This is a genomic window from Actinoplanes derwentensis (assembly GCF_900104725.1).
GTDB lineage: Bacteria > Actinomycetota > Actinomycetes > Mycobacteriales > Micromonosporaceae > Actinoplanes > Actinoplanes derwentensis.
Map to the genome: position 1 here is coordinate 6,255,001 of NZ_LT629758.1, position 461,373 is coordinate 6,716,373.

Consider the following 461,373-nt stretch of genomic DNA (forward strand, 5'->3'; position numbering starts at 1 on the left):
TCGGCGCGTCGGCGGAGCGCCCGAGGAAGTCGACGTACTCCGGGAGTACCGCGAACTTCGCGCCCCCGGCGGCGGCACGTTCTAGCAGATCACGGGCCACAGCGAGGTTTCGGGCACGGTCTTCGCGTGAATTCAGCTGGCAGACGGCGACGCGCATGAATCGAGCGTACGTGCACCGGCCCCGTTCCGGGACTGCTCACACACCGGACGGACACGGAGCGCGGACTGCACTGCCCCATCCCCCGAGGAGGCAGTCAAACAACACTGCCGCCACCCCGTGGGATAGCGGCAGTCTGCAAGCTCAGTGCGAGAAGCCCGGTGTCAGGCTGACTTCTCTTCGCGATCGGGGCGGCGTCGACGACCGACGAACTCGCGCGGAACGATCGTGGGAATAACGTTCTCCACGACGACCTCTCGGGTGATCAGCACCCGGGCGGCGTCGGGGTTGCTGGGCACCTCGAACATCACGTTCTGGAGGACTTCCTCCATGATCGCGCGGAGGCCGCGGGCACCGGTGCCACGAAGCATGGCTTGATCGGCGATGGCCTCGAGCGCGCCCTCGTCGAAATCCAGCTCGACGCCGTCGAGTTCGAAGAGGCGCTGGTACTGCTTCACGTACGCATTCCGCGGCTCGGTGAGGATCTTGATGAGCGCCTCGCGGTCGAGGTTGCGGACGGTCGTGATGACCGGAAGCCGGCCGATGAATTCGGGGATCAGGCCGAACTTGAGCATGTCCTCCGGCATCACCTTGCTGAAGATGTCGTCGGTGTTCCGCTCGGATATCGACCGGAGCCGCGCGCCGAATCCGACGCCGCTCTGTCCGACCCGCTGCTCGATGATCCGGTCCAGGCCCGCGAAGGCCCCACCCACGATGAACAGCACGTTGGTGGTGTCGATCTGAATGAACTCCTGGTGCGGGTGCTTCCGGCCGCCCTGAGGCGGGACGTTCGCGACCGTACCCTCGAGGATCTTCAGCAGCGCCTGCTGGACACCCTCGCCGGAGACATCACGGGTGATCGACGGGTTCTCGCTCTTTCGAGCGATCTTGTCGACCTCGTCGATGTAGATGATGCCCTGCTCGGCACGTTTGACGTCGTAGTCAGCGGCCTGGATGAGCTTGAGCAGGATGTTCTCGACGTCCTCGCCGACGTAACCCGCCTCGGTGAGTGCCGTGGCGTCCGCGATGGCGAAGGGAACATTGAGCATTCGCGCCAGGGTCTGCGCCAGGTGGGTCTTACCGCAGCCCGTAGGGCCGATCAGCATGATGTTGGATTTGGCCACCTCGACGTCGCTGCCCCCACCGGGTGCGCCGTTCGACTCGGCCTGGATCCGCTTGTAGTGGTTGTAGACCGCGACGGAGAGAGCCTTCTTCGCCTGTTCCTGGCCGACAACATAGGTGTCCAGGAATTGGCAGATCTCCATCGGCTTGGGAAGCTCTTCCCACTTCACCTCGCCGGTCTCGGCCAGCTCTTCTTCGATGATCTCGTTGCAGAGGTCGATGCACTCGTCGCAGATGTAGACCCCTGGGCCCGCGATGAGCTTCTTGACCTGCTTCTGCGACTTCCCACAGAAGGAGCACTTGAGTAGGTCGCCACCGTCGCCGATCCGTGCCACCTACGTTCTCCCTGCATTCAATGGGCCGGCCGTCGACCGGTCCTGGTCCGAGGACGGAATGCCTCGTTGCCATCTATCGTCCGCCGGCCCGCGTACCTGAGGCTGCAGACTCGACGTTACCCGCAAAGGGGCAGTTCTCCGACCCCCCAAAACGGGCGTGTCAGGGGTCGGTCAGTCTAGCGCCTGCCGACCTGACCCCTGACACCGCGGACTCGACGTCAGACGCCGGACGTCTGCAGGCTCTTCTTGCGAGTTGCCAGGACGACGTCGACCAGCCCGTACTCCTTGGCCTCGTCCGCGGTCATGATCTTGTCGCGGTCGATATCCTTACGGACCTGGTCGATCGGCCGGGTGGAGTGATGCGAAATCAGCTCCTCCAGCTGCGTGCGCATCCGCATGATCTCGCGGGCCTGGATCTCGATGTCGGAACCCTGGCCGTAACCACCCTCGGTAGCCGGCTGGTGGATGATGATCCGCGAGTGCGGGAGCGCCATCCGCTTACCCGGGGTGCCACCGGCGAGCAGCACCGCCGCGGCGCTGGCCGCCTGGCCCAGGCAGACCGTGCTGATGTCGGGGCGCACGTACTGCATCGTGTCGTAGATCGCCGTCATAGCGGTGAACGAGCCACCGGGCGAGTTGATGTACATCAGGATGTCGCGGTCCGGGTCGGTGCTCTCCAGCGTCAGCAGCTGGGCCATCACGTCGTTGGCCGACGCGTCGTCCACCTGCACGCCGAGGAAGATGATCCGGTCCTCGAACATCTTGTTGTACGGGTTCGACTCCTTGATTCCCCACGAGGTGCGCTCGGAGAACGAGGGCAGCACGTAGCGGTTGTGCACCGGAGCGAAGCCGGGAGGCATAGAGAGGTCGGTCATGGTTCAGCTCCTCAGTTCAGCGTTCCGGCACCGTCCGGGACCTGCGTGGCCCCGGTGATCACCTTGTCGATGAAGCCATAGTCCTTCGCCTCCCCGGCCGTGAACCAGCGGTCCCGGTCGAAGTCGGCCGCGATCTGTTCCTGCGTCTGGCCCGTGTGGTGGGCGATCCGCTCCTGGAACATGCGTTTGGTGTAGAGCATCTGCTCGGCCTGGATGGCGATGTCGGCGGCGGTGCCACCCATACCGCCCGACGGCTGGTGCATCATGATGCGGGCGTGCGGCAGCGCGAAACGCTTGCCGGCCGTGCCGGCGCAGAGCAGGAACTGTCCCATCGAGGCAGCCATGCCCATCGCGACGGTCTGCACGTCGTTGTCGATGAACTGCATCGTGTCGTAGATGGCCATACCCGAGTAGACAGAGCCGCCCGGCGAGTTGATCCAGAGGTGGATGTCGGCTTCGGGGTCTTCGGCGGAAAGCAGCAGCAGCTGGGCGCAGATGCGGTTGGCGCTCGCATCGGTCACCTCGCTGCCGAGGAAGATGATCCGCTCGCGCAGCAGGCGATTGAAGACCGAGTCGTCGAGGTTGCCACTCAGGGTGTCGCCGCCACCTCGCCGCGACACTGGCCCGGTGGGGATGTGGAGATCGGTCATGGCAGCCCTTCACAGCTTGCTGTGTCGGCCGAGGAATCCGGCCGGCAGGTTGTCCGTCGTACGACCAACCTAACTGGTCGGATGCGCATCAGCTTCCCGCTCGGGCAGGTGTTCGCTGACAGCGCATCGCCCCGCCGTACCAAAGAAAAGACAACGGCCACCACGCACCGGAAGCGGTGCGCGGTGGCCGTTCAGAGTCGCTCAGAGTCGCTCAGATCAGTGGTTGTGACCCGCGTGCTCGTCGGCTTCGCGCAGGTCGTCCAGCGACAGCGTGTTTCCGTCGGCGTCCTTCATCGTGACCTGCTCCATCACCGAAGCAAGCGCCTTGCCCCGGCGCACGTCGCCGAAGACGGCGGCCGCGGAGCCCGAGCGGACCAGCTGGTCGTAGTACTGCTGCGGCTGCATCTGGGCACGCTGTGCCCGGTGCACGATCTCGTGACCGAACTCGTCGTCGGTGACCTGGACGTCCTCGGCGTCGGCGACGGTGTCGAGCAGCAGCTGGATCCGGACGCCCTCCTGAGCGGCCTCGGTCAGCTCCTGGTCGATCTGCTCCTCGGTCTTCTCCTCCGAGGCCAGGTAGTCGGCCAGGCTGGCACCGATGCGCTCGAGCTGGTCGGTCATGGCCTGCTTGCGGCCCTCGACCTCGTCCTTCACGACGCCCTCGGGCGCCGGGATGTTCGCCGACTCGACGAGCTGCTTGAGGGCCTCGTCACGGGCGGCGTAGATCTGCTCGACCTTCTTCACCCGGGTGAGGCGGGTGCGCAGGTCGTCGCGGAGCTCGTCCAGGGTGTCGAACTCGCTCGCCAGCTGGGCGAACTCGTCGTCGACCTCGGGGAGCTGCTTGTCCTTGACGGTCCGGACCGCGACCTTCACCTCAGCGTCCTGGCCGGCGAAGTCGCCGCCGACGAGCTGGGTGGTGAAGTTCGCCTCCTCGCCGGCGGACAGGCCGACGAGCACCTCGTCGAGGCCGGGGAGCAACTGCTTGCTGCCGACCTCGTGGGAGATGTTGTTGGCCGAACCACCGGGGACGTCCTCGCCGTCGACGGTCGCGTTCAGGTCGAGCTGGACGTAGTCGCCCTCCGCAGCGGCGCGCTCGACCGTCTTCAGGGTCGCGAAGCGCTCGCGCAGGCCGTTGATCTGCTCATCGATCTCGTTGTCACCGATTTCGAGGGCCGGAACCGTGACGGTGATCTCGGACAGGTCCGGGACGCTGATCTCCGGGCGGACGTCGACCTCGGCCGTGAACTTCAGCGGCGCATTGTCGGCGAACTCGGTGATCTCGACCTCGGGACGGCCGAGGGTCTTGACGTCGTGCTCCTGGACCGCGGCGAGGATCTGCTGCGGGATCGCCTCCTGGACGGCCTCGTTCAGCACGGCACCACGGCCGACACGCTGATCGATGACGGCCGCCGGAACCTTGCCCTTACGGAAGCCCGGAACCTGAACCTGCGAGCCGATCTCCCGGTACGCCTTCTGCAGGCTCGGCTTGAGCTCCTCGAACGGCACCTCGATGGCGAGCTTCACCCGAGTCGGGCTCAGAGTCTCGACGGTGCTCTTCACAGGCGTACTCCTTGTTGCTGCGGATGATGATGTCAGTCGGGGTGGCGGGATTTGAACCCACGGCCCCTCGCTCCCAAAGCGAGTGCGCTACCAAGCTGCGCCACACCCCGTGGCGTCGGCCAGTGTATGCGGTCGGCTCGCCCGCGTGTGCGCTGGAGTCACCTGCTGGGGAATCCGGTTCGCGCGGAGGGCAGATGATTCAGTAGGATGTACACGAGCCCGGCGGTTTCCAGGGCTCACGCGGGCGTAGCTCAATGGTAGAGCTTCAGTCTTCCAAACTGACTACGCGAGTTCGATTCTCGTCGCCCGCTCCACCACGAAGGCCCAGGTCAAGGCGTACTCGCCGACCTGGGCCTTCGTCTTTCACCCACTCGGATGATCTTGCGTGCCATTAGGCAGCCGGGTCGCCGTCCCGCTGGCGCTTGCCGGGTTTGCCGTCGGCTTCTGTCGGCTTGCCGCGTTTCGCCCGCTTGCCACCGGCCTTCTTCGTCGGCTGGTCGGCCTTCGCTCCTTTGGTGATCCGCTTGTCCATCGTGTCGGCGGTCTCGCGGTCCCGTTCGCTGGTCGCATGCTGGTAGATCAGGGCCGCCCGCATGCTCGCGTGACCCATCCGATGCATCAGCTCCCGGGTGCTGGCGCCGCTGGCCGCCGCGATGTTGTTCCCGGTGTGCCGCAGATCGTGGAAATGGAAGCCTGCTGGCATCCCCGCGTCCGCCAGCGCCTTCGACCAGCTCACCGACCGCCGGAAGTTGCCGGTTCGCATCGGCTTGTCCTTGTCGCCAGTGAAGACCAGCGCCTCCGGGTTCTGACCGGTGAACTCCCCCAAGTGCTGGATCAGGGCCTTGCGGGCAACTGCCGGAAGGGCGACGACCCGGATGCCCGCCGCCGACTTCGGCGGGCCGAATTCCAGGCCCGACCTCAAAGCCGCCAACTTCCTGGGTACGCGCACGGTCCCGGCCGCCAAGTCGACGTCGCAGCGCGGCCAGTTCGCCCCACCGGAGGCCGGAGAACGCAGCGACGGTGATCAACGCCACGTACCGGGCCGGCATTTGCTCGGCGAGCGCGAGGACCTGGACGACGGTGGCGACCGGGCGCTCCGGAGTGTGGTACCGGTCGTAACCCGGGATCCGACACGGGTTCTGCTTCAGGATTTCGTCCTCCCGCACGGCGGTGTTGAGGATCGCCCGGAGCAGTGAATAGGACTTCACGGCCTGCGGTTCGGTGGTGCCACCCGCGAGCAGTTTGCCGCGCCAGGAACGGATGGTCTGGGGCTTGATGGCGCCGAGCTCCAAGTGGCCGAGGATCGGCTCGATGTGCAGACGGAACAGGTCCTCGTAGTTCTCCCGCGTGCGCGGCTGGAGCTTCCGATGGGCGATCCACTCCTTGCCGTACCCGGAGAGACGCACCTCGCCGGCTTCCGGGGCGTGCCACTCGCCCCGGATGATCTCCGACTCGATCAGGGTCAGCCATTGGGCCGCCAGCTTCTCGGTGTCGAAGGTGTGTTTGGCGTTGCGGGTGATCCCGTCCGGGCCGAGATAGCGCGCCTGGAAGCGGCCCGACGGCAGCTTGCGGATGTTGCCGAAACGGCGATGACGCTTCTGGTTGGCCATCAGTGCGCTCCCCTGACGTAGGCGCGGATCGCGGCCCGATCAGTCGGGGCGACGCGGTGGGAGTCGATGTAGTGGACGACTGCGGCCGGGTCGAAGCGGACCAGGCGGCCGATCTTCACGAACTCGATGCGCCGCTCGGAGACGAGGCGGCGCACGAATCGCGGGGTGGCACGAAGGCGAGCAGCGACCTCATCAGCGGTCAACAGCTCGTCATCCATTCGGGTCCTCCTCATGTCGGTGATTCCGCGGCTTGTTGCGTCGGGACAGTTGCCGAAAAAGTTCTGACCTGCGCCCGCCAGCGGATTCGCTCCGAGACGGCCCTCAAGATCCGGTGCCCCAGCGGCAGAACGTCCGGGTCTTCCGGCCGGGCCAGCTCGAAGCGGAACCGGTCCTTCTCCGCCGGGTTCTCTTCCTGCTGCTCCGGGTCGCCCAGGGCCGCGCGGATCCACGCCCGGTTGTCCGCGCGATGGTCAGCGAGGGTCTTGCCGGACCACTGCCGAGAGACCAGGACACGGCGGCCGGTGAAACCGAGCGTCGCCCGCTGGTGGACCTTTCCGGTACAGCGGCCAGGGACCAGGCCCGGCTTGGCGCGGTCCGGCTGGACACCGTAGAGCAGCCAGTTCGCGCACGTCGGCGAGCAGGGCAGGACGGCCAGCTCAGCGTGCAGGCGATCGGCGTGCGCCTTCTGGGTGGCCGAGTTCGCCGGCGCGTGTTCGGTCAGGTCCTTGGTGACGTACTTCGTGACGTAGCGGATCGACCGCTCGGCGTCCTTCGTGCCCTGGGCGATGCCACGGGCGTCGACACGGCCCAACCTAGCGACGTACGCCGGGCGCGCGTCCGGGTCCTCCAAGGCGTCCAGCGCCTCGCCCCACGTCGGCAAGGTCTCCCCGGTCGACGGGTCGACGTAGCCGCCCAGATCGGCGCTCCAGGTCGGCGGACGGTCGACGGTGTGGACGAACTCGTCGAACGGGGGCCACCACACCTGGTGGTACGTCGCGGCAGCCACCTGGTTGACCAAGCGCCGGGGCAGGGTGCCCCGCACGGCGAAGTGCGCGTGCGGGGCGAGACGGCGCTGAAGCTCGATGGCGCCGGCGTACTGGACGTTCCAGCCCGCCGCCCGGCGCAGGTTCTGCCACCAGCGGTCGAGCACCCGTGCGAAATGGATCGCGTCGAGTGCAGCCCGCCGGTAGTCGTAGGTGGCCGGGTCGACCGGAGTGCCGAGCTTCGGGTCGTGCGGGTGGTGGCGCTCCCCGCAGGCGCACGGCACGACGTACGCGCCCCGGCGCATGTGGGAATGGACCTGCCCGTGCGAGTCCAGGGTGAGCGTGACCAGCATCGACGGGCGGTAGGTCTGGCCCGCTTTGCCCTGGAAGGCACGGCCGACCGTGCGCGGGTCGACGGGCAGCCGGGGCAGGTCCGGGGAGTCGTGCCGACGCTTGGTCGAGCGCGCCCGGCGGGGACGGTCGTCGCGTTCCTTCGGCGTCAGCCGCCCACGGAGGTCGGTCTCGGCCAGGACTTCGTCCACCTCAGCGATCCGGTGGTCCAGCTCGGCCAGCCGCTCGATCCGCTCGTCGGGCGTCATCGGCTCGAAGTGCACCGCGGCCCGGTCGAACTCCAGATGCGCGCGGGTCTTCACCAGATCGAGTTCCGGTTCGCCGGGACGGTCCGGGCGTACCGCAGGCTCGTCTTCCAGATGCCAGCCCTCCCGGATCTGCTGGATCCGGAGACGGCGGTTGCGTTCGGCGCAAGGCTTGCACTTCGCGGCCAGCCGGGCGCCGCACGGGATCTCCACGACCTCGGTGAGGCCGGTCATGGTGTCGGTGCGGCGCAGAGGCAGAGGGCGTACGCAGACGCCGTTCCGTTCGGCCAGCAAGGTCAGGGCTTCACGGGCGAGAGGCTGGCGCATCCGGGCGGCCCGTGAACCGGGGCGAGGGTCGGCGGGGATGAGAGCGGTGACGGTCACAGAGCGGCCTCACGTGGTCGAGTGGGAAACGCGGTGACGGGAACGGGCACCAAGCCAGGGCGAGTCGGAGTCGGCACCTTGCCGGCCTTTTCGTCGGGCAGCGCCCTAACCGGCTCGGCCGGGACCGGGGCCGCTGGCGCGACGACAGACGGCGCGGCCTGGACCGGTGGCACGGCCGGAGCCGGGACCGAGGCCGGAGGCTGGGCAGCCGCGACAGCAGGAGGCGTTGCCGGGGCACCGGCCAGGACGAGCTTGGAAAGACCCAAGAAGGCCAGCGCCGGTACGGCGGACAGCAGCCAGCCGGACGGGCCGGGCTTCGCGACGGCGAGCTGTGCCGACAGGGACAGGCCCGCCGCGCAGACGAGCAGGAACATCGGGTAGCCGACCGAGCCGCCGGTACGCCGCCGCTGGCGGATCACGAGCAGGGCCGCCATCGGGATCAGCTCGGAGATCACAGCGTTGGCCCAGCCGAACCACTCCCCCGTACCGGCCGGGGAATTTGCCATCGTCCAGTCCTTGACGTGGGTGAACGACGCCGCGCCCGCGAATCCGCCGACGACCAGCAGGATGGCGACGAGTAGCAGCCCCTCGATCCGCTTCACAGGGCCGCTCCCCGTCCGTAGGTGGCCGCCAGGTCGGACACGTCCCCGTCATCCAGGTAGGAGAAGCGGACCCGGACCGGTTCCCGGACGCCGTCGAGGACGACGTAACCGACGCCCGGCGACGTCTCCGGGATCAGGTCGCACATCGCTCCCCGGTCGCGTGCCCCGTCGCCGAGGACCATGTCGGCCTGTTCCGGTTCGGTCATCCGCAGCGCGATCCGGGTCGGGAACAGGTCCCGGAACGGGAGCACGTCCTTGCGCGGGTCCTGCAAGGCTGCGATCACGTGGACGCCGACCGCGCGGCCCTGGGACAGCAACAGGCCCAGCGATTCCCGGATTCGGTCGCGGACCTTCCGATCGGTCAGGTAGGCGGTCAGCGCAGCCAGCTCGTCGACGACCACCACGATCAGCGGGTCATCGACCGTCGGCGTGTGCTGGCGAGCCACCCCACGCAGCCGGGCCGCCCGCAGCCGCATTCGTTTGACGGCCTCCTCCAGGACGCCGGCCATGCTGTCGGGATCGTCGTAGGCGAACCGGGCGAACAGCGGTGCGCCCGCCGCCAGCTCCATGCCGCCCTTCGGGTCGAACGCCCACACCTCGACCAGACCCGACGCGATGCCACCCGCCAGCGAACGCAGCAGCGACCAGAGCACTGAGCCCTTACCGGAGTTCGTCGCGCCGGCGATCAGCACGTGTGAGCCGGTCAGACGTAGGCGATAGGCGGTGCCGTCCTCACGTACACCCAGTTGAAGGTGGGAAAGATCCGGCGAAGCCGGGACCGGGAAGGGCTGGACCGTGCCGACCAGCGGATCCCGGCGGACGAAGTGCAGCACCACACGATCCGGGCGACCGGTGGTGTGAGCACGCGCCTCGCGGAGGTTGAACGAGTAGGCGAGGCGCGGCGCAGCTTTCGCCCAGTCGTCCGGGTGCTGGCCCGGTAGGAGCCGAACCGTCACCAGGTCACCCCATCGGTTGGAGCGGACACCGAGCAGGCGCGGCACCCAACGCTCCCCGCCGTGGACGCCGACCAGGCCACAAGCGGTCATCGCTGAGGTCCAGCCGCGCCGGTAGATCCACAGCCGACGGCACCGGCCGACCAGCGGGTACCAGCCGCATCGCAGCCAGGACGCCGGATGCAGTCGCCACCAGGAGAGGGCACCGGCCACGAGCCCGGCGACGACGCCCGCGAGCACGGGCCAACCGTGCTGGTCGGCGATCCACCAGGAGGCAGCCGCCGGGCCGGTGATCCACCAGTAGCGGGCCGTCAGCACCACCGAGCGGAACGTCCCCCGTCCCAGCCAGACGAAGGCGAGCAGCCAGCCGGGGATGCGCCAGACCGGGAGCCGGGTGTTCAGAGGGGCGGTGGGGATCTTCTCCCCGGGGATCACGTTGATCATCGGCATCCGCGCCACCCCCGACCGAGGCGGGTGGACCGGCCGAGGGAGCCGACACACTCTCGGCACGCCATGTGGACGCGGTCGAAACGGCGCGGGGAGACCCAGACCAAACACCAGGAGCAGCGGTACGCCCGGACAACGGCCAAGTCAGCTCGTCCCGTCATCCAGCGGAACGCGTAGACGATCTGAGCCGATGTCCGACTGAGCTTGCGGTCGATGCGGCGAGCGTTCATGCCGCACCACCCGTACGGATGCGGGTAGCTTCCGCTCGTGCTGCCGTCGCGAGGTCGGCCGCTTCCGAGTCGGTGGCGGCGATTCGCTCCAGCAGCTCGGCCTTGCGATCGAACCAGTCGGCACGCTCGTCGGTCGGGGTCGTCGCACCGGGACGGTCGCGCAGCAGGGCGGACAGATCGGCGGCGAAGGTGATCAGGTCAGCCTGAACTACGGTGGGCACCAGGCCCTCCTTCATCGAAATGGGAGTGAGGGTTGCCGCGCGGGACGGGCCGGGACTCTTGGCGGGGAAACGGCCCGCCCGCGCGTTCGGTCGTCAGGCAGCAGCGCCGACAACGGCCGGACGGATCGAGGTCGCTCGCAGCGAGTACGCCATTCGTGCCTTGCATGAGCCGGCGCCCTTGCAACGCTGGGAGTCGACGTACGGCGTGAGCGTCAGACCGTCGAACTCGATGGCGGGCGGGTAGCCCGGCACGGCCGAGGCAGGCGGGACCGGCTGCTGCGGCGCGCAGATCTTGACCTTGACCTCGGTGGTACGACCGAACTTTCCGGCGGCCGGATCGAGGTCGAGCACCCGGACCACCCAGACCCGTTCGCCGGTCTCCTTGTCGCGGACCTGGCTGTCCGGTTCGTTGCGGCGATCGAAGTCGACAGCGGCCTCCACGCCGAGGCAGAGCACTCCGGCCGGGAACACATAGTCGAACGGGACGGGGACTTTCAACGTCAGCGGGACCATCCGGACCTGACCTCCTGATCGCACGGACGTCAACATGACATCCGCCTATGCTTACAAGTTATGTCAGCTTGTAAGTACAGGCAACGACCTATGTCCGGTCTTCAGATGGCGCAATGATCAATTAGGACAGTGGGTACGAGTCCTCGATCTCGTGGCGACTCCCCGGCATCACGATCAGCGAAGTCATGATCGGTGCGCCGGACGACTGATGAGCCGTGACCACCACAGAGAGCACGGCCTCGTCAGTGGGCACGTTCAGGGCGCCGGCTTCCGCGTCATCGACCCGGCGGGCAGTCATCCGTTCGGTGGCGAAGTCGGCGCGCAGGCGCTTCTTGGCCTTGATGTGCTCCAGCAGGCCTCCGGAGATCGGCTCCGGTTTGATGACGTCGGTGCCGACCGCGATGTCCACCGGCACAAACGTCGAGATCAGATCGATCGGCCCAGACGCCGACACAGTGCGCCGCCGCCGCTCGTAGACCGGAGTGCCCTCTGGAATGCCCAGGGCAGCGGACACCCACGGAGCAGCGAGAACCGGGCCGACGTGCAGGATCTCGGTCTCGGCCGTCTCGTCCAGGTCGATGGCATCCCGCGCGTACTGCGGCGAGGTCCGGCCGGACGGCGGACGCCCCCGGACGAAGCTGCCCTTGCCCTGCTGAGATTCAATCCAGCCGTCCTGCTTGAGGATGCCCAGCGCCTTCAGCACCGTCGGGCGGGACACGTCGAACTCATCGCAGAGTTGACTCTCGGACGGAAGGCCGGCGCCGGGCGCATACGTCCCGTCCTCGATGCGGCCACGCAGCGCGTTCAAGACGCGCAGGTATTTCGGCGTCGGAATCTCGTACGCCATTGGGATCCACCCACCAGGTCAGTTTGACGATCTCAGCATGTGCTTACAGGACGATAAGGCCTGTCAGCACGACTGAACAAGATTGGTCAGCCGGTCGAGTCGCTGGCACCGGTGGAGCCGTTGAGCCAGCCGGACCAGGCTTTCGGGGTGCCGACCTGTTCCGGTCGCGATGTACCGGGAGCACGACGCGGTAGGCGCCCGTAGCGGGTGAAGACATGCGCCGCCACCAGCCGGAGGCTGCACGGGTCTTCCTCACCGCAGGCGAGGCACCGCCCGTTCCCGCTGGCAGCTGTGTGCCGATCGATCTGGGACTGTGCGTAGTCGAGCTGTTCCTGGACAGCGGCAGTCACGAAGACGCTCACCTTGGGTTCTCCCCTTGCTCTGGGCCGCCGGTCATCGCGGGAAGCGGCGCAGCCCCTCGAACTGGACGAAAATCTTCCGGCGCTCAACCGCGTTGCCGTCGCGGTCGAGGACATAGCCGGTGATCCAGCCCCACCCGTCATAGGTCGGCTTCACGCCCAGCGCGATCACACGGAAGACCAGCTCACGCCCGCCGCCGAACTGCACCGACGCACGGCTGTCGACGATCAGGACATCACCGGGACGCGGGATCACAGGAACCCTCCACCGCAGGGGGTTGGATGGCACCGAGGCGAGCGGGCATCAAGTCCGGCACCCGCCCCGGTGCCGGCTTATGAGGCCGTCGCCACTCTCGTGCCGCGCCCGCCGCAGTCCATGCAAGAGCGGCGAGCCGTCACCCGCTCGTCCCGGCACGACTGAGCCACCATCCGCAGTGCGGTCCGATGGGTCGTGTACTTCCAGCCCACACCGGCGCACGAGCGGCAGGCGACAGCCGGAGCGGAAACGGTGGTAACGGTCATGGAGACAGGCTGTAGCCAAAATCGCCCAGCAACCCGGAAAATCGTTCCGGGGTCGCCGATCTTCAAGCGGGGAGGGTCAGCGGATGCGCGGCATGACCATGAAACTGACGATCGGCGAGCGAGTCGCCTGGTACCGCCGCCGACGCGGCCTGTCTCAAGAAGTCCTCGCGGGTCTCGTAGGACGGACCGCGGACTGGCTCGGGAAGATCGAGAACAACCGGATCGAGCTGGACCGGCTCTCCGTCATCAAGTCTCTCGCCGACGTGCTCGATGTCGCGCTCGGCGATCTGCTCGCTGAGCCATCCCTGGTCGAGTGGACTGCCGACAGCGGGATGGAGACCGTGCCGGCTTTACGAACGGCGCTCATGGAGTACCGGGCGATCACCGCTCTCGGCACCAGCGGCCAGGACGCCGAGCCTCCGGATCTGGACGATCTCCGGAAGCAGACCGCTCGACTCTGGGATCTGTATCAGGCTTCCCGCTTCGGAGCCGTCACCGGCAAGCTCCCGGATCTCCTCCGCCAAGCTCAGGCTGCTGTCGACCACCTGGACGGCCGCGAGCAGGAACAAGCCCGGAACCTGCTCGGTCTCACCTACCAGTTGGCGGCTACCCAGCTCACCAAGCTTGGCGAGACCGACCTCGCGTGGATCGCTGCCGATCGAGGTCTCGCCGCCGTCCGTCCCGTTGGCAATCCAGCGATCACGGGTTCCCTGTTCCGGTCGGTCAGTCACGCACTCCTGTCGACCGGGCGCTATCAGGACGCGGTACGCCTGACGACCGACGCCGCCGACTACCTGGACCAGCACCTCACCGACGCCGGTCCGGAACTCCTGTCGGTCTACGGCACGCTGCTTCTCGCCGGATCGATGGCAGCGGCCAGGTCGAACGACCCCGGAACCGTCCGAACCTTCCTCAACACAGCCGACGAGACAGCCGCCAGGCTCGGCACCGATGCCAACCACCTGTGGACCGCATTCGGCCCAACAAACGTCGCCATCCACCGAGTGGCAACGGCCGGCGAACTCGGCAACGTCCAGGTCGCGATCGACCTCGGCCCCCGAGTCGACACCTCTGCCCTACCGATGGAACGCCGAGTGCGCCACGCGCTGGAGGTATCCCGCGCGTACAGCTCCTGGAACCGCCAGGACGAGGCCCTATCCGTCCTGCTCGACGCAGAACTGATGGCCCCCGAACAGGTCCGGCACCACTTCCTCGGCCGTCAGCTCGCCCTCACATGGGTAAGGCAGCAGAAGGGCAAGCCGTCCTCAGACTTGGTCGGCTTGGCACGCCGCCTCCACGTGCTCGACTGATCCACTCGCTCTACTCTGCTCGGTGTGACGACTACCAACACACCTCCGATGGCCACTCCGCGTATTGCAGCCGGAGCCCTCTTCTTCGACGATGAAAACCGTGTGCTACTTGTAAAGCCTACATACAAAGCCGGATGGGATATTCCCGGCGGCTATGTCGAGCCTGGGGAATCGCCGCACGCTGCACTTGTCCGCGAAATCAAAGAAGAAATTGGCCTCACCAAAGAGAGCACTAATATTCTTGCGGTCGACTGGGCGCCCACGGACAGGGAGGGTGACAAAATCTTGTTTGTTTTCGACGGCGGCATGCTAACAAAGGAGGAGATTTCTCAAATTCATTTCAAGGACGGCGAAATAGCCGAGTGTCAGTTTGTTTCTGCGACAGACCTAGGAAGATACCTTCCCCCACGACTGATTCGGCGAGTAAGCACCTCGATTCAAGCAAAACAGAAGGGGGTTCCCGTATACGCCGAGAATGGCAGAACTCTCTAACGAAAACCGGTGTTCACCACCGCTAGAACGGCACCTCACTCGCCGCTTCACTGTCCAGATTTTTCCACTACGGGGCAGCCGAATCCACAGCACGCACAAAAGAGCTACACACAGAGAAAATCTTTGGAAGTGAAGTCTTCACAATGTACAACTCATTGTTGGCGACTTGAATATCAACAAGACCCAACTGAGCCTTAATACCTCTTTTTCGCAACTGCTTTGCCGTTAAACGACCAAGGCCATGCGCAACCGAATTCCGCGCCTCAATTGCCGCTTCAACCCCTTTCCATCCGAACTGCTTGGACAAATCTACCGAGTGATACCTGACATACGACTCGTGTCGCTTTTGCCAAGATGATGTGGAATTCAGTTCGAAATCCTCTAGTAGTCGATTCACCGTCGAGGTCTTTCGAGGGAAATACTCATCCATTAGATCTCTATTCAGTATATCAAGATAAGCCTCGACTATCGACACCATGCGAAGAAGTGCAGCCTGTCTTCTAATTCGATCAGGATCAACTGGACCCATTGTTGTGCGCAGAATACGAGGCGACCGCACTAAACCGTCACCACCTTGCAATAGGTCAGGCTGGGCCCAAGCTAGCAACTTGAGTGCGACCTCCGTAGTTTCGTAGCGAGGAAAAGTATTCAACGGACTTGGCAAACTAATCACCGCAACAATACGCGATAAAGGGGTGACGACTGACGGACGGCCTCTAGCTGCTTTTCGGGAGGCGGAGAAGATCCCTGGGCAAGCATCTTCATTCCCAGTACAAACCATGGCGCTAGGGCATCTGGTGCCGCACGAAGTTCTTCCTCCAATTCGTCAAAGGAAACAGCATCTGCTTCTGCCAGCGCAAGATACGCCTCGGCACGTAATGGCGCGGGCGAGCTAGAACGCGTGAGCTCCTCAATCCACTCCCGCGCCGGATCAATTGCGCCCAATAGGCCCATCTTCCGAGCGCCATAGGTAAGCCACAGCGATTGCCAATCGCTCACAGAGTGCTCTGTTAACTCAAACCAAACTTCGATCGCCTCCCCCTCTCTAGACTCGTAAGCGCGAACTAAATACCTCACCAGGTGCGGAGTCAAGGAGGGCACATAGCGAAAGAGTCGGGTTACCCAAGGTAGACCACCAGCGTCACCATTTCTGATTAAGGAGTTAAGCGCACGTCGAAGATGTCGCAAGTCTTGGGAACTGATCTTTCTTAAGGTTATTCCTCCAATAGAATCACCCTCTCGGTCAATGCGTTGCAACATCTGCATTGCCCAAACAACAGATTCGGCTTCATCCTGATCGAAGTAGCCCGTAACAGCCACCTCTACATCCTGGGGATCGAAAGTCGCCGCTGCCGTATCCACGTCCATATCGGTATGAGCGAAAAGATAGGTTGGAAATGTTGAAACAAAAGTCTTCTGATCGCCTACTACCAACCCAACATCGCGAGCTGCCTCGCCGAGAATCTCTAGATTCCGCAGCGCATCTCGGTAGCTTCCACACCCGATACGAAAGTCGTCGTTGAAACGCCAAGCCGCGATTCCACGTCGTGTCACGGCACGCTCGACAATCCTTATATATACTTCCGACAGCCAATCCGAGGCATCGAGCAACTGTGGAATACCGAAAGATCGACCACTTAACTCCCCGAGCAAGCTAATCAACTGGTCAACATGCAGCACATCCCCCGTCTGCATGTGTAGCTCTTGCCGAAGGACTTCATGGTCTACATATTGATAGAACGCAGTTATATCAGCCTCGGCAACATATCGAATCTGCGCATCACCTATACGAACGGGTCCGCTGCTCACATGTTCAAATGCATAAGCAATAGGCGCCTTAATAAAATTCTTGTACTCTTCCGGGGTCCGCTCTGAAATTTCCAGATCTTCCAAAACTAGTCTAGTAAGCGCCCTGTAGGCTACGCGCTCGCCAATACCGATAATCGGAACTGGGCGTATGCCAAAGCCAGACTTCCGCGCATTTACAGACAATGGAGTGGCGTTCGGTTGACCGCTTAGAAGACGGCTCTTGACCCAGCCCGCAATGGCGGAACTTCCTACACGTATTGCATCGGACCACGGCTCCGGGGGAAGAAGGTTTCGAACAGTTTCAACTTCCTCTAAGACGGCTCTCTCGATCTTCAGCCTCGCGACGATACTGCTGTCTACTGCTTCCATTTCACCCCTAGATTATAGAAACCGGCAAGCTGACGGTGGTGAAGCCGATCAAGGCGATCGGCTGCCATTTACATCCGATAGTGATAATTACACGAGCACACGCGACCATACTGCCGAATTGATCTCTCTAAGATCAAGGCGCCGCGCAAGCGCGGCGCCGGCCGGTTGCGCTCGGCCTGCTGGCGGGCTCCGCCCGGCATCGGCCGGCGAACCGGCCGAAGCTCTGACTCATAAATAAGATCCATGGCTCGCTACCTGGTGACCAACGCGGCTCTGGCCGTCTCAGATTCGATCACCGGTGGCGGTAGATCCGGCCAGTCTCCCCGGCGGGAACGCTGCCACCACCACTTGCCTCGGCGCCACCACGAGGTTGGCTTCCATCCTGCTCGCGGCATACACGGGTGCTCCTCGACTCCCAGGTCAATGCGGCAAATCTGATCGAAGATGACCATCGCGAATCCAACGGCGCTTTGGTTCTCCGCATGTTGCTCGCGGGCTCCCACTGGGGTAGTCGCGAGGTTACCAAGCCGATCAGCGACTTCACTGGCCGCGCTGACGACCACATTCGGGGCCAGAACCCTCAGGGCTCCATAGGCACCCAGCAAGTCACCATGCGCCATCAGGGCTCGCTCAGTGATTCGGACAAACATGGAGTGGTAGCCAAGGCCCCCACCGAACTTCCTTCCGGCGATCGGCTGTATGGCGCGTACCGAGCCATCGCTCTCTACCACCGCCCAGACAGCCGCAGCGAAGCGCTCGTATGCCGTGACTCTGCGGTCTACTGGCACGCGTCCGGACTGGGCCAGCTTCGGAAGATGTTGAACTGCCGCAAGCCCTGCTTTCAGGGCGGCTGCGGTCACGGAGGCGGGTTCCACCGGCGAACTATGGCAGCGCTCCGGTGTCCACAGAAGACACCATCCGGCGTGTTGTTCCGGCGTGTAGGCCAATCACCCATGCCCCGTTTGGATGATCCGCTCCGGATATCGCACGCCACGACGGCGTCGGCGGTCCCTCCGGCCGTCTGGCTGCCGCACCGCTTCACGGCTTGCCCTCGACTCCTGTGGTCACTGCAGGTGGGGTACCGGGAAAACGGGTTCAGGACTGCGTGGACGTGCCAACTACGTGCCATTAGGCCGTGCCACTGGCGGTCCCAGACGGTCATGATCGGGCAACCGGGCACCGCTCCTGACCAGGCAATCCGGGCGGATCATGACAGCGGTTAGCGATCTTCCAAACTGACTACGCGAGTTCGATTCTCGTCGCCCGCTCAGCTACAACGGCCCAGGTCAGAGGTACTCCCTCAGACCTGGGCCGTTCGCTTTTCACCCTCTAGTGGATCTTGCGTGCCATTGGCCGCCCCGGCGCAGCTTCTTGCCCTTGGCGATCTGCTTGTTCGTACTGTCGGCTATCTCGCGATCCCGGTCACTCGTCGCGTGCCGGTAGATCAAGGCGGCCCTCATGCTCGCGTGGCCCATCCGGTACATCAGCTCCCGTGGGCTGGCTCCACTCGCGGCGCGATGTTGTTCCCGGCGTGCCGGAGATCGTGGAAGTTGAAGCCCGCCGGCATACCGGCATCCGCGAGCGCCGTGACCCACTTGACCGCCCAGCGAAAGTTGCCGGTTCGCAGCGCCACGTTCGTGTCACCGGTGAAGACCAACTCCTCCTGCCCCTTACCGATGAACTCGCCCGATTGGCCGGCCAGGGCCTTGCAGGCGACTGACGGACGAACGACAACCGGATGCCCGCTGCCGACTTCGGCGGGCCGAACGCCAGACCGTTCCTCAACGCGGCGAGCTTGCGGGGTACGCGCACGGTCGCGGCCTCCGCGTCGACATCGCAGCGCCGCCAGTCCGCCCACCGCAGGCCGGAGAAGGCCGCAACGGTGATCAGGGCCATATATCGGGGCGGCATCTGGGCCGCGAGCGCGAGCACCTGGGCGACGGTCGCCAGCGTCGCCGTGTTTCCCGTAGGCCAGTGCCCGGCTGAACAGAACCGGACCGGCCAAGGCCTGACCGGGGTGAGTCGCGGCATGACGCGCCGGTGCGGCGGTCTGTGGTCCTGATGTCCACGGCGATACGTACCCCACTGGGCGCCGTGCCGGAACTGGTCAGCGAATGTAACGCAAAGTCACCCAGCAAAATTACTGTAAGTAGTAAAAACTCGATCTTCCCCAAATTTTGTGCACGAAGAGTCAGTATTGGCGAGGAAGGAGAGGACCTAATGTCACTCCGAGCCACATAGTCGATTGCTGCTACACGGAGTACAGATGCGCCTGACCCCTCCCGCCGTCACGCACTACGCGATGGCGGCCACCGGTTGTCTGTTCGCGGGCATGCTGGTCGCCGCGCCACCGGCGGCGGCCGCCCCGGCCACGAACGATTTCCCGGCCTACACGATGTCCTCGGCCCTGAGCCCCGCGCCGCTGTCCGCAGCCGCGTGCGAGACCACCACGACCTGCGTCGTGGCACCTGCACCTCGCGGCGGGTCCGCTGACGATCACGCGAATCTCACCCAGGCGATCACCACCGCCGCCAGCCGGACCGTGCCGGCCGTCTTCGCTGCGGACGGCACTGTGACCAGCCCGGCGACCACCGCCACCGTGCTGCTGTCAGCCGGTACCTACCGGATCACCCGGGGTTTGAAGCTGCCGCCGAACGTCGATCTTCGCGGCGCTGGGATCACTGCCACCACGATCCTGATGGATCCCACCGTGAACTGGCGCAACTTCGCATATGGCTACCTGATCGCGCCGACCGGTGACAAGCAGCCGGGCAGCACCAATCTGGTGTCCGATCTGACGGTCAACGGGAACTGCCGTACCAGCGCCACCGGTTTCGACGACGCCACGATGCCGAGCCGTCCGAGACAGCCGTGTGACTTCCGCGGCACACTCGGCGCGCATGCGAACACCGGCGGCGGCATCTCGGTAGGGGACCGCTGGACCGTCCGGCAGGTGCGTTTCACCAACTTCGAATACTTCAAGCTGTGGGTCCACGGCACCACCGGGGCGCGGATCGTCGACAACCGTTTCGACAACCGGGGCGGTGCCGAGTCCGACGGTGAGGACAACATCGGCGGTGGGGGCCGTAACACCGGCACGGTGATCGAGGGCAACCAGTTCGACGCGACGATCAACGGCAACGCGTTCGATTTCACCAACGCCCAGGGCACCACCGTGCGCGACAACATCGTGCACACCACCCCGGCGGTGGCAGCGGCCCGTGGCGTCGCCGAGTACGGCAACCTCTACTTCGAAGCGGTGTACGGGGCCACTGTCACCGGCAACCAGTTGCAGGGCGCGCACATCGTGCTCAAGTCGAACTCCGACTACTCACACACCGGCACCAACAAGGACGTCACCCAGCCGCGCGACATCCTGGTCGCGGAGAACACCATCCGCGACTCGTTCACCGTCGGCATCGGCATCGCCTACGACGACTATCTGGACGATGACAAGACGTACGGCACGCCTGGTTCATGGGACCAGAACAGCGAAACCGCCGGCGATCACCTGGTCCGGCTCGGCGGAGCCAACGTCATCCGGGACAACCTGATCGAACGTCCCCGGCAGTCCGGAATCCTCGTCTACGGCAACACCGCGGCCAAGAACAGCCCGGACATCATCACCGGCAACCACATCCGTAATGCCGGGTTCGGCGGGTCCTCGGCGTACAGCACCGGCGCGGGATACTTCGACACCAGCGGCATCGGGCTGTCGGTAGGCTCCCGTGACGAGATCTACGGCAATACGATCGTCGACGACCAGGCCGAACCCACCACCTGGTACGGCGTACACATCGGCGCCCGTAATGCGGCTTCGCGTCCCACCTTCGTCTCGCTGACTGGTCCCGGTGGAGTCACCAACACCAGTAGTGGCGTCATCGCTGCCCCGGTGCGCACCACCGCGCTGGCCCCAGAGGCACCCACCGGAGTAGGCGTCGCCGGATCAGCGCTGACCTGGCAGGAGTCCTACGCCACCAGTAACCCGGTGGCCGGCTACCGGGTCTACCGCAACGGCGTTCCGATCGCCGATCTGCCGGTCGGCAGCCCGGCGGTACCTGGCGACATGCTCGACGCCGCCACCGGCTGGACCGTCAGCGGGTCGTCGAGCAGCGTGTCCCGGCCGGCCTCGGGCGGGCCGTTCGCCGGCAGCAGCCCGCTGCGACTCACCGCTCTGCGCGACGGTCAGATCAGCACCTACAGCAGCCCGGTGACGGCCGCGCCCGGCACCACGTACACCTCGGTCGCGAGTTTTCAGGCCGTCGACGTCAGCCGCCGAGTGCGGGCCGGGCTGGCTTTCACCGATGCCGCGGGCAAGGTGACCCGCCTGGGCAGCGCCAACACCGCCACCGTCGACGGCCTCACCGGCTGGACGACCAGTTCGTTCTCGGCTGCCGCACCGGCCGGCACGGTGTCCGTCCAGGCTTTCCTCATGGTGGAGAAGGCTGTCGCGGGTGAGTCCCATCTGATCGGCCGGACCGGCCTGGTCGCTGGCACCGCCACTGAGCAGTGGGCGGTTCCTGCCGGGTCGACCGGTACCCACCAGATCGTCGCCTACCGGGCCGGTGACGGTGAACTCTCCGCGGTGACTGAGCTCACTCTGCCCTGATTGTCTCCCTCCTCGACAGGACCCATCCTGCCGAGGAGGGCTCAAGGCCTGCTCAACCAAGTCTCCGGATCGGCGCAAGCCGGTCAACTTGTCTCACCTGAGTCGGCCGAGAGGGAACCGGCCCTCGGTGTGGCTTGACCGATGAAACCTTCGTTTATCGATCGTTGATCACCCGGTGCCAAGCTGTCCGCGTCAGGCCGAGCGGCCGCGAGCGATAAGGACAGCACGGTGAAGCACCTCACGACAGACAGCACGCGACCTCCACGGCGTCTCGCCGCAACGATGGTTTTCCTGGCGATCGCCCTGGTCGGCCCCACCGGGCTCGCGGTCGGGCTGCGTATGGCGGACGGCGCTTCCTACCTCGTCACGGCTGAGGGCGACGATTGCGTCAACGAGTGGAACAGCACGACCTCCTCCTACCTGCCGTGCGACAACCCCTGATCGCGACGAGCGGACGGTTGACCCTCTACGGGTAACGCCACTGCGGCGGTCAGCCGTCAGCGGTATGGGGGATCGCGGCGATCAGGTCACGGACTTCCGTGGCTTCGGGAAGCCCGATGTCGAGGAGTAGGCGGTGCGCCTGCCGCAGATGCTCCCGCGCCTCGTCGATCCGGTTCAGGTCGATGAGGGCCCGCCCCAGGGCCATCCGGGCGATTGCCTGATCACGCTGGTCGCCGATCTCGTCGCACAGGGCCAGGGAACGGGCAGCTTCGACGCTCGCCTCCTCCGGGTCACCGAGGAGGCGTAGTGTGTCGGCCAGCCGGTACCGGGCGTGCGACTCCCGCGCGCGCAGGCCGGTCGAGACACACAGGTCCAGGCATCTCCGGAAACAAGCGGCGGCCTCGTCGTATCGGTGTAGTGAATACTGCGCCAGGCCGAGAGTGTAATGGGCGTAGCTGGACACCTGGCCATCACCAAGCAATCGGGACTCTTCGATTGCTTGGTGACACATGGCGACCGCCTCGGCGGCCCGTCCGCTGCGAACCCGGCACAGCGCGGCGTTCATCGCCGTCGCGATCCTTCCGGAGCGGTGACCGAGCCGCTCGGCAAGGATGACGGCCTCGTCGAAGTGGCCGGCTGCCTCGTCGAACTGGCCGAGCAACTGGGCGACCAGGCCGAGATCGTTGAGCGCCTGTCGCAGGATGGCCGGGTCGTCGCTGTGGCGGCACGCCGACACGGCATGGCTCGCCTCCACCTCCGCCTCGGCCAGGTTCTTGGCGGCCAGCGCGAGGTTTCCCAGCAGGAAGTGTGCCCGCCCCCGGGAACGGAGGTCGCCGGTGCGTTCGGTGATCCGAACGAGAGTGCGGGCGGCGCCCACGTGCAACTCTTGGCGGGGATCCGAACCGAACGGGCTGAGCGCGATCAGCAGGTCGATCGAGGTCGGGATCGTGGCGGCCGACACCAGTACGGGCGTGCCGATCACTTGGCGGACGACGAGGCCGATGGTCTCGAAATGGGTTCGTGCCCAGTCGCGTGCCGCGGTCAGATCGGCGAAGTGGAGGCCGGTCGACGGCACCGGGCCCAGTGCCTGGCCGACAGGGTCACCGGGCACTGCTTGCTGGAGTGCGGTGCACGCGGTGGCCAGAAAAAAGCTCAGCATCCGGTCGAAGGCCACGGGCATCTCGTCGCGATGTTCGGCTTCACACGTTTGCCGCCCGAAAACCCGCAACAGGTCGTGGTAGCGGTAGCGGCCGGGCGCCGGCGACTCGAGCAGCGCGACGTCGACCAGGGATTCCAGGGTCTTCTCGGTCCGGCGAACGTCGCGATCCAGGAACGCCGCCGCAGCGGTCAAGGTGACCTCGGGAGCATCGATGGTCGACATCAGCGCGAAGGCACGGGCCTGGTCAGCGGCGAGATGCTGGTAACTCAGCTCGAAGGCGGCCTCGATCGCGAGATCGCCCACCCGGAGTTCATCGATCCGGCGTCTCTCATCAGCGAGGCGGTCCCGGAGCGTGGCGATACTCCAGCCGGGACGGGCGGCCAGGCGTGCGGCAACGATGCGCACCGCCAAGGGCAGGTGACCGCATAAGGCGACGATCGATGGGGCGGCCTGCGGTTCCGCAGCCACCCGCCGCGCACCGATCACCCGGCTGAGCAACTCGACCGCCTCGCGGGAGTCGAAGACCTCCAGATCCACCTGAACCGTCGCGGGTAGACCGTACATCCGGCTGCGGCTGGTGATGACGACCGCGCAGCCCGCCCCGCCGGGCAGCAGCGGGCTGATCTGGGCGACATCGCGGGCGTCGTCGAGCAGGATCAGGATCTGGCGCTGTGACACCAGGGAACGGAACAGAGCCGAGCGTACGTCCAGGTTCTCCGGCATTGACGCAGCGTCGACGCCCAGCGCCGTGAGGAAACCGGCCAGAACGGACTCCGGGTTGGCCGGTATGACGTCGCCACCACGAAGGTCGGCGTAGAGCTGACCGTGCGGGAACGCCTCACGGATCCGGTGGGCGACGTGCAGCGCGAGCGTCGTCTTGCCGATCCCGCCCATGCCGACCACCATCGCGATGCCGAGGGTTTGCCGAGTCTCCGAAGTCAGCGCGGCACCGAGCGCGGCGGCCGACGACTCCCGTCCGGTGAAATCGGCGGCTTCAGGCGGCAGTTGCGCCGGGCACGAAATGAGGGCCGGCTCCGCGTCGGTCACGGGTGGAATCCAGTCGGGTACGACGCCGGGTACCGGCTCCGGGGAACGGCTCGGCAGATCCAGCGTTCCCTCGAGCATGCTCCGGTGCAGCTCGGTGATCTCGGGTCCCGGCGACACCCCCAACTCATCGACGGTCAGCTCATGAAGCTTGCGGAACACCGCGAACGCCTCGGCCTGCCGTCCGGTGAAGTAGAACGCCCGCATGAGCAGGCCGTAGGGCCGTTCCCGCAGCGGATGCTCGGCGGTCAGGGTAGTCAGCTCGGGCACGCAGAGCTCCGCCCGCCCGAGTCGGAGATCGAGGCTGATCCGGCTCTCGAGAAGAGAGAGCCGCCGTTCCGTGAGCCGCTGCCGCTGTCGTCCCGCGAACGGTCCGGGCAACCCGGCCAGCGGCTCGCCCTCCCACATAGCCAGCGCCCGCCGGAAGTGGTCGTGCGCGCCGGTCAGGTCACCGTCGGCCCGCAACTTTTCGGCACGGACGGTCAACGCTTCAGCGTCCAGCGCATCGACCGAACCGACCGGCAGTATCAGCCGGTATCCGTCGCCGTGCGAGAGGAGAACACCTGGGGCGGAGCGATCCTTCTCCAGGACCTGCCGCCACCGCCACGCATAGGTGCGGAGCGTGGCCAGCGCCGAGTTCGGCAGGTCCGCTCCCCACAGTGCGTCGACCAGCTCGCCCGCGGTCGCTGTCCCGCCCGGGCGCAGGAGCAGCACCGCCATCATCGCCTGCTGCTGAGGGCTGCCCACCTTCAGTGGTTCACCGTCAATGGAGATCCGCATCGGTCCCAGTACCGAGAACCGAATACTCTCCAATGTGGCCTCACCTCTGCCGCGCCCAGCGATCGAGGTAGATTAGTACACTGAGGAGTGTGCCCTGGGCCACACCGGCTGATGCCCGTCAGCGGGTGAAGGAGCGATGCCGGCGCGGAGCAGTGCCCCAAGCGATCAATCCCAGGCCAACGAGTAGCAGGAATGCGAGTTTCCCCCACTCGGGGCCGAACTGGCCGTGCAGACTGTGACCACCCGGGAAGATCTTCAGGATGGCGCTGTCCCCGGCCTGGAAGAAAGGCCCGGGGCCGAGCCCGAGAACCCAGGCGACCGAGGTGAGAAAGTTGTTCACCGCCTTCTCGTGCCGGAATCCAAAGCAATACCCGAGCGCCGTACCCAGCAGCAGGAAGACGATCAGCATCAGTACCGCTGTCATCAGGTGGCTCAGCCGGTCGGCCCGGGTGACGGCCGAGGTGAGCAGCAGCGTCAGAAAGAGAACAACCGGGGCAGCCGACTCCACCAGCCCCAACAACAGCCGGGCCGCCAGCCCGCGGCCGGGGCGCAGCAGGTATTCGTCGGCCAATCCGGCGAAGAGTTCGGTCTCCCACGCGCCGACACCGGCCGTGAGCGCTGCCAGAGGGATGAAGTAGCTGTACTGGGTGACCAGTATGTCCGGGGCGAGCCGACGACCGCCCGCCGTCGCGAAGACAGCGGCAAGGACGAAAATGTTCAACAGGTTCAGCACCACGACCCGCTCCACCCATCGGGCTGCGCCCTCCTGCCGCAAGCGGTTAACCAGAAGCAACCGGGTGAGACGCCACACGGTCACCATTCGGCACGACCGTCGACGAGGCGCTGCTCGATCTTCGTGCCGACGCGGCGGCGAAGGGTGAGACCGAGGGCGACGCTCCAACCCACCAAGATCAGCACGAACATGGCGAGCGTCGTGAGTGATTCCGGCGTTCCCGGGCTGCCTGCCTCGTCCGCGTACCGCAGGATCCACCCCGGCGGCAACGCGAGCGCGGCGGGCTGCGCTCCCGGAAAGGGCAGGATCGAAATACCGACGATCAGCAACAACAGCCGGATCCAGGGAACCGCTGCGGCCGGCCGGGCGAACTGGGACAGCAACAGCGTGGTCTGATGACCGACGACCGCCAAAAACCCATAAACCATTCCGATGAGTACGGCGGTTCGCGCGCTGACAAGTGCCGGGAAGATCGTCATCGCACCTACGAACGGCACCACGATCGCCGGGGACATCACCACGGCGCAGGCCGCCGCGCGGACCGCCAGCAGCTTGCTCAGCGACATCCGGCCCAGGAGGACGTTCTCCATCGTTCCGTAGCGGAACTCGTTGTGGATGCTGGACATCGCGGACAGAAGCGCGATGCCGATCCCGGTGAGCAGCGCGGCCCGGCACGCCAGCTCGAGAGCGTGCGAGGGATCGGTCGCCTGGTCGGTCAAGGCGAGCGTCAGGATGCCGGTTTGCAAGGTGATGCCGATCAGGAACGAGGACGTGGCGCGTCGATCGATCCACTGGACCCGAATCAGGAAGGCAGCGAAACGCAACGGGCGGCTGGCGAGCCTCATACCGTGACCAGTCCGCTCGCCGTGAGGACGAACCTGCGGGTGGCGACGCGGGAGAGGAAGTCATCGTCGTGACTGACGATCACCTTGGTCTTGTCCGGGCGATCGCCCAGGATCTTCTCCAGCAGCCGTACGCCGTCGGTGTCCAGGCCGTTGGTGGGCTCGTCCACGATCCAGATCTCGGACGGCTCCAACAGTAGGCGGGCCAGGTGCAGACGCTGCCGCATGCCGAGGGAGAACGTCGCATATACGGCGTCCGCGCGGTCCGCCAGCCCGACGGTCTCGAGCAGGCGTCGTGCCCCGGCGGGGGAACACGCGGCGCCCTTGATACCGGCGAAGAAGCGCAGGTTCTCCACGGCGGTGAGCCGGGGGTAGAACCCGTACGGCGCGCCCGCCGAATAGTTGACCCTGCCGCGATAGTGCAGCGGCACGCGAGCCATCGGCCGTCCCCGGTACCGAACTTGACCGGAGGTGGGCCGCAGCAGGGTCGCGAGAATCTTCAGCAGCGTGCTCTTGCCAGAGCCGTTGGGCCCGACGACACCGAGCGTCTCACCCTCGTGGATCACGCCCGAGACGGCGTTCAACACCCGGCTGCCGCCCTGGGGCCCGGGATAGGTGTAGGACACCGCGGCCAGTTCGAGTAGCGGTGTCACACCCATTTGCGCTGCTCCACCGGCGTACTGAACTTGCGCAGGTGGAGGGGGACGTGGTCCGGGTAGTGCGGGTGTGAACCAGCCGACCCGGCATCCCGGGGGGCATACAGCGGCACGTCCCGGGCCGGCGGCTTGATGCATTCGTTGGCTTCCTCGTAGGCCCGCATCAGGATCCGTCGTTCCCGACTCAGCTCTGCGGCCCAGGCCGGTTCGGCGAGCTGGCGGTCGCTGGTGACCACCCACGACGGACCGTACTCGAGGAAGATGTTCTGCCGGGTGGTGTCGCTGTCGTTGACGTCGACACGATGCCAGAGACCGCTCCACATCAAGGTCAGCGCACCGGGCCGGACAATGAGACGCTCCTCCTGCGGATGCGGCTCGTGGGTCTGGTACTCGGGCAGGAAGTCCCACCGGTGGCTGCCCCGGATGAACACCAGGTTGCCCATCCCCGCCGTAGGCAGCGGCGTGAGCCAGTAGGCGGCCTTGATCCGCAATGGGAGCGCACCGGTGAACACGCTGAACGGCAGCGGCCGGGGACCGTCGAAATGCCAGGAATTCCGGACGATCGTCCCTGGCTCTCGGCGGAAGTACTCACTGCGCAGCAACTTGAGCATCTCGCCGTAGACGTCGTACACGAACCCGATGTGGGCCGGGTGATCGATGAGTTCGGTGAACCGTTCATCGTCGGCGACGATGTGGAGCGGGTTGTCCTCGCCGTGTCGCACCACCGCGTCGTTCAAGTCCGCCACCACCGCCGGTGACAGTGCGTCCTCGATCACCAGGATGCCGTCGCGAGCGAAGGCGGCCCAGCTCTCGTCGGTGAAACCCGGTGGCGCGGGGACGGTGGCGGGAGACGGGGTCTGCATGGGGAAGCTCCTCAGCATGATCGGGACAGCGGTGGGAACGCGCTGGTCACGGCGCCAAAGCCAGACTGCGGATACCGGGGAAGGGCGTCGGGTCGGCGTCGAGATGGTCGGCCGCCTCATACAGGCCGACGGCGGACATCGGAAGGCGGGCGCCCGTCTCCGCCGCGAAGACGCACGGCAGCACGGTCTTGCGTTCGGCGGTGCCGAGTTCGCCGGCGCGACGTACGTGCTTGTGCGTGTGAATGAGCAGCGGGACGAAACCGCCACCGAGGAACGAGCTGTGCTGAAGCACCGCCCCACCCACGCAGTCGATGACACAACCCTTGCCGAGCACGGCGTCCCGCCCGAGATAGAAGTACGACGCGTGCGCCGCGGTGCCGTGCTCGACGTGGAAGACGCCGGCGCCCAGTCCGACGATCGCCCGGCCGGAGACGCGCAGGACCGAACGGTAGAAGGCGATCAGGATCGGGCGTACCCGTACGTCAGGCAGCTTGAATTCCGGGCAGAGCAGGGCCACCCGCAACAGCTCGGCCAGGGTGAGGCGCCCTCCGGAGCCGTCGTCGGCGAGTTCCTGATCCCACGGGACCAGGTAGTCGGCCGGACGGACCAGCTCGTTGGCTGCGTCCTCGGCGATGAGACGCTCCGCCTCGTTCGACATGTACGGCGAGACGGGGGCCGCAGGACCGGGATGCCCGAGCAGCCGGGCAGCAAGGATCACCCGGGTCTCGGCGGTCTTGGCGGCGGCGGCCTGCCGCAGAATCGCCAGCCGTCCCTCGACCATGTCGGGAATCGCGAAGAGATGGTCGATGCCGTCGCTGCGGATCATCGTCTTCGACTCGATCGACCGCATCGGCAACGGCGTGGCCGAGTCGACCGCCTCCTGCAACGCTGCCCGGTGCACGCCCAGCCCCATCCGGCCCAAGGCGGCGGCGGCCAGCGCCCGGTAGTCGTACGGCAGGGTGGTCGAATCGGACAACACCACGGTGGCCAGCAGCGCGCGGTACTGGTCCTCGTCGAGCGTCGCGGCCGCCAGTTCCAGGGAGAGGTACGGCGACCCGTCGCCGGCACCGTGTACCCAGCTCTCCCCGAAGGGTGACGCGAAGGTGCAGGCAAGCGTGAAGACCGTACGAGCGTCCGCATCGGTGCGCAGCCGCTCCCGCAGGATCTGCCGTGCGGCCGTCAGCCCGTCCACGCGGTCGGCGGTGAACTCGGCACAAACGTCGGCGGTGAGGCGCAGCAGAATGGTGAAGTCGTCGGGAAGATCGGTGGTCATGTCGTCACCTGCTGATCAGGTCGATCGGGCAACACGGGCGAGAGCGCGTGGCACCGCGGATGAATGGATGGATTGCGCCTGCTGATGCAGGTGCCGGGTCAGCGAAGCCATGTACTCGTGCTCCGCGTGGTAAACCTCCGGCCGGAATCCCGACGGCCCGGCGACGAGCAGCTCCAGTTGGGTCAGCACCGCGCCCTTGAGCTGGTTGCCGCGAACCTCGGTGACATGACCGGGGGCGCCGATGTGGTCGCCCTCCCGGACGGTGTGGACGTTCTTGTAGTCATTCGAGACACCGAACCCGGGCTCGAATACGAGCCGTACCCAGGCGCCGGACGCGAACTCGACATGGGCGACGCGGTAGCGCAGGGCATAGCCGTACGGGATCAGGGCGTCATGAAGGTGATGGCGGGCCATCGGGCTCGCGAAATCACGGATCGCCAGGTTCGGGAAACCGATGACACCATGCATCGAGGCGTACAGATTGATGTCCGGAAACGACGCTCCGATGCCGCGGACCCGAATTTCCGAAGTGACCTGTTCCGGAGCAGAGTCCAAGAACGCCTGGTACTCCGGCCGGGGCAGGATCCGGCGCAGTACGGCCAGCAGGTGAAACCACTCGTAGCCCACCTCGCCGTAGTGGAGGTCGACGAAACGGCCGGCATCCACGTCCGCACGGCGGTTCTTGGTGAACTCCACGGTGACCTGGCGGATCGGGTCACCGGCGCCGGATCGCCGCCGGACGGCCTCAGCCAACGCGGCCACGGGTTCGCCGTACCCATAGACGTTGTTGACCGCGACCGAAGCCTCCGGATGGGCGCCGAGCAGCTCGGTCAGGTCGTCGAGCTGACCGAGGGACACCGACGGCTTCTCCAGCAGCACCCTGGCGGCGGGCCGGATGTCCAGGATCTGACGCAGATTGTCCAGGTGGGTGTCGGTGGGCGACGCGACGATCCAGGCGTCGACAGCCGCCGCCCGTTCCCGATGCATCTGCTGCAGGCCGGTCAGGTCCGAAGGCTGGTACGGGTCCATCGTGAGGACCGTGTGGCCCGCCTCGCGCAGATGAGTGGCGTGCAGGGACCCGATGGTGCCGACTCCGACGATAGCGATGATCATGCCCGCGGCCGTCTCACCAGGAGGTGGCGTTGTCCACGACCGCGGCACTCAGCGCCTCCTGGGTAGCCAGAAGCTGGAACAGAGGCGCCTTACCGGAGGCCGTGGTCAACTCCGCGAGCTCGACCGGGCGTACCGTCAACTCGCGTAGCCGCATCGTGTTCTTCAACGCGGCGTACAGATCCCGAGCCAGCTCGTCACCGTCGGCCGGCGACTCCGGGGCGATCAGCACGTCGAGGCAGCCGGCCTCGTTCTGCCGGACCTGCCAGCGGTGCAGAGGCTGCACCTCGAGGATCAACCGTAGCGGCTTGATGTTCACCAGCTGGCCGTCAGCGTCCGCGACGAGTGCCCGCTTGCGGCCTTCGATCTTGGTGAGCCGCACATGGGGGCGGCCGCAGGGACACGGTTCGGTCAGCAGTTCGCCGCCGTCACCGGGCCGGTACCGCAACAACGACATTGCGGTGTTCGTCAGCGAGGTGATCAGGACCTGACCGTCGCCCTGCACATCGATCGACACTCGTTCCTCGTCGATGTGGTAGGTACCCGGACTCTGCGGGCACTCCCACCCGACCCGTCCGAACTCCTGAAGCCCGTACAGGTCATAGTGCGGGCAACCGAACACGTCGGCGATGGTGGCCCGGGCCCGCGCATCAAGGCTGTCGCCGTGCGTGAGTACCGCCTTGAACTTGGGGAAGTCGATGGTCCCCTCGTTCTGCCGCAGCGCGGCCAGCAGGATCTCCACCGGCTGTCCCCACAGCACGTCCGGCTTGAACTCGGCACAGAGCCGGGTCAGGAAGGCCGCGTCACCGGGCGTCGCAGTCGACATGTTGACCTGCAGAACGGTGGCCTGTCCGAAGAAGGGCATCGTCTCGTAGTCGACCAGTCCGTGCCGCAGGTCCGCGGTCGCGCGGATGACCCGGAGGCCGGGCTGTAAGCCGTACGCGTCGAGCATCCGGAGGTTGGCAGCGGTCGACTCGGTCAGCTTGGTGTCGTCATGGATGATCCACACCGGTTCGCCGGTGGTCCCCGACGTGCGCACCTTCAACACGTCCCAAGGGTCGACCAGGCCCGTGGTGATGGCTTCGGGCGTATGCCGCAGCACGTCCTTCTCCAGCACCGGCAAGGCGGCCAGGGTGGCCTCCGCGTTGTCCGCGGTGATCTGCCGTCCGCCGAGGTGGGGTGCGAAGTGTTCAGTGCGTGCCGCGTGCGTGAGCGACTGGGCAAGCCGGGTGCGCCGGGTCAGCGCCAGTAGGTCCGCGTCCGTCTGGGCACGCAGATACAGGTCGTTGAAGAGACGCCACCCGTCGCCGACCGCCGTCGCCATGCGCAGGTCGGCGTTGTGCCACCATTCGTGACTGGTCATTGTGCCTCCGTCATCGCAGGCTTGATCGCATGCGTCTCGGTATGCGCTGTTCACCGGGGTCCGCCGCGTCACAGCGCCTGCGGTCGTCGATATCGGCTTCTCGGCCGAGCATCCCGCTCGTGTATGGACCGGGGCTGAACAAGGACGCCGGGGTCGACAACGGCCGACCCCGGCGTTCCTCACATGGTGGGGTCTCAGGCGACGCCCTCGCGCAGGGTGATCTCCATGGTTGACACCTCCCGACCTCGGCTCAGTGAAGGACCGCGTGCCCTTCGATGACCAGAGCCTGCTGGACGGTGATCTATGCGTGATGAATGCCGCGGCGTCGACGATCTACGAGCTGATATATGCAGAGGTGCCACAGCCGGGTCGAGGCTGTCGATCCAGGTCGAGATGATCGACTGTTTCTTCCCAACTGCCAGCTCATTGCCAGTGAAGTCGCCTGAGTACCGGGCAACCACGGGAGGAGTGACGACCCAGATACCCGTGGCCGACCTCAGCGGGCCGAGTTCCCAACCACGCCCCACTTTCGGAAGTACGTACGCAGTCCAGGCCACGAAGTCGACGTCGGCTCCGCACAATCCGGCGCTACGGGGTCTTGGTGGTGGTGAACCGGCCCTCGGTGTGGCTTGACCGATGATTCCTCCGCGCCGTGCTGGTCTGTACGACACGAGTACCGACGCAGCAGGAGGCTGACACCATGCGAAAGCTGACCTTCGGCATGAACCTGAGCCTGGACGGCTACGTCGCCGCGCCCGGCGGCGATCTCGGCTGGAGTGTGCCGAGTGACGAACTGTTCCAGTGGTGGTCCGACCGGGTGGGGGCGACGGGAACGGCGTTGTACGGGCGCAGACTGTGGGAGGCGATGAGCTCCCACTGGCCGACCGCCGACCAGCGACCGGGTGCCACGCCGGCGGAGATCGAGTACGCCCGCCGCTGGCGGGACATGCCGAAGGTGGTGTTCTCCTCGACGATCAGCACGGTCGACGGCAACACCCGCCTGGTCACCGGCGACGCGGTCACCGAGATCACCCGGCTCAAGGCCGAGGACGGCGGCCCCATCGACATCGTCGGCGCCACACTCGCCGCAGCGGCCATGCGGGCCGGGCTGATCGACGAGTACGTGCTCGTCACCCATCCGGTCCTGATCGGTGACGGCACGCCGTTCTTCACGGCCCTGGACAACTGGGTGAACCTGGCTCCGGTGGAGACCCGGACGTTTTCTGGCGGCGTGCTTCTGACCAGGTACGAGACCAGGCGCTGAGGCCTACTGGCGGCGAGCCAGCCGGCCCTGCCGCACTGGAGACCGGGTTACCTGGAGGTCCTGGAGACGTGACCATTGGCTGTGCTCGAACTGATCGACCCGACGGCGGAGTTGCGTACGGCGTGGCTGACGGCCCGTGAGGAGTGGGGCAGGGGTGTCCACCAGCCCGGCAGTGGGCTGCGCACCGGTGACGACGTCGATTCGCCGGCCGGCTTCGCGGAGTGGGTGGCGCGGCTACGGCGTGCGGCCGACGAAAGCCTGCCGCCGGAGCCGGGTCTGGTTCACGCCGCCTACTGGTGGATCGTGGACGGGGAGGCCCGGATCCTGGGTTCCATCTCGCTGCGCTACGTGCTCAACGACTTCCTCCTGCAGGGGGCCGGTCATATCGGCTACAGCGTCCGGCCGTCGGCACGGGGCCGCGGCGTAGCGAGCTGGGCGCTCGACGAGGTCCTGGGTGCAGCCCGCCGCAGATCCCTCGGCGCTGTGCTCATCACCTGCGACGTGGACAACGCCGTGTCGGCACGGGTGAGCGAGAAGCATGGCGGGACGCTGGAGGACGTGCGTGACACCACCCTCGGCCTCAAGAGCCGTTACTGGATCACACTGTAGGAACCGGCCGAAACAGACTTTCTCAGTATCACGCTAAGTGTTCGCGCCGCGCCCGGTCTTGGACTTCTTCGGAGCAGCTGACGGAATCCGGCATACCGGGAGCACTTGAGCCGCTCTTCTTGAGTGGCGACAAAACCACTGATCAAAACCCCACAACACCATCAACACCAGGCTTGCCGGTACGGGTGACAGTGGCGTCCACACCTTGACAGGTGACCAAACGGTCACCTAACTTGGTGTCATGACGGACGACGATCGAGTCTTCAAGGCGCTGGCTGATCCGAGTCGTCGCTTTCTGCTCGATCTGCTCTTCGTCCGGGACGGGCGCACCCTGACCGAGCTGGAGAGCGAGCTGGAGATGACCCGGTTCGGTGTCGCCAAGCATCTGAAGGTGCTTGAGGAGGCCGGGCTCGTCGTCGTGCGCCGCTCCGGCCGGGAGAAGTTGCACTATCTCAACCCGGTGCCGATCCGGCAGATCCACGATCGGTGGATCGACAAGTACACCGAGAAGCACGTGACCACACTCATCGATCTGAAGCGAACGCTGGAGGAAGAGTCATGAGCGACACCCAGGTCTTCCGCATCTGGATCAAGGCACCGGCCGAAAAGATCTGGACGGCCATCACCGACCCGGAGTGGAACGCGAAGTACGCGTACGCCGCTCCCCAGTTCTACGACCTGACAAAGGGCGGCCGGTATTACTCGACGGCCAACCAGGGGATGAAGGACTACGCGGCCGCGAACGGGTTCGACATGCCCGAGATCATCCTGGACGGCGAGGTCATCGAGGCCGATCCGCCGCGGCGCCTGGTGCAGACCTGGCGGATGCTGATGGACCCGACCACCGGGGCCGAGCCGTTCACCACACTCACCTACGAGATCGAGGAAGCTGGCGCCGGAGTGCAACGGGTCACCATCACCCATGACACGCCAGGCGCCCCAGCCACGGCCGCGATGGTTCGCGGCAGTGCGGAGGCCGGCGCTGAGGGTGGCGGCGGCTGGGCCTGGGTTCTCAGCGATCTCAAGTCGCTGCTGGAGACCGGCAAGATCCTGACCGACGCGTAAGGCCACAGCGAGTCGCAGCGAGGCCAGCCCGTGTCAGATCGGCGCGGGCTGGCACACTTGCCGCGTGAGCGACGGGGAGTTGGAGACGTACAGCCTCGTCGAATTGGCCGTTGAGCGCCTGCGGCGGGACATCCTGAGCGGACGGACCGACCCGGGCGAGCGGCTTGTCGAGGAGCAACTCACCCGGCGGCTCGGGATCAGCCGGGCTCCCCTGCGTGAGGCCCTGCGGCAGCTCTCCGAGCAGGGCCTAGTGGAGCACATCCCCCGCCGTGGCGCCCGGGTCGCCACGCTCTCCGACGACGACGTGCGGGAGCTGTACGAGGTTCGTGACGTGCTGGAACGGCACGCGATCACGGCCACCGCCCCGGGACGTGATCTGGGGCGGCTGCGATCCGCTCTGGACTCGATCCGGATCGCGACCGATGCCGACGACCGGCTCGAACTGGCCAACGCGCACCGGCGGTTCCACGTCGAGGTGGTCGCGCTCAGCGGAAACCGGCAGCTCACCGGACTGTACGAGTCGATCCTGGTGCGGATCCAGCTCTACATGGCGGTGAACATGCGCCGGGAGGCGGAGACCGCGCGGGCACTGGACGGGGTGCTCCGGCACGAGCGGCTGTTCACCGCCGTCGAGCGGGGTGACACGGCCGCGATTCTCGAGGCGCTGAGCGGGCACGGGGCTCGGACCTACCTGAGCTGACAGGCGAACAGCAGGGGCGGCGGCAGGGCAGCCGGGTCCGGAAGCCCGGGCCGGGGCCGGGGTCGGCAAGCGAATCGGCGTGCGGCGGAGCCGTTCGAGCATGATGGCGCGCCGCGATTCAGGGCGACTGCTGAAGGTACAGCGCGAGGTGGGGCGGCCCGGCAAGGCCGTTGATCACTGTAGGAAATCGTGACGTTACATGGCGCGGTCATCGGCGAAACAGAATTGTCGACAATCGACAGAGTGGACGCACGCATGAGCGTCGATCGAGTGCCTGCCGCTACGAGACCGGACGGGGTTCGGAACAGCCGGTTCAGCGCGGTTCGGGCGCGTCGCCACGCCTGAAGGGACCTGATTCATGACCGCACGCATCGGGCCGGTCCAGGCCGACCCGTACCACTGGCCCTACGACGGCTCGGTTCCGGTGGACCGGACCGCGCTGCTCTGTATCGACTGGCAGACCGACTTCTGTGGACCGGGCGGCTATGTCGACTCGATGGGTTACGACATCGGGCTGACCCGGGCCGGGCTGCCGGCCACCGCGAAAATACTGTCCCATGTCCGTGAGCTGGGCATGCTCGTCATCCACACTCGCGAGGGGCACGATCCGGACCTGTCCGACCTGCCGGCCAACAAGCGGTGGCGGTCGGCACGGATCGGTGCCGAGATCGGCGGTCAAGGGCCTTGCGGGCGGATCCTGATCAAGGGCGAGCCGGGTTGGGAGATCGTGCCCGAGGTCGCACCGGCGCCCGGTGAGGTCGTGATCGACAAGCCGGGCAAGGGCGCCTTCTACGCCACCAGCCTCGACCTGGTGCTGCGGACGCACGGCATCACCCATCTCATCCTGACCGGCATCACCACGGACGTGTGCGTGCACACGACGATGCGCGAGGCCAACGACCGTGGCTACGAGTGCCTGATCCTGAGTGACTGCACCGGGGCCACCGATCCGTCCAACCACACCGCCGCGCTGCACATGGTCACCATGCAGGGCGGTGTCTTCGGCTGCGTCGCCACTTCGGACGACGTGATAGCCGCAACCCAGTCATCACACCCTCCGAAAGCGGACTGAAGGCGGACGGAATGCCTACTGTCGACGCTCAACCCGGCCCCTTCACCTTCCAGCCGGCCGAGACGGCGCTGCTGGTCATCGACATGCAGCGGGATTTCCTCCTTCCGGGCGGCTTCGGCGAGTCGCTCGGCAACGATGTCGCCCAGTTACGGCGGACCATCGAGCCGCTGGCGGCGCTGATGGCCGCCTGGCGTGCCGCCGGTCTGCCGATCATCCACACGCGCGAGGGCCATCTGCCCGATCTGTCGGACTGCCCACCCGCCAAGCTCCGGCGCGGGCCGATGATCGGGCAGGAGGGCCGTTTCGGGAAGATCCTCATCCGCGGTGAGTACGGCCACGACATCATCGACGAACTCCAGCCCGCCGAGGGCGAGACCGTGGTCGACAAGCCCGGCAAGGGCGCGTTCCATGCCACCGAGCTGGCCGGGATCCTGGACGACGGCGGTATCAAGAGCCTGGTCGTCACGGGGGTCACGACCGAGGTGTGTGTGCACACGACGGTCCGTGAGGCGAACGACCGCGGCTACGAGTGCCTGGTCCTGGCCGACTGTGTCGGCTCCTACTTCCCCGAGTTCCAGCGAGTCGGCCTCCAGATGATCGCCGCGCAGGGCGGCATCTTCGGCTGGGTCGCGGAGTCCCCCGCTGTGATCGCCGCGCTGAAGGAGTAGACAGATGACCACCGTCACAGCCGCGCCCGCGGCCAAACTCCCCTACTGGGTCCGGGGCGACACGAACGCCTTCTTCGGCTTCGGCGTCAACGTCCTGGTCAACGTGCTCACCCTGACCGGGCTCTGTCTCGGCGTGATCCAGATGCCGGCCGGTGACGTCTTCGGCGTGATCCTTCCGGCGCTGGGTGTCGCGCTGGTGGCCGGCAACGTCTACTACACCTTCCTGGCCCGGCGACTGGCCGCGCGGGAGAACCGCACCGACGTGACGGCCCTGCCGTACGGTCCGAGCGTCCCGCACATGTTCATCGTCATCTTCGTGATCATGCTGCCGATCTACCTGACCACGAAGGATCCGATGGCCGCGTGGACGGCCGGGATCGCCTGGGCGTTCATCATCGGGGTGATCGTGCTGATCGGCGCGTTCGTCGGCCCGTACATCCGGAAGTACACGCCCCGGGCGGCCCTGCTCGGCACCCTGGCCGGCATCTCGATCACCTTCATCTCGATGAACCCGGCCGGCAACATGTGGAACTACGCGTGGATCGCCCTGCCGGTCCTCGGACTGCTGCTGATCGGCCTGCTCACCGACGTGAAACTGCCGTTCAACTTCCCGATCGGCCTGGCCGCGCTGCTGGTCGGCACGGCGATCGGCTGGATCGGCGGCGCCATGTCGGTGCCGGACGTGACGGGTGCGGCGCGGGACATCGCGTTCGCGTTCCCGCACCTGGAGTTCGGCCTGCTGCTCGACGGCCTGCGGGACATGGCCCCGCTGCTGGCCACGGCGATCCCGCTAGGTGTCTACAACTTCACCGAGGCGATGACCAACGTGGAGAGCGCCGCCACCGCCGGCGACCGGTACAACCTGCGCAGTGTGCTGCTGGCCGACGGCGCGGGCGCGGTGATCGGTTCCTGCCTCGGGTCGCCGTTCCCGCCGGCGGTCTACGTGGGGCACCCGGGATGGAAGGCCGCGGGTGGCCGGACCGGGTATTCGATGGCGACCGGTGTGCTGATCGCCCTGCTCTGCTTCTTCGGTCTGTTCGGACTGCTCGGTGCGATCTTCCCGACCGCGGCGATCGTGCCGATCCTGCTCTACATCGGTCTGCTGATCGGCGCACAGGCGTTCCAGGCGACCCCACGGGCGCACGCCGCCGCGGTGGTGGCCGCGCTGATCCCGAACATCGCCGCGTGGGCGACCGGGCAGATGGACAACGCGCTGGCCGCGGCCGGGACGACGGCGGCGCAGGTCGGGACGGAGGCGCTGGCCGGGGCGGGCGTGGTCTACGACGGTCTGAAGACGCTCGGTGAGGGTGCGATCCTGGCCGGTCTGGTGCTCGGCGCGATCGTCGCGTTCATCATCGACAAACGGTTCTGGCACGCCGCGGTCTTCTCCGGCGCGGGCGCGGTGCTCACCTTCGTGGGACTGATCCACGCGGAGAAGGTCCAGTTCAACGCGGACGGCCAGGTCGCGCTCGGATACCTGTTCCTGACTCTGGTCTGCGTCGTCTTCGCTCTCGGCAGGCCCACGCCGCGGGTGCCCGGACCGGACGAGACCGAGCCGGACGAGTCCGCGCAGCCCGCCACCGAGCCGGCCGCGGCCCGATAGCGGGGAGGACATTCGTGGAAAGGGATCTTCCGGACGTGATCGCCGAGGTCAGCGAGGCGTTCGAGGCTTACGAACGGGCGCTGGTCACCGACGACGTCGACATGATCATCGGATTCTTCGCGGCCGGGGCGATCCGGTTCGGGATCGCCGACCAGCAGGCCGGCGTCGAGGAGCAGCGGCGGTGGCGGGAGACGCAGGGCGGTCTGCCGCCGGGTCGCCGTCTCAAGGACACCACGATCAGCGGGTACGGCCGGAGCACAGCCGTCGTCACCACCCTGTTCGGCTATCCCGGCAGTGCGGTGCTGGGCCGTCAGTCACAGACCTGGGTGCGGCTGCCCGAGGGCTGGCGGATCGTCCACGCGCACGTCTCCGAACCGGCCGGATCGGGTTAGCGGCGCCTGGTCGGGGAATCCGCAGGTCATAACCGTTCCCCGACCAGGAGGCGATGACGTGAAGAACCCCGTGGACCTGTACCCCAAGCCCGCACTCGACGGTGGCGATCAGCAGCCGCCGGGTCTGACGTCGGCCATGCCGGACCGGCCGGATCACGGCGAGGAGAGCTACCGGGGAAGTGGGCGGCTGACCGGGCGGCGAGCGGTGATCACCGGCGGTGACTCCGGGATCGGGCGTGCGGTGGCCATCGCGTACGCACGGGAGGGTGCCGACGTGCTGATCTCCTACCTTCCGGAGGAGGAGTCCGACGCCGCCGACACGGCTCAGTGGATCGAGAAGGCTGGCCGCAAGGTGGTCAAGGTTCCGGGTGACATCCGGGACGAGGCCCACTGCCGGGGGATCATCGACCGGGCCCGGACCGAGCTGGGCGGCATCGACATCCTGGTGAACAACGCCGCCTACCAGATGGCCCAGCCGGGTGGGATCACCGACATCACCGACGAGCAGTTCGACCGGGTCATGAAGACGAACCTGTACGCGATGTTCTGGCTGTGCCGGGCCGCCGTACCGCACCTCGAGCCGGGGGCGGCGATCATCAACACCGCGTCGATCCAGGCCTACCAGTCGTCCAGCGCCCTGCTCGACTACGCCACCACCAAGGGCGGGATCGTCGCGTTCACCAAGGCGCTCGCCGAGGACCTGGCCGGGCAGGGTGTCCGGGTCAACGCGGTGGCGCCCGGCCCGATCTGGACCCCACTGATCCCGGCCACCATGACCGAGAAGAAGGTGAAGTCCTTCGGTGGCGACACTCCGATCGGGCGCGCCGGGCAGCCCGCCGAACTGGCCTCCGCCTACGTCTACTTCGCGAGCCACGAGTCCAGTTACACCACCGGTGAGGTGCTCGGGATCACCGGTGGTAAACCGGTCAGTTAGAAACTGCTGGTCACCCAGTTGACGACCCGCATGACCCATTCGGTCTGGCGGAGGAAGGCGAACCCGACACCGGCCAGGAACACCCCGGCGACCACGTGGGCGCCGCGGGCGGTGTGCCGTCGCCGGCCCAGACGCTGCTCCAGCACGAGGCGGCCGACCAGGCGGGCCAGGGCGAACACGCCGACCGCGACCAGCAGGGTGACCACGAAGATGATGAACGAACTGACCAGGTCGCCGTCCGACGACAACGCCCAGATGCCCCAGCAGACGAAGGCGAACAGTCCCGCAGCGCTGCTCCACTCGCCGCCCAGGCGCAGGTCGCGGATCTGCGCGCTCAGGCTGCGCGGCGGCTCCCGGTGCCCGTCGTCGGGCCAGCCGGTGCCGGTCGGCTCGTGCTGACTGGTGAACTGCCCGGTGAACTGCTGAGTGCGCTGCGTGACCCGGGCCCGGCCCCTGCTGAACGGGGACTGGTCGGGCTGTTCCTGCTGCTGCGGCGCCGCGGGGCCGGGCCCCGGTGTGGTGGGCGCGGGCGATTGCGGCGCCGCGTCCGGGGCCACGTTCGTGGTCGGCTGGTCGGACCACGGGTCTTGCGGCGGCATGTCGAGCGTCCGCTCGGACCACTGCGGTTGCTCCGGCATGGTTCCCCTTTCAATGTGCGGTCGGCGACCGACGGCTCTTCGAGCGTAGCGAGCCAACAAATCGGTCGCCGCAGCACACGCAGTCCGTTACACACAAACCATGAAGGAAGAGATTCGACTCCGCCCCGGCAGTGCCGAGGACTTCCCAGCGATCTGCGATCTGCTCGGCACGGTATTCCATGAGGACTACTCCGGCGAGTTGAAGGAGCTGGAGGCGGGGATCTTCGAGGCTGACCGTTCCCTGGTCGCCGACGACGCGGGTCAGGTGGTGGGGCACACCGTCGCGTTCACCCGTGATCTGACGGTGCCCGGGGCGATCGTGCCGGCCGCCCACGTGTCCGGGGTGGGGGTGCTGCCCACTCACCGACGGCAGCGCCTGCTCACCCGGATGATGCACCGCCAGCTGCGGGAGATCGCCGACGCCGGGCGGGAGCCGCTCGCGGTTCTCTGGGCCACCGAGACCTCGATCTATCCGAGGTTCGGTTACGGGCCCGCCGCCTCCCGGCTGCACCTCAACATCATGAATCGTGAGGTACGTCTCCCCGCACCGCCCACCGAGCAGTCCGGCCGTCTGCGACTGGTCGACCCGATCGCCGATCTCGCCGACCTCACCAAGGTCTACGAGCAACTCCGGCCGGAGCGGGTCGGCTGGTCCAACCGCGACGAGCGATGGTGGAATTTCGTCCTGGCCGACCTGAAGGACCATCGGGACGGCGCCACCAAGCGGTACGCGGTGGTCCACGAAGGCCCCGACGGGCCGACCGGTTATGCGGTGTGGCGGGTCAAGCACGGCTGGACCAGCCACGGGCCCAACGGCGAAGTGTCGGTCCGTGAAGTGGCCGCCGCCGATCCGGAGACGTACCAGGCGCTCTGGCGGTTCCTGCTCGGCATCGACCTGGCCCGCAGCGTGACGTTCCGGCTCGCCGCCCTCGACGAACCCCTGCTCCACCTGGTCGACGAGCCCCGGCGTCTCGGCCCCAGCCTGGCCGACGCCCTGTTCATCCGCCTGGTCGACGTGCCCCGGGCTTTAGCGGCCCGCCGGTACGCCACGGCCGTCGACGTGGTCCTCGACGTCACCGACCCGATCCTCACGGAGAACACCGGCCGCTGGCGGCTCACCGGCGGCCCGGACGGCGCGTCCTGTGCCCGCACCGACGACCCGGCCGATCTGGCCTGTTCGGTGACCGTACTGGGGTCCGTCTACCTGGGCGCCACGTCGTTCGCCGCGCTGGCCGCCGCGGGCCGGATCCGCCAGCTGACCGGCAACGATCCGACCATCGCGTTCGGCTGGCACCGGCAGCCGACACCCACGGAGGTGTTCTGAGCCGACCGCCCCGGCGGTAACGTCGGCGGCATGGACCAGCCCGAACGCCGACGCCGCCGGGTGCGCCCCCCGTCTGGCGGCACACCCGCACCTCCGGCAGCCCCCACCGAGCCGTCGGCGGTCCCCTCCGATCCTCCGGCGGTCCCGTCCGCACTGCCGGCGGTCCCCACACCACCACCAGTGCCGGTCCCCACGCCTCCGCCGGTCCCCACACCGCCACCCACACCCACACCGCCGCCCGTCCCGACTCCCACACCGCCGCCTGTCCCAGGGCCGGTATCCGTGCCGCCCGGACCAGGGCCGGTATCCGTGCCGCCCGGACCAGGGCCGGTATCCGTGCCGGTACCCGGACCACCGTCCGTGCCGGTGCCCAAGCCGGTCCCCGGGCCTGGGCCGACAGCCCTGCCGGTACCCGGATCCGGGCCGGTACCCGGACCGCCAGCCGGCGTGGCACCCGAGCCGGAGACGCCGCGGCCGTCGCGGCCGAGTCATCCGCGCCGCACGAACGGTTCGGCAGGCGGCGACGACCGGGATTCCGAGCGGGGCCTGCGTGGCCTGGTGGGGTCGGGTTCGTCGCAGGTGAGTGTGGGTGCGGCGCTGCGGGCGCGGGACGCTTCCCGGCCGTCCGACGACGACCTGGCCGAGGCGGAGCGCAGCCTGACGATCGTGCGCCGCAACTGGCTACCCCGCGAGGAACTGCCCCGCCGCTGAACCAGCGAGAGTGCGCGGACAAGCGCGAGAGTGCGCTGGCGTTCCGGATAACAGTGCTGAGCTACGGCTGGCCGCCAGAAAAAGTGGTCTGAAGCGGCGGAAATACGACGACCGGCCGTCGGTGGACGGCCGGTCGGGAGTTGTTACGGGAGCGGTCGGAGCGGTCAGGCGGTCGGAGCGGCCTTCGGCAGTTCGGGCAGTTCGCGGTCCACCTCGTACGCGGCGAGCTGGCTGATGCGCCGGGCGTGCCGGTCGTTGCCGGAGAACGAGGTGCTGATGAACGCCTCGACGAAGGCGGTGGCCTCGTCGAGAGTGTGCTGGCGGGCGCCGATGGCGATCACGTTGCTGTCGTTGTGCTGGCGGGCCAGTTCGGCGATCTCGGTCTTCCAGACCAGTGCGGAGCGCACGCCGGGGACCTTGTTCGCGGCGATCTGCTCGCCGTTGCCGGAGCCGCCGATGACGATGCCGAGCGAGCCGGGGTCGGCGACCACCTTGGCACCGGTGTGGAAGCAGAACGCCGGGTAGTCGTCCTCGGCGTCGTAGACGTGCGGTCCGACGTCCACCACATCGTGCCCCTGCTTGGCCAGGTGGTTCACGAGGTGGTTCTTCAGCTCGAAGCCGGCGTGGTCGGAACCCAGGTAGAGACGCATGTCAGAAGTCTTTCAGAAGGTCAGGGCCGAACGCAGGGCGGACGCCACCTGATCAGCCGCGGCCCGTGCGGCGTCGATGGTGGCCAGTTTGCGGGCGAAGCCGTGGTTCACGCCCATGTAGCGGGTGTGCACCACCGGGACTCCCGCGGTGATCAGGGCGTCGGCGTAGTCGGCGCCCTCGTCACGCAGCGCGTCGTACTCGGCGGTGATCAGCAGGGTGGGTGGCATGCCGGACAGGTCGGCCACCGCGAGCGGCGCCACGTCCGGGGTGAGCCGGGTTCTCGGGTCGGGGACGAACGTCTCCCAGGCGAGTCTCATCGAGGCGCGGTCGAGGCCGTACTCCCCCACTTCGTCGTACGACTCGGCGGAGGTGAGCGGGTCGAGGGCCGGGTAGATCAGCACCTGGTAGTCGAGGGGGGTGACCGCGTCCCGCTGGCGGCGCGCGGTCACCGTGGCGAGCTGGCCGCCGGCGCTGTCCCCACCGATCGCCAGCCGGGAGGGGTCCAGACCGAGTTCGGTGCTGCCTGATTTACGCAGGTACCGCAGAACGGTCTCAGCGTCGTCCACAGCGGCCGGGAAGACGTGTTCCGGGGCGAGCCGGTAGCCGACCGAGATCACGGCGCAGCCGGAGCGTTCAGCAACCCGGCGGCAGAACCGGTCGACGGTCTCGATGCTGCCGTAACACCAGCCGCCGCCGTGCAGGTAGACGAAGACCGGGCTGCCCACTCTGGTGGCGTAGAGGCGGCAGGGCACACCGTCGGCGTCGAAGTCGGCGACCACCGGCAGCGGTAGTGCCGGGCCGGTCTCGGCCTCGTTCGATTCCTCCATCGCGGCCCGGACGCCGAGCAGGCGCTGGTACGGATCGGCGGTCAGTTCCTCCGAAGACGGCCGCCGCCTCAACTGGGCGGCGGCCGTGACCTGCGGATGGAGCATCAGTCGGTTTCGGCCAGGACCAGGCCGCCCCGGGCTTTCGGGGTGAACCAGGTGCTCTTGCGTGGCAGTTTGAGCCGTTCCAGGTTCACTTCGACGAAGTCGTCGACGGTGACCGGGGCGATCAGGATCGCCAGTTCGGCGCGGCCGGCGTCGACTTCACCGCGAAGCCACTCGACCGGGTAGTCCCCGCCGATGTAGGAGATCCGCTTGTCGCCCGGGTCGAGGCCGAGCGAGTCACGCAGCAGGATCCGCTCGACCAGGGCGTGGTCCAGGTTCTCCACGGAGCTGCCGGCCGGGTCGGACGGGAGCCCGATCGCGAACGTGCGGCCCCCGGCGTACACCTCGATGGTGCCCTTGGGGGGCAGTTGCGCGGCGCGCGGCAGCTCGGTGACCGTCGCACCGGCCGCGCGGAGTCGCTCCAGAAGCTCGTCGAGCGATGCCGGAAGCTCGCTGACCAGCCGGTTGTAGGGCTGGATGAAGACCGAGGCGGGGGTGGTGACGACGGCCAGGAAGCGCTTCAGGTCACCGGTCTGGGCGGCCAGGCTGCGGTGGTTGCCGTCGGCGACCACCAGTTCGCCGCCACCGGCCAGGGCCAGCAGCCTCTCCTGCTGGTCGCCGGGGCCGACGGGCCAGATCGCGTGGGTACGCCCGGAGCCGTCCACGTCGGTGGCGGCCGGCTCACCCGCCGCGTCGATCGCCTCGGCCAGCGCCGCGTGCAACTCCTCGCCCCGGCCGGTCTGCAGCAGCAGGACCGGGGAGAGCAGGGTGCCGACCGCTTCGGCGAGCGCGACCCGCTCGCGGACCTTGCTGATGAAGACGTCCTCGTTGCGGATGACGAGGCCGGGTTCGTCGGCGCTGGTGGAGATCTGCCCGGTCTCGACCGCGCTCCACAGCCCGTAGGCGGGTGCCTCACCCGGTGCGGATATCCGGTAGAGCACCACGACGTGCTCGGCCTGCCGGTACTTCTCCTCGGCCTGATCGCGCTGCAGGCGGACGACGGCGTCCGGCAGGGATTCGAGGAAGGACTTCCCGAGCGACTCGGGCGCGAGGTGCGGCATCTCCACGGCCAGCGCGCTGTGCGGGTTGGCTTTGATGATGTCGGTGATTTCGGCGTCGTCGGCGAACTCGTCGTAGTTCTGGGCCCCGGTACCTCCGTTGGTGATCCAGGCCCGGCTGATCGGGTGCACGACCGTCATGGCAGGCAACTTACCCGGCGTGCGTCAGGTGCCTGGCACCCGGCATGTTCCCTCGTGACCTGCCCAACTGGGCCGTGCGGTACGGGTTCACCGGTCGTTCGGCGGGTCGTGCGGTGACGGTCACCGGAGGAGCGAGCATAATCGCCACGTCAGGGGGCAAATCTGCCCAGACGCCACGCTGAACGCTGATACTCGATCCGACCGATTCGTTTTCCGGCATTACCCGCCTCCGTGCTGGGTGAGGTGTATGTCACCCCATCCAACGACGGATGCGAGGCCGAGCATCGGTTTTTCCGATGACCGCCACCGAATGGCAACCTGAACGGTTTCAGTCGAAGATCGGGCCCAGGTCGCGACTGCGCTTGAGCTCGTAGAAGCCGGGGGTGGCGGCGACGAGCACGACGCCGTCCCACAGTTTGCCGGCCGCCTCGCCCTTGGGAGCGGGGGTGACGACCGGGCCGAAGAAGGCGACGGTCTCGCCCGGGTTCGGGCCCGGCGCGTGGATGACCGGGGTGCCGACGTCGGTGCCGACCGGTTTCATGCCGGCGTTGTGGCTGGCCCGCAGAGCTTCGTCACGGGAGTCGGTGCCGGCTGCTTCGGCCAGGGCCGGGTCGAGACCGACCTCGGACAGGGCCTCGGCGTACAGCTTGGGGTCCTCGATGTCGTATTTCTGCAGGTGGATACGGGTACCGAGAGCGGTGTAGAGGTCGCGCAGGACCTCCGGGCCGGCGGTCTGGGCGGCGGCGATGCAGACCCGCACCGGGCCCCAGCCCTTGGCGAGCATTTCTTTGTAGTTGTCGGGAAGTTCGTCCCGGCCCTCGTTCAGGACCGAGAGACTCATGACGTTGAAACGGACGTCCAGCGGGCGGACCTTCTCCACCTCCAGCAACCAGCGGGAGGTCATCCAAGCCCACGGGCACAGTGGGTCGAACCACATGTCGACGGTGGCACGTTGAGTCATTCTTCGATGATCCCCCTTTCCAGCGACCGGTCGGGGTGAGTTACGTCGCCGTGTCCGCATAGGCTTCGGGAAAACGCAGTCAGCTCGAAGGAGAGTGCACGTGGCCGGTGTTCACAACCTGACCCAGGTGGAGGCCGCGGAGCGTGGTCGATTGCTCGAGGTGACCGGGTACGACATCACCCTCGATCTGACCGACGGGCACGGTAATCCCGGTTCCGACACGTTCCGGTCCACCACAGTGATCAGCTTCCGATGTTCCGAGCCGGGAGCGTCGACGTTCGTCGAGGCCGCCGCCGCGAAGATCCACTCCGCGACGCTGAACGGAAGCCCGCTGGACCTCAGTGGCTGGTCGCCCGAGGACGGTCTGCAGCTGTCCGGGCTCGCCGCCGAGAACACCCTGGAGGTGTCCGGCGACTTCAAGTACTCCGCCAGCGGCCAGGGGCTCCAGCGCAGCCTCGACCCGGTGGATTCCGAGATCTACCTCTACAGCCAGTTCGAGACGGCGGACGCGCAGCGCGCCTACGTGTGTTTCGACCAGCCCGACCTGAAGAGCGTGTTCACCTGGCACGCCACGGTTCCGGGGCACTGGAAGGTCGTCTCGAACATGCCGGTGGACTCCGAGGAGGAGGCCGGTTCCGGCGCCAAGACGGTCCACTTCACCGTCTCGGCACGGATGAGCACGTACATCACGGCGATCTGTGCCGGGCCGTACCACGAGGTCCGTGACTCGCACGACGGCATCGAGCTGGGTGTCTTCTGCCGCGCGTCGATGGCCCGTCACCTGGACGCCGACGACCTGTTCCTGATCACCAAGCAGGGCTTCGACTTCTTCCACGAGAAGTTCGGGGTCCGGTACCCGCTGCCGAAGTACGACCAGCTGTGGGTGCCGGACTTCAACGCCGGCGCGATGGAGAACTTCGGCTGTGTGACGCACGCCGAGGCGCATTACATCTTCCGCTCGCAGGTCACCGACTTCGAGTACGAGCAGCGCGCCAACACGATCCTGCACGAGCTCGCGCACATGTGGTTCGGTGACCTGGTCACCATGCGCTGGTGGAACGACCTGTGGCTGAACGAGTCGTTCGCCGAGTGGGCCAGTCACTGGTGCAACACCGAGGCGACCCGGTTCCGGGACGCCTGGTCGACGTTCCTGTCGATCCGCAAGGCCTGGGGTTACCGCCAGGACCAGCTCTCCTCCACCCACCCGGTGTACTGCGAGATGCCGGACCTGGAGGCGGTCGAGGTCAACTTCGACGGCATCACGTACGCCAAGGGCGCCAGCGTGATCAAGCAGCTGGTCGCGTACGTGGGGCTGGACCCGTTCCTCACCGGCCTGCGGGCGTACTTCGCCAAGCACGCGTGGGGCAACGCCACCTTCGACGACCTGCTCACCGAGCTGGAGACGGCGTCCGGCCGGGAACTGCGCAAGTTCGCCGCGCAGTGGCTGGAGACGTCGCAGGTCAACACGCTGCAGGCGGTCGTGGAGATCGACAGCGCCGGGAACTACTCGAGCGTGGTCGTGCAGCAGGAGGCACCGGCGGACTATCCGACGCTGCGGACCCACCGGATCGCGATCGGCCTGTACGACCTCGACGGCGACCGCCTCGTGCGGCGTGAGCTGATCGAGGCGGACGTGGCCGGGGAACGTACCGAGCTGGCCGTCCTGTCCGGGGTCAAGGCTCCGGATCTGCTGCTGCTCAACGACGACGACCTGACGTACGCGAAGCTGCGGCTGGACGAGCGGTCGCTGGGCACGCTGGTGCGGCACATCGGTAAGTTCGAGTCGTCGCTGCCGCGGGCGCTGTCCTGGGCGGCGGCGTGGGACATGCTGCGGGACGCCGAGATGGCGGCCCGGGACTACGTGGCCCTGGTCTGCGCCGGTCTGCCCGCCGAGACCGACATCAACCTGGCCACCGCCACGCTGAGGCAGGCCGGCACGGCGCTGGCCAGCTTCGCCGACCCCCAGTGGGCGCCGGAGGGCTGGGCGCAGCTCGGCGCCCTGGCCGGGAGCCGGCTGGCGGTCGCTGAACCGGGCAGCGGGTGGCAGCTCACCTGGGCGCGGGCGTTCATCACCGCGGCCCGGACACCGGAGCAGGCGGCCACTCTGCGGGGCTGGCTGACCGGCGAGACCCGGCCGGCGGGTCTGGTCGTCGACACCGAGTTGCGCTGGTCGCTGTTGCAGGCACTGGCCGCGCTCGGCGCCGCCGTCGAGTCCGAGATCGACGACGAGCTGGCCGCCGACAAGACGGCCAGCGGCGAGCGGGAGGCCGCCATCGCCCGGGCGCTGTTGCCGACGGCGGAGAACAAGGCGCGGGTGTGGGCGGATCTGACCGGTCCGCAGGCCCTGCCGAACTCGCTGAACCGGTCGCTGCTGATCGGGTTCCAGAGCACCCGTCAGGTGGCGCTGACCGCGCCGTACGCCGCGAAGTTCTTCGAGGTCGTGGCGGACGTGTGGGCCCGGTCGGACAGTGAGCCGGCGCAGGAGTTCGCCACCATGGCGTACCCGATCTTCCAGATCAGTGAGGAGACGGTGGCGCTCACCGACGCCTGGCTGGCCCGCGACGGTAACCCCGCGTCGCTGCGGCGGCTGGTCGCCGAGGGCCGGGACGGCGTGCTCCGGGCGTTGAAGGCACGGGCGAAGGACAAGTCCGCGAGCTGACCGATAGTGATCGAAGGCCCGTCCCGCGGTGCGCGGGGCGGGCCTTTCACATGGTGTGGATAACCCTCTTCAAGGCCACTCCGGGTCAGTACGCTGGCGGCGGAGGTGGCCTCGTGACGATGCTGAGTCAGGGTTCCCCGGTCCGCTGGAGTGCGCCGGAGGGCCGTTGGACCCGGCCCGACCTGCACCTGTTCCCTCCGGACGGTCATCGGTACGAGATCGTCGACGGCAGCCTGCACGTCACCCCGCCACCCGGGCCGCAGCACGACGCCCTGGTCGAGGCAGTGGTCGCCACCCTGCGGGCCGCGGCGCCGCCGGAGTGGTGGGTGTGCAGCCGGCTCGGAGTCGCGCTGGAGACGAGCAGTCTGGTGCCGGACGTGACCGTGTTACGGCCGCGCTCGTCCGGGTCGATCTGGGCGGATCCGCGCGACGTGGCACTGATCGTCGAGGTGGAGTCCGGCGAGACCCGGCGGTACGACCGGTTGCTCAAACCGGCCGTTTACGCGGCCGAGGGCATCCCCGGTTACTGGCGGGTGGAGTCCGGGCCGGTCCTGCGGGTTTTCACGCTGGAGGACGGCGCCTATCTCCCGGGCCGCGACGTCGGGGCCGGGGAGCAGGCCGAGCTGGGTGTTCCGTACCCGGTCCGGGTGAATCCCGCCGTCTGGCGGTAGGACTCAGTGCCGGCCCGCGTGCGTGGCGAGCTGGTCGATCCCGATCATCAGGCCACCGGCCAGGTCACCGCCGGCGAAGGAGGCGGCCATCGACAGGCCGGCCAGTTTCGCGTCCCGGTCGGTGATCCGTTTCCGGGCCTCGGAACCGGTGATGATCTCCAGTTTGCGCTGGTCCGGCGAGACGGCCATCAGCACTGAGCGCTCCGGCTGGCGAGTCTGCGCGTGCAGTTTCTCGGCGGACTCGCGCAGCGGCTCCTCGAGCGGGCCGAGGTAGATGCTGAACTGCAGCCCGGTCGCCTGGTCGGCGATCCGGAGTGCCTCGTCGAGGCGGAGCAGCTGACGGGTCGTGAACGGGCCCTCGGCGGACTGCTCGAGAGGGGTCACCTCACCAACTGTCACTTGCGCCTCCTGTGGAACCGGGGCGGACGGGTGAGCCGGAGCTGTCCTCGATGATCAGCCCGGAGTGGCCGCCCCCTGCCGGGGTGACCTGCTGCGGCGTTGCGGTGAACCACATCGCCGGGAAGTCGAAGGGCCGGCCCGGGCGGTAACGCCGGGACGGCTTGGACCGGTCGGAGCCGGCGAACACGAATGTCGCCACGGTTCCGATGATCGCGGCCGGAATGATCAAAAAGACCAGAAAGGTGCTGATTACTGACAACTGAACGCCCCCAGGCGCACGGTGACCCTACTTATTCCGAACATCAATCACCGTAGCGGAGCGCCTGTCGTCCCGGACCGTCGGGTCTCGAACCGGGGTCTCACGCCGTCGGGATCTACGCGGATTGTGCGTGTGGGTGCGAAAATCACCCTCACGCGCCGTCCGCGTACTTTCCGTCGCGAACGGCAGAAGGGGGAACCCATGCGCATGTTCGTCCCGGCCGTCCTCGCGGGCCTGTTCGCCGCCCTTTCGGGCGTTTCTCCGGCCTCGGCCGCGGCCGTCTTCGTCGAGATCAACCCCAGCACGGTCCGGGCCGGCGACGAGATCGCGCTGCGCGCGTCGTGCGACGACAACCTCAAGGCGGGCACGGTGACGGGCGATCCGATCGGCACGGTCACCGTCGCCCCCGAGTTCGGGTTCCTGACCGCGACGGTACGAATACCGCCCGGCACCGACGCCGGCGACTATCCGGTCGTCCTGCGGTGCCCGGACGGTGACACCGCCAAGGGCACCCTGCACGTGGTGGCGAAGGTCGAACCGAGCCGTGGCCCGGCCACCGGCGGCGGCGGGACCGCACCGGGCGCCGCCGGTCCGCTGCTGATCAGTGGCGGTCTGGCCGCCGTCCTGGCCGGGCTGGTGCTCGGTGCCGTGTCGTTGCGCCGGCGAACCGGCTGAGGGGGCGGCATGACCGGAACAGGGAAGAACCCGCGGGTGCCGGAGGCGGTCGCGCAGAAACGTCCCGCCCAGGTGATCGTGGCACCGCCGCCGGGGCTGATCACCGGGCCGCTGCCGACACCCCGGTCGTTGCCGGGCCGGCCGTCGTTCCGGATCCCGCTGCCCCGGCGGGCGCCGAAACCCCAGCCGGTCCGGGGCAAGCGCGGCGGCGTCGTCGGGATCATCGCGTTCGTGCTGGTCTTCCTGGGCCTGTTCGCGTTCAGTCTGGGACTCGGTTTCGCGACCGGCTTCGACCTCGGCGGCCTGTTCAGCGGGCCGGACAAGCCGCCGCCGCGGGCGTTCCCGGTGCTCGACCCGAGCCGGCCACAGCGGCTGGAGATCCCGGCGATCCGGGTGTCCGCGCCGATCCTGGACGTCGGCCTGGCCGGGGACGGGTCGGTGGACGTGCCACCGCTGAAACGGCACAACGAGGCCGGCTGGTTCGACGGCGGGCCGACTCCGGGTCAGTTCGGGCCGGCGCTGATCGTGGGCCACGCGGACACCCGGACCGGGCCGTCGGTCTTCCACCGGCTCGGCGAACTGAGACCCGGCCAGGAGATCAAGGTCGCCCGGGAGGACGGGACGCTGGCGGTCTTCGAGGTCAACTCGGTGGAGACGTTCGACAAGAGCCGGCTGCCGGCCCAACGGGTCTACGGTGACTACACGCGGCCGTCGCTGCGGCTGATGACGTGCGGCGGGAAGTGGCTGGGCGGCGACGAGGGTTACGAGGACAACATCGTCGTCTTCGCCTCGCTGGTCTCCTCGGTCTGAACCTCGGTCCCAGGTGAGTCAGGCGGCCTCCACCGCGACGGCGGACGGCAGGTCCAGCCAGTCCATCCACCGGGGGTCGGGGGTGCGGTGGCCGAGGACCCGCCAGGCCACACCACGCGGGGCGGCCGGCGCGGCGTGCAGCCGCCAGCCGAGCTCGGCCGGGGTCTTGTCACCCTTGCTGTGGTTGCACCTGGCGCAAGCGGCCACCACGTTGTCCCAGGCGTGCAGGCCGCCGCGGCTTTTCGGGAAGACGTGGTCGATGGTCTCGGCGGAGCCGCGGCAGTAGGCGCAGCGGCCGCCGTCACGGGCGAAGATGGCCCGGCGGGAAAGACCGACGTGTGTGCGGTAGGGCACCTTCACATACCGCGTGAGACGAACCACAGAGGGGATCGGGAGGTCTTGGTGGGCACTGTGCAGAATGCCGTCCCCGTCGGAGACACACTCCGCCTTGGCGGTCAGGACGAGGATGGTCGCCCGGCGCACCGACACGACGCACAGCGGCTCGTAGGTAGCGTTCAGGACTAACGCGGAAGAGCCAACCGTGGGTCGTATGTCAGGCATCGCGATCACCCTTCCGGTGTCTGTTGCTTCTTACCGCTCCCGTAGCCCATGCGTGTGTGATGTGGGCCTCCTCGAAGAAGTCCCGTGAGCCAATAGTCCCTGATGAATGACCCGATTGCCAGCACAATCTGTGGCCGGGTGGTAAACGTCTGAGGTCTTCACCCAGCTCGAACCGGTAGCTTCTGTTCCCGTGTTCCTAGCCGCCGCCGCCACACCGACTCCGTCCACCTCTGTCGAGGTCTATCAGACGCCGGACTGCGTAAACGACTCCCTCTGCACGCAGCTGTTCCAGTGGACGGGCAGCCAGTGGTTCGCCACCAGCAGTTACGTCATCGTGATCAAGCCGCTGCGGATAGTCGCGATCATCGTGATCGCGATGCTGCTCCGCTGGCTGGTGCACCGGGCCATCTCCCGGCTGGCGACGACCAGTTCCCGGGCCTCGATGCCGGCACTGCTGAAGCCGCTGAAGGAGAAGGTGACGGTCACCGCCGAGGAGGGGACGTTCATCCCCGAGCGGCGGCGCCAGCGGGCCGAGGCGATCGCGTCGGTGCTGCGCAGCTTCGTCAGCGCGGTGATCTTCACGATGGCCGCGCTACTGGTGATGGGTGAGCTGGGCTTCAACCTGGCCCCGCTGCTGGCCAGCGCCGGCATCGTCGGTGTGGCCCTCGGTTTCGGCGCGCAGAGCCTGGTCAAGGACCTGATCGCGGGCCTGTTCATGCTGCTGGAGGACCAGTACGGGGTCGGCGACACGGTCGACCTGGGCGAGGCCACCGGTGTGGTGGAGAGTGTCGGCCTGCGGATCACCACGGTCCGCGACGCCCGCGGTGTGCTGTGGTACATCCGCAACGGTGAGATCGTCCGGGTCGGCAACAAGAGCCAGGGCTGGGCCATGGTGGTGGTGGACATCCCGATCGGCTTCGTCAGCTCGGAGGAGGCGATCGCGGTGCTGAAGCGCGCGGCCGAGGTCGTCGCCCACGACCCGGACCACGAGTCGGGTTTCCTGGAGCCGCCGGACGTGCTCGGCGTGGAACAGCTCACCGTCGAGGGCGCGGTGATCCGGACCATCGCCAAGACCACCGCCGACAGTCAGGTCTCCATCCAGCGTGACCTGCGCCGGGCGCTGACCGAGTCGCTGGAGACCTCCGGTCTGTCCGAGCGGATCGCGGCGTCCCGGATGGCGCCGCGCAGCGCGGTGCCGCCGGCCTGGATGGGTGGCCCGGAGGTCACCCCGCCGCCGGCCGACGAGCAGTCGAGCGGCAAGGCATAAAGTGGGACCGGTGACGGCACCCTCCTTCTACGACGCGGTGGGCGGCGAGCCCACCTTCCGGCGCCTCGTCGACAAGTTCTACGAGGGCGTGGCGGAGGACCCACTGCTGCGGCCGATGTATCCCGAGGAGGATCTGGGCCCGGCCGCCGACCGGCTCACCCTCTTCCTGATGCAGTACTGGGGCGGCCCGTCGACGTATTCCGACAACCGCGGCCATCCACGGCTGCGGATGCGGCACGCGCCGTTCGTGGTCGACGTGCCCGCACGGGACGCCTGGCTGCTGCACATGCGGGTGGCGGTCGACTCGCTCGGTCTGCCGGAGCAGCAGCGGACGACTCTCTGGGATTATCTGGAGCGTGCGGCGTTCTTCATGGTGAACCGGATGGACCCGGCGGAGCCCACGCTGTAACAGTGTCGGCCCGGCTGGTGGCTCGTTGATCGGATTGTCACTCACGATCTCCGGGGAGCCTCCGTATGCACCGTCGTCTGCTCGCTGTCGCCGCCGTCGCGGCCTTAGCCGTTCCGGCGCTGGCCGTGACACCGGCGGCGGCTGACATCTCGCACCCGACGGTGGTCTCCGCCGATCCGGTGGACTGGACACCGCACGTGCTCGACGGCACGGTGTGGTCGCTGGCGCTGGTCGGCGACACCGTCGTGGTGGGCGGGGCCTTCACCAAGGTCGCCGACAGCACCCGGCGGACGACGTACGCCCGCAAGAACATCTTCGCCTTCGGTCTGCAGGACGGCCGGATCCGGACGTTCGCCCCGGAGGTGGACGGCGCGGTCTACGCGCTGGCGCCCGGGCCGGACCACTCGATCTACATGGGCGGCGCGTTCAAGACCGTCAACGGCAACGATCAGCGCGGGCTGACCCGGGTGTCGCTGCTGGACGGCGGCCGGTACCCGGGGTTCGCCGCCAAGGTCAACTGGGGTGACGTGCGGGCCCTGGTCAGCCGGGGCGAGAAGGTCTACGCCGGCGGCACCTTCTCGGCGATCAGCGGGGTGCAGCGGGTCGGGCTGGCCCGTCTCGACGCCTACACCGGCGCGGTGGACCCGGCGTTCGACGCCCGGCTCGCCGGACCGGGCCTCAAACGGACCCGGGTCGAGCACTTCGACGTCTCCCCCGACGGGCGGAAACTGATCGCCGTCGGCGCCTTCCTGAAGTCCGGGGGCGCGGACCGCACCCAGATCGCGCTCTTCGACACCAGCGGCCCGAGGGCGGTGCTGAGCAACTGGTACACCGACGCCTTCAAGCCGACCTGCATGAAGGGCTTCGACACCTACCTGCGCCAGGTGAAGTTCTCCCCGGACGGCTCCTACATCGTGGTGGCGGCGACCGGGCGGGCCTCGTCGGCGCAGAAGCTGTGCGACGCGGCGGCCCGGTTCGAGACCCGCGGTAGCGGGGCGCAGGAACCGACGTGGGTGCAGCGGACCGGCGGGGACTCCCTGTACGCGGTGGCGATCACCGGGCCGGCCGTCTACCTCGGCGGGCACCAGCGGTGGTTCGACAACCCGTACGGTACCGACGGCAACGGCCCCGGCCCGGGTGCGGTCTCCCGGCCCGGTATCGGCGCGGTGAACCCGAACACCGGCAAGGCCCTGGAGTGGAACCCGACCCGGTCCCGCGGTGTCGGTGTCCGCACCTTCCTGACCACCGCGAACGGCCTGCTCGTCGGCTCCGACACCGACCAGTTGGGCCGCGAGTTCCACGGCCGCCTCGGGATGTTCCCGCTGCGGTAGAGCGTCAGAGCAGGGCCCCTTCGTCGTGGAGCCAGTCCACGAACGAGGTCGCGACGGCCGCACCGCAGTCGAGCAGTTCGACGAGGAGGGTGTCGTGGACGCCGGCGGCGAGGGGGACCTGCAGTTCGGCGTAGATCGGGAGCTGGCCCCGCTCGGTGGGGTCACCCACGTAGGCCTTGCAGAAACGTCGCGTGTGGTTCCACTCATTGACCACCCGGTACGCCCGGTCCGCCCAGTCCGGCGGGACCGTCGCGTGTGGCCGGGCCCGCATCACCAGGATCTCGTCGTCCGGCCCTTCCAGGGTGAACAGCACCGCGTGCCGTTCCCACATGGCCAGGAGGCTGCCGCCGCCGTCGGCCAGGAACCGGATGTCGAGCAGGTCGAGTGCCTTACCGACACGTGCGAGTTGCACCGGCAGGACCAGATCGGACGATCCGGTCGTGGACAGTTCGGATGGAACGCCGGGCGACGCGACCCCGGAGCGACTCGGCTCGCGCTGAGCCGGGACTCCGACACGGACAGTGCCGGTGCTCTGCAACGCCACCTCACCTCCGGTGTCCGTCTGCTCGTTGCCCTCAGCGGATCCCGGGCGCCATGACCACCACGGCATCGTGTGCACCTCACTCCCCAACAGACCCAGCGCTGGACGTTGCAGTGGATCCGAGGGCCGACGGTACCCGTACCGTTCCGGAAGGTCATCCCCCCAACGGGAGGGCGGGACCAGATGAACGATGCAAGGTCACCCTTTCGGGTTACCTCCCATCGGCATAACGGTCAATTTGTGGACGCTTTGTCGCCACGCGACTCCATATGGTGCAGAAATTCCCACCCAGCCACCGGCGACGCGAACTCTCGCCTCCACCGGGCCGGCGTCTCTCGGACCGAGAAAACCCATCCGGGCGACCGCCTGGACGAGCCTCTGGGAGATCTGCACCGGGTCCCCGGAGTCCGGTGTGACGACCAGCGCGACGTGATCGAGGAGGGCGTCGCGGACCGCCCGCTGGCCGACCGCACGCCCGGAGACACCACTCGCAGTGACCTCCCGCAGGGTTCCGGCGGCCGCCGTGGCGAGCCGCGCCAACTCGGAGCCGGAGACGGACTCGACGGCCCGGCTCGCGGGTGGCGGCAGCGGCCAGCGCCACCGGGTGTCCCGCCGCTCCGGCAGGGCCGACCCGCTCGCGGCCAGCACCGCCAGCAACTCCGCCGCGGACACCGTGGCGTCGCCGGGGCCGGGGCCGGCCACCTCGCGGGTGACGAGCACCTCCCAGGGCAGATGGGCCCAGAGCGCGGTACGGCCGCCGGACGAGCGGAGCCGGACCGGTGCGGACGGATCGAGCCTGGTGAGCCGTGCCAGGAACGCGCCCGCGTCGGGAACCCCGAGCAGGCCGTGCTCACTCATGACCGGTCAGAAATCATCAGGACACCTCGGTGTACGGCCGGAGGAAGTCGCGCTCGGCGTCGGACAGCCGGCGGGGATGCCCTTGGGCCAGGTTGTAGGGCACGCAGACCGATTGCGCCCGGCTCGCGAGGACCCCGCCGTCGAACAGCTCGTAGGAGACGGTGAAAGCCGCCGCCCGCAGCTGGGAGACCCACATCTCGATGCGGACCGGGTCACCGAAGTCGACCGGCCGCAGGTAATCGATCTCGTGCCGGGCGATCACGATGCCCTCCTCGAAGGAACCCAGGCCGTGTGCCCTGGCCCCGACGAAGAACATCGCCACGCGCGCCTCCTCGTACAGGGTGAGGAAGCGCGCGTTGTTGACGTGCCCGTACGCGTCCATGTCGGACCAGCGCACGGGCACATCGAAGGTGAAACGCTCAGTCACGGGTGAGCTTGCGGTACGTCACCCGGTGCGGACGGGCCGCGTCGGCGCCGAGACGATCGATCTTGTTCTTCTCGTACGCGTCGAAGTTGCCCTCGAACCAGAACCACTTGTCCGGCTCCTCCTCGGTGCCCTCCCACGCCAGCATGTGGGTGGTGACCCGGTCGAGGAACATCCGGTCGTGGGAGATCACCACGGCGCAGCCGGGGAACTCCAGGAGCGCGTTCTCCAGGCTGGAGAGCGTCTCCACGTCCAGGTCGTTCGTCGGTTCGTCGAGCAGGATCACGTTGCCGCCGATCTTCAGCGTCATCGCGAGGTTGAGCCGGTTGCGCTCGCCACCGGACAGGACCTTGACCGGTTTCTGCTGGTCCGGGCCCTTGAAACCGAAGGCGGCGACGTACGCCCGGGACGGCATCTCGACCTTGCCGACCATCATGTGGTCGAGCCCGTCGGAGACGACCTCCCACACGGTCTTGGTGCCGTCGAGGCCGGACCGGTTCTGGTCGACGTACGACAGCTTGACCGTGTCACCGACCCGCACCGAACCCGAGTCCGGCTGCTCGAGCCCGACGATGGTCTTGAACAGGGTGGTCTTGCCGACGCCGTTCGGGCCGATGATGCCGACGATGCCGTTGCGGGGCAGGGAGAACGACAGACCATTGATGAGCGTACGCTCGTCAAAGCCCTTGACCAGCTCTTTCGACTCGATGACGGTGCTGCCCAGACGGGGGCCCGGCGGGATCTGGATCTCCTCGAAGTCCAGTTTCCGGGTCTTCTCCGCCTCGGTGGCCATCTCCTCGTACCGCTCCAGCCGGGCCTTGCTCTTGGTCTGCCGGGCCTTCGCGTTGGACCGCACCCACTCGAGCTCCTCAGTAAGGCGCTTCTGCAGCTTCTGGTCCTTACGGCCCTGCACCGCGAGACGGGCGGCCTTCTTGTCGAGGTACGTCGAGTAGTTGCCCTCGTAGCCGATCGCCCGGCCGCGGTCCAGCTCGAGGATCCAGCCGGCCACGTTGTCCAGGAAGTACCGGTCGTGGGTGATCGCCATGACGGTACCGGCGTACTTGGAGAGGTGCTGTTCCAGCCACGAGACGCTCTCCGCGTCCAGGTGGTTGGTGGGTTCGTCGAGCAACAGCAGGTCGGGCGCCTCGAGCAGCAGCTTGCAGAGTGCGACGCGGCGGCGCTCACCACCGGAGAGCTGGGTGACGTCGGCGTCCGGCGGCGGGCAGCGCAGCGCGTCCATCGCCAGTTCGAGCTGGGAGTCGACGTCCCACGCGTTGGAGTGGTCGAGCTCCTCCTGGAGCTTGCCCATCTCCTCCATCAGCTCGTCGGTGTAGTCGGTGGCCATCTGCTCGGCGATCGCGTTGAACCGCTCCAGCTTGGCCTTGGTCTCCGCGACCGCTTCCTCGATGTTGCCGAGGACGGTCTTCTCCTCGTTCAGCGGCGGTTCCTGGGCCAGCATGCCGACGGTGTAGCCGGGCATCAGCCGGGCCTCGCCGTTGCTGACCTGGTCGAGCCCCGCCATGATCTTGAGCAGGCTGGACTTACCGGCGCCGTTCGGGCCGACGACACCGATCTTGGCGCCCGGCAGGAAGCTCAGCGTCACATTGTCGAGTACGACCTTGTCGCCGTGCGCCTTGCGCGCCTTTTCCAGGACGTAGATGTACTGGGCCACGGTGTGCCCTACCTCCGAGATCGTGGATTGTCGTGCCGGGATCAAAAGGCAATCCTTCCACTACCGTCGCGGAGCCGTTCGGCAACCCCGGTGGCAGTCACTCCGGAACGACGTCCTGCTCCTCGACACGGCCGTCGGTGTGCGCGATGACCAGGCGCTCGGAGTTCACCGTGAAGGTGGTCCGGTCGGTCGGTGTGGTGGCGCTGAACGTCCCGGCGCCGTCGTGGCTGACCTTGTCCAGGAACAGGGCGGTCTTGTTCTCCACCCACTCGGCGTCGGCGCCGCCCTTGTTGGCGTGGTAGAAGAGCTCCCCCGACTCGTCCTGGCAGATCCACACGACGGTGCGTTTCTTCGTCCGTACCCGAAGAACCTGCCGCAACTCGCCGTCGGCTCCGAATTGCCGACCCATTTTCTGGGTACGTTCCAGGCAGAGCTGCCCGGCCGGCAGCAGCGAGATCGTCGGTTCCGCCTCCGGTCGTGGTTCCGGCGCGTTCCCGGCGCGCTTCTCGGCAAGGAGGTAACCGCCGACCATGCCGATGATCGTCAGCAGCACCGTGGTGATCACCACAGGGATGAACAACGGCTGGCGCTGCTGGGAATGATCATCGTGCGGGGTCACCGGCACAGGATGGCACCCCGCCCCAACCCGGTCCATCACCGTCGATTCCGGCACCGGACCGGAGGGGGTGAGAAAGCGAGAGCTTACGCACAGTAGGCTCACGTTGGGAACAGAAACCACTCGGAGGTGTACTCAGCGTGGCCCAACGAAGTTCCTTCGTCGTCGTCGCCAACCGTCTACCCGTGGACGAGGTAACTACGCCGGATGGTGAAAAGCAGTGGCGGCCCAGTCCGGGCGGCCTGGTCACAGCCCTGCATCCAGTGCTCGTCGAGCACCGCGGCACGTGGATCGGATGGGCCGGCGGGACAGGCGAGGCGCCCGAGCCGTTCGATCTCGAGGGCATTCACATCCACCCGGTTCCGCTCAGCGACGAAGAGCTGGAACGCTACTACGAGGGCCAGTCCAACGCGACGATCTGGCCCCTCTACCACGACGCTGTCGAGACCCCGGTCTACAAACGGCGCTGGCGTGAGACCTACCGGATCGTCAACCAGCGATTCGCCCAAGCCGCGGCGGAGGTCGCCGAGGAGGGCGCCACCGTCTGGGTGCAGGACTACCAGCTCCAGCTGGTGCCGTCCCTGCTGCGGGAGATGCGGCCGGACCTGAAGATCGGGTTCTTCCTGCACATCCCGTTCCCGCCGATCGAGCTGTTCATGCAGATGCCGTTCCGGGCCGAGATCCTGCGCGGCCTGCTCGGCGCCGACCTGGTCGGTTTCCAGCAGCGGCTGGCCGCGCAGAACTTCGTCCGGCTGGCCCGGCACCTGCTCGGGCTGCGCTACACCGGCCAGTCGATCCAGGTCGACGGGCGCGAGGTCAAGGCCGGCGCGTTCCCGATCAGCATCGACACCAAGGAGATGGAGCGGCTCGCCGCCGATCCGGCGGTGCAGGCGCGGGCCAAACAGATCCGGGCCGAACTGGGTGATCCGAAGACGGTGATCCTCGGCGTCGACCGGCTCGACTACACCAAGGGCATCGAGCTGCGCCTCAAGGCGTTCCGCGAGTTGCTCGCCGACGGCAAGCTCAACATCGGTGAAGCGGTGATGATCCAGGTCGCCACGCCCAGCCGGGAACGCGTCGAGCACTACCAGACCCTGCGGGTGAAGGTGGAGCGCGAGGTCGGCCGGATCAACGGCGAGTTCGGCCGGGTCGGTACGCCGGCGGTGCACTACCTGCACCAGTCGGTCGACAAGCAGGAGCTGGCCGCGATGTACGCGGCAGCCGACGTGATGATGGTGACCCCGTTGCGCGACGGCATGAACCTGGTCGCCAAGGAGTACATCGCCTGTCGCGGTGACACCGGTGGCGCGCTGGTTCTCAGCGAGTTCGCCGGAGCGGCCACCGAGCTGCGCCAGGCGTTCCTGTGTAACCCGCACGACCCGGACGGGGTGAAGGACACCCTGCTACGGGCGGTCGCCGCCGAACCGGCCGAGCTCAAGCGCCGGATGCGGGTCATGCAGCGACACCTGCGCACCCACGACGTCGCCCGCTGGGCGCACTCGTTCCTGGACGAGCTGGGCGTGGACGAGGAATAGGTCGGTGTGAAGGGCGCCGGGCCGTTCCCGGCCCGGCGCCCTTCATCGCGGTGGTACGAGGAACAGGCTCACCCGGCCGCGGGGGTGAAATCCTCCGCCACCGTCACCACGTCACCGATCACCACGACGGCCGGTGGACGGATCCCGGCGGCGGCGGTCTCGCCCGCAACCGCCCCGAGCGTGCTGATCAGCGACTTCTGGTGGGCCGTCGACCCCTCCTGCACCACCCCGACCGGTGTCTGCGGCGACCGGCCCTCGGCGATCAGCCGTTCCGCGATCACCGGCAGGTTCTTCAGGCCCATCATCAGCACCACGGTGCCGCGCAGCCGGGCCACCGCCGACCAGTCGACCAGCGAGTCCGGGTGGTCCGGCGGGATGTGGCCGGAGATGACGGTGAACTCGTGCGCCACCCCACGATGGGTGACCGGGATACCGGCCAGGGCGGGCGCCGCGATCGAACTGGTCACGCCGGGCACCACCACCACCGGCACGCCCGCCTTCGCACAGGCCAGGGCCTCCTCGCCGCCACGGCCGAAGACGAAGTTGTCGCCGCCCTTGAGCCGGACCACGAACCGGCCCTGCAGCGCCCGGTCCACCAGGATCCGGTTGATCTCCTCCTGGGCGGCCTGCGGACCGTACGGGATCTTGGCGGCGTCGATCAGCTCGACCTCCGGGCGCAGCTCGCCGAGCAGCATGCCGGGAACGAGCCGGTCGGCGACCACCACATCGGCGGCGGCCAGCAGGCGGCGGCCCTTGACCGTGATCAGCTCCGGGTCGCCGGGACCAGCCCCGACCAGGGCGACACCCTTCAACTCGGGCGCGGCCGGCGGGCTGGCCTCCAGCACACCGGCCACCATGTCGCGCACCGCCATCGCCCGGCGGCGGTCACCTCCGTCGGTCACCGCCACCGTCACCTGGCCGTGCCTGGTGACGGCCGGGGTCCACGCGGTGGCGGCGTCACGGTCGTCGGCTCGTACACAGAAGATCCGGTGTTGCTCTGCCGCGACGCTGACCTGGGCCGCGGCCTCCGGGTCGTCGATCGCGACCTGGACCAGCCAGGCACCCTCGACGTCGGCCGGCGCGAAGCGCCGTGGCGTCCAGACGGCCCGGCCGGCGTCGACGTGCCCCAGCAGGGTGGGGGTCAGCTCGGGCGAGACGATCTCGACCCGGGCGCCCGCCGCGATCAGCGCCGGCACCCGGCGGGTGGCGACCGAGCCTCCCCCGACCACCAGCACCCGGCGACCTTCCAGACGCAACCCCAGCGGATAGATGCTCATTGCTCCGACACTCCCGCGCTTGTCTCCCGCGCCCCCGTGCTCATTTCTCCGACACTCCCGCCGCGTCGAACGTCGCCACCTCGTGCAGCACGCGCACCGCGGCCGTCACGATCGGCAGGGCCAGCACCGCGCCGCTGCCCTCACCGAGGCGCATGCCCAGGTCGAGCAGCGGTTCCAGACCCAGGTGGGCGAGGGCGACACCGGCGCCGGGCTCGGCCGACCGGTGCCCGGCGACCATCGCGGCCACCGAGTCCGGAGCGAACGCGGCGGCGGCCACCGCGGCCGACGCCGCGATCACACCATCGATGATCACCGGCACCCGGGCCGCGGCGGCACCGAGGATGAACCCGGTCAGCGCGGCGTGCTCCAGGCCGCCGACCGTGGCGAGCACACCCAGCGGGTCGGCCGGGTCGGGCGTGTGCCGTTCCAGGGCGGTGGTCACCACCGCGATCTTGTGGGCGAGGGTCTCGTCGTCGATGCCGGTGCCCCGGCCGGTCGCGACGCCCGCCGAGACGCCGGTGAACGCGGCGATCAGGGCCGCCGCCGGCGTCGTGTTGGCGATCCCCATATCGCCGGTGAGCAGTGCCTTCGCTCCCTGCTCGACGAGCGCCGCCGCGACCCGGATGCCGACCTCGACCGCGGCCAGGGCCTCCTCGCGGGTCAGCGCCGGGCCGGCCGTCATGTCCCGGGTGCCGCGGCGCACGTTCGCGTCCAGCAGGTTCGGGCCGCCGTGCAGCGGAATCCGCACACCGACGTCGACCACCATCACGTCGGCGCCGGCCTGCCGGGCGAACGTGTTGACCACCGCACCGCCGGCCACGAAGTTCGCCACCATCTGCGCGGTGACCTCCTGCGGCCACGGGCTCACCCCCTGGGCGTGCACACCGTGGTCACCGGCGAACACCGCGACCGTGGCCGGCACCGGCAGCGGCGGCGGGCACACCCCGGCCAGCCCGGCCAGGCGCACCGACAACTCCTCCAGCGCGCCCAGCGAACCGGCCGGTTTGGTCAGGCGGCCCTGCAGCTCACGGGCGGCGGTCATCGCCTCGCCGTCGGGCGGCCGGATGGCGGCCAGGGTGGTCTCCAGCGTCACGGTCGCTCCTCGATCACTTCACTCAGCGTCTGTACGAATCGGTCTGTGGTGGAAGTGTCGCGCACCGCGATCCGGAGCCAGTCCGGGCCCAGCCCCGGAAAGGTGTCGCCACGGCGCACCGCATAACCACGTCGGCGCAGCTCAGCGCGGATCTGGTCGGCTTCGGCCAGGCGTACCGCGACAAAAGCCGACGCCGGGGCACCGACAACCGTGACGCTCGGCACTCGCCGCAACCGTTCCACCAGGTGGTCGCGCTGTTCGGTGAGGCGCGCCGCGATCTCGCGTTCCGCGGCGACCGCCACCGGTGACGCGCATGCGATCGCCGCAGCCAGCGCCGGTGTGGAGACCGCCCAGAGCGGTTGCGCGGCGGCCAGGCGCCGCAGCAGATCGGCGGGGCCGAGCGCGTAACCGATCCGCAGCCCGGCAAGCCCCCAGGTCTTGGTGAGGCTGCGCAGCACCACCAGGCCGGGCAGGTCGCGGCGCTCGGCCAGCGACTCCGGTTCCCCGTCGGTTCCGGCACGCCAGGTGGTGTCGGCGAACGCCTCGTCGACCACCAGCACCCGGCCCGGACGGGCCAGTTTCGCCAGGTCGTCCGCCGGGTGCAGGACCGAGGTCGGGTTGGTCGGATTGCCCACGAAGACCAGGTCGGCATCGTCCGGGACCATGACCGGGTCGAGCTGGAAGCCGTCCTCTTCACGGAGAATCACACGCCCGACATGGTGACCCGCGTTGCGCAGGGCGGCTTCGGGCTCGGTGAACTGAGGGTGCACCACTACCGGCTTCTTCGAGGTGCGTAACGCCTGAGCGAGCAGCACGAAGGCCTGCGCCGCGCCGGCGGTCAGGAGCACTTCCTCTTTGGGCCTTCTGTGCCGATTTGCTACGGCAGTCGTTGCTTTATCGGCATCCGGGTAGGCCGCCAGCCCGGCCATCGACTCCATGATCGGCCCCGACAGCCATCCCGGCATCGGCTGGTGACGCACGTTGACCGCGAGATCGATCAGGCCCGCCCCCACTTCGGCGTCACCGTGATGGTCGAGGTCGAAACTCATGGCCCCAGCATGCCGGACCGTAGTGCACGCCACATCTCGGCTGTTCCGTCCGAACATGAGGCCTTTTGTCATACCTTCAAGGGGTGACGACCCGACGCCTGACCGTAGCCGGACGGATGGCCCTGCTGATCCGGGCCGGGCTGATCGCGGGCCTGGTCATCACCGGGCTCACCTACCCGTTCGCGGCCCTCGGCGGGATGGGCGTCAAAGCCGGCGCCGAAGCCCTGGAGAACATGCCCAGGGAACTCATCGAGACCCCGCCGGCGCAGTCCACCTACGTCTACGCCAACGACGGCAAGACGCTGCTCACGATGTTCTACGAGGAGCATCGCAAACACGTCGACCTGAAAGCCATGTCGCCGTACATGCTCAAGGCGATCGTGGCGTCCGAGGACAGCCGTTTCTACGAACACCACGGCGTCGACGCCAAAGGCGTGGCCCGCGCTTTCGTCGCCAACCAGAAAGCCGGCGGCGTCTCCCAAGGCGCTTCCACCCTGACCATGCAGTACGTGCGGATGGCCCTGCAGAACAGCGCGCGCACCCCACTGGAAGCCCTCGAAGCCACCGAACAGACGGCCGCCCGCAAACTGCGGGAGATGCGCCTCGCCATCGAAGTCGAACAGCGGCTCAGCAAAGAGGAGATCCTGGAGCGGTACCTCAACGCCGCCTATTACGGGCACCGCGCCTACGGGGTCTACGCCGCCGCACAGGTGTTCTTCTCCAAATCCCCGCGCGACCTCACCCTCACCGAAGCGGCCCTGCTCGCCGGGCTGGTCAAAGCGCCGTCCGCGTACGACCCGGCAGTCACCAAGGACCGTAAGGCCGCCACCGAACGCCGCAACTACGTCATCGAACAGATGCTCAAAATGAACACCATCACCGCCGCACAGGCCCTCACCGCCCGCCGCACGAAAATCAAGCTCAAACTGAGCAACCCGCCGAACGACTGCGTCTCCGTGTCGTCGAAACACAACGACTGGGGATTCTTCTGCGACTACTTCAAAAGCTGGTGGCGCGAACAACCCGCCTTCGGCCGAAACCCTCTCGAACGTGAGGAGAACCTGCGGCGCGGCGGGTACCGCATCGTCACCTCCATCGACCCGGCGATCCAGCGGTACGCGATGAAGAACATCCTCGGCAAACAACGCCGGGGCAGCCCGTTCGCCCACGGGCAGGTAGTCGTGCAACCCGGCACCGGGCGGGTCCTCAGCATGGCCGTCAACCGGCGTTACTCCCTCGACCAGGAGAAGAACGGCCGGCACAGCGACTGGCGGCAGAGCCGCGACGTCAAAGGCAACTATCCGAACACCGTCAACCCGCTGCTCGGTGGCGGCGACATGGCCGGGTACCAGGCTGGATCCACCTTCAAGATCTTCACCATGCTGGCCGCCCTCGAAGCGGGCATGCCCCTGTCGACCAGCTTCTACTCACCACAGCGGTACGTCTCCCGCTACATCACCTCCCCCGGCCCCGCCACCTGCGGCATCCAGTGGTGCCCGAAGAACTCCAGCGAATCGATGACCGGCAACCAGAACATGTGGAGCGGTTTCGGGAAATCGGTCAACACCTACTTCGTCCAGCTCGAACAACGTGTCGGCGCGGAAAAGGTCGTCCGGATGGCCGAACGGCTCGGACTCCGCTGGCGCACCCCCATCGACCGGAAACTCGCCACCAAGGAACACGCCTCCGAATGGGGCGCCTTCACCCTCGGCGTCAGCGACGCCACCCCCGTCGAAACGGCGAACGTCTTCGCCACTCTCGCCGCCGAAGGCAAATACTGCGAACCCCTGCCCGTCGTCAGCATCCGCAATCCCGACGGCAGCCACGCGCTCTATCAGAAACACCTCATCGCCGCCCCCCGCTGCCATCAGGAAGTCAAAGTCAACGTGGCCCGGGCAGCCACCGACGCGGCCCGATGCGTCACCGGATACGGCTCCGCTCGCGGCGGCTGCGGCGGCTGGGGCACCTCCGAAATGGTCTACGGCATCCTGGGCCGCCCGGTGGCCGGCAAGAGCGGAACCACCGACGGCAACAAGACCGCCTGGTTCAGCGGGTACACCCCACAGCTCGCGGCCTCCGCATTCGTCGCCGACCCCGACAACCCCGAACACGTCGTCGGCTCCGGGCGCGCGACGATGTCGAAATACACGGTCGCGCAGACGCTACGAGACGCGTTGAAAGGCGAACCCCGCGAAAACTTCAAACCCCCCACTGATAAATACGTCTGGTAGGCGCTCGCCTCTGGTCTAAGCCGCCGACGGGTGGTGGCGTGGGCGGCGCCAGAACGGATCCCGGCCGGCCAGAGCCACCGTCTGGAGCAGCAGCTCCTCCTGGGGGTCGACCGGGACCCGGGGGCCGAACAAGCCGGGGGTGCCCTCGGCCGGGCCCTGCTCCAGGAAGTCCACCAGCGCCTCGAGGACTCGCGGGTCGGCGGCGAAATCCTGCCCGGTGGCCCGGGCCAGATCCCAGCCGTGCACGACCAGCTCGTTCATCGCGACCACGCCCATCGTGGTGGCCGGCATGGTCACGCCACCGGCCAGGGCGGTGCCGGTCCAGGCGGCCTGGTCCTTCCAGGCGATGGCGAGATCGGCCAGCAGCACCGGAAGACGGCTGCGCCAATGCGGAGACAGCCCCGCTGCCGAAGGACGCGGTCGGCCGTCGGCGCCGGCCCGCTTACGGGCCGCCAAGGTGAAGGCGAGGACGAGACCCATCAGATGATCGAGCAGGGCCGCGACGGGCCAGTCCGGGCAGGGAGTCGGCCCGGCGAGATCACGGTTGTCGACGCCCAGCAGCAGCGCTCTGATCTGACGAACCGGCGGGTCGAAATCGAGCGGCACACGATCGGCCACGGTCATCCTCCTTCGGTTGTCGTACGCCTCACGATAAGAGAGCGGTACGACACTTCCCGGACACCGATTTCCCCTTTTGCACGCAGGGCCTCTTCCGACGGCCACACCTGATCCGCGGCCGCTTCCATACGCGAGGTCACCTCAACCATCCGGCAGCGACCCGCACGGGAAGCGCACGGATCAAGCCCCGGACCGAACGGACCGGCAGGCTCGGATCCCCCGGGCTCTTCGGGCGACTTCGGTAAATCGACGCACAGAAGCGCCACGGCCAGCCCTTCAGGTCAGCCGTGGCACGCCCATCGGGTCAGTCCGGCGATTCGGGTCAGCCCGGCAGCCCACGAGAACAGCGGTGATGCCTCAGCGGGTCGGCAGGTCCGACGGGCGGCCGCCCGGGGAGGGCTGGGCACCGGCTCCCGTACCGGGGTTACCCGCCCCGGAGCTGCCCGATCCTGGGCTACCCGATCCTTGGCTGCCCGGGACGGGAGGCATGCCCTGCCGCTGGTTGTCCGGCGCGCTGGGCCCCGTCCGAAGAGTGACGCCGGGAGGCAAGCCGGGACCGGCGAAATTACCGGGGCCGGGGGAATAGCCGCCGGGGCCGGAAGGTGCGCCAGAGCCGGAAGCCGCGCCGGGACCAGCGAAGTTCCCGGGACCCGAGGGCGAACCGGAACCAGGGAAGTTGCCGGATCCCGACGGTGATCCGGGACCGGAGTAATGGCCGGACCCCGACGACGCGCCAGGACCGGAGTAGCCGCCGGGACCAGCGAAGTTCCCGGAGCCGGAAGGTGCGCCGGGACCGGAATAGTTTCCGGGGCCCGACGGCGAACCGGGAACAGCGAATTCACCGGGGCCAGGACCTGCGGGCGTGCCGGGGTATCCGGACTGGGCCTGGTTGTCGGCGGGCGGCCGCACGGAGGGCATGCCGGAGCCGGGGCTGGCGGGAGTGCCTCCATGGAACGGGATCGGCTGGGTCGGCATGCCGTGCAGGGCATTCTCCGAGCCGGGGTTCCCCGGACCGGGGATTCCCGAGCCGGGGCCGGGCCGGCCGGGGCCACCGGGGACAGGACGACCGCCTGGACGGCCCAGCGCCGGGTCGAAAGGAGTGGAACCCGGACCACCGGGGCCGGGGTAGCCCGAACCGCGCCCGCCGTCTTCGAGGTAACCCGGGCTGGAGACTCCAGGCTCGGAGTAGCCCTGCCCTGATCCGGCAGGTTCAGTGGCAGCCCGGCCGGGCCCACCGAGATCGAAGAAGTCCGAGCCGGATCTGCCCATGTCAGGAAAGTCGAATCCGGGCCGGCCGGAGTCCGGGAAGTCAGCGCCGGACCTGGCCGAGTCGGGGCCTGACCTGGCAGGACCGGAGAAGCCCGGACCTGATCCGGTGGGACCGGGATAGCCGGAACCGGGGAAGGCGGGACTCGAGTCGTTCGGAACGAGGAGTTCAGGGCGCGGTCCGCCCCTGCCGGAGGGGTAGGAAGCAGGACCGTTCGAACCGGGGAAGTCCGGACTTGATCCGTCCGGGCCGGGGAAGACTGCGTCCGGTCCGTCGGAGGCCGGGAAACTGGAGGACGGGAAGCTGGAGCCTGGTCCCGGCGTACCAGGGAAGCTGGAAACCGGCCTGGAGTGACCGGGGAAGCCGGAACCGGGACCGCCCTGGCGGGAATAGCCGGGATCGGTGGCGGGCGGGCCCGAGAAACCGGGGCCGGAACCGCGGGGGCCGGAGACGACCTCGCCGGAGACGATCTCGCCGGTGATCACCGGGCCGGACGGGCCTGAGCCGTTGCGGACCGGGCTCTGGTGAACCGGGAAACCTGAGGTCTGCATCGGCTGCGCCGGCGTCCCTCCGGGGCCTTGGCCGACCGGAACACCCTGCGACGGCATGGGCTGACTGGGCGACGGCTGGCTGGGCATGGGCGGGCTCGGCACGGCCGGCGAATCGTAGCCGGGCGGCATCCCGGAACCAGGACCATTACCGGACGGCATCCCGGATCCGGAACCCTGGCCGGGCGGCATCCCGGAACCGGAACCGTGGCCGGCCGGCTGGTGGGAACCCGGACCGGGCGACGGCGTGGTGGAGCCGGGGCCGGACGTCGACGGCTTGCCGGGATGGCCGTTCGGGGAGGCGGGCACGCCGTTGTTCGACGGCGGAGCGGACGGCATCGGGCTCTGCGGGGCCTGGGCGCTCTGCGGGCCGGCGTGCGCGGCGGCGACCACGCGGCGGGCGATCTCGGGGGCGGCCGCCCAGTGCAGGCCCAACTGGGAGGCGTGGACCTGACGCCAGACGAAACCTTCCGGGTTGCCGCCGGACCAGGTCCAGGCCGGAGTAGCGCCGGCCCGCGGAGTGACGACGGCCCGGTGCTGCTTGTAACCGGTGATCCGGGCCCCGGCGGGAGCCAGGACGGACGTGCTGGGTGCGGTGGCCTCGCGGTAACCGGCGACGGTGTGCTCGCTGGTCGAAGCAGTGGCGTCGAGCACACCGCACATCGGACGGCCGTCCAGTTCGTGACCGAGCCACGGCAGGGCGACGCCTTCAGCGATGATCGGCCAGCCGTCCCGGGCGAACTGCGCGACCGCGGCACAGAGGCGACGGTTGGCGGAGAGTTCCTCGGCGTACCCCTCGGGAAGTCCCGCACCCACGATCAACCCGCGCGTGCCCGGCGGCAGTGCCTCGTCGCGCAGCGGGTCCACGACCGCGACGTCCGCGCCCGCGGCGGTGAGTAGTTCAGCCGTCTCCACGTAGGTGTACGGAGCACCCTGACCACCGGCCAGAGCGATCACCGGGCGCTGGTCGAACTGGCCCTCGCCGGCCGCCTCGGCCGGGGTCCAGAGCGGGCCGGGGACCGGCGGCGCCGAGTTGGCCAGCGCCATCAGCCGGTCCATATCGAGCGAACCGGAGACCGCCTCGCCCAGGCGGCGCACCGCGCGACCGGCCTCGACGGTCCGGTGCGCGACCGGGACCAGGCCGTGGGTACGCGCGGGCAGGACGTTGGGCAGATCGCCGCGATGCAGGGCCCCGAGCACCGGCATGCCGATGTCGTCCATGGCGCTGCGCAGCATCTGTTCGTGCCGGTCGGAGGCGACCCGGTTCAGGATCACCCCGCCGAGGTGCACCATCTCGTCGAACATCCGGAAGCCGTGCACCAGCGCGGCGAGTGAATGGCCCATCGCGGCGACGTCGACGACGAGGACGACGGGGGCACGCAGGGCGGCCGCGACCGACGCGGTGCCGTCGATCTCGGGCTGGCCGGTGAGGCTGTCGAACAGTCCCATCGCGCCTTCGATCACGGAGACCTGGGCACCGGTGGCGCCGTGCGCGAAGAGCGGTGCGACCCGCTGGGCGCCGACCAGCCGTGGATCCAGGTTGCGGCCGGGACGGCCGGCGGCGAGGCCGAGGTACGCCGCGTCAGTGTGATCCGGGCCGACCTTGAAACCCGCCGTGGGGATGCCACGGCCGCTGAGCGCGGCGAGCAGTCCCACAGCGATCGCTGTCTTACCGTGGCCCGACGACGGCGCGCTCACGACCAGACGAGGCTGGGCGGTGATCAATGTCTCCCCCGAGGTTTCCGCAGGCGGCCGCCACGAGTTTCATCGACTGCCGGATGTCGCAGACTACCTGGCTGCGACAGGCGGCACCGGCTGGCCGGGTAGCCTCAGGGGGTGTACCGGTTCCTGCTGACCCCTCGCTGGCTGGGTGCGGCCGCCCTCACCGTGATCGCCTCCGTGGTCATGGTCCTGCTCGGCAACTGGCAGCTGCACCGATACCAGGAACGCACCGGTATCAACGACCGGATCGACACCGCGGCATCCGGAGATGCCGTGCCGCTGAGTTCGGTGATGGCCGCGCCGACCGTGACCGGCACCTCCGGCCCCAACGCCGGCAAGTCCGTGGCCTGGACAAAGGTCACGATCAGCGGCCGTTACGACCCCTCCAACGAGATTCAGGCCCGCGGGCGTACGGTCGGTAGCGAGGTCGGTTTCGAGATCCTCACGCCACTGATCCTCGACGACGGGACAGCGGTGCTGGTCGATCGAGGCTGGGTGCCCGCGCCGGATGGCGGCGCTCTGCTGTCGCCCGAGGTGCCAGCCGCCCCGACCGGCAGGGTCTCGGTCGTCGGCAAGATTCACCTGTCGGAAAGTAGACCCGCTCCGGTGGAACGGCGTGACGGTCGTCTCGACACCCGCCGGGTCAACCTGCCACGCCTCGCCACTGAACTGCCCTACCCGGTGTACGGGTCGTACCTTCTCCTGACCGAGCAGATCCCCGCGGCGGACCCGGCCTTCGTCGAGGTCCCGATTGCGCACGAGGACTCCTGGCAGAACGGTGGCTACGCCGTTCAGTGGTGGATCTTCGCCGGCATGGTCCTCGTGCTGTACGGGTGGCAGGCCCGCCGCGAGGCCCTGGAGAACACGGACGGACCGATGGCCGGCACCACCCGCAAACAGAAGCCGGACCGCCCCCTGGATCGAGTCGCCGCAGCCGACGCCCGCGACGCCGCCCGCGCCCAGGCTGCTTCCGGTGACCGCGGCCCGGCCTCTTCCGCCGACCACGTTCGGGTGGCCTCCAGCGACCACGCTCGGATGGCTTCCGGCGACCGTGTCTCGGACGCGGACGCCCGTGATCGGGTGGCCGAGGCCGATCGGCGGGCTGCCGACGCGCGGTCGGCGACAGTGATCGCGGAACGTTCGGATGACACCGAGCGTCGCCTCGCGGCGCAGGACGACGCCGGTTAATGTCTCGGGCATGACCTTCCCGCAGGGTGATCCGTGGGGTCCGCCCACGCCCCCGCCGGAGCCCGCGACCCCGGGCTTCCCGTCGGCGATCGGCCCGGTGATCGTCGAGATCGCCGAGATACAGGTCACGTCGACCCTGGTGCGTACCCCGGTGGGTGATCTGCCGCTGGCCGGCTCACGCTGGCAGGTCGCCGATCACTGGATCTCCCAGCGGCGCACTCCCACGTGGGCCAAGATCGTGGCGTTCGTCGGCATCTGCCCGACGGCTTTCCTCAGCCTGCTGCTGCTATTGATCAAGGAAACGGTCCCACAGGGGACCATGCACGTCACGGTGACGAGCGGCCCGCACCAATACGTCGCCCGCATCACCCTCCACAGCGAGAACGACGTCTCCTCGATCAACCAGCAGGTCAACTACGTCCGCAGCCTCGCCGCCCTGTAGCCGAACGACCCCGCGCCCGAACAGCCGAATCGCCGATCAGCCCTACGCCCGAGCAACCCGGTAGCCGAGCCGCCCTGGCAGCCGAGCCACCCCGGCAGCCGGACAGCCTCGTAGACCAGCACTCCCGGTAGCCGAACAGCCCGATGGCCGAGCAGTCCTACACCCGAACGGCCCGGTAGCCGAACAGCCCCGTTACCGGGCCTCCCCGCTGACGGGCCTCCCGGCAGACGGGCGGCCCGGTAACGGGGCAGTGGCGGCGGCGCGGTCAGGCGGGATCGGGTGGATGGCCGCCTGTGTTGAGGGCGCGGACCGCGTCGATGGTGTCGGCTTCGGCGGCCGGCTTGTCGTCGCGGTAGCGGAGAACCCGGGCGAACCGCAGCGCGACCCCGCCCGGATACCGCGTCGAGGTCTGCACGCCGTCGAAGGCGATCTCGACGACCTGTTCGGGATGGACCCGGACCACCCAGCCGTCGTCGGAGACCGCCAACTGCTGGAAACGCTCGGTCTGCCAGCGCAACAGCTCGTCGGTGAGGCCCTTGAACGTCTTGCCGAGCATGACGAACCCGCCGGTCCGCGGGTCTCGGGCACCGAGGTGCAGGTTGGACAGCCAGCCACGGCGACGGCCACTGCCCCGCTCAACCGCGAGCACCACCAGGTCGAGGGTGTGCCGGGGTTTCACCTTGACCCAGGCCGCGCCACGGCGGCCGACGTCGTAGGGCGCGCCAGGTGCCTTGATCACCACACCTTCCTGTCCCGCGGCGAGAGCGGCGGCGAACACGGCAGCCGCCTGCTCCTCGGTCTCGACCTCGCTGCGGCCGACGGTCAGCGCGGCCGGGACGACGTCGCCGAGGGCGGCCCAGCGGGTCCGGCCCGGTTCGTCGAGCAGGTCGGTGCCGTCGAGGTGCAGGAGATCGAAGAAGTAGGGCCGGAGTCCGCTGACCGCGGCTCCCCCGACCACGGCTCCCCCGGTCGCGGCACGGTTGGACGCGGCGCCCCCGACCGTGGCACGACTGGTCGCGGCACGACCGGTCGCGGCACGACCGGTCGCGGCACGGCTGGATGTCTCCTGGAATGGGCGGGGCCTACCGGAATCGTCGGTCAGCATCGCCTCGCCGTCGAGGATCGCCGCACGCAGTGGCAGCTCACGGACCGCCGCGACCACCTCGGGCAGGCGGGCGGTGATGTCGTCGAGGCTGCGGCTGAAGACGGCCACGTCATCGCCGGAACGGTGCACCTGGATGCGGATGCCGTCGAGTTTCGTGTCGACGATCGCCGGAGCACCGGTGGCGAGCAGAGCCGCGGCGACGTCGGGGGCGCTGCCGGCCAACATCGGGCTCAGCGGGGTACCGACCCGCAGCTGGATCTCGGCCAGCGCGGCCGCACCACCGGTGAGCGCGGCGACGGCGACGAACTTGAGGTCGCCGGAGAGCAGCAGTGCCCGGCGGACCAGGGTAGACGGCACCTCGGCGGCGGCCGCGACCGCTTCGGCCAGCAGCCCGGCCTGGGCGCCCTGGCGCAGCTCTCCGCCGAACAAGCCGGTGAGCAGTTTCTGCTCGGGCTCGGTGGCGGCACTGAAGAGCGAACCGAGAAGTTGTCTGCGGCGGTTCTGGGATCCGGCGCCGGCGACTGTGGAGAGTGCGGCGATGGCCTCGTCGACGGCGGCGACGGTCAGGGTGGCCTCGGCGGCGGGTGGTGGCAGGTCACGCAGCGAGGCGTAGCCGACGCCGGTCTGCCGCTGTCGTAGCTCCCCGGCCAGGTAGGCGGCCCCGGCGACGATCTCACCGGGGTCGAGGCGCCGAAGCGCGTCCGCCAACAGCCCGATCTTGGCCTTCCGGCCCGAGGTCGCGGTGACGGCAGCCGAGGTGGCAGCAATGTCGAGGAACCGCACGATCTCCATCCTGTCAGCCGCTCAGGCATTTCGTGGGGCTCCAGCCGACGGAGCCAAGCCGCCAGGGGCAGGCCGCCAGGGTTCAGGTAGACGGAGCCAGGCCGCCGGGGTCAAGCCGATGGGATCAGGCGGCCTTCGGCTCTGCGATGCGGAAACCACGGGCCCGGACCGCGTCGGCGACACGGGCCAGCTCGGCGTCGAGGGAACAGAGCACCTTGGAGAGGTCGTCGAGGTGATCGGTGATGGTGGCGTCGTCCCACCCGGAGACGTCGACGTCGCCCAGAGCGCGCGCCGCGGCCCGGAGCCGGGCGATCGCCTCGATCCGGTCACGGGTGCGGAGGCGGCCGAGTGAGTCACGCGGGCCGGAGGTCACCCGGGCCGCGCGACTCGCCAGTGCGGACGAGAGAGTCGGTGCATTTATCGAACGCATGTTCGAATCCTACATGGAATGATCGTGCCTGACACCCCTGCGATCCACTCTGTGGACAACGGATTTCACCTGGCCATGGCATGCCGGAACACCGTGTCGGCCTCGTCCGGCTCGGCACGCGCGGCAACGAATCCGTCCGGTCTCACCAGGTAGAGCAGACCGGGCCGGAGAGCCGTTCCGGGCGCCGGCGGGAACACGTGCAACGGCACCCCGAGGTCGGGCGCGTCCTCCGCGGAGACGCCGCCGTAAGCGTGGATCTGCCAGCAGGCGGCGCGCAGGGCGACGTGGTTGGCACCGGCCCACGGCAGGCGGCGGCCGACCACCGGGTCCCGCCGGCCGGTCGGCGCACCGGCTTCCAGGGGGTAGTGGATGCGGATCTGGGAGACGTACTGGAACAGGCGGGAACCACCGGCGACGCGCGGCAGCAGCCGGACCGCGATCGGGGCGAGCAACGGCACGACAGCCTGGCGCAGCAGGCGGATCGGCGGGCGGGTCGAGGTCACCAGGTTGAAGAGCCGGTCGGTGGTGGCGACGAGTTTACGGGCGACCGGGCGGCGCTCCGCCTCGTACCGGTCCAGCCATCGGTCCTTGCGGGTGCCGTGCAGCACGTCGGCGAGTTTGAACGCCAGGTTGTGGGCGTCCTGCAGCCCGGTGTTCATGCCTTGGCCGCCGACCGGTGAGTGCACATGGGCGGCATCGCCGGCCAGGAAGAACGGCCCGTCCCGGAAGGCCGCCGCCACCCGGTGGTGCACCCGGTAGGTGGCGAACCAGCGGGCTCGGTCGTAGGTGACGCCGTAGGTGCGGCGCATCCGCGCGCGGGCGTCGTCCTCCTCCAGCTGTCCGTTGCCGTCGGTGTCGCGGACCAGGCCGATCAGGCGCCAGACCCCACCGCGCATCGGGAACGCGAGCAGGAAGTCGGCCCGCTCCGGGCGCACGTTGACCGCGTCGGGAACCAGGCCACGAGCCCCGACGGCGTCGAGGACGAAGAACCGGTGCGGGTTGGTGACCCCTTCGAAGGCGATCCGGCGGGCCTTGCGGACCACCGAGTTCGCCCCGTCGCAGCCGACACAGAACCGGGCCCGGACGGTGTCGTTGGCGACTTTCGCCTCGATACCGTCGTCGGTCTGCACGACGGCGGTGACCGGCGACTCCCAGAACACCCGGCCGCCGAGTTTCTGCAGGTTCTCGTACAGGATCTCCTCGTTGCGGCTCTGTTCGAGGATCTCGAGGAACGGGAACGCCGTGACCCCCTCACCGAGCCGGCCCAACGGAACCCGGCCGAAGGCCCGCGCACCGAACCCGGGCGCGACCGCCTCGGCCCGGTGCGCGGCCTCCAGAACCTGGTCGCCGATGCCGAGCTGGTCGTAGATCTCCAGGCTGCGCGCCTGCACGACGAGCGCCCGGGACTCCCGGGTCGGACCGTCCTTGCCGTCGGCGACGATCACCCGCACCCCGAGCCTGGTCAGCCAGTTGGCGAGCATCAGCCCGGTCGGACCGGCGCCCACCACCAGGACGTCACACGACAGCTCGGCCATCAGCCACCCCGTTTCTACTTCGTCAGAGTCTCCGCAACGTTCTTGAGCAGCAGGGCTTCAGCGACACAGACCCGCTCGAACTCGCCGAGATGCAGGCTCTCGTCCGGGCCGTGAGCCGCCGAGAACGGGTCCTCGACACCGGTCACCAGGATCGCGGCGTCGGGGAACAGGTCCTGGAAGGTCGCGATGAACGGGATCGACCCGCCGACACCCATGTCGACCGGCTCGGTGCCGTCCCACGCGTCCCGGAACGCGGCGCGGGCGGCGTCGTACACCGGGCCGGTCGCGTCGATCACGCACGGCAGACCGTCGCTCTCCAGGGTGACCTCCAACTGCGCACCCCACGGAACGTTCTTCTCCAGGTGGTCGCGGACCGCCTGGAACGCCGACTTGGGGTCCTCCCCCGGCGCCAGCCGCACACTGATCTTGGCTTTGGCGGACGGCTGGAGCGCGTTGGCGGCCACCAGGGTCCCCGGGGCGTCGATGCCGAGCACCGAGATCGACGGCTTGGTCCAGATCCGGTCGGTGATCGTGCCCTTGCCGATCAGGTCGACGCCGTCGAGGATGCCGGCCTCGTGCCGGAACCGGTCGGCCGGATAGTCGACGCTCGCGCCCTCACGGCCGACGAGGCCGGACACCGCCACCTCACCGGAGTCGTCGTGCAGGGTCGCGATCAGCCGGGACAGGGCGATCAGCGCGTCCGGCACCGGACCGCCGAACATGCCGCTGTGCACCGCGCTCTTCAGCACCCGGACCTCGGCGAACAGGTTGACCAGGCCGCGCAGCGAGGTGGTCAGCGCGGGCTGACCGATGTCCCAGTTGCCGGAATCGGCGATCACGATCACGTCGGAGCGCAACTCCTCCAGGTGCTCGTGGATGATCGTGTCGAGGGAGTCGGAGCCGTACTCCTCCTCGCCCTCGACGAAGACGACCACGCCGACCGGCAACTGGTCGCCGAAGGCCCGCAGTGCTGCCACGTGCGCCATCACACCCGCCTTGTCGTCGGCGGCACCGCGGCCGTAGAGCCGCCCGTCCCGCTCGACCGGCTCGAACGGGTCACTCGTCCACAACCCCGGGTCACCGGCGGGCTGCACGTCATGATGCGCGTAGAGCAGCACGGTGGGCGCTCCGGCCGGGGCCGCCTTACGGCCGATCACCGCGGGCTGGCCGCCGTGCCGGACGATCTCCGTGTCGAGCCCGCAACCGCGCAACAGCTCGGCGACCGCCTCCGCGGACCGCTCGACGTGCGAGTGGTCGAAACCTTCGAAGGCGACACCCGGGATCCGCACCAACCGCTCCAGGTCGGCACGGACACCGGGCATCTCGCGCCGGATCGCGGCGCGCAGATCGGATTCACTCAGGCTCATGTCGCCGATCGTAGGCCCGCGGTGTGACAACGATCAGGCCCGGCCGGGGCATCACGCCTGCGGCGTACCGTCCCCGCCGTTGTCCTGGCGGCCACGCCGGGCCGCGTCGGTGGCCCAGTTGTAAGCCTTGCCGGCGGCTGAACCGGCCAGGTCGGCGGCACCACCGCCGAGCCGCCGCACCAGACCGACCAGCGGATCCTGCGAATTCGCGAAATCCTCCCGGTACGCCTTGGCGGCCGCCTTCACGTCCTCGGTGACCGACGCGTCGCCGTCGGAGTCACGACGCTGGTAGTCGCCGGCGACGATCTGCGCGTACTCCCCGGAATCGATCCATTTGCGCAGCTCAGCGGCTCGCGCCACCGGCACCGGGTGGCTGCTCCAGGCGGTCAGGCCGATCTTGTGAAGGCTGTCGCGCAGGTCACCGCCGCCCTCGTACTCCGCGGCCTGCTCCAGGAACGCCGCCGTGTCGATCTGCGATAGATCGCCACCACCCGCGAGTTTCATCAGAAGGCGCAACGAGGCGGCTGGGTCCTGACCGGCGAGCAGCCCGGCCCGGTCCGCGGACAGCTCCGCTTTGCGCCACCACTCGTACATCGCCGCGATGATCGCCCGCAGCGCCATCACACCGACCGGCAACCAGCTGATGGTGGCCAGCCAGCCGGTCAGGATCTGCATGATCGTCTTGTAGACGGCGTGACCACTGCGCACGTGGCCGATCTCGTGGCCCAGCAGCGCCCGCAGCTCGTCGTCGTCGAGCTTGTCCACCGCGCCGGTGGTGATCACGATGAACGGCCGCTCCAGACCGATCGCCTGGCCGTTGATGACCGGGTTCTGCGACACGAACAGCTCCGGCAGCTCAGCCACGTCGAGCGTGCTGGCCGCCTCGGTGAAGCGCTGGTAGACCCGCGGGTACTGCCGGTGGTCGACACGGATCGCCCCGGCCAGGAACTGAAGGCGGAACCCGCGCTCGTTCCACATGCCGAAGAACGTCTTCACCACGTCGTCGAACCCGCGCAGCTCCCGCAGCGCGGACAGCGCGCCCCGGTCAGCGGGATGCTCCCAGGCCCGCGAGCTGATGCCGGTCAGAGTCACCCGACGGCGTGCCGGCCGGTTGTCGTCCTCGGTCGTCATCTGCACCACCCCGTTCTCAAGCGTTTCCGGGCCCTTTTCCGGCCCAAACGTACGCCGTGCCCGCAAGAAATGTCCCGGCCCGCGACCCGGAGAAGACCCCTACGGGGCACCCGGGGGCAGGAACGGCAGACCCTCGGGCGGGCCCTGTTCGATCAGCCGCCACAGCGCCTCGGTGTCGAGATGCTCAGCCACCAGATCACCCAGAACGTCCAGGGCACGCTCCCGGATCGTCGCGAACCGGGTGTCCGGGGCCACCGTGAAACCGTGCCGTCCGGCTTGGCGGGCCGCCTCGGTGAGGAACCGGCGGCGGAACTCGTCCGACTCGAAAGCGCCGTGCCAGTGCGTGCCGGAGACGTTCCCGGCCACCGCGCCCTCCGGACGGCCGTCGTCGTGACGCAGCAGTGGTTCGGGGGTACCCGCCGAGACGAAGCCGTGGTGGATCTCGTAACCGCTCACCGGCACATTCATCGCCGAGCCGGCCGGCCGGGCGAGCGTCTTGGACGCGGCGAACGTGATCTCGACCGGCAGGAGGCCGAGGCCGGGCACCGTACCCGAGCCGCTCTCGATGTCGTCGTTGATCTTCTCGGCGAGCATCTGGAACCCGCCGCAGATGCCCAGCACCGGCTTGCCCGCCGCGGCGTGCGCCCGGATCGCGTCGGCCAGACCGGTCCTCCGCAGCCAGGCCAGGTCGTCGACGGTGGCCTTCGAGCCGGGGATCACGACCAGGTCGGCGTCGGCTATCTCGGCCGGTTCGACGGTCAGGCTGACCCGGACGCCCGGTTCGGCGGCCAGCGCCTCGGCGTCGGTGGCGTTCGAGATCCGCGGTACCCGGACGACCGCGACCCGCAGCCAGGCGGTCCCGTGCGGAGGTCCGGGACGACCCAGGACGCGGCCGTACGCCAGGGAGTCCTCGGCGTCCAGCCAGACATCCGGATGGAACGGCAGCACACCGTGCACCGGCCGCCCCGTCGCCTTGGTGATCATGTCGAGTCCGGGCCGGAGCAGACCGAGGTCGCCCCGGAACTTGTTGATCACGAAGCCGGAGACGAGCGCCTGATCCTCCGGTGACAACAGGGCCAGCGTGCCGAAGAACGCCGCGAACACTCCGCCCCGGTCGATGTCCCCGACCACGATCGCCGGCAGACCGAACCGCCTGGCCAGGCCCATGTTGACGAAATCGCCGTCCCGGAGGTTGATCTCGGTGGGGCTGCCGGCACCCTCACAGATCACCGCGTCGTACTCGGATCGCAGCTCGTCCAGCGCCGCGAAGGCGGTCGCCGCCAGCCGTGGCCGCAACGTCCGATAGTTGCCGGCCGTCACCGTGTCCACCGCCTCGCCCAGCAGAACCACCTGGCTGGACCGGTCGCTGCCCGGTTTCAGCAGAACCGGATTGAACCGCAGGTCAGGGGCCAGACCACAGGCCGCGGCCTGCATGGCCTGAGCCCGGCCCAGCTCCCCGCCACGCCCGTCGGCGGTCACCACGACAGCCGAGTTGTTGGACATGTTCTGAGCTTTGAACGGAGCCACCCGGACCCCGTTGCGATGCAGCCACCGACAGACCCCAGCGGTCAGCACACTCTTCCCGGCATCCGACGTGATCCCGGCGATCAACAATCCGCTCATGACACAAAAAAGCGGGATCTGCGGGTACGCGGGGAGAACGGTCGCGTGGTCGGCCCTTCGGGCCCCGCCCCGCCCCCGCCGCCACCTCGTCCTGCTGTGATCACCCCTCGGGCCGCCGCCACGGCAGCCGCCAGGGCCACGGCGACCGCGCCCACCGCGCCGGACACCCGTGCTGCCCGGCGTAGGTGTTTCGCTGACGGGCGGGGGCCGTCGCCGAGGAACGGTCTGGTCTCACTGCGGCCGAAGTAGACGTTGCGGCCGCCGAGCCGGACCCCGAGCGCCCCGGCCATCGCCGACTCGCACTGGCCGGCGTTGGGTGACGGGTGGTCGGCCCGGTCCCGTTTCCAGACGCGCCACGTCTCCCCCGGCGTGCCACCGGCGATCGGTGACACGGCGATGGTGATCAGCCCGGTGAGGCGGGACGGCACCAGGTTGAGCGCGTCGTCGAGCCGTGCCGACGGTGTGCCGAACCGCGCGTACCGCTCCGAGCGGTGCCCGACCATGGCGTCGAGCGTGTTGGCGGCCCGGTATCCGAGTAGTCCGGCGGGTCCGAGGAGCGCTCCCCAGAGCAGGGGTGCGACGACGGCGTCGGAGGTGTTCTCGGCGACGGATTCGACGGTGGCGCGGGCTAGTTCGGGTTCGTCGAGGGTGGACGGGTCGCGCCCGCACAGGTGGTTGAGCCGGCCGCGGGCGGAGGGCAGGTCTCCGGCGTCGAGGTGGCGTGCCATGGTGCGGGCCTCACGGCGGAGGGTCCGGCCGCCGAGAACGGTCCAGGTGGCGGCCGTGGTGACGGCGAACCGGGCGGCGGGGTGGTTGCGGGTGGCTCGGGCGGCGGCGAGCCCGGCGAGTGCGGGCGCGCCGACGGCGATGGCGGTGAAGAGTGTTCCGGCTCGGCGGTGGGGGCGGTAGACGCGGCGTTCCAGGGCTCCGGCCGTGGTGCCGAAGCCGGCGACCGGGTGCAGGCGCCGTGGGTCGCCGAGCGCCGCGTCGAGCAGGTATCCGGCGACGAGTCCGGCCGCGTCCGCGGTCCACCGTGGTGGCACTGTGTGTTCCTTACGTGTGGGTTGCGTCCGCGGCCGGTTTCCGTGGCCGGTTTCCGTGGCCGAACAGGGTTCCATCGGCCGGGGGTTTCAGCGGCCGAACGGGGTGAGGTCGAACGCCCAGACGGCGAGCGCCGGGGGTTCGTCGGTCTCCGGGAAGGGGACGGGTTCGAGTTCGCCCCAGATGATCGAGCCGGGTGCCCGATCCTCCAGGAATTCGACCACGATGGCCCGTAGGTCTTCGGTGATCTGGTAGTCGTCGACGAGCGGCAGGTCGCTGGGTTTTCGGGTGCCGGCCGAGCAGCGGAGCTGCCCGGCGACGGCGTCGTGCCAGACGTAGAACGTGGCGGTGCCTTGATGCCCGGCGTCGGCCACGAGGGTCCGCAGTCCGGCGGCCGTCTCCTCGAACGCGGTCACGACCTCGTCCGCGGACAGGCTGAAGCGCTCGTGGGGCGGCGCGCCGAACCAGTTGGTGTTGGCGTTCTCGGCAGTCGGGTCCTCCGGCGACAGCACCACTGTCTCGGTCACGATGGCGCGGATGTCCTTCAGCAGCACGGGTTCAGTTTGCCGGGTGACGATGCGTCAGGCCTACCCGGGCCGCTCCGACAGGTGGGTGTTTCGGTCGGCACTATCGGCCCATCCCGATAGAAGGAATCATTCCTCGTGAAATAACTTCACGGCGTACGCCCGGGTATCGCCAGATAGATCCCTTCTTCTTCGGGTGTTTCGGGGTGGGCCGCGGCGGCCCGGCCTTCGCCTCTCGCCGGTGAGGCGGGCCGGGCCGCCGGGGCACCCGTCGTGACCGGGCTCCTCAGGGGTTGGAGCCACAGGTCAGCGACGGTTCACGGGAAGGTCTCAGGCGGCGATCGGCTCGCGGCTGGTGGGGTCGGGCTGGGCGACGGTCTCGGCGGCCTCGTCGACGATTCCGGCGACGACCTCGAGGAAGGTGGGTGCGACCTCGTCGGGCATGCCGTCGCCGAACCGGACGGGGGCTTCGCCGTCGAGGAGGGCGTCGGTGGGCTCGCCCCGGACGACGGTCTCGCTGTCGGGTCCTTCGAGGGTGCTCTGCGGCACCGGCTTGTTGCGGTAGAGCCGGGTGCGGCCACGGGCGAGGTCGTGGCCGACGGCGAGTGCCTCCATCTCGTAGGAGACGCGGTTGTTGTTGTCGTCGTCGATCCAGTCGCGGGTGAAGATCCGGCCGTAGACGACGACGGGGTCGCCGACAGTGATCGAGGAGGCGACGCCTTCGGCGAGGCGGCGCCAGGCGGTGACGCGGATGCGGAGGACGTCGCCGTCGATCCAGCGGTTGGTCTCGCGGTCGAAGCGGCGGGCGGTGGAAGCGACCCGGAAGTTGGCGACGAGCTGGTTGTGGGTGGTGGTGCGGCGCCACTCGGGTGCGGTGAGGACGTTGCCGACGACGGCGATGTTGGTCTCGAACACGGTGTTTCGCTCCTTCTGGGGCGGGTGGTCGTTGCGGTGCGGGTTCGAGAGTGCGTCACCGACGATGATCTTGCGAACACGGATTGTGGACAACGGCGAACTGTGGACGACGAGCAGACGACGATCGGTGATCTGGTATGGCGCGCAGGCCTCTACCGATGGGTAACCTGGTGGCGTGGAGACCGACGTCCTCGGACTGCCGTACGAGCGGCACACCATCGACCTGGGCAGTGACGACGAAGGTCCGGTCGTGGCGACCCTGGTCCGGCGCCGGGCGGCGAACCCGACGCGGCGGGCCGTGCTGCACGTCCACGGGTTCGTGGACTACTTCTTCCAGACCCACATGGCGGACTTCTTCGTCGAGCGGGGCTGGGACTTCTACGCGCTGGACCTGCGGAAGTACGGCCGTAGCCTGCTGCCGCATCAGACGCCGAACTTCGCCCGCAGCATGACCGACTACTTCCCGGAACTGGACGAGGCGGCCCGCATCATCCGCGAGGAGGACGGCCACGATCAACTGCTGGTCACCGGCCATTCCACCGGCGGTCTGATCACCTCGCTGTGGGCACACACCCGGCGCGGGCGGGGACTGGTCGACGGACTGTTCCTGAACAGCCCGTTCTTCGACTTCAATCTGCCGTGGGTGATGCGGCGACCATTGATGTCGATGGTGCTGGCGGTGACCGGGCGTTACCCGTACCGGAAAATGCCCGTCGCGAATCTGGGTCTTTATGGCCGGAGCCTGCACCATGAACACGACGGCGAGTGGAGTTACGACCTGGCCTGGAAACCGATCACCGGTTTCCCGGTCCGGATGGGCTGGCTGGAAGCGATCCGGCGAGGGCAGCACAAACTGCGGTCCGGCCTGTCCATCGATGCGCCGGTCCTTGTCGCTTGCTCGACGCGTACGTTCCGGGGGCGCGCGTGGCACGACGACATCCGGGTCAGCGACTCGGTGCTGGACGTCGACCACATCACCCGATGGGCTCCCGGGCTGAGCCGGCAGGTGACGATCGCGCGATTCGACGGCGGAATGCACGATCTGACGCTCTCCGGCAAGGAAGTACGCGCCGAAGTGTTCCGTGAAGTGGGCCGTTGGGTGGACGCTTTCCTACCGGCACCAGGCACTCCGGAGGCGGCGATCCCACCCGCGCCGGAGGACCGAGCGGGCATAGCCACCGCCTTGGAGGCAGCCGAGGCGGCGGTCGAGAACCGCACCACGGACGAGGCGGACGACAAGTCCGGCGCGACCGCCTAGTATGTGCTGGCCAGCGCTCGTAGCTCAGCGGATAGAGCAACGGACTTCTAATCCGTCGGTCGCAGGTTCGAATCCTGCCGGGCGCGCTTGTTGAACAGCAAAAACACGACCCCCGAGCACCTCTCGGGGGTCGTTCTCGCTGTCCGGACCGAGCTCAGACAGCGTCTTCGGGCGCCCGGTTCCGAAGGCCCCACGCCACGAGCAGGTCACGAAAGTCATCGGAGTGCACCGAACCCGCCATCACCGATCTGAATCCCTACGTCGGTATCTGCTGGAAGCATGGCGATCTTTTGCATCCACTCGTCTCGCAGCATCGCACCCATCTTCTTCGATGGAACGTGAACCGCCGGAGGTCACGGCTTACGGGGCGATCTGGTCAGATCTCGTGGACAGGGTGGCCGCTGGTGCGACCGAATCCAGGGACCTCATCGAAGCCTGAGTGAAGGAGTGGTCACATGCATGACCTCAGTGATGCCCAGTGGCGCAAGAGCTCCCGTTCCGGCGGCGACGGCGGCAACTGTGTCGAGGTGGCCACCGACATGCAAGGGGTCGTCGCTGTCCGGGACACCAAGGGCAGAGATGGCGGGACACTGCTTTTCACGCCGGCTGGATGGAGAGCGTTCATTGATGGAATCAAGGAGGGCGACTTCGATCTCTGACCGACGAGGTATCAGGTCAACGCACACCCTGCGGTAGACCAGACAGCCGCGATGGCCTTCACTGCCGCTTCCCGAGTGAACCGGCCAAGGAGATCGCCGCTGGTACCGGGCCGCCTGATGCAGGCGTGGATCCAGCCGCTGTATCCGCCCATGATGCTCACCTTGAGAACGACGCCAAGCACGACCTCACGCTTCGCGAGCGAAACTCGACGCTCCGAAACCAGCTCTAAGCACGAGTTTTTGCACATCTGGCCATCAGCTTGAGCCCAATCGCCCATGCGCCCATGGTGGTACATTGGGCAAGTGGGCAAGGGCAGCCCAATGCACCACCACCCCTGATCCAAGATTTACATGCTCGACCGAGAGACGGCCTCGACGAGAAAGCACGGGCCGACTCCAAGCACCTTCCAAGAGGGGCGACGCACACATGACCATCACAGAACAGCTCATCGAGCTGGACGCCCGACGGCGCACGACGCTGCGCATCGGAACCCACAGTCGCTACCTGGCCACCGAGCACGAGGACGGCACGATCGTTCTCGAGCCAGCGATCGTGCTCACCCAGCACGAACTTGCGCTGCGCTCGAACCCCGGCCTGGTAGACCGCATCGAAGAATCGATGCGCAACCCCGCCGCTCGCACTCGCCGCGGACGGCCGACACCGAAGGAATGAACAGTTGCTCGAACCGGCGTACGGGATCGGCGTTGATTCCGTCTTAGATGAGATCGAGAACGACGACTCTCGGTCTCGGCTTTACAACAGGATCGTCGAAAAGCTCAACTTCGTCTGCGACCACCCGGACTCCGCACAAGCCCGGCAACACGCGATTCGATTGGAGAGCCAGAACACGATCTGGCTGGTGACCGTCAGGGAACCCAGCGAGACGGAAGACTGGGGCATCCTCTGGACGCCCGAGGGCGGCGACGCGCTGTTCCTGTACATCGGGCCTTGGCCACCAGCCAAGGTCTGACGCGAGAATGTTGAAGCCCCGGCGCACCAAACTCGCCGGGGCTTCAACATTTTCTACCTCACTAGACCTGATCTTGCCAGAGGTTCAGACCATTGCTTCGGGAGGGCGTGGATCCAAGCGAGATGGCGGGAATCCAATGAAGCCTTGCGCGAGCGGATCGGGTGTCGTAGAACGGGCGGATGGCATCCACGGATGACGATCTTCGGGCTGAGGTGCCGCATGCGGCGCGGATCTGGAACTACTGGATGGGCGGGAAGGACAACTTCGCGGCTGATCGGGCTGCGGGAGACGCCGTTGCCCAGGTTTATCCGGAGATTGTGCTGATGGCTCGGCAGTCTCGGCGGTTTCTGGTGCGGGTGGTTCGGTATCTGGCCGCTGACGCCGGGGTTCGGCAGTTTCTCGACATCGGCACGGGGCTTCCTACCATGCAGAACACGCATCAGGTCGCCCAGGCGGTGGCGGCGGATTCGCGGGTGGTCTATGTGGACAACGATCCACTGGTGCTGGTGCACGCCCGGGCGCTGATGTCGAAGAGCGACAGCACGGTGCACGTGGATGCCGACTATCACGAGCCGGAGCGGATTCTGGACGCGGCCCGGAAGGTGCTGGACTTCGAGCAGCCGATCGGGGTCATGTTCATGGGGGTGCTGGGTTACGAGCCGGATCTCCAGGTCGTGGCGTCGATCGTGAATCGGGTGATGGCGGCGGTTCCGGTGGGGAGTTACCTGGTGTTGTGGGACGGCACGAACACCACGCCGGCCGTGGTCGAAGGGGCGGAGCGGCTGGTGCAGGGCGGTGGGATGCCGTACATCCTGCGCAGCCCGGACGAGATCGGCGGGCTGTTCAGCGGCCTGGAGCTGGTGGAGCCGGGTCTGGTGCAGCTCACCGGGTGGCGGCCGGACGGTGAGGTCGAGTGGCTGGACGCGTACGGCGCGGTGGGCAGAAAGGTCGCAAGATCGTCGTGAGAATGTCGCACCAAGGTCATAGGAATGCCCTGACCTGCGACAACTTGTCGTCGTGCCCTATCGTCACGGCATGTTCGTCTTCGGTGTTCTTCTATTCGGTGTGGCGGTTCTCGCTCTGCTCACCGGTGTCCTGACCAAGGTCCCTTCGGTACGGCGTAATGCCTACCTCGCGTTCGGTGGCAGCTTGATCCTGTCGGTGGCGGTGATCGTCACGTCCAGTATCACGGTGGTGCCGACCCGGAACGTCGGTATCGTGACGGCCTGGAACAAGCCGACCGGGCGCACCACCGGCGCCGGTCTGCAGTGGACGCTGCCGTGGCAGGGGATCGACGAGTGGGACGCCTCGGGGCAGACGTATTCACATCTCGGTGACCAGTGTGTGTGGGTGACGATCGCGGCGCAGCGGCGCGCGTGCATCCCGGTGCAGATCGAGTGGTCGGCGAAGGCTGAGAAGGCGCCGGAGAACTGGGCGGCCTACCGTGAGGTGGGGAGCAAGTCCCGGTTCGAGGTGTTCATCGAGCGGCGGGTGAACCCGCAGATCAACGGTGCGATGACGTCGATCTTCGCGACGTTCGACCCGCTGGGTTCGGTGGATCCGACCAGTGGGGACGCGCCGGCGCCGGATCTGAACAAGACCTACAAGGACACCCTGATCCAGGCGCTGAATCTGGAGCTGGGTGACGAGATTGTGGTGAAGTCGGTGGCGTTCGAGTCGCCGCAGTACGACGAGCCGACCACGCAAGCGATCGCGGCGTACGGCCAGAAGATTCTGGAAGCCCGCAACCTGGAGATCGACAAGGCGAACGCGAAGACCCGGGCGGAGATCACCCGAACCGACGCGAGTGTGGATCAGGTGGCCCGTTGCCTGCAGATCGCGGAGAAGCTGGGCAAGGAGCCGGGGCTGTGCATGGGTGGTTCGGTGTCGTTGACCCGCCCGGTCGAGACCGGGCAGGGCAACTGACCGCGAACTAGCGGACCCGGACCCGGACCGAGTCGAGGGCGGGCGTCTGGTTGGCGCGTTCCATCATCGGGATGCGGTGTGACCCGTCGCCTGCCCAGGCGGAGCACTGGAAGGTGCCGGCCTGCGCGAGCCCGGGAACCTGGATGGAGACGGTGTCCGCCTGAGCGCCACCCTTGTTGTCCTCGGTGGCGACGAAGAACGCCGGCACCGGCTCCGGCGCGGGCGCCTGGTTCTGGCTGTCCAGGATCCGGCAGGCGGTGTGGAAGTGGCCACGGACCAGGCCGTTCTGCAGAACGCTGCTCTCCACGTAGTAACCGCCCTGGCCGGCCGCGAGGAAACGGTCCCGGATCAGGTTGCGGGTGCTGACCTGCAGCGTGAAGGGCTGGTTGCGGCGGACCTGGCCCGGTGCCCGGGTGATCAGCAGGGTCGAGTTGTTCGCGGCCGCGCCGACCTCACCGAATTCGGTGGAGACGCAGCGGTTGCCGATCTGGAAGCCGTCGTGCGGCGCGAGGTTCGACGTGTCGCACGTGTTGGTGAGGATGCCCAGGTTGTTGCCGGGTTCGGCGGCCGCGGGCGTGGTGACGACCGGCGCGGCGCCGTTCTCGTTGAGCGTGCACGTCGCCAGGGTCTCGGCCTTGAGATCGGGCCGGGCGGCGTTGCGGGAGATCGCCGTCTCGATCCGGTTGATCGCGGCGAAACGCTTGTCCTTCAGCGGGCCCAGGATCGCGTTCTGGATGAAGCCGGCCCCACCCTGTCCGACGGTGGCCGCGATCCGGTTGTTGGCCTCGTTGATCTGCTGATCGAGCAGCCGGAGGTTGTTGTCCACTTCCGCCTGGGCCTGCGCCGGAACGTTGACGTTGACGGTTACCTGCGGACAGTTGACGGTCGGCACGGCGGCTTCGGCGGCCGACGCGATTCCGATTCCGGCACTCACCATGGTGACGGCGAGACCAGCGGTGATGACAAGTTTTCGGCGCATTGACCTGCTACTTCCCCGATACGCGATGGAACGCTTCTCCCATCGATACGGGAACGCTCCCAGGACGGATCAAATGCGGACGGGAGAAATTCAGGCGAGTGCCTCGGCCGGAGCCAGCCGGGCCGCCCGGATCGCCGGGTAGAGGCCGGCCAGCGCCCCGATCAGCAGGGTGGCGGCCAGACCGCCAGCGACCGCCCACAGTGGTACGACGGGCGGCCAGTCCTGTGCCGACGCGTAGGCGGCGGTCACCACCGAACCGGCGGCCACCCCACCGGCCCCGCCGATGATCGACAGCAGCAGGGACTCGGCGACGAACTGGGTGCGGATCTGGCCGCGCGTGGCGCCGAGGGAACGGCGCAACCCGATCTCGGCTCGCCGCTCCAGCACCGAGATGACCATGGTGTTGGCCACGCCGATGCCGCCGACCAGCAGCGCGACAGCGCCGAGCCCGAGGAGCAGGGCGTTGAAGGTGCTGGCGGTGGCCCGCTGGGCGACGAGCGCGTCGGACGGGTTGGAGACGTCGACCTCGTCGGGGCTCTGCGGGTTCGCGGTGGCGGCCAGCACCGACCGGACCGCTTCGACCTGCGCCTCGGCCGAGCGGGTGTAGACGCGGGTGGCGTGGCCGTCGAAGTCCAGGTAGGTCTCGGCGGCGTCCCAGCCGATGAGGACGGCGGTGTCGAGTTCGGGGGCGAGCGCGACCGGTTCCAGGACTCCGGCGACCGGCAGGTAGCGGCCCCCGAGGTAGACCGCCGGCACGTCGCCGAGGCGATGAGCGGCGGTGGCGCCGAGGACGACCGCCGGGTAGTGGGCGGTGGCCGCGTTCAGCCAGGCACCGTGGGCGAGGGTGGCGTCGACCGTGTCGAGCAGGTCGAGTTGCGCGGCGTACACGGCAAGTCCTCCGGTTTCGCCCTGGGGTATGTGTTCGGTGCGGTAGACGGGCGTGTCGCCGACCGCGCCGACCGCGCTGGCCGAGGTGACCGGGCCGATCCGTTCGATCATCGGCAGGGCCTCGTCGGGCAGGGTGGCGTCGGCGCCGAACATGGTGCGGCCGGGGGCGACGGTGAGCATGTTGGTGCCGAGGGCGGCGAGCTGATCGTCCAGGTCGGCCTGGCCGGAGGCGGAGACGCCGACGACGGACACCATCGCGGCGATACCGATGGCGATGCCGAGCGCGGAGAGGGTGGCCCGCAACGGGCGCGACCGTAACCCGTACCCGCCGAGTCGCAGATAGTCCGACGGTCGGAGCGTGGCCATCTCAGATCACCCGCCCGTCACGCATCGGCACCTGACGGGGCAGGGAACCGGCGATCTCGTGATCGTGGGTGATCACCAGGACGGTGGTGCCGGCCGCGTTGAGTTCCCGCAGCAGGTCCATCACACCGGCGCCGGCCGCCGAGTCGAGATTGCCGGTGGGTTCGTCGGCGAGCAGCACGGCCGGGTCCCCGGCGACCGCGCGGGCCACCGCGACGCGCTGTCGTTCGCCGCCGGAGAGCTGGTGGGGGCGATGGCGGAGGCGGTCACCGAGGCCGACCCGGACGAGGGCGGTCTCGGCGATCCGGTCCCGGTCCTTTTTCGGTACGCCGGTGTAGAGCAGCCCGTCGGACACGTTGGCGATCGCGTCCCGTCCGGGGGCGAGGTGGAACGACTGGAAGACGAAGCCGATCCGGCGGGCCCGCAGTGCGGACAGTCGCCGGTCGGTGAGCCGGGCGATGTCGTGGCCGTCGATGTGCACGGTGCCGGAGCTGGGCCGGTCGAGGGTGCCGATCAGGTTGAGCATGGTCGACTTGCCGGAGCCGGACGGCCCGACGATGGCGATCAGTTCGCCGTGCCCGACGGTGAGGTCCACGTCGCGCAGCGCGGTGACCCCGCCGGGGTAGCTCTTGGTGACTCCGGCGAGTGCGATCACCGGGGTCATGACGGCACCTCCACCTTCTGGCCCTCGGCGACGTCGCCGGTGACTTCGACCCGCCCGTCGGCGAACAGCCCGGTCTCGACCGCGACGATCCGGGTAGCGGTTCCGTCGACGATCCGCAGGCCATAACCGCCTTCGGCGAGAGCGAGAAGCGCATTGATCGGTACGGTGAGAACATCCGCCCGTTGCGAGGCGGTGAACTCGACGGTGACCGTGGCGTCGTCCAGTCCCACCGGCGCCTTGTCGAACCCGACGGTCACCACGATCTTGGTGGTGTCCTCGCCGTCCGGGTTCTCCGACTCCTCGACGGTCGTCTCCACGCCGGTGATCCGGCCGGTGACCTCGGTGCCGTCGGGCAGGGTCAGGCCGGCCGCGGCGCCGTTGCGGGCGAGCCGCTGGTCCTCGGCGTCGAGTTCGACGGTGACGATCCGGCTGGTGGCCGAAGTGGACAGCAGTTCCGCGCCGGCCTGCACGGCCGCTCCGGTGTCGGCCGTGTGCGAGGCGACCCGGACGGCCCCGGTGGCGTAGACGACCCGGCCCAGCTCGACCGTGCCGGTCTCGGCCAGTCCCAGGTCGTCCTGCCACTGTTCGACGGCGTCGGCGGTGACCCCGGTGTAGTCGCCGTCGACGGTGAAGCCGCGGTAGCCGAGCGCCCACAGGTTCTTCTCGAACTGCCGCACGTCGGCGCCCTCGTCGCCCGGTTCCAGGGTCCGGTACGCGGGCAGGGTGCCGTACAGAAGGATCACCGGTTTGTTGTCGATCTTGTAGATTTTTCCGCCCCTCTTGACGGTGGAACCGGTCGCGGCCAGGGCGGTCACCGTGCCGGCCAGCCGGGTGGTGCGGGTGGTGGTGTCGCCGAAGCCGAGGGTGCCGCCGTGGCTCTGTTTGTCGACGAGGGTCTGCCGGGTCACCGCGGCGGTCGCCGCCGGCACACTCGCGGCCCGGGCCCCGCCACCCTCGGCCGAAGGCAGGCCACCGGTGATCAGATACGCGGCCACCCCGGCGGCGGTCAGTGCCACCGCCACCGCGGCGGTCGTCCACTTCCGTCGCATGTCAGTTCCCCCGCACTGCCGGGCCGCCGCCGGCCCGGTTGGTCCCGCCGCCCGGCAGGTACTGCGAACAGGCCTGCTCCGCCTTGTCGAAGACCGGGTCGCCGGGCTTGACACTCAGGCCGTCCCCGATCGAGAGACCGCCGCCGGCTTGCGGATCCGGGAAGTCGGGCACTCCGTTCTCCCGCATGCACTTCGACATCAGGCGCAGTTTCTCCAGGTCCGCGGCGGTCGGCCCGCCCTTGTCGGTGCCGCTCGGCGCGAACTTGCGGCACTTCTCCATAGCCGCGGCGAACTCCTCCCGCTGCACGCCGTCCGGAACCCGGATCTCCATCGGCTGCCCGGGGCCCGGCGGGTCCGGGAACCAGGTCATCCCCTCCGCCCGCATGCACTGGGCGTGCTTGAGCGGGGCGTCCGGGTCGAACGACGCCGAGGCCGACGGGGAGGCCGGCGCCGGTTTGTCCACGCTCGCCACGGACGGCTCGTCCACCGCCGGCTTCGCACATCCCGCGGTGAGCGCCAGCAGCCCACCGAGCACCACGATCGCTGTCCTTCTCATCTCGCCCTCTCCCCGGCGGCCAGGACGGCCGCCACGCACCGAAGTAGAGCCAGCGCGGTGTCTCTCCGGCGTCACGGAAAACGATGACGGCGAGGTGACAGCGGGCGGGTCCAAGATGGAGGCATGCGGATCCTGGTGGTGGAGGACGAACCGCTGCTCGCCGACGCGGTCGCGCAGGGGTTGCGGCGGGAGACGCACGCCGTCGACGTCGTTTACGACGGCGGGTCGGCACTGGAACGGATCGACGTCAACGACTACGACGTGGTGGTCCTGGACCGGGACGTGCCGGTCGTGCACGGTGACAAGGTGTGCCAGGTGCTGGCCGAGCGCAAGGCCGGCATCCGGGTGCTGATGCTGACCGCGGCCGCCGGGATCGACGACCGGGTCACCGGGCTGGCTCTGGGCGCCGACGACTACCTGCCGAAACCGTTCGCGTTCCGGGAGCTGTCGGCACGGGTGGCGGCACTCGGGCGGCGGGCCCGGCCGGCCGCGCCGCCGGTGCTGCGCCGGGCCGGGATCAGCCTCGACCCGTACCGCCGCGAAGTGCACCGGGACGGCCGTTACGTGCCGCTGTCGCGCAAGGAGTTCGCGGTCCTGGCCGAACTGCTGCGCGCCGACGGTGTCGCGGTGTCCGCCGAGACGCTGCTGGAGAAGGCGTGGGACGAGAACGCCGACCCGTTCACCCACACCGTCCGGATGACGATCCTGAAACTACGCCGCAAGCTGGGTGATCCGCCGGTGGTGCTGACCGAACCGGGAGTGGGGTACCGGATCCGATGAGACTCACCGTCCGCGCCCGCCTGACCGCCGTCTACGGCGGCCTGTTCGTACTGGCCGGGATCGTCCTGCTCAGTGCCGTCTACGTCCTGGTCGAACGCAGTTCCCCGGCCGCCGCCGGCGTCGCCGTGCTCGATGTCGCCACGGCCGGGGCACCGCCGCAAGGGGGTGTCGCGTTCATCCGGAGAGTCGCCGAGGGAACCCAGGCCGACACCCTGCGCAGCATGCTTGTCCAGGGGGCGATCGCGCTGGTCGTGGTGAGTGCCGCGGCGATCGCGCTGGGCTGGCTGATCGCCGGGCGCCTGCTGCAGCCGCTGCACCAGATCACCGCGGCCGCCCGGCGGATCGCCGAGTCCCCGGCCGCCGACCGTGGCCTGCACGAACGGATCGCCCTGTCCGGGCCGAACGACGAGCTGAAACAACTCGCCGACACGTTCGACCTGATGCTGGCCCGGCTCGACCAGTCCCTCGACTCCCAGCGCCGGTTCATCGCCAACGCGTCGCACGAGCTGCGCACCCCGCTCACCCTCAACCGCACGCTGCTGGAGGTGGCTCTGGAACCCGAGACCACTTCCCCTGAGGTACGACAGCTCGGGGCCACGTTGCTGGCCGTCAACGACCGGCACGGGCGGCTGATCGACGGCCTGCTGCTGCTGGCCCGCTCCGATCGGGAGGTGACCGAACGGTCGTACGTCGACCTGGCCGACATCGTCGATCACGTGGCCGTCGCGGACTCGGTCAAGATGATCGCCGAACCCGCCGAGGCGGCCGTCCTGGGCGACCCGGTGCTGCTGGAAAGGCTGGTGCAGAACCTGGTGGAGAACGGGGTCCGGCACAACGTCCCGGACGGCTGGGTGAAGGTGACCTCCCGTACCCTCCCGGACGGCTGGGTCGAGTTGCAGGTCGCCAACTCCGGGCCGGTGGTGCCCCGCTACGAGGTGCCCGGCCTGTTCGAGCCGTTCCACCGCTACCGCACCGACCGGCTGGCCGGGCCCGGCGCCGGGCTGGGGCTCTCCATCGTCCGGGCGGTCGTCGGCGCGCATCAGGGCCGGTTACGGGCCGACGCCCGGGACGAGGGAGGCCTGGTGATCACGGTTCTCCTGCCCGGCGCACCCTGAAAATCGCTGTCTTCGGGCCGGCCGGAACTGCGAAGATCGCCGGCATGGCGCAACCGGGCGGAGTACGGATCGGCTGGGCGGACCTTCCCAGCCCGATCCAGCTGGACATCGAGCAGATCATCGGCGGCGGGCCGATCGTGGCCGCCGATTCCCAAGCCGGCGGCTTCTCCCCCGGCACCGCCGACCGGGTCCGCGCCGCCTCCGGAGCACGGGCGTTCGTCAAAGCGGTCACCCCGGCCCTCAACCAGCAGTCCGCCGACATGGCCCGCGACGAACTGCGGATCACCGCCGCCCTTCCCCGGCACGCCGCGTCGCCGAGGATGCTGGGCGGCTTCGACACCGGCGACTGGGTGGTGCTGGTCCTGGAGGACATCGAGGGCGTCCATCCGCGGACACCCTGGGTGGATGACGAGATCCGGGCCACCGCGGCCGCGCTGCGGGAACTGGCCACCGCGCTCACCCCGGCACCGATCGGCGGTCTGCCGACGGTGTACGAGAAATATGCCGAGGAGTTCTCCAGCTGGGACGCCCTGGCCGCCGACGTCCCGGCCGACCTCGACCCGTGGGCCGCGGCCCATCTGGACGATCTGCGGGCCGCCGCCGACCGGGGTGTGGCCGCCCTCGTCCACGGCGAGACCCTGGTCCACGCCGACCTGCGGGCCGACAACATCCTGGTCCGGCCGGACGGCGATCTGGTCATCGTCGACTGGCCGCACGCCTGTGTCGGCCCGGCCTGGACCGACTCGGTGCTCCTGGCGATCAACGTGATCGTGCACGGCGGCGATCCGGCCCCGCTGCTCGACGGCGTCGACCCCGACATCGTGACCGGTGTGCTGGCCGGAGCGGCCGCACTGTTCCACCACCGCTGCCGGCAGCCACCGCCGCCGGGTCTGCCCACGGTTCGGGCGTTCCAGCGTTTCCAGGCCGACGCCCTGCTCCCCTGGGTCCGATCCGCCCTTTCCGCCTAGATCACCGAAACGGGGCTGAACCACACCCGGTGCCGTCCCGTAACAGTTACGGGGTTGACCGGTAGATGGGACCTCCAGCACACCGCTCCGGGCCCGGCACACCGGGAGACTAGGCTCGAAGCCCGTGAACTGGGCTTCGGCGTGGCGGCCCGGGCGCCCAAACCGAATCATGGAACGGAAGATTGATGACCGACCAGCCCAAGGTGCGAGTCCTGCTTCTGGAGAGCATCCACCCCGACGCGGTTTCCCGCCTCGAGGAGGACGGTTTCCAGGTCGAGTCCCTGCGTAACGCGCTCGACGAGGTCGAGCTCGTCGAGCGCATCGCCGGCGTCCAGCTGCTCGGCATCCGGTCCAAGACGCAGGTGACGGCGAAGGTCCTGGAGGCCGCCGACAAGCTCGTCGGCATCGGCGCGTTCTGCATCGGCACCGACCAGATCGACCTGGCGGCGGCTTCGGCCGGCGGTGTCGCGGTCTTCAACGCCCCGTTCTCCAACACCCGCTCCGTGGTGGAGCTGGCGATCGCCGAGATCATCGCGCTGACCCGGCGGCTGACCGAGAAGAACGCGCTGATGCACGCCGGCGTCTGGGACAAGTCGGCCGACGGCGCCCACGAGATCCGCGGCCGCCGCCTCGGCATCGTCGGCTACGGCAACATCGGCACCCAGCTGTCGGTGCTGGCGGAGAACCTGGGCATGTCGGTCTCGTTCTACGACACCGCCGACAAACTGGCGCTGAGTAACGCACACCGTTGCGCCAGCCTGGACGAGCTGCTGGAATCCAGCGACATCGTCACCCTGCACGTCGACGGCCGCCCCGGCAACGCCGGTTTCTTCGGCGCCGAGCAGTTCGCGAAGATGCAGGCCGGCAGCCTGTTCCTGAACCTGTCCCGTGGCCTCATCGTCGACCACCTGGCCCTGCGGGACGCACTGAAGAGCGGCCGGCTGGCCGGTGCCGCCGTCGACGTGTTCCCGTTGGAGCCGAAGGGCCGCGGCGACGAGTTCCTGTCCGAGCTGCGTGGCCTGCCGAACGTGATCCTCACCCCGCACATCGGCGGTTCGACCGAGGAGGCCCAGTCCGACATCGGCGGCTTCGTGGCGAACAAGCTGGCCAAGTTCGTGACCGACGGCAACACCACGCTCAGTGTCAACCTGCCCGGCGTGACTCTGCCCGACCTGCCCGGCATGCACCGCATCGTGCACATGCACAAGAACACGCCTGGTGTGCTGGCCCAGGTCAACCGGATCCTCGCCGAGCACAACGTCAACGTCGAAGGTCAGATGCTGAGCACCCGCGGTGAGTACGGGTACCTGATCACCGACATCGCCCGTGGCTACCCCGACGGGGTCCTGGACCTGCTCCGCGACATGGAGCAGACCGTCCGCCTGCGCGTCCTGAACTGACCCGGAGTGGAGGGGCCCACGGCCCCTCCACGTCGAGACCGTCAGGACGGTGCGGAGGTCTCCACCTTCAGCAGGGTGACCGGCGCGACCGCGTCCACGTCGTACCGATTTCCGCTGGTCCAGTCCTTGGGCGTCAGGGTCGATCCGGGCGCCACGTCCTTCAGCGTCTTCGATCCGGCGGTCACCGTCGCCGCGCCGCCACCCACTTTGATCCGCACCGGACTGCCGGTGGGCGCGCGCAGGATCAGCTCCTCGATCCCGCCGGTGATCCGCATCGGCACCGTGCCGTTGGCCTGGGCCAGGTTCATCTCGGCCCGGCGGGTGCCGCCGACCAGCTCGATGGCTTTGATCCGGCCCTGGGTGAGGTCGACGATCCGCTCGGCGGAGTAGCCGGAGAACCGGATGGTCCACCGCACCTTCGCGCTCAGCACCACTTCGATCTCGCCGCCGCTTCCGGCGGTGTCCCGGTTCAGGTCCACCCGCAGCCGCTCGTCGCGGACCTCCGCGCTGGGCCGCGTGCCACTGCCTTCGGGCGTACTGACCCGGTAGAGGTCGGTGCCGAGGTCGTCGATCCGCAGCCGCACCCGGTCGGTGGCGGCCATCAGCTCGAAGGTGGCGATGTTCATGTCGTTGATCGGCCCGCTGACGACCTGCTGGTCACCACCACCGCCGCCGCCGAGGATCTCCCGGATCTGGTTGTCCTCGCCGGAGTAGTAGACGACGCCGGTGACCGCGACGACCGCGAGCGCCACCACGCCGAGCAGGGCCATGCCCACGGTCACCAGGCGGGACTGCCGGGGCGGCTGCGGCCGGGCACCGGGCAGCGGCGGGCCGTCACCGAAGACCACCGGCTCCCGCGACGGCGGCGGGCCGCCGGGCGACGACCACGACGCGGCGGTCTCGAAGGATCCACCCGGGTTGTCGTTGTCCGACCACAGAGGTGCGGCGGAGAGCCCGGACAGCGGCCCGGCGTCCGGTGTTCCGGCCGAGCCGGAGTCGAACGACGTCGGCCATGGCACACCGGCTCCGGACGGGCCGCCCGACGAGGGGTAGGCGCCGGCGGGGGAACTCGGGGAGAAGGACGCGGCCGGTGCCCAACTCTCCGTCCCGTTGCCCGGTTTCCGGACGATCGGCAGTTCCTCCGACGCGGCTTCGGCACCGCTGGTGCGCCGTCGCGGCATCTCACCGGTGCCGGAGTCGAGGTCGGCGCCGGAACCGCGTCCGGTCCGCCGCCGGGGCGCCGGATCCCCGGTCCCAAGGCCGGCCGTGGCGCTGTCGTCGTCGAGGCCGCTGGTCCGCCGCGCCGGGAACGCCCCGGAGGCCGTGCTCAGCGATCCCAGACCACCACCGGCCCGGCCACGCTGCTTCGGCATGCCCCCGGTGTCATCGCTGACCGGCCGCATACTCCCGGTGTCGTCACTGACCCGGCGAATGCTTCCGGTGTCGTCACTGACGCGCCGCATGCTTCCGGTGTCGTCACTGACCCGGCGAATGCTCCCGGTGTCGTCGCTGACGCGCGGCATGCTTCCGGTGTCGTCACCTCGGCCACGACCCGGGCGGGCCCCGCCGATCGGCCCGTCGCTGAACCCGAACGAGACCCGTCCCGGCCCGGCGGGCGAGGCCGGTCCGAACTCCGGTGGGGACGAGACCGGCTTGGAGGTAGACGGAGGGCCGGACGACGGCCGGACGGCCGGGCTGGAAAGTGCGGAAGGTGAAGAAAGAGGTGAAGTGGGTGAAGACGAGGATGCCGCAACCGGGCCGGGAAGTGACCCGTCACCCGGTGGCTCTCCCCCGCCGAACCAGGCGACCGGCTCCCCGCCGACATCCGGTCGGTTGGCCTGCGGCCGGCGTCGCGGCAGCCGTCCGCCCGGCGATTCCTCGCCTGGATCGGACGTGTCGCCGGCAGCGGCGGTACGGTCCACGTTTCCTCCCTGCAGCGCACCCACGGTGTGTCCCCCGTTAGAAGTACGTACGGAACAGCTTCCCGGATGAGTGATCGGAAGGTTTACCGCGGGTCAGGCCGGACGAGTCCCCGCCTGGTGGCGATGGCGACCGCTTCCAGCTGACTGTGCGCCCCCAGTTTGGCAAGGACGGCCTTCTGATATCCGCGGCAGGTGTGCACGCTGATGCCGAGCCGGCGGGCCACCGCGCGGGCGTCCAGACCGGCCGCCATCAACTGCAGGACCTCGTCCTCGCGGGCGGTCAGACCACCCGGGGTGAGGCCGTTCCCGCGCTGGCCGACGACCGTGGGGGTGGTGCTGCGCAGCAGCCGGGCGAGGATGTCGGTGGAGACGGTCATGCTGCCGCGGTGGGCGGTGCGCAGAGCGTTGAGGACGTCACCGAGAGCGCCGTTCTTGGAGATGAACCCGGCGGCTCCGGCGGTCGTCGCCCGGCGCACGAGGGTCTGGTCCTCGCTGGCAGTGAGGATCACCACACGGGAGTCCGGCTGGCGCACCCGGATCAGTTCGGCGATGGCAATGCCGTCGGCATCGGACAGTTCCGGGTCCATCACGATCACGTCGGGTGACAGGTCGGCTGCGAGGCGGATGGCCTCGGCGCCGGTGCCCGCGTATCCCACACAGTGCAGGTCCGGTTGACCCGCGAGGGCGTGTCCCAACAGTTCGGCGAAGGTCTGGTGACCGTCGACGACGAGCACAGTGATCGTCTCGCCGCTGTCCATACGTCACCCTTCCTTCATCCGGCCCCCGACGGGCTCCGCGCAGTCTAAGGATTACCCGACGAACTGCCTTCCCTACCAACAGACTGCCCACCGGAACGGCCGACGACCGGTTGCCCCCGAGCGGCCGCGATGACCAGTCGTTCGGCCGAGACACCCCCTCGCTTTGGGGCTTGTCGGCACCGTCCACCGGGCAGCACAGTTCTCGATCATGCACGACATCCAGCTCTTCGGCCGCCTTGAGGTCCGCACCCGTGGCATTCGCCTTTTCGGTGACGACTTCGGAGGCGCCGGCCCGCGGCAGCTCCTTGCCCTGCTCGCCCTGCGTGGCGAGTGGTCGCTTGTGGAGCTGGCCGACACGCTGGGTGTTCGCACCGACACGGTGAAGGCGGATCTGGGGATCCTCCGGGACCACCTGGAGCCGGGGGTGCGCCGCCGCGATTCGGTGATCACCACCCAGCGGGGCCGGGCCCGGCTGCGCACCGACCGGGTGCACGTCGACACGGCCACTTTCGACCAGTTGCTCGCCACCGCCGCCGGCCGCCCTCCGGACCGGGCCGCCCGCCCGCTGGCCGCCGCCGCCTTCCTGGCGTCCCGCCCGTTGCTGGAGGACGAGGACGCCCCGTGGGCCGCCGAGGCCCGTGCCGAGTACCGCGCCAAACTGATCATGGCGGGTGACCCTCAGCCGATCGGCTGAGCCCAGGACAATCATGGGGTGCTGCCCACTGTTCTCACCCCTGTGCCGTTCGCCCCGGAGATCTCTCTACATCTCGTCACCCAGCCGGTCGGGCTCTTCGACCTGACCGGTGGCGAGTTCCACAGCGACCAGCCGCCACCGTTCTGGGCCTTCGCCTGGGCCGGCGGCCAGGCGCTGGCCCGGCACCTGCTGGACGATCCGGCCGTGGTGGCCGGCCGCCGGGTGCTGGACGTCGCGACCGGCTCAGGAGTGGCCGCGGTCGCCGCCGCGTACTGCGGTGCCGCCGCGGTCGCCTGCACCGACCTCGACCCGGCCGCCGTGCAGGCGGCTCATCGCAACGCCTCCGCCAACGGCCTGTCGCTGGTCGGCCGACTGGACGGTCACCCCGAGGTGGTGCTGGCCGGGGACGTCTTCTACAGCCCGATCGTGGCGCCGAAGATGATCGCGACACTGCGCGAGGCCCGGAAGAACGGCGCGACGGTGCTGGTCGGCGATCCAGGCCGGGGTTTCTTCCCGGGGCGGCTCTTCGAACTGGTGACCGAGTACGTCGTCCCGGTCCCGGCCGTCCTGGAGGAGACCGAGGCGCTCACCACCGGTGTCTGGCGGATGAAATAGACCCGAGCCCGCATGCATTCATCACGCAACAAGTTGTAGGCTACACGCATATTGTGATCCGGAGGCGCACGTGCACGAACAGGAAACCACCCGGCTGGCCGAGGAAATCACGCGGTTGGTCCGGATGGGCGCGCGGTTCCGGGGCATGCTCAAACCCGGGGATCTCGGCGCCGAGTTCTCCGCGTTGATGCTGCTGCCACCGTTGCGCGCGATGGGTCCTCTCCGTGTCACCGACCTCGCCGAGGTCAAAGGGGCCGATCCGTCGACGGTCAGCCGCCAGGCCGCCCAGCTGGTGAAAGCGGGCCTGGCACGCCGGGAAGCAGACCCGGCCGACGGCCGTGCCTCACGCCTGGCCGTGACCGAAGCAGGCGTGGCCGCCTGCGAGCGGGTGCGCGAGGCCCGGGTGGCCATGCTCACCGAGGTCCTGGCCGACTGGCCCGCCAGCCGGATCGCCGCCTTCACCGATCTTTTCCACGATTTCAACGACGAGGTCGAGGCGCACCTGCGTACCGACCCGGGACCACCTCCACGGGAGACTTCGTGAGCCACCCAGCCCCAGCGGCGACCGCGCCGGTGGAATTCACCCACCGCCAGATCCTGACGATCCTCGGCGGCCTGATGATGGGCATGTTCCTCGCCGCGCTGGATCAGACGATCATGGCCACCGCGACCCGGACCATCGCCGACGACCTGCAGGGCTTCAACCTGCAGGCCTGGGCCACCACGGCCTTCCTGATCACGTCGACGATCGCCACCCCGTTGTACGGCAAGTTGTCCGACATCTACGGCCGCCGCCCGTTCTTCCTGCTGGCGATCGGCATCTTCATCGTCGGCTCGTTCCTCTGCGGCCTCTCCGACAGCATGTGGCAGCTGGCCGCCTTCCGGGCCGTCCAGGGGCTCGGCGCCGGCGGTCTGATGTCACTCGCGCTGGCGATCATCGGCGACATCGTCCCGCCCCGCGAGCGTGCCAAATATCAGGGCTTCTTCCTCGCCGTCTTCGGTACGGCCAGCGTGCTCGGCCCGATCATGGGCGGCTTCTTCGCCGGCGCCGACGAGCTGCTCGGTACGGCCGGCTGGCGCTGGGTGTTCTTCATCAACGTGCCGATCGGCCTGGCCGCGATGGCCGTGGTCGCCAAGGTGCTGCACCTGCCGCACAACCGGGTGAACCACCGGATCGACTGGCCCGGCGCGCTCACCCTGATCCTCTGCCTGGTGCCGGTGCTGACCGTCGCCGAGCAGGGCCGTGAGTGGGGCTGGAGTTCGGGCCGCTCGATCGCCTGTTTCGTGATCGGTGCGATCGGCCTGATCGGTTTCATCCTCGCCGAACGCGCCTACAAGGACGAGGCACTGCTCCCGCTGGCTCTGCTGGGCAAGCGGACCGTGGCAGTCGGGGTGACCGCCAGCACGATCCTGGGCATGGCGATGTTCGGCGGCCTGATGACCGTGCCGCTGTACCTGCAGATCGTGAAGGGCTCGACGGCCACCGAGGCCGGCCTGCAGATGATCCCGTTCGTGGTGGGCATCATGACCGGCTCGATCGTCTCCGGTCAGCTGATCTCCCGTACCGGCCGCTACCGGATCTTCCCGATCGTCGGCAGTGTCTTCATGGTGAGCGCGCTCTTCCTGTTCTCGCTGGTCGGCGCGGACACCCCGCTGTGGCGGGTGATGCTGGTGATGGTGCTGATGGGTCTCGGCCTGGGCAGCAACATGCAGCCGATGATCACCGCCGTACAGAACGCGGTCTCACCCCGGCAGATCGGCACGGCCACCGGCGCGGTCACGTTCTTCCGCTCGATGGGCGGCACGCTCGGCACCGCGATCTTCCTGTCGGTGCTGTTCAACGTGCTGCCCGGCAACATCGAGAAGGCGTACTCGTCGGCGCAGCAGACGCCGGAGTTCCAGCAGGCGCTGGCTGCCGACCCGGCCCAGGCCGAGGTCCTCAAGACGGCCATGAGCGGCGCCGGCCTCACCGACACGTCGTTCCTCGGCAAGCTCGCCGACGCGGTCTCGCACCCGTTCAAGGTCGGTTTCGCCGACAGCGTGCACGTGGTCTACCTGATCGCCTTCTTCATCATGATCATCGGCTTGATCGTGGTCTTCTTCCTGCCGGAGATCCCGCTGTCGCAGCGCTCGGCCCAGCAGGCCCGCGCCGAGGACGCCCTCGCGGCCGCGGAGCGCCAGGACACCCCGAACCAGGCGGGCGTCAAGGCAGGCGGCGAGGGACCCGCTTAAGACCGATTGCGGGGGTACGGGGACAAAGGCACCGCCCCGGCCCCCGCCCCGCCTCGGGTCCCACCCCACGACGCGCGGCAGCCCTCCCCCGTCACCTCTCGCGGCCGCTCAGCGGCGCGAAGTAGCGTGGCCGGTATGGCTGTTGTGAAGATCAACGCGATCGAGGTTCCCGAGGGCGCCGGCCCCGAGCTGGAGAAGCGGTTCGCCGCCCGTCACGGCGCGGTGGAGAACTCCCCGGGCTTCCTCGGTTTCGAGCTGCTGCGCCCGGTGTCCGGCGAGACCCGCTACTTCGTCTACACCCGCTGGGAGACCGAGGAGGACTTCCAGAACTGGTCGAACGGCCGCGCCAAGGAGGCCCACGCCGGCGAGCGCGCCAAGCCCGTCGCCTCCGGCGCCAGCCTCCTGGAGTTCGAGGTCATCCAGTCGGTGGAGAAGCCGAGCTGACACCACTCGACACGACGAAACGCCGCCGGTCTCCGTACCGGCGGCGTTTCGTCGTGAAAGACCCGCCCCGCAGAGGCTCAGCACCGCTATCCGGCGTTGCGAGCCGCCGCTGTCACCAGGCGAGCGGCGACCGTGCCGCGGTCCAGGCCGAGACGCTGGGCGCTCTCCTGGAGGATCGCGTAGGCCTCCTGCACGCCGCAGCCGCGCTGCGCGATGATCACGCCGACCGCCCGGTCCACCACGGCGCCCTCGGTCAGGGCTTCCCGCCGATGCAACTCGCCGAGCAGCACCTCGGCCTGCCCGGCCAGGGCCATCGCGGTGACCAGCACCTCCGGGTCGACATCGCCGCGCCGGTCGGGGTAGACGCTGACCGCGCCGACGGCGGTCCGCCGCACGTCGAGCGGGATCGCCACGACCGCCCGCAGGTTCTCGGTGCGGGCGGCGGCACGTAGCTCCGGCCATCGTTCGTCGCCGGCCAGGTCGGTGGCGGTCACCACGGTCCGGGTGCGGGCGGCTTCGAGTCCGGGGCCGGCGCCCCCCTCGTACTGAAGCCGGTCGAACGTCTCCCCCGCCGGCCCGGCGGAGGCCTCGGTGAGGGGCCCGCCCTCGCCGATCAGCACGACGGAGCAGCGCACCACGCCCGCCAGGGCGGCGGTGGCCACGGCGAGCCGGTCGAGGGCCTGGTTGAGGGAGTCCGCGGCGAGCAGGCGGACGGTGAGCTCGTGCAGGTGCCCGGCGATCTCCACCGGATGCGGACCGGCCGGGCCGGGTGGGGCGGAGTGCCGGGCGGCACTCCCGCGCTTGCCGGAGGGGCGGCGCGGGAAGGCCGGTGCGGCGCCGTCTTCAGGGGTGCGCCGGGTCAGCCGGGCGCCACGCTGCGCGGCCGGGACTCGCCGTTTCGGGGCAGACACCCGACGGATATTGCCACGTCTATCCGGAAACGCGCACGATTAGGTGCCCCGATCGGGGGGTGTTGACCGGATAAACCTCGATCCGCGACATTCACCGAGTTGCGGAAAGTACTGCGCCGCCCCTCGGATGATCCGAGAGGCGGCGCGAATGCCGGTGTGCAGGTCGCCTCGCGGCGAGTGGCTCAACACGGCTCCAGCCGAGCGGTATTCCGTGCAGGCGTTGGGTGAGGCCCGGGGACACTGGGCACACCGGCATTCGTTCACAACCGTCGGCACCGGCCCATGATTCCGTGAGCCGATGTGACCTGGACCACACCCCGCCACTGTCCGATCGGCGGCACCGGCGCCTCCCGGTCGCCCCCGCCGGAGCCGGGCGAACCCGCCGGTAGGCTCAGGGCATGAAAGGGCTGTTGACTCCGGCATGGATGGCCCGCCATCTGCTCGCCCTCGTGATGACCGCGACCTGCCTCGCGCTGGGCTGGTGGCAGTTCAGCCGGGCCGCCGACGGCAACTCGATCAGTTACGGCTACATGTTCCAGTGGCCGGTGTTCGGCGGTTTCGTCGTCTTCATCTGGATCCGGGAGATGCAGCTGGCCCGCCGCAAGGCCGAGGGCCGGCCGCTGACCGACGCCGAGCCCGAGCGTCGGGCCACGACCGAGCCGGGTGCGCCGGTGACCCTGGGCCGCCCGGTCCGCGTCGCGGTCACCCGATCCGGCGACGACACGCCCGATCCGGAGCTGGACGCCTACAACGATTACCTGGCCTGGCTCGCCGCCCATCCGGGTGCCGGGCCGTCCGACTATCCGGGCCGCGTCCCCCACAAATAGCGCAGAGCTAGAAGGAGTCACCGACCGTGCAGGGAGCCCTCACCCGTTACCGGATCATCGCCTGGATCGTCGGCGTGGTCCTGATCGCCCTCGTCGTCGTCGGCATGCCGTTGAAGTACGGCCCCAGCGACAACCCGATCGTGGTCGAGACGGTGGGCCCGTTCCACGGTTTCCTCTACATGGTCTACCTGGTGCTCACTTTCGACCTGGCACGCCGCGCGAAGTGGGCTTTCGGCCGGATGGTCCTGGTGATGCTGGCCGGCACCATCCCGTTCTTCTCGTTCTGGGCCGAGCGCCAGGTGACCCGGAACTGGATTCCGGTCGCCGAGCCGGCGCTGAGCGAATAGTCCGGTCCCCAGCGCGTAAATAACGCTCAGCGGCGGTCGAATAACGGAACGTTATCGGGACTATTAACGCAAGTCCGGCCATTGGTAAAAATCACTCGCCGAGGTCTTGATTTCTTTTCTTCCGTCGATAGGTTAATGCGGTTGGTCCGGTCCGCAGCCACAACCCCTCGGGTGGCGCCGGCCAACGCCGCCGATCAATACATGGCGATCCGCCGTCCTGACCCCGGGACGGCGGTCGTTTCATGAACCGGGCCGGGACAGCCGACGTGGACAGGGCCTCTCTTCCAGCCCCACCGTCCCGCCGACCCGGTCAGGCGGCCAGCGGAAGAAAGGCCCCTGACCCAGTGCCACACCCCCGAAACAGGTTCCGGGCGCTCGTGGTCGCGATGACGGCGTTCGCGATCACCGTCTCGGGCGGGACGGCAGCGCACGCCGCTCCGACCGAGAAAGAGCTCAAGAAGAAGATCGAGACCGCCTCGGAGAAACTCGAGGACGTCACCGAGCAGTACAACAAGCTGCGCCTGGACATCAAGAAGACCAAGGCCGACGGCGTCAAGCTGGAAGCCTCTCTGAAACCGGCCCAGGACGCCCTCGACGCCGCCACGGCCAAGGTGGGCACCATCGCCACCACCACGTACATGCAGGGTCGCACCGGCCCGATGACAGTGATGGTGAGCGGTGACTCGGAGAACCTGATGGAGCGCCTGGCGTTCCTGGAGCAGATCACCCGCTCCAACCAGCAGGACATCGACGCCTTCACCGAGACCACCCAGTCCTTCGCCGATCGCAAGACGGCACTGGCGACCACGCTGAAGAAGCAGAACGTCCAGTCCAAGGAACTGGTAGCGACGAAGAAGAAGATCGAGGGCGACCTCGAGGACCTGTACGACATGCGGGAGACCGTCTACGGCAGCCCCACCGAGGGCGGCAGCGGCTCCTACACCGGCCCGATCCCGAACATCGCGGGCTCGGCCGGCGTGGCCGTCACGTTCGCGTTCAACCAGATCGGCAAGCCGTACGGTTTCGGCGACGCTGGCCCGAACTCGTACGACTGCTCGGGTCTGACCTCGGCGGCCTGGGCGAAGGCGGGCAAGTCCCTGCCGCACAACGCCGCCGCGCAGTACAGCGCCACCGCGCGAATCAGCAAGTCCGACCTGCAGCCCGGTGACCTGGTGTTCTACCGGAACAACGCGCACGTCGCGATCTACGTCGGCAGCAACATGATCATCGACGCGCCGTCGGCGGGCCGGGACGTGCTGCACCGCACGATCAACATCATGACCCCGAACGGATACGGCCGGGTCAAGTAGCACCAGAACCTGTCTGAGCTACGGCTAGCCGTAGCTCAGACAGGTTCTGCGGAACACCGGAACGCGGAGAAGGCCGGCACCCCGAGGGGTACCGGCCTTCATCGTCTTGCGGAACGTCAGGCGGCCTGCAGGCCCTCGGCCCGGGCCAGCTCCCGCAGCCGGCCAAGCGCCTGGATCTCCAGCTGGCGGATCCGCTCGCGGCTCAGCGAGAACCGGGACGCCACCTCGGTCAGCGAGTGCTCGCGACCGTCCTCCAGGCCGTAGCGGGCCCGCATGATGCCGGCCGAACGGTCGTCGAGGTGGTTGAGCAGACCCTCGATGCGCTGCCGCTCCAGGGCGTTGAGGACGATCTCCTCGGGGCTCGGGGCGTCGCTGTCGGCCACCAGGTCACCGAGGTTGGTGTCGCCGTCGTCGCCGACCGGGGTGTCCAGCGAGACGGTGTCCTGCGCCCAGCGGGTCAGCTCGTTGACTCGCTCGACGGTCACGCCCAGCGCGGCCGCGACCTGGTCCGGCTCCGGGTCGCCGCCCAGCTCACGGACCAGCTGACGGGTGACGTTACGCATCCGGTTGACGTCTTCGACCAGGTGCACGGGGAGCCGGACGGTGCGCTCCTGCTGGGCGATGGCCCGGCTGATCGCCTGACGGACCCACCAGGTGGCGTAGGTCGAGAACTTGTAGCCGCGCTCGTAGTCGAACTTCTCCACCGCTCGGACCAGGCCGGTGTTGCCCTCCTGGATCAGGTCCAGCATCGGCATGCCGGACCGCACGTAGCGGCGTGCGATGGAGACGACCAGACGAAGGTTGGCCCGGATGAACAGGTCCTTCGCGTGGTGGCCCTCGGAGACGAGACGCTCCAGTTCCTCCCGGCTGACGCCGCGACGGATCTCGCCCGTTTCGAGCAGGTGCTCGGCGTAGAGGCCGCCTTCGATCGCCTTGGAGAGTTCAACCTCCCGTGCGGCGTCCAACAACGGTGTCCGGGAGATCTCGTGCAGGTAGACTCCGACGAGGTCGCGCTCTTCGGCAACCTGATCGGTACGCATCACTGTGCTCTTCTCCACGTTGCCCACGGTCCCCTCATTGCCGTCACTAACCCTGTTACGGGCATTACCTGCGTCCATCAGCCCTCTCCCGTAACGTCCGCAGCTCGTGCATTGCGGTTGCTGACATCCACATAACAAATTGCTGGCTGGACTGATTCCAGCTGATGGGTCGAAAGTGTCACGAATGCCTGGGTGGTACCTGAGAGCCCAGTGCGCGATCCCTGAGTGCAGCATCGTCGCGACCGTCCTGCTGACGGTCGGATACCCTTTGCGCGACTCATAACACCATCGGCCTCTCATCGTCACAGCGACGGCCATCACCCTGGGCGACGCGATGTCCGTCACCCCCGAGTACGTGTTTCGTGCCCGTGAGGTTCATGTGCAGCATCGGCCGTGCGGCAAGAGGCCTGAAACAAAAGCCCCGCGAAAAGATCCGGACCCGCGGGGCGAACGGGGCCATCGGTCACAATGCGCCCTGCCGGGCCACACTTCACTCGCCCACACGGGTGACGTCCGGTGAGCGCCGAACATTCCCAGGTGGCGGACAGGTTCGCTGGGCGAGTGAGGAACAGCACACCCACGACGGTGTGACAACCTGCTCGGATGGCCAACACAGCTCTCATCACCGGCGGCGCCGGCGCGCTCGGTTTCTCCACGATCAACGTGTTCCTGGACGCCGGATGGCACGTGGTCGCCCCGGTGCGGCCCGGCCGTGCGGGCGATGTGCCAGCCGACTGTTTTCCGGTCGAGGCTGATCTCACGTCGGCCGCCGACACGGCTGCCGCGGTCGCGGCGGCCACCGACGACCCGGCCAGCCCGCTCACCGCGGTGGTCAACCTGGTCGGCGGGTTCGCCAGTGGTGGGCTGATCGCCGACACCCCGGTCGAGGACTTCGAGGCGATGCTGTCGATGAACCTGCGGCCGACGTACCTGCTCACGGCGGCGGCTCTGCCGTACCTGATCGGCGCCGGAGGCGGCTCGGTCGTGTGTGTCTCGTCGCGGGCCGCGCTCTCGCCCTTTCCCGGTGCGGCCGGTTATGTCACCGCCAAGGCCGCGGTGCTGGCGTTCGCCGCCGCAGTCGACGTCGAGTATCGCAAGCGGGGCGTGCGCTGCAACACGGTGCTGCCCAGCGTGATCGACACCCCGACGAACCGGGCCGCCATGCCGGACGCCGACCACGACCGCTGGGTGAGCCCGGCCGCGATCGCCGAGACGATCCTCTTCCTGGCCTCGAAGGCGTCGGCCCCGGTGAGCGGCGCTCAGATCCCGGTCTACGGCCAGGCCTGACGCGGCGCGGCCGGGACTGACGCGGCGCGGCCAGACCTGAACGGGCGCGGTCTCAGGACTGAAGGGCTTCGAGTTCTGTCCGGATCGCCTTGGTGACCTGCGCGGGAGTGCCGTTGGCGTCGATCACCACGAACCTCGGGTACTCCGGGAGCGAACGGTAGGCGGCGTCAGCGGCCCGCAGGTAGTCCATCGTCTCGGTGTCGTAGCCGCGCCGCTCGATCCGGTCCTGCGCGACCTCGGGGTCGACGGCCAGGAAGAACATCACGTCCGGGTGCGGGAACAGGTGGTAGGCGACCCGGGCCGTCCGCTCGGCGGACCGGTGCGCGCCGTGGGCCCGGAGGCTGGCGAACTGGCAGACCGCGTACCGGTCCATCACGGCGATCTCCCGGTTCACGGTCCGGCGCAGCAGGGTGCGGGCGATCGCGAACCAGCGCAGCACCGACTCGACGACCAGGGTCCCGCGGCGGCCGAGGAGGTCTTCGGCGTCGGTGCGGCCGAGCAGCACCGCGATCCGGCCGAACCAGTGGCGGCCCCCGGCGTTCTGCCGGTACCGGGCCGGGAATCCGGCGGCGGCCAGCTCGGCGGCGACGGTGCGGGCCTGGGTGGTCTTGCCGGAGCCGTCGATGCCGACCAGTGCGATGGTGCGCGGCATCCGGCGGGGATATCGGGGGTCCGCGACCGGCTGAGACTGCGCCATGAGAGCCATACCGACCCACGGTAGCTCCGGTACGCACATTCGGTTCCCCGGCACGGACCGATTCAGTCCTCCAGACTGGTCGCGGGGGTTCAGGGCAGCTCACTCCGGGTAGTCGTGAACGAATCAGACACGGACAGGAGGGTCGGCATGCCACACCGCGTGGACGAGGGTTTGGCCATCACTTTGAAACGGGTCGCGTCGATTCTCAAGAGTTCGGAGATCCCGTTCGCGCTGGGTGGGAGCTTCGCCGTGTACGCCCGCGGCGGCTACTCCAGTGATCACGACGTGGACTTCCTGATTCGCGAGCAGGACAAGGACCGGGCGCTGCAGGAGTTGTCGCAGGCCGGCTTCGAGACCGAGCAGCCGCCGGAGGACTGGCTGGTGAAGGTCTTCGACGAGGGCCGGATGGTGGATCTGATCTTCCGGCCGGTGGAGTCGCCGGTGGACGACGAGACGCTGGCGGACACCGAGCAGATCTCGGTCGAGGCGATCAACATGCCGGTGGTGTCCGCCACCCGGCTGATGGTGCACAAGCTGCTCAGCTACAGCCAGCACTACTGCGATTTCGCGACCGGGCTACCGGTCGCCCGGTCGTTGCGGGAGCAGATCGATTGGGAGCGGGTCCGGCGGGAGACCGGTGATTCGCCGTACGCCGAGGCGTTCTTCGTGTTGCTCGACCGGCTCGACGTCGCGCCGCACCCGGACCGGGAACTGAGGGTAGGGGGATGAGATGACGATTCAGATCGATCTCGAAGCCGAGATCCAGCGCCTGCTCACCGAGCACGAGCGCATCGCCGAGCAGGGCATCACGGTGCTCCGCCGGGACAACGGGGTGGTGCTCGGCGGGGAGGTGGAGAGCGCCCAGCGACGCGACGAGATCTGCCGGCAGATCTCCGGCCGGTTCCCGGAGATCGAGATCACCTGCGACATCGGTATCACCCGGGCGCAGGCGCCGAGCGAGGTGGAGGAGATCTCATGATCCGGATCGCGGCCGTGGGCGACGTCCACGTGGACAAGGACGTGGTGGGCCGCTACCGGCCCGCCCTGGAACAACTGCCGGACCGGGCCGACGCGCTGCTCGTCGCCGGTGACCTGACCCGGCACGGGACGGTCGACGAGGCGAAGTGCTTCGCCACCGAGTTCGGTGGCCTGGCCGTGCCGGTCGTGGTGGTGCTCGGCAACCACGATCACCAGAGCGACCAGGAGAAGCAGGTCACCGATGTGCTGACCGACTCCGGGATCACCGTGCTGGAGTGCGAGGCCACGGTGCTGGAGATCCGCGGGCACCGGCTCGGGATCGCCGGTGCGAAGGGCTTCGGTGGCGGGTTCGCCGGGGCGTGCGCCAGCAACTTCGGTGAGCGCGAGATGAAGAACTTCGTCGGGGTCACCGAGGACTTCGCGAACCGGCTCGGTGAGGCACTGCGCTCGGTGGAGTGTGACGCGCTGGTGGCGCTCACCCATTACGCGCCGGTGCCGGAGACCCTGGCCGGGGAGCCGCTGGAGATCTACCCGTTCCTCGGCTGCTACCAGCTCGGCAACGCGATCGACTCGGCGCCGACCGCGCTGGCCCTGCACGGGCACGCGCACCACGGTTCCGAGCGTGGGCGTACCCCCGGCGGGGTTCCGGTCCGCAACGTCGCGCACCCGGTGATCAAGCAGGCGTACAACGTCTACCAGTTGCTCTCCGACTCGGTGGATTCGGAACTCGTACCGGCGTAATTCAAGGTTTCTGTTTTTGTGGGTCCGGGTATCGACTGGACATGGACCTGTTGCTCTGGATCATCGCCGTTGTTCTCGTCGTCGCCGGTGTGCTCGCACTGTTCCGCCGGCAGATCCTGTGGGGCGTCGTGCTGATCATCGTCGGCCTCCTGGTGGGCCCCGGAGGCGTCAGCATCTTCACCTGATCCCCCTGTCGAACCGCTGCCCCGACCCTGAACCGGGGTCGCCGCGGGTGTGTCCGTTTCGGACACGTCCTCGGTGACTCCGGTTCCTTCTCTTTAGGGAACCGCCACACAGAACGTGCGATGTACGGCCGCTGATATCTGACTCAATCCCTCGCGTGGCCGACGTCCATCACTTCACCTACGGTGTCTATAACCCGATAGCCGCATATCTTCTGGCGTTCCTCGGATCGTTCCTCGGTCTGCTCTGCACGGGCCGGGCCCGGGACGCGCACAAACGCAGCCGCCGCAACCGCTGGCTGCTGATCGCCGCCTTCGCGATCGGAGGCGGTGGCATCTGGCTGATGCACTTCGCCGCGATGCTCGGCTTCGACGTGCCGGACAGCCCGGTCCGATACGACCTGGGACTCACCCTGCTGAGCCTGGTGTTCGCCGTACTGACGGTCGGGATCGGGTTGATGGTGGTCGGGCACGGCCGCCGCAGCGTCGGCAAGACCATGGGGGCCGGGCTGATCACCGGCAGCGGCGTGATCGCCATGCACTACACCGGCATGGAGGGGATCCGGCTGTCCGCGGACATCCACTACTCCCCGGTGCTGGTGATCGCCTCGGCCCTGATCGCGGTCGCGGCCAGCACCATCGCGCTCTGGTTCGCCGTCTCGGTGCGCGGCTGGGTCCGGGTCACCGCGGCCGCCGCGGTGATGGGGATCGCGGTCTGCGGCATGCATTACACCGGGATGGCCGCCATGTCGATCGAGCTGCATCCGGTGGGCCCCGGTCCGGCGGCCGGCATCCGTCCGCTGTCGATGCTGGTCCCGATCATCCTGATCACCACGGCCACCATCGTCGGGGTGGCGCTGAGCGCGCTGCAGGCGATGACCGAGGAGGAGTTCACCGACGGGGTCGGCACCCCGAAACGGGGCGTGCACGCCGAACCGCCGCAGCCGTGGACGCTGAGACAGTCCTCGGTGGGCGCGATCCGGCTCACCCCGGCCGCGCGGGCGGTCGCCACCGGACGGATCACCGGCCGTCCCTCTCCCGGGCCACGTCCGGTGCCCCGGACGTCCCCCTCACCGGCGCCGACCGCGCCACCGGCGACTTCCGGGAGCTGATCGAAACCCATCGCGGACGGTGATCCGGTATATCTGATCGGCATGGCGCCAAGGATGCTGCTCTCGATGCCACTGCACGCCATCACCGAGGTGTACGGCGAAGCCGGCCTCCGTGACCGATTCGCGCTGGAACTGGAGTCCTTCGACACCGGCGAGCGCAAGATCCTGACCGAGGCTCTGGAGCTGGCCTCCGCTCTGCACGCCGACGACCGGCGGGTCCGGGAGCCGTACGTGAACCATCTACTCCGGGTCGCCATCCGGATCATCCGCTACTACGGGGTGCGTGACATCGACGTGCTGGTCGCGGCGCTGCTGCACGACGCCGTCGAGGACCATCCGGCGGAGCTGGGCGGGGTGGAGCCGGACGGGACACACATCGCGATGACGGAGGCCGCCCTGACCGAGTTGGCCCGCCGGTTCAATCCACGGGTCGCCGAGCTGGTCCGGTCGGTCACCAATCCGGAGTACGACCCGCGGCGTGACAAGAACGAGCAGTACCGCGCTCACGTGGCCGAGAAGCTGGAGCGGGATCCGTGGGCCCGGGTGATCAAGATTTCGGACTTCACCGACAACGGGGTCGGCGTGATTCACACCACGATCGACAAGGCGTACCGGTCGGCCGGCAAGTACCGGCCGCTCGTCCCGACGCTGCGTGAGCTGGTCGGACGCCCGGACACTCCGCTCTCCACCCAGGCCAAGGAGCACATCCTGGACCAGCTCGACCTGGCCGAGGAACGATTCGCCGCGATCCTCGACGAGTGAGACCTATCGTGGGGCCATGCCTACTGACGCATGGTGGCGGGACGCCGTCATCTATCAGATCTACCCACGCTCGTTCGCCGACGGCGACGGTGACGGCATGGGCGACCTGCCCGGCATCACCGCGCGACTGCCCCAGTTGCGCCAGCTGGGTGTCGACGCGGTGTGGCTCTCGCCGTTCTACCCGAGCCCGCAGCACGACGCCGGCTACGACGTGGCCGACTACCGGGGTGTGGACCCGCGGTTCGGTTCGCTGGGTGACGCCGACAAGCTGATCGGCACCGCCCACGACCTCGGTCTCAAGGTGATCGTCGACCTGGTGCCGAACCACACGTCCAGTGACCACGTGTGGTTCCAGGCGGCGCTGGCGGCCGAGCCGGGCAGCCCGGAGCGGGAGCGCTACATCCTGCGCGACGGCAAGGGCCCGCAGGGCGAGGAACCGCCCAACTCGTGGCAGAGCGTCTTCGGCGGCCCGGCGTGGCACCGGCTGCCGGACGGGCAGTGGTACCTGCACCTGTTCGACGTCTCCCAGCCCGACCTCAACTGGGACCACCCGGAGGTCCGCGCCGAGTTCCTGGACATCCTGCGGTTCTGGCTGGACCGGGGCGTCGACGGGTTCCGGGTCGACGTGGCCCACGGTCTGATCAAGGACGCCGACCTGACCGACTGGAGCGCCCCCTCGGTGATCCTTGGCGGGCTGGAAGCGGTCGGGCCGCCGCCGCCGATGTGGGACCAGGAAGGTGTGCACGAGATCTACCGGCAGTGGCGGGCCGTCCTCGACGGCTACGAGGGTGGCCGCATCCTGGTGGCCGAGGCGTGGGTGCAGCCCGAGGAGCGGCTGGCCCGCTACGTCCGCCCCGACGAGATGCACCAGGCGTTCAACTTCCCCTACCTGGAGGCGCCCTGGCTGCCGGACGGGCTGCGAGCGGTGATCGACACCTCGCTGGCCGCCAACGACGCGGTCGGCGCGACCACCACGTGGGTGCTGTCCAACCACGACGTGGTCCGGCACGCCTCCCGGCTGGGTTTCCCGGCCGGCACGAAACGGGTGCCCGGCATCGGGATCGGTGACCCGCAGCCCGACCAGGTCCTGGGTCTGCGCCGGGCCCGGGCGGCCACCCTGCTGATGCTCGGCCTGCCCGGTTCGGCCTACCTCTATCAGGGTGAGGAGCTGGGGCTGCCGGAGCACACGCTGCTGCCCGACGAGTACCGGGAGGATCCCGCCTGGGAGCGGTCCGGGCACTCCGAACGCGGCCGGGACGGCTGCCGGGTGCCGATCCCGTGGGAGGCCGACACCCCGTCGTACGGGTTCGGCCCGGCCGACGCCAGCTGGCTGCCGCAGCCGACGGTCTGGGCCGAGTACGCCCTGGACCGTCAGGTGGACGTGCCCGGCTCGACCTACGAGATGTACCGGACGGCGCTGGCCACCCGGCGTGAGCACGAACTGGGCTCCGGTGAGCTGGCCTGGTTGGTCGGTGCCGCCGACACGCTGACGTTCCGCAACGGCGTGGTGACCGTGGTGACGAACTTCGGGGCCGAACCGGCGACGCTACCGGACGACGCCCGGGTCCTGCTGAGCAGCGAACCGCTCGACACCGACGGCCGGATCCCGACCGACGTCACCGTCTGGGCCGTCATCTGAGTCGCGTTTCTCGGCGACCGCCAGCAGGGCGGCGTGCGTGTCGGCCATGTCCCGCGCGACCGTCCTGCTGGCCAGCCAGTACATGACGCCGGTCGGAATGAAGAAGAACTGGAAGGCGGCCAGCCCGACCGCGTAGTTCAGCGGCGGCGGGAAGGCCGTGGCCAGGCTCGCGAAGGCGACCGCGACCAGCACGTTGCCACCGGCCCGGCCGGCGCCGTTGATCAGGTTGCCGAGGCTGTAGACGGTGCCGCGGTGCTGAGGCGGGTTCACGTCGGCGATCATGGCGAACCAGTTCGGTGAGTTCGCCGACGTCAGCGCCAGCGCGAACACCGCGATGACCAGGCAGATCCCGACGGTCGGCTCGGTCACCAGATTGCTCAGGACCCCCCGGATCACCTCGCCCGTCCCGGCCCCGTCCGGCACCGTGATCGTCATCGGGACGAAGAACAGGACCACGTAGAAGGGCACCGCCGCCAGCACACCGATCGCGGCGACCAGGGCACGGCCCCGGGGGGTACGCCGCTGCAGACGGTCCCCGACCAGCCCGCCGAGGATCGACAGTGCCGCCCCCAGCTGGAAGATCGTGGCGAAGACGCTGCCGACCAGCACTGCCGTGCCGACGCTGTAACCCTGGTCGAGGGCCCGTTCCCGGAACAGCACCGGAAGCCACACCAGCGAACCGAAGGCGATCTGCGCGGTCCCGCCCTGCAGGATCAACCACACGTTCGTCCGGCGCCGCAGGATGACCGGGATGTCCTCGTGCCGGATCCGCTCGTCGTACTCGACGCCGGCCAGCTCCGGCTGGCTGTCGCCGCGGGGCACATCGAAGGTGAGCAGGTAGGCGACGGTCGCGATCAGCCCGGCCGCCGCGGTCACCAGGAACGGGCGGCGCCAGTCCTCATGCCCCAGGATGCCGCCGGCCAGTGTGCCGGCCAGTGTGCCGACCCCCTGCGACAGCCCCCAGAAGCTCATCACCAGGCCGCGGCGCTTCGGCGAGATCAGGTCGCTGACCACCGCGAAGCTGACCGAGGCGACCCCGCCGAGCCCGAACGCCGCCACGATCTGGGCGGCGAGGAAAAGCCCGTAACTGCCGGCCAGCCCCGAACCCGCCGTCCCGGCCACCCAGAGGACGGTGCCCACGATCAGCACCGGTTTGCGGTCGGTGCGGTCCCCCACGTACGCGAAACCGATCGCCGACACCGCGCTGACCAGGAACATGATCGTGGTCGCCAGGGCGATGTGCCCCTCGCTGACTCCGAGGTCGCCGCCGATGCTGCCGTAGAGCGGCGGCACCAACCCGATGGCCACGTTGTCCAGGGCAGCGAGAATCACGAAGACCACCACGCTGTACACGCGGTGCGCCGCCGACCCCCTGCCCATCACGCGGTAGAGGTTATCCGCTGAACCGCCCGCCGAACCGCCTGTCCGCAATGCCGTTGATCATCAGAGGGCGAAGGGCGGCGCTGCCCGGAGGCGGCGCCGCCCTTCTCTCACCCCCCGGTGAAGGTCAGTTGCCGATGTTCGCCTGCGGGCCGGCGTACTTGGCCAGCAGGGCGGGAACGTCGGCGGCCGCGTCCAGGGTGTACGCGTAGTAGGTCTTCGGGTCGAAGGCCGCGCCGTTCGTCACCTGTTTGCCGGTGGAGTTCCTCACGATGCTGCCGCTCTGCTTGAGCTGGCCCTTCGTCAGGTCGTCGACGTTGTACGGGTTCGCGACGTTGTCGAAGTAGCTGTTCTCCAGCACCATCTTCGTGCTGCCACGCGACAGGTTCCCGTACGACGTGATGTTCTGCAGGTGGTTGTTGTAGAGGTGGGCGAACGCCACGTTGTCGGTGCTCGGGTTGCGCTGGTTGGTGTTCTTGATCCAGTTGTGGTGGATCGTCATGCGCGCGGTGACGTTGTCGGTCCAGCCGATGCCGAAGGCCTTGTTGCCTGTGTCGAGCAGGTTCCAGGACACGGTGAGGTACGTGGTGTCCTTCCGGCTGTCGATCATGCCGTCGTTCATCCGGGTGATCTTGTTGTGGTCGATCCAGATGTGGTCGGCGGTGTCCATCTGGATGCCGTCGTAGTCGTAGGTCTTGTCGTCCGGGTCGTCCTCGGTCATCTGGGTGTCGCGGATCGTCAGGTTCCGGATGATCACGTTCTTGACGCCCACGCCCAGGAAGAAGCCGCCGCCGATGATCTCACCGGCGGTGCCGGCACCGACGATGGTCTTGTTCGACTTCACCTTCAGCTCGGTGCCCTTCGGGGTGATCGTGATGGCCTTGGCCACTTTGATCACGTACGGCTCGGTGGCGGTGACGTACTTGGTCAGGTCGGCCAGGGTGGAGACGGTGACCGTGGTGCCGGCCGCACCGCCGGTGGTGCCCCCACCGGTGGCCGCGAATCCGTCCGGAGTGGACGCCCAGGTCCGCTCGGACGAGGTCGTGACCGGGGTGAACGCCCACTGCTTGTTGGAGTTGGCGGTGCACGTCTCCTGGATGATCGCCGCACCGTTCGCGGTCGAGGCGCCCTGGTCGGAGACGCACAGCCCACTGTTCACGTTGATGATCTGGAACGTGTCGGTGCCCGACGCGGCCAGCCTCCACTGCTGATTGGTCTGCGAACCGACGCAGGTGTACTGCTGCAGCTGCTGGCCGGACGTCTTCGACGCGGACGGCACGTCGACACACTTGCCACTGTTGACGTTCTGGATCAGGAAGTTCGATCCCGAGGCGACCAGCTTGAACTGCTGCCAGGCCGAGCCCGCGGTGCAACCCCACTGCTGGAGCAGCGCGCTGTTGTCCTTCGACGCGGACGGCACGTCGACACACTTACCGCTCTTCTTGACGATCAGCTGGTAGACGGTGCCCGCGGTGGGGGCGGTGGCCGCGTCCGACGGCAGGATCGACCAGCCGACGATCGCGGTGGGCACGGCGAGGACGATCGCCGCCAGAGTGATGCGCTTCTTCATGATCAACCCACCGGGTTCCAGTTGTCGGTGCCCGCGAGGTACTTCTGCGGGGTGTAGCCGGCGGCCTGCGAGTCGGAGAGCTGCGGCCGGTTGCTGTTGGTGGTGGCGCCGGAGCCGGTGTTCTTGTACTCCAGGAAACGGGCGTTCTGCCAGACATTGCCTGACATGTCGGTCCAGGGCTGCGCGGTCTTGACGGTGGCGCTCAGGCTGGACTCCCGGTACAGCACCTGCGCGTCGGCACCCCACGGACGGCCGAGCTGCGTGGTGTTGTTCGTCGCGCCGGTGATCGTGGACTTGTAGATCAGGAAGCCGAACGCGTTGCCGGCATCGGTGCGGGCCGCGGTGATCGGGCCGCCGGTGCTGCGCTTCTGATAGATCTTGGTGCCGTTGAAGACCGCCGTGCCGCCACCGAAGATGAAGTCGACGGTGCCTTCGACGTAACCACCCTTGACGTACGACCGGCCGCTGTTGACCAGCAGGGTGTCCTGGGCGCCAAGGAACCGCACGTTGTCGAAGACCAGCTTGTCGGCGTTCAGGTTCGCGGCGACCGCCTGCGAGCCCTCGCCGTAGTCATTGGCGATCGTCAGGTTGGTGGCGGTGAACTCCTTGCCGTTGGCGAAGAGGGTGGCGCTGCCCGACGTGCCGTACCCGCCGGCGTTGCTGCGGTTGTTGACGATCACCACGTCGTCGCTGGAGTCGCCGCCGCCCTGGAGCGTGACGAACGGTTTGGTGTTCGGGACGGTGACGATCTCGCGGTACGTACCCGGCTTGATCGTGATCGTCTTCCGGCTGGTGTTGCCGGTGCCGACCGCGTCGATCGCCGCCTGCACGGTCTTGTACGTGCCGGTGCCGTCGGCGGCGACCGTGTAGGAGACCGAGGTCGTTACCGGGGTGAACGCCCACTGCTTGTTGGAGTTGGCGGTGCACGTCTCCTGGATGATCGCCGCACCGTTCGCGGTCGAGGCGCCCTGGTCGGAGACGCACAGCCCACTGTTCACGTTGATGATCTGGAACGTGTCGGTGCCCGACGCGGCCAGCCTCCACTGCTGATTGGTCTGCGAACCGACGCAGGTGTACTGCTGCAGCTGCTGGCCGGACGTCTTCGACGCGGACGGCACGTCGACACACTTGCCACTGTTGACGTTCTGGATCAGGAAGTTCGATCCCGAGGCGACCAGCTTGAACTGCTGCCAGGCCGAGCCCGCGGTGCAACCCCACTGCTGGAGCAGCGCGCTGTTGTCCTTCGACGCGGACGGCACGTCGACACACTTACCGCTCTTCTTGACGATCAGCTGGTAGGTGGTGCCGGTCGTGGGGGCGACCGCCGCGTCCGACGGCAGTACCGAATACGCGAGGAGCCCGGCCGGGACGACCAGTGCGGCCACGGCTCCGATCAGCTTTCTCTTTGCCACTGCGGTCCTTTCACGTGCCTTGGGGATGACACGTAGACGTCGCAGCGGCGGGGAGACAACAAAAATGTCAGAAAAACAACCGGCTCCCACGGTCGTCCCGGGATCACCGGAGACGACCGTGGGAGCCGGCCGTGGGACTCGCGTCAGCGGGTGCGGTCGATCACCGCGTGCTGAGCGGCCGCGTACTGAGCGCGGATCAACGGGACGCTGTCGTCCTCGTACACCGCCGGGGTCTCCGCCGACCAGACCGGCGGAAGGTCACCACCAGCGGTGACCCAGGCAGCCTGCCGGGCCGCGCCGTCGGCGACGTACTCACCGGGCGGCGGGACCAGCACCTGCTTGCCGAAGAGCGCGGGCGCGATGCGGCGGACCGCCTCGCTGCGCGCCCCGCCACCGACCAGCACGATCCGGTTCGCCGCGGCACCGGTCGCGGTCAGCGCGTCCAGTCCGTCGGCGAGCGCGCAGAGCATGCCCTCGACGGCGGCCCGGGCCAGGTGCGCCGGGGTCGACGTCTTGAGCGTCAGCCCGTGGATCGCACCGGTGGCGTCCGGCCGGTTCGGGGTGCGCTCCCCTTCCAGGTAGGGCACCAGGACCAGGCCGTCGGCCCCCGCCGGCGCCGACAGCGCGAGCTTCGACAGCTCGTCGTGGTCGACGTTCAGCAGCTTGGCGGCCGCGTCCAGGACCCGGGCCGCGTTGAGCGTGACCACGATCGGCAGGAACCGGCCGGTGGTGTCGGCGAAACCCGCCACCGTTCCGGACGGGTCGTTCGGCGCGACCTCCGACGAGGCGAAGACCGTGCCGGACGTGCCGATCGAGACGATCACGTCACCGGGCAGCGCGCCGGTGCCGAGAGCGGCCGACGCGTTGTCACCGGCGCCCGGGCCCAGCGGGGCACCGTTGGGCAGGTGCCCCGCGATCCCGGTGGGGCCGAGCACCTCGGGCAGGATCAGGTCCCGCCCGAAGCCGAGTTCCAGCAGGTCGCGCCGGTACTCGTTGGTCTTGGCGGACCAGTAGAGCGTGCCGCTGGCGTCGCTGCGGTCGGTCTTCAGGTCACTCAGCGAGGTGGATCCGGAGAGCTTCCAGGTCAGCCAGTCGTGCGGCAGGCACACCGCGGCCACCTTCGCCGCGTTGGACGGCTCGTTACGGGCCAGCCAGCGCAGCTTGGTCAGCGTGAAGCTGGCGACCGGCACGATGCCGACGGCGTCGGCCCAGGCCGCTCCGCCACCCAGCTCGGCGATCAGGTCGGCGGCCGCACCGGCACTGCGCGTGTCGTTCCACAGCAGTGCCGGGCGGACCACTTCACCGTTCTCGTCGAGCGCGACCATGCCGTGCTGCTGCCCGGCGACCGAGGCGGCGGCCACGTCGTCCAGGCCACCGGCCTGGACGATCGCCTGCTGGAGCGCGGTCCACCAGGCGTCCGGGTGGACCTCGGTGCCGTCCGGGTGACTGGCACGGCCCTGCCGGACCAGCTTCCCGGTCTCGGCATCACGGATCACGACCTTGCACGACTGGGTCGAGCTGTCGATCCCGGCAACAAGCGCCATGATCAGCGGGCCCCGAGGAGGTGGTCGATCGCCAGCTGGTTCAGCTTGACGAAGCCGAAGCCCTTGGCACCGACGGCGTCGGCGTCGTAGTCCTCGAACGCGCTGCGGTCGTTGAGCAGCTCCTGGTAGCCCTCGCCCGGGTTCAGGGTCGGGGCCTTGAGCTCGGCGACCTTGGACGCGGCGAGCGCCTCCTGCACCTCGGGGTCGGCGCGGAACGCCTTGGCCCGCTCCTTGAGCAGCAGGTACATCCGGATGTTGGCGGCCGCCGACTCCCAGACGCCGTCGAAGTCCTCGGTGCGCGAGGGCTTGTAGTCGAAGTGACGCGGGCCGTCGTAGACCGGGCCGCCGTCGGGGCCGTTCTCCAGCAGGTCGACCAGGGAGAACGCGTTGAGCAGGTCACCGTGGCCGAAGACCAGGTCCTGGTCGAACTTCGGGCCGTGCTGGCCGTTCAGGTCGATGTGGAACAGCTTCTTGTGCCACAGCGCCTGGGCGATGCCCTGGGTGAAGTTCAGGTTCGACATCTGCTCGTGGCCCGTCTCCGGGTTGATGCCGAACAGCTCGGAGCGCTCCAGCTCCTGCACGAACGCGATGGCGTGGCCGGCGGTCGGGAGCAGGATGTCGCCGCGGGGCTCGTTCGGCTTCGGCTCGATGGCGAAACGCAGGCCGTAGCCCTTGTCCTCGGAGTACTGCGCGAGCAGGTTGAGGGCCTCGCGGTAGCGGTCGAGGGCGGCGCCGACATCCTTGGCCGAGTCGTACTCGGCACCTTCGCGGCCGCCCCACAGGACCAGGGTCTTGGCGCCCAGCTCGGCACCGAGGTCCATCTGGCGCAGGACCTTGCGGATCGCGTAGCGCCGGACCGAACGGTCGTTGCTGGTGAAGCCGCCGTCCTTGAACACCGGGTGGGTGAACAGGTTGGTGGTGACCATCGGGACGATCAGGCCGGTCTCGTCCAGCGCCTTCTTGAACCCGGCGATGATGCCGTCGCGGGTCTGCGCGTCGGAGCCGAACGGCACCAGGTCGTCGTCGTGGAAGGTGATGCCGTAGGCGCCGATCTCGGCGAGCTTGTGCACGGCCTCGACCGGGTCGAGGGCCGGGCGGGTCGCGTCACCGAACGCGTCACGAGCCTGCCAGCCCACGGTCCAGAGGCCGAAGGAGAACTTGTCATCACGAGTGGCCTGGAGCGACACGGGTTACCTCCACGAAACGTTGTGTAACTGCGGGGATTTGTTTAGTGGTTGAATTATTTGACTCATGTATGGCACTGTCAAGGGCGTGCTGACCGTCCCGACCACGCCGGTACGACAGGCCAGTGTGCGCGCCCATAATCTCGCGCTGGTGCTGCACACTGTGGCGAACAGCGCAGATCGGCCATCTCGGGCCGCTGTCGCGGCGGTCACCGGACTCACCCGCGCGACCGTTTCCGCCCTTGTCGACGACCTCGTCGCCGGTGGCCTGCTGGTCGAGGTCGCACCGCCACCGCGCACCGGAGCCGGTCGTCCCGCGGTCGGGCTCGCGCTCTCCGCGGCCGGCCCGGCCGGGCTCGGGCTGGAGATCAACGTCGACTATCTGGCCGCCTGCGTGGTCGATCTGACCGGCACGGTCCGCCTGCGCTACGTCGAGCACGCCGACCAGCGACCCGCCGATCCGGCCCAGTCCCTGGCCGCGCTGGGCACGCTGGCCGCCCGCGCCCGGCTCGCCGCCGAAACCGGCGGGCTGACCGTGGCCGGGGCCGCGCTCGCCGTGCCCGGCCTGGTCACCAGCGGCCTGGTCCGGGTCGCTCCCAACCTGGGCTGGCAGGACGTGGACGCGGTGGCCGCTCTGCGGGCCGTCCCCGAGTTGGCCGGCCTGCCGGTGACCGTGGACAACGAGGCCAATCTGGCCGCCCTGGGCGAGCTGCGGGTGACCGGCGGAAACCCGACTTTCCTGTACGTCTCCGGCGAGGTCGGCATCGGAGCCGGGCTGGTTCTCGGCGGCGAGCTCTACCGGGGTGTGCGCGGCTGGAGCGGCGAGATCGGGCACGTCACCGTCTTCCCGGACGGCCGGCCCTGCCGCTGTGGTGCCCGCGGCTGCCTGGAGCAGTACGCCGGCCAGGAGGCCCTGGAGGACGACGTGCCGCTCGCCGCGGCGGCCCTCGGCATCGCCCTGTCCGTCGTCGTCAACCTGTTGGACATCCCGGTCATCGTGCTCGGCGGGGCGTACGCGCCGGTCTACGCCGCACTGCGCGATGGCATCGAGACCGAACTGCGGCGGCGGGTACTGACCGCGGGCCTGGCCCCGGTCGAGTTGCGGGCGGCGGAACTGGGCGCGGACGCGGCGATGCGGGGCGCGGCCGACACGGTGATCCGGGCGGTTCGTGAGGACCCGGCCGGCTGGATGCGCCGAACGGCCGCCGCCCCCTGAGGGACGACGGCCGCCGGGACGATCACCGGACGCCGGTACGCGAACCGATCGCCTGCGCGAAGATCGTGGTGATCTTCGTCGGGTCCTCGGCGATGAAGACGCCGACGTTCTTCTCGTCGACCGCCTGGATCGCCTTCATCTCGTTCGCGTCGACACCGGTACCGATACCGATGAGGATCACCCGGATCGGCTTGGTCGGGTCGATCTCCTTCTCGAACTGCGACAGGAACTGGTCCTCACTGAGACCGTCGTTGAACTGGTTGTCGCCGTCGGTGAAGAGGATGACCGAGTTGATCTTCTTCGGCGCCCATTCCTTCTTCACGTGCTTGTAGCCCGCGAGAAGGGTGTTGAACAGGCCGGTGCCGCCGTCCTCTTTCGGGGTGAGCTGGTCGATCGACGCCTGCAGCTCGGACCGGGAGGTGCTGAGCGACTTGATCGGCACGATCTGCCGGTACGGCACCTTGCCGTTCTCGTTGGTGGAGAACCGCCACACACCGACCGACCACTTCTCACTGAAGAGCGTCAGACCGGTCCGTGCGGCGGCCTGAGTGACCTGAGCACGGGTCGCGTTCCCGGCGGTCGGCACCGGTTCGAGCATCGAGCCGGAGGTGTCGAAGATCGTCAGGGCCCGGCCCGGCGTGGTGATGGCGATCCAGCTACCGACGACCGCGCTCAGCGCCGCACCGGTCTCGGCAGCGGCCGCGGTGCCACCGCTCGCCGATTTGGTGGCCGAGGCGGTGACGGCCGGCGACGCCTGCGGTGCGCCCATCGGGGCCGCGAAGCTGGCGCCGTACGAGCCGTCCGGAGTCCGCAGGCCGGCGGCGGCCAGCGCGTCCTTGGCGGCGGCCGTGGAGAGCTGCGCGAGCAGCCCCTGGGCGGCGGCCGACTTCAGCTGGTCGACCACCTGCGGCATGATCGTGTACGGGTAGTCCATCGGCACCGGGCTCGGCTCGAGGTACATCGCGGCGAGCTGCACGGCCGGACGCTGGGCGTTGTACGCCACCACGTCCGCCTCGGAGACCGGCGCGAGGCTCACCGAGTCGGCGCCGCCGATGTCGGCCTCCGACTTGGGGAACCTGGCCATCAGCTCCTGGCGCAGGTTCGACTTGTTGTTCGCCAGCACCGTCAGCGCGCGGGTCTTGGCCTGGTTGGCCTCCGCGGATGTGGTGCCGACCGACTGACTGATCGCGAGCAGGCTGGTGAGACCGGACGAGTCCATGGTCGGGTTCATGATGCCGACCGACAGCGGCTCGTCGGATTTGAAGTTGCTGAGCAGCTGGTTCCAGCCGATCTTCTTGTTCGGCCAGCCCATGCGCTCGGCGATCGGCTCGGGCGCGGCCAGGACCAGTGGGCTCTGCGCTACCGAGGTGACGTTGCTCGGCAGGAAGCCGGCGGCCTCGGTCTGCAGGCGCAGCAGCCAGGTCGAGGAATCCGGGATCCACACGTCGGGGACCTGGACGGCGTCAGGCGCTTTGTCGAGACCGGGCAGCGTGACGGAGTGGTCACGAGAGACAGCACCGGCGATGGTGGCTGAGTTGGCGTCGCTGACGGCGACCGCGACACAGGTGCCGTCTACTTCGGCACCTGCTTGGCGCCACTGTGCGACGACCTGCTCCACGGCAGGCTTGATCTCGGGAGATGCCGCGACGGTCAGGGTTACCGAACCGGCACACCCGGAGTCAGCGAACTGCTGATATCCGAGATAGGTACCGGCGACTACGACGACTAATGCCATCGCACCTCCGACGACGCTCGCTCCCTTGGAGTTGAAGTTCCTACGATGGCGGCCAGACACGCGGTCAATAGTGCTCATGTCCGAAGCTGAATGCCATACACGTTCGGTCGAAAATTACTCAGACTGACGCTTCTCGATCAAGAAAGTACGGAGCGTAGTCACCTCGTGTCGAACGGTGTGTGGCAGGACTTGCAGCGCGCCGGGTTGGTCAGGTTAAGTCGCCGACGCGCCGCAATGTCCGATCTCATCTATGGCCTGATCAACGCCGGATTCCACCGGAGCAGGCAAGTCGGCGTCGGCTCATCGGTCGGCTCGCCCTGAAGCCCGGGGATCCCGGTCTCCGGATCGATGCGGAAAATGGTCACGTTGTGTGATCGCTGATTGGTCACGTAGAGGTGATCGCCGAGCAGGATCATGTGCCGCGGCCAGACTCCGCCGGCAGGCACCTCGGCGATCAGCGTGGCGCTGTCACCGTCCCAGGCGAAGACCGAGACGGTGTCCGGCCCGCGGTTCGCGACATAGACGAACCGGCCGTCGCGCCCCATCGTGATCTCGGACGGGTAGACCGGTCCCGGCAGCGTGCTGGTCGCCGTCTCCCCGTGCGCCTCGAGCGTGGGACCACCCGCCGGGCGATACCACGAGAGCGCGCCGGTCAGCTCCCCGACTAGCAGCAGCGCCCCGTCCACCGACCGCACCAGGTGCCGCGGGCCGGTGCCGGGTTTCGCCGCCACCGCCGGTTCCGGGGCACCGAGACGGCCCGAGACCGGATCCAGGCGGGACCGCCAGACCCGGTCCGAACCCAGGTCGGAGATCAGCACGTCGGATCCGTTACGGTCCGGCACCACCTGATGCGCGTGCGGGCTGGACTGGCGCTCCGTGTCCGGCCCGGAGCCGGCGAGAGTGAGCAGGTCGCTGCGCTCCCCGGGGACGCCTTCGGCGTCGAGCGGGTGTACGGACACCGATCCGCTCGCGTAGTTCGCCACCACCAGGTGCCGGCCGTCCGCGGTGACCGCGAGGTGGCACGGATCCGATCCGCCGGTGGGATGTGTCACCAGCGGAGTCAGTGAGTGGTCCGGGGCGACCGCGAAGGCGGAGACCGTGCCCTGCTCCAGTTCGTTGACCGCGTACAGCACCGGAAGGGTCGGATGCTGGACCAGGAAGGAAGGGGACGGGGTGCGGGCGACCAGACCGAGCCGGGTCAGATCCCCGGTTCCCGGATCACGCCGGATCAGCGTGATGCCGTCCCCCTCGCCCCCCTTGTCCCCGGTGTAGCAACCGACGAAGACGTATTCATGGCTCGAACCCATGCGCCGATCCCACCACAGAACCGTGGGATCACAAGCCAGCACACCGCCGTCGGCGCCGCGGACCCCCGTTTGGCCCGCGGTGCCGACGGCGGTGACCGCCCCCGGAGTCAGCTCTTCAGGAACTCGTAGACGTCCGCCGGGGCCTTGACTCCGTCGGCCGGGGCCCGCACGGCAGCGGCACTGCCGTACTGGTCGTAGGTGACCTCATAGGTGCCGGCCTTCGCCTTGCCGGCCGCCGGGATCTCGACGACGGCGGTCGCGATGCGGCCCTCGGCGTCCAAGGTCACCTTCAGCGGTACGGTCTTGGCCTTCTCGCCCAGGGCGGTGAGGACCTCGGGCTCGACGATCTCGGCAGCGGTCGTCCGGGTCAGGTCGGTGGTGCCGGTGAACGTCCCGGTGCCGGTCTCGGTCAGATCCGCGGCCGCCAGCAGAAGCGCGCCCACGTACCCGGGATCGGTCTCGCCGTTGTAGGTGAGACCCTCGGCGTCGGCCGCGGAGAACCGGGAGAGATCCAGCTTCATCCACTTCTTCGACACCTTCGGCAGCCCGATGCCCTCCGGCGCGCCGTCGAACGAGATCTTGGTCCAGCTCTGATCGCCGACGACCAGGAGCTTCATCGAGAAGGTGAAGTCGGCGTCCGGAATCTGTTCGTCGATCTCGGAGACCATCGCCTGATGCGGGGCGTCCAGCACACCCGCGATCGGCTGCACCCCGCCCTTGATCCGGTACCGGAAGGCCGGAGTCTCGGTGGTCGGCACCGCGTCGGTCAGTCTGCTGACCGCGGACACCTCCTCGGCCACCCCCTGCACGGCCTCGCCCACACCACAGGCGGTCAGCACTGAACCGGCGATCAGCAGAGCACCGGTGCTTGCCAGGCGTTTGGTGAAAACATTCATCGTTTCGTCTTTTCTCGTGAGGCCGGTGGTGCGTTGATGGGAGAAGCCTCCGCAAGACGACTGCCGATGCGCTGCGGCTATGCTGCCGTCGGCTGCGGTTCCGCTGCCGTCGGGGGAAACTGCTGGTCAATGGGGGTGTACGGGGTGACGGACCCGGCACGGTTCGAGTTGCTGGGGGCCGTGCGGGCATTCCGGAACGGCCACCGACTCGACCTCGGTCCCGCCAAACAGCGCGCGGTGCTGGCCGTCCTGCTGCTGAACCTCGGACGGCCGGTCCCGACCCACCGGATCGTCGACGCGGTCTGGGGCGACGACCCGCCGGAGAACGGCCCCAACGTCGTACAGAAGTACGTGGCCGGTCTGCGTCGGGTGCTCGACCCGGACCGGACGCCCCGCACCCCCGGCGAACTGCTCGCCCTCACCGACGGCGGATACGTCCTGAGCACCGGCGCCCTCGACACCGAAGAGTTCCGCAACGGGCTGGCCCGCGCCGACGCCGAACGACGCGCCGGGCACCTGGAGGAAGCCGCCCGGATCGCCCGGACCGCTCTGGACCTGTGGCGGGGTGAGGCCCTCGGCGGGCTGACCGGGCCGATCTTCGAGGCCGCCCGCGCCCGGCTGCACGAACAACGGGCCAGTGCCTGGGAGTTGTGGGCCGAGATCGAGCTGGCCCGGGGCGGCTTCGCCGGGCTGGTGTCCGAACTGGCCCGCCTGGTCGAGGAGTTCCCGCTGCGTGAGGGCCTGCGGGCCCAGCTGATGACCGCGCTGTACCGCAGCGGGCGGCAGGCCGAGGCACTCGCCGCGTTCCGCGACGCCCGGGAGTTCTTTCTGGACGAACTCGGCGCCGAACCGGGCGAACGTCTCCAGGAGACCCACCGGCGGATCCTGCGCAACGAACCGGCCACAGCGGTGCCCGCCGTCGAACGACCACAGCCACAGCCGGTGCCGCCGATCCCGGCCCAGCCCTGGTCACCGCCCCCGGCGATGACCAACTGGGGTCACGGCGTGCCGCTCGGGCCACGCCGCGACGGCGGCGTCTGGGCCGAGGTGATCCTGGCCGCCATGCTGCCGCTGATCACCTGCTCACTCGGCAGCTTCGTCTACTTCGTATACGCGGCGATCCAGCGGCGCACCCGGCGCGAGACGATCACCGCCGCCGGTTACGTCCTCGCGGTCGCCGCGGTGGTGTTCTTCTGGGCCGTCGACCCGAGCGCCCCGGAAGCCGACATCGGATCGGACGCGGAGGCCGTCGGACTGATCCTCGCCGTCTTCGTCATCGCCTTCGCGTCGATCCACGGTGCGGTCCTGGCCTACCACCCCGGCGACAACGGGCGAGCCCGCAAGCAGCGGCTGCTGGCCCGCCAGTACACCGCGTTCAACCCGGCCGCCGCTAGGCACTACGCGATCGGGCGGCCCGATCTGCCGCGCACCTACGACGACGGCGGGCTGGTCGACCTCAACCATGCACCCGAGCCGGTGATCTCCAGCTTGCGGGGGATCACCCCGGTCGAGGCACACCGGATCACCGTCGACCGCTACGAGAACGGCGGATACGAGACACCGGACGATCTGGTACGACGGGGCCTGGTCACGCCGAAAACGGTCCGGCGGCTGGCGTCGTGGCTGGTCTGTGTGCCGCCCGCGCCCCGGACCCAGGCGCCAGCCCAGGTCCAGGAGCAGCGTTAAGCCCTGGCGCGACTGCCCGCGGCGGCCATCTGACGACGGGCCACGTACTCCACCAGTTCGATCAGCACGTTACGGGCGGCGACCTGGTCACGGGCGTCGAACAGGACGACCGGCACACCCGGATCCAGGTCGAGAGCACGGGCCACCGCGTCCGGCGCGAACCGGTGGTCGGAGTCGAAGCAGTTCACCGCGACCACGAACGGCGTACCGCGCTGCTCGAAGTAGTCGATCGACGGGAAGCAGTCGGCCAGCCGGCGGGTGTCGGCCAGCACCACGGCACCGAGCGCACCCTGGGACAACTCGTCCCAGAGGAACCAGAACCGATCCTGCCCCGGCGTACCGAAGAGGTAGAGCTGCAGGTCCTCGGTGATGGTGATCCGGCCGAAGTCCATCGTGACCGTCGTGGTGGTCTTGGCCTCCACGCCGGAGACGTCGTCCGCACCCTCGGCGCCGGTTAGCACCTCCTCGGTCTGCAGGGGCCGGATCTCACTGACCGATCCGACCATGGTGGTCTTGCCGGCTCCGAATCCCCCGGCGATCAGGATCTTGAGAGCGACGGGAATGCGCGACGATCCGCCGTTGCGGTCAGAGCGCACGGAGTCCATTGACAACCGCCTTGAGTACGTCGACGTCGTGCGGCTGCGAGGCAGCCGGGGGTTCGTACAGCGAGATCAAACCCGCTGAGCGTAGATCACCGAGGAACACCCGGACCACGCCGAGCGCCAGGTCGAGCTGAGACGCCAGCTCGACCACGGAGATCGGCTCCCAGGCGGCAGCCACGATGGCGTGGTGCTCCGGCTGCAACTGCGGACCCGAAGTGAGGTCGGGGACCGTTGCCACGACGAACGCGACCAGGTCGAAGTCGCAGTCCACCGGGGCGACACGGCCCTGGGTCATCGCGTACGGACGAACCACCGGCCCCGCATCGTTGTCCAGCCAATCGTGTGGGGTCACACGCGGCTGCTCAGAAGACGTCGGACGGCGTCAGGACCGACCGTTCGGGGGCTGCCATGGTCTGACCGACCCGGGTGACCAGCATCGCCATCTCGTAGGCGATCAGTCCCAGGTCCGCGTCGGCCGAGGCGAGCACGGCCAGGCACGCGCCCTGGCCCGCGGCGGTGACGAAGAGGAAGGCCTCTTCCATCTCCACCACCGTCTGCCGGACGGCGCCCGCCTCGAAGTGCCTGCTCGCGCCCTTGGCGAGACTCTGGAATCCGGCCGCCATCGCCGAGAGGTGCTCGCCGTCCTCACGGATCAGCCCCGCCGACGTGCCGAGCATCAGCCCGTCGGCCGAGAGCACCACCGCCTGCTGCGCGGTCGGCACCCGTTCGATGAGGTCGTCGAGGAGCCAGCTGAGGTTCGCGCTCTGCTTCGTCTGTGCCACTTATGCGTCCTTCTCCAGCAAGAGGTTCTCCCCGGGTCCATCGACGTGGTCGCCGGCCACGCCGGCCTCCGGCCCGGATGGTGCTTTCTCTCCCGTTTTCGTGGAGTCCGCACGGGCGGAGTCCACGAGAGCCGGGAAGCTGACGGTAGCGGCATCGTCGAACGTCCCGCCGACAGGCTCCACGGCGTGTTCGGGTACGGCGGGCCGGGATGCCGGCGACCCCTTGCGGGCCGCGTCCACACGACCACGCCGGGTGCCACTCTGTAGTGCGCTCATCAGACTGCGGGCCTGCTCCGGGCTGCGCGCCGGGCCGGTCGGTTCCGGATCCACCACTACCTGGCGCAGCTGCGGGGCGAGGTTGGCCTGCCGGACCCGGCGGGGCAGACCGTCGTCGCCGAGACTGTCCGCGACCGGTGCGGCCGGAATCCCGGTGTCCAGCGGCCATGGGGCCGGCGACACCGGCGCGGCCGGAGTCGAGTTGCGCGGGATCGACCGGGGCGCCGCCGAGGGCAGGCCCGCCGCGATCTCGTCGAGCATGGACAGATCGAACGTCTGGTCCGGGGACGGCCCGGAATCAGCCGGCAACAGCGTGCCGGAGCGTGGGCCGGTGACCGTCTCGGCCTCGATCTCGACCGGCGGTGGCTCCTCGCCCTTGCGGGTCCGCTTGCGCTGGACCAGGCCCTCGGCACTCAGCTCGGACGCGACGCTGCTCGGCGCGGGCCCGGTGAGTTCGGTGGCGGTCCGCTGCGGACCGGAGATCACCGGTACGCCGACGGTCGCACCGTTGAACATCGCCGGCGCCTCCTCCAGTGCCGTCCGGCTGCCGTTCGCGCTGATCGGCCGGGGCTCGCCGCCCCCCGGCCACGCGAGCGCGACCGTCGAGTCGCCGTCCCCGAGACCGGCCAGCGGGCCGGTGCCGCCGGACGAGGTGCCCGGGACGATCGCCACCAGTTCACCCGGCACCAGCACGATCGCGGTGATCCCGCCGTACGGCGAAGTCCGCAGCGACACCTTGATGCCGTGCCGGTGGGCCAGTTGCGCCACCACGAACAGACCGAGCCGGGCGCTGTCGGCCGGGTCGAAGTCCGGCGGCTCCACCAGGCGGCGGTTCGCCAGTTCCATCGCGTCGTCGGCCATGCCCAGGCCCCGGTCCTCGATCTCGACCGCGTAACCGTTCGGCAGGAGCTGACCACTGACCTGGACCCGGGTGTGCGGCGGAGAGTACGACGCGGCGTTCTCGATCAGTTCGGCGAGCAGGTGGATCACGTCACCGACGGTCCGGCCGACCAGCGCAGCGGTGGAGACCGTGCGGATGTCCACCCGCTTGTAGTCCTCCACCTCACTGATCGCGCCACGGACCACGTCGATCACCGGAACCGGGTTGCGCCAGCCCCGGCCGGGTGCCGCACCGGCCAGGATGACCAGGTCCTCGGCGTGCCGCCGCATCCGGGTGGCCAGGTGGTCGACCCGGTACAGATCCTCCAGTTCCTGCGGATCGGTCTCCCGGCGTTCCATCTTGTCCAGCAGGGACAACTGACGGTGCAACAGCGTCTGGCTGCGCCGGGCGATGTTGAGGAAGACGTCGTTGATGCCCCGGCGGACATTCGCCTCCTCGATCGCCGACAACACCGCGGTCCGCTGCACGTCACGGAACGCCCGGCCGAGCTGACCGATCTCGTCCTGCCCGTACTCCAGCGGCGGTGTCTCCATGTCGACGTCGACGCTCTCGCCGTGCCGCAGTCGCCGCACCACCGACGGCAGCCGCTCGGAGGCCAGCTCCAGGGCCTCGCGCCGCAGCCGGATCAGCCGGCCGACCAGCGAGCGGCCGAGGCGCACCGAGACGTAGACCGACAGGCCCAGGGCGACCATGCCGAGCAGGGCGGCGGCGACGAGCCGGGCGATGATGTCGATGGCGAGCGGGGTCGCATCCTCGGAGATCTCGTCGACCACCCGCATGCCGAAGGACCGCAGTTCCTGCGCCACGTAGTCGTAGGTGGCCTGCCACTCGACCCCGGCGACCGGCGGAGGGCCACCCACGTACCCCTGGGCCAGCATCTTCTTCTTCAGAATGTCGAGTTCGACAAAACTGGAGTCGGTGATCAGCTTGGAGTAGTCGCCCTGCGCCTCCTCCGGCAGGTCCGCGACACCCGAGCTGATCAGGTAGTCGGCGGTGCCGATCGAGAGGATGATCTGTTCCCGGACCGCGGCGTCGATGCGGCCCTGTGCGTTCGCGCCGGCCAGCAGAGCGTCGATCCGGCTCAGGTGCTCCAGGCCACGGAAGGCGGAGATGAGGCCGCGGCTCTCCCGGTCGACCCGCTCGTTGAAGAAGACCGCGGCGGTCCGGGAGACATCGAACGCGGCGTCGATGATCCGGTCGTAGTTCTGAACGGTGTAGAAGTAGCTCCGGGTGCGCTCGTCGACCTCCTGCCGGGCCACCGGGAGCTTGTCGATCTCGACCAGCAGGTCCTTGACCCGGGCCGCGACCTCCTCATTGGGCTCGGCGTCGCCGGCCGACCGCTGGAACTCGGCGATGATCTGATCGGTGGTGGACCGCTCCCGGGCCAGCTCGGTCTTCGCCGGCCGGGTGGTGCCCTGGTAGATGGCGGAGAAGTGCCGCTCACGCTGCAGCTGGGAGATCAGCCGGAGACCCGGCTCGCCCAGTTTCGCCACCGAGTCCCGGGCCTCGATCAGGTTGATGGCGGGACCGGCGGTCACCACGGTGGCGAAGACCCAGAGCGCGAGCACTGCCGTGAGCGGCACCGCGACCATCGCGATGATCTTCGAACGGATCGACCAGTTACGGCTCTTCATCAAGCTCCGCCCGAGGGGTTCGGCAGGAAACGATCAGCGTGTCTGCCCGTGCGGCGGCCGCTAGGAGGGGGAACGGCCGGCATGTTCATGACAAGCGCTTGCAGGAGAATACGTAATGACGTCCGTCTCAGCTAGTTCCCAGCCGCGCCGGATCGCCCCTCCCCCTCCTGTTTGTCCAGCCAGAACGGCTCACGATCTTTTTGAGAGATCGTCGGTGTTACGACAGTCGCGGGCCGGATCCTGTCCGAATCACACCCTGGCGCTCCTTTATCGGCCGAACGGGATTGGCACACGGTGGCTGTTGGGAATACAGGCAGTGGAAGAAGGAGGAACCTGATGTCCACCACCGTCACCATCGTCCTGATCGTCGTGGTCCTGCTGGTTCTGGCCGCGGCCGTGTTCGGTGTCCAGGCCGCCCGCCGCCGCAAGCTGCAGCAGACCTTCGGCCCCGAGTACGACCGGGTGGTCGCCGACACCGGCAGCCGCTCCGAGGCCGAGAAGGAACTGACCGAGCGCACCAAGCGGCACGCTCAGCTGGAACTCACCCCCCTCTCCTCCGAGTCCCGGGCCCGCTACGCCACCGCCTGGGAAGAGGTGCAGATCCGGTTCGTCGACAACCCCGGCGAGGCCGTCGCCACCGCCGACGAACTGGTCACCCGGCTGATCGCCGAACGGGGCTACCCGACCGGCGACTACGACGAGCGGCTCGCGGACCTGTCGGTGGAACACGCCGCCACTCTGGAGCACTACCGCGACGCGCACGAGATCAGCCGTCGCAGCCAGGCCGGCGAGGCCGCCACCGAGGACCTGCGGCAGGCGCTCGTCCACTACCGCGCCCTCTTCGCCGAACTGCTCGGCGAGAACCCGGTCGGCCGCACCACCCCGGCACCGCGTTCGGCTGCCGACGAGCACGTGAACACCACCCCCACCGAACCCACCAGCCGCTGAGGAGTCCCCACGATGCGTTTCTTCTCCAACGAGGCCAAGGACAACGTCGACGAGCAGGAGAACACCGGAACCGCGGTGCCCCAGCAGCGGTCCGGCTCGCCCTGGCAGCACGATTCCGCGACCGCGCCGGTCCGGCCGGCCGACACTGACGACGACCCCGACCGGACCACGGCGCTGCCAGACCAGGACCGGACCGTCGCCTTCGAGGACGGCTCCCACCGGGCCGAACCCGTGCAGGTCAACCCGGTTCCGGGTACCGACAAGGACAGCTTCGCCACGGCCGACGACGACAAGGTCGACCCGGAGCTGGAGAACCGCGGCACCCTGGACGACCCGCACTCGACCCAGCCGATCGGGATCGGGACGGACGCGCCGCGCCACGCCGTCGACAAGGACAAGAACGACCTTCGGGACAACGACACCTTCGGTACGGCCGACGACAAGCCGGTCGTCGACTCCACCACGGACGAGGACAAGCCGGTCAACGACTTCGACAAGACCGACAATCCGGTCGACTTCGACAAGTCCGATTCCGACTTCGCCGCGGCTGACTCCAGCTTCGCCACAGCCGACACCGACAAGTCCGACTTCGCTGCGGCTGACTTCGACAAGGATGACAAGGTGGTCGAGTTCGACAAGGACAAGGACAAGGACGTCGAGGACGTGGACCTGAGCGACAAGACCGCGGACGTGACGGAACCCCTGGTGACGCCGGTCCCCGCGGCCGAGTCCACCACCATCTCCGGCCCGGCCCCGTTCTTCCCCTCGTCGGACACCCAGCCGCTGCGCGAGCGCTGGCGTGACGTGCAGCTCCGGTTCGTCGACGACCCGAAGGCCGCGACCAACGAGGCCTCCGGCCTGGTCGACGAGGCTGTCGACAAGCTGGCCACCGCGCTGCGCGACCACCGTGGCTCGTTCGCCAAGGGCACCGACGACACCGAGGCGCTCCGGGTCGAGTTCCGTAGCTACCGGGACATCCTGGACCGGCTGCTCGGTCTCTGAACCGCCGCACGACGGGAAAAGAGGGGAGCCGCGGCTCCCCTCTTTCACTGTGCCGGGGCGAACTCCGGTAGGACGTTCGGCTCGGGATCGGTGTTCGCCGACGGGCCGGGACCGCTCGGGCCGGAGGGACTGCAGGATTCGGAGGGGGACGGCACCGGATCACTCGCGGACGGTTCGACCGAGGCCGACGACACCGGTGGAAGCGGCAGTGAAGGCGAGGGCGAAGTCGCCGGCGGGCTCGGCGGCACCGGCTGGAGAATCGCGGTGGCCGAGGTGGACTGCCGCGGCCGCGGCACGGCGGAGAGCGAGACCGTCGGAGCGAGCGGCGTGTACGAGTACGTGGTGAACGGTTCGTCGTCGTCGGGCAGATCGCCGGCGCCGGCCCCGCCGAAGTCCATGTCGACACCCGGGAACTGTTCGTCGACTGGAGCGGGGCGCTGCCCCGGACCGAGATCGGCCACGCCGAGTTGTGCGCCGAGCCAGAGCGCGGGGCCGACACCGACCGCCACGATCGCCCCGAAGAGTGCCAGTGGACCTCGTTCCATTTTGGTCCCTCCCCCGCTTCCGAGACGATCGTCGCGCTTCACCCGGAGCCCTGCTACCCAATTCGGATGTGGATGAAGCGAACAATCACTGCGGCTATTGTGACCCAAAGTGACGTAACGGTTGCCGATTCGTCGGACAGTCGACTGGTGTCACTTTCGGGTACGGGAATGCACCCTTGACAGGTTCAGTCCGTCACCACATCGAGCCGTCCGGAACCTTTTCGTGACCTGGATCAGCGGGTTCCGGCCAGGAAGGTGACCGCTTCCTCCCAGGCGGCCCACCCACCGGGCAACTCGTCGGCGTCGAGGGCCGGCCGCAGGGTCAGGTTCCCACCGCCCCGCAGCCCGAGCACCCAGCCCTTGCGCATCCCGGGCAGCGTGGTCACCCCCGCGACGTCACCGAACGGCACGAACCGCCCCCCACCGGGCAACGGGACACTCGCCGCGGCGGGAGCCACCGAAGCCCCCGGAGCGGCCTTGGTAGCCACAGTGGACGCCTCGGCGGGGCTCCCCGGCGAAACGGCGGGCACACCGACGGCGGCACCCGACGAGCCAGCGGACGACGAGGCAATGGAGGACGAGGCGATGGAGGACGACGACGCGGCGACGGACGACGCGGCTGAGGCAGCAGCGGACATTGTGGCCGGCGAAGTAGCGGACGTAGCGGCTGGTGACCCAGGTGTCGAGGCGGCCGGGGACGCGGTTGGTGAAGCGCCCGGAGACGGGGCCGCGTGCCGGCCCGTGGAAGCGGCCACCGGCTCGGCCGGGAGCACCGCGCCGGCGGGCACACCGTCGGCCGCGAGCCGGGTGAGCCGCCGCTTCGACTCGTGCCCCCGGCTCCGGGGCAGACCCGGGACCAGCAACAACCCCAGATCGGTGATCAGTACGTCGGTGCGCTCCCCGTCCGCGGACAGGTTGACCAGACCACCGAGCACCTGCGCCCGAGCCGAACCCGGGTCGACAGCCGCCGCGGTCAGATCGACCCCGGCCTCGGTCAGGTAGGCCCGGACCGACTCGGTGGTCTCCGGATCAGCGGCCGCGGTGGCCAGTTCAGCGAGATCCAGATAGCCGCCGTCGACCGCGACCACCTCGGCCGCACCGGTCCAGCTGTGCCGCCAGCGGGCCACTCCACTGCGCAGCGCGGCGAGGGCCAGCATCAGTGCCAGCAGTTCGACGATCCTCGAGGTGGCCTCCTCCGGCGGCGCGTCCGGGAAGACCGTGGTGGCGGCCGTCCGCAGCCGCCCGTCGGCGGCGAGGGTGAGCAGGTGCCCGGCGTCCGGCACGGTGGTACCGACGGCCCGGGAGATCGCCGCGAGCGCCGCTTCGGCCTCCCGTTCCATCTCCGAGGTCCGCGCCACGCTGAGGCATTGGTCCCAGCCGACCACGGTCCGCCCGCGTGGCGGGAAGGCGACGTCCTGCAGGGCTCGCCCGAGCCCCGGCAGGTCGGGCACCAGCTCTTCAACGCCTTCATCCACAGGTTTATCCACAGAGGACGCTCCCGTGTCGTCCGGAGTGGCGGAAGATTCAGAGCCGCCCCCGGAGGACGAGGACCCGGAAGGCGGCGAGGAAGGCGAAGAAGACGAAAGCGAGGAGGGCGAAGACGACGCGGGCGAAGGGGATGAGGAAGACGAAGCCGGGACGGCCGGCGAGGGAGGGCCGGCAGGACCGGACGGCGTGGCGAGAGCGGTCAGCGCCGCGATCCGCTCCGCCATCGGCGGGTGGGTGTCCCACGGCCCGGACGGCTCCGGCTCCCGGGCCCGCAGCATGGTCATCTCGGTGGTGCGCGCCGCCAGGACCCGCAGCAGCCCGCCGAACACGTCGTCCGGCACGTATCCGGCCTGCCATCCGGGTCCCACGTACTCCGCGTGGAACAGCCGCTGCATCCCGGCCAGGGCGGGCAGGTCCCGCAGCGCACCGAGGGCGACGGCGGCTCCGGCGTGGCCGGCGGCGATCCGGTCGGCGGCGAGCTCCTGTTCCCGGCTGAACGGCGCGTCGATCCGCCGGTAGACCCCGGCGTAGGCCCGGAGCACCGCACCCGCCAGGTTCCGCCGCCCGATCCGGGGGACGATCCGCCCGACGGCGATCCGGCCGCGGTAGGCGAGCGGCGCCCACCGGCCGAGAGCGGGTGATCCGTGGCCGAGTTCGTGCGCGACGATCGCCGCGAGGCGGCCGGGTTCGAGGGCTTGCAGCAGCGGCAGCCCGAGGTAGAGGTCGCGCCGCCCGCCGATGAATCCGAGCATCCGGGTGCGTTCGCCGAGGGCGGCGGTGGCGTCGGCGACCACGGTGACTCCGGCGGGCGCCGGCACTCCGGCCGCGACGGCCGCGGCGTCGACCAGTTCCCACAGTCGCGGGGCCTGGTCGCGGCTCACGGCGACACCGGCCGGAACGCGATGCCGGGTGTGCAGGGCCCGCCACGTGGCGTAACCGAGCGCACCGAACGTGGCGAGGCTGAGCGGCACTCCGACCCGGAGTGCGATCGCACTGGGAAGCGCCCCGAGCACCACCCAGAGCGCAAGCAGGACCACGGTGAGTTGCAGTCCCGCGACGACCAGGAATCCGGTCAGCGCTGCCGCCGACCGTCTCGCAGCCGGTGCACCCTTACTCAACCCGCACTCCTCCCGAACCCGCTACCAGCGTGGTGACTGGAGACTTCGCGTCACCACGCGGGAAACCGGCCGCCCACCGTGAACGGACCACCCAGACTAGGGCCAAAACCGTGCGTAACCGTTTCGCGCCCGTGCAGGGGGTTATACGAGCCATATGGCTGACCTCGATCAGACCCTGGCGGTCACTCTCAAGGGTTACGCATGGTTGCCGGATCTTCGCCGACGGTCGGGTGGCTGCCCAGTGCGGACGCGAGTTCTGGGGCGGCCCGCGGTGGGGATCTGCGGTCCGGAGGCGGCCCGGTTCTTCTACACCCCGGGCCATCTGGACCGGAGTTCGGCACTGCCGGGGCTGGTGGTGCGGACCCTGTTCGGGCGGGGCGCGGTGCACACCCTGGACGGGTCGGCGCACCGGCACCGGAAGACCCTCTTCACCGCGCTGCTGCTGGACGGCGACGGCGCCGCCCGGCTGGCTGAGCTGGCCGGGCGGGAGTTCGACGTGGCGGCCGCCCGCTGGCGGGGTGGTCCGCCGGTGCGCCTGCTGGACGAGTCGGCCCGGATGATCGCCGCCGCGGTGGCGCGCTGGGTAGGCGTACCGGAAGATGATCGGGAGATCGACGCTCTTGCCCGGGATTGCCTGGCCATGGTCGACGGCTTCGCGACGGTGGGCCCGCGCACCGCACGTGCGCTGCTGGCTCGCGAGACGCAGGAGCGACGGCTTTCCAAGATCATTGCTTCGGTACGATCCCAGCCGGTCACGAAGAGCCCGCTGTCGATCGTCGCGCACCACCGTGACGACGGTGAGCTGCTGGATCCGCGCACGGCGGCGGTCGAGTTGCTCAACATCGTCCGGCCGGCGATCGCGGTCGCCTGGTTCGTGGCGTTCGCCGGGCACGCGATGGACATGTGGCCACGGCATCAGTCCCGGTTGCGCGCGGGCGACGACGAGTACACGAAGGCGTTCGCGCACGAGGTGCGGCGCTTCTACCCGTTCGTCCCGTTCCTCGGCGGGCAGGCGACCCGGGACCTGTTCTTCCAGGGGGAACCGATCCCGGCGGGCACGCTGGTGCTGCTCGACGTCTACGGGCAGAACCACGATCCGGAGTTGTGGCCGGACCCGTACACCTTCGACCCGCGACGTTTCCTGGGCCGGGAGTCCGGTGAGTTCGACCTGATCCCGCAGGGTGGCGGCGACCCCCGGACCGGCCATCGCTGCCCCGGCGAGCAGGTCACCGTCGCGCTGCTCGGCACGCTGGCCCGGCGGCTGGCCGAACTGGACCATTACCTGCCGCCGCAGGAGACCGCGATCGACCTGTCCCGGATCCCGGCCCGCCCTCGGGACCGGATCACTCTGATCGTCCCGGAGCACCGTCCGGTGTCCAGCTTTCAGCGTGGTGAGCCGGGGTTCGATTCGCACCCCGACTCACCACACCTCAGTGCCAGTCGATCTCCGGTGAGCGATGGAAGTTGATCCCGGCGGCCGTCCAGACCGGCCCGAAGGCGGCCAGCCGCTCCCGGAACGACTCCCAGTCCCGGCTGTCCCGCGGCGACCAGCCCACCTCGGCGACCGCCGGAAGCCGCGGGAACGTCTGGTACTGCACGTCGGCGACGCTGCGCAGGGTCTCCGACCAGAGCGGCGCCTCGACACCGAGGATCGACTCCTCACCGACGCCGGGCAGCCGTTCCGCCGGGTCCCACTCGTAGGCGCGCCGCACGTCCACGTGCCCGGCCCAGTCGAGCCCGAGCGGGCTGTCCGCGTCGTACTTCATGTCCAGGTAGGTCCGGTCCGCCGGGGAGACGATCACCTGGTGGCCGTCCGCGGCGGCGCGGGCCACGGCGTCGTCGACGGGTTCGATCCGCCAGTACTGCACCACCGCTCCGGTGGGCAGGTCGGCCGCGGCGATCTCGTGCCAGCCGATCACGGTCTTGCCCAGGGCGCCCGGGAGCGGCAGTACCCGGTCGAGGAAGGCCCGGTAGTCCGCGGCTGGTGTGGAGTGGCACTCGTCGCCGCCGATGTGCAGGTAGGGGCCCGGAGTCAGGTCGGCGACCGTCTTCAGGACGGTCTCGACGAACGCGTAGGTCTCCTCCTTGGCCGCGACCAGCGAGGAGTAGCCGACCTCGGCGTCGGTGCGCGGCTCGACCGGTTCGCCGTCCGCGGTGAGTTCGGGGTACGCGACCTGCACCGCGTTCACGTGCCCCGGCATGTCGATCTCCGGGACGATCGTGACGAACCGTGCGGCGGCGTAGGCGACCAGGTCCGCGTACTCGGTGAGGGTCAGGAAGCCGGGCCCGGTCCCGTCGCAGCCGGTGCCCTCGCCGCCGCTGACCTCGGTGAGCCGGGGCCAGCCGGGGATCTCCAGCCGCCAGCCCTGGTCGTCGGTGAGGTGCAGATGCAAGTGGTTGATCTTGAACTGGGCCAGCAGGTCGATGTGCGCCTCGACCTCGGCCGGGGTGAAGAAGTGCCGGGCCAGGTCGAGCATCGCGCTGCGGTAGCCGTACCGGGGCTGGTCCTCGATGATCCCGGCGGGCAGGTCCGGGCCGAGCTGGCGCAGGGTCTGCACACCCCAGTACACGCCCTGCGCACTGCCACCGGTCAGGGTCACCGACTCAGCGGTGATCTCCAGGCGGTACGCCTCGCTCGCCAGTGCCGGGTCCAGCACCAGCCGGATCGCCCCGTCGTCGGCGAGCGGCTGGCCGAGGTGCGCGGCGACGGCCGCCAGTCCGGGCGGGGCACTCACCGTCGTACCGGGAAGGGTCCGGAACGTCGCGTCCGTGACCGGCCGCACCGAAGCCGGGAGCGGGATAACATCGCCGAGTCGTCTCATCCGATCACTCACTCTGAAGAGTCTAAACAGTTTCGCCATGACGATCACCACACGAACGGCCACCACCGGTGACGAGCGGATCCTGCACGACCTCGCCGCCCGGACCTTCGGACTGGCCTGCCCACCCGGCACCGCCCAGGCCGACATCGACACGTTCATCGACACCCACCTGTCGGTGGAGCGCTTCGCCGGTTATCTGGCGGACCCGGCCCGCATCCTGGTCATCGTGTCCGGCGACGAGCAGCCCACCGGTTACGCGATGCTGGTCCGCGGCCCGATCGCCGACCCCGATGTGGCCGCCGTGGTCGACGCCACCACCAGCATCGAACTCAGCAAGTTCTATCTGACCGCCGAGCGGCACGGCAGCGGCGCCGCCGGTGAGCTGATGGCCGCCACGCTGACCGCCGCCACCGGCACCGGCGCCCGGACCTGCTGGCTCGGCGTCAACCAGCAGAACACCCGGGCCGCCCGGTTCTACGGCCGGCACGGGTTCGCGATCGTCGGGGTGAAGCGGTTCCTGGTCGGCTCCGAGTGGCACGACGACCACATCCGGCAGCGCGACCTATCCTCCCCGCATGGTGCTGGTGAGAGCGGCTCGTGACGACGACGCGACGGCGATCCGCGACATCTTCGTGCGGGGCTATCGGCGGACCTATCCGACCCTGCTGAGCAGTGAGTTCATCGAGCGGATGCTGGACGAGTCCTACACCGCCGAACGCGTCGCCAAGGAGGTGGCCGCGGCCCCGCCGGGCTGGCTCGGTTACCAGGTGGCCGAGGAGGACGGGCGGATCGTCGGCGCGGCCGCGGGCGGCATCACCGCACCGGGCGCGGGCGAGTTGTTCGTCCTCTATCTCGATCCCGACGAGCGCGGGCGCGGCCTCGGTACGCTGCTGCTCGACCGGATCGCCGGGCAGCTGCGGGAGTTCGGCGCCGGTGAGATGTGGGTGGCCGTGCTCGACGGCAACGAGCTGGGCATCCCGTTCTACGAGGCGCGCGGTTTCCGCAAGGTGGAGCGGCGGCGCACTCACGGCTCGACCGAGGCCGACGACGCCTGGTCGTGGCGCTTCTCCCGGCTGATCTGAGATTTATATAAGGCGTCACTTAACAGTGACGGAAACTTGTCGTACCTCGTCGATAGGTTCTTCCTTGCGGACCGGCGCCACGGGGGCGCCGGTCCGTCCAGACTTCACCGTGCGTTGCGCACCAGGGACTCCCCGGTCCGGCGCACCCGTTCCCGCAGCTCATCGGGCGCCTCCACAGTGAAGGGCGCGTCGAGCAACCCGAGCACCATCACCGGCCAGCCCAGGTCGTCGACGTTCATCCGCAGCCGGCAGCCCTCCGGCAAGGCTTCCACCGTGCCCCAGTGCCCGGCCATCGCGCGCACGCTGTCCACATCGGCCCTGATCACCACCGACACGTCGTGGCGCTGCGCGATGGTCCGGATCCGGGACCGCAGCCACTCCACCGGATCACCACCGGGCAGCTCCCGAGGGCGGAAACGAGCCCCGGTCGGCTCCGGCCCGGTCAGCCGGTCGACCCGGAAACTCCGCCAGTCCCCGCGCTCCAGATCCCAGGCCACCAGATACCACCGGCGGCCCAGCGAGACGAGCCGGTGCGGCTCCACATGCCGGCGGGCCGCCCCGCCCTCCCGCGGTGCGTAGTCGAACCGCAGCCGCTCCTCGGCCCGGCAGGCCATGGCCAGGTTGGTGAGGGTCAGCGCGTCGAGGACCGGGCCGCCGCCGAAGACACCCGGGGCGGTGACCGCCTGCAGCGCGTCGATGCGGCGGCGCAGCCGGGGCGGCAGCAACTGGATCACCTTGGCGAGGGCCCGCACCGAGGTCTCCTCGAACCCGGCGACCGCGCCCGCCGCCGCGGTGCGCAGACCGACCGCGATCGCCACGGCCTCCTCGTCGTCCAGCAGCAGCGGCGGCACCGCCGCGCCGGCCTGCAGCTGGTAACCGCCGGCCACCCCTCGGGCGGCGTCCACCGGATAGCCCAGCTCCCGCAGCCGGTCGACGTCCCGGCGCAGGGTCCGCGGGCTGACCTCGAGCCGGCCGGCCAACTCGGTGCCCGGCCAGTAACGGTGCGTCTGCAACAGGGAGAGCAGCCGCAGCATCCGTGCGCTCGTGTTCGCCATGAAGCCAGGCTCCCTCCGATACCGGCCAGGAAGTGACCGCAATCAAGCGTCTCTAAACCCTACGAGAGGCCTGGCCGGGGCACTGATCGGCATGGTGACGAGGTCACGTGTCGATGGAATCCTCGGCCTGTACGCCAGCCTTGGGGGCGGTGGCGTGATGTGGGTTTCGTTGTCGGTACCTGACCCACGATGGTGCTGTGGGTCTGGGGTGGCCGTCCCGCCGGACGCTGGCCGACCTTGGTCGGGGCGGGAACCCGGCGTCGCGAGGGCGTCGGGCTGGAAGATCGTGGCCGCCTTCGTGGTGTGGTGGTGGTCTTGTCGCGCACGACCCGGACGGGCCCGTCGACTGTCGTGACCGTGCGGTACGTGCCGGCGCGGGTCTTCTTCACGTGGGCCTGACCGAGAAGTCCGCGACCGACGATACGCTGCGCGGCGGCGCGATCACGGTCGGCGGTCAATCCGCACGGCGGGCAGTGGGACCATTTGTGGCCCCGGTCGGTGAGCCGGTCGGGGCTCTTGACGTGTTTGAGTGTCCGGCCGCAGCCCGGACAACCTGATGACGTACCGCGGGCGGGAACGTCGACGACGGCGATTCCGGCTTTCGCGGCGAGGTGGCGCAGCGCGTCGACGATCACGCCGCGCACGTGAGCGCCGAGTCTGCGGTTCATGGCCCGGCTGAGACCGCGGGTCTCCATCGAGGCGAGGTCCCTAACGTCGAGACATGATCTAGACGCGAGAGCTGACCAAGCGGGTCAAGGACGTGCGCGCGGTCGACGGCATAGATCTCACGGTGGCCCGCGGCCATCGTGCTGACCACCCACTACCTGGACGAGACCGATTCGATGGCCGAGCGGGTGGTGGTGATCGATCGCGGCCGGATCATCGCCGACGACACCCCGCTGCGGCTCAAGTCCGAGCACGTCGGGGACCGGGTGAGCCTCGGGTTCGACTCGGAGTCCGCGGCGATCGAGGCCGCCCGGGACACCGGCGGCACCCGCGACGGCGCCGAGGTGCGGGTCACCACCGCGGACGGTCCCCGGCTCGCTGCCCGATCGGCCGTGCTCGGGCCGGTCTCGATCGAGGTCGTCCGGCCGACCCTGGACGACGTCTTCCTCACTTTGACCGGAACCAGCCTGCGTGAAGGTGGCGCGGCCGAGCTCGCGGAGGTCCGATCATGACGTCACTCGTCGCCGACACCGTCGTCGTCTTCAGCCGGGAACTGCGGCCGGTCCTCCGCGACCCGTTCTCGGTGATCTTCTCGATGGTTCAGCCGCTGTTCCTTCTCGGGCTCTTCGCACCGTTGCTGCCCGGTGACGGCTCGCCGCAGTGGTTCGTACCGGGAATCATCGTGATGTCCTGTCTCTTCGGCTCGCCGATGACGGGATCCAACCTGCTCTTCGAGATCCAGACCGGCTCGCACGAACGGATGCTGGTCACCCCGCTGCGACGGCCGGCCCTGTTGATCGGGCGGGCGCTCAAGGAGATCGTGCCGATGTTCGCGCAGGCCGCCCTGATCGTGGCGGTGTGCGTTCCGTTCGGTTTCGAACCGCACCTCGGCGGCGCGCTGCTCGGACTGCTCTGGAGGGCCTGGCCGCCGCCGTGCTGGTGTGCGCCCTGGGCCTGTTCGTCGGGGTCCGGGCGATGCGGCGCTCCGACTGAGGTCCCGCTATTTTCTTCATCGCAGCCAACGGCTCTGGTGGAAGGTGGCAGGCACATGAGTGGCTTTGCAGCGGGGCGGAGAACCCGGCTTCCCGGGGCACTCAAACAGCTGGTCGGCAATCTGGTGCGGCCGGTCGCGGAGGTGCCGGTTCGACGGGCCGGCAATCCGGACGCGATCGTCGACTGTGCCGTCTACGCCAGTGGGACACGCCACGGCGGGGCCGCGCAGCTGCCGTTCGCGGAGGCGGCCCGGCTGGCCCGGCGCCGCCGGGGGGCGTTCGTCTGGCTGGGTCTGCACGATCCCGATCTGGCCACCATGCGGCCGGTGGCCGAGGTGTTCGGTCTGCACGATCTACTGGTGGAGCAGGCAGTGTCGGGTGGTCACCGGCCGGGCGCCGAGACCCTGGGCGAGGTGACCCGGCTGGTGCTGCGGACCGCGCGGTACGTGGAGCACGATCGGCTGACCGCCACCTCCGAGGTGGTGGAGACGGGCGACATCACGGTGCTGATCGGCCCGTGGTTCGCGATCACGGTGCGGCACGGGCCGGTGGGCCCGCTGTGGGCGGTCCGTAACGAACTGCAGAGCCGCCCGGAGGTGCTGCGGCAGGGGCCGTGGTCGGTGGCGTACGCGGTCGGCAGCCGAATGGTGGACAGCTATCTGGATGTGGCCGAGCAGGTCGAACGTGACCTGGAACGGATCGAGGAGGAGACGTTCGCCGAGGAGCGGACCTCCGAGTTCGCGCACATCTACCAGCTCAAACGGGAGATGGTGGAGTTCAAGCGGGCGGTCATGCCGCTGGCCGACCCGCTGACCCGGCTGCTGGAGTCCAGTGCCCTGCCGGCCGGGCTGCGGCCCTATCTGCTGGACGTGCGGGGCCGGCTGGCCCGCGCGGTCGACCGGGTGGCGAGCTTCGACGACCTGCTGAACTCGATCCTGCAGGCCCGGCTCGCCCAGATCTCGGTGGATCAGAACCACGACATGCGCAAGATCGCCTCGTGGGCCGCGATCGCCGCAGTGCCGACGGTGGTCGCCGGGATCTTCGGGATGAACTTCGAGCACCTGCCCGGCCTGGATTCGCCGTACGGCTTCTACGGCTCGATCGCGGCGATGACGGTGGTCGGCGGAGGTGTCTATCTCCGCCTGAAGAAGGCAGGTTGGCTGTGATCACCAGCATCACAGAGAGTGATCGTGACTAACCTCACGGCACTTGCTGAGATATAAGACTCACCTTACGCAGACGTCGACGAGTACCTATATGGTGTGTTCAGTGCGCCCATCGGGCCCTGTCAACCACCGATCCGGCGGGTTGTCGCACCGGACGGCCGCTCAAGGTCAAGCGTCCCGCCCTAGCCCACCAACACGGCGAGTTACTAGCTTTTTGACTGCGCCGATCTTTGGGGGGAAATCAGAGTGACGGCAATCCACGCCGCACCGCAGCAGGCCGGACCGGAGCCGACGGGCAAGAGCGGTATCTTCTCCGCTCTCAAGGGCCACGTCGACCTCTTCCTGAACGCGGGCTCGCTGATGGCGACCACGCTGATCACGTCCGCGTTCGGTTTCGCCTACTGGTGGGTCGCGGCCCACCTGGCCCCGCAGGCCGCCGTCGGTGAGGCCTCCGCGGCGGTCTCGGCGATGACGCTGATCGGCACGATCGGCATGTTCGGCATGGGCACCATGCTCATCGCTGAACTGCCCACCATCGCCCGCCGCAAATGGGACCTGATCTCCACCTGCCTGCTCACCGCCGGAACCGCGGCGACGGCCGGTGGCCTGATCTACGTCCTGGTGGCCGATCTCTGGATCCCGAGCCTGCAGGACGCGCTCGGTGGTGTCTTCGGCACCGTCCTGCTGGTGATCGGCATCGGTCTGACCGCGATGACACTGGTCCTCGACGAGGCCATGATCGGCCTGCTCCAGGGCCCGCTCCAGTTGATGCGCAACGCCTGGTTCTCTCTGATCAAGCTGGTGCTGCTGGGCGTCGTGGCGATCATCCCGGGACTCGCGCTGACCAGTTCGGTGCTGCTGCTCACCTGGGTCGCCGGTGTCGTCTCGTCGACCGCGATCCTGTTCCGGGTGCTACGCCGCCGCGGCATGATCGACTCGCTGCGGCCGCACCCCGGCCTGATGCGCGGCCGGGGCCGGGCCACCTTCGATCACAACCTGCTCAACCTGGCGACCTATCTGCCCCGGGTCACGCTGCCGCTGATCGTTCTCGCGACCATCTCCAAGGAGGCCAACGCGGCCTTCTACACCGCGTTCATGGTGCTGTCGTTCATGGCCATGGTCCCGGGCAACTTCGCGATCACCCTGTTCGCGGTGACCGCGGGCGATAAGAGCGCGCTGCGCAGCAAGGTCCGGGTCGGACTGCTGATCTGCCTGGCCGGCGGCGTCCCCGCCTCGGTCGCGGTGTTCTTCCTGTCCGAGCAGATCATGGGCCTGTTCGGCTCCAACTATGCGAAGACGGCCGGTGAGGCGCTGGCGATCCTCTCGCTGACATACGTGCCCTTCGTCTTCCACCACTTCTTCCTGGCCATCTCCCGGGTGCAGGGCCGGCTGCGCGGCGCGGGGATCTTCTCGGTCTTCGCCGGCCTGGCCGAACTCGGTGCCGCGACCTGGGCCGGTTACCACGGCGACCTGAACGACCTGGTCACCGCCGTGGCCGTGGTCATGGCGATCGAGACAGTCCTGGTAGCACCGATCGTGTTGAAGGTCGTCTTCGCCCCGGTCGCCGACAAATCCGCGGTTATAGAGGGAGTCAACGTCATGTCCACCACCAGCCTGACCCTGCGGGAGCGCGCGTGGCTGCCGCTGGAATACATCCGCACCGTCGGGCCGCTGGCCGGTGTCGACGCCGCCCGGGTGCGCAACGCGCTGATCGGCCTGCACGCCGCCGACCCCACCCACCGGGCGGTGTCCCGGCTGGACCGGACCGGCGCCGACTGGCAGCACATGGATGCCGCGTCGTTCCACGCCTATGTACAGGATGCGGTGACCGATATCGGCCACGGGCCGGTGGACTTCGACGTGATGACCCGGCACCTGCAGGACGAGCCGCGGGGCCACCACCCGGTGCGGATCCTCGTCGGCGGCGGCTACTTCGCACTCAAGGTGTCCCACGCCTACGGCGACGCCGGGCCGGTGAACACGCTGGTCCACGAGCTGATCCAGGCGGCTGCCGAAGGTCGCGCGGCCCGGATCGCCCCGTCGAAACGGAACAAGGCGGCCCTGCCGAAGGCCTGGTGGAAGCAGTTCGGCCTGAAGCCCGGCCGCTGGAAGCAGGGGCTGAGCTTCGCCCGTCCGCCGCACGACGAACCGAGCCAGACCCGGCCGTGGCAGGCGAACCTCACCGTGGTCACCGGCCGGTCCGGTCAGGTGCTCGGCGAGATGCGGACCTGGCGTGACCAGCACGCGCCAGGGGTCACCACGTCGGCGATCACCTTCGCGGCGTTCACCGCGGCTCTGATCGAACTCGGTCTCAAACCCGACCTTCGCGGCGGTACGTTCCTCGCCGACGCCCGCCGGTACCTGGACAAGAGCGTCAGCATCGACAGCAACTTCTGCATGGGCCCGTTCCTGACACCGCCGAGCCTCACCGACCCGCTCGCGATCCACCAGACGCTGAAGGCGGAACTGGCCACCGGCCGGATCCTGACGATGATGCTGCTGCGCGAAGGCAAGATCATGCTCACCGGGACGCCCGGCCTGCCGGACCCGTACCCCACCGAGATCGCCGTCGCCCCGCAGCCCCGCCTCACCTTCAGCAACCAGGGCCGGCACGACCTGCTCAGCGACCTGCCGTGGGCGGTCCAGCCGGCCGGGCGGGTCAACCAGAGCGTGCCGACGCTCAACGGCCCGGAGGGCATCACGCTGACCACCAGCGAGATGAACGGCGTCCTGCACCTGGAGGCCACGTTCCACACCACCACCTACGACCCGGCGATCATCGCCCGGGCCCTGGACCTGGTGTGCAGCGACCCGGCCGGCCTGATCATGGCCTACCGCTAGCCCACCCGAGCCGCCTGGCCGATCATCGGATCGGCCAGGCGCTCAGGCACCGCCCGCCGAGCATTGTGTTCGACGGGCGGTTTTCGTTTTCCGGATAATCCCGGCATTCGCCAGACCGGACGATCAAAAGCAGAAAGCTTTCGTACGGCTACGCAAAGTAACGCCCGGCCGCTCATTCCGCGGCCGGGCGTCGTCAATGGATCAAGAATGGTCAGCGACCCGCAAAGCCCTGATTCCCACTACCGCGCCCCACCTCGACCGGAACGTCCTGCGTCTTGGCACCGTGCGGCTTGATGCCCTTGGTCCCGGCGCCCTGGGGCTCGGCGGCCGGGGACTTGGTGTCCTGCGGCTGGGTGCCGCCGGGTCGCTGGTGATCCTTCGGCGGCTTGGCGTCGCCGGACGTGCCCTGGCCAGCACCGGGGGTGTGCTGACCAGGGCCGCCCTGTCCCGGGCCCGTCGAGTCCTGCGGACCCTCGTGGCCCTGGCCCGGACCAGCGTGCCCCGGGGCGCCGGGGCCGTCATGGTTCGAGCCACCCGGGCTGCCGTGTCCGGGACCGCCCGGACCGCCCTGCCCACCCGGGCCGGTGTGGCGCAGCACGGGCAGCGAGAGCACCGCCGTGCGCGTCTGGGTGCGTGCTTTGGGCCCACACTCGTCGTACGAGATGGTCGCCCACAGCTTGGTGATGCCCGGCCGCTTCACGTGCGGGGTGACCCGGATCTTGGTGAAGTCGGTGCGGCCGGGGCGCAGTGAGGCGCCACGGGAGAAGGTCGCCGAGCGGCGCAGACCGGAGTAGCCGACCTGGACCCGGTCGCCGCGGACCCGGATCTCGGCGTCGCAGACGGGCCGGTCGGTGCGCCAGTCGATGGTCACCCAGCTGCCGGCGCCGGCCCGGACCGACTGGAGCCAGTTCGACACCGGCTGGGGACCGCGGGGAGCCGCGATGGCCGGAGCCGCTACTCCGAGAGCCGCGGTGGCCGCCGCGATGAACGCTCCGATTCGCTGTGTCTTCCGCATCCGCATTCCTCCACTACCCGAGTCCGTCCGACACAACGGCCGGCCTGACAAAGCGGACACTATGCGGATTTGACGCGAATGCGGATATTTTCTGCGGCGTTTCGGAGCAGAAAAAGAATGTTTAGATCGACTCGATCGGAAAAGATGATGTTGAGATGCCCGGCTGAATCGGCTCCGACCGGGTAAAAGACTCGTCATGACGCAGAACACGGCACCCAAGGATCTCGGCACCCCGATCTCGTACCTGGTCCTGGCGAACGGAACAGCCGTCTACGACCGCTCCGGCGCCACCGTGGGCACTGTCGACCACGTGCTCGCCGACGATCACGCGAACCTCTTCCACGGCCTGGTGATCAAGACCGGCGATGGGCCCCGGTTCGCCGGCGCCGACCAGGTCGACGGCCTGTTCGAGCGGGGCGCGATCGTCGCCGAACCGGCCGACCGGCTCGCCACCCCGAGCGAGGACCCGCCCGCCGACCAGGCCGAGAGCCGCGCGACGGGCCTGAAACGCGCCTGGGACTGGTTGGTCCAGCCCAAGTAGCGGGTTTCAGCCCGAGTAGCCGGCTCAGCGGCCCCAGCGGAGCAGGCAGGCGCCCATCGACATGCCGCCGCCGAAGCCGGCCAGCAGCACCAGCTGGCCGTCGCGCAGCGAGCCGTTGTGGTTCGCGTCGTCGAGGGTCACCGGGAGCGAGGCGCTGCCCACGTTGCCGTACCACGGCAGCGTGAGGTGGGTGTGTGCGTTCCGGAAGCCAGCCGACTCCACCAGCTCCTGCAGCATGATGCCGTTGGCCTGGTGCGGCACGAAGTGGTCGACGTCCTCGGCCTTCAGCTCGTTGCGGTGCAGCAACTCTTCGAGGGCCGGCGGAACCGCGGTCGCCACGAAGTCCCGTACCCCACGGCCGTTCATCCGGAAGTAGTGGTCGCCGTCGGCGACCGTCTGCGGCGAGGCCGGCAGCCGGCTCCCGCCCCCCTTGACGTAGATCAGGCCGTTCGCGTCGCCACGGGAGGACAGGTCGAGGTCGATGATCCCGTAGCCGTCCGGCACCCGGCCGACCACCGCGGCACCGGCGCCGTCACCGAAGAGCACCGCGGTGCGCCGGTCGCCGAAGTCGAGGATCCGCGAGTAGATGTCCGACGCGATCACCAGCACCTTGGCGTCGGGCTGCGTCTGGATCAGACCGTTCGCCACGCTGAGGGCGAAGACGAAACCGGCGCAGACCGCGTTGACGTCGAAGCAGGCGGCACCGGTGGCACCGATCAGGTTCTGCACCAGGTTCGAGGTCGGCGGTTGCGGTGAGTCACCGGTCGACGTCGAGACGATGATGTAGTCGATCTCGTCGGCGGTGATCCCGGCCCGCTCGAGTGCCGCCGCGCCGGCCTTGGCGGCCAGATCGGAAGTGGCCTCATCGGGGGCGGCGAATCGACGAGCCTCGATCAGAGTCTTACGGGAGACCCATTCCGGATCCGCGTCCGGAACGAACGAGCGAAGGTCCACATTGGTCACCACCTGCGCCGGGAGGTAGGAGCCAGTACCGAGAATTCCTACCGCCATGCTGATCCCCCAGGTGTTGCCGTGCTGTTTTCACGTTTCACGTCTCCGCCCTGCAAACCCTAGCCATGCGGGGCGGAGACGTGCGGATCGAACAGCTACCGGTTCGGCTGAGAAAAGCCGGACAGACGGCCTACCTGGGAAATCAGCCCGTCACGACCGGTCGCGGTACGTCCACGAGGCGTCGCCGAGCGTGGTCCGGCCGGCCCGGCCCTGGGGCTGCTGCTGGCTCGCCGGGGCACCGCCGAACGGCACCTGGGGCTGCTGCGGCTGCGGGTTGGCGAGCCGGTCCTCCATGCGCTGCGCGAGGTAGGCGATGGCTTCCCGGTCCTCCTCGGTGGGCGCGGAGACCAGGGCGTACCCCATGCCGATGATCGCGAAGACGACCGCCGCGCCGACCGGCACGAGCAGACCGGCCGCGGTGGCGCCCTCGACCGAGCCGAAGGTGTTGGCCTCACCGGTCACCGACATGGCGAGCATGCCGGTGAAGTGCATGCCGTTGACCGCGATGCCCATCACCAGTGCGGAGACGAAGATGGCGACCGGCTTGGTGACGGTGATCGCCAGGTAGAGCGCGACGGTGGCCGCGACCACGGCGATCCCGATCGACAGGGCGACCTCACGGCCGGAGTAGTGGATCTCGCCGCGCAGTTCCATCGCGGCCATGCCGCAGTAGTGCATCGCGGCGACACCGAGACCGGCGATGACGCCGCCGACCAGGATCCGCGCTTTCGAGGCGGTCCGGCCGAGCAGTGCGATCGCGAGACCGACCCCGACCGAGACCAGGGCGATGAGCGCGCTCGCCACGGTCAGGCCGATGTCGTACCGGATCGGGGTGCCCTCGACGTCGAAGCCGAGCATGGCGACGAAGTGCATGCTCCAGATCGCGGTCGCCCCGATGGCGACCGCCGCCAGGGTGAGCCACCAGATGCGCTCGCCCCGGGTCTTCGAGGACCGGAGGCGTCCCGCACTGGTGAGGCCGAGTAGGGATCCGAGTACGGAGAGGATGTAACTGACTGTCGGAGTCAGTGCTCCGTATTCGAAGTGATGGATCTGCGCCATTTCGCGCCGTTCCTCTCGTTCGCGATTCCGCCGGGCTGATGCGGCCGTACCACTACCAGGGGCGTGACTGATTGTGACCCACGTTCCGTTACCAGGAAACGAGCAGCAGGTCTCGATTCAGATCACGCCGGAGTTGACGCCGTAGGGCTCTGCCCGCACCTATCGCGACACACGGGCCCGATCATTGCACAGTGATCACTTAGAGAACAGCACTGGCTAATGTCACTATCGGTAGCTGTGCGAAAAACATGACAAAGGTGCGGATCATCCTGCGCGAGCGAGAAGCACCAATGCCTGAGCGCGCTGCGAGTGCAGAATCTGCACGGTGTTCTCGGTGCAGGAACCGGGCTTCTCGTCCATCACACACAGCGTACCGACGACGTGACCCTCCGCCGAGTTGAGGGGCACGCTCGCGTAGGAGCGCACTCCGCTGACCGAGAAGAGCGGCGAGGTGGCGTACTCCTTGTCGGCCGCGCTGTCCCCGATCAGCACCGGAACGTCCTCGGCCACCACGATCGTGTCCGGGGACCATTCGACCGGTACGCCGCCGGCCTCCCGTACCCACCGGGGCATGCCGTGCGACCCGGCGACCGCGACGCTGTCGTTGAGCACCAGCGTGATCGCGGCCGACGGCACCCCGGTCAGTTCGGTCAACCGCTCGGCGAACGCGTCCAGGGCCTCCGCGTGCGCCGGCCGGGTCAGGTAGTCGGAGACCGCGAGCAGCCGCCCCACGTCGACGAGCTGGGTCGCCGGGTCGTGGTGCTGACCGGCCGGGATCCCGTCGAATCGGGCGGCCAGGAGTTCGTTGGCGGCTTCGAGCACGTGCTTGGGACGTACCGGCTTGGAGATCGTCATGTCGCACAGCCCACGGGCGGCGGCCGGCGTCGCGGCGGACAGCATGATCACCGGGATACCGGCGGTGGTCGCGTGACCGCGCAGCCGCCCGGCCACGTCCAGCCCGCTCAGGCCGGGCATGTGGTGGTCCAGGATGACCAGATCCGGACCGGCCTCGGCGATCATGTCCAGGGCGGCCTGACCGGAGTCGGCCGTACGCACGGTGTGACCTGCGTTGCTCAGCACGGTGGAGAGCAGCGACGCGATGTCGCTGTCGTCCTCCGCGACCACGATCGACGCCATGTGGTGTTTCCCCTCGCTAGGCCCGCGGGTCGCCCGACGATAACCTGATCGGCCGGGACCCTGCCCATGAACAGGGAATACACCGACTTTTATGAGCGAGAAGTAGGGTGTGGTCATGCGGGAACGTCTGACCAACTGGGCCGGGAACATCGTCTTCGGCGCGCAGCGGCTGCACCGGCCGGGCAGCGTCGACGAGCTGCGGGAGACACTGGCCGGCACGTCCCGGGCCCGGGTGCTCGGCAGCGGGCACTCGTTCAACCGGCTCGCCGACACCGACGGTGATCTGATCTCCCTGGCCGGCCTGCCGCGCATGGTCGAGATCGGTCCCGATCGCACCACGGTCCGCGCCGACGGCGGCATCCGGTACGGGGAGCTGGCCACCCGCCTCGCCGCCGAGGGCCTGGCCCTGCACAACATGGCCTCGCTGCCGCACATCTCGGTGGCCGGCGCGGTGGCCACCGCCACCCACGGTTCCGGTGTCCGGCACGGCAACCTGGCGACCGCGGTCTCCGGCCTGGAGATCGTCCGCGCCGACGGTGCGGTGGCCCAACTGACCCGCGCCGACCCGGACTTCGCCGGTGCGGTGGTCCATCTCGGCGCGCTGGGTGTGATCACCGCGCTCACGCTCGACGTGGTCGAGGCTTTCGAGCTGCGGCAGTACGTCTACGAGAACCTGAGCGCCGAAGCCCTCGACGAGCACCTGGACGAGATCCTGTCGGCCGGTTACAGCGTCAGCCTCTTCACTCGCTGGACCGGCACCGGCATCGACCAGGTCTGGCTGAAACGGGCCGAGCCGCTGACCGGTGACCTGTTCGGCGCGACTGAGGCCGACGGCCCCCGGCACCCGGTGCCCGGCATGCCCGCGCTCAACTGCACCGAGCAGGGCGGGGTGCCCGGCCCGTGGCACACCCGGCTGCCGCATTTCCGGATGGAGTTCACCCCGAGCAGCGGCGAGGAGCTGCAGTCCGAGTGGCACGTGCCCCGTTCGTCCGGGCGCGACGCGCTCGCCGCGGTGGCCGCGCTGCGGGAGCGGGTGTCGGCGGTCCTGCAGGTCTGCGAGGTCCGCACGATCGCCGCCGACGACCTGTGGCTGAGCCCGAACCACGAGCGCGACAGCCTGGCCCTGCACTTCACCTGGATCGCCGACACCGACGCCGTCCTGCCGGTGGTCGCCGAGGTGGAGAAGGCAATCGCCCCGCTGGGTGCCCGCCCGCACTGGGGCAAGGTCTTCAGCACCGATCCGGCCGAGCTGCGGGCGGCGTACCCCCGGTTCGGCGACTTCGCCGAGCTTGCCGGCCGGTTCGACCCGGCCGGCAAGTTCCGCAACCAGTGGCTGGAGTCTCTGCTCGGCGCGTGATCAGCAGCCGCAGGCGGCACCGGCCGGGGCGGTCAGCTCGTCGATCGGGCGGCTGCTGCGGCCGGTCGCGGTCTCGACCGGGAATCCCTCGCGCACCCAGTACTCGTACCCACCGATCATCTCTTTGACGGGGTGGCCGAGCTTGGCGAACTCCAGGGCGGCCCGGGTGGCCCCGTTGCACCCCGGGCCCCAGCAGTAGGTGACGACCGCACTGCCGGCCGGGACCAGTGCGGCGGCCCGGGCGGCGATCTCGCGGGTGGGCAGGTGGATCGCGTCCGGGAGATGCCCCTGATCCCACGACTCGGTGCTGCGGGAGTCGATCACCACGTAGCCGGGGGTGCCGGCCGCGAGGGCCTGCTGGACGTCGCTCACGTCGGTCTCGAAGCGGAGCCGGTTGCTGAAGTGCTCGATCGCGCTGGTCATGACGTCGATCGTGCCGACCGCCGGGGAAAAGCCCCAGTGGCGCGGAAGACACCTGCCGCTAAGATAACGCCATGTTGCGGGTGGGCAGGCGCGGGCCGGCGATCGCGGTGCTGGCGTTCGACGGCATGTCGCTCTTCGAGACCGGCATCGTCTCCGAGGTGTTCGGGCTGCCCCGCCCCGAGTTCAACTTCCCGTGGTACGAGCTGACCATCTGCTCCGAGACTCCCGGCCCGGTCCGGGTGGTCGGCGGCGCGGCCCTGCACACCGAGCACGGCCTGGACGTGTTCGCCGCCGCGCAGACGCTGATCGTGCCCGGTGTCCCGGACGTGCACGGCGACCCGTCCCCGGCGCTGGTCGCCGCCCTGCGCGCGGCACACGCCCGGGGCGCCCGTGTCATGTCGATCTGCTCGGGGGCGTTCGCGCTGGCCGGGGCGGGTCTGCTGGACGGTCGCCGGGCCACCACCCACTGGCGGTACGCGGAGATCCTCCGCCGCCGCCATCCGGCCGTGCGAGTCGACGCGGACGTGCTCTACATCGACGACGGCGACGTGCTGACCAGCGCGGGCAGTGCCGCCGGGCTGGACCTGTGCCTGCATGTGATCCGCCGCGACCACGGCCCGGCGGTCGCCAACACGGTGGCCCGCCGCCTGGTCGTCCCACCGCACCGGGACGGTGGTCAGGCCCAGTTCGTCGAGGCGCCGGTCGCGGAGGACCCGGAGGACGCCCGGGTGGCCCGCAGCATGGAGTGGGCGCTCGGCAACCTGTCCGGGCCGATCTCGGTGGCGGTGCTGGCCCGGCAGGCGCACATGTCGTCGCGGACCTATCTGCGGCACTTCCAGCGGGCCACCGGCACGACGCCGATCCGGTGGCTGATCGACCGGCGGGTGCAGGCCAGCCTGGCCCTGTTGGAGACCACCGGGGCGCCGATCGAGGAGATCGCGACGGCGGTCGGCTTCGAGACCGCCGTCACCTACCGCCACCACTTCGGCCAGGCGATGCGCACGTCACCGTCGGCGTACCGCCGGGCGTTCGCGGTAACCGCCCAGCCGAGCGTTTCAGCCCAGCCGAACAGTCAGTGATCCGCCGGGCTGCACGGTGACCGACGTCGGCACCTCGCGCCCGGTCACCGCGTCGTGCGCCGGTCCGGGCAGGTGGATCTGACCCGGCGTGGCCCCGTGATTGAACAGGAACAGCAGATCACCACGGCGGACCGCCTCGACCTTCGGCGGCAGTCCGGGCAGCACCGGCATCACTCCGGCCTCGGCGGCGACCTGGTCCAGCAGTCGGCGCAGCGCGCCGTCGTCGAGACCGGGCGACACGTACCAAGCGGTGCCGTCGCCGAACCGGTTGTGGGTGATCGCGGGAGCTCCGGCCAGGACGTCACCGGCGTACCGGACCAGGGTCTCGGCACCGGCCGTCTCGACCCGCTCGCTCCAGCGCAGCCCACGGTCGCCGTTGTCGAGTGCGATCGATCCGGTGGGGGCCAGCGGGCGCCATTCGACCACCCGTACTCCCAGGAAATCGCGGAACGCGCCCGGATAACCACCGAGACGGATCCGCCCGGCCGGGTCCGCGATGCCGCTGAGATGGTCCACCACCAGGTGACCACCGCCGGCGACGAAGTCGCGCAGCGCACCGGCGGTCTCGTCCGACACCAGATAAAGATGCGGGACGATCACCATTTTGTACGATCGGAGCCGCTCGGCGAAGTCGTCCAGCCCCGGGAAGAGGAAGTCGGTGGCGAGCCCGGACTCGTAAAGTGCCCGGTGTGCCTGCTGCACCGCCGCCGCGTAATCGATCTGTTTCGACGGCAGTCCGGCGCCCTGCAGCGCCCACCACGACGGCGCGTCCCAGGTGACCGCGACCTGTGCCGCGATCGGGCCGAAGGTCTGTTTGCCGAGCGCTTTGAGGTAACGCCCGAGGCCGATCGTCTCCCGGAAGACCGGGCTGTCCGGGCCGGCGTGCGGCACCAGCGCCGAGTGGAACATCTCGGCCCCGCCGCGCGGCTGCCGCCACTGGAAGTACATCGCTCCGCGCGAGCCCCGAGCCAGGTAGGAGAGGCTGTTGCGGGTGAGCTGGCCGGGTTCCTTGGCGTGCATCCGGCCGGGTGTGTAGACCAGGTTCGGCGCGGTCTCCATCAGCAGCCACGATCCGCCGCCCCAGCCGCGGGCCAGGTCGCCGCCGAAAGCGGTCTCCACTTCGGCGCCGTAACCGGCGGTGGCCGGGTAGTGGTCGACGGCGACCAGGTCCACCTCGGCGGCCCAGCGCGCGTGGTCGACACTCACCCAGCCGCCCTGCACGAAGTTGGTGGTGACCGGCACCTCCGGGTTGGCCTCGCGCAGCAGGTCACGCTGCTCGATGTAGCCGCCGAGCAGTTCGTCGGAGAGGAACCGGCGGAAGTCGAGCACGTGCGCCGGGTTCGGCAGGTACTGGGTGGCGCGGGGCGGCAGGATCTGCGCCCAGTCCGAGTAGCGCTGACTCCAGAACGCGGTGGTCCAGGCCTCGTTGAGGGCGTCCAGTTCGCCGTGCTTCTTCTGCAGCCAGCTCCGGAAGGCGGCGGCGGTGAAGTCGCAGCGGCAGTCGGTGCCGTACTCGTTGTGCACGTGCCACATCGCCAGCGCCGGATGGTGCGCGTACCGCTCGGCCATCTTCGCGGCGACGGTCCGGGCGGCGGCGCGGTACGCGGGTGCGGACACGCAGTAGGTGTCCCGGCTGCCGTGGGTGAGCCGCACCCCGTCGGCGGTGACCGGCATCGCCTCCGGGTGGGCGAGGGTGAACCAGGGTGGTGGTGACGCGGTCGGGGTGGCCAGGGCGACCTTGATGCCGCCCTCGTGCAGCCGGTCGAGCACCCGGTCGAGCCAGCCGAACTCGAAACGACCCGGCTCGGGCTCCAGGTTCGACCAGGAGAAGACCCCGACCGTGGCGATCGTCACGCCCGCCTGGCGCATCAACGTGACATCCTCGTCCAGGACCTCCTCCGGCCACTGCTCCGGGTTGTAGTCCCCGCCGAAGAAGATCATCTGCACCTACCCTTGACATTTAGTTTGGCCGCTAAACAAAGTATTGACTGTGCAGAGCCCAGTCAATCCATCGTTCCGTGACTCGACTATCGCCGAGGACTGGGAACACGCCCTGATCAGCGGCAACGGCCGGCAGGGCGTTCTCTGTCACGGATCGCCCAGCGTGCTGCGATTCACCCTCGCCCGCGAAGACCTCTTCCAGCCGGTCACCGAACCGCTGGAACCGCCGCACACCGCCCCGGCCCTGCCGCGCCTGCGAGAACTCCTGGACGCCGACCGGTTCCGCGACACCGCCCGCGCGGTGTGCGACCTCGCCGTTCAGGAACATCCCGGGTACGCGGAGACGCGCTGGATCGACCCGCTGATCGGCGCCGGGATCCTGACCTTCACCCCGGCCACTCCCGGCACCGGCTACCAGCGGGGCACCGACTTCGCCACCGGTGTGGTGCGGCAGACCTGGGACGGGGTGACCGTCGACGCGTTCGTGTCCCGGGCCGCCGACGCGCTCGTCATCCGGATCACCGGCACCGACGGGACGGCCGGGATCGGGCCGATCGACGGAACTCCGGAACAGCCCATCGACTACACCGTCGACCGGCACGGTGACGACCTCGTGCTCACCGGGCGGTTCGGCGGAACACTGTGGACCGGTGCACTCGACGGCTGGACCGTGGCGGTGCGGGTCCGACGTACCGCCGGATCGGTGTTGATCGTGGCTCGAACCGCGACCGGATCGCGCACCCCGGCCGACGCACTCGCCGCATTGCCCTCCGGTGACTTCGACACCCTGCTCGACGCGCACACCGCCGTCCACCGCGACCTGTTCGAACGTGTCTCCCTCGACCTCGGCGGCCACCCGGCGCAGACCCTGTTCGACGCCGGCCGGTACACGATCATCAGCAGCACCGGCACCACCCCGCCCACCCTGCAGGGCGTCTGGAGCGGCACGTACACCCCGCCGTGGCGCAGCGGATGGACCATCGACGGCAACCTGCAGGCCGCCCTGCTCGCCGTCCACACCACCGGCACGCCGGAGTTGATGCCGCCACTGTTCGACCTGCTCGACACCCAGATCGACGACTACCGGGAGAACGCGCGGCGCCTCTACGGCCTGCCCGGCATCTACGCCCCCGGCCACCTCGGCACCCACGGCCGGCAGAACCACTTCGGCCCGATCTGGTGCCTCACCCTGTGGACCACCGGAGCCGCCTGGCTGGCCCGCCTCTACCTCGAACACTGGCAACACACCGGCGACCGGGACTTCCTCGCGAACCGGGCCTTGCCGTTCCTGCGTGAGGCCGCCGAATTCCACCTGGGATTCGCCGAGATCCACGGCGGCCGGGCGCGGTTCAGCCCCTCCTACTCCCCCGAGAACGACCCCGGCCAGACCGGCGACCAGGCCTGCGTCGACGCCACCCTGGACGTGCAGGCCGTCGCCGCCCTGCTCCGGGGCCTGCTGACGATCACGTCGGTGCTGCAGATCGACGACCCGGACGCGGTCCGCTGGCGCGCTTTGCTGGCCGCCCTGCCGCCGTACCGGATCAACGACGCCGGTGAACTCGCCGAATGGATCGACCCGCGCTTCCCCGACAACCACGAGCACCGGCACTGCAGCCACCTCTACCCGTTCTACTACGGTGGCGACCCGGCGTTCGACGAGGATCCGGCACTACGCGCCGCCGCGGTCCGGGCAGTGCGGGCCCGGTTGCGGTGGTGGCTGTCGGAGGCTTCCGACGAGATGGGATACGGGCTGGCCCTGCTCGGCGTGGCCGCGGCCCACCTGGGCCTGGCCGACGAGGCGTACGCCGCGCTGACCCGCATCGGGGAGGCTTACTGGCGGCCCAACATGGTCCCCACCCACAACCGCGACCACATGTTCAACGTGGACCTGGCCGGCGGCTACCCCGCCCTGGTCACCGCGATGCTGCTCCGTAGTCGAGACGTCGGCATCGACGGCGTGGCCCACATCGACCTGCTGCCCGCCCTCCCGTCCGCGTGGCCGTCCGGCAGCGTCCGGGGCTTGGTAGCCCGAGGCCCGGTGACGATCGACTTGACGTGGACCCCCACCACCCTGAACGCCGTCCTGACGTCCCCGGTGGACCGGGTGGTGGAACTGTCCCACCCCCAGGGCACCACCAAGATCCACCTAGCCGCCGGGATCCCGCACTCGATATCCGCCTGACCCGCCGGCCCGCCATTGGCCCACCGCCGGGCCGCGTGACGCCGCCGGGTTACCCGCCATGTTGTGTGCCGAGTTGGGGTTCGATTCGGACCTCAACTCGGCACACAGATCGCCGGCACACCATGCGTGCCGAGTTGGGGTGCGTATCGAACCGCAGGTCACCACGCTGACCGCCTTGGGGTTTGCGGTGGGCACCGCATTCGGCCCGGCGGTCGCGGGGGGACCTGGTGGGGAGCCGGCCTCGCGGGGTGAGGACGGGAGGGGCGGTGCGGTTGGGGAGGTGTGGGGCGTACCGGAAAGCGGGTTTGATCTGGGGGTTGGGCCGACGCCTGCCCTGCGCCGGCCCAACCCGGCCTCAACCCCTGACCGCGCCGCCTCAGCCCTTGACCGCGCCGATGATCACGCCCTTGGTGAAGTGGCGCTGGACGAACGGGTAGATGATCAAGGCCGGGACGATCGTGACCACTACGACGGCCATTTTGATCGCCAGGCTCGGGGGGACCGAGGAGCCCAGGCCCGGGATCGCCACCGCGGCGCCGGATGTGGACGGGGACTGGCCGGCCAGGATGAACTGTTGCAGGACCCGTTGCACCGGCTGGAGGTCGTTGCGGTCGATGTAGAGGATCGCGTTGAAGAACGCGTTCCAGTAGCCGACCGCGTAGAACAAGCCCACCACCGCAGTCACCGCCCGTGACAGCGGCAGGACGATTCGCCACAGGATGCGCAGTTCGCCGGCGCCGTCCATTCGGGCGCTGTCGTACAGCTCGCCGGGGATGCCCATGAAGAACGCCCGCAGCACCACCAGGTTGAACGCGCTGATCGCGGTCGGCAGGATCAGCGAGAGCAGGTTGTCCTTCAGTCCCAGGCCGGTGACCACCAGGTAGGTCGGGATCATGCCGGGGTAGATCAGGAACGTGAGCAGGAAGTAGAACAGGATCGGCTTGTGCCCGAGGGTGCCGGGGCGGGACAGGCCGTAGGCCGCCAGCACCGTCACCACCAGGCTGAGGGCCGTGCCGATCAGCGTGACCAGCGTGCTCACCAGGATCGCGTCGGTGATCTGCCCGCCCGAGAAGATCACCACGTAGGCGGTCGGGTTGAACTCGCGCGGGATGAAGACGTAGCCACCGGCCGCGTTGATCGTCTTCTCGGACGAGAGGCTGGTGACCACGACCACCCAGAGGGGCACGAGCACGACCGCCAGTACGACGGTCAGGATCGTGCCCTTGCCGAACTCGCCGAGCAGGGTGGGCTTCTCCTCCCACGCCGGCCGCAGTGACTTACGGCGGGCCGGGGCTGCGGTGTCTGCGCTCATGACTTCGAATAGATCCCTTGCTCGCCGAACCGGTGTGCCAGCTTGTTGGCGCCCACGATCAGCAGGATGCCGATCACCGCCTTGAACAGGCCGGCGGCCGCACCGACGCCCCATTGCTGGACCGCGATGCCCTGGTAGTAGACGTAGGTGTCGAGCACCTCGGCCGCCTCCCGGCCGACCATTTCGCGTTGCAGCACGAACTGCTCGAAGCCGACGTTCAGCGCGTCACCGAGCCGCAGGATGAGCAGCAGGATGATGACCGAGCGCAGACCGGGCAGGGTGATGTGCCACATCCGGCGCCAGCGGCCGGCTCCGTCGGCGGCGGCCGCCTCGTACAGCGCGGGGTCGATGGCCGCCAGCGCCGCCAAGAAGACGATCATGCCCCAGCCGGCGTCCTTCCAGACCGCCTGCGAGGTGATCAGGAAGATGAACGTGTCCGGGTTGGTCATGATGTCCGGTGGCGTGTACCCGGCCTGCCGCATCGTCTGCGCGAGCAGGCCCGCGCCACCGAGCATCATCTGGAACAGCGACACCACCAGCACCCAGCTGAAGAAGTGCGGCAGGTAGACGACGCTCTGCACCAGCGACCGGATCTTCGGCGACATGATGCTGTTCAGCAGGATCGCCAGCAGGATCGGGATCGGGAAGTAGAACAGCAACTGGAACGCGGTGATCGACAGGGTGGTGACCACCGAGTCCCAGAACGCCGGGTTCTTGAACAGGTACTCGAAGTTCCCGAACCCGATCCACTCGCTGTAGAGGAACGCCTCGAACGGATCGTCGCCGACGAACGGGTTGTAGTCCTGGAAGGCGATGACGTTGCCGAGCGCCGGAACATAGTGGAAGACCAGCAGCAACAGCATCGCCGGAAGGCACATGAGCAGCAGCGGCCAGTCCCGCCGCAGCCGCTGCCCGAAGGTCAGCTGCTGCCGCGGGACCGCCTTGAGCTTCTTCTTCGCCGCCGGAAGCGACTCCGGGGCGATCGGTGGGGCGCTCATCGTCCGTTGTCAGCCAGAACCTTGGCGTAGAAGTCACGGGCCGCGTCGCCGCCGCCGGCCTTCCAGTCCGAGAGCACCTGGTCGTAACTGCTGACCGGGGCCCGGCCGCGCAGGATGTCGGTGACCTTGTCCTGAGTGGGGCCCTCGATGGCGGCCTGCTGCGTCGGCACCTCCACCTTGATGCCGTCCCACGGGTTCTTCTCCAGGTACTGCGCGGCGTCGTTGCCCCAGCCGACGAAGTCCGGCGCGTACGTCGGGATGTCCGGTCCGCCGACCACCACCGGCGGGCGCCCGCCGAGGAAGATGTACTGGTTCGCGAACTCCTTGACCCACAGGTCGTTGGTGACCGGCGAGCCGGAGGCGTCCCGCTTGAAGTGGGTGCCCTCGACGCCGTAGTTCTGCAGCTCCCATTCCTTGGTGCCGAACGGAGCGGCGGTGTAGTTGAGCACGCGCAGCAACTCCTGAACGCGCTCCTGGCCCTGGCCCTTCTTGATGAAGGTCCAGAGGACACCCGCCCGGGTCTGCCAGCGGACCGGAGCCTTGCCCTGCTGCGCACCGAAGACCTTGACGGCCTGCATGTTGAACTTGGGATTGGCCTGTACGGCCGGGCGCCAGGTCTCCTTCCAGGAGCCGCCACCGGTGGCGTACATGAAGATCTTGCCGCCCTTGAACAGGGTGGTGACGTCACCGCCCTCGCTGCTGGCCAGGTCGGGGTGGATCAGCTTCTCCGCGTAGAGCTTGGCCATGAACTCGATGGCCTGCTTGTACTCGGGCAGCTCATGGCGGTGGACGACCTTGCCGTCGGCGGTCTTGAGCCAGCCGTTCTCCGAACCGCCGGCGCCACAGATCTGCTGCACCTCAAGCCAGATGTCACCGAACGCCCATTCGCCCTTGCCGGGGTTGGTGAACTTCTTACCGAACTCGTACAGCTCGTCCAGTGTGGTCGGCGCCGCGATGCCGCGCTCGTCGGCGACGTCCTTGCGGTAGAACAGCACCGACGGGTACGGCGCGTCGACCGGGAACGGGACACCCATCAGCTTGCCGCCCCACACCGAGTCCTGCCAGGCCGCGGTGGAAAGACCGGCGAGCATCGGGTACGCGTTGACCTTGTCCCCGGTCAGGAACGGTCCCAGGTCCTCGAAGAGCGCGTGCACGCCTTCGGAGAACCGGGCCAGTTTGCTGATCTCCCAACCCGGGATGCAGGTCAGATCCGGTACGTCCCGGGCGCCGAGCATCGTGTTCAGCTTGTCGCCGTAGGTGTTGCCGTCCTGGATGCTGAAGTTGATCGTCGCGCCCATGTCGGCGTTGACCGCTTCGACCAGCTTGTTCGCGGTCGGCGGGGCCGGGCCCCACCACGGGGTGCTCGCGGTGATCGGCTTGCCGCTGGGCGCCGCCTTCTCGGTGATCGCGTCGGCGAGCGAGGTCGGGTACTTCACGTAGCCGTCGGCCATCGGCCGGATGCCCTTGACGTCGGGCTGGACCAGGGTGGAGTCCTTGAAAGTCGGGACCACCCCGGCGGCCTGCTGGGCGTTGGTGGCCGTGCCCGTCGAGCCCGGCTCCTTGCTGCAACCCGCGAGCGCCCCGCCGCTGGCCATCGTGGCCGCGCCGAGGCCGACCAGCCCCAGGAAGTTCCGCCTGTTCGTCGACGCGCCCTCAAGCGATCTCCGCACGGCGCACCACCCTTCCGTTATGGGTTTAGTTTGGTTAGCGTCTAAACTAAGTACATCGAAGACAAGCTAACCGACGCGGTGACGACTCGACAAGAACCAAATGGGAGCGCGCCCATCCGGCTCCTCCCGTCGGTCATGATCAAGGAGACGACGAACCGCCGATGACAACTTCGAGCGGAGCTTGATGTGAAGACCACCCGACCGGCCGATTTCACCGATGTGCGCGCCACGAACCTCTCCGTGGTCCTGCATCATCTGCGTGCCAACGGGCCCAGCTCCCGAGCCTCGATCGCCGCGTCGACCGGGCTCAACAAGGCCACCGTCTCCAGCCTGACCGGCAGCCTCATCGAGCAACGACTGCTGCGCGAGACCGGCCTCACCGGCAACCGCATCGGACGCCCCGGCACCGCACTGGCCCTCGACGGCTCCGCCTACGCGGCGATCGGTCTCCAGGTCGCCGCCGACCGGCTCACCGCCCTCGCCGTCGACTTCTCCGGCGAACAGCTGCTGCTCTGGCACCGGGCGTTCGACGGCGGGCCCGCCACCACCGGCTCCGGCCGGGCGGTCAGCGCGATCACCGCCCTCGCCCAGCGGGCCGCGACCCGGGTCCGGCAGCAGGGCAGGCACGTCCTCGGTGTCACCGTCGCCGTCCCCGGCCTGGTCGAAGAGGGCGGCACCGTCCGGCTCTCCCCGCCGCTCGGCTGGGCCGACGTCGACCTGCGCGGACTGCTCTCCGGCTCACTGCGCCAACCCGGGCTGGACGTCGCGGTCGCCAACCACGCGGGTCTCGCCGCCGTCGCCGAGCTGCGGCACAGCGGCGGCCACGACCTGACCTATGTCACCGGGGCCGCCGGGATCGAAGCCGGGATCGTCGTCGACGGGCGGCTCCTGCACGGTTCCCGCGGATTCACCGGGCAGATCGGACGGTTCACCCTCGGCCCGGCCGGCTCGCCCACCCTCGCCGACCTGGCCGGTGTCGAGCCTCTCGTCCGGCGCGCCCTGCCCGGCTTCGACCCGGAATCACTCACCGACCTGGCGCCCGCCGTCGAACAGGTGGCGACCCTGGCCCGCTTCGGGGACACCGCGGTGCTCGGCGCCCTCCGGGACACCGGCACCCACCTCGGGCAAGGGCTGGCCCTCGTCGCGAACCTGGTCAACCCGGAGGTGATCGTGCTCGGCGACCACTACGCGGCCCTCGCCGAGTGGCTGATCCCGGCCGCCGCCGCCGAACTGTCCCGCAACACCCTGGCCCCGGCCTCCGGCGGGACACGCCTGGTCGCTTCCGGGCTGGGGTTGCACGCGGCCGCGCTGGGCGGCGCCGTGACCCACCTGAACCGCGTCGACACCGGCACCCTCCCCACCACCCGCTGACCCACGCCAGGCGCAGTTCGTTCCCACCCCCGCGGCGGTACGCCCGGCGGCACCACCAGCGTGGAGAGTTGCGGTCCGATCCACACCCCAGCTCTCCACGCTGTGCGGCGGTGCGGGGAGTGGGGCCGTCGCGGTATGGATCGGGCCGCCTGCGGTGGCGGGGCGCGTAACAATCGATGACCAAACATGGTGTCGGTGCCTTGACCGAGGCGTAACTGTGGTGCGAGCCTCAGGGAACTCCGTTCGAAACATTCGCGAAACCACTCGCGGAGGCTTCTTCCGCCGGGTCGTCGAAGCGCTTCGACGACCCGGCTCGGCCCGAAGGAACACGTTGTGACCGAATCCCCCTCTCGCATCGTCTTTCGCGATCCGCACCAGAAGCTCGCCGCGCGAGTGTCCGACCTTCTGGGCCGGCTCGCCCTGCCGGAGAAGATCGCCCTCCTGCACCAGCACCAGGCCGCCGTCCCCCGGCTGGACGTGGCCTCGTTCCGCACCGGCACGGAGGCGCTGCACGGCGTCGCCTGGCTGGGCACGGCAACCGCTTTCCCCCAGGCCGTGGGCCTCGCCTCCAGTTGGGACACCGATCTGCTGCGCCGGGTCGGGACCGCGGTCGGCACCGAGGTCCGCGCCATGCACCATCGCGATCCGGAGAACGTCGGCCTGAACGTCTGGGCCCCGGTGGTCAACCTGCTCCGCGACCCGAGGTGGGGCCGCAACGAGGAGGGTTACTCCGAGGATCCGTGGCTGACCGGGGTGCTGAGCGTCGCGTACTCCGGCGGACTGGCCGGTGACGACCCGCGCCGACTGCGAACCGCCCCGACGATCAAGCATTTCCTCGGCTACAACAATGAGACCGACCGTTGTCTGACGTCGAGCAACATGCCACCCCGGGTGCTGTACGAGTACGAACTGCCCGCTTTCCGGCCGGCCCTGGCCGCGGGTGTAGCGGTGGCCGTGATGGCGTCGTACAACCTGATCAACGGCCGTCCGACACATCTCAGCCCGCTGATCGACGAGGTGCTACGGGGCTGGGCCGAGGACGACGTGATGGTCGTCGGTGACGCCTACGCGGTGCAGAATCTCGCCGGCGACCAGGGCGTCGCCGAGGATCATCCGGCCGGGTTCGCGGCTGCCCTGCGCGCCGGCATCGACTGCGTGACCGAGCCGGGGCCGCTGTCCGAGGAGTCGTTGCGGACCGCGCTGGAGCGGGGGCTGATCACCGAGTCCGACGTGGACGCGGCGGTGCGGCGCATTCTTTCGGTACGGGTCCGGCTGGGCGAGTTCAGCCCGGAGGACGACCCGTACCGCGGTATCGGCCCGGAGGTCATCGACTGCCCGGAGCATCGGGCCCTGGCCCGGGAGGCGGCCCGCGCCTCGGTGGTGCTGCTCGGCAACGACGGCATCCTGCCGCTCGACCCGTCCACCGTGGGCCGGATCGCGGTGATCGGGCCGCTGGCCGACACCACGTTCGACGACTGGTACAGCGGCACTCCGCCCTACCGCCGGACCCTGCGGGCGGCGATCGCCGAGCGTGTCGGCGACGCGAACGTGCTCCATCACGAGGGCGCGGACCGGGTGGCGCTGCGCTGCGCGGCCGGTCTGCTGACCGCCGAGTCCGGCGCAGACGGCGGCCCACTGCGAGTCGGCCCCGCCGAGGCGCTGGACAACGCGCGGTTCAACGCGCCGGACGCCGCACGACTCGACACGCCGGACGCCCCGCGGCTCGGCGTCGCGGACGGCGTGTTGTTCGACGTGCTGGACTGGGGTGAGGAGACGTTCTCGCTGCGTGCCGTGGCGAACGGGCGGTTCGTCGGGGCCGACGGCCTGGGCTCCGAGGATCATCTGCTGGTCAACGACCGGCCCGGCCCGAACGGCTGGGAAGTGCGCGAGACGTTCCGTTTCGAGCAGGTCGCGGACGGTCTGGTGCTGCTTCATGTCCAGAGCGGCCGATACCTGGTGGCCGGGGACGACGGCCTGGTCCGGACCGCCGCCGCGGACGCCGCGAGCGCGACCGTCTTCACCGTGGATCTGCTGGTCGACGGGGTGGCCGCGGCCGCCGCGGTGGCCGCGGAGGCGGACTTGGTGGTGGTCGCGCTCGGCAATCATCCGCTGGTGGCCGGCCGGGAGACCGCGGACCGGCGGGACCTGGATCTGCCCGGCACCCAGGACGACCTGCTGCGCGCGGTGCACGCGGTGAACCCCAGGACCGTGCTGGCGCTGGCGAGCAGTTACCCGTACGCGGTGGGCTGGGCCGCCGGCACGTTGCCGGCTCTGCTCTGGTCGGCGCACGGTGGCCAGGAACACGGGACGGCCGTCGCCGACGTGCTGTTCGGCAGTGACCGGGCGGGGCTGCCGGTGGATCCGGCGGGCCGGCTGACGCAGACCTGGTACTCGGGGGCCGCTGATCTGCCGGATCTGCTCGACTACGACATCATCGCGACCGACGCGACCTACCTCTACTACCGTGGCACGCCACTGTTCGGTTTCGGGCACGGTCTCTCCTACACCGCGTTCCGGTACGAGAACCTGCGGATCAGTGCGGAGGCGATCGGCCCGGCCGGCGAGGTGACCGTCACGGTGGACGTGGTGAACACCGGTGTCCGGCCCGGCGTGGAGGTGGTGCAGCTCTACACCAGGCAGCAGCGGTCCCGGGTCAAGCAGCCGTTGCGGCGCCTGCGCGGTTACCGGAAGGTCAGCCTGGAACCGGGCGAACGGTCCACGGTGGAACTGCTGCTACCCGCGGCTGAGCTGGCGTTCTGGGACGTGACCCGGTCGCGCTGGGTGGTCGAGGAGGCGGTGCACACGGTCGCGGTGGGCCGGTCCAGCACCGACTGGCGGCTGACCGGGACACTGCGGGTGCACGGCGAGCGGATCCCGGCCCGGTCACCGCGGCCGGCGCTCCGGATGATCGACAACGATGGGTACGCGGGGACCGTCCCGGTCGCGGTCACCGACGATCCCCGGGAGGCGCTGCGCAGCGAGCAGCCTGACGCGTGGGCGGTCTTCGACGAGATCGATTTCGGTAACGGCGTCACGAACGTCCGCGCCCGCCTGATGTCCTCGGCGACAACGGGCCAGGCCGAGGGCCTGGTCGTGCTGCGCCTGGACGACCCGATCTCCGGACCGATTCTGGCCACCCTGCCGGCCCCGGTCGCGGCCGAACCGATCGACGTGTCGGCGCCGGTGCCGCCGGTCTCCGGCACGCACGACCTGTTCGTGCTCTTCGAGCAGGAGCACCTGACCGTGGCATCCCTGACGTTCGGAAGCTGACGGCGAGCCGGACTGCGTGGTGACTTGAGGTGCGAATCGCACCCCAGGTCACCACACAAGATGCGGGTGGTCAGAGCGGGGTGCCGGTGACCGTGGTTCCGGTGCGGGTCACCTGGTAGGCGACGGTTTCACCGCTCCAGAAGACGAACGTCAGCGTCACCGGGGCACCGTCGGTGACCTCGGCGAAGAACTCCGGGGTCAGCTTGATCGTCCCGGCCGGGTAGTCGGGGCTGAAGGCCCGGTCGAACTCCTTGTAGGCGGTCCAGCTGTGCGGGCCGGCGTAACTCCCGTCGGCGTAGGTGGCCGTCATGGTGGCGAGACGGTCGCCGTTGAACGCGGTCGGGACGGTGTAGGCAACTGTCGTCCCGGCACTGGGCTGAACCGCCGGACGGTCGGAACTGATCACGTCGAGCCGCCACGGCACGCCGCGGGAGAACCGTAGTGACAGCGAGGCTTTCACCCCGTACCCGCCGGTGGTCGTCAGTTTTTGCAGCAACCCCGCGCTGAGGGTGAGCCGGTCGCCGGACACCTGGTAGTCGGGGCCGCGCCGCAGGGTGGTGTCACCGAGCCGGACGTGGGTGAATCCGGTGCCGTTGGGGTTGAGCGTGATGGTTCGCGCGGTGACCGGAACGGATCGCGGGACGAACAGCAGGTCGCTTTCGGCGGTCCCGGATCGGGTCCGCCAGCTGGTGGAGACGTGGGCGAAGAGTTCGGCGTCACGCCAGACCGCAGCCGTACGATCGAAGTGCTGGCCGTTGTCCCACAGCATCGTGGTGACTCCGGCGGTGCGCGCCAGGTGGCCGAAGAGTTCGAAGAACTTGAGCTTCTCGCCCTGCTCGATGGTGCCGGTGTGCCGGTCGAAGCCGAGCAGGCCGTACTCGCCGAGGATGACCGGGATGCCCTTGCTGATCAGGCTGTCGGTGAGGCGCTGAAAGGTGCCGAGCATCTCGGCCCGGGCGGTGGCGTCGAAGCGGTAGCCGCCGGCGACGTTGACGCTGAACGGCCAGTACCCGTAGTAGTGCACGGTGGCGATCAGAAACGGATCGTTCAGGGCGGTGAACTCGGCGTTCAGGGCGTCGAGGCGGCCCTGGTCGGCGTTGGTGTGCAGGGTCGGCAGGACCAGGAACCGGGTGCTGTTGCCGCCGCCGGTGCCGCGCACGATCCGGTGGAAGGACGCGTTCAGTTCGGCGAGCAGGGCGTAGTTCTGATCGTCGCCGGAGCTGCCGGCGAACTGCGGCTCGTTGACGCTCTCCAGCAGCAGTTTCGGCGAGGTGTCCCGGAAGGCGGTGGCCACCTGGGTCCAGATCGCGTTGTAGCGGGCCAGCACGTTGTCGTGGTCGGTGGGCATCGTGTTGATCCACTGCCACGAGTCGTGATGGATATTGATCAGCACGTAGAAGCCCTCGTCCAGGGCCCAGCCGACCACTTCCCGCACCCGGTTCAGGTAGGCGGGGTCGATGGTGTGCGCCGAGTCCTGGTGCTGGCCCCAGGTGACCGGGATGCGGATGCTCTTGAAGCCCTGCTGATGGATGTTCGCCAGCAGCTCACGGGTGATCCGCGGGTTGCCCCACGAGGTCTCGTCGTCGCCGGTGGCGTCGAGGGTGTTGCCGAGGTTCCAGCCCGGTTGCATGGCTCTGGTGATCGCGGCGGCGTTGTTCTGCGCAACGGCCGACGCCGGGCCGGGCCACGCCAGTCCCGCGGTGATCAGGACGAACGCGAGCAACCTGCCGAGTAGTCGCGACATGACGCTCCTAGTAGCGAGGAGGCGCGGGAATGGGAGCGCTCCCGCATTGACCTCGGCAGACTATGTTCGGGCGTCAAACTATGTCAATCGATGGACGCGGGCCGCCTGCCGGAGAGCGGGGGATGCGCTCCTCACCGGCGGACGGCCCGTGGTGATCCACCGCACCACACCGCCGCGTCGTCGAAGGTGAGCCTTTCCGGCAGTCTCTCTGAAAAGGCGACCACATCCGGTTCAGTGCACGAAGGCTAGTACTCCGTGCATTCCACCAAAAGGCTGATCCATGTGATCCTGCACTTTTGGCAAACCGTTTCAGTCACGTTCGCAGGGAATTGCCGAGAAGCACTCGGGCGGTTGAGTACGGGTTCGTGACCTGCAACTTTGCAAGTTGCAGCGCTATCATCCCAAGGGCAACCCTCCAAACTGGATTGGCACATTAAATTGGGCGCAACGCATTGTCGTGACGCTATCGCTCTCCGTACTCTGTTGGTCAACTGTCATCGACCTGCATGAGTACGATGCAGCGGGCCGGCGCTGTCACGGGGCCCGGAGGGGAGCAGCCATGCTTGTCAAAGTCCTCGACCAGATCACCGACGACCGCCTACTGGAGGCAGCCTGGAACCTGTATCTGGAAGCCTTTGAGGACCTGAACGCCAGGGCGGCCCAACGGCACCTCATGTACCGCCCGGAGTTCAACGAGGTCATGCAGGACACCCGAATCGACAAGTACCTGGCCATGGAGGCCGACGGGACGTTGTCGGGAATCGCCTGCTACACCAACTACCTCGAGGCGATCCCACTGATCGCTCCGGCCTACTTCGAACGCAACTGGCCGGAGCACTTCGCAGCGCGGCGCATCTGGTACATCGTGTTCGTGGCGACCAGCCAGCACGCCCAAGGCAATGACGCCTTCGCTCAGATCGTCGAGCAGATGTACCTGGTGGCGGCCACCCAGAACGGCCTGGTCGGTCTGGACATCTGCAGCTACAACGACGAGGTGCGCCGGATGTCCAAGATCTTCCGGTTGATGGTGGGCCGGCTGTGCAACAACAACATGCGATTCAGCCGGGTCGACCAGCAATCCTTCTGGATGTACGAGTTCCCCACCGCCGCGTGACGAGCGGTCGTCACGCCATAGGCGCCCTCCACATCGTCCAGAGCGGAGGCCCGTCGGGTAGCTCGATCACGGACTGGATCCGGTACCCGTGTCGCAGGTACAGGTCCCGGTTGCGGGTGTCGTTGGCCTCAAGGTAGGCCGGGATCCCCGCGGCGTCGAGCCGGGCGTGGTGACGTTCGAGCAGGGCGCTTCCGATACCGCGGTTCTGCTCTTCCGGGCGGACCGCAAGGAACGCCAGGTAGTGGTGCGGTTCGAGCGGGTGGTGTTCTTCGATCGCGGCGTCCAGCTGGCACGCCCGGTCGAAGGCGTCACCCGCTGCCTCTTTGAGCCGGCGCTCGTAGTCGACCGGCGGCGGGATCAGCGACGTCAGCGGGAACCAGAGGGCGACACCGGAGAGACGGCCGCTCTGCGCGTCCGCGATGGCGTAGACCTCACCGTGCTGCGCGGCGTACTCCACGAAGATCGAGAAGTAGGCGGGGGCCTCCCGCCGGCGCACACCGGGATCGGCGTGCAGCCACCGGGCGACCGGGCCGTCGCGCATCGCGTCGGCGACGAGCTCGGTGATCTCGTCGGTGTCCACCGGGGCGACATCCCGGATGACAAGTTCCTGGATGGCGTACGTCATCGGTTTCCTCTCTGGACAGACATGTCAAAAGTTCAGTAGTGATAACCGCGCGAGCCCACCGGAGTAATGGGTGGGAGCGGCGGCGGGAAGTCGGTCTCGACGGCGGCGGTGACCCGCACGTCGGCGCCGCGGCCGATCGCCGCGTAGACCTCCGGCCGGACCGTCCGCATGATCAGCGCCCAGCCGAAGCCCAGCACCGCGACCGCGATGTAGGCGACCGGGATCGCCCAGCGGAACACCGAGCCGGCGGAGACCTGTAGCAGGTCACCGAACCCGATGACCGTCGCGGCCAGCACGATCGAGAGCAACAGGAACGACAGGAACGGCGCGACGTAGGCCCGCCAGGCGTTCTCTCCCCGGCGATGCTGCTGGAAGAACGCGATCACCGAGGCGGACGCGGCCCACATCAGGATCAGCACGCCCAGGCCACCGATCGTGGTCAGCCAGGCGAACAGGTAGAGCAGCGGCTCGGCGCCCGCCATCGCGTAGGCGCTGATGGCGACGAGTGCCAGCACGCTCTGCGTGATCGACCCGAGGATCGGCGCGCCGGTCCTCGGATGGGTGTAACCCCAGGCCGACGGCAGTACTCCCTCACGGCCGAGCGAGAACTGGTAGCGCGACACCGCCGCGTGGAACGCCAGCAGGGCGGCGAAGACGCTTGTCATGAACAGGACGTAGCCGATGTCCACCAGAATGGCCGGCAGGTGTGGGCTGACCAGGGTGAACACCAGGTCGGTCTGGTTCTCCGCGGCGACCGCGAGGATCCGGTCCGGGCCGGTGGCCACCGACATGGCCCAGGCCGAGAGCCCACAGAGGACACCGGCGAGGATGACCGCCAGGTGAGTGGCGCGGGCGATGGTCCGTTTCGGGTCGCGGGCCTCCTCGGAGAGCACCACCGTCGCCTCGAAGCCGACGAACCCGGCGATCGCCAGCACCAGCAGCGAGCCGACCACCGGAGTGACCATCGGCGCCGGGGACAGGGTCTCGAACGAGATGTGCCCGTCGGCCGGGTTGGCGACCATCACCAGGTCGTAGAGGAGCACGATGCTGATCTCGGCGACCAGCAGCACCGCCAGCACCCGGCCGCTCAGGTCGATCCACAGCACCCCGAGCACGGTGACCAGCGCCCAGGCGACCAGGGCACACACGTACCACGAGACGGCCAGGCCGAACTCGGCCATGATGCCCGAAGCGACCACCCCGAACAGCCCGAACAGCCCGATCTGCATCAGGGAGTACGCGGGCAGCGCGACGAACGCGGCACCCACGCCGACCACCCGGCCCAGGCCGTGGCTGATGTAGGAGTAGAAGGCTCCGGAGTTGACGATGTGCCGGCTCATCGCGACGAATCCGACGGTGAAGAGCGAGAGGATCCCGGCGACCACCAGGTACGCCACCGGAACCGCGGTGCTCCCCTGAATCGCGTAGATCGCCGAGATGGAACCGATGATCACGGTGAGCGGGGCAGCGCCGGCGACTCCGAAGAAGACGACCGACGCGACACCCATCCGTGTGTTGGCCAGGGCCCGGGTGACGATGTCCGGTTCGATGGACGGCTTCCGCTCTGGTACCCGGCTGGCCTTCTGGTCCATCAGCAGGCGCCCGGCCCACTGGTCCTGGTTGTTGCGCTTCAGCGCGTGCCTCCCGGAACTCATCGGCGTCCCACGGTCACGACCGAGCCGATCGAGGCCTCGGTGTAATCGACGATCTCCCGCAGGTCGCTGGGAAGGGAGGCCGCGGCGTTCGGCAGGTACTGGAACGCGTGCGGGTAGTTCTCGAAGCCGTAGAGCACGTGCCGGGTGAGCCCGGTCGCCGAGACCAGGCTGACCAGCACCCGGTCCAGAATGCTCAGCTCCATCCCGCGGACCAGCAGGTTCGCCAGGCGGGTCGAGGCCCACGCGGCGGCGTTGCGCTGCTGGGCGGTGTTCGGCATGTAGGTGGTGTGACTGGTGCCGAGCATCCGCCGTCGGGTGACCGGCTCGACTGCGCCGAGGCGCACCAGCCGCTCTCCGACGCGGAGCGCCGCGTCTTGAGACAGGAACGCGAGCCACGTCCGGACGTCCCGGTGTTGCGGCTGTGCGACGAGTAGGTCCAGGATGTCGTGGCCCAGAGCGTCTCTCGGTGGATGGCGGTCAACGATGAAGAGGTCACCGTCGGTGACTCCGATTCGGCCTTCTAGCACCAGCTCGGCCAATAATGCGGCGGCCAGCCCCAGGCCGGTCGCACGAGGATGCAGGCGTGACCGGCCTGTTCGGTCCTCGTGTGCGATCAGGTAGTACTGGTCAGCCAACACTGCGTCACGCCCCTTAGACGCAAGTTCCAGTGATCATTTCGCCAAAGTAGGAAACAAGACAGAACTCGATGTCCGCAGCATCATGTACCCAACACCAAGGTCAATACAAGAAGTACTAGACTTCTTATTCAGGCCCCGCTGCCGAGTCAAGCTCTAAAATGATCTTCGGAAATGGCGATCATGAATGAAAAACTCGATCATGAAGTAGCGGTCGTAATATCGACTTCATCAGGACCGATGGGAGTCCAGGTGTCCGATATCGAGGGTCCGACGCTGCGCCGCCGCCGACTGGGGGCGGAGCTCAAACGATGCCGGGAAGCCGCCGGCTTGACGCAACAGGATGTGTCACGCCATTTCGAGTGGCACTCCGCCAAGGTCACCCGGATCGAGACCGCCCGGGTGGCCGTCACCCCGCGGGACGTCCGTGACCTGCTCACGCTCTACAGCGTGCGGGATCAGAGCTACCGCGAGGCACTTGTCGAGCTGGCCCGGATGTCCCGCGAGCGGACATGGTGGACGGACTATCGCGACATCATGCGCCCCGGCAACTTCGTCGGGCTGGAGGCTGCCGCGTCGGCCGTGCGCACCTGGGAACCGGTGATCATCCCCGGTCTACTGCAGACACCGGCCTACATGCGGTCACTGATGAAAAGCGGACGCCCGCTCGATCCCGAGGAGCACATCGACCGGCGCATCTCGCTGCGCCTGACCCGTCAGGGCCGGCTGCGGAGCGAGCGCCCGCTGGAGTTCTCGGCATTCATCGACGAGTCGGTGGTACGCCGGGTGATCGGCGGCGACGAGGTCATGGCTGACCAGCTGCGCCATCTGATCGAAGTATCTAAATTGCCGAATGTCTTTCTGCGTATTCTCCCACTCACCGTCGGTGAGCACTTGTTCCTGGGTGGACCTGTCACTCTTCTGGAGTTCCGAGAGACCACCCATATGGATGTTGTTTATATGGAAGGCCTTGCGGGAGACTTGTACGAGGAACAGCCAGACATGGTTGACTGGTATCGACAGGAGTTCGAGCGATTGAGCGCGAAGGCGCTCGACCACCGCACGACCATCAAGATGATCGAGAGCCTGCTCGTCGCTTAGCACTCCCCGAGAAGTCTCAGAAAGGGAGGTGCTTGAGTTGCTTGCGCACCAGATCGACGGTGCCGTCTGGAAAAAGGGCAGCCGTAGCAACGGCAGCGGCGGCAATAACTGCGTCGAGGTAGCGTTCCTCGATCAGGGAATTGCCGTCCGTGACAGCAAGGACCGAACAGGTCCGGCCCTCATGTTCACACAGGCGGAGTGGACCGCCTTTGTGGACTCCGCCAAGGACGGCGAATTCGACATCACCACTACGTAAGAGCCTACCTAATAGGTGTACCCCGTTGGAAGTGGTTTGACTTTCACGATGTGCACCTTACGGAGCAACGGCTTTCGCCATCTGACGAGCCGTGGCACGGCGTGGCCCGGTCGTTCACACGGCCGGGCCACAACATATTCGGATATATGTGAAATGCTTTCTACTTACATTCTTCAATTTAGTTCGACCGCTGGAACGGCCGTGACCATGAGTGATCGACCCTCATGATGAAGATCGGCCATCGCACTCACCCGGCGCTGACGTAACCCCTACCCGGAGTCACCGCGAACCCGGACGGCACCGGACGGGACCTCGTCACCAGGGCCTGAGCCTCGGCCCTCGCCGCCTCTCGGAGCAGGCTGTCCCGGCTGCGGCGGGACAACTGCACGTCGTGCCAGGCGGCCCGCTCGGCGGCGACCGCGGCCGCGTGCTCCCACTCCCGGTGGGCGGCGTAGGCCTGATGCAGCGCCATCTCCTGCTCGACCGGGTGCAGCGTGGCGTCCCACCGGACATCCGCCGGCGCGGTCACCGGCAGTTCCCCACAGGAGACAGCCGACCGGAGCCGGCGGTGCAGGAACCGTTCGCGGTCGGCGTACTCCGCCGGGTTCCGGGGTGTCCAGGGCGCGCCGAAGGCCGCCGTCGCCCGGCTGCGAGCCCATCGCGCGTCCGCGGCCTGCCACGCCGACCATGCCGCGTCCACCTGCTCGGAAGCCGCCTGCCAGTGCGCCTGCCACCGGTCGACGGCCTCGGCCGCCTGGGTCGCCGCCACCCGCACCTCCTGGGCGTACCGCACCGCCTGCGCGGTCTCCGCCTCCCACCGGGCCCGCCGTTCCCGCTGGCGCTCCCGGTGCAGGCGCACGAAGTTCGCCGTGTCCCGCAGGGCCAGGTGCGGATTGCGCACCCCGTCCGGGTTGGCCAGGACGACCAGCGCGGGCAGGGTGAACAGCATCAGGGTGCCCCAGATGGCCATCGGGGCGGGTTCGGTCAGCAGCATCTCGGCCAGGATGTTCATGGCGGGGTCCGTTCCTCGGAGGTCACGGTGAAAGGCGGGCCACGGTGCGAGACCGGCACAGCCCCGGACGTGCCGGGCCGGGGTCTCAGGCGGTGGCGGGAGGCGCGCGGGAAGCCGCGGCGCCGGCGGTGAACTGGCTGGTCAGCGCGTGAACGGTGACACCGGCGCCGGTCACGGCGAGCCGGTCGGCCACAGCCGGGCCGGTGGCCACGGGAGACGACACCGCGGCGGTACGGCCGGCGAGCTCGGCGACTCCGACGGTGACGTCCGAACCCGCGAGGAAGGCGACGGCGCCCGAGCCCACGGCGAGAGTGGCGTCGTCCGAGCTCACGGCGGGAACGGCCGCATCCGAGCCCGCCGAGAAGGCGGCGGCAGAACTCGAGGAGAAGGTCGCTTCGGGGCTCGTGGTGGGCGGCGCCGTGCGGTCGAACGTCGGCGCGAAGAACGCCAGGAGCAGCGCGAACAGCACAGGAAGCGATCGGAGCAGCACCCTGCCTCCGACCATGACCATGCCCGCAATCTACCCGTATTGCAGTGATATTCCGTTTTCGCCGCGCCGCGACCCGCCCCTCCGGTACGACAAGAAGGTCGAATCGGAATTTAATAACTTCCGTCCTGTTTTAGGGTTCGCTTGACCGATCCGGATCACTCACGTCAGCCCGCCGGGAGCCGATGAGCTGGACGACCGGAAGCCATCCGGAGCTTTCGCCGACGGGAGCGGAAATGCCGAAGCGATCCGGGGCCACCGACCCGGTCCTGCTGGGTCTCGTGCTCCTCGGTGTCCTGATCGTGCCCTGGTTCCTGCGTCACGGCGAGCAGCGGACCACGTCCTGGGCCATCCAGACCGGCCTCGATGTGGCGAACACCTACTTCGTATGGCGGATCGCCACGAATCCGGTCATGACACCCGCTGGACGCCGGATCTGGTGGGCCGCGGTGCTCGCCTGCGCCGGTTGTGTAGTCGGTGACGGGTATCAGACCGCCCTCCTTTTGGCGAATCCCGCGATGACGACCATCAGCGCGGTGCAGACCGGCCTGGTGGTCGCCGGGATGGCGACCGTGGTCGGCGCGATGCTGCGGCACCCGCTCGGCGGCTCCGGACGGCAGCGGCTGCGGCTCTGGTTCGACGCGACCACGGTGCTCACCGGTGTCGCGGTCTTCCTCTGGTACTTCTTTCTGGCCACCGACCTGAGCGGACGACAGGCCACCGACCGGTGGGCCGCGTCGGCCACCGCCGTGGTGATGCTGCTGATCACGTTCGGCCTTCTCAAGCTGATCCTCAGCGGGACCGCGCCGTTCACCCGGGCGGCCGGGATCACGGCCGCGATCGGGGTGTCCGGCACCGGGCTCGCCGCGCCGGTGGCTCTGGGGCTGTTCGGTGATCCGGGGCCCGGCGGCGGGATGCTAGTGCAGCTGCTGCCGTGTGTGCTGGCGTCGGCGGCCTTCCGTTTCCAACAACTGCAGGTGTGGCGGTTGGCCGAGCCGAAACCGGGTGGTACGGGTGGGCAGTCGAGCCGGCTGCCGTACCTCGCGGTGGTGGCCACTCAGATCCTGCTGGTCGTCTCGCTCCGGGACGGGCGGGTCGACGCGCGGGTGTGGGGTGTGGCGATCGGCGCGGTGGTCATCACGGCGCTGGTGCTGGGCCGTCAGGTCGCCGCTCTGCGGGACAACGAGCGGCTGCTCACCGAGATCGACGGGCAGGCGGAACGGTTCCGGGCGCTGGTGCAGAACACCACCGACGTCACCCTGGTGATCGACCGGACCGCCGTGATCACCTACGCGTCCCCGGCCACGCTGCGGGTACTTGGTGTGCCGGCCGAGGACCTGGCCGGGACGTCGCTTCATGACCGGACCCATCCGGACGACCGGGAGTTGCACGCCGAACAGGCGCGGCGGATCTTCGCGAACCCCGGCACCGGGATCACCATGCAGACGCGGTGGCGGCACGCGGACGGCTCGTTCCGATGGCTGGACCTGGTCGGCACCGACCTCGGGCACAACCCCAACGTGGGCGGCATCGTGCTGAACGGGCGGGACGCCACCGAGGCCCGGGCCCTGCACGACGAACTGAGCCGGCAGGCCACCCACGATTCGCTGACCGGGCTGGCCAACCGGGTGCTGCTGCACCGGCGGATGGAGGCCGCGGCACAGCGGGTGAGCATCCTGCTGATCGACCTGGACGGCTTCAAGGAGATCAACGACCGGCGCGGTCACCACACCGGCGATCTGGTGCTCCAGGAGGTGGCCCGGCGGCTGAACGGCATAATCGGGGCCGGGGAGCTGGCGGCCCGGCTCGGTGGGGACGAGTTCGCCGTGCTGTTGCCGGGCACCGACGCCGCGGCGGCGGAGCGGCTGGCCGAGCAGGTCGCCGCGGTGGTGTCCGAGCCGATGCCGATCGGCGGTGAACTGTTCCGGGTGGGCGCCAGTGTGGGCGTGGCCGAGGGGGCGCCGGCCGACGGGGACGGGCTGTTGCGGGAGGCCGATGCCGCGATGTACCGGCACAAGCGGGAGCGTAAGGGCCAACCGGCCGCGAATTGACCGATTCCCATCGATGCCTTCGCCTGTTACTTTTCGGTAACCCGATGGGAACAAGGTGATGAGGCCCATGCGGACGGCCGACCCGCTCGCCGCGCTCGTGCACGGCCTGGCCGACGACGCCCGGCTGGTCGACGACGTGGTGGCGGCGGCGCGGGCCCAGTCACCGGAGTCGGCCCGGCTGCCCCGGGCGGAGAGCCGCCGATACGTGGCCGCGCTGATCCGGGCCGGTTGCCGCACCTTTCTGCGCACCGGGGAACCGGAGGCGGGCGACTTCGCCGACGCCGGCCGGTTCGGGGCCGAGGGGGCCGCGCTCGGGGTGCCGATGGCGGCTCTGATCTCCGGGCTGCACGCGGGCCGCAGCCGGACCCTGGAGATCGCGATCGCCCGTGGCCGGGACGCCGGGCTGCCCGACGACGTGCTGCTCCAGGCGCTGCTGCGGCTGAACCGGTACGGCAACACCCTCGAACGGCACGTCCTCGACGGTTATCGCACGGCCGAACGGCACCTCGACGGCGACCGGCGGCTGGCCCGGATCCGGCTGCTCCGGCACCTTCTCCTCGGCGAGGAGGGCGACGGCGCCGATCCGGCCCGGTTCGGGCTCTCCCCCACCGGCCGCTACCACTGCGTCGTCTCGGACGCGACCGATCCGAGCCGGGTGCGGGAGCTGGAGCAGGCGTTCGCCCGGTGCGGTGGGGTGCTCGCCCCGGTGCGGGGGCGGCTCTGCGGGCTCACCCCACGGCTGCCGGGAGTGGCCGGATCGGGGCCGGCCGTGGTGGTGACCACTCCACCCGTACCGCTGGAGAAAGCCGGGGAGGCGCATCACCTGGCCCGGACCGCCCTGCGGGCCGCCCGCGAACGGGGTCTGACCGGGCTGTGTGACGTGTCCGAGCTGGCCGGGGAGTCGGCGCTGGCGGCTCAGCCGATGCTGGCCGGGTTCCTGCGCGACGGGCTGCTCGCGGCGCTGGACCCGGCGGACGAGTTCCACCGGGAACTGGCCGGGACGGCGCTGTCCTACCTGGATCACGGGCAGCGGCTGGATCTGACCGCGGGGGTGCTGCATCTGCATCCGAACACGGTGCGGTACCGGCTGCGGAGGCTGCGGGAGCTGACCGATTTCGGGGAACGGCTCACCGTGCTGGAGACGGTGCGCTGGTGGTGGGCGCTGAGTGCCTGGCGCCGGGAGCTGCCGGACGCGGCGTGACGGCCCTCGCGGACCATCACGCCGGATCATCCGCTCAGATCACCACTTGCTGTAGCTGGTCTGCGTCTGCGGGTTGATCTGCCACGACTTCTTCTTGGCCGCCTTGCCGAGCCGGCGGTCGTCGATCTTGAGGACGTCGAAGCCCTTCTGGATGTCGTTGGAGTAGATGTGGCCGTTGTACCAGTACGCCGACCACGCACCGCCGACGATCAGGCGCTCGTTGCTCAGCGGGCCACGCTCCCAGTAGGCGATCTCCTTAGGCTTCTTCGAGTCGGTGAAGTCCCAGACCGAGATGCCGCCCTGGTACCACGCCTGCACGATGATGTCGCGGCCGGGAACCGGGATCAGCGAGCCGTTGTGGGCCACGCAGTTCTCGGTGCTCGCGTTCTCCCGCGGGATCTTGAAGTAGCTCTGGAAGACGAGCTTGGCCTTCTTGCCCTTGCCCTTGATGTCGTAGACCGCGTCCGCGCCCTTGTCCGGCCCGATGGTCGGGTTGCACGTGGCGCCACCGCCGCCACCCAGCTCGTCCGTGAAGACGATCTTGGTGGCGTTGTTGTTGAACGTGGCCGAGTGCCAGAACGCGAAGTTCTCCGCGTCCCGGACCGTGGTGACGACCTTCGGCGCCACCGGGTTCGAGATGTCGAAGAGCACACCGTCACCCATGCAGGCGCCGGCCGCGAGGTCCTTCTCCGGGTACGCCGTGATGTCGTGGCAGCCCGAAGTGGCGGTGCTGTTCGAGTCGCCCGGGAAACCGCCGTCCTCGAAGAGCACCGGGGTCGCGGCGATCGCGGCCTCGGCCGGCTTCTTCAGCGGCACCTTGACGATCGAGATCTTGTCGTGCGGCAGGGCGCAGTTCGGCAGGCTGCTCGAAGAGGTGTTGTACGACGAGACGTAGACGTACACCGCCTTCTTCTTCTCCTTGCCCTTGCCGGGCACCAGCGTCAGCGTGTGCGAACCACAGGTGGTGTGCACCGACTTGACGTACTGCGGGTTGCGCGGGTCGCTGATGTCCCAGATCCGGATGCCCTCCCAGCGCGGGACGGTCTCCGGCTCACTGTTGGGCACGGCCACGCTGCTGCACGAGTCGTTGTTGCGCACCGAGTCGGTCGCGGTGAAGAGCAGGTTGCCGTAGATCGACAGGTCGTTCTGCCCGCCCGGGCAGACGAGCTGGGTGATGGCCTGCGGGGCAGCCGGGTTGCTGACGTCGTAGACGGTGAACCCGTTGTAGTTGCCCGCGTATGCGTACTTACCCTGGAAAGCCAGGTCACTGTTGAGTGCGCTCTCCGGGGCGAACGCCCCGGTCTTCGGCACGTTGGCGATCTGCCTGATGTTCGGGCTGCTGACGATCTCGTCGACGCCCGGGATCACGGCGGCGGCCTGCGCCGGTGCGGTGAAACCGAGCCCGACCAGGGCCGCCACCGCCCCCAGACTGGCCAGGCGCATGAATCGCCCTCGTGGGGAAGACTGCCTCATGAAGCTCCTTCCGGCTGCGGAGCACCGGAGGCACGGCGAGTCGTGTCGCCAACACCCCCGGTGACAGCGATGTCGATCGTTACGATAACCGTGTCAGACCGTTTGTGGGTGCCGCCCGCCGGAAAGGAAATACATGCAACACCGACGCGCATGGGCATTGACCGCCGCAACTCTGGCACTCGGCAGTGCGGTCGGTGTCGCCGTGCTGGCGCGGGCCTCCGGCAGAACCGAGCCGGTCGCCGCACCCGACCCCTCCTCATCAGCGGTCCGGGTGCTCATCCCGGGCAGGCCCGGCGAGTCGGCGACGGTCACCGACGCGGACAACGTCCAGGCTCCCGAGCAGCCGCGCTACAACCAGGCCGACGTGGCGTACGCCCAAATGATGATCGTCCACCACGCTCAGGCGATCGAAATGGCCGATCTGGCACCCGATCGGGCCGCGAACGACGGGGTCCGCAACATCGCCTCCCGGATCAGTGCCGCGCAGGCCCCCGAGATCAGCACCCTGCGCACCTGGCTGGCCGACCGGGGCCAGCCCGAGTCGAACCCCGCGCACGACCACGCGACCATGCCGGGCATGCAACCGGCCGACAAGATGACCGCGCTGAAGGCCGCCACCGGCGCCGACTTCGACCGGCAGTTCGTCGCGATGATGATCGAACACCACTTCGGCGCCCAGACCATGGTCGGAACCGTCCTGAAACAGGGCTCCGACCTGACCCTGGCCGAGTGGGCCAACGAGACCGCGGTCGAGCAGGTCGGCGAGATCCGCCGGATGCGTGACCTGGGAGTCGTCTGACCTCAGAGCAGCATGCCGCCGGACGCCTCGATGCGCTGGCCGGTCACCCAGCCGGTGCCCGGGCCGAGCAGGGCGGTGATCACCCCGGCGATGTCGGCCGGCTCACCGACCCGGCCCATCGCGGTCAGGCCGCCGAGGTGTGCCCGGACGCCATCGTTGTCGCGCAGGTGACCGCCGCCGAACTCGGTGGCCGTCGGGCCGGGCGCCACCACGTTCGCGGTGATGCCCCGCGGGCCGGCCTCCTTGGCGAGGTACCGGGTGAAGACCTCGACCGCGCCCTTCATCGAGGCGTAGGCGGCATAGACGCCCTCGCCGGTGAAGCGGGTCAGGCCGGTGGAGAGGTTCACGATCCGGCCGCCGTCGGCGATCAGCGGCAGCAGCTTCTGGGTCAGGAAGAAGACGCCGCGGAAGTGCACGTCGAACAGTTCGTCGAAGGCCGCCACCGGAGTGTCGGCGATCGTGGCGGCGTGACCGACGCCGGCGTTGTTGACCAGGAAGTCGAAATCGGTGCGGCCGAAGCGGTCGGCGAGGACGGCCCGGAGGGCGACTTCGAATGCGGCGTACGAATCCAGGTCGCCGACCGTCAGCGGCAGGTCCACGGCGTCGATCTTCTCGCCGGGGTCGCCGCGGTGGGTGTAGATCACCTCGACTCCGGACTCGATCAGCGCCAGGGCGGTGGCCCGGCCGAGTCCGCGGTTGCCACCGGTGATCAGGGCGATTTTGGACATGGTGGTGCCTTTCTATGGGTTCGAGGTGGATCAGGAGCTGACGGCGGCGAGCAGTTGGAGTTTCTCGTGGCTCGGTGAGCCGGGCGCCGCGGTGAAGACGAGCAGGGTCTGAAACTGCTCCGGGTCGTGCAGGGTCTGGCAGAAGAGGTCGAGCGCCCCCAACTCGGAGTGCAGCAACGTCTTGGAGCCGGGGTAGGTCAGGCCGATCTCGTGCTCGGCCCAGATCGCCGCGAACTCGGCACTGGTCCCGGCCAGGGCGGCGACGATCGCACCGGCCCGGCCGTCCGGGACCACCGCGTACACCGCCCGCAGTTGGGCCGCGAAGATCCGCGACTGCCGCTCGTGGTGCTCGGCCAGATAGAGCCGCCGGGACACCGGGTCGGTGAACCAGCGGAACCAGGAACTGCGGGCCAGGCCGGTGAACCGGGTCTCGTCACCGAGCAGGGCCAGCGCCGGTGGTGTCTGGAGCAGGGTCTCGGCGAACCGGGAGAGGACGATGGCCGGGGTGTCGCCGAGCCGGTCGACGATCCGCATCATGCCGGGGCTGATGTGTTCGTCCCGGGACACCCGCTGCGGAGTGGGGTGCCCGCCGAGCCGGAACAGATGGTCCCGCTCGGCCAGGCTCAGATGCAGAGCCCGGGCCAGGGCGCCGAGCATCTGCTCGGACGGGCCCGGGCCGCGCTGCTGCTCGATCCGCCCGTAGTAGTCGGCCGACATCCCGGCGAGCGCCGCGACCTCCTCACGGCGCAGACCGCCGGTGCGCCGGCGCGCCCCACGGGGCAGGCCCACGTCCTCCGGCTGGGTCGACTCCCGGCGGGTGCGGAGGAAGTCCGCCAGCTGTGCCCGGTCCATGTCCCTGATCCTCCTCCCCGCGGTGCGGCTCGATGGATCGAGTCTGGCCCGGACCGCCGGCCGGATGAAGGCCATGGTTATCCGGGGACAACCTGTCCCCGGCTGCGGGTCAGAGCCGGACCGGCAGCTCCCACAGGCCACGCAGCAGGATGCCGGGCCGCCAGCGCAGTTCCTCCGGCTCGACGGCGAGCCGCAGATCGGGGAAGCGGTCGAGCAGGGCGGTGAACGCGATCCGCGCCTCCAGCCGGGCCAGCGGGGCACCGAGGCAGTAGTGGATACCGTGCCCGAAGGCCAGGTGCGGGTTGTTCGGGCGATCCAGCTGGAGGTCGTCGGCGCCGGGGAAACGGTCGCCGTCCCGATTGGCGGAGAGCAGCGAGACGATGACCGGGTCACCGGCCTCGATCGTGACACCGCCGATCTCCAGCCGCTCGGAGGCGACCCGGAAGGTCGACGTCTCGACCGGCCCCTCGAAGCGCAGGAACTCCTCGATCGCGGTGTCCAGCAGCCCCCGGTCGGATCGCAGCCGCTCCCACCGCTCGCGATCGCGCAGCAGCAGGTAGGCGCCGTTGCCGATCAGGTTGACGGTGGTCTCGTGCCCGGCGATCAGCAGCAGGAAGACCATCGAGGAGAGTTCCTCCTCGGTCAGCCGGTCCTGGGCGTCGCGCACCTGGATCAGGCCGGTCAGCAGGTCGTCGCCGCCGTGCTCGCGGCGGTCGGCGAGAAGCTTGCCGATGTAGGCGACCATCTCCTGGATCGCCGGGCCCAGCCGGTCACCGGCCAGGGAACCGGTGACGATCACGGTGGACCACTCACGGAAGTCGTCGCGGTCGGCGGCCGGCACCCCGAGCAGCTCGCAGATCACCTGGATGGGCAGCGGGAAGGCGAACGCGTCGATCAGCTCGATCTCGTCCTCGCCCTTGACCGCGTCGAGCAGGCCGGTGGCGATCTCCTCGATCCGCGGGCGGAGCGCCTCGATCCGGCGGGCCGTGAAGGCGGCCGACACCAGCCGGCGCAGGCGGGTGTGGTCCGGTGGGTCGGCGGCCAGCATGTGCCGGGAGATCGCCGCGGTGAGGCCGGACTGCGCACCGGCCGCCGGCATCGACTTGGACAGTCGTGGGTCGGCCAGAGCACGGCGACCGTCGTCATACCTGGTCACCAGCCAGGCGCTCAGGCCACTGGGCAACTCGACGCGGCGGACCGGACCGGTGCGGCGCATGTCCGCATAGGCCGGGTGCGGATCGTTCATGAACGCCTGATCGGTGAAATCGATCATTTCGCCCCTCCGGGCCGCCGGGAACCTAAAACCGACACTACGCGGCGGTACGGCTCCCGGTGGTCCCGTTCACAGGGCGCGGCCGTGCACCTCCGGGGCATAGCGGGCCAGAGTGAGCTGCTCGATGACACTGATCAGGGTGTACAGCCCGATCGACGCCACTGTGACGATGGTCACTCCGGTCCACATGCGATCGAGCTCGAACGTGGTCACCGAGGCCAGCATCAGATAGCCCAGCCCCTTCCCGGTGGCCAGCCACTCGGCCAGCAGCGCGCCGACCAGGGCCAACGGTGCCGCCACCCGCAGCGCGGCGAAGAGCGACGGCAGCGAACCGGGCAACTGCACCCGCAGCAGGGTGGCGTAGGGCGAGGCGCCGTACGCCCGCATCAGGTCCAGCGACACGCTCGGCACCGACCGCAGCGCCAGCGACACGTTGACCAGCACCGGGAAGAACGTGACGATCCCGGCGATCACGGTGACCGCGAGCAGGCCGCGCCCGAAGATCAGCGCGATCAGCGGGGTCATCGCGACCAACGGCACCGCGCGCAACGCCATCGCGACCGGCAGCAGGGTCTGCTCGACCGGGCGCCACAGGGCGAAGGCGATCGCGGTGACCAGGGCGGCCACCGCCCCGCCGGCCAGCCCGAGCAGCGCGTCCACGGCGGTGACCCGGGAGGCGTCCAGGAGCAGGGTGCGCTCGGCGCCGTTGGCCGGGTCGGTGACGTAATTCCACACGTCGACCGGTCCACGGGTCAGGAACGGGTCCAGGGCGAAGCCCTTGACCAGTAGCTGCCACACCCCGCAGATCACCGCGATCGAGAGCAGCGCGCCGCCGAGACCACCGGCGAGGCGCAGCAGGGCCCGGCGAGTGACGTGCCGGTCGAGCGGGGTGGCGGCCGGGGCGGTCATCGTGCCGTCCTCGGGGCCCAGGGGGTGAGCAGGCGGCCCACCAGGGCGGTCAGGCCGTAAGCGGCGCCGGACAGGGCGGTCGCGACCAGCGCGATCCCCCAGGTCCGTTCGACGGCCAGGCTCTGCTGCGAGTTGATCATCGCGACTCCCAGTCCGGATTCGGCGCCCAGGTACTCGCCGATGATCGCGCCGAGCATGGCGGCCGGCGCCGCGATCCGCAGCCCGGCGAAGAGACTCGGCAGACTGGCCCGCAACCGCACCCGCCACAGCTCGGTCCACCGGCCGCCGCCGTAGGCCCGGACCAGGTCGAGACTGGTCCGGTCCGCGCTGCGCAGCCCGACCAGCGCGCCGACCAGGGTGGTGAAGACGACCGAGATGGCGGCCAGGATCACCTTCGGGGTGTCGTCGCTGAACAGCACCGCCATCACCGGGCCGATCGCGATCACCGGCAGGCAGTAACTGACCAGGGCGAGCTGGAGCAGGGCCCGTTCCAGCAGCGGGATCTGCACGAAGAGGACGGCGAGCACGACGGCGATGGCGTTGCCCCAGAGCCAGCCGAGCCCCGCCTCGCGCAGCGTGGTCTCCACATTGGGCCAGTAGAAGGCGAAACCGTCGGTGCCCAGCTGCCGCAGGATGGCGGTGGGTGGCGGGACGGTCCGGCTCTCCACTCCGGCGGTCCGGCCGACCACCTCCCACACGGCCAGTAGCCCGGCGATGCCGGCCACCCCGTACCAGCGCTGTCTCATGTCCCTTCTCCGAAGAGCAGGGCGCTGAGCTTGTCCTCCAGCGCATGGAACTCAGGCGTACGCATCATCTCCGGGGTGCGCGGCCGGGGCAGGTCGATGTCCACCTGGGCGACGATCCGGCCCGGGCGGGCGCTCATCACGGCCACCGTGTCGGACAGGAACACCGCCTCCGCGATCGAGTGGGTGACCAGCAGGGTGGTGGTGGCCCGCTCGGTCCAGATCCGCTGGAGTTCCAGGTTGAGGCGCTGCCGGGTCATCTCGTCGAGCGCGCCGAACGGCTCGTCGAGCAGCAGGATCTTCGGCTCGACGACCAGGGCGCGGGCGATCGCCACCCGCTGCCGCATGCCGCCGGAGAGCTGCGCCGGACGGGCCTGTTCGAAGCCCTCCAGCCCGACCAGTCTGATCAGGTCGGTGATCGTCGAGTCGGGCACCTTGACGCCGCTGACCTCCAGCGGCAGCCGGATGTTGGCCACCACCGACCGCCACGGCAGCAGTGCCGCGTCCTGGAACGCGATGCCGAGACGGTGGTTGCGCCGGGTGGCGGCCGGGTCCTCGCCGTGCACCAGAGCCTCGCCCGAGGTGGGCTGCTCCAGGTCGGCGAGGATCCGCAGGATCGTCGACTTGCCGCAGCCGGACGGGCCGAGCAGGGCGACGAACGCCCCTGCGGGGGTGTCCAGGTCCACCTCGTCCAGGGCCGTCACGGTGGACCGGCGGATCGTGAAGCGCTTGCTGAGCTTGCGCAGCACGATCCCCCGGCCGGATCCGTCGGTGGTCACTTCAGGGTGGGGTTCTCGGCGTACACCTCGGTGATCACCGAGAGGTCGAAGAGCTTCTCCTTGGTGATCGTCACGCCACCCAGGGCCAGTGTGGCGATGGTCTGCTCGACGTGCTCATCGGTGATGGTGAAGAGGCCGTTCGCCTTGGTGTCGTCGGTCTGCACCACGGTGTTCTGCGCGGTGGACTCGAGCACCTGCTCCTTCTCGTCCAGGCCGAGGTCCTTGCCGTACTTGGTGGCGGCCAGGTTGGCGCCGAGCGCCGGGTCGGCCAGCGCGTCGGTCCAGCCCTTGATGTCGGCGACCAGCAGGGCCTTCAAGGCGTCGCGCTTCTCGGTGAGGCTGGAGCGCTTGACCACGTAGACCTCGGAGACCATCGGGTAGCCGTGGTCGTTGAGGAGCATGACCGCGGTCTCGACACCCTTCATCTTGAGCAGGTTCGGCTCGTTGGTGAAGAACGAGAACCAGCCGTCGACCTCCTTGGAGACCAGCGGTGTCGGGTCGAACTGGGCCGGGACCTTGGTGACGCTGGCCGGGTCGATGTTGTTGGCCTTGAGGAAGGCGTTCCACACCGGCTCGTTGGTGGCCTGCACACCGATCTTCTTGCCGACCAGGTCCTGCGGCGTGTTGAGCGGGGTGTCCTTGAGACTGACGATCGCGAACGGGTTCTTCTGGTACTGCGCGCCGATGATCACCAGGTCGGCACCCTTGAGGATGGCGGCCGCGGTGATGTCCGGCGAGGAGATGCCGACCAGCGCCTTGCCGGAGGCGACGACGGCGTCCTGGCTGACGTTCGGGCCACCGGACATCAGGTTGACCGCGCTGAACCCGGCCGCCGTGTAGTAACCCTTGGTGTCGGCGATGTAGGCGCCGGCGAACTCGACGTTCTTGATCCAGGAGAGCTGGTAGTTCAGCTCGCCGAACGACTTGGCCCCACCGGTGGCCGGCTCCGCGTCGGAGTCGTCGCCACAGGCGGCCAGCAGGACCGAGGCGACGCCGAGACCGGCCAGGCCGGCGCCGCCTCGGAGCAGGGCACGCCGATTTATGTTCGCGTTCACGCGATGCTCTCTTTCCCTCAACGAGGGCCCGACGCTAACGACGGATCGTTACGCGGGAATATGCCGCGTGTTTCGCCGTGCGTCCGCTGTCGCGTCGAGGATGAGAGGCGTGTTGCGCGAGGTCAGACCGGGCGGCGGCGGGGTGATCGGGGTGGCCGGATCGGCAGGTGCGGACGGCGGGCGGTGGGCTGCCACGGGCGGCGCGGCCGGGGCTCGGCGGACGCCACGACGATCACCACGTACGCCAGGTGTGAGGCGGAACTGGCCACTGGTACGGATCACCTCCAGGGAAGGCGTTCACTATCCGCCCGCCGGGCCGTCCCCGGGCGTCCGTTCAGGTTTTCTTAATGATCATCTGTACTGCAGGTAAGCAACCTGGCGAGACTCGCGTTCAGGTCGGCCGATTACCCTCCTGGAGTCCCCGACGCCGATGGAGTTGCCGCCCCGCCATGTCCTTTCGCACCTTCCGGTACACCACACTCGTAACGTCGTTGCTGATCATGGCCGGTTGCAGCGCGAGCGCCGAGCCCCCGGGCCGGCCCGCCGCGGCCCAGCCCGCATCGGCCTCCCCCTCGGCACCGGCACCGTCCGCGCCGGCGTCCCCGACCCGGCCGAACATCGTCTTCGTGCTGGTCGACGACCTGTCGATGGATCTCGTGCAGTACATGCCCAACGTGCGCAAGCTCCAGCAGGACGGCACCACGTTCACCAACTACACGGTGACCGACTCGCTGTGCTGCCCGTCCCGGGCGTCGATCTTCAAAGGGCAGTTCCCGCACAACACCGGGATCATCAAGAACCACGGCTCGGACGGCGGTTTCCGGCTCTTCCACAGCCGGGGCCAGGAGAAGTCGACCTACGCCACCGACATGAAGACGGCCGGGTACCGGACCGCGTTCATGGGCAAGTACCTGAACGAGTACTTCGCCAAGTCGACAATGGGGACCGGTAAGCCGTACGTGCCGCCGGGCTGGGACGAGTGGGCCGTCGGCGGCAACGCCTACGACAACTTCAACTACGACCTCAATGAGAACGGCAAGGTCGTCAAGTACGGCGCCACGCCGCAGGACTACCTGACCGACGTGCTGTCCGGCAAGGCCGCGAAGTTCATCACCACCACCGCGGCGACCGGGCAGCCGTTCATCATCGAGGTCTCCACCTACGCGCCGCACGCGCCGTACACCCCGGCGCCGCGGGACGCCGCCCTCTTCCCCGGCCTCAAGCTGCCGCACACCGCCGCCTGGGACAAGGTTCCGGCGAACTCCACCTGGCTGCCCGCCGGGATGAAGCTGACCAAGGCGCAGAAACAGCGGATGGACGTGGAGTACCGCAAACGGGTGCAGTCGGTGCAGTCGGTCGACAAGATGATCGGCACCCTGCGGGACACCCTCACCAAGGCCGGGATCGCCGACGAGACAGTGGTGATGTTCAGCTCGGACAACGGCTACCACATGGGCGAGTACGCGCTGCCCTCCGGCAAACAGACCGCCTTCGACACCGACGTCAACGTGCCGCTGGTCGTCGCCGGGGCCGGTGTCCAGGCCGGGCGCAGTGTCGACCTGATCGTGGAGAACATCGACTTCCGGCCCACCTTCGCCGACCTGGCCGGGGCGGCGGCACCGGCCGAGACCGACGGGCGCAGTTTCAAGCCGCTGCTCGCCGGTGAGATCCCGGCCGACTGGCGGGCCACGGCGCTGATCGAGCACCACGACCCGGCCACCGACCCCGCCGACCCGGATTACCAGTCCGACAGCCGGAACATCCCACCGTCGTACGACGCGCTGCGGACCACGACGTTCACCTTCATCGAGTACGTCGACGGCACCGTGGAGTACTTCGACCGCAGAGCCGACCCGCACATGCTGACGAACGTGGCCGGGACGCTCCCCGCCGCCCGGCTCGCCGAACTGCGCACCGCCCTGCGGGGCGTGGCCACCTGCATCGGGGCGCAAGCCTGCGGCACGGCCGCCCGCGCGATCAGCTGAGCCACTCCGGGGCGCTCTGCCCGCTCGGCCCCTCGTAGGCCGAACCGGGCCGGGCGCCCCGCTGCACCACCACCGGGTAGACGCTCGAATGCACCTGCCAGGACGGCTGTTTGGGCTGCGTCTCGACCATCGCCTGGATCAGCACGTGCAGCATGTCGCCGAGGGCCACGTGCAGGCGGCCGTCGGTGACCAGGCCCGATTCGTCGACCGCGGCCATCTCCAGCGGGATCCGGACACAAGCCGGTTTCATCACCCGGGCACCGCCGTGGCCCAGCACCGACTCCAGGGCGGCACGGGCACCGTCGTCCCGGCCGGGGCCGACCACCGAGAGCCAGGCGACCGGTTTACCCTCCAGATCGCCGCCGTCGACCAGCCAGTCGAGCAGGTTCTTCAGGCTGCCGGGGAGCGAGCCCGCGTACTCCGGGGTGCTGAACAGGATCGCGTCGGCCTCGACGATCAGGGCGCGCAGCTCCACGATCTCGGCGGGTGCCGCCTCACCGGGGGCGAAGGCCGGAAGCGCGCGCAGTCCGCCGTACAACATCGTGGTGATCTCCGGCGGCGCGAAGCGGGCCGCGGTCCGCAGGGCGGCGGTGTGCAGGGACCCGTCCCGGGTGCTCCCCGGAATGAGCAGAACGCAGGTCATGCCGCGACGATACTGCCCGGTCATGTGCCGGTTCCGGTTCCGGTACCCCACCCGAGCACCTTAGAGATATAAGCATTTCAATATCTTGTGCCCGATGACATGTTCCTGTTCTCCTACGGCCAGCCGTGAAATCGGCCTTGATCCGAGGAGCCCCCCATGAGACTCAGAACAGTGACGGCAGGACCTGCCCTAGCTGTCTTCACGGCTGCGGCACTGGCGCTCAGCGCCCTGCCGTCGACGGCCGCCACCGCGCCGGCGATCAGCGCCCCCCTTCTGGCCGCGCCGCCGACCGTCGCCGTCGCCAACGTCAACGCCCACCTGCAGCAGCTGCAGAACTTCGCCACCAGCAACGGCGGCAACCGGGCCACCGGCACGGCCGGGCACACCGCGACGACGACTTATCTGCAGCAGAAACTGCAGGCGGCCGGTTACACCGTCACCGTGCAGACCTGCACCACCTGCAGCGGCTCGGCGAAGAACATCATCGCCGACTGGCCGGGCGGCGACACCGCCAACACCTACATGTTCGGGGCCCACTCCGACGGCGTGTCGGCCGGTCCGGGCATCAACGACGACGGATCCGGCACGGCCACGCTCCTGGAGGCCGCGCTGCAGCTCGCCGCGAACAACCCGACCATGACCAACCACCTGCGGTTCGGCTGGTGGGCCGGTGAGGAACAGGGGCTGATCGGCTCCAAGTTCTACGTCAACTCGCTGACCACCGCCCAGAAGACCGCGATCAAGGCGTACGGCACCTTCGACATGATCGCCTCCACCAACGGCGGCTACTTCGTGACCGGCACCGACGCCGTCGCCGTGAAGCTGCGCGAGTACTTCACCTCGATCAACGTGCCCACCGAGACCTCGACCGAGTGCTGCAGCGACGACGGCTCGTTCCGCAACGCCGGCATCCCGTCGTCGATCAACTCCACCGGGGCCAGCTACACGAAGACCAGCGCCCAGGTCACCAAGTGGGGCGGCACCGCCGGAGCGGCCTACGACCCCTGCTACCACAAGGCCTGCGACAGCTACCCGTCGAACATCAACACCACCTCGCTGGGCCGCTGGGCCAACGCCGAGTTGTACGCCCTCTGGACCCTCACCACGGCCACCTCGACGGCAAACGACTTCTCGCTGTCGCTCAGCCCGAGCACGGGCTCGGTGAGCCCCGGTTCCTCGGCCACCGCCACCGTGAGCACCGCCACCACCTCCGGCAGTGCGCAGACCGTCGCGCTGACGAGTTCCGGTGCCCCCGCCGGGGTCTCGGTGAGCTTCAGCCCGGCGTCGGTCACGTCCGGCGGGTCGTCGACCGTGACCGTCGCGACCACCACGGCCGCCGCGGCCGGCTCGTACACCATCACGGTGACCGGAACGGGCTCCGCAACCCACAGTGCCTCGTACACGCTGACGGTCACCGGGGCCGGCACCTGCACCGGCGCCGGCCAGAAGCTCGGCAACGAGGGCTTCGAGAACGGGACCACCTCATGGACCGCCACCACCGGGGTGATCGGCGCGAACACCGGTGACGCGGCGCCCCGCACCGGCACCCGGGACGCGTGGCTCGGCGGCGTCGGATCGACGAACACCAAGACCCTGTCCCAGTCGGTGACCGTTCCGGCCGGCTGCAGCGCCTACCCGCTGTCGTTCTATCTGAAGATCGTCACCGCGGAGACGACCACCAGCACGCAGTACGACAAACTGACCGTGAAGGTCGGCACCACCACGCTGCAGACGTTCTCCAACCTCAACGCCAGTGCCTACACCCTGCGCTCGTACGACCTGGCCGCCTACGCCGGGCAGACCGTCACCATCACCTTCACCGGGACCGAGGACTCCTCGCTGAAGACGTCGTTCGTCATCGACGACACCGCGCTCACCGTGAGCTGACAGCACTCGGGAACAGGAAAAAGGCCCTGATCTGGGATCAGGGCCTTTGACTGTCTGTGCGCCGCGTAGGACTTGAACCTACAACCCGCGGATTAAGAGTCCGCTGCTCTGCCAGTTGAGCTAGCGGCGCCTTTCGACCTGGAGAACATTAACACCCGGCCGTGCCGGCTCGCTAATCGGGGTGACCCGGAAAACATCACAGCCCCGTCCGAAACGGACGGGGCTGTGATGGGTGGTGCGTCGCGTAGGACTTGAACCTACAACCCGCGGATTAAGAGTCCGCTGCTCTGCCAGTTGAGCTAGCGACGCTGGCCTTGCAACGAGATGAACGCTAGCACGGTCTAAGAAGATCCTTAAAATCGGCCCGTTACCCCCACAAGGGGGACCCGTGACTTGCACACATGCGTCAAGATGGCTGCGCCGAGAACTCCAGAACGGGGCCCGACGATGGTTCACCTCCGCCGCACCCTCGCGGCGATACTCGCCACAGGCCTGGTCGCTTCCCTCGCCGCCTGTAGCGAGGACTCCCCACCCAGCTTCGCCGACCCGGCTGCCGCCGTCGCGCCCTCCACGGGCACCTCCGGCGCACCGGCCACCGAGAGCACCACCGCGGCCGGTCCGGTCACCCTGACCGTCACCCCGGCCGCCGACAAGAAGAACGTGCCGGTCAGCGCCGAGATCGGGGTGACGGTCAGCGACGGCGGATCGGTCTCCTCGGTCGTCCTCACCGACCCCAAGGGCAAGAAGGTCGCCGGCGAGATGCGCGCGGACGGTTCCGCGTGGGTGCCGGCCAAGCCCCTCAAGACCAAGCAGAAGTACGAGGCGAAGGTCACCGCCACCGGCACCGACGGGCAGAGCACCACCGCCACCACGTCGTTCACCACGATGGGTGAGCCGGGGAAGCGGACCGGCACCGGTCTGTACCTGTTCGACGGCAACACCTACGGCGTCGCCATGCCGGTGGTCGTCGAGTTCAACCCGGGTATCAAGAAGGCCGACCGGGCCGCCGTGCAGAAGCGGATGTTCGTCGAGACGTCGCCGGCCCAGGAGGGTGTCTGGTCCTGGACCGCGGCCGGCACCCAGGCCTATTACCGCGCCGAGGAGTACTGGCAGACCGGTACCGAGATGACCGTGCGCATCGCGGTCGGCGGCCTGCCCACCGGCAAGGGCATCTACGGTGACCGGGACCGCTCGGCCACCGTCAAGATCGGCCGTAAGTTCGAGATGAACGTCGACAACAAGACCAAGAAGATGGTCGTCCTCAAGAACGGCGCGACCGTCAAGACGATGCCGGTCAGTCTCGGTAAGAAGAGCACCCCGTCCTCCAGCGGCCACATGGTCGTGATGGAGAAGAAGGCGGCGACGGTCTTCGACACCACCGACACCGATGGTGCCGCCGGTTACCGCACCGACATCGAGTACGCGCAGCGCCTGACCTGGAGCGGTCAGTACATCCACTCCGCGCCGTGGTCCACCGGCTCGCAGGGCCGCACGAACGTGTCGCACGGATGTGTCAACGTGTCCCCGTCGAACGCCCGCTGGCTGTTCGAGAACACCCTGATCGGCGACCCGGTCGTGGTGAAGGGCACCGGGGACGAGCTCTCCTACGGAAACGGCTGGACGCCGTGGGACGTGAGCTGGGAGAAGTTCAAAGAGGGCAGCGCTCTCTGAGTCTCCTCGTGGATTCGTCTCCCCGGCGGGGTACATCGATGGCGTCAGACCGGTCACGGCACAAAACCGGGATTGGTGGGACGCTGTTTGTGGAGCACTATTGGGCGCCGGGGAGAACGACGCCGTGAGGGGACCATGGACATGTATGGAAATCGGTCTGCGAGACGGTCCGGCCGGGGGCGTCTGCGCCTGGCCGTGACCGCTGTGCTGGCCAGCACGCTGTTGCTGACCGCTGCGTGCAGTGGCAGCGACAAGGCGTCCTGGCAGGGCGGTGGCGACACCGAGTCCACCACGTCCTCGGCGGGCCCGGCGGCACCCGAGCCGACCTTGAGCACCGTCGCGGTGACGTCACCCGCGGCCGACGCGAAGAGTGTCGAACTCTGGTCCGAGGTGAAGTACAGCAGCGAGGACCCGGCCAACACCGACGTCGTCGTCACCAACGCCAAGGGCACCGAGGTCAAGGGCACCCTCGACAAGGACAAGAACGTCTGGGTCCCGAGTGACTCGCTGGCCTGGGGCACGAAGTACACCGTGACCGTCACCAGCCCCGCGGCCGAGGGCAAGACCAACACCACCAGCAGCGCCTTCACCACGATGAAGGAGCCGTCGAAGATCGTCCGGGTGACGAGCTTCCTGGGCGACGGCCAGACCGTCGGCGTCGGCATGCCGCTGATCATGAAGTTCGCCAGGTCCATCCCGGAGAAGTACCGCGCCGAGGTCGAGCGCCGGATGACGGTCACCGCGACGCCGGCCCAGGAGGGCACCTGGCGCTGGATCAGCGCCACCGAGGTGCACTACCGGCCGAAGACGTACTGGGAGGCCGGCACCAAGATCTTCTACAACGTCCAGCTCAAGGGCGTGCAGATCGGTGACGGATGGTACGGCCGGTCCAACCTGACCGTCGACCTGAAGATCGGTCGCGAGATGATCATGACGGTCTCCAACAAGACCAAGAAGATGACGGTCAAGCAGGACGGCAAGGTCATCAAGACCATCCCGGTGAGTCTCGGCAAGAAGTCCACCCCGTCGTCCAGCGGCACCATGGTCGTGATGGAGAAGGCGGCGCACACCGTCTTCGACACCACCGACGAGGACCCGGTGAACGGTTACAAGACGCCGATCGACTGGGCGCAGCGGATCACCTACAGCGGCCAGTTCATCCACGCCGCCCCGTGGTCCGAAGGCAAGCAGGGCAACACCAACGTGTCGCACGGCTGTGTCAACGTCTCCGAAGCACTCGGTGAGTGGCTGTTCGGCAAGACCCTGATGGGCGACGTGATCACGGTCACCGGCACCGAGGAGAAGCTGAAGAACGGCAACGGCTGGACCGATTGGAACATGAGCTGGGAAGAGTACAAGAAGGGCAGCTACCTGAACTGACGTCTCTTTCCCCGGCGCGAAGAAGGGCGGGTTCCCCACGGTGGGGAGCCCGCCCTTCTCGCTGCCGTCAGTCGCTGTCTTCAGGGGAACGACCCCGGCACTCGCAGGCCGCGCAGGAAGCCGCTCAACTGGGCCGCGCCCCGTGACGTGTGACTCTTCACCGCACCGACCGAGATGCCGAGGATCGCGGCGACCTCACGCTCCGGGACGTCGAACGCGTACCGGAGAACCACACACTCCCGGCGCCGCGGCGGAAGACGCTGGAGGGCCGCCCGTACGTCCAGAACCGCCGGGGTGTCGCTCTCGCCCCGATCGCGGCGCAGCAGGCCGAGCCGGAGCAGGCCGGACCGCTCCCGGGTCTGCCTCTTGATCCACTGACGAGCCAGGTTCGTCACGATGCCGCGGGCGTACGCGACCGGACTGTCCGCCGCCTGAACCCGCTCCCAATGCCGCCACACCTCCACGAACGCGTCGGCCGCCAGATCGTCGGCGGCCTGCGAATCACCGGTCACCAGATAGGCGAGCCGGGACATGTCGGTGTGGTGGTCGTCGAAGAAGCGCCGGAAGGCGACTTCGGTACCGAGCTCAAGCAAGGGACCGGTCCTGACCGTCAGGGGATGAGGGGAACGACGGCCGCCCCGGGCCGTGGGGACGAACCCGGGGCGGCCGAGATCAGCCGACCTGCACGGAGTAGGCGGTGGTGTCGAGCCGCCCCGACCCGGTGAAGATCTCGGTACCGGCCTGCACACTGGACAGATACTTGGTCTCGGCGAGCCACTTGCGGGCCACCAGTTCGTCGGTGAAATCGGTCAGGTCCAGACCGGCCGCGGAGGTGTTGGACGTCCGCACGAACGAGTAGACCTCCCAGCCGATGTTGCCCCGGTACAGATCCCACGTGGCGCCGCCGATCGAGACGGTGGCCTGCTTGGTACCGACCGGGCCGGCCCCACCGGACTTGTACAGCCACACCATGACCTCGTCGGTCGGGTTGTCCGGCCAGTCCGGGTTCGCCTTGTCGTGCAGCCACAGGTCGTAGGCGACGTTCATCACGCCGCCGGAGTTCTGGGTGACCTGGAAGTTCCAGTTCGTGGTCACCGGCTTCCCGGCGCTGAGCCGCACCGGCAGACCGGTCCCGCTCGGCACCTTCCAACCCCAGTGCCACCCCAGGACCGATGAGGCGTACGACTTGACCTTGGTGTTGTCGCCGGCCCAGGTCCAGCTCGTGCCCCAGCTCAGGCTGTCGCCGGTGAGCCCGTTCTCCCAGACGCACTGTGAGCCGGTGCCGTCGGCCTTGCCCCAGACGTTGTTGTTCACCCAGAACTTGCCACGCACCAGGGCCGCGAAGTCGGTGCAGTTCTCGGCACCCTTGGTGACGGCCGGGCTCGCGCTCGCACTCACGGTCTTCGTCGGAGTCGCGCTCACTGTCTTGCTGGGGCTCGCGCTCACGGTTTTTGTCGGGGTGGCGCTTGCGGTCGGGGCGACGCTTGCGGCTGCGGAGGGGGTGCTGCTCGCCGGGACGCCTCCGGTACAGGTCACGCCGTTGAGCGTGAACGTGGTGGGGGCCGTGTTGGTGCCGCTCCACACGCCGTTGAAGCCGACGGTCGCCTGACCGCCCGGGGCGATGGTCCGGTTCCAGCCCGTGTCGGCCACGGTGACCTGAGCACCGGTCTGGGTGAAGACTCCGTTCCAGCCGCCGGCCAGTTTCTGCCCCGCCGGGAAACCGAAGCCGAGTTTCCAGCCTTCGACGGCCGTACCGCCGCTGTTGGTGATTTTGATGTCGCCGGTGAAACCGGTCCCCCACTGGCTGGGGACCGCATAGGAGACCGAGCAGGCGGTGGCCTCCGCGGCGTCGGCGTTCAGAACACCGGCGATGGCCGCCGCACTGCCGACGGTCAGCACCGAGAGCGGTACGACGATGCGCTTCGCGAACATGAAGGGTGTCTCCTGGGGGGACGGCGAGTGATCCACACCCCTGTGGTCCGGCGGGCCCGAAAGGTTGCGCGCTCCCACGAAAAACTTTTTCGCCGCCCAGCATCTGGGAGCGGGCCCACCGGAAATCTGGCTCCCAGGATCCCTGAACAAAAGAAAAGCCCCGTCTCGCGACGGGGCTTTCTCGGTGGGGTGATCGACGGGACTTGAACCCGCGGCCCCCTGGACCACAACCAGGTGCTCTACCAACTGAGCTACGACCACCATGCCCGCTTGGTCATCCAACCGCGCGGTGCCCGCCAATCATAACGACAACCCCCGGGGTCCCGTCGAGGGGGTTACCTACAGCCCGGCGGCGATCGCCTTGGCGGCCTCCACGTCCGGGCCCGGCTGGGGCACGAAGACGGTGCGGCGGTAATACTCCAGCTCGCGGATGCTCTCCCGGATGTCGGCGAGCGCCCGGTGCGACAGGCCCTTGGCCGGCTGACCGAAATACACCCGCGGGTACCACCGGCGGGTCAGCTCCTTGATCGAGGAGACGTCGATCATCCGGTAGTGCAGGTGGGAGTCGAGCGCCGGCATGTCCCGGGCCAGGAAACCACGGTCGGTCGCGATCGAGTTGCCACAGAGTGGCGCGGTGCGCGGGTTGGGCACGAACTCCCTGATGTACGCCAGCACCGCCTCCTCCGCCTCGGCCATCGTGATCGCCGACCGGCGCACCTCCTCGGTGAGCCCGGACTTGGCGTGCATGTCACGCACCACCGGCGGCATCGCGTCCAGCGCCGCGTCATCAGCATGGATGACCAGGTCGACGCCCTCACCCAACACGTTCAGCTCCGGATCGGTGACCAGGGCCGCAACCTCGATGAGCTTGTCCTTGCCCAGATCGAGACCCGTCATCTCACAGTCGATCCATACCAGAAGATCCGCCACGCCGACAGCCTACGCCGGACTGCACACTGTTGTTCGGCACGTTCGGGGCCACAGCTGGTCATCGAGCTGTTTGTCCGGTTTGTTGCTCGGACTTCCCACTTCGCCGTTTGCGGGGTAAAGTGTACTTAACGGACGAAGCCCCCCTTCGGTTACTCCGTTCCCCCCGGTAAAGGGCCCCCCGTGTCGGCAGCACGGGGGGCCCTTTCATGCGGCCCCGCCGGTTCATGCCGTCCCGCCGCATCATGCGGCCCGCCGCGCGCATCCGGATTCATGCCCAGACGATCTCCGGTCTACCGTCCGGCGCCACGAAATCCACCAACCGGGCGGCCGCCTCCTCCACCGCGGCACGATCCCCCGGCGCAAGCGGGCGAAACGGGGCGATTGTCACCGTCGATCCCCGCACTGACCAGGTCGCCTCCACGAAACCGTCGACCAGCACCGTCGGGCGCACGATCGACCAGCCCGGCATCACCAGCGCCCGATCACCCGGGCGGATGATCCGCGCCCGGTCAGCGTGCCCCAGAACCGCGTTGTCGAACTCCGGCAGGAACACCACCGGAACCGTCCGGTCACCGTCGTCGATCGGGGCGCCCGGCAGGTCGTACAACTCGGTCCCCGCGTCATCCCGGAACACCCGCAGCCCCTCGTCCCGGACCCCTCGCGGCCCTTTCCCGGCTTGGTGTTCCCTCCCCGCCCGCTGTTCCTTGCCTGCCTGGGGTTCCTTGCCCGCTTGGGGTTCCTCGCCTGCGGCCATCCCCTGGAACAGGCTTCCCGTGCGGGTCAGGCCGGACCAGACCTGGAAATCCTTCACCGAGGCCGGGCCGAACGCCGCCAGATAGCGCCGCAGCAGCGTCGCCGTGTCCGGCTCGGCCAGCGGCCGCCCCAGCCAGACCTCCGCCGGGACACAACCCACCCGGCCACGATGACCCCACATCCCGGCCGGGGGCGGGTGCAGGAGAGCAAACCGCAGGTGTACGACCAACGCCAGCTCAGCGGCATCAGCCTCCGGGAACCTGACTGCCAGCCGCCGCGCGATCTCCGGCCGGGTCAGCACCCCACCAGCCATGACCTCCACGGCCGCCTCAGCGAACTCCACCGGATCACAACCGGCCAACCTTCCACCCCGGCCCGCCATCCGCTCCAGCGAACCCTGCAGAGTGGGGCGCAGCCACCGGTAGTCGTCGCCGGTACACAGATGCTGGGTGCCCCGCAACAGCGCGCTACGCACCACCGTCCGGTCCCGCAGCAGCTCCGCCAGATCGTCACGCTGGAAACCCACCGCACGCGCCCACAACCCCAGGTAGGGCGAATCCGACTCCTGCCCCTGCACTGCCACCAGGTGCTGAACGACGTCGGCGGCCCGGCGCGGAACCCGCTCAGCCAACAACTGGCGGCTCAGAAAGGTCCGGTTCAGCACCCGAGTGGAGAGGACTGTCATATGGCGACGTTAAGCCTCGATCCGGCCAGTTTCCGGCCGCAATACGGAGCGGGCCACTCGTCAGCCGGGATGGCCCGCTCCGAACCGCTCGTGCTGAACCGCTCTGCCGTCAGTCGCCCTTCGGCCTCTCCACCGGGGTCCTCGGAGCAGCCTTCGGCTCAGCCCTCACGTCAGCCTTCGGCTCGATCTCTCGGTCAGCCTTCGGCTCGATCTTTTGGGCGGTTTTCGGCTCGGGCGTTTCGGTTGGGGACTTGGTCTGGCCTGAAACCGTTCGGCGGCGGCGCCGGTCAGTGCTCTTGGCCAGTAGTTCGGCCGCTTCCTCCCGGTAGTCGCGAGCACGGCCGGCCTTTGTCTCCTCATTCGAACGGGCGACCACCGACTCCGCAGCCTTGATCCAGGCGGCTGGGGTACGCCGCACACCGGGAACCGGCCGGGGAGGAGTCCCCTTCGCTGCGGTACGACCCGGCAAACGGCCGTCACCCTTCGGTCCGGGCCGCTTCGTCAGCCCGCCTGCGGCATCTGTTTTGGCCTGTTCCTCCAACGCCGCGGTCTTGCCCCTTGCCGCTCCTGCCACGGTCACCTCGGCGTCCGGGGTCTTTGCCGCGGCGGCCCCGCTGTTGCTTGTCGCGGCAGCAGCCGCATTGACGACCGGTGCGGGCGGCGCCTCACTAACGACCGGTGCGGGAATCGCCTCGTCGCCGACCGGCACAGACGTTGCACCTTTGCCGGCTGCCGTGGGAGTAACAGGCTCGCTGCGGGCCGGCACGGACGTGACCGGGCCGCCTGTCGCACTCGTGGTGGACGGTTCGCTGGCGGGCCGCGTGGTCGCACCCTTCGTGGGAGTCAGCGCACGTCCCGTTCTCGGATTGGGGGACGTCGTCTCCGCAGTGTGGGTGGAGACGGGACCTTCGCTGGTGGTTTCGGCTCGGGGATTTCCGATGACCTCAGCAGGACGAGTCTCCGTGTCAGCGGGACTGAGCTCGGCCGGACCCTTCTCGGTCGTCTCGGTCTCAGTGGGACGCTTCTCCGCCGATGGGCGCTTGTCCTGCGCTGGAATCGCGTCTCTGGCCGGCTCTCCGATCGGGGGCCAGACCGGCAGGGCCGCCGTGTCCTGGTCATCGGAACTGGTATCGGGAGTCGACGCCGAACCCGCACCACCAACGGGAGCATCGGATACCGCTCGGGTGGCAGCGGCGGGTTCGGGCCGGGCGGTGCGTTCGGCTCTGGTGGTAGAGGCTGTCGACTCGGGAGAAGTGGCGGGAGTCGCCTCCTTACCGTCACGCTCCGGGGAGGCGCTGACTGCGGTCGGCGCGGTGGCGGTCGGCGACGGGTGGGACTTTCGTGGGGGGCCGAGCCGGGTGATCGCGGTGGCCGTCCAGTCGGTTGCGGCTGGGCCGGTGTGCAGGGCAACCCGGGAGACGACCTGGTCAGCCTTCGAGGCGTTGGGTGCCTTCCGGACGTTGGATGCCTTCGGGGCGTTGGGCTTGCTGGGCCCGGGCCTCGGGGCGGCGTTGGGAGCTTCGGTCGTCGGGGCGGGAGTCGCCGGCACCGCTGGGGTGGCCTTGTCGGCAGCTACCGGGCCGACTTTCTGATCCGGGGTGGTTGTGGGTGGGGCGGGGACTTTGTGGGGGCCGCTGTTGGCACGGCGGGGGGCGGCGATCGGGGTCGCGGCCGCCGGTGTGTTTCGGTTGCCCGGCTGGGTGGGGGTGAATTTGCCGGCGTTTCGGCGGGCTGCCTCGGCCAGGCGGGCGGCGGCTCGGGCTTCGGTCTGGCGGGCGCGTTCGGGGGCGGTGGCCGCTACCCAGGCGCCGACCGCGGTGGCGCGGAACTCCGGCATGTCGCTGTTCGCCGGGCGATGATCGGTGCGGCGGGTCTGGGTGGGGCCGGCCGATAGCCCGGAGAGCGCCGGCGTGTCGCCGATCAGGCTCAGCGGACGGCCCGGCTCGGGGGTACGTGCTCCGGGCGGAGCACTCCGACCAGACACGGAATCTGCGGAGATCCCGGTGGACGACACATCGGCGAGTGATCCGGCCGGGCCGCCCACGAAGGAACCGCCGGGAAGGCCCGATGCGGTTGAGGTGGAGCCCGGAACGGGGCCCTCGGGTGAAGCCGTGGCCGGGCGCGGGGATGGCCCGGGGAAACCTGCGGATGGCGTGGGAGCGAGGCTTGCACCGACGAGGGTGCCCGCCGGGTGGCCGGCGCCGGTGGTGCGCACCGGTGAACCGTCGACCGGGTGGTGCGGGGGCCAGTCGAACTGGGGCAGGGCCGGTGGCCGGGAGCGTCCGTCCGCCGAGTTCCGCGGGTGACCGTCCGCGACGGCCGGCAAAGGCCGCGCGGGGAACGGCCTGGGACGGCTGTCGGCAAGGGATCGGGGGCGGTGGGCGCCTCCGCTGCGATTGCCGGAATCACCGGGTTGGCCGGAATCACCGGGGTAGCCAGTGAGACCGGAATATTCGGGGTAGCCGGGAAGGCCGGGCTTGTTACCGGGATGGTGGAGGCCGGGCAGCGGGAGGGGCGCGCCGATGGCGTGCATGAGTTCGGGGACCTGGCTGGGTTCGACGACGTAGACGACTTCGCGGCGCCGGGCGGGCCAGGTCAGGATGACGATGCCGGCCATCAGCAGGAGGGTGCCGAGGGTGAGCAGGCCCCAGGTGCCGGTGTTGAGCCAGCCGGGGCGTACTTCGGCGATGGCGGCCAGGCGGACGACGGGGGCGCCGCGCGGGTGCATCAGGACGAGACTGTACGGGCGGTCACCGAGTGCGCCGGGGCTGACGCTGAGTCGGCCGGTGCCTTTGGTGGTCCAGATGTCCTGCATGCCGGGGGCGCCGGCGGGGATGCCGCGGCCGCCTTGCCGGACGGTGGTGACGGGCAGGATCCCGGTGCCGATGTCGACGGCGTCGACCCGGCTGTACGGGGTTCCGGCCAGGTATCGGGCCACCTGTTCGCTGGGGGCGATGCCGAGGAAGGCCTGGCCGTCGGCGGTGACTGCGGAGAGCCGCAGCTGGGTGCCGTTGATCCGGGCGAAGGGGACGTCGTCGCGCAGGAGCCGGTCGATGTCGGGGACCACCACCGCGTACCCGGGCACGGTCAGTCTTTGGAGTTCGCCGGTGAAGGCGCCTCCGGGGTCGCGGTGCTGCATGACCACCCACAGGCCGCTGCCGGTGAGCAGCGCGGGCAGTCCGGTGGTCAGTAGCAGCATGCCGAGGATCGTGCGGAACACCCGCATGTTCTTTCCCCCTTCACGGGCCATACTGCGCAGACCATACAGAGGCAAATAACACCAAAGTGGTCAAATAGGGACGAGGTCCCCGATAGATACGCAGCAGGCCCAGCGAAGAGACCGGGGAAAGTCAGGCGACCTTCGCGGTCATGGTCAGCGTCTCCTGATCGATTTCGCTGGTACGGGCGGTGAACTTCAGCGTCCACTCCCCGGCGAACGGCAGCTGGACGTCCCCGATCGCGTGGAAGTCGGTGATCCTCAGCAGCGGGACCTCGATGTTCTCCAGGCCCTTCTCGGCCAGCGAGGCGGTCGCCTTCCACTCGACGACGGGCAGCGGCTTGCTGTCCAGTGTGTAGGCGTACAGATGGATCGAATTGTTTCCGACCGTCGCCGGGAAGACGCTGACCTGGAGCGACATGCTCTTGCCGGTCAGGGTCTCCTCGACGTTGGTGCTGACCGGGCCGGTCTCGGCGACCTGGGCGGTGCGCGGCGGCGGCTCCTGCACCAGGAGCGACGTGATCCCCAGGATGACCGCGGTGATCGCCAGCTCGGCCAGCACCACCCGGCGCAGTGGGCCGGGAGTCTGGGCGGCGGCCCGCTTCTTGACCAGCTGGCGGGACCAGGCGGCGACCCCGATGACGACGGCCGCGAGCCCGACCTTGGCCAGGATCATCCGCCCGTACGTGCTGTTGATCAGACCGTCGAACGTCGACACCTCGATCAGCGCCTGCACGGTCCCGGCGAAGATCAGCACCCCGACCGAGGTCATCGCCCAGCGTGACCAGATCGGCAGGATCGCGCCGAGTTCACGCGCGTTGGCCCGGGGCAGCAGGAAGCCGAAGAGCATCACCAGACCGCCCACCCAGACCGCTGCCGCCGCCAGGTGCAGGGCGTCGATCACGACTGACACTCCAGCCACCGGCGAAGCGGTCGGGTGCCCGGTCAACGGCCAGGTCGCGAGGGCCGCCACGCCGAGCACCCCGAGCAGCGCCAGGTCGAGTTTCGAGTCACTGCCACCGGTCCCGGTCAGCAGCGGCCGGAGCAGGAAGGCGGCGGCCACGATCACGCCGAGGCGGACCAGCATGACCGCGCCGAAGGTACTGCCGAGCACATCCCGGATGTCACTCGGCGCGACGTCGAAGAGGCCGGTGCCGAGCGTGTACGGCGCCTGCAGCCACAGGCCGAGCAGGGTGCTGCCGGCCACCAGGCCGATGCCGGTCCAGACCAGCCGGCCGGGGCCACGACGGTCCAGCCGGTGCGGCCACAGCAGTGCCAGCACCAGGACCGGGCCGACCAGCAGGACCAGTCCCGCGTACCCCAGGTATTTGGCGATCGGGATCATCGCTTTGACGACCGGGTCCACGGTGGCCTCGGAGATGCCCTCGGCGGTCGGCGGAGTGGAGGCCGCGCCGACCGAATAGGTGATCACACCAGCGACCGGGTGACTGTCGGCCGAGGTGACCCGGTAGCTGATCAGGTACGTCCCCCGGCCGCCGCCGGTGCGCAGCGGGACCGTCACCTCGGCGCCACTGACCGACGGGTCGCCTTGATCGGCGCGGGAACCGTCCGGGGCGAGCACCTGGATCTTGCCGGAGATCAACTGGACCGACTCGCTGAACGAGAGCGTGACCCGGTTGGGGGCGTCCGGGACGACCGAGTTGTTGGCCGGGTCACTGGCCACCAGGGCGGCGTGCGCGCTGGCCGGGGCCGCGGCCAGCAGCGATCCGAACAACCCGAACAGTAGTCCCACCAGCACGGCTAGTGCCCGGCGTCGGTCCACGGTCATGCTTGGCATCCCTGCATGGTTCCAGATGATTACCGGAGACTCCTGAGCGCGTACCATGACGCCTTGTGACGGCTGGTGAAGCGGAAACCGACGAGACCACCTCGCTGGCCCTGGCCGCCCGCGACGGTGACCCGGCGGCGCAGGCCGCGTTCGTGCGCGCCACTCAGGCCGAGGTGTGGCGGTTCACCGCCGCCATCGTCGACCCGGGGGTGGCCGACGACCTGACGCAGGAGACGTTCCTGCGGGCGTTCCGGGCGCTCGACACGTTCGCCGGCCGGTCCAGTGTCCGCACCTGGCTGCTCGGCATCGCCCGCCGCACCTGCGCCGACCACCTGCGGTCGGTGGTGCGCCGCCGCCGCCTCGACGCCCGGCTCGCCGCCCAGGCCGCCACCGAGCTGCCGGTGCCCGACCCGGCCCACCGGCTCACCACCGCCGACCTGCTCAGCCGGCTCAGCGACGAGCGCCGGACCGCGTTCCTGCTGACCCAGGTGCTGGGCCTGTCGTACGCGGAGGCGGCCGAGGTCGAGTCCGTCCCGGTCGGCACGATCCGCTCCCGGGTGGCCCGAGCCCGCGACGAACTCATCACCGCCGTCGCCCAGGCCCGGGCGAGTTAGCCGCTTAACTGCTGAGACCAGGATCACCCGGAGACAATGGCGGGGAACCGGAGGACCGGGACCGTCGACTAACCGGGCGTGACCATGGAAACCGTATGGCCGTGGCTGCGTACCGCGGCTCGGCTCGGCCTCGCGGCCGTCTGGCTCGTCGCCGGGAGTCTCAAGGTCGGTGACCTTGCGGAGTCGGCGCGGGCTGTCAACGCTTACCAGGTGATGTCGTACGACACCGCGAAGATGGTTGGCGCGGTCCAGCCGTTCCTGGAGATCGCCGTCGGGCTGCTTCTGCTGATCGGGCTGTCGACCCGGCTGACCGCGATCATCTCCGCAGTGCTGATGACGGTCTTCATCGCCGGCATCGTCTCGGCTTGGGCTCGTGGGCTGCGGATCGACTGCGGCTGTTTCAGTTCCGGTGGTGAGCTGGCCGCCGGCACCGGCACCGCGTACGGCCTCGACATCGCCCGTGACCTGGCTTTCCTGGCACTCTCCGGACTGTTGGTGTGGCGTCCCCGCACCCGGTTCTCTCTGGACGGCCTGCTGATGGGGGAACGATGAGCAAGGACAACAAGAAGGCCCGGCAGGTCATCGCCGACCAGAAGGCCGTAGAGCGCCGCCGCACCGTCACCCTCTGGACCTCGGTCGCCGTGGTGCTGGTCCTGTTCGTCGCCGGGATGATCGGCTGGTCCCGGCTGGCCGGGACGGACGAGGGCACCCTGGTCACGCCGGCCGCGGCGGTGGACGACGGCACCGCGTTCGCGACCGGCACCGGCGCGGTCGTCGTGGACGTCTACGAGGACTTCATGTGCCCGATCTGCGAGCAGTTCGAGACCGCCACCGGGGCGACGCTGAAGGAACTCGCCACAGCTGACAAGATCACGTTGCGGCTGCACCCGGTCGCGATCCTGGACGGGTACTCCAACGGCACCGAGTATTCGACCCGGTCCGCCGGTGCGGCCGCGGCGGCCGCCGACGCGGGCAAGTTCACCGAGTTCCACGACGTCCTCTACGCCAACCAGCCCGCGGAGAACAGCGCCGGTCTCACCGACGCGAAGATGATCGAGCTAGCCGCCTCGGTGGGCCTGACCAGCGAGACTTTCGTCAAGGCCGTGAACGAGGGAACCTACAAGGCGTGGGCGACCAAGGTGACCGAGATGTTCTCCGAGCGGGGCTACAACGGCACCCCGACGATCGTGATCGACGGCGAGCGGCTGACCGGGCCGAACGACACGGTGCCCAGCACCGAACTCGTCACCCAGACCATCGAGAAAGCGGCCGGGTGACCCGTCTGCTCCTCTGGATCCTGGCCGTGGCCGGCGCGACGATCGCGCCGGCCACGCCCGCGTTCGCACACGCCGGCGACACCGCCTCGGTCAGCCATTACCGGGTGGCCGTCACCGGGCTGAGCAGTCCCCTGACCGGCTTGACCGTCCGGGTGGTCGAGGGCGGCGCGCGCCTGGAACTCAGCAATTCCAGCGGCCGGACCATCGAGGTCCTGGGTTACTCCGGCGAGCCCTACCTCGAAGTGCGCCCCGACGGCACGTGGGAGAACGTGCACTCGCCGGCCACGTACGTCAATCAGACTCTCGGCGGTGGAACCGCCGTCCCGCCGGCCGCGAACCCCACCTCGGCCCCGGCCTGGCGCCGCGTCTCCGGCGACACCACGGTGCGCTGGCACGATCAGCGCACCCAGTGGAACGAGGCTCCCCGGACCGGCGACCGGCCGCAGCGGCTCCGCGAGTGGGCCGTGCCGCTGCGTGACCAGGTGCGCACCTTCGACATCCAGGGCACGCTCGACTACGAGCCGCCGCCGCTGGCCTGGGCGTGGTGGGCCGGCGCGGTCCTGCTGGGTCTCGCCGTGACGCTGGCGACGACGCGGTGGCCGAGGTCCGCCGGCCCGGTCGCGGCCGTCGCCGGTTCAACCACGTTGGGGTACGTGGTGGCAGGCGCCCTCGACGGTGGCGGCTGGGCCGGAGTCCCGATCGTGGCCGGGCTGCTCGCCTGCGCGGCCGTGTACCGGCCCCCGCCGTTCTTTCTGACACTCGCCGGTTTTGTCCTCGCCGCGTTCGCCGGCTTCGGCAGCGCCGACGTCTTCTTCGCCGCCGTCGTCCCGTCCGCGGGTCCGGGCTGGTTCGCCCGGCTGGCCGTGGCGGTCGCGATCGGCGCCGGTGCCGGTCTGGCTCTCACCGGTGTCCTCCGGCTCCGCGCCGCGGTCTGACCACACCGGACGTCGCCGGCCTCCGGCGCGGTCAGACTCCAACCAGGTCGGACTCCGGCGGGGTCAGACTCCGGCGATGTCGTCGACGTTGACGTTGACGGCCAGGACGTTCAGGCCGTAACCCTGGAGGGCCTCGGTCACCTTCGCCTGGACCTCGGCGGTCACCTCGGCGACCACCCGGCCGGCCTCCAGCACCACGACCACGGTGACCGTGACGTCGTTGCCCACGACCTTGGCGGAGACGCCGCGGCTGCCGTCGCCGGCGGTGTCCAGGCCGACCCGGTCGAGGACGGTGTTGAAGAAGCGGGCCACGTCGCCACCGAGTTCGGCCACGCCGGGCACGGTCTTCGCGGCCGCGACGGTGATCTTCTCCACCACCTCGCCGGAGACCGTCGTCGTACTGGTCGGGATGGTGCCGTCCACAGGCTGGCTCATCGTCCTGATCTCCACTCTCGACGTGTCGGTGCGGGGAGCGTACTCAAGAACGTCCCGAGGCTGATACCCGGTGCGCAGAACCCACTGGTTTCCGTTCCCGGCAGCCATTTCGAGTGCCTGAAAACACCGGCGGGAATAGCCCGGAAAACGGAATCCATGGAAGTCGATAATTGGCACTCCACGAAGCGTGAGCTATTGCTAACGTACGGTCATCGCCATTAGCTCCGGGAGGCCACCATGGACCATTACGGTGACGAACTCACCCTCCGGCTATCCGGCCTCGCCGACACCCGGCTCCTCGACGACGATGCCGCGCTCACCCGTTTCATGCGGGACCTGGTCGACCGCATCGGCATGACCGTCATCGCCGGCCCGCTGGTCGCCACCGAGACCGGCCCGCCGGAGAAGGCCGGGAAATCGGCGGTCGTCATCCTCGCCGAATCACACGCGGCCATCCACACCTACCCGCACCTGCGTGAGGTCTTCGTCAACATCTTCTCCTGCAAACCGTTCCGCGAGTCGGACGTGCTCGACGAATTCCACCGCCTGGTCGGCGACTACCGGATCACCGAGCACACCTTCAGCCGTCGCGGCGAGGAATGGCCCCGCGACCTCACTGCCGCCCGCCGTCTGTGGAGCGCCCAGCGGATTCCCGGATGATCCGCACTATCGTCGGTCCCATGACTGACAACGTGCGTCTCAGCGCCGGCGACGCCGCGCCCGACTTCACTCTCACCACCGACACCGGGGACAGCCTGGCCCTGAAGGACCTGCGCGGGCGCAAGGTCGTGCTGTACGCCTACCCGGCCGCCATGACGCCCGGCTGCACCACCCAGGCCTGTGACTTCCGCGACAACCTCGCCTCACTGAAGTCGGCCGGTTACGAGGTCGTCGGCATCTCCCCCGACAAGCCGGCCAAACTCGCCAAGTTCCGGGAGCACGACGCCATCACGTTCCCGCTGGTCAGCGATGAGGACAAGAGCGTGCTGATCGCCTACGGCGCCTTCGGCGAGAAGCAGCTGTACGGCAAAACGGTCACCGGGGTCATCCGCTCGACATTCGTCATCGACGAGAACGGGCTGATCGAGCGGGCCCTCTACAACGTCAAGGCCACCGGCCACGTCGCGAAACTCCGCCGCGACCTCGGCCTGGACTGACCGGGGATCCCGCGGACCGGAAAAGTCAGCGGAAAGCCACATGTCCGGCCCGCTCCGGCCGATGAGGAGGTCAACCACCCCTCAGGGCCGTACGGAACCCGGACTCACGGCGGTCGTCATGCGGTAACCAACCCGCAAGGCGGCCGCCGTGCGCAATCCGAGTGCGGATCAGACCGTGACGACGCCGTTGCGCGCGTTCACTTCGCGCACCTGCGCCGGCAGGGTGAACAGGTCGATCAGAAGGCCGATGCCGAGGATGCCCAGGGTGAACAGATAGAGCACGCCCCGGCCGGTCTTGCCCAGGTAGAACTGGTGGATACCGAGGCCACCGAGGAAGAACCAGAGCAGGTAGGCGATACCGGTCTGCTTCGGCGCGACAGCCGCCACTTGCTGCGTCATATGGAGTCTCCTGGAGACAAATTGATCAATATGGAGGCGTGAGCGTAGTTGATCATGTGCTCGGCCGCGACCCCGGATATGGCACGCTGGTCGGCATGCGGATCACGGGGCTTCACACGTACCCGGTCAAGGGTTGTCACCGCCTGGACCACGACGAATCGACCGTCGAACCCTGGGGCCTCGCCCACGACCGGCGCTGGATGATCGTCGATGCCGAAGGCGTCGGGATCACTCAACGGGACACGCCCCGGCTCACCCAGCTCGCCACCCAGCCCCGCGCCGGTGGCCTTCGTCTCAGCGCCGCCGGACAGCCCGACCTGGACCAGGACGAACCGGTCGACGGCCCGAAGATCCAGGTCCGGATCTTCCGGAGCAAGACCCCCGTCCCGGCACGGATCGCCGAGACCGAGTGGATCTCCACCTTCCTCGGCCGCGACGCCCGGCTCACCTGGCAGGCCGACCCCACCACCCGCACCGTCACCGGCTTCGCCGAGCCCGACGACCGGGTCAGTTTCGCCGACGGGTACCCGGTGCTGCTCGCCAGCACCGCCTCCCTGGACGCGGTCAACGACTGGCTCGCCGAGACCGGTGACGACCCCGTCCCGATCCACCGTTTCCGGCCCAACCTGGTGCTCGACGGCGCGCCCGCCTGGGCCGAGGACGACTGGATCGGCCGGCGACTGCGGATCGGCGACACCACCTACCGGGTCGCCAAGCCATGCGACCGCTGCCGCGTCACCACCATCGATCAGGAGACCGGCGAGACCGGCCGGCAGCCGCTGCACGTCCTCGGCCGGCACCGCCGCGTCGGCAAGGGACTCCTCTTCGCGGTCAACCTCATCCCCGACCTGACAGCCGGTCAGATCGGCCACGTTCGGGTGAACGACCCGGTGGCGGTCCTCGACTAGTCTCGCCAAGGCATCCGCCCTGGAGAGAGGCATCGTCTTGTCGGCAGTCGAGAGACGCCCCTGGATCGGTCACGTCCTCTGGACGGCCACCGCGATCGTCGCCGCGGTCCAGATCTGGGGCGGTCTCCATCTCGCCTCCGGAGCCAGCCTCGCCGACCTGCGCGTCTACCTCGGCGCTCTGCAGACCCTGCACGCCGGCGGCGACCTCTACGGTTACGCCGCACCCGGCACCGGCGCGCCCTTCACCTACCCGCCGTTCGCCGCGCTGATCTTCGCCCCGCTGCCGCTCGTCCCGTTCGCCGTCGTCGCCACCCTGTGGACCGCCGGTACTCTCGCCGCCGTCGCCGGGATCGCGCGCCTGGTCAAACCCACCGGCGCCGCTCTCGCCGCCCTGGCGCTGATCGCCTCGGCACCGGTTTCCAGCAATCTGCGGTACGGGCAGATCAGCGTCTTCCTCGTGCTCATCGTCCTGCTCGACGCTCTGCACGTGGTCCCCGAGCGGTACCGCGGCATCGTCACCGGCATCGCCGGGGCCATCAAACTCACCCCGCTGATCTTCGTGCCCTACTACTGGTTCTCCGGCCAGCGGCGCACCGCCGTCACCTCGGTGGTGTCGTTCGCCGCCGCGTCCGGGATCGCCTGGCTCGTGCTGCCCACCGAATCCGCCCGCTACTGGTTCAGCACCCTCTTCAACGTCAACCGGGTCGGCAACATCAGCACCGGCGGCAACCAGTCCCTGAACGGGGTACTCCTGAGGTGGGACATCGACGACCACATCCGTACCCCGGTCGTCGCCCTGGCCGGTGCCGTCGTCGTGGTGCTCGCCCTGTGGCGTGCCGCTCGCGCCCACCGCGCCGGTGACCATCTCACCGCGGCCGTCGTCGTCGGAGCGGCCGGTCTGGTGCTCTCCCCGGTCTCCTGGACCCATCACCAGATCTGGCTGGTCCCCGCCGCCTTCCTGGCCGTCAGCCACCGGAGCAGGGTCAACCACCTCTGGACCGCCCTCGTCCTCGCGCTCATGATCCTGCCGGTGCTCTGGATCGCCGCCGGTTTCTCCGACGAACTGATCATCGGCAATGCCCGGGTCTGGCTCGCGGTAGCCGTCGCCGCCGCCGTTCCGTTCCTCCATGTGCGCGCTCCCATGACATCCTCACCACTGCGGGTGACGGCGCCTTAGGGGAGTCTTAGGAGAGTTGCCGATCGGCCGTCAAGGCGAGCAGGATGCCTGGTCGTGAGTGCTCATCGAAGGAAAATCAGCGTCCGATGGTTCGCCGCGGGCGGTGCCGCCGCTTTCGCCGGCATCCTCGGCATCGCCATGCTCCTGACGAACACCGGATCGGCCTGCGCCGCACCCCCGAGCACCACCCTCAAAACCGGCAAGGCGACTTTCTACGACCTTGCCGGTACGTCCGGCAACTGCTCGTTCGAAGTCCCGGCTGACGATCTCTACGTGGCGCTGGGACCCGACCAGTACGCCGAAGGCACCGCCTGTGGCGCCTACCTCGACGTGACCGGGCCCAAGGGCAAGGTGCGCGTCAAGGTCTTCGACAAGTGCCCCGAGTGCGCCGCCGGTCACCTGGACCTGAGCCGTACCGCGTACAAGAAGATCGGTGCCGAGATCGACGGCATCATCCCGATCAAGTACAAGCTGGTCACCAACCCCTCCACACCCGCGCCCATCTCGGTGCGGATCAAGGAGGGCGCGTCCCAGTACTGGTTCGCGGCCCGCATCGACAACCACGCCAACCTGCTGTCCTCGGTGAAGGTGTCCAGCGGCGGTGGCAGCTTCAAGTCCGCCTACCGCACCGACTTCAACTACTGGATCATCGACGCGGGCGCCGGATCAGGCCCCTACAAGCTGAAGATCACCGACGTGTACGGCAACTCCGCCACCGTCTCCGGCATCAAGATGTCCCCCGGCTCGGTCCAGAAGACATCCACCCGGATCACCGGCGGCTCCGGCACGGTGACCGAGAAGACCACCGCCACCACCACCGCTCCGGCGGCCAAGGCGACCACGTCGGCCCCCGCCACCAAGGCGAAGGCGTCCGCGTCGGCCTCAGCGGTGGCGACCACCACCGCGCCGCCGGCCCCCGCCACCGAGGCGACCACCACCGGCCCGGTCACCGACCAGCCCCTGGTCGACCTGGCCGCCGCCGAACAGTCGGCCAAGTCCTCTTGCTGACACCCGGCTCAACGAACGGCCCGGCTCACGTCTCGTGAGCCGGGCCGTTCGTTCATCTCATCGGTGCGGAAGAAGGGACTTGAACCCTCACGCCCTCTCGGGCACGGGTACCTAAAACCCGCGCGTATGCCTATTTCGCCACTTCCGCCCGTTTTGCCCACCAGGGCAAAGCGTTGTGAAGATTGTAAAGGGTCGAATGCGTCCGCGCCGCCTCGCGGACCCTCGATCTGGCCTTTACGGTGCTCGACGCACCTTTCCGGAGGATGCCGGTCCCCCGCCGAGCAGGTCGGGCACCAGGTGACGTCCGCGCCGGGCGATGGGTGAATCCCTGGCTTTCTGAAAGATTTTATGCATAAGCTTCGGATGTGAATGACGGAATCGTCAGGACGGCCGGGCGGGTGCTGGACCTCTTTCAGGGTGCACGGCTCACGCCTACTCAGCGGCGGATCGCGCAGACCCTGGTCGAGCACGCGGCCAAAGCGGCCTATCTGTCCGCGGCCGAGGTCGCCGAGCTGGCCGGGGTCAGTCAGCCGTCGGTGACCCGGTTCGCGATGGCGCTGGGGCACGCGGGCTATCCGGCGTTGCGGCGGGAACTGCGGGCGCTCACCGAGGACGCGCCGGGCGAGCCGGCCGAACAGAACGCGATGCAGCGCGCGGTGCAGGGCGAGACCGAGCACCTGCGGCGGGTGGGTGAGCAACTTCACGAGCTTTCCGGCGTACGGCGGGCTGCCTCGCTGTTGATCGAAAGCCGTCCGCTGCCGGTGCTGGGGTTGCGCGCGGCCGCACCCCTGGCCGCCTACTTCGGGTATTTCGCCGCCAAAGTGTTCCCCGGTGTCCGGGTGCTCGACGGCGGTGGGACGAGTCTGCTGGACCGGCTCGATCAGGCCCGCGCGGACGGTGCCGGTGCGATGCTGGCGATCGTGCTCCCCCGTTATCCGCGCGAGTCGGTGGAGGCCGTCCGGGAGGCGAAGGCGGCCGGGATGTCGGTGGTCGTGATCACCGATTCGGCGGTCAGCCCGGTGGCCGAGTTCGCCGACGTGACACTGCCCGCCGCGGTGGGCACGCAGCTCGTGTTCGACCTGCACACCGGCCCGATGACGATGGCGATGGTGCTGCTCCAGGCGATGTGCGACGCGGCCCCGGAGCCGGTGCAGCGGCGTCTCGAGGAGTTCGAGGCGACCGCCGCCCGGCGCAACGTATTCCTGGCGTAGGAGGAGGAGACATGTCGGAGATCAGGTCACCGCGGGGCACGGCGTACACCGCTCAAGGTTGGCCGCAAGAGGCCGCCAAGCGCATGTTGATGAACAACCTGGACCCGGAGGTGGCCGAGAGGCCGCAGGATCTCGTGGTGTACGGCGGGACCGGCAAGGCCGCCCGGGACTGGCCGTCGTTCCACGCGATCGTCCGCGAGCTGGACGTGCTCAAGGGTGACGAGACGCTGCTGGTGCAGTCCGGTAAGCCGGTCGGGGTGCTGCGCACGCACGAGTGGGCGCCGCGGGTGCTGATCGCGAACTCGAACCTGGTCGGCGACTGGGCGAACTGGCCGGAGTTCCGACGGCTGGAGCAGCTGGGCCTGACCATGTACGGCCAGATGACCGCCGGTTCGTGGATCTACATCGGCACCCAGGGCATCCTGCAGGGCACCTATGAGACGTTCGCCGCGGTGGCCGAGAAGCGGTTCGGCGGGGACCTGGCCGGAACGTTGACGCTGACCGGCGGTTGTGGCGGCATGGGCGGGGCGCAGCCACTGTCGGTGACGATGAACGGCGGGGTCTGCCTGATCGTCGACGTCGACCTGACCCGTCTGCAGCGCCGGGTCGACACCCGGTACCTGGACGTGATCGCCGACGACCTGGACCAGGCCGTCGCGCGGGCGCTCCAGGCCAAGGCGGACCGGACCGCGATCTCCATCGGGGTGGTCGGCAACGCCGCCGAGGTCTTCCCCGAGTTGCTGCGCCGCGGGGTGGCGATCGACATCGTCACCGACCAGACCAGCGCTCACGACCCGCTCAGCTACATTCCGATCGGGGTGGACCTCAACGACGCCGCGGAGTACGCCCGGACCAAGCCGGAGGAGTTCACCGACCGGTCCCGCAACAGCATGACCCGGCAGGTCGAGGCCATGGTCGGGTTCATGGACGCCGGCGCCGAGGTGTTCGACTACGGCAACTCGATCCGCGGTGAGGCGAAACTCGCCGGGTACGAGCGGGCCTTCGACTTCCCCGGGTTCGTTCCCGCGTACATCAGGCCGCTGTTCGCCGAAGGCAAGGGCCCGTTCCGGTGGGCGGCGCTCTCCGGCGATCCGGCCGACATCGCCGCCACCGACAAGGCGGTGCTCGACCTGTTCCCGGAGAACGAGCCGCTGGCCCGGTGGATCAAGATGGCCGGCGAGCGGGTCGCCTTCCAGGGGCTGCCGGCCCGGATCTGCTGGCTCGGGTACGGCGAACGCGACAAGGCCGGGGTCCGGTTCAACGACATGGTCGCGCGTGGCGAGGTGTCCGCGCCGCTGGTGATCGGGCGGGATCACCTGGACTCCGGGTCGGTGGCGTCGCCCTACCGGGAGACCGAGTCGATGCTCGACGGCTCCGACGCGATCGCCGACTGGCCGCTGCTGAACGCGCTGGTCAACACCGCTTCCGGCGCCAGTTGGGTGTCGATTCACCACGGTGGCGGGGTCGGTATCGGCCGGAGCATCCACGCCGGTCAGGTGTGTGTGGCCGACGGGACGGCACTGGCCGGGCAGAAGATCGAGCGGGTGCTGACCAACGACCCGGCGATGGGTGTGCTGCGGCACGTCGACGCGGGTTACGAGTCGCAGGCGGCCGGTGGCGTGCAGATCCCGATGTCGCGATGAGTTCCTTTGCCGAGCTCTGGGCGGAGATCGCGCCGATCGGACGGGCCGACAGTGGTGGGTATCTGCGGTTCGCGCTGACCGAACCCGAGTTGACGCTGCGTGACTGGTTTCGGGCGCAGGCTTCCAGCAGAGACATGACGGTCACCGAGGACGGGAACGGGAACCTGTTCGCGTGGCGGGGTGAGCCGTGGGCGCCCGGAACCGTGCTGACCGGGTCGCATTTCGACTCGGTGCCACACGGTGGGGGTTTTGACGGGCCGTTGGGGATCGTCAGCGCGTTCCTCGCCATCGATGAAGTGCCGAATGATCGACAAATCGGAATTGCAGCATTTGTCGAAGAGGAAGGCGGCCGATTCGGCGTACCGTGCCTAGGTTCGCGGCTTTTGACCGGAGCCATGGACCCGTCTCGGGCGGCCGCGTTGAAAGACCGCGACGGCATCTCGTTCGGCGAGGCCCTAGGCGCCACCCCCGTTGGACAGATCACCCGATTGGCCAACATCAAGGCGGTCGTCGAGCTGCACATCGAGCAAGGCATCGCACTGGAGACCCCGGTGGGAGTGGCGAGCGCGATCTGGCCGCACGGCCGCTGGCGGATGGACTTCGCCGGAGTCGGCGACCACGCCGGCACCACCCGGATGACCGACCGCCGCGACCCGATGCTGACCTTCGCCTTCACCGTGCTGGCCGCCAACAAGGAGGCCCGGCTGACCGGGGCGCACGCCACCGTCGGCCGGGTGCAGGTCGAGCCGAACGCCACGAACGCCATCCCGTCGCTGGTCCGCGGCTGGCTGGACGCCCGCGCCGCCGACTCCGGCACCCTGGACCGGCTGGTCGACGAGGTGGTGCGCAAGGCCACCGAGCGGGCCGGCCGGGACGGGACGACAGTGGCGGTGACCCCCGAGTCGGTCACGCCCGAGGTCGCGTTCGACGGGCCGCTCGCCACCCACCTCAGCAAAGTCCTCGGCGACGCGCCGATCCTGCCGACCGGAGCCGGACACGACGCCGGGGTGCTGTCCGCGCATGTGCCGACCGCGATGCTGTTCGTCCGCAACCCGACCGGGGTCTCGCACTCCCCCGCCGAACACGCCTCCGACGCCGACTGCGAAGCCGGCATCAAAGCGCTGGCCACCGTACTGACGGACCTCTCGTGAAGACCGTCTTCCACGCGCGGCACGCCTGGATCGGCGACGGGGTGGCCACCGACGTACGGCTGGAGATCGAGAACGGCCGTTTCACCGCGGTGGTCCCGGACTCGCCGGCCGACGGGGAGTCACTGCCGGGGCTGGTGCTGCCCGGTCTCGCGAACGCACACTCGCACGCCTTCCACCGGGTGCTGCGCGGGCGCACCCACAGCGGCCGGGGCAGTTTCTGGACGTGGCGGCAGCAGATGTACGAAGTCGCCGCGGCACTCGACCCGGACCGTTATCTGGCGCTGGCACGGGCCGTCTACGCCGAGATGGCCCTCGCCGGGGTGACCTGTGTGGGCGAGTTCCACTATCTGCACCACGCTCCGGGCGGGACCCGATATGCCGACCCGAACGCGATGGGGGCCGCCCTGATCCAGGCCGCCGACGAAGCCGGTATCCGGATCACGCTGCTGGACACGCTCTATCTGACCGCCGGGGTGGACGGGACTCCGCTGGAAGGGGTGCAGAAACGGTTCGGCGACGGCGACGCGGAGGCCTGGGCGCAGCGGGTGGCGGGACTCGCCGCAGGCCCGCACGCCAAGGTCGGTGCGGCGATTCATTCGGTACGGGCGGTCCCGGCCGATCAGCTGCCGGTGCTCGCCGGGCGGGGGCCGTTGCACGTGCACCTGTCCGAACAGCGGGCCGAGAACGAGCAGTGCCGGGCGGTGCACGGGTGCACGCCCACCGAGTTGCTGGACCGGTACGGCATCCTCGGGCCGGAGACCACCGCCGTGCACGCCACCCACCTCACTGACGGTGACGTGAAACTGCTCGGCGACAGTCGTACCGGCGTGTGTTTCTGCCCCACCACCGAACGCGACCTGGCCGACGGTTTCGGTCCTGCGCTACGGCTAGCCGTAGCTGGGACACCTATCAGCCTGGGCAGCGACAGCCACGCGGTGATCGATCCGTTCGAGGAGATCCGCGGTCTGGAGATGAACGAACGGCTGGCCAGCGAGAGCCGCGGCCACTTCCCGGCCGCCGCGCTGATCGCGGCCGCGGCCAACCACCGGAGCCTGGGCTGGGACGACGCGGGCGGTATCGCGCCCGGCTCACGGGCCGACCTGGTCGCGGTCTCCCTGTCGAGCGTACGAACCATCGGCGCCCGCCCCGACCAGGCGATCTTCGCGGCCACCGGAGCCGACGTCACGCACGTGATCTCCGGCGGCCGCCGGATCGTCGCCGACGGCCGGCACACCCTGGTCGACGTGCCCCACGAACTGGCGAAGGTGCTCGCATGAGCCTGGTGATCACGAACATCGGTGAGCTGGTCACCAACTCCGGCAGCGGCCGGGGCCGGCTCGGCATCGTCGAGGACGCCGCAGTGGTCGTCGCCGACGGCAAGATCGCCTGGGTCGGGTCGGCGGCCGACGCGCCGGCCGCCGACGAGCGGATCGACGCCGACGGGGCCGCGGTGCTGCCCGGATTCGTCGACAGCCACGCGCACCTGGTGTTCGCCGGGGACCGGGCGGCCGAGTTCGGGGCCCGGATGGCGGGTGAGCCGTACACCGGCGGCGGCATCCGCACCACGGTCGGCGCCACCCGCGACGCCAGCGACGACGAGCTGCGGCGCGCGGCGGGCCGCCTGGTCACCGAGATGCGGCGGCAGGGCACCACCACGATCGAGATCAAGAGTGGGTACGGGCTGGACGTCGAGCACGAGGCCCGGTCCCTGCGGATCGCCGCCGAGCTGACCAGCGAGACCACGTTCCTCGGCGCCCACGTGGTGCCGGCGGAATATCAGAACGACCCGTGGAAGTACGTGTCCCTGGTGTGCGGGCCGATGCTGGCAGCAGCCCGCCCGTACGCCAAATGGATCGACGTGTTCTGTGAGCGCGGGGCCTTCGACGAGGATCAGGCCCGTACCGTCCTGTCCGCCGGCAAGGACGCCGGGCTCGGCCTGCGGGTGCACGGCAACCAACTCGGCCCCGGACCGGGCGTCCAGCTGGCCGTCGAGATGGGCGCGGCAAGCGTGGACCACTGCACCCACCTGGACGACGCCGACGTCGAAGCGCTCGCCTCGACCGGGTTCGACTGCATGTGCGCCGACGGCGGGCACACCACCACGGTGGCGACACTGCTGCCGGGGGCCGAGTTCTCCACCCGGTCGCCCTATCCGGACGCGCGCCGGCTGCTCGACGCGGGCGTGACCGTGGCGCTGGCCACCGACTGCAACCCTGGTTCGTCGTACACCTCGTCGATGTCCTTCTGTATCGCCCTCGCCGTCCGGGAGATGCGGATGACCCCGGCCGAGGCCGTGTGGGCGGCGACCGCCGGTGGCGCGCAGGCCCTGCGCCGCGGCGACGTCGGCCGGATCGCGGTCGGTGCCCGCGCCGACCTGATGATCCTCGACGCCCCTTCGCACCTGCACCTGGCCTACCGGCCGGGCGTTCCCCTGATCCGAACCGTTCTGCACGACGGAGTGCCTTGATGATCGTCACTGTCCAGTCCACCGGGGTCACCCCCGCCGACGTGCTCGCCGTGGCCCGCACCGACGCCCGGGTCGAGATCTCCCCCGCCGCCGTCGAGGCGATGGCCGTCAGCCGCGCCATCGTCGACGGCATCGAAGCGTCCGGCCGTCCCGTCTACGGCGTCTCCACCGGGTTCGGCGCGCTCGCCAGCACGTCCATCGCACCGGAGCGCCGGGCCGAACTGCAGCACGCCCTGATCCGCTCGCACGCCGCCGGCATCGGGGCGCCGATGCCGCGCGAGGTGGTCCGGGCGATGATGCTACTGCGGGTCCGGTCGCTGGCACTCGGCCGGTCCGGGGTCCGCCCGGTGCTCGCCCAGGGCCTCGTCGATCTGCTCAACCACGACATCACCCCGTGGGTGCCGGAGCACGGCTCGCTCGGCGCGTCCGGCGACCTGGCCCCGCTCGCGCACTGCGCGATCGTGCTGCTGGGCGAGGGCTGGGTGCTCGGCAAGGACGGTTCCCGGATCGCCGGGGCCGAGGCACTGCGCACCGCCGGGCTCCAGCCGCTGGAACTGGCCGCCAAGGAAGGGCTGGCGCTGATCAACGGCACCGACGGCATGCTCGGCATGCTGCTGCTGGCGATCGCCGACGCCGCCCACCTGTTCACCATGGCCGACGTGACCGCGGCCCTGGCGATCGAGGCGATGCTCGGCACCGACCGGCCGTTCATGCCCGAACTGCACGAGATCCGCCCGCACCCCGGCCAGGCCGCGTCGGCGGCGAACATCCATCGCTTGCTGCAGGGCTCGGCCATCATGGACTCGCACCGTGACGACCTGGCGCACGCGGTCCAGGACGCCTATTCGATGCGCTGCGCCCCGCAGGTGGCCGGCGCGGCCCGGGACACTCTCGACTTCGCTCGGCTGCTGAGTTCCCGCGAACTGGTGTCGGTGGTCGACAACCCGGTGGTGCTGCCGGACGGGCGGGTCGAGTCGACCGGCAACTTCCACGGGGCGCCGCTCGGTTTCGCCGCCGACTTCCTGGCCATCGCCGCCGCCGAGGTCGGTGCCATCTCGGAACGCCGCGTCGACCGGCTCCTGGACGTGACCCGCAACCGGGACCTGCCACCGTTCCTGTCCCCGGACGCCGGGGTCAACTCGGGGCTGATGATCGCCCAGTACACGGCGGCCGGAATCGTCGCGGAGAACCGGCGGCTCGCCTCACCGGCCTCGGTGGACTCGCTGCCCACCAGCGGCATGCAGGAGGACCACGTGTCGATGGGCTGGGCCGCGGCCAAGAAGCTGCGAACCGTCCTGGACAACCTGACCAGCCTGCTCGCCGTCGAACTGCTGTCGGCGGTCCGCGGCATCCAGCTGCGAGCGCCGCTCACCCCGTCGCCGGCCGGGCGGGCGGCACTGGACGTGGTCACGCCGTTCGCCGGGGCGCCCGGACCGGACCGGTTCCTGGCCCCGGTGCTGGAACAGGTCCGGACCGTCATCGCCGGCCCGGACCTGCGGATCCTGATCGAGAACCAGGTCGGAGCCCTGGACTAGGCCTTGCGGGAGTCTGCGGGCTCCAGGTGGACGACGTCGGCGATCACACCGGCGACGTTGTCCTCAGCTCCGGCGTCGTACGCCCGGGTGATCAGCTCGTCGAGGGTCTGACGAGGGTCGCCCGGGCCGGACAGCACCTCCCGCAGGTCGTTCGCGGGCACGGCCGCCGTCAGGCCGTCGGAGCAGAGCAGGTAGCGATCCCCGGCCGCGGCCTCGTGCAGCGACAGGTCGGGGGTCGTGTCACCGGTGCCGGTCAAGGCTTTGACCAGCAAGGACCGCTGCGGGTGTACGGCTGCCTCATCCTCGGTGAGCTGACCCTGGTCCACTAGCGACCGCACGTAGGTGTGGTCGACGGTGATCAGGCTCAGCTCCCCGTCGCGCAGCCGGTAGGCCCTGGTGTCGCCGATGTGCGCCAGGGCCAGTCGTGACCCCGACCAGTACAGCGCGGTCAGGGTGGTAACCCCGTCCCCTACTGCCTTCTGGGCATCCCGAACCGCCTCGGCCAGTGCTCCCAGCAGGTCGTCGGCCGGCACCGTCTCCAATGGCTTCAGCGCGTCGACGGCGACCGCGCTCGCCCGATCCCCGCCCGGCCCCCGCATCCCGTCGGCGACCGCGATCAACCGCGGCCCGGCGTACGCGATGTCCTCGTTGCTGTCCCGCACCGGCCCCGCCTCGGATCGCGCCGCGTACCGAATCCCGAGATTTCCCATCGCACTTCCCCTTCCGGACAAATGGTCGACGAGGAAACCGGCCAGCCGGCCTCGATCAGCGGTCTCCGCCAGCACCCGCTCCCAGTAGGTGCCGATCGCCACCGCCGCTTCCGCAGCGGGCAGGTCGCACACCTGCCGGATCGACGCCAGCGGCATCCCGAGCCGCCGCAGCCAGGCGATCAGCCGCGCCTTCTCCAGCTGATCCGGACCGTAGAACCGATAGCCCGACTCGCCGTCGACGGCCGCCGGCGGCAGCAGCCCCAGCTCGTCGTAGAGCCGCAGCGCCTTCGGCGACAGCCGGGCCGCCCGCGCGAACGCCCCGATCGTCAACAGTTCCCGCACGCCGCCTCCTCGTCCCGGCCCCATCGGCCGGTGCAAGGAATGCTGGCCCTTGCCCCAGGGGAAAGGTCAAGCGTGTGCCTTTCGGCGTGGTGAGTCCGGGTTCGATTCGCAAGCACTGGCCGCGCGACGTCTCTAGCGGGGCAGTTCCTTGGCGATGACCTTGGCCAGCTCGCGGAACGCCTTGCCCCGGTGACTGATGGCGTCCTTCTCGGCGGGGCTGAGTTCGGCGTTCGTCCGGTCCTGGCCGTCCCCGACGAAGATCGGGTCGTAACCGAAACCGCCCTCGCCGCGCCGGCTGCGCAGCAACCGGCCGGTCTGACGGCCCTCCACCAGGTGCTCGCGCCCGTTCGGCAGCACCAGAGCGGCGGCACACACGAACGCCCCGCCGCGCTGCTCGTCGGTCACGTCGGAGATCTGCGCCAGCACCAGGTCGAGGTTGGCCCGGTCGTCGCCGTGCTTGCCGGACCAGCGGGCGCTGAAGACGCCGGGCATGCCGTTCAGCGCGTTCACCGCGATGCCGGAGTCGTCGGCCACCGTGGCCAGCCCGGTGCGGTTGGCACCTTCCCGGGCCTTGATCAGCGCGTTCTCACCGAAGGTCAGCCCGGTCTCGGGGACGTCCGGATAGTCCGGGAAATCGCCGAGACCGATCAGTTCGATCTGTGCCACACCGAGCGCGGCGTCCAGGATCCGCTGCAGCTCGACCAGTTTCTTCTTGTTGCCGGTAGCCAGGAGAAGACGGGCGCTCACGCGGCCAGGGCCTTCTGCTGCAGCGCGGCCAGTTCGGCGCAACCGAGCACACCCAGGTCGAGCATGGCGTCGAGTTCGGCGCGGCGGAAGACGCCGTTCTCGCCGGTGCCCTGCACCTCGACGAAATCGCCCTCGGCGGTGCAGACCACGTTCATGTCGACGGCGGCGGCGACGTCCTCCTCGTAGTCCAGGTCGAGGCGGGCCGCACCGTCGAACATGCCGACGCTGATCGCCTGGATCGAGGTGTGCAGCACCTTGTCGACCTTGCCGGCCAGCGCCTTGCGCCCGGCCAGCCAGGTGACCGCGTCGTGCAACGCCACGTACGCCCCGGTGATCGAAGCGGTGCGGGTGCCGCCGTCGGCCTGCAGCACGTCGCAGTCCAGGACGATCGAGTTCTCCCCGAGCGCCTTGAGGTCGATACAGGCGCGCAGGCTGCGGCCGATCAGGCGGGAGATCTCCTGGGTCCGCCCCCCGACCTTGCCCTTGACGCTCTCCCGGTCGCTGCGGGTGTTGGTGGCGCGGGGCAGCATCGAATACTCCGCGGTGACCCAGCCGAGGCCGGAGCCCTTGCGCCAGCGGGGAACCCCCTCGGTGACGCTCGCGGTGCACAGCACCCTGGTGTTGCCGAACTCCACCAGGACCGAACCCTCGGGATGAATGCTCCAGTGCCGGGTCAGAGTCACCGGGCGCAGCTGGTCGGCCGTGCGGCCGTCGGGACGTGCCATGACCCCAACCCTATGCGTAACGGGCCGCACCCGCTTCGTCCACCCCAGCTTCGCGTCCCGGATTGTTCATCCGGCGGGGCGCCGGGACCCCGTTCAGGTACGTCGGGGACGGCACCGCGGGCCGGATCAGCGCCGACGCCGGTGACGTGGCGGGCGCCGGTGCCGCCTCGTGAGCGCGCAGGAAGCCCCCGACCGACTTGGGCCACCCGTACTTCTCGGCCTGGGTCCGGGCCGCCTCGCGGCGCTCCACCCGGGGCCGTTCCATCAGCTTGCTGACCGCGGCGGCGAACGCGTCGGCCGTCCCCTGCACCGCGACGCCGCCGTCACCGACCACCTCGGGCAGGGCGCTCTGCTCGTTCACCACGACGGGTGTGCCGCAGGCCATCGCTTCGAGCGTGGTCAGGCCGAACGTCTCCACCGGGCCCGGCGACAGCACCACGTCGGCACTGGCCAGCAGCGCTGCCACGGCCGGGCGCTCGGAGATGTGCCCGGCGAACCGGACCGGAAGACGAGCGCCCCGGTACGCCAGGGCGGTGCGCCTGGTCCCGTCGCCCGCCATCACCAGCACCGCCGGGACCTTGCCGTTGCGCAGCGCGGCGACCGTGTCGACGGCCAGCTCGGGCCGTTTCGCGGCGGACAGCCGGGAGCAGTAGACCAGCAGCAGCTCGTCGGGACGCGCATAGCGGGCACGGACCGCGACGTCCATCTTGCCGGGGTGGAAGAGTTTGAGGTCGACACCGAGCGGCACCTCGACCAGGTTGGGCGCCCCGATCCGGCGGAACTCCTCGGCCGCGAACGAGGTGGTGCAGACGATCGTGTCGAACGCCTCGGCGGTACGCCGGTTGAAGGCGTCGGCGAGCGCGTCCCGTTTCGGCATGCCCCAGACGCCGAGCAGACCGGCCAGGGTCTCGTGGGAGACCATCATCGAGCGCACCCCGCGGCGCCGGGCCCAGTCGCCGGTCCAGCGCAGGGTGGTGCGGTCGGAGACCTCGATCCGGTCCGGCTCCAGCCCGTCGAGCAGTTTGATCAGCTCGCGGCGGCCGGCCAGCACGCGGTAGCCGCCGGTGCGCGGCAGTGGGGCGCTGGGCAGGGTGATGACCCGGCCCTGCTTGGTCATCTTGTCCGAGTATCGACGGCCGGGAATGACGAGGACGGCCTCGTGGCCGGCGGCCTCATAACCCCGGCCGAGTTGACGCAGTGCCGTCCGCAGGCCACCGGTGTGAACCGTGACGAAGTTGGCCAGGCGAACGATGCGCATGCAACAACTCCAAGGTCACGACACGTGGCGCGGCGGTGCGAGCCGATTCTGCCCCCGTACCGGTCTCAGAGATCGTATCTGGCACCGGGACGGACGACTTCGACCGGCCCCGCATAGGCGGCGGTGGCGGCTTCCACAATAGAGGCCTCGCTCGCCCACGCCGGGACGAGATGGGTCAGCAGGAGTTTGCCCACATCGGCTTTTGTCGCCGCCTCACCGGCTTCGCCGCCGGTCAGGTGCAGGTCCGGCGGGTTCGGCAGACCGTCCTGGTAACTGGCCTCACACAGGAACAGGTCGGCACCGGCAGCCAGGCGCAGCAGCGCCTCACAGGGTGCGGTGTCCGAGGAGTAGGCCAGCACCCGGCCGTTGTGTTCGATGCGGACCCCGTACGTCTCCACCGGATGGTTGACCCGGTCGACAGTGATCGTCAGCGGGCCGATCGGGAACGTGCCCGGCTGCAGGCCGTAGAAGGTGTAGACGTCGTCGACCGGCTCGCCCTCGGTGCTGTAGGCGGCGGCGATCCGCTCGGCCGCACCCATCGGGGCGTAGACCGGCACCGGCGGCAGCGGGCCGGCCGGGTCGTACCGGCGCACCACGACATAGGTGCACGCGTCCAGCATGTGGTCGCAGTGCAGATGCGACAGGAGGATGGCGTCGACGCGACGCATGTCCGAGTACCGCTGCAGCGCGGAGAGCGCACCGGAACCGAAGTCGATCAGGAGCCGGAATCCGTCGGCCTCGATGAGGTATGCCGAACACGCCGACTCGGGGCCCGGGAAACTGCCGGCACAACCGAGAACGGTTAGTCGCATCCGGATCCCTCTGGCTCACACTGGATCACGCTTTGGGTTGCCTTCGGGGCCGCCCACGCCCCACCCGACCGGTCCGCGCCGGACTTGTCAGACCAGTCAATCACGGAGCGAAGCGTACGCCGCGACCAGCGCTTGAAGTAAACAACTGATCGATTTGTCGTCAAATCGACAACGCACATCACAGCCCCGATGACCTGGCTCATCACCTTTGCACCGTCACGTCCGGTGATCCACCCGCGTTGCTCAGGGTGAATAGTCCGAAGATCAACGGTTGGAGCCGATGTGACCGTCGTCGAGCAATCCCGGCCATCGGCGCCGGTGTTCCTGGAACCCGCAGTGGAGGACAAACCCGCGATCTTCCGCTTCCCGGCACCGGACGATCCGGCGCCCGGTGACGCCCAGATTTTGATCATCGCCGCCTACGGCACGGCCCTCGGCATCTGCGGGATGGCGGCCGGTCTCTACTCGGTGGTGGCGGTCTTCGGCGGAGCCCCCGGCTGGTACCTGCCGGCCCTGGCCGGGCTGACGATGGCGAGCGTGGGCCCGGTGGTGGCCGCGTTCCTCGCGCTCCACCGACGGGCCCTGCCCTGGCTGCTGCTACTGGCCGCGGCCCCGCCGATGGCCGCGAACCTCTGGGTGGCGTTCTCCCACTAGGCCCAGAGCTGGCCTTCGAGGGCCTCTTCCGCCTCGTTCAGAGTGCCGCCGTAAGCGCCGGTCGACAGGTATTTCCAGCCGGCGTCCGGCACCACGAAAGCGACGTCGGCCCGAGTTCCGGACTTGACCGCCTCGTGCGCCACCGCGAGGGCGGCGTGCAGCACCGCCCCGGTGGAGAAACCCGCGAAAATTCCTTCGACCTCGATCAATTGCCGGGTACGCAGAACCGCGTCCCGGGTACCGACCGAGAAACGCCGGGTCAGCACCGAGGCGTCGTACAACTCGGGAACGTAACCCTCGTCGATGTTGCGCAGCCCGTAGACCAGCTCGCCGTACCGGGGCTCGGCGGCGATGATCTGGATGCCGTCGACCTTCTCCCGCAGGAACCGCCCGGTGCCCATCAGCGTGCCGGTGGTGCCCAGCCCGGCCACGAAGTGCGTGATCGTGGGCAGGTCGTGCAGCAGCTCGGGGCCGGTGGTCTCGTAGTGCGCGCGGGCGTTGGCGGGGTTGCCGTACTGGAACAGCATCTTCCAGTCCGGGTGCTCAGCGGCGATCTGCTTGGCGGTCGCCACCGCCTGGTTCGAGCCACCGGCGGCCGGCGAGGGGATGATCTCCGCGCCGTACATCCGGAGCAGCTGGGTGCGCTCGGCCGACACGTTCTCCGGCATCACGCAGACCAGCCGGTAACCCCGGAGCTTGGCCACCATGGCCAGGGCGATGCCGGTGTTGCCGCTGGTCGGCTCAAGAATGGTGTCACCTGGGCGCAGGTGCCCGGACTCCTCTGCGGCGCGCACCATGAACAGCGCGGCCCGATCCTTGATGCTGCCGGTCGGGTTGCGGTCCTCCAGCTTGGCCCAGAGCCGCACCGGCGGCGCCCCTTCGGGCACCGCCGGGGATAGCCGGGGCAGGCCGACAAGCGGCGTGCCCCCGCACGCGTCCAACAGGCTCTCGTAACGAGCCATCAGTAGAACCGCCTTTAGACCGTTTTAGGGGCGGGGGCCGGGGTGGTCGGACGGGACCAGCCGCCGACGAGAGCGGCTGCCGCAGCGAAACCGAGTGCGCCACCCGCGACGGCCGGGAGGATGGTGACCGAGTCGCCGTCCTTCACCTTCGCCTCGAGGGCACCGAGGAAGCGGACGTCCTCGTCGTTGACGTAGATGTTCACGAACCGGTGCAGGCCGCCCTCGGGCGTGATCAGCCGGCCCTTCAGCCCACTGTGCTTGGCGTCCAGGTCGTCGATCAGCGCGGTGAGCGTGTCACCGGCGCCCTCGACGATCTTGGCGCCGCCGGTGTAGTTGCGCAGGATGGTGGGGACGCGAACTTCGATAGCCATGGCTGTCTCACTCCAAAAGAGGTCGTACGGGAAAAGTCGGTCGGGTCGCTTTACCGGCAGCGACACTCATAGAAGACCGACGCCGGGCTCTGCCCGAACATGTACGACTGCACAGCTGCGGAAATCACGCCTTCACCGTCGCATCCACGATGTTGACCTCTTCTTCGGTCACCACACCGTCCACGATACGGAACGAGCGAATCTCCTCGGAATCCGGCTCACGGGTCGAGACGAGGAGATAGTGCGCACCGGGCTCACCGGCGAACGAGACGTCGGTCCGGGACGGATAGGCCTCGGTCGCGGTGTGCGAGTGGTAGATGACCACCGGCTCCTCGTCGCGGTCGTCCATCTCGCGCCAGACCCGGAGGTGCTCCATCGAGTCGAACTCGTAGAAGGTCATCGAACGCGCGGCGTTGTCCATCGGGATGAGCCGAGCCGGCACGTCCTGGCCGATCGGTCCGGCGACGACACCACAGGCCTCGTCGGGGTGGTCCCGGCGGGCGTGAGCGACGATCGCGTCGATGATCGCTCGGTCGATGGTCAGCACGCCGTTCACATTACCGCGAGAATCGCCCTCGACCACGTGGCGGTTCCCACAGCTACTCGATCTCGGGGAGCACGCTGAGCAGCGACTCCTGGAGGTAGCCGAGATACGCGTACACCGAGAGCTGGAACACCCGGCTCGACCCCGGATCGTCGACGACCGCGTTGTCCAGTTCCTCGCTCAGATCGGTGTCGGCCCCGATCTCCAGGCGGGTGCCCATGGCCAGGCGGGCGTCGTTGATGGCCCGCAGCCACGCCTCGGCGGCCTCGCCGTCCAGCCGGACCTCACCCTCCCCCTCGTCGGGAAGGGCCGCCAGGATCGCACCGGCCTGGTCGATCTTGCCGGTCTTGAGATCGCCCTCGGTGTAGAGCCGGAACTCCTGCGAGTCGTCGGGCCGATCGGGATAGATGTCCGGGAAGAGGCGGGACACCACCGGATCGGTGTGATCCATCCCGTCGGTCAGCAGCCCGACCACCTCGGCGGCCACCTTCCGCAGAACCCGCACCTCATCGTGCGCGAATGTGGCGACACACTGGCCACCGCTGCGTCGGAACATCTTCTTTCCCCACCCGATTGTCGGGACCGGCCGTCGACCGGTCGACGGTCAACCCCGGTCGACCGTGGCCCAGAGACCGTATCCGTGCAGTTGATTGGCGTCCATCTCCATGCGCTCGCGAGCACCGATGGAGACCACCGCCTTCCCTTTCGTGTGCACGTCCATCATCAGCCTCTCGGCCTTTTCTTTGCTGTAGCCGAAGAGCTTCTGGAAGACCCAGGTCACGTACGACATGAGGTTGACCGGGTCGTCCCAGACGATGGTCACCCACGGCCGATCCTCGGCCGGTGTTTCCTGGATCTCCGGCGTCTCGACGGGAGCAACCTGAGGCAACGCCATGCCCCCATGTTGCCACCGGATTCGCGGAACCGGTGAACCGGTGCTGCGAACCGCTGGTCGGCGGTCGCGTCGTAGGGTGTTCTTGTGGACACCATCACGCCCGCTCTGATGACCGACCAGTACGAGCTGACCATGATCAGCGCCGCGCTGCGGGACGGCACGGCGGACCGTGCCTGCGTCTTCGAGGTGTTCGCCCGCCGATTGCCCACCGGCCGGCGCTACGGCGTGGTCGCCGGAACCGGCCGGCTGATCGAGCTGATCCGGAACTTCCGCTTCGACGAGGGCGACATCGACTTCCTGCGGTCGGCCGGGATCGTCGACGAGACGACCGCGACATGGCTGGCCGGCTACCGGTTCACCGGCGACGTCGAGGGCTACTCCGAGGGCGAGTTGTTCTTCCCCGGGTCACCGATCCTGACCGTCTCCGGCGGGTTCGCCGAGTGCGTGGTGCTGGAGACGGTGATCCTGTCGGTGCTCAACCACGACTGCGCGATCGCCGCCGCGGCGGCCCGGATGGTCACCGCGGCCCGCGGGCGCCCGATCATCGAGATGGGTTCGCGGCGCACCCACGAGCACGCGGCGGTGGCCGCGGCCCGGGCCGCCTACCTGGCCGGGTTCGCGTCGACCTCGAACCTGGCCGCCGGCCGGGCGTACGGGATCCCCACCACCGGCACCTCGGCACACGCGTTCACGCTGCTGCACGACGACGAGCCGGCCGCGTTCACGTCCCAGGTCGCGGCACTCGGCAAGAGCACCACGCTGCTGGTCGACACGTACGACATCAGTCAAGGCATCCGCAACGCCATCGCGGTCGCCGGGCCCGACCTGCGAGCCGTCCGGATCGACTCCGGTGACCTGTCCGTGCTTGCCGGGCACTCCCGGGAGCTGCTGGACTCACTCGGCGCCACCGAAACCAAGATCATCGTCTCCGGCGACATGGACGAGTACTCGATCGCCACCCTCGCCGCCGAGCCCGTCGACATCTACGGCGCCGGCACCGCCGTGGTCACCGGCTCCGGAGCACCCACCGCCAGCCTGGTCTACAAGCTGGTCGAGGTCGACGGGCGCCCGGTCGTCAAACGCTCCGAGAACAAGGCGACCGTCGGCGGCCGCAAGACCGCGATCCGTCGGCACAAGCCCACCGGCACCGCCACCGAGGAGATCGTCTACTCGCAGGGCGTGCCCGACCACAAGCCCAACGACCGGATGCTCCAGCGCACCTGGATCGCCGACGGCGAGGTGCAGGAGTCACCCAGCCTGCAGGAGTCCCGCGACCACCTGCGGCAGAACCTGATCTCGATCCCGTGGGAAGGCCTGAAGCTCTCCGCGGGCGACCCGGCCATCCCGGTCGTCATAGTTCCCACCGCATAGGGGGTTCCGATGTCACGCGCGCTCATCATCGTGGATGTGCAGAACGATTTCTGCGAAGGCGGTTCCCTGGCGGTGGCCGGCGGCGCTGCCGTCGCCAAAGGCATCTCGCTGGTGCTCGACAAGGCCGGCGACCGGTGGGACCACGTGGTCGCCACCAAGGACTGGCACATCGACCCCGGCACCCACTTCAGCGACACCCCCGACTTCGTCGATTCCTGGCCGGTGCACTGCGTCGCCGAGTCGACCGGCTCCGACTTCCACCCCGAACTGGTCACCGACCGGATCGAAGCGGTCTTCCACAAGGGCGAATACGCGGCGGCCTACTCCGGTTTCGAAGGCCACGGCCAGGACGGCGAAAACCTCGCCGGATGGCTGCGGGCCAAGGGGGTCACCGAGGTCGAGGTGGTGGGCATCGCCACAGATCACTGTGTACGAGCAACCGCACTCGACGCCGTGACCGCCGGATTCACCACCACCGTGCTGCTTGAACTGACCGCCGGAGTGGCCCGCGCCACCACCGACGCCGCCCTGGACCAACTCCGTGCAGCCTCCGTCGAGGTGACCGGCGAGCCAGTCGTCGATGCCTGAGCCCGGCCTCGGAACACGCCCACACGCGCCTTCACCCTCGCCCTCGCTCCGGATCCGGCTCGCCGTCGACACCGACTGGCCGGCGATCTGGCCCATCCTCAGCGAGGTCGTGACAACCGGCGAGACCATGCCGTACGACCCGGCCATGACCTCGGAATCGGCCCGCGACATGTGGCTCGAACGCCCGCCCGGCCAGACCGTCGTCGCGCTCCTGGACGGCGAGATCGCGGGCACCGCCAAGATGTCCGCGAACCGCCCCGGTGCCGGAGCCCACGTCTCCACCGCCAGCTTCATGGTGGCGTCCGGCACCCGCGGCCGCGGAGTCGGCACCGCCCTGTGCCGGTACGCCCTGACCTGGGCTCGCGACAAGGGTTTCGCCAGTATGCAGTTCAACGCGGTGGTGGAGACGAACACCGCAGCAGTAGCCCTCTACCAGCGCGAGGGCTTCCAGATCGTCGGCACCGTCCCCCGTTCCTTCCACCACCCGTCCCACGGCCGAGTCGGCCTGCACGTGATGTACCAGGAGTTCACCCGCGACTCGTGACGCGGAGCCTTCCGGCCCGGTGAAGAAGGCAGGACGGGCGATGGCAACCGGGCACGGGGACATGATCGACTTGTTGACCATGAGCTTCCTCCTGCTGCACGGCTGGCAGAACCGGCGACCGACCGGACACTGGCAGCACTGGCTGGCCACCGAACTGCGCGCGGCCGGCCACGAGGTCGTCCACCCGCAGTTGCCCGACCCGGACGAACCCGTCCTGGACGTCTGGCTCGCCGAACTGCGCGCTCACGTGACGGCCCTGCCCACCGGGGAGCGAACCGTGATCGCCCACAGCCTGAGCTGCCTGCTCTGGTTGCACGCGGCAGCCCGGGGCGCGGTTCCGGCCCGGGTCGACCGGGTGCTGCTGGTAGCCCCGCCCTCCCCCTCGGTCACCGCGAGCCACCCGGAGATCGACGGGTTCGCCCCGCCGACGGTCACCGCCGAGCAGTTCGCCGCAGCCGCCGCGGAGACCCACCTGGTAGCCGCCGACAACGACCCGTACTGCCCCGGCGGCGCCGCCACCCTCTACGGCGAACCGCTGGGCATCCCCACCACGGTCCTATCCGGCGCCGCCCACCTGGACATGGCCGCCGGTTACGGCCCCTGGCCCTCGATCCTCACCTGGTCCCTGACCGGATCCACTCTCACAGCCGGATAGCCGAACAACCCTGGCGGCGCTGTGGTGCCCGGCCTGGCGGCGTCATGGTGGACCCACTCGGGCGGCGTTGTGGTGGATCCGCTCGGGCGGCGTTGTGGGTCGTCTCGGCGCGACCCCACCACGCCGGACAGATCGATCAGTGTGTGGGGTCGACACGCGACATGGCCACCGCTTCCGCGCGCGGGCTTGCATCGTGGCCCACTGGTTGAGCGTGCGGGATCGCGGCACGCTGGGCCGGGACAGCGGAAGAGCCGACGGAAACCGTGACCGAATCAGCCCAGCCCTCAGACGGACCTGTCACGGGCGGGCCGGCGAAGTCAGCGCTACTGCCGGACGGGTCGGTGGGGGCGGTCGGGGTGGTCAGTGGTTCGGATGAAATCTCACGGCGGCGGCGGATCTCGGCGGGAAGGACCAGCAGAGCCACCAGAACGCCCACGGAGCCCACGGCGACGAAACCCCACGCCGGACCCCAATGATCGATTGCCAGGCCCGCCAGCGGGGCGCCACAGGCCACGCCGACGGTGAGCGCGGAGTTGTGCATGCCCATCGCCTCGCCACGGGCGGCGGCGGGGATCATCCGGCTGATCGCGTCGGAACTGGCGGTGATCGTGGGAGCGCAGAGGGCGCCCGCCGGGGCCAGCAGCAGCGCCAGCAGCCACCAGTGGTCACCGCCGAGGCCGATCGGGATGGTCAGCAGCGCCATCGGGGTGAAGATGACGAGGATCGGGAGGCCGCGGCGGATGGTGCCGTAGAGGAATCCGCCGACCAGGGAGCAGAACGCCCACAGCGCCAGCACCAGCCCGGCCCACTCCACCTCGCCGGAGGCGCGCAGCGCGGCGACCACGGCCACGTCGGTGCCGGACAGGACCAGGGTGGCGGCCATCGTGACGGCCAGGATCGCGACGAACCGGGGCTTGAGCCAACTGCTGCGCGGCACCCGCTCACCGCTCGTCACGGGCGCCTCGTCGGCGCCCCGGACCGGTGGGTCGAGCAGCCACAGGCCGATGCCGGCCAGGAGGATTCCGGCGGCGAGGGTGAGCATGGCGCTGCGCGAGCCGCCGGTGGTGACGATCAGGACGCCGAGGGCGGGCCCGGCCATGAACGACATCTCGGTGGTCACCGAGTCGAGCGCGAACGCCGGCAGCCGGTGCGACTCAGGGGTGAGCGCGGCGATCGCCTGCCGGGCCACCGAGAAGGCGGGCAGGGCCAGGAATCCGCCGACGGCGGCGGTGGGGAGGAGCACCCAGTACGGCAGGGCTTGCGCCACCAGCCAGTAGATCACCTCGGCGACCGTGGTCAGGACCAGCACCGGCCGCAGGCCCCACCGGTCGACGAGCCGGCCCATCACCGGCGCGCCGAACGAGCCGCCGAGGGTGGCGGCCGCTCCCACCAGGCCGGCCGCGCCGTACGTCAGGCCCAGCCCATCGACGACGTGCAGGGTGAGCACCACGGTGGCCGCCGCGATCGGCACACGGGCGAGCGTCGCCACGATGAGCAGTGACCTGATCTTCGGCAGCGCGAGTGTTTCACGGTAAGGCGTGAGCAGCATTTCGGATCCTGACCTCCGCTGCTCATAGTGCCGTGCGGGTACGACGAAAATCCAACGGGAAAACGGCCGCTGTGAGCAGGAACGCAAACGGCCCGCGCTCGTGATGAGCGCGGGCCGTGCGGTGCAGAGGAACTGATCAGTGCTTGTTGTCGCTGACGTCTTCCTGGTAGCTGGCACCACCGTCGGACTCGGCGGTGAGCGGCCGGGCGCCACCCTCCGGCGGTCCGGCGAGCGAGTGCCCGGCGGCCAGCTCCGGGAACTTCAGGTCGAAGGCGGGCCGCTCGGAGCGGATCCGCGGCATGCGGTCGAAGTTACGCAACGGCGGCGGGCTGCTGGTGGCCCACTCGAGGGAGTTGCCGTGGCCCCACGGGTCGTCGACGTCGACGACCCGGCCGACCTTGTACGACTTCCACACGTTGTAGAGGAACGGCAGGGTCGACAGGCCGAGAACGAACGAGCCGATGGTGGAGAACGTGTTCAGGAAGGCGAACCCGTCCGCCGGCAGGTAGTCGGCGTACCGCCGCGGCATGCCCTTGGTGCCCAGCCAGTGCTGAACCAGGAAGGTGCCGTGGAAGCCGATCATCGTGAGCCAGAAGTGCACCTTCGCGAGCTTCTCGTCGAGCATCCGGCCGAACATCTTCGGGAACCAGAAGTAGATGCCGGAGAACACCGCGAACACGATCGTGCCGAAGAGCACGTAGTGGAAGTGCGCGATCACGAAGTACGAGTCGGAGACGTGGAAGTCGATCGGCGGGGCCGCGAGCAGCACGCCGGAGAGACCACCGAACAGGAACGTCACCAGGAAGCCGACCGCGAAGAGCATCGGCGACTCGAAACTGATCTGGCCGCGCCACATGGTGCCGATCCACACGAAGAACTTCATGCCGGTCGGAACCGCGATCAGGAAGCTCAGGAAGCTGAAGAACGGCAGCAGCACCTGACCGGTGGCGAACATGTGGTGGGCCCACACCGACATCGACAGCGCGCCGATCAGCAGCGTCGCGGCGACCAGGCCCTTGTAACCGAAGACCGGTTTGCGGCTGAAGACCGGGATGACCTCGGTGATGATGCCGAAGAACGGCAGCGCGATGATGTAGACCTCAGGGTGGCCGAAGAACCAGAAGAGGTGCTGCCAGAGCATCGGCCCGCCGGTCTCCACGTCGAAGACGTGCGCACCGAGGACGCGGTCGGCGGCGAGCGCGAAGAGCGCGGCCGCCAGGAACGGGAACACCATCACCGCGAGCAGTGCGGTGACCAGCATGTTCCAGCACATGATCGGCATCCGGAACATGGTCATGCCCGGGGCCCGCAGGGTCAGGATCGTGGTGATCAGGTTGACCGAGCCGAGGATCGTGCCCAGACCGGAGATGGCCAGGCCGACGACCCACATGTTCCCGCCGACACCCGGCGAGTGCAGGCTGTTGCTGAGCGGGGTGTACGCGAACCAGCCGAAGTCGGCGGCGCCACCGGGGGTCAGGAACCCGCCGATGGTGATCAGGCCACCGAACAGGTAGAGCCAGTAGGCGAAAGCGTTCAGCCGCGGGAACGCCACGTCGGGCGCGCCGATCTGGATCGGCACGACGTAGTTGCCGAACGCGAACACGATGGGTGTCGCGAAGAACAGCAGCATGATCGTGCCGTGCATGGTGAACAGCTGGTTGTACTGCTCAGGCGACAGCAACTGCATGCCGGGCCGGGCCAGTTCGGCGCGCATCAGCAGCGCCATCAGGCCACCCAGCACGTAGAACACGAAGGCCGTGATCATGTACATGATCCCGATCTGCTTCGCGTCCGTCGTGCGCAGAATCCGAGCAAACGCCGAACCCTTGACCTGCCGCCGCACTGGGTAGGGCCGGGTTGCGATCGGCGACGGCGCAACGGTCGTCACGAATTGCCTCCGTTGTCTCGTTCGTCCCTCTCGGGGTTTCCCCGAAGTTCGTCCCCCGAGTCACCCCGAGGACCGGCCTTCGTCATTACCCGAAGATCGGGCGTACCTGGGTGGCAGAATAGTCCCCCACGGACTTTCGACCGTCGCGGGGTGACCAAGTGCCACCTCAGCGCACCGTCCGGTTAGACGGCGGACACCAGAGCCCGATAATGATCGGTGAAGATCTGGGCGCCGCGGCGGCGCAGCATGGGGTCACGCAGGGCGGGCGGGACGTCACGGGTGCGGTCTCGCTCACGGGTCCGCTCACGCACCTCGGAACACCTCGGACGACGACGATCCTCATACGCCCGGAGAGCGGCCGGGATGCCGTCGGTGGCGTGCTTCAGCTCCTGGCCGAGCACATAACCGTCCTCGAAGGACATCGCGGCACCCTGCGCCAGGGTCGGCGCGGTGGCGTGCGCGGCGTCGCCGACCAGCACGACCGGGCCGTTCGACCAGGTCGGCAGCACGACCTCGTCGGTCCGCGCCACCTGCACCTTCTCGATCTTGTCCAGAATGGCCGGCACCGGGCCGCCGAAGGCGCCGAACAGCTCGCGCATCCGCTCGACCGGATCGTCGGGGCTGGGACTGTCCGGCGCGGTCTCGTCGGCGTAGCAGTAGATCCGGCGGCCACCCATCGGCATGGCCGTGAACGACGACCGGCGGCCGAGCAGCGCCGTCCAGTCGGTGAGCGGCGGGCCGCCACTGACCACCGAGCGGTAGACGATCTGGCCGGTCGGGGTGGCCGGGCCACCGAGGCCGACCTTGTCCCGGATCGTGGAGCGGCGGCCGTCGGCGGCGACGACCAGGTCATACTCCGCGATGCCGCCGGTGGAGAACTCGACCTTGGCGGCGCCGTCGATGATCTGCACGTCGCGCACCTCGGTCTCGAAGCGCACCTCGCCGCCGACTCCGGTGAGCAGGACCTGCTGCAGGTCGGCCCGGGACAGCACGCGGGACTCGCCGACACCGGACCACAGCGCCGCCGCGTCCATCTCGAAGAGCTGGCGGCCACGGGTGTCCAGGAAGACCTGGCGGAAGATCAGATCGCCCAGTGGGCGCAGCGGCACGTCCAGGCCGAGCAGTCGCAGCGCCCGGGAGGCGTTGCCGGGAAGATGGATCCCGGCTCCGGGAATGACGGAGGCGGGCAGAGCCTCGACGACGTCCGGTCGGAAACCGGCGACACGGAGGCCCCGAGCCGCAGCCAAGCCGGCGATGCCGGCGCCCACCACGAGGATGCGCAAGGTCATCGGACCAACGCTTTCTTGTCGATGGATACGCGTCGGAGCCAGAACACTACCCCCAGCCACCGACACAAAGGAACACCCACGATCAGGCACAGGTTGCTCTGACAGCAACTTTCGTCTCATGTGGATGGATGGCGAGGGCCGACGCGAAAGCCCGGCCGGCACGAGCCAGAGCCACCGCGCGACGGCGGCGCAGAGAGATGCGGTGCAGGGACTTCATCGAGCGGCGCATGTGGACATCGAACCACCGGGGTATGACACTTTCGGGCCACCGGGAAACCGGACACCCCCGGTCCGCGGCGTGAGAATGAGCACCGCGAGAATTCGTTCGTTGTCCTCCGGCCCGGCCCCCGGCCGCCGATGGGAGAACCGATAGGTAAGACCGATGGTCAGAACCGATGGGTGAGCCAGTGGAAATGCCTCCCGACCAGTTCCAGGAGCTGAGCGCCGAGCTCTGGCGATCCGCCGCCGGTGTGCTCGACCAGAACTGGACCGGCCGCTACACGGTGCCGTCCCGGACGCTGTACCCGCACCAGTGGAGCTGGGACACCGCGTTCGCCGCGATCGGGCTGGCCTACGTGAACCCGGCGCGGGCCTGGCGGGGCCTGCGGAGTCTGTTCGAGGCGCAGTGGCCGGACGGCCGGGTGCCGCACATCGTCTTCGACCCGGACATCCCGGAGGACGCCTACTTCCCGGGGCCGCGGTTCTGGCGGGTGCCCGCCTACTCCGGCCGGGCGGCCCGGGGCAGCACCGGTCTGGTGCAGCCGCCGATGCACGCGCTCGCCGCCTGGGAGGTCTACCGGCACGCGGCCGCGCACGGCGCCGACGCCGCCCAGCAGGCCCGCACCGAGTTGGGCTGGCTCTACCCGAGACTGGTGGCGCAGCAGGAGTTCCTCGGCGACCGCCGGGACGCGGGCGGCAGTGGACTGGCTTCGATCGTGCATCCCTGGGAGTCAGGTCTGGACAACAGCCCGTCCTGGGACGACGCGCTGGCTGCCGTGCCGGCCGACATGCGCCTTCTGGACACGTACCATCGCCGGGATCTTGATGTGTCGGACGCCACGCACCGGCCCACCGACAGCGACCACGCGCGATATCTGGGCCTGGTCGAGAGTTATCGGGACGGCGGCTACTCGGACAACGACCTCGCCCTGCGGCATGGCTTCGTGGTGGAGTGCCCCGGTTTCAACACCATCCTGGCCACCGCTGAGCTGGCTCTCGCCCAGATCGCCGGGGTGCTCGGCGACCCGGCCGCCCATCGGCACCGGGAGCGGGCCCAGGGCATCACCGCCGCGATCACCCATCGGCTCTGGGATCCGCGGACCGGTTTCTTTCATGCCCGGGACGTACGATCCGGCCGGCTCAGCCCCGCACACAGCGTGAGTGGTCTGCTGCCGCTGGCGCTGCCCGACCTGGACCGCCCGTTCGTCGACGCGCTCGTGGCGGCGGCGACGTCGTCCCGGTTCGGGCTGCCGGCGCCCGGTTACGACCGGACCGGACCGGCCTTCGACGAGCGCCGTTACTGGCGCGGCCCGATCTGGATCAACGTGAACTGGCTGCTGCGCCGGGGACTGCTGGTGCACGGGCGGCGGGCCGAGGCGGACGAGTTGCGGCGGGCGTTGCTGTGCCTGGTGCACAGCAACGGCCACTACGAGTACTTCCATCCGCACGATGGCAGCGGGCTCGGCTCACCGGCGTTCAGCTGGACCGCCGCCCTGAGCCTGGACCTGCTGGCCGACTCGCCCGCCCCGGCCTACGCACGCGTCTTCCAGAAGGAGACCCAGAAGACCTAGAAGATCACCACCGAGCGGAGTACGTCCCCGGTGTGCATCTTGTTGAACGCCTGCTCGACCTCGTCCAGCGCGATCTCCTCGGTGACGAACGCGTCCAGATCGAGCCGGCCCTGCTTGTAGAGCTCGGTCAACATCGGGAAGTCCCGGCTCGGCAGGCAGTCGCCGTACCAGCTGGACTTCAGCGCGCCACCGCGGCCGAAGACGTCGAGCAGCGGCAGCTCGATCGTCATGTCCGGGGTCGGCACCCCGACCAGGACCACGGTCCCGGCCAGGTCACGGGCGTAGAACGCCTGCTTGTACGTCTCCGGACGGCCGACCGCCTCGACCACCACGTCGGCGCCGAAACCACCGGTCAGCTCCCGGACCCGCTCCACCACGTCGTGCTCACGCGCGTTGATGGTGTGGGTGGCCCCGAACCCGCGGGCCCATTCGAGTTTCCGGTCGTCGGTGTCGATCGCGATGATCGTGGTGGCCCCGGCCAGAGCCGCCCCGGCCACCGCGCCGTCACCGACGCCGCCGCAACCGATGACCGCGACCGAGTCGCCCCGGCCCACCCCACCGGTGTTGATCGCCGCGCCGATGCCGGCCATCACGCCACAGCCGAGCAGACCCACCGCGGCCGCGCGGGCCTCCGGGTCGACCTTCGTGCACTGGCCGGCGTGCACCAGCGTCTTCTCCACGAACGCGCCGACACCCAGCGCCGGGGACAGCTCGGTGCCGTCCTCCAGAGTCATCTTCTGGGTGGCGTTGTGGGTGTTGAAGCAGTACCACGGCTTGCCCTTGTTGCAAGCCCGGCAGTTACCGCAGACGGCACGCCAGTTCAGCACCACGAAGTCGCCGACCGCGACGTCGGTGACACCCTCGCCGATCGACTCGACGACACCGGCCGCCTCGTGGCCGAGCAGGAACGGGAAGTCGTCGTTGATCCCGCCCTCGCGGTAGTGCAGGTCGGTGTGACACACCCCGCACGCCTGGACTTTGACCACTGCTTCACCGGGTCCCGGATCGGGCACCACGATGGTGGCGACCTCGACCGGCTTGCCCTTACCTCGGGCGATCACGCCCCGTACCAGCTGGCTCATCTCTTCCACGCACCTTTCACGTTCTACCGGGCCGAGAGGGACAACCCTCTCACCCTCGCGATGACGACGGGCCGGAACGCCCCTCCACCAGGCTCTCCAGCAGCGCTTCGGCCACCTTCGCGAGCTGCCTGGCCTGGGCGGCGGTCAGCCGGTCGAAGATCAACCGCTGGATCGCCTCGGCATGCCCCGGTGCCGTCTCGACCACCTTCGCCCACCCCTCGTCGGTGAGCACGGCGATCTGGACCCGGCCGTCGGCGGCGTCTCGTTCCCGCCGCACCCAGCCCTTCTGCTCCAGCCGGGCCACCACATGGGAGAGCCGGGAGAGCGACGCGCTGGCATGCCGGGCGAGCCTGCTCATCGGCAGGCGGCGGTCCGGGCGTTCGGAGAGAGTCATCAGGACCAGGTAGCCCATGTGGGTCAGCCCGGAGTCGCGCTGGAGCTGCGTCTCGATCGCGGCCGGGACCCGGACGAGCAGTTCGACGATCTGCCGCCAGGCGTTCTGCTGTTCCTCGGTCAACCAGCGGGGCTCGTCGGTCAACCGGCTGGGCTCGTCCATGGTGGCAGGTTAGTGGCGATCAGCGGATACGGTGATGTCCGGTCGGCCGTGATCCACGCCGAGGTTCCGGATAGGTGTTCGAATCGATCGACTTACGTGAACCTAGGCGGGTACGCTGTCCGGGGACTTTAACCCCTGACACGGCGCCGGAACCGGCTGGCTGGGGGCCTCGGCCGGTTCCGGCGTCGTGTGCCTAAGTGATTATCAATTCGCAGGCGGCTCGTCCTTGCCGGCCTCTTCGAGAGCGTCCGCTTCTTCCTTGGTCTTGTGCACCGCGCCGTCGGCGTGCTCCGGCGGGCCGTAAACCGTGTAGAGGACCAACGGGTTCGGGCCCTCGTTCAGGAAGTTGTGTTTCCGGCCGGCCGGCACGACCACCAGATCGCCCTGCGCGACCTTGCGGGTCTCGCCGGAGATGACAGCCTTGCCGACACCGCTCACGAAGGTCAGGATCTGGTCCACCTCGTGCACCTCTTCACCGATCTCGCCACCGGGCGGGACGGTCATGATCACGAGTTGGGTGTGCTTTCCGGTCCAGAGCACCTGACGGAAATCGGTGCTCTGCTCAGCGACGGTGGCAATCGTGAAGTGCTCCATGACTGCACGTTACCCGTCTCAGGACCACCGCAACCGACCTGGGACAACCGGCTCCGGACGGCCGATGAGGTAGCCCTGGACGTAGTCGACGCCCAGCTCACGCAACATCCGCAGAGTGGCCTCGTCCTGCACGAACTCGGCGACCGTGTGGATCCCGTACGCCTGGCAGACCTGCACCAGCGCGCGCACCAGCACCTGGTCCTGCGGGTTGTCGACGAGGTCCACGACGTACTCCCCGTCGATCTTGACGAGGTCGATCGGGAACAGGCGCAGATAGCGGAACGAGGCGTACCCGGAGCCGAAGTCGTCGAGCGCCAGACCGCAGCCGAGGTCCCGGACCCGGTCGGCGAACCGGCGGGCCTCACTCAGGTTGCCGATCAGCGCGGTCTCGGTGATCTCGAAGGTGAGCTGTGCCGGATCCACCTCGTATCGTTCGAGAAGCTTCTCCACCTCGGCGGTGAGCCGCGGGTCCCCCACCGACCGGCCGGAGAGGTTCACCTGCAGGCTCAGGCCGGGCTGCTCGGCGGCGAGCCGCATCGCCCGGTCCACCACCCACAGGTCGATGTCGAAGACCGCGTCGAGACGCTCGGCGGTGTCCAGCAACTGGATCGGCGACTGCGGGCCGTCGGTCTCGTCGATCACCCGGAGCAGCAGTTCGTGCCGGGTCACCCGGTTGGTCTGCAACTCCAGGATCGGCTGCGAGTAGAGGGTGAACCCCTCGGTACCGAGGGCGTCGGCGACCCGGCTGCGGTACGACCCCTGCCGGTCCCGGACCTGGACCGGATGCGCGACCAGGGTCATCGGGCGGCCCGCCTCCCGCGACTGCCGCCAGGCCTGCTCGGCGTCGATCAGCAGGCCGTGGCTGCCGGCCTCGGCGTCCCGCTCGAAGCGGACCAGACCGGACCAGGTGCCGGCCACCGCACCGAGAGCCGCGATCAGAGACCGGGCCTGCTCCCGGGCCGTGCGCCAGCTGACGTTCGCGAACAGGACCGCGATCTCGTTCGGGCCGACCCGGCCGAGCAGATGCTCGGGGCGGACGTTCTCCTCGACCAGACGGGCCGACAGGTGCAGGAGGTCGGCGTTACGGTCCGGCCGTACGCCCGCGGTGTCCTCGCCGGCCTGGACCCGGACCACCAGAAGCGCGCCGCCCGCGCCGCGCAACGCCCGGTCGATCTCGTCGGCGAACCGTGCCCGGGTCAGCAGACCGGTCGCCGGATCCGGCTCGATCAGCGACGCCTGCACGGTCTCACCGCGCCGGGTGAGCCGGACCGACTCGCGACGGGCGCGCTCGCGGACCGAGACGTCCCGGACCGTGCCGCGGATGCCGAGAACCGCGCCGACCGCACCGGCCATCGGTTCCAGCGAGCAGTCGGCGTCGAACCAGCCGCCGTCGGCGCGCATCAGCCGGATCGTGGTGTGCACGGTCCGCTGGGCGGTCCAGGCCTCGGTGATGGCCCCGAGTGCCCGGGCGTGGTCGTCACGGTGCACGTGCCGGGACAGGATCTGGCGAGTCTTGCCCTTCTCCTCCGGGTTACGGCCGATCATCGTGGAGAGGGCCGCGGACCAGACGATGTGGTCACCGGCCGCGGTGTAGGTGAACCAGGCCGCCCGGTCGTCGACCGGCTGCCGGGGCTCGGGAAGGGAATGCGGCGGCGCGGGAGTCCAGCGCTCCCGTTCTTCGGGCACCGTCATGGCCCACCACCTCCCCCCTTGTTTATGGTCGCTCCCCCTGCCACCAAAGACCCCTCACCTATTACGACCCGTCACCGGGCCGCAGTAACAGTGGACGTGGCCGTCAAAGTTTTGACGTATCCGCCGGCAAGGCCAGGAGCTGGGAATTATCGCCCATCCAGAGTAGCGAAACAACCGAATGGACGACCTCGTTCCCCTACATTTACGCCGAAATACCTTCACCTAATCCATGACGGACTGTCACTACGTGTATTTGTCGTGGAACCTTCCGCATTCCTGCTCTCAAATTCGGCCATCGGCATACACTCAGCGCATTCACTGATTGACAATGAGTGAGCGTCAGACCGCAGTGATCTCCAGCTCATCGAGCCGCTGCCAGACCGGCCGCAGCGCCACCTCCGGTGCCCGGGCGAACAGACTGCCCCGGATCCGGACGAAAACGCAGTTGCCGACCCGCTCCAGCACCGACTGCCGCCGCATGTCCGACTCCCACTGGTCCGGCCCCTGATAGGAATCGGTGTCGCACTCGATCGCCAGCCGGCGCCCGTCCGGGGCATTCAGCACGAAATCGATCCGGTAACCACCGATCCGGAACTGCGGAATCGGCCGATAGCCCCGCTCGACCAGCGACTTCATCACGTCCCGCTCGAAATCGCTCTCACAGTGCGCGGTCGGGTCGGCCGAGGCGGCCTCCAACGGCAGATCGATGGCGTACGACAGCAGACGGCGCCGGGCATCGTCGTCGAGCAGAACGTTCGGCCGTACCGAATGGAAGATCCACAACTGGTCGCGGGCCCGGGAGGCGGCCACATTGATCCGCCGGTGATAGTCGCGTTTGGTGAACGCCGCGATCCGCGGATCCCGCTCCGCCACCACCATCGACACCAGCACCACGTCCCGCTCGTCGCCCTGGAACGTGTATGCGTCCCCGACCCGCAGCCGCCGCGCCTGGATCTCGTCCTCACCGATCGCCTCACGCAGCTGCTCCAGCAGCCACGCCGCCTGCCCACTGCTGCTCAACAGGCTGATCACGCCCAAGGTCCGGCCGTCGTACCGGGGATCCGCCACGATCTTCGTGACCCGCTCGACCAGCGCGGTGCCCTCCTCGATGTTCACGTCACCGAACCCGGCCAGCGGCTGCCGCTCCCCCGCCGCACAGAACACCGTCTGGATCGGCGGCAGAGCCGGGCGATCCGCCCGCAACGGACGGATCCGGCCGTCGTAGTAGTGCCGCGACGAGAACTCGATGATCTGCGGCACGCTGCGGAAATGCTCGGTCAGCAGGATCCGCTCCGGGGAACGGCGCACCGCGTGGTCGTACAAGGACGACTCGGGGTCGAAATGCTCCGCCGACGGCACCCCGGTCAGATGCCTCTTGATCAGCCCCTGCACCGACCCGGTGAACCCGAGCTGCGGGCCGATCTGCTGATCGTCGCCGACCACCACGGCCCGTTCCGCGAGCGAGAGCACCGGCAACGCGAACAGGTCCGCCTGCGACGCCTCGTCGACGATCACCACGTCGAAGCGGGCACCCCCGGCGAACTGCTCGATCGCCCGGTCCACCGACATGACCCAGACCGGCACCGCGGTGACCGCCTGCTCCATCGCCTTCTGCGCGTGCGCCTGCCACGTCGCGGCGGTCCGCCCGGTCCCCTTGCCGATCTTGCGGAGCGCGGTGGTCCAGTCGGCCAGCGCCGCCCGGCGCCGGTCATCAAGCGCCCGGGACACCTCCAGCCACGCCGACGCCACCACGAGCTCGCTGGTCAGTCGCCTGATCCGGTCCCGGGCCCGCTCCACCCGCCGGGCCAGTACCGCCGGATCGACCTCGCCGACCACCCCGTCGAACCAGGTCTGCGCCCGCCGCCACTCCCACGCCTCCAGACACGCCTGACCGGAGACCACTGGAAGCTCGCCATCGCCGAGCTGCGCAGCCCACTCCGGCGCGGCCACCGACAGCCGCCGGAAAGCCGCGTCGAACCGCATCACGTCCGGCTGCAACAGCACCAGCCGGCGCACCTCGCCGATCGCGTCGTCCCAGCCGTCCAGCTCCGCCCACGCCTGCGTCAGATGCGGCCACGGCGCCACCCGGCCGGCCACCGCCCGCTCCAGAGCCCGCGCCCGCTCCAGGCTGAACACCTCGGCCGCCGCCTCCAGCGACTCCGCCACCCCGCTCAGGGTGGCCGCGTCGACCGTCAGCTCACGCTGCGGCATCAGCACCGCGATCCGGCGGGCCAGCGGCGGCCAGCGGTTCAGGTCGAAGTCCAGCGACTGGTTCGCCTCGGCCAGCAGGGTGCCCGCCCAGATCTCCGGATCGCCCCAGCCACCCGGCGGCTCCGGCACCGACAGCCGGCGCACCCACTCCGTCCAGGCGTCGCCCAGCCGGCGGCGGGCCTGCGCACGGCGCACCGCCTTGACCACGACGTCCACGTCGGCGACGGTGCGCAACGGCTCGTCGTCCACCCGGACCTCGTCGGCCAGCCGGAACAGTCCCGGCTGCAGCAGCCGGTTCAGGTGCCGGCCCGACTCGAACCGCAGGCGCACCTCGTCCAGGCGGGAGAGCAGCAGTTTCGGCTCGGCCAGCAACTGCTCGGCGATCGCCACCCGATGTCCGGTCAGCTCCCGGGACAACGATGCCAGCTCGGTGAACAGGGTCTGGGTGGCGGCCACCTGATCGTTCCAGAGCGCACGCCAGTGCGGGTCGTCGAGCAGCCGGCCCAGCCGGTCCGTCCACGTGCCCTCCCGACGGCGCAGCCACGCCACCGCCTCACGGATCTCCGCCAGCAGCTCGGTCATCCCGGCGCGGTTCTCACCCCGTACCGCCGCCATGTCGACGCCCTCATCAGCCAACAGCGAGATGCGCGCCTCCGTGGTGGCGATCCGCTCCCGGGCCGCCGCGGCAGTGGCGCCGTCCGGCAGATCCGAGATCTCCGGCAACGGCCGCATCGCCGCCGCCCGGTCCCCCGGCGGCAACCTGGTCGCCAGCTTCAGCAGCATGGCGAACTCCTCGATGGTCAGCGGCGGCGGCCCCGACACCGGATCCGGGATACCGCCGTGCGCCGCCGCCCGGTCCCGCAGCCACGCGCCCACTTCGGCAGGGAGCAGAGCGATACCCCCGATCTGGTACGTCTGGGCCTCGCTCTCCGCGATCAGCCGCAACCCCGCCATCGCCGCCGCCAGTTCCCGCTCCGACTCCTCCAGATTGCGGGTCAGCCGGTTCACCCGGCGCGCCTCGGCCTCCCGGTCCAGCGTCGCCGCCCGATCCGACAGCTCACGCGCCGCCAGCTGGAGCTGCACCAACTGATCGGTGGTCCGGCCGAGCACCGCCAGGCACAGCGCCCGCACCTCCTCCGGCAGGCCGTCGCGCAGCACCCGCAGCGGCTCCTCCTTCTGTGCCACCACCAGGACCCGCTTGCCGTTCGCCATCAGATGACAGATCAGATTGCGGATCGTGTGCGTCTTCCCGGTACCCGGCGGGCCCTGCACCGCTACGTTCCGGTTATGAGCCAACCGGCGGGCGATCGACTCCTGCGCCTCGTTCGTCGGCAACGGCATGAGCAGGCGCTCACCCACCCGCTCCCAGGACTCCGGGCGGTCGTCGGGCATCAGCAGCCGGCTCGGTTCGTGCGCCACCACCGCGGCCAGGGCGCCCACACCCGTCAGATCACCAGCGGTCAGGCGGTCGCGCAGGTTCTCCAGGAAGCCGCGCAGTTGGCGCTGTCGCGGACGGGCGAACAGGACGGCGACATCCCTGATGTACGCCCCCGCCTTCGGGTTCTCCTCAGCGCCGGTGATCACACGCCGGTCGAATCCCAGCCGGATGAGGGCTCGCTCGAAGAAGTCACGGCGGTCGACGTCGTTCCAGAGATCCACCTCGACCGTGCCGCCCGGACCGCCCAGGCTGGTGAGCTGGGCCAGATGCCGATCGTCCAAGCCGGCGAGAGCCTCGACCTGGAGCCGGGACGGGCCCGCCGGGGAGACCGAGATCAAGGCGCGATCGGCGTCGTACTCGATCATGACCGGGGTGGCTACCAGCGGATATCGAACCCGGGTCCCGTCGATCGTGGTCTCCAGGACGCCGTGCCCCCAGACCAGCTCGGTGGTGGCGGCGGTCATGTCCAGCTGGTGCATCCGGTCGAACAGCCTGCGGTGCAGCTCACGGGTCTGCTCGGTGGCAGCGGTCAGCTCCGACCACGGTCGCCAGGTCCGGTCCCGCCAGCCTTCGAACTCGTCACCCGCGACCTCATCGGCTCGGGCTTCGCCCCCACCAGCCGTCACACCGGCCCTTGTCACACCGGCCCTTGTCGCTGCCGGCTCGCCAGTCGCCGCCGGTCCGTCGGTTGCCGCCGGTCCGTCGGTTGCCGCCGGCTCGTCGGTTGCCGCCGGCTCGTCGGTTGCCGTCACCTCGCCGCGCAGACGGCGGCGCAAGGCGGCCGGAACCGGGACCGGAGCCGGCATCTCGGGACGGCCGACCCGCAACCAGGAGGCGTCGTAACCGGCCGGGCCGATCTGACAGCCGGGATGTTCGGGCAGCTCACGCAGCCAATGCGCGTCGGATGGCACGGTCCGTGCCGGACGGTCCATCTGCGCCCGAACGGCGAGCAGATAGTCGGCGACGGCCACCGCCCGATCCCGGATCGTGGTGGGCGACTCACGCTGCTCGGCCATCCCCAGGAGTTTAGGGCTTGGCTTCGATCCTGCGAGGTTGCGTATCGGCCTGTTTCGGGCCTGCACTCGGGCTTAAGGAACCGCTAAGGTTACGCCCGCCGATCTTGCACATCGATGGCAATTGGGGACGCACGTGAACCAGGGTTGGGCGGAACGAGACGGGAACGGGCACTACTGGCCCGGCCAGCCGCCGATGATTCCACCTTCGTTCTACGCCACACCGGCTGACCCGCTGGTCAGCCCCGACTATGCGGGCTGGTGGCGGCGCAGCCTCACCCTGGCCCGGAGGGTCTGGAAACCCGCCCTTCTCCTGCACACGATCGCGGCTGTGCCGTCGCTCGCCCTGACCGTCCCCGCGGACGTCGCCGCCACCGCGGAGAACCGCGAATTCCAGGACCTACTGGCGAACGGCCACGCCGGCCCCGCGGAACTGATCGCCTACCTCAGTGCCACCGCCCTCCTGCTGGGCGCGGTCCTGGTGGCGGCCCTGATCGCCGCAGTCGTCACCGCGGTCAACGTCCACCTGGTGATCCAGGCCGCGACCGGCCAGCCGGTGAGCCTTCGGGCCGCAGCCACCGCCGGCCTGCGCCGGGCCCCTGCGGTGATCGGCTGGACACTGGTCGCCAACCTGCTGACCAGCATCGCCGTCCTGATGTGCGTACTACCGGTCTTCTACGTCGGCGCCGCCCTGATGGCCCTGCCGATCCTGGTCACGCTGGAACGGGGCTCCGGCATCAGTCGCGCGTTCAGCCTGTTCCACGCCGACCTGGGCACCTCAGTGGCCCGCGTCGCCACCGTGTTCGCCTTGATGGTCGCCGCGACGATCGGCCTGAGCACCGTCGCGATAGCCCTGGACGTGATCATCGGCGGCACCGCCGGCTCAGTGGCCGCTTCCCTGTGGAACGGCGTCCACCTCTTGGTATCCGGAGTCTTCTTGACCCCACTGCTGGTCACCGCGTACGCCGACATGCGCTCCCGCCTGGAGCCCTTCTCCACGGCCTACTTGATGCCCCACCCGACAACCCCACCCCCCTGACCAACCAGTTCCCCCCACCTGACCGGCCAACCAGGCTCAAGCTGTCCAACTCGCCCACCCAACCACCTGGCTCTGCCACATGACCCACCTGGCCCTGCCCACGCCAGTCATACCTTCACCGCCCGGCGCATGCCAGAGCGACCCCGCACCCAGCTCTGTCGCTCTTGCCGGGTGCGAGGCCGATCCGGATGACCCGTGTTGTCAGGGGAACTGCATACGGCGCGGGCGAGGGATCACCGGCGGCGGTAGCGGAAGGTCGTCGAGGTGACTCCAGCTCAGCATGCCGTTGTCGGTGGACTTGATCTCGCCGAGGCAGGCCCGGAGCAGACCCAGGTTGGGGGCGCCAGCGAACCCGGCGATGACGACCTCCGGTTTCGGGACGATCCGAGCGATGGCGCCGCAGATCTTCGCGACTTCACGCTCGTCGACGGAGTCGAGCGGTAGCGGGGCTTCGACCGGCGACCGGCGCCACGGCGGCCCGAACCGGCGCAGCAACTCGCGCGCGAGCCGGCCGAAGGACCGCCCCACCTCGGCGTCCCGCATCGAGACCCGGGCCGACTGCCCGTAGCACCACGGCACGATCACATGCCCGTTGATCAGAACGAGCTGGTAGACCGACCGCGGCACGCTGATGATCTCGGCACCGGGCAGAGCACCTAGAAAGAGGACCAGCTCCTCGTACGGCAAACCCCACCGCGGGTTCGCCAGCACACGTTCCATGGTCTGGGTCATGGCCGGATGAGCGTGGACCTCACGGTCGATCGCCGTACTCAACGCTTCCGGCACTCGGGTCCACAATTCGTCGGCGATCTTGTCGCCGAACTGCTCGATCAGCCACTCGCTAGGACCGACGAGAACGTCTGGACGCATTCCTCACCACCACCGTCCGTGTTGCCGACGTCACTGCTGGCTAGAAGAGTTGCACTTCCAATGATCGACTGGAAGGGGGATGCCCGAGATCACAAATACAAGCATGAATGAAATCGAGCAGGTCGATCAATGCTTAGCCACAACGCTGGAGCGGCAGGGCGGTGGATCGCAAAACATGCAAGTTGCGCAGCAGCACTCACGCGCAACTTGCACAGCCGTTTCGCTATTCACCAGCGTCACTCATTCAACCCGAGACTTATTTCCAAGCGGTGACGCACAGGCAAACAACGTTTCACATAGCGTGATCAAATACGGCACCACCTGCGGCGCGACCCAACAAATGATCAACACAACCACCAACCGCCCGACCGTACGGATGGTGAAATCAATTGCAGTACGCGCGTCCCTTTTCGCCACGATCCACACCCGACGCCACCCGCGAACACCCCGACCCCAGGGGGACAGCACTCCACTGTCGGATTCCCGTCAGTTCACTCACGCCTACCACCCGATCACCGACCGCCGACTCCCCACACCCGCGGGCAAACGCTCTCCCGGCAACGCTGGTCACAGCACCCATCCCCAACCGCCGCCCAATCCCCAAGATCAGCGATCATCCAATGCAATGTCCACGGTCCGACAGCCGACGTGAGCACCGCGCGACGAACCCACTTCCCCAGACGCCCCATTAATCCCGTTCGCGGCAATCAAGTGGCCCTCCTTCGAATCACCGCTATTCCAAACCTACCGAGCAGTAGATTCCCGGCAACCGCCCGAACCGACCCCGAACCGCCCGCCGGATCCACCGCAGATGGATTCCGCCCGCACCCCAGAAAAGCCATTTGGCGTGCCGCCAATTAGCTCCCACCTCACGAACAGCGCAGCAACAAGACGAGGTCCAGGCAAAGTCCGGCACCCAGAGAACACCGCAATCCCGATGTCATAGGTGGCCTTTACCAACACCACCCCGACCCCGGGCCAGCCCATCCCTGCGGTCAGCCCGCCCGGCGCTACGCCCAACCCAGCGCCACGGTCCTGGTCAGCCCACCTGCGCCATCAGTCGCAGTCAGCCCGGCGCGGCACTACGCCAGCCCAGCGCCGCGGTCGCGGTCTCGCGGTCTCGCGGTCGCGGTCTCGCGGTCGCGGTCTCGCGGTCGCGGTCTCGCGGTCGCGGTCTCGCGGTCGCGGTCTCGCGGTCTCGGTCTCTGCGCTGCAGCCGCCCGGTGCCGGCCAACTCACGGACCGCCTGGGGACAGGGCTGGATAGGCGACTACGTCCGGCTGCCCAAACTCGCGGAGCCCGGACTCGCGTGTACCCGCGGTGCAGGTCAGTCGACGAAACCAACCGGTAGCCACGCCGGGAAAACGGCCACATACCGCGACGCGAATTCGCGCAGCCTGAAATCGCGCGGCACAGACTCACGTAGCGCGGGCAGGTGGACTGCCTGGTGGAGCCGGCTGGAAAGGTAGCCATACCTCTCGGTGGTCGGCGTATGGAGTGATGCCTTCGGGGAACCAGAGCAGGCCGGTGGCCAGGCCTGCGATCCCGATCAGGAAGTCGTAACCGCGCACCAGCGCGACTGGCACCGGCGAGACCTCGGCCAGTTCGGTGAACAGGGCCCGGGCCTCGAACATTTGCCGCCCTCGTCCGGGCACGGTGATCCCCAGGTCCAGGACCAGCGGGAAGACGTCGAGAAAGGAGGGATCGTCGCCGTCGATCAGGTCGTTGGTGTGCAGTTCGCCGCCGACCTGGCCGCCATCGGGGAGTGGCCGGCTCAGATAGGTCGCGCCGTCGACCCCCTGGAACACCGTCATGCCGACCGCGGGTGCGATCTCGGCGGCGAACTCCGGTGGACCGTGCTGGGATTGAAAGTAGAAGTGCTCTTGTGTGGACACCGGCGCCATCCTTAGGGCAACTCGAGCATTGTTCCATCAGCCAGGATCACCCGGGCCCGATCCGGCAGAGCCGACCCGTGTGCTCTCGCCTGGCCCGCGGCGCGCGCCCAGCCGTGCCGGGCCACCTCCTCGGTCAGGCCGGCCGGCCGCCCGTCGATCACCACGTCACCGCCACCGTGCTGCCCGAGTTGTTTTCCGGCGGCCAGGATGTTCGAACGCATGCTGGAACTGGAGGCGCTCTCCGGCGTCTTGAACTCGGTGACCACTCCGGGATCGTCCGGACCACTGCGAACCATCGCGTCCGGGTTGGTCAGACCGGTCACGTCCTCCACTCGCCGACGAGGGTGCACCATCTTCCCCTCGGCCGCGAGCAGGTCGGCGATCGCCCGCTCCTTGTCGACGAACAGGCTCTCGGGATCGTCCACCCCGACCCGGAACCCGTCACCCAGCGGAACATGCTCCTTCCCCGCATCGAGACGACCCACACCGAGATCACCGGAGCCAAGATCTCCGGTGCCGCGATCGCCGGTGCCGCCAGCGCCGTCCGTGCCGCCAGCGCCAGCGCCAAGACGACCCACGCCGTCCGGGGCCTTGCCCGCGGCGCCACGAGCGTCGCCCAGAGCGCCGCCGAGAGAACGGATCAGCTTCTGGATCTTGTCGCTCTGCGTGACGAGATTTCGCAGGCTGTCGATCAGCCCTTTCAGCCATCGGCTGATCCGCGCCGCCCAGGCCGCACAGACGGCGGTCACCTGACTCATCACCAGCGGAAGCGCGGCCCCGCGGGTGGCGGCGACCTCGACCGCGTACACCACCAGACGGGCGACCACGGCGGCGATCGCGTCCCGGATCATCAGCCGGACCGAGCCGACCAGGCCACCGGCGCCTTCCGCCATCGCGGAGACGGTCCCGGCCGTGGTGCCGAGAGCCCGCAGTTCCGTCTCCCGATGGCCGGCCCACGTCCGGTACGCCTCGGCCGCCGCCCCGCTCCACCCGGCGACCTCGGATCGGGCCGCCCGTCCCAGGCCGTCCGCCTCCATGGTCAGCGCGCCGGCCACGTTGGCCCAGGTCTGGGCATGGGCCGAGATCGCGGCGGCGTCTCCGGCCAGCCAGTCGAGCGCTTCGGCAAGCGGCTCGACCTGCTCGATCAACCAGGCCACCCCGAACTGGGTGAGGTTGCCGAGCGGATCCGCCACCGCTGCCAGGCCGTCGAGCGCGCCGCCACTCCCGGCCAGCGCGCCGTCGACCCAACTACCGTTTCGCACCGCCGCGTCGATCGCCCGCACGTCTTCGGCGAGAGTGAAGCCGGCCCACCTGTCCGGCCCGCTGCCGGCCGGGGCGGCGACCAGAGAACCGGCCGACGCCGTCACCGGTCGCCCCGAACGGCCCGGTAGGCGTCACCCCCGATGGCACGGAACGTGTCACCCTCGGCGGCCCGGAGAGCGGCGCCCTCGACGGCCCGGAGCGCGTCGCCTTGAGCAGCCCGCAAGTCGACCCCCTGGATGGCCCGGAAAGCATCGTCCCGGCGCTGGTCGGCGGCCTGATAGCCGTCAGAGTTGGCACGCAGCCGGTCACCACCGGTGTGCAGGCCGGCCGCCGCGGAGTCGATCGCCGCGATCACCACGTCCTGCAGCGCGCCGAGGGCGGCCGGGACCAGCGTGCACAACCGGCCGTAGGACTCGGGCCCGGCACGAACCGCCCGGCCCGCCGCACCGGCGGCGGTGATCTGGTCGGCAGCGGTCTGGACTGTGCGCGCGTGGGTCACCAACTCGGGTGGACGGACCTCGAACCGCTCAGTCACGGCAGCAGTCCTCCGGGCGGAGGCGGGCCGCGAAAGTCTCGATGATCGCTTGCCCGGTCGCCGAGTCGGCGCCCACCGTCTCGCTGGTCGTGGCCGTGACGGTTGTGACCATCGCGGTCTGCGCGGCCCGCAGGGTCGCCAGGATCTCCCGCGCGGTGCCAGCCGCGGGGCGCCGCCGGATGCCCTCGCCCAGGTCGAGCCGGGTCAGGCCACCATCGGACCCGACTGTCACGGTGATCAGGCCGTCGGGACTTCGCACGGTCTCGGTGAGCCGTGCCAGGCGGGACGACAGCTCGAGGGCCCGCCGGGAGCGTTCCTCGATGCTGCCCCGCCACTCGTCGATCAGTCTCTCGGCCTCACCGAGGCCACGCGCGTCGAACATGGAGCCGTCTCCATTCACCGTGATGACTTCGCGACCGACGGTAGCGAGATCGGCGACAACGCGGAGAAGGCCTGTGGATAACTCGATTCAGCGGGGCCCGACGCTGTCCCACGAGTGCCGGAAGCGGGCTGGCGGGAAGTCCCATTCGCGCAGCACGGCGAGGAGTCCGGCCTCGTCGGAGGCGGTCTCGTGACGCAGTCGGACGGCGCCGGGGTCGTGGTCGTACCCCTCCAGGCTGTCGGCCTCGAACTCCCAGTGCTCGACGTCGAAACCGCGGCCCGCGACCGGGACCACGTGCACGAGCGCCCATCGGTGCGGCAGTGAGGCCGGCAGCCGGACGCCGAGGCGGCGGCCCAGCCTCAGTGCGGCCAGTTCCGCGGCCGGCCAGACCCATTCAGACTCGCCCATGATTGCTGGGAAGGCTACTCGGACGAGGAGTGGCGCCGGTCCTGTCGGGGGTGGGCGATACCGTGCCGGGGTGAGTTCCCACGCGCTCGTCAGCCCGGCCGATGAGGCCGCGACCGTCATCGCCGCCGTGCTCGGCGACCTCACCACCGGTGAGCATCGCGGAGTGGTGGTCGATTCCCCACCCGGAGCCGGCAAGTCGACTCTGGTGGTGCGCGCGGCCGGTGAGCTGGCCGCGACCGGCGATCCCCTGATGATCGTCGCGCAGACCAACGAGCAGGTGGACGACCTGATCGAGCGCCTGGGCACACGGTCGCCGGAGATCGGAGTGGGCCGGTTGTCGGCCGTCGATTACGCGCCTTCGGATCGGGTCAAAGCACATCCGGCCTGCCGGGTGGCGGCCAAGGTCGGCGACCTGGGTTCACCGTCCGTAACTATCGGTACGGCGGCCAAGTGGGCCACCGTGACCGAGGGCACCTGGCCGTGGGCGATCGTCGACGAGGCTTACCAGATGAGGTCGGACGCTCTGCTGCGTGTCGCGCCGCGGTTCGAGCGGGCCCTGTTCGTGGGCGATCCCGGTCAGCTCGACCCGTTCTCGACGGTCGAGGTGGACCGGTGGATCGGTCTCTCCTGGGATCCGATGCAGAGTGCAGTGGCCGTCCTGCTGCGGCACAATCCGGACCTTCCGGTGCACCGACTCCCGGTGTCGTGGCGGCTGCCGGCGTCGGCGGCTCCGGTGGTGGCCCGGGCGTTCTACCCCTTCACCGGGTTCCGTTCGGGGACCGGGCCGGGTGATCGCATGCTCGCTTTCGGACAGTCCGCGCGAGATCCGTTCGACGAGGTGCTGGACACCGCGGCGGCGACCGGCTGGGGTTTGCACGAGTTGGCCGAGCGCTTCACCGTTCGTACCGACGCGGAAGCCGCCGCCGCCTGCGCGCAACTCGCCGCACGTGCCCTGACCAGGGACGGTGTCGCGTCTTCGGAATCCGGCACCGGCCCGCTCACCGCGGATCGGATCGCTGTCGGCGCCGCGCATCGCGACCAGGTCGCGGTGATCCGGTCGCTGCTCCCGCCGGAGGCCGCGGAGATCACCGTCGACACCGCGAACAGACTTCAGGGCCGGGAGTACGACTTGACCATCGTCCTGCATCCGCTCTCCGGCCGGCGGGACGCGACCGCCTTCCATCTGGAGTCGGGGCGGCTCTGTGTGCTGACCTCCCGGCATCGGCACGCGTGCGTGGTGGTGGCCCGGGCCGGCATCGCCGAGCTGCTCGACGCGCACCCGTCGACCGAGCCGGTGCACCTGAACGTGCCGGTGAAGTTCCCGGACGGCTGGGAGGCCAACCAGTCGATGCTCGCCCATCTATACCGACCGGGCCGATGAGAGTCGTCCTGGCGTGTCCCCCGCATCCCGGGGGCCGACGGGCCGAGTTCGCTGCCCTGGCACACCTCACGGACGCCGAGGACCGGAATTTGTCGTACGGTTGTTCTAATGTCGCTCCTGACCGCCCTGGCGTACGCCCGGCACGGGATCCCCGTCCTGCCGGTGCACACGCCTGACCGGGGTGGTTCCTGTTCTTGCGACAAAGGAGCCCGATGCGCCAGTTCCGGCAAGCACCCACGACTCCGTCACGGCCTGACCGAGGCCACGACCGATCCGCAGCAGATCCAGCTCTGGTGGACCTTCTGGCCGCGCGCCAACGTGGGCCTGCGCACCGGAGTGGTGATGGACGTGGCCGACGTCGACTCCGCGGAGGGCTGGCACGGGCTGCGTCATCTGCTCGGCGGCGACGTGCCGGCCGGTCCGCAGGTGCGCAGCGGCGGGGGCGGCCGGCACCTGTGGTTCCGCCCGACCGGGTGGGGCAACCGCGTCCGCCTGGTCCCGGGGCTCGACTGGCGCGGTGCGGGTGGTTATGTGCTGGCGCCACCCTCGCGGCATGCCCGCGGTGCCGACTACCGCTGGATCCGGCGGCCCGCCGTGACGCTGCCGGTCGTGCCCACCGCTTTGCTGACCCTGCTCGCGGGCCCGCCGCCGACGGCCGCGGCCGGGCGGTCCGGGCCGATCACCCATCCGGACCGCTACGCCGAGGCCGCTCTCGACGCCGAGACGACACGGGTCGCCGGAGCCGTCGAGGGCACCCGCAACGACACGCTGAACAGGGCGGCCTTCATGCTCGGCCGGCTCGTCGGGGCGGGTCTGCTGGACGAGCCGGAGGTCCGGCGGGAGCTGACGGCCGCGGCCCGGCGGGCAGGGCTGGGCTGGACCGAGATCCGCGGCACGCTGCGCTCCGGCCTGACCGCCGGCCGCCGGCATCCGTTCGCGACAAACCGAACAAACGCGGCCTGACACCGCCCCGGCCCGGCGCAGTCAGCCCGGCACTTCCCTCGCCCGGCGCACTCGACCCGAACCACACCCCGCCCGGCGCACTCGGTCTGACGTGTATTCGGCCCGGCGCACTCAGCCTTGCGCCTGAGCCGGCATCCGTTCGCGCGGAAGCCGGTAACCGCAGACCGGTGACTGTTCGCGACGTGGTCGACACGCGCGGGCCGGTGGCTGTCCCGGCATCTGGTCGATACGAGTCCGACACGCGCGGCCGGATTCCTGTCCCGCAAGTGGGCAGGAACCCGGCGATTTCCGAGGGCAACCGTCTTGACCAGCACCTTCGACCGTATCGACGGGCCGGGTCTGCAGGGTCGAATCGGCCGTTCGGCCGTGCCGAAACGGATGATCGGGTCACCCGGGGAGGAACCTGCTCTGCCTTCCCACCGGTAGCCTGGCGTGCGGAACGGCCGGGGGGCGATGTGCTTCAGTGGGACGTGATCAGCGACGCCGACCGGGTGGTGCTCACCGACCCGCGACGTCTGCGATCGGTGCGCCGGATAGCTGGCGGCCCGCTGCCCGACGACGCCTTCGACCGGGTGGCCATGCTGGTCCGCAAGCTGGTCGACGCGCCGATCGGCGCGGTCTGCCTGGTCGGTGACGATCGGCAGATCCTGTCCGGACAGACCGGCGTGCCCGATCCGCTGGCCTCGGCCCGGGAGATGCCGCTGACCCACTCGTTCAGCCGGCACGTGGTGGCGGCCGGAGCGATGCTGGTCGTCTCCGACGTGCGGACCGATCCACGGATGCGGGACAACCCGGCGATCGAGGAGATCGGGGTCATTGCCTACGCGGGAGCACCGATCACCGACCCCGACGGCCTGATCGTCGGCGCGCTCTGCGCCTTGGATCAGGAGCCACGGGTCTGGACCCCGAGTGAGATCGCCCTGCTCAGCGAGCTTGCCGAGGTCTGTTCGTCGGAGGTGTGCCTACGGATCGCCCGGGCCGCCGCCGAGGAGGCCCGGCGTGCCGCCGAGTCGGCGCACCAGCAGCTCGAACTGCTCGCCGACCTGACCGAGTCACTGGCGGCCACCATGGACATGGACGAGGCCATGCGGCGGCTCGGCGACATCGTCACGTCCACCCTCGCGGACTGGTGTGTGGTCGCGGTCGCCGATGATCCGGGCGGCTCCGCCCTGGTCTCGACCGTTCATCGTGATCCGGCCCGGGCCGCTGACATGGCCCGGCTCGCCGAGTTGGCCGTCGGCGCCCGGGCCGATCTGCGATCGATGCTGCGTGCCGCTCACCGCACCGGCCGGCCGGTGCGGACCCCCGGACTGCAGAGCCGGATCACCGACGCCGAAGTAGCCGGGATCACCGCCCGGGCCGGGTTCGGGACGGCGATGATCGTGCCGATCGTGTCCCCGGTGCGGCGTCGCCCGATCGGGGCGGTTCTACTCGTCAACCGGCCCGACCGAGCGGATTTCAGTGCCGCCGAGGAGTGGACGGCCGCCGAGGTCGGCCGCCGGGCGGGGTTGGCCGTGGAGAACAGCCGTCTCTACCGGGAGCAGCACCACATGGCCGAGGTGCTGCAGCGCAGCCTGCTCACCGAGTTGCCGTCGATCCCCGGGATCGAGCTGCACGCCCGGTACCTTCCAGCGCAGGACGGCGCGGCGGTAGGCGGCGACTGGTACGACGCTTTCGCCCAGCCCGACGGCAGCTTCATGGTCGCGGTCGGCGACGTCTCCGGGCACGACATCGAAGCGGCTGCCACCATGGGTCAGCTGCGCAATCTGGTCCGGGGAGACGCCTACGGGCGCGACGAGGAGCCCGGTGGCCTTCTCACCCATCTGGACCGGACGTTGTACGGGTTGCACGTCCCCGCCTCGGCCACGGCAGTGCTCGCGCGGGTCCGCCGATCCGCCTCCGGCTACAAGGTCAGTTTCGCCAACGCCGGGCATCCTCCGCCCCTGCTGCTCCAGCCGGACGGCAGCGTCCAGGTCTGGTGGGTGCCGCCGGAGCCGCTGCTCGGCCTGCCGCCACGGGAACCACGCACCACCGCCCGGCGTTGGGTGCCACCGGGTTCGACGCTGATCCTCTACACCGACGGCCTCGTCGAGGATCGCGAACAACTTCTCGACGACGGCATCAACCGCCTGTCCGAGGTACTCCGGACCAACGCGGGTTGCCCGGCCGACGACCTCTGCACCCGCCTGCTGGCGGCGGCCCCACGCCGCAGCGACGACATAGCCCTACTCCTGGTCCACCTGACCTGACCATCGCACCCGCCACGATGCCAACGGCACAAGGCGATGTGGCGCTACAAACAAAAACACCCGGACCAAAATGGTCCGGGTGTTTTTCAAGGGTGGAGCTGAGGGGACTCGAACCCCTGACCCCCACACTGCCAGTGTGGTGCGCTACCAGCTGCGCCACAGCCCCTTGCTTGCTTTGTTGCATCCCCAGCGTTTCCCCCGGGCACGCTGGAAATATTACACACCCCCATGGGGCCCGTCTAAACACCCCCCTCAGTTGAGGGAGACATCCGGAGGGAAGTGGGCGACGGCCGCCAGGATGTCGCCCTGGCGGCGCAGGACCATGGCCCACAGGTCGTCGGGGCGCTCCACGAAGGGGTCGCCGGGCAGGGCGTCGAAGACGAACCAGGAGCCGGCGGCGATCTCCTCCTCCAGCTGGCCGGCGGACCAGCCCGAGTAGCCGGCGAAGACGCGGATGCCGGCGACGCTCTCCCGCAGACGCTCGGGGTCGGCGGAGAGGTCGAGGGTGCCGAGCGCGCCGCTGACCGGATGGAACCCGGAGAGCCGTTTCTTCACGTCGGGACGGGTGCGGGCCAGGCAGATAGCCGACTCGGGCTGCACCGGGCCACCCTCGAACAGCACCGCGGGGTCACCGGCCAGCTCGCCCCAGGTGCCGAGGACCTCAGCCACCGGGACCTCGGTCGCGCGGTTGAGCACGACCCCCAGCGCGCCACCGGTCTCATGGGCCACCAGCAGCACGACCGTCCGGTCGAAGTTGGGGTCCTTGAGGGTGGGCGTGGCGACGAGCAGCTGACCGGTCATCGACTCCACCGACCGGCCTCCGATCCGCTGCTGCTCACCGAACACGTGTTTACCGCCGTTCGCTCGACGTAGCCATGACTCGCACATTAGCTTGCGATTCAGTCCGTGGATAAGGTCTGGGCATGAACCCGCCACCTACGGCAGCAGAGATCGGCGTCATCGGCGGATCGGGGCTGTACGCGCTTCTCGACAACGCCACCGAGCATGAGATCGACACACCGTTCGGGCCGCCGTCGGACCGGATCACGGTGGCCGAGGTGGGTGGCCGCCGGGTGGCGTTCCTGCCCCGGCACGGGCGTGACCACCGGTTCCCGCCGCACCTGATCCCGTACCGCGCGAACCTGTGGGCTCTACGTTCGCTGGGTGTGCGGCAGATCGTCGCCCCGTGCGCGGTGGGCGGGTTGCGGCCGGAGTTGGGGCCGGGCACGTTCGTGGTGCCGGACCAGTTGATCGACCGGACGAGTGGCCGGGTGCAGACCTTCTACGACGAGGGCGCGGTGCACGTGTCGTTCGCCGATCCGTACTGCCCGGTGGGCCGTGCGACGGTGCTGGATTCCGCCGCCGGGGTGAACGCGGTGGACGGCGGCACGATGGTCGTGGTGGAGGGCCCGCGGTTCTCGACTCGCGCCGAGTCGCGCTGGTTCACCTCGATCGGCGGCACGATCGTCAACATGACCGGTCATCCGGAAGCGGTGCTGGCCCGCGAGCTGGCTCTCTGTTACACGGCGATCGCGCTGGTGACCGATCTGGACGCCGGAGTGGAGGGTGACCACGGAGTCACGCAGGATGAGGTCTTCCAGGTTTTCGCCGACAATACGGCGCGGCTCCGTGACGTTCTGCTCGATGCGGTGGCCAAATTGCCGTCCGAGCGCTCCTGCTCTTGCAAGGACACCCTGACAGGCATCAAACTGCCTTTCGCGCTTCCCTGAGCCGTACTCGGGAGACCCCTCCAGGCTTGTGATCGATCCCACAGGACTGCACGCCAGACGGACCCGGAAGCGTCGAGGATTCATGCCCGTCGAAAGGGACCCCCGGTGAATCGACTCCGGACCACAGGCGCTCGCGTCGCGTCGGTCGCTCTCCTGCTGGCCGGTCTGGTCGGTGGTGTCCAAGTGGCGCGCCATCAGGACGCCAAGCTGGTGGCCGCCGAGTCGGCGGCCGCGACCGAGCAACTCCTGGCCCAGCGCGAGACCCAGCACGCCGCGGCTCGGGCCGCCCGGGCCGAGGCCGAGGCCGACGCCGCGGTGAAGGCGCAGGGTGTGGCCAAGACCGCCGCCACTGGTGCGCGCGCTCTGGACAAGGCGCAGGCCAAGGCGGTCGCGGTGGCGAAGGCCGAGGCCAAGCGGAAGGCCGAGGAAGCAGCCGGGCCGGTTCCGTTCGACGGGCCGATCCCGTCCTCCTGTAATGAGTTCAGCGGCAGCCGCAAGATCGGGTGCGCCCTGACGCTGACGGCCGGTTTCGGGATCGCCGAGTTCCCCTGCTTGAACGAGCTGTGGGATCACGAGAGCGGCTGGAACTACAAGGCCGAAAACCGCAGCTCCGGGGCGTACGGCATTCCGCAGTCCCTGCCCGGCAGCAAGATGGCTTCGGCCGGCGCGGACTGGAAGACCAACCCGGCCACCCAGATCAAGTGGGGCCTGGGTTACATCAAGGGCCGGTACAAGACGCCGTGTGGTGCCTGGAACAACTTCCAGCAGAACGGCAACTACTAGACCTGAGCTTGAAGGGTGATGGCCGTCGTGAGGCGGCCATCACCCTTTTTCATGCCTGTCCAGGAGGGGCGGGCAGTGCCCGGTGTGGACTAAATCCAACTTAAGGGCGCATTGTCCGGCGCCGACGGACCGGTTGTCCGGAGAAAGTAAGGGGGCCCGCGCCGCTACGGGGGGAACGGCGCGGACCCAGACGCAACGATATCCGTCATTTCGGGGGAATGCGAGAGCTTCCGGCGTATACATAGGAACCGCACAGCGAACCGTTACCGGTCACGAGGTGATGGTCTTGGTCTGGGTCGTGGTGATGAAGGCGGTCAGGGAGAGCGTCAGCGTCCACTTGTCCTCGTTCACGCCATACTTGGCGGACTGGATGAGCACCGACCGGGGCTGCTCGGTCTGCAACTCCTTGACGAAGGTGGTGATCTTGTCGATCGAGCCCTCGATGTTCAGGGTGATCGGCAGTTCGGACACCGCGGGGGTGTTCTTCAGCTCCTGCGGCGCGGATGCCCCGTAACCGCTGACGTCGACGTTGTTCTTGATGCCGAGGGCCTGCAACTGCTTGAGGAACTCGGGGATCTGGTTGGTGGTCTTCCCGTACGGCAGGGCCTTCTGTGCCGTGACCAGCGTCGCCTTGTAGGTTTCGATGCTCTTGAGCTGTTCCCGCAGTTCGGTGAGCTTCTTCTGCTCCTTGGCGAGTTGCAGGACGGTGTCGGCGGTGTCGTTCTGAACAGTGTCCCGGGCGGTGTATTTCGGTCCGATCACCAGGAAGTAGCTGCCGATCACGAGCAGGATGGCCAGGGTCAGCCCACCGAAGAGCCAGATCTGGTCGATACGACGCGTGGTCATCACTTTCCTCCGCTCGGGCAGTCCTCGGTGAAGCGCCCACAGAGCGCGTCTTTGGTGATGGTGATCGTGACGGAGAAGACGACCACGTCGTCCTGGTCCGTCACGCTCGTCACGAACGGGTTCACCATGTCCTCCAGGTCGCCGAGCTCATTGACGTAGTCGGCGACGTCACGCTTGTCGGCGGCGGTACCGGAGACCGTCAGCGTGCCGATCTCGTCGGTTGTCTCGGTGCTGGTACTGGTGCTGGTGTCGTTCAGCGTGCCGTTGATGTCGGTGATGTCCACCTTGGTGTCCACCGCCCGGTCCCGGATCAGAGTGAGCAGGTTGGTCCAGGACAGGTCACTGGCCATCACCGCGGCCAGCTCGGTGTTCAGTTCCGTCCCGCCCTGCTGGTACTCGACCAGGTCACGCAGGTCGTCGACCTTCTGCGCGCTGCGGACCGTGGTCAAGGACTGGAAGGTCTCGGTGTACTCGTCGTCGGCGTTCTGCTTGGCGATGGACGCCTGCGCGTACCAGGCAGCGAGGACGGCGAGCGTGGCGACGACCAGGACCACGATCATCGTGCGGGTGATCCGGGACCGCCGGCTCTCCCTGATCTCCGGTGGCAGCAGATCGGCGCGGATGGACAGGACCCGGGCCGCCTGTTGTGGCGACACCGACGGATCCACGGGCATCAGGGCGGTGGTGCTCATCAGGCTGCTCCGAGGGTGAGGCCGATCGACACCGCAGCCGACGGGACGAAACTGTCGAAACCTTGCTCGCGGGCTTTGCGGGTGTCCTTCAGCCGGGCCGCGCTGTCCGCATACATCACCGCGACGCCCAACTGCTCCTGCAGGTGTGCGGCGAGGCCGGGCATCAGCGCGCTGCCGCCGCAGAGCGAGATCCGGCTGACCTGCTTCTGCCGCTCGCCCGAGGCCAGGTAGGTGAACGAGCTGCGCAACTCGCTGACCAGCGGGCGGACCGCGTCCACCAGGGCGGCCACCGTGTCCGGGTTGCCGTCGCCGTGCAGGCCGAACCGGCACTTGAGGGTCTCCGCCTCGATGGTGGACAGGCCCAGGCGGGTGGCGACGTTGTCGGTGATCTCGGAGCCGCCGCGGGGCAGGGTACGCACGAACAGCGGCTCGCCGTCCGCGTGCACCACCACGCTGGTGATGTTGGCGCCGATGTCGACGATCGCCTCGACCTGGGCGTCCAGCCGGGAGGCGGAGCGCAGCATGGCGAACGAGGCCAGATCGACTCCGTTGACTTTGAGACCGGCTTTCTGGACCGCCTGCACCAGCGTGAGGACCGCTTCCTTGGGCATGGCGATCAGCAGGCCGCGGACGGTCTGGTCGTCACCCGGCTGCTCGAGCGGGTAGAAGTCCAGCAGGGAACGCTCGACCGCGAGCGGGAGCTGCTCCTTGACCTGGAACGGCAGGGCCTGGCGCATCTGGTTGGCCGGCAGGTTGGCGATCGAGGTCTCCCGGACCACCAGCTGCGGGTTGGTGACCGCCAGGTTGACCCGCTTGCTGCCGAACTTGCCGGCCGCCCAGAGCTGCTTGAGGGCTGCGGTGAGCCCGATCGGGTTCTGCACCACACCGGCCACCACGGTGCCGGGCTCCAGCGGGAACTGACCGAAGTTGATGAGCGAGTACTCATCCTTGTTGCGGCGGACTTCCACGGCCCGGATGGAGGACGAGCCGATGTCCAGCCCGATCGGTGTGGCACCAGCCATCGGTCTGCCTTCCTCTCAGCGGTTCGGATCTAGGTGGGCAGGAGCAGGTTCGTGTACCAGGTGGTGAGCGGCGCCGCGGCGAAGACCGCCAGGAAGGCGCCGGCCAGCATGTAGGGCCCGAACGGGATCCGGCTCTTGCGGCTCGCCAGTTTCAGGGTGAGCAGCATGCCACCGACCAGGCCGCCGAGCAGGAAACCGGCCAGGGCGCCGACCGTGACCGCACCCCAGCCGAGCCAGCCGAGGTAGAAGCCGAGCAGTGGAGCGAGCTTCACGTCGCCGCCGCCCATTCCCCACATCGCGAGCAGCAGATAGAGCACGTAGAGCAGGACCGCGGCGAGGAGGCCGCGGATCAGGTCGGCCGGGTCGCCGGTGGTCAGCGAGACCGGGACCAGCAGAGCCATGGCAACCCCGTACGACGGAATGACGATCTTGTTGGGCAGTCGCATCACGTCGAGGTCGATCAGCGCCAGAGCGATCGCGACGGCGGCGAGGTAGAGGTAGGCGGGCAGTTCCCAGGACCAGCCGAACCGGGCGGCGACCGCCACGAACAGGACGGCAGTGCCGGCTTCGACGAGCGGGTAGCGGGCGCTGATCCGGGTGCCGCAGTCGGCGCACCGGCCGCGCAGCATCAGCCAGCCGAGCACCGGGACGTTGTGCCGGGGCCGGACCGGGCTGCCGCAGTCCGGGCAGTGTGACCCGGGCTGGACCAGCGACTCGCCGCGGGGCACCCGGTGGATCACCACGTTCAGGAAGGAACCGATGACGAGCCCGAAGAGGGCCACCATGACGTACAGCGGGGCCTGTGTCACGGTGGTCCTCTCAGTGCTCGTCAGGATGTGGTCGCGGGTGGCGCCGTGCCCGGCGCCACCCGGAACCGGTGTGTCAGCAGGCAGCCAGCGTGAGGGCGGTGGCGGAGGTCGTCACGGAGCCACCCTCGGCGCTCTTGTAGACGTACCACTTACCGCTGCCACCGGCGTTGTTCGCGCAGATCTTGTACGTCTTCGCGGTCGCGTCGTAGACGTAACCCAGCTGGGTCTTGTCGGACAGCGTGATGGTGGCGATGTTGGGGGCCGTGCCGAGGACCAGCGTGCTGGCGGCGTTCTCAGACTTTGAGGCCGGGAAGGTGTTGCCGTTGTTGGTGTAGTACTGCTCAACCGCGCTGATCGCGCCGCGGACGTCGGACTGCGCCGACTTGTCAGCCGCGCCCTGGCGGTAGTTCAGGTACACCGGCACGGCGATCGCGACCAGGACGCCGATGATGACCACCACGACCAGAAGCTCGATGAGGGTGAAGCCTTCGTCGTTCTTCTTGCCGGCGCGAAGACGGGCGATGAGGTCCTGCATTTCGGGGTGCCTCCATGGGCGTTGGGTGGGGCAGGGGATGGGTGTTGGTGGTGCTACGGCCGTCGGGAGCCGGCCGGGAATCGTTGCTTGTTCGGGTGTCGGACGTCAGCCCTGAATGCTCTGGCCGATCGTGAACATCGGCAGGTAGAGGCAGATGACCATGCCGCCGACCACGGTGCCCATGACGACGACCATGATCGGTTCGATCGAGGCGGTCAGTGACTCGGCGGAGGTGTCGACCTCTCTGTCGTAGAAATCGGCAACCTTGTCGAGCATCTGACTGATCTGGCCGCTCTCCTCGCCGACTTCGATCATCTGGGTGACCATCGTCGGGAAGATCGGGTGGCGCCGGAGCGCCGTGGACATCGTCTGACCGTCCCGGACGGTCGCCTGGACGTCCTTCATGGCGGCGTTGATGACCTCGTTGCCGGTGGTCTCACCGACCACCGCCAGTGCCTGCATGACCGGGACACCCACGTTCAGCAGCAGGCCGAGGTTGCGGGAGAACCGGCTCATGGCGAGTTTGCGCAGCAGCTGTCCGAAGACCGGCAGGCGCATCTTGATCTGGTCGACCCGCAGCCGGAAGTTCTCGCTGGTGCGGGTCTGCCGCTTGTAGAAGACGGTCCAGGCGACTGAGACGCCGATCACCAACGGTCCGATCCAGCCCATGTTGTGGCTGGCCGTGACCAGGAACTGGGTCGGTGCCGGCAGCGCGCCGCCGAGACTCTTGAACATCCCTTCGAAGATCGGGACGATGAAGATCAGAACGCCGGCGATCATGACGAAGGTGAAGCCCAGCACGATCGCCGGGTAGGTCAGCGCGGCCTTGATCTTGCCGCGGAGCACGGTGTCCTTCTCCAGACTCTCGGCGATCTGCTCCAGAGCCTTGTCGATCATGCCGCCGGCCTCGCCGGCCCGGATCATCGCGATCATCAGGCGCGGGAAGATCCGGTCGTGCTTGGCCATCGACTGCGAGAGCCCACCACCGGCGGCCACGTCGGCACGGACCTCGGCGGTCGCCTTCTTCAGCGACAGCGCCGACGTCTGTTCCTCGAGGATCGCCAGGGAACGCAGCAGCGACATCCCGGAGGCGGTCATGGTGGCGAACTGCCGCGCGAAGACGGCGAGATCCTTGAGCTTGGTCCGGCCGCCCAGGCCCGGGATGGTGATGTTCTTCTGCAGGCCGTGCCCGGTCTCGGCGACCTCGAGCGGCACCTCGCCACGCGAGCGCAGCATGTGGGTGGCGGCGGCCTCGTTGGGCGCCTCGATCGTCCCCTTGGCCTTCTTGCCGGTCGCGTCGATCGCGGAGTAGGTGAAGGTCTTGGTGGTCGGCATGGTCAGCCCCGTCCCACGAGCCGCTTGAGTTCGTCGCCGGAGTGGCAGATCTCCAGTGCGGTCGGCATGGAGACCAGACCCTCCCGGATCTTCTCGGCCAGGTGCTGGTCGAACGAGAGCATGCCCTCGCTGCCGCCGGCCTGCATGAACGACGGGATCTGGTGGGTCTTGCCCTCCCGGATCAGGCTGCGGATGGCCGGGGTGCAGGTGAGGATCTCGCAGATCACCGAACGCCCCTTTCCGTCCGCCGTCGGCGCCAGCGCCTGCGTGATCACACCCTGGAGACTGGCTGCCAGCTGGGCGCGGATCTGCAGCTGTTGGTGCGGCGGGAAGATGTCGATGACCCGGTCGATGGTCTGAGTGGCGCTCTGCGTGTGCAGGGTCGCCATCACCAGGTGACCGGTCTCGGCCGCGGTCAGGGCGGTGGCCGTGGTCTCCAGGTCGCGCAGCTCGCCGACCAGGATGATGTCCGGGTCCTGCCGCAGCGCGTGTTTCAGCGCGCTGGCGAAGTCGCCGGTGTCGGTGCCGACCTCCCGCTGGTTCACCACACACCGCTTGTGCGGGTGGAGGAACTCGATCGGGTCCTCGATGGTGATGATGTGGTCGGCCCGGCTGCGGTTCGCCAGGTCCAGCAGCGACGCCAGGGTGGTGGTCTTGCCGGAACCGGTCGGGCCGGTCACCAGGACCAGGCCGCGGGGCAGGTGGGCGAACCGGGCCACCGACTCCGGCATGCCCAGCTCGTCCAGCGGCTTGATCTTGTGCGGGATGGCCCGGAAGACCGCGCCGCACGAGTTCCGCTGGCGGTAGAGGTTCCCGCGGAACCGGGAGACCCCGACGATGCTGTGCGCGAAGTCCAGCTCCCGCTCGGCCAGGAAGGTGTGCCACTGGGCGCGGCTGACCGCCGCACAGGCCAGCAGTTCGGTGTCCGAGTTGTTGAGCTTGCCGTACCCGGAAACCGCCTGCAGATCGCCGTGCACCCGGATCATCGGCGGCGAGCCGACGGTCAGGTGCAGGTCCGATCCGCCCGCCTCGACCAGAGTGACGAGCAGCTGGTCGAGTACCTCCAGGTCCTCCGGGGTCCCGGCGGACGTCGCCTCCGGTACCTCGTGCTGGAGCGTGGTCATCTGATCTCCCCGGCCTCGATGTTGCTGTCGACTGTTGAATCGGCACCGAGGGGAAGGGGTTTAGTAGCGGTTGGGGTGCGCTCACACAGCCACTCGGCTGACCTCTCGGATCGAGGTGAGCCCGCCGGCCGCTTTCGCCAGCCCGTCGGCCCGCAGGTCGTACATCCCCTGCGCCACGGCGACCTCGCGGATCTCGCCCGCCGAGCAGCGCCGGATCGTCAGCGATTCGATCTCCGGGCTGACCGGCATCACCTCGTGGATCGCGATCCGGCCCTTGTACCCGGTGTTCGCGCAGTTCCGGCAGCCCACCGGGCGGTAGAGCACCTCCGGGTAGGCGAGGTCCTGCAACGGCCAGTTGGCGGCCACCACCTCCTCCTCGGTCGGCGTGTACGGCTCCTTGCACCAGTCGCAGATCCGCCGGGCCAGACGCTGGGCGAGCACGCAGTCGAGCGAGGAGCCGACCAGGAACGGCTCGATACCCATCTCGGTGAGCCGGGTGACCGCGCCGGGTGCGTCGTTGGTGTGCAGCGTGGAGAGCAGAAGGTGACCGGTGAGAGCGGCCTCGACGGCGATCTGGGCGGTGGCGTGGTCCCGGATCTCACCGATCAGGACCACGTCCGGGTCGGTACGCAGGATCGCCGGGAGCACCGCCGCGAAGGTCAGCCCCGCCTTGGCGTTGACCTGGACCTGGTTGATGCCGCGCAGCCGGTACTCGACCGGGTCCTCGACGGTGATCACGTTGACCTCGGGCCGGCTGATCTTGCCGAGCGTGGCGTACAGCGTCGTCGACTTGCCGGAACCGGTCGGGCCGGTCACCAGCACCATGCCGTGCGGTTTGCTGAACGAGGCGCTGAAGCGTTGCAGGTTGTGCTCGGTGAACCCGAGTTTGGACAGGTCCAGGTCGATGCCGCCGGTGTCCAGGACCCGAAGCACGATCTTCTCGCCCCAGACCGTGGGGAGGGTGGCGGTGCGCAGGTCGACCGTGCGGTCCCGGATCAGGGCGGTGATCCGGCCGTTCTGCGGGATGCGCTTCTCGGTGATGTCGACCCCGGACATGATCTTGATACGGGAGATCAGCGCCGCCATCACCCCTCGGGGCACCAGGTCCACCTCGTGCAGTACGCCGTCGATCCGGTACCGCACCCGCATGTCGTCCTCGGTCGGCTCCAGATGCAGGTCGGAGGCACGGTTCATGACGGCCTGCTCGATCAGGCTGTTCACGTAGCGCACGATCGGGGCGTCCTCGGCGCCGCTCGACTGCGCGGTCATGCCGCCCTGGTCGCCCTGTTCCTCGGCCAGGTCGGTCAGGTCGGTGCCGTCCCGCTGGAGTTTCTCGATGATCCGGCGGACCTCGCTGCGGGCCACCACCACCGGGCGCACGGTCATGCCGGTCGCGGCCCGCACGTCGTCCAGCGCCACCACGTCGGCCGGATCGGTCACGCCGACCACCAGCTCGCCGTCGTTGATCGCCAGACCCAGAACCCGGTGCCGCAGTACGACCGGCAACGGGATCCGTTTCAGCGCCGCCGGGTCGGGGGTGAAACCGACCAGATCCAGGGTGTTGATACCGAACGCCGCGGCGGCCGCCTGCGTCAGCTGTTCCTCGGTGACGACCTGGTCGTTGATCAGGACGGCGCGCACCGACCGGCCGCTGCGCTGGGCCTCCGCGGAGGCCCGGTCGACCGCCGCCGGGTCCACTCCGATCTGCTTCAGGGCGTCTAGCAACGGGCGGAAGGTTTGATCCATGGGTTCCTCAGCGGGGGCGGAAAGAGCGCTCAGTGATTCATCGGAAGTTTCCGCCCGGAACTGAGCGCGTGAAGATCAGGACGGAAGGTCCGCCGGTACGCCGACGGCGCCACGCCGATCGTCGCGTGCATGTGCTGGCGCAGTGCCGTCGCGCTGCCGAGCCCGGCCCGGCGGGCCACCGTGTCGACCGCCAGATCGGTCGATTCCAGCAGGATCCGGGCGTGCTCGACCCGCTGGCGCAGCAGCCACTGCCGCGGGCTGAGGCCGGTCTCGTCGCGGAACCGGCGGGTGAAGGTCCGGACGCTCATCCGGGCGTGCCCGGCCATCTCCTCCAGGCTCACCGGCTCGGCCAGCCGGTCCAGCACCCAGGCCCGGGTCGGCTCGGTGCCCGCCCCGGCGGCCGACGGGACCGGGCGTTCGATGTACTGCGCCTGGCCACCCTCCCGCCACGGCGGCATCACACACCGGCGAGCCGCCCGGTTGGCGACGCCGGAGCCGTGGTCGGTACGGATGATGTGCAGGCAGAGGTCCACCCCGGCACCCACCCCGGCCGAGGTCAGAATGTCGCCGTCGTCGACGAAGAGCACGTCAAAGTCCCAGTCGACCTGCGGATAGAGGCCACCGATCCGCTCGGCCCAGGCCCAGTGGGTGGCGGCGGGCCGGCCGTCCAGCAGACCGGCCGCGGCCAGCACCGAGGCGGCGGTGCAGATGGAGACGATCCGGGCGCCACGGGCGGCCGCATCGTGAAGGGCTTCGCGGATCTCCGGCTCGACGGTTCCGTCGGTGACCGGGCCGCCCCGGTGGATTCCGGGAACGATGATCGTGTCCGCCTGCGACAATTCGGACAGGCCGAACGCCGGTACCACCGTGAAACCGGCTTCGGTGGTGGCCGGGCCGGGACCACAGACCCGCAGGTCATAGAGCCGGTCGCCGGATTCGTTCCGGGCCGCGCCGAAGATCTGGGCGGGCACCCCGAGGTCGAACGGGACGACCCCGTCCAGGACGAGTTCGCCAACTACATGTCTCATGGCCCGATTCTTGCGCATGATGGCCTCCCGGCCACTCGTCCGGACCGGTGGAAGGCGGCAGGATCACCACCGTGAGACGCATCCATCCCGCCTGGGCCGTGGCCGCGGTGACCTTCGTCGCCCTGCTCGGCGCCGCCGGATTCCGGTCCACCCCGTCCGTCATGCTCCAGCCGCTGCACGACGAGTTCGGCTGGTCACTCGGCACCATCTCGGCCGCCGTGTCGGTGAACCTGATGCTCTACGGCCTGACCGCACCGTTCGCGGCGGCGCTGATGAACCGGTTCGGGATCCGCCGGGTCGCGATGGGCGCGCTGGTTCTCGTCTCGGCCGGTTCCGGACTGACCCTGTGGATGACCCAGAGCTGGCAACTGCTGCTCTGCTGGGGCGTACTGGTCGGGCTGGGCACCGGATCGCTGGCACTCGGGTTCGTCGCCACCATCACCGGACGCTGGTTCACCAGACATCGCGGGCTGGTCACCGGCATCCTCACCGCGGCCGGCGCGACCGGCAACCTGATCTTCCTGCCGGTGCTGTCCCGGATCGTCGAGTCGGACGGCTGGCGCACCGCGGCGGCGACCGTGTCGGTGGCGGCACTCGCTGTCGTACCGCTGATCGCCTGGCGCCTCCGCGACCACCCGTCCGACCTGAACGTGCCCGCCCTCGGCGCCACCGAGATCGTCGTGCCGGCGAAGCCGGCGGGCGGCGCGGCCCGCAATGCCCTGCGGGCGCTGCGCGACGCCGCGAAGACCCGGCCCTTCTGGCTGCTCGCGGGCGGTTTCGCGATCTGCGGGGCGACCACCAACGGACTGGTCGGTACGCATTTCATCCCGGCCGCGCACGACCACGGGATGGCGCCGACCGCCGCGGCCGGGCTGCTCGCGCTGGTCGGCCTCTTCGACATCGTCGGCACGATCGCCTCCGGCTGGCTGACCGACCGAGTGGACAGCCGAATCCTGCTCGGCGGCTACTACGCGCTGCGCGGCCTGTCGCTGCTGGTGCTGCCGTCTCTCTTCGCGGCCACCGCCCACCCGAGCATGCTGATCTTCATCCTCTTCTACGGGCTGGACTGGGTGGCCACCGTGCCGCCGACCGTCGTCCTCTGCCGGGAGTATTTCGGCGAGAGCGGCCCGATCGTCTTCGGCTGGGTCTTCGCCTCCCACCAGATCGGCGCCGCGATCGCCGCCACCGGAGCCGGCCTGGTCCGCGACCAACTCGGCACTTACACCCTGGCCTGGTACGCAGCCGGCGCCCTGGCCCTACTGGCCGCAATCCTGAGCCTGATGCTCTACATCGGCAAACATCTTCCAGCAATCGAAAAGCTTCGCACCGACCCATCCGACCACGTCGGCAGTGTGCAGCCAGGAACCTAAAGCCCAGCTCAGAATGCTTTAGAGCTTGTTCCAGCAGATCCGCCACTGGTAGCATCTGCGACATCTACGCTATCTATGACATCTGCATCGACCAGCCTACCCGTGGGTGAGCCATGCACGCGATCGACACTTCCCATGTCCCTGCCGAGCAGTTCGACCAGCTTGAGCGTGCTGCTGCCGAGATCTCGCCGGAGATGTTCGACGTCATCCGCGCCCTTACCGAGTCCATTCGTGCGGGTGCCGAGATCACCGCGTTCGAGCCGACCGCCGCGCTGACACCGAGTGAAGTCGCTGATCGCCTCGGCATGAGTCGCGCACACCTGTACAAACTTCTCGACCGGGGTGAAATCCCATTCGACCGCGTCGGCCGGGACCGGCGCATCCCGTTCAGCGAGGTCGTCAAGTTCGAGCATCGTCGTCAACATGACCGCCGTGAGCTCGCCGAGCGCTTCGCGCAACAACAGCAGAACCGTGCCGCTGCGATCGACGAACTTTCCGACCTACTGTGAATCGGCGCCGGCTGGGTGCGTCGCTGACGTTCCCAGCCGGCGCCGCCGGAACAATGGCTCGGTGGAATCCCGACGGGCGCGCCCCACCCTCCGAGTGCTTCAGGATGATCTCCGCGACGGATGGAAGTCCCACCACCCTCAACCGGGACCCGGCGTTGGAGGGCTCGACCCGCTTTCTCCGCTGAGTGAGCTACCCCATCCGATCATCCAGAAAGCGCGGGAGTGCTTCGGCGACGACCCTCAGCAAGACAACTTCGTCGGGCCGGTAAAGAGCTGCACTCGTTTCACGCTTCTCGAGATCAAGTCCGGCCAATGGCGTGGCGGTATCTGGATCGACTCCGGCACCGGTACTTGCTGGCTTGTCTCGGCCGGGCTCGCCAAAGGTGGCCACGAAGACCGGGACGACTTCTACGAGCGGGTCAAGCGGGCCGACAAGTCTGGCGAGATCGACAAATGGCTCCCCACCGACGACGACCGCCGGCAGTTGAAGCGCGAGACCGCGGCAAAGTTGTTGACGGACTGGGAACTGGACATCCAGCGCCTCGTCTTGGAGGCCCTGCGCACGGTCGCCGACGGCGGAACTGCGGCCTTCATGCTTCCGCACCCGAAGGACCCGGCGAAGCGGTTCGGAACCTGCGAAGTGACTCTGGAAAGAGTGCGCGAACCAGGCTTCGAGCGCGAGGAGACAGTGGTCGAGATCGAACTCGAGAACGAGTTCCGAACCTCCCACCTGGGCTGGCAGGCCACGATGCATGTGCTGATCTCGATCAGCCCGCCCGAGACGGGCTGGGACCGTTTCGGCGACACTCACTCGACGATCGACGAAATGGGAAGCCACGCCCTTCGCATCGATCAGCTGCAGAAAATCACCGATGACGGCCTGGTCGCGCAGTCGAGTTCCAACGACAAGGCTCACTACACGCATCGACGTAATCTCGCCCAGAGCTCGGTCATGGGTCGCAGTGTCAGGTCCATGTGCGGTGTCTACTTCGTCCCTTACCGGGATCACGAATCCTTGCCCAAGTGCTCGGTCTGCGAGGAGCGCTACCACGGTCTACCCCGGTGACTCAGTGGAGAGGCACGCCGACGGCGCGAGTTCACGGGGTGATCGGGACGACCTCCAGCAGGCCGCTCAGCACCAGGATCTGGCGGACCTGGGCGGAGGGCTCGGCCAGCAGGAAGCTGATGTGGTTGTCGCGGGCTCGCTGGAAACCGGCGATCAGGGCGCCCAAGCCGGTCGAGTCGATGAACGAGACGCCGGCCATGTTCACCACGATGCGGTGCGGACGGGCGGCGACCGCCTCCTGCAGGGTCACCCGCACACTCTCGACGGTGGAGATGTCGATCTCCCCGGTCAGCTCCAGAGTGGTCGTCCGGGTCTCGTCGGTCACCGGGCCTCCTTTTCTGTGGCCATCGTTGGACGTACGGTAATCGACATGCCGATTCGTGGTGGTCTGCCGCCGCGCAACCCCCGCTTCGTAGGCCGTGACGATCTCCTGACCCTGGTGCGGGAGAAGCTCGGCAACGGCCCGGTGGTGTTGCTGCCGAGCCAGGAGCATCAGCTCGGTGGCACGGGGCGTACCCAGTTGGCGGTGGAGTATGCCCATCGCCACGCCGAAGCCTACGACCTGATCTGGTGGATCCCCGCCGAGCAGACCGCCGGCACCCGCGCCGCTCTGGCGGGGCTGGCGCACCGGCTCGGGCTGCCGGAGTCCCGTGATCTCAATCGGACACTGGGGGCGGTGCGGGATGCGCTGAGCCGTGGTGAGCCGTACCGGAACTGGCTTGTCGTCTTCGAGAACGCGAACCGGCCCGAGGACATCACCCCCTATCTGCCCAGCGGCGCCGGGCACGTGCTGGTGACCAGCCGTAATCCACGGTGGACGACCGAGGTGGCGCAAGGGCTGCCGGTGCCGGTGTTCGACCGTACGGACAGTGTGGACATGCTGCGGACCCGGTCGCCGGAGTTGTCCGCGGTCGACGCGGGACGGCTGGCCGAGCGTCTGGGTGACGTACCGATGGCTCTGGATCTGGCCGCGGCGGTCCGGGAGGCGACCGGCCGCCCGGTGGCGGGCTATCTGGAGGATTTCGACCGGCGGGCCGCCGAGCTGGCTTTCCCCACGCCGATCCGGGTGGCCTGGGGGCTGGCCGCCGAGGCACTGGGCGCCGCCGCCCCGGCCGATCGGGTGTTGCTGGAGTTGTGCACGTTCCTGGCCAGCGCGCCGATATCGTGGCGGCTGCTGTGGGCGGCGCGCACGCTGCCACTGGAGCCGGAGCTGGCCCGCACGGTGCGGGTGGAGCGGCGGTTGCGGGCCGCGATGCGCCGGATCGCGCGGTTCGGGCTGGCCGGCCTGGATCCGGCCGGTGAGCAGCTCACCGTGCATCCGCTGATCCGGGGCATGTTCGGGCAGGAGCTGAGTTCGGAACGGCACGCGGCGTTGCTGCGGACGGTCCGGGGCATGCTGGCCGCCGGTGATCCGGGCGACCCGGACGACCCGGCCGGCTGGTATAGGTACGCCGAACTGGCCCCGCACCTGATCCACTCCGACCTGCTCGGCGGCGACGCCGAGGAGATCCGCCAGCTGGTGATCAACTGCATCCGGTTCCATTACGCCCGCGGTGACTACGACTCCAGCCGTGACCTGGCGAACGCCGCGGTGGCCCGCTGGCGCGACGGTCTGGGCGAGTCCGCCGAGCAGACCCTGCTGGCCGGGTTCCACCTGGCCAACGCGCTGCGGTCGGTCGGTCGCACGGTGGACGCCCGCAACCTCAACCTGCAGACCCTGCGCACCCAGCGGGAGGTGGTCGGCGCCGACGACGAGGCGACCCTGGCCACCGCCAACAGCGTCGGCGCCGATCTGCGGATGCAGGGGCATTTCGGGCAGGCCCGGCAACTCGACGCCGACAATCTGGTGCGGTTCCGGCGGCTCTTCGGGGAGAGCTATCCGGCCGCGCTGCGCTGCGCCAACAATCTCGCCGCCGACCTGCGGCTGCTCGGTGACTTCCGGGGTGCCCGGGCACTCGACGAGCAGGTGCTCCGGCACCGGCAGGCGATCTTCGTGGACGGGCATCCGGAGACCGTGTCGTCGCGGGCCGCGCTCGCCTTCGACCTGTTCGGTCTCGGCGACTACGCCGGTGCGGCCGACGTGCTGGCCGCCCGGCCCGGCGACGCGATGCCGGCCGATCATCCGTTCGCGCTCTGGGCCGGGCGGTGCGCCGCGATGGCTGCCCGGCGGCGCGGCGAGTCCCCGGCCCGGGCGCTGGCGGTGGAGAACCTGGCGATGAGCCGGAAACGGTTCGGTGAGCTGAGCGTCGACACCCTGGCGGCGGCGGTCTCGGCGGCCAACTGCGCCCGCGCCGACGGCGACCTGGACGAGGCCCACGAGATGCTGGAACGTGCCGTGATCCGCTATCACTCGGTGCTCGGCGACGAGCATCCGTTCACCCTGGCGGCGTCGGCGGCGCTGGCCGGAGTGGTCCGGGCGACGGGCCGGCACCGCGAGGCCCGGACCATCGACCTGGAAGTGCTCGGCGGGCTGCGCCGCAGTGTCGGTCCCGACCACCCGTTCACGCTGAGCTGCGCCAACGGGCTGGTCGCCGACCTCGTCGCGGTCGGTGAGGCGCAGCGGTCTCGGGAGCTGGCGGCCGACACCCTGCGCCGTTCGCAGGCGGTCCGCGGCAGCGACCATCCGGACACCACGGCCTGCGCCTGGAACCTGGCCCGGCTCGGTACCGACGAGACCGCCCGGCAGCAGGCCCTCGACGGGCTGCGGAAAGTGTTCGGCGACGGCCACCCGGTGTTCCGGGCGACCGCCGCCGACCTGCATCTGGAGACGGAGATGGATCTGCCGCCGCTATGACTCGACGTCGATGTCGATGACGACAGGGCTCTGCTTGGCCAGCAGTTCGGTCACTCCGAGAGCCGGCATCGGCCGGGCGAAGTGGTAACCCTGGGCCCGCGCACAGGCCAGTTCCCGGAGCCGTTCGGCCTGGCCGGCGTCCTCGACACCCTCGGCCACCGGGGACAGGTTGAAGGTCCGGGCGATGTGCAGCACCGCCTCGGCCACCGAGGCGCCGCCGGTCTCCGGCATCGCCTGCACGAACGAGCGGTCGATCTTGACCACGTCGACCGGCAGGGTGCTGAGGTGGCTGAGTGAGGAGAAACCGGTGCCGAAGTCGTCGAGCGCGATCCGGACACCCAGCTCCTTGAGCGCGGACAGCACCCGGGCCGACTCGACCAGGTCGGTGAGCGCCACCGACTCGGTCAGCTCCAGCACCAGGTCGTGCGGCGGCAGGCCGGTCCGGCGCAGCACCTCACGCACCTCGTCGATCAGCTTGGGGTTGCCGAGCTGGGAGGCGGACAGGTTGACGTTCATCTCGAATCCGGGGAACCGGATCTGCCAGTCCATCGCCTGCCGACAGGCCTCCTCCAGGACCCAGCCGCCGAGCCGGGGCACCTGACCGAGCTGCTCGGCCAACTCCAGGAAGAGCGCCGGCGGGACCAGGCCCTTCTCCGGGTGCCGCCAGCGGACCAGCGCCTCCACCCCGACGGTGATGCCGCCCTGGGTCAGGTCGACGATCGGCTGGTAGTGCACCTCGAACTCGCCGGCCTCCAGCCCGCGCATCAGGTCCTGCTCGGCCAGGCGGCGCTGCTCGGCCTTCGCGAACATGACCGGGTCGAACCGCCGGGCCACCCCGCCGCCGTCCCGCTTGGCCCGGATCAGGGCCTGGTCGGCGCGGCGCAGCACCCCGTCGAGACCGCTCTGGCCGCCGCCTTCGGCGACCGCGACCCCGGCACTGGCCCGGATGTCCAGCGTCAGCCCGCCCACCTGCAGGGGACGGTGCAATTCGGTGAGGACCCGCTCGGCCACCGCGACCGCGGCCTGCTCGTCCTCCAGTCCGGGCAGCAGCACCACGAACTCGTCACCGTCCAGCCGGGCGACCGTGTCGTTGGCGCGGACGTTCACCGCGAGCCGGTCCGCCGCGGCACGCAGCAGGTCGTCGCCGGCCGAGTGCCCGAGGGCCTCGTTGATGTCCTTGAGCCCGTCCAGGTCGACCACGATCACCGCGGTCTTGGTCCGGGACGGCTCGGCGATGACCTCGGTGGCGTACTCGGTGAACATCCGCCGGTTGCCGAGCCCGGTCAGCGGATCCCGGAAGGCCTGCTGCGCGAGCAGCGTCTGCTGCCGGTTGCGGTCCGGGTCGATCCGCGCGCCGAGGACCTGCCGCAGCAGCCCGGCCGCGGCGACCAGCACCAGCAGCCAGGTCCCGCCCGGCGGCAGTCCGGTGGTCACCTCCCGGATCACCACCACGATCAGCGCGGCAGCCATGGTGAGCAGCCGCATCATCCCGCGACGGGTGTCCAGCAGCAGCACGGCCAGGCCCAGGCACAGTGCCGCGAGCAGTGTGACGATCCGTCCAGCCGGGCCACCCGGCTGGGCGGGATCGGCCACCGGCCAAGCCAGCAATACCAGTGACGCGAGCACCACCGTGTCATCGACGACGACGCGTACCCGGTCCCACAGAGCGTTGCGACCCACGACCCACCTCCGGCGAGTCAGATCGGTTCCCGCCGGTCGGGGTTGAGTAGTCAGACAAGGGCTTTCAGGTGCAGTACGAGAGCCAATCCGCGAGGCTGCCGACCGGGACGCCCGGCAGCGCGAGGGCGGCCGCGCGTACCACTTCCGGGCGATGCCGCAGGGCCGGGTGCGGGGAGACGAGGGCGAGGCCGTCCCAATTGTTCTGGTACGCGGTGACAGCGGCCCCGTGATCCCCGCGCACACAGGCCGCGTCCGCGCCGCCACCGAGTTCCCGGCCGTCGACCATCGCCCGGATCAGTGGCAGCCGGGGACTGTTCGCCAGCGCCCGGCCGCTCGTCGTGGTCAGGACACCGGCGATCGGTGGTGGTCCGGAGCCGGCATGCCACGCCGCCACCAGCCGCGCGGTGTCCTCCGGCGCGACGGTCAGGTTCCGCAGCCGCCAGCGGGCCCGGTGGTCGGCGTTCGCCAGGTCGGCCAGCCGCTGGATCTCCGGCTCGACCGGCTCGTCACACCACGATCGGACTTCGGCCAGCAGGGCGCTGGTGAACCGTACGCCCGCCGGGGTCAACTCACCGCCGGCCAGCAGCCCGGCGGCGGCCCCGGCCACCGCCGAACGCCATCGGGCGAACTCGAACGCGGCCGCCCGGCCCGGCTCGGACCGGCGGAACCGGGTGACGGCCAGATAGGCGTACGCCCCGTGCAGCACCCCGAACGCCGGCCGGGGATCGTCACGCCACGGCGAATAGCCGGCCGGCCCGCCCGGTTCGACCAGGTCGAACAGCAGATGGGTGGCGTTGAGGACGCTGTGCTGTGTCTCGTGCAGCAGCCCGGCGGCCAAGGCGTCCGGCCCGGCCGGCGACGACATGGCGACCGCCCCGAACGCCTCGGTCGAGGTGGCGCTGATGCCTTCGGCCGACGGGTCGGGCCGCACCGGCACGATCACCCGCAACACCGCGGCCATCGTCTCCGCGGCCGGACGGTGCCGGTGGACCAGCACCGTCCACGCCCGGTCCAGACAAGTGCGCCAGTGCGCCACCTCGGCCGGGCTCAGCGCGGGAGTGGGAGTGAGGCCGAGCCGGGACCGGACCGGGTCGGTGTCCTCCAGGCGCACCGTCAGGGTCAGGCCGGCACACCTGGAGGTGAGGACGTGCGGGCCGCACGGGCCTCGGGTACCACGCTCGGGGAGGGCGGCCCACAGACCGGTCATCGGGTCGTCGGCGTACCACCCGGGGTCTCCGGAGACCCCGCGCAACGCCTGCCGCAGGAAGAGCAGCTGCCTGGTCCGCTCGGCGCGGCGCAGCGTGCCGAGCGTGTCGGCGGTGGGCCGGCCGGCACCGAGCGCGGTGAGGGCGGCGTCGCTGAGGCGGAACGGCTGCGTACTCATCGACCGATCACAGCGCGGAGTTGAAACCGGCTATCGGCTCGCCACGGGTGGTATCCGCGGTGACCCGGCGCACCGCCTGGGCCAGCACCGAATCGTCCTGGGCGAGGAGATCGGCGAGTGGCACCTCGGAGAGATCGGTCAGCACCGAGCGCCACTCCTGCGGCTGTTCGCCCTCCTGGCTCGTGTGCACTTCGCCCCCTCGGCGTCCCGTTCGTGCCGGTCGATACGTTGCCTGAAGGTTACGGCGGTCGTTGGGTCGAGTGACCGGCGGGAGTCGCCACGCCGGGTGCTCGCGGCGTTTGCATGACCGTGATCTCATGGGACGTCATCACCGCAAGTCGGTAACGGAGGGCAAAACGTGCTGGATGGAGAGCAGGACGCCGGTGAGGGCATCCCACGCGCCGACATCGATGTTCGCGGGGACGCCGAGGCACCGGTGATGCCGGTGCCGACGTTCCCCACCTTTCACCACACACCGACGTTGCCGCATCAGCCCCCCGGCAACGGATTCGAGAGCGGACGCGACAGTCGTGCACGGTGAACACTCGCTGCCCCGACGCGGTCCGGCGCCCCCGGTCGACCGGATGGACAACGCCGAACTGGCCCGGCTGATCGAGTCCGAGCACCCCTATCGGGGGAAGGCTCTCTTCGAGCTCTGCGACCGGATCGCACTCGACGACGACGCGGCCACCAAGGTGGGGTTGCTGTCCCGGCTCACCTCGCTGCGGCGGGCGCGGCTCTTCGACCGGGTGTCGCTGGCCTGGTCGGCGATCATCGCGCTGCTGGCGGCGGAGACCGTTCACTCGCGGGCGGAGGCGTACGACGCGTTCGGTGCGCTCGACGAGGCGGAGCGGCGGGACATGCTGGACTATCTGGAGGTCTCGGCGATCGAGGAGGCCCACCCGCGGATCACGTGAGTGGGCCCCGCTGTTGGGTTCAGGCCTGGATCAGGACTCCGCCTCCGCCGCGGAACGCGACCCGGTCGCGTACCGCGGAGGCGTCCGGTTTCGGGTCGGGGTAGAACCAGGCGGCGTCCGCCGCGGTGTGCCCGTCGGCGCGCAGCGAGTAGTAGGAGGCTTTGCCCTTCCAGGGGCAGACGGTGTGCGTCTCCGACGGGACGAGCACGTCCTCACGGACGCTGGCGAGGGGAAAGTAGTGGTTGCCCTCGAGTACCACCGTGTCGTCGCTGTCAGCGATCACTTCGTCGTTCCAGATGGCCTTCGGCATGTCCCGAACGTAGCGCGTGCGTCAGATTATGTCTGATATGTGCGATTCATTCACCTCCCGTGGGTGAATTGCCGCATCGATTTCGGCGTTCTAGAGTCGAGTTTCCGATCTTCAGCTTTCCTTTGGGCGTTTCGATCTTCAGCTTTCCTTGGGCGGGGTGCGGGTGCAGCAGGACCGGCTCGACGAGTTGCGCGGCCCCGAGCGGGCCAAGCGCCACAACGCGCGGACCATCGCCGCGCTCACCGGCAACCCCGGCTGCAACCGGCGTGCCGTCCTCGACGCGGCCGGCATCGACAAGACCCGGCTTGCCGACCGGGTCGGTTTCCCCGGCAGCTTCGGCCAGTCCCGGTTCGCGCTCTCCCGCGGCAACGCCTTCGAAGCCATGCTCAAAGCCGACGACTGCGCGCTGCTGCGCACCGTCCTCGCCGCCGACGCCGGCCTCGGCTACCAGGACATGGGCGCGGACAACGACGACACCCTCGGCGACCGGCACTCCCGGACCGCAGGCCTGCTCGCCTCGGCACAGGCCGCGCTCATCGACCATCCGCTGCTCACCCTGGAGATCGCCGGGCAGACCGTCTATCTCGAACCCGACCTGATCGCCTGGGCCCAGCAGGGCCGCCTCCAGGTGGTCGAGATCAAGTCGTTCGCGATCATCGACGATCAGGCCGAGAGCGCCAAAGTGTCGGCCGCCGCCGTGCAGGCCGCCGTCTACGTCCTCGCCCTCCGCGATCTGCTCACCCGCCTCGGCCAGGACCCGTCACTGGTCAGCCACGAGGTCGTCCTGGTCTGCCCGCGCGATTTCACCCTGCAGCCCGTCGCCGTCGTCCTCGACGTCCGCAAACAACTCTCCACCCTGCGGCGCCAGCTCTCCCGGCTGGCCGCCGTCGAGACCCTCATCGACGCCCTCCCCGACGGGCTCACCTTCGACCTGGCGCTCGAACCCGCCGACCTGACCGAAGCACTCAGCCACATCACCCCCCGGTACGCGCCGGAATGTCTCTCCGCCTGCGAACTCTCCGTCTACTGCCGCAACGAGGCCGCAGGCAGCACGGCGGCTCTGGGCCGGTCGGTCCGGGAATCCCTCGGCGGCATCCCGACCGTCGCGGAGGTCCTGGCCCTGGCCGAGGGCCGGCAAACCCCGACGGAGGAGCAGAACGAGGCGGCGGCACTGCTCCAGGCCGCTTTGCGGTTGCGGTCCGAGGCCCTTTCTTGAGTACGTCGACCGCTCCCGTCTCCTCCTCGCGGCCGGCGGCCCGGTGAGCACTCTGACCGCGCTCGCCCGGGCGCAGGCCGTCGTCGCCGGGCAGGCACAACCCGTCGCCACCGTGCGCCACGTGCACGTCCACGACCATCCGATCGTGCTGATCCCGCTGGCCATGGCCGGGGAGGCGATCGCGCCCCTGGCAGCGATGGTCGGCACCGACCCGGCCCACCCGCGACTGCTCACCGTCGCGCAGCCCCGCAACCGGGACGACCGGTTCCGTTTCGCCACCGAACTCGCCGAGATCCTCGTCCCGCACGTCGACTCGTTCGCCACCGACACCGAGGACGTCCCGGTCGACCGGGGCAAGGACGTCCGGCAGCGGTACGTGGACGCGCCCCAGATCTGGGTACCGAACCCGGCCGGCATCGACTTCCTGCGACTCCTCGGCCGGTCCACCCGCTTCCGCCGGATCGACGGCGACTATCCGGTGCCGCCGGCCGTTCCCCTGCTCGGTCGCTGGCTCACCTTCTTCGCCAACAGCGCCGAAGTCCCCGGATCGGCGTTGCTGACCAACGCCGTACAAGCGCTGGGTCTGCACTGGGTGACCGGGCAGAGCGGCGCCGAGGACGCCCAGTTCGGTGTCCAGCTCGCCTGGATCGAACAGGGCGCGGCCGCCGCCCGCGAAGCCGAGAACGGCCCCGTCGCCGGCCCCGCCACCGACCCCGACTTCGACAACCGGGTGCTGGCCCCTCTGATCGAACGCTCCGCCCCCGAACTGCCGAAGGTCCTCCATGACCTGCTGCTGCCGACCTGGCAGCGGATGTGGCGCACCCTCACTCTGCTGCGCCGCCTCCCACCCGGCGACCGGGTCCGGTCCCGCTGGGACGCCGACCGCGACGCTTTCACCGCGTTCAGCCAGAACCTGGCCGAAGGCGGCCCGCCCCAGCCCCGCCGCGACGGCGCGGTAGCCGCAGCCGCCCGCCTCCAGCGCCTGGAGACCGCCGCCGCCCGCTATGCCGTCCAGCGAGCCTTCGACGACCCACTGGTCCTGGCCGAATACCGGCTCAACGGCTCGGCGTTCGCCGGCATCGTCACCCTCGCCAATCCCGACCGCGTCGATGACACCGGCAAACGCCCGGTACTCCGCCCCCGGATCATGGTCCACACCACCGAACCGGTCCGGATGGAACCCGGCACCAACCTGACGTCCCCTGCCCGCCCCGCCCAGAAGGCGAAGGTCATCTCGATCCTCCCGGCGGCCGGCGGCCACGACGTCCTCCTGGAACTCTCCGGCGGCATGGGCCGCCGACTGATCGCCGACCCGGGAAGCGTCCCCACGATCGGCGAGCCGATCACCTTGACGACGCTGAGCGAGGCCTACCGCCCCGGCGGCGCTCTCCCCGACCCCACCGAAACCCCATGGACCCACGGCGGCCCCCCGGTCTACGACCAGCCCCCCGATCCCACCCCGGACCCGGATACCGCCACCGACCCGGGGCCGGGCCTCCTCTCGGATCCGGCCGGAACCTCTGCCTGATTCCACACGAGCACGGAGAGCGTCGCTCGCCTTTGATTGCCCGGTGCACTCAGTCGGGGTGACACAACGACACCCTCATCTCCAAAGCCCTCTGCCCGCAAGATTGACAGAACGTGTCGCCGCTCACGCCAGTCGATGCCGAAGTGTCCTCATCGGCAACTGACCGATGTCGTTCATTACGGCAGCCGCTTCCGCATCCGGGTCGTTCAGCCGTCGCAGGCGACACCGATGCCGTCCGGGCCGAGCCGGTGACAGTCGGTGCCACGCGCCGTCAACGGTGAGTTGTGAGCCGCTCGGCCTTGGCCGGAGGATCTCGCCGACCGGCTTCCGTTCAGTTTCTGGCCCTGTTCAAAAGGACTGAACAGCATGCAAACCCGAACACCGTCCAACTCGGCAGCGTGGAGCGGCTTCCGGGAACCGAGACAGCCGAGACGCCGTTGGTGGTTCTCATGACCCAGAGCAGAGCCGAGGCGCCTCGTTCGCAACTGACTGACGTCGATGATTCCGGCAGGCGGGTTCGGGGCCGGGGTGTTCAGTTGTCGCAGGCCAGGCCGTTGGTGTCCGGGTCGAGGTGGTGGCGGTCGGGGGCTCGTGCCGTCAGCGGTGCGTCGAGGAAGGATCGTTCGCGTAGCCAGGTGCAGCCGTCGGTGACGCCGGGTGGGAAGCGCCAGGGAACGCACTGGGTGCGTGTGCCGTAGGAGCGATCGCAACCGTCCACGTTCACCGGCATCGACAGCCTGGCGGTCGGTGACGGCAGCCGGGGCAGCGGGCTCGCGGCGGGCCGGCCGGTGAAGGTCTGCACGAACGGCTCCGGGGTGGTGTGCGGGGCCGTTGTGACCGGGGCGGTGGTCGTCGTGGTCGTAGTGGGCCGGGGTGTGGCGCCCGCCGGGACGGCCACGGGCGCTGTCGCGGCGGCCGGAGCCACCAGGGGCCAGGTGCTGTCGGTGGGCCGTGGCGCCGGCGGGACGGCGCTCTGTTCCTGGCCGGTGGCCCGGAACAGAGCGGCCAGGGCCACCGCCAGCAGTGTGGAGACGATGATCGCGAGCACCGTCACGACGGGGACGCCGGGATGTCTCATCCCACGTGCACCCATTCGGCGACGGACGGCACGCCGTTGGTGCCCAATAGGAAGAGCATGTACCAGCCGGGCGGGGCCAGGTTCGGGTTGCTGGTCAGGTTGAGACCGATCTGGTTGCCGGTCACGCTCATCGGCAGGTCCACGAAACGCTGGTTCGGGTCGCTGGAGTGGGTGACCGCCGCGGGACGGATCAGGGCCGCCCGCAGGATCGGGCCGTCGACGGTGACGGTGTGACTCGATCCGTACGCCCATGCGGTGTCCACCCCGCCGAGGATCTGCGGGCGGGCGCCGTGGAACAGGTACGGCGGTGTGTAGACCGAGATCCGCATGTCGAACGACCCGTCGCCGGGGTTGTTCCCGACCGCCATCACCCGGCCGTCCGGCAGCAGGAACGCCGAGGAGTGGTAGCCGCGCGGCACCGGGTCGACGGCCATTCCGGGAGTGAAGGTGTTGGTCACCGGGTCGAACATGGACGCCTCGTACACCGGGTCGGCGCGGTTGTGCAGTGCCCCGCCGGTCTCGAAGACCTTTCCGTTCGGAAGCAGCACCGCGGACACGTACATCTTGCCCTGGTTCACCGTCTGCGGGACGCCACCGGTGAGGGTGCCGCTGGGCAGTGCCGGTCCGGCGGCGTACACCGGGCTGGGGGTCTTGAGGTCGATGAGGTCGGTGAGCCGGTTGGCGTCCGGGTTGCTGTCGATGTTGCCGCCGCCGAGGGTGAGCACCCGCTGGTCCTGGGCCGGTGGCAGGAGAACGCTCATCGACTGGTCGCGTTCGTCCTTGTTCTGCAGGCCGGGCACCGGGGTGATGGTGCCGGCCTGGTAGTCGTAGAGGGAGGCGCCGGTGCCGGGCAGACCGTTGCCGAAGACGTGGCTGCCGGTGTAGAAGAGCCGGCCGTCCTGCATCAGGATCATCGACGGGTAGAGGCCCCAGAAGCTCCACGTCTGGTTCGCCTCGCCGATGCCGAGCCAGCGTTCTTCGGACTGGTCGAAGTACTGGGTGGCGACCGTGCCGGCGGAGTCCTCGCCGAGGCCACCGAGGGCGATCACGTCCCCGTTGCCCATGATGGTCGCCGAGGGGTACCAGGAGCCGGCGCTCATGTCGTTGACCCGCTCGTACGAGCCGGTGGCCGGGTCGAAGATGTAGGAGTCCTTGAGCCCTTTGTAGCCGTGGCTGAGGTCGGCCGCGGGGTAGGCCTTGTTCCCGCCCATGATCAGGACCCGGCCGTCGGGCAGTTGCACGTGCCCGGCGCAGAACAGGTCGGCCGGGGTGGGCACGGTGGTGAAGGTGCCGGTCCGCGGATGGTAGACCGCGGTGGTGAAGGTGCCGGCTTCGAACATCTCCTCGCTGTTGCCGGATCCGGCGACCAGCAGCACGTCACCGTTGTGCAGCACCACCGCGTGGATGCCGCGCACCGGGGCCTCGAAGGGCAGGACCTTCCAGGCGCCCTGTACGCAGGCGGCGCCGGCGCTGCAGGACAGGCCCGGGGTGGGAGTGGTCGCGTCGGCCATCGTGTAGTCGTCGGTGTGCAGGACTCCGGTGCCGTAGATGGTCACGCCCCAGACGATCTGTTCGGTGCCGGGCGGAACCTGCGGGGTACGGACGGTCATCTCGGTCCAGGCGGCCGCCGGGGCGAGCGAGATCAGATCGGTCCAGTACACCCAGCCCTGGGCGACGTCGCGCCGGAACGCGGTCACGACGGTGTTCGGGGTGGTGCTGGTGTACCAGGCGGACAGGTCGTACTGGTGGCCGGGCGTGACGTTCGGCGCGCACGACGGATTCTCCAGCATCATCGCTTTGCGGTCGCCACCACCGGTCGCCGCCGACACGGTGATCCGCATGGCGCTGGCGCCGGTCCGCCCGGGATGGCTGACATCGAAGGTGTACGTGTTGTCGCCCCAGCCGGACTTCTCCCAGCAGAGCGGGAACCCGGTGCTGTCCAGGGTCTCCAGGCCCGGGTTGGCCAGCAGATTCACCGAAGCGGACGCCGGCCGGACCGGCGCTAGCATGATCAGGAGCAGCGTGAGCACCAGCGTCTGGGCGATGCTCCGGCGATTGCGCCGGCTGATCCACGGCCGGGTCATATCGCCACGGTCCGTGGCCGTACCAGATAGATCACCCGGTCGAGGATCAGGAACCGGACCGCGAACGAGATCACCAGCGTGATCAGGTTGGCGCTGAGGACACCGGCGCCCACCCCGTCCACCAGGAGCGCCAGCAACGGCACCCGCAGCACCAGATCGGCGTTGCCCAGGAGGAAGAACCGGAGGAACCGGCTGGTGAGGGTGCGACCGAGCCGGTGATTGCGGTAGAGCAGGCTGTCGATGAGGGCGAAGTTCCAGGTGACGGCGATCATGTTGGCCAGCACCGCGGCCGGCACGTAGTGCACGCCGAGCACCGACACGAGCAGCCAGAGCGCCAGCTGGTTCGGGATCAGGCCGGACAGTCCGATCAGCCCGAAACCGATCATGCGGCCGCGTTGCGCTCCGAAGCGCAGCAGGGACAGGTGCTTGATGAAGCGCAGCCCCTCCCGCAGGGTGGACTTGGATTCGCCGGCGTGCCGGGGCTGGAAGGCGTACGGGATCTCGACGATCCGTCCCGGACGGTTGCGGATGATCAGTTCGAGCAGGATCTTGTAGCCGAGCGGCCGCAGCTCCGCGACGTCCAGAGAGCTGGCGCGCACCGCGAAGAGTCCGCTCATCGGGTCACTGACCCGCAGCAGGGCGTTCCGGAAGACGACCTTGGTGGTCATCGTGGAACCGCCGGACACCAGCCGGCGGTACCCGTTCTCCAGCCCTTCGTTCGTGCCGCCACCCGACTTCCGGCTGCCCACCACCAGGTCGGCGCCGTCCCGGACCCCGGCGGCGACGAGTTGCGGCACGATCTCCGGCGGATGTTGCAGGTCGGCGTCCATCACCACGATCCAGGCGCCGCGGGCTAGTCGCATCCCCTCCACGACGGCGCCGCCGAGCCCGCCGACCGGGCTGGTGCGATGGTGCACGGTGACCGGAATGGCACAGTTCTGTGCCTCGGCCCGGATCACGTCCGGGGTGTCGTCGGTGCTGTCGTCCACGAAGACGATCTCCGTCTCGTCCGCGGGCAGGACCGCGGCCAACCGGCGCAGCAGCGTCGGGATGTTGTCGCGCTCGTTGAACGTGGGCACCACGATGGTCTGCCGCACCGCGACGTTCACGGTGAGTTCGCCGATCCGGCCACGCATCATGGCCCGGCGCGGTACGGACTCTTCGTCCTGTCGTTCCTCGGTCGTGACGGTCATCGTGCGTTCTCCTTGTCGACCTTGCGGATCTCGATGCGGCCTTCCGACTCGCCGAACTCGGCGACGACCGTGGAGTTGGTCAGCAGCGCGGCGACCGTGGGCAACCCGGACGTGTTGTCCCGCATCGCCGGGCTCGACACGACGTAGTCGACGTCACGCCACCCGTTCGGCAGGCGCTCGGCCACGGCCGAGTCGAGATCGAGCTTGTAGAACCAGAGCACCTGATCGGGCTGGTATCCGGCGTCGACACAGTCGATCCAGAGGACGTCGTCGACGACCACCGTCGTGCCGGCCGGATCCGCGATCCGGGTGTCCAGGTATTCGGCGGCCTGCGCGTACGGCGCGTTGTCCTCGTTGGTCACCGCGCGTTCCGCGCCGACATACCAGCGCGGTACGACGAACGTCAGCGCCACCGCGACGAACACTCCGACGGCGACCGCCCGCCACCAGTCCCGTCGCGGTTCCAGCCGGGTGACGGCGGTGACGATCAACCCGGCCAGGGCCAGTGCGAAGAAGGGCAGGACCTGCACCACGTACATGGCCGGCATGTAACCGCCGGGGCGCAGTGCGACGAGGGTGAAGATCGCCCCCGCCAGCCCGATCGGGCGCAACCGGCGTACGGCCAGCGTCAGCATCGCCGCGACCAGCCCGCCGATCAGGATCACCTGGTCGTAGTAGAGCCACGAGTGGATCAGGGCGTTGGTGCCCGACGAGGAGTCGAAGACGCTGCCCGACCCGGACCGGCTCATCAGCTGGAACTGCCAGGCACCGATCAGCGACACGTGGTCCGCACCGGGGAACAGCTCCCCGCGCAGCACGGCGTAGAGCGGATAGAAGCCGCCGACCAGGACCAGACCGGTGAAGAAGGAGCCGACCGCCCACGGCCTGGTGCTGGTACGCGCCGAGTTCTGCCAGAGTGCGAGCAGCACCGCGGGCAGGATGATGACGATGGTCTCCTTGGACAGCACGGCGATCGCGGCGGCGGCGCCGGCCGCGGCGTAGTGCCACAGGTGCCGGCGGGTCGACAGGGCCAGCGCGAAAGCGCCGAGGATCCACATCACCGCGAAACTGTCCAGGTAGATCTGCCGGCCCATGGTCAGGTACAGCGGGGAGAGCCCACAGGCGAGCAGGGCCAGTGCCGCTCCCCACTTCGGCATCCCGGAACGGCGGCTGACCAGGTAGATCAGCAGCAGGGTGGCGGCCTGCACGGGCAGCATCGCGATCCGGCCCGCGGTCACCGCGATCATCGAGGGCACGAGCAGTTGCGGGAGCCAGGAGAGCGCGGCCAACTGGATCCAGCCCAGCGGCGGATGGTCGTACCAGTAGGTGTAGTGCGCCAGCCCCCGGCCCTCCTGCACCGCCCAGGCCTGCGCGAGATAGGTGCCCTCGTCGTCGCTGGCGGTGGGGAAGCCGTCGATGTTCCAGGCCAGCAGGATCAGGACCAGAACGGTGAGGCCACCGGCGATCAGCCAGTCCGGGACGGAGCGGGTCTTCTTGCCGGGAGCCGGACGCGGGGACGCGTTGATCCGGGCCGGCAGTTCGATGGTGCTCATACCGTCGCCTCAGCTTCTCGCAGGTGAGCGCCGACGTGGGCGGTCAGTTCCCAGTTGCGCTGACCGGTGTACTCCCGCCAGATCGCCCGGAGCGCGGCGACCGACAGCACCACCCCGAACGGGAAGAGACCGATGATCAGCCGGGCGTAGTCCTTGATGCCGATCCTCAGCCCGTACTGCAGGCCGAAGTCCCGCAGTCCGATGATCTGGAACACCAGGTTGGCCGCCATCGGCAGCACCGGCAGGAAGGTGATCAGCGCGACACCGACCGGCAGGTCGGCCACGAACGCGACGCCGACCCCGAGCGGGATGGCCAGGCCCGCGAAGGCCTGTACGAACGGTCCGGTCAGGGTGTACCGGGCCAGCATCCGCTGACCGAAGGCGGGCAGGCGGCGCCACTCCCCCTTGCGAAGAACCTGGAGGAACCCCTGGTTCCACCGGGTGCGCTGCTTGAGCATCGCGGAGAGCGAGTGTGGAGTCTCCTCGCGGGTGACGATCGTGGAGTCGTAGGCGACCACCACCTTGGCGCCCCGGCTGGACAGCCGGACTCCCAGGTCGCAGTCCTCGGCCAGGCAGGTGCCGTCCCAGCCGTTGGCCAGGCGCAGGACGTCGGTGCGGACGAAAACGGTGTTTCCGCCGAGTGGAATGAACCCTTTTTCGGCATGCAGGTGCAACCGGCTGCGGAACCAGAAGAAGTATTCCAGGCAGTTGTGCAGGCTGTACCAGCTGGAATGGAAATTGATCAACTGGACGCCGCCCTGCACCACATCGGCGCCGGTCGCCCGAAATGCGTGATCCACATGTTCGAGCAGAGCCGGATGGACCTCGTCCTCAGCGTCGAAGACACCCACCACATCACCCCGGGCGTACGGCAACGCAGTGTTCAGTGCCCGCGGCTTGTTCTTCACCTCGTTATGGTCGGTGACCACCAGGATCCGGCCGGGAGCGGTGCGCGCCACCCGTTCGGCGACCTCGGCGGTCTCCGGGTCGTCATGCCCGACGATGACGATGATCTCGAATCCCTCATGCGTCGACTCGAGCAGCCGCCGCACCGTTCGCTCCAGCACCGCCTGTTCGTGCCGAGCCGGTACGAGCAGCGAGAACGTCAGGTGCTGCTCACCGTCCGGCGCCGCGAACCGGGTCGCCGCAAGGGTCTCCGGAGTCCGCCAGGCGTGCATGGTCCACCACAGGGTCACTGCCGAGAAGATAAAAAGAATTACCGAGACGAGAATCATGACAATGGCGATCAACTTCAATGCCCCCCAGGCGCGGATGGATCACCAGCTTCCACCGACCCACCGATGCTATCGGCACTTTCCGGGGGGCTAACAAGAGTGGAGTCGGGTTCTTAACCGCCCACCGGGAACGCTTTTCCCTGCCGAAACGTCACCGTAACCAGCATCGCCATCAGTCCACATAGGTCCCCTTAAAGAGACCTAATCGGACAATGGAGACAGCAGATCTTCGTATACCCGAAACACTGTTATCGATCAACAAAATGAGGGCCGCACCGATTGACCAGCGGCTTCATATTTGATCAATTTTGAGTGCGTCACTGAATCAATTCACACAGGTTTCCACTGTGGATGCCGGAGGTACGCGGCAGAACGTCCCGTGCCACCGGCGTGGCACGGGACGTGATGATGCGGAACGGTCAGCGGCATTCCGGCGGCGCGGACGGCTCGCCGGCTTCGACCAGGTTCTGGTTGAGTTCGGTGGCGGTGGCCAGGCGGTCGAAGGCCGGCCCGATCGTCAGGTCGACGAGCCGGTCCCGGCGATCCGGGTCGAACCGCATCGTGGCCTCGCCGTAGACCACCGCCCGCAGCAGGTGTGCCGCCCCGACCGACGTGGGCCCATAGGTCACCACGATGACATCCGCGGGCTCCTCAGCGGCCGGGCCGTCCGTCACACCGAAACCACGGCCCCGCAGTTCGGTGGCGATGTCGTCGGCGAGCCCGTCGGCCGCGCCGCCGTCGAGCACCCGCACCCGAACCGCCCCCGGCGCAGCCGGCAATGCGAGATCACAACTGATCCCCTGCACGGGCGGGGCCGACACCGTGGGCCCCGCGGCCGGTGCGGCCGGCGTCACGGTCCGCTCCGCCGACGGCCACGCGAAGGCGACACCCGCGGTGACCATCACGACCGCACCGGCCGCCGCCACCACCGCCAACTGCCGGCGCCCCCGCCGACGGCCACGCTCCCGCACCAAGGCGGCCGGCGTCATCTCCAGATCCCGCACATCGTTCTCCAGTTCTCTCAGTCGCTCATGCACGGGACATCTCCTGATCATCGAGAAGGCGGCCGAGGGCGGTCCGGGCCCTGGAAAGTCGCGCCTTGACCGTTCCCACCGGGACACCGACCGTCGCGGCGATCTCCTGAACCGGCACATCCAGCAGGTAGTACAGAGCCACCACCTGCCGTTGCGCCGAGGGCAGCCGCTGCAGGGCACCGATCACGGCGACCCGATCCGGCGACGGCCCGCCCACCGTCTCCGACGGCTCCAACCGGGCCCGCGCGGCGACCCACCGCCGCAGACTCCGCCACCGGTTGAGCATCAGCCGCCAGGCGACCTGACGAACCCACGCCTCCGGATCCTCGTACCCGGCCACCCGGCCCCAGTGCTGCCAGGCCCGGGCGTACGCCTCCTGGGCGATGTCCTGGGCCTCGGCCCGATCCCCACCGGCCGCGTAGAGGTAGAGCACGACACGACGAACCGTGGCGATGTAAAAGCTGTCGAAGTCGGCGCTGTCCCGGCCCGCCATGTTTCCCGCTTCCCGTCGGTGCCCCGTACACCAGATGACACACCGCACCCGGGTCCCCGGTTACCTCCGGATCACCACTTACTGAAGTAGAAGTTCCCGTTGCGGGCCATCACCACGGGACTGACCCAGTCGGTCTTCTTGATCCAGCCCTGGGAGGCCTGCGGGGCGTTCCAGTACTTCAGCTCGTAGCCGCTGTTCGCGGTCTGCGTGTAGATACCGGAGTGGTCGAGCCCTTTGCCGGCGGTGAAAACCACCCGGTGACCGGGCGTGAAGTAGCCGGCCTTCTTCGAGTCGGTCACGGTCGACGACCACGCGGGCACGATCAGGTCCTTGGTGGAACCGATCAGGGTCCAGTCGGTCCGCTGCGCCGAGTACGGCGTCTTACTCAGCCACTTCAGGAACGACGAGTCGATGCGCATCTCTTTGCACTGGGTGAAGCCGCAGCCCTTCGCCACCAGCGTGCCGGAGTGCGGCGTGCTGATCGTCACGACGTCCTCGACGAACAGCTTCGGCGGCCAGCCGGCCTCCTTCTTCTGCACACCGGTGATGGCCGCCCGGATGATCAGACCACCCATCGAATGCCCGACGGCGTCGACCGACTTGCCGTTCTTGGTGTAACGGCGGTAGATGTCCCACGCCAGCTGGCGGCCGAGCTCCTTGATGCTCGTCGTCTGGCTGACGCTCGCGATGCGGGTGTTGCAGTTCTTGTCGTCCTGGTAATAGGCGACGGTACGAACGGTCCCGGTGTAGCTGCCACCCCGGTACCGCTTGATCGCGGCGTCCCACTGCCTGCAGTCGGTGGCCGGAACCTCCTCCCCGATCTGAATGCCGTGCACCCAGTAGACGGCCTCGTTGAGCCCGTTGTCCCGCTTGGGAACCGAAGCCGCCGCCTGAGCCGGCCCGGCGGCCAGCGGCCCGACCAGGGCTGCCACCACCAGCAGTGCGACAAAACGCTTTCTCATGCGGATCATTCTGACCGCCACCGGCAACCGCCGGAGAGCGGAAACGGCCCCCGGTCCACGTTTTCCGTGGACCGGGGGCCGTCATGCAGTGGAGGTGTTGACCTCTTACTCGAACCTCACCGAGCAGTTGAAAACGCTACGGAGGGCCCTCAGCGGGTGAGCCACACAGTTAAATCTGGTCACGAAGCGACGCGAGACGGACACCGTCGCGAGCGCGCGCCCAGTTGCGCCAGCCGTTGACCTCGTAGCCGGCCAGCGCACGAGCGGCACCCGAAGGCGACTCGAAGATCCGCCCATCGGCGAGCTGCAGCGCTCCACCAGACACGACGACCGCGCGGTGACTGGCCCCCCGACGCTCCCAGATCAACTCCTCACCCACATCGAGAAGACCGGCCCGGACAAGGGCATCCAGTTCCCCGGTTCGCACGGACGGGGTTGGCGGCGGCCCTGCATCAATCTTCAATTCTCGCCGCAGAACACTGTTCGGCGAAAGTCGTGATCGGGACGACCGAGACCCCCGCGCCCACCGTGATGCGGGGCGACCGAGACGAAACCTCCTACCGCACCCACCGTGATGCGGGGCGACCGAGACGAAACCTCCTACCGCACCCACCGTGATGCGGGGCTTCCGGGGGCTCGGCCCCCGGAGCAGACAAAAGGAAACGACCCCCGGTTCGCGCTTTCCGCGAACAGGGGGTCGCCAGGGAGTGGAGGTGCCGGGAATCGAACCCGGGTCCTTCGTTGCTTCGTCAGGGCTTCTCCGAGCGCAGCTCACTGTGTCCCTACTCGGCCCTCCGACTCACGTGAGCAAGTTCGGACGACGGGCCCAGTCACTGATTAATCTCACCGCAAGGCCCCCGTGACCGGGGCCCCTTGGCCAGTCTCCTAAATTATGCCGGCAGCTGGAACGGAGACGCTCCCAGACCGACAGACCACGCTACTTGCCTCAGGCGGCGAGAGCGTACTGGTCAGCGTTCAACTTATCGTTGGCGCTTATAAGTTTCCGACGACCGATTCTCGAGACGACGTCGGCTTCCTCGGCTCGCTTCCCCTGTCTCCACGTACGAAGTCGAAACCAGTCACCCCCGTGTTTGTAACTCACAGCACGGCAATCTTAGCTCACTCGGCAAGATCCGCCACCGACGGCGCAGCTGACCGGCTTCACCAGGTCCCGGCTGCGCTTCTCGGCCTGGAATCCGACGTTGATCGACGAGCCGGCCGCCAGCGAGCGCCCGCTCAGGGTGATCGTGTCGCCGCTGCGGCTGGCGGTGGCGTTCCAGGCACCGCGCACTTCGACACCGGCACTGGACGGGTAGGCCAGCGTGATCGTCCACTCGCGGGCTTCCGTGCCGTTGTTGGTGACCCGGATCGAGGTGATGAAGCCCTCTCGCCACGATGCGCTGGTGGAGTACGTGGCGGCCATCGTGTCGGCGGTGGGCGTCGGACTGGCCGCGGGAGACGTACTCGTACCGGCGCTGGGTTTGATCGTGTTCTTGGAGGGTTTGGGGGTGCCCGACGTGGAGGCCGAGGCCGATGGGCCGCGTGACGCCGAGGCGGAGGCCGACGGGGACCGGGAGGCCGAGGCGGACAGCGAGACGGACGGTGAGACCGGGGCGGCCTCCAGCGGCGGGATGCTGGCCGGCAGCGAGCCCTCAGCGGCCGCCTGGACGACTCCGGTGGGCAGCACCATCAGCGGCTTCCCGGCGGTGTTCTCGTCGCCGCCACCGGCGCGGATCGCGATCCAGCCGACCAGGGCGAGCAGAACCGCGGCGGCGGAACCGAAGATGATGCGGGCCAGGATGAACTGGCGGGTGGTGTGCTTCGCCAACGGGCGGCTCTCCCTCTCGGCGGACGATCGAAAAGGCAGGTGATCCAGAAAAGAACAGGTGATCCAGAAAGGCAGGTGTTCCGAATGCCGGGCGATCGAAGAAACGAGATGGCCCGGCGCGCTGGAGACTACCTGTCAGTCCATGCCCTTGGCACGCCGCCCCAGCGCCCGGTCGATCTCCTTCTTCGCGTCCCGGTTCGCCAGGTCCTGCCGCTTGTCGTAGGACTTCTTGCCCTTGGCGACCCCGAGCTCGACCTTCGCGTACCCGTTGTGGAAGTAGACCGAGAGCGGGACCAGGGTGACGCCGTCGTCGCGCAGCTTCCCGAGCATCTTGTGGATCTCTTCGCGGTGCAGCAGCAGTTTGCGGACCCGGCGGGGCTCGTGGTTGGTCCAGGTGCCCTGCGTGTACTCCGGAATGTGCATGCCGTGCAGGTAGATCTCACCGTGGTTCTCGTGGCCGAACGCGTCGACCAGCGAGGCCCGCCCGAGGCGCAACGACTTCACCTCGGTGCCGGTGAGGACCATCCCGGCCTCGTAGGTGTCCGAGATGGCGTAGTCGTGGTACGCCTTACGGTTGGAGGCGACCACCTTGCGGCCCTGTTCGCGTGGCATGAGGGAGAAGACTACCCGCGATTCAACAGAGACAACCGGGCAGGTAATTCAACGGATTGCGCGGTACGCCGCCGAAGCGCGTCTCGAAGTGCAGGTGCGCTCCGGTCGAGGCGCCGGTGCTGCCGACCCGCCCGATCATCTCGCCCCGCCGGACGTACTCGCCGACGTGGACGTACATCCGGGACTGGTGGGCGTAACAGGTGGTGAAGCCGTACCCGCTCAGTCTTCCGTGGTTGATGCACGTGTAGCGACCGTAACCGCCGTTCCACCCGGCCTGGATCACCCGCCCGGACGCCGCGGCCCGGATCGGGCTGCCGCCGCCGGCCGCGAAGTCGGTGCCGGCGTGCAACTGCCAGACCCGGTAGTACGGGTCGTAGCGGTAGCCGAAGTTGCTGCTCTTCCACCCGTGCACGGGCATCAGCAGAGACCCGCCGGGATAGTGGCTACCGACTCCGGCGCGCTGCTCCCAGCCGCGCATGGCCCCGCGGATCCGCTGCTCGGCCCGGCGGGCGGCCTGCAACTGGGCGATCACGGTGGAGCGCTCGCGTTCGGCTGATCGCAGGGCCACCCGGCGGGCGGTGACGATCCGGTCGAGGGACTGCTGAGCCTGGATCGCGGCGGCCCGGGCCCGTTCGGCGGCGCGGACCTTGGCCAGGGCGGCCCGTTCGGCGGCCTCCGCGTCGCGGCGGGCGGTTCCGGCCCGGTCCTGCGCGGTCCGGGCTACCCGGCGGGCGCCGACGAGGACCTGGACCTCCTCCTGCTCGGTGGTCATCAGGTGTTCGACGAGGCCGAGCCGGTCGAGCAGGTCCTGGGGGCCGGTGGCGTCGACGAGCATGTTGATCCGGTCGAAGTTGCCGCCCATGTAGCTCTCGCTGACGATCTCGTCGACCCGGTCCCGGGCGACCTCGACGTGCCCGGCCGCGGTCCGGTAGTCGGCGGAGACCCGCCGGAAATGCGCCCGGGCCGTGGCGGCTTCCCGGCGTGCCGTGCCGGCTTCGACGCGGGTGGCGACGACGACCCCCCGGCTGCGGGCCACCCGGTCGCGGGCGGCCGGCATGCCGGCGGTGGCCCGGGCGAGATTCTTGGCGGCGGTACGGGCGGTCGCGCTCGCACTCTCCAGCAGCGCCTCGGCGCGGCGTACCGCTTTGGCGGCCTCGTCGGATCGGTCCGCGGCGGCGGGACGTGGCCCGGTCAGGACGAGTGCCGCTAGACCGAGCAGACAGAGGCAGGCGGAGATAAGTCGGCGATACCCCATGAACCGCACGCTACCGTGACCAAACGTCTACAACGCCCTAAAACGCCCGATGGCCGCAACCCCGTCCAGGAGTTACGGCCATCGGTCGAGCTGTCGCGCGTCAGACCTTCAGGTAGAAGCGCAGCGTGATCCAGGCGGTCACCGCGCTGACCAGCGAACCCACACCGGCGAGCAGCGGCAGCATCAGCCACACGTTGCCGTTGGGGATCGGCGTCAGGATCGTGGTCAGGGCCTGCAACTTGTTGTCCAGCATGACCAGCTTGCCGGCGAACAGGATGATGAAGCCCAGAACCGCACCGACAATGCCGGCGACCACCGCCTCCAGCACGAACGGTGCTTGGATGAACCAGTTCGAGGCGCCGACCAGCTTCATCACCGCGACTTCTCGCCGCTTGCTGTAGGCGGCCACCTGAATGGTGTTACCGACCAGCAGCAAGGCGGCGAACGCCATGAAGATGGCGACACCGAGCGCGCCCAACTGGATCGCGTTGAAGATCTCGAAGACCTTCTCAAGCAGCTCGCGCTGGTCGATGATCTGCCGGATCCCGGGCAGCTTCTCGATCACCTGGGCGAACTGGTCGTACTTCTCCGGGTCGTTGAGCTTCACCCGGTACGACTCCGGCAGGCTGTCCGCGTTGATCGCGTTCACGAAGTCCGGGGAGTCCGCCCAGAGCTTCTTGAACCGCTCGAGCGCGGCCTCCTTGCTCTCGTACTGCTTGTCGATCACCAGGTTGCTGCCCTCGATGGCCTGGTCGATCGCGGCCTTCTGGGCCTCGGTCACGTCGTCGGTCAGGAAGACGGAGACCTGGATGTTGCCGTAGTAGTAGTCCTTCATCTGGTCGACCTGCATGTACAGCAGGACGGAGGCGCCCAGCATGAACAACGAGACCGACATGGTGATGACCATGGCGATCGTCATCGTGACGTTCCGCCACAGGCCCACCAGGACCTCGTTGAGTACGTACTTCACGCGCATCGGGGGGATCCTTCCGGGACTCCGCGCAGTGCTTCAGCAAATGGTGCGTAGGCGGAGCCGGGTTTATCCGTAGACACCGCGCGCCTGGTCCCGGACGATACGCCCGCTCTCGATCTCGATGACCCGGCGGCGCATCTGGTTGACGATGTTGGAGTCGTGCGTGACCATCACGACGGTCGTACCGGTCCGGTTGATCCGGTCCAGCAGCCGCATGATCTCGACCGAGGTGTCCGGGTCGAGGTTACCGGTGGGCTCGTCCGCCAGCAGGATCAGCGGCCGGTTCACGAAGGCCCGAGCCACCGCGACACGCTGCTGTTCACCGCCGGAGAGTTCGTTGGGGTAACGGTGCTCCTTACCGCCGAGGCCGACCAGTTCGAGCACCTCGGGAACCACCCGGCGTGCGACGGCCTTGGTCTTGCCGATCACCTCGAGCGCGAACGCGACGTTCTCGTACGCGGTGCGGTTCGGGAGCAGCCGGAAGTCCTGGAACACACAGCCGATCGAACGGCGGAAGTGTGGCACCTTCCAGGCGCGCAGGGATGTGACGTCCTTGGCGTTCACCACCACCTTGCCGGTGGTCGCCTGGACCTCTTTCAACAGCAGCTTGACGATCGTCGACTTGCCGGAACCGGAGGGGCCGATGAAGAAGACGAACTCACCCTTCTCGATCCCGACGCTGACATTGTCCAACGACGGCCGAGACGCCTTCGGGTACGTCTTCGTCACGTTCTCGAGCTGAATCACGGGACTGGAGTCTACGCGGTGTAACGAATTCGCCAACCCCGCCGGGGTCGGGAATATTCACGACCTGCAGTAACGGCAGATCGAGCAGCACCCAGCCTGACCGAGTGTTCAGGCCAGGTGACACTCGGTCACGACCGAGATCAGGCCGACAGCTGATTCTGCTTACGCCAGCGGATGCCCGCCTCGATGAAACCGTCCACGTCGCCGTCGAAGACCGACGAAGGGTTACCGACCTCGAACTCGGTGCGCAGATCTTTCACCATCTGGTACGGGTGCAGGACGTACGAACGCATCTGGTCGCCCCACGAACCGGTGGTGTCCTGCCGGAGGCCGGCCATCTTCTCCTGCTCCTCCTGGCGCTTACGCTCCAGCAGCCGGGCCTGGAGCACCCGCAGGGCGGCCGCCTTGTTCTGCAGCTGCGACTTCTCGTTCTGGCACGACGCCACGATGCCGGTCGGGATGTGGGTCAGCCGGACCGCCGAGTCGGTGGTGTTGACGCTCTGCCCGCCCGGACCGGAGGACCGGTAGACGTCGACACGGATCTCGTTGTCCGGGATGTCGATGCTGTCGGTCTGCTCGACCACCGGCATCACCTCGACACTGGCGAAACTGGTCTGCCGGCGGCCCTGGTTGTCGAACGGGCTGATCCGCACCAGACGGTGGGTGCCGGACTCGACGCCCAAGGTGCCGTACGCGTACGGCACCTTGACCGTGAAGGTCGCCGACTTGAGACCGGCCTCCTCCGCGTACGAGGTGTCGTAGACCTCGGTCGGATAGCCGTGCCGCTCCGCCCAGCGCAGGTACATCCGCATCAGCATCTCGGCGAAGTCAGCGGCGTCCACGCCACCGGCACCGGCCCGGATCGCCACCAGCGCCTCGCGGGAGTCGTACTCCCCGGAAAGCAGCGTGCGGACTTCCATCTCCTCGATCGCCTTGGCGAGCGCGACGAGCTCGGCGCCGACCTCGGCGATCGAGGCGTCGTCACCTTCCGCCTCGGCCATCTCGAGCAGCAGCCCGGCGTCGTCGAGGCGGCCCCGCAGGCGTTCCAGCTTGGAGATCTCGCCGGAGATGTACGCAAGACGGCTGTTGACCTCCTGCGCACGGGCCTGGTCGTCCCAGAGGTCCGGCGCGGAGGCCTGCTCCTCGAGGTCCGCCTTGTCCCGGCGCAGCTTCTCGACGTCCAGGACGTTCTCGATGTTGCGCAGGGTCGCGTCGAGGGACTTCAGTTGCTCGGGAAAGTCGGCAGCAGTCACGACACCCAAGACTACGCCGCCCGGCCAGATTCCTGGCCGGGGCGGTCCGTTCAACTCGTCGGAGCGGCTTTCAGCCAGGTGAGTGCGGCCTTGTGATAGGCGACCGCGAACTCCAGCGCTGCCGCACCGAACGGGTCGCCGTTCTTCTTCGCCTCCTTGGCCTGGTCCTTGGCCATGGTCATGGCCTCCGAGTGGTACTGATTCGCGGTGGTATAGAGCCCCTGGAGCTGTTCTCCGGTGTGCTGCTGACCGAAGGCGACCCGCAGGGCCACCGGGTTGCGCAGCGCGTCGCGGCCCGGGGACTCGGCGAGCCAGCGACTGAAAGCGCGCTTGCCGGACGCGGTGATGGCGTAGGGCTGACTGGACCGGGGGCCCGGCTTACCGAGACGGACATACCCCATTTCAGCGAGTACGGGTAGTTCGCGGTAGACCTGGCTCCGCGTCATCGACCAGTAGGGCCCGAGGCGGCGTTCGGCAGCCGCCATCAGCTGACCACCGGTCATCGCCCCCTCATGGAGGAGGCCGAGAAGGGCAGCCGCCGTCGGATTGATTTGGAAGTCGGGCATGCCTTCTAAGCTGCCACTTTGTCGCGCCGCCGTCCAGGATTTAGCCCGATCCGTCCATTTTGCGCCTCCACAAACGACTGTCCCGCACAGACAGTCCGACAACGAGCGAGAGGATCGGGCGTTTCCTGCCCGGAAAACCATGCTGAGCAGGTAATATGGCGCAGATAAACGGTCAGACGAACCGTTGCGGGCAGGAAGTCTGGTAAAAGCGGCGAATCGACCTGCGAAACGAGACAATCACCCTATCCGCAAATGGCGCCATGTCCGGGCAGCGTCATAAAGATCAACTTGAGGCTTTTGTCCATCGTCGCGACTCAGCGGACGGCCACGCGCGGGTGGGCGCAGGTTCGCCAGATACCCTGACCTCCATGACAGACCGCCAGACCGCACCGGAGACCGTCGAGGAATCCCGGCTCACCGTGGTGCTGCTCGCGGTGGCCGCCCTGGGCTGGGCCGCCGCGATGCTCTGGTCGGCTCGCGCCACCATCACCGGCCGGGCGGACGCCGCCATGGAGGTCACCTCCACCGCCTACGCGCTGCCCGGTGCGGTCTCCGCCGACCTGGCCGCCGGCGCGGCGGTCGCCCTGCTCGCCCTCACCCTGATCGGCACCCGCCGGCCGCTCGGCGCCACCGCCCGATTCGCCGTGGCGACCGGCAGCGGACTGCTGGTCGGCCTGCTCAGCGCCGTCGTGATGATCACGATCAACACCGCCGGGACGATGTACGCGGTGGTCGGCGGCACTGTGGCGGCCGCCGCGACCATCGGTGGCGCGCTGGCCGGGATCCGGCTACCACCGGTCATCGCGGGCGCCACCGCCGCGTCGGTCGGCGTCTTCCTCATCGGGTTCGTGCTCAACCTGTTCCAGGAGCCGGTGCTCGAGCTGTTCGGCGCCGGTGACACCGAGTCCTCGGTCAACGCGTCACAGTGGTTCTCCTACAGCCAGGCGGCCCTGAGCGGCCTGGCGGCCGGGCTCATCTCGTTCGCGCTGCTACGCCGCGCCCACCGCCGCACCGGCGGCGCCGACCTGCGCTGGCCGCTGTACGCGCTGGCCGGCGCCGGCCCCGGCATCCTGCTGGTGATCGCCGAGCTGCTGTCCCGCACCGCCGGAGCCCAGGTGCTGGAGCTGGCCGGCAAGGTGAGCGAGCTGGAGCAGGCGGTCCAGCAGATGCTGAGCACCGCCCGGCTGAACAACGGCCTGATCGTCCTCTTCGCCGGCACGCTGACGGCGATCTTCGCGATCGGGCGCACACTCTCCCCCGCCACCGACTCCTCCGAGGACCACTCCCCGGAGGACGGCTCTCCGCGGACCGGCTCTCCGGCCGCGGCCCCGGCAGATGCCGCTCTTGCGGATGCGGCCCTCACGGATGCCGCTCTTGCGGATGCCGCCCGGGCCGCCACCACCCCGGCGAAGACATCGCTCTCCGCGTCTTCCCCGTCGAGCGCGTCTTCGGCGGCGTCCTCCTCGGCGAGTGACTCCCCCGCGCCCTCCTCATCGTCGGACGGCGAAACCGCCCCGGACGACGGGAAGGCGAAGGCTCAGAGCAGTTCGTCCAGCTCGGAAACGGCGTACCACTCCAACTCGTGATCCTCGGCACCGTCGACGGTGAACTGGGCGTCCGCGTCACCGGCCAGGGCCGCCTCCACCACGTCCACGGCGGCCGTGATCGTTTCGGACGCGTCCGTCCCGTCGACGTGGATGCTGGCCAGATCGGCGAGCCGCACCGGCTGCGGTAACCGGACGGTGCTCGTCCCCAGCTCGGTGTCCTCCCGGATCAGGCTGGCGGCCGGCACGTCGGCCGAGACCACCACCCGGCGACGGGGCGCGGACGTGTCCTGGCGCAGCAGTCGCAGGGCGTCCTGGGCGGCGCGGGTGAAGGCGACATACTCCAGCTCCTCCTCGTCGCCCTCCGCGTACCACTCCCGGAGCATCGGCGTCACCGCGTGCGCGACGGTGGTCTGATCGCCGATCTGCCCTCCGGCCCGCAGAATCGCGAGCAACGGCAGCGTGGCCGGGACGTACACCCGAACCAGGTCGGTGATCGGCACGGTCTTCTCCTCCAGCGTTACGGTCGCCCTCGCGGCCGGGCGTGCACAGTACAACGCCATCTCGGCCACGCGGCGGTCCATTCCACCAGGAGTCTCCGGATCGTGGTGGCGCGGGTCCACCCAGGTCCGCCCGAGGTCCGCCTTGGATCCATCCCGGATCCGGTCCCGGATCCGGTCCCAGATCCGGTCCCAGATCCGCCTCGGTCCCGGCTCCAGGTCCGCTCGGGTCGGCCTTCGAGCCGGGCTCAGGTCGGCCTTCAGACCCGGCTCAGCTCAGGCCGGCCTTCGGGCCCGGGCCCAGGCCGGGCCCAGGCCGGGCCCGGGTGGGGCTCGGGCCGGGCCTCGCCTTGCTACCGGCCGATCTGCCGGGCCGGAGCAGGTGGCTGACGGCAAACGGTGGCAAACTCAGGTCATCGAAAGGAGGATCCGTGCCGGAGCCCCGTTTCCTGCTGCTCTCCGACGTGGCCGCCGAACTCAACGTCTCGGACTCGCAGGTCTACCACATGGTCCGCAGTGGCGAGTTGCCCGCGATCAAGATCGGTGGCCGCGGCCAGTGGCGTGTCGAGCGCGCCACGCTGGAGAGATACATCGAGGAGAAGTACGCCGAGACCGCCGTCTGGGTCCGCGACAACCCACTGACCGAACGTGAGCCGGAATGACCGTCCGGCGGCTTTTGCGCCTCTTCCCGGATCGGTGAGCGGTCGTTGACCGACTGGCCGCCGACCGGCCAGAATTCACGCCATCGAAAGCAAACGGAGGCAAACACAAGGATTGGCGGTGGTGATGCGATCGGCGGCCGAGATTGCACCCATCGGGTCCCGGCCGACGATTCGTCTGCGCCCGGTTCCCCGATACGAACCTCCCTTCGACGACGAGTCGACGGCCCAGGAGTGGGCGGAGTCAGCGGTCCTCGACTGGTCACCATCCAGGCAGCCGCCTCAGGGCCCACCCCCGACGGTCCTGCCCCGGGCTGAGGCCCCAGCCGTCCCCGGGGTGTCCGGCGACGCCAGGCTCGCCGTCCGCCGGTTCGTGCGCCTCTGCGTCGAGGTCCTCAACGGATTCCGTCCCGCCGCCCACCTGCGCCGCCTGGCCTTGCCCTCGGAGGCGGCCGAGGTCGTCGCACAGGGCCTGGCCGGCGCCCGCCGAGTGGCTGAGCTACGCAAGGCGGCCCGCCCGGGCACCCACCGCCCACTTCGTCCGGCCCCGGTCGCGGTGATCAAGGTGATGCTGTGCGAGCCCCGCCCCGGCGCGATCGAGGCGGCCGTCGCCTTGGTGACCGGCGACCGCACCTGGGCCATGGCCTTCCGCCTGGAACTCCACCAGCAGACCTGGACCACCACCACCCTCCTGATCATCTGACCCGCGAGAGGGACTGGCGTGGTGGGTGCGAGGGCGTTCCGCCCCGCACCCACCACGCTCACCGGGGCAAGCGACAACGGCAGCGGTCGGGCACCCACAGGCAGCCGCCGAGCAAGCGGCGACAAGCAGCAGGCGATCAGCGAACGGCAAAGAAGCTGCGGGCAGGCGGGCAGAAGCCGGACGAGCAGGGACGGCGAGCAGGCTGCGGGCAGCAGGCGGCAGCGGACGGCAGGCGGTCGAGCGGCGGCGGTCGAGCGGCGGGCCGCGCACCGGCGGCGGGCGCGGAGTGGCCAGGCAAGCGCGGAGTGGCCCAGGCAGGCGCGGGCAGGCGCGGTTGGCCGAGGCAAACGCGGGATGGCCGAGGCAAGCGCAGGGTGGGCGGGCAGGCGCGGGGTGACCGGGTTTGTGGGTGGGAAGGCGAACGGCCCGCCGGGGGTGGCTTGCGCCGGTCCCTGCGGGCCGTTCAGGAAGTGCTGGAGGGTGGATCAGGCGTTGCCGGGGGATCCGTGGCAGCGCTTGTACTTTCGGCCTGAGCCGCAGTAGCACGGGGCGTTGCGGGACGGGCCGTTCGACTCGGACTGGTCGGCGGAGTGCCGGGGGCGGGCGGCACTCGTGTGGGCCGGGCTCGCCGGGACCGGGGAGCCGCCGGGGCCGATCTGGACCGGGGAGCCCCCGGAACCGGGCTGGGCCGGGGCCTGCTCCTGGCGGATCTGCGGGCTGCCCGCGCCGGCCTCACCGTCGATGGTGGGCGCGGTGTACTGCAGGTTCTGCGGGCGGCCGGGACCACCGAGGCCCTTGGCGTGCACCTCGACCCGCTCGGGCTGGTCGTCGTCCGGCACCGGCTCGACGTCGCCGCCGACCTTGGGCAGTGCGAAGGCCTGGCTGGGGTCGACGGTGACGCTGGGTGCCTCTTCGACCTGGACTTCCAGGTTGAAGACGAAACCGACCGCCTCCTCCTTGATGCCCTCCATCATCTGGTGGAACATGTCGAAGCCCTCGCGCTGGTACTCCACCACCGGGTCACGCTGCGCGTAGGCCCGCAGCGAGATGCCCTCCTGGAGGTAGTCCATCTCGTAAAGGTGCTCACGCCACTTGCGGTCGATGACCGCGAGCAGCACCTGACGCTCCAGCTCGCGGATCGCCTCCGAGCCGAGCTCCTCCTCGCGGGCCGCGTAGGCCGCCTGCGCGTCCTCCACCAGCCGCTTGCTGAGGAACTCCGCGTCGACCGTGCCCTTCTCCCCGTCGGACGCCTCGACGGCGTCCTCGATGGTGACACTGACCGGGTAGAGCCGGCGGAGGTTGGTCCAGAGCTGCTCCAGGTCCCAGTCCTCGGCGTAACCGTCGGAGGTCGCCGCCGTGACGATCTCCGCGATCACGTCGTCGATCATGTGGGTGACCTGCTCGTGCATGTCCTCGCCGTCGAGCACCCGCTTGCGCTCGGCGTAGACGACGGTGCGCTGCTTGTTCATCACCTCGTCGTACTTGAGGACGTTCTTGCGGATCTCCGCGTTCTGCGCCTCGATCTGGGTCTGCGCGTTGCGGATCTGCTTGCTCACCATCTTCGACTCGATGGGAACGTCCTCGGGGATGTTGAAGCGCTCCATGACCGCTTCGACAGCACCGGCCCGGAACCGCTTCATCAGGTCGTCCTGCAGCGACAGGTAGAACCGGGACTCACCCGGGTCACCCTGCCGGCCGGACCGGCCGCGGAGCTGGTTGTCGATGCGGCGGGAGTCGTGCCGCTCGGTGCCGAGCACGTAGAGACCGCCGGCGGCCTGCACTTCGCTGGCCTCCACCACGGTGGCCTTCTTGACCTCGGGCAGGACCTCTTCGAGGGCCTTCGCGTACTCCTCCGGGCTCTCCGCCGGGTCGAGGCCGCGCTGGCTCAGTTCGGCGGCGGCGGTGAAGTCCGGGTTACCACCGAGCAGGATGTCCGTACCACGACCGGCCATGTTGGTGGCGACGGTGACCGCGCCCTTCCGGCCGGCCTGGGCGATGATCGTGGCTTCCTGCGCGTGGTACTTCGCGTTCAGCACGCTGTGCGGGATGCCGCGGCGGCGCAGCAGGGTGGAGAGGATCTCCGAGTTCTCCACCGAGACCGTGCCGACGAGGACCGGCTGGCCGGTGGCGTGACGCTCGGCGATGTCCTCGATGACCGCGTTGAACTTGGCCCGCTCGGTCTTGTAGATGACGTCCGGGTGGTCGATGCGGATCATCGGCCGGTGCGTCGGGATCGACACGACGCCGACCTTGTAGACGCTGTTGAACTCGCCGGCCTCGGTCTGCGCTGTACCGGTCATGCCGCCGAGTTTGTCGTACAGGCGGAAGTAGTTCTGCAGGGTGACCGTCGCCAGGGTCTGATTCTCCTGCTTGACCTCCACCCCCTCCTTCGCCTCGATGGCCTGGTGCATGCCCTCGTTGTAGCGACGGCCGTGCAGGATGCGGCCGGTGAACTCGTCGACGATCAGGACCTCGTCCTCGGGGCTGACGATGTAGTCCTTGTCCCGCTTGTACAGCTCCTTGGCCTTGATGGCGTTGTTCAGGTAGCCGACCAGCGGGGTGTTCACCGACTCGTACAGGTTGTCGATGCCGATCCGGTCCTCGACCTTGGCGACGCCGCGCTCGGTGATGGCCACGGTGCGCTTGGCGACGTCCACCTCGTAGTCGCCCTCGCCGTCCTTGCCGGGCTGGAGCCGGGCGACGATCTGGGCGAACTCCCCGTACCACCGGGCCGAGTGCTCGGCCGGGCCGGAGATGATCAGCGGGGTGCGGGCCTCGTCGATCAGGATCGAGTCGACCTCGTCCACGATCGCGAAGTTGTGGCCGCGCTGCACCAGCTCGGTCTTCGACCAGGCCATGTTGTCGCGCAGGTAGTCGAAACCGAATTCGTTGTTCGTGCCGTACGTGATGTCGCACTCGTAGGCGGCACGGTGCTCGGCGGCCGGCCGGTTCGGCAGGATGACGCCGACGGTGAGGCCGAGGAAGCCGTGCACCCGGCCGACCCACTCGGCGTCACGCTGAGCCAGGTAGTCGTTGACCGTGATGATGTGCACGCCCTTGCCGCTCAACGCGTTGAGGTAGGCCGGGAACACGCCGGTCAGGGTCTTGCCCTCACCGGTCTTCATCTCCGGGATGTTGCCGAAGTGCAGGGCGGCTCCACCCATCAGCTGCACGTCGTAGGCCCGCTGGCCGAGCACCCGCTTGGCGCCCTCCCGGGCCACCGCGAAGGCCTCAGGGAGCAGCGAGTCGAGTGATTCACCCTCTTCGGCGCGCTCCTTGAACTGCTGGGTGCATTCGCGCAACTCGTCGTCGGTGAGATCGACATAGTCGTCCTCGATCGAGTTGACCGCGTCCGCGATCGCCTTGAGCCGTCGCACCATACGGCCTTCGCCGGCGCGAAGAATCTTTTCCAATATCGACACGGGTCAACGCTCCCCTAGACAGTCTGCCGAACCATCGTAGGCACCTTCGCCCGGGACCTGTGACCCTGGCCTCCGGGGAAGCACGCAAAGAGGGCGAAAGACTCCCGGAAGTTCGCTGACAGCGCAGCCTTCGGCTTCTTCGAAAGATGTTTGATGGCCGGGCGCGTCCCGGAGAGGATGGGCCATGTGGATCAGAACACTGAAGTAAGCCCCGAAGACGCGGGTACCGGCAGCCAAATCCGCCTGAGGAACGACGGGAAGGGCGACACGATCATCGAGGGGCCCACCGGCGACATCCTCGGGCGCATCGGCCTCGAACACGGGATCCTGACCTTCGAGGTCGTCCCGGAAGCCCGGCGGAAGGGGGTGGCGACCGCCGCGGTGCGCGAGTTCAGCCGCGCGACACTGACCCGGCGCGACCGGCTGGAGATGCGGATCGAGTGGGACGACACGGCGGCCCAGCGGGTCGCCCTGGCCGCCGGTTACACCCGCGAGGCGGTCCGCCGTGGCAACCCCGAGCTGCTGGTCTACTCCCGGCTCAGCGGCGACCCGGAGGAGCCGGCACCGCGCCTGCTGCCGGATCTGCCCGGCGGGGAACTGTCCGACGGCGTGATCGGGCTACGGCCGCTGAGAATCACGGACGCCGCTTTCTACACCGAGCTGCACAGCGACCCGGATGTGATCGCCACCAGCGTGCCGGCCGAGCCGAAGAGCCCGGACGAGATCCGCCGGCGCTGTTCCCGGGCCGAGGCGCAGTGGCTGGCGGGCAACCGGGCGGATCTCGTCATCGTCGACCTGGCCAGTGGTGAGCCGGCCGGTGAGATCTGCCTGTACTACCAGGAGCCGCAGTTGTCCCAGGCCATGATCGGGTACAGCACGCTCCCCGCGTACCGGGGCAAGGGTTTCACCACCCGGGCCGCGCAACTGCTGGCACTCTGGGTCTTCGCCGAGACCGACATCGTCCGTCTCGTGGCCGGCGTGCTGCCGACGAACATCGGCTCGCAGCGGGTGCTGGAGAAGGCCGGTTTCACCCGGGAGGCGTACCAGCGGCTGCGGCTGCCCGGGCCGGACGGCACCCGGCTGGACGACCTGTTCTATGTGCTCTTCGCCGGAGACCTGCTGATGCAGGCCTCCGGCGAGAACGGATCACATGCCTAGGCTGAGGATGCCGTAGTCGTAACCACGGCGGCGGTAGACGACGCTGGGCCGCCCGCTCTCCTTGTCGTGGAACAGGTAGAAGTCGTGGCCGACGAGCTCCATCTGGAAGAGGGCGTCATCGACGGTCATCGGCTCGGCCGAGTGCTCTTTCTCCCGGACGATGCGCCACGGCTGGCCATCGTCGTGTTCGATCGGATCGGCGTCGAGGTCCGGTTTGGTCAGGGTCGCGGTGCGCCCGGACGTCAGGTCGGTGGGGAGGTTCGCGGTCGCGGCGGCCACCGACACCGGCGCGTGCCGCCCACGATGCACGCGGCGCCGGTCGGCGGAACGGCGCAACCGGGCGTCGAGTTTGTTTATCGCGCAGTCCAGAGCTGCGTAGAAATCCTGTGCCTGGGCCTCAGCCCGGACGACCGGCCCCTTGGTCATGACCGTGATCTCGACACGCTGACAGGTGTCGGACTGCCGCGGATTGCGTTCGTGGAAGAGTTCCACGTCGGCCCTGATCAGCTTCTGGTCGTAACGCTCGACCTTGCTCAGCTTCTCGGCGACATGCTCTCGATAGTGGTCGGGAACCTCTACGTTGCGGCCCTTGACGACAATGTCCACTCGTGACCTCCCCCAACGTTTGTGCTTGCGGGCGCCGAAGCCCGGCGCAGCCGCCAACTGGGTGAAAACCGCCGCGTCGCGATCAGTCAACAGACGCGGTTCTGGAGAGTGAGACGACTCCTTTCCGGTGCGGCGGAAAGCGCTCCCGGTGGCGGGTAAGTCCGAACGCCTTACCCTCGTCACCTAGACGCTAACCTGCCTCTGCCTGCCCGTCACCCCTCGTTAGGGATCCCGGAAGGCTTACCTTCGCCTCTATCGGCGGAACCGGTCAAGGGTTGCGTCAAATGCCGGGACGAGTTTTGCGCAGCTCTGTCGCTGCGAGCACCGCGGCGCCTGTGACCTGCATGTCCGCCTCCTCAAACCGGCGTGTCACCGCGGCCAGCGTGGCCCCGGTGGTGACGATGTCATCCGCCACCACAAGCGTGCCTCGCGATCTCCCGTCCCGCCGCAGATTGCCGATTCGGGGCGTCATTCGCAGCGAATTGACAGCCACGGTAGCCCGATCGGATGTATTGAGTGACGTTGAGTCAGGACGCGGAAGGGCGCGCAGCGGTTGCACCACGTTCACCCGCCAGCCGGAGTCCCGTAACCGGCGGGCCGCCTGCTCCGCCAGCCGGGCCATGTGGTCGCCGTACCGCTCCCGCCGGGCCGCTGCGGTGGACGGCACCGGCACCAGAAGCACCGGGCGGTCCCGCGGCGCGATCTCCGCGACCGCGGTGGCCAGCAGGACACCGAGCGGCCGGGCGAGCCGGTGCCGGCCCTTCTCCTTGTACGCCAGCAGAGCCCCGCGCAACGCCCCGGCATAGCTCCCCACTGCCACACAGGCGGGAAAACCGGCCGGTGGCGGGCTCGGCAGCGCACTGCGCGGTCGTAGCGACTCCAGCTCCGTCACACAGGCCGCGCAGGCCCCACCGGTGAGGCGCATCCGCTCGGCCCCGCACCCCGCGCAGGCGCCGGGCAGCACCAGGTCGGCGAGTTCGGCGAGAACCATGCTCAGTTGAGGAAGAACGGCGCCGACGGGACCACGCCGTCGCGGTTCTGCCCGGTCGGCCCGGCCAGGTCGGCCGCGGTGATCGGGACGCTCGTCGACAGCGCCTCCCAGGCGTCGGCCCCGGTCGAGTAGAGCACCGAGGCGCCGTTCGGCCGGCTCGACGAGGGGTTCGCCGGGTACGAGGTCACGTAACTCACCGAGTCCCGCCCGATGTCGGCCAGCACCGGCGACTGCAGGGCACCGTCGATCGACACGTCGGTGATCGTCACCCGGCCGTTGTCGTTGCGCTCACCGGCCACCGTCAGCCAGCCCTCGCCGCTGAAGTCGACAGCGGTCACCGTCTTGAGCGGCGGGTCGAGCTGCTGCATACCGGTGAGGGCCAGCCCGTCGCCGCTGATGGTGAGCACCGCGCGGTAGAGGCGTCCGCCGACCACCAGCGCCACCCGGTGCCCGTCCGGAGCGACCGAGACCGCGCTGATCGGCCCGGCCTCCCCCGGCCACGACACCTGCTGTGCCGGGCCGCCCTGCCCGCGGAACCGCCAGAGTTTGCCGCCCGCGATGACCAGCCCGACCGCGCCGTCGATCTGGACGTCCGGGGTGATCGCCCAGACCGGGTACCCGATCCCGGAGGGCAGGCCGGTGACAGCCCGCAGCGCGATCGCCTCGCCGGCCGGCGCGCCACCCACCCGGAGTCGCTCGTTCTTGCCGGTCCCGGTGACCAGGGCGGCGTACATGTGTGTCCCGGACGTGCTCAGAGCGGCCCGGGAAACGTCCTTGTTGTCGTCGGCGGAGAGCCCCGGAACCCCGTCCAGGGTGCCCCGGTCCGGGTCGGCCAGCCGGCGCTCGGCCAGCCGGCGGATGGTGCGGTCGTAGACGACGTACCGCTCCGGGGTGCTCACCAGCCGGCTCGCCGGGTTGCTGGCCAGATAGTCGATGCCGGAGTAGCGCCGGGCCTCCTGGTGACCGATCTTCAGGTCCAGGAACTGCGGCAGCATGCCGCGCAGCGACCACTGCAACTGCTGGCGCAACCGGTCCAGGGCCTCATCGGCGTTCTGCGTCGGCACGGCCTGCGCGCTCAGCGCGATCTCCAACTGCTCGTTACGGATCGCCGGCACGTTGCCCTGCAGTTTCGTCCCGTCCGGCAGGGTCTCGACGGCGTCCTGCAGCCACGGGGCGGGGCCGCTGAGCAGCCAGTTCAGGATGATCGTCGGTTCCTGCTCGTCCGGCACGTCACCGAGCAGGTAACGCACGTCGGGCACCAGCGCGGTGTGCTCGGTGTTCCAGAAGTAGATGGTCCGCTCTTCGTAGAAGTCGTCGAGTGCGGTGGTGCTGAGCAGCAGGAACGGCGGTGCGCTCGTCACGTAGAGGCCGTCGCCGGTGACTTCGCCGAGGGTCATCTCGTACTGGCCCTCGGTGGCCTCGGTGGTCGGCTCCAGCAGGCCGTTCTTGCCCAGCGTGCCGATCAGCTCGTAGTAGACCGTCACCTGGTCCTGGTTGACCAGCGGGACGTCGGTCAGCCGGATGACCCGGGGCGCGGCCGGGGCGTTGAAGTCGGCGCGCGCGGCCGCGGACATGAACTGCTTGACCCGTTCCAGGGCTCCGTCGTAGTCACCGGCGGCCGCCCGCAGGTAGTTGGTGACGAACTGCTGCCGATCGCTCGTCGAGTCGCGGGTGACCCGGGCGCGCGAACTGCCGTCGCCGGTGGAGGTGCCGGTGGAGGGGCCGGGGCCGACCTCGGTCACCCGGGAGTCGTCCGGGATGCCGCAGCCACCCAGCAGCATCGCGGCGACGGCGGCACCGGCCAGTGCTCGACGGACCATCTCAGCTCACCTCCGCGGTGCGGTCCCGGGGGATCAGCGGCAAGGGGGCGGCGACCAGCCGGTCACCGGCCCGGACCGGCAGCGTGAGACGGAACTGGGCACCCTCGCCGGGCGCGCCCCACGCTTCCAGCCAGCCGCCGTGCAGGCGGGCGTCCTCGACGCTGATCGACAGACCGAGGCCGGTGCCGCCGGTCTGCCGGGCCCGGGACGGGTCGGCTCGCCAGAACCGGTTGAAGACCAGGCGTTCCTCACCCGGTTTCAGGCCGATGCCGTGGTCGCGGACGGTGATCGCCACCGCCGCGCCGTCGGACGTCATGGTGATCTGCACCGGTTTCGCCTCGCCGTGCTCGACCGCGTTGCCGACCAGGTTGCGCAGCACCCGCTCGACCCGTCGCGGGTCGACCTCGGCGATGACCGGCTCGTCCGGCAGGTTCAGCTGCAGTTCGACGCCGACCCGCTCGGCGAGGCCGGTGAGCCGCTCGGCGACCCGTTCCGCGATCGGGACCAGGTCGGTGTGCTCGGCGTCCAGGGCGGCGAACCCGGCGTCGAACCGGCTGATCTCCAGCAGATCGGTGAGCAGCTCCTCGAACCGGTCCAGTTCGGCCTGGAGCAGCTCGGCGCTGCGGGCCACCGCCGGCTCGAAATCCTCCCGCTCGGAGAAGATCAGATCAGCGGCCATCCGTACGGTCGTCAACGGTGTCCGCAGCTCGTGGGACACGTCCGAGGTGAACCGGCGCTGCAGGCGGGACATCTCCTCCAGCCGGACGATCTGGCGCTGCAGGTTGGCGGCCATCTGGTTGAACGCGGCGGCCAGCAGGGCCAGGTCGTCCTCGCCGTCGACTTTCATCCGCTGGTCGAGCAGGCCGGCCGAGAGTCGCTGGGCGGTCCGCGCGGCCACCCGGACCGGGGTCACCACCAGCCGGGTGACCAGGCCGGCCACCACGCCGAGCAGGATCACCAGGGCCAGGCCGGTGGCCAGAACCGTGGTCCGGATCAGATTGGCGTCCTGATCCTCGCTGGTCAGCGGAACCATGTAGTAGAGCTCGACGTGACCGAATCTGGTCGGCACCGGCGAGCCGTAGACCAGGTATTTCGTGGTCTGCCCGTTGATCTCGGCGGTGCGGATCTGCCGGTTGACGCCGCCGCGGTCGCCGGCGACCGCACGGATCATCTCCGGCGTGATCAGGTCCCCGGTGTCGACCTTGGGCACCGCGACCGCCTGCAGGTCGGGATGACGCTCCGCCCGGATCGAGATGATCGAGGTGCCGCGGGCGGCGTCGTCGCCGTCGAACAGGTCGTTGACCAGGTCGTTGAGTGCTCCCGGCAGCTCCGGGTCACGGGCCTGGGGGTAGAGGGTGAGCTGCTTGAGGGCGTACTCCACCTTGTTGTCCATGGCGACTGAGGCGTTGTCCTCGGCCCGGCTCAGCAGGATCTCCGCGCTGCGGTCGGCGATGAAACCACCGAACGTGCCGACCAGCAGGCTGGAGGCGACCAGGGTCAGGGTGACCACCCGCAACTGGAGCGAACGGCGCCAGGACCGGCGGGCCGGCGCCGTGTAACGCGTCAGGTGACGGGCGAGGACACGCCAGTAGCGCCGCACCGGTCGGAGGGCACGGCGCACGGGCATGGGGAGCCAGGAGGGAGCACGCATCTCGCGGCAAGATTAGCCGCTCGGGGCGATCAGCCGGTGCCCGCCTTGTAGCCGACACCACGGACCGTCAGGATGATCTCCGGACGCTCGGGATCGGGTTCGATCTTGGCGCGCAGCCGCTGGACGTGCACGTTGACCAGGCGGGTGTCGGCGGCGTGCCGGTAACCCCAGACCTGCTCCAGCAGCACCTCGCGGGTGAACACCTGGCGCGGCTTGCGGGCCAGCGCCACCAGCAGGTCGAACTCCAGCGGAGTGAGTTTGACCTCTTCGCCGTCGCGGGAGACGGTGTGCGCCGGCACGTCGATGGTGATCTGGTTGTCCGGCGGGCCGATGCTCAGCATCTCCGGCGCGGCGTCCTCGCCCCGCCGCAGCCGGGCCCGCATCCGGGCCACCAGTTCCTTCGGCTTGAACGGCTTGACCACGTAGTCGTCGGCGCCGGACTCCAGGCCCAGCACCACGTCGACGGTGTCGCTCTTGGCGGTGAGCATGACTATCGGGATGCCCGACTCGGCGCGGATGGCCCGCGCTACATCGATGCCGCTCATCCCCGGAAGCATCAGGTCGAGCAGGACGATGTCCGGCCGGCTCTCCCGGAAGGCGGCCAAGGCTCGTTCACCGTCCGCCACGAACGAAGGCAGGAAACCCTCACTGCGCAGAACGATGCCGAGCATCTCGGCCAAAGCGGGATCGTCGTCGACGACCAGTACCCGGGCTCTCATGCGGTCCAATATTGCACTGTCCTCCCCATCCTCGGGTTACCTGGGGGCCGATCTTGTCCGGGAAACCATCGCTGAGCACCGGAAACACCCCCTGCCGAGTCCTGAGAAGTACGGGCGGCCCCGGTTCGGGACCGCCCGTGGCGCGTCTGAGATCACCTGCCGGGCCGGTCGAACTCCCCTGAGCGGATCCCGGCGATGAAGCCGGCCCAGTCTCCGTTGCCGAAGGCCAGCACCGGGCCGGCGACGTCCTTCGAGTCACGCACCAGCACCGCGGCCGGCACCTCGGCGATTTCGACACAGTGCCCGGCTGCGCCACTGCGACTGCTCTTACGCCAGGTCAGCGTGGTGTCCTGCATGATGTGCTCCTTCAACGTGGAATGCCTCTCCATTGAACCCACGCGCTGGAGATCATCGAGCCAGCCGATCCCTCGACTCAGCGATAACCGTTCGGCTCGCTTCTGCTGACAAAGAGCGTTCCCGCAGGTCATCGAAGGCGTCCTGATACACGTCGATCTCCTCGGGCTTCACCCTGAAGAGACCGCCGGTCAGCCCCTCGATGTGCACCACCGGGTTACGTGTGCCGGGCGCGAACTCCAGCACCATGAACGACTCGCTCAGCCCGGCGTGCGCCCCGGCCTCGAACGGCAGGATCGTCAACTCCACCTCCGGCCGGCTGCTCGCCTCGAACAGCCGGCCGAGTTGGCGGCGCTGCACGTCGGGCCCACCGATCTGGCGCAACAGCACCCCTTCGTCGATGACGATCCGCAGGTGGGGCGGCGGCACCCGGGTCAGGGTCGACTGGCGGGCCATCCGCAGGGCGAGCCGGTGCTGGGTGACCGCGGCGTCGTCGATGTCGACGCCGGCCTCGATGATCGCGCGGGCGTACTCGTCGGTCTGCAGCAGGCCGGGCACGATCTGGGTCTCCCACTCGGAGATCCGCACCGCCTCGGCCTCCAGAGCGAGGTACTCGTCGTACGGGTCCGGGACCGACGATCGGTATGGCGTCCACCACACCCGGGCCCGCCCGCGCCGGGCCAGGCCGCGGAACCGCCCGCGATCCTCGACCGGCACGCCGTAGAGGGTGAGCAGCCGGTCCAGGTCGGTCTCGCTGATCCCGGTGTGCGCCGTCTCGATCCGGCTGAGCTTCGACTCGGACCAGCCCAGCGCCGTCGCGACGTCGACCGCGCGGCGCTCACCGCGAAGCCGGCGCAGTTCGCTCCCGAGCTCCCGGCGTGCTGTCGATGTCGGCCTCGCCACGACCCCCACCATATCGACGCGGCGGTCCCTGATTGCAAGTTGCACGGGCGGTCTTGCACTTGCAGGCGGCACATCCACCCCGGCGGGTTACCCCTTCAGAGATCAAGCCACTGGGGTACGTCCGGAGCAGCTCGACCCCGGCATAGCGAACGGGGCGGCAGACCTGAGTCCACCGCCCCGTTCATCCCCCCGGTTTGGTACCGCGCGCGTCCGTGGGACCCCCCGATCACCAATGACGCTGCGTGCTCTTAGATTCACACTCCGCAACCGTGATGTCAAGCAATTTCCCGAAATTTCGGACTTGATCCACAGGTTGCCTCCTGGAGCCGCCCTCACGACCGGTCCCCGACCATCACCTGACGGACCACATCCGCCACTCGAGTCCCGACTTCCGAAAAATATCTCGCGAACACCTATCCGCACCGATTGACAGAACGGATTACCGAATAGACGAAAGAGCCGCCCCAAAACCACGTGGAACGGCTCTCAATCCTCACAAATATGCAGCTCAGAGGCACACTATCCCTACATCGATCCCGGCGCTGAATGGAGTCCGGCACCGAATGATCGAGACTAGCCGGAATCGCCGATTCTCTACTCGGGAACGGCGGCCACGAATACCCGGCCGGTGCCGGCCACCTTGATCGCCCCGGCACTCGCCGGCACGTAGGCGGCTGCCCCCGGCGCCAGCTCGATCGGCGTGCCGTCATCACTCTGCCCGGCGAAGACCGTCCCCTCCGCGCACAACACGATCCGCGGACCCGTGGCCGGCACCTCGATCGGCGGCCGGGTGCCGTCCAGCTCGATGCGGTACAGCTCGAAGTCGGGCACCGGCACATGCCAGGTGTCCACGCCGGGCGCGACCGGGACGGACGGCAGCAGCGGCTCGGCCAGCACGTCGAACCGCAGCACCCGCAGCAGTTCGTCGACGTCCACCCGTTTCGGCGTGAGGCCACCGCGGAGCACGTTGTCACTCGCCGCCATCAGCTCCACGCCGAGGCCGCTCAGATAGGCGTGCAGGTTCCCGGCGGGCATCCAGATGGCCTGCCCCGGTTCCAGCCGCACCAGGTTGAGCAGCAGCGCCACCAGCACGCCCGGATCGCCCGGGTAGAAGCCGGCCAGCCGGGCCGCGAGCTGATGGGAGTCGTCACCGGGCAGGGCGGCGGTGACCACCTCGTCGATCAGCGCGCCGCGGTCCTCGGCCGGCCAGGTGAGCAGGAGCCGGACCGCCGCGCCGATGTCACCGGCCCGCAGCACGTCCACCACCGGGTCCAGGCGGGGCAGGCCGAACCCGGCGATCACGGTGGCGGCGTCGCCCGGGTCACGAAACCCGCAGAGCGCCTCGAACGGGGTGAGCGCCACCAGCATCTCCGGCTTGTGGTGGGCGTCCGTGTAGTTCTTCGGGGCGCCCGGATCGGCCTCCTGCCGGGCGAACGCCACCCGGGCGTACTCGGCGTCCGGGTGGGCCTGCAAGGACAGCGGAGCGCCGGCTGCCAGGACCTTCATCAGGTACGGCAGGCGGGGCCCGAAGATCTTCGCCACTCCGGCGCCGAGCTGCCCGTCCGGGTCGTCGGCGATCAGCCGGGTCAGCTCGACCGGCCCCTGCGGACCGGGCACGGTGGACGGGTCACCGGGGTGCGCGCCGAGCCACAGTTCGGCCTCCGGCTCCTCGGTGGGAGCGGGGCGGCCCTGCAGCTCGGCGATCGCGGTCCGGGAACCCCAGGCGTACGGCCGGATAACTCCGGTCAGCGGAAACACGGTCATGATCGGAAAATTAGCAGGCCGTCAGGCCGGTGTGGGCTCCTCTGCCGGTGCCGAGTCCTTTTCGGATTCAGCCCGGTAGATGTCCGGCTCGATGTAGATCACCCGGGCGATCGGCACCGCCTCGCGGATCCGCACCTCGGTCTGGTCGATGTGCCGGGCCACCTCTTCGGCCGTCTCCGACTTGGGCACCGCGATCTTCACCGCGACCAGCAGCTCTTCCGGGCCCAGGTGCAGGGTCTTCATGTGGATGATCCGCTCCACCCCGTCACCGGCCAGGATCGCCTGCTCGATCTTCCGGACCGCCTCCGGGTTGGCACTCTCGCCGAGCAGCAGGCTCTTGGTCTCGATCGCCAGGGTGGCCGCGATGCCGACCAGCAGCACCCCGATCGCGCCGGTGCCGATCGCGTCCCAGCGGCCGTCACCGGTGGCCAACGTCATGCCGACGCCGAAGAGGGCGAGGATCAGGCCGATCAGCGCGCCGAAGTCCTCCAGGAGCACCACCGGCAGCTCCGGGGCCTTGGAGCGGCGCACGAAGTCCACCCACGAGGTGTCGCCCCGGGTGTGGTTCGACTCGGTGATCGCGGTGTAGAACGAGTACGACTCCAGGCCGGTCGCCACCACCAGGACGACCACCGGGACCCAGTGCCACGAGGTGATCGCACCACCGTTCTCGGCGTGCAGCGACTCCTGGAACTTGTGGTAACCCTCGTAGAGCGCGAACAACCCGCCGACCGAGAACAGCACGATCGACACGATGAAGGCGTAGATGTAGCGCTCCCGCCCGTACCCGAAAGGGTGTTCGGGTGTCGCGGCGCGCCGCGCGCGTTTTCCGCCGATCAGCAGCAGGAGCTGGTTGCCGGAGTCCGCGACCGAGTGGATCGACTCCGCCAGCATCGACGACGAGCTGGTGAGGAGGAAGGCACCGAACTTGGTGACCGCGATGCCCAGGTTCGCCGACAACGCGGCCACGATCGCTTTGGTGCCGCCCTCCGCGCTCACTGAATCCCGTCCGGGCCCGGGTTGGAGAGTTCCTTCATCTCGCTGATCGCCGGCACCGCCATCGGGTCGAGCCCGTGTGCCAGAGCCAGGTAGAGCGAGGCGAAGTCGGGCACCGCCACCAGGGAGGCCAGCCGCTCCAGTGTCGAACCGCCCTCAGCGGTCAGCACGTCGCAACGCACCCCACGCCGGTCGGCGAGCGTCTGGATGGCGTCCGCACGGCGTTCCTCGACGGCCACCGGCTCGTCGGCGTCGTCCTCCGGGTTCAAGCCGCCGTCCCGGAAGAGGACCAGACGCAGCCGGGTGGTGGCCTCGTCGGCGTCCTCGTCGGGGTCGGCGAAGATGTCCCGCGACGTCTCGGCCAGTCCGCCGAAGACGCCATCGAGCAGGCCCACCCGGCCCCGGCCGGCTTCGCCGAGCGCACCGGCCATGACCGGGTAGCGGGCGTTGGCGGCGAGAGTGTCGCCGAAGCGCCGGGCCGCGACGGTGGCCAGCGGGGACGAACCCCACACGATCGGCACCGAGCCGGCCAGCCCGAGGGCCAGTGCCTTAGCCGGGTTCACGAAGGAGTCGGCGCCGACCCGGCAGCGCTCGGCGTCCGCGTCCAGCCGGATCGCGGTCTCGGCGATGTCCGCCTCGGCCAGCTTGGCCAGACCGAGGGCCCGGCCGGCGAAGAGCACCGGAATCGTCAGGCCCCAGAGGGTGGCCCGGGCCGGAGCGCGCCGGGGCACACCGATGAACGGCGCGCGGGCCCGCTCGGCCAGTGCCTCCAACTCGGAGCCGGGGTTGCCGATGGCGACCAGGCGGGCGCCGCGGCGGTGCGCGGCCTCGGCGGCGGCCAGCGCCTCCGGGCTGCGACCAGACGCGGAGACCGCGATCACCACGTCGGCGGCACCGACCCAGCCGGGGACACCGGCACTGCGGTGGCCGATGATCGGCACCGGGCAGCGCGGCCCGGCGACGGTGGACAGGATGCTGCCGGTCAGACCGGCGGTGCCGATGCCGGCGACCACGACGGCACGCGGGCGGCCCTCGTCGGCCAGCATGCTCAGGTCGACCTCGGCGGCCAGGGCCGCCGACTCGCGCACCTGCGCGCCGGCCGAGGCGGTGGCCCGCAGCATGCCGCCCGGGTCGTTGCCGAGCATCGTCTTCTCGTCGTTGAGCAGCGACTCGTCGGCGATGCGGTGCCCGTTGACCCCGGAGGATCCGGTCAGTGGGTCGACCATTACTTCTCCTCCTCAGCGGTCTCGGTGGAGGCCGCGGAACCAGCGGGCCCGGGTGACCGGGCCTCGTCGAGGAGCAGGATCGGGATGTCGTCCCGGACCTCGAAGATCCGCCCGCACTCCGTGCACGTCAGTGTCTGGGCACCCGCGTCGTAATCGAGGGGCGCGTGATGCGTGTCCGGGCAGGCCAGAATCTCCAGCAACTGCTGATCGAGCGCCACCGACGTACTCCTAATCGCCGCGAATCAACTTGGTCGTGGCGATCCTATCCACGAACGATCGCGAGCACCTCGTCACGCAGTTTCGCCATGCGGTCGGGGTCGGCGGCCTCCACGTTGAGCCGCAGCAGCGGCTCCGTGTTGGACGCCCGCAGGTTGAACCAGGAACCGTCCCCGACCTGGAAGGTCAGGCCGTCGAGGTCGTCCACGGCGGCGTCCGGGAAGGCGGCCCGCACCGCGGCGATCCGGGCAGTGGCGTCGGCCACCGTGGAGTTGATCTCACCGGAGGCGGCGTAGCGCTCGTACTCCGCGGCGAACTCGGACAGCGGCAGCGGCTGGCCACCGAACGCGGCGAGCACGTGCATCGCGGCGAGCATGCCGGTGTCGGCGAACCAGAAGTCCCGGAAGTAATAGTGCGCCGAGTGCTCGCCCCCGAAGACCGCGTTGGTGGCGGCCATCTCGGCCTTGATGAACGAGTGGCCGACCCGGCTGCGGACCGGCTTGCCACCGTTCTCGATGATGATCTCGGGCACCGCGGCCGAGGTGATCAGGTTGTGGATGATCGTGCTGCCCGGGAACTTGGCCAGCTCACGGGCGGCGACCAGCGCGGTGATCGCGGACGGCGAGACCGGATCGCCCTTCTCGTCGATCACGAAACAGCGGTCGGCGTCGCCGTCGAAGGCGAGACCGATGTCGGCGCCCTGCTCGCGGACCGCGTTCTGCAGGTCGACCAGGTTCTTCGGGTCGAGCGGGTTGGCCTCGTGGTTGGGGAACGAGCCGTCCAGTTCGAAGAAGAGCGGCTCGATCGTCAGCGGCAGGGCCGGCAGCACCTGGTCACCCAGGACGGCCGGCACGGTGTAGCCGCCCATGCCGTTGCCGGCGTCCACGATGACCTTGAGCGGGCGGATGCCGGACAGGTCGACGAGTGAGCGCAGGTGGGCCGCATAGTCGGCGAGCACGTCCCGCTGCTCCACCCGGTCCGGGCCGTCGGCCTCGGCGTTCAGGTCGGCGAGCAGTTTCTGGGCGCGCTGCCGGACGATGACCAGACCGCTGTCCTGGCCGACCGGGCGGGCGCCGGGGCGGCAGAGCTTGATCCCGTTGTACTGCGCCGGGTTGTGACTGGCGGTGAACATCGCACCGGGCAGGTTCAGTGACCCGGAGGCGTAGTAGAGCTGGTCTGTGGAGGCCAGACCGATGTTGATCACGGCGGCGCCGGCCGCGTTGACACCCCGGGCGAACGCGGCGACCAGTCCGGGACCGGACTCGCGCATGTCGTGGCCGATCACGATCTGGTCCGGCTCGGCACCCGACTCCCGCAACATCTCGACGAACGCCGTCCCGATGGCCCGGGCCACCGTCTCGTTGAACTGGTCCGGAACGGTTCCCCGCACGTCGTACGCCTTGATGATCTGCGACAGATCAGACACTGCTCACCCCTCAGCGAAGTCCCCTGGTTGGCCCGAGGGTAACCGAGCGCCTCGTGCCCGAAGGTTTTAACCGCGCGGCCGGTCGGTTAACTCAGCGAATCCCGGCACGCACGGTCCGCAACCCTGGTGGTCTCGGGCAGGCGGTATCGCGGAGCCAGCCGTAACGTCAGCCCACACGCCCGTTCCAGGCCGATCCGGTGCCCGGCGGAGACGAAGACCGGCTTCACCCCCGATTGGGTACGCAACACCGCGCCGACCGTCTCCCCGGAGTCGATCAACGGCGACCGTGCGCCCCGCTGCTCGCCGACCGGCTCCCAGTCTCCCACCAGCCGGGTCTTCCCGACGCCGAACGACGGGAGATCGGTGAGCACACCCAGATGCGCGGCGAGGCCGAAGCGGCGCGGGTGAGCCAGCCCGTGCCCGTCACAGATCAGCACGTCGGGCCGGACGGTCAGCCGGTCGAGGGCGTCCATCAGCGCCGGCACCTCACGGAAGGCGAACAGGCCCGGGACGTACGGGAAAGCCGGCACCCCGCGGACCACGGCGGTGTCCGCGATCGACAAGTCGGCGGTGTTGAGCACCACCACCGCGGCGGCCAGTCGCCGGTCGTCGGCGGAGTAGGCGACGTCCAGTCCGGCGACGGTCGTGGGCGCTCGCGGGCCGTCCTCGTGGACCACCCGGGAACGGAGGGCGTCCTGCACGGCGAGGGCTTCTTCTTCGGTACGGGGCCAGGGTTGCACGGCCCGGAGCATAGATACTGAACCTTTTTCGACGTGACGAGGCCTGGTCTCCGGAGATGACCTACGAGCTGCACTGCTGGGCTCGAAGTCAGGGTGAAAAAGGTTCGGTTGTTGTCACTTGAGGTGACGCGGGTCACGATGGGGCCAGGAGGTACCGCCGGTGAACCCGTGGCTTGCCCTGACCCCCGGAGACGATCCCGCCGAACGGATCCGGCAGGTCGGCCGCGCCCATGAGCGTTTCCTGGCCGGTGAGCCGCGAACCGACCGGATGCGCGCGGTGGTCGCCGACTCCTGGGCCCGGTCCGCCGCGTTCATCGGCGCCGACCACACCGCCCCGATCGACCTGGCCGACGCCGATCTGGAGGCCTACCGGTCGGCGCATCCGCTGGCCCGGGTCATGCCGATCTTCCGGGACCTGCTCGGCGGCCTGGCCGAGGACGGCGACCACATGATGGCGGTCTGCGACGAGAACGGCCGTCTGCTCTGGGTCGAGGGGCATCCGGCCACTCTGCGCGGGGCCGCCGCGATGAACTTCGTGCCGGGCGCCCGCTGGGACGAGGCGCACGCCGGTACGAACGCGCCGGGCACCGCGCTGGCCGTCGACCACGCGCTGCAGATCTTCGCCACCGAGCACTTCAGCCATCCGGTGCAACGGTGGACGTGTGCGGCGGCTCCGGTCCACGATCCCGGCACCGGGCGGCTGCTCGGGGCGATCGACGTGACCGGCGGGGATCATCTGGCCAATCCGCACAGCCTGGCCCTGGTGCGGGCCACCGCGCTGGCTGCCGAGGCGTACCTGCGCACGGTCCAGCCGGTCGCCCGGACACCGCAGGTCGCGGCACTCGGCCGGGACGAGGCCCGGCTCGCGGTGCGGGGCCGTGCGGTGCGGCTCGGCCGCCGGCACTCGGAGCTGCTGGCGCTGCTCACCGTCTATCCGGAGGGCCGCACCGGCGAGCAGTTGGGTGTCGAGTTGTACGGCGACGACGTGAACCCGGTGACGATCCGCGCCGAACTGTCCCGGCTGCGCCGCATCCTCGGCCCGGAACTACTCGACTCGCGCCCCTACCGGCTGCGCACGGCCCTGGAGACCGACTTCGGCGCGGTGGCCCGACTGCTGGACGCCGGGCGGGTCACCGAGGCGCTGGACGCCTATCCCGGCCCGCTGCTGCCCGGCTCGGACGCACCGGGCATCGTCCGGCTGCGGCAGCGGCTGGATCACCGGCTGCGGGCCGCGGTCCTGTCCACCGGTGACCGGCGGCTACTGCAGTCCTGGCTGAACAGTCCGTGGGGCGGCGACGACCTGGACCTATGGGAGGCGTACGCGCTGCTGGTCCCGGCCGATTCGGTGGCCGCCCGCCGGGTCGCCGTACTGACCCGCGAGTACGCGTGCAACGTTGCTGCAACGTAGCCGTAACTAAGGTCCGCCGAAAAGGGAGGCGAGACCGTGACCATCTACACCCCGCCCGGTTCCGACGGCTCGATCGTCAGCTACCAGTCCCGTTACGACCACTACATCGGCGGTGAATACGTCCCGCCGGCCAAGGGCCAGTACTTCACCAACCCGTCCCCGGTGACCGGCCAGATCTTCACCGAGGTCGCCCGGGGCACCGCCGAGGACGTGGAGAAGGCCCTGGACGCGGCGCACGCCGCCGCCCCCGGATGGGGCCGCACCTCGCCCGCCGAGCGCGCGAACATCCTCAACCGGATCGCCGACCGGATGGAACAGAACCTGGAGAAGCTGGCCGTCGCCGAGGCCTGGGAGAACGGCAAGCCGGTCCGGGAGACCCTGGCCGCCGACATCCCGCTGGCGATCGACCACTTCCGGTACTTCGCCGGTGCGGTCCGGGCTCAGGAGGGCAGCGCCGGTGAGCTGGACGAGGACACCGTCGCCTATCACTTCCACGAGCCGCTCGGCGTGGTCGCCCAGATCATCCCGTGGAACTTCCCGATCCTGATGGCGGTCTGGAAGCTGGCGCCCGCGCTGGCCGCTGGGAACGCGGTCGTGCTCAAGCCGGCCGAGCAGACACCGGCCTCGATCCACTACCTGATCTCGCTGATCGGCGACCTGATCCCGGCCGGTGTCCTGAACATCGTCAACGGCTTCGGCGTGGAGGCCGGCAAACCCCTCGCGAGTTCGAGCCGGGTCGCCAAGGTCGCGTTCACCGGCGAGACCACCACCGGCCGCCTGATCATGCAGTACGCCTCGGAGAACCTGATCCCGGTCACCCTGGAACTCGGCGGCAAGAGCCCGAACATCTTCTTCGGCGACGTCAGCCGGGCCGACGACGACTTCTACGACAAGGCTCTGGAAGGCTTCGCGATGTTCGCCCTCAACCAGGGCGAGGTGTGCACCTGCCCGTCCCGGGCGCTGATCCAGCAGAGCCACTACTCGGACTTCCTGGCCGCCGGGGTGAAGCGGGTGGAGAACCTCAAGCAGGGCAACCCGCTGGACACCGACACCCAGGTCGGGGCGCAGGCCTCCAACGACCAGCTGGAGAAGATCCTGTCGTACCTCGACACCGGCCGGCAGGAGGGCGCCCGGGTGCTCGCCGGCGGCTCGAAGGCGGAGATGCCCGGCGACCTGGCCGGTGGGTTCTACGTCCAGCCGACGATCTTCGAGGGTCGCAACGACATGCGGATCTTCCAGGAGGAGATCTTCGGGCCGGTGGTCTCGGTCACCCCGTTCAGCGACTTCGACGACGCGATCAAAATCGCCAACCACACCTTGTACGGGCTGGGTGCCGGGGTGTGGACGCGGGACGGTAACCAGGCGTACCGGGCCGGGCGGGCGATCAAGGCCGGCCGGGTGTGGACCAACTGCTACCACCTCTACCCGGCGCACGCGGCGTTCGGTGGTTACAAGCAGTCCGGCATCGGGCGGGAGAACCACAAGATGATGCTCGATCACTACCAGCAGACCAAGAACCTACTGGTCAGCTACTCCCCCAAGGCCATGGGCTTCTTCTAGGGATGGCCAGTCGCGTGGATGTCACCCCCGCCGCCGCCGATCTGATGCGGCAGCTGCGGGGGCAACACGGCCCGTTGATGTTCCACCAGTCCGGCGGCTGCTGCGACGGTAGTTCGCCGATGTGTTACCTGGAGGGCGAGTTCCGTACCGGCGCGTCCGACGTGCTCTTGCAGTCTCTGGCCATCGAGGGGGTGCCGGAGCCCATCACGTTCTGGATGTCGGCCGCGCAGTTCGCACTCTGGAAGCACACACACCTGACGGTGGACGTGGTCCCCGGCCGGGGCTCCGGCTTCTCGCTGGAGGCGCCGGAGGGCTTCCGGTTCCTGATCCGCTCGCGTCTTCTGACCGAGGCTGAGCTGGCCGAACTGGGCTGAATTCCGGTGTCGGGCGGGGTGCCGGGTACCCCGCCCCCACTGGTGTAGACCTTTCGGACATTTACCCCGCTCAACACACCCCATCGGTGCCGTGCGATCCCGTGGCGTCCAGACTCGACGTGTTCGGACTTCGCATGACAGATCCGTACGGACTGGCCCGCCTTCGCTATCGTCGGCGGCTGCAACCGACCTGGGGAGGTCTCTTTTGATACGGCTGTCGCATACCCGGAAGGCCTTCGCGATCAGCATCGTGCTGATCATGACCGGCCTGGTCGGACAGGCGACCGCGGCGACGACGACCGCCCAGCCCGCACCGAAACCGTCGGCGTCCGCGGAACCCCCGGCACCCAGCGCACCCGCCGCGGTCCCGGCTCCCTCGAAGAAACCGAAGCGCACCACCGAGAAAGCCGCCGACTCCAAACCCAAGGGCAGGACCGGCCCAGCCGGGAGCCTGCTCGTCACCGGCGGCAAGGGCGTGGCCCTCACCTTCGACGACGGGCCCGACCCGGACTACACGCCGAAGCTGCTCAAGATGCTCGCCAAGCATCAGGTGAAAGCCACCTTCTGCCTGGTCGGCACGCAGGCACGACGCCACCCCGACCTGGTGAAACGGATCGCGGCCGACGGGCACAGCTTCTGCAACCACTCGTGGAACCACGACCTCAAACTGGGCAAGCGCTCACACAAGGCGATCCGCGCCGATCTGGCGCGCACCAACGCCGCCATCCGGGCCGCGGTTCCGGACGCCGAGATCCGGTACATGCGCGCCCCCGGCGGCAACTTCACCCCCGCCCTGGTCGACCTCTCCGCCGAGCTGGGCATGCGCTCGATCTACTGGAAGGTCGACCCGCGCGACTGGGAGCACAAGACCGAGTCGGCGTCGGCGCACCGCGACCGGATCATCCGGATCGTCAAGCAGCGCACCCGGCCCGGCGCGATCGTGCTCTCCCACGACTACAACCAGCCGGACACCATCGAGGCCTACCGGACGCTGCTCCCGTGGCTCAAGAAGCGCTTCCACCTGGTCGCTCTGACCTGATCCACCGCATTCGGCCCGGCGGTCGCGGGGCGGCCGGGACGGCCACCCACGTCGCGCGGACGAGGCGGGCGGGGGTAGTGCGGCGGGCGGTGTCGCTCGTATCAGAAAAAGATCTTTCTAGTGCGGTGGCGGAATCACCCGGAGGTGGCCGCGACGGCCGGTCTGATGACCATGGGTGTGATCTGTGTCATCCGGCCGCGAGGTGAGCGGGCGGGCGGCTTCGCGGACGGCCTCGGCGAGGGCTACCAGGTCGTCGGTGGTGGGGGGTGGGGGCGCGAAGTCGCCGTCGTGACGCACCAACTCCCAGCCCCGGGGGGCGGTGAGGCTGCGAGCGTGCGTCTCGCACAGGTCGTAGGTGTGCGGCTCGGCGAATGCGGCGAGCGGGCCGACCACGGCCGTCGAATCGCCATAGACGTAGGTCAGGGTGGCGACCGCCTGTCGGGGACAGCCGTTCCGGGAGCAGCGCCGTGGTGACCTCACGGCGGCAACTTATCGCCCCGCTCGCGATTCTGGGTCGTGTTGCGGCGCGACACGCCGACCGGACCGCGTCACGATTCGGCGTTGGTCGTTAGACACGCCACCACGTTGGGGCGAATTAACGGCGCGGACACACGGGGAGAACGGGCTGACCACGTCTGCCGCCGGTGTGGAGATACGCTGGCGGCGTGACCACCAGCCCCGAGCGCCGCCGGACGGACGGCAAGGCGACGCGTAAACCCGGCACGGGCCGTCCCGCGCGACGTGATCGGCACGGGCGAGGCCTGCGTGGCCGCCTGGTGCCCGCCACCGTGCCACTGGCCCGCACCAAGGCGGAGATCTTCGACGACCTGGTGCTGGACACCGTCGAGAGCCTGGAGCGCCGCTACGCCAAGGAGCTGGCCGGCGTGGAGTTCGCGGTGGAGGACGTCCCACCGGAGCTGAACGTCTACGACTCGGATGTTCTCGAGGACGGCGAGGTTCCCCTGGCCCGGCTCCTGCCCGGTCGGCCGGGGCGGCACGAGCTGCCGCCGCGGATCGTGCTCTACCGGCGTCCGCTGGAGTTCCGGGCGATGGATCGGGAAGACCTCGCCGACCTCGTCCACGATGTGATCATCGAGCAGGTTGCCAACCTGCTCGGAGTGGATCCGGACGAGCTCGCCTAGATCAGGCCACCCGTCGCTTCAACTTGCGACGTTCACGTTCGGACAGTCCACCCCAGATCCCGAAACGTTCGTCGTGACCGAGCGCGTATTCCAGGCACTCGGTCTTCACATCACAGCGGCCGCAGATGCGCTTCGCCTCGCGCGTCGAGCCACCCTTTTCAGGGAAGAAAGCTTCGGGATCGGTCTGTGAACACAGTGCCCGCTCCTGCCACTCGGGCGCGTCCCCGAGCAGGTCTACCCCTTCAACCTGCGCTTCCATCGGCGTGCCTCCATTTTTCCGCGCCGGCATGAAGCCAGCGCTGACCCCCCACGCACGCGGCGTGTTTTTGTGGGTTCGACGCCTTATGTTGCACATCGTCCCCACAACCCCACCAAAATTACACGCGTGTAAGACGTGCGTCGTCAAGCCGAACCTGCTAAATGGGCCCGTTTCCGCGTCACTGAAGAGCGGCGGACAGGCCTGCTGCAGCCCTATCTGTCCAAGCCGTCGGAAGGTAACGCGAGCGCGAACCCGCACGTCCAATTTAACCCGTTTTGTAATCTGAAGGCAGGGGGGTAGTCCAAACGGATCATGCCCGCCTAGCGCCGTCCGTACACCGTGGTCCTCTCCACAGCCGACCGGCCCGCCGAGGCAGCCAGCTCCTTCAATTCGGCGACCGTCCGCGCCGAACCGTGCTCGGAGCCGGCCATCCGCGAGATGGTCTCCTCCATGAGCGTGCCGCCCAGGTCGTTACAACCGCTGTTGAGCATGACCCGGGTACCCTCGTCGCCGAGTTTCACCCACGAGCACTGGATGTTGTCGATCCGGCCGTGCAGCAGGACCCGCGCCATCGCGTGGACGACGCGGTTCTCCCTCCAGGTCGGACCGGGCCGGGCGATGCCGGCCAGATAGATCGGGGCGTTCGTGTGGATGAACGGCAACGCCACGAACTCGGTCAGGCCACCGGTCTGATCCTGGATGCCGGCCAGCACCCGGAAGTGACCCAGCCACTGGCGCGGGTGGTCGACGTGGCCGTACATCATGGTCGAACTCGACCGGATGCCGACCTGGTGCGCGGTGGTGACCACGTCCACCCAGGTGGAGGTGGGCAGCTTGCCCTTGGTCAGCACCCAGCGCACGTCGTCGTCGAGGATCTCGGCCGCGGTGCCCGGAATGGTGCCGAGCCCCGCTTCCTTCAGCTCGGTCAGCCACTCCCGCAGTGACACCCCGGCCTTCGACGCGGCGGTGACGATCTCCATCGGCGAGTACGCGTGGACGTGCATCCCCGGCACCCGCTGTTTCACCGCGCGGACCAGGTCGGCGTACGCGGTGACCGGCATCTTGGGGTCGATGCCGCCCTGCATGCACACCTCGGACGCGCCGTCCTGCCACGCCTGCTCGGCCCGGTCGGCGACCTGCTCGACCGACAGCCGGTACGCGTCGGCGTCCTTCTCGCGCTGGGCGAACGCACAGAACCGGCATCCGACGTAACAGACGTTCGAGAAGTTGATGTTGCGGTTCACCACGTACGTGATGTCGTCGCCGTTGACCTGTTTCCGCAGGTCGTCAGCGATCCGGGCGAGATGGTCGAGGGCCGGGCCGTCAGCGTTGAACAACGCCATCGCCTTGTCCTCGTTCTTCTCCAGGAGAAGCGCGGCCGGGTCCGACTCGGCCAGCTTGAGAGCGGCCAGCACATCGGTCGGCATGCTCGCCGGAGCGCTCTTGATGTGCGCGGCGACCTCGTCCCAGTCGCCGTAGACGTGATCGAAGTCGGAGCGGCGGTCCTCGGAGCGGCCGTCGGTGTCGATGCTCTGGAACAGGTCGGTGCGACCGGTGCCGAACGCCTCGTCGGGTTCCTGCCAGGGCAGGCCCGCCGGCTTCGTCCCCTCCCGGGCCAGGCCGTCGCTGGTCGCGAGCGCGGCGACGTGATTCTTGATCCGCGGGTCCAGCCAGCCCTCGTCACCACGCCGGACGTACTCCGGGTAGATCGTCAGACGCTCTTTCAGAATGAAACCGGACTTCTCCGATTTTTCGGCGAGCAGGTCGATCTGTGGCCACGGGCGCTCGGGGTTCACGTGGTCCGGCGTCACCGGGGAGACACCGCCCCAGTCGTCGATGCCGGCCCGCAACAGCAGCGGGAACTCGTCGTCGATCAGGTTCGGCGGAGCCTGGATCCGGGCTCGCGGGCCCATGATGATCCGGGCCACCGCCACCGTCGCGGCCAGCTCACGCAACTCCGCGTCGGGCATGCCGCGCATCGCGGTGTCCGGCTTGGCGCGGAAGTTCTGCACGATCACCTCTTGGATGTGCCCGAACTCCCGGGACACCCGCCGGATCGCGAACAGCGACTCGGCCCGCTCGGCCGAAGTCTCACCGATGCCGATCAGGATGCCGGTGGTGAACGGCACACCGACCCGGCCGGCGTCGTCGAGCACCCGCAGCCGGACCGCCGGCTCCTTGTCGGGCGAACCGAAGTGCGGGCCGCCCTTCTCCGACCAGAGCCGGGTGGCGGTGGTCTCCAGCATCATGCCCATGCTCGGCGCGACCGGTTTGAGCCGCTGCAACTCGGCCCAGCTCATCACGCCGGGGTTGAGGTGCGGCAGCAGGCCGGTCTCCTCCAGCACCGCGATGGCGCAGGCCCGCACATAGTCCAGGGTGGAGTCGTAACCGCGCTCGTCCAGCCACTGCCGGGCGGCGGGCCAGCGCTCCTCGGGCCGGTCGCCGAGGGTGAACAGCGCTTCCTTGCACCCCTGGGCGGCACCCTGGCGGGCGATCTCCAGGACCTCGTCGCGCTCCAGGAACGCCGCCGGCAGCTTGTGTGGCACGGTGGCGAAGGTGCAGTAGTGACACCGGTCCTGACAGAGCCGGGTCAAGGGGATGAAGACCTTGCGGGAGTACGTCACCACGCCCGGCCGCCCCGCCTCGCGCAGCCCCGCGTCACGGATGCCCCCGGCGATCGCCAGGAGTTCGTCGAACTGCTCGCCGGTGGCCGCCAGGAGCGCGGTCGCCTCGTCGACGTCGATCGCTTTGCCGTCGGCGGCGCGGCGCAGGGCGCGGCGGACGCTCGCTTCGGTCGGTACGGGTTCCACGTTGACCTTTACCACTTCCACGTTGACCTCTACCACGCAAAGCAGCCTAGGCCGGAATCGTGCCGCCCGCCGCCACGGTGCCCGGCCCGGCGAGTGTCATGAAACACCCCCGGACCGGGAATCAGGTCACTGACGTGGCGGATCCTGGTCAGCCGACCCGAATCCGGGACGTTCCGGAGGCAGAACCGTGGTGCTGTCCGCGGACGCCGATGTGGGCGCGGATGTGGGCGGGACCACCTGGGTCTCGGCCGGCGGACCCCAGACCGGCGGCGGGACCGGCGGGTAGGCCCCGTAGGGCGCCGGCGGGGGCTGCGCGGCGTTGAACGGCTGGGTCGCCACCGGCGTGCCGTAGGGCTGGCCGGGGTTGGGCGCCGGCGTGCCGTAAGGCTGGCCGGGCGTGGGCGCCGCGCCGGGCTGGTACTGCGGATAACTGGGCTGTGGCGCGCCGTACTGCGGCTGGCCGTAGGGCTGCCCGTAGACACCGGGCTGTTGCTTCGGCTTCGGCACGGTGAACAGGTTGAGCCAGATCTGCAGCACGCCGTACGCCGGGACGGCCAGCACCGCCAGCCAGGCGGCCCGGACCAGCAGCGCGCTGAAAGCACCCGCGGGGTCCTGGGCGATCAGCCCGATCACTCCGAAGAGCACCCCGAAGACCACCCCGAAGAAGGACATCACCGCGTACTCGACCAGCGCGATCAAAGTGATCAGGCGGGCCTGCGGGTGAGCCGGCTTGACGCCCAGCGCGAGGATCACCGCCGCGACCGGGAAGACGATCAGCGGCAGGTTCACGAAACCGGCGAAACCGTACCGGGTCTGCGTGGTGAAGTCCCCGGCCAGCTCCAGCAGGGCCACGAGAAGGAACACGGCGGGCGCCCCGGCCAGTGCCCAGGCAGCCAGGTCGCGCAGTGGGCGCAGGTACTGCCCGATGGACTTCTCAGCAGCTGGTTCCGGCTGTGGTGGTGTGGTCACGGTTGCTCCCGGTGCGGTGATCGAGGTCGGCCCAGAGTAAACCGCCACCCGCCACCCGAGGTTGTGCCGCCGGTGATGGAGGATGGGGGAATGCGGATCGTGGTCCTGACCGGGGGCATCGGCGGTGCCCGTTTCCTACTCGGCGTGCGAGCGCACGCCCGCGCCATCGGCGCCGACGTCACAGCGGTGGTGAACGTCGGCGACGACGTGCGCATGCACGGCCTGCAGATCTGCCCCGACCTGGACAGCGTGATGTACACGCTGTCCGGCGCCGCGGACCCGGATCGGGGCTGGGGCCGAGTCGGTGAGACGTGGGTCGTCAAAGAGGAACTGGCGAAGTACGGCGTGGAACCCTCGTGGTTCGGCCTGGGTGACAAGGACACCGCCACCCATCTGGTGCGCACCACCATGCTGAACGCGGGTTACCCGCTCTCCGCGGTGACCCGTGCCCTGTGCGAGCGCTGGCAGCCGGGCATCACCATGCTCCCGGCCACCGACGACCGGCTGGAGACGCACGTGGTCGTCGACGTCGAGGGTGAGCGCAAGGCGATCCACTTCCAGGAGTGGTGGGTGCGTTACCGCGGTGACGTGCCGACACACCGTTTCGTGTTCCGGGGTGCCGAGGCGGCGAAACCGGCGGATGGGGTGCTGGAGGCCATCGCGGGCGCCGACGTGATCCTGATCGCACCGAGCAATCCGGTGGTCAGCATCGCCCCGATCCTGGCCGTGCCGGCGCTGCGGGACGCGGTGGCGAACGGGCCGGCGCCGGTCGTCGGGGTGTCCCCGATCATCGGCGGGGCGCCGGTCCGCGGGATGGCCGACAAGTGCCTGGCCACCCTGGAGACCGAGGTGAGCGCGGCGGCGGTCGGCCGGATGTACGGTCCCCGCGCCGACGGCGGCCTGCTGGACGGCTGGCTGGTGGACACGTCCGACGCCGGCGCGCAGGTGCCGGGGGTGCGCACCCGGGCCGTCCCGCTGTGGATGAAGGACGAGACCCTGACCGCGCAGATGGTCGTCGACGCGCTGGAGCTGGCCCGATGACCCTTCCGACGCCGCTGGAGATTCGGCCGGTCCACGGCATCGGCGACGTGACCGCCGGTGACGACCTGGCCGAGCTGATCACCCGGGCCGCGCCCTGGCTGGCCGACGGCGACGTGCTGGTGGTGACCAGCAAGATCGTGTCCAAGGCGGAGGGCCGCCTGGTCGAAGTGCCCGCCGACGGCCCGGAGCGCGAGGAGGCCCGGCAGCGGGTGCTGGCCGGGGAGACCGCGCGGGTGGTGGCACGCCGGGGCAACACCACGATCGTGCAGACCCGGCACGGTTTCGTGATGGCCGCCGCCGGCATCGACGCCTCGAACGTCGACAAGACCCACCTGGTCCTGCTCCCGGAGGACCCGGACGCCTCGGCGCGCGCGCTGCGGGCCGGGTTCGCCGCCCGGGGCCTGGACGTGGCGGTCATCGTCTCCGACACCATGGGCCGGGCCTGGCGCAACGGCCTCACCGACGTGGCGCTGGGCGCTGCCGGGATCAGCGCGCTGCTGGATCACCGGGGCCGGTTCGACCCCTACGGCAACGAGCTGAGTCTCACCCAGATGGCCGTGGTCGACGAACTGTCCGCCGCCGGCGAGCTGGTCAAAGGCAAGACCGACCGGGTTCCGGTGGCCGTCGTCCGGGGTTACTCCCACGACGGCGGCGTGGGCGACGGTCCGGGTGTGTCGATCCTCATCCGCGACGCCGAGAGCGACATGTTCGGCTTGGGTACGTCCGAAGCACGCGCCGCCGGCCTGCACTCGGCCGCCACACTCGCCGACACCCCGCCGGCCGTCCCTCCCCTGGCCGCCCCGGTCGATCCGGTGGCCGTGCGGGCCGCCCGGGATGCCGTCGCGGGCCTGCTGACCGCCGTTGTCCGGGAGACACCCGGTGGCCTCCGTCTGACCCCCTCCTCGGACACCCCGGCGGCCCTGATCCGGCTGGGCACCGAGGCACACCGCCTGCGCGCCGCCCTGGCCGCCGAGGGCGTCCCCACCGGCCTCGCGATCGACGACAGCGGCACGACCCTCACCTTCGGAGTCCCCACGTGACCGACCTGTACGAGAACACCGTCGACGTCCTGACCACCTGGACCGCCACCTCCGGCGACGCCGAACTGGCCCGCAAGCGCGTCCTGAACCTGCTGGCCGACGGCCCGGCCGCGATGACCCGGGCCCACCGGGCCGGCCACGTGACGGCCAGCGCCCTGATCGTCGACGACCAGCGGCGGGTCCTGCTCTGCCTGCACGGCCGTCTGAACATGTGGATGCAGCTCGGTGGCCACTGCGAGGCGGGTGACGAGACCCTGGCCGCGGCGGCTTTCCGGGAGGCCACCGAGGAATCCGGCATCACCGGGCTGATCCTCGACCCCACCCCGATCGACATCGACATCCACGACGTCCGCTGCGGCACCGGTGACGGTGGCCCCGCGGAGCCGTCGGTCCACTATGACGTCCGTTTTCTCCTACATGCCCCGGCCGGCAGCATCGAGCAGATAAGTGACGAGTCCACGGCTCTAGCGTGGTTCCACCCGGAAGCTCTACCGTCACCACTGGCCTCCGGCACGATCCAGCAGATCGGTCCGGCTCTGGCCCGTCTACCGTGACCCGCCTCTCCCGTGTCGCGCGGCTCCGGTAGCGCCGCGACACGGTGAGAGATGGAGCGATGCGTAATACCCCGATGTGCTGGAGGCGAGCCACCGCCGCCCTGGCCGCACTGCTGTTGATGTCCGCCTGTACCGACCCTGCCTCCGGGGCGGCACAGGCCGCACCTCAAGCCCTGTCGGATCCCTGCCTGACGAGTGATCTGACGGCCACGATCACCCTCCGGCCGGCGCAGCCGGACTCCACCGTCCGCGAGGCCCTGGTGGCGCTGACCAACGCCACCGCTGCGACCTGCTCCCTCAACGGCTGGCTGACGATGACGCTGATCAACGCGGCCCGGCAGGTGGTCCCGGTCCCGGCCACCAAGTTGGACAAACCCACCCAGCCGACAACATTCGAGCTGGAGGCGGGCGGCGTGGCGTACACCGGCCTGAAGTGGATCTCCTGCGAGAAGACCTCCGCGAGCTGCCCGGTCGGAGCCAACATCCGCTACAGCCTGAGCCTGACCTCGGACGGCCCGGTGGCGACCCTGACGGACTTCCCCACCCCGAAACGCACCCGGATCACCATGTCCGAGCTGAGGACCGGCGTGTTGACCCCCAGCTCCGACCAGGCCCTGACCTGGTGACCGCCTAGATGTAACCGTGCTGCCCCAGCTCCTTGAGGGAGTCGACGAGCTGCTTGACCTCCTGGGCACGCTCCCGCGGGCAGACCAGGACGGCGTCCGGGGTGTCCACGATGATGAGGTCCCGGACTCCCATCGCCGCCACCAGGCGCCCCGACGACGGGACGACGACCAGTCCGTGGGTCTCCCGGAGCAGCACGGTGTGCTTCTCGGCGCCGGTGTCCTGCCCGACGATCACGTTGCCGGCCTGGTCCGCGGTGAGGACCTCGCCGAGCGTGTGGAAGTCGCCGACGTCGTTCCAGCCGAAGTCACCCGGGACGGTGCCGACCCGGCCGGCCGCCGCCGCGCCTTCCATGACCGCGTAGTCCACCGAGATCTTCGGCAGCGTCGGCCACACGTCGCCCATCACTTCCTCCTGCTCGGCCGTCCCCCAGGCCGCAGCGATCCGGCTGACACCGGCCGCGAGCTGCGGCTGCTGACGGTGCAGTTCGGCGAGGAAGGCGTCGGCGCGCCAGACGAACATGCCGGCGTTCCACAGGTAGTTGCCGGATTTCACGTAGCCCTCGGCCACGTCGTACGTCGGCTTCTCTTTGAACTCGTCGACCTTCACCACCGGACCGTCGCCGACACCGGCACCGCACTGGAGGTAGCCGTACCCCGTCTCGGGCCGGGTCGGGGTGATGCCGAGGGTCATCAGCAGGCCCTGGCGCGCGCCCTCCATCGCCTGACGGATGACGCCGGCGAACGACTCCTTGTCGGCGATCAGGTGATCGGACGCGAACGAACCCATGATCGCTTCCGGGTCGCGCCGGGCGATGACCGCGGCCGCGAGGGCGATGGCGGCGCACGAGTCACGCGGGGAGGGCTCGATGAGGATGTTCTCATCGGGCACTGCGGAGAGTTGCCGGGACACGGCGGCGGCATGGGCCACGCCGGTCACCACAAAGACCCGATCGGGGGACGTGAGAGTGTCCAACCGGTCCACCGTGGCCTGCAGCAATGACGCCTCGGTACCGGTCAGAGGGTGCAGAAACTTGGGATGACCGGCGCGGGACAGTGGCCACAGACGGGTTCCGGTACCGCCGGCCAGAACCACGCCGTACAACACAGCCTGTTCGTCGCTCATGCGCGGAGAGTTTAGTAGATGATCAAGCAGCGACCCGGGTCCAAGTTGTTACATGTACCTCCGCGCTGGACGCCCAGGTGAATTCTTTGGCACGGTCCGCACCCGCCTTGGCGAGCGTCCGGCGGCGCTGTTCGTCGTGCAGCAGGTCGGCCAGATCCACCGCGATCCGCTCCGGCGACTCTGTCGTATAGGCGACAGCGTCACCGCCGACCTCCGGCAGGGAGAGCCGCGGCGTGGTGAGCACCGGAGTGCCGCAGGCCATCGCCTCCAGGATCGGCAGCCCGAAACCCTCACCGAACGACGGGTAGCAGGCGACCAGTGCGCCACCGAGGAAACCGGGCAGGTCCGCGTACCGCAGATAGCCGGGGCGCAGCAGCCGCAGGTGTGGTGGCACCTCGGCCACCGCACGATCGATGTCGTCGTCGTGGCCCTGGCCACCGGCGAGCACCAGCGCCGGCGGATGCGGCCAGTCGGCGACCGCGCGGGCCCAGCCACGGATCAGGTTCGGCACGTTCTTCCGGGGTTCCTTGGCGCCGAGGAAGGCGACGTAACCGGAGTCACCGAGACCCAGCCGGGCCCGGACCCGGGCCTTCTCGTCCTCGGTCGGCGAGTGGAACGCGGTCTGGTCGACACCGTGGTAGGCCACGTCGATGCGGGTGGGGTCGGCGTCCAGCAGCCGGATCAACTCGTCCCGGGTGGCCTTGCTGGGCACGATCACCCGGGCGGCCCGGCGCAGCGACGTCTTGATCGCGCTCCGGAAGAAGGTCCGCTTCGTGTTCTCGTAGTGCTCCGGCTCGGTGAAGAACGTGGCGTCGTGAACCGTGACGGTCACCGGGCAGCCGGTCCGCAGCGGGCAGGTGTAGAACGGCGAGTGCAGCACGTCGGCGTTGGTCTGCTGAGCCAGCATCGGCAGGCCGGTCTGCTCCCAGGCCAGACGGGCCGGACGATGCACGATCGCCGCCGGGCCGGGGATCACTTCAGCACTCGGAAGCATCCGGCGGTAACGCTCCGCATCGGCCCGCTGGGCGACGACGGCAAGATCGACACGGTCCGAACTCATCTCGCCGAGGGCACCGAGCAGCCCGTCGACATATCTGCCGACACCACCCCGGTCAGCGGGGACACTGGTGGCGTCGACGAGCACTCGCGGGGCGTGACCGGGGGGCACGAGGCATCTCCTTGGCGTCTCTGCAGAACCGATGCGGTTATGGGACAACCGCCGGTTCGAGGGTACGCCGGGATCGCTTCGGGTAGGTGTCCGCGACACCGCAGATCGTTGCGGTCCTGTCACGGCCATTACTGTGCGTGATCCGCCTATGGTGTGAGGCGATGAAGACGACGATTCCGCAGGTGTTCACCGCAGCGATCGGGCGCGACCCGGCCGCACCGCTGCTGACCTGGTACGACGACGCCACCGGGGACCGTACCGAGCTGTCCGGTATCACTCTCGACAACTGGGTGCAGAAGACCGCGAACCTGCTGGTCGACGGCATCGGGCTGGGGCACGGTGACGCGGTGGCGCTGCTGCTGCCACCGCACTGGCAGACCGCGGCCCTGCTGCTCGGCGTCTCGGCGGCCGGTCTCGCCGCCGACCTGGACGGCGATCCGCAGCCGGTGGAGGCCCTCTTCACCACTCCGGAGCGGGCCGGTGTCACGGCGGGCGGCTGGGCGACCACCGACCGATATGTGACCGGCCTGCTCCCCCTGGCGATGCCGCTGCGCACCGTGCCGGAGGGCTTCGTCGACTATGTGATCGAGGTCCGCAACTACGGCGACCACTTCCGCGGTGAACCGGTCGCCGCCGCCGACCGCGCACTGGCCGGCCCGGTCGAACTGAGCCACGACGACGTGGTGGCCGCCGCCCACGACCGGGCCGCCGAACTGGGCATCACGCCCGGCGCCCGCGTGCTGATCGACACCGCGGCCCTCCCGGACCCGATCGACTGGCTGCTGGCCCCGCTGGTCGCCGGCGCCTCGATCGTCCTCTGCGCCAACCTGGACCCGACGAAGACGAAGCCCCGAGCCGCCACCGAGAAGGTCACTCTGACGCTGGTGTGAGCCGCTGCCGGTGGAGGGCGGCGAAGCGGGTCAGGGACTCCGGGTTCGCCAGGGCGCCCTGGGCGGCCGCGGACTCGATCGGGGTGCCGGTGAGGATTCGCTTCACCGGCACCTCCAGCTTCTTGCCGGAGAGGGTGCGCGGGATCGCGGCCACCTGGTGGGCGGCGTCCGGGACGTGCCGGGGGGAGAGCGCGGCCCGCAACTCCCGGGCGATCCGGGTGCGCAGCGCGTCGTCGAGTTCCCGGCCGGCGGCCAGCACCACGAAGAGCAGCAGTTCGCCGTTCGGGTCGTCCGGCTTGTCCAGGTGCACGACCAGCGAGTCGGCGATCTCGGGCAGGCTCTCGACGACCGAGTAGAACTCGGCCGTGCCCAGGCGTACGCCGCCGCGGTTGAGGGTCGCGTCCGAGCGACCGGTGATCACGCAGCTGCCGTCCGGTTCGATGGTGATCCAGTCGCCGTGCCGCCAGACGCCGGGGTAGACGTCGAAGTACGCCTCCCGCAAGCGGCTGCCGTCGGTGTCGTTCCAGAACCCGACCGGCATGCTCGGCATCGGGGCACTGATCACCAGCTCGCCGAGGGTGCCGATGACCGGCCGGCCGAAACTGTCGTAGGCCTCCACCCGGGCGCCCAGGATCCGGCTGGTGATCATCCCGGCGCGGATCGGCAGCAGCGGAACACCACCGACGAACCCGGTGCACACGTCGGTGCCACCGGAGAGCGACAGCAGCCGTACGTCCGGGCCGGCCACCTCGTACACCCAGCCCCAGCCTTCGGGCGGCAACGGCGCGCCGGTCGAGCCGATCCCCCGCAGCCGTCCCGACAGCGAGGGGGTGAGTCCCGCCTTGCGGCAGGCCAGCAGGAACGGCGCCGACGTGCCGAAGTAGGTGATGCCCGCGGTGTCGGCCAGCTCCCAGAGCGCTCCCAGCGACGGCCAGCCGGGGTCGCCGTCGAAGAGCACGATCGCGGCGCCCACCGCCGGGCCGCTGGCCAGGTAGTTCCACATCATCCAGCCGGTGGTGGTGAACCAGAGGAACCGATCGCCGGAGCCGAGGTCGTGGTGCAGGGCCAGGATCTTGAGGTGTTCCAGCAGGATGCCGCCGTGCCCGTGGACGATCGGTTTCGGCAGGCCGGTCGTGCCGGAGCTGTAGAGCACGTAGAGCGGGTGGTCGAACGGCACCGGCTCGAACTCCAGTGGATCGTCACCGCTCAGGGTGTCCCAGTCACCCTCCCCGAACAGGTACCCGATGGTGATCACATGCTCGATCGACGGAATCGCGGCCCGGATCGTGGCTGTCTCCGTACGCCGGTCGATGTCCTTGATGTTGTAGCGGTAACCGTCCGTGGCGACCAGCACCTTCGGCTCGATCTGGCTCCACCGGTCGATCACGCTGCGGGCCCCGAACTCGGGCGCGCACGACGAGAAGACCGCGCCCAGACTGGCCGTGGCCAGCATCAGCACATAGGTCTCCGGGATGTTCGGCGCATAGGCCGCGACCCGGTCACCCTTGCCGACACCGCGGGCCTTCAGCCCGGCACGGACCCTCCGGACGTCCTCCCGCAGCTGCCGGGCGGTCAGGGTGCGGGGTTCCCTCGTTTGGGAGTACGACACCACGACCGGATCGTCGTCGTCGAAGCCGGGCAGCCGCAGCACGTTCTCGGCATAGTTGAGCGTGGCACCGGGGAACCAGCGCGCCCCCGGCATCACCGGCGAGTCCAGCACCGCGGTGGCCGGCTCGTGCCCGATCACCGCGAAGAAGTCCCAGATCGACTGCCAGAAGGCGGTCAGGTCGGTGACGGACCACTCCCACAGCGCGGCGTAATCGGCGAACGCCAGCCCTCGCTCCGACTCCAGCCACGCCAGATAGCGCCCGATCCGGGAGGTGTCCCGGATGTCCACCGGCGGCTCCCACAGCAGTGTGCCGGCCGTCACCACACCTGTCGTCATCACCACACCATAGGGCGCTGCGGAACCGCGCGGACAACGGTCAGAGCAGTCCTCCGTGGCCGGTCCCGGGACACTTGCCGCAGAGCGGTAGCGTTCCGGATCATGCGCCACCTCAGGTCGATCTTCTATGCACTCGTGCTGGCACCCTCCATCTGGGTGCTCATCGGCGTCGGTTTCACCAACGACCTGAGCAGCCGCGGACGGGACTTCTTCTCGGCCGAGTCGATCAGTGGGCTGTTGCTGGTGATCTTCGCCGGCATCCTCGTCACGATCCTCGCCTTCTCCCCGATCTCCCCGGCCGGCCCGGCGCTGACCGGTACTGCCTTCCTCGGCGTGACGATCTGGGCGTGGAACTCACCCGCCGAGTACGCCGCGCTGTGGGCCCCGGAAGTCGCCAAAGAGGGCTTCGACCTGAGCCGCCCCGGGTACGGACTGGCCGCCCTGCTGGCGGTTCCGCTGATGACCACCGCGCTGAGCGCCCGGCGCTGGGCCCGCTACGAGCCCCCGGTGCTGCCGATCATCGGTGAGATCGGCCGGTTCCGCGGCGCCGCCAAGGCACCCGGCATCCCGGTCGCCATCGAGCAGACCACGGTCATCCGCCCGGCCACCACCGGGTTCCCCACCAACACGTCCGCCCCGGCGGCGGACCGCACCGTCGCCATCAACTCCGGCACTCCGGCCGCCGACCGCACCGTGGCCCTCGGCTCCGGCATCCCGGCCACCGACCGCACTGTCGCCCTCGGTTCGGGGGTTCCGGCCGCGGACCGCACCATCGCGTTCGGTTCGCCCGCGGTGAAGCCCACGCCCCCGGCGGCCGCTCCCGCCGCGCGACCCACTCCCGCAGTGAAGCCTGCACCCGCTCCCGCGGTGAAGCCTGCGCCCGCTCCCGCTGTCGTGCCCACTCCGGCCGAGGACCGGACGATGGCCCTGCCGAGCATCGACCGCGCGACCGCCCTGACCCCGCCGAAGCCCGCCCCGCCGAAACCGGCGGCCCAGCCGGTGCCGCCGGCTCGTCCGGCGCAGAACCTTCAGCAGGCCAGCGCGGCGCAAGCCGTTCAGCAGCCGACACCGAAGAACCTTCACCAGGCCGGCTTGGCGAAGAGCCTCCAGCAGTCCGGTTTGGCGCAGGAACTCAAACTCTCCGGCTCGGCACAGCAGGCCAAGCCCGCACAACCCAAGCCCGCACAACCCCAGGCAGCACCGCCCAAGGCGGCGCAGTCGCCGGGCGAGCAGCCGACCCAGCTGATGCAGCAGGTCAAGCCGGTTCAGCCGGGCGCGTCCGAGCCGACCGCCCCACTCCGGCCCGGTGACCCGGATGCCACCACCATGATTCCGGGCCAGCGGCAACCGCCCGCGATCGAATCCTGACCGCAAGCACCGAATCGGGCCGGCCACGATGGCCGGCCCGATTCTTTGTCACTGCCCGAGGGTCCACTTCTGGTTGGCGCCGGTGTCCGGTGGTAGCAGTTGGGTTCGTTCTGCACCGAGAGGTGGTTGATCGGCACGCCTGCGGCCTGATAGCTCTGCACGTACTTGACCAGGTACTGGGCGCACATCGGGTAGTACTCCCACTTGAGCCAGCCCATCTGGTCCATTCGGCCGTTGTCCTTCATCCAGCCGGGCGCGCTCCACGGGACACCCTTCACCCGGAGCGCCGGGTTCAACGTGCGGGCCTGCTGGGTGAGAAGCCGGACGTCGGTGTCGTACCCGTTGGTGTTGAAGTCGCCGAGGTCGCAGCAGGTGTCGTCGAGTGAGACGTGGCCGGGGCGGGACAGGTCGGAGGCGCCGATCGGGTTGCGGACGAACGACAGCCCGATGCCGCCGGTGGGGCTGAAAAGTTTCGTCATCACGGCGTCGCGGGTGGCGGCGCTGATCGGGCCGCCGCGCATCAGGTAGGCGGTGGTGTCGGTGATCGACGCGCCGCCGCCCTCGAAGACCATCGCCGGTGGTGTCATCGCCCGGAGGATACGACCTCACGCCGACGCCAGCGCACCACCGATCCGTAGAGGTACATCCCCGCCAGCACCGCCGGCCCGAACGACACCGTGAGCACCCCGGCCAGGCTGGGGCCGCCCCAGTGCCCGGAATAGGTCGACGGGTCGGTCAAGTCGATCAGGAACGGCTCGGCCACCCCACGCACGACGAAACCCACCGCGACGAGCAATCCGAGCAACTTGAGCAGGATGTTCATAACTCGACGGTAGGAAGGCCGAGCCCCGGACCGCATCGGGAAGATCCCGGAGACAGCCCTCGGATTTACCCTTCGTCGCCGCCTCGGGGTGCCGATGAGGGATGCAGAGGTGCCAAACGGAACAGAGGAGTCGCTGTGCCCGCATTCGGTCTCAGGTCGCTGAGCATCCGCGCCGCCCTGCTCACCTCGGCGGGCATCGCACTGCTGGTAGCCCTGCTCGTCGGAACCGTCGGCATCCTGCGCACGCAGTCGACCGCTGACGCGACGAAGGACCTGTACGAGCGGTCGCTGGTACCCCTCGCCGTGGTCAAGGACATGCAGCAGCTGATCTGGCATGCCCGCTGGGCCAGCCTGTCCCAGCTCACCAGCACCGACGCGGCCAAGGCGAAGACCTACGGCGAGGAAGCCAGCGTGAACTACGACCTGGTGACCACGCGCCTCGACGAGTACACGGCGCTGTCGTTGGCCGACGACCAGCGGGCCGCGATGAGCACTTTCCAGACGACCTGGGCCAACTATCTGGAGCTGCGCAAACAATCCTCGGCCCTGAAGAACGCCGGGAAGATCGAGGAGTGGCAGGAGTTCCGCAGCAAGACGCTGGGACCCGCGGTCGCCGACGCCGTCGAGCAGTTGGAGACCCTCGCCGCCAGTTCCGGGGCGGAGGCGGCCGCCAAAGCGGCGGAGGCGCAGAACGCGGCCGGGCGGGCCCGTACGACGATCGCCGTGGTCTTGATCGCCGGAGTCCTCCTCGCGGGAGCGTTCGCCCTGCTGGTGGCCCGGACGATGAACCGGCGGATCGGCGCGCTCCGGGAGATCGTCGGTGCGATGGCCGACGGTGACCTGGATGAACGACCGCAGGACACCGCGTCCAACGAGATCGGCGAGATGTCCCGGTCGATGCATCAGGCCGTCGCACAGGTACGCCTCACCATGCGCACCGTCTCGGAGATCAGCACCGGCCTGGCCGCCCGCTCCGGCGAGTTGAGCGGCGCCAGCCAGGACCTCGCCCGCAGCACCGACGAGGCGTCCCACCAGGTCGGCACGATCGACACCGCGGCCGGTGAGGTCAACGCCGGTGTCCAGGCGGTCGCCAGTGGCGCCGAGGAGATGGGCGCGGCGATCCGGGAGATCGCGCAGAGCGCGGCCGAGGCGGCCCTGGTCGCGGCCCAGGCCGTCGAGGTGGCCGGTGAGGCCAGGCAGACCATGGTGCAGCTCGACTCGTCGTCGGCGCAGATCGACACGGTGGTCAAGACGATCACCGCTATCGCCGAGCAGACCAACCTGCTGGCCCTGAACGCGACCATCGAGGCGGCTCGCGCCGGGGAGACCGGCAAGGGCTTCGCGGTGGTGGCCGGCGAGGTCAAGGACCTGGCGCAGGAGACCGCGAAGGCGACCGAGGAGATCAGCAAGCGGATGGAGCAGATCCAGACCGACACCCGGCTCGCGGTCGAGTCGATCGCCGGCATCGGCGAGATCATCGGGCGGATCAACGACTTCCAGAACACCATCGCCTCGGCCGTCGAAGAGCAGAGCGCCACCACCCAGAACATGACTGGTGACCTGAACCGGGCAGCAGGTGGCAGCGCCGAGATCAGCGGTGGCCTGACCCGGGTGGTCGAGGTGACCGGCGCGACCCGGGAGGCGGCGCGGGCCACGTCGGCGTCGGCCGAGGACCTGCGGGAGAACTCGCAGCGCCTGCGGGACCTGGTGTCCCAGTACCGCCTTTGAGCCGTTCCCTACGATCGCGGCGTGTCGATCAATCTGAGGTCCCGGCTGGCGTGGCTCGGGGCGGCGGCCGGTTTTCTCGCCGTCGCCCTGGTCATCCGCGCGATCGTGCCACTCGGCAGTCCGGTGGAGCAGGTCTCCGGGACCGCACTGTACGCGTCGATGGTCTACGCCGGGGTGCTGTTCCTGGTGCCGGGGCTGACCCCGTACCGAGCCGGTGGTCTTGCCCTGCTCTGGTGTTGGGGTGCCGAACTGTTCCAGCTCACCGGGATCCCCGCGGTGCTGTCCGCGCAGAGTCTGCTCGCCCGGCTGGTCCTCGGCGCGGCCTTCGACCCGCTGGATCTGCTCTGGTATCCGCTCGGTGTGATCCCGCTGGTGGCCGCTCATCGTCTGCTTCGGAACAACTGACAAACATCGAATATCCACTATTGCTTTCGGGTGACCCGGCCGCCAGGCTGAGCGCGGTTGTTACCGACAGGTAAGGAGCCTGGCTCATGGTCCCCCGCATGATCCCCGCCAGAGCGAGCCGCACGGTGCTGGTCGCCGGTGCCGCACTCGCTCTCGTCGTCGCCGCCGCGTCCCCCGCGCTGGCCGCGCCACCGACGAAGCTGCCCGGCAATGCCGAGGCGATCGAGACGAAATGGCAGCCGGCGTACGACTACGACACCGACGGCTGCTACCCCACCCCGGCGATCGGCCCGACCGGCACCGTCAACGGCGGCCTCAAACCGGCCGGGTCCCTCAGCGGCGAATGCCACGACACGTCCGACCTGGACAACACCAACGGCTACTCCCGCTACAAGTGCAACAACGGGTGGTGCGCGATCGCGTACGGGCTCTACTTCGAGAAGGACCAGGCGCTCGCCAACAGTTCCATCGGCGGACACCGGCACGACTGGGAGCACGTGGTCGTCTGGGTGCAGAACGACGTCGCCAAGTACGTCGCCACCTCGGCACACGGCGACTTCTCGATCTCCGCCGCGAGCAGTGTCCGCTGGTCCGGCAACAACCCGAAGATCGTCTACCACAAGGACGGCGCGAGTACGCACACGTTCCGTCTCGCGGGCACCGGCGACGAGCCGCCGGAGAACGGTTACGGCACCTGGCGCTACCCGACCCTGGTCGGCTGGACCGGTTACCCCTCCACCGCCGTCCGGGACACGCTGAGCAACTATGACTTCGGCAGCGCGAACTTCGGCCTGAAGGACGCCAACTTCGTCAACCTGATCACCGAGGCGATGCCTGCCGGAATCACCTTCAACCCGTCGGCCTGACCGCTCCGCTTCGCACTCGCCCCACCCCCTGCTTCGCACCTGTCGTCTTCGGTGCGAAGCAGGGCGGCGCCCCGCCCGTGACTACCACCGGGCCCGCGGCGATCGGCTGTTTCACCTTCCGGCACTAGAAGCAACGCCGTCCTTTTCGGACAACAGGCGCCCCTGCGCGGCTCAGAACTGAACCGTCGGTAAGGACGCGATCACGCGGCGCCGAGAGCGTTTTCCGCAAGTAGTCACGGAACCCGATATAGCCGGGTTTTGGCTGATTCATACTCCTGCTGGTCTATGACGGACTCCTTGTGCGACAACAGAAGGGAATCCATCGCAGATCATAAATCCCGCTGTGCCCAGGAAGATCCAGCCCGGAGGAGAGGACGCACGCGTGACCGCCAGATCCCACCGTCGGCATCGGACTCGGCCCGTGGGGGCGGTGATGGCCGGTGCGTAGAAGACTGATCATCACGCGCGGCCTACCAGCGGCAGGCAAGACCACCCGGGCACTGCGCTGGGTCGCCGAGGACCCGGAACGCCGGGCCCGGGTCGGTACCGACCAGATCGCCGCGATGCTGCACCCACAGGTCCTGCTCGGCGATGACAACGACTACACGATGCTCTACGCCCGGCGGGAACAACTGGTGGTGAACGCCGTGATCGAGGCCCTGTTACGGTCCGGCATGGACGTGGTCTGTGACGACACCTTCCTCGTCCCGCACTACCTCGAGACGGCCCGCGACCTAGCCGAACGCTGCGGGGCCGACCTGGTCGTCTGGGACATGATCGACGTCGACATCGAGGTGTGCATCGCCCGCGACGAACAGCGCGGGCGAAACGGCGGCCGTTCGATCGGCGAACAGACGATCCGCAACAAACACCGCCTCTACCGCGAGCACGCCCCCCTGGCCACGGTGGGCGAAAGCCATTAGCGGTTGGCGGCCACGGTGAGGATCTCGGTCACCACCCGGGCGGCGGCGTCCGGTCGGCCGTGCGTCGCGGCCGACCGGGACATCTCGGCTCGGCGCTGTGGGTCACTGAGCAGCATGGTGATCTGGGCGTGCAGTTGTTCCGGGGTCGCCTCGGCACCGTCGAGCATGACGGCGGCCCCCGCGGCGGCCAGGTGACGGGCGGTGACACGCTGCTCGTCACCGGCCGAGACCGGGTAGGGGATCAGGATGCTGGCCTTGCCCAGAGCAGTGAGTTCGGCGACCGTACCGGCGCCGCTGCGGGCCACCACGACAGCCGCGGCGGCGAGCACGTCGGGCAGTTCGTCGTGGATGAAGTCGACGACGTGGTAGCGGTGCGCCAGGTGGGCCGGGAGCGAACGGGCCACCTGCTGCATCTCCTCCAGGCCGTGGCCACCGCACTGGTGGACGATCTGGCAGCGCTCCAGCAGGTGCGGCAGCGCGCCGGTCAGCATCCGGTTGATCTGCTGCGCACCGGTCGCGCCGCCGGTCACCAGCACCAGGGGCACCGCCGGATCCAGATCGTACGCGGCCAGGCCCTGTGCCGGGTCGCCGTTGAGCACGGCCGGGCGCACCGGGTTGCCGGTGACGACCGCACGATTGCGGGCCTTCGGCGGCAGGTGCTCCAGGGACGCCTCGTGGCTGAGCAGGATGCGGGTGGCGACGCGGGCGAGGATGCGGTTCGCGAGGCCCAGGCTGAGGGTCTGCTCGTGCATCAGGTAGGGCACCCGGAACAGGGCGGCGGCGAGGCCGATCGGCACCGACACGAAACCGCCGGTGCTGAGCACCACCGAGGGCCGGACCCGGGCCACCGTGACGGCGGCCTGGACGATACCCAGCGGGATACGGAAGGCGTCGACGAAGTTCCGGCCCAGGTCGCGGGGAGCCAGGGAACGGCGAAGCTTGCCGGTGGTGACCGCACGGAACGGAATACCGTTCCGGACGGCGATCTTGGCTTCCAGACCTTCGGCGACGCCGACCCAGAGCAGTTCGGGCTTACCGCCGGTCTCGGCCAGCCGGGCCTGGATGGCGTTGACCGTGGTCAGCGCGGGGTAGGTGTGGCCGCCGGTGCCGCCTCCGGTGACGATCATGCGAAGTGCGTGCAGGCGGTGGGTGCTGTAAATGGACATGCCTAGCCACTCCGAACTCATGGGCGCCAGTCGGGCCCAGGCAGTTTAATCACGTTGCGGACCGGGTTAGTCCTGACTGTGTGCCGAAGTGTTTCGGCCGACGATCCCGCCGTTCGATCACGACTACGCTTGCGCCCTTCATCAGAGATCCACAAGTTTCGGCGGGGACGACGACAACCATGAGCCTGGACCACCGCTCGGCCGGCGCTCCGCGGGGAGCCGGGCCCGGCCGTCCACCGGCGGTCGACGTCCTGCTCACGGCCGCGCTTCTGATCACCGCCTGGACGCTCGGGGCCGGCATCAGGCGCCGGGCGGACCGGACCCGGCGGCTGACGGCGCAGGCGGTGGCCGCCGAGCGGGTCCGCATCGCCCGCGACCTGCACGACGTGGTCGCGCACCACCTCTCGGTCATCTCGCTGCAGGCCGGAGTCGCGGAGTACGTGCTGAACCAGGATCCGCGGAGCGCGAAGGACGCGGTCGCGACGGTCGCCGCGTCGAGCCGTGCGGCGCTGGACGACATGCGGCAGTTGCTCGACGTGCTGCGCGAGGAGGACGACTCCCACCCCGGTCTCGACGGCCTCCACGGCCTGGTGGACCGGACCCGCCGCGCCGGCCTCACCGTCGACTTCACGATGACCGGGGAGAGCGGCTCCGTCCCGGCCGGGCTCAGCCTGTGCGCCTACCGGGTGGTTCAGGAGTCGCTGACCAACGTCCTCCGGCACGCCGGTCCGACCACCGCCCGGGTCGAGGTGGTGATCGGCGACCGGATGCTCACCGCGACGGTCGAGGACGACGGCGGGACCACCGGGCCGGTGGCCGGGTCGCCGTCCGGCTACGGCATCCGCGGCATGCGGGAGCGGGCCGCGCTGTATGGCGGGACCCTCACCGCCGGACCGTCGGGCACCGGATTCACGGTCCGGCTGACCGTTCCGCTCGACGCCCCGGACGGAGCCGTCCGATGAGCATCCGGGTGCTGGTGGCCGACGATCACGATCTGATCCGCACGGGCCTGACGACTCTCCTCCGGGCGGCGCCCGGGTTCGAGCCGGTCGGTGTCGCCGCCGACGGGGCGCAGGCGGTGTCGCTGGCCGCCGAGACGGAGCCGGACATCATCCTGATGGACATCCGGATGCCGGTGCTGGACGGCATCTCCGCCATGCGCCAGATCCTCGCGGCCGCCGGTGAGCATCGCCCGCAGGTCATCATGCTCACCACGTTCGACCTGGACGAGTACATCTATCAGGCACTCACCGACGGCGCTTCGGGCTTCCTGCTGAAGGACACCCCGCCGGTCCGCATCCTGGCCGCCATCAAGACGGTCATGGCCGGGGACATGCTGATCTCCCCGCGCGTCACCCGGCGCCTGGTCGCGGCGTACGGCGAACAACAGCGCAGCTCGCCGGTCCGGATCCCGCCCCTCGGCAACCTCACCGCGCGGGAGACCGAGGTCCTGAGCCTGATCGGCGGTGGGCTGAGCAACAGCCAGATCGCCGGCCGCCTCGTACTGAGCGAGGCCACTGTCAAGACCCACGTGAAGCGGCTGATGGGCAAGCTCGATCTGACCAGCCGGGCTCAGGCGGTGGTCGTCGCCTATGAACGCGGCCTTGTGGTGCCCGGATCGGTTACGGACGGGAATGGCTAAAGATACCCCTGTGGTGGTATAAAACTACCTACCGAGAGGGACGACGAGAACCATCACTCTCACTACGGTGGATGAACGTCAACGGCGTGGGGGGCGTACCAGGCAGGAACCGGGTGCATCGGCCGGGCCTGTCACACCGGAGGAAGTTCTTGTCCACACTTCGAGTCGCCGTGATCTACGGCGGGCGCGGCCGCGGGCACGAACTCTCGTGTCAGTCCGCGAACACCGTGATCAGGCATCTCAACCGTGATCGGTACGACGTCCTCCCGGTTCACATCACCCCCGACGGGCATTGGGGCACCGGGGCGGCCGACCGGTCCCCGCTGGAGAGCATGACGCAGGCCCTCGACGCCATGGCCTCGGTCGACGTCGCGTTCCCCTGTCTGCACGGGGAGGACGGCACCATTCAGAGTGTGTTGAGTTTCAGTGGCATCCCCTACGTCGGCAGTGGTGTCGTCGCGAGCGCCGCCACCACGAACGGGGAGATCGCCCGGAAACTGCTCGCCGCGGACGGCATCCCGGTCGCCGGTACCCTCGCCAGCAGCGGCGACAGCATCCGTGTCGGCGTTCTGGAGTACCCGGACGGCCGACTGACGACCACCGCGGGCCTGGATAACATTCCGGCGGAGATGGCCGACCGGCTCGGTGGTTTCGCCGTGCGAGCTTTCAGGGCGCTCGGTTGCGCCGGCCTGCTACAGATCGGTTTCCGCTCCGACAGCCGGGTGGAACACACCAGTAGCCGGGTGGAACACGCCGACAGCCGGGTGGAAGCGGTCATCGACGACGTCGACACCATGCCGAACCTGGCCCTGGACGCGCCGTTCGCGCGCGCGTGGCAGGCGACTGGGATGGCGTACCCGCTGCTCCTCGATCTCTTGATCGAGACTGCGGTCGGCCACGGCCGACCAGTGCCGGACGCCGTAGCCGAAAGGAGCCTTCCATGACGAACATTCCGATCACCGTGTACGGCTGCCAGCCGGATGAGGCCGCCCTCCTCCGGGAGATGGCGCCTCGCCTCGGGGTGACGCTCACCCTGATCGAAGCCGTGCTGTCCGAGACCAATGCCGGCCTGGCCGCCGGCAGCCGTCTGGTCAGCGTGTGCCATAAATCCAAGATCTCGAACGACACGATTCACACACTCAGCCAGGCCGGTGTGGCCTACGTGTCGACCCGGAGTGTCGGGTACGACCACATCGACGTGGAGTACGCGGCGAGTGTCGGGATCGCGGTCGGGAACAGTGCTTACTCGCCGGACAGCGTGGCCGACTACACGGTGATGCTGATGCTGATGGTCCTGCGGAACACGAAGTCAACCGTGTTGCGCGCGGACGTCCACGACTATCGGCTGCACGAGGTCCGCGGCCGTGAGCTGCGGGACCTGACCGTCGGCGTGGTCGGGACCGGGCGCATCGGCACCGCGGTCATCGACCGGCTGCGCGGGTTCGGCTGCCAGATCGTGGCCTACGACAGCAACCCGGCGACATCGGTCTCCCAGGACTCCCTCGACGAGCTGCTGCAGCGCAGCGACATCGTGACGCTGCACACACCATTGAATCCGGGTACGCACCATCTGCTGAATCGCGAGCGCATCAGCCGGATGAAACCCGACGCGATCGTGGTGAACACCGGGCGTGGTCCGTTGATCGACACGGAGGCCCTGATCGTCGCCCTGGAGAATGGCAGCCTGGGCGGCGCGGCGCTGGACGTCCTGGAGGGTGAGGGCGGCGTCTTCTACGCCGATCGGCGTGATGTGCCGATCGGGAACAAGGCGCTGTTGCGTTTGCAGGAGATGCCGAACGTCGTCATCACCCCGCACACCGCCTTCTACACCGATCATGCGCTGCGGGACTCCGTCGAGAACTCCCTCATCAACTGTCTGCGATTCGAAAGTGAGGACCCGGCGTGACCAGGTTGAAGATCGGAATCCTGTTCGGTGGCGTCTCCGAGGAACACCCCATCTCGGTGAAATCCGCCCGCGAGGTCGCCAAGAACCTCGACCCTGACAAGTACGAGCCGTTCTTCATCGGCATCACCCAGAGCGGCGCGTGGAAGCTCTGCGACAGCCCCGACCTCGACGGTCCCAGCCGTCCGGCAATCCTCGCCCCCGACCGCACCGTGCGCGGCCTGCTCGTCCTGAACGAGGGCAACTACGAGACGATCACCCTCGACGTGGTACTGCCGGTCCTGCACGGCAAGCTCGGCGAGGACGGCGCCATGCAGGGCCTTCTCGAGCTGTCCGGCATCCCCTACGTCGGCTGTGACATCCAGAGTTCCGCCCTGTGCATGGACAAGTCGCTGGCGTACGTGGTCGCGCGCAGTGCCGGCATCAGCACGCCGAACTTCTGGACCGACAGCGCCGCTCTCGACCCGGACGAGCTCACCTACCCCGTCTTCGTGAAGCCGGCCCGCTCCGGCTCCTCCTTCGGGGTGAGCAAGGTCGCCGGCAAGGAGGACCTGGCCGCAGCGGTGGAAACCGCCCGCCAGTTCGACTCGAAGGTCCTGATCGAGGGAGGCGTCGTCGGTAAAGAGGTCGGCTGTGCCGTCCTCGGTGAAGGCGCCGACCTGTTCGTCGGCGAGGTCGACCACATCGCGCTGTCCCACGGCTTCTTCCGGATCCACCAGGAAGCCACCCCGGAGATCAGCTCCGACAACTCGACCCCGATCTGCCCCGCGGACCTCCCGCCGGCCACCCGCGATCTCGTTCAGGAGACCGCTAAGGCCATCTACCGCGCCCTCGGCTGCCGCGGCCTGGCCCGGGTCGACATGTTCCTCACCGAGAGCGGCGAGGTCATCCTCAACGAGGTCAACACCCTGCCCGGGCTCACCTCGTACAGCCGTTACCCGCGGATGATGGCGGCCGCCGGTCTGTCGCTCGGCGACATCATCGACCAGACGGTGTCCCTGGCCCTCACCGGCAAACTCCGGTGATCGACGGCTTCGTCTACGTCGACCAGGCCGTACCCGGGATCCGCTGGGACGCGAAGTACGCGACCTGGGACAACTTCACCGGTCGGCCGATCGACGGTTACCAGGCGAACCGGATCGTGGGCACGACCGAGCTGTGCGCCGCCCTGGAGCACGCCCAGCAGAAGGCCGAGAGCCTCGGCTTCGGTCTCCTGCTCTGGGACGGGTACCGGCCCCAGCACGCCGTCGACTGCTTCATCCGCTGGTCCGAGCAGCCCGAGGACGGCCGGACCAAGTCACGGCACTACCCGAACATCAATCGGGCCGACATGTTCGAGCAGGGCTACGTGGCCACTCGATCGGGTCACAGCCGGGGCAGCACCGTCGACCTGACGATCTACCACCTGGCGTCCGGAGATCTCGCCGACATGGGCGGCCATCACGACCTGATGGACCCGATCTCCCATCATGGCGCCGAGCAGATCACTCCGGCTCAGACCCAGAACCGCGAGCACCTGCGGGCCATCATGGAAGGGTGCGACTTCCAGTCGTACGCCTATGAGTGGTGGCACTACACCATGCGCAACGAGCCACACCCCGACACCTACTTCAACTTCCCGATCATCTAGTACGGGTTGTCGAAGGCGATCGGCAGCTGCCGCCGCCATCCGTGTTTCGTCGCGGATGCCGGCGGCAGCTATTTTCTGTCACGCGTGGCCGCACAGCACTTCGGACAGGCCGGTGATGTCGAGAACCTGCTGAACCAGCCCCCGGCCGTTGACCACGGTGAAGCCCCGGCCGGCGGAGGTGGCCGCCTGGTATCCCGCGACCAGGCCCGCGACGGCGTGCGAGTCGATCAACCGAGTGTCTTCCAGGTCGACGACCACCCGGATGATGCCCGGCCGGTGCGCCGCCTCGGCCAGCACGTGGGAGAGGGCATCCCCGACGCTCATGTCGAATTCGCCCGACAAGGCCACCCGCAGGACACCATCGGGTGCCTCGTGCGGGGAGATGGTGAAGGGTGGGTTGGTCACAACCGGAATGTTTAGCACGGGGGTACGACATCAGCACCGTTCACGTCACCGGCGGTGCGGGCGGCACCCGGAACGACGCCCAGACATGCTTGACGTCCCGGGTCCTGAACCACGACAACTGCCACGCCAGTGACCGGGCGATATGTAGGCCACGGCCACCGGCACGGGTCTGCTGAGGGGTGCCGCCGAGCTCCGGGCCGTGCTGCGGGTCGTGGTCGCTGACGTCGATGATGTAACAGTCGTCAGTGCCGAGCAGCCGGACGACGATCGGTGGCAGGCCGTGGCGCAGCGCGTTGCCGGCCAGCTCGGTGGCCACCAGACCGATCGATCGGACGACCTCGTCATGTTCCGCCTGATCCTGATCCTGATCCTGATCCTGATTCGGGGCGAGAAGGCGGTGGAGATCGGTGCGCACCCGTCTGAGGTCCTGGTCGCTCGTCAGCTCCCAGCTGAGCAGCAGACCGGCGTGCGCGGGCAGCGCCAGCAACTGCAAGGGACTCATGGTCAGCTGATGCCCTAACCACAAAACCGGAAACCCTCCACCAGCATCGAACACGATCATTGCCGTACGGAAAACCGATCCGGCGTGGAAAATCGCAGCCCTCAACTCGTAGCCGGGTCTCGCACACGACGAGGGCCCCGGCGCTTTTAAGCGCCGGGGCCCAGGGTTTACGGGTTGAATACACCATCTACCGACAGAATCGTCGGTTTGCCTTTTCCGCGCCAACCGCTGTCAGCGGATTGCGGCGCGAGGATCGCTTAAGCGTGACCGGAGACCACCTCACGTTCGATGGAGACTGCGGTGTCCACCCCAGAACCAGAAAACACGTCCCGACGGCGGGCGATCCAACGGTGTTCGGCCCTCCCTTTCCTCTGCTTCCATGACCTGTCAGTGCTGGCCGGCGACGGAGCCCCACGCAAACTTCATGGCCCCGCACACGTGCGGCAGATCCTTACCACCTCAGGCAGAGCCCTGAACCTGCATCAGCCCTGCCCGCATTTGCCTTGACCTGGAGTTACGTCAAGGTCTTGCCTTCCGAAACACGTGCGGTGATGCACTCCCACCGCACGACCGAGCGAGCCGCGAACACTCCGGGCCCTGCTTGAGCTCGGTCAATCACCGTCTGCGTCTTCAACGATCTTCGTTCCGTACGAGAGAAACACTAACCAGACTTCGCGAGAATGTCTAGTCCCCTCAACCTAGATTTTCTCGACGCCTACCCCAGGACTCCACGACTGCGGGGCGAGTGGTCCGGACCTGCAAAAGGGGCCGCCCACTCGGAGTCGACCCCTTGCTGAACCGGCGCTCGTCAGCTGTGCTGCGTCACCTTTGCGAAGCCGTCCGGACTCAGGGCCACCCAGGACTTCTCGACGTGGTCGAGGCACTCGGGGCGGCCGGCCGGGCCGAACCGTACGGTCCAGCCCGCCGGGACGGCACTGATACCGGGCCACAGCGAGTGCCCGCCCTCGCTGTTGGTCAACACCACGAAGGTGCCCTCGGCGTTGTCCAAGATGCTGGTCACAGCGGTGCCCCGTTCGCGCTGGATCTCAAGATGCCGGTCACAGCGGTGGCCCGTTCGCGCGGGATCCCGGTGCTTCGTCCTCGCCGATCAGCTCGCGCGAGGCGCTGAACGACGGCAAGCCTGGAGCCGGGCCTCGAAACCTGTTCGCGGAAGAGTGCCGCGACTGTCATCGCCACCCACCCGAACAGCCCGGATTCAATACCTGAAGCACTTGGAACCACTGCCATGTCAGCACCCCGTATTGCGCCGGCAGGATATCAATACAAGTGCAACGCCCCCGTTGGCAATTGCCTTATGTGTATCTTTAACACACGAGTCACATTGGCTAACCTTTATGACTCTTAAGATGGACCTTATCACGGGATTCGATCTTGCGTCAATAGCCCATCAGGGAAACGCCAATCGACGGCCTTGCAGGTTTCTTTAAGGTTTGTCGTCCATTAAGGACGACGTCTAGCGGGATGGAACTGAAGAGCACGCCCCGATCAGGGAAAATGGGGCTCACACGCGACCCGGTGCCTCGGTCACGTCTAAAGATCACAGCACCGGGTATGCGTGGTTTCGCATCATCAGGCCAGCCCGCCCAGCTGGCGCGATCGACGTCCCACCCTCGGACGATCATGATTAACTCGGCCCAAATCCGGCACATAGGATACCCCAAAAAGGGACTTATCTCGTAAATTATATTCATCGAGCAACATCTAGCCGGTTGCGGCTAGTGGCTAAATTCGGCCACGGCGGGGGCGGCTGGACGCCGGGAGACGTGACCGGCGGCGCTCCCGCCCGGGAGTGTGATCGACATCAACTAGCTCGAATCGATATTGACAGGCTCTTCAGCCGCTGGCACCATCGACGAAAATCGCATCGGCAACAAATCGGCAACAACCGTAAGCCATTTACAACCGACACCACTGGCTATTTCAGAGGAGTTTGGAAGCATGTAAGAGATCGGTATATCTGCGAGTGACACGAACTGTTTCGAATCGGAGTTCGGCCCGCCGGCCGAACGCGCTACAGCGCAGCCGGTTCGCACTTTTCCGCCGGGACCACACACCACCGGGCGCCTGTCAGGCAGGACATTACCGACCCTAGCGGCAGGCACGAACCACGGTGGCGGAACGATTCCGGCAGTACGACTTCGATCACAGCCGATGCCTGCGGCATGTGACCGCAAAAGAGGATCTCATCCGATCGAGCGCAATAACAAACTCGACGGGTGGGATGTGCACGGGGGAGGTAACAATGCAAACGGTTACCAATTCGACAGAGCCGAACAGAGCAGCCATGGCGCACGTGGCATCACCAGGAGCCACGGATGAAAGCCGCCGCCTAGGCGTTCAGCTCTACAAATCCGGACTGACGTTCACGTCCAAGCCGAGTCTCGCCGCCTGGGAACAGGTCGGCGCTAATCTCTTCTCCTTCGCCAATTCTTCCAGCTGGTGGATCGCCGACTGGCTGGTTTACGGCGAGTCGACATTCAATGGTCGTTACGTGGAGGCTGCGAAACGGACGTCGCTCAGTTATCAGACCCTTCGCAACTATACCTGGGTCGCGAGCAGATTCCCGATGTCCCGGAGAAGGCACAGCCTCAGTTTCAGCCACCATCTCGAGGTGGTCTCGCTGGAACGAGCAGAGCAGGACTACTGGCTTCGAAAAGCGGAAGAGCTGGGCTGGAGCCGGAACAAACTACGCACCGAGCTCCGGGCCAGCCTGATGCTCCGGCAGGGCGAACAGGCTCAGCCGGATGGTCCGAACCCGGTCGAAGAAGGCATTGCCGAGCCCGCCTCGGCTCCGGACCGACGGCTACTTCACCTTCAATTGTCGGCCGACGAGCTGGCGGGATTCGAAAGAGCCGCCAGCAAGGAGCGCGAGCACGTCGAAACCTGGGCGGCGGAGGTACTCCGCCGCGCCGCTGCCGGATCCTGACGACCGCAGTTCTCGTCACCCGGTCAGAATCGACCATCGCGCTGTCGCTGGGATAGGACTCCCCCGCGGTTGAGCACGTGAGCCTTCGTTGCACTTGTCTCGCTGGCGGGACAAGTGCAACGAAGGCAGCGGCAAGATTCGATTCGTACGCCCGAACGGCCGGGGAGCCCGCCCCACTCGTCGGAGAGTTCCGCTGGGAAGACCTCGCTGCTAACTTCTGGCCATATGACCGGAACAGGCGCGAAGACGACGGGACCCGTGCTGGGACCCACATTTGCCAAATTCTGGACGGCAGCCACGGCGTCCGCGCTCGGCAGTGGACTCGTCACGATCGCCGCGCCGTTGTACGTGGCCTCACGGACGAATGACCCGGTGATCGTCTCGGCGGTCTCGGCCATCATCTGGGTCCCGTGGCTGCTGTTCACGCTCCCCGGTGGCATTCTCGTCGACCGGGTCGACCGCCGGCGGCTGATGATCGGACTGGACTGGGCCCGCTTCGTCGTGATGGCGGCGCTGGGTGTCGCGATCCTGTTCGGACACGCGCCGCTGTGGTTGCTGTTCGTGACCCTCTTCCTGATCCACACGGGTGAGGTGCTGTTCGAGACGGCGAGCCAGGCGATGATCCCGGCGGTGGTCCCGAAGGATCTGCTGGAGAAGGCCAACGGCTGGCTGATGGGCGGGACGATCACGACCAAGGACATGATCGCCGGCCCGCTCGGCGCGTTCCTGTTCGTGGTCGCGGTGAGCATCCCGTTCCTGGTCAATGCCGGGATGTACGTGATCAGCGCGGTCTTCATCACGCTGGTTCCGGGGGTGTTCCGGATCGCGGCGGGTCCGGCGGCCGTGGACGTCACCGCAGGCGCCGCCGCCGAGTCCGGCACCACCGGAAGCGCCCTCAAACAGGGCTTGGTCACGGCCCGGTCCGACATCGCCGAAGCCTTCCGGTTCCTCATGGGCCAGCCGATCCTGCGCACCATGAGCCTGCTGATCGGCGTTCTGAACATCACGCTCACCGCGGGTGGCGCCGTCCTCGTACTGCTCGCGAAAGAACGCCTGCACCTCGGCTCGGTCGGCTACGGCCTGCTGTTCTCCAGCATCGCGGTCGGCGGCGTCGTCGGGTCGGCCTTCGGTGACCGGATCATCAAGCGGGTGACGTCCACCTGGACGGTTCGCGGCGGTCTTCTCGTCGAGGCCGCGATGTACCTGGCTCTCGCGGCGTCCGGCAACCCGTACCTGGCCTGCTTCGCGCTCTTCCTGTTCGGCGTGCACACCGCGCTGTGGTACATCGTCGCCGGCTCGCTGCGGCATCGCCTGACCCCGCCGGAGATGATGGGCCGGGTGTCCAGCCTGCACCTGTTCATCGTGTTCGGCGGCAACGCGGTCGGGGCGCTGCTCGGTGGAGTCCTCGCCAAGCAGTTCGGGCTGACCGCGCCGTACTGGCTCGGTTTCGCCGTCGCCCTCGCCGTCACCGCGGTCACGTGGCGGATCTTCAACCGCGACGCGATGACCAAGGTCTCCGAGACAGCGAATTCCGGACAGTGATCCCGGTGCCCACCGCCACTACGGCGGTGGGCGCCAAGAACCGTCAGCCGCACGCGTCGCGCAGCACCTTGAGGTGGGTCAAGCCGGACAGGACCTCATCGGCCGGCAGCCCGAAGTCGATGAGACAGGCGACCTCGTCCACCCCGAGTTCCGCGAGGTTCGCGACGATCCGCTGGGCCTTGTCGACCGAGCCGAGCAGGCCGATGTTGTCGAAGTAGTGCTCGAACGCTCGCTCGACCAGGAAGTCGACCTCGTCGGGTTCGAGGTTCGCGGCGTCCTCTGGCCCGAGGTCCGACGACAGGATCAGGCGCAGCGAACTGCGCATGTAGGCCGTAAGTGACGGCCTGACCTGCTCCCGGACCGCCTCGTTGTCCTCGCCGAGGAACGTGTGCACCATCGCCACGACGTGGCCCGTCCAGGCGCCGTCGCTCGCCTCGGCCGCGGCCTTCCGGTATTCGGCGACCTTCTCGGCCAACTGCTCGGGACTCTGCCCGAGCAGGTGGGTCAGCAGGCCGGCCCGGATCCGGCCGGCGCTCCGGAAGGTCTCGACGTCGCCGACACTGGTGATCCACACCGGCACCTCGGCCTGCACCGGGGGCGGGAACGACCGAACCTGACCCGGGTTGCCCAGTCCGTCGACGACGTCGATGGACTCCCCTCGCCACAGCGCCCGCACCTGCTCGATCCGGTCGTACATCACGGTCCGCCGGTCCTGGTACGCCGACGGGTTCAGCGCGAAGTCGGTCGCGTGCCATCCCGAGGCGAAGGACACTCCGGCGCGGCCGTGCGAGATGTTGTCCACCACGGACCACTCCTCCGCGATCCGCAGCGGGTGGTGCAGGGGCGCCACCACGCTTCCGGCCCGGATCCGCACCCGGCTGGTGATCGCGGCGATCGCCGCCCCGGTCACCGAGGGATTCGGATAGGTCCCTCCGAACTGGTGGAAATGGCGTTCCGGCGTCCACACGGCGTGGAAATCGTTCTCGTCCGCGAAACGGGCGCCGTCCAGCAGCAGCCGGTACCGGTCTGTTTCGACCGCTCCGCTGTCATCGGCGAAATAGAACAATCCGAAGTCCATCATGTCTCCTCTCCCCTGCGGTCAGTGGTCGGTTTCCAGCTCGGCCAACGGGCGGTCGCCGTCGTCGGCCATGGCGCTGAGCAGATCCCGATAGCGCCCCGCGATGATCGCGGTGAGATCCGGGTGAATCGCGTCGACCGCGATCTCGAAGTCACACCGGAGTCCGTCGGTACGATCGACGATGTTCAGTGACAGCGGGTTGCCGGTGTGCGTGATCGGCAGCGGATCGGCTTCCGACACCGCGAGCCCGTCCATCGACGGCGCCTCGACCTGGCGGTAGAACGACATCGACGTGGTGAACAGCGGGTCCCGCAGGCCCGCTCCGGGCGGGGTGGACTCGGCGATCAGTTCCGCGAACGGGTGGTCCTGGCATTCGAGGCCGGTCACCAGCTGGGTCAGGACCTCGGCCACGTAGTCCGCGACCACCACCTCCGCCGACCAGCGCAGGCGCAGCAGCAGCTGGTTCGAGCAGTAGCCGACCACCCGGTCCAGCTCCGGCGGGCGGCGGGCGGACGCGATCGGCGCGACGACGTCGTCCTGCCCGGTCAGCTGGTGCAGCAGGACGCCCCAGGCCGCGACCAGGTAGGCGAAGACCGTGACACCCTCGGCACGGGCGGCTGCTCGGAGCCGGTCACGGAAGCCGGCGTCGAGGAGGACGCTCTGCCGTACCGCTCGATAGGGGGCGGTCTGCGGCTGTCCTGACATCGGCAGCTCCAGCGTCGGCGCCTCCTTCAGCAGGGCCTGCCAGTGGTCCCGCTGGGCGGCGGCCTCCGGACCGGCTGTGACCCGCTCGTGCCAGTCGACGTACTCCCGGAACTGCACGGCCGGCGGCAGTTGTGGGCTCTCGCCCCGGCGCCCGGCGTTGTACATCGTGATGAGGTCCTCGACGAGGACGCTGTACGACCAGCCGTCCACAGTCGCGTGATGCACGGTCAGCACCAGCAGATGCCGGAGCGGCTCGGTCCGCACCACCGCGGCACGGAACACCGGCCCGCCGGCCATGTCGAGCGGCCGCTCGGCCCAGTCCTGCAGGAACCGTTCGAGTTCACCCTCGCCCTCGCAGGTGTGCTCGGTCAGCGGTGTACCGCCCGGCGGATGGACCACGAGGGTCTCGCCGTCGTCAGCGAGGGTGGTCCGCAGCGATTCATGGCGGTCGGACAGGCCTCGCACGGCGTCGCGGAGCACCGCGTGGTCGAGTGAGCCGTCGAGCCAGAACCCGATGGTCATCTCGTACGCGGGCACGCCTCCCTGGTCCAGGGCCCGCAACTGCCGCTGGGCCAGGGTGCTGCGCCGGGGCGCCGAGTGTGGCGGGGACCCGGCCCGGCCCGTACGACGGTCGGCGATCATGCCGTTGGCCCGCAGTTCGGCGACCGACTCGCGCACCGCACCGCGGATGTGATCGAGATCGGCCTGCTCGTGCGCGGTGGACAGGAAGAAGTTGCGCAACTCCCAGACGAACACGCCCCGGTCGATCAGGTTGAAGTAGAGCGGATCCATGTTCGCCTCGTGCTCGAACCGGAAGAGCGAGGAGAACCGGCGCACCTCGATCGGCACGTCGAGCTCGCGGAAGTCGGCGCTCAGCTCGTTCACGAACGTCTCGGTCTTCCGGTCGAGGTCCTGTTGCAGGCGGGGGCCCTCGGCGCGGAGATGATCGACGACTGCCTTGGCCGCCGCCATGGTCAGCGGATGCTGGTTGAACGTGCCGGCGAAGAAGGTGGACTCCAGCGTCGGGCCGGAGTCGTCACCGAAGTTCCAGACGCCGCCGTCGATGTAGTCCATCACCCCGTCACGTCCGGCGATCACCCCGAGTGGCAGGCCACCACCGATGATCTTGCCGTAGGTGGCCAGGTCGGCGTCGATGCCGTACAGGCCCTGGACACCGGCCGGATGGCACCGGAATCCGGTCACCATCTCGTCGAAGATCAGCTTCGCGCCGTGCGCCCGGGTCAGCTCCCGCAACCGGCGAAGAAAATCCGGATTCTGTACGCCGGGAGTACGCAGCGTCACCGGTTCCGTCATCACCGCCGCGAGTTCCGAGCCGTGCCGGTCGATGAATTCGAGTGCCTCGTCCGTGCCGAACTCGAGCACGTACACGTTCTCCACCGCCCCCGGGGAGACGCCCGGCGCGATCGGCCGGGTGCGGAACACACCGTTCTCGTACGACGGCGCGGCGAGCACACTGTCGAAATGGCCGTGGTACGCGGTGGAGAAGACCACGATCTTGTCGCGTCCGGTGGCCGCCCGGGCGATACGGACCGCGGTCATCACCGCTTCGGTGCCGCTGTTGAGGAAGGCCACCCGTTCCATGCCGGTGAGTTCCAGGATGCCGGCCGCGACGTCCTCGACCAGCCGGGTACGCGGCCCGAGACTGAAGCCGATGTCCAGCCGCTCGCGCAGGGCCGACTCGATCACCGGCGGATTGTGTCCGAGCAGGTGGACGCCGTAGCCGAGAGTCAGGTCGACGTACTCATTGCCGTCGATGTCCCACAGTCGCGCGCCCCGGCCGCGGTCGGCGACGATCGGATACAGCAGCTCCTTGGTCGCGGGCCGGAAACCGATGCTGGACCGGCTGTCGGCGATCATCGGCCGGTACCGCTGGGCGAAGTCCTTCGAGCCCGCCGTCCGGGCACCGAGCCGGTCGGCGAGTGTCTTCAGATACCGTGCGCGCTGCGCAGTCTCCTCGCCGGTGGCCGGCCGGCCGCGCATGCCGGGAGCGAGTGGCAGAACCGATCCGGCCGGAACCGGCCGCTTGGCCGGTGGCGGTGAGGGCAGCGAAACGCCGGGGACCGCCTCGACGGCCGGGCCGGCCACCGCGACCGACTCGCTGCCCGCCAGCAGATCCAGCTGGCGCTGCATGACCAGGAGCTGCTCTTTGATCAGACTCTGCACCGACTGCGAGGCCCCGCCGACCGGCGCCGGCGCCACCGGCTCAGCTGACGCGGCCACGGCGACGGGCACAGCGACAGGCACGGCGACAGGTGATGGCGTGGGCTCGGGCGGCGCCTTCTCCGCCGCGACGTGCGCGGCGACATATCGCGCCAGACCAGCCGGAGTATTCACGTCGCCGAAGACCTGCCGGAGCGACACCTTGCAGCCGTACCGGTCCTCCACCAGCCGCAGCATGCCGAGCAGCGACATCGAGTCCGCCCCGAGGTCGGCGAAGGCCAGGTCCGGGTCCAGCTCGCCGGGATCGAGGTCGAAATAGCCGCCGATGATGGTGACGATCTCACTGAGCAATGGCTCCACGATGTTCTCCTCGTGCATCAAACCGCTCCTGTTCGGCGACCGGCACGGCGGCGAGGCGGTTCTGGCTCCCGCCTCGGATCCAGCTGTGCCACCAGTTGATCGATCGTGGGATTCGCGAGGAGGTCGACGACTCGCAGCGACATGCCGAGCTCCTGCTCGATCCGCCGGGCGAGCCGGACCGCGAGGAACTCGTCGCCGCCCAGATCGAAGAGGCTCAGGTCATAACGGGCGACCGTGGTCCGCAGCACCTCGGACCACAGCTTCGCCAGTGACTGCTTCAGGTCGTCGACGGCCGGGCCGCCGTGGTCCGGCTCGGCCCACTGCCGCTGGACCCGAAGCTCCAGACCGGACTCGGTGACCGTGAGTCGCGACGGCAGGCCGGAGCCCAGCACGCGGTTCAGGATGCCGGCGTCCCACTCCGGCGCCGGGCCGTCCCAGCCGACGCTGATCAGTCCGGTCGCGCCCGATGCTTGCGCGTCGAGGAAACGGCTGGCGGCGGCCTGCCCGGCGTCACCGGCGTCACCCAGCACCGAAGCTGGCGACGACATCAGGACGCCGAAGTCCGCCACCTGATCGGCGAAGACCTCGACCAGCACCGACGCCCCGTGCACCGCCGGAGCGACGGCCGCCCGCCAGGTGTCCCGTGCGGTGCGGTCGATCCGGCGGTTCGACCTGTCGAGCGGCACACCGGCGCAGTGGAACCAGCCGTCGATCCGGCCGAAGCGGTGCCGCGCGGCGTCGGCCAGCTCTCGCATCGCGTTCGCGTCGGTGACGTCGGCGGACGCCGTCATGACGGTGCCACCGAGCCGTTCGACGGCACGTACCGCCTCGATCCTCCGGCTGACCGGGTCGGTGGCACCGTGCTCGGCGATCCACCGGTCGTACGCCTCCGGGGGTGGAAGGTTCGTCCGGCCGGTGAGCACCAGTTTGGCCCCGGCGACGCGGGCCAGGTGACCGGCGATAACCAGGCCGGCCCGGCCCAGACCACCGGTGATGAGGTAAGTGCCGCCGGTCCGTAACCGACTGGCCGGCTCCTCCGACACGGGAACGAATCGCTGGGTCCATCGCTGCCCCTGCCGGAACGCGACCGGAACCGCGGTCGGGGCGGCGACCTCGGCGAGCAGTTGGTCCGGCGTCACGGCGGCCGTGCCGATGTCGACGGCCCGGCAGCGGAGCCCGGCGAACTCGTGGGATATCACGTTCAGCGCGGCATCCGGCATCGCCGCGGCCGGGGCGACGGTCTCCGCGCCGGTGATGTCGTGCACGTCGCGGGCGACCACCGTGAGATGCGCGGCGGCCCGGGCCAGCTGCTTGGCGACGTCGAGCACGGAGAACAGTCCCAGGTCGCAGGCGCCGTCCAGATCCTCGGTCGTGCTCCGGCCCGCAGCGATGTCCAGCGACCACAGGTGCACGACCCGCGTGGGGGACAGTCCGTCGGCGGCCAGCGCGGCGAACAACTTCCGGTAGTCGGCCGGGTCGGTGGGATCGACGACGAAGGTGCCGGTGCCGGGTCGGCTGAAAGCGGTGCCGTGGCGTACCACGACCGGGTCGGCATCGCGGGCCCGCAATGCCGACGCCAGCGAGTCGCCGACCCCGCCGGAGTCCGCGAACAGCAGCCACGGGCCGGCGGGCAGGGCGTCCGGCGGAGGCGCAGCCGCCAGCGGCCCCAGACGCTGCCATGACGGCGCGTAGAGCGACGCACCCGACCGCCGTTCCTGGCCGGTGTCGTAGGGCGACGCACCCGGCCGCCGTTCCTGGCCGGTGTCGTGGGGCGGCGCGGCCGGTTTTCGTTCGAGGCGATGGAAGACGCGGTTCAGTGGCTCGGCCGGCAGCGGGACCCGGCGGGGTCGGCCGCCCGCCCAGTGCGACCAGTCCACCGGCACGCCTTCGGTCCACAGCCGGGCCGCGTCGGCCCACAGCCGGGGCCCCGGGCCGGACGCGGATCCGATCCCCAGCACCGTGCGGCCCGCGAGCGCGTCGGCCAGCCGGTCGCCGTCCCACACGTCGCGGGTCCAGTACCCCGGGTCGAGCGCCCGCGACAGCGGCAGTTCGCCGCCGGTGACGGCCGACAGGAGAACGATCCCCGGTGCTGTCGGGTGCACCTCCGGGACGGTGTCGAGCAGACCGGCCCGCCAGGAGAGCAGCGCGACCGCCTCGGACGGTTCCAGTGTCCCGGCGAAGCAGGCCGCGAGGACTTCACCCGCCCCGGCTCCACCGACCGCGGCCGGGCGCACCCCGGACTTCGTCCACAGTGCGGCGACCGCCCGTACCGCGCTCAGGTTGTCGGCCTTTCGCCCAGCTCCGTCGAGCGCGGGCACCAACGCGGCCAGCGTCGCGAAGTCCTCGGCCGGAATCTCGCTGAACAGGAAGGTGACCTCCGGCGCGGCTCCGGCCGGCGGCCCGGCGGTGACCCGCCCGTCGGCGAGCGCGCGCAACGCGGCCACCGCGGTGGCGGGGTCGTCCGCGGTGACGACGTGGCGGTGCGGCTGGGCCCGCCGCCGGCTCAGCGTGTGAGCCACGTCAGCGAGGCCTGGCGTGTCCGTGTCCTGCAGCGCATCGGCCAGGCGACCGGCCAGACCGCGCAGGGCCCGGTCGCTCTTGGCACTCACCATGAGCAGCCGCGGGCCGTCGGCGGGTGCCGGCCGGGGCGACAGCGGCGGCGCCTCCTCCAGAACGACGTGGGCGTTGGTGCCGCCGAAGCCGAAGGAGCTGACACCGGCTCGCCGGGGAGTCTCACCCGACGGCCAGTCCATCAGTGACGTGTTGATGTAGAACGGGCTGCCCGCCAGTTCGAGCGCGGGATTCGGCCGGCTGAAGCCGGGATGGCCCGGGATCTCCCGGTGCTGGAGCGCCAGCACCACCTTGATGAAACCGATGATCCCCGCCGCCGCGGCCAGGTGCCCGACGTTCCCCTTGACCGAGCCCAGGGCACACCGGCCCGGCTGGGCGCCGCCGTCGACGAAGACCTCACGCAGCGCGGTGAACTCGATGGGGTCGCCCAGAATGGTCGCGGTTCCGTGGGCCTCGACGTAGGTGATCGTGTCGCTGTCGGTCTCGGCGATGGCCTGTGCCTCGGCGATCGCCGCCCGCTGCCCCGCGATGCTCGGCGCCGTGAAGCCGATCTTGTCGGAGCCGTCGTTGTTGATCGCCGAGCCCTTCACGACGGCGAGGATCTGGTCACCGTCCTCGATCGCTTCGGCCAGCCGTTTCAGGGCGACCAGGCCGGCCCCGTCACCGAACGTGGTACCCGCGGCGTCGGCGTCGAAGGGGCGGCAGCGCCCGTCCGGGGACAGGAACATCCCTTCGTTGTGGACGTAGCCCGGGTAGTCGTTGGCGATCACCGACACGCCCCCGGCCAGGGCGATGTCACACTCGCCGGCGAGCAGGCTCTGCGCGGCCAGGTGCACCGCGACCAGCGATGTAGAACAGGCGCTCTGCACGTTGACGCTCGGACCCTGGAGACCGAGCTTGTACGAGATCCGAGTGGTCAGGTAGTCCTTGTCGTTGGCGATCATGAGTTCGGTGCCGTCATAGCTCAGCGGGTCGCAGGAACGGGCCACCACATTGGTCAGGTACGTGTTCATCGACGCGCCGGCGAACACTCCGATGGCCTGATCACCCGTACCGCCGGAGTAGCCGACGGTTTCGAGTAGCTCCCACGCGACTTCGAGCAGGACCCGCTGCTGGGGGTCGAGCAGTTTCGCCTCGCGCCGGGTGTAGCCGAAGAACGTGTGGTCGAAGTCGAACGCGTCCGGCAGGATCGCCGCCCGTTTGACATGACCGGGGTCGCGCATCACCTCGTCCGGCACTCCGGCGGCCCGGAGTTCGGCGTCGGTGAACGTGGTGAGCATGTCGTCGCCGGCACGCAACCGGCTCCAGAGCCGGGTGAGGTCCGCGGCGCCGGGGAACCGGCCGCACATCCCGATCACGGCGATGTCGTTCGCCCGGACCGGGCCCGTCTCGTCGTCGTCAGACATCGCGGCCTCCGTCGGTGTCCTGGCGGTGACGGTCCCGCGCCCGCAGCCGCGCACTGCGGGCGGTTCCCTCCGCCAGTTGCACCCGGCGGCTCGGTGCCCGGCCGCGGTCGGGGCTCGCGCCCGCCGCGGCGGAGCTCTGGCCGAGACGACGGGCCAGGCTGGTGACGGTCGGGTAGCGGAACAGGTCGGGCACCTTCAGCGGCGTGTCCGCCGTCTCGTCGGCGAGCATCTCGTAGACCTGCATCAGCAGCATCGAGTTGCCGCCGAGGTCGAAGAAGTTGTCCTCCGGCCCGATGTCCTCACGGCCGAGCACCTTCTGCCAGGCGGCTGTCACCAGCCGCACCTGGTGCCCGGTGAGTTCGCCGGACGGCGGCGTGGCGGCGACCGGACCGGCCGGGGTGGTGTCCCGGTCGGCGTCGATCGTCAGCGGCAGCTCCGCCACGCTGCGGCCGGGGTCGGTGAGCCCGGCCCGCAGCAGCGTCACGTAGTTGTCGATCAGCTGGCGGGCGGCCGCGGCGGAGAAGACGGACTTGCGGTACTTGAGCAGCCCGACGAGACGGTCGCCGTCCTGCACCACCTCAAGGACCAGTTCGAGCTGGTCGTCCTGCTGATCCAGGCGGAACGGAACCGCGGTCAGTCCGGCCCAGTCGACCGGGGCCGCACCCGGGTCGGCCGCGTACAGCGCCGCCAGCGCCGGATAGCGACTGGGTTTCTGATAGCTGAACATCGCCTGGAAGATCGGGTTCCGGTCGCTCACCCGCCGCGGTGCCAGCTCGCTGACCAGCAGCTCGAACGGATAGTCCTGGTGCTCGAGCGCCTCCACGACGGCACGGCGGGTCCGGGCGAGCTGCTCGCGGAACGGCGCCGCGTCGCTCAGATCGGCACGCAGCACCACAGGGTTGACGAAGTTGCCGACACACTCGGCCAGCGACGGGTCGAACCGGCCGGCGACCGGCGTACCCACCAGCACGTCCTGCTGCCCGGTGTAGCGGCCGACCAGGACCTGAAAAGCGGTCAGCAGCACCGCGTACGGCGTGGCGCCCTGCTCTTTGGCCAGTGTGGACACGCCGTCGGCGAGTGCGGCGGGGAACGGGAACAGCATGGATCCGCCCTCGCCGGTGTCCGCCGGGTCGAGCGCGAACCGTGGCCATCGTGCGGGCTCCAGCTCACCGGAGAGCCGGGTGTGCCAGTAGGAACGCGCCCGGCCACCCCGCTCGCTGGCGATCAGTTCGCGCTGGCGGGAGACGAAGTCGGCGTAGGGGACGTTGCGGTCCGGCAGCCGCACCGGACGGCGGTTCACCTCCGCGAGGTAGAGCTGTTCGAGCTCCGCCACGAGCACGCTGAGCGACCAGAAATCGCACACCGCGTGGTGGAGGGTCAGCAGGACGACAGTCTCCCCGCCCGCCGGCGAGTACACCCGGGACCGGAACAGTGGACCGGTCGCCAGATCGAACGGCTCCCGGTACGCGCCGCGCACCTCGTCCGCGACCCGCGACTCGTCCCACTGCCCGGCGTCCACCTCCGCGACGTCGGGTTCGAGCCATCCGTGCACCGTCTGACGGGCGCCGTCCGGTCCGTCGGCGCCCACCCGGCTGAAGGTGGTGCGCAGGGCCGCATGCCGCCCGACCAGCGACCGGACCGCCCGGTGGAACGCGGCGGAGTCGAACCCGGCGGTGAACCGGGCGGTGAAAGCGACGTTGTAGGAGGCACTGTCCGGGTTCATCCGGTGCAACATCAACAGCGGGCGCTGGGCGTAGGAAAGCGGGTGGTCAGCGCCGGCCGGGACCGGTTCCGCAGCGGCCGGAACCGTCGCGGGCGGCGCGTCGAGAAGGGCCAGACGATCCGTCAACTCCTCGGCGAGCAACCGCAGGGCGTTGCCTTCGAGCAGCCCGCCCAGCGGCAGGTCGACGTCCAGGTCCCGGAAGATCTGGCCACGGACCTCGACGGCCACCAGCGAGTCCAGCCCGGCCTCCTGCAGCGACCGGTCCTCGTGCAGCGCGTCGCCGGACATGCCGAGCCGGGTGGCGAGCATGCCGCGCAGATAGTCGAGCACCAGCTCACGGCTGCGTTCCCGGTCGGCGCCGAGCAGGTCGCGGCGCAGACGACGGCCCGACTCCGCGTCGTCCCGTGGTTCCTGGGTCGCGACGACGGCCCGGTCACCGGGGAACCGGGCCCGGTAGCGGGACCAGTCCACGGTGAACACGCCGTACTGGACGCCCGGTCCGGCCGACAGCCGGTCGAGCGCGGCGAATGCAGATTCGGGCGACAGCGGCGTGAAGCCGGCGTCCCGGAAGCGAGATTGCTGCGGCCCGCTCATCCGGGCCACCATGCCCTCCGCCCACGGTCCCCAGTTGACGCTGAGGGCGGGTAGCCCGAGCCCTCGGCGGTGGTGGGCGAGCCCGTCGAGGAAGGCGTTGGCCGCCGCGTAGTTGGCCTGACCCGGAGCTCCGAGCAGCGCGGCCGTGGAGGAGAACAGGATGAAGTGCTCGAGATCGAGATTCAGGGTGGCCCGGTGCAGGTTCCAGCCGCCGGCCACCTTCGGGGCGAGCACCGTCTGGAACCGATCCCAGCTCAGCTCCGGCAACAGCGCGTCGTCCAGCACACCGGCCGCGTGAACGACGCTGCGCAGGCCGCCCCACTCCCGTCGGGCGCGCTCGACCAGCCGGCCGACCGCGGTCTCGTCGGTGACGTCCAGGCTGACCGTGGTGATCCGCGCTCCGGAGTTCCGCAGCTCACCGATCGGGGTCTCCGGGGCGCGGCGGGAGGCGAGCACCACGTGGCGCGCCCCACGCCGGACCAGCCAGGCGGCGGTGTGCAGCCCGAGCGCTCCGGTCCCGCCGGTGATCAGGTGGCAGCCGTCGGCGCTGAGCGGTCCCGCGGGAGCCGGCGAGGTCGTGTCGAGGTGCAACCGGGGCCGGTGGACACGGCCGTCCCGGATCGCGGCCTCAGCCGGTGCGCCGACGATCATTCCCAGTGCGCGGGGCAGGTCCCGGGGGTCGGCGTCGATCAGCCGGACCCCCAGGTGTGGTGCCTCCAGTGCCACACTTCGACCCAGACCCCAGAGCATCGCGCCGTACGGGTCACCGACCTCGCCCGGATCGTGCACGGCCACCGCGCCGCTGGTGAGCAGCACCACAGAACCCGGCCGGACGGCGGCCCGTGCCAGAGCCGGCAGGCTGCCGCAGGCGACCCGGGTCTGCTGGGGGTCCAGGCCGAGACAGTGCAGGACGTCGGCGGGCCCGGTCTCGCGGAACAGCCGGGCCAGGCTCTCGGCATCCGTGGGGTCCAGCTCGTAGTGATGGTCGTCGTGACGCATGAAGGCCGTACCGACCTCGACGATCACACACTGACTGCCGGCCGCTTCGAGCGCTGCGACAGCCTGCCGCCAGTGCTTGCGGCCGTCGGCGAACACGATCCACCGGCCGGCCGGAAGCGACTCGGCACCGGCCGCGTCACTCGGCTCCCACCTGTCGGCGTAGACACCGGCTTCGGCCGGCCCGCCGGGTGCCGGTGATCCGAAGGACACCGCCCTGAGTTCCAGGCCGACGAGTTCGAGCAGCATGGTGCCGTCGACGTCGACGAGCGAGACGTCGGCCACGGCCCGCGACGCCTCGGCCGCCCGGTGCCGGACGAACGCGACGCCGGTCTCCGCCGTGCGGTGAGCCGCGTGGAACACGGCCCGCTCGATCCGGAACGGGAGCAGCACACCGTCCCCGGAAGCCGCCCGGACGATCCGGGCCGCGATCGCCAACTGAACGCAGGAGTCGAGGATCGCCATCGTCCGCTCGCGCGGTGAGGAGGCGGCGAAACCGAGGTCACCGGTGCTGTCGTCACCGGCCAGCCGCAGCTCGCCGATCCACTGGAAGGTGGGACCGAACCGGAAACCGGCGGCCTCGAACCGCGGGTAGAGCTCGGCCGCCGACAGCGGGCGTCCGGTCCGGTGACTCGACGGATCCGTCCATCGCCGGGCCGGCGAATCGTCCCGGCTCATCCGGCCCTCCGCGTGGACCTGCCAGGACGCGTCGGCGAGGGGGTCGGCCCCGCCGGTCAGGCCGAGTGACTGCGCGACGAACCTGCCGTCCCCGGCCGGGGTGAGCACGAGCTGGACCCGGCGCGGGGTGTCGGTGACCTCCAGCGCGCGCGGGAAGACCAGGTCCTCGACGACCACTGCGGACTCGGGCGACGTGGTCGTCATCGCCTCCACCAGGCACGCCGTGTGGTACGCGCCGGGGACGACCAGACGGCCGGAGATCTCATGGTCGGCCAGGCTGCCCGGAGCCTGCCCGGACACCGTGGTCTCGTACCGCCGCTGTGCGGACTGCGGCAGGGGGAGCCTGTGCAGATCGGGCAGTTCCTGGGAGGGTGCGGCCGGAGCGGCGGCGATCCAGTGCCGGGTCCGGGCGAACGGGTACCGGGGCGCGGCCACCTTGCTCGCCGGTAGCGGCGCGTAGTACCCGGCCCAGTCGACCGGCACCCCGGCCCGTTCCAGCCGGCCCAGGTGGGCCAGGACCGTGGCCGGATCCGGAGTCCGGGCGGCCAGACCCGGCAGCCAGACGACATCCGGGCCGGACTGGGCACGGCCCGACGTGGTGAGCGTCCGGCCCGGACCCACTTCGAGCAGCACCGTGCACTCCCCGGCGAGCAGCTCGGCGGCCCCGGAGGCGAACCTGACCGGGGAGGTGAGTTGGCGTCCCCAGTACTCCGGGCCGATCTCGTCGCGCTTCGCCCACGTGCCGGTGAGGTTCAGCACCATGGGCACGGCCGGTGCCCGGTGAGTGATCCGGTTCGCTGCCGCGACCAGGGCCGGTACGACCGGGGCGACCAGCGCCGAGTGGAAGGCATGCGTGGTCTCCAGGGCGATCGTGCCCCAGCCCCGCTGCCGGAACTCGTCCTCCAGCTCACGCATCTCGCTGTCCGAGCCGGAGACGGTGATCCGCTCCGGCGCGTTGTACGCGGCAACCGACGCCGATCCGCCCTTGGCCTGCACCAGGCGCTCCAGCTCGGCCGGGGCGTCACAGCCGACCGCGACCATCCGGCCGCTGCCGGGAACCGCCGCGAAGGCACGACCGCGCTCGCAGACCAGTGCGAGACCCTCCTCGGGGCTGAGCACTCCGGCCACGCAGGCCGCCGCGTACTCCCCGAGGCTGTGCCCGGCGACCGCGTCCGGGCGTACTCCGCACGTGGCCCAGAACTCCGCCAGCGCGACCTGCAGGAGGAAGACCGCCGGTTGGAGCAGTTCGGCCCGCGCCTGTGCCGCCGGGTCGGCGAACACCTCCAGCGGTTCGGCTCCGGTGAGTTCCCGGAAGAGTTCCGTGTGCCGGTCCAGCGCCGTGCGGAACGCGGGATGCTCCCGGTAAAGCTCGACGGCCATACCGGCGTACTCGGAGCTCTGTCCGGGGAAGAGGAATCCGACCCTCGGCCGGTCCCGCGCGGTCTCGCCGGCGTCGACCGGTCCTTTCCCGGTACGCAGCCACGTCTCGATCCGGTCGGCCGCCGCGGTTGGGGAGTCGGCGACCACGCTGAGCCGGTGCCGCAGAGCGCTCCGGCCGAGGTGGCTGGTGTAGGCCAGGTCCCGCAGGCTCACCTCGGGTTCCCGCAGGCTGCTCGCCCATCGCCCGGCCAGCTCGCGCAGGGCGTCCGGAGTCTTCGCGCTGATCGTGACGAGCTCGTGACCCGGCTGCCGGACCGGGGGCGTCCGGTCGGGCGCCTGCTCCAGCACCGCGAACGCGTTGGTGCCGCCGATGCCCAGGGAGTTGACCGCCGCCCGGCGCGGGAAGCCGGGCATGGGCAGCGGCTGCTCGTTGACGAACAGGCCCGTCCCGGCCAGGTTGAGCCGGGCGTGCGGAGCCGTGAAGTACGGGTTCGGCGGGATCTGCCCCCGGTGCAGGACCAGCGCGGCCTTGATCAGGCCGGCGATGCCGGAGGCCGCCTCCATGTGCCCGATCAGCGCCTTCACCGAGCCGATGGCGCAGGCGCCGTCCTGGCCGAAGATCTTCTTCAGTGCCCCGATCTCGGTGGGGTCGCCGAGTGGCACTCCGGTGCCGTGGGCCTCGAGGTAGCCGATCGACGCCGGGTCGACGCCGGAGCCGGCCAGCGCCCGGTGCATCGCGCCCAGCTGGCCCGGCAGGCTGGCGGCGCCGTAACTCGCCTTGCCACCGCCGTCGTTGTTGATCGCGGTGCCGAGGATGGTGGCGTAGACGGTGTCGCCGTCACGGAGCGCGTCGGCGAGCGGCTTGAGGACGACGACACCCGCCCCGCTACCGAAGATCGTGCCCTGCGCGCTGACGTCGAACGGCCGGCAACGACCGTCCGGGGACAGGATGCCGCCCCGGCGGTACCAGTGCCCGGCATCGGTGGGCAGCCGGATGTTCACTCCGCCGGCCAGTGCCGTCTCGCACTCGCCGCGCAGCAGGCTCTGCACCGCCAGGTGCACGGCGACCAGCGAGGTGGAACAGGCGGTCTGCACGGTCAGGCTGGGGCCGGTCAGATTCAGCTTGTACGACACCCGAGTGGCGAGGAAGTCCTTGTCCGACCCGAGCTGCTCGATCGAGGCCGTCGGGTCGGCCAGCGGCCCGGAGTGCCGCAGCACCTCGGGCAGGTAGCTGGTGAGGACTCCACCGCTGCCGGCGAACACGCCGACCGGGGCCCCGGATCCGGCGCCGGCCGGTACCCGTACGCCCGCGTTCTCCAACGCGTGCCAGCAGGTCTCCAGGAAGACGCGGTGCTGCGGGTCCATGGCGGCGGCCTCACGGCCCGAGATGTCGAAATGGGCCGCGTCGAAGAGGTCGACGTCGTCCAGGGTGGCGGCGGCTTTGACGTAGTCGGGATCGCCGAGCCAGGCCCGGTCCACGCCACCGCGGACCAGTTCCTCGTCGCTGAGGTCGCGGATGGCCTCCCGCCCGGACACGATCAGGTCCCAGAACGCGTCCACGTCCGCGGCGCCGGGGAACCGCGCGGCCATTCCGATGATGGCGATCGGCTGGGTCATACCGGTTCTCCGGTGCCCAGCGGGGCCCGGACCACCGGGTCGTACGCCCGCAGCAGGTCGCCCACCGTGCGGACGCTGGTGATCGGCACCTCGTCGGTGAACGGGTCGGTGTCCAGCTCCATCTCCAGGACCGCGACCAGCCTGGCGAGGTGCAACGACTCCAGTCCCAGCTGATCGACGAGCAACTGGTCGGAGTCCAGGTGATCGACCGGTCCGGCCACCTCGTTCACGATCTCGAGCAGCGCCGTCATGACCGTCTCACGCCTGTTCATTCGAATCACACTCCCGTTCGCATTGCCCCGGTCCCCGTGGCCGGGGTTCAGCAGGTGTAGCCACCGTCGACGGTGATGGTCTGGCCGGTGATGAAACTCGCCGCCGGTGAGGTGAGGAACCGGACGACGCCGAGCACGTCCTCCACCGAACCGAGCCGGCCGAGCGGAGTCCGTCGTTCGATGCGGCGCCGCTGGTCCGGGCCGATCCCCGCGGTCATGTCGCTGTCGAAGTAGCCGGGGGCGACGCTGACCACCCGGATCCCGGCCGGTCCGACCTCCCGGGCCAGGCCGCGCGTCAGTCCGTCGAGTGCGGCCTTCGCCGCGCCGTACACCGCCACGCCGGTCTGCCCGCGCAGCGCGTTGATCGACGACAGGTTGACCACCACACCGTCCCGGCGGGCCAGCATCGGCTTGAGGCAGGCCCGCGCGAGCAGGATCGGCAGCGTCAGGTTGGTCCGCAACGCGGCGTCGATCGCAGCCGGGGAGGTCAGCGTCAGCAGGCCTTCGAGCCCGACCGCGGCGTTGTTCACCAGCACGTCGATCCGGCGGTGCCGGCGCACGACCGCACCGGTGAAGGCCTGGATCGCGTCGGCGTCGGTGCCGTCGACGGCGGACCAGAACAGTGCTCCGGAGTCGTCCGCCGCGCGCAGTCCGGCCAGCTCGGCGGATTCCGTCCGGCTGAAGGTCTCCACCCGGTACCCGCGGTTCAGGAAATCCCGGACGAGTGCCAGCCCGAGCCCGCGACTGCCACCGCTGACGACCGCCACCGGACGCTGATCCACGAGGCTGGTCACAGCGCACCGCCCATGCGCTTGAACCGTTCGCCGTGCAACGGCCGGTCCGCGACGGTGATGACGGCCGGAACCTTGTGGGGTGGCAACGACTCGGCGCAGAGCAGGCGCAGCCGCCGGGCCACTGCCTTGCGGTCCTCGGCCGTGACCAGCTCGACCGTGGCCACGACGATCGCTCCGGTGACCGCGTTCGGGCGTCCGCTCACCACGGCGTCCTTGACGTTGTCCGCCCGCAGCAGCACGTTCTCGACCTCGGCCGGCGACACCTTCTCACCGCCGACGTTGATCAGAGCCGAGAGCCGGCCCAGTACGCGCAGCGAACCGTCCTCGGCCACCTCGACCGCGTCGCCCGTGTCGAGCCACCCGTCGGAGTCGAACGGGTCGGGCGCGTTGAGGTATCCGAGCATGCTGCTCGGCGACTTGATCCAGAGCACACCATCGCGGACGCGGGTGTCGAATCCGTGTCCGCCGACGTCCATCAGCAGTGAGTTCGACGAGACGGATCGGGTGGGCAGGATGCCGGTCTCGGTGAGGCCGTACGTCTGCTTGAACCGCACCTTCGGGAACACCTCGGCCGCATGCGCCAGGGTGACCTCGCGCATCGGCTCGGTGCCGTAGGTGACCAGTTCGAGCGAGGACAGGTCGTGGTCCCGGTAGGCGCCGGAGAGCAGCAGCATGTTGAGGAACGTCGGCGTGGTGGGCAGGACCTGGACCCGGTGACGTTCGATGGCCTCGCAGGCGGTCCTCGGCGTCCGGCGCGGCTCGGTGATCACCGTGCCGCCACCGATGAGGGTGCGGAACAGCGTGTTGACGCCGCCGATGTGGTCGAGCGCCATGAACTGCAGCGTCCGGCGCGGGCGTCCGGCCACCCGGAATCCGCTGAGCAGGCGTGGCAGCGACAGCAGCGCCGCCTTGCTCTCACCCGTCGAACCCGAGGAGAACAGCAGGAGGCCGGCTTCCCCTGCGCCGGTGAGTTTCGTCAGGAGGCCGGGCCGGGGGCCGTCCGGTGCCGGGATCGCCCGGACGGTCCACTCGCCGTCGCCGTGAAATTCGAAGACCCGGCCGGCGTACGCGGTCGCAAGCCGGGCCGCCCGCTGCTCCTCCGGTGGATCGGTGGGGGCGATCGGCACCACGACCGCGCCCCGGATCGCGAGCGCCATGAAGAGCGCGACCACGTCCGGTGCGGCGTAACCGATGATCGCCACGACCTCGCCCGCGGTCGTCCCGAGCCGGTCCAGTTCGGACAGCCAGCCGGTGGTCCGGTCGGCGAGTTCGGTGTACGTGACCGATCCGCCGTACCCGGCCATCGCCTCGGTGTCGCCGAACTCGCGCAAGTCCCGCAGCAGCCAGTCCATCGTGCTCGTCCCCGTTCCGGTCGTCATGCGCTGGCGTCCACATCCGGGAGGAGGTCCCGGAGCGACCGTGCTTCGAAGATCGTCCGGAGCTTCAGTTCACCGCCCAGGACGGTGTCCACCCGGCTGCTGAGCATCATGGCGAGCAGCGAATTGCCGCCGAGCTCGAAGAAGTTGTCGTCGAGATCCGCCCGGGCGACGCCGACCACCTCGGCCACGATCTCGCACAGCCGCCGGGCACGGGGGTCGGTGGGCGGCGGGCTGCCCCGGTACGCGTCCGCCTCGGCGGCCGACGGTTTGAGCCGTAGCAGCGCCGCGCGGTCGAGCTTGCCGTTGGGGGTCGCCGGGAACCGGTCGAGCACCTCCACCCGGTCCGGAAGCAGCGCGGAAGGGAGTCTGCCGCGCAGGAACTCCCGGACGGCGGACGGCGTCAGCTCACCGGCTCCTTCGTCGACCACGATGAATGCCAGGAGCTGGGCCTTCGGTGTGCCGGCGTCGGTCGCAAGGACGGCGGCGCGGTCGATTCCGGGGTGGCGGAGCAACGCGGCCTCCAGCTCACCGGGCTCCACGCGCAGACCGCGGACCTTGATCTGGTCGTCGAGGCGGCCCCAGAACTCCAACTGCCCGTCGGGTCGCAGCCGTCCCCGGTCGCCGGTCCGGTACATGCGCTGCCCGGGTGCGCTGCTGAACGGGTCGGCGACGAACCTCTCGCTGGTGTAGGCGGGCTGTCCCACGTAACCCTGGGCGACCCCGAGCCCGCCGATGCAGATCTCACCCACGAACAGAGTCGGCTGCAACTGCATCTGATCGTCGACGATGTAGAGCCGGGTCGTGCCGGCGGCCCGCCCGGCCACCGGATGCGGGTGTTCGCCGATCTCAGCCCGCGCCGAGTCGATGGTGCACTCGGTGATGCCGAACATGTTGAAAGCGATCAGACCGGGCTGGTCATGCAGGCGCTGCCACAGCCGATCGGACGGGCTCTCGCCACCGATCAGCACCATCTTCGGCGGGTACGGCACGTCCAGGACACCGGCGTCGACCAAGATCTCCATCTGGCTGCTGTTGCAGTCGAGCACCTCGATCGCCGTCGCGGGATCCGCACCCCGGGCCAGAAGCCGGCGCGGGTCGAATCTCTCCTGTTCGTCGAGCAGCAGCAGGCGATGCCCGAAAGCGATCATGCCGAGGCAGTGGTTGACGAAAACGTCGAAGGTGACGGAGCTCAGCGCGCCGACGTTGACCTGACGGCCGGCCGGCAGCCGGGCGTACATCGGCGCCAACTGGGTGGTGGCGAGAGCGACCAGGCTCGCCTGATCGACGAGCACGCCCTTGGGCTGTCCGGTGGAACCCGACGTGAACACCACGTAGGCCGGAGCGGCGGCCTGGCCGGCCAGCAGTCCGGGCACCGAGCCCGTCGCCACCTCGGTGACGGATTCGTCCGCGACGACCAGGGTGACCCCCGCCTCGGCCAGGAACATCCGGCGCCGGGCCTCGGGCTGCTGCGGATCCAGCAGGAGGAAGGCACCACCGGCACACCACGTGGCGAGCATCGCGACGATCAGGTCACCGCGCCTCGGCAGGCAGACACCCACCAGCACGCCGGTACGCACACCACGGGCCCGCAGGTCGGCGGCCATCGTCCGGGCCTGATCGGCCAGTTCGGCGAAGGTGAGCCGGTCCCCGCCCGCGACGACGGCCTCCCGATCCGGGAAGGTCGCGGCGGTCAGCGCGAACAGGTCCCACGCCGACGCGGCCGGTACGGAAACCCGATCGTCGGGTGGTACGTCGTCGGTGCCGAGTGCCAGCGTCTCCGCCAGCGCGGCGCCGTCGAGGGTCGGGATGCCGGCGATCGGGACATCGGGTGCCCGGCACAGCGCCTGCAGCAGGCTCCCGTAGGCCTGCCCGAACCGGTGCATCGCCGCCTCGGAGAACCGCTGCCGGTCGTACTCGATGACGAGGTCGACCCGGCCCGCCAGGCGCCGCACGTCCAGCACCAGGCTGAACTCCAGCCGCTGCGCCTCCGTGGGCTCCGGTATCGGGGTGACCTGAAGACCGTCGAGCGCCCAGGTGTCCTGCCGGTCGATCGAGGCGTAGCTGATGGCCGCTTCGAACAGCGGGTTACGCCCGGCGTCCCGCTGCGGAGCCATCGCGTCGACCACCGCCTCGAACGGCACGTCCTGGTGGTCGAGCGCGTCGTGGATCGTCTCGCTCACGACCTCGAGGAACTGGCCGAAGGACGAACCCGGTGCCACCTGACAGCGCAGCGCCACGGTGTTGGCGAAGAAGCCGATGGTCCGGAACGACTCCGGATCCGGCCGGTTGAACATCTGAGTGCCGACCGTCAGGTCGCTCGTTCCGGCCCAGCGCTGGAGCAGGATGAAGTACACCGCGAGCAGGCCCGCGAAGGGACTGACCCCACGGTCCCGGCAGAACTCCTGGAAGTCCTCCGTCGCGTTCTCGGGCAGGGTGATCGGCAGCCGATGACCGTCGATCCCGTCCGGGCCCTGCCGGCCGTCCTCGGGGAGACGCGCCGGCTGAACACCCGCCAGGTGGCCACGCCAGTAGTCCAGGCCGGCCGGATCGACGCCGGCCGCGTTCTCGGCCAGGCTGAAGTCGGAGTACTGCCCGACGGGCTCGGTCAGGGCTTCCGGGTCGGTGTAGCCGATCCGGAGCTCCTCGGCGAAGACCTGAGCCGAGATCTCGTCGGTGATGACGTGGTGGAAGGAGATCACCAGCAGATGCAGGCGAGGCGCGACCCGGATGACGACGGTTCGCCAGAGCGGGCCCGCGGCCAGGTCGAACGGGACGTCGACGACCCGCCGGGCTTCCGCACGCGCCCAGTCATGACGTTCCTCGAACGATTCGCCGTCCGCCTCCACGACCTCGACCAGAGTCTCGTCGACGTCGTGCACCGCTTGGAAGACCTCGCCGTCGCGTTCATGGATGGTGATCCGCAACGCGTCGTGCCGGCCACGGATCACTCGGAGCGCACGTTCGAGACGGTCGATCTCGAGGTCCCCGTCGACGGTGAACGTGATCCCCCAGATATGAACCGGACTGTCCGGTAGCAGTGCCGTGGCGAAATACATTCTTCGCTGTGCGGACGAGGCGGGAACCACGAATCCCTCCAACCGGTTGGCCATGTCTTCTACGGCGACGGACACGAAAACTGTCCGACCCGGATCAGACCAGACCGAACAGCCGGTCCGGACCAGGCGGACCGGGGAGCTGTCTCGCCGGCGAGACAGCTATTGACGTCCCCTCGCGCACCGGGCATCCGGAACTCTGATGGGGACGGCCATACCGCTTGAATCGGCCGAGCGTCCACGTTCCACCGAGCGGGCCCGCCGGCGTGCTTGCGGCATCGCCGAACGGTGGACCAATCCGTAGGCTTCCGAGATACCGGCCGGATCAATCGACGGGTGGGCACCCATGTACACCATTGAGAAGCTTGCCGACGGCAGCCGGGAACCGATTCTCGTCATCGATTTCCTGACGCCCACGTCGGAGGCACGGATCAGCTCGAAAATCGCGGCGCTCGGAACCGGTCACCCGGTCTACCGCATCGACCCGGTCAGTGACATCTCGCTACTCGGATATCGCGGCGTGGATGATCTGACGGCAGGTTATGCCGAGGCCTGGGCCGACATCGCGGGAACCGGGCCGGTGCTGCTGGTCTCCTACTGCACCGCCGCCCCCCTGGGGCTGAGGATGGCCGAGCTGCTGCAGAAGAACGCGGGCGCCGCCGGTCTGCTGGTCGACCCGTCCTGGCCGGACCTGGCGATGCTGGCCTCGGAGTACGCCGTGATGCGGGCCAAGTTGCGGGTGGACGTCTCGGACGATCCGCTGCCCGCGCTGGACGAGCCCCGGCTCCACGAGTATTTCGAGGAATCCATTCGCCGTGACCTGGTGGCGCACCTCATGAAGCACGGATTCAGCGCCGAGGACGCGAACCGGCGCGGGGCCGAGTTCGTCGCCCGGTGCATGGGCTGGCTGGGTTTCCTGCTGGCGATGTCAGCCGCCGATCAGCAGGAGAGGAGCCGGTTCGCCGATGTTCTGCGCATCCCGGTCGCCGAGGTCCCCGACGGGGCCGGACCCGCCTTCGACTCGACGGTGTCCCGCCACATCGGTGACCTGGTGGCATCGATGCGTGCGCTTCAGCCCTGAGTCTGCGCGCGCAGGGCGACGCACTCGGCCAGCACCGCCCGGTATTCGCCGTCCATCAGGAGCGCCTGCATCGGGAAGTCGATGCCCAGGCCCGACTCGATCCGCTCCATGAAGATGATGGCCATCAGCGAGTCGCCACCCAGATCGAAGAAGTTCTGGTCCTCGGCGGCTTCACCGACTCCCAGGACCTCGCACCAGGCAGCCCGGACCGTCTCCTCCGCCAACTCGCTCATGCCGTCACCTCCGCTTCGCTCCGGCGCCGCCATGAGTTTTCGACTGTGCCCGACGATTCGCTCGCAAGCTCGCTCATGACGCGACCAGGCCGCTGAGCGCATCGCTCAGATCGCTCAGCCGTGGGTTCTTGAAGATGACGCGGGTGGCGCGGGAGATTCCGAGTTCCGCGCTGAGCGCCTGTGAGAGGCGGATGGCGAGGATGGAATTGCCGCCCAGGTCGAAGAAGTCGTCGTCGATACCGACGTCCGTCTTTCCGACAAGCTTCTGCACGGTACCCACGACCAGCGCGTCCATGGGATTCCGGAAATCGCTATCGCTCATGCACCGTCCCTCTCTGATGAAACGCCCGAAGGGCTTACGAACGCACCCTACGACAGCGTCTGTCCCGCCGGCGAGACAGGCGAGACAGGACCGGGTCGCGCTTCCCCCGCCCGCGCAGACGATTGCATCAATCCGGGATACGGCATAAGGATGAGTTCGATGAGAGACGTTTACGCATTTATAAACGTAGATGCCTTAGCTCCTCACGGGTGGGTAGATAATGTCTGATCGCGTGGCCGTGGTGGGGATGTCGATCCGCGCCGCCGAGGTAAGTGACACCGCGGATCTCTGGCGGCTCATCAGCACCGGCCGCTCCGGACGGCACGAATTCAGTGCTCAGGAATCAGCGCGGCGCGGGGTTCCGGAACACCGGTACAAGAACCCGGCATACGTGCCGGTCGCCTATCCGATCGCGGATTCCCTGGCCTTCGACGTCCGGGCGTTCGGCAGCACCGGATCCGAGGCGGAGCTCACCGACCCGCAGCATCGCGTGATCTTGCAGGCCTGCTACCGGGCGGTGGAGAGCGCGGGATGCTTCATCGGTTCGCTGCCGGATCGGGTCGGAGTGTTCCTCGGATCGCGCGCGAGCGACTACGGCGCGCAGATCGCGTTCCACGGCGACGGCCGGGTGGACTCCGCCAAGCTCGCCATCGGCACCGAACCCGACTACATGTCGAGCCGGGTCTCCTACGCCTTCGGGCTCACCGGACCGTCGATGACCGTACTGACCGCCTGCTCGTCCTCCAGCGTCGCCGTGCATCTGGCCTGCCAGGCGATCCTGGCCGGTGAGTGCGACTCGGCCCTGGCCGGAGGCGTCGCGGTCGACGTGCGGGACGCGGGCTACCTGGTCACCGACGGCGGCATCCACTCACCCCGCGGGCGATGTGAGCCGTACACGACCTCGGCCGACGGCACCGTGGACGGCAACGGTGTCGCGGTCCTCTTCCTGCGCCGGCTGGACGCCGCGCTGGCCGAGGGCAACCCGATCCTGGGCGTGATCGCCGGCACCGCGGTGAACAACGACGGCCGTGCGCGGGCCGGTTTCACCGTTCCCGGGGTCACCGGTCAGATCGAACTGATCGGCGAGGCCCTCGATGTCGCCGAACTGAGCGCTTCCCGGATCGGCCTGTTGGAGGGCCACGGCGCGGGCACCGGCATCGGCGACCTGCTGGAGATCGATGCGGCGTCCCAGGCGTTCCGGTCCGCCGGAGCCGATGTGCACGACTGTCGTCTCCACTCGGTGAAGGCGAACATCGGCAACCTCACCGCGGCGGCCGGCGCGGCGGGTGTCATCAGCTGCCTGCTGGCCATGCGGCACGGCTCGATCCCGCCCAACGCGCCGCTGACACAGGGGGCGTCACCGGTGGACCTGCGCGGGACACCGTTCTCGCTGTCGGCCGAGCCGGTCGGGTGGCGGCGATCGGACGAGGGCCGGTACGCGGCGGTCAGCTCCTTCGGGATGGGCGGGACGAACGCCCACATCATCATCGGCGACGCCGGGCCGGAGGTGCGTGCCGCCGCCCGCAAGGGCCGGTCGTGGCAGCTGCTGCCACTGTCCGCGGACGATCCGCATCGCCTGGCCACCGCCGTTCGGTCGGTGCGCTCCACCGTGGACGAATCGAGTGCCGAGATCCGCCAGGACATCGGCCACACGCTGCGCACCGGCCGCCCGGAGCTCAGCACACGCGCCACCGCGCTGGTGCCCGTGCACGGCGGTCCGGCTGACGTGCGATGGCCGGACCCGGCCCGGTTCCGGGTCGCCCCGGAGACACCACCACCGCTGGTCGTCCTGCTGCCCGGCGAACTACCCCGGGATGCTCCGGCGTTCGCTCTCTACCAGGCGGAACCGGTCTTCCGGACAGCCGTGGACGACGGCCTGGCAGTACTGGAGCGCCGGCTGCCGCCGGACACGTTCGCGGCCGTGCGCGGGGCGTTCCGGCCGGGCACGCCGTCGATCCCGGCACGGATCTCGCAGCCGGTGCTGCATCTGCTGGCCGTCGGGCAGCACTCGCTGCTCGGCAGTCTCGGCATCCGGCCCGATCTCCTCATCGGGTACGGCACCGGCGAGCTGACCGCCGCCCACCTGAGCGGTGCCCTCTCGTTCGAGGACGCGGCTCTGGGTGACACCCGACCCGGCGAGCGCGCCCGGTTCGACGAGGCGTTGCGCACCGCGGCGGCCGGGCACCCCGAAGCCGTCTACCTCCAGCTGAGCGGCGGATCACACCTGCTCGACGCCGGTCTGGTCGTGGCGCCCGGTGGCGAGAACGGGGAGAGCACCTTCCCCCGGATGGTCGCTGACCTGTGGGAACGGGGTGTGCGCATCGACTGGGACGCCTACGCCGAACGTGATCACGCGCTGCGGGCCGACGTGGCCCCGCGGGAGTTCGATCGGACTCCCCACCTGCATCCCGTCCTGCTGGATCACTGTCCGGGCGTCGACCCGGCCGAACTGACCGGAAAGCGAGCCGGCTGATGACTTCCGTCGTGGGCGCGAGTCCCACCTCTGCGGCACAGCAGCGGATCTGGTTCGTCGAGCAGTTGGTGCCGGGAACGGCTCTGCACCACCGGCACGCGGCGTTCGACGTACCCGGCGAGTTGGATCTTCCTGCTCTTGAACGGGCCGTCAACGGTGCGATCGACCGGCACGAGGTGCTGCGGACCCGCTTTCGCAACGACGACGGCACACCGGTTCAGGAGGTGCTGGCCGAGGCACCCGTCACCGTGCGGAGAGTCGACGGCCGGGTGGCGGAGTTCCTCCACGAACCCTTCGACCTGACCGGCACCCCGCTGGTACGCGCCGGTCTGGTGCACGGTGCTGACGGGACCACGACCCTGGTGTTCGTGCTCCATGCGATCGTGGCGGACGCCGGGTCAATGGCCGTGTTCCTGCGCGAGGTCGCCGGCCAGTACCGGCGTTCGGTGCAAGAACCGCCGATCCGCTTCGCCGACCACGCGGCACGGCAGCGGGAGTGGATCCGGACGCCCGAGGCCGTCGAGCTGCGCGAGGCGCGAGTGACGCGGCTGGCCGGTTTCCCGACCGTTCTCGATCTGCCCGCCGATCGTTCCCGGCCGGCCGTCCAGACGTTCGCCGGGGAGTCGCTGACCTGGCATGTTCCGTCTTCGCTGGCGCGCCGCCTGGACCAGGTGTCCGACGAGCACGGGACCACTCTCCGGACGCTGCTGCTGGCCGCGTTCTCCGTGGTGCTGGGCGTCTGGTCGAGACAGGAGCGCCTGCTGGTGGGCACCCCGGCGGCCGGCACCACACCACTGATCGGGCCCGTGACGGACACCCTGGTGATCCCGGCCGACATGACCGGCGCGCCGTCGTTCGCCGCGTATCTCGAGCGGATGCACCACGCGTACCGGGATGCCGGTTCTGTCGCCTTCGAGGAACTCATCGACGGCCTGGCGCCGGAACGGAGTCTCTCCCACCATCCGCTGATCCAGACGATGGTGACGGTTCACGACGGCTCCGCCCTTCGGCTGGAACTGCCGGACGCCGAGCTGCGGCCGGTCGAGACGACCGTGGCCGCCGCGTTCGACCTGATGCTCGACGCCGGCCCGGACGCCGGAGGTCTCGCCTGCCGGTTGTGGTACTCGGCCGATCTCTTCGAACGTGACACGGCGGACCGGTTCCGGCGGCACCTGCAGCGCCTCCTGGACATCGTCGGTGAGAACCCGGCGGTCGGCATCGACGGCATCGACCTTACGGACGCCGAGGAGCGTGCGCTGCTGGCCGAGTTCGGCACCGGCCCCGCGCGCCTCGTCGACCCCCGCGCGCTGCCCACCCGGCTGATCGAGGCGGCGCGTCTTCGACCGGATGCGGTGGCGGTGCGGGCGCCGGATGGTGTCCACACTTTCGCCGCGCTGATCGAGCGAGCCACGTCGATCGGTGCCGAGCTGGTCGCGCACGGGCTGCGACCCGGTGATCTGGCCGGCGTCGCGCTCCCCCGTGGCCGTGACCTGCCGGCCGGGCTGCTCGGAGTCTGGCTCGCGGGCGGCGCCTACGTGCCGCTCGATCCGGCGTACCCTCGCGCCCGGCTGGAGCACATGACCCAGGACGCCGGTATCAAGGTCCTGCTGAGCACGCGTGACCTCGTGGACCGGGTGCCGGTGCCGGCGGACACCAGGATCCTGCTGGTGGACGAACTCGAGTCCCGATCCGTCGCCGGACCGCCGCTCCCCACGGTGGACGGCGCCGACGTCGCCTACGTGATCTACACGTCCGGCTCGACCGGCCGTCCCAAAGGGGTGCTGGTCCAGCACACCAGTCTCGGGAACCTGCTGGACGACTTCGCGTACGAGACGAGCTTCGGCGACGGCGACCGGTTGCTCGCGCTGACCTCGCTGTCCTTCGACATCGCGGGACTGGAACTCTGGCTTCCGCTGCTGACCGGCGGAACGCTCGTCATCGGTCCGCCGGGGATCGGTGGCGACCCCGAACAGCTGCACGAGCTGCTCGCCGCGGAGAACATCACCGTGGTCCAGGCCACCCCGGCGACCTGGAAGCTCTACACCTCGAACACCCGCGCGGCGCCCGCCGGCCTGCGCCAGATCTGGAGTGGCGGCGAGCACCTGCCGCACCCGCTGGCCCGGGCCCTGACCGCGCTGGGACCGGAGGTCCACAACGTCTACGGGCCGACCGAGACCACCATCTGGTCGACGCGCGCCGTGCTGGGGCGACACGACACCGCCACCGGGATCGGGCGGCCCCTCGCGAACACCAGCCTGTTCGTCACCGGCGACACCGGCCACCGCGTCCCCCTGGGAGTGCCGGGCGAGTTGTGCATCGGCGGTGCGGGCCTGGCCCTGGGTTACCTCGACCGGCCCGAGCTGACCGCGGAACGGTTCACTGATGTCGGCGGGGTGCCCGTGTACCGCACCGGAGACCTGGTCCGCTGGCATCCGGACGGGCACCTGGAGTACCTGGGGCGTCTCGACGACCAGGTGAAGATCCGTGGACACCGGGTCGAGCCCGGTGAGGTCGACGCCGTGGCCCAGACCGTTCCCGGCGTCCGCGACGTGTGCACGCTGGTGGTGACGGCCGGCAGTGGCGAGAGTCAGCTGGTCACCTTCGTGACGCCAGCCGCCGGGGACCTGAAACACAGCACCCGGGCCGTCCTGCGGCGGGCTCTACCCGATTACATGGTGCCGAGTCGTGTGCTGACCCTGCCGGAGCTCCCGCTCACCCCCAACGGGAAGACCGACCGGACCGCCCTGAAGAGCATCGCCCGGCAACTGGCGTCCGATACGGATCACGTTCCACCGGGCGACCCCACTCAGGTTCTGCTCCACGAGATCTGGTGCGGGGTGCTGGACGTCCCGCGGGTCAGCGTCACGGAGAACATCTTCGACGTCGGCGTCACGTCGCTGCTGATCGTGCGGATCCGCCAGGAGCTGCGCGACCGGCACGGCATCGACGTCCCGCTGACCGCCTTCTTCACCTACCCGACGATCTCCGCGCTCGCCCAGTCCCTACGGACCGCAGCGGAACCGTCCGAACGTCAGCCCGCCGCCGAACGGGCGCCTAGCACGCGGACGAGGAACGCCACCGCCGGCCGCCGCCGCAACCGCCGGGAGGAGCAGCCGCCGGAGCAGCAACTGGAGCAGCAGCTGGAGTTCTGGCGGCGCCGTCTGGCGGGATCGGACCGGCTGGAACTGCCGGTCGACCGGACCCGGCCGCCGGTCCGCTCGACGGCCGGCGACACGGTGGAGTTCACCGTCCCGGCCAAGACTCTCCGGGCGCTGCACGACCTGGTCCAGCGTGAGCGGATCACGCCGCACATCGCCCTGCTGACGGTGTTCCAGGCGCTGCTGGCCGGGCACACCGGGCAGGACGACATCGCCGTCGGTACGCCGGCGCCGGGCCGAACCGGTTCACGAGCGAACACCGTGGTGGTACGCGGTGACCTGTCCGGCGATCCGACGGTGCACGAGTTGTTCGCGCGGATCCGCGACCGTGTCGTCGAGGCGTTCGAGCACCAGGACGTGCCCTTCGACCAGGTCACCGACGCGCTCGTGCCGGCACCCGACCCGGCCGACACGCCACTGTTCCGGGCCTCGTTCGCGCTGCGCGACGGCGTTCCGCGGCCCGTCGCCGAGGTCGATCTGGCGATGACGGCGCGAATCGCCGGGGACACCCTGGACGTTCGGCTCACGTACGCCACCGCCCTGTTCGACCGTGCGACGGTGCAGCGGATGGCCGGGCATTTCCAGACGCTGCTGTCCGGGGCCGTGGCCGATCCCGGCACGCGCCTGAGCGAGTGGGAGATGCTGTCGCCGGCCGAGCGCCACCGGATCCTGGTGGAGTTCAACAACACCGGCGCGGAGTTCCCGCGGGACACTCCCGTGCACGAGCTGATCGAGGAGCGGGTGGCCGCGGCGCCGGGGTTGCCGGCTGTCGCGAGCGGCGAGCTGACCCTGTCGTACGGCGAACTGAACGACCGGGCCAACCGCCTCGCCCACCACCTGCGCGGGTTGGGCGTCGGCCCGGGCACGATGGTCGGCATCTGCCTGCGCCGCGGGGTGCACACGGTCGTCGCGCCGCTGGCGATCCTCAAGGCCGGTGGCGCCTACGTGCCGCTGGATCCGGACTACCCGGCCGAGCGGCTGTCGTTCATGCTCGACGACACCGCGGCCCCGATCGTGGTGACCGATTCCGCGCTGGCCGACCGGCTGTCCGGTGGCGAGCGGAGCCTGGTCCGGCTGGACACGGATCGCGACGCCGTCGCCGCGCACTCGCCGGTGAATCCGGGGCCGGGGGCCGGGGCGACCGACCTGGCGTACGTGCTCTACACGTCCGGTTCCACCGGGATGCCGAAGGGTGTGCGGATCACCCACCGCAACCTGGTGAATCTTTTGGTGGCCGTGGACGGGAACTACTCGATCGCCCGGGGCGAGGCGCTGCTGTCGGTGACCGCGACGACTTTCGACATCTCCGCCGTCGAGTTGCTGCTCCCGCTGCTGAGCCACGCGACAGTGGTCATCGCCGAGGTGGCGCAGGTGACGTCGCCGGGCGGGCTGGGCGAGTTGGTCGAGAGGCACGGCGTGCGGCACGTCCAGGGCACGCCCTCGCTGTGGCGGCTGATCCTGGACGCGGCCCCGGACGCGCTGCGCGGCGTGCGGGTGTACGCCGCCGGTGAGGCGTTGCCGGTCGATCTCGCCGAGCGCCTGGCCGCACGGTCCGCCGGGGTGACCAATCTGTACGGTCCCACCGAGACGACCATCTACTCCACGATGACCGCCCTGCTCGGCGGGCGGCCCGCCGGATCATCGGTGCCGATCGGCCGGCCGATCGCGAACACCGTGACGTACGTCGTGGACCGCCACGGCCGGCCGGTGCCGGTGGGGGTAGCCGGTGAGTTGCTGATCGGCGGCGAGGGGGTGAGCCCGGGCTACCTGAACCGGCCCGAGCTCACCGCCGAACGTTTTGTGGACAGCATGGTCGCCGGCGGCCCCGCGGTTCGGGTCTACCGGACCGGGGACCTGGTCCGGTGGCTGCCGAACGGGGACCTGGACTTCCTCGGCCGGACCGATCACCAGGTGAAGCTGCGGGGATTCCGGATCGAACTGGGCGAGATCGAGGCGGTCCTGGCCGCGCACGACTCGGTCGGCTCGTGCGCGGTGCTGGTGCGCGAGGACGTGCCCGGCGAGCGGAGGCTGGTGGCGTACACGACGGCCGCCCTTTCCGGCTCCGAACTACGGGCGTTCGTACGGCAGCGGCTGCCGGAGTACATGGTGCCCGAGGTGTTCGTGCTGCTGACGGACATGCCCCTCACCACCAGCGGAAAGGTGGACCGCCGGGCGTTACCGGCACCCGAGCAGGGACGGCCGGACACCGGCAGCGCCTTCGTGGCCCCGCGCGACGAGTTGGAGGAGGCCGTCGCGGAGGTCTGGGCACAGGTGCTGGGCATCGAGCGGATCGGCGCCCACGACGACTTCTTCGAACTCGGTGGCCAGTCGGTCAAGGCGATCCAGGTGATCAATCGGCTCGGCGCGCTCACCGGGCTGGCGCTGAGCCTGAACGCCCTGTTCACCACACCGACGGTGGCGACTCTCACGGCTCGGATCGTGGCGGAGTTCGCCGCCGAGGAGGCGGAACCGGCCGGGTAGGCGACCGCCGGCCGGCTCCGTCCCCGTGTTCCTACCGGCCCTCGCCGGGCCGCAGCGCACGAGCGACGGCCCGCAGCGGGAACGGCGAACGGAAGTGTTCCGGGCGCAGACCGGTCAGTCCCCTGCGCCGCAGCGCCTGCACCAGAGCCGCCGTGCGCAGCAGGTCGCCACCGGCTTCCAGATAGGTCTGGGCCAGGTTGGTGACGACCCGGCCGTGGGTCTCGCGGATCGCCTCACACAGTTCCTTCTCGGCCCTGGTGACCGGGGCGCGTTCCGGTAGCGCGACACGTGGACGCCATTCCCGGGCCGTCTCTCCGGCGAGCACGTAACGACTCGGCGCTTTGGCGTCCGAGTGCTCGAACAACCGCGACAAGAGCGATTCGTGTACGTCGTACACGTCACCGCCGGGCTCCAGCGTGAGCCACGCGCTCAGTTCGCCGTCGTCCACCGTCACCTTGGCGTCCCGCACGTGGGGCGCCTCCAGCAGGAGCCGGCGCACCGTTTCCGGGCGAACCCAGTCCTGACCCACCAGGTGACCGTCCGGGGTGAACCGGAAGTCGTCGGGCAGGAGCGCGTCGGCGCCACCGATGCGGGTGTCGCCGTCCCCGGCCAGGAACGCGATGAACCGTGGCAGGACCTCGGCGAACTGCCGGATCACCGGCACCGGGAACATCACCGTGTCCGAGTCGAGCCCGATGACGAAGTCCGGGCCGGACTGGTAGACGTAGTACATGTGCCCGAAGGGCTCCCCTTCGGACTCCCACTCCTCCCGCTCGTCCATCTCGTCGAGGCCGACCGGGACATCCGGGATGTAGTCGTACATGATCGGCAGGAAGACGCCGACCCCGCGGTTCATGGTCTCCCGGGCATCGGCTTCGAACGGCGTGGACAGCGCCGAGGAGCGGTGCTGGGCGAACCCGGTGAGCGCGGCGGCGTGCGCGGCCCGCAGCGCCTGGCGGATCGACGCGTCCGCGCTCAGGTCGACGAGGATCTCCACCGGGAACATCTGACACTCGATGCTGTGATCCCTCTCCAGCCGGTTGGCGAACAGGCTGGAGAACACCACGCTGTGCCGGCCCGAATGCCGCGCCAGCAGCCATCCCAGGGCGTACATGAAGACAGTGGAGCGGGTCACCCGGTTCGCCGCGCAGATGGCGTCCACCTGCGGAACCATTCCTGGGAACTGCTTGACCAGGAAGAAGTACCGCTCCTCCGGCGGCTCGGACACCAGAGCCGGCACCAGTAGACCGGGTGACCTGGCGAAGAGTTCGCCGACGGTGCTCCGGCGGCGACTCCGGGAGAGCACCTCGTCCGCCTGACGGTCCAGGGGCTGTGTCGTCGGCAGGGGCACCTCCCGGCCGTGACACAGTCCGAGGAACTGTTCCCGCCAGTTCTCCACGCTCTCGCCGTCGATGATGATGTGCTCGATCGTCAGACAGACACTCACCACCTGGCCGTCCCGGAGGAAGAGCCGGACCTGCCACAGCGGTGTGAGGACACCGACCCCGCTGAACAGCAGCGTGGGCCGTCCCGACAGGTAGTCCGCGAGGCCGGACTCGTCATCGAACGTCAGTGGCAGCTGAAATCCGTCGGCGGCGAAGACCAGCTGGATCGGCCGGCTGTCCGCGCCCGGAGTGAACACCGTACGCAGAGCCTCATGGCGGGCGACAAGGGTCTCCCAGGCACCGACGACGGTGTCCACCGGAATCGGCTCCGCGAAGTCCACCTGTTTCCGCAGGGCCGCGTAGGGCGCGCCGATCTCCCGCCAGGTCATCCGGAGCCACATCCGCTGCTGGGAGTGGGTCAGGTCGCCGCTGCGTTCAATTCTTGTCATGATTTCTTCCCGCCGACGAGGTCGAATGCGATGCGTGCGTGGTGCAGGTCGGCCTCTTCGAGCGTGCCGTCCACATCGAGGACGACGGCGGACACACCCAGCGCGAAGTATCGGGACAACAGTCCGGCGACCTCGGCATGGCTGCCGACGAGATAGGGCGAGAAGGCCTGGTACGACCGGAACGGGTAGAGCCAGTAGACGCTCTCCTGCGCTCCCGCTGCCACGGCGTCCTCGGACAGATGCTGATGCCAGCGGGACTGAACGCCGGCCGAGGCGAAGTCGTGGATCTTCTCGCCGCGTTTGTCGATCGGGAACCGCCGGCGGGCGACGGCCCAGGCCTCGTCCGCGGTCTCCCGGGCGATGACACCCCACCCCACGCCGCCCCGGCGCAGCGGCGAAGGTCCCTGGTAGGTGCCGATCTCCCGGGGGTAGGCGAGTCTGGTCACCCCGAGCTTCTCCTGGGCGTTCCGGGCCGCGTCCGAGGCGCCGGACATGAAGAACCCCGGCATCATGTCCGGCGGAATCTGCGGGCTCAGTGCCGCTGACTTGAGTTCGTAATACCGGCCGGCATGGCTGACCGGCTTCTCCGCGGCGAGCAGCAGCCGCAGGACCTCGCCGTACTCGGCCAGCCGGTCATAACGCTGGTCGTGGTCGAGAGAGCAGCCGGCCGCGCGAAGGTGCCGGGCGAATCCGCCGCTCACCAGGTTCAGATCGACCCGGCGGCCATGCAGGTAGGCGAACGTGTTGATCATTCGCGCGGTGCTCAGTGGATGCATGTAGATCGGGTTCACGGCCACGATGGGCACGAGGGTCTCGGTGTGCTCGATGATCAGCTGTGCCGTGGCCCAGGGATCGAGGCTCGCGTTGTCGGTGTGGGTGAGGATGCCTTTGAACCCGGCTTCCTCGGTCCATCGCGCGACGTCGATCAGCCGCTTGCGGTACGAGCTGGGCGAGTGGTCCCGCAGCGGCGGGCAGGAGGAGTAGATGTCGTGCGCCAGTTCGTTCACCGGGCCACCTCCGACGTGATCGCGGCGTTGATCCGGTCCGCGGCCGCGACGGCGTTGGCACCGGTCAGCAGCGTGTAGTGGTCGCCGTCCACCATCTGCAGGTCGACAGTGCCGGCGTAGCCGGTCCACACTTCGCCGAGCGAGAACGGCCAGTCCGAATCACGGGCCTGGAGTACGAGCACAGGGGCGTCGAGTGGACTGGGCGCGTACCGGGCGTACGCGCGGTCGTGTACCCGTCTGATCTCCAGTTGTTCGGCCATCTCGTCCCGGCCGAGGGTCAGCAGCGACGCCGGAAGTTCAGCGCGGCGAACCGCGCCGGCGAACTCCGGGGAGCCCGCGAGCGCCGGCCACCGGTCCGTTGTGGTGGTCCGTACCCGAGCCAGCAGTGCGGACACGTCACTCTCGTCGCGGGCGTACACCGGGCGGGAGAGCGCGGTGGGCAGGCTCCCGTCGAGGGCGATCAGCAGTTCCACGGACTGTCCGGACTCCTCGATCTGCCGGGCCACCGCGAACGCCAGTGCGCTCCCGAAGGACCAACCGGCGATCAGGTACGGCCCGGTCGGTGTCTCGGCCCGGATCAGCTCCCAGTACGCCGCCGCCATCGCGGTGAGGTCCTCCCGCCAGCTGTTGTCGGCCCCGGCGAAGGAGGCCTCCACCCCGACCACCCGCAGTCCGGTCTCGGCCAGGGCCGCGGCGACGTCCCGGTAGCCCTGCACCGCGCCGGTGTTCTCGTGCAGGCAGTACAGCGTCCGTGCGGTGGGCGGGCCGCCCAGTTCGACGAGCACTCCGGCCCGGTCGTCGCGCGGCCCGGCCGGACCGTCGCCGCCGAGGATTCCGGCGATGGTCGGCGCCTGGAAGATCATTCGCGGGGAGAGGTGGAGGCCGTGCCGGCGGGCGCGGTGCACGACCTGGATGCTGAGGATCGAGTGCCCGCCGAGATCGAAGAAGTTGTCGTGGATCCCGACCTTCTCGATGCCGAGGACGTCCGCCCACACCTCGGCGAGCGCGGACTCCGCAGCGGTGCGAGGGACGGCGTACTCGGCGTCGAGTTCCGGTCGTCCGGCGGCCGGCGCCGGCAACGCGCGACGGTCGACCTTGCCGCTGGTGTTCAACGGCAGCGTGTCGAGGACGACGTAGCCACCGGGCACCATGTGCTCGGGAAGCAGGCGTTTGAGACAGGCGCGCAGCGTGCCCACCCCGACGGACTCGGAGCCGTCCGGTACGACGTAGGCGATCAGGCGTTTGTCCCCCGGCACATCCTCACGCACGGTCACCACCGCGGCGCCCACACCCGGGCAGCCCACCAGAGCCGACTCGATCTCCCCCAGCTCGATCCGGAAGCCACGCACCTTCACCTGGCCGTCGGTCCGGCCCAGGAACTCCAGGTTCCCCTCGGCGCTCCACCGGACCAGGTCACCGGTCCGATACAACCGCCGGGCCACCTCACCCACTTCTTGTACGACAAACTTCTCCGCTGTCAACTCCGCGCGATTCAGATAGCCCCGGGCCAAGCCCACGCCGCCGATCCACAGCTCGCCCACGACGCCCACCGGCACCAGGCCACCCGCACGGTCCAGCACGAACACCTCGGTGTTCGCACACGGACGGCCGATGGGCACCTGGCGCACCGGGGCGGTGATCGTCGCGACGGTGCAGGTGACCGTGGCCTCGGTCGGGCCGTAGCTGTTGAGCAGGGGAAGGTCGCTGCGTTCGAACCACCGGTCCAGCATCGACGGGTTGACCTGTTCACCGCCGAGGTTGAGCAGGCGCAACTGAGGGCCGAACCCCGGCCCCTCGTCGAGGTACGGCAGTGTCTCCGCCCAGGCCGAGGGTGACATCTCCACCGCGGTGATCCGTTCGTTCCGGATCAGGTCGACGAGTTCGGCCGGTTCCCATCCGTCGCCGCGCAGGACGAGTGTCGATCCGGTCATCAGCGCCGGGAAGATCTCCTCCACCGACACGTCGAAACACACCGACGCGAACTGCAGCACCCGGTCGTCGGCGGTGAGCCCGAACTGGCGGCACAGGTCCACCATCCGGCCGGCGAACGCGCGGTGCTCGATCATGACGCCCTTGGGAACGCCTGTCGATCCAGAGGTGTAGATGACGTAGGCGAGATCATCCACAGTGGCCGACGGGGCCGGGTCGGTGTCGGGCCGGCCGGCGATCTCCGCGCGCAGTTCGTCGACGCAGACGAGTGCGGCATCGGTAGCGGGAAGCAGGTCACGCAGATGGCTCTGGGTGATCACCAGGGGCGTCGCCGTGTCCGCGAGGAGGAAGGCGAGCCGTTCGGTCGGGTAGGCGGCGTCCATCGGGACGTAGGCGCCACCGGCCTTGAGCACGGCCAGCAACGACACGATCATGTCGAGGCCCCGATCCACGCACACCGCCACGAGGACCTCGGGGCCGACGCCGCGTTCGCGCAGGAAGTGGGCCAGCTGATTGGACCGGGTGTTCAGCTCGGCATAGGTCAGACTCTCCGCACCGAAGGTCACCGCCACCGCGCCGGGAGAGCGCAGCACCCGCTCCTCCACCAGATGGTGGACCATCGCCCGGTCGTCGAGTTCGGCCGCGGTGTCGTTCCACTCGACGGCGAGCTGGTGCCGTTCTGTGTCGGACAGCATCTCCAGCGTGCTCACCCGCGCCGACGGATCCGCCACCACCGACCGCAACAACCGCTCGAAATGAGCCGCCATCCGCTCGATCGTGCCCCGGTCGAAGACGTCCGAGTTGTATTCCAGCTCGCACCGGAAACAGTCGCCGTCCTCGGTCACCTGCAGGGAGACGTCGAAGGGCGAGATGTGCTCCGAAAGCTCCACCACGGAGACGTCGAGTCCCGGCAGCGACCACACGACCGGTTCCGTGTTCTGAAAGACGAACATCGCCTGAAACAGCGGGGTACGAGAAAGGTCCCGCTGCGGCGCCAACTCCTCCACCAACCGCTCGAACGGAAAGTCCTGATGAGCGAACGCACCCACCACCCGGTCCCGCACCCGAGCGAACAACTCACCCACCGAAGGATCACTCGACAGATCCCCCCGCAACACCAACGTGTTGACGAAGAACCCCACCAAACCCTCGACCTCGACCCGGCCCCGGTTCGCCACCGGAGTCCCCACCGCCACATCCACCTGACCGCTGTACCGGCCCAACAACACCTGAAAAACCGACAACAAACCCATGAACGGCGTCACACCCACACGCCGCACCAACCCCCGGAACCCCGGAACCACATCCCCGGAGACAACGAAACCGACCACCCCACCAGCACCCGAACGAACCGCCGGACGAACCCGGTCCAACGGCAGATCCAACGTCTCCACACCGGCCAGCTCACCACGCCAGAAATCCAGGCCACGGTCGAAGACCTCGCCCCGCAGCCGCCCCCGCTCCCACACCGCATAGTCCCCATAGGTCACCGGCAGAACCGGCAGAACCGCACCCTCGTACAGAACCCCCAGCTCACGCGACAGCACACCCAGCGACCAGCCGTCCGCGACCACGTGATGCACACACAACAACAGCACGGCGTCGTCCACCCCGAGCCGCACCAGAACAGCCCGGAAGAGCGGCCCGCGACCGAGGTCCATCGGCTCGGCGGCGATCCGTTCGAGGAGCGCGGCGACCTCGCCGATGTCGGTGCCGGTCAGGTCCAGCGATTCGAGGGGCACGTCGGCGACCGGATCCACGACCTGAGTCGCGACGCCGTCGGTATCGGCCACCAGCCGGGTGCGCAGTACCTCGTGCCGTTCGGCGAGGGCCTTCAGCGCCCGCCGCAACGCCGGCCGGTCCAACGGGCCGCGCAACCGCACGGCTGTCGCCAACAGGTACTCGGCGCTGCCCGGCTCGAACTGGTCGAGGAACCACAGTCGCTGCTGGGCGAAGGACAGCGGCGCCGGTCCGTCCCCGGCACGGCGCGGCACCGGACTGTTCTCCTCCGCGCCCGCGCGGACCTTCTCGGCGAACGCGGCCACCGTCGGCGCGTCGAACAGGTGCCGGACCAGGATCGCGGTCCCCAGCTCGCGGGCGGCCCGGCTGGTGACCCGGGTGGCAAGCAGCGAGTGGCCGCCGAGGTCGAAGAAGTCGTCGTGGATCCCGATCCGGTCGACGCCGAGGACCTCCGCCCAGATCCGCACGAGCACCGCCTCGATCTCGGTGCGGGGGGCGGCGTACTCGGCGTCGAGTTCCGGCCGTTCCCCGGCCGGCGCCGGCAATGCGCGCCGGTCGACCTTCCCGGTGGTGGTCAGCGGTAGCGACGCCAGCTCGACGAAGGCGCTCGGCACCATGTACTCCGGCAGCCGCTGGTGCAGGAACGCGCGCAGAGCGGAGATGCCGGGCAAAGGTTCGTCGCCCGGGACGACATAAGCGATCAGGCGTTTGTCGCCCGGCACGTCCTCACGCACGGTCACCACTGCGGCGCCCACACCCGGGCAGTCCACCAGCGTCGACTCGATCTCGCCCAGTTCGATCCGGAAGCCACGCACCTTCACCTGGTCGTCGGTGCGCCCCAGATAGTCCAGGTACCCATCGGCCGTCCATCGGACCAGGTCACCGGTCCGATACAACCGCCGGGCCACCCCACCGACTTCTTGTACGACAAACCGTTCCGCCGTCAACTCCGCGCGATTCAGGTAGCCCCGGGCCAAGCCCACGCCGCCGATCCACAGCTCGCCCACGACGCCCACCGGTACCAGTCCACCGGCACGGTCCAGCACGAACACCTCGGTATTCGCGCAGGGCCGGCCGATCGACTGGTAAAGAGTGTGGGCCGGGCTCTCGGTCGTGACCCGGTGGTTGGTGGCGACACCCCAGTGCTCGCACGGCCCGTACGCGTGGGAGATGTTCGCCGGGGCCCAGGGGCTCGCGGCGAGACGGTCGGCGATGGAGCGTTCGACGGCCTCGCCGCCGTACTCCACCGTCTTCAAGCCCGCGGCCAGTTCCGGGAACTCGGCCAGGTGCTGGTTGAACAACGGTGAGGTCATCCCCATCACCGTGACGCCGTGTGCCTCGATCTCGGTGCGGAGCCGCAACGGGTTGAGTTTCGTGGCGTGGCTCATGATCACGAGCCGGGCGCCCACGGTGAGCGCACCCCAGCACTCGAACGAACTCATGTCCCACGCCAGGCTCGAACTCTGCGCCACCACGTCGTCCGGCGCCATCGTCCCGTACCAGTTGGCGTCCCGGAGCGCGGCGATCGACCGGTGTTCGATCATGATGCCCTTGGGAAGACCTGTCGATCCCGAGGTGTAGACCACGTAGGCGAGGTTGTCCGCGGTGGCCAGTGGAGCCGGATTCGTACCGGGACGGGTCGAGATCTCGCCCCACTGTCCGTCGACACGGATCAGCTCGGCATCGGTGCCGGGCAGATGGTCCGCCAGTAGCGTCTGGGTGAGCACGATCGGCGCCGCGGTGTCCCCGATCATGAACGCGAGGCGCTCCGCCGGAAGGCCGGTGTCCATCGCGAAGTAGGCGCCACCCGCTTTGAGGACGGCCAGGATCGACACGATCGCGTCGAGGCCCCGGTCGGCGAACAGGCCCACGATCGTCTCGGGGCCGACGCCGCGTTCGCGCAGGAAGTGGGCCAGCTGATTGGACCGGGTGTTCAGCTCGGCATAGGTCAGACTCTCCGCACCGAAGGTCACCGCAACCGCGTCGGGAGTGGCAGCGACCTGCCGCTCGACCAACTGGTGCACCGTGACGCCGTCCTCGTACGGAACAGCCGTGTCGTTCCACTCGGCGGCGAGTTGATGCCGCTCCTCATCGGACAGCATCTCCAGCGTGCTCACCCGCGCCGACGGATCCGCCACCACCGACCGCAACAACCGCTCGAAATGAGCCGCCATCCGCTCGATCGTGCCCCGGTCGAAGACGTCCGAGTTGTATTCCAGCTCGCACCGGAAAGAATCGCCGTCCTCGGTCACCTGCAACGTCACATCAAAAGGCGAAGCCCGATTCTCCAACTCCACCACGGAGACGTCGAGTCCCGGCAGCGACCACACGATCGGTTCCGTGTTCTGCAAGACGAACATCGCCTGAAACAGCGGGGTACGAGAAAGGTCCCGCTGCGGCGCCAACTCCTCCACCAACCGCTCGAACGGAAAGTCCTGATGAGCGAACGCACCCACCACCCGGTCCCGCACCCGAGCGAACAACTCACCCACCGAAGGATCACCCGACAGATCCCCCCGCAACACCAACGTGTTGACGAAGAACCCCACCAAACCCTCGACCTCGACCCGGCCCCGGTTCGCCACCGGAGTCCCCACCGCCACATCCACCTGACCGCTGTACCGGCCCAACAACACCTGAAAAACCGACAACAAACCCATGAACGGCGTCACACCCACACGCCGCACCAACCCCCGGAACCCCGGAACCACATCCCCGGAGACAACGAAACCGACCACCCCACCAGCACCCGAACGAACCGCCGGACGAACCCGATCCAACGGCAGATCCAACGCCTCCACACCGGCCAGCTCACCACGCCAGAAATCCAGGCCACGGTCGAAGACCTCGCCCCGCAGCCGCCCCCGCTCCCACACCGCATAGTCCCCATAGGTCACCGGCAGAACCGGCAGAACCGCACCCTCGTACAGAACACCCAACTCATTTGCCAGAACGCCCATCGACCAGCCGTCGGCGACCACATGGTGCACACACAGAAACAACACGGAATCGTCCACCCCGAGCCGTACCAGAACAGCTCGGAAAAGCGGGCCGCCGGCCAGATCGAAAGGTTTTTCGATCTCTTTCTCGATCACGTCGCGGGCCAGGATCTCACGCAGTTCCGGGTCGCCGGTGCCGGTCAGATCGACCACCGGGACCGGCACGGTCCAGGGGGCGTCCACCAGTTGTTCGGGATCACCCTCGGCGTTGACGACCAGTCGGGTGCGCAGCACCTCGTGCCGTTCGACGAGCGCCGTCAGCGACCGTTCCAGGGCCGTCAGGTCCAGCGGACCGGTGACGCGCAGAGCGAACGGCAGGGCGTACTCGGCGCTGTCCGGTGCGAACTGGTTCAGGAACCACAACCTCTGCTGCGCGAACGACAGCGGCGCCGGTTTCCCCTCTTGCCTGCGGGGCATGGGCGACTCCGGCACGGACGAGGCACCCCGCTGACGCATCCGCGCGAGGAGCCGCGCCGAGGTGGTCCGGTCGTCAGAGGTGTTCATCAGATTGCTCCCATGCGACGGAGTGGGTGGGGGCCGGTCACGCCGCTCCCGGCGCATGCCGCGCCCGGTCAGCGGCTTCGCCTCGTCGGCTCGGTTCTCTACAGTGCCCGGGTGTCACCGCGTCTCGCCGGCGAGACAGACCGAACCTTCTCGGTGGGGATCGGCCCCTTGATTCCACGATCACGGACACCCCACCATTGGCCTCTCCGGTCCAGTCCCGGGGAGATGACGGTGCGGGAAAACCATGGCTGACGATCACTCGGTCTTCACCGCCACGGCCGACGGCGAGCGACGGCGTCTGCTGCTCGACCTGGCCGCGCAGGGGCCGGTGCACCGGGTCACCCTGCCCAGCGGCAGCCCGGCCTGGCTGGTCACCGGCTACGACGAGGCGCGTGCGGCGCTCACCGACTCCCGCCTGATGCGGTACGCCTACGGCGGGACGTATGCGAAAGAGCTTCCGGAGCTGAACCGGGCCTTGGACCAGCACATGCTCCTGGAGGATCCGCCCGAGCACACCAGGCTGCGCAAGCTGGTCGCGGTCGCGTTCACCAGGCGCCGGGTCGAGCAGTTGGAGCCGGTCGTCGAGAAGATCTCGGCCGAGCTGATCGACGAGGTCCGCGCGGCGCTCGAAGCGGGTGAGACCGTCGACCTGGTCTCGGCGTACGCCTTCCGGTTCTCCTTCCGGACCATGTGCGAACTGGTGGGCATCCCGGCTTCGGAGGAGCAGCGACTCGGCTCGTTGTTCTCGGTGCTCACGCGGGGCACCGCGGCCCCGCTCGAGGAGTACCGGTCCGCCGGCACCGCGATGACGGCGCTCATCGGCGGCCTCATCGACGAACGGCGCAGAGGCCCGTGCGGCGACCTGCTGTCGGCTCTCGTCGCGGCCGACGACGGCGGCGATCGGCTGAGTCCCGACGAACTGGTCTCGATGGTCTACCTGATCATGGTGGCCGGGCACGAGACGACCGCGGCCCTGATCACCAACGGCCTACTGCTCCTGCTACGACATCCGGACCAGCTCGCCGCGCTGCGCGCCGCACCGGAGACGATCGGCACCACGATCGAGGAGATCCTCCGGTACGACGGACCGGTGCAGTCGACCTTTCCGTCCTTCGCCGTCGAGGACTTCGAACTGGGCGGGCACAAGATCTCGGTCGGCGACGTGGTCACGGTGTCCCCGATCGCGGCCAGCCTCGACCGGACCGGGCCCGGTCACCCGACCGGCTTCGACGTCACCCGCCAATCCCCCGCCCACTTGGCGTTCGGGCACGGCATCCACTACTGCATCGGCGCACCCTTGGCCCGCTTGGAGGGCCGCATCGCGTTCCGCGACCTGCTCGACCGTCTCCCCGACCTGGAACTGGCCGACGAACCCCGAACCCGAGTCCCCTCCGTGATCATCAACCGCCTCACCGCCCTACCCGTCCGCCAGGCCACCGCCTGATCCGACGACGGCGCCGAATCGGCGAGTCCAGCCAGCGTCAGCTCGCCACCTCTGGTGTCGGCCTACGATTTTTCGACGCAGAAGCAGGGCCACCCGCCAACAGTTGACCCTGCTTTGACCTGTGGAAACTCGCCTTTCAGCCCTTCAGGAGCTGCCGCGCCATGACGATGCGCTGGACCTGGTTCGTACCCTCGTAGATCTGGGTGATCTTGGCGTCTCGCATCATGCGCTCGACCGGGTAGTCGCGGGTGTAGCCGTAGCCGCCCAGGATCTGGACCGCGTCGGTGGTGATCTCCATGGCTGCGTCGGAGGCGAAGCACTTGGCCGCGGCGCCGAAGTAGGTCAGGTCGGCGTCGCCGCGTTCGCTCTTGCCGGCCGCCGCGTAGGTGAGCTGCCGCGCCGCCTCCAGTTTCATGCCCATGTCGGCGAGCATGAACTGCAGGCCCTGGAAGTCGGCGATCGGCTTGCCGAACTGTTTGCGCTCCTTGGCGTAGGAGAGCGCGAAGTCCAGGGCCCCCTGGGCGATACCGAGGGCCTGAGCCGCGATGGTGACCCGGGTGTGGTCGAGGGTCTTCATCGCGGTGGCGAAGCCGGTGCCCTCGTCGCCGATGATCCGGTCGGCGGGGATGCGCACGTTGTCGAAGTAGACCTCGCGGGTCGGGGAGCCTTTGATGCCGAGTTTCTTCTCGGGAGCCCCGAAGCTCACACCGACGTCGGATTTCTCCACCACGAACGCGGAGATGCCGCGGGAGCGGGCGGCCGGGTCGGTGACCGCGAAGACCGTGTAGTACTCGGAGACGCCGGCGTTGGTGATCCAGCGCTTGACGCCGTTGAGCACCCAGTGGTCGCCGTCGCGGACCGCGCGGGTGGTCATCGACGCGGCGTCGGAACCGGCTTCCGGCTCGGACAGGCAGTAGGAGAACATGCCCTCGCCGGCGGCGACCTTCGTCAGATAACGCTGTTTGAGGTCTTCGGAGGCGGCCAGGATCAGTGGCATGGTGCCGAGTTTGTTGACCGCCGGGATCAGGGAGGACGAGGCGCACGCGCGGGCCACTTCCTCGATCACGATCGCGGTGGCGAGGGCGTCGGCGCCGGCTCCGCCGTACTCGACCGGGATGTGTGGGGCGTGGAAGTCGGAGGCGCGCAAGGCGTCGTACGACGCCTTGGGGAACTCTCCGGTCTCGTCGGCCTCGGCGGCGTGCGGGGCGACCCGCGCGTCACAGATCTCGCGCACGGCGGCGCGGATCGTCTCGTGGTCCTCCGGAAGACGGTAGACGTCGAAGTCAGCCATTTCCTTAACCTTCCCTAAGCCGGTCCCGAGGCCATGTTACCGGCGCGTAGCGTGGCCTGGGCAATAGAGTCCGATGTGCCGAATATCGCCGCCCGGACCTGGGCATCCTGCAAAACGGCCGGTTTCCACAGATCTCCACCCGGTTGAGACTGTTCTAATGAGGTGTCATAGCGGCATGCTCTAACTACAGAGAGCGGCTGGTCTAGGAGGTTCTGTGGCGAAGGCTGACGAGCCCGATCACCTTGATGATCAACTGTCCCGCATCGACGCCTCCATAGCGGATCTCAAGATCCGCGACATGGCGGCGGCCGCTGAGCGGACCACGATCGCCAGCAAGCTTCAGGCCGCCATGTTCCAGCGCGACATCCTCGCGCACTCGCACGCCCAGAAGCAGCAGAAAGGCGCCAAGGTCCGGCGGACCGCCGCCCGCCGCAAGACACCCGGCGACTTCCCGCCCCCGCCGCCACCGGGGATGCCGCACGCCGACCGGGCCGAACCCGAGGCCCGAGCCGAACCGGCGGTCGCCACCGAGAGCGCGCCCCTGCTGGTCGACGATCCGCCGCCGGCCGAGCGGGTCGCGCCGCCCCGGCCACCCCGGCGGCCACCGCTGGCCACCATGGAGCACCCGCCCGAGGCCTCCACCCAGTCGGTGCAGAACATCCTGCTCGGCCTGGGCGCGCTCCTGCTCGGTGTGGCGGCCGTGGTGTTCGCGGGAGTCGCGGTCTCCAACCCGTTCGCGCGGACGCTGATCCTGGCCCTGATCACCGGCATCGCCCTAGCCGTGGCGCCGGGAGTGGCTCGCCGGGGGCTGTCCTCGACCGGTGAGACGGTCGCCGCGATCGGTCTGATCCTGCTGCCGATGACGCTGTACGCGCTGCACGACAGCCCACTGATCGGTGGCGACGTACCACTCTCGCTCTATCTGGGTGTCACCTTCGCGATCACCGCGGTGGCCGCGTTCGCCTACGCCGGTGCCACCCGGCTGGCCGCGCCACGCTACGCGACGGTGATCGCCACCCAGCCGGTCGCGCCGCTGCTGGCGTACCCGCTGATCCAGAGCCCGGCCGGCTGGGGCGTCGCGCTGACCGCCGTCGCCCTGCTGGACCTGCTGCTGCTGACCACGGTGATCCGGACCGGTCGTCTGGTGCCGCGCTGGCCGCTGGGCCGGCCGGCGGCCACCGAGGACGATCTGACCCGCCCCGAGTCCCAGCCGGAGGAGCCCGACTTCGTCTTCGCGGGAGCACGACGGTCCCGCTGGTCGCTGTTCCCCGGGCCGCAGGCGGCCAGCCCGCCGTCGGCCGACTGGCTGCGGGAGCTGACGTTCGCCCTGCTCTGCCTCGCGTGCGCGGGCGCGCTGCTCAACTCCTCGGTGGCCCTGTTGCAGGCCCAGGTGGTGGCGGACGCGCTGCGCTCCGGCCTGATCCTGGTGGCCGCCGCCCTGACCGGGGTGGCGGCGGCCCGGCTGCTGCGCAATCCGTTCGCGATGAACGTGGCCGGTGCCGTGCTGACCCTCGCGGTGATCGGGGCGATGGCCCGGATCGCCGGAGTGATCGCGCCGAACTGGAGTGTGGTGGCCGCCGCCGCGACCGTCGCTGTCGCCGGAGCCGTGGTCGTCCAACTGCCGGAGGCGGTGCGCCGCGGCCCGCAGTGGGCGTCCACCGGCGCGCTCGCCCTGATCGGCCTGGTCGTCGGGGTGGGCGCACTCCGGGCGGCGATCGCCCCGGTCGCCGCGGCGCGGCCGATCTGGGACGCCGACACCACGGTGTACGCGCAACGGCTCGCCGAGGCGGTCGGCCCGAGTGGCTGGCTGCTGGCGTTCAGCGCGCTGCTGATGACGATCGGTGCCGCTCTGGCGCTGCCGACCACGATCCGGCACGAGGGCGCCGTCATCGGTATCGCGGTGACCGCCCTGTCGGTACCCGCTTCGCTGGGTCTGCCCTGGTCGGAGGCCCCGTGGCCGCTGGTGCTGGCGGCGATCGGCCTGGGTGCGGCCGGGTTGTGGGCGGACACCCGCCGGATCGCGATCACCCATGTGGCCGCGGCCGGGGTGGTCGGCGTCTTCGGCGCCGGTGCGGCGCTGAGCGCGTCCTGGCTGACCGCGGCGGTGCTGACCGCGCTGGCCGGGGCCGGGGTGATGGTCGCGATCGCGGCCAGACAGATCCCGGTGCGGCTGTTCGCCTGGACGGTCGGTGACTGGGCCGCGGGCGCTGCCGCGCTGGCCGTCCCGGGTGCCGCGGTGACGGCGGCACTCGCCGTCTCGGATCCGGGTGGCGGTCCGCCGCCGAACGCGGGTTCCACCGTCCCGGCGCTGGCCGCCGGGTTCCTCGCGGTCGCCGCGACGCTCAGCTACGCGGCCGTCTTCCAGGTGGCCCGGCGGGAGATCAGCCTGCCGCTGACCGCCGGGACCGGGCTGGGCGCGGTCGCGATGGCGCTGGCCGCGCTCTTCGCGCCCGGCGCCGAGGCTCCGGACGTCTGGGTGGGCGCGCTCCTGCTCACCGCGGCCGGCCTGCTGTTCTTCGCCAAATCGATCGACAACCGAGGGCGTACGGACCGGGTGCTGGACGGCCCGGACATCGCCGCCGCGGCCGCCACCGTGGCGATCTGTGGCGCTCTCGCCCGGGTCGCCGCTCTGGCTTTCCCCGCCGCGCCGCTGGCCGTGGCCGCGGTGATGGTGATGCTGGTCGGCATGGGCGTGATGGTCCTTCCGGACGACTGGCGTCCCGGCCCGGCCCGTGGTCTGGGAATCGCCGCCCTGCTGGTCGGCGCGATCGCCGGTTACCTGGCGCTGGTCGGCGGGCTGAAAGTGCTGTCGCTGCCCGGCCCGCTGTGGGCGGCCGATCTGAACGCTTACCCGGTGACCGCGCCGGACGGCGCGTGGCAGGCCCCGTTCGCGCTGGTCGCGATCGCGATCACGGCCGCGATAGCGATGCCCAGACCGTGGTCGCCGTACGCATCCGGGCTGGCCGCCGCTCTGGCCGCCATCGCCGTTCCGTACTCGTTCGGTCTCCCCTGGTGGTCCGCACTGGTCGTCGGCACGGCCGTCGCGGTCGCCTACGGCCTGGGCGCCGTCGCGGCGAACGAGGCGCACTCGGCGCGCGCCCGGGCCGGGGTCGCCGCCGTGGTGCTGCTGCACGCCACCACGGCCGGGCTGGCCCGCCCGTGGTCGACGGCGCTGGCCCTGCTGATCGTGGTGCTTCTCGGGGTGCTGGTCGCGGCGATGGCCCGGATCCCGACGCGGGCTCCGGCGACCTCGTTCGAGGAGTCCACGGAGACCCCTGCCGAGAGGGAGCGGGTGCTGCCCCGGCACCGGGCGCAGATCGGCGGCGCGGCCACCGCTTCGGTGCTGCTCGCCCTGCCGGGTTTCCTGGCCGCGATCGCCGCCGATCAGGGGCACGGCATCCAGGTGGTGCTGACCGCGGCGCTGGCCGGTTCGACGCTGGGCCTGGCGATCCTCGCCGCACTGGGCCGTTTCCTCCCGCAGTACCTCCCCTGGGCGACGATCGGTGTGGTGCTGGGCGCTTCGGTGACCGCACTGGCGTGTGTGCCGACCGACTATCCGGCCGCGCTGTACGCGGCCGCCGCGGCGCTGGTCGGGGTGCTCGCCGAGATGCTGCGCGCGGCGGTCCCGCCGCCATCGCCGGAGCCACGGATCGCCCGGTTCGACGACAGTCCGGCCGCCAGCCGCTACCTGCGGATCCGGCATTCCGGCTGGGGTGAGCGCTGGCTCGCCGATCCGGCCACCGGTGCCGTGATGCTGGCGCTGCTGCCCACCCTGTTGGCACTGTTCTCGCTGGCCCCGGCGTTGCGGGCGGCGCTGATCGACCCGCTGGACCAGCTCTCGGCGATCTGGGACGGACCGGTCCCGGCACTCGTCGATCCGGCCGTCGGCACCGTGGACGGCACCAGCGCCCTGGCGGCGATCCTGCTCACCGGCGCGGCGGCGCTCGCCGCGGTCGGGTTCGGCGGCCGGGCGGCCGAAGCGGTGCCGGTGATCCTGCCGGGTGTCGCGCTCACGCTGCTGATCACCCCGATCGCACTGGACGCCCCGTTCCCGGCGGCCACCGGGGCGGCGCTGGTGGTCTTCACCATCGCGATGCTGGGCCTGGCGCTGACCCCGCCGCCGGTCGCCGTCCGGGCACCGATCCTGCGGCTCACCCGCAGCGCGGTCTTCGTGATCGGCCTGCTCGCCGGAGGGGCGGGCCTGGCCGGGAGCCTGGCCCGGGAGCCGTTGACCCTGTTCACGCTGGGCAGTGCGGTCGGCGTCGGGCTGGTCGCGGCACTCAACGGCCGGTCCCGGGTGGCCCGGCTGCTGGGCTGGCTGTTCGCGGCCCTGATGGGGCAGATGTTCGTGCTCGCGGTGTCGCTGTCGGCCGGGCTGGAACGGCACTGGGCGGCGTTCGGGGTGCTGGCCGTGGGCGCGGGACTGCTGTCGCTGGAGGCGGCGCTGCCGCGGCTCGGGCTGACCCAGTACCGGGCCGAGGCGATCACCGTCGAATGGTGCGGTTACGCGTCGGCGGCCATCGCCGGGGTGCTGGCGTTCGGCTCACCGGCCCATCTGGCGGCGCTGCTGGCGGCCTGGGGCGCGGTGCTCGGCCTGACGGCGTCCCGGCCGGACCGCAGCGAGAGTCAGCGGCGCACACTGTTCTGGGTGGCGGTCGGGTTCGAGATCGTCGGCTGGTGGCTGTTCATCACACTGGCCGAGGTGGGGCTGCCGGAGGCGTACACGCTGCCGTTCGCGGCCCTGGCTCTTGCCGTCGGCGTGGTGGAGGCGCATCACCGGCCCGATCTGAGCAGCTGGGCGGCCTACGGCCCGGCGCTGCTGGCGGCGTTCGTGCCGACGATCGGGATCGTGCTGGCCGGCAACGGCGGCGACCTGCGGGCGGTGCTGCTCCTGCTGGGGGCGGTGATCACGCTGCTGATCGGGTCGCGGACCCGCCAGCAGGCGCCGGTGGTGGTCGGCACGGTCGCCACCGTGGTCGCGGCGCTGGCGTTCGCGTTCACCGTCGGCGGCCCGTGGCTGATGCTGATCCCAGTCGGTGTGGTGCTGCTCTTCCTCGGCGCCTCGAGCGAGAACCGGCGCCGTACCCAGGAATTCCGCGAGGTCCTGGCCAAGATGCGCTGACCGGTGTGGTGACTCGGGGTTTGTTTTGCGCCCCGAGTCACCGCGCGGTTTCAGCCCATCAGCTGCTTGCGCAGCGCCGCGTCCTTCTCCTCGACCATCTGTTCCAGGCCCTTCTGGAAGTTCGCCATCCGCTCGCGCAACGCGGAGTCCGCAGCGCCGAGGATCCGCACCGCCAGCAGGCCGGCGTTGCGTGCCCCGCCGATCGACACCGTCGCCACCGGCACCCCGGCCGGCATCTGCACGATCGACAGCAGCGAGTCCATCCCGTCCAGATATTTCAACGGCACCGGCACGCCGATCACCGGCAGCGGGGTCAGCGAAGCCACCATGCCCGGCAGGTGAGCAGCGCCGCCCGCCCCGGCGATGATGGTCTGGATGCCCCGGCCGGCCGCCGACTCGGCGTAATCGACCATCTTCCGCACCGTGCGGTGTGCCGAGACCACCCCGACCTCGAACGGCACCTCGAACTCGGCGAGCGCGACCGCCGCCGCCTCCATGGTGGGCCAATCCGAGTCGCTGCCCATGATGATGCCGACGCGCGGGGACATCTAAACGCCTTCCTGAAGCCACTTCGCGGCGCGGGCTGCTCGTGCCCGCACCTTCTCGAGATCGTCGCCGAGCACGGTCACGTGACCGATCTTGCGGCCCGGCCGGACCTGCTTGCCGTAGAGGTGGACGCGGGCGTCCGGCACTTCGGCGAACAGGTGGTGCAGCCGCTCGTCGATGCTGATGCCGCCGGGTTCGCCACCCAGCACGTTCGCCATCACCACCACCGGGGCGGCCAGTCCGGTCGACCCCATCGGATAGTCCAGCACGGCCCGCAGATGCTGTTCGAACTGCGAGGTCCGGGCCCCTTCGATGGTCCAGTGACCGGAGTTGTGCGGGCGCATGGCCAGCTCGTTCACCACGATGCCGTCAGCGGTCTCGAACAGTTCCACGGCCAGCAGGCCGACCACACCGAGCGCGTTGGCCAGATCGATGGCGAGCTGCTGCGCTTCCAGGGCGAGGTCGTCGGACAGGCCCGGCGCGGGGGCGATCACCTCGACGCAGATGCCGTCCTGCTGCACGGTCTCGACCACCGGGTAGGCCGCGACCTGCCCGAACGGGGACCGGGCCACCAGAGCCGCCAACTCGCGCCGGAGCGGGACCTTCTCCTCGACGATCAGCGGGACACCTGTCGACACCAGATCGTCGGCGGCCTCACGGGAGCCGACCATCCAGACGCCGCGCCCGTCGTACCCACCTCGGGTCGCCTTGGCCACCACCGGCCAGGAACCGGCCGCGAAGGCCTCGATCTCCTCGCCCGAAGTGACCCGCGCCCACCGCGGAACCGGGGCTTTCAAAGCCGCCAGGCGCTCCCGCATCAGGCCCTTGTCCTGGGCGAAGACCAGCGCCTTCGAACCAGGGAAGATCTTCACGCCTTCGGCCTCGAGCGCCTCGATGTGCTCGGTGGGCACCTGCTCGTGGTCGAAGGTGACGGCGTCGCACCCTTTCGCGAACTCCCGCAGAGCCGCGAGATCGGTGTGCGTGCCGATCGGCACATCGGCCGCGACCAGCGCGGCACTGTCATCAGGCTTCTCACTGAGCACACGCAGTGACTGGCCGAGGGAAATGGCGGCCTGGTGGGTCATCCGGGCCAGCTGGCCGCCCCCCACCATGCCGACTACAGGCAGACCGGTTCGGTTATCCATCGCCCGGCCAGCCTAGCGACGCCGCAGTTCAACCCCCAAGTCAACCCCGGTCGCCGGTACGCCGGGGAAAAGCGCCAGTGGTCGCGGCGCGCAACCGACCGTCAGCCCGCGCGGGCCCCCGCTCGTTCAGCCCGCGCGGCCCCCGCTCGCTCAGCCCGCGTGGTCGCGTTCGCTCAGCCCGCGTGGTCGCGGAGGCGTTCCACCAGGTCAGCCGGCGTGGTGACCGGACGGTCGCAGACGAACCCGCGGCAGACGTAGGCCGTGGCGGCGCCGTCGCGCAACGGCCGGTCCGCCAGCAGCGGAACCCCGGCCCGATCCGGCTCGCCGACCACGATCACCGAGCCACCGGGCGCATGCCGGAAAGCCGCCGCCACCAGCGGATCCGCCGGATCGGTGGTAGCCACAGCGATCTCGAACGGCCCGGCGAGAGCCGCCTCGGCGACGGTCGCCGCATATCCGGCGAACCGCGGATGCCCACTGACCAGCGGCCCGAGCGTGGCCAGCGCCGCGTCGGCCGCCTCCCGATAGGCGGTCTCCCCGCTCAGCGCGGCGTAGCCGACGAGAGCCGCGCAGACCGCCGACGCCCCCGACGGCGTGGCGTTGTCGGTCGGGTCGGCGGGCCGGGTGAGCAACTTCTCCGCGTCGTCGGCGGTGTCGTAGAACCCGCCCTTCCCAGTCGGAAAGTGCGCCAGCGCCACGTCCAGCAATTCCCGGGCCAGATCGAGCCAGCGCGGCTCAGCGGTCACCTGGTACACGGCGAGGAAGGCCTCGGCCACACACCCGTAGTCCTCCAGCACCCCGGCGGGCTCCCCCACCACCCCGTCCCGGGAGACCCGGCGCAGCCGCCCGCCGACCAGATGCCGATCAGCAAGCACTTCGGCCAGCGTGATCGCCGCCGCGCGCGAGGACACGGAACCGGTGAGGATGCCGTGCTCAGCCAGGGCGGTGATCGCCAGCCCGTTCCAGGAGGCGACCACCTTGTCGTCCCGGCCCGGCTGGGGACGCTCCGCCCGGGCGCCCAGCAGACGCTGCCGGACGTCACGCCAGCGTTCGACAAGTGCCGGATCCGCCTCGTCGATGTCCCGGGCCAGCACCAGGACACTCGTCCCGTGTTCGAACGTGCCCGCCGCGGTGACCCGGAACAGGTCGGCGGCCCACTTCCCGTCGTCGTCGCCCAGCGTCTCGATCAGCTGCGCGGGCGTCCACGCATAGGTCAGCCCTTCGACACCCGAGGTGTCGGCGTCCAGCGCCGAGGCGAGACCGCCCTCCGGGGTACCGAGGTCACGCAGCAGGAAGGCGGCGGTCTCGTCAGCGATGCGGCGCGCGAAGACATCACCGGTGAGACGCCACAACTGGGTGTACGCCCGGAGCAGCAGCGCATTGTCGTACAGCATCTTCTCGAAGTGCGGCACGACCCAACGGGCATCCACTGAATACCGGGCGAACCCACCCGCGAGCTGGTCGTAGATGCCACCCCGGCCCATCTGCTCGCAGGCGTGCCGGACGATCTCCAGCGCCTCCGCCGACCCGGTCCGCTCGTAGTGCCGAAGCAGGAACAGCAGGTTCATGTGCGGCGGAAACTTGGGTGCCCCACCGAATCCACCGGCCTGCTCGTCCTGCTCCCCCGCCAGCCCGGCAGCCGCCGAGGCGAGGAGTTCCGCCGAGATCGGCGCGGTAGGCCCGCCGACGAGCTGCGCCCCGCCCACCGCCTGAACCACCGCGGCTCCCTGCGCGACGATGTCCGCCCGCTGGTCCCGCCAGGCGGTGGTGACCGATGTCAGCAGCCGCGCGAAGTCATCCTTGCCGAAATAGGTCCCACAGTAGAACGGCTCCCCGTCCGGAGTGGCGAAAACCGTCATCGGCCAGCCACCCTGCCCGGTCATGGCCTGGGTGGCGGTCATGTAAACGGCGTCAACGTCCGGCCGCTCCTCCCGATCCACCTTGATCGCCACGAACGCACCGTTCAGCTGAGCAGCGATCCCCTCGTCCTCAAACGACTCGTGAGCCATCACATGACACCAGTGACAGGCCGAGTATCCGACGGAGATCAGAACCGGGACATCCCGGCGGCGCGCTTCATCGAAGGCCGCCTCTCCCCAGGGCCACCAGTCGACGGGATTGTCCTTGTGCTGCAACAGATAGGGCGACGTTGCACTGCCGAGCCGGTTGGCCATCCCTGCCACTCCTGATCTTGACGTTCGTGGGTTGGGGGGCGGTCCCGTAGTTCCATTCAATCCACGAGTTAATCACACGAGTTTCTCGACGGCTCGATTTACCGGTCGCCACACCAGGGTGCGAGTTTCACCCGGTTTTACGGTCTCGCTGCACGGCTCCTTCCGCCTCGACACCCTCCTGGACTGGAAGGACCGCATCCTGGCAAGCGGAGTTGTACGCACCCGATGCCAACAGCCGCCAGTGGATCATCCGGTTCAAATCCAACGAGACGGGCCAGTGGGAGTGGACGACCCGGAACGCGGATGACGAGACCGAAGCCCGGGAGATCTTCGCCGCGACCGAGAAGTACCTGGACGGCAACGGCCACGTCCCGGCGAGGACAGTCGAAGCGGTGGCCGGGCTGTCCGCACCATCGAGGGCCGCGAGTCCAAACTCCGTCGGCGCATCCGCCCCGTCATCGGAGACGTTCCGGCAGGTAGGTGGCGGGCGGTCATCGATCACGCGCGCCAGACGGTCAACTCCGCCGCGGGCCTGCAGGACGTACGGTCGATGTTGTCGGCCATGCGCGTGAATGAGTCCGGCGTGAGCCGGGCCACCCGATTAACCTTCGAAGATGAAGCTCAAGATGCCGAGCCGGGTGCAGTGGCTGATGATCGCGGCCGTGGCGGTGGCGATCGTGCTGGTCATGGGCAACCGGGACCGGTCCGCCGAGCCCGAGGCCGCGGGCCGGCTTGACGACGCGGCGAAGACCACCTGCGACTCGTTCGCCAAGAGCTATCCCGGCGCCAAGACCAAGACCGCCCGGCTGGCTCTGGCCGACCGGACGCTCGCCTCCTCGGCGCGCACCGACAACGACGCCATCTCGAAGCGGGCCGGCGACCTGGGCCGTAACGCCGACGACGGGGCGACGTGGAAGTCCAGTGCGGACGCCCTCATCGGCGCCTGCCAGAACGCCGGGTGGACCACCCCATGATCGCAAGCGGTCCACCCCGGACGTGCGGTCAGGCGGCGGCGGGAGCGTCCCAGAAGACGTAGACCGCGCCGTACTTCACCTTGACGACCTGGCCGGCCGTGCAGGTGCCGGCCGGTGCGACGCCGCCGGAGGTGCGGAGCCGGCTGATGAAGTCGGCCTTGCCGAGGATGCCGGTGCCGGTGTGGCTGTTGATCGTCAGCAGCAGCTCGGGGATGGTGCCGGCCTTGTCCACGGCGGCGGTCTTGGTCGCGGTGACCAGCGACTTGTCCCGCAGCGACTGCCAGCTCGGGCCGCCGAAGTGGTGGATCCGGCCGCCGGTGCCGACGAGCTGCGCCTCCGGAGTGGAGCCAGCGGTGTAACCACCGGTCGCGGCACCCGCCGCGACGACGCAGGTGTAGTTCTGGGTGCCGTCGGTCACGACGTAGGCGCCGATCGGCCGGGAACCCTTGGGCGGCTTGATCGCGGCCGCGATGCCCGGGATGGACACGGCGCGGGCGTCGGCCCCGACCGCAGCGGGGGCGACCGGCGCGGTCTCGGCCGCGGAGGCGTTGAAGGTGACGGTGCCGATTCCGGCGACGACCGCCGCCATCCCGATGCCGGCGAGCGCGCGCACACGGGAACGTTTGGTGTTGAGCATGAGATTTCCCCCCTGGGAATCTGGTGGGCGGGCTGGAGCGGCCCGCCGACCCGATTCACGGGGCCGATCAGGAAACAGATCAAGATCAATCAACTATTGGTACGTTCGGGCCATACCGATTGCCCGAAAGTATGATTACCGACCGGTAAGCAACCGATTCACGTTTGCCACGACAAGTGGACAAAAGCTCAGGAAGCCCCGTCGGTACGGAGTTGCTTGACGTTCGACGGAGCCGACCGGGCCAGCTGTGTCAGGGCCTGCACGATCTTGTCGGCGGGCATCGGCTTGCAGAAGTGGTAACCCTGCGCGGACGGGCAGCCCAGCGCGATCAGAGCGGCCCGCTGTTCGATCGTCTCGATGCCCTCGGCCACCACCCGCACCCCCAGCCGGGCACCCAGCTCGACCGCGCCACGGACCACCGCGCCGGCCGCCGCCGAGTCGATCATCTCGTCCACGAAGGACCGGTCGATCTTGATCTCGTCGACCGGCATCCGGGTGACCGACGACAACGACGAGAACCCGGTGCCGAAGTCGTCCAGCGACACCTGCACCCCGGACGCGCGCAACCGGGCCAGCACCTCGTCCACGATGTCCTGCTCACTGACCGCCACCGATTCGGTGATCTCCAGGACCAACCGCGAAGCGGGCGTACGGTGCCGGCGCAGCGCTTCGGTGACCTGCGCCGGGAACGTCGGGTCGGTGAGACTGCGCGCCGACACGTTGACCGAGACCGGCACCTCGATCCCGCTCGCCGTCCAGTCCGCGGCCGAGGCCAGCGCCAGGTCGAGCACCCGCCGGGTGAACGGGATGAGCAGCTCGCTGCGCTCCACCAGCGGCAGGAACTCGCCCGGCGACAGGTGGCCACGCCGCGGGTGCCGCCAGCGGACCAGTGCCTCCACTCCGGTCGGTTCGGCGGTGACCAGGTCGACGGCGGGTTGCAGGTGCAACAGGATCTGGTCGTCGACGGCGAACGCGTCCTGCAGGTCGGCGAGCAGGGCCAGCCGATCGGTGTTGCTGACGTCCTGACCGCTGTCGTACGTCCCGACGGTGATGCCCATCTCCTTGGCACCGCCGACCGCCAGCGAGGCCCGGCGCAGCAGCTCACCCACTTCGGACTCGCCGGCCGGGGAGACGGCCACCCCGACGGTCACCTCGATGGAGAGCCGGACCCCGGCCACCTCCATCGGCAGGCGGAGCTGTTCGACCAGTTCCCGGGCCCGGCGCAGGGCCGTCGGCAGCGAGTTGGGTTCGCCGTGCCGCCAGGCCGCCGAGTCGATGAGCGTGGCGACCGGGACGAGCAGGGCGAACTCGTCGTCCCCGGTGCGCGCGACCAGTTCGCCACCGCGGGCCAGGTCGGTGAGCCGTTCGCCGATCAGTCGCAGCACCTCGTCGCCGCCGGCGTGCCCGAGGGTGCTGTTGACCTCCCGGAAGCCGACGATGTCGAGCAGCAGCAGCGCCACGGGCTGGGCCCGGTCGAGCGAGCGCAGCAGCGGATCACCCTCCGAACCCAGCGCGGTCCGGTTGATCAGCCCGGTGAGCGGGTCGTGCACCCGGAAGTGGGCGGCGGCCGAGTCCAGGTCGGCGATGTGCTGATGGGTGGCGGCGTCGCGCAGGGCACCGGCCAGGGCCTCGCCGTACGCCGCGATGGCCGCCTCGTCACGCGGGACCGGCAGGCCGGGCTCGCCGAGCCAGACGGTGAGCTCACCGACCGGGCGGCCGGCCACCGTCATGCTGCGGGTGATCGCCGGGCCGGAGCGGGTGCCGGAGACACCTTCGAGGCCGGGTCCGTCCTGGGCGTAGCGCCGCCGGCCGTGGCCGGTGCGGACCTCCAGCTCGGCCCGCCGGGCACCGAAGACGTCCAGGGCACCGCGCAGGCCGGCCCGGGCCACTTCGGCCTCGCTGAAGCCGGGCAGCCGGGCGGTGGCGGCGGCGTACGCCTCCCACATCCGGCGTTCCTCGGCGGCGCGCAGGTGGAAGCGGTAGGTGCGGTGCAGCAGCCACAGCACCGGACCGAAGGCGAGCAGCCAGAGCGGCTCCCGGACCAGCGCGTAGACGGCCAGGACACCGACGATCACGTTGCCGACCGACATCGGCAGCTTGGCGTAGAGCACCCGCGCGGCGATCTGGCCGGGCTGGGCGTCGCGGTGCAGCATCAGGGTCAGCACGACCAGTCCGAAGGTGATCGCCAGGTAGGTGCCCGCGCCGGCCGCCAGGGCCAGCGGGAGCCGGGCGCTGTGCACCGGGACGTCCCCGGCCAGCAGCGAGGTGACCAGCGCCGCTCCGGCGACACCGAGCGTCATCGAGGCGACCAGGTGCACGATCTCGGCGGCGTTGCGCAGCCCGGTGAGCCAGGCGAGCAGCAGCCAGGCGGCTCCGGTGCCGGCCAGGGTGGCGGCGGGAAGCCAGCCCGCCGGGGCGACCACGAAACCGACCACGACGGCCGCCTCGGCCCAGCTGACCGAGATCGCGTCCGGCCCGAGACGGAACCGGAGGCCGGCGAGCTGGGCGATGGCGGCGAGCACCGCGGCGACGCAGACCCCGTCGATCGGGGAGAGCGGGCGGCCACTCACCTCGGGCACCGGCTGAAGGGCGCCGAGGACCACGGCTGCGGCGGCGGCGATCACCACCACGACGGTGAGGATGCGGACCGGGCGGGGGTTCCGCCACCATTCCCGGAGGGCGTTCACGAGACCGCTCCGCGGTGCACGGCCCGGTGCACATCTGTCTGCACGTGCATCTCGGTTACGGAGAGTTTGCGCCGGACAGTGTGCATGTCGGCGCCCCCTTCCGCGCAGGGTCCAGGGACGGTGCAGTCCCCGGCGGAAGGCTAAATCAATCCCGCAGAACGCAACAGGGCTTGACGGGGCCGAGACGGACACACTCGCCGCGCGACGGCCCAAACCACCCGGCGCGGGCGAGGGCCGAAACGGTCAGGACCGCTCCGCGCCGCTACCGGCCGCGGATCCGCTCGGTTCGTCGCGCACGCCCGCGACCTCGGCATCCTCGGCCTGAGCAGCGGTCTCCGATCGACCGGGCTCGACCTCCGCGGCCGTTGCGGCGGCGGATCGCTCCGGACCGTCGCCGGTCCGGGCGATCTCTGCCACACGTTCGCGCTCGCCCGCAACCTCAAAACTGTCGGGAAGCCGACGAATGCGCTTGTTCATGTTGCGGATCAACAGAACCGTCGCCACACACATGAGGACGATGAGGAACAGCCCCATCGGGCCGGCCAGGCCGCCCGATCGGGTGTCGCCGAAGTTGTTGACCGCAAATAAGTCCACGCCTGAAGGGTACTGCTCAGTGGGCGTCGGCCTTCTCGCGGATCCCCGCGAACAGGTCGGACTCCGGAATCGGGCTGTCGACGAACGAGCGGGCGAGCTCGAAGTCCTCGGTGGGCCACACCTTCTGCTGCATCTCCAGCGGGATGTGGAACCAGAACCCGTCCGGGTCGACCTGAGTGGCGTGCGCGCGCAACGCGTCGTCACGAACAGAGAAGTACTCTCCGCATTCGACCCGGGTGGTGAGCTTGTCGCCCCGGTCCTGCCGCTCCGACCACTTCTCCAGCCACTCCGCGTACGGCGACTCCAGGCCCGCCGCGAGCATCCCCTCGTGCAGGGCGAGCATCCGCGACCGGGTCCAGCCGGAGTTGTAGTACAGCTTCGACGGCTGCCACGGCTCGCCCAGCTCCGGGTAGAGCTCCGGGTCCCCGGCCGCGTCGAAGGCGACCACCGAGATGTTGTGACACATGATGTGGTCGGGGTGCGGGTAGCCGCCGTTCTCGTCATAGGTCGTCATGACGTGCGGACGGAACTCGCGGATCAGCTTGATCAGCGGTTTCGCCGCCTCTTTCGGGTCCTGCAGGCCGAAACAGCCCTCCGGCAGCGGGGGCAGCGGGTCGCCCTCGGGCAGGCCGGAGTCGACGAAGCCGAGCCAGGCCTGATCGACGCCGAGGATCTCGCGCGCCTTGTCCATCTCGGCGCGACGGATCTCGGTGATGTTCGCGAGCACCTCCGGCCGGTCCATCTTGGGGTTGAGGACGCTGCCTCGTTCCCCGCCGGTACAGGTGGCGACCAGCACCTGGACGCCCTCGGCGACATATTTCGCCATGGCGGCCGCACCCTTGCTCGACTCGTCGTCGGGGTGCGCGTGCACAGTCATCAGACGCAATTGCTCGGCCACGGTGTTGAAGATCCTCTCGACCAGGCCTGCCGGAGGCGGGCCGGGATCGGCTGCGAAGATGGAACCCTGCCATTCTTGCCGATCCCACTGACAAGAACTGCACGAGAGGGCGACAGGTGAGCGAGACGCACGCCACAACACCGGTCTTCCCGCCGGGCCGCTACGGCCGGCGACGTGAAGGTGGGCCCCGCCGACTGCTCCCGATCGTGGGGACTCTGGTGTTCGTGCTCGCCCTGGGCGCGGTCACCTGGGGCTACTACGCGCGGTACGGGAACACCGACTACACCGCCGACATCATCGGCTGGGACGAGCCCTCGGACCGGGAGATGGTGATCGAGTTCCGGGTCCGGGTCCCGGAGGGTGGTGCCGCGACGTGCATGCTGCGGGCCCGCGACTACGACGGGTTCGAGGTGGGCCGCCGGGCGGTCACCGTTCCGGCCCCGGACGGCGGCGGCTCGGTGGAGGTCCGGGAACCGGTGCCGACCGAGTCGCGGGGTTCGGTGGGCGACGTGATGGGCTGCCGGGCGGCCGGCTGACCCGGCCTCGCCAGGATCCGACAACGTTTCGCCTTCCGGCCGGGGCGCACACCGCTGGTAAGCTTGGTGATTCGCTGCGTTCAACACCTCACGTTTTCGTCGGGTGTTTCCGCCCCATATGCAGCGTCCTTTGCCCAGTTCCAGCAAGGAGATCGACCGTGTCCAGTTCCGAGGCGCCGAAGACCTGGCTCTCCCAGGACGCTCACGACCGGCTACAGGCCGAACTCGACGAGTTGATCGCCAACCGGCCGGCCGTGTCCGCGGAGATCAACGCCCGGCGCGAGGAGGGCGACCTTCGTGAGAACGGCGGCTACCACGCCGCCCGCGAGGAGCAGAGCCGCCAGGAAGGCCGGATCCTGTACTTGAAGGAGTTCCTGCGCAACTCGGAGATCGGCGAGGTCCAGGCCTCCGACACGATCACCGCGGGCTCGGTCGTGACGATCTACTTCGACGACGACCAGAGTGACACCGAGACCTTCCTGCTCGGTTCCCGGGAGATCTCCTCCACCACGAAACTCACCGTGTACAGCCCCGAGTCGGCGCTGGGCAAGGCCATCCTCGGCGCCCGCCCCGGCCAGACCGTGACCTACACGGCCCCCAGTGGCGCCGACATCAAGGTCACCGTGGTCGAGTTCGGCCCGTTCGAGGGCTGATCCCCCTGCACGTCGAGGCCCGCGGCGCCACCGCCGCGGGCCTTCGCACGTCTACGGCGTGGTGTCGCCCAGCAGCGACACCCGGTAACCCGCGTCTCGCAGGGCGCTGATCAGCGCCGCCGAGTGCTCCGGGCCGCGGGTCTCGACCGACAGAGCCACCTCGACCTCGCCGAAACTCAGCCGCGGGCTCTGCCGCGAGTGGTTCACGTCCACGATGTTGGCCCGCTGCCCGGCGATCTCCCCCAGCACCCGGGTCAGCTCCCCCGGCCGGTCCACGCAGCGCACCGCCAGTCGCAGGAACCGGCCGGCCGACGCGAGCCCGTGCTCGATCACCCGCAGCAGCAGCATCGGGTCGATGTTGCCGCCGGACAGGATCGCCACCGCCGGCCCGTCCACCGGCACGTACGCCCCGGTCAGCAGCGCCGCCGTGGCCGCCGCCCCGGCCGGCTCGACCACCGTCTTGTGCCGTTCCAGCAGCACCAGCAGGGCCGCCGACAGATCCTCGTCATGCACCGTGACGATCTCGTCGACCAGTTTCTCGACGTGCGCGAACGTCAGGTCGCCGGGCCGCAGCACGGCGATCCCGTCGGCGATCGTGGCGCCGGACTCCAGCTTGCGGGGCGCCCCGGCGGCGAGCGAGGGCGGGAACGCCGCGGCACCGGCCGCCTGCACACCGACCACCCGGATGTCCGGCCGCAGCGCCTTGGCCGCCACCGCGATCCCGGACACCAGCCCACCGCCGCCGACCGCGGTCAGAATCGTCGTCGCCTCCGGGCACTGCTCCAGGATCTCCAGCGCGACCGTGCCCTGCCCGGCGATCACGTCGGCGTGGTCGAACGGGTGGATCAGCACCGCCCCGGTCTCCCGGGCGAAGTCGTGTGCCGCTTCCAGGGCGTCGTCGACGCTGGTCCCGGCGTACTCGACGGCCGCGCCGTACCCCTTCGTCGCGGTGACCTTCGGCAGCGGCGCCCCCTCCGGCATGAAGACCGTGGCCCGCGTCCCGACCAGGCCGGCGGCCAGCGCCACCCCCTGCGCGTGGTTGCCGGCGCTCGCCGCGACCACACCGCGGGCGCGCTCGGCGGCCGAGAGCCGCGAGATCCGGGTGTACGCCCCGCGCACCTTGTACGACCCGGCCCGCTGCTGGTTCTCACACTTGAGCCAGACCGGCACCCCGGTGATCTCACTGAGCGGCCGGGACGGGATCAGCGGTGTCCTCTTGGCCACCCCGGCCAGCAGGTCGCGGGCGGCCTCGACATCGGCGAGGGTGAGCAGATCGAGCGGAGTCCCAGCGGCGGTCATGGACACTGATCGTGCCACCCGGCGGCCGTCTCGGCCGTGGCGCCGGTTACACCAGCGCGTGCCGCTGCCAGGGGTTCGCCACCTCGAACTGGCCGGCTACCGAGAGCAGCAGCAACTCCGATCCGGGCGGGCCCACCAGCTGCACGGCGAGCGGCAGCCCGTCGGGCCGGGACCCGACCGGAACCACGATCGCGGGCAGCCCGGCATAGTTCCATGGCGCGGCGTACGGCGCATAGTTGGTGTTGGTCATCATGTTCTTGCGCCAGGAGGCCGAGGCGTACGCCCCCACCAGCGGCGGGGCACTCGCCAGCGCCGGCGTGAGCAGCAGGTCGATCGACTTGTCGGCGAAGAACTGGATGGACCGCTCCCGCCAGGCGTCCCGCTGCGACTGCCGGACCAGCCCGGCCTTCATCGCCGCCTTACCGAGCCGGATGTGCTGCCGGGTCCGCGGCTGCAGGCGGTCCACCGGCAGGCCCTCGGAATTCACGAACGCCCCGGCGAACCACGTCGCCAGCACGCCCAGCGCCACCCCGGTCGAATAGACGGGATCGGCCTTGACCGTGTCATGACCGGCGTCGACAAGAAGTTTCGACGCCCGGTTCACGGCCGATGCGTTCGGCTCGTCCGGTTTCACCCCGGCCACCGGGGAACGCAACGAGACCCCGATCCGCAGTTTCGCCGGTTCCACCAGTTTCATCGGGGACTGCCCGGCCAGCACCGAGAAGCCCAGGGCGGCGTCGGCCACCGTGGTGGCCAGCATGCCGTTCTCCACCAGGCCGAACCAGTCCTTGTCGCCGAAGTCGACCGGGACCACGCCCCGGCCCGGTTTGAGACCCACCAGGCCGCAGCAGGCCGCCGGGATGCGGAGCGAGCCGAGACCGTCGTTGCCCTGAGCGATCGGTACGAGCCCGGCCGCCACCGCCGCCGCCGAACCACCGGACGACCCGCCCGGGGTCCGCTCCAGATCCCACGGGTTACGAGCCGGCCCGTCCTCGTCGTCGGTGAGCGCCCAGAGTCCCATCTCGGGCATCCGGGTCACACCGACCACCACCGCGCCGGCTCCGCGCAGCCTGCGGACCACCTCGTGGTCCGCCTCGGCCACCTCAGGCGTCCGGGCCGCGGCCGAACCGTGCCAGGTCGGCAGCCCGGCGACCGCGGTGTTCTCCTTCACCGCCACCGGCACACCGGCCAGCGGCAGGTTGGCCAGGTCCTCCTGGTCGTCGACTTTCTCCGCTTCGGTGATCGCCTCGACGCCACGGACCACCCGGAACGCGCCGAGCGCCGGATCGGAGATGCTGATCTGCTCCAGATGGTCGGCGACGACCTGGGTGGCATTCGTGTCGCCGCGGCGCACCGCGCGGGCGATCTGTTTGGCGGTTGCTCCCACCCAGGTCGTCGTGTCCATCGCGCAGATTCTCCAGCGTCAGGCTATTTAACCGAGCGCCTGCTCGAGGTCGGAGAGCAGATCGTCAACGGTTTCGATGCCGACAGACAGTCGCACGAGATCGGCGGGAACTTCAAGCGCTGAGCCCGCAGCCGACAGATGTGTCATCTGTCCCGGGTGCTCGATCAGCGATTCGACACCACCGAGCGACTCGGCGAGCACGAAGAGCTTCGCCCGGTTGCAGATGGCGATCGCCTGCTCCGGACCGCCCGCGGCGCGGAACGAGACCATGCCGCCGAACCGGCTCATCTGCTTGGCCGCCACGTCGTGACCCGGATGGGTCTCCAGGCCCGGGTAGAGCACGCTCGACACCGCCGGGTGCTCCCGCAGGTAGCCGACGATCCGCTCGGCGTTGTCACAGTGCCGGTCCATGCGTACGCCAAGGGTCTTGATCCCCCGCAGCGTCAGCCACGCGTCGAAGGGACCGTTCACCGCGCCCATCGCGTTCTGGTGGAAGGCCAGTTCGTCGCCGAGCCCCGCGTCCGCGGTCACCAACGCGCCACCGACCACGTCCGAGTGACCACCCAGGTACTTGGTCGTCGAATGGATCACCACGTCGGCGCCCAGGGCCAACGGCTGCTGCAGGTACGGGGAGGCGAACGTGTTGTCCACGGCCAGCATCGCGTCGTACTCGTGGGCCAGCTCGGCCAGTTGCGCGATGTCGTTGACGTTCAGCAGCGGGTTGGTCGGTGTCTCGGACCAGATCATCCGGGTGTGCCCCGGGCGGAACGCGGCCCGCACCGAGTCGATGTCGTCCAGCGGAGCCGCCGTCCAGTCCAGGCCCCACTTCTCGGCGACCTTGCTGAACAGGCGGAACGTGCCGCCGTACGCGTCGTTCGGGATCACCACGTGGTCACCGGGGCGGCACACCGTACGCAGCAGGGTGTCCTCGGCCGCCAGGCCGCTCGCGAAGGCCAGACCACGCCGGCCGCCCTCGATCGCCGCCAGGCACTCCTGGAGCGCGTCCCGGGTCGGGTTGCCGGAGCGGCTGTACTCGTAACCCAGGCGTGGGGCGCCGACGGCGTCCTGGGCGTAGGTGCTGGTCTGGTAGATCGGCGGCACCACGGCACCGGTCCGCGGATCCGGTTCCTGACCGGCGTGGATGGCGAGGGTGTCGAACCCATAGTTGTTAGCCGTCATGTTGCGCAAGGCTAGTCTCACGGGATGGCGGACTGCGTCTTCTGCGGCATAGTGGCGGGATCGATCCCCGCTTTCCTGGTCGCGTCCTCGCCCGCCGGGGTCGCGTTCCTGGACATCCGCCCGGTCTTCAAGGGCCACGTCCTGGTCGTCCCCCGCGCGCACGTGGTCGAGCTCCAGGATCTAGACCCAGATCTTTTATCTAGCTATTTCCGATTTGTTCAGCTGCTGTCCGCCGCCGTTCCCACCGCCATGGGCGCACAGGGGACCTTCGTCGCGATGAACAACATCGTCTCGCAGTCCGTGCCGCACCTGCACACCCACGTGGTGCCGCGCACCAAGGGCGACGGCCTGCGAGGATTCTTCTGGCCGCGACGGAAGTACGACAGCGACGACGAGGCCGCGGCCGTCGCGGAGACCATTGGTAAGGAATACCTCCGCCTCAGCGTTACCGATAGCGGACGAAGGGAGTGACCGTGTTCCTGCGGTACAAGAAGCTAGACCTGCCCACCGCCGAGACCGCCCTGCCCGGCCGCGACACCGAGGTGCACGTCGCGGACACGCACACCGTGCTCGGCACCCCACTGAAGGGCCCGTGGCCGGCCGGCCTGGAGACCGCGGTCTTCGGGATGGGCTGTTTCTGGGGCGTGGAGCGCATCTTCTGGCAGCTGCCCGGTGTGTACTCCACCTCAGCCGGTTACGCCGGCGGGTTCACCAGGAACCCCAGCTACGAGGAGACCTGCTTCGGCACCACCGGCCACGCCGAGGTGGTCCAGGTCGTCTACGACCCCACGAAGATCAGCTACGAGGACCTGCTGAAGGCCTTCTGGGAGAACCACGACCCGACCCAGGGCATGCGCCAGGGCAACGACAGCGGCACGCAGTACCGTTCCGCGATCTACACCACCTCGGACGCCCAGGCGACCACGGCTACAGCGTCCCGAGACGCCTTCCAGCCGGTGGTGACGGCCGCCGGCCACGGCCAGATCACCACAGAGATCAAGCCCCTGACGGCGTACTACTTCGCCGAGGATTATCACCAGCAGTACCTAGACAAGAATCCCGGCGGTTATTGCAACCACGGCCCCACAGGGCTTAACTACTGTGCCCCTAATCTTGGGCTCAACAGCACGCCCTGATAGCGACGAACGCTCCGGCCGTTGGCCGGAGCGTTCCGCTGTCTCCTACAGGTCGCATTGGCCCACCGAGCACGGACGGCGGCAGTTGAGTGAGGCGTGCGACGGCGCCCTGATCACTAATCGGGCAGATAAACGTACTGGTCGTGGTCGATCATAATGTCGAGCCGAGCCAGTCGCTTCAGGGTGTCTGCCGTATACGTGATAGCAGCGGTGGAGACATGGATCCCCCCGTCCTCGGTGTCGCGCTCCCCGCTCATCTCGATGACTACGTTGATTCCGGCTCGTAACCCAAGGGCCGCACGTGCCTCGGCTATTCCTGTGGCATGAGGTTCGATCGCGTCCAACAGTTGGATGACGACTTCTTCGGTGAGATACGTGTGAATCCTGGCCACCTCGTACTTCCAACTACTGGATCGTCGCCGTCCGGCTGGTGCGTGCGGATGTAGGTCGCCACGTCGCCAGGTCTCGGTGGGCGGCAGTCCCATCAGCCGGGTGACGTGATCCGGGTCGAACGCCATCAGATTCTGCTCATCGATGCTGTACGGCGGCCCGCCTGGAACGTCCCGATGGAGGTACAAGTACGCCCGCTGCACGCAGTCTGCGGAGGGGCCAGTGAGTTGTTCATCTTTCGCCATCGACCCAGACGGTAGAACAAATCAGGCTGTTACGTCGCGGTGATTCGGTTCGAGATGGGCGTCCTTCCACCCCCGACGCGCTCTCTTTGACTACGCAGGGCGAGGCCACGTCTCGGCCCGGCGCCGGCGACAACACCAACGCCCGACCGGCGGCAGATCAGTGCGCCGTCACTTGCGCAGGTTCGGTGCACCTAAGTTCCATACGCATCTGTAAATCTCGAGCGGCGCGGGTGAGTCTTCCCCTGCAAGCTTGAGGATCTCGGTGGTATCACCAAAGGCTTCACCCAATACGATAGCCTTTAAAGATGAGGAGATTGGAACGTATGTCGGATTATCAAGCTCAAGTTCTGGAACATTGAAGCGAGTGTAAACGATTCGCGCTTCCCGTTCATGCTTCCAGGCAATGCTCTTTCTTAAAAAGAGATCTTTGATCGAATCCCTGTCAATACAATCGGCTAGTACCGCATGGAATTTGGCAAGGCTACCGAAGGTGCCGCTTATGGGAACATTTAAGGGCGAGTCCTTGTATTCGACATCGTCGATTGCTTGAACGTCGCCTGCCTTCAACGTTCCTATCGAGTCACAAAATGCCAGATACTCCGAGCCCAATGCCTCGCGATCAAAAACTAGGCACGCGCCCTTGTGGTGATCGGCGTAGTGCTCCCACATGGACGCACTGGCCCACCCGCGATGAAATAGTGTCTCATTTTGGGCGGGTATGGGAGATCGATCCATGCCAAACGACGCTATCCGGACCCCTCGGCGGAGAACGCGGTCGACCTCAGATTGCAGGATGGATTCAGTAAGGGGCGACCTTGCACGAAGCCTTCCTGGGCCAATAAGGTCACCGGCCCGCCACTCATGCGACTCGCGCGGGTCATTCATCGACGCGAAGGGCGCCAATCTAAGCGCCTTCTTATCCAGGGTTTTGACTGCACCCGAGCTGCCGACGTACCGATATACGTATTTTCTAGCATCAAATCCACTCGGACTTAGCAGCCAAGACTCTCGCCGGGCGGCTCGCGACACGCTGAGATCCTCTCGGGCGGCAAATGACTAGTTTCCGGCGAGTTCAGTCAGTCGTAGCATTTGATCTTGATGGGTCGGTGGGACAGGATGCCCGCCGTGCGCAACATGTTGACCCTGGTCGATCGTGAAGAGATCTCCCGTGGCTTGGCCGAGGGCCTGGAATTCAAGGAGATTGCCCGGCTGATCAGCCGGAACCCGTCGGTGGTCTCACGGGACGTGGCCCGCCACGGCGGCCGGGCGGAGTACCGGGCCGTGACTGCGGACCAGTCGGCGCTGACCGGTCGGTTGCGGCCGAAGGCGTACGCGGTCGACCGGTCACCACGGCTGCGGACGGTGGTCACGCAGCTGCTCAAGGGCGGCTGGTCGCCGGCGTCGATCGCGGGCCGGTTGCCGCGCGACTACCGCGACGATCAGGCTGTACGGGTGTCACACGAAGCGATCTACCAGTGGGTCTACGCCCAGCCGGTGTCCGCCCTGGCTCGGGAACTGCTGAAGCTGCGCACCGGCCGGACCGCCCGCCGTTCGGGCCCCCGCCCGGCCCCGGCCCCGCGGATCCGTGAGCCCCGCTACCTCGACGAACGCCCCGCCGAGGTCGAGGACCGGCAGGTGCCCGGCCACTGGGAAGGCGACCTCGTGATCGGCAAGGCCGGCAGGTCCGCAGTCGCGACCCTGGTCGAGCGGACCTCCCGGATGCTGGTCCTGGTCCCGTTGACCGGACGCGACGCGCTGACCGTCGGCGACGCGGTGATCGCCGCCGCCGGAACGCTGCCGCCACAGATCGCCCGCTCGCTGACCTGGGACTGCGGCTCCGAGATGGCCGGACACGCACGGATCACCGCCGCCGGGCTGCCGGTCTACTTCGCCCGCCCGCACTCACCATGGCAGCGCGGCAGCAACGAGAACGCGAACCGCATCCTGCGCGAGTACTTCCCGAAAGGCGTCCCGATCACATCAGATCCGAAATACCTGGCAATGGTGGCTTCCGAAATCAATGACCGACCCCGTAAGATCCACAATTGGAAGAAGCCCTCCGAGATATTCGCCGAACTCGTAGAGGCAAATGCTTCGACTGCCTGAATCTGCCTCCTTCTAGATGCTATCCACCGGGCATCGGAATTTCCCAAAAAACCGAATCCTCGAACTTACCGCAGAAGAATTTGAGTTGCTGGCAGCGAGATGGCGCGCACACTGTCATCGGCAGATGAGTGCGCCAGAGAAGGCGCACTGGCCTCGCGCATGTGCGCACTACGCGCACCGCCGGATCTCTATTCGGGTAACTGCATACTGCACCTACAGGGCTCAACTACTATGCCCCTCCGGAGAGCACCGGCACACTTCGCTCTGAGCGGGGGATGTAGTTCGTTGGCAGGTAGGAGGAGAACCTAAAGCCAGGCCGCACCTACCCACTTGATGCTCCTGTGCCCTTGATCTGTACGGGCTCGGTAGCAGCAAGAAGATCTTGTAGAGCGGCGTGGCGAAACTGGTAGACAGCGCCCGCTTGACGAAGAACCTGTTTCTCTAGAGCAGTCTGGAGCAACGGCATGAAACGAACGGTCACGCCACGCAGTGCCAAAAACCGCTCCATCCAGGCTAACTCGACCGCCGGACCCAACCCGAAAACGAACCCGGCAACGGAGCCGACGACCAGAGCGGCGATTGATCCGAATACTAGCCCGAAGGCGAACCCGGATAGAAGTCCGACAACCACTCCAGCTACAAGCCCGGAAAGAATACCGAAAATACCTCCAAGCGCGATCCCAAAGACGATGGCACGCTCCCGGTCCTCAGTGAATACGTCTCCAGGAGCTGCAGTCCTTGCGGCCGGAAGAGGTTGGCTCCAAAGACTGAGCAGGTCGTAGAGACTGGACGAGAGCCAGATGCCGATCCCGACCACGAGCCAGATCGCCACACCTCCGCCGAGACCTAGTCCGCGATTCACTATGAGCCCACCGCCAAGGCCTGCACCAAGGCCGTACCAAACACCCGTCACCATCATATTTCGGATCTCTTGACGGGTTGGCCTACGCAAGATGAGCGCTGCTGGATTCTTCCCGATGCCGCCTACCGGTCCGCCCACAAACAAGGCCGTAAGCCGGGCCACGCGGCCGATGGCGTTTCGCAACGTCTGCGAGTTCGGGTCGGCGTTGGCTATTAATTCACATATTTCCCACCAATGAATGTCGCGGTGACCACCAAGATTCTTGGCGATCCACGACAACCAGCGCACCGCCTGAGCCCGCTCGTCAGGATCGGGGTAGGCGACCGCCAGCGACCGAATCAGCAAGTGTTTCAGCAGTGCATCAGAGTTCGGATAGCCGAGCAAAGCCTGCGGAGTGGCGTCGGTGTGGGTGTAGATGTCGCGAGCCAAACCCAGCGCCAACGGGTTGCGCAGCGTACGCGACGTGACCCCGTCAGGGTGGCTGCGCATGTGGTCGGTGACCGTCTCCCACTCCGCGCGGCGGGCACCCGTCTGCTGAAACAGCAGAAACTCGCACGCATGCTCAAGGTCGACCGGCTGGACCTCGATCACCGCCGCATCCCACAACCGATGCAACTCGCTACCCGTCTGGTACTCGTCAGGCCGACTGGTCACCACCACCCGGACCACCCTTGACGCCGTCCGGTCGATCGCTTCCAACGCCGGACCCCGAACCCCGTCGGGCATCTCGTCCAGCCCGTCCAGGAACAACGCGATCCGGCCCGACCGCAACAACTCCGATGCAGTGCCAGGACCGGCATGCGCGGCGAGCCCCGGATAGTCCCGGTTCAACACCGACGCCGCATAGTCCAGCAACCCTGCCGCATCGGGATCCCAGCCACCCAACGTCAACCATGCCGGTACCGGCCCCAGCAGCGCCTCATCCGCCCCCTGCCCAGCGTCAGCCCGAGCAGCGAGCACATCGATGAGCAGCAGTAACATCGCCGTCGTCTTCCCCGCACCCGGACCACCCAAAATCACGATCCGGCCCGGAACCGGCAACACCTCATACAAATCCCGACGCAACTGCGACACCACCCGGTCGGACAGCAACGCCACAACGCTCTCATCACCGGCCACCTCCGACGGCGGCGCAGCCACGTCCGGCCCGGCCCACTGCCACGACACGCGCGCTGGCGCCGGCGTCGTAATCCGTCGCCTCTTCGCCTGCTCCCGCCAGTACGCCAGCGTCTCCCGCGCCAGATACCCCTCCGCGGCCAGCAACCCCTCCGCAGCCGCCGGGAGCTCCACCACCTCGGCCGCAGACTTCCTCGGCCAGACAGCCAACGCCGACACCGCGAAGGCCGCTAAGCCCGCGATCCCACCCACGACATTGGAATTCCCGACTAACCCAGCACCAGCAGCCCGACCAAAGAACATCCACACCAGAAGGCCACCACAGCCGGCCAGCATCACCACTGCCAACGACTTACGAACCACCCTCACAGCCGCCGATTATCCCCACCCGTAACCACCCACCCACAGCCGGCAACCAAGGGCACGCATGGGTAATTGCATACCGCACCTACGGGGCTCAATTACTGTGCCCCTCCGGAGTTCACCGACGCTAGTTCTTAAGGTTCGACCTTCAGGCCGGAAGATATGCAGGTCAGCAGCGCAGCATTGCTCTGCTGACCTGCATATCTGCGCCGCCGGCCTTACAGCAACGAGACAGGACCCAGCAGGCAGCCACGAGGGCGCAACGTTATCCGCCGTACCCGCATCACGTTGACGGCGGCAGGTCAATGCCGAGATAGATACTGCCGGCGATGGATGTGACCGGTAGCCTCTCACTAGCTACGCTCAGTCAAATCTCAACGTGGGAGCATCCGTGGCGGAACCAGCGGGCAGTATCGAGCTAATTCCTATCGAGAGCCAAACTAGGACTATTCAAACCTGCTTTCAACAATGCCTATATGAGGTCCCCAATTTTCAGCGCCCATACAGTTGGTCGTCAGACCAACTGGAGGACTACTGGCACGATGTGGTGTTGGCGCAAGGTGACTTTTTCTTCGGATCCACCGTGACATGGGTGAGCAAGAAGAGGGAGTTATTCAATGACACATATTCGATCATCGACGGGCAGCAGCGGCTAACTACAAGTGCAATTATACTTTCGGTAATTCGAGACGCCCTCCTCGACCTGAGCAAGACAACTGCGGGAACCCACGGAGTTTCAAGTCCCGCCAAAAGCCAAGCAGATGCCACGCAGAAGTATCTCATTGTTGCCGACGACGACGGCGAAGAGCACCGGGTCTTACACCGCCCGGAGAACATGTTCTACGAACATATTCAACAACCGGATGCGATTCCTTCCGGCGTTAAGTGGAACGCAAGCGCCGAGCGCATCGGAGAAGCGCGAAAGTTCTTCGAGAAGAAGATCATCGACACGCTCAAGGATCGCTCGCTAGACGATCGGCTTGAACGTTTGAAATTGATTCGATCAAACGTCCTGAAGGCGCGGGTAATTCAGGTTGAGCTAGCCTCAGAGGAGGATGGGTTCCTAATCTTCGAGACCCTCAATACCCGAGGTGCCGATCTCCTGCTTTCCGATCTAGTGAAGAACATGCTAGTTCGGAGCGGAGCGAAGAATGCGCTTGACCGCGACGCCATCGCTACCCGCTGGGAGCGCATCGTTGACAGCGTGCAAGAGGGCCGCATAAATCCAGACGTCGATCGATTCATCTGGCAGTCATGGAACTCTCGCCGTGTCGCGGTCACTGAGCCAGAACTGTTCAAGAAGATTAGTAATTCAGTAGCATCAGGCGCGACAAAAACTTTATCCTACTTAAAAGAACTGGAAGTGGATGCCTCTACATACCGGTGGTTAGAAACGGAACACGTCCGGACTGAGCTCGCGAAACACGACGAACGTAACGCTCTCGCTGTGCCAGAGTTCGTTGACAGCGTACGCGCACTCGCAATATTTAAGGTTTCGGTGGCAAATTCGGCCATTCTTGCCACCGCACGGAAGTACCAAGAGACGAAGCTCTTGAGCAGAGGTCAGCTCATTGAGGTTCTGCGCCTGCTAGAGAACTTCCACTTTCAATTTACGGCACTGACGAGCAGCAGTTCCACCGGCGGGACACGGCGGCGCTATAACAAGTTTGCCGTTACGCTCGAAAATGCGAATACTAAGCAGGAAGTTGCGGATGCAATCCACGATTTAAAGGAGAAACTTCGAGCAGGCCTCCCTAATCGTGATCCCGCCATTTCAGCCTTCAGAGGGATCTTTTATGCCCCTAAGTTACCCTTGAGCGAAGCGCAAAAGCTGCGAGCACGAAAGATGTTTGTTGCTTACGTTCTGATGACCTTCGCAAAGTGGCACAAGATACTGCCGGCGGGACAGAATCTCGAATCGTGGTCTATTGAGCACATAAAGCCGCAATCCCAGGGCACCGAATATTGGCAAGATTCCGTATATTCAATTGGAAATCTCACCCTTCTAACGAAAGCCTTGAATAGCGAACTGGGAGACGCCAAGCTACCTTTAAAGCTGGCCGCACTCCGAAAGGGAAGCGCCTATTTCGATCCAGATCTGGAATCCTGGTCAGCTGATGTAGTTGATTTTCCGTCGGAGGCACAGATCGCAACTCGCGGCCTTAACCTGGCCCAAGAAGCGCTAGAAAACGTTTGGAGCCTCTAGTCGAGGGCTTGCATAATAGGCCTAGCCTTTGCACTGGCCATGCCCTTGAACGACGAACGCCCCGACCGATCCGGTCGGGGCGTTTCGCGCTTCTCCTAATAAGCTAAGCAGCACTCCGGATGCCGCTTTCGCGCCGTGCCCGGACCCGCGTCGCCGGTTCATCGACTAACTTGAATAGAACCGCCATCCGTCCGAGAACCTCGGCGTCCTCGATCTTTGGGGGCAAACCCTGCTCTGCCCTTGATCGCGCCACGGCGGCTCGGATCGCCTCCAGGTCGGCAGGCACACGGACAACCGGGGTCACACTTCCCGCGTCGACAAGCGCAAGTCGCAACAGCAACAGCCTTCCCATCGAATCCGCTATTTCAAAGCCTGAGAACCACACTGAGCCAAGATCTCTAGCGACCCGGCGACAGCGCTGAAACAGCAGCACAGCTCCCTGTTTCAGCGCTGTGGCCTGATCAGGGCCAGAGTTCGGCCGTCCCCCGGTCGTCTCCCTCGTTCTCGCCGGTCAGGGCATGTTGGGGGACACCGGGGACAGGAGGGACACCGGGGACGCGGTACCGGCCGCCGGTATCGGCGGCGAGTTGCCCATCGGCGAGCATCCGCTGACAGGTCCGCTTGACGTTGTCGTAGCTGAGTCCGACCCCAGTGGCGATGACCTTGGGTGTGCTGCCGGGAGCTGTGCGAAGAAACCGCAGGATGGTCGCGCGGGTCTCGCCTATCTGGTGGTCCTCGGCGGGGCCGTCGAGCATCTGCCATGCGCCGAGGTCGGCGTTGAAGTTAAGCGCGTATTCGGCTTCGTCGACGTCGCGGCCGGTGATGTGGAGGATGCCGTCGCCCTGGTTGCGTGCTCGTTTGAGGACGAGGGTCGCGTCGGCGGCTCCGGCGAGGCCGTTGGTGCCGGAAACCTCGGTGAGAAAGTCGTCGGATCCGGCCTTGCGGACGTGGTGGACCAGCACGAATGCGACGCCGTAGTCGTCGGCGACTTTCTTCGCCCGGCCGACGGCGGCGTAGTCGGCGTCGTAGGCGGATGCGCCGGGTGCGGAGTTACCGCGTAGCTTGGCGAATACGTCGATGATGACCATTCGTGCCGTGGGGTTGCGGTCGAGCCACGCGGCGATGGCCTGGTCGCCGCCCTGGGGTAGCGGTGGGCATTCGGTGGCGAGGGTGAGTCCGGCCGGGGCCTTGCGCTGGCCGAGGACCTTGCCCAGCCGGTTTTGCAGGCGGCGGGCGGTGTCCTCCAGGGCGAGGTAGAGCACCGGCCCCGGATCGACCGGGATCGAGCCGAACGCCTTGCCACCGAGAGCGACGTCGACACCAAGGCCGAGCGACATCCAGGACTTGCCGACCTTGGGCGGCCCGCACAGCAGGTTCACGCCTTCGGACAGCACGCCGGGCACGGCCCACTTCGGCGGGGCGAACTCCATGGCCATGATGTCGGCGGCGGTCCATGAGGTGCGGATCCGGGCGGGCCGGTCCTGGTCGCCCGCCAGGACTTCGGCGGCGTCGTCCGGACCGGCGACGTGCAGGTTCGGGCGGTCGGGCCGATCGGCCGGCGCGGCGCTCATGCGGCCACCGTCCGAGGGCGGCGGGCACCGGCGGCGAGCCCGGACCGGATCGTGCGCAGCGTCTCGAACCGGGAGAGCCCGATCGACAGCGCCGTCTCTTCGAGCAGGGCGGCGGCCTGGTCGACGGGCAGCGCTCCCCCAGCGGCGAGCTGGCCAAGGGCGATCGCGGAGACGTAGAGGGTGTGATTGCGTTCGCCCTCCGCGGACCGGCGCAGGATGTCGAGCTGCCCGTTGATGGCGGCGTCCAGGTAGGCACCGGTTCTGCCGGTCGGCAGGTCGATGACGACCGGGCGTTGTGGTGGCAGCGCGGGCGGGGCGAGCCGTTCGGCGAGCCAATTCGGCAGGTCGGCGACCGGCAGGTCACGGGCGACCGTGTACGGGCGGCCCGCGACGGTGCTCCCGGCCGCGACGACGTAGCCGCCGTGGGCGCGGGTGTCGACTAGCCAGCCGAGGCCGTTGCCGCGCTCCCCGGCCGTGTTGCGTAGCGCCGGACCGTCGGCTGGGTGCCGGAAGTACAGGTGCGTACCGCCCCGGCCGGTGGTCACGGTGTACGTGTCGACCGGGACCGGCTGTCCAGCGGCCTCACACAGCGCGGCGAACACCTCGGCCCCGTGCCGGGCCTCCGGGTACGGGCAGCCGGTCGGCGGGGTCTGGTCGGGCTTGCAGGCGTCCAGGTCGACGACGACCAGCCCGGACGGCCCGCAGGCGATCCCGTTGCCGTACGGAGTCGCGGACCAGCCGCGCCGGATCCGGTCGGGGTCGACGGTGGCGCGGGCCTCCCAGCCGGTGTGGCCGTCGCGGCAGCGCGGGTCACGGCCGGTGCAAGCGTCGGCGGGGTGTTCGGGGAACGCGGGCCGCTTGTCGTCGGACCGGAGCGGGAAGACGTGCCAGCCGCGCCGGGCGGCGGCGAGGGCAGCCTCGCGCAGGTTCTCGGTGTCGGGCATGGGGTTCGGCCTCCGGGTGTCGGGTGTGGACGGGTGGGCCTTGCGGTGCTGTTCGAGGGCGCACGCGGCGCAGAATCGGGCCTTCTCCCACCGGGCGATCTGCAACAGCGAGCCGGACAGGGTGTCCTCGGGGGCGATGGCCTGTTCGCAGATGTGCGGGTAAAGGCCGTTGGCCGGTACGAACCGGCCGAGGGCCTTGCTCGCGCCGATCCAGTGCTCGCCGCTCATGTCACGGGGTCTTCCGGTCGAGCGCGGGCCGCCCGGCCCGGCCTCGCAACGCGGGCGGCCGGATCGCGGCGATGGCGGCCAGCAGTTCCCGGCACAGGTGCAGCGCGGTCCCGAGCTGGCGGCGGGCGGTGTCCTCGGTCCGGGAGAGCGGGACGCGGATGCGGATCTCGGCGTAGTCGACCTCGGCGACCCGGACGCGGGTCATGACGGCCCGGCCGCCGATCGGCCCGTCGGCGATGAACTCCGGCGACCGGTGTACGTCGATGCCGCAGCGGTGATCGCGGGCGCACCAGTCGGTATGCGGCGTCTCGGCCCGGTGGAATCGGGCCATCGTGCGGGCGGTCATCGGGCGTCCCGGCGGCGGCGGGCGAACTGGTTGTAGATCCAGCGCCCGGCCCGCAGGCGGCGGCCGGTGCCGTCGCAGCGGCGGCAGAGGCGGAACGCGCGACCGGACGGGCTCCGGCGTTTGCCGGTGCCGTCGCACTTGCGGTGGGACTTGAACGGCCAGATCCAGCACGCGATGACGTAACCAACGGTGATGGCGATCAGGGCTAGGGTGAGGGTGATAGCGGCGGTGAGCTGGGGGTCCACAACAGCCTCCGGGGCCTGTTTTTGGGTGCACGGTGCCGTGAGCTGCTATCCGCTAGCGGGCAGCTCAGGATCTTGATCAGGTGCTAGCGGGTCTGCTAGCGATAGCAGGGCGAGGTGCTAGCGCTAGCAGCCCTGGAGGTGTCAGTCCTTGGCCCGTTTGCGGTCACGCTCCGCGATGGCCGTGAGGAGTTCGTTGTGTTTGATGCCGCGCCGGGTGGCGGCCTTGCCGTCGATGCGCTTGCCGACATCGGCGACCTTGATCGCGCCGTGCGGCTTCAGCGCGGTGGTGAGCTGGGCGGCCTCCCAGCCGCCGTACACGTCGGGCCGCAGCTCGGCCAGCGCCGTGCACAGGGTCTCGTTCCATGCCGACTTCTCGTCGCCGGGCCACACTCGTGCCAGGTCGTCCAGGACGCTGTACTGCGGGCCGGTTTCCCGGTCGGTGGGGAAGGTCGGGATATTGCCGGCCGCTGTGCGCAGAGCGATGGCGCGGGCCACGATCCGGGCGGCGGCGTTGGTGTCGACGTAGTACGAGCGGACCGCGACCGCGCCGGGGCCGAAGCCGCGCAGGATGCCCCAGCCGGCCTCGTCGACCGGCCGGAACACCGTCGCCCGGTAGCCGTTCTTGTACGCCGACGTCCCGAGGATCATGTCGTTCGCAGTCTGGTCGGCCACCGACAGGCAGAACCGGGAGTTGACGTTGCGAGTGATGCCGGTCGGCAGGCTGTCCTTGTCCGGGATCTGCGTACCGATCAGGATGATGATCCCCAGCGCCCGGCCGAGCTTGATGACCTTCTCCAGGATCTCCCCGGCCTCTTTGCCGTACTTGCTGGTCATCAGCTCTTGCAGCTCATCGAACCAGGCAACGAGCGGGTGTAGTCCGGACCCCTTCAGAGATGCCAGCTCGGGCGTGACCTTGTTCTCGGGTGCCTTGCCCATCCGGGCGTAGTGCTCGATGCGCTTGCTGCGGCGGCGGGCCTCCTCATACAGCCACTCGATGAACGCGAAGCACTTGGCGAGGGTTTCGTCGTCGAAGCCGTTGCCGTACTCGGCCATCACCGGTTCCAGGACGGCGAAGTCCCCGACACCCTTCAACTCGTAGCCCCGAATCTCGGCGCGCGGGTCCAGGGCGGCGGCGAGGATCAGGTCGCGCAGGGCGAACGTCTTGCCGGATCCGGGCTGTCCGCCGAACAGGAAGTTGCGGTACATCATGTCCACCGTGACGGTGTCCAGGCGCGGGGTGGTGGCGAACGCGAACGCCTTGAACAGATCGACCTTCGCCGACTCGGCCAGCAGCGGCCACGCGGGCTGTTTCATCAGCGACGCGGGCTCGTAGCCGACCCACAGGGCCAGGCGGCCGGTGTGACCAGGCGCGGGCTCCGGCCACACCTGGTCCAGGGGTAGGCGCATCGCTGAGGCGAGCTTGCCCCGCCGGGCGATCACCTCGGACGCCTCCACCCCGAACGGCAGATCCACGATCGCCAGGTGGCCGGGGCCGTCACGGTGGATGTCGACCGGGAAGCTGATCGCTTTCGCGTCCTTGGCCACCGCGGAATTGATAGCGGCCATCTGAAGAGACGTGAGCGCGCGGCGCACCAGCTCGGCCGTGAGCTTGCGGTACCGGGTGCTCTCGGACACCCGGTCGGTGAGAGGTTTGTCGGCCGGGCGGCCCCGCGTCGCCAGGAACGGCACCACCAGGGCGAGGGCGACCCACCGCCACCAGACCGGCGCGAACGCCAGCACGGCCAGCGCGGCCACGATCGCCACCACAGCGGCGGCGAGGATCCACCAGCGCCACACGGACTGCCGCTGACGGCGGGCGTCGAGCTTCAGCCACAGGTCGGCCTCACCTCGTGACGCGGCGGCCTGCCGCAGGTCCCAGTTGCCTTCTTCGGCGGATGCCCAGTGCAGGGACTGGCCGATCCCCCGGAACAGGCCGACTGGCGCCCACAGAGCCGTTTTCGCGGCGTACTTCGGTGACCGGACCGCGTGATAGGCGATCACGTACCCGGCGTCTTTGGTCTGGTGACGGGCGGCGGCCGTGAAGCCGCGCCACGACCGTGCCCAGTCGGCGAGGATCGGCCGGCGCTCGCGCTGCCGCAGGCGGATCTCCTGGGGGATGTCCTCGGCCGTGTCGACCGGGCCGCCCTCGGTGGCCGGGCGGTCGTCGACCGTCTCGGCATCGTGGTCCTGATCCTCGGCGACCTCGGCCGGCGCCGCGTCGCGGGCCGTTCCGGTCCGGCGGGTGCGTGCCTCGGCCAGGTCGACCACCTCAGCCTCGGCGATCTGGTCGAAGTCGTCGGGTTCGTGGTGGGGGTGGATGCTCACGATGTCTGTCCTCCGGTCTCAGGCGGCGATCACGAGCGCGGCGACGAACATGAACAGGTAGTGGAAGGACTGATCGAGGGCGTACGAACCGGTCCCGAGCGACGGGTTGTCGTCCCGGCCAGGACGCGGCGCGCCGAGGGCGTGGAACTGGCCCGCGCCGACCAGGTCGGCAAGGCGCTTGAGCGGGGTGCGCCGGTCGGCGATGTAGTGCGTGACCGCCGAGATCGCGAGCCCGATGGCGACCTGGCCGGGGTTGAGGTCCGGGTCGGTCGACAGCGCCACGACGACCAGCGCGACCAGGCTGGTCAGAGTGTAGGTAGCGACATGAGCGGCACAGGCGATCCGGCCGGGCCATCCCAGCAGGCCCTTGCAGTCGGCCTGATACTGGGTCTGAATCCAGTGGTCCGCGACCTGGTGAGCCACGTACAGGGTGACGAAGACAGCGGCGAATGGACCGGTCATGATGGGGGTCTCTCCAGAGGTCTGGTGACTGACAGGAGGGCCGGTGACGCGGCACTTGCTTGCAGGCGTGGGGCCGCGTCACCGGGCGAAGCTAGGCAGCAGCGAGAGCAGGCGTTTCCGCAGCAACCGGTGCAAACGGTGACGCATCGGTGACCCGCTGAGCGGGCAGATGACGCCGCGCGGTCGAGACGGACACACCGGCCCGAGCGGCGATCTCGGCGATGGTCGCGCCGGGCAGTTTCGCGGCGGCCTTGGCCACGTTCTCGGCTGACGCGGGACGCGGCATGACACGCGGTGTAGCGGTCTTTTTGACCTCCGGAACCGCAGCGACCGGAACGGGCGCGACGGCGGACACAGGCACCGTAGAAGCTACCGGAGCGGTCACCTTGGCGACGGCCGGAACGATGGGTTCGGTGGTGCGTCGCGCGGTCGCCAGCAGCGCCCCGGTGGCCATGACCATCAGGCCATCCACGGCCAGCGGGCCGAGGTGCGCGGTCACCGCGTCCTCGCCGTAAAAGCGCAGCAACCCGGCGAGATGCTTGTACGAGACGAGCGCGGCCACCAGGGCGACCGGCAGCAGGCCACCGAACCGAATCGCCATCCAGCCCTTGCCGGACGGCCACACCACGCGGGCCAGAATCTCGGTCACCACAAACAGGGCGACCGGCCAAAAGATCGCGCCGACCACCGCGCCGGTCTGCGGGGTCCACGCTGCCGGGGCGTCTGCGGGCGGGACATAGGAGTGCGCGACGTTCGCGGCGATAGAGACCGTGCCACCAAGCGCGGCACCGATATAGGCCCAGACCCGGCCCGAGACAGTCGGTTTACGCATCACGCCACCGCCTTCAATGTGACGGGCCGCGAGGCCAGCTCGGCGGCGACAGTCAAGGCACGGGTCTCGGCCCTACGGAAGCGCCGCCAGTCCAACTCGGACGGTCCGCCGCGGTCGGTAGCGATGATCAGGGCGATTGCAGCGTCCAGTACGTCCAGCTCAGCGGCGATCAGCGGCCACTCGGCCTCGATCCCATCAAGCTCTGCTGCCGACGGCTCGTCGCCGTTCTGGTGATGAAGCCTGCTCACGAGATGTCCTCCGGGATGGGGCGCCAGCCAGGCAGCCATAGCTACGCCAGCCAGCGACAAGACACGGATGTGACTTGAAAGTCCCCCTGAAGGGACTTTTTCGTCCCCGAAAGCATGGAGACTCATCAGTCCCTATGTCAAGGACTGATCCGTCCTCAATACGGACTGAGGAGTCTCCTTGCGGGGACTCATCCGTCCCCGCACGATGGAAGGCATGGAGATGGCAGACGTGCTGAGGCAGCGGCGAGCGGAACTGGGCATGTCTCAGACCGACCTCGCGGCAGCCGCTGGCGTGGACAAACGGCAGATCAGACGCTACGAAGCGGGCGAGCAACAGCCTGTGCTCTCGGTCGCCGTGGCGATCGCAAACGCACTCAAGATTTCGGTCGGCGAGCTAGCCGGCATCCCGAGCCACAAAGTGAATCTCTCCGGCGACTGGTGGGCGTCGTGGCAGACGTTCAAGGATTCGGAGGAGGTCATCACCACGCAGGAAGTACAACTCCGCCAGCAAGGCGACCTGATCAACCTTCAGACCACCACCCGCGGAATCTCCATCGAAGACGGCGGCTACCACTGGCGCGGCGAGCTGCGCGTCTGGGACAACGAAGTCCTCATGGGGTGGTACGTGGCTGACGACGGTTCGATCAGGTCCAAGGGCACTTTCTACTTCGTGCTGCACCCGCACGGTCAACGGCTTGAAGGCCGATGGGTCGGCCTCAGCCACGACGGAAAGATCGTCACCGGGTACGGCGGCATGGCCCGAACCGAGGAAGACGCCCGCGACACGATCGCCGCACTCCGCGAGCAGGAGATATCGGCATGAATGACGAGGTCTGCGAGGTCATCGTCACCGCACCCGAGGCCGAATGGCTCGTCGAGTTCACTCGACGCCTGGTCATCGACCGGATCGCCGCCTCGGGCCACAACATCACGCCCGTCCGGTCCATCTACCGATGGCAAGGCGAGATCTACGACAAGGCGGAGGCGCGGGTTGCGCTGCACACGCGGCGCAGCCTTGTGCCCCAGATCATCGAGCGGGCAAACCGCGAGCATCCGTACGAGGTCCCGTGCGTCGCCGCAATGACGTTCGACGGCAATCCCGCCTACGTGCAGTGGGTTCTAAACGAAACCGATGCTCCATAACCGCGGAAGGAACGGCGTCACACTAGGGCAGCCGTAAATACGGCACCGTGCGTTGCACGCTCATCACTGATCCACTTCGGGCGGCGAGGGTGCAACGTACGTTCCACGATGAGCCACGGTGAAGACCAGGCCAAGCTCTCGAAGAACTGCCACGGCGCGGCGCACGGTCCCGCGCGCAACACCGAATTCCTGGACGAGTTGCAACTCGCTAGGAATGGGTCGGTTCGGCTGCCAATCCGCACGCTCGATCCGCTCGGCAAGAATCTCGGCGAGCTGACGGTAGGGCGGAACTGGCCCATCCGGTTCAATCACATCGTCAGGCTAAATGACCTACATCGACCAAAAAACCTCAACTACATATTTGTACGTTCATGAACATGCTTGTACAAGAATGAACATTGGTGGGTTAGTTCAGTTTCCACCCCCTCGGAGGGAACACTTGAAGCAGATCCCTATCAATGACGTCGCGTTGACCTGCGGCCCAACCGAAGAGATATCCGCGTTTAAGCAGATGTGGCGCAGTCGATGACCGGAAGCTTCGACGAATCGGTCGAGCTGAGGCACGAGCCAGACCGGCGCAACTACCTTTGCCTGGCTTGCGAGACGGCGTGGCCGTGTAATCCCGCCAGGGAACAGCTCATCGCGTCGGTTGGCGATGAGCCGTTCCTGCTGCACGTCGTCATGTGGAGCGAGTTCGATCAAGCCGCAATGGGGCCTCTGCGTAGCGAGCCAATCGGAGCTTTGATCGAACGATTCCTGCGCTGGATCCCAGTGCGAGGCGGCGGCTCGAATGACGCCGAAATCCGGAGACGGCCAGCCGACCGGCGGCCAGGGGTGCCTCCTGTTGCGGGAGACAGCCCTGGCCGCCGGCATCCCTGCCGGACCGACAATCCGAAGGAGTGACCATGACCGTCACCACCGAGAACCTGTCGCCGATCTTGGATTACGACGCGATGGCCAACGTGCTCGCCAGCACGATGGGCGCCCACGGCTTCCTGTTCGTCGAGGACCCGATGGTTCCGGCCCTGTCCGCCGCGCTGCGAGCCTTCGTCGCCGCAACCGGCCTAGCGGTCAACCCGTCCAACGAAGACGACAGCGACAGACGGGCATTGTCTCCCCTGTCCCCCGTGTCCCCGCCGTCCCTCAACGCTGATTGAGCTGCAAAACGAAAGGAGACAGGGGGATAACGATGGCGCGTGAAGGTCTGGGCAGTGCCGAGAAGGCACTGCCCAGACCTTCACGTGGTGACGACCGGTGAGAACCGAAGGCCCCCGAGGGGTGCAAGACACCCTTGATCTTGGTGTGCCCCAAGAGAATTTCCTGAGGGCGGGCGTAGGACTCGAACCCGCCGCGACCGACGGGTTATGAGATCAATAGATCGTTGATCTAGCTGCTCGGATGTCCGCTGAACTGTGGAAACGTCAGCCAAGATCTGACAGTGTTTTGCTGCCTCGGCGGACTTCGCGCGGACTACTCGATCTTGTCGCCGCGCGCTCACACGCCCGCCATACCGGGACCGGCACCCGCATTGACTGAGGGCGCTGCGCTCGGCAACTACCGGCACCGCCGTAACCGCAGTGTTCGATGGCAAGTCGCGAAGCGGCGCGGCAGTCTTGAACGGTCTTCAACCCTTGAGGGGATTCTCTCCGGGTGCCGGCATGTAGCAAGGACTGCTGATAGACACCGTCACGTGCTGTAGGTCCATGGTGGTGGTGATGGTCGCAACATGCCGGGTGGTCGGGTTGGTCGCGTCCAGGTTGCCGCGCGTCCCGTCCGCGAACGTGCTGTTGTCAGTTATCTCCCAGCCTTGTTCTTCCAGAGAGGCTTTGATGCGCTGGAGGGCGGCGGCCTGATCGGGGGGTGCCACCTTGAGGTTGCCGCCAGCGGTGAGGTACCAGCGGTCGTCGTCGGCGAACTCGCCGTTGGCGCCCATGCACGGTGTTGGAGTGGTCTTCCAATTGATCAGTTCGGTGCCTGCTGCGCCTGCCACGTTGTCAGCGTCGGCGGTGACCTGCTGGGTGATCTCCGCGAGGATTGCGGTCTGCAACGGCTCATCCTTATCTGTCGGGTCGTTGGTGGAGCAGCCTGCGGCCAGGGTCAGTGCCGTGATCAAGGCGAGTGCCGGGATTGCGATATGTCGGCGTTTCACTGTCACGGGGCCTTCCCATAGAGGTGGGCTCGCTCGTAATCACCGGTGATGACGGCGACCTGCGCTTTCAGGATGTTCCGGCCGGAGTCCCAGTAGCCGCTGTGGCCGTGGCTGTCAGCGTGTAGTACCTGGCCGCCGAATGCGGGGTCGTGCGGTGCCGGCCCGTGGATGAGCTTGACGGCTTCCGCTCCGCCGATGCCGAGCCACGACGAACTATTCTCCGGGCGGGCGACGAAGTTGTCATCGCCCGCGGCAGTCGCCCACGTGTGGGCAGCGCCAGTAGTGAGCTGACCGGCGTTGTCCACTCGCATTCCTGGGCTACCTGCGGCAATGACATCGTCGGCAGCGAAACCGCTGCCGGGGCGGGCGGCTTCGCCGACAACAGTCGACCCGTAGCTGTGCCCGATCACGGTCACGTGTGTTGCCGGCCCCTCGTGACCGGCACGCAGCCCGTCGACGAAGCTGTCCAACGCCCTGGCACCGGCCTCGCTCTTTGCGCCGAAGGGGGCGGTGACGACATCAGTGCCGCTGCCGCCACCACCGGGAGTGTCGTAACCCAGCCAGGAGATCACCGAAACCGAAGTGCCTGGGTACAGCGCTCCTGCCTCGTTGTGTAGCGACTCCGCCCGGCGAATTTCTTTGCGATACTCGTCGAGTTCTGTGCCGACACCGGGAACGACCACGGCAGTGTGCGCCGAAGTGTCAGGGTTGCCCAGCGCCACAATCGCCTGGCCATCACCGGTGGTGTCTAAGCCGAGCAGATACATCGAGGGCTGGCCGTGTTCGCCGTCCTCCAACCGCCCGAGCAGGTAGATCGCCCGGTCGTGCTGGCTGTTGCCCTGATCCCTGCCTTCGTTGACGTTGTCACCGATGTAGTCGCGCAGTGCCAGCCGGTTGGCGGTATCCCTGTCAGCGGCGGGCACACCGTCGAGTGCGCCGAGCCGGTCTGGCCAGGCGGTCAGGTAGATCTGCCGTTCGTCCGCAGACAGACCGTCCCACCATGCGTTGACCGCCACGGGATCGGTGCCGGCGGCCGGAATCTTGTCTTCGGAAAGGCCCAACACACCGGCAGCGCTCCGCGCGCCATCACTGGCCGCACCGTACTCCCACGCCTCTTGGCCGTAAGTTGTCGCCTGAAGGTCGCCTAGAGCCCGCGCGACCTGGTCGTCAGCCGCAGTAGCATCCGCCAGGATCCGGGTGAACAAGTCAGCGAAGATGCCAGCGTTCTGCACGTTGCGCTGATGGATCAACTCTCGGTCTGGGTCATTACGCATCGCCGATCCCAAGTCGGGCGGGAAGACCCGACCTTCGCGGTCGACGCTCAGCCCGGCTGCGACAGCGCCTTCTACCGCCGCCTGAAGCTGTCGTTGAAGCTGGGTGAAGTCCTCGACAGCTCGGCGTAGGACAATCGCCGCGGTGCGGCTACGCAGTCCGGCAACCTCGAACTCGTCGTCAAGTGCTTCGACACGGGCGAAAGCAGCGGTGGCCGCCTCACCGGCCCAGCCCGAGGTTCGCAGCGGAGCGATCAGGTTATTCACCGCATCGCTCTCCAAGGCCTCGCACAACTCGGCGACACGCTGCCACTCGTCGGCCGCTGCGCTGAGCTGATCGATCCGCGCATCTCTGAGATCGGTGTAGATGAGCACCGCTGACTACCGTCCTCGTATGTCGAACAGTGCCGCGTTGGCGTGGTCGGTGTGTCGGTAGTCGCGCGCACATCCGTTCAACGCGTCGCCCATAGAACCTAGATAGGTGGCGAACCGCGTGGCGTCGTCGTTCCACGCCCACATCAGCGATTCCAAGGCTCCTCGTGTCGACCACCCGGGCAGGCCGGCCATCGCCACTTCGGTCTCCGGCTCGATGTTCCTGCTGCTTTGTCGCAGTCGGTCTTGCAGCTCGTCACACGCACCGGCCGCTGCTTCCAGGATCGGCGGATCGACCCGCACTTCACCACTGACTACCATGCGCCGGAATCTATCAACGCGGTCCCAGACGAACGCCGCCATCGTAGGGCTCGAGCGTCGGCTCTATGGCCCGCAACCTCGGTAGCAGTGCCACTTCGCTCCGGAAATCTCACATTTCGCAGACGAGGAGTTAGCCGGCGCGCTGGCCGATGCCGGCCGGAGGCCGCCAGCAGGCCGAGCGCGTCCGGCCGCAAAGGAAATCTAGGATGAGGCGCCATCCGATGCGAACTCGCGGCGGCTAGGCTTGATCAAGTCGCGTACGAGGTCAGACCGACTGCTGAAGTCTCGTGCGGTCCGGCGAAGTTCCTCCGGCTGCTGTACTTCACTGCGGTACGGCATACCTCGTCATCGACTATGAGTCTGGCTACTCACCCTGAGTATGCACGGTCTGTTGCAGGTCGGTGAGACGGCGCAAGATGAGGTTCGTTTGTTGTTCCATGAGGCCTGCTCTCTCCAAGCTCAGATCTTCGAAGTTTCCGTGCGCCGCGGCGTTGCGAAGGCCTCCACACTGCTCCAGATCTTTGACGTCTTGCTTCGTAAGGAGATCCGCCTGCCTCAGAGCTGTGGTCAGCGTGCTGAGCGTCGGGCGATCTGGGAGCGGCACACCTCGAGCATCGCCTACCGCTCGAAGTGCTATCTCAAGGGCTGCGCCACACAGAACGATGGGTGCTGCCGGATGCGCTAGCCGATCCTCAAGAAGCCGACGAACCTGCACCATGACGTCGGTACTAACTACGCCGACTTCTTCCCACCCACGAGAACCGACGATCTCGACCACGCCAGCCTCTACCTGATCGGCCCAAGCTAGAAGCAACTCGCCGATAGCCCGCGCGCCCGACTCAGGAGACTGGTTGTCGCCCTTGTTGAGGTAGACGGCATTTGCTCTCTCAGTCCAGAAACTGTCAGCACCGGCGTATTGCCGCAAGAATTCCATCGCTGCCGCTGCCCGCGCAGCGATGCGGGGCGCTAGTTGTGGCTCAGTTGCAGCCCACCAGCCGCCGTACTCACTGGACTTCCAGCTCATGTCTAGCTGGAGCTCGGCCGCCTGCGCTCTCGCGTACCCGAGCACTTCTCTAACACGTCGCACGACTTCACAACCTCACGGGGGGCGAACCTGGTGGGGCGCGAGTCTACTGTCCACTGGGAAGACCCAACTAGCTCAGTCGTTCGCCCTTGCCCGACTTCTCGACCGTCTCATAGTCGCGTTCGTGGACGAGGACGACCAATGCCTCGACGCCCTGCTCGTTGGCGAAGCAAACCGGATGCGCCAGTACTACGCCTTCCACTCGGACATCCCGCACGAACGGCACGTACCGCAGTCGCTCACCCGCTCTCTCGATCGCGGCCAAGTCCCTGTCGATCTTCTTACCGCAGATCCAGCATGTCCGTCGGTCCACAACGCCGACTATGCCATCAGCACTTAGCGATCAGAAAGCCATCGACCACGCGGAATGAGAGCGACGTTGTCACACCCGGCGCATACGCTGCCGGCTGTGGGAGCAATCGACTTGGCACCAGGAAGCATCCTGACTCGTAAGGAACGCCGCGACCGATGGGGTGGCTCGATCCAGGGCGGGATCTTGCCATCGGCTGAGACGCCGAACGTGTTCGTCTACTCCGACCGGGACGAGGGCGAAAAGTGGGGCTACGACTTCGACGGCTGGTCCACGGACAGGTCGGTCTTCTTCTATACGGGCGAGGGTGCCGAGGGCGACCACACCTTCACTTACTGGAAGAATCAGGCTGTCTTGGCTCACAAGGAGGCCGGGCGTGCCTTGCACCTATTCATCGCGGCCAGCGGCAAGCAGCCTGGCGGCAAGCTACACCGCTACGTCGGTGAGTTTGAGGTGGATCCGGGCTTGCCGTATGTCCGCGAGGATGATCCGATCCGAGAACGGTCCGTAATCGTCTTCCGGCTGCGCCCGCTGGGGACCGTTGATCGCGCAGAAGCCGATCTTGCCGGATTTCCCGATGTAGAGCAGACCGCGGAGAGCTCAGTGGTTCCAACTGAGGCCGGCGACGCTGAGAGCTTCGACCGCTCGCCGCCTACGGGCGGCAAAGCCCTCCGGCGAGAGACTGGACTCAGCAAGCGCTATGAGCACTATCTCCTCGACAAGGGGCACAGTGTAGGCCGGTGTCGGATTCGCCCGCCTGGTGAAATCAAGTATCTCTTCACGGACCTGTACGACTCAACGGCAAATGAGCTGTACGAAGCCAAGGCCGTCTCCACCCGTGAGGCTGTTAGGTGCGCGATCGGCCAACTGCTCGACTACCGCCGCCACATCGAGTCGAAAGATGCTCGCCTCGTGGTGCTTCTCCCCGTCCAGCCGGCAGGTGATCTCCTCAGCCTCATACATAGCTGTGGCATGAGCTGTGTGTATGAGATCGCTGAAGGGGCATTTGACCGTATCGATCCTCCCGCCTGACCGTTCGGCAACCTCCATCCCAGAAGCCCGAGTGCTCTCTCCGGAGGCTCGGGCTTCGTCGTGAGCCATGCCGGCTGCGGCTCACCGGCAGCCGGTCGGGGTGGAGCCCCGCTGGGGTAGCGCGGCAGGCCACGGCCAGGCCGCGCGGACCGCGCAGCGAGCCGCCTTGATCGCAAAAAGAGGAATTCAGCAGTATTGCGCCGGACTCGTATGTACCGGACTCGTATGTCTCGATCTACGGACGCTTCTAACTGCAACGAGGTCCCAGAAGAACGCCGCGCTGGTAGTTCTCGCCGAAGGTCACAGTTGTAGGGCGCTACCGATGCGGTCCCAGGCGAAATCGCCTATTTGTTCGCCGAGTCCCCCACCGTCCCTTGACCTGGACAGGCTTCGGGACTCGGAGACTCAGACCGGCTGAAACAGAGTGGCTGTTTCAGCTCATGCGATCCACTCTGGGACGAAACGGTCTGGGTCCCACCGCTTCTTTGGGTCGGCCGGGTTGACCTTGACTGAGATCAGAGCGGCGTTCAGGACGGCGCGTCTCTGCGAGACGTTCATGCGCTCCCAGCGGGCGTACATCTCCTCCAATGTTCCGATGAAGCCCCGGAGCACATTCCGGCGTGACTCCCGCGCTTCGGCCGCCCGGTTGCGTTCGAGTCGCTGTTCGATGATCACGCGGACGGCCATCCATTCCCGGCGAGTGATCTTCTTGTGCGCCCAGTCACGGGCAAGGTCTTCTAGCTCCTGCTCGTCATCCTTGATGGCGTCCGACGCCTCAGATCCGAGGGCTTGCTGTGAGCGCAGCAACGCGATGAACTCGGGAGAGTCCAGCGCCACGATCACAAGATCACGGATGTAGTCATCGGTCCGCTTCGTGTTCGTCGCTGTCTTTCCGCAGGAGTCGTAACCGGGCGCGTTGGAGCACACATACCGCGGCACGCCCGACCGGGGCCGGCCGACCAGTCGCGCATTGCAATGGCAGATCAGCAGGCCGGTCAAGAGGTAGCTGTTCACACGCCCTGGTTGGCGAGTCAGCCGGTCAGGATCCGTGAGGATCGCACGCACCCGGTCAGACTCCTCCGGGTTGATGATCCCCGGCCACACCGCATCGGCAACGATGTCGCCGATGATCGGCCTCGTCGTCTCCCAGTTGCTTCGCGGGGTGTGCTCTCGGCGACCGCTGATCCTCGCGCGGCAGAGCAGTTGCCGCAGGCTGGTGACTTTGAAGCTGTTGCCGGCCGTTGTGGTGATGCCGCGCTCGGTGAGGTCGCGGACGATGCTGGCGAGAGATTCCATGGCCAGCACGCGGCGGACACACTCCCGGATGATCTCGGCCTCATCGGGGATGATGGTCACCCGGTCGGCCTCGTAGCCGAACGGCCGATGCCCGCCTCCCGCGACCTTTCCGGCCTCCGCAGATTGCCGCCGCTGGCGTTTCTGGCGCTCGGCCTTGTGCTCGGCCTCGTGCCGGGCAGCGGCACCGAGCATCCGGGCGACCAGGCGGCCGGTAGGCGTACTGAGGTCAACGTCCCCCGTCACCGTGGCCAGCTCGACACCGAACTTGTCGGCAAGGTCGATGACGTCCTCCAGCTCGCGCGGCGACCGGGTGAGCCGATCGACGTGCCAACCAACGATCGCATCGACATTCCCGTCCCGCACATCGGCCAGCAGCCGTGACCAGGCCGGTCGGGGTGCTCCCGAGTAGGCGCTGACGTCGTTATCGGGGTAGACCTCGACAACAATCCACCCCTTGCGCTCACAGAGCACACGGCAGTCTTCCTCCTGGCGGGCGACGCCCAGCCCAGCCCCGGCCCGGTCCTGACTGATTCGGCAGTAGATCGCAGCACGCATGACATAGACCATACGTGATGGGTCACATAATCCGAGCCTCGACTAGCAGTCAAATACATTCCCGTTTAACTACAAATATTTCGAGTTGGACGCACATCCTCTGCGCCACGCAACGGAAGCCAGATACCGCCCTGAACCAGGATCAAGCAGTAGCAATCTTCTCAGCGAAGATCTCGCGAGCGCGCGCCACCGCCCCACTTCCGGTAGCGCGGCCCCAGGATCGCGTCAATGGAAAGATGCGCTCCGCGCGAGTTAATTGTGGTGCCGATTCAGATTATCCCCTACGATCAACAAACGTGCGAAACGTTGGCGAAGCAACCTTCATGGGCCAGTGGTGGCTACCGGGCCAGAACAAGCGGCGCAGTCCTGGCACGCTGATAATGGGAGATCACTCCCCGGAACTCAGCCTATCCAGTCTAAGCGATATGAGCATCAACCATATCGACGACACTACCTGGCCCGACATCCCGATCATGCACGGAGCCAGCATGGGGAATTGCCTTACTCTCCTAGATGTCCTCACAACTAAAGTGTCATCAAGTCTCGGTAGCCGATCAGAAGAAACACGCAGTACTTTTAACGTGGGAACCGCACTAGTCGGCCAAAGTCACCTCAATAGCACTGAGGAATGCCGCTTCAACCACGCCAGCATTCAACTACCAAACTTTAATGAATGGGTAAACCGATCCCCATATCGCTGGACTTTTTCGAATTCGACTACAGCAGTTGAGCTGGCACCCCTTCCGCCACTTAGGGCAGACGTTGACGGATGCAAAATTACCGCATGGAGAAGCACGACCTCTAAAATAGGCCGACTCTCAAGTGCTGGATTTACGAGCTACGAGGTGATAGAACTTCGGCTCGACGAGCGGCTACCACTTGAAGAAATCGAGTATCGCTACATTCGGCCACTTGAGCAGCTTATAAGTCTCGCGACCGGCACCTCCTGTCAGGCCTTCAATATCGAGGTCGGAATCTATGATGACCCTGAAGGAAATACGGCTGAACCGTCGATATCTTCCTACGCCGTCCGTCGCACCAAAACAGATATGGAAATGCAAGAAGACGCAAAGATCCGACAGCACATGCGCTTCGGAATGAACTGTAAAGAATTCCCGCCGAATATTGAGTTTCCGGAGCTCGTACCGAAGTGGTTTTCCTTGCAAGCAAAAATCAGCACGGTTTGCGATCTAATATTCTCGGGGCGCCAAAAATCCGGCGGATACTTGCAACAGAAGATGTTCACTATCGCGTCTGCTCTTGAGGGACTTCATCGTGGCCTAAACCCGGGATACGAGAAAAAGTCCCCCGCCGAACGCGCCCGCAATAATGCGATCATCGAAGCGGTGCACGACACGCTCCCCCAACACCGCAATTGGCTTAAAGACGCAATCGCATCCGCCCACCGCAAAACTTATTCCTTTCGCATTCAGGAGTTGCTCAACAAAACCGACAACCTAATGAGCGAAGTTGTTGGGAACGAAGTTGAGTGGACCCGACAATTAACTGGAATCCGAAACGGCATCGGGCATGTGCTCGCAAGCCAAGACAAGAAGACAGTCGAACAGGTTTTTGCTATTCTTCAATCGGCTCAACTACTCGCCGAGATGATCCTATTGCGTGAACTTGGGTTCTCCACTCATGAATGTCGTCGCAGTTTTGAACACCATTGGGAAATAAACAGCGCTAGGCATCACGTCAAAAAGGGATTCCCGGAATGGTTTACAGGATAACTTCAGCCAACTTCACTATGAGCGAGGCATCTCCAACGGCTGTTCAGATATTGCACGCCACAGCGGATAGATGACGTCGAGATCACCCGTGGCCGGAGGTTGCGCCATCACCTATGGTGAAAGCATGTTCGACGACTTCGGCAACCTCGGTGATGGAATTGGCGGATTTGCCACGGTATTGCTTGCTGCATTCGCGTTCATGGGCGGCAAGTCCGCGCTCAACGACTGGCGAGAGCGCCAAGAAGCCGAGAGGAAGAAGGCCGAGGAACAAGCTTTTCAGATACGCCTCGACCGGGAACGCCATCAAATCGGCTGGAGTAAGGGGATGCACACGGTCTACAGGCTGTCTAACGTGACGAACCCCGAGGAGATGACGCAGGCCGTTGAGGAACTGACCTCAGGAAGACCATGTGAGTACGCGATCATCCGCGTCGAGCGCTCCGCCAGCCGGGCCGGCAACCTCCGTCGGTGGATTGACAGCGACGGGCACCTCGCGCATCCCCCGACGGACGCCGAGTATGAGGTGCTCGCGGCCAGCCGTCCGCCGGTAAAATTCGGGTGAAGATCACCGTTGGCGCGACGGGCACAGCGGTACGCCCACGGGTCATATAAGTCAGGCCTCGTCCCCAACGGCATGACCTGCCCGGTCGGCGTGGCGAAGACAGTCTGATCAGTCGGTCGCCTTCGGGTGTGCAGGACCTGCGGCGACGACCCAGACGATGCGGCGGTCCGAATCAGGGCAATACCAGATTCGGCCGCCGGCAGTCACTTCGTACTGCCACTGTTCGAACCGTTTGCCGCCGACCTCGCGGTAGGCGAGAGGCCCATAGAGTCGATGCTGCCGCGCCGGATTGATCGGCGCGGTAGGTCGCTCGCTCAGAATGATCCACGCCTCCCAGGTACTGGATCTAGCCGTCTGGCAGAGACTCTCCCAACCTTTCGCCGCCTCAGAGGTGGCGAATCGCGCCTCCCAGCCTCCCGGCTTTCCCGGAGGCGCCACGCGATCCCCACGCTTAGCGCTCGTCGTCGTCGTCCTCCAGGGGCGCGGGGACAACACCGAGGTCATCGTCGACCGGCCCGCTCAACTGACGAAGAAGATCGGGTTCGGCATGGATCACGGCTGTCGCCTTCCAGCCACGGAGCAGGTCGGCGAGCACCGACCACTGTCCCAATTCCGCGGAGATCCGCGCCGCCCGGGTGAACTCGACGACGAATTGCGGGATGGACTCCGGCGGCAGAAGTCCGAGCCACGGAAACTCCTCGCTCAAGGATTCGGCAGCCGTCTCCGGAGACACGTGAGCAAGAAGATTTCGGAGGGCCCGGACCGTTGCGACGGCCCCCTCACCGGATGCTGCCATCCGGTCCTAGCGTGTCAGTAAGAGGTCGGCGCCATCACGACGACGAACCCGCACGTCGCCCGCATCAGCCAGCGCAGCGACGCCTTTAGGGTCACGCTGCAACTCGCTCCACTGCACTTCCTTGAGCTCCGGCATGCTCTGAATCCTGAACTTCAGAACTATCCGCAAGGACGACGCTCGTCAGCGAGTCTCGCACTGGCAATGGTGATGTCGCCGATTCACTCTGAGGATCGAAATGGTTCGACAGGTGCCGAAGCAGTCCTCAGCCCCTTCAAGAGTCGCGGGACCGGGTGATCAGGGCGCGGCAAGGGGGACGTCCAGGATTCACGCTGGCGATCGAAAAAGGTCGACATGCGACGAAACAGGACACAGACTCGGGAGGAGCGGGAGTGGGAGGTGGACGATGTCGCCCCGATATCAAGATGACGAGCACAACACCTGGGAGCTTGCTGAAGGGCTGCTTCAGCAAGCCAAAGCGATGATGCGGGAAGCCGAGAGCGCGATGGAAGCCTGGCGCACCGGCAAGGAGATGAACCGGCTGCGGTGTGAGCGCCGTGGCATCAGTCAGTCCGACGCTGAGATTCGTTATTCGGCGTCGGCGAACGCCAAGAACGCGATCACCAACAACAGCTTCCACGTCGGGCTCGCGACGATGTACTACAACGCCGCGTCCGCGAATTACGCGCGTGCCCTGTATCTGCACGCGCGAGACGGAGCCCGTTTCTAGCTCTCGTCGAGGTCGACGGCGTCCTGCGTGGTGGCGGGCGGGCGGGGCGGGTCGGCCAGGGCGGGCGACGCGGGCACCGCGAGGGCGAGGCCGAGGACCGCGCCGGCGCCGATGAGGCGCAGGCCGGCGAGTGAGGCGGCGAGAGTTACGGGACGGCGTTCGGACTTCTCCATGCAGTTCTCCTAACCGGGCCGGGCCATCACGATGCCAGGCCAACCTGAGATACGGCTGTGCATGCGCCGGTGACGCCGGGCACCATGGACAGGGTGGAGATCGCGACCGAGACCGAGCGAAAATACGACGTTCCCGAAACGTTCGAGCTTCCTGACCTTGTCGGGGCCGGCGAGATCGCCGGCACTGACGGCGCTGAGACCCATGATCTCGACGCCACCTACTTCGACACCGACGACCTCCGGTTGATGAGAAATCGCCGGACTCTTCGCAGACGTAGCGGCGGTCACGACGCCGGCTGGCATCTGAAGACGCCGGGTGACGGGGTGGGCCGCACCGAGCACCGGCTGAACGGCGACAGCGAGACGGTGCCGGACGAACTGGTCGGCGTGGTCCGGGCGATCGTCCGGCGCAGCCCGCTGGCGCCGGTGGCCCGGCTGCGCACGCACCGGGTGGAGACACCGCTCAAGGACGCCGGGGGCCGGACTCTGGCGCTGGTCGCGCAGGATCAGGTCCGCGCGGAGTCCGCCGGGGTGGAGACCGTCTGGCAGGAGGTCGAGGTCGAGTTCGTCGCCGGTGACCCGGCGGTTCTCGACGAGGTGGAGCAGCGGTTGTTCGCCGCGGGCGCCAGCCCGGCCGAGGGCCCGTCGAAGGTGTCGCGGGCGCTGGCCGACCGCCTGGCCGCGGAGAAGGCGAAGGCCGAGGACTCCGGGAAAAAGGCCAAGCACAAGATCAACCCCGTGGCGGTGTACGTCGGGGAGCAGCGCGACGCGATCCTCGGCCACGATCCGGGTGCTCGTCAGGGCGCGCCGCGTTCGGTGCACCAGATGCGGGTCGCCACCCGTCGTCTGCGCAGCACGCTGAAGACGTACCGGCGAAGTTTCGGAGAATCGGACCTGCGTGACGAGTTGCGCTGGCTGGCGGCGGTGCTGGGCGCGGTCCGCGATCCGCAGGTGCTGGAGGAGAAGCTGCTGGGCCTGGTGGAGGAGGCGGGGCCGGAGTTCGCGGCGGCCGCCGACCGGGTTCGGGCGCATCTGGATGACCGGATCGCGACGGGCCGGGCGGAGCTGGCGGAGGCCCTCGACTCGGATCGCTACCTGGATCTGCTGGATCGGGTCGACGAGTTGGTGGCGCGCCGGCCGCGGACCGCTGACCCGGTGAAACGGGCGCGGAAGGTGCTGGCGAAAGCGGACGTGAAACTGGACGCGGCCCTGGAGTCCGGCGTCGAGGAGAAGATCCACGAGTCGCGCAAGGGCTTCAAACAGGCGCGGTACGCGGTCGAAGTGCTCGCCCCGGAGCAAGGCCGACCGGCGAAACGGCTGGTGAAGGCGCTTACCGCGTTGCAGGACGGGCTCGGCGCGTACCAGGATTCGAACGTCGCCCGTGGTGTGTTGCGGGAACTGGGTACGGACAGTTTCCACTTCGGAGTGCTGTACGGACGGCAGGAGCAGGTCGGCCGGGACGAGCTGGCGAAGGTGCCGGAGCTGGCCCGGAAGGCCCGCCGGCGGAAAGTTCGCCGAGTGTTCTGATCTCTCTGGTTGTGGTCTTGGTTCACGCGGGTATGAATCGGAGTCATGCAATCCGAGTTCGACTTACGGGCCACACCGCCCTATGAAGGTCCGATCGCCGAGCTGAACGGTTACCGGGTCGTCGACGACGAGGACGACGACCCGCGTCTGCTGAACGCTGACGGCATGCCGGTCGACACCTGGCGCGAGGATTACCCGTACGACGAACGGCTGTCCCGTGCCGAGTACGACCACGACAAGCGCCTGCTCCAGATCGAGCTGCTGAAGCTGCAGAACTGGTGCAAGGACACCGGCGAGCGTCTGCTGATCTGTTTCGAAGGACGTGACGCGGCCGGCAAGGGCGGCACGATCAAGCGGTTCATGGAGCATCTGAACCCACGTGGCGCCCGGGTGGTGGCTCTGGAGAAGCCGAACCCGCGCGAAGAGAGCCAGTGGTACTACCAGCGCTACATCAAGCACCTGCCGGCGGCCGGGGAGATCGTGCTCTTCGACCGGTCGTACTACAACCGGGCCGGCGTGGAGCGGGTGATGGGCTTCTGCAACCGCAAGGAGTACCTGGAGTTCCTGCGGCAGACCCCGGAACTGGAGCGGATGCTGGTCCGGTCCGGGATAAAGCTGGTCAAGTTCTGGTTCTCGGTGACGAAGGGTGAGCAGCGGACCCGGTTCGCGATCCGGCAGGTGGACCCGGTCCGGCAGTGGAAGCTGTCACCGATGGACCTGGCGTCGCTGGACCGGTGGGACGACTACACCGAGGCCAAGGAGGCGATGTTCTTCTACACCGACACCGCGGACGCCCCGTGGACGGTGGTGAAGAGCAACGACAAGAAGCGGGCCCGGCTGGCGGCGATGCGGTACGTGCTGAACCGTTTCCCGTACCACGGCAAAGACCCGGAGGTCGTCTCCGCGCCGGACCCGCAGATCCTCGGCCCGGCCTCACTCGTGGTCGAGAACACCGAGGACTCGCCGCTGATATTCCCGCGCCTCTAGGTGATTCAAAATCATTGGCGCCCTCTCCTGATCGTGGATAACGTGGCCGTACACGTGAAGGGAGGTGGTCCAGAGTTGAGTAGCACTGGGACTCGTGAGGTGGCTGTCCGCTAGCCGCTGTCCTTGACAGCTTTGGTTGTTTTAAAAGAAGTCGAGACCGTGTGGCAGCGGCCCGGCAAAACCAGACAGCCACCCGACCCCTGGGGATCCGGCCTAGTCCGACCGGACCTCGCTGCTTGCGGCGAGGAAATCCCCAGGGGTCGCTTCATTTCCGGGAGTTCAAGATGCGCGAGTTGGTGGTGCTGGGCACTGCTAGCCAGGTTCCCACCCGGCATCGCAACCACAACGGGTACCTGCTGCGCTGGGACGACGAGGTGATCCTCTTCGATCCGGGCGAGGGCACCCAGCGGCAGATGCTGCTGGCCGGAGCCCCGATGACCCCGCTCAAACGGATCTGTATCACCCACTTCCACGGCGATCACAGCCTCGGCCTGCCCGGCATCCTGCAGCGCATCTCGCTGGACCGGGTCCCGCATCCGGTGGCGGTCCACTATCCGGCCGGTGGCCAGGAGTTCTACGACCGTCTGCGGCACGCCACCAGCTACTGGGACAACGCCGAGATCGTGGCGGAGCCGGTCGGCGCCGGATTCACGGTGGAGACCTCAGCGGGGCGCCTCACCGCGCTGCCGCTGGCACATTCGATCGAGACGTACGGGTACCGCCTCACCGAACCCGACTCCCGCCGGATGGTTCCCACCCTGCTGGCCGAGCGTGGTGTCAAGGGCCCGGCCGTCGGTGAGTTGCAGCGGGCCGGGCGGCTCGGCGACGTGACGATCGAGCAGGTCAGCGAGGCCCGCCCCGGTCAGAGTTTCGCCTTCGTGATGGACACCGGCCTGTGCGACAACGTCTTCGAACTGGCCCGGGGTGTCGACATGCTGGTGATCGAGTCGACCTTCCTGGCCCAGGACGCCGAGATGGCCGCCCAGGTCGGGCACCTGACGGCGGGGCAGGCGGCCGTGGTGGCGCGCGAGTCCGGCGTACGCAAGCTGGTCCTGACGCATTTCTCGCAACGCTATCCGGACCCGGACCGCTTCCTGGAGGAAGCCGCCAAGGAGTTCGACGGCCCGGTGGTGCTCGCCGAGGATCTGCTGCGCGTGCCGGTGCCGCCGCGGGGCTAACGTCAGACCATGACCGTTCTGATCCGCCCGGCTGATGACGGGGACGTGCTTGCGGTGGGTGCGTTGCACCATCGTTCGCGGGCCGCCGCCTACGCGCATCTGATCCCGTCCGAGACGTTCGCCGCCCGTGGTCCGGAGGCGATGGGTGCCTGGTGGCAGGAGCGCTGGAAGTGGGAACGGGACTCGCACCGGATGACCGTCGCCGTCGACGACGGTGAGCTGGCCGGATTCACCTATGTGGGCCCGAGTGAGACGCCGGGCGCGGTCGAGTTGTACGCGATCCACGTCGCCCCGGACCGGGTCGGCACCGGGGTCGGCCGGCAGTTGATGGCACACGCGCTGACCGAGTTGGCCCAGTTGGGCGAGGCTCGGGCGGTGCTGTGGGTGTTGACCGACAACCCGATAGCGCGGCGCTTCTACGAGCATGGCGGCTGGAAACCGGACGGCGAGACCAGGACCGCCCCGGTCAACGACCGAGATCTTCCCCAACTGCGCTACTCCCGCGCTCTGATTTCTTAAAGCGCTACTCCCGCGCTCTGATTTCTTAAAGATCTGATTCCCAGACTGCTGTCGAGAAGACCACTCGACAACAGTCCAACACCATCCGGTCACGGAACGCCTGCCGCGGTGGGGTGCGGCAGACGTTCCGTGACCTTGCTGGTGGGGCGGGAACACGCGACCGAGTGAATGCGGGGGAACCTGTGATCGCGTGTTCCCGCCCACCGCCCCGCCCGAACCGGATGCGCCTGGCCGGAGGCGCTCGATCAGCGGAGGCGTGCCGATCTGGGATCCGGTTCTGGAACGGGTCTGGGCGCGGGATATCGGAACGCTGGCGGGGCGAACCGATGTCACCGCTGGGCGACGTCGCCCGGGCCGGGAAGCCGTGCTTGCCGGGGGACGGTCAAGCATCTTCAGCGACGTCGTGTATCTAGCTTCTAAGGATCAACTGCCGTCACGCCGGTACCTCCGGAAGTCGTCGTTGCGGTGGTGCGGGCCGGTGGCGTACCGGTTTCCGATCTCCTCCACTCCGGACCGTCGTCCGGGGAGTTCCCGCATGCTGTTCAGGTCGTGCCGCATCGTCCACACGTCGCGCCAGGGACGGCGTGCCACCGCCTCGGCACGTTCGGCCAGCTTCCGGGCCGAACAGGGCCAACGCCAACCGCACCAGTCGCATCTACCGTCCGGGCCGGCGGTGTGCCGCCCGAGCATCTGCTGTGCGTCCCGCCACAACAGACGGTCCACGATGCCGGCGGGTGCCGAATCGTCGACGTCGACCATCCCTACCCCTTTGTCCGCTTCGCCTTCACCTGATCAGTCCACTTAGTCCACTTCGTTCGGGAGGGGCCGATAGCACCGTCCCGACACATACAACCGCGACGGACCACGACCCGGTCGGACTGTCTGTGCGACTGCGACGACTATCAGTGACGAGCACAGCGTTCGGCCCCGCTTCGCGGCTGCGAAGCGGGGCCGGGAACGGGTGGCCTAGCTCAGGTGGGCCAACAGATCCTGCCTGGTCAGGACGCCGGCGGGCTTGCCGTCGACCAGGACCATCGCGGCATCGGCTTTCTCCAGGAGACCGACCGCCTCGGCGACCGGCTCACCGCCACCGATCATCGGCAGCGGGTCACCCATGTGCCGTTCGATGGTGTCGTGCAGGTGGGCCTGGCCGGTGAAGAGCGCGTCGAGCAGCGCCTTCTCCGAGATCGAACCGGCGACCTCACCGGTGACGACCGGCGGCTCGGCTTTCAGGACGGGGAGCTGGCTGACGCCGTACTCCCGCATGTAGTCGATGGCGTCGCGCACCGTCTCGGTCGGGTGCACGTGGATCAGCGGCGGGATGCCCTCCGCCTTGCCGGCCAGGGCGTCGGCCACGGTCGGTGTGCCCTCCTGCGTGCGGAGGAACCCGTACCGCGCCATCCATTTGTCGTTGAAGATCTTCGAGAGGTAACCACGGCCACCGTCGGGCAGCAGCACCACGATCACGTCGTCCGGACCGGCCTTGCGGGCCACCTCGAGCGCGGCCACCACGGCCATCCCGCACGAGCCGCCGACCAGCAGACCCTCCTCGCGGGCGAGGCGGCGGGTCATCTCGAAGGAGTCCGAGTCGCTGACCTCGATCACCTCGTCGGTGACACTGGTGTCGTACGCGGTGGGCCAGAAATCCTCGCCCACACCCTCGACCAGGTACGGCCGGCCGGTCCCGCCGGAGTAGACGGAACCCTCCGGGTCGGCGCCGATGACGCGCACCTCGCCCTGCTCCTTGAGGTAGCGCCCGACACCGGTGATGGTGCCGCCGGTACCGACGCCCGCGACGAAGTGGGTGATCTTCCCGCCGGTCTGCTCCCAGAGCTCGGGGCCGGTCTGTTCGTAGTGCGAGCGTGGGTTCGCCGGGTTGCTGTACTGGTCCGGCTTCCAAGCGCCCGGGATGTCCCGGGTGAGCTTGTCGGAGACGTTGTAGTAGGAGCGGGGGTCCTCCGGGGCGACGGCGGTCGGGCAGACGACCACTTCCGCGCCGTACGCCCGGAGCACGTTCTGTTTGTCCTCACTGACCTTGTCGGGGCAGACGAAGACACACTTGTAACCGCGGAGCTGTGCCACGAGAGCCAGGCCGACACCGGTGTTTCCACTGGTCGGCTCGACGATCGTGCCGCCCGGTTTGAGCAGGCCCGCTTCCTCGGCGTCCTGCACCATCCGTAACGCGATCCGGTCCTTGACCGAGCCACCGGGGTTCATGTACTCGACCTTGGCCAGCACTGTGGCACTTATGCCGTCGGTCACGCTGTTGAGTCGGACCAGCGGAGTGTTACCGATGATCTCGACGACGTTGTCGTAATAGCGCACGACTCACTTTACGCCCAGCGTCGGCCCGGTCCTCTCCCACTCCAGGAACCGCTCGGTCTCACTGAGGATCGTGCCGGCCAGCCAGGTGACCGCGACCGCGTCGTCGATCAGGCCGAACACCCAGAGAAACATCTCCGGGACGGCATCGATCGGGGACACCACATAGGCAGTGGCGGCCGCCATCAACGCCAGGCGCATGCCCCCGTCGTACTCCCCCTTGGCGGTGGCCCGCATCATCCGTGGCAGGGCACCGAGCCGCTGGCCCAGCGAGGGCCCACCCCGGGTGCCCGAGCCGAGTGCTCGCGCCAGCGCGGTGAACGCCGCCGCGCGTTTCAAAGTCTTGGCCATCAATGTTCCCCTCTCCGCCACTCAAGCATGACGTGGCTGCGCCAGAATTGCCCTCTCGGGGATGTGGCTACGCCAGAAAAGCCACTCGCGCTCGCGCGTTAGCCTCGAATTCCGACAGCACCCGCCGATCTTGGGCGAGCCGGATGGTTCCCTTCGAGCGACAACGAGGGAGACTATGAGCATCAACGACGTGACCAGGCCCATGACCAGGACCCACGAAAACGTGACCCGGGTCCGCGGACTGACCGAGACGGACCTGCGACGGCTCCGGACCGCTGGCCGGGTGGTCGGCGCGGCCGGCGGGGCGGTGGCCGGACTGACCGCGCTCTCCGCCGGGCTGCTGCTGCGGCAGGCCGCGGACGCCCGCCGGGTGATCCCGATGGCCGAGGCCCCACCACCGCGCGGGGACGGCGTCTACGGCGCGAAATTCGGTGGGCGGCCACTGGTCCTGGTGATCCTGGGTGACTCCACAGCCGCGGGTTACGGCGTGCACCGTCCCCGGGAGACACCGGGCGCCCTCTTCGCCACCGGCATCTCCCGCCGCCTGCGCCGCCCGGTCCGTCTGCACCGGCTGGCCGTCGTCGGTTCCGTCTCCGCGGGCCTCCCGTACCAGGTGGACGTCGCCCTGGAGTACGAACCCGACATCGCCGTCATCCTGATCGGCGGGAACGACGTCACGCACGCCTCGGCCCGGCCCGCCGCGGTCCGCCATCTGGGCGACACGGTGCGACGGCTGCGGGTCATCGGCTGCCGGGTGGTCGTCGGCACCTGCCCCGACCTCGGTGCGATCAAGCCGATCAAACCGCCGCTGCGCTGGCTGGCCCGCAGCTGGAGCCGTGATCTCGCGGCCGCTCAGACCGTCGCGGTGGTCGAGGCCGGCGGTCGTACGGTGTCACTCGGTGACCTGCTGGGCCCGATGTTCGAGGCTGATCCGATCCGAATGTACAGTTCCGACCGTTTCCACCCGTCGGCTGAGGGGTACGCCAGAGCGGTGTCGGTGATGATGCCGACCGTGCTGGCTGTGCTCGGCACCGAGGACCCGGTGACCACTCCGGTCGCCGAGGACGTCCGGGCTCTGTCCGAGGCGGCCGACGAGGCGGTCCGCGCGCCGGGTACCGAGGTGGCACCGGTCGGGCGCTGGGCCCGAATGCGGAAGTACCGTTGGTTCAGCACTCGTTCCACGGCCAACGTCGGCGGTGACCCACAGGGCGGGGCCGTAGGCTATACGCCAGAGGATCATCAGGTCGGCTGACCCCGGGAGGCGGACATGGCTGGGCTACCGGAACGATTGGCCAGGGCCGCGGCCACGAGTCTGCTGGCCGGGGCGGTGGGCGGAGTCGCCCTGCTCACCGGCGAGCTGCTCGCCGCGCGGTCCCGGCGTTATGCCAAGCCGACCATGGGCCTGGCACTGCGCACGTCGATGGGCCCACAGAACGCGCCGTCGCTGCGCCTGGTGCTGCTCGGCGACTCGGCCGCGGTCGGTGTCGGGGTGGAGTGGCTGTCCGACACGGTCGGCGGCCAGCTCGCCCGGCTGATGGCCGACGGCGGACCGGACGGTGGACAGCGGCATGTGCTGCTCTCCAGCGTCGGGGTGGCCGGCTCCCGGTGCAGTGACCTCGCCACCCAGGTCGCGCGCTCACTGCTCGGCGATCGGCCGGATGTCGCGGTGGTGCTGATCGGGGCGTACGACGCCGCTTCCGGCCGCAGTCCCGAGGACGCGGCGGGTCATCTGGGTCAGGCGGTCCGGCGGTTGCGCTCGGCCGGTGTCCAGGTGGTCGTCGGCACCTGTCCTGACCTCGGCGCCGCCCGTTCGATGGCGCCGCCGCTGCGGCAGATCGCCGGGCTGGTGGGCCGGCGGATGGCCCGGGCCCAGGCCAAGGCGGTGACCGAGGCCGGTGGGGTGGTGGTCGATCTGGCCGCTGAGACGGGTGCGGTCTTCCGGGCCGATGCCGGGACCCTCTGTTACGACGGGTTCCACCCGTCCGCGGACGGTTATCGGGTCTGGGCACACGCCCTGTATCCAGCGGTGGCGAAGGCGGCGTCGTTCCGGTCGGCGTGACGTTTTTCCCGTTCACCGACACTTCTTGCACAGCATGTGACAAATTCGCGCTTCCGACCATGTTACCGGTGAGTAAACTGGGCGCATGCCGGAAGCTGTCATCGTCGCCACTGCCCGCTCCCCCATCGGCCGCGCCCACAAGGGCTCGCTGAAGGATCTGCGTCCCGATGATCTCGCCACCACGATCATCGACGCCGCCCTGTCCAAAGTGCCGCAGCTCGACCGCACCCTGATCGAAGACCTCTACCTCGGCTGCGGTCTGCCCGGCGGCGAGCAGGGCTTCAACATGGCCCGCGTGGTCGCCACCCAGCTCGGCCTGGACGGCCTGCCCGGTGCCACCGTCACGCGCTACTGCGCGTCCTCGCTGCAGACCACCCGGATGGCCTTCCACGCCATCAAAGCCGGCGAGGGCGACATCTTCGTCTCGGCCGGTGTCGAGACCGTGTCCCGGTTCGCCCGCGGCAGCTCCGACGGCCTGCCCTCGGCCGCGCAGGAACTCGTCGGCGGCTCCTGGGCCAACCCGGCCTTCGCCGCCGCCCAGGCCCGCACCGTGACCTCCGCGAAGAACGGCACCACCTGGCACGACCCGCGCGCTGACGGTCTGGCCCCCGACATCTACATCGGGATGGGCTACACCGCCGAGAACCTCGCGCAGATCAAGAACGTGTCCCGCGAGGAGATGGACGAGTTCGGCGTCCGCAGCCAGAACCTCGCCGAGAAAGCCATCGCCAACGGCTTCTGGGACCGGGAGATCACTCCGGTCACCCTGCCCGACGGCACCGTCGTGTCGAAGGACGACGGCCCCCGGGCGGGCGTCACCATCGACGCGGTCTCCCAGCTCAAGCCGGTCTTCCGCGAGGACGGCCGAGTCACCGCCGGCAACTGCTGCCCGCTCAACGACGGTGCCGCCGCAGTCGTGATCATGAGCGACACCAAGGCCCGTGAACTCGGCATCACCCCACTCGCCCGGATCGTCTCCACCGGCGTCACCGGCCTCTCCGCGGAGATCATGGGCCTCGGCCCGGTCGAGGCGTCCAAGCAGGCTCTCCGGCGCGCCGGCATGACCATCGACGACGTCGACCTGGTGGAGATCAACGAGGCGTTCGCGGCCCAGGTCATCCCGTCGTACCAGGACCTCGGCATCCCCCTGGACAAGCTGAACGTCAACGGCGGCGCGATCGCTGTCGGCCACCCGTTCGGCATGACCGGCGCCCGCATCACCGGCACCCTGCTCAACTCCCTGGACTGGCACGACAAGAGCATCGGCCTGGAGACCATGTGCGTCGGCGGCGGCCAGGGCATGGCGTTGATCCTCGAACGCCTGAGCTGAACCCAGCACTCTCCCCGTCCCGATCTCCCTGCTCACCCGGCCCCGGTCTCCCCGCTCATCGTTTCGGTGAGCAGGGAGGGGCCGGGTTTCGGTGAGCGGGCAGAATCAGGCCGATGAGCGAGATCCTCGACGCGATCCACCGCGCCTATCGCCGGGAGACCGAACCGGCCCGGCTCGGCGACCACCAGGTGCGGATCATGAGCTTCCCGCTGGGCGGCCACGGCCCGATGACCACGATCTTCCGGATCCGGTACGGCCGGGTCACCCTGCTGCGAGCCGCCAAAGGCACCTACCGCGAAGACGTGGCGATCGCTCTGCTCGACGCCGCCGACCGGGTGCCCGCCGACCCGGGTGAGAGCGTGCACGTCCTGCCCTTGGAGAT

Annotated in this window: 410 protein-coding genes, 8 tRNA genes, 1 other RNA gene and 3 pseudogenes (2 of these 422 cut by a window edge); 171 read left to right on the forward strand and 251 right to left on the reverse strand. The window is 68.8% G+C overall.

Annotated features, from left to right (window positions below; translation table 11 throughout):
* The 6 genes from BLU81_RS27340 to BLU81_RS27365 all read right to left on the reverse strand — a co-directional run.
* A protein-coding gene (locus BLU81_RS27340; RefSeq protein ID WP_092547419.1) for a carbon-nitrogen hydrolase family protein crosses the window boundary here: on the reverse strand, nt 1–157 show its beginning. The gene continues 638 nt to the left of window position 1, outside the view; the window shows 157 of its 795 coding nt (coding positions 1–157); it begins with the start codon at nt 155–157; its stop codon lies off the left edge, out of view.
* Nucleotides 158–321: 164 nt separating this feature from the next.
* Complete coding sequence (clpX, locus tag BLU81_RS27345; protein WP_092547421.1) at nt 322–1,614, reverse strand: ATP-dependent Clp protease ATP-binding subunit ClpX; 1,293 nt, start codon at nt 1,612–1,614, stop codon at nt 322–324.
* A 218-nt stretch (nt 1,615–1,832) separates the two neighbouring features.
* Nucleotides 1,833–2,489 (reverse strand): ATP-dependent Clp protease proteolytic subunit, encoded by a 657-nt coding sequence (locus BLU81_RS27350; RefSeq protein ID WP_092547423.1) that lies wholly within the window; start codon nt 2,487–2,489, stop codon nt 1,833–1,835.
* Nucleotides 2,490–2,500: 11 nt separating this feature from the next.
* The gene (locus BLU81_RS27355; protein ID WP_092547425.1) at nt 2,501–3,139 is read right to left on the reverse strand and encodes a ClpP family protease; all 639 of its coding nucleotides are present in this window, start codon (nt 3,137–3,139) and stop codon (nt 2,501–2,503) included.
* A gap of 216 nt (nt 3,140–3,355) precedes the next feature.
* Nucleotides 3,356–4,699, reverse strand: a complete 1,344-nt coding sequence (tig, locus tag BLU81_RS27360) for a trigger factor (protein WP_092547427.1) — start codon at nt 4,697–4,699, stop codon at nt 3,356–3,358.
* A gap of 36 nt (nt 4,700–4,735) precedes the next feature.
* Nucleotides 4,736–4,809: transfer RNA gene (locus tag BLU81_RS27365), tRNA-Pro, on the reverse strand.
* A gap of 130 nt (nt 4,810–4,939) precedes the next feature.
* On the opposite strand from BLU81_RS27365, the gene BLU81_RS27370 reads away from it, so the two are divergent.
* A tRNA-Gly gene (locus BLU81_RS27370) sits at nt 4,940–5,013 on the forward strand.
* Between the two features lie 77 nt (nt 5,014–5,090).
* Here BLU81_RS27370 and BLU81_RS50910 read toward each other — a convergent pair.
* The 11 genes and pseudogenes from BLU81_RS50910 to BLU81_RS27420 all read right to left on the reverse strand — a co-directional run bounded on the left by BLU81_RS50910 (nt 5,091) and on the right by BLU81_RS27420 (nt 12,700).
* A complete protein-coding gene (locus tag BLU81_RS50910; RefSeq protein ID WP_231953536.1) occupies nt 5,091–5,621 on the reverse strand; it encodes a tyrosine-type recombinase/integrase in 531 nt (176 codons plus the stop codon).
* Between the two features lie 376 nt (nt 5,622–5,997).
* A pseudogene (locus BLU81_RS50915) lies at nt 5,998–6,309 on the reverse strand (site-specific integrase); the annotation flags it as partial.
* Nucleotides 6,309–6,527, reverse strand: coding sequence for a helix-turn-helix domain-containing protein (locus tag BLU81_RS27380; RefSeq protein ID WP_092547429.1), 219 nt, complete (start codon nt 6,525–6,527; stop codon nt 6,309–6,311). The gene BLU81_RS27380 and the pseudogene BLU81_RS50915, both read right to left, overlap by 1 nt.
* Before the next feature lie 11 nt (nt 6,528–6,538).
* On the reverse strand, nt 6,539–8,215 hold the full coding sequence (locus BLU81_RS27385; RefSeq protein WP_092557705.1) for a replication initiator: 1,677 nt from the start codon (nt 8,213–8,215) through the stop codon (nt 6,539–6,541).
* Nucleotides 8,216–8,268: 53 nt separating this feature from the next.
* On the reverse strand, nt 8,269–8,874 hold the full coding sequence (locus tag BLU81_RS50920; RefSeq protein WP_231953538.1) for a DUF2637 domain-containing protein: 606 nt from the start codon (nt 8,872–8,874) through the stop codon (nt 8,269–8,271).
* A complete protein-coding gene (locus BLU81_RS27395) occupies nt 8,871–10,277 on the reverse strand; it encodes an FtsK/SpoIIIE domain-containing protein (RefSeq protein ID WP_092547431.1) in 1,407 nt (468 codons plus the stop codon). Before BLU81_RS27395 ends, BLU81_RS50920 begins: the two co-directional genes overlap by 4 nt.
* A 223-nt stretch (nt 10,278–10,500) precedes the next feature.
* Nucleotides 10,501–10,725, reverse strand: coding sequence for a hypothetical protein (locus BLU81_RS27400; protein WP_157751806.1), 225 nt, complete (start codon nt 10,723–10,725; stop codon nt 10,501–10,503).
* Nucleotides 10,726–10,818: 93 nt separating this feature from the next.
* Nucleotides 10,819–11,238 (reverse strand): hypothetical protein, encoded by a 420-nt coding sequence (locus tag BLU81_RS27405; RefSeq protein WP_092547435.1) that lies wholly within the window; start codon nt 11,236–11,238, stop codon nt 10,819–10,821.
* Nucleotides 11,239–11,359: 121 nt separating this feature from the next.
* Complete coding sequence (locus BLU81_RS27410) at nt 11,360–12,085, reverse strand: GntR family transcriptional regulator (RefSeq protein WP_092547437.1); 726 nt, start codon at nt 12,083–12,085, stop codon at nt 11,360–11,362.
* Between the two features lie 86 nt (nt 12,086–12,171).
* Nucleotides 12,172–12,435 (reverse strand): hypothetical protein, encoded by a 264-nt coding sequence (locus tag BLU81_RS27415; protein WP_157751807.1) that lies wholly within the window; start codon nt 12,433–12,435, stop codon nt 12,172–12,174.
* Between the two features lie 43 nt (nt 12,436–12,478).
* Nucleotides 12,479–12,700 carry a hypothetical protein gene (locus BLU81_RS27420; RefSeq protein WP_172890630.1) on the reverse strand — a complete coding sequence of 74 codons (222 nt, stop codon included), beginning with the start codon at nt 12,698–12,700 and terminating at the stop codon, nt 12,479–12,481.
* 358 nt (nt 12,701–13,058) lie between these two features.
* On the opposite strand from BLU81_RS27420, the gene BLU81_RS27425 reads away from it, so the two are divergent.
* Together BLU81_RS27425 and BLU81_RS27430 are read left to right on the forward strand one after the other, a co-directional pair.
* Complete coding sequence (locus BLU81_RS27425; protein WP_092557709.1) at nt 13,059–14,276, forward strand: helix-turn-helix domain-containing protein; 1,218 nt, start codon at nt 13,059–13,061, stop codon at nt 14,274–14,276.
* Between the two features lie 24 nt (nt 14,277–14,300).
* The gene (locus tag BLU81_RS27430) at nt 14,301–14,768 is read left to right on the forward strand and encodes an NUDIX domain-containing protein (protein ID WP_231953539.1); all 468 of its coding nucleotides are present in this window, start codon (nt 14,301–14,303) and stop codon (nt 14,766–14,768) included.
* Nucleotides 14,769–15,437: 669 nt separating this feature from the next.
* On the opposite strand, the gene BLU81_RS48625 is transcribed toward BLU81_RS27430, so the two are convergent.
* Nucleotides 15,438–16,946, reverse strand: coding sequence for an RNA-directed DNA polymerase (locus BLU81_RS48625; protein ID WP_157751808.1), 1,509 nt, complete (start codon nt 16,944–16,946; stop codon nt 15,438–15,440).
* A gap of 1,531 nt (nt 16,947–18,477) precedes the next feature.
* Here BLU81_RS48625 and BLU81_RS48630 point away from each other — a divergent pair.
* From BLU81_RS48630 to BLU81_RS48635, 4 genes are all read left to right on the forward strand, one after another.
* Entirely contained in the window at nt 18,478–18,666 is a 189-nt protein-coding gene (locus BLU81_RS48630; protein ID WP_157751809.1) for a hypothetical protein, read from the forward strand.
* Between the two features lie 18 nt (nt 18,667–18,684).
* Nucleotides 18,685–19,008: a hypothetical protein gene (locus tag BLU81_RS27435; RefSeq protein ID WP_092547443.1), complete on the forward strand. Its 324-nt coding sequence runs from the start codon at nt 18,685–18,687 to the stop codon at nt 19,006–19,008.
* A gap of 204 nt (nt 19,009–19,212) precedes the next feature.
* A complete protein-coding gene (locus tag BLU81_RS27440) occupies nt 19,213–21,555 on the forward strand; it encodes a right-handed parallel beta-helix repeat-containing protein (protein ID WP_092547445.1) in 2,343 nt (780 codons plus the stop codon).
* A gap of 228 nt (nt 21,556–21,783) precedes the next feature.
* Nucleotides 21,784–21,996, forward strand: a complete 213-nt coding sequence (locus tag BLU81_RS48635; RefSeq protein WP_157751810.1) for a hypothetical protein — start codon at nt 21,784–21,786, stop codon at nt 21,994–21,996.
* Nucleotides 21,997–22,045: 49 nt separating this feature from the next.
* On the opposite strand, the gene BLU81_RS27445 is transcribed toward BLU81_RS48635, so the two are convergent.
* From BLU81_RS27445 to BLU81_RS27475, 8 genes are all read right to left on the reverse strand, one after another.
* Entirely contained in the window at nt 22,046–24,979 is a 2,934-nt protein-coding gene (locus BLU81_RS27445) for an AfsR/SARP family transcriptional regulator (RefSeq protein ID WP_092547446.1), read from the reverse strand.
* A 118-nt stretch (nt 24,980–25,097) separates the two neighbouring features.
* On the reverse strand, nt 25,098–25,799 hold the full coding sequence (locus BLU81_RS27450) for a hypothetical protein (RefSeq protein WP_092547448.1): 702 nt from the start codon (nt 25,797–25,799) through the stop codon (nt 25,098–25,100).
* Nucleotides 25,793–26,557: a hypothetical protein gene (locus BLU81_RS27455; RefSeq protein WP_092547450.1), complete on the reverse strand. Its 765-nt coding sequence runs from the start codon at nt 26,555–26,557 to the stop codon at nt 25,793–25,795. The genes BLU81_RS27450 and BLU81_RS27455 overlap by 7 nt, the downstream gene beginning before the upstream one ends.
* Nucleotides 26,554–27,213 carry an ABC transporter ATP-binding protein gene (locus BLU81_RS27460; RefSeq protein ID WP_157751811.1) on the reverse strand — a complete coding sequence of 220 codons (660 nt, stop codon included), beginning with the start codon at nt 27,211–27,213 and terminating at the stop codon, nt 26,554–26,556. Before BLU81_RS27460 ends, BLU81_RS27455 begins: the two co-directional genes overlap by 4 nt.
* Complete coding sequence (locus tag BLU81_RS48640) at nt 27,204–28,073, reverse strand: phytanoyl-CoA dioxygenase family protein (RefSeq protein WP_157751812.1); 870 nt, start codon at nt 28,071–28,073, stop codon at nt 27,204–27,206. Before BLU81_RS48640 ends, BLU81_RS27460 begins: the two co-directional genes overlap by 10 nt.
* Before the next feature lie 46 nt (nt 28,074–28,119).
* Nucleotides 28,120–29,346 carry a hypothetical protein gene (locus tag BLU81_RS27465; protein WP_092547454.1) on the reverse strand — a complete coding sequence of 409 codons (1,227 nt, stop codon included), beginning with the start codon at nt 29,344–29,346 and terminating at the stop codon, nt 28,120–28,122.
* A 15-nt stretch (nt 29,347–29,361) separates the two neighbouring features.
* Nucleotides 29,362–30,459 (reverse strand): Gfo/Idh/MocA family oxidoreductase, encoded by a 1,098-nt coding sequence (locus BLU81_RS27470; RefSeq protein WP_092547456.1) that lies wholly within the window; start codon nt 30,457–30,459, stop codon nt 29,362–29,364.
* A gap of 13 nt (nt 30,460–30,472) precedes the next feature.
* Complete coding sequence (locus BLU81_RS27475; protein ID WP_092547457.1) at nt 30,473–31,819, reverse strand: phenylacetate--CoA ligase family protein; 1,347 nt, start codon at nt 31,817–31,819, stop codon at nt 30,473–30,475.
* A gap of 700 nt (nt 31,820–32,519) precedes the next feature.
* Between BLU81_RS27475 and BLU81_RS27480 the strand changes: the two genes are divergently transcribed.
* The 10 genes from BLU81_RS27480 to BLU81_RS27525 all read left to right on the forward strand — a co-directional run bounded on the left by BLU81_RS27480 (nt 32,520) and on the right by BLU81_RS27525 (nt 40,126).
* On the forward strand, nt 32,520–33,083 hold the full coding sequence (locus BLU81_RS27480) for a dihydrofolate reductase family protein (RefSeq protein WP_092557711.1): 564 nt from the start codon (nt 32,520–32,522) through the stop codon (nt 33,081–33,083).
* 81 nt (nt 33,084–33,164) lie between these two features.
* Entirely contained in the window at nt 33,165–33,692 is a 528-nt protein-coding gene (locus tag BLU81_RS27485) for a GNAT family N-acetyltransferase (RefSeq protein WP_092547458.1), read from the forward strand.
* 241 nt (nt 33,693–33,933) lie between these two features.
* Nucleotides 33,934–34,254 carry an ArsR/SmtB family transcription factor gene (locus BLU81_RS27490; protein WP_092547459.1) on the forward strand — a complete coding sequence of 107 codons (321 nt, stop codon included), beginning with the start codon at nt 33,934–33,936 and terminating at the stop codon, nt 34,252–34,254.
* Nucleotides 34,251–34,757, forward strand: coding sequence for an SRPBCC domain-containing protein (locus tag BLU81_RS27495; RefSeq protein ID WP_092547460.1), 507 nt, complete (start codon nt 34,251–34,253; stop codon nt 34,755–34,757). Before BLU81_RS27490 ends, BLU81_RS27495 begins: the two co-directional genes overlap by 4 nt.
* 64 nt (nt 34,758–34,821) lie before the next feature.
* Entirely contained in the window at nt 34,822–35,457 is a 636-nt protein-coding gene (locus BLU81_RS27500) for a GntR family transcriptional regulator (RefSeq protein ID WP_092547461.1), read from the forward strand.
* Nucleotides 35,458–35,815: 358 nt separating this feature from the next.
* Nucleotides 35,816–36,529, forward strand: a complete 714-nt coding sequence (biuH, locus tag BLU81_RS27505) for a biuret amidohydrolase (protein WP_092547462.1) — start codon at nt 35,816–35,818, stop codon at nt 36,527–36,529.
* A gap of 11 nt (nt 36,530–36,540) precedes the next feature.
* Nucleotides 36,541–37,197, forward strand: a complete 657-nt coding sequence (locus tag BLU81_RS27510; RefSeq protein ID WP_092547463.1) for a cysteine hydrolase family protein — start codon at nt 36,541–36,543, stop codon at nt 37,195–37,197.
* A 4-nt stretch (nt 37,198–37,201) separates the two neighbouring features.
* On the forward strand, nt 37,202–38,800 hold the full coding sequence (locus BLU81_RS27515; protein ID WP_092547464.1) for a SulP family inorganic anion transporter: 1,599 nt from the start codon (nt 37,202–37,204) through the stop codon (nt 38,798–38,800).
* A 14-nt stretch (nt 38,801–38,814) separates the two neighbouring features.
* Nucleotides 38,815–39,192: an AtzH-like domain-containing protein gene (locus BLU81_RS27520; RefSeq protein ID WP_092547465.1), complete on the forward strand. Its 378-nt coding sequence runs from the start codon at nt 38,815–38,817 to the stop codon at nt 39,190–39,192.
* A gap of 136 nt (nt 39,193–39,328) precedes the next feature.
* On the forward strand, nt 39,329–40,126 hold the full coding sequence (locus BLU81_RS27525; protein ID WP_172890841.1) for an SDR family oxidoreductase: 798 nt from the start codon (nt 39,329–39,331) through the stop codon (nt 40,124–40,126).
* Here the strand turns inward: BLU81_RS27525 and BLU81_RS27530 are convergent.
* On the reverse strand, nt 40,123–40,764 hold the full coding sequence (locus tag BLU81_RS27530; RefSeq protein WP_092547473.1) for a DNA-directed RNA polymerase II: 642 nt from the start codon (nt 40,762–40,764) through the stop codon (nt 40,123–40,125). The two genes, BLU81_RS27525 and BLU81_RS27530, sit on opposite strands and share 4 nt — an antisense overlap.
* Nucleotides 40,765–40,864: 100 nt before the next feature.
* Between BLU81_RS27530 and BLU81_RS27535 the strand changes: the two genes are divergently transcribed.
* Together BLU81_RS27535 and BLU81_RS27540 are read left to right on the forward strand one after the other, a co-directional pair.
* Nucleotides 40,865–42,088 (forward strand): GNAT family N-acetyltransferase, encoded by a 1,224-nt coding sequence (locus BLU81_RS27535; protein WP_092547474.1) that lies wholly within the window; start codon nt 40,865–40,867, stop codon nt 42,086–42,088.
* Nucleotides 42,089–42,490: 402 nt separating this feature from the next.
* Nucleotides 42,491–42,799, forward strand: coding sequence for a hypothetical protein (locus BLU81_RS27540; protein WP_373873339.1), 309 nt, complete (start codon nt 42,491–42,493; stop codon nt 42,797–42,799).
* A 164-nt stretch (nt 42,800–42,963) separates the two neighbouring features.
* On the opposite strand, the gene BLU81_RS27545 is transcribed toward BLU81_RS27540, so the two are convergent.
* From BLU81_RS27545 to BLU81_RS27565, 4 genes are all read right to left on the reverse strand, one after another.
* Nucleotides 42,964–43,449 (reverse strand): ribose-5-phosphate isomerase, encoded by a 486-nt coding sequence (locus BLU81_RS27545; RefSeq protein ID WP_092547475.1) that lies wholly within the window; start codon nt 43,447–43,449, stop codon nt 42,964–42,966.
* 12 nt (nt 43,450–43,461) lie between these two features.
* Entirely contained in the window at nt 43,462–44,382 is a 921-nt protein-coding gene (locus tag BLU81_RS27550) for an alpha/beta hydrolase (protein WP_092547476.1), read from the reverse strand.
* A complete protein-coding gene (locus tag BLU81_RS27555; protein ID WP_092547477.1) occupies nt 44,382–45,578 on the reverse strand; it encodes a DUF1015 family protein in 1,197 nt (398 codons plus the stop codon). The genes BLU81_RS27550 and BLU81_RS27555 overlap by 1 nt, the downstream gene beginning before the upstream one ends.
* 328 nt (nt 45,579–45,906) lie before the next feature.
* Nucleotides 45,907–46,539 carry a mycothiol-dependent nitroreductase Rv2466c family protein gene (locus BLU81_RS27565; RefSeq protein WP_092547480.1) on the reverse strand — a complete coding sequence of 211 codons (633 nt, stop codon included), beginning with the start codon at nt 46,537–46,539 and terminating at the stop codon, nt 45,907–45,909.
* A 100-nt stretch (nt 46,540–46,639) separates the two neighbouring features.
* Between BLU81_RS27565 and pepN the strand changes: the two genes are divergently transcribed.
* Both pepN and BLU81_RS27575 read left to right on the forward strand, forming a co-directional pair.
* Nucleotides 46,640–49,198 carry an aminopeptidase N gene (pepN, locus tag BLU81_RS27570; protein ID WP_092547482.1) on the forward strand — a complete coding sequence of 853 codons (2,559 nt, stop codon included), beginning with the start codon at nt 46,640–46,642 and terminating at the stop codon, nt 49,196–49,198.
* 119 nt (nt 49,199–49,317) lie between these two features.
* Nucleotides 49,318–49,869: a Uma2 family endonuclease gene (locus tag BLU81_RS27575; protein WP_092557715.1), complete on the forward strand. Its 552-nt coding sequence runs from the start codon at nt 49,318–49,320 to the stop codon at nt 49,867–49,869.
* 3 nt (nt 49,870–49,872) lie between these two features.
* Here BLU81_RS27575 and BLU81_RS27580 read toward each other — a convergent pair whose 3' ends face one another.
* Together BLU81_RS27580 and BLU81_RS27585 are read right to left on the reverse strand one after the other, a co-directional pair.
* Nucleotides 49,873–50,268 carry a DUF5130 family protein gene (locus BLU81_RS27580; protein WP_092547483.1) on the reverse strand — a complete coding sequence of 132 codons (396 nt, stop codon included), beginning with the start codon at nt 50,266–50,268 and terminating at the stop codon, nt 49,873–49,875.
* A complete protein-coding gene (locus BLU81_RS27585; RefSeq protein WP_231953540.1) occupies nt 50,255–50,467 on the reverse strand; it encodes a hypothetical protein in 213 nt (70 codons plus the stop codon). The genes BLU81_RS27580 and BLU81_RS27585 overlap by 14 nt, the downstream gene beginning before the upstream one ends.
* A gap of 261 nt (nt 50,468–50,728) precedes the next feature.
* Here BLU81_RS27585 and BLU81_RS27590 point away from each other — a divergent pair, with 261 nt between their 5' ends.
* Complete coding sequence (locus BLU81_RS27590) at nt 50,729–51,202, forward strand: hypothetical protein (protein WP_092547487.1); 474 nt, start codon at nt 50,729–50,731, stop codon at nt 51,200–51,202.
* Nucleotides 51,203–51,211: 9 nt separating this feature from the next.
* Complete coding sequence (locus BLU81_RS27595; protein WP_092547489.1) at nt 51,212–52,012, forward strand: class F sortase; 801 nt, start codon at nt 51,212–51,214, stop codon at nt 52,010–52,012.
* A gap of 18 nt (nt 52,013–52,030) precedes the next feature.
* On the opposite strand, the gene BLU81_RS27600 is transcribed toward BLU81_RS27595, so the two are convergent.
* Nucleotides 52,031–52,573: an HNH endonuclease gene (locus tag BLU81_RS27600; RefSeq protein WP_092557717.1), complete on the reverse strand. Its 543-nt coding sequence runs from the start codon at nt 52,571–52,573 to the stop codon at nt 52,031–52,033.
* 190 nt (nt 52,574–52,763) lie between these two features.
* Between BLU81_RS27600 and BLU81_RS27605 the strand changes: the two genes are divergently transcribed.
* The 3 genes from BLU81_RS27605 to BLU81_RS27615 all read left to right on the forward strand — a co-directional run bounded on the left by BLU81_RS27605 (nt 52,764) and on the right by BLU81_RS27615 (nt 55,580).
* Nucleotides 52,764–53,840, forward strand: a complete 1,077-nt coding sequence (locus BLU81_RS27605; protein WP_092547491.1) for a mechanosensitive ion channel family protein — start codon at nt 52,764–52,766, stop codon at nt 53,838–53,840.
* Nucleotide 53,841: 1 nt separating this feature from the next.
* A complete protein-coding gene (locus BLU81_RS27610) occupies nt 53,842–54,249 on the forward strand; it encodes a globin (RefSeq protein WP_373873337.1) in 408 nt (135 codons plus the stop codon).
* Between the two features lie 65 nt (nt 54,250–54,314).
* Nucleotides 54,315–55,580: a delta-60 repeat domain-containing protein gene (locus BLU81_RS27615; protein WP_092547493.1), complete on the forward strand. Its 1,266-nt coding sequence runs from the start codon at nt 54,315–54,317 to the stop codon at nt 55,578–55,580.
* Between the two features lie 4 nt (nt 55,581–55,584).
* On the opposite strand, the gene BLU81_RS27620 is transcribed toward BLU81_RS27615, so the two are convergent.
* From BLU81_RS27620 to BLU81_RS27640, 5 genes are all read right to left on the reverse strand, one after another.
* Nucleotides 55,585–56,190 (reverse strand): type III secretion system chaperone family protein, encoded by a 606-nt coding sequence (locus BLU81_RS27620; RefSeq protein WP_092547494.1) that lies wholly within the window; start codon nt 56,188–56,190, stop codon nt 55,585–55,587.
* 129 nt (nt 56,191–56,319) lie between these two features.
* The gene (locus BLU81_RS27625; protein ID WP_092547495.1) at nt 56,320–56,979 is read right to left on the reverse strand and encodes a serine/threonine-protein kinase; all 660 of its coding nucleotides are present in this window, start codon (nt 56,977–56,979) and stop codon (nt 56,320–56,322) included.
* Between the two features lie 16 nt (nt 56,980–56,995).
* Entirely contained in the window at nt 56,996–57,406 is a 411-nt protein-coding gene (locus tag BLU81_RS27630) for an acyl-CoA thioesterase (protein ID WP_092547496.1), read from the reverse strand.
* Nucleotides 57,399–59,075, reverse strand: a complete 1,677-nt coding sequence (gene ettA, locus BLU81_RS27635) for an energy-dependent translational throttle protein EttA (protein ID WP_092547497.1) — start codon at nt 59,073–59,075, stop codon at nt 57,399–57,401. Before ettA ends, BLU81_RS27630 begins: the two co-directional genes overlap by 8 nt.
* Before the next feature lie 97 nt (nt 59,076–59,172).
* Entirely contained in the window at nt 59,173–59,694 is a 522-nt protein-coding gene (locus BLU81_RS27640; RefSeq protein ID WP_231953541.1) for a hypothetical protein, read from the reverse strand.
* Nucleotides 59,695–59,831: 137 nt separating this feature from the next.
* On the opposite strand from BLU81_RS27640, the gene BLU81_RS27645 reads away from it, so the two are divergent.
* Nucleotides 59,832–61,226, forward strand: coding sequence for an alpha,alpha-trehalose-phosphate synthase (UDP-forming) (locus BLU81_RS27645; protein ID WP_092547498.1), 1,395 nt, complete (start codon nt 59,832–59,834; stop codon nt 61,224–61,226).
* 68 nt (nt 61,227–61,294) lie between these two features.
* Here BLU81_RS27645 and cobA read toward each other — a convergent pair whose 3' ends face one another.
* From cobA to cobC, 3 genes are read right to left on the reverse strand one after another with little or no spacing between them, the layout of a single operon-like run.
* Nucleotides 61,295–62,503 carry a uroporphyrinogen-III C-methyltransferase gene (gene cobA / locus BLU81_RS27650; protein ID WP_092547499.1) on the reverse strand — a complete coding sequence of 403 codons (1,209 nt, stop codon included), beginning with the start codon at nt 62,501–62,503 and terminating at the stop codon, nt 61,295–61,297.
* A 40-nt stretch (nt 62,504–62,543) separates the two neighbouring features.
* Complete coding sequence (gene cobT / locus BLU81_RS27655; protein WP_231954828.1) at nt 62,544–63,545, reverse strand: nicotinate-nucleotide--dimethylbenzimidazole phosphoribosyltransferase; 1,002 nt, start codon at nt 63,543–63,545, stop codon at nt 62,544–62,546.
* Between the two features lie 47 nt (nt 63,546–63,592).
* The gene (gene cobC, locus BLU81_RS27660) at nt 63,593–64,702 is read right to left on the reverse strand and encodes an Rv2231c family pyridoxal phosphate-dependent protein CobC (RefSeq protein ID WP_092547501.1); all 1,110 of its coding nucleotides are present in this window, start codon (nt 64,700–64,702) and stop codon (nt 63,593–63,595) included.
* 26 nt (nt 64,703–64,728) lie between these two features.
* Between cobC and BLU81_RS27665 the strand changes: the two genes are divergently transcribed.
* Nucleotides 64,729–66,876, forward strand: coding sequence for a transglycosylase domain-containing protein (locus tag BLU81_RS27665; RefSeq protein ID WP_092547502.1), 2,148 nt, complete (start codon nt 64,729–64,731; stop codon nt 66,874–66,876).
* Between the two features lie 15 nt (nt 66,877–66,891).
* Here BLU81_RS27665 and BLU81_RS27670 read toward each other — a convergent pair whose 3' ends face one another.
* Both BLU81_RS27670 and BLU81_RS51815 read right to left on the reverse strand, forming a co-directional pair.
* Nucleotides 66,892–67,500, reverse strand: coding sequence for a TIGR03086 family metal-binding protein (locus tag BLU81_RS27670; protein ID WP_373873338.1), 609 nt, complete (start codon nt 67,498–67,500; stop codon nt 66,892–66,894).
* Nucleotides 67,501–67,851: 351 nt separating this feature from the next.
* Nucleotides 67,852–71,007 (reverse strand): cobyrinate a,c-diamide synthase, encoded by a 3,156-nt coding sequence (locus tag BLU81_RS51815; protein WP_307833815.1) that lies wholly within the window; start codon nt 71,005–71,007, stop codon nt 67,852–67,854.
* Between the two features lie 138 nt (nt 71,008–71,145).
* Here BLU81_RS51815 and BLU81_RS27680 point away from each other — a divergent pair.
* Together BLU81_RS27680 and BLU81_RS27685 are read left to right on the forward strand one after the other, a co-directional pair.
* Nucleotides 71,146–71,964, forward strand: a pseudogene (locus BLU81_RS27680) (SURF1 family cytochrome oxidase biogenesis protein); the annotation flags it as partial.
* 265 nt (nt 71,965–72,229) lie between these two features.
* The gene (locus BLU81_RS27685; RefSeq protein ID WP_092547504.1) at nt 72,230–72,661 is read left to right on the forward strand and encodes a hypothetical protein; all 432 of its coding nucleotides are present in this window, start codon (nt 72,230–72,232) and stop codon (nt 72,659–72,661) included.
* A gap of 265 nt (nt 72,662–72,926) precedes the next feature.
* On the opposite strand, the gene BLU81_RS27690 is transcribed toward BLU81_RS27685, so the two are convergent.
* The 9 genes from BLU81_RS27690 to BLU81_RS27730 all read right to left on the reverse strand — a co-directional run bounded on the left by BLU81_RS27690 (nt 72,927) and on the right by BLU81_RS27730 (nt 83,208).
* Nucleotides 72,927–74,558: an ATP-dependent DNA ligase gene (locus BLU81_RS27690; protein WP_172890632.1), complete on the reverse strand. Its 1,632-nt coding sequence runs from the start codon at nt 74,556–74,558 to the stop codon at nt 72,927–72,929.
* A 115-nt stretch (nt 74,559–74,673) separates the two neighbouring features.
* Entirely contained in the window at nt 74,674–74,979 is a 306-nt protein-coding gene (locus tag BLU81_RS27695; RefSeq protein WP_231954913.1) for a hypothetical protein, read from the reverse strand.
* A 65-nt stretch (nt 74,980–75,044) separates the two neighbouring features.
* Nucleotides 75,045–76,514, reverse strand: coding sequence for an FAD-dependent monooxygenase (locus BLU81_RS27700; protein WP_092547508.1), 1,470 nt, complete (start codon nt 76,512–76,514; stop codon nt 75,045–75,047).
* A 14-nt stretch (nt 76,515–76,528) separates the two neighbouring features.
* On the reverse strand, nt 76,529–77,875 hold the full coding sequence (locus BLU81_RS27705; RefSeq protein WP_172890844.1) for a dipeptidase: 1,347 nt from the start codon (nt 77,873–77,875) through the stop codon (nt 76,529–76,531).
* A 57-nt stretch (nt 77,876–77,932) separates the two neighbouring features.
* The gene (locus BLU81_RS27710; RefSeq protein ID WP_092557729.1) at nt 77,933–79,012 is read right to left on the reverse strand and encodes a M48 family metallopeptidase; all 1,080 of its coding nucleotides are present in this window, start codon (nt 79,010–79,012) and stop codon (nt 77,933–77,935) included.
* A 99-nt stretch (nt 79,013–79,111) separates the two neighbouring features.
* On the reverse strand, nt 79,112–80,635 hold the full coding sequence (locus BLU81_RS27715; protein ID WP_092547512.1) for a cobyric acid synthase: 1,524 nt from the start codon (nt 80,633–80,635) through the stop codon (nt 79,112–79,114).
* Nucleotides 80,632–81,678: a cobalamin biosynthesis protein gene (locus tag BLU81_RS27720; protein WP_231953543.1), complete on the reverse strand. Its 1,047-nt coding sequence runs from the start codon at nt 81,676–81,678 to the stop codon at nt 80,632–80,634. The genes BLU81_RS27715 and BLU81_RS27720 overlap by 4 nt, the downstream gene beginning before the upstream one ends.
* Before the next feature lie 87 nt (nt 81,679–81,765).
* On the reverse strand, nt 81,766–82,230 hold the full coding sequence (locus tag BLU81_RS27725; RefSeq protein ID WP_231953544.1) for a hypothetical protein: 465 nt from the start codon (nt 82,228–82,230) through the stop codon (nt 81,766–81,768).
* 300 nt (nt 82,231–82,530) lie between these two features.
* Complete coding sequence (locus BLU81_RS27730; protein ID WP_231953545.1) at nt 82,531–83,208, reverse strand: single-stranded DNA-binding protein; 678 nt, start codon at nt 83,206–83,208, stop codon at nt 82,531–82,533.
* 82 nt (nt 83,209–83,290) lie between these two features.
* Here BLU81_RS27730 and BLU81_RS27735 point away from each other — a divergent pair, with 82 nt between their 5' ends.
* From BLU81_RS27735 to BLU81_RS27745, 3 genes are all read left to right on the forward strand, one after another.
* Nucleotides 83,291–84,373: an alpha/beta hydrolase gene (locus BLU81_RS27735; protein ID WP_092547515.1), complete on the forward strand. Its 1,083-nt coding sequence runs from the start codon at nt 83,291–83,293 to the stop codon at nt 84,371–84,373.
* Between the two features lie 13 nt (nt 84,374–84,386).
* A tRNA-Arg gene (locus BLU81_RS27740) sits at nt 84,387–84,459 on the forward strand.
* Nucleotides 84,460–84,828: 369 nt separating this feature from the next.
* A complete protein-coding gene (locus BLU81_RS27745) occupies nt 84,829–85,032 on the forward strand; it encodes a DUF397 domain-containing protein (RefSeq protein WP_092547518.1) in 204 nt (67 codons plus the stop codon).
* Between the two features lie 11 nt (nt 85,033–85,043).
* Here BLU81_RS27745 and BLU81_RS48645 read toward each other — a convergent pair whose 3' ends face one another.
* Complete coding sequence (locus BLU81_RS48645) at nt 85,044–85,310, reverse strand: hypothetical protein (RefSeq protein ID WP_157751813.1); 267 nt, start codon at nt 85,308–85,310, stop codon at nt 85,044–85,046.
* A gap of 149 nt (nt 85,311–85,459) precedes the next feature.
* Here BLU81_RS48645 and BLU81_RS27750 point away from each other — a divergent pair, with 149 nt between their 5' ends.
* From BLU81_RS27750 to BLU81_RS27765, 4 genes are all read left to right on the forward strand, one after another.
* Complete coding sequence (locus BLU81_RS27750; protein WP_092547521.1) at nt 85,460–85,705, forward strand: hypothetical protein; 246 nt, start codon at nt 85,460–85,462, stop codon at nt 85,703–85,705.
* A gap of 4 nt (nt 85,706–85,709) precedes the next feature.
* Entirely contained in the window at nt 85,710–86,003 is a 294-nt protein-coding gene (locus BLU81_RS27755) for a hypothetical protein (RefSeq protein ID WP_092547524.1), read from the forward strand.
* A 179-nt stretch (nt 86,004–86,182) separates the two neighbouring features.
* Nucleotides 86,183–86,968, forward strand: a complete 786-nt coding sequence (locus BLU81_RS27760) for an SAM-dependent methyltransferase (RefSeq protein ID WP_092547527.1) — start codon at nt 86,183–86,185, stop codon at nt 86,966–86,968.
* Nucleotides 86,969–87,038: 70 nt separating this feature from the next.
* The gene (locus BLU81_RS27765) at nt 87,039–87,929 is read left to right on the forward strand and encodes an SPFH domain-containing protein (RefSeq protein ID WP_092547530.1); all 891 of its coding nucleotides are present in this window, start codon (nt 87,039–87,041) and stop codon (nt 87,927–87,929) included.
* Nucleotides 87,930–87,936: 7 nt separating this feature from the next.
* Here BLU81_RS27765 and BLU81_RS50925 read toward each other — a convergent pair whose 3' ends face one another.
* The 5 genes from BLU81_RS50925 to BLU81_RS27795 all read right to left on the reverse strand — a co-directional run bounded on the left by BLU81_RS50925 (nt 87,937) and on the right by BLU81_RS27795 (nt 92,428).
* The gene (locus tag BLU81_RS50925; RefSeq protein WP_231953546.1) at nt 87,937–88,908 is read right to left on the reverse strand and encodes a hypothetical protein; all 972 of its coding nucleotides are present in this window, start codon (nt 88,906–88,908) and stop codon (nt 87,937–87,939) included.
* Between the two features lie 90 nt (nt 88,909–88,998).
* Nucleotides 88,999–90,162 (reverse strand): ABC transporter permease, encoded by a 1,164-nt coding sequence (locus tag BLU81_RS27780; RefSeq protein WP_092547533.1) that lies wholly within the window; start codon nt 90,160–90,162, stop codon nt 88,999–89,001.
* Nucleotide 90,163: 1 nt separating this feature from the next.
* Entirely contained in the window at nt 90,164–90,823 is a 660-nt protein-coding gene (locus BLU81_RS27785; RefSeq protein WP_092547536.1) for an ABC transporter ATP-binding protein, read from the reverse strand.
* Nucleotides 90,820–91,872, reverse strand: a complete 1,053-nt coding sequence (locus tag BLU81_RS27790) for a peptidoglycan-binding protein (RefSeq protein ID WP_092547539.1) — start codon at nt 91,870–91,872, stop codon at nt 90,820–90,822. The genes BLU81_RS27785 and BLU81_RS27790 overlap by 4 nt, the downstream gene beginning before the upstream one ends.
* A gap of 1 nt (nt 91,873) precedes the next feature.
* On the reverse strand, nt 91,874–92,428 hold the full coding sequence (locus BLU81_RS27795) for a hypothetical protein (protein ID WP_157751814.1): 555 nt from the start codon (nt 92,426–92,428) through the stop codon (nt 91,874–91,876).
* A gap of 123 nt (nt 92,429–92,551) precedes the next feature.
* Between BLU81_RS27795 and BLU81_RS27800 the strand changes: the two genes are divergently transcribed.
* The 4 genes from BLU81_RS27800 to serA all read left to right on the forward strand — a co-directional run bounded on the left by BLU81_RS27800 (nt 92,552) and on the right by serA (nt 96,691).
* Nucleotides 92,552–93,208, forward strand: a complete 657-nt coding sequence (locus BLU81_RS27800; RefSeq protein ID WP_092547545.1) for a response regulator transcription factor — start codon at nt 92,552–92,554, stop codon at nt 93,206–93,208.
* Nucleotides 93,205–94,323: a sensor histidine kinase gene (locus BLU81_RS27805; protein WP_092547548.1), complete on the forward strand. Its 1,119-nt coding sequence runs from the start codon at nt 93,205–93,207 to the stop codon at nt 94,321–94,323. Before BLU81_RS27800 ends, BLU81_RS27805 begins: the two co-directional genes overlap by 4 nt.
* Nucleotides 94,324–94,367: 44 nt before the next feature.
* Complete coding sequence (locus BLU81_RS27810) at nt 94,368–95,291, forward strand: aminoglycoside phosphotransferase family protein (protein ID WP_092547551.1); 924 nt, start codon at nt 94,368–94,370, stop codon at nt 95,289–95,291.
* 185 nt (nt 95,292–95,476) lie between these two features.
* The gene (serA, locus tag BLU81_RS27815) at nt 95,477–96,691 is read left to right on the forward strand and encodes a phosphoglycerate dehydrogenase (RefSeq protein ID WP_092547553.1); all 1,215 of its coding nucleotides are present in this window, start codon (nt 95,477–95,479) and stop codon (nt 96,689–96,691) included.
* A 41-nt stretch (nt 96,692–96,732) separates the two neighbouring features.
* Here the strand turns inward: serA and BLU81_RS27820 are convergent, their stop codons facing one another.
* Both BLU81_RS27820 and BLU81_RS27825 read right to left on the reverse strand, forming a co-directional pair.
* Nucleotides 96,733–98,214: a hypothetical protein gene (locus BLU81_RS27820; protein ID WP_092547555.1), complete on the reverse strand. Its 1,482-nt coding sequence runs from the start codon at nt 98,212–98,214 to the stop codon at nt 96,733–96,735.
* A 482-nt stretch (nt 98,215–98,696) separates the two neighbouring features.
* Nucleotides 98,697–99,371 carry a response regulator gene (locus BLU81_RS27825; protein WP_092547557.1) on the reverse strand — a complete coding sequence of 225 codons (675 nt, stop codon included), beginning with the start codon at nt 99,369–99,371 and terminating at the stop codon, nt 98,697–98,699.
* Nucleotides 99,372–99,579: 208 nt separating this feature from the next.
* Here BLU81_RS27825 and BLU81_RS27830 point away from each other — a divergent pair, with 208 nt between their 5' ends.
* From BLU81_RS27830 to BLU81_RS27850, 5 genes are all read left to right on the forward strand, one after another.
* Nucleotides 99,580–100,065, forward strand: coding sequence for a hypothetical protein (locus tag BLU81_RS27830; RefSeq protein WP_092557735.1), 486 nt, complete (start codon nt 99,580–99,582; stop codon nt 100,063–100,065).
* An 18-nt stretch (nt 100,066–100,083) separates the two neighbouring features.
* Entirely contained in the window at nt 100,084–100,680 is a 597-nt protein-coding gene (locus BLU81_RS27835) for a class I SAM-dependent methyltransferase (protein ID WP_092547586.1), read from the forward strand.
* A gap of 70 nt (nt 100,681–100,750) precedes the next feature.
* Complete coding sequence (locus BLU81_RS27840) at nt 100,751–101,224, forward strand: MarR family winged helix-turn-helix transcriptional regulator (protein ID WP_231953547.1); 474 nt, start codon at nt 100,751–100,753, stop codon at nt 101,222–101,224.
* On the forward strand, nt 101,221–102,912 hold the full coding sequence (locus BLU81_RS27845) for an MDR family MFS transporter (protein WP_092547587.1): 1,692 nt from the start codon (nt 101,221–101,223) through the stop codon (nt 102,910–102,912). The genes BLU81_RS27840 and BLU81_RS27845 overlap by 4 nt, the downstream gene beginning before the upstream one ends.
* Before the next feature lie 135 nt (nt 102,913–103,047).
* Nucleotides 103,048–103,356, forward strand: a complete 309-nt coding sequence (locus tag BLU81_RS27850; RefSeq protein ID WP_092547588.1) for an antibiotic biosynthesis monooxygenase family protein — start codon at nt 103,048–103,050, stop codon at nt 103,354–103,356.
* 86 nt (nt 103,357–103,442) lie between these two features.
* On the opposite strand, the gene BLU81_RS27855 is transcribed toward BLU81_RS27850, so the two are convergent.
* Nucleotides 103,443–104,267, reverse strand: a complete 825-nt coding sequence (locus BLU81_RS27855; RefSeq protein WP_092547589.1) for a GAF and ANTAR domain-containing protein — start codon at nt 104,265–104,267, stop codon at nt 103,443–103,445.
* Between the two features lie 398 nt (nt 104,268–104,665).
* Between BLU81_RS27855 and BLU81_RS27860 the strand changes: the two genes are divergently transcribed.
* The 3 genes from BLU81_RS27860 to BLU81_RS27870 all read left to right on the forward strand — a co-directional run bounded on the left by BLU81_RS27860 (nt 104,666) and on the right by BLU81_RS27870 (nt 106,751).
* Nucleotides 104,666–105,094 (forward strand): hypothetical protein, encoded by a 429-nt coding sequence (locus BLU81_RS27860; protein ID WP_092547590.1) that lies wholly within the window; start codon nt 104,666–104,668, stop codon nt 105,092–105,094.
* 26 nt (nt 105,095–105,120) lie between these two features.
* Complete coding sequence (locus BLU81_RS27865; RefSeq protein ID WP_092547591.1) at nt 105,121–105,441, forward strand: DUF3817 domain-containing protein; 321 nt, start codon at nt 105,121–105,123, stop codon at nt 105,439–105,441.
* 386 nt (nt 105,442–105,827) lie between these two features.
* A complete protein-coding gene (locus tag BLU81_RS27870; RefSeq protein ID WP_092557739.1) occupies nt 105,828–106,751 on the forward strand; it encodes a C40 family peptidase in 924 nt (307 codons plus the stop codon).
* Nucleotides 106,752–106,867: 116 nt separating this feature from the next.
* Here BLU81_RS27870 and BLU81_RS27875 read toward each other — a convergent pair whose 3' ends face one another.
* Entirely contained in the window at nt 106,868–107,869 is a 1,002-nt protein-coding gene (locus BLU81_RS27875; protein WP_092547592.1) for a sigma-70 family RNA polymerase sigma factor, read from the reverse strand.
* A 525-nt stretch (nt 107,870–108,394) separates the two neighbouring features.
* Between BLU81_RS27875 and BLU81_RS27880 the strand changes: the two genes are divergently transcribed.
* The gene (locus tag BLU81_RS27880) at nt 108,395–109,078 is read left to right on the forward strand and encodes an SDR family NAD(P)-dependent oxidoreductase (protein WP_092547593.1); all 684 of its coding nucleotides are present in this window, start codon (nt 108,395–108,397) and stop codon (nt 109,076–109,078) included.
* 52 nt (nt 109,079–109,130) lie between these two features.
* Here the strand turns inward: BLU81_RS27880 and BLU81_RS27885 are convergent, their stop codons facing one another.
* Nucleotides 109,131–109,730, reverse strand: a complete 600-nt coding sequence (locus tag BLU81_RS27885; protein ID WP_092557741.1) for a dTMP kinase — start codon at nt 109,728–109,730, stop codon at nt 109,131–109,133.
* Between the two features lie 192 nt (nt 109,731–109,922).
* Here BLU81_RS27885 and BLU81_RS27890 point away from each other — a divergent pair, with 192 nt between their 5' ends.
* The 7 genes from BLU81_RS27890 (at nt 109,923) to BLU81_RS27915 (ending at nt 115,189) form a co-directional block, all read left to right on the forward strand.
* Nucleotides 109,923–110,504, forward strand: coding sequence for a nucleotidyltransferase (locus tag BLU81_RS27890; protein WP_092547594.1), 582 nt, complete (start codon nt 109,923–109,925; stop codon nt 110,502–110,504).
* A gap of 1 nt (nt 110,505) precedes the next feature.
* Nucleotides 110,506–110,754, forward strand: a complete 249-nt coding sequence (locus BLU81_RS27895) for a hypothetical protein (protein WP_092547597.1) — start codon at nt 110,506–110,508, stop codon at nt 110,752–110,754.
* Nucleotides 110,751–111,494 carry a metallophosphoesterase family protein gene (locus BLU81_RS27900; RefSeq protein ID WP_092547600.1) on the forward strand — a complete coding sequence of 248 codons (744 nt, stop codon included), beginning with the start codon at nt 110,751–110,753 and terminating at the stop codon, nt 111,492–111,494. The genes BLU81_RS27895 and BLU81_RS27900 overlap by 4 nt, the downstream gene beginning before the upstream one ends.
* 41 nt (nt 111,495–111,535) lie before the next feature.
* Nucleotides 111,536–111,679 carry a GPGG-motif small membrane protein gene (locus BLU81_RS49285; protein ID WP_172890633.1) on the forward strand — a complete coding sequence of 48 codons (144 nt, stop codon included), beginning with the start codon at nt 111,536–111,538 and terminating at the stop codon, nt 111,677–111,679.
* Nucleotides 111,680–111,834: 155 nt separating this feature from the next.
* The gene (locus BLU81_RS27905; protein WP_092547603.1) at nt 111,835–112,788 is read left to right on the forward strand and encodes an MHYT domain-containing protein; all 954 of its coding nucleotides are present in this window, start codon (nt 111,835–111,837) and stop codon (nt 112,786–112,788) included.
* Between the two features lie 66 nt (nt 112,789–112,854).
* Nucleotides 112,855–113,550 carry an HD domain-containing protein gene (locus BLU81_RS27910; RefSeq protein WP_231953548.1) on the forward strand — a complete coding sequence of 232 codons (696 nt, stop codon included), beginning with the start codon at nt 112,855–112,857 and terminating at the stop codon, nt 113,548–113,550.
* A 16-nt stretch (nt 113,551–113,566) separates the two neighbouring features.
* Nucleotides 113,567–115,189: a glycoside hydrolase family 13 protein gene (locus tag BLU81_RS27915; protein WP_092547609.1), complete on the forward strand. Its 1,623-nt coding sequence runs from the start codon at nt 113,567–113,569 to the stop codon at nt 115,187–115,189.
* Here BLU81_RS27915 and BLU81_RS27920 read toward each other — a convergent pair.
* The 5 genes from BLU81_RS27920 to xylA form a co-directional block, all read right to left on the reverse strand.
* The gene (locus BLU81_RS27920) at nt 115,097–116,569 is read right to left on the reverse strand and encodes an MFS transporter (protein ID WP_092547611.1); all 1,473 of its coding nucleotides are present in this window, start codon (nt 116,567–116,569) and stop codon (nt 115,097–115,099) included. The genes BLU81_RS27915 and BLU81_RS27920 overlap by 93 nt on opposite strands.
* Nucleotides 116,570–116,696: 127 nt before the next feature.
* The gene (locus BLU81_RS27925; RefSeq protein ID WP_092547612.1) at nt 116,697–118,139 is read right to left on the reverse strand and encodes an RICIN domain-containing protein; all 1,443 of its coding nucleotides are present in this window, start codon (nt 118,137–118,139) and stop codon (nt 116,697–116,699) included.
* A gap of 2 nt (nt 118,140–118,141) precedes the next feature.
* Nucleotides 118,142–119,551, reverse strand: coding sequence for a pectinesterase family protein (locus tag BLU81_RS27930; protein ID WP_092547613.1), 1,410 nt, complete (start codon nt 119,549–119,551; stop codon nt 118,142–118,144).
* 143 nt (nt 119,552–119,694) lie between these two features.
* Nucleotides 119,695–121,095, reverse strand: coding sequence for a xylulokinase (gene xylB, locus BLU81_RS27935; RefSeq protein WP_092547614.1), 1,401 nt, complete (start codon nt 121,093–121,095; stop codon nt 119,695–119,697).
* Nucleotides 121,096–121,097: 2 nt separating this feature from the next.
* A complete protein-coding gene (gene xylA, locus BLU81_RS27940) occupies nt 121,098–122,282 on the reverse strand; it encodes a xylose isomerase (protein WP_092547615.1) in 1,185 nt (394 codons plus the stop codon).
* A 64-nt stretch (nt 122,283–122,346) separates the two neighbouring features.
* Between xylA and BLU81_RS27945 the strand changes: the two genes are divergently transcribed.
* The gene (locus tag BLU81_RS27945; RefSeq protein ID WP_092547616.1) at nt 122,347–123,495 is read left to right on the forward strand and encodes an ROK family transcriptional regulator; all 1,149 of its coding nucleotides are present in this window, start codon (nt 122,347–122,349) and stop codon (nt 123,493–123,495) included.
* Between the two features lie 22 nt (nt 123,496–123,517).
* On the opposite strand, the gene BLU81_RS27950 is transcribed toward BLU81_RS27945, so the two are convergent.
* The 3 genes from BLU81_RS27950 to BLU81_RS27960 all read right to left on the reverse strand — a co-directional run bounded on the left by BLU81_RS27950 (nt 123,518) and on the right by BLU81_RS27960 (nt 127,433).
* Nucleotides 123,518–125,230 carry a VWA domain-containing protein gene (locus tag BLU81_RS27950; protein WP_092547626.1) on the reverse strand — a complete coding sequence of 571 codons (1,713 nt, stop codon included), beginning with the start codon at nt 125,228–125,230 and terminating at the stop codon, nt 123,518–123,520.
* A 248-nt stretch (nt 125,231–125,478) separates the two neighbouring features.
* A complete protein-coding gene (locus BLU81_RS27955) occupies nt 125,479–126,537 on the reverse strand; it encodes a lactonase family protein (protein ID WP_092547629.1) in 1,059 nt (352 codons plus the stop codon).
* Between the two features lie 107 nt (nt 126,538–126,644).
* On the reverse strand, nt 126,645–127,433 hold the full coding sequence (locus tag BLU81_RS27960; RefSeq protein WP_092547632.1) for a hypothetical protein: 789 nt from the start codon (nt 127,431–127,433) through the stop codon (nt 126,645–126,647).
* A 144-nt stretch (nt 127,434–127,577) separates the two neighbouring features.
* On the opposite strand from BLU81_RS27960, the gene BLU81_RS27965 reads away from it, so the two are divergent.
* Nucleotides 127,578–129,119, forward strand: a complete 1,542-nt coding sequence (locus BLU81_RS27965) for a BTAD domain-containing putative transcriptional regulator (RefSeq protein WP_172890634.1) — start codon at nt 127,578–127,580, stop codon at nt 129,117–129,119.
* On the opposite strand, the gene BLU81_RS27970 is transcribed toward BLU81_RS27965, so the two are convergent.
* From BLU81_RS27970 to BLU81_RS27985, 4 genes are all read right to left on the reverse strand, one after another.
* Nucleotides 129,116–129,724 carry a GTP-binding protein gene (locus tag BLU81_RS27970; protein ID WP_092547644.1) on the reverse strand — a complete coding sequence of 203 codons (609 nt, stop codon included), beginning with the start codon at nt 129,722–129,724 and terminating at the stop codon, nt 129,116–129,118. The two genes, BLU81_RS27965 and BLU81_RS27970, sit on opposite strands and share 4 nt — an antisense overlap.
* On the reverse strand, nt 129,705–130,016 hold the full coding sequence (locus BLU81_RS27975; RefSeq protein ID WP_231954830.1) for a DUF742 domain-containing protein: 312 nt from the start codon (nt 130,014–130,016) through the stop codon (nt 129,705–129,707). The genes BLU81_RS27970 and BLU81_RS27975 overlap by 20 nt, the downstream gene beginning before the upstream one ends.
* Before the next feature lie 67 nt (nt 130,017–130,083).
* Nucleotides 130,084–130,503 (reverse strand): roadblock/LC7 domain-containing protein, encoded by a 420-nt coding sequence (locus BLU81_RS27980; protein WP_092547647.1) that lies wholly within the window; start codon nt 130,501–130,503, stop codon nt 130,084–130,086.
* Entirely contained in the window at nt 130,504–133,314 is a 2,811-nt protein-coding gene (locus BLU81_RS27985; RefSeq protein ID WP_092547651.1) for a sensor histidine kinase, read from the reverse strand.
* Nucleotides 133,315–133,650: 336 nt separating this feature from the next.
* Between BLU81_RS27985 and BLU81_RS27990 the strand changes: the two genes are divergently transcribed.
* Nucleotides 133,651–134,262, forward strand: a complete 612-nt coding sequence (locus BLU81_RS27990; RefSeq protein WP_092547654.1) for a hypothetical protein — start codon at nt 133,651–133,653, stop codon at nt 134,260–134,262.
* Between the two features lie 12 nt (nt 134,263–134,274).
* The gene (locus BLU81_RS27995; protein WP_092547656.1) at nt 134,275–135,264 is read left to right on the forward strand and encodes a hypothetical protein; all 990 of its coding nucleotides are present in this window, start codon (nt 134,275–134,277) and stop codon (nt 135,262–135,264) included.
* Between the two features lie 44 nt (nt 135,265–135,308).
* Here BLU81_RS27995 and BLU81_RS28000 read toward each other — a convergent pair whose 3' ends face one another.
* A complete protein-coding gene (locus BLU81_RS28000; RefSeq protein ID WP_092547658.1) occupies nt 135,309–135,809 on the reverse strand; it encodes a hypothetical protein in 501 nt (166 codons plus the stop codon).
* 233 nt (nt 135,810–136,042) lie between these two features.
* A complete protein-coding gene (locus BLU81_RS28005) occupies nt 136,043–138,415 on the reverse strand; it encodes a M48 family metallopeptidase (RefSeq protein WP_231953549.1) in 2,373 nt (790 codons plus the stop codon).
* 241 nt (nt 138,416–138,656) lie between these two features.
* On the opposite strand from BLU81_RS28005, the gene BLU81_RS28010 reads away from it, so the two are divergent.
* Nucleotides 138,657–139,883, forward strand: coding sequence for a cytochrome P450 (locus BLU81_RS28010; RefSeq protein ID WP_231953550.1), 1,227 nt, complete (start codon nt 138,657–138,659; stop codon nt 139,881–139,883).
* Here the strand turns inward: BLU81_RS28010 and BLU81_RS28015 are convergent.
* Entirely contained in the window at nt 139,846–141,276 is a 1,431-nt protein-coding gene (locus BLU81_RS28015) for a family 20 glycosylhydrolase (RefSeq protein WP_092547661.1), read from the reverse strand. The genes BLU81_RS28010 and BLU81_RS28015 overlap by 38 nt on opposite strands.
* Here BLU81_RS28015 and BLU81_RS28020 point away from each other — a divergent pair.
* On the forward strand, nt 141,275–141,838 hold the full coding sequence (locus BLU81_RS28020) for a GNAT family N-acetyltransferase (RefSeq protein ID WP_092547662.1): 564 nt from the start codon (nt 141,275–141,277) through the stop codon (nt 141,836–141,838). The two genes, BLU81_RS28015 and BLU81_RS28020, sit on opposite strands and share 2 nt — an antisense overlap.
* Entirely contained in the window at nt 141,813–142,319 is a 507-nt protein-coding gene (locus tag BLU81_RS28025; RefSeq protein ID WP_092547663.1) for a GNAT family N-acetyltransferase, read from the forward strand. Before BLU81_RS28020 ends, BLU81_RS28025 begins: the two co-directional genes overlap by 26 nt.
* Nucleotides 142,320–142,423: 104 nt before the next feature.
* On the opposite strand, the gene BLU81_RS28030 is transcribed toward BLU81_RS28025, so the two are convergent.
* Complete coding sequence (locus tag BLU81_RS28030; RefSeq protein ID WP_172890635.1) at nt 142,424–143,374, reverse strand: helix-turn-helix transcriptional regulator; 951 nt, start codon at nt 143,372–143,374, stop codon at nt 142,424–142,426.
* A 59-nt stretch (nt 143,375–143,433) separates the two neighbouring features.
* On the reverse strand, nt 143,434–144,069 hold the full coding sequence (locus tag BLU81_RS52145) for a zinc ribbon domain-containing protein (RefSeq protein ID WP_092547665.1): 636 nt from the start codon (nt 144,067–144,069) through the stop codon (nt 143,434–143,436).
* Between the two features lie 111 nt (nt 144,070–144,180).
* Here BLU81_RS52145 and BLU81_RS28040 point away from each other — a divergent pair, with 111 nt between their 5' ends.
* From BLU81_RS28040 to BLU81_RS28050, 3 genes are all read left to right on the forward strand, one after another.
* On the forward strand, nt 144,181–144,552 hold the full coding sequence (locus tag BLU81_RS28040; RefSeq protein ID WP_092547668.1) for an ATP-binding cassette domain-containing protein: 372 nt from the start codon (nt 144,181–144,183) through the stop codon (nt 144,550–144,552).
* A complete protein-coding gene (locus tag BLU81_RS28045; protein ID WP_092547669.1) occupies nt 144,549–146,198 on the forward strand; it encodes a CorA family divalent cation transporter in 1,650 nt (549 codons plus the stop codon). The genes BLU81_RS28040 and BLU81_RS28045 overlap by 4 nt, the downstream gene beginning before the upstream one ends.
* Nucleotides 146,199–146,444: 246 nt before the next feature.
* Complete coding sequence (locus BLU81_RS28050; protein ID WP_092547671.1) at nt 146,445–149,039, forward strand: lipopolysaccharide biosynthesis protein; 2,595 nt, start codon at nt 146,445–146,447, stop codon at nt 149,037–149,039.
* A gap of 211 nt (nt 149,040–149,250) precedes the next feature.
* On the opposite strand, the gene BLU81_RS48650 is transcribed toward BLU81_RS28050, so the two are convergent.
* Entirely contained in the window at nt 149,251–150,054 is an 804-nt protein-coding gene (locus BLU81_RS48650; protein WP_157751815.1) for a hypothetical protein, read from the reverse strand.
* 196 nt (nt 150,055–150,250) lie between these two features.
* On the opposite strand from BLU81_RS48650, the gene BLU81_RS28060 reads away from it, so the two are divergent.
* Nucleotides 150,251–150,595 (forward strand): PRC-barrel domain-containing protein, encoded by a 345-nt coding sequence (locus BLU81_RS28060; protein ID WP_092547679.1) that lies wholly within the window; start codon nt 150,251–150,253, stop codon nt 150,593–150,595.
* Between the two features lie 24 nt (nt 150,596–150,619).
* Here the strand turns inward: BLU81_RS28060 and BLU81_RS28065 are convergent, their stop codons facing one another.
* The 3 genes from BLU81_RS28065 to BLU81_RS28075 form a co-directional block, all read right to left on the reverse strand.
* A complete protein-coding gene (locus tag BLU81_RS28065; protein WP_172890636.1) occupies nt 150,620–151,606 on the reverse strand; it encodes a 3-oxoacyl-ACP synthase III family protein in 987 nt (328 codons plus the stop codon).
* A 150-nt stretch (nt 151,607–151,756) separates the two neighbouring features.
* Complete coding sequence (locus tag BLU81_RS28070; protein WP_092547694.1) at nt 151,757–152,665, reverse strand: MHYT domain-containing protein; 909 nt, start codon at nt 152,663–152,665, stop codon at nt 151,757–151,759.
* A 264-nt stretch (nt 152,666–152,929) separates the two neighbouring features.
* Nucleotides 152,930–153,802 carry a response regulator gene (locus BLU81_RS28075; RefSeq protein ID WP_092547697.1) on the reverse strand — a complete coding sequence of 291 codons (873 nt, stop codon included), beginning with the start codon at nt 153,800–153,802 and terminating at the stop codon, nt 152,930–152,932.
* 115 nt (nt 153,803–153,917) lie between these two features.
* Between BLU81_RS28075 and BLU81_RS28080 the strand changes: the two genes are divergently transcribed.
* A complete protein-coding gene (locus tag BLU81_RS28080; protein WP_092557747.1) occupies nt 153,918–155,159 on the forward strand; it encodes a D-arabinono-1,4-lactone oxidase in 1,242 nt (413 codons plus the stop codon).
* On the opposite strand, the gene BLU81_RS28085 is transcribed toward BLU81_RS28080, so the two are convergent.
* Nucleotides 155,160–155,582 (reverse strand): rhodanese-like domain-containing protein, encoded by a 423-nt coding sequence (locus tag BLU81_RS28085; RefSeq protein ID WP_092547705.1) that lies wholly within the window; start codon nt 155,580–155,582, stop codon nt 155,160–155,162.
* A gap of 71 nt (nt 155,583–155,653) precedes the next feature.
* Here BLU81_RS28085 and ftrA point away from each other — a divergent pair, with 71 nt between their 5' ends.
* Complete coding sequence (gene ftrA, locus BLU81_RS28090; RefSeq protein ID WP_092547708.1) at nt 155,654–156,661, forward strand: transcriptional regulator FtrA; 1,008 nt, start codon at nt 155,654–155,656, stop codon at nt 156,659–156,661.
* Here the strand turns inward: ftrA and BLU81_RS28095 are convergent.
* Complete coding sequence (locus BLU81_RS28095) at nt 156,638–158,602, reverse strand: beta-galactosidase (protein ID WP_092557749.1); 1,965 nt, start codon at nt 158,600–158,602, stop codon at nt 156,638–156,640. The genes ftrA and BLU81_RS28095 overlap by 24 nt on opposite strands.
* A gap of 49 nt (nt 158,603–158,651) precedes the next feature.
* On the opposite strand from BLU81_RS28095, the gene BLU81_RS28100 reads away from it, so the two are divergent.
* The gene (locus tag BLU81_RS28100) at nt 158,652–160,784 is read left to right on the forward strand and encodes a glycosyl hydrolase family 95 catalytic domain-containing protein (protein ID WP_172890637.1); all 2,133 of its coding nucleotides are present in this window, start codon (nt 158,652–158,654) and stop codon (nt 160,782–160,784) included.
* A gap of 376 nt (nt 160,785–161,160) precedes the next feature.
* On the opposite strand, the gene BLU81_RS28105 is transcribed toward BLU81_RS28100, so the two are convergent.
* From BLU81_RS28105 to BLU81_RS28115, 3 genes are read right to left on the reverse strand one after another with little or no spacing between them, the layout of a single operon-like run.
* Complete coding sequence (locus BLU81_RS28105) at nt 161,161–162,096, reverse strand: carbohydrate ABC transporter permease (protein WP_092547714.1); 936 nt, start codon at nt 162,094–162,096, stop codon at nt 161,161–161,163.
* The gene (locus BLU81_RS28110) at nt 162,093–163,094 is read right to left on the reverse strand and encodes an ABC transporter permease (protein ID WP_092547716.1); all 1,002 of its coding nucleotides are present in this window, start codon (nt 163,092–163,094) and stop codon (nt 162,093–162,095) included. Before BLU81_RS28110 ends, BLU81_RS28105 begins: the two co-directional genes overlap by 4 nt.
* The gene (locus BLU81_RS28115) at nt 163,091–164,764 is read right to left on the reverse strand and encodes an extracellular solute-binding protein (protein WP_092547718.1); all 1,674 of its coding nucleotides are present in this window, start codon (nt 164,762–164,764) and stop codon (nt 163,091–163,093) included. The genes BLU81_RS28110 and BLU81_RS28115 overlap by 4 nt, the downstream gene beginning before the upstream one ends.
* A gap of 186 nt (nt 164,765–164,950) precedes the next feature.
* Here BLU81_RS28115 and BLU81_RS28120 point away from each other — a divergent pair, with 186 nt between their 5' ends.
* Both BLU81_RS28120 and BLU81_RS28125 read left to right on the forward strand, forming a co-directional pair.
* Entirely contained in the window at nt 164,951–166,135 is a 1,185-nt protein-coding gene (locus tag BLU81_RS28120) for an ROK family protein (RefSeq protein WP_092547722.1), read from the forward strand.
* 333 nt (nt 166,136–166,468) lie between these two features.
* The gene (locus tag BLU81_RS28125; protein ID WP_231953552.1) at nt 166,469–169,405 is read left to right on the forward strand and encodes a glycoside hydrolase family 3 protein; all 2,937 of its coding nucleotides are present in this window, start codon (nt 166,469–166,471) and stop codon (nt 169,403–169,405) included.
* 70 nt (nt 169,406–169,475) lie between these two features.
* On the opposite strand, the gene BLU81_RS28130 is transcribed toward BLU81_RS28125, so the two are convergent.
* Nucleotides 169,476–171,149 (reverse strand): cellulase family glycosylhydrolase, encoded by a 1,674-nt coding sequence (locus BLU81_RS28130; RefSeq protein ID WP_092547725.1) that lies wholly within the window; start codon nt 171,147–171,149, stop codon nt 169,476–169,478.
* Between the two features lie 559 nt (nt 171,150–171,708).
* Between BLU81_RS28130 and BLU81_RS28135 the strand changes: the two genes are divergently transcribed.
* On the forward strand, nt 171,709–172,263 hold the full coding sequence (locus BLU81_RS28135) for a hypothetical protein (protein ID WP_092547728.1): 555 nt from the start codon (nt 171,709–171,711) through the stop codon (nt 172,261–172,263).
* 10 nt (nt 172,264–172,273) lie between these two features.
* Here BLU81_RS28135 and BLU81_RS28140 read toward each other — a convergent pair whose 3' ends face one another.
* Genes BLU81_RS28140 through BLU81_RS28150 form a run of 3 tightly spaced genes read right to left on the reverse strand, consistent with a single transcriptional unit; the run spans nt 172,274 to nt 175,181 of the window.
* Nucleotides 172,274–172,888: a GNAT family N-acetyltransferase gene (locus BLU81_RS28140; protein ID WP_092547730.1), complete on the reverse strand. Its 615-nt coding sequence runs from the start codon at nt 172,886–172,888 to the stop codon at nt 172,274–172,276.
* A gap of 32 nt (nt 172,889–172,920) precedes the next feature.
* A complete protein-coding gene (locus tag BLU81_RS28145; RefSeq protein WP_092547732.1) occupies nt 172,921–174,543 on the reverse strand; it encodes an APC family permease in 1,623 nt (540 codons plus the stop codon).
* Nucleotides 174,540–175,181 (reverse strand): GOLPH3/VPS74 family protein, encoded by a 642-nt coding sequence (locus tag BLU81_RS28150; RefSeq protein ID WP_092547734.1) that lies wholly within the window; start codon nt 175,179–175,181, stop codon nt 174,540–174,542. Before BLU81_RS28150 ends, BLU81_RS28145 begins: the two co-directional genes overlap by 4 nt.
* Nucleotides 175,182–175,430: 249 nt before the next feature.
* Between BLU81_RS28150 and BLU81_RS28155 the strand changes: the two genes are divergently transcribed.
* A complete protein-coding gene (locus BLU81_RS28155) occupies nt 175,431–176,279 on the forward strand; it encodes a helix-turn-helix domain-containing protein (RefSeq protein WP_092557753.1) in 849 nt (282 codons plus the stop codon).
* A 37-nt stretch (nt 176,280–176,316) separates the two neighbouring features.
* Nucleotides 176,317–176,535, forward strand: coding sequence for a DUF397 domain-containing protein (locus BLU81_RS28160; protein ID WP_092557755.1), 219 nt, complete (start codon nt 176,317–176,319; stop codon nt 176,533–176,535).
* 247 nt (nt 176,536–176,782) lie between these two features.
* Here BLU81_RS28160 and BLU81_RS28165 read toward each other — a convergent pair whose 3' ends face one another.
* Nucleotides 176,783–177,547, reverse strand: coding sequence for a hypothetical protein (locus BLU81_RS28165; protein WP_092547736.1), 765 nt, complete (start codon nt 177,545–177,547; stop codon nt 176,783–176,785).
* A gap of 85 nt (nt 177,548–177,632) precedes the next feature.
* Entirely contained in the window at nt 177,633–178,058 is a 426-nt protein-coding gene (locus BLU81_RS28170; protein WP_092547738.1) for a hypothetical protein, read from the reverse strand.
* Nucleotides 178,059–178,270: 212 nt separating this feature from the next.
* On the opposite strand from BLU81_RS28170, the gene BLU81_RS28175 reads away from it, so the two are divergent.
* Nucleotides 178,271–180,085 (forward strand): sensor domain-containing diguanylate cyclase, encoded by a 1,815-nt coding sequence (locus BLU81_RS28175; RefSeq protein WP_172890638.1) that lies wholly within the window; start codon nt 178,271–178,273, stop codon nt 180,083–180,085.
* A gap of 67 nt (nt 180,086–180,152) precedes the next feature.
* The gene (locus BLU81_RS28180) at nt 180,153–181,286 is read left to right on the forward strand and encodes a helix-turn-helix domain-containing protein (RefSeq protein WP_172890639.1); all 1,134 of its coding nucleotides are present in this window, start codon (nt 180,153–180,155) and stop codon (nt 181,284–181,286) included.
* A 39-nt stretch (nt 181,287–181,325) separates the two neighbouring features.
* On the opposite strand, the gene BLU81_RS28185 is transcribed toward BLU81_RS28180, so the two are convergent.
* The gene (locus BLU81_RS28185; RefSeq protein WP_092547748.1) at nt 181,326–182,759 is read right to left on the reverse strand and encodes an LVIVD repeat-containing protein; all 1,434 of its coding nucleotides are present in this window, start codon (nt 182,757–182,759) and stop codon (nt 181,326–181,328) included.
* 133 nt (nt 182,760–182,892) lie between these two features.
* On the opposite strand from BLU81_RS28185, the gene BLU81_RS28190 reads away from it, so the two are divergent.
* Nucleotides 182,893–183,558 carry a DUF305 domain-containing protein gene (locus BLU81_RS28190; RefSeq protein WP_092547750.1) on the forward strand — a complete coding sequence of 222 codons (666 nt, stop codon included), beginning with the start codon at nt 182,893–182,895 and terminating at the stop codon, nt 183,556–183,558.
* 2 nt (nt 183,559–183,560) lie between these two features.
* Here BLU81_RS28190 and BLU81_RS49295 read toward each other — a convergent pair whose 3' ends face one another.
* The 8 genes from BLU81_RS49295 to BLU81_RS48655 all read right to left on the reverse strand — a co-directional run bounded on the left by BLU81_RS49295 (nt 183,561) and on the right by BLU81_RS48655 (nt 190,166).
* Entirely contained in the window at nt 183,561–184,286 is a 726-nt protein-coding gene (locus BLU81_RS49295; protein ID WP_172890640.1) for an SDR family NAD(P)-dependent oxidoreductase, read from the reverse strand.
* A gap of 30 nt (nt 184,287–184,316) precedes the next feature.
* A complete protein-coding gene (locus BLU81_RS49300; protein ID WP_172890641.1) occupies nt 184,317–185,138 on the reverse strand; it encodes a helix-turn-helix transcriptional regulator in 822 nt (273 codons plus the stop codon).
* Nucleotides 185,139–185,247: 109 nt separating this feature from the next.
* On the reverse strand, nt 185,248–186,411 hold the full coding sequence (locus tag BLU81_RS28200; RefSeq protein ID WP_197685994.1) for a cytochrome P450 family protein: 1,164 nt from the start codon (nt 186,409–186,411) through the stop codon (nt 185,248–185,250).
* Between the two features lie 69 nt (nt 186,412–186,480).
* Nucleotides 186,481–187,320, reverse strand: a complete 840-nt coding sequence (locus tag BLU81_RS28205) for an ABC transporter permease (RefSeq protein WP_092547752.1) — start codon at nt 187,318–187,320, stop codon at nt 186,481–186,483.
* Complete coding sequence (locus BLU81_RS28210; RefSeq protein ID WP_092547754.1) at nt 187,317–188,066, reverse strand: ABC transporter permease; 750 nt, start codon at nt 188,064–188,066, stop codon at nt 187,317–187,319. Before BLU81_RS28210 ends, BLU81_RS28205 begins: the two co-directional genes overlap by 4 nt.
* Nucleotides 188,063–188,842: an ABC transporter ATP-binding protein gene (locus BLU81_RS28215; RefSeq protein WP_092547760.1), complete on the reverse strand. Its 780-nt coding sequence runs from the start codon at nt 188,840–188,842 to the stop codon at nt 188,063–188,065. The genes BLU81_RS28210 and BLU81_RS28215 overlap by 4 nt, the downstream gene beginning before the upstream one ends.
* Nucleotides 188,839–189,897: an ABC transporter substrate-binding protein gene (locus BLU81_RS28220; RefSeq protein ID WP_092547762.1), complete on the reverse strand. Its 1,059-nt coding sequence runs from the start codon at nt 189,895–189,897 to the stop codon at nt 188,839–188,841. Before BLU81_RS28220 ends, BLU81_RS28215 begins: the two co-directional genes overlap by 4 nt.
* A 122-nt stretch (nt 189,898–190,019) precedes the next feature.
* The gene (locus tag BLU81_RS48655; protein ID WP_157751816.1) at nt 190,020–190,166 is read right to left on the reverse strand and encodes a hypothetical protein; all 147 of its coding nucleotides are present in this window, start codon (nt 190,164–190,166) and stop codon (nt 190,020–190,022) included.
* Nucleotides 190,167–190,346: 180 nt separating this feature from the next.
* Between BLU81_RS48655 and BLU81_RS28225 the strand changes: the two genes are divergently transcribed.
* Nucleotides 190,347–191,882: a sulfatase family protein gene (locus BLU81_RS28225; protein WP_231953553.1), complete on the forward strand. Its 1,536-nt coding sequence runs from the start codon at nt 190,347–190,349 to the stop codon at nt 191,880–191,882.
* Here the strand turns inward: BLU81_RS28225 and BLU81_RS28230 are convergent.
* The gene (locus BLU81_RS28230) at nt 191,875–192,525 is read right to left on the reverse strand and encodes an NADPH-dependent FMN reductase (RefSeq protein ID WP_092557759.1); all 651 of its coding nucleotides are present in this window, start codon (nt 192,523–192,525) and stop codon (nt 191,875–191,877) included. The genes BLU81_RS28225 and BLU81_RS28230 overlap by 8 nt on opposite strands.
* A 156-nt stretch (nt 192,526–192,681) precedes the next feature.
* Here BLU81_RS28230 and BLU81_RS28235 point away from each other — a divergent pair, with 156 nt between their 5' ends.
* Nucleotides 192,682–194,412, forward strand: a complete 1,731-nt coding sequence (locus tag BLU81_RS28235) for a M20/M25/M40 family metallo-hydrolase (protein ID WP_092547764.1) — start codon at nt 192,682–192,684, stop codon at nt 194,410–194,412.
* A gap of 57 nt (nt 194,413–194,469) precedes the next feature.
* Here BLU81_RS28235 and BLU81_RS28240 read toward each other — a convergent pair.
* Nucleotides 194,470–194,542: transfer RNA gene (locus BLU81_RS28240), tRNA-Lys, on the reverse strand.
* Nucleotides 194,543–194,645: 103 nt separating this feature from the next.
* Nucleotides 194,646–194,721: transfer RNA gene (locus BLU81_RS28245), tRNA-Lys, on the reverse strand.
* Between the two features lie 138 nt (nt 194,722–194,859).
* Between BLU81_RS28245 and BLU81_RS28250 the strand changes: the two genes are divergently transcribed.
* The gene (locus BLU81_RS28250) at nt 194,860–196,083 is read left to right on the forward strand and encodes a L,D-transpeptidase (protein WP_092547775.1); all 1,224 of its coding nucleotides are present in this window, start codon (nt 194,860–194,862) and stop codon (nt 196,081–196,083) included.
* Nucleotides 196,084–196,218: 135 nt separating this feature from the next.
* Nucleotides 196,219–197,463, forward strand: a complete 1,245-nt coding sequence (locus tag BLU81_RS28255) for a L,D-transpeptidase (protein ID WP_092547781.1) — start codon at nt 196,219–196,221, stop codon at nt 197,461–197,463.
* An 80-nt stretch (nt 197,464–197,543) separates the two neighbouring features.
* Here the strand turns inward: BLU81_RS28255 and BLU81_RS28260 are convergent, their stop codons facing one another.
* From BLU81_RS28260 to BLU81_RS28290, 7 genes are all read right to left on the reverse strand, one after another.
* The gene (locus BLU81_RS28260) at nt 197,544–198,056 is read right to left on the reverse strand and encodes a SigE family RNA polymerase sigma factor (protein ID WP_092547783.1); all 513 of its coding nucleotides are present in this window, start codon (nt 198,054–198,056) and stop codon (nt 197,544–197,546) included.
* A gap of 79 nt (nt 198,057–198,135) precedes the next feature.
* A complete protein-coding gene (locus tag BLU81_RS28265; RefSeq protein WP_092547785.1) occupies nt 198,136–199,395 on the reverse strand; it encodes a GH12 family glycosyl hydrolase domain-containing protein in 1,260 nt (419 codons plus the stop codon).
* A gap of 185 nt (nt 199,396–199,580) precedes the next feature.
* Nucleotides 199,581–199,656: transfer RNA gene (locus BLU81_RS28270), tRNA-His, on the reverse strand.
* A gap of 78 nt (nt 199,657–199,734) precedes the next feature.
* Nucleotides 199,735–200,325 (reverse strand): oligoribonuclease, encoded by a 591-nt coding sequence (orn, locus tag BLU81_RS28275; RefSeq protein WP_092547787.1) that lies wholly within the window; start codon nt 200,323–200,325, stop codon nt 199,735–199,737.
* Nucleotides 200,326–200,593: 268 nt separating this feature from the next.
* Entirely contained in the window at nt 200,594–201,763 is a 1,170-nt protein-coding gene (locus BLU81_RS28280; RefSeq protein ID WP_092547789.1) for a winged helix DNA-binding domain-containing protein, read from the reverse strand.
* A 109-nt stretch (nt 201,764–201,872) separates the two neighbouring features.
* Nucleotides 201,873–204,989: a hypothetical protein gene (locus BLU81_RS28285; RefSeq protein ID WP_092547792.1), complete on the reverse strand. Its 3,117-nt coding sequence runs from the start codon at nt 204,987–204,989 to the stop codon at nt 201,873–201,875.
* 124 nt (nt 204,990–205,113) lie between these two features.
* Nucleotides 205,114–206,778 carry a copper resistance CopC/CopD family protein gene (locus BLU81_RS28290; RefSeq protein ID WP_092547795.1) on the reverse strand — a complete coding sequence of 555 codons (1,665 nt, stop codon included), beginning with the start codon at nt 206,776–206,778 and terminating at the stop codon, nt 205,114–205,116.
* A gap of 56 nt (nt 206,779–206,834) precedes the next feature.
* Here BLU81_RS28290 and BLU81_RS28295 point away from each other — a divergent pair, with 56 nt between their 5' ends.
* The 4 genes from BLU81_RS28295 to BLU81_RS28310 all read left to right on the forward strand — a co-directional run bounded on the left by BLU81_RS28295 (nt 206,835) and on the right by BLU81_RS28310 (nt 209,595).
* The gene (locus tag BLU81_RS28295) at nt 206,835–207,383 is read left to right on the forward strand and encodes a sigma-70 family RNA polymerase sigma factor (RefSeq protein WP_092547798.1); all 549 of its coding nucleotides are present in this window, start codon (nt 206,835–206,837) and stop codon (nt 207,381–207,383) included.
* Between the two features lie 84 nt (nt 207,384–207,467).
* Entirely contained in the window at nt 207,468–207,935 is a 468-nt protein-coding gene (locus BLU81_RS28300; RefSeq protein WP_092557763.1) for a DoxX family protein, read from the forward strand.
* Nucleotides 207,932–208,660 (forward strand): DsbA family protein, encoded by a 729-nt coding sequence (locus tag BLU81_RS28305; protein ID WP_092547804.1) that lies wholly within the window; start codon nt 207,932–207,934, stop codon nt 208,658–208,660. The genes BLU81_RS28300 and BLU81_RS28305 overlap by 4 nt, the downstream gene beginning before the upstream one ends.
* On the forward strand, nt 208,657–209,595 hold the full coding sequence (locus BLU81_RS28310; protein ID WP_092547807.1) for a hypothetical protein: 939 nt from the start codon (nt 208,657–208,659) through the stop codon (nt 209,593–209,595). The genes BLU81_RS28305 and BLU81_RS28310 overlap by 4 nt, the downstream gene beginning before the upstream one ends.
* A 63-nt stretch (nt 209,596–209,658) precedes the next feature.
* On the opposite strand, the gene BLU81_RS28315 is transcribed toward BLU81_RS28310, so the two are convergent.
* Entirely contained in the window at nt 209,659–210,030 is a 372-nt protein-coding gene (locus tag BLU81_RS28315; RefSeq protein WP_092547810.1) for an Asp23/Gls24 family envelope stress response protein, read from the reverse strand.
* Between the two features lie 237 nt (nt 210,031–210,267).
* On the opposite strand from BLU81_RS28315, the gene BLU81_RS28320 reads away from it, so the two are divergent.
* Both BLU81_RS28320 and bcp read left to right on the forward strand, forming a co-directional pair.
* Nucleotides 210,268–210,690: an S-adenosylmethionine decarboxylase family protein gene (locus tag BLU81_RS28320; RefSeq protein WP_092547813.1), complete on the forward strand. Its 423-nt coding sequence runs from the start codon at nt 210,268–210,270 to the stop codon at nt 210,688–210,690.
* 20 nt (nt 210,691–210,710) lie between these two features.
* The gene (bcp, locus tag BLU81_RS28325; RefSeq protein WP_092547816.1) at nt 210,711–211,187 is read left to right on the forward strand and encodes a thioredoxin-dependent thiol peroxidase; all 477 of its coding nucleotides are present in this window, start codon (nt 210,711–210,713) and stop codon (nt 211,185–211,187) included.
* A 168-nt stretch (nt 211,188–211,355) separates the two neighbouring features.
* On the opposite strand, the gene BLU81_RS28330 is transcribed toward bcp, so the two are convergent.
* The gene (locus BLU81_RS28330; protein ID WP_092547820.1) at nt 211,356–211,586 is read right to left on the reverse strand and encodes a TM2 domain-containing protein; all 231 of its coding nucleotides are present in this window, start codon (nt 211,584–211,586) and stop codon (nt 211,356–211,358) included.
* A 95-nt stretch (nt 211,587–211,681) separates the two neighbouring features.
* On the opposite strand from BLU81_RS28330, the gene BLU81_RS28335 reads away from it, so the two are divergent.
* From BLU81_RS28335 to BLU81_RS28345, 3 genes are read left to right on the forward strand one after another with little or no spacing between them, the layout of a single operon-like run.
* Nucleotides 211,682–212,494 (forward strand): MOSC domain-containing protein, encoded by an 813-nt coding sequence (locus BLU81_RS28335; RefSeq protein ID WP_092557765.1) that lies wholly within the window; start codon nt 211,682–211,684, stop codon nt 212,492–212,494.
* Between the two features lie 37 nt (nt 212,495–212,531).
* A complete protein-coding gene (locus BLU81_RS28340; RefSeq protein WP_157751817.1) occupies nt 212,532–213,671 on the forward strand; it encodes a glycosyltransferase 87 family protein in 1,140 nt (379 codons plus the stop codon).
* Nucleotides 213,672–213,725: 54 nt separating this feature from the next.
* Nucleotides 213,726–214,679 carry an expansin EXLX1 family cellulose-binding protein gene (locus BLU81_RS28345; RefSeq protein WP_092547843.1) on the forward strand — a complete coding sequence of 318 codons (954 nt, stop codon included), beginning with the start codon at nt 213,726–213,728 and terminating at the stop codon, nt 214,677–214,679.
* A 64-nt stretch (nt 214,680–214,743) separates the two neighbouring features.
* On the opposite strand, the gene BLU81_RS28350 is transcribed toward BLU81_RS28345, so the two are convergent.
* Nucleotides 214,744–214,827 (reverse strand) — tRNA-Leu (locus tag BLU81_RS28350).
* A 217-nt stretch (nt 214,828–215,044) separates the two neighbouring features.
* Between BLU81_RS28350 and BLU81_RS28355 the strand changes: the two genes are divergently transcribed.
* Genes BLU81_RS28355 through hutH form a run of 6 tightly spaced genes read left to right on the forward strand, consistent with a single transcriptional unit; the run spans nt 215,045 to nt 222,686 of the window.
* The gene (locus BLU81_RS28355; RefSeq protein ID WP_092547847.1) at nt 215,045–215,890 is read left to right on the forward strand and encodes a MurR/RpiR family transcriptional regulator; all 846 of its coding nucleotides are present in this window, start codon (nt 215,045–215,047) and stop codon (nt 215,888–215,890) included.
* Nucleotides 215,891–215,901: 11 nt separating this feature from the next.
* Entirely contained in the window at nt 215,902–217,533 is a 1,632-nt protein-coding gene (gene hutU, locus BLU81_RS28360; RefSeq protein WP_092547851.1) for a urocanate hydratase, read from the forward strand.
* Nucleotides 217,530–218,684, forward strand: coding sequence for an allantoate amidohydrolase (locus BLU81_RS28365; protein WP_092547855.1), 1,155 nt, complete (start codon nt 217,530–217,532; stop codon nt 218,682–218,684). The genes hutU and BLU81_RS28365 overlap by 4 nt, the downstream gene beginning before the upstream one ends.
* The gene (locus BLU81_RS28370) at nt 218,681–219,961 is read left to right on the forward strand and encodes a formimidoylglutamate deiminase (protein ID WP_092547858.1); all 1,281 of its coding nucleotides are present in this window, start codon (nt 218,681–218,683) and stop codon (nt 219,959–219,961) included. The genes BLU81_RS28365 and BLU81_RS28370 overlap by 4 nt, the downstream gene beginning before the upstream one ends.
* On the forward strand, nt 219,958–221,151 hold the full coding sequence (gene hutI / locus BLU81_RS28375) for an imidazolonepropionase (protein ID WP_092547861.1): 1,194 nt from the start codon (nt 219,958–219,960) through the stop codon (nt 221,149–221,151). The genes BLU81_RS28370 and hutI overlap by 4 nt, the downstream gene beginning before the upstream one ends.
* Nucleotides 221,151–222,686 carry a histidine ammonia-lyase gene (gene hutH, locus BLU81_RS28380; protein ID WP_373873324.1) on the forward strand — a complete coding sequence of 512 codons (1,536 nt, stop codon included), beginning with the start codon at nt 221,151–221,153 and terminating at the stop codon, nt 222,684–222,686. The genes hutI and hutH overlap by 1 nt, the downstream gene beginning before the upstream one ends.
* Here the strand turns inward: hutH and BLU81_RS28385 are convergent.
* From BLU81_RS28385 to BLU81_RS28405, 5 genes are all read right to left on the reverse strand, one after another.
* Nucleotides 222,683–223,762, reverse strand: a complete 1,080-nt coding sequence (locus tag BLU81_RS28385) for a MerR family transcriptional regulator (protein WP_092547879.1) — start codon at nt 223,760–223,762, stop codon at nt 222,683–222,685. The genes hutH and BLU81_RS28385 overlap by 4 nt on opposite strands.
* Nucleotides 223,763–223,870: 108 nt before the next feature.
* Nucleotides 223,871–224,485: an RdgB/HAM1 family non-canonical purine NTP pyrophosphatase gene (gene rdgB, locus BLU81_RS28390; RefSeq protein ID WP_092547902.1), complete on the reverse strand. Its 615-nt coding sequence runs from the start codon at nt 224,483–224,485 to the stop codon at nt 223,871–223,873.
* Complete coding sequence (gene rph, locus BLU81_RS28395) at nt 224,482–225,210, reverse strand: ribonuclease PH (RefSeq protein WP_092547905.1); 729 nt, start codon at nt 225,208–225,210, stop codon at nt 224,482–224,484. The genes rdgB and rph overlap by 4 nt, the downstream gene beginning before the upstream one ends.
* A 10-nt stretch (nt 225,211–225,220) precedes the next feature.
* Nucleotides 225,221–226,468, reverse strand: coding sequence for a glycosyltransferase (locus tag BLU81_RS28400; RefSeq protein ID WP_092547908.1), 1,248 nt, complete (start codon nt 226,466–226,468; stop codon nt 225,221–225,223).
* 65 nt (nt 226,469–226,533) lie between these two features.
* Entirely contained in the window at nt 226,534–227,280 is a 747-nt protein-coding gene (locus BLU81_RS28405; RefSeq protein WP_092547911.1) for an MBL fold metallo-hydrolase, read from the reverse strand.
* Between the two features lie 282 nt (nt 227,281–227,562).
* Between BLU81_RS28405 and BLU81_RS28410 the strand changes: the two genes are divergently transcribed.
* Nucleotides 227,563–227,934, forward strand: coding sequence for a hypothetical protein (locus tag BLU81_RS28410; RefSeq protein WP_092547914.1), 372 nt, complete (start codon nt 227,563–227,565; stop codon nt 227,932–227,934).
* On the opposite strand, the gene BLU81_RS28415 is transcribed toward BLU81_RS28410, so the two are convergent.
* The 5 genes and pseudogenes from BLU81_RS28415 to clpS form a co-directional block, all read right to left on the reverse strand.
* Nucleotides 227,931–228,896 carry a PLP-dependent cysteine synthase family protein gene (locus BLU81_RS28415; protein ID WP_092547917.1) on the reverse strand — a complete coding sequence of 322 codons (966 nt, stop codon included), beginning with the start codon at nt 228,894–228,896 and terminating at the stop codon, nt 227,931–227,933. The two genes, BLU81_RS28410 and BLU81_RS28415, sit on opposite strands and share 4 nt — an antisense overlap.
* Before the next feature lie 14 nt (nt 228,897–228,910).
* A complete protein-coding gene (locus BLU81_RS28420) occupies nt 228,911–229,267 on the reverse strand; it encodes a MoaD/ThiS family protein (RefSeq protein WP_092547921.1) in 357 nt (118 codons plus the stop codon).
* Between the two features lie 50 nt (nt 229,268–229,317).
* A pseudogene (locus BLU81_RS28425) lies at nt 229,318–229,814 on the reverse strand (Mov34/MPN/PAD-1 family protein).
* A 52-nt stretch (nt 229,815–229,866) separates the two neighbouring features.
* Nucleotides 229,867–230,367: a DUF2017 domain-containing protein gene (locus BLU81_RS28430; protein ID WP_092547924.1), complete on the reverse strand. Its 501-nt coding sequence runs from the start codon at nt 230,365–230,367 to the stop codon at nt 229,867–229,869.
* Nucleotides 230,368–230,415: 48 nt separating this feature from the next.
* A complete protein-coding gene (gene clpS, locus BLU81_RS28435; RefSeq protein WP_092547927.1) occupies nt 230,416–230,706 on the reverse strand; it encodes an ATP-dependent Clp protease adapter ClpS in 291 nt (96 codons plus the stop codon).
* Between the two features lie 84 nt (nt 230,707–230,790).
* On the opposite strand from clpS, the gene BLU81_RS28440 reads away from it, so the two are divergent.
* The 4 genes from BLU81_RS28440 (at nt 230,791) to BLU81_RS28455 (ending at nt 233,864) form a co-directional block, all read left to right on the forward strand.
* A complete protein-coding gene (locus tag BLU81_RS28440; protein WP_092547930.1) occupies nt 230,791–232,077 on the forward strand; it encodes a nicotinate phosphoribosyltransferase in 1,287 nt (428 codons plus the stop codon).
* Between the two features lie 9 nt (nt 232,078–232,086).
* Entirely contained in the window at nt 232,087–232,665 is a 579-nt protein-coding gene (locus BLU81_RS28445; protein WP_092547932.1) for an isochorismatase family protein, read from the forward strand.
* The gene (locus BLU81_RS28450) at nt 232,658–233,209 is read left to right on the forward strand and encodes a GNAT family N-acetyltransferase (RefSeq protein WP_092547935.1); all 552 of its coding nucleotides are present in this window, start codon (nt 232,658–232,660) and stop codon (nt 233,207–233,209) included. The genes BLU81_RS28445 and BLU81_RS28450 overlap by 8 nt, the downstream gene beginning before the upstream one ends.
* Nucleotides 233,210–233,270: 61 nt before the next feature.
* Nucleotides 233,271–233,864 carry an RBBP9/YdeN family alpha/beta hydrolase gene (locus tag BLU81_RS28455; RefSeq protein WP_092557770.1) on the forward strand — a complete coding sequence of 198 codons (594 nt, stop codon included), beginning with the start codon at nt 233,271–233,273 and terminating at the stop codon, nt 233,862–233,864.
* Between the two features lie 136 nt (nt 233,865–234,000).
* Here BLU81_RS28455 and BLU81_RS28460 read toward each other — a convergent pair whose 3' ends face one another.
* The 3 genes from BLU81_RS28460 to BLU81_RS28470 all read right to left on the reverse strand — a co-directional run bounded on the left by BLU81_RS28460 (nt 234,001) and on the right by BLU81_RS28470 (nt 238,590).
* Nucleotides 234,001–235,413 carry an MFS transporter gene (locus BLU81_RS28460; protein ID WP_231953556.1) on the reverse strand — a complete coding sequence of 471 codons (1,413 nt, stop codon included), beginning with the start codon at nt 235,411–235,413 and terminating at the stop codon, nt 234,001–234,003.
* Between the two features lie 136 nt (nt 235,414–235,549).
* Nucleotides 235,550–237,301 carry an aa3-type cytochrome oxidase subunit I gene (ctaD, locus tag BLU81_RS28465; protein ID WP_092547938.1) on the reverse strand — a complete coding sequence of 584 codons (1,752 nt, stop codon included), beginning with the start codon at nt 237,299–237,301 and terminating at the stop codon, nt 235,550–235,552.
* 182 nt (nt 237,302–237,483) lie between these two features.
* Nucleotides 237,484–238,590, reverse strand: a complete 1,107-nt coding sequence (locus BLU81_RS28470) for an FAD-dependent monooxygenase (RefSeq protein ID WP_092547941.1) — start codon at nt 238,588–238,590, stop codon at nt 237,484–237,486.
* A gap of 395 nt (nt 238,591–238,985) precedes the next feature.
* Between BLU81_RS28470 and BLU81_RS28475 the strand changes: the two genes are divergently transcribed.
* Entirely contained in the window at nt 238,986–240,380 is a 1,395-nt protein-coding gene (locus BLU81_RS28475; RefSeq protein ID WP_231953557.1) for an MGH1-like glycoside hydrolase domain-containing protein, read from the forward strand.
* Here the strand turns inward: BLU81_RS28475 and BLU81_RS28480 are convergent.
* The 5 genes from BLU81_RS28480 to BLU81_RS28500 form a co-directional block, all read right to left on the reverse strand.
* Nucleotides 240,377–241,462, reverse strand: a complete 1,086-nt coding sequence (locus BLU81_RS28480; RefSeq protein WP_092547947.1) for an S-(hydroxymethyl)mycothiol dehydrogenase — start codon at nt 241,460–241,462, stop codon at nt 240,377–240,379. The two genes, BLU81_RS28475 and BLU81_RS28480, sit on opposite strands and share 4 nt — an antisense overlap.
* Nucleotides 241,463–241,511: 49 nt before the next feature.
* Nucleotides 241,512–242,018: a MarR family winged helix-turn-helix transcriptional regulator gene (locus BLU81_RS28485; protein ID WP_092547950.1), complete on the reverse strand. Its 507-nt coding sequence runs from the start codon at nt 242,016–242,018 to the stop codon at nt 241,512–241,514.
* Nucleotides 242,019–242,222: 204 nt separating this feature from the next.
* Nucleotides 242,223–242,612, reverse strand: a complete 390-nt coding sequence (locus BLU81_RS28490; RefSeq protein WP_092547953.1) for a cupin domain-containing protein — start codon at nt 242,610–242,612, stop codon at nt 242,223–242,225.
* An 18-nt stretch (nt 242,613–242,630) separates the two neighbouring features.
* Nucleotides 242,631–244,304, reverse strand: coding sequence for an EAL domain-containing protein (locus BLU81_RS28495; RefSeq protein WP_092547956.1), 1,674 nt, complete (start codon nt 244,302–244,304; stop codon nt 242,631–242,633).
* A gap of 339 nt (nt 244,305–244,643) precedes the next feature.
* Nucleotides 244,644–248,969, reverse strand: a complete 4,326-nt coding sequence (locus BLU81_RS28500) for an AAA domain-containing protein (RefSeq protein ID WP_092547959.1) — start codon at nt 248,967–248,969, stop codon at nt 244,644–244,646.
* Between the two features lie 193 nt (nt 248,970–249,162).
* Between BLU81_RS28500 and BLU81_RS28505 the strand changes: the two genes are divergently transcribed.
* Nucleotides 249,163–250,005 carry a hypothetical protein gene (locus tag BLU81_RS28505; RefSeq protein WP_157751818.1) on the forward strand — a complete coding sequence of 281 codons (843 nt, stop codon included), beginning with the start codon at nt 249,163–249,165 and terminating at the stop codon, nt 250,003–250,005.
* Nucleotides 250,006–250,206: 201 nt separating this feature from the next.
* On the opposite strand, the gene BLU81_RS28510 is transcribed toward BLU81_RS28505, so the two are convergent.
* From BLU81_RS28510 to BLU81_RS28530, 6 genes are all read right to left on the reverse strand, one after another.
* Entirely contained in the window at nt 250,207–250,875 is a 669-nt protein-coding gene (locus tag BLU81_RS28510; protein ID WP_092547964.1) for a hypothetical protein, read from the reverse strand.
* A gap of 1,418 nt (nt 250,876–252,293) precedes the next feature.
* On the reverse strand, nt 252,294–252,770 hold the full coding sequence (locus tag BLU81_RS28515; protein WP_157751819.1) for a hypothetical protein: 477 nt from the start codon (nt 252,768–252,770) through the stop codon (nt 252,294–252,296).
* An 11-nt stretch (nt 252,771–252,781) separates the two neighbouring features.
* Nucleotides 252,782–254,137 (reverse strand): WXG100 family type VII secretion target, encoded by a 1,356-nt coding sequence (locus tag BLU81_RS28520; RefSeq protein ID WP_092547970.1) that lies wholly within the window; start codon nt 254,135–254,137, stop codon nt 252,782–252,784.
* Nucleotides 254,134–254,568, reverse strand: a complete 435-nt coding sequence (locus tag BLU81_RS28525) for a type VII secretion target (RefSeq protein WP_157751820.1) — start codon at nt 254,566–254,568, stop codon at nt 254,134–254,136. Before BLU81_RS28525 ends, BLU81_RS28520 begins: the two co-directional genes overlap by 4 nt.
* Nucleotides 254,561–254,950 carry a YbaB/EbfC family nucleoid-associated protein gene (locus BLU81_RS48660; RefSeq protein WP_157751821.1) on the reverse strand — a complete coding sequence of 130 codons (390 nt, stop codon included), beginning with the start codon at nt 254,948–254,950 and terminating at the stop codon, nt 254,561–254,563. Before BLU81_RS48660 ends, BLU81_RS28525 begins: the two co-directional genes overlap by 8 nt.
* Before the next feature lie 87 nt (nt 254,951–255,037).
* Nucleotides 255,038–255,358: a hypothetical protein gene (locus BLU81_RS28530; RefSeq protein ID WP_092547977.1), complete on the reverse strand. Its 321-nt coding sequence runs from the start codon at nt 255,356–255,358 to the stop codon at nt 255,038–255,040.
* 70 nt (nt 255,359–255,428) lie between these two features.
* On the opposite strand from BLU81_RS28530, the gene BLU81_RS28535 reads away from it, so the two are divergent.
* The 3 genes from BLU81_RS28535 (at nt 255,429) to BLU81_RS28545 (ending at nt 259,951) form a co-directional block, all read left to right on the forward strand.
* A complete protein-coding gene (locus tag BLU81_RS28535; protein ID WP_231953558.1) occupies nt 255,429–256,739 on the forward strand; it encodes an AAA family ATPase in 1,311 nt (436 codons plus the stop codon).
* Nucleotides 256,740–256,847: 108 nt separating this feature from the next.
* A complete protein-coding gene (locus BLU81_RS28540) occupies nt 256,848–257,702 on the forward strand; it encodes a bifunctional DNA primase/polymerase (RefSeq protein WP_092547980.1) in 855 nt (284 codons plus the stop codon).
* A 455-nt stretch (nt 257,703–258,157) separates the two neighbouring features.
* On the forward strand, nt 258,158–259,951 hold the full coding sequence (locus tag BLU81_RS28545; RefSeq protein ID WP_092547983.1) for a SpoIIE family protein phosphatase: 1,794 nt from the start codon (nt 258,158–258,160) through the stop codon (nt 259,949–259,951).
* Nucleotides 259,952–260,044: 93 nt separating this feature from the next.
* Here the strand turns inward: BLU81_RS28545 and BLU81_RS28550 are convergent.
* Both BLU81_RS28550 and BLU81_RS28555 read right to left on the reverse strand, forming a co-directional pair.
* Nucleotides 260,045–260,117 (reverse strand) — tRNA-Ala (locus tag BLU81_RS28550).
* 86 nt (nt 260,118–260,203) lie between these two features.
* Nucleotides 260,204–260,752: a YqgE/AlgH family protein gene (locus BLU81_RS28555; protein ID WP_172890850.1), complete on the reverse strand. Its 549-nt coding sequence runs from the start codon at nt 260,750–260,752 to the stop codon at nt 260,204–260,206.
* Nucleotides 260,753–260,874: 122 nt separating this feature from the next.
* Here BLU81_RS28555 and BLU81_RS28560 point away from each other — a divergent pair, with 122 nt between their 5' ends.
* Both BLU81_RS28560 and BLU81_RS28565 read left to right on the forward strand, forming a co-directional pair.
* A complete protein-coding gene (locus BLU81_RS28560) occupies nt 260,875–261,681 on the forward strand; it encodes an S-methyl-5'-thioadenosine phosphorylase (protein WP_092547987.1) in 807 nt (268 codons plus the stop codon).
* Nucleotides 261,682–261,786: 105 nt separating this feature from the next.
* Nucleotides 261,787–262,464, forward strand: a complete 678-nt coding sequence (locus tag BLU81_RS28565; protein WP_092547989.1) for an aggregation-promoting factor C-terminal-like domain-containing protein — start codon at nt 261,787–261,789, stop codon at nt 262,462–262,464.
* Between the two features lie 270 nt (nt 262,465–262,734).
* Here the strand turns inward: BLU81_RS28565 and pilO are convergent, their stop codons facing one another.
* From pilO to BLU81_RS28610, 9 genes are all read right to left on the reverse strand, one after another.
* On the reverse strand, nt 262,735–263,310 hold the full coding sequence (pilO, locus tag BLU81_RS28570) for a type 4a pilus biogenesis protein PilO (protein ID WP_092547992.1): 576 nt from the start codon (nt 263,308–263,310) through the stop codon (nt 262,735–262,737).
* Nucleotides 263,310–264,002, reverse strand: coding sequence for a PilN domain-containing protein (locus BLU81_RS28575; RefSeq protein ID WP_092547995.1), 693 nt, complete (start codon nt 264,000–264,002; stop codon nt 263,310–263,312). Before BLU81_RS28575 ends, pilO begins: the two co-directional genes overlap by 1 nt.
* Nucleotides 264,002–265,024: a type IV pilus assembly protein PilM gene (pilM, locus tag BLU81_RS28580; RefSeq protein ID WP_092547999.1), complete on the reverse strand. Its 1,023-nt coding sequence runs from the start codon at nt 265,022–265,024 to the stop codon at nt 264,002–264,004. The genes BLU81_RS28575 and pilM overlap by 1 nt, the downstream gene beginning before the upstream one ends.
* Nucleotides 265,025–265,053: 29 nt before the next feature.
* Complete coding sequence (locus BLU81_RS28585) at nt 265,054–265,833, reverse strand: prepilin peptidase (RefSeq protein ID WP_231953559.1); 780 nt, start codon at nt 265,831–265,833, stop codon at nt 265,054–265,056.
* A gap of 73 nt (nt 265,834–265,906) precedes the next feature.
* Nucleotides 265,907–266,368, reverse strand: coding sequence for a type II secretion system protein (locus BLU81_RS28590; RefSeq protein WP_092548002.1), 462 nt, complete (start codon nt 266,366–266,368; stop codon nt 265,907–265,909).
* A gap of 105 nt (nt 266,369–266,473) precedes the next feature.
* Nucleotides 266,474–267,703: a type II secretion system F family protein gene (locus BLU81_RS28595; RefSeq protein WP_092548005.1), complete on the reverse strand. Its 1,230-nt coding sequence runs from the start codon at nt 267,701–267,703 to the stop codon at nt 266,474–266,476.
* A gap of 2 nt (nt 267,704–267,705) precedes the next feature.
* Entirely contained in the window at nt 267,706–268,827 is a 1,122-nt protein-coding gene (locus BLU81_RS28600; protein WP_092548008.1) for a type IV pilus twitching motility protein PilT, read from the reverse strand.
* A gap of 81 nt (nt 268,828–268,908) precedes the next feature.
* Nucleotides 268,909–270,573, reverse strand: coding sequence for a GspE/PulE family protein (locus BLU81_RS28605; protein ID WP_092548010.1), 1,665 nt, complete (start codon nt 270,571–270,573; stop codon nt 268,909–268,911).
* Nucleotides 270,574–270,602: 29 nt separating this feature from the next.
* On the reverse strand, nt 270,603–271,601 hold the full coding sequence (locus BLU81_RS28610; protein WP_373873363.1) for a GlxA family transcriptional regulator: 999 nt from the start codon (nt 271,599–271,601) through the stop codon (nt 270,603–270,605).
* Between the two features lie 71 nt (nt 271,602–271,672).
* Here BLU81_RS28610 and BLU81_RS28615 point away from each other — a divergent pair, with 71 nt between their 5' ends.
* From BLU81_RS28615 to BLU81_RS28625, 3 genes are all read left to right on the forward strand, one after another.
* Nucleotides 271,673–272,971 (forward strand): MFS transporter, encoded by a 1,299-nt coding sequence (locus BLU81_RS28615; protein ID WP_092557778.1) that lies wholly within the window; start codon nt 271,673–271,675, stop codon nt 272,969–272,971.
* Between the two features lie 113 nt (nt 272,972–273,084).
* Nucleotides 273,085–273,480 carry an excisionase family DNA-binding protein gene (locus tag BLU81_RS28620; protein WP_092548015.1) on the forward strand — a complete coding sequence of 132 codons (396 nt, stop codon included), beginning with the start codon at nt 273,085–273,087 and terminating at the stop codon, nt 273,478–273,480.
* Nucleotides 273,481–273,541: 61 nt separating this feature from the next.
* On the forward strand, nt 273,542–274,546 hold the full coding sequence (locus tag BLU81_RS28625; protein ID WP_157751822.1) for a DUF3039 domain-containing protein: 1,005 nt from the start codon (nt 273,542–273,544) through the stop codon (nt 274,544–274,546).
* A 31-nt stretch (nt 274,547–274,577) separates the two neighbouring features.
* Here BLU81_RS28625 and BLU81_RS28630 read toward each other — a convergent pair whose 3' ends face one another.
* On the reverse strand, nt 274,578–274,871 hold the full coding sequence (locus BLU81_RS28630) for an STAS domain-containing protein (RefSeq protein ID WP_092548021.1): 294 nt from the start codon (nt 274,869–274,871) through the stop codon (nt 274,578–274,580).
* Between the two features lie 45 nt (nt 274,872–274,916).
* On the opposite strand from BLU81_RS28630, the gene fxsT reads away from it, so the two are divergent.
* Nucleotides 274,917–277,340, forward strand: a complete 2,424-nt coding sequence (gene fxsT / locus BLU81_RS28635; protein WP_092548024.1) for an FxSxx-COOH system tetratricopeptide repeat protein — start codon at nt 274,917–274,919, stop codon at nt 277,338–277,340.
* Here the strand turns inward: fxsT and BLU81_RS28640 are convergent.
* The 3 genes from BLU81_RS28640 to fxsA form a co-directional block, all read right to left on the reverse strand.
* Complete coding sequence (locus BLU81_RS28640) at nt 277,335–279,020, reverse strand: putative bifunctional diguanylate cyclase/phosphodiesterase (RefSeq protein WP_092548027.1); 1,686 nt, start codon at nt 279,018–279,020, stop codon at nt 277,335–277,337. The two genes, fxsT and BLU81_RS28640, sit on opposite strands and share 6 nt — an antisense overlap.
* Before the next feature lie 64 nt (nt 279,021–279,084).
* On the reverse strand, nt 279,085–280,404 hold the full coding sequence (locus BLU81_RS28645; RefSeq protein WP_092548030.1) for an aKG-HExxH-type peptide beta-hydroxylase: 1,320 nt from the start codon (nt 280,402–280,404) through the stop codon (nt 279,085–279,087).
* A 7-nt stretch (nt 280,405–280,411) separates the two neighbouring features.
* A complete protein-coding gene (gene fxsA, locus BLU81_RS50930) occupies nt 280,412–280,594 on the reverse strand; it encodes an FxSxx-COOH cyclophane-containing RiPP peptide (RefSeq protein ID WP_231953560.1) in 183 nt (60 codons plus the stop codon).
* Nucleotides 280,595–280,934: 340 nt separating this feature from the next.
* On the opposite strand from fxsA, the gene BLU81_RS28660 reads away from it, so the two are divergent.
* Complete coding sequence (locus tag BLU81_RS28660) at nt 280,935–281,321, forward strand: hypothetical protein (RefSeq protein ID WP_231953561.1); 387 nt, start codon at nt 280,935–280,937, stop codon at nt 281,319–281,321.
* A gap of 19 nt (nt 281,322–281,340) precedes the next feature.
* Here the strand turns inward: BLU81_RS28660 and BLU81_RS28665 are convergent, their stop codons facing one another.
* Nucleotides 281,341–281,631, reverse strand: coding sequence for a DUF427 domain-containing protein (locus BLU81_RS28665; protein WP_092548039.1), 291 nt, complete (start codon nt 281,629–281,631; stop codon nt 281,341–281,343).
* 157 nt (nt 281,632–281,788) lie between these two features.
* Here BLU81_RS28665 and BLU81_RS28670 point away from each other — a divergent pair, with 157 nt between their 5' ends.
* A complete protein-coding gene (locus BLU81_RS28670; protein WP_092548042.1) occupies nt 281,789–282,847 on the forward strand; it encodes a hypothetical protein in 1,059 nt (352 codons plus the stop codon).
* A gap of 43 nt (nt 282,848–282,890) precedes the next feature.
* Nucleotides 282,891–284,375, forward strand: coding sequence for a hypothetical protein (locus BLU81_RS28675; RefSeq protein WP_197685995.1), 1,485 nt, complete (start codon nt 282,891–282,893; stop codon nt 284,373–284,375).
* Nucleotides 284,376–284,907: 532 nt separating this feature from the next.
* Here BLU81_RS28675 and BLU81_RS28680 read toward each other — a convergent pair.
* The 17 genes from BLU81_RS28680 to BLU81_RS28760 all read right to left on the reverse strand — a co-directional run bounded on the left by BLU81_RS28680 (nt 284,908) and on the right by BLU81_RS28760 (nt 301,241).
* Nucleotides 284,908–285,453 (reverse strand): hypothetical protein, encoded by a 546-nt coding sequence (locus BLU81_RS28680; protein WP_092548045.1) that lies wholly within the window; start codon nt 285,451–285,453, stop codon nt 284,908–284,910.
* A complete protein-coding gene (locus BLU81_RS28685) occupies nt 285,450–287,537 on the reverse strand; it encodes a galactose oxidase early set domain-containing protein (protein WP_092548048.1) in 2,088 nt (695 codons plus the stop codon). Before BLU81_RS28685 ends, BLU81_RS28680 begins: the two co-directional genes overlap by 4 nt.
* Nucleotides 287,534–288,730, reverse strand: a complete 1,197-nt coding sequence (locus BLU81_RS28690; protein WP_092548051.1) for a glycosyltransferase — start codon at nt 288,728–288,730, stop codon at nt 287,534–287,536. The genes BLU81_RS28685 and BLU81_RS28690 overlap by 4 nt, the downstream gene beginning before the upstream one ends.
* Nucleotides 288,727–290,283, reverse strand: a complete 1,557-nt coding sequence (locus BLU81_RS28695; protein ID WP_092548054.1) for an ArnT family glycosyltransferase — start codon at nt 290,281–290,283, stop codon at nt 288,727–288,729. The genes BLU81_RS28690 and BLU81_RS28695 overlap by 4 nt, the downstream gene beginning before the upstream one ends.
* Nucleotides 290,280–291,479, reverse strand: coding sequence for a glycosyltransferase (locus BLU81_RS28700; protein WP_231953562.1), 1,200 nt, complete (start codon nt 291,477–291,479; stop codon nt 290,280–290,282). The genes BLU81_RS28695 and BLU81_RS28700 overlap by 4 nt, the downstream gene beginning before the upstream one ends.
* Before the next feature lie 458 nt (nt 291,480–291,937).
* Nucleotides 291,938–292,555 carry a LytR C-terminal domain-containing protein gene (locus BLU81_RS28705; protein WP_157751823.1) on the reverse strand — a complete coding sequence of 206 codons (618 nt, stop codon included), beginning with the start codon at nt 292,553–292,555 and terminating at the stop codon, nt 291,938–291,940.
* Nucleotides 292,548–293,045 carry an RNA polymerase sigma factor gene (locus BLU81_RS28710; protein WP_092548063.1) on the reverse strand — a complete coding sequence of 166 codons (498 nt, stop codon included), beginning with the start codon at nt 293,043–293,045 and terminating at the stop codon, nt 292,548–292,550. The genes BLU81_RS28705 and BLU81_RS28710 overlap by 8 nt, the downstream gene beginning before the upstream one ends.
* 71 nt (nt 293,046–293,116) lie before the next feature.
* Nucleotides 293,117–294,007 carry an esterase/lipase family protein gene (locus tag BLU81_RS28715; protein ID WP_157751824.1) on the reverse strand — a complete coding sequence of 297 codons (891 nt, stop codon included), beginning with the start codon at nt 294,005–294,007 and terminating at the stop codon, nt 293,117–293,119.
* Nucleotides 294,008–294,176: 169 nt separating this feature from the next.
* Nucleotides 294,177–294,620: a restriction system modified-DNA reader domain-containing protein gene (locus BLU81_RS52150; RefSeq protein WP_407923871.1), complete on the reverse strand. Its 444-nt coding sequence runs from the start codon at nt 294,618–294,620 to the stop codon at nt 294,177–294,179.
* A gap of 92 nt (nt 294,621–294,712) precedes the next feature.
* Nucleotides 294,713–295,094, reverse strand: a transfer-messenger RNA (tmRNA) gene (gene ssrA / locus BLU81_RS28725).
* A gap of 27 nt (nt 295,095–295,121) precedes the next feature.
* Nucleotides 295,122–295,835 (reverse strand): cellulose binding domain-containing protein, encoded by a 714-nt coding sequence (locus BLU81_RS28730; protein ID WP_092548072.1) that lies wholly within the window; start codon nt 295,833–295,835, stop codon nt 295,122–295,124.
* 135 nt (nt 295,836–295,970) lie between these two features.
* Entirely contained in the window at nt 295,971–296,447 is a 477-nt protein-coding gene (smpB, locus tag BLU81_RS28735; RefSeq protein ID WP_092548075.1) for an SsrA-binding protein SmpB, read from the reverse strand.
* Nucleotides 296,448–296,469: 22 nt separating this feature from the next.
* Entirely contained in the window at nt 296,470–297,702 is a 1,233-nt protein-coding gene (locus BLU81_RS28740) for a M23 family metallopeptidase (protein ID WP_092548078.1), read from the reverse strand.
* Nucleotides 297,703–297,802: 100 nt separating this feature from the next.
* Complete coding sequence (gene ftsX / locus BLU81_RS28745; RefSeq protein WP_092548081.1) at nt 297,803–298,678, reverse strand: permease-like cell division protein FtsX; 876 nt, start codon at nt 298,676–298,678, stop codon at nt 297,803–297,805.
* Nucleotides 298,679–298,741: 63 nt separating this feature from the next.
* Entirely contained in the window at nt 298,742–299,422 is a 681-nt protein-coding gene (ftsE, locus tag BLU81_RS28750; RefSeq protein WP_092548084.1) for a cell division ATP-binding protein FtsE, read from the reverse strand.
* A gap of 140 nt (nt 299,423–299,562) precedes the next feature.
* Complete coding sequence (prfB, locus tag BLU81_RS28755) at nt 299,563–300,675, reverse strand: peptide chain release factor 2 (RefSeq protein ID WP_092557782.1); 1,113 nt, start codon at nt 300,673–300,675, stop codon at nt 299,563–299,565.
* A 50-nt stretch (nt 300,676–300,725) separates the two neighbouring features.
* A complete protein-coding gene (locus tag BLU81_RS28760; protein WP_092548087.1) occupies nt 300,726–301,241 on the reverse strand; it encodes a PadR family transcriptional regulator in 516 nt (171 codons plus the stop codon).
* 368 nt (nt 301,242–301,609) lie between these two features.
* On the opposite strand from BLU81_RS28760, the gene BLU81_RS28765 reads away from it, so the two are divergent.
* Nucleotides 301,610–302,827 (forward strand): hypothetical protein, encoded by a 1,218-nt coding sequence (locus BLU81_RS28765; protein WP_231953563.1) that lies wholly within the window; start codon nt 301,610–301,612, stop codon nt 302,825–302,827.
* On the opposite strand, the gene BLU81_RS28770 is transcribed toward BLU81_RS28765, so the two are convergent.
* Nucleotides 302,779–303,282, reverse strand: coding sequence for a DUF6912 family protein (locus BLU81_RS28770; protein ID WP_092557784.1), 504 nt, complete (start codon nt 303,280–303,282; stop codon nt 302,779–302,781). The genes BLU81_RS28765 and BLU81_RS28770 overlap by 49 nt on opposite strands.
* 434 nt (nt 303,283–303,716) lie before the next feature.
* Between BLU81_RS28770 and BLU81_RS28775 the strand changes: the two genes are divergently transcribed.
* Complete coding sequence (locus tag BLU81_RS28775; protein WP_092548090.1) at nt 303,717–303,947, forward strand: helix-turn-helix transcriptional regulator; 231 nt, start codon at nt 303,717–303,719, stop codon at nt 303,945–303,947.
* Nucleotides 303,948–304,071: 124 nt separating this feature from the next.
* On the forward strand, nt 304,072–304,647 hold the full coding sequence (locus BLU81_RS28780) for an Rv3235 family protein (RefSeq protein ID WP_092557786.1): 576 nt from the start codon (nt 304,072–304,074) through the stop codon (nt 304,645–304,647).
* 485 nt (nt 304,648–305,132) lie between these two features.
* On the opposite strand, the gene secA is transcribed toward BLU81_RS28780, so the two are convergent.
* Nucleotides 305,133–308,069 carry a preprotein translocase subunit SecA gene (secA, locus tag BLU81_RS28785; RefSeq protein ID WP_092548093.1) on the reverse strand — a complete coding sequence of 979 codons (2,937 nt, stop codon included), beginning with the start codon at nt 308,067–308,069 and terminating at the stop codon, nt 305,133–305,135.
* 186 nt (nt 308,070–308,255) lie between these two features.
* Between secA and BLU81_RS28790 the strand changes: the two genes are divergently transcribed.
* Nucleotides 308,256–309,227, forward strand: coding sequence for a GNAT family N-acetyltransferase (locus BLU81_RS28790; protein WP_231953564.1), 972 nt, complete (start codon nt 308,256–308,258; stop codon nt 309,225–309,227).
* Here the strand turns inward: BLU81_RS28790 and hpf are convergent.
* From hpf to nfi, 13 genes are all read right to left on the reverse strand, one after another.
* Nucleotides 309,216–309,833 carry a ribosome hibernation-promoting factor, HPF/YfiA family gene (hpf, locus tag BLU81_RS28795; protein ID WP_092548099.1) on the reverse strand — a complete coding sequence of 206 codons (618 nt, stop codon included), beginning with the start codon at nt 309,831–309,833 and terminating at the stop codon, nt 309,216–309,218. The genes BLU81_RS28790 and hpf overlap by 12 nt on opposite strands.
* A 280-nt stretch (nt 309,834–310,113) precedes the next feature.
* Nucleotides 310,114–310,824, reverse strand: coding sequence for a ComF family protein (locus BLU81_RS28800; RefSeq protein WP_092548102.1), 711 nt, complete (start codon nt 310,822–310,824; stop codon nt 310,114–310,116).
* Nucleotides 310,825–310,826: 2 nt separating this feature from the next.
* The gene (locus BLU81_RS28805; protein WP_092548105.1) at nt 310,827–312,644 is read right to left on the reverse strand and encodes an LpqB family beta-propeller domain-containing protein; all 1,818 of its coding nucleotides are present in this window, start codon (nt 312,642–312,644) and stop codon (nt 310,827–310,829) included.
* Between the two features lies 1 nt (nt 312,645).
* On the reverse strand, nt 312,646–314,271 hold the full coding sequence (gene mtrB / locus BLU81_RS28810) for an MtrAB system histidine kinase MtrB (RefSeq protein WP_092557788.1): 1,626 nt from the start codon (nt 314,269–314,271) through the stop codon (nt 312,646–312,648).
* 53 nt (nt 314,272–314,324) lie between these two features.
* Entirely contained in the window at nt 314,325–315,014 is a 690-nt protein-coding gene (gene mtrA / locus BLU81_RS28815; RefSeq protein ID WP_092548107.1) for an MtrAB system response regulator MtrA, read from the reverse strand.
* A 152-nt stretch (nt 315,015–315,166) separates the two neighbouring features.
* Nucleotides 315,167–315,370: a DUF397 domain-containing protein gene (locus BLU81_RS28820; protein ID WP_092557790.1), complete on the reverse strand. Its 204-nt coding sequence runs from the start codon at nt 315,368–315,370 to the stop codon at nt 315,167–315,169.
* A 52-nt stretch (nt 315,371–315,422) separates the two neighbouring features.
* Complete coding sequence (locus BLU81_RS28825; protein ID WP_092557792.1) at nt 315,423–316,271, reverse strand: helix-turn-helix domain-containing protein; 849 nt, start codon at nt 316,269–316,271, stop codon at nt 315,423–315,425.
* Between the two features lie 594 nt (nt 316,272–316,865).
* Entirely contained in the window at nt 316,866–318,035 is a 1,170-nt protein-coding gene (manA, locus tag BLU81_RS28830; RefSeq protein ID WP_373873361.1) for a mannose-6-phosphate isomerase, class I, read from the reverse strand.
* Between the two features lie 21 nt (nt 318,036–318,056).
* The gene (locus tag BLU81_RS28835; RefSeq protein WP_092548110.1) at nt 318,057–319,034 is read right to left on the reverse strand and encodes a cation diffusion facilitator family transporter; all 978 of its coding nucleotides are present in this window, start codon (nt 319,032–319,034) and stop codon (nt 318,057–318,059) included.
* A complete protein-coding gene (locus BLU81_RS28840; protein WP_092548113.1) occupies nt 319,031–320,257 on the reverse strand; it encodes an SIS domain-containing protein in 1,227 nt (408 codons plus the stop codon). Before BLU81_RS28840 ends, BLU81_RS28835 begins: the two co-directional genes overlap by 4 nt.
* The gene (locus tag BLU81_RS28845) at nt 320,257–320,475 is read right to left on the reverse strand and encodes a Trm112 family protein (protein WP_092548116.1); all 219 of its coding nucleotides are present in this window, start codon (nt 320,473–320,475) and stop codon (nt 320,257–320,259) included. Before BLU81_RS28845 ends, BLU81_RS28840 begins: the two co-directional genes overlap by 1 nt.
* Before the next feature lie 44 nt (nt 320,476–320,519).
* Complete coding sequence (locus BLU81_RS28850; protein ID WP_092548119.1) at nt 320,520–321,899, reverse strand: phosphomannomutase/phosphoglucomutase; 1,380 nt, start codon at nt 321,897–321,899, stop codon at nt 320,520–320,522.
* 86 nt (nt 321,900–321,985) lie between these two features.
* A complete protein-coding gene (gene nfi, locus BLU81_RS28855; RefSeq protein WP_092548121.1) occupies nt 321,986–322,651 on the reverse strand; it encodes a deoxyribonuclease V in 666 nt (221 codons plus the stop codon).
* Nucleotides 322,652–322,799: 148 nt separating this feature from the next.
* On the opposite strand from nfi, the gene BLU81_RS28860 reads away from it, so the two are divergent.
* From BLU81_RS28860 to BLU81_RS28875, 4 genes are all read left to right on the forward strand, one after another.
* The gene (locus BLU81_RS28860; protein WP_157751826.1) at nt 322,800–324,047 is read left to right on the forward strand and encodes a GAF domain-containing protein; all 1,248 of its coding nucleotides are present in this window, start codon (nt 322,800–322,802) and stop codon (nt 324,045–324,047) included.
* A gap of 36 nt (nt 324,048–324,083) precedes the next feature.
* A complete protein-coding gene (gene exaC, locus BLU81_RS28865) occupies nt 324,084–325,607 on the forward strand; it encodes an acetaldehyde dehydrogenase ExaC (protein ID WP_092548124.1) in 1,524 nt (507 codons plus the stop codon).
* Between the two features lie 2 nt (nt 325,608–325,609).
* Nucleotides 325,610–325,981 (forward strand): DUF779 domain-containing protein, encoded by a 372-nt coding sequence (locus tag BLU81_RS28870; RefSeq protein WP_092548127.1) that lies wholly within the window; start codon nt 325,610–325,612, stop codon nt 325,979–325,981.
* Between the two features lie 259 nt (nt 325,982–326,240).
* Nucleotides 326,241–327,020 (forward strand): polysaccharide deacetylase family protein, encoded by a 780-nt coding sequence (locus BLU81_RS28875; RefSeq protein WP_172890642.1) that lies wholly within the window; start codon nt 326,241–326,243, stop codon nt 327,018–327,020.
* 117 nt (nt 327,021–327,137) lie between these two features.
* Here BLU81_RS28875 and BLU81_RS28880 read toward each other — a convergent pair whose 3' ends face one another.
* A complete protein-coding gene (locus BLU81_RS28880; RefSeq protein WP_092548130.1) occupies nt 327,138–327,500 on the reverse strand; it encodes a DUF3499 domain-containing protein in 363 nt (120 codons plus the stop codon).
* 185 nt (nt 327,501–327,685) lie between these two features.
* Here BLU81_RS28880 and BLU81_RS28885 point away from each other — a divergent pair, with 185 nt between their 5' ends.
* Entirely contained in the window at nt 327,686–328,162 is a 477-nt protein-coding gene (locus BLU81_RS28885) for a metallopeptidase family protein (RefSeq protein WP_092548132.1), read from the forward strand.
* Nucleotide 328,163: 1 nt separating this feature from the next.
* On the opposite strand, the gene BLU81_RS28890 is transcribed toward BLU81_RS28885, so the two are convergent.
* The 3 genes from BLU81_RS28890 to BLU81_RS28900 all read right to left on the reverse strand — a co-directional run bounded on the left by BLU81_RS28890 (nt 328,164) and on the right by BLU81_RS28900 (nt 332,200).
* Entirely contained in the window at nt 328,164–328,421 is a 258-nt protein-coding gene (locus BLU81_RS28890) for a WhiB family transcriptional regulator (protein WP_043522029.1), read from the reverse strand.
* A gap of 320 nt (nt 328,422–328,741) precedes the next feature.
* On the reverse strand, nt 328,742–331,267 hold the full coding sequence (locus BLU81_RS28895; RefSeq protein ID WP_231953565.1) for a bifunctional FO biosynthesis protein CofGH: 2,526 nt from the start codon (nt 331,265–331,267) through the stop codon (nt 328,742–328,744).
* Nucleotides 331,268–331,357: 90 nt separating this feature from the next.
* A complete protein-coding gene (locus BLU81_RS28900; RefSeq protein ID WP_092548135.1) occupies nt 331,358–332,200 on the reverse strand; it encodes a hypothetical protein in 843 nt (280 codons plus the stop codon).
* Between the two features lie 90 nt (nt 332,201–332,290).
* On the opposite strand from BLU81_RS28900, the gene cofD reads away from it, so the two are divergent.
* The 4 genes from cofD to BLU81_RS28920 are packed head-to-tail and all read left to right on the forward strand — an operon-like array spanning nt 332,291 to nt 335,461.
* Entirely contained in the window at nt 332,291–333,241 is a 951-nt protein-coding gene (gene cofD, locus BLU81_RS28905) for a 2-phospho-L-lactate transferase (protein WP_092548138.1), read from the forward strand.
* On the forward strand, nt 333,238–334,281 hold the full coding sequence (locus BLU81_RS28910; RefSeq protein ID WP_092548141.1) for a coenzyme F420-0:L-glutamate ligase: 1,044 nt from the start codon (nt 333,238–333,240) through the stop codon (nt 334,279–334,281). Before cofD ends, BLU81_RS28910 begins: the two co-directional genes overlap by 4 nt.
* Nucleotides 334,278–334,835: an NUDIX hydrolase gene (locus BLU81_RS28915; protein WP_092548143.1), complete on the forward strand. Its 558-nt coding sequence runs from the start codon at nt 334,278–334,280 to the stop codon at nt 334,833–334,835. Before BLU81_RS28910 ends, BLU81_RS28915 begins: the two co-directional genes overlap by 4 nt.
* Nucleotides 334,836–334,894: 59 nt before the next feature.
* Complete coding sequence (locus BLU81_RS28920) at nt 334,895–335,461, forward strand: DUF4232 domain-containing protein (protein ID WP_092548146.1); 567 nt, start codon at nt 334,895–334,897, stop codon at nt 335,459–335,461.
* Between the two features lie 4 nt (nt 335,462–335,465).
* Here BLU81_RS28920 and BLU81_RS28925 read toward each other — a convergent pair whose 3' ends face one another.
* Complete coding sequence (locus BLU81_RS28925) at nt 335,466–336,566, reverse strand: mannose-1-phosphate guanylyltransferase (RefSeq protein WP_092557800.1); 1,101 nt, start codon at nt 336,564–336,566, stop codon at nt 335,466–335,468.
* Between the two features lie 40 nt (nt 336,567–336,606).
* Nucleotides 336,607–337,728, reverse strand: a complete 1,122-nt coding sequence (locus BLU81_RS28930; protein WP_092548149.1) for a glycosyltransferase family 4 protein — start codon at nt 337,726–337,728, stop codon at nt 336,607–336,609.
* A gap of 185 nt (nt 337,729–337,913) precedes the next feature.
* Between BLU81_RS28930 and BLU81_RS28935 the strand changes: the two genes are divergently transcribed.
* Nucleotides 337,914–338,642, forward strand: coding sequence for a TIGR03089 family protein (locus BLU81_RS28935; RefSeq protein ID WP_092548151.1), 729 nt, complete (start codon nt 337,914–337,916; stop codon nt 338,640–338,642).
* On the opposite strand, the gene BLU81_RS28940 is transcribed toward BLU81_RS28935, so the two are convergent.
* A complete protein-coding gene (locus BLU81_RS28940; protein ID WP_092557802.1) occupies nt 338,623–340,587 on the reverse strand; it encodes an acetoacetate--CoA ligase in 1,965 nt (654 codons plus the stop codon). The genes BLU81_RS28935 and BLU81_RS28940 overlap by 20 nt on opposite strands.
* A gap of 102 nt (nt 340,588–340,689) precedes the next feature.
* On the opposite strand from BLU81_RS28940, the gene BLU81_RS48670 reads away from it, so the two are divergent.
* Nucleotides 340,690–341,955 carry a hypothetical protein gene (locus BLU81_RS48670; protein WP_157751827.1) on the forward strand — a complete coding sequence of 422 codons (1,266 nt, stop codon included), beginning with the start codon at nt 340,690–340,692 and terminating at the stop codon, nt 341,953–341,955.
* Here BLU81_RS48670 and BLU81_RS28950 read toward each other — a convergent pair.
* Nucleotides 341,853–342,542, reverse strand: coding sequence for a glycoside hydrolase (locus BLU81_RS28950; protein WP_231953566.1), 690 nt, complete (start codon nt 342,540–342,542; stop codon nt 341,853–341,855). The two genes, BLU81_RS48670 and BLU81_RS28950, sit on opposite strands and share 103 nt — an antisense overlap.
* On the reverse strand, nt 342,539–342,778 hold the full coding sequence (locus BLU81_RS28955; protein WP_092548154.1) for a hypothetical protein: 240 nt from the start codon (nt 342,776–342,778) through the stop codon (nt 342,539–342,541). Before BLU81_RS28955 ends, BLU81_RS28950 begins: the two co-directional genes overlap by 4 nt.
* Before the next feature lie 135 nt (nt 342,779–342,913).
* On the opposite strand from BLU81_RS28955, the gene BLU81_RS28960 reads away from it, so the two are divergent.
* The 4 genes from BLU81_RS28960 to BLU81_RS28975 all read left to right on the forward strand — a co-directional run bounded on the left by BLU81_RS28960 (nt 342,914) and on the right by BLU81_RS28975 (nt 346,700).
* The gene (locus BLU81_RS28960) at nt 342,914–344,506 is read left to right on the forward strand and encodes a methyl-accepting chemotaxis protein (RefSeq protein WP_092548156.1); all 1,593 of its coding nucleotides are present in this window, start codon (nt 342,914–342,916) and stop codon (nt 344,504–344,506) included.
* A 21-nt stretch (nt 344,507–344,527) separates the two neighbouring features.
* Nucleotides 344,528–344,911: a ribosomal maturation YjgA family protein gene (locus BLU81_RS28965; RefSeq protein ID WP_092548159.1), complete on the forward strand. Its 384-nt coding sequence runs from the start codon at nt 344,528–344,530 to the stop codon at nt 344,909–344,911.
* A 98-nt stretch (nt 344,912–345,009) separates the two neighbouring features.
* Nucleotides 345,010–345,777, forward strand: a complete 768-nt coding sequence (locus tag BLU81_RS28970; RefSeq protein WP_197685996.1) for an NPP1 family protein — start codon at nt 345,010–345,012, stop codon at nt 345,775–345,777.
* Nucleotides 345,778–346,217: 440 nt separating this feature from the next.
* Nucleotides 346,218–346,700 (forward strand): AAA family ATPase, encoded by a 483-nt coding sequence (locus BLU81_RS28975; protein WP_092548165.1) that lies wholly within the window; start codon nt 346,218–346,220, stop codon nt 346,698–346,700.
* On the opposite strand, the gene BLU81_RS28980 is transcribed toward BLU81_RS28975, so the two are convergent.
* Nucleotides 346,697–347,866 (reverse strand): UDP-N-acetylglucosamine--N-acetylmuramyl-(pentapeptide) pyrophosphoryl-undecaprenol N-acetylglucosamine transferase, encoded by a 1,170-nt coding sequence (locus BLU81_RS28980; protein ID WP_092548168.1) that lies wholly within the window; start codon nt 347,864–347,866, stop codon nt 346,697–346,699. The genes BLU81_RS28975 and BLU81_RS28980 overlap by 4 nt on opposite strands.
* 179 nt (nt 347,867–348,045) lie before the next feature.
* Between BLU81_RS28980 and BLU81_RS28985 the strand changes: the two genes are divergently transcribed.
* From BLU81_RS28985 to vanX, 6 genes are all read left to right on the forward strand, one after another.
* On the forward strand, nt 348,046–348,828 hold the full coding sequence (locus BLU81_RS28985) for a sensor histidine kinase (protein WP_092548171.1): 783 nt from the start codon (nt 348,046–348,048) through the stop codon (nt 348,826–348,828).
* Nucleotides 348,825–349,508, forward strand: coding sequence for a response regulator (locus tag BLU81_RS28990; protein ID WP_092548174.1), 684 nt, complete (start codon nt 348,825–348,827; stop codon nt 349,506–349,508). Before BLU81_RS28985 ends, BLU81_RS28990 begins: the two co-directional genes overlap by 4 nt.
* A gap of 149 nt (nt 349,509–349,657) precedes the next feature.
* Complete coding sequence (locus tag BLU81_RS28995; RefSeq protein ID WP_157751828.1) at nt 349,658–350,452, forward strand: D-alanine--D-alanine ligase; 795 nt, start codon at nt 349,658–349,660, stop codon at nt 350,450–350,452.
* Nucleotides 350,449–351,414 carry a D-isomer specific 2-hydroxyacid dehydrogenase family protein gene (locus tag BLU81_RS29000; protein WP_092548182.1) on the forward strand — a complete coding sequence of 322 codons (966 nt, stop codon included), beginning with the start codon at nt 350,449–350,451 and terminating at the stop codon, nt 351,412–351,414. Before BLU81_RS28995 ends, BLU81_RS29000 begins: the two co-directional genes overlap by 4 nt.
* Nucleotides 351,411–352,436, forward strand: a complete 1,026-nt coding sequence (vanA, locus tag BLU81_RS29005) for a D-alanine--(R)-lactate ligase (protein WP_092548185.1) — start codon at nt 351,411–351,413, stop codon at nt 352,434–352,436. Before BLU81_RS29000 ends, vanA begins: the two co-directional genes overlap by 4 nt.
* Nucleotides 352,433–353,041: a D-Ala-D-Ala dipeptidase VanX gene (vanX, locus tag BLU81_RS29010; RefSeq protein ID WP_092548188.1), complete on the forward strand. Its 609-nt coding sequence runs from the start codon at nt 352,433–352,435 to the stop codon at nt 353,039–353,041. The genes vanA and vanX overlap by 4 nt, the downstream gene beginning before the upstream one ends.
* A 78-nt stretch (nt 353,042–353,119) precedes the next feature.
* Here the strand turns inward: vanX and BLU81_RS29015 are convergent, their stop codons facing one another.
* The 3 genes from BLU81_RS29015 to BLU81_RS29025 form a co-directional block, all read right to left on the reverse strand.
* On the reverse strand, nt 353,120–353,446 hold the full coding sequence (locus BLU81_RS29015; RefSeq protein ID WP_092548191.1) for an STAS domain-containing protein: 327 nt from the start codon (nt 353,444–353,446) through the stop codon (nt 353,120–353,122).
* A gap of 40 nt (nt 353,447–353,486) precedes the next feature.
* A complete protein-coding gene (locus BLU81_RS29020; protein ID WP_092548193.1) occupies nt 353,487–353,948 on the reverse strand; it encodes an ATP-binding protein in 462 nt (153 codons plus the stop codon).
* Between the two features lie 808 nt (nt 353,949–354,756).
* Complete coding sequence (locus BLU81_RS29025) at nt 354,757–354,969, reverse strand: MbtH family protein (protein WP_092548196.1); 213 nt, start codon at nt 354,967–354,969, stop codon at nt 354,757–354,759.
* A gap of 1,284 nt (nt 354,970–356,253) precedes the next feature.
* Between BLU81_RS29025 and BLU81_RS29030 the strand changes: the two genes are divergently transcribed.
* Nucleotides 356,254–356,895, forward strand: coding sequence for an LmbU family transcriptional regulator (locus BLU81_RS29030; RefSeq protein ID WP_172890644.1), 642 nt, complete (start codon nt 356,254–356,256; stop codon nt 356,893–356,895).
* Between the two features lie 225 nt (nt 356,896–357,120).
* A complete protein-coding gene (locus BLU81_RS29035; protein WP_092548199.1) occupies nt 357,121–358,437 on the forward strand; it encodes an MFS transporter in 1,317 nt (438 codons plus the stop codon).
* Nucleotides 358,438–358,480: 43 nt separating this feature from the next.
* Here BLU81_RS29035 and BLU81_RS29040 read toward each other — a convergent pair whose 3' ends face one another.
* The 8 genes from BLU81_RS29040 to BLU81_RS29075 are packed head-to-tail and all read right to left on the reverse strand — an operon-like array spanning nt 358,481 to nt 379,281.
* Nucleotides 358,481–359,518, reverse strand: a complete 1,038-nt coding sequence (locus BLU81_RS29040) for a MupA/Atu3671 family FMN-dependent luciferase-like monooxygenase (RefSeq protein ID WP_231953567.1) — start codon at nt 359,516–359,518, stop codon at nt 358,481–358,483.
* A gap of 18 nt (nt 359,519–359,536) precedes the next feature.
* On the reverse strand, nt 359,537–362,779 hold the full coding sequence (locus BLU81_RS29045) for an aminotransferase class III-fold pyridoxal phosphate-dependent enzyme (protein ID WP_197685997.1): 3,243 nt from the start codon (nt 362,777–362,779) through the stop codon (nt 359,537–359,539).
* The gene (locus tag BLU81_RS29050) at nt 362,779–366,738 is read right to left on the reverse strand and encodes an SDR family oxidoreductase (RefSeq protein WP_157751829.1); all 3,960 of its coding nucleotides are present in this window, start codon (nt 366,736–366,738) and stop codon (nt 362,779–362,781) included. The genes BLU81_RS29045 and BLU81_RS29050 overlap by 1 nt, the downstream gene beginning before the upstream one ends.
* Nucleotides 366,731–373,726, reverse strand: a complete 6,996-nt coding sequence (locus BLU81_RS29055; protein ID WP_092548208.1) for a type I polyketide synthase — start codon at nt 373,724–373,726, stop codon at nt 366,731–366,733. Before BLU81_RS29055 ends, BLU81_RS29050 begins: the two co-directional genes overlap by 8 nt.
* Nucleotides 373,723–373,998, reverse strand: coding sequence for an acyl carrier protein (locus tag BLU81_RS29060; RefSeq protein ID WP_157751830.1), 276 nt, complete (start codon nt 373,996–373,998; stop codon nt 373,723–373,725). The genes BLU81_RS29055 and BLU81_RS29060 overlap by 4 nt, the downstream gene beginning before the upstream one ends.
* A 47-nt stretch (nt 373,999–374,045) precedes the next feature.
* Nucleotides 374,046–374,792: an SDR family NAD(P)-dependent oxidoreductase gene (locus BLU81_RS29065; RefSeq protein ID WP_231953568.1), complete on the reverse strand. Its 747-nt coding sequence runs from the start codon at nt 374,790–374,792 to the stop codon at nt 374,046–374,048.
* A complete protein-coding gene (locus tag BLU81_RS29070; protein WP_197685998.1) occupies nt 374,789–376,171 on the reverse strand; it encodes a class I adenylate-forming enzyme family protein in 1,383 nt (460 codons plus the stop codon). Before BLU81_RS29070 ends, BLU81_RS29065 begins: the two co-directional genes overlap by 4 nt.
* Entirely contained in the window at nt 376,168–379,281 is a 3,114-nt protein-coding gene (locus BLU81_RS29075) for a non-ribosomal peptide synthetase (protein WP_092548217.1), read from the reverse strand. The genes BLU81_RS29070 and BLU81_RS29075 overlap by 4 nt, the downstream gene beginning before the upstream one ends.
* Before the next feature lie 289 nt (nt 379,282–379,570).
* Here BLU81_RS29075 and BLU81_RS29080 point away from each other — a divergent pair, with 289 nt between their 5' ends.
* Nucleotides 379,571–380,305 carry a hypothetical protein gene (locus BLU81_RS29080; protein ID WP_092548220.1) on the forward strand — a complete coding sequence of 245 codons (735 nt, stop codon included), beginning with the start codon at nt 379,571–379,573 and terminating at the stop codon, nt 380,303–380,305.
* Here BLU81_RS29080 and BLU81_RS29085 read toward each other — a convergent pair.
* Nucleotides 380,296–380,538 carry an acyl carrier protein gene (locus BLU81_RS29085; RefSeq protein ID WP_157751831.1) on the reverse strand — a complete coding sequence of 81 codons (243 nt, stop codon included), beginning with the start codon at nt 380,536–380,538 and terminating at the stop codon, nt 380,296–380,298. The two genes, BLU81_RS29080 and BLU81_RS29085, sit on opposite strands and share 10 nt — an antisense overlap.
* A 73-nt stretch (nt 380,539–380,611) precedes the next feature.
* Nucleotides 380,612–380,860, reverse strand: a complete 249-nt coding sequence (locus BLU81_RS29090) for a phosphopantetheine-binding protein (RefSeq protein WP_092548226.1) — start codon at nt 380,858–380,860, stop codon at nt 380,612–380,614.
* 220 nt (nt 380,861–381,080) lie between these two features.
* Here BLU81_RS29090 and BLU81_RS29095 point away from each other — a divergent pair, with 220 nt between their 5' ends.
* Entirely contained in the window at nt 381,081–383,333 is a 2,253-nt protein-coding gene (locus BLU81_RS29095) for a beta-ketoacyl synthase N-terminal-like domain-containing protein (protein WP_092548229.1), read from the forward strand.
* Nucleotides 383,333–388,972 (forward strand): non-ribosomal peptide synthetase, encoded by a 5,640-nt coding sequence (locus BLU81_RS29100; RefSeq protein WP_092548232.1) that lies wholly within the window; start codon nt 383,333–383,335, stop codon nt 388,970–388,972. Before BLU81_RS29095 ends, BLU81_RS29100 begins: the two co-directional genes overlap by 1 nt.
* 31 nt (nt 388,973–389,003) lie before the next feature.
* On the opposite strand, the gene BLU81_RS29105 is transcribed toward BLU81_RS29100, so the two are convergent.
* From BLU81_RS29105 to BLU81_RS29115, 3 genes are read right to left on the reverse strand one after another with little or no spacing between them, the layout of a single operon-like run.
* A complete protein-coding gene (locus BLU81_RS29105; RefSeq protein ID WP_092548234.1) occupies nt 389,004–390,806 on the reverse strand; it encodes a condensation domain-containing protein in 1,803 nt (600 codons plus the stop codon).
* Entirely contained in the window at nt 390,803–391,813 is a 1,011-nt protein-coding gene (locus tag BLU81_RS29110) for an LLM class flavin-dependent oxidoreductase (RefSeq protein ID WP_157751832.1), read from the reverse strand. The genes BLU81_RS29105 and BLU81_RS29110 overlap by 4 nt, the downstream gene beginning before the upstream one ends.
* Nucleotides 391,810–398,985, reverse strand: coding sequence for a non-ribosomal peptide synthetase (locus BLU81_RS29115; protein ID WP_172890645.1), 7,176 nt, complete (start codon nt 398,983–398,985; stop codon nt 391,810–391,812). Before BLU81_RS29115 ends, BLU81_RS29110 begins: the two co-directional genes overlap by 4 nt.
* A gap of 244 nt (nt 398,986–399,229) precedes the next feature.
* Here BLU81_RS29115 and BLU81_RS29120 point away from each other — a divergent pair, with 244 nt between their 5' ends.
* A complete protein-coding gene (locus BLU81_RS29120) occupies nt 399,230–400,429 on the forward strand; it encodes a cytochrome P450 family protein (RefSeq protein ID WP_092548243.1) in 1,200 nt (399 codons plus the stop codon).
* A gap of 136 nt (nt 400,430–400,565) precedes the next feature.
* Here the strand turns inward: BLU81_RS29120 and BLU81_RS29125 are convergent, their stop codons facing one another.
* Nucleotides 400,566–401,720, reverse strand: a complete 1,155-nt coding sequence (locus BLU81_RS29125) for an acyl-CoA dehydrogenase family protein (protein ID WP_092548246.1) — start codon at nt 401,718–401,720, stop codon at nt 400,566–400,568.
* A 214-nt stretch (nt 401,721–401,934) separates the two neighbouring features.
* Here BLU81_RS29125 and BLU81_RS29130 point away from each other — a divergent pair, with 214 nt between their 5' ends.
* Entirely contained in the window at nt 401,935–406,842 is a 4,908-nt protein-coding gene (locus BLU81_RS29130; RefSeq protein WP_092548249.1) for an SCO7613 C-terminal domain-containing membrane protein, read from the forward strand.
* Nucleotides 406,843–406,892: 50 nt separating this feature from the next.
* Here the strand turns inward: BLU81_RS29130 and purE are convergent, their stop codons facing one another.
* The 3 genes from purE to BLU81_RS29145 all read right to left on the reverse strand — a co-directional run bounded on the left by purE (nt 406,893) and on the right by BLU81_RS29145 (nt 410,707).
* On the reverse strand, nt 406,893–407,390 hold the full coding sequence (gene purE, locus BLU81_RS29135) for a 5-(carboxyamino)imidazole ribonucleotide mutase (protein WP_092548252.1): 498 nt from the start codon (nt 407,388–407,390) through the stop codon (nt 406,893–406,895).
* Entirely contained in the window at nt 407,391–408,533 is a 1,143-nt protein-coding gene (locus tag BLU81_RS29140; protein WP_092548255.1) for a 5-(carboxyamino)imidazole ribonucleotide synthase, read from the reverse strand.
* Nucleotides 408,534–408,706: 173 nt separating this feature from the next.
* Nucleotides 408,707–410,707, reverse strand: a complete 2,001-nt coding sequence (locus BLU81_RS29145) for a thioredoxin domain-containing protein (protein ID WP_092548258.1) — start codon at nt 410,705–410,707, stop codon at nt 408,707–408,709.
* 614 nt (nt 410,708–411,321) lie between these two features.
* On the opposite strand from BLU81_RS29145, the gene BLU81_RS29155 reads away from it, so the two are divergent.
* Complete coding sequence (locus BLU81_RS29155; RefSeq protein WP_092548264.1) at nt 411,322–411,681, forward strand: hypothetical protein; 360 nt, start codon at nt 411,322–411,324, stop codon at nt 411,679–411,681.
* A 28-nt stretch (nt 411,682–411,709) separates the two neighbouring features.
* Here the strand turns inward: BLU81_RS29155 and BLU81_RS29160 are convergent, their stop codons facing one another.
* The 4 genes from BLU81_RS29160 to mca all read right to left on the reverse strand — a co-directional run bounded on the left by BLU81_RS29160 (nt 411,710) and on the right by mca (nt 416,497).
* Nucleotides 411,710–412,318, reverse strand: a complete 609-nt coding sequence (locus BLU81_RS29160) for a DUF3455 domain-containing protein (RefSeq protein ID WP_092548267.1) — start codon at nt 412,316–412,318, stop codon at nt 411,710–411,712.
* A 188-nt stretch (nt 412,319–412,506) separates the two neighbouring features.
* Nucleotides 412,507–415,005 carry a bifunctional diguanylate cyclase/phosphodiesterase gene (locus BLU81_RS29165; RefSeq protein WP_092548270.1) on the reverse strand — a complete coding sequence of 833 codons (2,499 nt, stop codon included), beginning with the start codon at nt 415,003–415,005 and terminating at the stop codon, nt 412,507–412,509.
* A gap of 243 nt (nt 415,006–415,248) precedes the next feature.
* Nucleotides 415,249–415,599, reverse strand: a complete 351-nt coding sequence (locus BLU81_RS29170; RefSeq protein ID WP_092548273.1) for a hypothetical protein — start codon at nt 415,597–415,599, stop codon at nt 415,249–415,251.
* A gap of 16 nt (nt 415,600–415,615) precedes the next feature.
* A complete protein-coding gene (gene mca, locus BLU81_RS29175) occupies nt 415,616–416,497 on the reverse strand; it encodes a mycothiol conjugate amidase Mca (RefSeq protein WP_092548276.1) in 882 nt (293 codons plus the stop codon).
* Nucleotides 416,498–416,613: 116 nt separating this feature from the next.
* Between mca and BLU81_RS29180 the strand changes: the two genes are divergently transcribed.
* Nucleotides 416,614–417,033 (forward strand): DUF4307 domain-containing protein, encoded by a 420-nt coding sequence (locus BLU81_RS29180; protein ID WP_092548279.1) that lies wholly within the window; start codon nt 416,614–416,616, stop codon nt 417,031–417,033.
* Between the two features lie 158 nt (nt 417,034–417,191).
* Nucleotides 417,192–417,686, forward strand: coding sequence for a transcription elongation factor GreA (gene greA, locus BLU81_RS29185; protein ID WP_092548282.1), 495 nt, complete (start codon nt 417,192–417,194; stop codon nt 417,684–417,686).
* A gap of 51 nt (nt 417,687–417,737) precedes the next feature.
* Here greA and ilvA read toward each other — a convergent pair whose 3' ends face one another.
* From ilvA to BLU81_RS29200, 3 genes are read right to left on the reverse strand one after another with little or no spacing between them, the layout of a single operon-like run.
* Nucleotides 417,738–418,985, reverse strand: a complete 1,248-nt coding sequence (gene ilvA / locus BLU81_RS29190; protein ID WP_092548285.1) for a threonine ammonia-lyase — start codon at nt 418,983–418,985, stop codon at nt 417,738–417,740.
* 46 nt (nt 418,986–419,031) lie between these two features.
* Entirely contained in the window at nt 419,032–420,390 is a 1,359-nt protein-coding gene (locus BLU81_RS29195) for an amidase (RefSeq protein ID WP_092548288.1), read from the reverse strand.
* A 27-nt stretch (nt 420,391–420,417) separates the two neighbouring features.
* A complete protein-coding gene (locus BLU81_RS29200) occupies nt 420,418–421,569 on the reverse strand; it encodes a cystathionine gamma-synthase (RefSeq protein ID WP_092548291.1) in 1,152 nt (383 codons plus the stop codon).
* A 24-nt stretch (nt 421,570–421,593) separates the two neighbouring features.
* On the opposite strand from BLU81_RS29200, the gene BLU81_RS29205 reads away from it, so the two are divergent.
* On the forward strand, nt 421,594–422,040 hold the full coding sequence (locus BLU81_RS29205) for an HIT family protein (RefSeq protein ID WP_092548294.1): 447 nt from the start codon (nt 421,594–421,596) through the stop codon (nt 422,038–422,040).
* A 2-nt stretch (nt 422,041–422,042) separates the two neighbouring features.
* On the forward strand, nt 422,043–422,705 hold the full coding sequence (gene msrA / locus BLU81_RS29210) for a peptide-methionine (S)-S-oxide reductase MsrA (protein WP_092557810.1): 663 nt from the start codon (nt 422,043–422,045) through the stop codon (nt 422,703–422,705).
* A 116-nt stretch (nt 422,706–422,821) separates the two neighbouring features.
* Here msrA and BLU81_RS29215 read toward each other — a convergent pair whose 3' ends face one another.
* The gene (locus tag BLU81_RS29215; protein ID WP_092548297.1) at nt 422,822–423,340 is read right to left on the reverse strand and encodes a DUF4279 domain-containing protein; all 519 of its coding nucleotides are present in this window, start codon (nt 423,338–423,340) and stop codon (nt 422,822–422,824) included.
* 168 nt (nt 423,341–423,508) lie between these two features.
* A complete protein-coding gene (locus tag BLU81_RS29220; RefSeq protein ID WP_157751833.1) occupies nt 423,509–424,009 on the reverse strand; it encodes a DUF2971 domain-containing protein in 501 nt (166 codons plus the stop codon).
* Nucleotides 424,010–424,474: 465 nt separating this feature from the next.
* Between BLU81_RS29220 and BLU81_RS29225 the strand changes: the two genes are divergently transcribed.
* Complete coding sequence (locus tag BLU81_RS29225) at nt 424,475–425,446, forward strand: IS30 family transposase (protein ID WP_231954769.1); 972 nt, start codon at nt 424,475–424,477, stop codon at nt 425,444–425,446.
* A gap of 322 nt (nt 425,447–425,768) precedes the next feature.
* On the opposite strand, the gene BLU81_RS29230 is transcribed toward BLU81_RS29225, so the two are convergent.
* Nucleotides 425,769–427,793 carry an NACHT domain-containing protein gene (locus BLU81_RS29230; RefSeq protein ID WP_172890646.1) on the reverse strand — a complete coding sequence of 675 codons (2,025 nt, stop codon included), beginning with the start codon at nt 427,791–427,793 and terminating at the stop codon, nt 425,769–425,771.
* Between the two features lie 385 nt (nt 427,794–428,178).
* Here BLU81_RS29230 and BLU81_RS29235 point away from each other — a divergent pair, with 385 nt between their 5' ends.
* Nucleotides 428,179–429,993 carry a DUF262 domain-containing protein gene (locus BLU81_RS29235; protein ID WP_092548306.1) on the forward strand — a complete coding sequence of 605 codons (1,815 nt, stop codon included), beginning with the start codon at nt 428,179–428,181 and terminating at the stop codon, nt 429,991–429,993.
* Between the two features lie 461 nt (nt 429,994–430,454).
* Here the strand turns inward: BLU81_RS29235 and BLU81_RS29240 are convergent, their stop codons facing one another.
* From BLU81_RS29240 to BLU81_RS29275, 8 genes are all read right to left on the reverse strand, one after another.
* A complete protein-coding gene (locus tag BLU81_RS29240; protein WP_092548309.1) occupies nt 430,455–431,564 on the reverse strand; it encodes an AAA family ATPase in 1,110 nt (369 codons plus the stop codon).
* The gene (locus BLU81_RS29245) at nt 431,561–432,736 is read right to left on the reverse strand and encodes a bifunctional DNA primase/polymerase (protein WP_092548312.1); all 1,176 of its coding nucleotides are present in this window, start codon (nt 432,734–432,736) and stop codon (nt 431,561–431,563) included. Before BLU81_RS29245 ends, BLU81_RS29240 begins: the two co-directional genes overlap by 4 nt.
* 1 nt (nt 432,737) lies before the next feature.
* Nucleotides 432,738–433,082 carry a hypothetical protein gene (locus BLU81_RS29250; RefSeq protein ID WP_092548315.1) on the reverse strand — a complete coding sequence of 115 codons (345 nt, stop codon included), beginning with the start codon at nt 433,080–433,082 and terminating at the stop codon, nt 432,738–432,740.
* A complete protein-coding gene (locus BLU81_RS29255) occupies nt 433,079–433,327 on the reverse strand; it encodes a hypothetical protein (RefSeq protein WP_092548319.1) in 249 nt (82 codons plus the stop codon). Before BLU81_RS29255 ends, BLU81_RS29250 begins: the two co-directional genes overlap by 4 nt.
* 141 nt (nt 433,328–433,468) lie before the next feature.
* Nucleotides 433,469–435,652 (reverse strand): P-loop NTPase family protein, encoded by a 2,184-nt coding sequence (locus BLU81_RS29260; protein WP_157751835.1) that lies wholly within the window; start codon nt 435,650–435,652, stop codon nt 433,469–433,471.
* A gap of 18 nt (nt 435,653–435,670) precedes the next feature.
* Nucleotides 435,671–436,114, reverse strand: coding sequence for a DUF3307 domain-containing protein (locus BLU81_RS29265; RefSeq protein WP_092548322.1), 444 nt, complete (start codon nt 436,112–436,114; stop codon nt 435,671–435,673).
* Nucleotides 436,115–436,205: 91 nt separating this feature from the next.
* Nucleotides 436,206–436,946, reverse strand: a complete 741-nt coding sequence (locus tag BLU81_RS29270) for a hypothetical protein (RefSeq protein ID WP_092548325.1) — start codon at nt 436,944–436,946, stop codon at nt 436,206–436,208.
* Entirely contained in the window at nt 436,946–437,194 is a 249-nt protein-coding gene (locus BLU81_RS29275; protein WP_092548328.1) for a DUF6284 family protein, read from the reverse strand. The genes BLU81_RS29270 and BLU81_RS29275 overlap by 1 nt, the downstream gene beginning before the upstream one ends.
* 214 nt (nt 437,195–437,408) lie before the next feature.
* On the opposite strand from BLU81_RS29275, the gene BLU81_RS29280 reads away from it, so the two are divergent.
* Both BLU81_RS29280 and cutA read left to right on the forward strand, forming a co-directional pair.
* Entirely contained in the window at nt 437,409–438,017 is a 609-nt protein-coding gene (locus BLU81_RS29280; protein WP_197685999.1) for a helix-turn-helix transcriptional regulator, read from the forward strand.
* Nucleotides 438,014–438,337, forward strand: coding sequence for a divalent-cation tolerance protein CutA (gene cutA, locus BLU81_RS29285; protein ID WP_092548331.1), 324 nt, complete (start codon nt 438,014–438,016; stop codon nt 438,335–438,337). Before BLU81_RS29280 ends, cutA begins: the two co-directional genes overlap by 4 nt.
* A gap of 63 nt (nt 438,338–438,400) precedes the next feature.
* Here cutA and BLU81_RS29290 read toward each other — a convergent pair whose 3' ends face one another.
* Nucleotides 438,401–438,649, reverse strand: a complete 249-nt coding sequence (locus tag BLU81_RS29290) for a GntR family transcriptional regulator (RefSeq protein WP_092548334.1) — start codon at nt 438,647–438,649, stop codon at nt 438,401–438,403.
* A gap of 593 nt (nt 438,650–439,242) precedes the next feature.
* Here BLU81_RS29290 and BLU81_RS29295 point away from each other — a divergent pair.
* Complete coding sequence (locus tag BLU81_RS29295; protein WP_157751836.1) at nt 439,243–439,494, forward strand: hypothetical protein; 252 nt, start codon at nt 439,243–439,245, stop codon at nt 439,492–439,494.
* Nucleotides 439,495–439,961: 467 nt separating this feature from the next.
* Here BLU81_RS29295 and BLU81_RS29300 read toward each other — a convergent pair whose 3' ends face one another.
* From BLU81_RS29300 to BLU81_RS29320, 5 genes are all read right to left on the reverse strand, one after another.
* Nucleotides 439,962–440,492 carry a hypothetical protein gene (locus tag BLU81_RS29300; protein ID WP_157751837.1) on the reverse strand — a complete coding sequence of 177 codons (531 nt, stop codon included), beginning with the start codon at nt 440,490–440,492 and terminating at the stop codon, nt 439,962–439,964.
* A complete protein-coding gene (locus BLU81_RS29305; RefSeq protein ID WP_092548343.1) occupies nt 440,489–442,132 on the reverse strand; it encodes an alpha/beta hydrolase in 1,644 nt (547 codons plus the stop codon). Before BLU81_RS29305 ends, BLU81_RS29300 begins: the two co-directional genes overlap by 4 nt.
* A gap of 6 nt (nt 442,133–442,138) precedes the next feature.
* The gene (locus BLU81_RS29310; protein WP_092548346.1) at nt 442,139–442,450 is read right to left on the reverse strand and encodes a WXG100 family type VII secretion target; all 312 of its coding nucleotides are present in this window, start codon (nt 442,448–442,450) and stop codon (nt 442,139–442,141) included.
* A 364-nt stretch (nt 442,451–442,814) separates the two neighbouring features.
* On the reverse strand, nt 442,815–443,474 hold the full coding sequence (locus BLU81_RS48675; RefSeq protein ID WP_157751838.1) for a hypothetical protein: 660 nt from the start codon (nt 443,472–443,474) through the stop codon (nt 442,815–442,817).
* 130 nt (nt 443,475–443,604) lie between these two features.
* A complete protein-coding gene (locus tag BLU81_RS29320; RefSeq protein WP_092548352.1) occupies nt 443,605–443,847 on the reverse strand; it encodes a hypothetical protein in 243 nt (80 codons plus the stop codon).
* A 96-nt stretch (nt 443,848–443,943) separates the two neighbouring features.
* Here BLU81_RS29320 and BLU81_RS29325 point away from each other — a divergent pair, with 96 nt between their 5' ends.
* Nucleotides 443,944–444,876, forward strand: a complete 933-nt coding sequence (locus BLU81_RS29325; RefSeq protein ID WP_157751839.1) for a restriction endonuclease — start codon at nt 443,944–443,946, stop codon at nt 444,874–444,876.
* A 438-nt stretch (nt 444,877–445,314) separates the two neighbouring features.
* Here BLU81_RS29325 and BLU81_RS29330 read toward each other — a convergent pair whose 3' ends face one another.
* Nucleotides 445,315–446,727: a recombinase family protein gene (locus BLU81_RS29330; RefSeq protein ID WP_092557816.1), complete on the reverse strand. Its 1,413-nt coding sequence runs from the start codon at nt 446,725–446,727 to the stop codon at nt 445,315–445,317.
* A 296-nt stretch (nt 446,728–447,023) separates the two neighbouring features.
* Here BLU81_RS29330 and BLU81_RS48680 point away from each other — a divergent pair, with 296 nt between their 5' ends.
* Nucleotides 447,024–448,460 carry an ApeA N-terminal domain 1-containing protein gene (locus BLU81_RS48680; RefSeq protein ID WP_157751840.1) on the forward strand — a complete coding sequence of 479 codons (1,437 nt, stop codon included), beginning with the start codon at nt 447,024–447,026 and terminating at the stop codon, nt 448,458–448,460.
* A 124-nt stretch (nt 448,461–448,584) separates the two neighbouring features.
* A complete protein-coding gene (locus BLU81_RS29335) occupies nt 448,585–449,022 on the forward strand; it encodes a hypothetical protein (RefSeq protein ID WP_092548358.1) in 438 nt (145 codons plus the stop codon).
* A gap of 451 nt (nt 449,023–449,473) precedes the next feature.
* Here the strand turns inward: BLU81_RS29335 and BLU81_RS29345 are convergent, their stop codons facing one another.
* Together BLU81_RS29345 and BLU81_RS51640 are read right to left on the reverse strand one after the other, a co-directional pair.
* Nucleotides 449,474–449,755 carry a hypothetical protein gene (locus BLU81_RS29345; protein ID WP_092548364.1) on the reverse strand — a complete coding sequence of 94 codons (282 nt, stop codon included), beginning with the start codon at nt 449,753–449,755 and terminating at the stop codon, nt 449,474–449,476.
* A 69-nt stretch (nt 449,756–449,824) separates the two neighbouring features.
* A complete protein-coding gene (locus BLU81_RS51640) occupies nt 449,825–449,953 on the reverse strand; it encodes a hypothetical protein (RefSeq protein ID WP_269460916.1) in 129 nt (42 codons plus the stop codon).
* 268 nt (nt 449,954–450,221) lie between these two features.
* Between BLU81_RS51640 and BLU81_RS29350 the strand changes: the two genes are divergently transcribed.
* Entirely contained in the window at nt 450,222–450,545 is a 324-nt protein-coding gene (locus tag BLU81_RS29350) for a hypothetical protein (RefSeq protein WP_092548366.1), read from the forward strand.
* Here BLU81_RS29350 and BLU81_RS49310 read toward each other — a convergent pair.
* Nucleotides 450,542–450,718, reverse strand: a complete 177-nt coding sequence (locus tag BLU81_RS49310; protein WP_172890647.1) for a hypothetical protein — start codon at nt 450,716–450,718, stop codon at nt 450,542–450,544. The genes BLU81_RS29350 and BLU81_RS49310 overlap by 4 nt on opposite strands.
* Before the next feature lie 93 nt (nt 450,719–450,811).
* Here BLU81_RS49310 and BLU81_RS29355 point away from each other — a divergent pair, with 93 nt between their 5' ends.
* From BLU81_RS29355 to BLU81_RS29370, 4 genes are all read left to right on the forward strand, one after another.
* Nucleotides 450,812–452,245 carry a CYTH and CHAD domain-containing protein gene (locus tag BLU81_RS29355; RefSeq protein ID WP_092557818.1) on the forward strand — a complete coding sequence of 478 codons (1,434 nt, stop codon included), beginning with the start codon at nt 450,812–450,814 and terminating at the stop codon, nt 452,243–452,245.
* 45 nt (nt 452,246–452,290) lie between these two features.
* Complete coding sequence (ppk2, locus tag BLU81_RS29360; protein WP_092548368.1) at nt 452,291–453,232, forward strand: polyphosphate kinase 2; 942 nt, start codon at nt 452,291–452,293, stop codon at nt 453,230–453,232.
* 284 nt (nt 453,233–453,516) lie between these two features.
* Complete coding sequence (locus BLU81_RS29365) at nt 453,517–454,410, forward strand: ribonuclease Z (RefSeq protein WP_092548371.1); 894 nt, start codon at nt 453,517–453,519, stop codon at nt 454,408–454,410.
* A 9-nt stretch (nt 454,411–454,419) separates the two neighbouring features.
* Nucleotides 454,420–454,929: a GNAT family N-acetyltransferase gene (locus BLU81_RS29370; protein WP_092548374.1), complete on the forward strand. Its 510-nt coding sequence runs from the start codon at nt 454,420–454,422 to the stop codon at nt 454,927–454,929.
* Between the two features lie 423 nt (nt 454,930–455,352).
* On the opposite strand, the gene BLU81_RS29375 is transcribed toward BLU81_RS29370, so the two are convergent.
* The 3 genes from BLU81_RS29375 to BLU81_RS29385 all read right to left on the reverse strand — a co-directional run bounded on the left by BLU81_RS29375 (nt 455,353) and on the right by BLU81_RS29385 (nt 457,602).
* Nucleotides 455,353–455,688, reverse strand: coding sequence for a hypothetical protein (locus BLU81_RS29375; RefSeq protein WP_092548377.1), 336 nt, complete (start codon nt 455,686–455,688; stop codon nt 455,353–455,355).
* A gap of 207 nt (nt 455,689–455,895) precedes the next feature.
* The gene (locus BLU81_RS29380) at nt 455,896–457,254 is read right to left on the reverse strand and encodes a cystathionine beta-synthase (RefSeq protein ID WP_092548380.1); all 1,359 of its coding nucleotides are present in this window, start codon (nt 457,252–457,254) and stop codon (nt 455,896–455,898) included.
* A gap of 3 nt (nt 457,255–457,257) precedes the next feature.
* Complete coding sequence (locus tag BLU81_RS29385) at nt 457,258–457,602, reverse strand: YkvA family protein (RefSeq protein WP_092548383.1); 345 nt, start codon at nt 457,600–457,602, stop codon at nt 457,258–457,260.
* 202 nt (nt 457,603–457,804) lie between these two features.
* Here BLU81_RS29385 and BLU81_RS29390 point away from each other — a divergent pair, with 202 nt between their 5' ends.
* From BLU81_RS29390 to BLU81_RS29405, 4 genes are all read left to right on the forward strand, one after another.
* Nucleotides 457,805–458,854, forward strand: coding sequence for an SGNH/GDSL hydrolase family protein (locus BLU81_RS29390; RefSeq protein ID WP_092557820.1), 1,050 nt, complete (start codon nt 457,805–457,807; stop codon nt 458,852–458,854).
* A gap of 15 nt (nt 458,855–458,869) precedes the next feature.
* Nucleotides 458,870–459,661 carry an SGNH/GDSL hydrolase family protein gene (locus BLU81_RS29395; protein ID WP_092548386.1) on the forward strand — a complete coding sequence of 264 codons (792 nt, stop codon included), beginning with the start codon at nt 458,870–458,872 and terminating at the stop codon, nt 459,659–459,661.
* Nucleotides 459,662–459,746: 85 nt separating this feature from the next.
* Nucleotides 459,747–460,991, forward strand: coding sequence for an acetyl-CoA C-acetyltransferase (locus BLU81_RS29400; RefSeq protein WP_092548389.1), 1,245 nt, complete (start codon nt 459,747–459,749; stop codon nt 460,989–460,991).
* 113 nt (nt 460,992–461,104) lie between these two features.
* Nucleotides 461,105–461,373, forward strand: the start of a protein-coding gene (locus BLU81_RS29405; RefSeq protein ID WP_092548392.1) for a hypothetical protein. The gene runs 964 nt beyond the window's last position; only the first 269 of its 1,233 coding nucleotides appear in the window; its start codon is at nt 461,105–461,107; the stop codon falls past the right edge of the window.

Excerpts from the sequence above, each read along its gene's own strand:
- BLU81_RS27785 (WP_092547536.1), bottom strand. The coding sequence starts at position 90,823 with ATGACCCCGGTGATCGCACTCGCCGGAGTCACCAAGAGCTACCCCGGC.
- BLU81_RS28070 (WP_092547694.1), bottom strand. The coding sequence starts at position 152,665 with ATGGCGCAGATCCATCACTTCGAATACGGAGCACTGACTCCGACAGTC.
- BLU81_RS27555 (WP_092547477.1), bottom strand. The coding sequence starts at position 45,578 with ATGACGGTCGTGCACCCGATCAGCCGGGCCTGGATCACCAACGGAGGT.
- BLU81_RS27615 (WP_092547493.1), top strand. The coding sequence starts at position 54,315 with ATGCACCGTCGTCTGCTCGCTGTCGCCGCCGTCGCGGCCTTAGCCGTT.
- BLU81_RS27925 (WP_092547612.1), bottom strand. The coding sequence starts at position 118,139 with ATGAAGAAGCGCATCACTCTGGCGGCGATCGTCCTCGCCGTGCCCACC.
- BLU81_RS27710 (WP_092557729.1), bottom strand. The coding sequence starts at position 79,012 with ATGACGACCGAGGACGACAACCGGCCGGCACGCCGTCGGGTGACTCTG.
- BLU81_RS28890 (WP_043522029.1), bottom strand. The coding sequence starts at position 328,421 with ATGGAAGCGCAGGTTGAAGGGGTAGACCTGCTCGGGGACGCGCCCGAG.
- BLU81_RS48660 (WP_157751821.1), bottom strand. The coding sequence starts at position 254,950 with ATGTTCGACGCGCGTGGCCTCGGTGAGGCCGAGAGACTGATCGACGAG.
- BLU81_RS28780 (WP_092557786.1), top strand. The coding sequence starts at position 304,072 with ATGCGATCGGCGGCCGAGATTGCACCCATCGGGTCCCGGCCGACGATT.
- mtrA (WP_092548107.1), bottom strand. The coding sequence starts at position 315,014 with ATGAGAGCCCGGGTACTGGTCGTCGACGACGATCCCGCTTTGGCCGAG.
- BLU81_RS27895 (WP_092547597.1), top strand. The coding sequence starts at position 110,506 with ATGACGATTCAGATCGATCTCGAAGCCGAGATCCAGCGCCTGCTCACC.
- BLU81_RS27465 (WP_092547454.1), bottom strand. The coding sequence starts at position 29,346 with ATGACCACCGATCTTCCCGACGACTTCACCATTCTGCTGCGCCTCACC.
- BLU81_RS28805 (WP_092548105.1), bottom strand. The coding sequence starts at position 312,644 with ATGGTCCGTCGAGCACTGGCCGGTGCCGCCGTCGCCGCGATGCTGCTG.
- BLU81_RS27510 (WP_092547463.1), top strand. The coding sequence starts at position 36,541 with ATGCCTACTGTCGACGCTCAACCCGGCCCCTTCACCTTCCAGCCGGCC.
- BLU81_RS28605 (WP_092548010.1), bottom strand. The coding sequence starts at position 270,573 with ATGGATCAAACCTTCCGCCCGTTGCTAGACGCCCTGAAGCAGATCGGA.
- BLU81_RS29120 (WP_092548243.1), top strand. The coding sequence starts at position 399,230 with ATGGCTGACGATCACTCGGTCTTCACCGCCACGGCCGACGGCGAGCGA.
- BLU81_RS29090 (WP_092548226.1), bottom strand. The coding sequence starts at position 380,860 with ATGAGCGATAGCGATTTCCGGAATCCCATGGACGCGCTGGTCGTGGGT.
- BLU81_RS27875 (WP_092547592.1), bottom strand. The coding sequence starts at position 107,869 with ATGGACGCAGGTAATGCCCGTAACAGGGTTAGTGACGGCAATGAGGGG.
- BLU81_RS28015 (WP_092547661.1), bottom strand. The coding sequence starts at position 141,276 with ATGGCGAAACTGTTTAGACTCTTCAGAGTGAGTGATCGGATGAGACGA.
- BLU81_RS48650 (WP_157751815.1), bottom strand. The coding sequence starts at position 150,054 with ATGCGGAAGACACAGCGAATCGGAGCGTTCATCGCGGCGGCCACCGCG.
- BLU81_RS51640 (WP_269460916.1), bottom strand. The coding sequence starts at position 449,953 with ATGCCGGAGCTCAAGGAAGTGCAGTGGAGCGAGTTGCAGCGTGACCCT.
- BLU81_RS49310 (WP_172890647.1), bottom strand. The coding sequence starts at position 450,718 with ATGGAGAAGTCCGAACGCCGTCCCGTAACTCTCGCCGCCTCACTCGCC.
- pilM (WP_092547999.1), bottom strand. The coding sequence starts at position 265,024 with ATGGCTGGTGCCACACCGATCGGGCTGGACATCGGCTCGTCCTCCATC.
- BLU81_RS29205 (WP_092548294.1), top strand. The coding sequence starts at position 421,594 with ATGGCGGACTGCGTCTTCTGCGGCATAGTGGCGGGATCGATCCCCGCT.
- BLU81_RS49295 (WP_172890640.1), bottom strand. The coding sequence starts at position 184,286 with ATGTCCAAAATCGCCCTGATCACCGGTGGCAACCGCGGACTCGGCCGG.
- BLU81_RS27625 (WP_092547495.1), bottom strand. The coding sequence starts at position 56,979 with ATGAGTGAGCACGGCCTGCTCGGGGTTCCCGACGCGGGCGCGTTCCTG.
- BLU81_RS27885 (WP_092557741.1), bottom strand. The coding sequence starts at position 109,730 with ATGCCGCGCACCATCGCACTGGTCGGCATCGACGGCTCCGGCAAGACC.
- BLU81_RS27850 (WP_092547588.1), top strand. The coding sequence starts at position 103,048 with ATGGCTGTTGTGAAGATCAACGCGATCGAGGTTCCCGAGGGCGCCGGC.
- BLU81_RS27450 (WP_092547448.1), bottom strand. The coding sequence starts at position 25,799 with ATGGTGACCGTGTGGCGTCTCACCCGGTTGCTTCTGGTTAACCGCTTG.
- ftrA (WP_092547708.1), top strand. The coding sequence starts at position 155,654 with ATGTTGCGGGTGGGCAGGCGCGGGCCGGCGATCGCGGTGCTGGCGTTC.
- BLU81_RS48640 (WP_157751812.1), bottom strand. The coding sequence starts at position 28,073 with ATGCAGACCCCGTCTCCCGCCACCGTCCCCGCGCCACCGGGTTTCACC.
- BLU81_RS27565 (WP_092547480.1), bottom strand. The coding sequence starts at position 46,539 with ATGACTCAACGTGCCACCGTCGACATGTGGTTCGACCCACTGTGCCCG.
- BLU81_RS28500 (WP_092547959.1), bottom strand. The coding sequence starts at position 248,969 with ATGGCCGAGCAGCGTGAGTCGCCCACCACGATCCGGGATCGGGCGGTG.
- BLU81_RS28540 (WP_092547980.1), top strand. The coding sequence starts at position 256,848 with ATGTCGCTCCTGACCGCCCTGGCGTACGCCCGGCACGGGATCCCCGTC.
- BLU81_RS28690 (WP_092548051.1), bottom strand. The coding sequence starts at position 288,730 with ATGACCGTCACGACCGAGGAACGACAGGACGAAGAGTCCGTACCGCGC.
- BLU81_RS28185 (WP_092547748.1), bottom strand. The coding sequence starts at position 182,759 with ATGAGGCAGTCTTCCCCACGAGGGCGATTCATGCGCCTGGCCAGTCTG.
- BLU81_RS27685 (WP_092547504.1), top strand. The coding sequence starts at position 72,230 with ATGACCTTCCCGCAGGGTGATCCGTGGGGTCCGCCCACGCCCCCGCCG.
- BLU81_RS27425 (WP_092557709.1), top strand. The coding sequence starts at position 13,059 with ATGACCATGAAACTGACGATCGGCGAGCGAGTCGCCTGGTACCGCCGC.
- BLU81_RS27385 (WP_092557705.1), bottom strand. The coding sequence starts at position 8,215 with ATGCGCCAGCCTCTCGCCCGTGAAGCCCTGACCTTGCTGGCCGAACGG.
- BLU81_RS28000 (WP_092547658.1), bottom strand. The coding sequence starts at position 135,809 with ATGGAACGAGGTCCACTGGCACTCTTCGGGGCGATCGTGGCGGTCGGT.
- BLU81_RS27460 (WP_157751811.1), bottom strand. The coding sequence starts at position 27,213 with ATGGGTGTGACACCGCTACTCGAACTGGCCGCGGTGTCCTACACCTAT.
- BLU81_RS27495 (WP_092547460.1), top strand. The coding sequence starts at position 34,251 with ATGAGCGACACCCAGGTCTTCCGCATCTGGATCAAGGCACCGGCCGAA.
- cobA (WP_092547499.1), bottom strand. The coding sequence starts at position 62,503 with ATGAGCATCTATCCGCTGGGGTTGCGTCTGGAAGGTCGCCGGGTGCTG.
- BLU81_RS28235 (WP_092547764.1), top strand. The coding sequence starts at position 192,682 with ATGAGACTCAGAACAGTGACGGCAGGACCTGCCCTAGCTGTCTTCACG.
- BLU81_RS28940 (WP_092557802.1), bottom strand. The coding sequence starts at position 340,587 with ATGACGACAGGTGTGGTGACGGCCGGCACACTGCTGTGGGAGCCGCCG.
- BLU81_RS27745 (WP_092547518.1), top strand. The coding sequence starts at position 84,829 with ATGCATGACCTCAGTGATGCCCAGTGGCGCAAGAGCTCCCGTTCCGGC.
- BLU81_RS28105 (WP_092547714.1), bottom strand. The coding sequence starts at position 162,096 with ATGAGCGCAGACACCGCAGCCCCGGCCCGCCGTAAGTCACTGCGGCCG.
- BLU81_RS27405 (WP_092547435.1), bottom strand. The coding sequence starts at position 11,238 with ATGGTCCCGCTGACGTTGAAAGTCCCCGTCCCGTTCGACTATGTGTTC.
- BLU81_RS27530 (WP_092547473.1), bottom strand. The coding sequence starts at position 40,764 with ATGCCGGAGCAACCGCAGTGGTCCGAGCGGACGCTCGACATGCCGCCG.
- BLU81_RS28430 (WP_092547924.1), bottom strand. The coding sequence starts at position 230,367 with ATGTTCCGACGCAGCGGTGGCCAGTGTGTCGCCACATTCGCGCACGAT.
- BLU81_RS28800 (WP_092548102.1), bottom strand. The coding sequence starts at position 310,824 with ATGGTTCTCGCCGAACTCGCCGACCTGGTGCTGCCCGGCGCCTGCGCG.
- BLU81_RS29020 (WP_092548193.1), bottom strand. The coding sequence starts at position 353,948 with ATGAGTCCCTTGCAGTTGCTGGCGCTGCCCGCGCACGCCGGTCTGCTG.
- BLU81_RS27810 (WP_092547551.1), top strand. The coding sequence starts at position 94,368 with ATGGCGCAACCGGGCGGAGTACGGATCGGCTGGGCGGACCTTCCCAGC.
- BLU81_RS27945 (WP_092547616.1), top strand. The coding sequence starts at position 122,347 with ATGTATGGCACTGTCAAGGGCGTGCTGACCGTCCCGACCACGCCGGTA.
- BLU81_RS27910 (WP_231953548.1), top strand. The coding sequence starts at position 112,855 with ATGCCACTGCACGCCATCACCGAGGTGTACGGCGAAGCCGGCCTCCGT.
- BLU81_RS28645 (WP_092548030.1), bottom strand. The coding sequence starts at position 280,404 with ATGAGTACGCAGCCGTTCCGCCTCAGCGACGCCGCCCTCACCGCGCTC.
- BLU81_RS27550 (WP_092547476.1), bottom strand. The coding sequence starts at position 44,382 with ATGCTCCATCCGCAGGTCACGGCCGCCGCCCAGTTGAGGCGGCGGCCG.
- BLU81_RS28680 (WP_092548045.1), bottom strand. The coding sequence starts at position 285,453 with ATGAGACATCCCGGCGTCCCCGTCGTGACGGTGCTCGCGATCATCGTC.
- BLU81_RS27695 (WP_231954913.1), bottom strand. The coding sequence starts at position 74,979 with ATGCGTTCGATAAATGCACCGACTCTCTCGTCCGCACTGGCGAGTCGC.
- hutI (WP_092547861.1), top strand. The coding sequence starts at position 219,958 with ATGAGCCTGGTGATCACGAACATCGGTGAGCTGGTCACCAACTCCGGC.
- BLU81_RS27475 (WP_092547457.1), bottom strand. The coding sequence starts at position 31,819 with ATGACCAGTCACGAATGGTGGCACAACGCCGACCTGCGCATGGCGACG.
- BLU81_RS27970 (WP_092547644.1), bottom strand. The coding sequence starts at position 129,724 with ATGGACTCCGTGCGCTCTGACCGCAACGGCGGATCGTCGCGCATTCCC.
- BLU81_RS28250 (WP_092547775.1), top strand. The coding sequence starts at position 194,860 with ATGGTTCACCTCCGCCGCACCCTCGCGGCGATACTCGCCACAGGCCTG.
- BLU81_RS28490 (WP_092547953.1), bottom strand. The coding sequence starts at position 242,612 with ATGGAGCACTTCACGATTGCCACCGTCGCTGAGCAGAGCACCGATTTC.
- rph (WP_092547905.1), bottom strand. The coding sequence starts at position 225,210 with ATGGCACGTCCCGACGGCCGCACGGCCGACCAGCTGCGCCCGGTGACT.
- cofD (WP_092548138.1), top strand. The coding sequence starts at position 332,291 with ATGCGGATCGTGGTCCTGACCGGGGGCATCGGCGGTGCCCGTTTCCTA.
- BLU81_RS27765 (WP_092547530.1), top strand. The coding sequence starts at position 87,039 with ATGTTCGTCTTCGGTGTTCTTCTATTCGGTGTGGCGGTTCTCGCTCTG.
- BLU81_RS28405 (WP_092547911.1), bottom strand. The coding sequence starts at position 227,280 with ATGCGACTAACCGTTCTCGGTTGTGCCGGCAGTTTCCCGGGCCCCGAG.
- BLU81_RS28875 (WP_172890642.1), top strand. The coding sequence starts at position 326,241 with ATGACCGGCCTGGTCGGACAGGCGACCGCGGCGACGACGACCGCCCAG.
- BLU81_RS27790 (WP_092547539.1), bottom strand. The coding sequence starts at position 91,872 with ATGCGACGGAAGTGGACGACCGCCGCGGTGGCGGTGGCACTGACCGCC.
- BLU81_RS27395 (WP_092547431.1), bottom strand. The coding sequence starts at position 10,277 with ATGCCGATGATCAACGTGATCCCCGGGGAGAAGATCCCCACCGCCCCT.
- BLU81_RS28030 (WP_172890635.1), bottom strand. The coding sequence starts at position 143,374 with ATGGCGAACACGAGCGCACGGATGCTGCGGCTGCTCTCCCTGTTGCAG.
- BLU81_RS28145 (WP_092547732.1), bottom strand. The coding sequence starts at position 174,543 with ATGAGTTCCGGGAGGCACGCGCTGAAGCGCAACAACCAGGACCAGTGG.
- BLU81_RS27805 (WP_092547548.1), top strand. The coding sequence starts at position 93,205 with ATGAGACTCACCGTCCGCGCCCGCCTGACCGCCGTCTACGGCGGCCTG.
- BLU81_RS27890 (WP_092547594.1), top strand. The coding sequence starts at position 109,923 with ATGCCACACCGCGTGGACGAGGGTTTGGCCATCACTTTGAAACGGGTC.
- BLU81_RS28505 (WP_157751818.1), top strand. The coding sequence starts at position 249,163 with ATGATTCCACCTTCGTTCTACGCCACACCGGCTGACCCGCTGGTCAGC.
- BLU81_RS28175 (WP_172890638.1), top strand. The coding sequence starts at position 178,271 with ATGCCGAAGCGATCCGGGGCCACCGACCCGGTCCTGCTGGGTCTCGTG.
- BLU81_RS27545 (WP_092547475.1), bottom strand. The coding sequence starts at position 43,449 with ATGCGTCTCTACCTGGGTTCCGACCACGCCGGCTTCGAGCTGAAGAAC.
- BLU81_RS28230 (WP_092557759.1), bottom strand. The coding sequence starts at position 192,525 with ATGACCTGCGTTCTGCTCATTCCGGGGAGCACCCGGGACGGGTCCCTG.
- BLU81_RS29375 (WP_092548377.1), bottom strand. The coding sequence starts at position 455,688 with ATGGTCGACGTCGACGATTCGGCACCCGCCGGCATCGTGGACCGTCTG.
- BLU81_RS29370 (WP_092548374.1), top strand. The coding sequence starts at position 454,420 with ATGACCGTTCTGATCCGCCCGGCTGATGACGGGGACGTGCTTGCGGTG.
- BLU81_RS28480 (WP_092547947.1), bottom strand. The coding sequence starts at position 241,462 with ATGAGCCAGCTGGTACGGGGCGTGATCGCCCGAGGTAAGGGCAAGCCG.
- BLU81_RS29200 (WP_092548291.1), bottom strand. The coding sequence starts at position 421,569 with ATGACGGCTAACAACTATGGGTTCGACACCCTCGCCATCCACGCCGGT.
- BLU81_RS27410 (WP_092547437.1), bottom strand. The coding sequence starts at position 12,085 with ATGGCGTACGAGATTCCGACGCCGAAATACCTGCGCGTCTTGAACGCG.
- BLU81_RS28335 (WP_092557765.1), top strand. The coding sequence starts at position 211,682 with ATGCGGATCACGGGGCTTCACACGTACCCGGTCAAGGGTTGTCACCGC.
- BLU81_RS28140 (WP_092547730.1), bottom strand. The coding sequence starts at position 172,888 with ATGACGTACGCCATCCAGGAACTTGTCATCCGGGATGTCGCCCCGGTG.
- BLU81_RS28080 (WP_092557747.1), top strand. The coding sequence starts at position 153,918 with ATGCGGGAACGTCTGACCAACTGGGCCGGGAACATCGTCTTCGGCGCG.
- BLU81_RS29035 (WP_092548199.1), top strand. The coding sequence starts at position 357,121 with ATGACCGGAACAGGCGCGAAGACGACGGGACCCGTGCTGGGACCCACA.
- BLU81_RS48625 (WP_157751808.1), bottom strand. The coding sequence starts at position 16,946 with ATGGAAGCAGTAGACAGCAGTATCGTCGCGAGGCTGAAGATCGAGAGA.
- BLU81_RS28320 (WP_092547813.1), top strand. The coding sequence starts at position 210,268 with ATGGACCATTACGGTGACGAACTCACCCTCCGGCTATCCGGCCTCGCC.
- BLU81_RS28330 (WP_092547820.1), bottom strand. The coding sequence starts at position 211,586 with ATGACGCAGCAAGTGGCGGCTGTCGCGCCGAAGCAGACCGGTATCGCC.
- BLU81_RS28110 (WP_092547716.1), bottom strand. The coding sequence starts at position 163,094 with ATGAGCGCCCCACCGATCGCCCCGGAGTCGCTTCCGGCGGCGAAGAAG.
- BLU81_RS29390 (WP_092557820.1), top strand. The coding sequence starts at position 457,805 with ATGACCAGGACCCACGAAAACGTGACCCGGGTCCGCGGACTGACCGAG.
- BLU81_RS28460 (WP_231953556.1), bottom strand. The coding sequence starts at position 235,413 with ATGCTGCTCACGCCTTACCGTGAAACACTCGCGCTGCCGAAGATCAGG.
- BLU81_RS29385 (WP_092548383.1), bottom strand. The coding sequence starts at position 457,602 with ATGGCCAAGACTTTGAAACGCGCGGCGGCGTTCACCGCGCTGGCGCGA.
- BLU81_RS28485 (WP_092547950.1), bottom strand. The coding sequence starts at position 242,018 with ATGGACGAGCCCAGCCGGTTGACCGACGAGCCCCGCTGGTTGACCGAG.
- BLU81_RS28415 (WP_092547917.1), bottom strand. The coding sequence starts at position 228,896 with ATGGCTCGTTACGAGAGCCTGTTGGACGCGTGCGGGGGCACGCCGCTT.
- BLU81_RS28280 (WP_092547789.1), bottom strand. The coding sequence starts at position 201,763 with ATGACAGTCCTCTCCACTCGGGTGCTGAACCGGACCTTTCTGAGCCGC.
- BLU81_RS28765 (WP_231953563.1), top strand. The coding sequence starts at position 301,610 with ATGACAGACCGCCAGACCGCACCGGAGACCGTCGAGGAATCCCGGCTC.
- serA (WP_092547553.1), top strand. The coding sequence starts at position 95,477 with ATGACCGACCAGCCCAAGGTGCGAGTCCTGCTTCTGGAGAGCATCCAC.
- BLU81_RS27870 (WP_092557739.1), top strand. The coding sequence starts at position 105,828 with ATGACGGCGTTCGCGATCACCGTCTCGGGCGGGACGGCAGCGCACGCC.
- BLU81_RS28475 (WP_231953557.1), top strand. The coding sequence starts at position 238,986 with ATGGGTGAGCCAGTGGAAATGCCTCCCGACCAGTTCCAGGAGCTGAGC.
- manA (WP_373873361.1), bottom strand. The coding sequence starts at position 318,035 with ATGACCGTGTTTCCGCTGACCGGAGTTATCCGGCCGTACGCCTGGGGT.
- BLU81_RS28265 (WP_092547785.1), bottom strand. The coding sequence starts at position 199,395 with ATGTTCGCGAAGCGCATCGTCGTACCGCTCTCGGTGCTGACCGTCGGC.
- BLU81_RS28685 (WP_092548048.1), bottom strand. The coding sequence starts at position 287,537 with ATGACCCGGCCGTGGATCAGCCGGCGCAATCGCCGGAGCATCGCCCAG.
- BLU81_RS27975 (WP_231954830.1), bottom strand. The coding sequence starts at position 130,016 with ATGACCCAGGGCCGTGTCGCCCCGGTGGACTGCGACTTCGACCTGGTC.
- BLU81_RS28955 (WP_092548154.1), bottom strand. The coding sequence starts at position 342,778 with ATGAACATCCTGCTCAAGTTGCTCGGATTGCTCGTCGCGGTGGGTTTC.
- BLU81_RS28710 (WP_092548063.1), bottom strand. The coding sequence starts at position 293,045 with ATGGCGGGCCGGGACAGCGCCGACTTCGACAGCTTTTACATCGCCACG.
- BLU81_RS28420 (WP_092547921.1), bottom strand. The coding sequence starts at position 229,267 with ATGGCTATCGAAGTTCGCGTCCCCACCATCCTGCGCAACTACACCGGC.
- BLU81_RS28255 (WP_092547781.1), top strand. The coding sequence starts at position 196,219 with ATGGACATGTATGGAAATCGGTCTGCGAGACGGTCCGGCCGGGGGCGT.
- BLU81_RS29100 (WP_092548232.1), top strand. The coding sequence starts at position 383,333 with ATGACTTCCGTCGTGGGCGCGAGTCCCACCTCTGCGGCACAGCAGCGG.
- BLU81_RS29040 (WP_231953567.1), bottom strand. The coding sequence starts at position 359,518 with ATGATGGACTTCGGATTGTTCTATTTCGCCGATGACAGCGGAGCGGTC.
- BLU81_RS27435 (WP_092547443.1), top strand. The coding sequence starts at position 18,685 with ATGCCCGCTGCCGACTTCGGCGGGCCGAACGCCAGACCGTTCCTCAAC.
- BLU81_RS27955 (WP_092547629.1), bottom strand. The coding sequence starts at position 126,537 with ATGGGTTCGAGCCATGAATACGTCTTCGTCGGTTGCTACACCGGGGAC.
- BLU81_RS28200 (WP_197685994.1), bottom strand. The coding sequence starts at position 186,411 with ATGATCGATTTCACCGATCAGGCGTTCATGAACGATCCGCACCCGGCC.
- BLU81_RS29045 (WP_197685997.1), bottom strand. The coding sequence starts at position 362,779 with ATGCACGAGGAGAACATCGTGGAGCCATTGCTCAGTGAGATCGTCACC.
- BLU81_RS28740 (WP_092548078.1), bottom strand. The coding sequence starts at position 297,702 with ATGGGGTATCGCCGACTTATCTCCGCCTGCCTCTGTCTGCTCGGTCTA.
- xylB (WP_092547614.1), bottom strand. The coding sequence starts at position 121,095 with ATGGCGCTTGTTGCCGGGATCGACAGCTCGACCCAGTCGTGCAAGGTC.
- BLU81_RS27700 (WP_092547508.1), bottom strand. The coding sequence starts at position 76,514 with ATGGCCGAGCTGTCGTGTGACGTCCTGGTGGTGGGCGCCGGTCCGACC.
- BLU81_RS29115 (WP_172890645.1), bottom strand. The coding sequence starts at position 398,985 with ATGAACACCTCTGACGACCGGACCACCTCGGCGCGGCTCCTCGCGCGG.
- BLU81_RS29245 (WP_092548312.1), bottom strand. The coding sequence starts at position 432,736 with ATGAGCGGCGAGCACTGGATCGGCGCGAGCAAGGCCCTCGGCCGGTTC.
- BLU81_RS29060 (WP_157751830.1), bottom strand. The coding sequence starts at position 373,998 with ATGAACAGGCGTGAGACGGTCATGACGGCGCTGCTCGAGATCGTGAAC.
- BLU81_RS29105 (WP_092548234.1), bottom strand. The coding sequence starts at position 390,806 with ATGACAAGAATTGAACGCAGCGGCGACCTGACCCACTCCCAGCAGCGG.
- BLU81_RS27690 (WP_172890632.1), bottom strand. The coding sequence starts at position 74,558 with ATGGAGATCGTGCGGTTCCTCGACATTGCTGCCACCTCGGCTGCCGTC.
- BLU81_RS29225 (WP_231954769.1), top strand. The coding sequence starts at position 424,475 with ATGTTGACCCTGGTCGATCGTGAAGAGATCTCCCGTGGCTTGGCCGAG.
- BLU81_RS27920 (WP_092547611.1), bottom strand. The coding sequence starts at position 116,569 with ATGGGCAGGGGGTCGGCGGCGCACCGCGTGTACAGCGTGGTGGTCTTC.
- BLU81_RS29075 (WP_092548217.1), bottom strand. The coding sequence starts at position 379,281 with ATGGCCAACCGGTTGGAGGGATTCGTGGTTCCCGCCTCGTCCGCACAG.
- BLU81_RS29310 (WP_092548346.1), bottom strand. The coding sequence starts at position 442,450 with ATGGTAGTCAGTGGTGAAGTGCGGGTCGATCCGCCGATCCTGGAAGCA.
- BLU81_RS28820 (WP_092557790.1), bottom strand. The coding sequence starts at position 315,370 with ATGCAGGACACCACGCTGACCTGGCGTAAGAGCAGTCGCAGTGGCGCA.
- BLU81_RS52145 (WP_092547665.1), bottom strand. The coding sequence starts at position 144,069 with ATGGAGACCCGCGGTCTCAGCCGGGCCATGAACCGCAGACTCGGCGCT.
- BLU81_RS27780 (WP_092547533.1), bottom strand. The coding sequence starts at position 90,162 with ATGGCCACGCTCCGACCGTCGGACTATCTGCGACTCGGCGGGTACGGG.
- BLU81_RS27670 (WP_373873338.1), bottom strand. The coding sequence starts at position 67,500 with ATGACCGTGGCCGATCGTGTGCCGCTCGATTTCGACCCGCCGGTTCGT.
- BLU81_RS28610 (WP_373873363.1), bottom strand. The coding sequence starts at position 271,601 with ATGAGACATGTAGTTGGCGAACTCGTCCTGGACGGGGTCGTCCCGTTC.
- BLU81_RS27455 (WP_092547450.1), bottom strand. The coding sequence starts at position 26,557 with ATGAGGCTCGCCAGCCGCCCGTTGCGTTTCGCTGCCTTCCTGATTCGG.
- cutA (WP_092548331.1), top strand. The coding sequence starts at position 438,014 with ATGAATGACGAGGTCTGCGAGGTCATCGTCACCGCACCCGAGGCCGAA.
- BLU81_RS29250 (WP_092548315.1), bottom strand. The coding sequence starts at position 433,082 with ATGACCGCCCGCACGATGGCCCGATTCCACCGGGCCGAGACGCCGCAT.
- BLU81_RS28470 (WP_092547941.1), bottom strand. The coding sequence starts at position 238,590 with ATGACCTTGCGCATCCTCGTGGTGGGCGCCGGCATCGCCGGCTTGGCT.
- BLU81_RS28205 (WP_092547752.1), bottom strand. The coding sequence starts at position 187,320 with ATGACCGCCCCGGCCGCCACCCCGCTCGACCGGCACGTCACTCGCCGG.
- BLU81_RS29155 (WP_092548264.1), top strand. The coding sequence starts at position 411,322 with ATGAAGCTCAAGATGCCGAGCCGGGTGCAGTGGCTGATGATCGCGGCC.
- BLU81_RS29350 (WP_092548366.1), top strand. The coding sequence starts at position 450,222 with ATGTCGCCCCGATATCAAGATGACGAGCACAACACCTGGGAGCTTGCT.
- BLU81_RS29220 (WP_157751833.1), bottom strand. The coding sequence starts at position 424,009 with ATGTGGGAGCACTACGCCGATCACCACAAGGGCGCGTGCCTAGTTTTT.
- BLU81_RS27950 (WP_092547626.1), bottom strand. The coding sequence starts at position 125,230 with ATGGCATTAGTCGTCGTAGTCGCCGGTACCTATCTCGGATATCAGCAG.
- BLU81_RS28575 (WP_092547995.1), bottom strand. The coding sequence starts at position 264,002 with ATGAGCACCACCGCCCTGATGCCCGTGGATCCGTCGGTGTCGCCACAA.
- BLU81_RS27960 (WP_092547632.1), bottom strand. The coding sequence starts at position 127,433 with ATGAATGTTTTCACCAAACGCCTGGCAAGCACCGGTGCTCTGCTGATC.
- BLU81_RS29265 (WP_092548322.1), bottom strand. The coding sequence starts at position 436,114 with ATGACCGGTCCATTCGCCGCTGTCTTCGTCACCCTGTACGTGGCTCAC.
- BLU81_RS28510 (WP_092547964.1), bottom strand. The coding sequence starts at position 250,875 with ATGCGTCCAGACGTTCTCGTCGGTCCTAGCGAGTGGCTGATCGAGCAG.
- ppk2 (WP_092548368.1), top strand. The coding sequence starts at position 452,291 with ATGCAATCCGAGTTCGACTTACGGGCCACACCGCCCTATGAAGGTCCG.
- BLU81_RS29055 (WP_092548208.1), bottom strand. The coding sequence starts at position 373,726 with ATGACCCAGCCGATCGCCATCATCGGAATGGCCGCGCGGTTCCCCGGC.
- BLU81_RS28060 (WP_092547679.1), top strand. The coding sequence starts at position 150,251 with ATGACGCAGAACACGGCACCCAAGGATCTCGGCACCCCGATCTCGTAC.
- BLU81_RS29160 (WP_092548267.1), bottom strand. The coding sequence starts at position 412,318 with ATGCTCAACACCAAACGTTCCCGTGTGCGCGCGCTCGCCGGCATCGGG.
- BLU81_RS28450 (WP_092547935.1), top strand. The coding sequence starts at position 232,658 with ATGCCTGAGCCCGGCCTCGGAACACGCCCACACGCGCCTTCACCCTCG.
- bcp (WP_092547816.1), top strand. The coding sequence starts at position 210,711 with ATGACTGACAACGTGCGTCTCAGCGCCGGCGACGCCGCGCCCGACTTC.
- BLU81_RS27350 (WP_092547423.1), bottom strand. The coding sequence starts at position 2,489 with ATGACCGACCTCTCTATGCCTCCCGGCTTCGCTCCGGTGCACAACCGC.
- BLU81_RS27830 (WP_092557735.1), top strand. The coding sequence starts at position 99,580 with ATGCACGACATCCAGCTCTTCGGCCGCCTTGAGGTCCGCACCCGTGGC.
- BLU81_RS27860 (WP_092547590.1), top strand. The coding sequence starts at position 104,666 with ATGAAAGGGCTGTTGACTCCGGCATGGATGGCCCGCCATCTGCTCGCC.
- biuH (WP_092547462.1), top strand. The coding sequence starts at position 35,816 with ATGACCGCACGCATCGGGCCGGTCCAGGCCGACCCGTACCACTGGCCC.
- BLU81_RS29085 (WP_157751831.1), bottom strand. The coding sequence starts at position 380,538 with ATGAGCGAGTTGGCGGAGGAGACGGTCCGGGCTGCCTGGTGCGAGGTC.
- BLU81_RS27715 (WP_092547512.1), bottom strand. The coding sequence starts at position 80,635 with ATGAGCGGATTGTTGATCGCCGGGATCACGTCGGATGCCGGGAAGAGT.
- BLU81_RS28920 (WP_092548146.1), top strand. The coding sequence starts at position 334,895 with ATGCGTAATACCCCGATGTGCTGGAGGCGAGCCACCGCCGCCCTGGCC.
- BLU81_RS27490 (WP_092547459.1), top strand. The coding sequence starts at position 33,934 with ATGACGGACGACGATCGAGTCTTCAAGGCGCTGGCTGATCCGAGTCGT.
- BLU81_RS27995 (WP_092547656.1), top strand. The coding sequence starts at position 134,275 with ATGCGTTTCTTCTCCAACGAGGCCAAGGACAACGTCGACGAGCAGGAG.
- BLU81_RS28225 (WP_231953553.1), top strand. The coding sequence starts at position 190,347 with ATGTCCTTTCGCACCTTCCGGTACACCACACTCGTAACGTCGTTGCTG.
- BLU81_RS29335 (WP_092548358.1), top strand. The coding sequence starts at position 448,585 with ATGTTCGACGACTTCGGCAACCTCGGTGATGGAATTGGCGGATTTGCC.
- BLU81_RS28560 (WP_092547987.1), top strand. The coding sequence starts at position 260,875 with ATGAACCCGCCACCTACGGCAGCAGAGATCGGCGTCATCGGCGGATCG.
- BLU81_RS27515 (WP_092547464.1), top strand. The coding sequence starts at position 37,202 with ATGACCACCGTCACAGCCGCGCCCGCGGCCAAACTCCCCTACTGGGTC.
- BLU81_RS28210 (WP_092547754.1), bottom strand. The coding sequence starts at position 188,066 with ATGAGACAGCGCTGGTACGGGGTGGCCGGCATCGCCGGGCTACTGGCC.
- BLU81_RS28590 (WP_092548002.1), bottom strand. The coding sequence starts at position 266,368 with ATGCAGGACCTCATCGCCCGTCTTCGCGCCGGCAAGAAGAACGACGAA.
- BLU81_RS27600 (WP_092557717.1), bottom strand. The coding sequence starts at position 52,573 with ATGCCTGACATACGACCCACGGTTGGCTCTTCCGCGTTAGTCCTGAAC.
- BLU81_RS29240 (WP_092548309.1), bottom strand. The coding sequence starts at position 431,564 with ATGAGCGCCGCGCCGGCCGATCGGCCCGACCGCCCGAACCTGCACGTC.
- BLU81_RS28290 (WP_092547795.1), bottom strand. The coding sequence starts at position 206,778 with ATGCCAAGCATGACCGTGGACCGACGCCGGGCACTAGCCGTGCTGGTG.
- BLU81_RS28180 (WP_172890639.1), top strand. The coding sequence starts at position 180,153 with ATGCGGACGGCCGACCCGCTCGCCGCGCTCGTGCACGGCCTGGCCGAC.
- BLU81_RS29095 (WP_092548229.1), top strand. The coding sequence starts at position 381,081 with ATGTCTGATCGCGTGGCCGTGGTGGGGATGTCGATCCGCGCCGCCGAG.
- BLU81_RS29140 (WP_092548255.1), bottom strand. The coding sequence starts at position 408,533 with ATGGATAACCGAACCGGTCTGCCTGTAGTCGGCATGGTGGGGGGCGGC.
- BLU81_RS28935 (WP_092548151.1), top strand. The coding sequence starts at position 337,914 with ATGAAGACGACGATTCCGCAGGTGTTCACCGCAGCGATCGGGCGCGAC.
- BLU81_RS28075 (WP_092547697.1), bottom strand. The coding sequence starts at position 153,802 with ATGGCGTCGATCGTGGTCGCGGAGGACGACAGCGACATCGCGTCGCTG.
- fxsT (WP_092548024.1), top strand. The coding sequence starts at position 274,917 with ATGCCGATTCGTGGTGGTCTGCCGCCGCGCAACCCCCGCTTCGTAGGC.
- BLU81_RS28665 (WP_092548039.1), bottom strand. The coding sequence starts at position 281,631 with ATGCCGAAGGCCATCTGGAACGACGAAGTGATCGCTGACAGCGACGAC.
- BLU81_RS28135 (WP_092547728.1), top strand. The coding sequence starts at position 171,709 with ATGCTTGTCAAAGTCCTCGACCAGATCACCGACGACCGCCTACTGGAG.
- BLU81_RS29270 (WP_092548325.1), bottom strand. The coding sequence starts at position 436,946 with ATGCGTAAACCGACTGTCTCGGGCCGGGTCTGGGCCTATATCGGTGCC.
- cobC (WP_092547501.1), bottom strand. The coding sequence starts at position 64,702 with ATGTTCGGACGGAACAGCCGAGATGTGGCGTGCACTACGGTCCGGCAT.
- BLU81_RS29030 (WP_172890644.1), top strand. The coding sequence starts at position 356,254 with ATGGCGCACGTGGCATCACCAGGAGCCACGGATGAAAGCCGCCGCCTA.
- BLU81_RS27590 (WP_092547487.1), top strand. The coding sequence starts at position 50,729 with ATGCGCATGTTCGTCCCGGCCGTCCTCGCGGGCCTGTTCGCCGCCCTT.
- BLU81_RS27820 (WP_092547555.1), bottom strand. The coding sequence starts at position 98,214 with ATGCCGCGCGTCAGCGACGACACCGGGAGCATTCGCCGGGTCAGTGAC.
- BLU81_RS27795 (WP_157751814.1), bottom strand. The coding sequence starts at position 92,428 with ATGAGAAGGACAGCGATCGTGGTGCTCGGTGGGCTGCTGGCGCTCACC.
- BLU81_RS28950 (WP_231953566.1), bottom strand. The coding sequence starts at position 342,542 with ATGACACCACCGGCGATGGTCTTCGAGGGCGGCGGCGCGTCGATCACC.
- BLU81_RS29330 (WP_092557816.1), bottom strand. The coding sequence starts at position 446,727 with ATGCGTGCTGCGATCTACTGCCGAATCAGTCAGGACCGGGCCGGGGCT.
- BLU81_RS27985 (WP_092547651.1), bottom strand. The coding sequence starts at position 133,314 with ATGAAGAGCCGTAACTGGTCGATCCGTTCGAAGATCATCGCGATGGTC.
- mtrB (WP_092557788.1), bottom strand. The coding sequence starts at position 314,271 with ATGCCCGTGCGCCGTGCCCTCCGACCGGTGCGGCGCTACTGGCGTGTC.
- BLU81_RS28045 (WP_092547669.1), top strand. The coding sequence starts at position 144,549 with ATGACGTCACTCGTCGCCGACACCGTCGTCGTCTTCAGCCGGGAACTG.
- BLU81_RS28715 (WP_157751824.1), bottom strand. The coding sequence starts at position 294,007 with ATGAGAAAGCGTTTTGTCGCACTGCTGGTGGTGGCAGCCCTGGTCGGG.
- BLU81_RS27750 (WP_092547521.1), top strand. The coding sequence starts at position 85,460 with ATGACCATCACAGAACAGCTCATCGAGCTGGACGCCCGACGGCGCACG.
- nfi (WP_092548121.1), bottom strand. The coding sequence starts at position 322,651 with ATGCTCCGGGCCGTGCAACCCTGGCCCCGTACCGAAGAAGAAGCCCTC.
- BLU81_RS28065 (WP_172890636.1), bottom strand. The coding sequence starts at position 151,606 with ATGGCGGTAGGAATTCTCGGTACTGGCTCCTACCTCCCGGCGCAGGTG.
- BLU81_RS29125 (WP_092548246.1), bottom strand. The coding sequence starts at position 401,720 with ATGGCTGACTTCGACGTCTACCGTCTTCCGGAGGACCACGAGACGATC.
- BLU81_RS28400 (WP_092547908.1), bottom strand. The coding sequence starts at position 226,468 with ATGCGCATCGTTCGCCTGGCCAACTTCGTCACGGTTCACACCGGTGGC.
- BLU81_RS29145 (WP_092548258.1), bottom strand. The coding sequence starts at position 410,707 with ATGGCCAACCGGCTCGGCAGTGCAACGTCGCCCTATCTGTTGCAGCAC.
- BLU81_RS48670 (WP_157751827.1), top strand. The coding sequence starts at position 340,690 with ATGCGCCACCTCAGGTCGATCTTCTATGCACTCGTGCTGGCACCCTCC.
- BLU81_RS28025 (WP_092547663.1), top strand. The coding sequence starts at position 141,813 with ATGGTGCTGGTGAGAGCGGCTCGTGACGACGACGCGACGGCGATCCGC.
- BLU81_RS28305 (WP_092547804.1), top strand. The coding sequence starts at position 207,932 with ATGAGCAAGGACAACAAGAAGGCCCGGCAGGTCATCGCCGACCAGAAG.
- BLU81_RS28620 (WP_092548015.1), top strand. The coding sequence starts at position 273,085 with ATGCACGCGATCGACACTTCCCATGTCCCTGCCGAGCAGTTCGACCAG.
- BLU81_RS28095 (WP_092557749.1), bottom strand. The coding sequence starts at position 158,602 with ATGATCTTCTTCGGCGGGGACTACAACCCGGAGCAGTGGCCGGAGGAG.
- BLU81_RS28020 (WP_092547662.1), top strand. The coding sequence starts at position 141,275 with ATGACGATCACCACACGAACGGCCACCACCGGTGACGAGCGGATCCTG.
- BLU81_RS48675 (WP_157751838.1), bottom strand. The coding sequence starts at position 443,474 with ATGAGCTGGAAGTCCAGTGAGTACGGCGGCTGGTGGGCTGCAACTGAG.
- BLU81_RS28760 (WP_092548087.1), bottom strand. The coding sequence starts at position 301,241 with ATGCCCGACTTCCAAATCAATCCGACGGCGGCTGCCCTTCTCGGCCTC.
- BLU81_RS27445 (WP_092547446.1), bottom strand. The coding sequence starts at position 24,979 with ATGCGGATCTCCATTGACGGTGAACCACTGAAGGTGGGCAGCCCTCAG.
- BLU81_RS27355 (WP_092547425.1), bottom strand. The coding sequence starts at position 3,139 with ATGACCGATCTCCACATCCCCACCGGGCCAGTGTCGCGGCGAGGTGGC.
- BLU81_RS27880 (WP_092547593.1), top strand. The coding sequence starts at position 108,395 with ATGGCCAACACAGCTCTCATCACCGGCGGCGCCGGCGCGCTCGGTTTC.
- BLU81_RS28165 (WP_092547736.1), bottom strand. The coding sequence starts at position 177,547 with ATGAACATCCTGGCCGAGATGCTGCTGACCGAACCCGCCCCGATGGCC.
- BLU81_RS49285 (WP_172890633.1), top strand. The coding sequence starts at position 111,536 with ATGGACCTGTTGCTCTGGATCATCGCCGTTGTTCTCGTCGTCGCCGGT.
- BLU81_RS28190 (WP_092547750.1), top strand. The coding sequence starts at position 182,893 with ATGCAACACCGACGCGCATGGGCATTGACCGCCGCAACTCTGGCACTC.
- BLU81_RS27575 (WP_092557715.1), top strand. The coding sequence starts at position 49,318 with ATGCTGAGTCAGGGTTCCCCGGTCCGCTGGAGTGCGCCGGAGGGCCGT.
- ftsX (WP_092548081.1), bottom strand. The coding sequence starts at position 298,678 with ATGCGCGTGAAGTACGTACTCAACGAGGTCCTGGTGGGCCTGTGGCGG.
- BLU81_RS28555 (WP_172890850.1), bottom strand. The coding sequence starts at position 260,752 with ATGACCGGTCAGCTGCTCGTCGCCACGCCCACCCTCAAGGACCCCAAC.
- BLU81_RS29365 (WP_092548371.1), top strand. The coding sequence starts at position 453,517 with ATGCGCGAGTTGGTGGTGCTGGGCACTGCTAGCCAGGTTCCCACCCGG.
- BLU81_RS29215 (WP_092548297.1), bottom strand. The coding sequence starts at position 423,340 with ATGGCGAAAGATGAACAACTCACTGGCCCCTCCGCAGACTGCGTGCAG.
- hutH (WP_373873324.1), top strand. The coding sequence starts at position 221,151 with ATGATCGTCACTGTCCAGTCCACCGGGGTCACCCCCGCCGACGTGCTC.
- BLU81_RS29080 (WP_092548220.1), top strand. The coding sequence starts at position 379,571 with ATGTACACCATTGAGAAGCTTGCCGACGGCAGCCGGGAACCGATTCTC.
- BLU81_RS29395 (WP_092548386.1), top strand. The coding sequence starts at position 458,870 with ATGGCTGGGCTACCGGAACGATTGGCCAGGGCCGCGGCCACGAGTCTG.
- BLU81_RS27380 (WP_092547429.1), bottom strand. The coding sequence starts at position 6,527 with ATGGATGACGAGCTGTTGACCGCTGATGAGGTCGCTGCTCGCCTTCGT.
- cobT (WP_231954828.1), bottom strand. The coding sequence starts at position 63,545 with ATGACCGCCGCCCGTGAGCTGCAGGGCCGCCTGACCAAACCGGCCGGT.
- BLU81_RS27595 (WP_092547489.1), top strand. The coding sequence starts at position 51,212 with ATGACCGGAACAGGGAAGAACCCGCGGGTGCCGGAGGCGGTCGCGCAG.
- BLU81_RS28530 (WP_092547977.1), bottom strand. The coding sequence starts at position 255,358 with ATGGGCGAGTCTGAATGGGTCTGGCCGGCCGCGGAACTGGCCGCACTG.
- ilvA (WP_092548285.1), bottom strand. The coding sequence starts at position 418,985 with ATGACCGCCGCTGGGACTCCGCTCGATCTGCTCACCCTCGCCGATGTC.
- BLU81_RS28600 (WP_092548008.1), bottom strand. The coding sequence starts at position 268,827 with ATGACCACGCTCCAGCACGAGGTACCGGAGGCGACGTCCGCCGGGACC.
- BLU81_RS27900 (WP_092547600.1), top strand. The coding sequence starts at position 110,751 with ATGATCCGGATCGCGGCCGTGGGCGACGTCCACGTGGACAAGGACGTG.
- purE (WP_092548252.1), bottom strand. The coding sequence starts at position 407,390 with ATGTCCCCGCGCGTCGGCATCATCATGGGCAGCGACTCGGATTGGCCC.
- BLU81_RS29280 (WP_197685999.1), top strand. The coding sequence starts at position 437,409 with ATGGAGATGGCAGACGTGCTGAGGCAGCGGCGAGCGGAACTGGGCATG.
- BLU81_RS27760 (WP_092547527.1), top strand. The coding sequence starts at position 86,183 with ATGGCATCCACGGATGACGATCTTCGGGCTGAGGTGCCGCATGCGGCG.
- BLU81_RS29050 (WP_157751829.1), bottom strand. The coding sequence starts at position 366,738 with ATGTCTGACGACGACGAGACGGGCCCGGTCCGGGCGAACGACATCGCC.
- hutU (WP_092547851.1), top strand. The coding sequence starts at position 215,902 with ATGTCGGAGATCAGGTCACCGCGGGGCACGGCGTACACCGCTCAAGGT.
- BLU81_RS28085 (WP_092547705.1), bottom strand. The coding sequence starts at position 155,582 with ATGACCAGCGCGATCGAGCACTTCAGCAACCGGCTCCGCTTCGAGACC.
- BLU81_RS28980 (WP_092548168.1), bottom strand. The coding sequence starts at position 347,866 with ATGTCCATTTACAGCACCCACCGCCTGCACGCACTTCGCATGATCGTC.
- BLU81_RS49300 (WP_172890641.1), bottom strand. The coding sequence starts at position 185,138 with ATGGACCGGGCACAGCTGGCGGACTTCCTCCGCACCCGCCGGGAGTCG.
- BLU81_RS27470 (WP_092547456.1), bottom strand. The coding sequence starts at position 30,459 with ATGATCATCGCTATCGTCGGAGTCGGCACCATCGGGTCCCTGCACGCC.
- BLU81_RS28595 (WP_092548005.1), bottom strand. The coding sequence starts at position 267,703 with ATGCCGACCACCAAGACCTTCACCTACTCCGCGATCGACGCGACCGGC.
- BLU81_RS28300 (WP_092557763.1), top strand. The coding sequence starts at position 207,468 with ATGGAAACCGTATGGCCGTGGCTGCGTACCGCGGCTCGGCTCGGCCTC.
- BLU81_RS28285 (WP_092547792.1), bottom strand. The coding sequence starts at position 204,989 with ATGCGGGTGTTCCGCACGATCCTCGGCATGCTGCTACTGACCACCGGA.
- BLU81_RS28170 (WP_092547738.1), bottom strand. The coding sequence starts at position 178,058 with ATGGTCATGGTCGGAGGCAGGGTGCTGCTCCGATCGCTTCCTGTGCTG.
- BLU81_RS29000 (WP_092548182.1), top strand. The coding sequence starts at position 350,449 with ATGACGAACATTCCGATCACCGTGTACGGCTGCCAGCCGGATGAGGCC.
- BLU81_RS28445 (WP_092547932.1), top strand. The coding sequence starts at position 232,087 with ATGTCACGCGCGCTCATCATCGTGGATGTGCAGAACGATTTCTGCGAA.
- BLU81_RS27915 (WP_092547609.1), top strand. The coding sequence starts at position 113,567 with ATGCCTACTGACGCATGGTGGCGGGACGCCGTCATCTATCAGATCTAC.
- BLU81_RS27480 (WP_092557711.1), top strand. The coding sequence starts at position 32,520 with ATGCGAAAGCTGACCTTCGGCATGAACCTGAGCCTGGACGGCTACGTC.
- BLU81_RS27440 (WP_092547445.1), top strand. The coding sequence starts at position 19,213 with ATGCGCCTGACCCCTCCCGCCGTCACGCACTACGCGATGGCGGCCACC.
- BLU81_RS28365 (WP_092547855.1), top strand. The coding sequence starts at position 217,530 with ATGAGTTCCTTTGCCGAGCTCTGGGCGGAGATCGCGCCGATCGGACGG.
- BLU81_RS27525 (WP_172890841.1), top strand. The coding sequence starts at position 39,329 with ATGCCGGACCGGCCGGATCACGGCGAGGAGAGCTACCGGGGAAGTGGG.
- BLU81_RS28990 (WP_092548174.1), top strand. The coding sequence starts at position 348,825 with ATGAGCATCCGGGTGCTGGTGGCCGACGATCACGATCTGATCCGCACG.
- BLU81_RS28495 (WP_092547956.1), bottom strand. The coding sequence starts at position 244,304 with ATGACGGTGCCCGAAGAACGGGAGCGCTGGACTCCCGCGCCGCCGCAT.
- pilO (WP_092547992.1), bottom strand. The coding sequence starts at position 263,310 with ATGACCACGCGTCGTATCGACCAGATCTGGCTCTTCGGTGGGCTGACC.
- BLU81_RS28455 (WP_092557770.1), top strand. The coding sequence starts at position 233,271 with ATGATCGACTTGTTGACCATGAGCTTCCTCCTGCTGCACGGCTGGCAG.
- BLU81_RS29195 (WP_092548288.1), bottom strand. The coding sequence starts at position 420,390 with ATGGACACGACGACCTGGGTGGGAGCAACCGCCAAACAGATCGCCCGC.
- BLU81_RS27535 (WP_092547474.1), top strand. The coding sequence starts at position 40,865 with ATGAAGGAAGAGATTCGACTCCGCCCCGGCAGTGCCGAGGACTTCCCA.
- BLU81_RS28385 (WP_092547879.1), bottom strand. The coding sequence starts at position 223,762 with ATGGGGCCGGGACGAGGAGGCGGCGTGCGGGAACTGTTGACGATCGGG.
- smpB (WP_092548075.1), bottom strand. The coding sequence starts at position 296,447 with ATGCCACGCGAACAGGGCCGCAAGGTGGTCGCCTCCAACCGTAAGGCG.
- BLU81_RS28840 (WP_092548113.1), bottom strand. The coding sequence starts at position 320,257 with ATGGTCGACCCACTGACCGGATCCTCCGGGGTCAACGGGCACCGCATC.
- BLU81_RS48645 (WP_157751813.1), bottom strand. The coding sequence starts at position 85,310 with ATGGGCGATTGGGCTCAAGCTGATGGCCAGATGTGCAAAAACTCGTGC.
- BLU81_RS29400 (WP_092548389.1), top strand. The coding sequence starts at position 459,747 with ATGCCGGAAGCTGTCATCGTCGCCACTGCCCGCTCCCCCATCGGCCGC.
- BLU81_RS29070 (WP_197685998.1), bottom strand. The coding sequence starts at position 376,171 with ATGACGACCGGAACGGGGACGAGCACGATGGACTGGCTGCTGCGGGAC.
- BLU81_RS28315 (WP_092547810.1), bottom strand. The coding sequence starts at position 210,030 with ATGAGCCAGCCTGTGGACGGCACCATCCCGACCAGTACGACGACGGTC.
- BLU81_RS28985 (WP_092548171.1), top strand. The coding sequence starts at position 348,046 with ATGAGCCTGGACCACCGCTCGGCCGGCGCTCCGCGGGGAGCCGGGCCC.
- BLU81_RS28970 (WP_197685996.1), top strand. The coding sequence starts at position 345,010 with ATGATCCCCGCCAGAGCGAGCCGCACGGTGCTGGTCGCCGGTGCCGCA.
- BLU81_RS28870 (WP_092548127.1), top strand. The coding sequence starts at position 325,610 with ATGGCCAGTCGCGTGGATGTCACCCCCGCCGCCGCCGATCTGATGCGG.
- BLU81_RS27800 (WP_092547545.1), top strand. The coding sequence starts at position 92,552 with ATGCGGATCCTGGTGGTGGAGGACGAACCGCTGCTCGCCGACGCGGTC.
- BLU81_RS28910 (WP_092548141.1), top strand. The coding sequence starts at position 333,238 with ATGACCCTTCCGACGCCGCTGGAGATTCGGCCGGTCCACGGCATCGGC.
- BLU81_RS27620 (WP_092547494.1), bottom strand. The coding sequence starts at position 56,190 with ATGCCGTGGTGGTCATGGCGCCCGGGATCCGCTGAGGGCAACGAGCAG.
- BLU81_RS50925 (WP_231953546.1), bottom strand. The coding sequence starts at position 88,908 with ATGCGCCGAAAACTTGTCATCACCGCTGGTCTCGCCGTCACCATGGTG.
- clpS (WP_092547927.1), bottom strand. The coding sequence starts at position 230,706 with ATGGCGTTGCCTCAGGTTGCTCCCGTCGAGACGCCGGAGATCCAGGAA.
- BLU81_RS28695 (WP_092548054.1), bottom strand. The coding sequence starts at position 290,283 with ATGAGCACCATCGAACTGCCGGCCCGGATCAACGCGTCCCCGCGTCCG.
- BLU81_RS28130 (WP_092547725.1), bottom strand. The coding sequence starts at position 171,149 with ATGTCGCGACTACTCGGCAGGTTGCTCGCGTTCGTCCTGATCACCGCG.
- BLU81_RS29295 (WP_157751836.1), top strand. The coding sequence starts at position 439,243 with ATGACCGTCACCACCGAGAACCTGTCGCCGATCTTGGATTACGACGCG.
- BLU81_RS27990 (WP_092547654.1), top strand. The coding sequence starts at position 133,651 with ATGTCCACCACCGTCACCATCGTCCTGATCGTCGTGGTCCTGCTGGTT.
- BLU81_RS27825 (WP_092547557.1), bottom strand. The coding sequence starts at position 99,371 with ATGGACAGCGGCGAGACGATCACTGTGCTCGTCGTCGACGGTCACCAG.